Origin of the sequence: Streptomyces tatrensis (assembly GCF_049310065.1) — a bacterium.
Taxonomy (GTDB): domain Bacteria; phylum Actinomycetota; class Actinomycetes; order Streptomycetales; family Streptomycetaceae; genus Streptomyces.
In genome coordinates this window covers 1,876,285-2,337,657 of sequence record NZ_JBMDLB010000007.1, presented here as the reverse complement: position 1 = coordinate 2,337,657, position 461,373 = coordinate 1,876,285, and the positions used below count along the sequence as shown (strand labels likewise).

At 70.9% G+C, this 461,373-nt stretch carries 343 protein-coding genes, 8 pseudogenes and 1 riboswitch (2 of these 352 cut by a window edge); of the genes and pseudogenes, 216 read left to right on the top strand and 135 right to left on the bottom strand.

The window, feature by feature from the left end; translation table 11 throughout:
• Together ACODT5_RS13850 and ACODT5_RS13845 are read right to left on the bottom strand one after the other, a co-directional pair.
• Nucleotides 1-29 carry the 5' portion of a Clp protease N-terminal domain-containing protein gene (locus ACODT5_RS13850; RefSeq protein ID WP_422519462.1) on the bottom strand. It extends 733 nt beyond the left edge of the window, so 29 of the gene's 762 nt are visible here — the first part of the coding sequence; its start codon is at nucleotides 27-29; its stop codon lies beyond the left edge, outside the window.
• Between the two features lie 76 nt (nucleotides 30-105).
• Nucleotides 106-684 carry a 2'-5' RNA ligase family protein gene (locus tag ACODT5_RS13845; protein WP_422519461.1) on the bottom strand — a complete coding sequence of 193 codons (579 nt, stop codon included), beginning with the start codon at nucleotides 682-684 and terminating at the stop codon, nucleotides 106-108.
• 184 nt (nucleotides 685-868) lie between these two features.
• Between ACODT5_RS13845 and recA the strand changes: the two genes are divergently transcribed.
• The 4 genes from recA to ACODT5_RS13825 all read left to right on the top strand — a co-directional run bounded on the left by recA (nucleotide 869) and on the right by ACODT5_RS13825 (nucleotide 6,431).
• A complete protein-coding gene (gene recA, locus ACODT5_RS13840) occupies nucleotides 869-1,993 on the top strand; it encodes a recombinase RecA (RefSeq protein WP_422519460.1) in 1,125 nt (374 codons plus the stop codon).
• Between the two features lie 3 nt (nucleotides 1,994-1,996).
• Entirely contained in the window at nucleotides 1,997-2,641 is a 645-nt protein-coding gene (gene recX / locus ACODT5_RS13835; RefSeq protein WP_422519459.1) for a recombination regulator RecX, read from the top strand.
• A gap of 124 nt (nucleotides 2,642-2,765) precedes the next feature.
• Nucleotides 2,766-5,318 carry an FtsX-like permease family protein gene (locus ACODT5_RS13830; RefSeq protein WP_422519458.1) on the top strand — a complete coding sequence of 851 codons (2,553 nt, stop codon included), beginning with the start codon at nucleotides 2,766-2,768 and terminating at the stop codon, nucleotides 5,316-5,318.
• Nucleotides 5,319-5,387: 69 nt separating this feature from the next.
• Entirely contained in the window at nucleotides 5,388-6,431 is a 1,044-nt protein-coding gene (locus ACODT5_RS13825; RefSeq protein WP_422519457.1) for a hypothetical protein, read from the top strand.
• A gap of 57 nt (nucleotides 6,432-6,488) precedes the next feature.
• Here ACODT5_RS13825 and ACODT5_RS13820 read toward each other — a convergent pair whose 3' ends face one another.
• The 8 genes from ACODT5_RS13820 to ACODT5_RS13785 form a co-directional block, all read right to left on the bottom strand.
• The gene (locus ACODT5_RS13820) at nucleotides 6,489-6,875 is read right to left on the bottom strand and encodes a rhodanese-like domain-containing protein (protein WP_422519653.1); all 387 of its coding nucleotides are present in this window, start codon (nucleotides 6,873-6,875) and stop codon (nucleotides 6,489-6,491) included.
• Nucleotides 6,866-7,405, bottom strand: a complete 540-nt coding sequence (locus ACODT5_RS13815) for a cupin domain-containing protein (protein ID WP_422519456.1) — start codon at nucleotides 7,403-7,405, stop codon at nucleotides 6,866-6,868. The genes ACODT5_RS13820 and ACODT5_RS13815 overlap by 10 nt, the downstream gene beginning before the upstream one ends.
• Nucleotides 7,406-7,478: 73 nt before the next feature.
• Nucleotides 7,479-7,565 carry a putative leader peptide gene (locus ACODT5_RS13810; RefSeq protein ID WP_311318651.1) on the bottom strand — a complete coding sequence of 29 codons (87 nt, stop codon included), beginning with the start codon at nucleotides 7,563-7,565 and terminating at the stop codon, nucleotides 7,479-7,481.
• A 58-nt stretch (nucleotides 7,566-7,623) separates the two neighbouring features.
• Nucleotides 7,624-9,210 (bottom strand): FAD-dependent oxidoreductase, encoded by a 1,587-nt coding sequence (locus ACODT5_RS13805; RefSeq protein ID WP_422519455.1) that lies wholly within the window; start codon nucleotides 9,208-9,210, stop codon nucleotides 7,624-7,626.
• A gap of 212 nt (nucleotides 9,211-9,422) precedes the next feature.
• Entirely contained in the window at nucleotides 9,423-10,304 is an 882-nt protein-coding gene (locus ACODT5_RS13800; protein ID WP_422519454.1) for an amino acid ABC transporter permease, read from the bottom strand.
• Nucleotides 10,301-10,975, bottom strand: a complete 675-nt coding sequence (locus tag ACODT5_RS13795; RefSeq protein WP_422519453.1) for an amino acid ABC transporter permease — start codon at nucleotides 10,973-10,975, stop codon at nucleotides 10,301-10,303. Before ACODT5_RS13795 ends, ACODT5_RS13800 begins: the two co-directional genes overlap by 4 nt.
• Nucleotides 10,976-11,091: 116 nt before the next feature.
• Nucleotides 11,092-11,949 (bottom strand): glutamate ABC transporter substrate-binding protein, encoded by an 858-nt coding sequence (locus ACODT5_RS13790; RefSeq protein WP_422519452.1) that lies wholly within the window; start codon nucleotides 11,947-11,949, stop codon nucleotides 11,092-11,094.
• A 103-nt stretch (nucleotides 11,950-12,052) separates the two neighbouring features.
• Complete coding sequence (locus tag ACODT5_RS13785; RefSeq protein ID WP_422519451.1) at nucleotides 12,053-12,838, bottom strand: amino acid ABC transporter ATP-binding protein; 786 nt, start codon at nucleotides 12,836-12,838, stop codon at nucleotides 12,053-12,055.
• A gap of 316 nt (nucleotides 12,839-13,154) precedes the next feature.
• On the opposite strand from ACODT5_RS13785, the gene ACODT5_RS13780 reads away from it, so the two are divergent.
• Together ACODT5_RS13780 and ACODT5_RS13775 are read left to right on the top strand one after the other, a co-directional pair.
• Complete coding sequence (locus tag ACODT5_RS13780) at nucleotides 13,155-13,916, top strand: response regulator transcription factor (protein ID WP_422519450.1); 762 nt, start codon at nucleotides 13,155-13,157, stop codon at nucleotides 13,914-13,916.
• Between the two features lie 12 nt (nucleotides 13,917-13,928).
• Nucleotides 13,929-15,347: a sensor histidine kinase gene (locus ACODT5_RS13775; protein ID WP_422519449.1), complete on the top strand. Its 1,419-nt coding sequence runs from the start codon at nucleotides 13,929-13,931 to the stop codon at nucleotides 15,345-15,347.
• A gap of 22 nt (nucleotides 15,348-15,369) precedes the next feature.
• Here the strand turns inward: ACODT5_RS13775 and ACODT5_RS13770 are convergent, their stop codons facing one another.
• From ACODT5_RS13770 to ACODT5_RS13760, 3 genes are all read right to left on the bottom strand, one after another.
• Complete coding sequence (locus tag ACODT5_RS13770) at nucleotides 15,370-18,408, bottom strand: alpha-mannosidase (protein ID WP_422519448.1); 3,039 nt, start codon at nucleotides 18,406-18,408, stop codon at nucleotides 15,370-15,372.
• Nucleotides 18,408-20,498, bottom strand: a complete 2,091-nt coding sequence (locus ACODT5_RS13765) for an endo-beta-N-acetylglucosaminidase (RefSeq protein WP_422519652.1) — start codon at nucleotides 20,496-20,498, stop codon at nucleotides 18,408-18,410. The genes ACODT5_RS13770 and ACODT5_RS13765 overlap by 1 nt, the downstream gene beginning before the upstream one ends.
• A gap of 256 nt (nucleotides 20,499-20,754) precedes the next feature.
• The gene (locus tag ACODT5_RS13760) at nucleotides 20,755-22,095 is read right to left on the bottom strand and encodes a glycoside hydrolase 5 family protein (RefSeq protein ID WP_422519447.1); all 1,341 of its coding nucleotides are present in this window, start codon (nucleotides 22,093-22,095) and stop codon (nucleotides 20,755-20,757) included.
• Nucleotides 22,096-22,343: 248 nt separating this feature from the next.
• Between ACODT5_RS13760 and ACODT5_RS13755 the strand changes: the two genes are divergently transcribed.
• From ACODT5_RS13755 to ACODT5_RS13745, 3 genes are all read left to right on the top strand, one after another.
• Nucleotides 22,344-26,672 (top strand): glycoside hydrolase family 38 N-terminal domain-containing protein, encoded by a 4,329-nt coding sequence (locus tag ACODT5_RS13755; protein ID WP_422519446.1) that lies wholly within the window; start codon nucleotides 22,344-22,346, stop codon nucleotides 26,670-26,672.
• Nucleotides 26,673-26,680: 8 nt separating this feature from the next.
• Nucleotides 26,681-27,811, top strand: a complete 1,131-nt coding sequence (locus ACODT5_RS13750; RefSeq protein ID WP_422519445.1) for a LacI family DNA-binding transcriptional regulator — start codon at nucleotides 26,681-26,683, stop codon at nucleotides 27,809-27,811.
• 104 nt (nucleotides 27,812-27,915) lie between these two features.
• On the top strand, nucleotides 27,916-28,833 hold the full coding sequence (locus ACODT5_RS13745) for an ROK family protein (protein WP_422519651.1): 918 nt from the start codon (nucleotides 27,916-27,918) through the stop codon (nucleotides 28,831-28,833).
• A gap of 21 nt (nucleotides 28,834-28,854) precedes the next feature.
• Here the strand turns inward: ACODT5_RS13745 and ACODT5_RS13740 are convergent, their stop codons facing one another.
• Nucleotides 28,855-29,850, bottom strand: coding sequence for a TAXI family TRAP transporter solute-binding subunit (locus tag ACODT5_RS13740; protein ID WP_422519444.1), 996 nt, complete (start codon nucleotides 29,848-29,850; stop codon nucleotides 28,855-28,857).
• Nucleotides 29,851-29,972: 122 nt separating this feature from the next.
• Between ACODT5_RS13740 and miaB the strand changes: the two genes are divergently transcribed.
• On the top strand, nucleotides 29,973-31,490 hold the full coding sequence (gene miaB, locus ACODT5_RS13735; RefSeq protein WP_422519443.1) for a tRNA (N6-isopentenyl adenosine(37)-C2)-methylthiotransferase MiaB: 1,518 nt from the start codon (nucleotides 29,973-29,975) through the stop codon (nucleotides 31,488-31,490).
• 514 nt (nucleotides 31,491-32,004) lie between these two features.
• Entirely contained in the window at nucleotides 32,005-32,712 is a 708-nt protein-coding gene (locus ACODT5_RS13730) for a class III extradiol dioxygenase subunit B-like domain-containing protein (protein ID WP_422519442.1), read from the top strand.
• A gap of 103 nt (nucleotides 32,713-32,815) precedes the next feature.
• On the opposite strand, the gene ACODT5_RS13725 is transcribed toward ACODT5_RS13730, so the two are convergent.
• On the bottom strand, nucleotides 32,816-33,061 hold the full coding sequence (locus ACODT5_RS13725) for an antitoxin (protein ID WP_266881466.1): 246 nt from the start codon (nucleotides 33,059-33,061) through the stop codon (nucleotides 32,816-32,818).
• A 22-nt stretch (nucleotides 33,062-33,083) separates the two neighbouring features.
• A complete protein-coding gene (locus ACODT5_RS13720) occupies nucleotides 33,084-33,299 on the bottom strand; it encodes a gliding motility protein (RefSeq protein WP_422519441.1) in 216 nt (71 codons plus the stop codon).
• A gap of 174 nt (nucleotides 33,300-33,473) precedes the next feature.
• Between ACODT5_RS13720 and miaA the strand changes: the two genes are divergently transcribed.
• The 6 genes from miaA to hflX all read left to right on the top strand — a co-directional run bounded on the left by miaA (nucleotide 33,474) and on the right by hflX (nucleotide 41,501).
• Nucleotides 33,474-34,412, top strand: coding sequence for a tRNA (adenosine(37)-N6)-dimethylallyltransferase MiaA (miaA, locus tag ACODT5_RS13715; protein WP_422519440.1), 939 nt, complete (start codon nucleotides 33,474-33,476; stop codon nucleotides 34,410-34,412).
• Nucleotides 34,413-34,544: 132 nt separating this feature from the next.
• Nucleotides 34,545-35,081, top strand: a complete 537-nt coding sequence (locus tag ACODT5_RS13710; protein WP_422519650.1) for a hypothetical protein — start codon at nucleotides 34,545-34,547, stop codon at nucleotides 35,079-35,081.
• 60 nt (nucleotides 35,082-35,141) lie between these two features.
• Nucleotides 35,142-36,017, top strand: coding sequence for a diaminopimelate epimerase (dapF, locus tag ACODT5_RS13705; protein ID WP_422519439.1), 876 nt, complete (start codon nucleotides 35,142-35,144; stop codon nucleotides 36,015-36,017).
• Nucleotides 36,018-36,157: 140 nt separating this feature from the next.
• On the top strand, nucleotides 36,158-38,248 hold the full coding sequence (locus ACODT5_RS13700) for a RelA/SpoT family protein (RefSeq protein WP_422519438.1): 2,091 nt from the start codon (nucleotides 36,158-36,160) through the stop codon (nucleotides 38,246-38,248).
• A gap of 76 nt (nucleotides 38,249-38,324) precedes the next feature.
• Nucleotides 38,325-39,773 carry a M1 family metallopeptidase gene (locus ACODT5_RS13695; protein WP_422519437.1) on the top strand — a complete coding sequence of 483 codons (1,449 nt, stop codon included), beginning with the start codon at nucleotides 38,325-38,327 and terminating at the stop codon, nucleotides 39,771-39,773.
• Between the two features lie 219 nt (nucleotides 39,774-39,992).
• Complete coding sequence (hflX, locus tag ACODT5_RS13690; protein WP_385369508.1) at nucleotides 39,993-41,501, top strand: GTPase HflX; 1,509 nt, start codon at nucleotides 39,993-39,995, stop codon at nucleotides 41,499-41,501.
• A gap of 81 nt (nucleotides 41,502-41,582) precedes the next feature.
• On the opposite strand, the gene ACODT5_RS13685 is transcribed toward hflX, so the two are convergent.
• Nucleotides 41,583-42,752, bottom strand: a complete 1,170-nt coding sequence (locus ACODT5_RS13685) for a trypsin-like serine peptidase (RefSeq protein WP_422519436.1) — start codon at nucleotides 42,750-42,752, stop codon at nucleotides 41,583-41,585.
• Nucleotides 42,753-43,129: 377 nt separating this feature from the next.
• On the opposite strand from ACODT5_RS13685, the gene ACODT5_RS13680 reads away from it, so the two are divergent.
• From ACODT5_RS13680 to ACODT5_RS13660, 5 genes are all read left to right on the top strand, one after another.
• On the top strand, nucleotides 43,130-44,473 hold the full coding sequence (locus ACODT5_RS13680) for a diaminobutyrate--2-oxoglutarate transaminase family protein (protein WP_422519649.1): 1,344 nt from the start codon (nucleotides 43,130-43,132) through the stop codon (nucleotides 44,471-44,473).
• A 2,708-nt stretch (nucleotides 44,474-47,181) separates the two neighbouring features.
• Nucleotides 47,182-49,095 carry an IucA/IucC family protein gene (locus ACODT5_RS13675; protein ID WP_422519435.1) on the top strand — a complete coding sequence of 638 codons (1,914 nt, stop codon included), beginning with the start codon at nucleotides 47,182-47,184 and terminating at the stop codon, nucleotides 49,093-49,095.
• A 32-nt stretch (nucleotides 49,096-49,127) separates the two neighbouring features.
• Complete coding sequence (locus ACODT5_RS13670; RefSeq protein WP_422519434.1) at nucleotides 49,128-49,829, top strand: GNAT family N-acetyltransferase; 702 nt, start codon at nucleotides 49,128-49,130, stop codon at nucleotides 49,827-49,829.
• Between the two features lie 116 nt (nucleotides 49,830-49,945).
• A complete protein-coding gene (locus tag ACODT5_RS13665) occupies nucleotides 49,946-51,832 on the top strand; it encodes an IucA/IucC family protein (protein ID WP_422519433.1) in 1,887 nt (628 codons plus the stop codon).
• A 52-nt stretch (nucleotides 51,833-51,884) separates the two neighbouring features.
• Nucleotides 51,885-53,855 (top strand): ATP-dependent DNA helicase, encoded by a 1,971-nt coding sequence (locus ACODT5_RS13660; RefSeq protein ID WP_422519432.1) that lies wholly within the window; start codon nucleotides 51,885-51,887, stop codon nucleotides 53,853-53,855.
• 94 nt (nucleotides 53,856-53,949) lie between these two features.
• Here ACODT5_RS13660 and lexA read toward each other — a convergent pair whose 3' ends face one another.
• Nucleotides 53,950-54,741 (bottom strand): transcriptional repressor LexA, encoded by a 792-nt coding sequence (gene lexA / locus ACODT5_RS13655; RefSeq protein ID WP_385369496.1) that lies wholly within the window; start codon nucleotides 54,739-54,741, stop codon nucleotides 53,950-53,952.
• A gap of 477 nt (nucleotides 54,742-55,218) precedes the next feature.
• Between lexA and nrdR the strand changes: the two genes are divergently transcribed.
• The 10 genes from nrdR (at nucleotide 55,219) to ACODT5_RS13605 (ending at nucleotide 66,931) form a co-directional block, all read left to right on the top strand.
• The gene (nrdR, locus tag ACODT5_RS13650) at nucleotides 55,219-55,728 is read left to right on the top strand and encodes a transcriptional regulator NrdR (RefSeq protein WP_250748823.1); all 510 of its coding nucleotides are present in this window, start codon (nucleotides 55,219-55,221) and stop codon (nucleotides 55,726-55,728) included.
• A gap of 142 nt (nucleotides 55,729-55,870) precedes the next feature.
• Nucleotides 55,871-58,765, top strand: coding sequence for a vitamin B12-dependent ribonucleotide reductase (locus ACODT5_RS13645; RefSeq protein WP_422519431.1), 2,895 nt, complete (start codon nucleotides 55,871-55,873; stop codon nucleotides 58,763-58,765).
• 254 nt (nucleotides 58,766-59,019) lie between these two features.
• The gene (locus ACODT5_RS13640; protein WP_422519430.1) at nucleotides 59,020-59,760 is read left to right on the top strand and encodes a class I SAM-dependent methyltransferase; all 741 of its coding nucleotides are present in this window, start codon (nucleotides 59,020-59,022) and stop codon (nucleotides 59,758-59,760) included.
• A gap of 205 nt (nucleotides 59,761-59,965) precedes the next feature.
• On the top strand, nucleotides 59,966-60,790 hold the full coding sequence (locus ACODT5_RS13635) for an arylamine N-acetyltransferase family protein (protein ID WP_422519429.1): 825 nt from the start codon (nucleotides 59,966-59,968) through the stop codon (nucleotides 60,788-60,790).
• 32 nt (nucleotides 60,791-60,822) lie between these two features.
• Nucleotides 60,823-61,428: a YdbC family protein gene (locus ACODT5_RS13630; RefSeq protein WP_250748831.1), complete on the top strand. Its 606-nt coding sequence runs from the start codon at nucleotides 60,823-60,825 to the stop codon at nucleotides 61,426-61,428.
• 122 nt (nucleotides 61,429-61,550) lie between these two features.
• A complete protein-coding gene (locus ACODT5_RS13625) occupies nucleotides 61,551-62,210 on the top strand; it encodes a histidine phosphatase family protein (protein ID WP_385369488.1) in 660 nt (219 codons plus the stop codon).
• An 11-nt stretch (nucleotides 62,211-62,221) separates the two neighbouring features.
• The gene (locus tag ACODT5_RS13620; protein ID WP_422519428.1) at nucleotides 62,222-63,136 is read left to right on the top strand and encodes an ADP-ribosylglycohydrolase family protein; all 915 of its coding nucleotides are present in this window, start codon (nucleotides 62,222-62,224) and stop codon (nucleotides 63,134-63,136) included.
• Nucleotides 63,137-63,264: 128 nt separating this feature from the next.
• Nucleotides 63,265-64,992 (top strand): DUF4153 domain-containing protein, encoded by a 1,728-nt coding sequence (locus tag ACODT5_RS13615; RefSeq protein WP_422519427.1) that lies wholly within the window; start codon nucleotides 63,265-63,267, stop codon nucleotides 64,990-64,992.
• 572 nt (nucleotides 64,993-65,564) lie between these two features.
• Nucleotides 65,565-66,275, top strand: a complete 711-nt coding sequence (locus ACODT5_RS13610; RefSeq protein ID WP_422519426.1) for a ribonuclease HII — start codon at nucleotides 65,565-65,567, stop codon at nucleotides 66,273-66,275.
• A 59-nt stretch (nucleotides 66,276-66,334) separates the two neighbouring features.
• Nucleotides 66,335-66,931, top strand: a complete 597-nt coding sequence (locus tag ACODT5_RS13605) for a hypothetical protein (RefSeq protein ID WP_422519425.1) — start codon at nucleotides 66,335-66,337, stop codon at nucleotides 66,929-66,931.
• A 186-nt stretch (nucleotides 66,932-67,117) separates the two neighbouring features.
• Here ACODT5_RS13605 and ACODT5_RS13600 read toward each other — a convergent pair whose 3' ends face one another.
• Nucleotides 67,118-67,747 (bottom strand): hypothetical protein, encoded by a 630-nt coding sequence (locus ACODT5_RS13600; protein ID WP_422519424.1) that lies wholly within the window; start codon nucleotides 67,745-67,747, stop codon nucleotides 67,118-67,120.
• A gap of 367 nt (nucleotides 67,748-68,114) precedes the next feature.
• Between ACODT5_RS13600 and ACODT5_RS13595 the strand changes: the two genes are divergently transcribed.
• From ACODT5_RS13595 to ACODT5_RS13560, 8 genes are all read left to right on the top strand, one after another.
• A complete protein-coding gene (locus tag ACODT5_RS13595) occupies nucleotides 68,115-70,265 on the top strand; it encodes a RecQ family ATP-dependent DNA helicase (protein WP_422519423.1) in 2,151 nt (716 codons plus the stop codon).
• Between the two features lie 154 nt (nucleotides 70,266-70,419).
• A complete protein-coding gene (locus ACODT5_RS13590) occupies nucleotides 70,420-71,709 on the top strand; it encodes a DUF4192 domain-containing protein (RefSeq protein WP_422519422.1) in 1,290 nt (429 codons plus the stop codon).
• 359 nt (nucleotides 71,710-72,068) lie between these two features.
• The gene (locus ACODT5_RS13585; protein ID WP_422519421.1) at nucleotides 72,069-74,069 is read left to right on the top strand and encodes a glycogen debranching N-terminal domain-containing protein; all 2,001 of its coding nucleotides are present in this window, start codon (nucleotides 72,069-72,071) and stop codon (nucleotides 74,067-74,069) included.
• 138 nt (nucleotides 74,070-74,207) lie between these two features.
• On the top strand, nucleotides 74,208-74,954 hold the full coding sequence (locus ACODT5_RS13580; protein WP_385369473.1) for an NUDIX hydrolase: 747 nt from the start codon (nucleotides 74,208-74,210) through the stop codon (nucleotides 74,952-74,954).
• Between the two features lie 206 nt (nucleotides 74,955-75,160).
• Nucleotides 75,161-76,957 (top strand): ATP-binding cassette domain-containing protein, encoded by a 1,797-nt coding sequence (locus ACODT5_RS13575; RefSeq protein ID WP_422519420.1) that lies wholly within the window; start codon nucleotides 75,161-75,163, stop codon nucleotides 76,955-76,957.
• A gap of 150 nt (nucleotides 76,958-77,107) precedes the next feature.
• The gene (locus tag ACODT5_RS13570; protein ID WP_422519419.1) at nucleotides 77,108-78,049 is read left to right on the top strand and encodes a FadR/GntR family transcriptional regulator; all 942 of its coding nucleotides are present in this window, start codon (nucleotides 77,108-77,110) and stop codon (nucleotides 78,047-78,049) included.
• A gap of 486 nt (nucleotides 78,050-78,535) precedes the next feature.
• Nucleotides 78,536-80,131, top strand: a complete 1,596-nt coding sequence (locus ACODT5_RS13565) for an RNA polymerase sigma factor (RefSeq protein ID WP_422519418.1) — start codon at nucleotides 78,536-78,538, stop codon at nucleotides 80,129-80,131.
• A gap of 139 nt (nucleotides 80,132-80,270) precedes the next feature.
• Nucleotides 80,271-81,254, top strand: coding sequence for a serine protease (locus ACODT5_RS13560; RefSeq protein WP_422519417.1), 984 nt, complete (start codon nucleotides 80,271-80,273; stop codon nucleotides 81,252-81,254).
• A gap of 107 nt (nucleotides 81,255-81,361) precedes the next feature.
• Here ACODT5_RS13560 and ACODT5_RS13555 read toward each other — a convergent pair whose 3' ends face one another.
• Nucleotides 81,362-81,598, bottom strand: a complete 237-nt coding sequence (locus ACODT5_RS13555; protein ID WP_112449103.1) for a DUF7455 domain-containing protein — start codon at nucleotides 81,596-81,598, stop codon at nucleotides 81,362-81,364.
• Between the two features lie 446 nt (nucleotides 81,599-82,044).
• Between ACODT5_RS13555 and ACODT5_RS13550 the strand changes: the two genes are divergently transcribed.
• From ACODT5_RS13550 to ACODT5_RS13540, 3 genes are all read left to right on the top strand, one after another.
• Entirely contained in the window at nucleotides 82,045-84,165 is a 2,121-nt protein-coding gene (locus ACODT5_RS13550; RefSeq protein ID WP_422519416.1) for a DNA gyrase/topoisomerase IV subunit B, read from the top strand.
• 176 nt (nucleotides 84,166-84,341) lie between these two features.
• Entirely contained in the window at nucleotides 84,342-84,872 is a 531-nt protein-coding gene (locus tag ACODT5_RS13545; protein ID WP_422519415.1) for a DUF485 domain-containing protein, read from the top strand.
• On the top strand, nucleotides 84,869-86,461 hold the full coding sequence (locus tag ACODT5_RS13540; protein ID WP_422519414.1) for a solute symporter family protein: 1,593 nt from the start codon (nucleotides 84,869-84,871) through the stop codon (nucleotides 86,459-86,461). Before ACODT5_RS13545 ends, ACODT5_RS13540 begins: the two co-directional genes overlap by 4 nt.
• A gap of 41 nt (nucleotides 86,462-86,502) precedes the next feature.
• On the opposite strand, the gene ACODT5_RS13535 is transcribed toward ACODT5_RS13540, so the two are convergent.
• Together ACODT5_RS13535 and ACODT5_RS13530 are read right to left on the bottom strand one after the other, a co-directional pair.
• Entirely contained in the window at nucleotides 86,503-87,210 is a 708-nt protein-coding gene (locus ACODT5_RS13535; RefSeq protein WP_422519413.1) for a DUF7342 family protein, read from the bottom strand.
• Nucleotides 87,207-88,838 carry a sensor histidine kinase gene (locus ACODT5_RS13530; RefSeq protein ID WP_422519412.1) on the bottom strand — a complete coding sequence of 544 codons (1,632 nt, stop codon included), beginning with the start codon at nucleotides 88,836-88,838 and terminating at the stop codon, nucleotides 87,207-87,209. The genes ACODT5_RS13535 and ACODT5_RS13530 overlap by 4 nt, the downstream gene beginning before the upstream one ends.
• Nucleotides 88,839-89,053: 215 nt before the next feature.
• On the opposite strand from ACODT5_RS13530, the gene ACODT5_RS13525 reads away from it, so the two are divergent.
• The 7 genes from ACODT5_RS13525 to ACODT5_RS13495 all read left to right on the top strand — a co-directional run bounded on the left by ACODT5_RS13525 (nucleotide 89,054) and on the right by ACODT5_RS13495 (nucleotide 102,320).
• A complete protein-coding gene (locus ACODT5_RS13525) occupies nucleotides 89,054-93,346 on the top strand; it encodes a galactose-binding domain-containing protein (RefSeq protein WP_422519411.1) in 4,293 nt (1,430 codons plus the stop codon).
• A 183-nt stretch (nucleotides 93,347-93,529) separates the two neighbouring features.
• Nucleotides 93,530-94,549 (top strand): LacI family DNA-binding transcriptional regulator, encoded by a 1,020-nt coding sequence (locus ACODT5_RS13520; RefSeq protein ID WP_385369451.1) that lies wholly within the window; start codon nucleotides 93,530-93,532, stop codon nucleotides 94,547-94,549.
• A 233-nt stretch (nucleotides 94,550-94,782) separates the two neighbouring features.
• Nucleotides 94,783-96,183, top strand: coding sequence for an ABC transporter substrate-binding protein (locus ACODT5_RS13515; RefSeq protein WP_422519410.1), 1,401 nt, complete (start codon nucleotides 94,783-94,785; stop codon nucleotides 96,181-96,183).
• A 107-nt stretch (nucleotides 96,184-96,290) separates the two neighbouring features.
• Nucleotides 96,291-97,199, top strand: coding sequence for a carbohydrate ABC transporter permease (locus ACODT5_RS13510; RefSeq protein ID WP_385369447.1), 909 nt, complete (start codon nucleotides 96,291-96,293; stop codon nucleotides 97,197-97,199).
• Between the two features lie 14 nt (nucleotides 97,200-97,213).
• Nucleotides 97,214-98,089 carry a carbohydrate ABC transporter permease gene (locus ACODT5_RS13505; protein ID WP_422519409.1) on the top strand — a complete coding sequence of 292 codons (876 nt, stop codon included), beginning with the start codon at nucleotides 97,214-97,216 and terminating at the stop codon, nucleotides 98,087-98,089.
• 82 nt (nucleotides 98,090-98,171) lie between these two features.
• Nucleotides 98,172-99,779: a glycoside hydrolase family 13 protein gene (locus ACODT5_RS13500; RefSeq protein WP_422519408.1), complete on the top strand. Its 1,608-nt coding sequence runs from the start codon at nucleotides 98,172-98,174 to the stop codon at nucleotides 99,777-99,779.
• Between the two features lie 144 nt (nucleotides 99,780-99,923).
• On the top strand, nucleotides 99,924-102,320 hold the full coding sequence (locus ACODT5_RS13495; RefSeq protein WP_422519407.1) for a discoidin domain-containing protein: 2,397 nt from the start codon (nucleotides 99,924-99,926) through the stop codon (nucleotides 102,318-102,320).
• Between the two features lie 43 nt (nucleotides 102,321-102,363).
• Here the strand turns inward: ACODT5_RS13495 and ACODT5_RS13490 are convergent, their stop codons facing one another.
• Nucleotides 102,364-103,632, bottom strand: coding sequence for a citrate synthase (locus ACODT5_RS13490; protein WP_422519406.1), 1,269 nt, complete (start codon nucleotides 103,630-103,632; stop codon nucleotides 102,364-102,366).
• Nucleotides 103,633-103,702: 70 nt separating this feature from the next.
• Here ACODT5_RS13490 and ACODT5_RS13485 point away from each other — a divergent pair, with 70 nt between their 5' ends.
• Together ACODT5_RS13485 and ACODT5_RS13480 are read left to right on the top strand one after the other, a co-directional pair.
• Nucleotides 103,703-104,863: a citrate synthase gene (locus tag ACODT5_RS13485; protein WP_422519405.1), complete on the top strand. Its 1,161-nt coding sequence runs from the start codon at nucleotides 103,703-103,705 to the stop codon at nucleotides 104,861-104,863.
• Between the two features lie 20 nt (nucleotides 104,864-104,883).
• Entirely contained in the window at nucleotides 104,884-105,996 is a 1,113-nt protein-coding gene (locus tag ACODT5_RS13480) for a CobW family GTP-binding protein (RefSeq protein WP_422519404.1), read from the top strand.
• Between the two features lie 66 nt (nucleotides 105,997-106,062).
• On the opposite strand, the gene ACODT5_RS13475 is transcribed toward ACODT5_RS13480, so the two are convergent.
• Nucleotides 106,063-108,150, bottom strand: coding sequence for a restriction endonuclease (locus ACODT5_RS13475; protein ID WP_422519403.1), 2,088 nt, complete (start codon nucleotides 108,148-108,150; stop codon nucleotides 106,063-106,065).
• A gap of 107 nt (nucleotides 108,151-108,257) precedes the next feature.
• Nucleotides 108,258-110,714 carry a DNA gyrase/topoisomerase IV subunit A gene (locus ACODT5_RS13470; protein WP_422519402.1) on the bottom strand — a complete coding sequence of 819 codons (2,457 nt, stop codon included), beginning with the start codon at nucleotides 110,712-110,714 and terminating at the stop codon, nucleotides 108,258-108,260.
• Between the two features lie 253 nt (nucleotides 110,715-110,967).
• Between ACODT5_RS13470 and ACODT5_RS13465 the strand changes: the two genes are divergently transcribed.
• From ACODT5_RS13465 to ACODT5_RS13450, 4 genes are all read left to right on the top strand, one after another.
• A complete protein-coding gene (locus tag ACODT5_RS13465) occupies nucleotides 110,968-112,326 on the top strand; it encodes a M16 family metallopeptidase (RefSeq protein WP_422519401.1) in 1,359 nt (452 codons plus the stop codon).
• Between the two features lie 20 nt (nucleotides 112,327-112,346).
• The gene (locus ACODT5_RS13460) at nucleotides 112,347-113,714 is read left to right on the top strand and encodes a M16 family metallopeptidase (protein ID WP_422519648.1); all 1,368 of its coding nucleotides are present in this window, start codon (nucleotides 112,347-112,349) and stop codon (nucleotides 113,712-113,714) included.
• Nucleotides 113,715-113,964: 250 nt separating this feature from the next.
• Nucleotides 113,965-114,124: riboswitch (cyclic di-AMP (ydaO/yuaA leader) on the top strand.
• Nucleotides 114,125-114,136: 12 nt separating this feature from the next.
• On the top strand, nucleotides 114,137-114,931 hold the full coding sequence (locus ACODT5_RS13455) for a M23 family metallopeptidase (protein ID WP_422519400.1): 795 nt from the start codon (nucleotides 114,137-114,139) through the stop codon (nucleotides 114,929-114,931).
• 182 nt (nucleotides 114,932-115,113) lie between these two features.
• Complete coding sequence (locus ACODT5_RS13450) at nucleotides 115,114-115,779, top strand: GntR family transcriptional regulator (protein WP_422519399.1); 666 nt, start codon at nucleotides 115,114-115,116, stop codon at nucleotides 115,777-115,779.
• Nucleotides 115,780-116,094: 315 nt separating this feature from the next.
• On the opposite strand, the gene ACODT5_RS13445 is transcribed toward ACODT5_RS13450, so the two are convergent.
• A complete protein-coding gene (locus tag ACODT5_RS13445; RefSeq protein ID WP_250746483.1) occupies nucleotides 116,095-116,376 on the bottom strand; it encodes an HPr family phosphocarrier protein in 282 nt (93 codons plus the stop codon).
• Between the two features lie 185 nt (nucleotides 116,377-116,561).
• Here ACODT5_RS13445 and ACODT5_RS13440 point away from each other — a divergent pair, with 185 nt between their 5' ends.
• The 4 genes from ACODT5_RS13440 (at nucleotide 116,562) to ACODT5_RS13425 (ending at nucleotide 122,095) form a co-directional block, all read left to right on the top strand.
• On the top strand, nucleotides 116,562-119,510 hold the full coding sequence (locus tag ACODT5_RS13440) for a bifunctional acetate--CoA ligase family protein/GNAT family N-acetyltransferase (RefSeq protein ID WP_422519398.1): 2,949 nt from the start codon (nucleotides 116,562-116,564) through the stop codon (nucleotides 119,508-119,510).
• Between the two features lie 69 nt (nucleotides 119,511-119,579).
• Nucleotides 119,580-120,188, top strand: coding sequence for a DUF5998 family protein (locus ACODT5_RS13435; RefSeq protein ID WP_385369427.1), 609 nt, complete (start codon nucleotides 119,580-119,582; stop codon nucleotides 120,186-120,188).
• A complete protein-coding gene (locus ACODT5_RS13430; RefSeq protein WP_422519397.1) occupies nucleotides 120,188-121,393 on the top strand; it encodes an alkaline phosphatase family protein in 1,206 nt (401 codons plus the stop codon). The genes ACODT5_RS13435 and ACODT5_RS13430 overlap by 1 nt, the downstream gene beginning before the upstream one ends.
• 51 nt (nucleotides 121,394-121,444) lie before the next feature.
• Nucleotides 121,445-122,095, top strand: a complete 651-nt coding sequence (locus tag ACODT5_RS13425; RefSeq protein WP_422519396.1) for a thymidine kinase — start codon at nucleotides 121,445-121,447, stop codon at nucleotides 122,093-122,095.
• A gap of 27 nt (nucleotides 122,096-122,122) precedes the next feature.
• Here ACODT5_RS13425 and ACODT5_RS13420 read toward each other — a convergent pair whose 3' ends face one another.
• On the bottom strand, nucleotides 122,123-123,253 hold the full coding sequence (locus tag ACODT5_RS13420; protein ID WP_422519395.1) for a hypothetical protein: 1,131 nt from the start codon (nucleotides 123,251-123,253) through the stop codon (nucleotides 122,123-122,125).
• A 76-nt stretch (nucleotides 123,254-123,329) separates the two neighbouring features.
• Here ACODT5_RS13420 and ACODT5_RS13415 point away from each other — a divergent pair, with 76 nt between their 5' ends.
• Together ACODT5_RS13415 and ACODT5_RS13410 are read left to right on the top strand one after the other, a co-directional pair.
• Nucleotides 123,330-124,565: a plasmid pRiA4b ORF-3 family protein gene (locus tag ACODT5_RS13415; protein ID WP_422519394.1), complete on the top strand. Its 1,236-nt coding sequence runs from the start codon at nucleotides 123,330-123,332 to the stop codon at nucleotides 124,563-124,565.
• Nucleotides 124,566-124,713: 148 nt separating this feature from the next.
• On the top strand, nucleotides 124,714-125,313 hold the full coding sequence (locus ACODT5_RS13410) for a thymidine kinase (RefSeq protein ID WP_422519647.1): 600 nt from the start codon (nucleotides 124,714-124,716) through the stop codon (nucleotides 125,311-125,313).
• A gap of 59 nt (nucleotides 125,314-125,372) precedes the next feature.
• Here ACODT5_RS13410 and ACODT5_RS13405 read toward each other — a convergent pair whose 3' ends face one another.
• Complete coding sequence (locus ACODT5_RS13405; protein ID WP_422519646.1) at nucleotides 125,373-125,936, bottom strand: YrhB domain-containing protein; 564 nt, start codon at nucleotides 125,934-125,936, stop codon at nucleotides 125,373-125,375.
• 16 nt (nucleotides 125,937-125,952) lie between these two features.
• Nucleotides 125,953-126,639 (bottom strand): toxin glutamine deamidase domain-containing protein, encoded by a 687-nt coding sequence (locus ACODT5_RS13400; protein WP_422519393.1) that lies wholly within the window; start codon nucleotides 126,637-126,639, stop codon nucleotides 125,953-125,955.
• Nucleotides 126,640-126,812: 173 nt separating this feature from the next.
• On the opposite strand from ACODT5_RS13400, the pseudogene ACODT5_RS13395 reads away from it, so the two are divergent.
• Nucleotides 126,813-126,971 (top strand): annotated as a pseudogene (locus ACODT5_RS13395) (thymidine kinase); the annotation flags it as partial.
• A 21-nt stretch (nucleotides 126,972-126,992) separates the two neighbouring features.
• Here the strand turns inward: ACODT5_RS13395 and ACODT5_RS13390 are convergent.
• On the bottom strand, nucleotides 126,993-127,589 hold the full coding sequence (locus ACODT5_RS13390) for an ankyrin repeat domain-containing protein (RefSeq protein WP_422519392.1): 597 nt from the start codon (nucleotides 127,587-127,589) through the stop codon (nucleotides 126,993-126,995).
• 52 nt (nucleotides 127,590-127,641) lie between these two features.
• Complete coding sequence (locus tag ACODT5_RS13385) at nucleotides 127,642-128,241, bottom strand: GlcG/HbpS family heme-binding protein (protein WP_422519391.1); 600 nt, start codon at nucleotides 128,239-128,241, stop codon at nucleotides 127,642-127,644.
• Between the two features lie 292 nt (nucleotides 128,242-128,533).
• Here ACODT5_RS13385 and ACODT5_RS13380 point away from each other — a divergent pair, with 292 nt between their 5' ends.
• The 8 genes and pseudogenes from ACODT5_RS13380 (at nucleotide 128,534) to ACODT5_RS13345 (ending at nucleotide 138,472) form a co-directional block, all read left to right on the top strand.
• The gene (locus ACODT5_RS13380; RefSeq protein WP_422519645.1) at nucleotides 128,534-129,697 is read left to right on the top strand and encodes a sensor histidine kinase; all 1,164 of its coding nucleotides are present in this window, start codon (nucleotides 128,534-128,536) and stop codon (nucleotides 129,695-129,697) included.
• Nucleotides 129,698-129,734: 37 nt separating this feature from the next.
• A pseudogene (locus tag ACODT5_RS13375) lies at nucleotides 129,735-129,866 on the top strand (thymidine kinase); the annotation flags it as partial.
• A gap of 70 nt (nucleotides 129,867-129,936) precedes the next feature.
• Nucleotides 129,937-130,338 carry a hypothetical protein gene (locus ACODT5_RS13370; protein ID WP_422519390.1) on the top strand — a complete coding sequence of 134 codons (402 nt, stop codon included), beginning with the start codon at nucleotides 129,937-129,939 and terminating at the stop codon, nucleotides 130,336-130,338.
• A complete protein-coding gene (locus tag ACODT5_RS13365; RefSeq protein ID WP_422519389.1) occupies nucleotides 130,338-130,901 on the top strand; it encodes a hypothetical protein in 564 nt (187 codons plus the stop codon). The genes ACODT5_RS13370 and ACODT5_RS13365 overlap by 1 nt, the downstream gene beginning before the upstream one ends.
• Nucleotides 130,901-135,517 carry a putative T7SS-secreted protein gene (locus ACODT5_RS13360; protein WP_422519388.1) on the top strand — a complete coding sequence of 1,539 codons (4,617 nt, stop codon included), beginning with the start codon at nucleotides 130,901-130,903 and terminating at the stop codon, nucleotides 135,515-135,517. Before ACODT5_RS13365 ends, ACODT5_RS13360 begins: the two co-directional genes overlap by 1 nt.
• A gap of 7 nt (nucleotides 135,518-135,524) precedes the next feature.
• Nucleotides 135,525-135,995 (top strand): hypothetical protein, encoded by a 471-nt coding sequence (locus ACODT5_RS13355; RefSeq protein ID WP_422519387.1) that lies wholly within the window; start codon nucleotides 135,525-135,527, stop codon nucleotides 135,993-135,995.
• A gap of 2 nt (nucleotides 135,996-135,997) precedes the next feature.
• Nucleotides 135,998-136,279, top strand: coding sequence for a hypothetical protein (locus ACODT5_RS13350; RefSeq protein WP_422519386.1), 282 nt, complete (start codon nucleotides 135,998-136,000; stop codon nucleotides 136,277-136,279).
• A 225-nt stretch (nucleotides 136,280-136,504) separates the two neighbouring features.
• On the top strand, nucleotides 136,505-138,472 hold the full coding sequence (locus ACODT5_RS13345) for a flavin monoamine oxidase family protein (RefSeq protein WP_422519385.1): 1,968 nt from the start codon (nucleotides 136,505-136,507) through the stop codon (nucleotides 138,470-138,472).
• Between the two features lie 9 nt (nucleotides 138,473-138,481).
• On the opposite strand, the gene ACODT5_RS13340 is transcribed toward ACODT5_RS13345, so the two are convergent.
• Nucleotides 138,482-140,449 carry a CASTOR/POLLUX-related putative ion channel gene (locus ACODT5_RS13340; protein WP_422519384.1) on the bottom strand — a complete coding sequence of 656 codons (1,968 nt, stop codon included), beginning with the start codon at nucleotides 140,447-140,449 and terminating at the stop codon, nucleotides 138,482-138,484.
• Between the two features lie 255 nt (nucleotides 140,450-140,704).
• Between ACODT5_RS13340 and ACODT5_RS13335 the strand changes: the two genes are divergently transcribed.
• The gene (locus tag ACODT5_RS13335; protein WP_422519383.1) at nucleotides 140,705-141,400 is read left to right on the top strand and encodes a CPCC family cysteine-rich protein; all 696 of its coding nucleotides are present in this window, start codon (nucleotides 140,705-140,707) and stop codon (nucleotides 141,398-141,400) included.
• Between the two features lie 60 nt (nucleotides 141,401-141,460).
• Here the strand turns inward: ACODT5_RS13335 and ACODT5_RS13330 are convergent, their stop codons facing one another.
• Both ACODT5_RS13330 and ACODT5_RS13325 read right to left on the bottom strand, forming a co-directional pair.
• Nucleotides 141,461-141,904, bottom strand: coding sequence for a DUF7144 family membrane protein (locus ACODT5_RS13330; RefSeq protein WP_422519382.1), 444 nt, complete (start codon nucleotides 141,902-141,904; stop codon nucleotides 141,461-141,463).
• Between the two features lie 125 nt (nucleotides 141,905-142,029).
• Nucleotides 142,030-143,409 (bottom strand): MFS transporter, encoded by a 1,380-nt coding sequence (locus ACODT5_RS13325; protein WP_422519381.1) that lies wholly within the window; start codon nucleotides 143,407-143,409, stop codon nucleotides 142,030-142,032.
• Nucleotides 143,410-143,545: 136 nt separating this feature from the next.
• Between ACODT5_RS13325 and ACODT5_RS13320 the strand changes: the two genes are divergently transcribed.
• Together ACODT5_RS13320 and ACODT5_RS13315 are read left to right on the top strand one after the other, a co-directional pair.
• Nucleotides 143,546-143,905, top strand: a complete 360-nt coding sequence (locus ACODT5_RS13320) for an ArsR/SmtB family transcription factor (protein WP_422519380.1) — start codon at nucleotides 143,546-143,548, stop codon at nucleotides 143,903-143,905.
• A 101-nt stretch (nucleotides 143,906-144,006) separates the two neighbouring features.
• A complete protein-coding gene (locus ACODT5_RS13315; RefSeq protein ID WP_422519379.1) occupies nucleotides 144,007-144,513 on the top strand; it encodes an MgtC/SapB family protein in 507 nt (168 codons plus the stop codon).
• A 40-nt stretch (nucleotides 144,514-144,553) separates the two neighbouring features.
• Here ACODT5_RS13315 and ACODT5_RS13310 read toward each other — a convergent pair whose 3' ends face one another.
• Nucleotides 144,554-145,573 (bottom strand): TIGR00341 family protein, encoded by a 1,020-nt coding sequence (locus ACODT5_RS13310; protein WP_422519378.1) that lies wholly within the window; start codon nucleotides 145,571-145,573, stop codon nucleotides 144,554-144,556.
• Nucleotides 145,574-145,720: 147 nt separating this feature from the next.
• Here ACODT5_RS13310 and ACODT5_RS13305 point away from each other — a divergent pair, with 147 nt between their 5' ends.
• Entirely contained in the window at nucleotides 145,721-148,234 is a 2,514-nt protein-coding gene (locus ACODT5_RS13305) for a bifunctional serine/threonine protein kinase/MFS transporter (RefSeq protein WP_422519377.1), read from the top strand.
• Nucleotides 148,235-148,244: 10 nt separating this feature from the next.
• Here the strand turns inward: ACODT5_RS13305 and ACODT5_RS13300 are convergent, their stop codons facing one another.
• The gene (locus ACODT5_RS13300) at nucleotides 148,245-149,036 is read right to left on the bottom strand and encodes a VOC family protein (RefSeq protein ID WP_422519376.1); all 792 of its coding nucleotides are present in this window, start codon (nucleotides 149,034-149,036) and stop codon (nucleotides 148,245-148,247) included.
• A 195-nt stretch (nucleotides 149,037-149,231) separates the two neighbouring features.
• Between ACODT5_RS13300 and ACODT5_RS13295 the strand changes: the two genes are divergently transcribed.
• On the top strand, nucleotides 149,232-150,092 hold the full coding sequence (locus ACODT5_RS13295) for a sulfurtransferase (RefSeq protein ID WP_422519375.1): 861 nt from the start codon (nucleotides 149,232-149,234) through the stop codon (nucleotides 150,090-150,092).
• A gap of 67 nt (nucleotides 150,093-150,159) precedes the next feature.
• Here the strand turns inward: ACODT5_RS13295 and sepH are convergent, their stop codons facing one another.
• On the bottom strand, nucleotides 150,160-151,170 hold the full coding sequence (gene sepH, locus ACODT5_RS13290; protein ID WP_422519374.1) for a septation protein SepH: 1,011 nt from the start codon (nucleotides 151,168-151,170) through the stop codon (nucleotides 150,160-150,162).
• A gap of 538 nt (nucleotides 151,171-151,708) precedes the next feature.
• On the opposite strand from sepH, the gene ACODT5_RS13285 reads away from it, so the two are divergent.
• Nucleotides 151,709-152,596: a hypothetical protein gene (locus tag ACODT5_RS13285; protein WP_422519373.1), complete on the top strand. Its 888-nt coding sequence runs from the start codon at nucleotides 151,709-151,711 to the stop codon at nucleotides 152,594-152,596.
• Nucleotides 152,597-152,615: 19 nt separating this feature from the next.
• Here the strand turns inward: ACODT5_RS13285 and ACODT5_RS13280 are convergent, their stop codons facing one another.
• Nucleotides 152,616-153,959 carry a D-arabinono-1,4-lactone oxidase gene (locus ACODT5_RS13280; RefSeq protein WP_422519372.1) on the bottom strand — a complete coding sequence of 448 codons (1,344 nt, stop codon included), beginning with the start codon at nucleotides 153,957-153,959 and terminating at the stop codon, nucleotides 152,616-152,618.
• The gene (locus tag ACODT5_RS13275; RefSeq protein ID WP_422519371.1) at nucleotides 153,904-155,166 is read right to left on the bottom strand and encodes an MFS transporter; all 1,263 of its coding nucleotides are present in this window, start codon (nucleotides 155,164-155,166) and stop codon (nucleotides 153,904-153,906) included. The genes ACODT5_RS13280 and ACODT5_RS13275 overlap by 56 nt, the downstream gene beginning before the upstream one ends.
• Before the next feature lie 170 nt (nucleotides 155,167-155,336).
• Here ACODT5_RS13275 and ACODT5_RS13270 point away from each other — a divergent pair, with 170 nt between their 5' ends.
• Together ACODT5_RS13270 and ACODT5_RS13265 are read left to right on the top strand one after the other, a co-directional pair.
• On the top strand, nucleotides 155,337-156,512 hold the full coding sequence (locus tag ACODT5_RS13270; protein ID WP_422519370.1) for a ferrochelatase: 1,176 nt from the start codon (nucleotides 155,337-155,339) through the stop codon (nucleotides 156,510-156,512).
• Nucleotides 156,513-156,576: 64 nt separating this feature from the next.
• Entirely contained in the window at nucleotides 156,577-157,380 is an 804-nt protein-coding gene (locus ACODT5_RS13265) for an inositol monophosphatase family protein (RefSeq protein WP_422519369.1), read from the top strand.
• Between the two features lie 103 nt (nucleotides 157,381-157,483).
• Here ACODT5_RS13265 and ACODT5_RS13260 read toward each other — a convergent pair whose 3' ends face one another.
• The gene (locus ACODT5_RS13260) at nucleotides 157,484-157,657 is read right to left on the bottom strand and encodes a hypothetical protein (RefSeq protein WP_204357838.1); all 174 of its coding nucleotides are present in this window, start codon (nucleotides 157,655-157,657) and stop codon (nucleotides 157,484-157,486) included.
• Nucleotides 157,658-157,915: 258 nt separating this feature from the next.
• On the opposite strand from ACODT5_RS13260, the gene ACODT5_RS13255 reads away from it, so the two are divergent.
• The 4 genes from ACODT5_RS13255 (at nucleotide 157,916) to ACODT5_RS13240 (ending at nucleotide 161,460) form a co-directional block, all read left to right on the top strand.
• Entirely contained in the window at nucleotides 157,916-158,569 is a 654-nt protein-coding gene (locus ACODT5_RS13255) for a response regulator transcription factor (RefSeq protein ID WP_112451148.1), read from the top strand.
• 5 nt (nucleotides 158,570-158,574) lie between these two features.
• Nucleotides 158,575-159,819: a sensor histidine kinase gene (locus ACODT5_RS13250; protein WP_422519368.1), complete on the top strand. Its 1,245-nt coding sequence runs from the start codon at nucleotides 158,575-158,577 to the stop codon at nucleotides 159,817-159,819.
• A 384-nt stretch (nucleotides 159,820-160,203) separates the two neighbouring features.
• Nucleotides 160,204-160,500: a DUF4193 domain-containing protein gene (locus ACODT5_RS13245; protein WP_422519367.1), complete on the top strand. Its 297-nt coding sequence runs from the start codon at nucleotides 160,204-160,206 to the stop codon at nucleotides 160,498-160,500.
• 12 nt (nucleotides 160,501-160,512) lie between these two features.
• The gene (locus ACODT5_RS13240; RefSeq protein ID WP_422519366.1) at nucleotides 160,513-161,460 is read left to right on the top strand and encodes a hypothetical protein; all 948 of its coding nucleotides are present in this window, start codon (nucleotides 160,513-160,515) and stop codon (nucleotides 161,458-161,460) included.
• Nucleotides 161,461-161,472: 12 nt separating this feature from the next.
• Here the strand turns inward: ACODT5_RS13240 and ACODT5_RS13235 are convergent, their stop codons facing one another.
• Nucleotides 161,473-161,934, bottom strand: coding sequence for a DUF3093 domain-containing protein (locus ACODT5_RS13235; protein ID WP_422519365.1), 462 nt, complete (start codon nucleotides 161,932-161,934; stop codon nucleotides 161,473-161,475).
• A gap of 58 nt (nucleotides 161,935-161,992) precedes the next feature.
• On the opposite strand from ACODT5_RS13235, the gene ACODT5_RS13230 reads away from it, so the two are divergent.
• From ACODT5_RS13230 to ACODT5_RS13200, 7 genes are all read left to right on the top strand, one after another.
• Nucleotides 161,993-162,577 carry a PaaI family thioesterase gene (locus tag ACODT5_RS13230; protein WP_422519364.1) on the top strand — a complete coding sequence of 195 codons (585 nt, stop codon included), beginning with the start codon at nucleotides 161,993-161,995 and terminating at the stop codon, nucleotides 162,575-162,577.
• Nucleotides 162,577-163,110, top strand: coding sequence for a dUTP diphosphatase (gene dut, locus ACODT5_RS13225; protein WP_422519363.1), 534 nt, complete (start codon nucleotides 162,577-162,579; stop codon nucleotides 163,108-163,110). The genes ACODT5_RS13230 and dut overlap by 1 nt, the downstream gene beginning before the upstream one ends.
• Nucleotide 163,111: 1 nt before the next feature.
• On the top strand, nucleotides 163,112-163,903 hold the full coding sequence (locus ACODT5_RS13220; RefSeq protein WP_385382560.1) for a DUF3710 domain-containing protein: 792 nt from the start codon (nucleotides 163,112-163,114) through the stop codon (nucleotides 163,901-163,903).
• 162 nt (nucleotides 163,904-164,065) lie between these two features.
• Nucleotides 164,066-166,708, top strand: a complete 2,643-nt coding sequence (locus ACODT5_RS13215) for a DUF4118 domain-containing protein (RefSeq protein WP_422519362.1) — start codon at nucleotides 164,066-164,068, stop codon at nucleotides 166,706-166,708.
• Nucleotides 166,705-167,391: a response regulator gene (locus ACODT5_RS13210; RefSeq protein ID WP_422519361.1), complete on the top strand. Its 687-nt coding sequence runs from the start codon at nucleotides 166,705-166,707 to the stop codon at nucleotides 167,389-167,391. Before ACODT5_RS13215 ends, ACODT5_RS13210 begins: the two co-directional genes overlap by 4 nt.
• Before the next feature lie 24 nt (nucleotides 167,392-167,415).
• Complete coding sequence (locus ACODT5_RS13205) at nucleotides 167,416-167,844, top strand: OB-fold nucleic acid binding domain-containing protein (RefSeq protein WP_422519360.1); 429 nt, start codon at nucleotides 167,416-167,418, stop codon at nucleotides 167,842-167,844.
• 2 nt (nucleotides 167,845-167,846) lie between these two features.
• Complete coding sequence (locus tag ACODT5_RS13200) at nucleotides 167,847-168,599, top strand: DUF3159 domain-containing protein (protein WP_422519359.1); 753 nt, start codon at nucleotides 167,847-167,849, stop codon at nucleotides 168,597-168,599.
• A gap of 191 nt (nucleotides 168,600-168,790) precedes the next feature.
• Here the strand turns inward: ACODT5_RS13200 and ACODT5_RS13195 are convergent, their stop codons facing one another.
• The gene (locus ACODT5_RS13195) at nucleotides 168,791-169,453 is read right to left on the bottom strand and encodes a potassium channel family protein (protein WP_214953432.1); all 663 of its coding nucleotides are present in this window, start codon (nucleotides 169,451-169,453) and stop codon (nucleotides 168,791-168,793) included.
• Complete coding sequence (locus tag ACODT5_RS13190) at nucleotides 169,450-170,118, bottom strand: potassium channel family protein (RefSeq protein ID WP_422519358.1); 669 nt, start codon at nucleotides 170,116-170,118, stop codon at nucleotides 169,450-169,452. Before ACODT5_RS13190 ends, ACODT5_RS13195 begins: the two co-directional genes overlap by 4 nt.
• A 219-nt stretch (nucleotides 170,119-170,337) precedes the next feature.
• Here ACODT5_RS13190 and ACODT5_RS13185 point away from each other — a divergent pair, with 219 nt between their 5' ends.
• From ACODT5_RS13185 to ACODT5_RS13175, 3 genes are all read left to right on the top strand, one after another.
• A complete protein-coding gene (locus ACODT5_RS13185) occupies nucleotides 170,338-172,392 on the top strand; it encodes an APC family permease (protein ID WP_422519357.1) in 2,055 nt (684 codons plus the stop codon).
• A gap of 128 nt (nucleotides 172,393-172,520) precedes the next feature.
• Complete coding sequence (locus ACODT5_RS13180; RefSeq protein WP_422519356.1) at nucleotides 172,521-173,855, top strand: class I SAM-dependent RNA methyltransferase; 1,335 nt, start codon at nucleotides 172,521-172,523, stop codon at nucleotides 173,853-173,855.
• 1,110 nt (nucleotides 173,856-174,965) lie between these two features.
• Nucleotides 174,966-175,928: a hypothetical protein gene (locus ACODT5_RS13175; protein ID WP_422519355.1), complete on the top strand. Its 963-nt coding sequence runs from the start codon at nucleotides 174,966-174,968 to the stop codon at nucleotides 175,926-175,928.
• Between the two features lie 169 nt (nucleotides 175,929-176,097).
• Here the strand turns inward: ACODT5_RS13175 and ACODT5_RS13170 are convergent, their stop codons facing one another.
• The 5 genes and pseudogenes from ACODT5_RS13170 to ACODT5_RS13150 all read right to left on the bottom strand — a co-directional run bounded on the left by ACODT5_RS13170 (nucleotide 176,098) and on the right by ACODT5_RS13150 (nucleotide 182,708).
• Nucleotides 176,098-180,117, bottom strand: a complete 4,020-nt coding sequence (locus ACODT5_RS13170) for a golvesin C-terminal-like domain-containing protein (protein ID WP_422519354.1) — start codon at nucleotides 180,115-180,117, stop codon at nucleotides 176,098-176,100.
• 205 nt (nucleotides 180,118-180,322) lie between these two features.
• Nucleotides 180,323-180,511: pseudogene (locus ACODT5_RS13165) on the bottom strand (IS6 family transposase); the annotation flags it as partial.
• A 441-nt stretch (nucleotides 180,512-180,952) separates the two neighbouring features.
• Nucleotides 180,953-181,363 (bottom strand): annotated as a pseudogene (locus tag ACODT5_RS13160) (integrase core domain-containing protein); the annotation flags it as partial.
• 502 nt (nucleotides 181,364-181,865) lie between these two features.
• Nucleotides 181,866-182,417, bottom strand: a pseudogene (locus tag ACODT5_RS13155) (transposase); the annotation flags it as partial.
• Nucleotides 182,418-182,708, bottom strand: a complete 291-nt coding sequence (locus ACODT5_RS13150; RefSeq protein ID WP_422519353.1) for a hypothetical protein — start codon at nucleotides 182,706-182,708, stop codon at nucleotides 182,418-182,420.
• 622 nt (nucleotides 182,709-183,330) lie between these two features.
• Here ACODT5_RS13150 and ACODT5_RS13145 point away from each other — a divergent pair.
• The 7 genes from ACODT5_RS13145 (at nucleotide 183,331) to ACODT5_RS13115 (ending at nucleotide 193,016) form a co-directional block, all read left to right on the top strand.
• A complete protein-coding gene (locus ACODT5_RS13145) occupies nucleotides 183,331-184,209 on the top strand; it encodes a hypothetical protein (RefSeq protein WP_422519352.1) in 879 nt (292 codons plus the stop codon).
• Nucleotides 184,210-184,746: 537 nt separating this feature from the next.
• On the top strand, nucleotides 184,747-185,325 hold the full coding sequence (locus ACODT5_RS13140; RefSeq protein WP_422519351.1) for a transposase: 579 nt from the start codon (nucleotides 184,747-184,749) through the stop codon (nucleotides 185,323-185,325).
• 24 nt (nucleotides 185,326-185,349) lie between these two features.
• Nucleotides 185,350-185,850 carry a hypothetical protein gene (locus tag ACODT5_RS13135; protein ID WP_422519350.1) on the top strand — a complete coding sequence of 167 codons (501 nt, stop codon included), beginning with the start codon at nucleotides 185,350-185,352 and terminating at the stop codon, nucleotides 185,848-185,850.
• 9 nt (nucleotides 185,851-185,859) lie between these two features.
• Nucleotides 185,860-186,354: a transposase gene (locus ACODT5_RS13130; RefSeq protein ID WP_422519349.1), complete on the top strand. Its 495-nt coding sequence runs from the start codon at nucleotides 185,860-185,862 to the stop codon at nucleotides 186,352-186,354.
• A gap of 636 nt (nucleotides 186,355-186,990) precedes the next feature.
• Nucleotides 186,991-187,395, top strand: a complete 405-nt coding sequence (locus tag ACODT5_RS13125) for a hypothetical protein (RefSeq protein WP_422519348.1) — start codon at nucleotides 186,991-186,993, stop codon at nucleotides 187,393-187,395.
• A 1,016-nt stretch (nucleotides 187,396-188,411) separates the two neighbouring features.
• The gene (locus ACODT5_RS13120) at nucleotides 188,412-192,479 is read left to right on the top strand and encodes an SGNH/GDSL hydrolase family protein (protein ID WP_422519347.1); all 4,068 of its coding nucleotides are present in this window, start codon (nucleotides 188,412-188,414) and stop codon (nucleotides 192,477-192,479) included.
• 135 nt (nucleotides 192,480-192,614) lie between these two features.
• Nucleotides 192,615-193,016, top strand: a complete 402-nt coding sequence (locus tag ACODT5_RS13115; protein ID WP_422519346.1) for a hypothetical protein — start codon at nucleotides 192,615-192,617, stop codon at nucleotides 193,014-193,016.
• Between the two features lie 565 nt (nucleotides 193,017-193,581).
• On the opposite strand, the gene ACODT5_RS13110 is transcribed toward ACODT5_RS13115, so the two are convergent.
• Complete coding sequence (locus ACODT5_RS13110) at nucleotides 193,582-193,707, bottom strand: barstar family protein (RefSeq protein WP_422519345.1); 126 nt, start codon at nucleotides 193,705-193,707, stop codon at nucleotides 193,582-193,584.
• A gap of 30 nt (nucleotides 193,708-193,737) precedes the next feature.
• Between ACODT5_RS13110 and ACODT5_RS13105 the strand changes: the two are divergent.
• Nucleotides 193,738-194,482 (top strand): annotated as a pseudogene (locus ACODT5_RS13105) (transposase family protein).
• A 151-nt stretch (nucleotides 194,483-194,633) separates the two neighbouring features.
• Here the strand turns inward: ACODT5_RS13105 and ACODT5_RS13100 are convergent.
• From ACODT5_RS13100 to ACODT5_RS13085, 4 genes are all read right to left on the bottom strand, one after another.
• Nucleotides 194,634-195,887, bottom strand: coding sequence for an ABC transporter permease (locus ACODT5_RS13100; protein WP_422519344.1), 1,254 nt, complete (start codon nucleotides 195,885-195,887; stop codon nucleotides 194,634-194,636).
• Complete coding sequence (locus tag ACODT5_RS13095) at nucleotides 195,884-196,651, bottom strand: ABC transporter ATP-binding protein (protein WP_422519644.1); 768 nt, start codon at nucleotides 196,649-196,651, stop codon at nucleotides 195,884-195,886. Before ACODT5_RS13095 ends, ACODT5_RS13100 begins: the two co-directional genes overlap by 4 nt.
• 5 nt (nucleotides 196,652-196,656) lie before the next feature.
• A complete protein-coding gene (locus ACODT5_RS13090) occupies nucleotides 196,657-198,279 on the bottom strand; it encodes a peptidoglycan-binding protein (RefSeq protein ID WP_422519343.1) in 1,623 nt (540 codons plus the stop codon).
• Between the two features lie 185 nt (nucleotides 198,280-198,464).
• Nucleotides 198,465-199,394: a hypothetical protein gene (locus ACODT5_RS13085; protein ID WP_422519342.1), complete on the bottom strand. Its 930-nt coding sequence runs from the start codon at nucleotides 199,392-199,394 to the stop codon at nucleotides 198,465-198,467.
• 360 nt (nucleotides 199,395-199,754) lie between these two features.
• On the opposite strand from ACODT5_RS13085, the gene ACODT5_RS13080 reads away from it, so the two are divergent.
• The 3 genes from ACODT5_RS13080 to ACODT5_RS13070 all read left to right on the top strand — a co-directional run bounded on the left by ACODT5_RS13080 (nucleotide 199,755) and on the right by ACODT5_RS13070 (nucleotide 200,955).
• Nucleotides 199,755-200,288, top strand: a complete 534-nt coding sequence (locus ACODT5_RS13080) for an RICIN domain-containing protein (RefSeq protein ID WP_422519341.1) — start codon at nucleotides 199,755-199,757, stop codon at nucleotides 200,286-200,288.
• A 115-nt stretch (nucleotides 200,289-200,403) separates the two neighbouring features.
• Nucleotides 200,404-200,688: a hypothetical protein gene (locus tag ACODT5_RS13075; protein WP_422519340.1), complete on the top strand. Its 285-nt coding sequence runs from the start codon at nucleotides 200,404-200,406 to the stop codon at nucleotides 200,686-200,688.
• Nucleotides 200,689-200,799: 111 nt separating this feature from the next.
• A complete protein-coding gene (locus ACODT5_RS13070) occupies nucleotides 200,800-200,955 on the top strand; it encodes a hypothetical protein (protein WP_422519339.1) in 156 nt (51 codons plus the stop codon).
• Between the two features lie 1,028 nt (nucleotides 200,956-201,983).
• On the opposite strand, the gene ACODT5_RS13065 is transcribed toward ACODT5_RS13070, so the two are convergent.
• Complete coding sequence (locus ACODT5_RS13065) at nucleotides 201,984-202,310, bottom strand: hypothetical protein (protein ID WP_422519338.1); 327 nt, start codon at nucleotides 202,308-202,310, stop codon at nucleotides 201,984-201,986.
• A gap of 397 nt (nucleotides 202,311-202,707) precedes the next feature.
• Between ACODT5_RS13065 and ACODT5_RS13060 the strand changes: the two genes are divergently transcribed.
• From ACODT5_RS13060 to ACODT5_RS13040, 5 genes are all read left to right on the top strand, one after another.
• Entirely contained in the window at nucleotides 202,708-203,961 is a 1,254-nt protein-coding gene (locus tag ACODT5_RS13060) for an IS110 family RNA-guided transposase (RefSeq protein ID WP_422519337.1), read from the top strand.
• A gap of 1,042 nt (nucleotides 203,962-205,003) precedes the next feature.
• Entirely contained in the window at nucleotides 205,004-206,137 is a 1,134-nt protein-coding gene (locus tag ACODT5_RS13055; RefSeq protein ID WP_422519336.1) for a hypothetical protein, read from the top strand.
• 138 nt (nucleotides 206,138-206,275) lie between these two features.
• Complete coding sequence (locus ACODT5_RS13050) at nucleotides 206,276-206,542, top strand: hypothetical protein (RefSeq protein ID WP_422519335.1); 267 nt, start codon at nucleotides 206,276-206,278, stop codon at nucleotides 206,540-206,542.
• Nucleotides 206,539-206,907: a hypothetical protein gene (locus tag ACODT5_RS13045; RefSeq protein ID WP_422519334.1), complete on the top strand. Its 369-nt coding sequence runs from the start codon at nucleotides 206,539-206,541 to the stop codon at nucleotides 206,905-206,907. The genes ACODT5_RS13050 and ACODT5_RS13045 overlap by 4 nt, the downstream gene beginning before the upstream one ends.
• Complete coding sequence (locus tag ACODT5_RS13040) at nucleotides 206,904-207,182, top strand: hypothetical protein (RefSeq protein ID WP_422519333.1); 279 nt, start codon at nucleotides 206,904-206,906, stop codon at nucleotides 207,180-207,182. Before ACODT5_RS13045 ends, ACODT5_RS13040 begins: the two co-directional genes overlap by 4 nt.
• Nucleotides 207,183-207,501: 319 nt before the next feature.
• Here the strand turns inward: ACODT5_RS13040 and ACODT5_RS13035 are convergent, their stop codons facing one another.
• A complete protein-coding gene (locus tag ACODT5_RS13035; RefSeq protein WP_422519332.1) occupies nucleotides 207,502-210,558 on the bottom strand; it encodes a ricin-type beta-trefoil lectin domain protein in 3,057 nt (1,018 codons plus the stop codon).
• A 772-nt stretch (nucleotides 210,559-211,330) separates the two neighbouring features.
• Between ACODT5_RS13035 and ACODT5_RS13030 the strand changes: the two genes are divergently transcribed.
• The 14 genes from ACODT5_RS13030 to ACODT5_RS12965 all read left to right on the top strand — a co-directional run bounded on the left by ACODT5_RS13030 (nucleotide 211,331) and on the right by ACODT5_RS12965 (nucleotide 228,683).
• Nucleotides 211,331-212,737 carry a GH1 family beta-glucosidase gene (locus ACODT5_RS13030; protein WP_422519331.1) on the top strand — a complete coding sequence of 469 codons (1,407 nt, stop codon included), beginning with the start codon at nucleotides 211,331-211,333 and terminating at the stop codon, nucleotides 212,735-212,737.
• Nucleotides 212,734-213,765, top strand: coding sequence for a LacI family DNA-binding transcriptional regulator (locus ACODT5_RS13025; protein WP_422519330.1), 1,032 nt, complete (start codon nucleotides 212,734-212,736; stop codon nucleotides 213,763-213,765). Before ACODT5_RS13030 ends, ACODT5_RS13025 begins: the two co-directional genes overlap by 4 nt.
• A 365-nt stretch (nucleotides 213,766-214,130) precedes the next feature.
• Nucleotides 214,131-215,429, top strand: a complete 1,299-nt coding sequence (locus tag ACODT5_RS13020; protein WP_422519329.1) for an ABC transporter substrate-binding protein — start codon at nucleotides 214,131-214,133, stop codon at nucleotides 215,427-215,429.
• Between the two features lie 90 nt (nucleotides 215,430-215,519).
• Entirely contained in the window at nucleotides 215,520-216,494 is a 975-nt protein-coding gene (locus ACODT5_RS13015; RefSeq protein WP_422519328.1) for a carbohydrate ABC transporter permease, read from the top strand.
• A 12-nt stretch (nucleotides 216,495-216,506) separates the two neighbouring features.
• Nucleotides 216,507-217,397 (top strand): carbohydrate ABC transporter permease, encoded by an 891-nt coding sequence (locus ACODT5_RS13010; RefSeq protein WP_422519327.1) that lies wholly within the window; start codon nucleotides 216,507-216,509, stop codon nucleotides 217,395-217,397.
• Complete coding sequence (locus ACODT5_RS13005; RefSeq protein WP_422519326.1) at nucleotides 217,394-220,246, top strand: glycoside hydrolase family 2 TIM barrel-domain containing protein; 2,853 nt, start codon at nucleotides 217,394-217,396, stop codon at nucleotides 220,244-220,246. The genes ACODT5_RS13010 and ACODT5_RS13005 overlap by 4 nt, the downstream gene beginning before the upstream one ends.
• Before the next feature lie 27 nt (nucleotides 220,247-220,273).
• Nucleotides 220,274-221,194, top strand: coding sequence for an SMP-30/gluconolactonase/LRE family protein (locus tag ACODT5_RS13000; RefSeq protein WP_422519325.1), 921 nt, complete (start codon nucleotides 220,274-220,276; stop codon nucleotides 221,192-221,194).
• Nucleotides 221,195-221,343: 149 nt separating this feature from the next.
• Entirely contained in the window at nucleotides 221,344-221,979 is a 636-nt protein-coding gene (locus ACODT5_RS12995) for a bifunctional 4-hydroxy-2-oxoglutarate aldolase/2-dehydro-3-deoxy-phosphogluconate aldolase (RefSeq protein WP_422519324.1), read from the top strand.
• On the top strand, nucleotides 221,976-222,917 hold the full coding sequence (locus ACODT5_RS12990; protein WP_422519323.1) for a sugar kinase: 942 nt from the start codon (nucleotides 221,976-221,978) through the stop codon (nucleotides 222,915-222,917). Before ACODT5_RS12995 ends, ACODT5_RS12990 begins: the two co-directional genes overlap by 4 nt.
• 204 nt (nucleotides 222,918-223,121) lie before the next feature.
• Nucleotides 223,122-223,874 carry an SDR family NAD(P)-dependent oxidoreductase gene (locus tag ACODT5_RS12985; RefSeq protein WP_422519322.1) on the top strand — a complete coding sequence of 251 codons (753 nt, stop codon included), beginning with the start codon at nucleotides 223,122-223,124 and terminating at the stop codon, nucleotides 223,872-223,874.
• Nucleotides 223,875-223,905: 31 nt separating this feature from the next.
• Entirely contained in the window at nucleotides 223,906-225,051 is a 1,146-nt protein-coding gene (dgoD, locus tag ACODT5_RS12980) for a galactonate dehydratase (protein ID WP_422519321.1), read from the top strand.
• A 217-nt stretch (nucleotides 225,052-225,268) separates the two neighbouring features.
• Nucleotides 225,269-226,624, top strand: coding sequence for an ABC transporter ATP-binding protein (locus ACODT5_RS12975; protein ID WP_422519320.1), 1,356 nt, complete (start codon nucleotides 225,269-225,271; stop codon nucleotides 226,622-226,624).
• Between the two features lie 185 nt (nucleotides 226,625-226,809).
• A complete protein-coding gene (locus ACODT5_RS12970; protein WP_422519319.1) occupies nucleotides 226,810-226,968 on the top strand; it encodes a hypothetical protein in 159 nt (52 codons plus the stop codon).
• Between the two features lie 920 nt (nucleotides 226,969-227,888).
• Entirely contained in the window at nucleotides 227,889-228,683 is a 795-nt protein-coding gene (locus ACODT5_RS12965; RefSeq protein ID WP_422519318.1) for a hypothetical protein, read from the top strand.
• A gap of 102 nt (nucleotides 228,684-228,785) precedes the next feature.
• On the opposite strand, the gene ACODT5_RS12960 is transcribed toward ACODT5_RS12965, so the two are convergent.
• On the bottom strand, nucleotides 228,786-228,950 hold the full coding sequence (locus tag ACODT5_RS12960; protein ID WP_422519317.1) for a nuclear transport factor 2 family protein: 165 nt from the start codon (nucleotides 228,948-228,950) through the stop codon (nucleotides 228,786-228,788).
• 170 nt (nucleotides 228,951-229,120) lie between these two features.
• Nucleotides 229,121-229,396, bottom strand: coding sequence for an isoamylase early set domain-containing protein (locus ACODT5_RS12955; RefSeq protein WP_266886098.1), 276 nt, complete (start codon nucleotides 229,394-229,396; stop codon nucleotides 229,121-229,123).
• 199 nt (nucleotides 229,397-229,595) lie between these two features.
• Here ACODT5_RS12955 and ACODT5_RS12950 point away from each other — a divergent pair, with 199 nt between their 5' ends.
• Complete coding sequence (locus tag ACODT5_RS12950; RefSeq protein WP_422519316.1) at nucleotides 229,596-229,835, top strand: hypothetical protein; 240 nt, start codon at nucleotides 229,596-229,598, stop codon at nucleotides 229,833-229,835.
• A 176-nt stretch (nucleotides 229,836-230,011) separates the two neighbouring features.
• Here the strand turns inward: ACODT5_RS12950 and ACODT5_RS12945 are convergent, their stop codons facing one another.
• From ACODT5_RS12945 to ACODT5_RS12925, 5 genes are all read right to left on the bottom strand, one after another.
• The gene (locus tag ACODT5_RS12945; protein ID WP_422519315.1) at nucleotides 230,012-230,365 is read right to left on the bottom strand and encodes a PRC-barrel domain-containing protein; all 354 of its coding nucleotides are present in this window, start codon (nucleotides 230,363-230,365) and stop codon (nucleotides 230,012-230,014) included.
• Nucleotides 230,366-230,648: 283 nt separating this feature from the next.
• Nucleotides 230,649-231,200: a hypothetical protein gene (locus ACODT5_RS12940; protein WP_422519314.1), complete on the bottom strand. Its 552-nt coding sequence runs from the start codon at nucleotides 231,198-231,200 to the stop codon at nucleotides 230,649-230,651.
• Nucleotides 231,201-231,464, bottom strand: coding sequence for a hypothetical protein (locus tag ACODT5_RS12935; protein ID WP_422519313.1), 264 nt, complete (start codon nucleotides 231,462-231,464; stop codon nucleotides 231,201-231,203).
• Between the two features lie 74 nt (nucleotides 231,465-231,538).
• Nucleotides 231,539-231,706 carry a hypothetical protein gene (locus ACODT5_RS12930; protein WP_422519312.1) on the bottom strand — a complete coding sequence of 56 codons (168 nt, stop codon included), beginning with the start codon at nucleotides 231,704-231,706 and terminating at the stop codon, nucleotides 231,539-231,541.
• Between the two features lie 115 nt (nucleotides 231,707-231,821).
• The gene (locus ACODT5_RS12925; RefSeq protein WP_330294842.1) at nucleotides 231,822-231,977 is read right to left on the bottom strand and encodes a DUF6131 family protein; all 156 of its coding nucleotides are present in this window, start codon (nucleotides 231,975-231,977) and stop codon (nucleotides 231,822-231,824) included.
• Nucleotides 231,978-232,071: 94 nt separating this feature from the next.
• Between ACODT5_RS12925 and ACODT5_RS12920 the strand changes: the two genes are divergently transcribed.
• The 3 genes from ACODT5_RS12920 to ACODT5_RS12910 all read left to right on the top strand — a co-directional run bounded on the left by ACODT5_RS12920 (nucleotide 232,072) and on the right by ACODT5_RS12910 (nucleotide 234,372).
• Nucleotides 232,072-232,533 carry a hypothetical protein gene (locus tag ACODT5_RS12920; protein ID WP_422519311.1) on the top strand — a complete coding sequence of 154 codons (462 nt, stop codon included), beginning with the start codon at nucleotides 232,072-232,074 and terminating at the stop codon, nucleotides 232,531-232,533.
• Nucleotides 232,534-232,622: 89 nt separating this feature from the next.
• Nucleotides 232,623-233,540, top strand: coding sequence for a DUF1206 domain-containing protein (locus ACODT5_RS12915; protein WP_422519310.1), 918 nt, complete (start codon nucleotides 232,623-232,625; stop codon nucleotides 233,538-233,540).
• 49 nt (nucleotides 233,541-233,589) lie between these two features.
• On the top strand, nucleotides 233,590-234,372 hold the full coding sequence (locus ACODT5_RS12910; protein ID WP_422519309.1) for a YhjD/YihY/BrkB family envelope integrity protein: 783 nt from the start codon (nucleotides 233,590-233,592) through the stop codon (nucleotides 234,370-234,372).
• A 191-nt stretch (nucleotides 234,373-234,563) separates the two neighbouring features.
• Here the strand turns inward: ACODT5_RS12910 and ACODT5_RS12905 are convergent, their stop codons facing one another.
• From ACODT5_RS12905 to ACODT5_RS12840, 14 genes are all read right to left on the bottom strand, one after another.
• Complete coding sequence (locus tag ACODT5_RS12905; protein ID WP_422519308.1) at nucleotides 234,564-234,893, bottom strand: plasmid stabilization protein; 330 nt, start codon at nucleotides 234,891-234,893, stop codon at nucleotides 234,564-234,566.
• A gap of 67 nt (nucleotides 234,894-234,960) precedes the next feature.
• Nucleotides 234,961-235,089 (bottom strand): hypothetical protein, encoded by a 129-nt coding sequence (locus tag ACODT5_RS12900; RefSeq protein ID WP_422519307.1) that lies wholly within the window; start codon nucleotides 235,087-235,089, stop codon nucleotides 234,961-234,963.
• A gap of 143 nt (nucleotides 235,090-235,232) precedes the next feature.
• Nucleotides 235,233-236,015 (bottom strand): carboxylate-amine ligase, encoded by a 783-nt coding sequence (locus ACODT5_RS12895; protein ID WP_422519306.1) that lies wholly within the window; start codon nucleotides 236,013-236,015, stop codon nucleotides 235,233-235,235.
• A 133-nt stretch (nucleotides 236,016-236,148) separates the two neighbouring features.
• Nucleotides 236,149-236,364 (bottom strand): CsbD family protein, encoded by a 216-nt coding sequence (locus tag ACODT5_RS12890; RefSeq protein WP_422519305.1) that lies wholly within the window; start codon nucleotides 236,362-236,364, stop codon nucleotides 236,149-236,151.
• 333 nt (nucleotides 236,365-236,697) lie between these two features.
• Entirely contained in the window at nucleotides 236,698-237,189 is a 492-nt protein-coding gene (locus tag ACODT5_RS12885; protein ID WP_422519304.1) for a flavin reductase family protein, read from the bottom strand.
• Nucleotides 237,190-237,191: 2 nt separating this feature from the next.
• Nucleotides 237,192-238,232, bottom strand: a complete 1,041-nt coding sequence (locus ACODT5_RS12880; RefSeq protein WP_422519303.1) for an iron-containing redox enzyme family protein — start codon at nucleotides 238,230-238,232, stop codon at nucleotides 237,192-237,194.
• Between the two features lie 34 nt (nucleotides 238,233-238,266).
• The gene (locus ACODT5_RS12875; protein ID WP_422519643.1) at nucleotides 238,267-238,473 is read right to left on the bottom strand and encodes a CDGSH iron-sulfur domain-containing protein; all 207 of its coding nucleotides are present in this window, start codon (nucleotides 238,471-238,473) and stop codon (nucleotides 238,267-238,269) included.
• A 16-nt stretch (nucleotides 238,474-238,489) separates the two neighbouring features.
• Nucleotides 238,490-239,176: a HemK2/MTQ2 family protein methyltransferase gene (locus tag ACODT5_RS12870; protein ID WP_422519302.1), complete on the bottom strand. Its 687-nt coding sequence runs from the start codon at nucleotides 239,174-239,176 to the stop codon at nucleotides 238,490-238,492.
• A gap of 330 nt (nucleotides 239,177-239,506) precedes the next feature.
• Nucleotides 239,507-239,947, bottom strand: coding sequence for a hypothetical protein (locus ACODT5_RS12865; protein WP_422519301.1), 441 nt, complete (start codon nucleotides 239,945-239,947; stop codon nucleotides 239,507-239,509).
• 152 nt (nucleotides 239,948-240,099) lie between these two features.
• Nucleotides 240,100-240,867, bottom strand: coding sequence for a VOC family protein (locus ACODT5_RS12860; RefSeq protein ID WP_422519300.1), 768 nt, complete (start codon nucleotides 240,865-240,867; stop codon nucleotides 240,100-240,102).
• A 334-nt stretch (nucleotides 240,868-241,201) separates the two neighbouring features.
• Nucleotides 241,202-242,959: a SpoIIE family protein phosphatase gene (locus ACODT5_RS12855; protein ID WP_422519299.1), complete on the bottom strand. Its 1,758-nt coding sequence runs from the start codon at nucleotides 242,957-242,959 to the stop codon at nucleotides 241,202-241,204.
• Between the two features lie 482 nt (nucleotides 242,960-243,441).
• Entirely contained in the window at nucleotides 243,442-244,470 is a 1,029-nt protein-coding gene (locus ACODT5_RS12850; protein WP_422519298.1) for an NAD(P)/FAD-dependent oxidoreductase, read from the bottom strand.
• Complete coding sequence (locus ACODT5_RS12845; protein ID WP_422519297.1) at nucleotides 244,467-245,003, bottom strand: isoprenylcysteine carboxyl methyltransferase family protein; 537 nt, start codon at nucleotides 245,001-245,003, stop codon at nucleotides 244,467-244,469. The genes ACODT5_RS12850 and ACODT5_RS12845 overlap by 4 nt, the downstream gene beginning before the upstream one ends.
• Before the next feature lie 7 nt (nucleotides 245,004-245,010).
• The gene (locus tag ACODT5_RS12840; RefSeq protein ID WP_422519296.1) at nucleotides 245,011-246,081 is read right to left on the bottom strand and encodes a type III polyketide synthase; all 1,071 of its coding nucleotides are present in this window, start codon (nucleotides 246,079-246,081) and stop codon (nucleotides 245,011-245,013) included.
• A gap of 79 nt (nucleotides 246,082-246,160) precedes the next feature.
• On the opposite strand from ACODT5_RS12840, the gene ACODT5_RS12835 reads away from it, so the two are divergent.
• On the top strand, nucleotides 246,161-247,069 hold the full coding sequence (locus ACODT5_RS12835; protein ID WP_422519295.1) for a UbiA family prenyltransferase: 909 nt from the start codon (nucleotides 246,161-246,163) through the stop codon (nucleotides 247,067-247,069).
• 33 nt (nucleotides 247,070-247,102) lie between these two features.
• Here the strand turns inward: ACODT5_RS12835 and ACODT5_RS12830 are convergent, their stop codons facing one another.
• The 5 genes from ACODT5_RS12830 to ACODT5_RS12810 all read right to left on the bottom strand — a co-directional run bounded on the left by ACODT5_RS12830 (nucleotide 247,103) and on the right by ACODT5_RS12810 (nucleotide 254,156).
• A complete protein-coding gene (locus tag ACODT5_RS12830) occupies nucleotides 247,103-247,978 on the bottom strand; it encodes an oxygenase MpaB family protein (RefSeq protein ID WP_422519294.1) in 876 nt (291 codons plus the stop codon).
• A 146-nt stretch (nucleotides 247,979-248,124) separates the two neighbouring features.
• Nucleotides 248,125-248,352 (bottom strand): hypothetical protein, encoded by a 228-nt coding sequence (locus tag ACODT5_RS12825; RefSeq protein ID WP_422519293.1) that lies wholly within the window; start codon nucleotides 248,350-248,352, stop codon nucleotides 248,125-248,127.
• A gap of 226 nt (nucleotides 248,353-248,578) precedes the next feature.
• Nucleotides 248,579-249,019, bottom strand: coding sequence for an ML domain-containing protein (locus ACODT5_RS12820; RefSeq protein ID WP_422519292.1), 441 nt, complete (start codon nucleotides 249,017-249,019; stop codon nucleotides 248,579-248,581).
• A 372-nt stretch (nucleotides 249,020-249,391) separates the two neighbouring features.
• Complete coding sequence (locus tag ACODT5_RS12815) at nucleotides 249,392-251,674, bottom strand: aldehyde dehydrogenase family protein (RefSeq protein WP_422519291.1); 2,283 nt, start codon at nucleotides 251,672-251,674, stop codon at nucleotides 249,392-249,394.
• A gap of 1,033 nt (nucleotides 251,675-252,707) precedes the next feature.
• Nucleotides 252,708-254,156 (bottom strand): hypothetical protein, encoded by a 1,449-nt coding sequence (locus ACODT5_RS12810; protein ID WP_422519290.1) that lies wholly within the window; start codon nucleotides 254,154-254,156, stop codon nucleotides 252,708-252,710.
• A gap of 472 nt (nucleotides 254,157-254,628) precedes the next feature.
• Between ACODT5_RS12810 and ACODT5_RS12805 the strand changes: the two genes are divergently transcribed.
• Entirely contained in the window at nucleotides 254,629-255,246 is a 618-nt protein-coding gene (locus ACODT5_RS12805; protein WP_422519289.1) for a hypothetical protein, read from the top strand.
• 19 nt (nucleotides 255,247-255,265) lie between these two features.
• Here the strand turns inward: ACODT5_RS12805 and ACODT5_RS12800 are convergent, their stop codons facing one another.
• Both ACODT5_RS12800 and ACODT5_RS12795 read right to left on the bottom strand, forming a co-directional pair.
• Nucleotides 255,266-256,426: a hypothetical protein gene (locus ACODT5_RS12800; RefSeq protein WP_422519288.1), complete on the bottom strand. Its 1,161-nt coding sequence runs from the start codon at nucleotides 256,424-256,426 to the stop codon at nucleotides 255,266-255,268.
• A 3-nt stretch (nucleotides 256,427-256,429) separates the two neighbouring features.
• Nucleotides 256,430-257,542 (bottom strand): ImmA/IrrE family metallo-endopeptidase, encoded by a 1,113-nt coding sequence (locus tag ACODT5_RS12795; protein ID WP_422519287.1) that lies wholly within the window; start codon nucleotides 257,540-257,542, stop codon nucleotides 256,430-256,432.
• Nucleotides 257,543-257,904: 362 nt separating this feature from the next.
• On the opposite strand from ACODT5_RS12795, the gene ACODT5_RS12790 reads away from it, so the two are divergent.
• On the top strand, nucleotides 257,905-258,627 hold the full coding sequence (locus ACODT5_RS12790) for a hypothetical protein (protein ID WP_422519286.1): 723 nt from the start codon (nucleotides 257,905-257,907) through the stop codon (nucleotides 258,625-258,627).
• 109 nt (nucleotides 258,628-258,736) lie between these two features.
• Nucleotides 258,737-263,158, top strand: coding sequence for a BREX system serine/threonine kinase PglW (gene pglW, locus ACODT5_RS12785; protein WP_422519285.1), 4,422 nt, complete (start codon nucleotides 258,737-258,739; stop codon nucleotides 263,156-263,158).
• A gap of 63 nt (nucleotides 263,159-263,221) precedes the next feature.
• Here the strand turns inward: pglW and ACODT5_RS12780 are convergent, their stop codons facing one another.
• From ACODT5_RS12780 to ACODT5_RS12770, 3 genes are read right to left on the bottom strand one after another with little or no spacing between them, the layout of a single operon-like run.
• On the bottom strand, nucleotides 263,222-264,661 hold the full coding sequence (locus ACODT5_RS12780; protein ID WP_422519284.1) for a hypothetical protein: 1,440 nt from the start codon (nucleotides 264,659-264,661) through the stop codon (nucleotides 263,222-263,224).
• Nucleotides 264,658-266,022, bottom strand: a complete 1,365-nt coding sequence (locus ACODT5_RS12775) for a KGGVGR-motif variant AAA ATPase (protein WP_422519283.1) — start codon at nucleotides 266,020-266,022, stop codon at nucleotides 264,658-264,660. Before ACODT5_RS12775 ends, ACODT5_RS12780 begins: the two co-directional genes overlap by 4 nt.
• Nucleotides 266,019-266,471, bottom strand: a complete 453-nt coding sequence (locus tag ACODT5_RS12770) for a hypothetical protein (RefSeq protein WP_422519282.1) — start codon at nucleotides 266,469-266,471, stop codon at nucleotides 266,019-266,021. The genes ACODT5_RS12775 and ACODT5_RS12770 overlap by 4 nt, the downstream gene beginning before the upstream one ends.
• Nucleotides 266,472-266,696: 225 nt before the next feature.
• Here ACODT5_RS12770 and pglX point away from each other — a divergent pair, with 225 nt between their 5' ends.
• Nucleotides 266,697-270,446, top strand: coding sequence for a BREX-2 system adenine-specific DNA-methyltransferase PglX (gene pglX / locus ACODT5_RS12765; protein WP_422519281.1), 3,750 nt, complete (start codon nucleotides 266,697-266,699; stop codon nucleotides 270,444-270,446).
• A 58-nt stretch (nucleotides 270,447-270,504) separates the two neighbouring features.
• Here the strand turns inward: pglX and ACODT5_RS12760 are convergent, their stop codons facing one another.
• Nucleotides 270,505-270,690: a DUF397 domain-containing protein gene (locus ACODT5_RS12760; RefSeq protein WP_422519280.1), complete on the bottom strand. Its 186-nt coding sequence runs from the start codon at nucleotides 270,688-270,690 to the stop codon at nucleotides 270,505-270,507.
• Nucleotides 270,687-271,532, bottom strand: a complete 846-nt coding sequence (locus tag ACODT5_RS12755) for a helix-turn-helix domain-containing protein (protein WP_422519279.1) — start codon at nucleotides 271,530-271,532, stop codon at nucleotides 270,687-270,689. The genes ACODT5_RS12760 and ACODT5_RS12755 overlap by 4 nt, the downstream gene beginning before the upstream one ends.
• Before the next feature lie 151 nt (nucleotides 271,533-271,683).
• Between ACODT5_RS12755 and ACODT5_RS12750 the strand changes: the two genes are divergently transcribed.
• Complete coding sequence (locus ACODT5_RS12750; protein WP_422519278.1) at nucleotides 271,684-272,121, top strand: ATP-binding protein; 438 nt, start codon at nucleotides 271,684-271,686, stop codon at nucleotides 272,119-272,121.
• 12 nt (nucleotides 272,122-272,133) lie between these two features.
• Here the strand turns inward: ACODT5_RS12750 and ACODT5_RS12745 are convergent, their stop codons facing one another.
• Nucleotides 272,134-275,427, bottom strand: a complete 3,294-nt coding sequence (locus tag ACODT5_RS12745; RefSeq protein ID WP_422519277.1) for an AAA domain-containing protein — start codon at nucleotides 275,425-275,427, stop codon at nucleotides 272,134-272,136.
• A gap of 231 nt (nucleotides 275,428-275,658) precedes the next feature.
• On the opposite strand from ACODT5_RS12745, the gene ACODT5_RS12740 reads away from it, so the two are divergent.
• The 4 genes from ACODT5_RS12740 to ACODT5_RS12725 are packed head-to-tail and all read left to right on the top strand — an operon-like array spanning nucleotide 275,659 to nucleotide 285,882.
• On the top strand, nucleotides 275,659-279,630 hold the full coding sequence (locus ACODT5_RS12740; protein ID WP_422519276.1) for a BREX-2 system ATPase PglY family protein: 3,972 nt from the start codon (nucleotides 275,659-275,661) through the stop codon (nucleotides 279,628-279,630).
• The gene (gene pglZ / locus ACODT5_RS12735) at nucleotides 279,630-282,425 is read left to right on the top strand and encodes a BREX-2 system phosphatase PglZ (RefSeq protein ID WP_422519275.1); all 2,796 of its coding nucleotides are present in this window, start codon (nucleotides 279,630-279,632) and stop codon (nucleotides 282,423-282,425) included. The genes ACODT5_RS12740 and pglZ overlap by 1 nt, the downstream gene beginning before the upstream one ends.
• Nucleotides 282,422-283,756, top strand: coding sequence for a BREX system ATP-binding protein BrxD (gene brxD / locus ACODT5_RS12730; protein ID WP_422519274.1), 1,335 nt, complete (start codon nucleotides 282,422-282,424; stop codon nucleotides 283,754-283,756). The genes pglZ and brxD overlap by 4 nt, the downstream gene beginning before the upstream one ends.
• Nucleotides 283,753-285,882 carry a DEAD/DEAH box helicase gene (locus ACODT5_RS12725; RefSeq protein ID WP_422519273.1) on the top strand — a complete coding sequence of 710 codons (2,130 nt, stop codon included), beginning with the start codon at nucleotides 283,753-283,755 and terminating at the stop codon, nucleotides 285,880-285,882. The genes brxD and ACODT5_RS12725 overlap by 4 nt, the downstream gene beginning before the upstream one ends.
• Nucleotides 285,883-286,055: 173 nt before the next feature.
• Here the strand turns inward: ACODT5_RS12725 and ACODT5_RS12720 are convergent.
• Together ACODT5_RS12720 and ACODT5_RS12715 are read right to left on the bottom strand one after the other, a co-directional pair.
• Nucleotides 286,056-286,891 (bottom strand): annotated as a pseudogene (locus tag ACODT5_RS12720) (DNA/RNA helicase domain-containing protein); the annotation flags it as partial.
• Nucleotides 286,892-287,007: 116 nt separating this feature from the next.
• Nucleotides 287,008-287,769, bottom strand: a complete 762-nt coding sequence (locus tag ACODT5_RS12715) for a DUF6338 family protein (protein ID WP_422519272.1) — start codon at nucleotides 287,767-287,769, stop codon at nucleotides 287,008-287,010.
• A 569-nt stretch (nucleotides 287,770-288,338) separates the two neighbouring features.
• On the opposite strand from ACODT5_RS12715, the gene ACODT5_RS12710 reads away from it, so the two are divergent.
• Both ACODT5_RS12710 and ACODT5_RS12705 read left to right on the top strand, forming a co-directional pair.
• The gene (locus tag ACODT5_RS12710) at nucleotides 288,339-290,765 is read left to right on the top strand and encodes a CHAT domain-containing protein (RefSeq protein ID WP_422519271.1); all 2,427 of its coding nucleotides are present in this window, start codon (nucleotides 288,339-288,341) and stop codon (nucleotides 290,763-290,765) included.
• A gap of 1,011 nt (nucleotides 290,766-291,776) precedes the next feature.
• Nucleotides 291,777-293,510: an AAA family ATPase gene (locus ACODT5_RS12705; RefSeq protein WP_422519270.1), complete on the top strand. Its 1,734-nt coding sequence runs from the start codon at nucleotides 291,777-291,779 to the stop codon at nucleotides 293,508-293,510.
• A gap of 89 nt (nucleotides 293,511-293,599) precedes the next feature.
• On the opposite strand, the gene ACODT5_RS12700 is transcribed toward ACODT5_RS12705, so the two are convergent.
• Entirely contained in the window at nucleotides 293,600-294,547 is a 948-nt protein-coding gene (locus ACODT5_RS12700; RefSeq protein WP_422519269.1) for a methionyl-tRNA formyltransferase, read from the bottom strand.
• A 262-nt stretch (nucleotides 294,548-294,809) separates the two neighbouring features.
• Here ACODT5_RS12700 and ACODT5_RS12695 point away from each other — a divergent pair, with 262 nt between their 5' ends.
• From ACODT5_RS12695 to ACODT5_RS12660, 8 genes are all read left to right on the top strand, one after another.
• The gene (locus ACODT5_RS12695) at nucleotides 294,810-296,174 is read left to right on the top strand and encodes a lysine N(6)-hydroxylase/L-ornithine N(5)-oxygenase family protein (protein WP_422519268.1); all 1,365 of its coding nucleotides are present in this window, start codon (nucleotides 294,810-294,812) and stop codon (nucleotides 296,172-296,174) included.
• Between the two features lie 189 nt (nucleotides 296,175-296,363).
• A complete protein-coding gene (locus ACODT5_RS12690) occupies nucleotides 296,364-297,440 on the top strand; it encodes a FecCD family ABC transporter permease (protein ID WP_422519267.1) in 1,077 nt (358 codons plus the stop codon).
• Nucleotides 297,437-298,510, top strand: coding sequence for a FecCD family ABC transporter permease (locus ACODT5_RS12685; RefSeq protein ID WP_422519266.1), 1,074 nt, complete (start codon nucleotides 297,437-297,439; stop codon nucleotides 298,508-298,510). The genes ACODT5_RS12690 and ACODT5_RS12685 overlap by 4 nt, the downstream gene beginning before the upstream one ends.
• A 40-nt stretch (nucleotides 298,511-298,550) precedes the next feature.
• Entirely contained in the window at nucleotides 298,551-299,432 is an 882-nt protein-coding gene (locus ACODT5_RS12680) for an ABC transporter ATP-binding protein (RefSeq protein WP_422519265.1), read from the top strand.
• A 106-nt stretch (nucleotides 299,433-299,538) separates the two neighbouring features.
• Entirely contained in the window at nucleotides 299,539-300,597 is a 1,059-nt protein-coding gene (locus ACODT5_RS12675) for an iron-siderophore ABC transporter substrate-binding protein (protein WP_422519264.1), read from the top strand.
• A 2-nt stretch (nucleotides 300,598-300,599) separates the two neighbouring features.
• The gene (locus tag ACODT5_RS12670; RefSeq protein WP_422519263.1) at nucleotides 300,600-302,387 is read left to right on the top strand and encodes an ABC transporter ATP-binding protein; all 1,788 of its coding nucleotides are present in this window, start codon (nucleotides 300,600-300,602) and stop codon (nucleotides 302,385-302,387) included.
• Nucleotides 302,388-302,445: 58 nt separating this feature from the next.
• Nucleotides 302,446-313,398 carry a non-ribosomal peptide synthetase gene (locus ACODT5_RS12665; protein ID WP_422519262.1) on the top strand — a complete coding sequence of 3,651 codons (10,953 nt, stop codon included), beginning with the start codon at nucleotides 302,446-302,448 and terminating at the stop codon, nucleotides 313,396-313,398.
• Complete coding sequence (locus ACODT5_RS12660) at nucleotides 313,385-315,088, top strand: ABC transporter ATP-binding protein (protein ID WP_422519261.1); 1,704 nt, start codon at nucleotides 313,385-313,387, stop codon at nucleotides 315,086-315,088. Before ACODT5_RS12665 ends, ACODT5_RS12660 begins: the two co-directional genes overlap by 14 nt.
• Before the next feature lie 109 nt (nucleotides 315,089-315,197).
• Here ACODT5_RS12660 and ACODT5_RS12655 read toward each other — a convergent pair whose 3' ends face one another.
• Nucleotides 315,198-316,313: an alpha/beta hydrolase-fold protein gene (locus ACODT5_RS12655; protein ID WP_422519260.1), complete on the bottom strand. Its 1,116-nt coding sequence runs from the start codon at nucleotides 316,311-316,313 to the stop codon at nucleotides 315,198-315,200.
• A 186-nt stretch (nucleotides 316,314-316,499) separates the two neighbouring features.
• Between ACODT5_RS12655 and ACODT5_RS12650 the strand changes: the two genes are divergently transcribed.
• From ACODT5_RS12650 to ACODT5_RS12625, 6 genes are all read left to right on the top strand, one after another.
• Complete coding sequence (locus ACODT5_RS12650) at nucleotides 316,500-316,712, top strand: MbtH family protein (RefSeq protein ID WP_385375132.1); 213 nt, start codon at nucleotides 316,500-316,502, stop codon at nucleotides 316,710-316,712.
• 176 nt (nucleotides 316,713-316,888) lie between these two features.
• On the top strand, nucleotides 316,889-317,557 hold the full coding sequence (locus tag ACODT5_RS12645) for an isochorismatase family protein (RefSeq protein WP_422519259.1): 669 nt from the start codon (nucleotides 316,889-316,891) through the stop codon (nucleotides 317,555-317,557).
• A gap of 78 nt (nucleotides 317,558-317,635) precedes the next feature.
• Nucleotides 317,636-318,739: an N-acetyl-gamma-glutamyl-phosphate reductase gene (argC, locus tag ACODT5_RS12640; RefSeq protein WP_422519258.1), complete on the top strand. Its 1,104-nt coding sequence runs from the start codon at nucleotides 317,636-317,638 to the stop codon at nucleotides 318,737-318,739.
• A complete protein-coding gene (argJ, locus tag ACODT5_RS12635; RefSeq protein WP_422519257.1) occupies nucleotides 318,736-319,887 on the top strand; it encodes a bifunctional glutamate N-acetyltransferase/amino-acid acetyltransferase ArgJ in 1,152 nt (383 codons plus the stop codon). Before argC ends, argJ begins: the two co-directional genes overlap by 4 nt.
• Nucleotides 319,888-319,976: 89 nt before the next feature.
• The gene (argB, locus tag ACODT5_RS12630; RefSeq protein ID WP_422519642.1) at nucleotides 319,977-320,915 is read left to right on the top strand and encodes an acetylglutamate kinase; all 939 of its coding nucleotides are present in this window, start codon (nucleotides 319,977-319,979) and stop codon (nucleotides 320,913-320,915) included.
• Nucleotides 320,912-322,120, top strand: coding sequence for an acetylornithine transaminase (locus ACODT5_RS12625; protein WP_422519256.1), 1,209 nt, complete (start codon nucleotides 320,912-320,914; stop codon nucleotides 322,118-322,120). The genes argB and ACODT5_RS12625 overlap by 4 nt, the downstream gene beginning before the upstream one ends.
• A 96-nt stretch (nucleotides 322,121-322,216) precedes the next feature.
• On the opposite strand, the gene ACODT5_RS12620 is transcribed toward ACODT5_RS12625, so the two are convergent.
• The 4 genes from ACODT5_RS12620 to ACODT5_RS12605 form a co-directional block, all read right to left on the bottom strand.
• Nucleotides 322,217-322,744 (bottom strand): GNAT family N-acetyltransferase, encoded by a 528-nt coding sequence (locus ACODT5_RS12620; protein ID WP_422519255.1) that lies wholly within the window; start codon nucleotides 322,742-322,744, stop codon nucleotides 322,217-322,219.
• 79 nt (nucleotides 322,745-322,823) lie between these two features.
• Nucleotides 322,824-323,561 carry a 4'-phosphopantetheinyl transferase family protein gene (locus tag ACODT5_RS12615; RefSeq protein ID WP_422519641.1) on the bottom strand — a complete coding sequence of 246 codons (738 nt, stop codon included), beginning with the start codon at nucleotides 323,559-323,561 and terminating at the stop codon, nucleotides 322,824-322,826.
• A complete protein-coding gene (locus ACODT5_RS12610) occupies nucleotides 323,558-323,779 on the bottom strand; it encodes a hypothetical protein (protein WP_422519254.1) in 222 nt (73 codons plus the stop codon). Before ACODT5_RS12610 ends, ACODT5_RS12615 begins: the two co-directional genes overlap by 4 nt.
• 38 nt (nucleotides 323,780-323,817) lie before the next feature.
• Nucleotides 323,818-325,404, bottom strand: a complete 1,587-nt coding sequence (locus ACODT5_RS12605) for an amidohydrolase (protein ID WP_422519253.1) — start codon at nucleotides 325,402-325,404, stop codon at nucleotides 323,818-323,820.
• 193 nt (nucleotides 325,405-325,597) lie between these two features.
• Here ACODT5_RS12605 and ACODT5_RS12600 point away from each other — a divergent pair, with 193 nt between their 5' ends.
• Both ACODT5_RS12600 and ACODT5_RS12595 read left to right on the top strand, forming a co-directional pair.
• Nucleotides 325,598-326,455 carry a hypothetical protein gene (locus ACODT5_RS12600; RefSeq protein ID WP_422519252.1) on the top strand — a complete coding sequence of 286 codons (858 nt, stop codon included), beginning with the start codon at nucleotides 325,598-325,600 and terminating at the stop codon, nucleotides 326,453-326,455.
• 21 nt (nucleotides 326,456-326,476) lie between these two features.
• Nucleotides 326,477-327,193: a hypothetical protein gene (locus ACODT5_RS12595; RefSeq protein ID WP_422519251.1), complete on the top strand. Its 717-nt coding sequence runs from the start codon at nucleotides 326,477-326,479 to the stop codon at nucleotides 327,191-327,193.
• A gap of 9 nt (nucleotides 327,194-327,202) precedes the next feature.
• On the opposite strand, the gene ACODT5_RS12590 is transcribed toward ACODT5_RS12595, so the two are convergent.
• A complete protein-coding gene (locus tag ACODT5_RS12590; protein ID WP_385375087.1) occupies nucleotides 327,203-327,652 on the bottom strand; it encodes an Lrp/AsnC family transcriptional regulator in 450 nt (149 codons plus the stop codon).
• A 136-nt stretch (nucleotides 327,653-327,788) separates the two neighbouring features.
• Here ACODT5_RS12590 and ACODT5_RS12585 point away from each other — a divergent pair, with 136 nt between their 5' ends.
• Nucleotides 327,789-328,799, top strand: a complete 1,011-nt coding sequence (locus tag ACODT5_RS12585) for an asparaginase (protein WP_422519250.1) — start codon at nucleotides 327,789-327,791, stop codon at nucleotides 328,797-328,799.
• Nucleotides 328,800-328,964: 165 nt separating this feature from the next.
• Here the strand turns inward: ACODT5_RS12585 and meaB are convergent, their stop codons facing one another.
• From meaB to ACODT5_RS12570, 3 genes are read right to left on the bottom strand one after another with little or no spacing between them, the layout of a single operon-like run.
• On the bottom strand, nucleotides 328,965-329,951 hold the full coding sequence (gene meaB / locus ACODT5_RS12580; RefSeq protein ID WP_422519249.1) for a methylmalonyl Co-A mutase-associated GTPase MeaB: 987 nt from the start codon (nucleotides 329,949-329,951) through the stop codon (nucleotides 328,965-328,967).
• 8 nt (nucleotides 329,952-329,959) lie between these two features.
• On the bottom strand, nucleotides 329,960-332,140 hold the full coding sequence (scpA, locus tag ACODT5_RS12575; RefSeq protein ID WP_422519640.1) for a methylmalonyl-CoA mutase: 2,181 nt from the start codon (nucleotides 332,138-332,140) through the stop codon (nucleotides 329,960-329,962).
• Nucleotides 332,141-332,160: 20 nt separating this feature from the next.
• On the bottom strand, nucleotides 332,161-334,017 hold the full coding sequence (locus tag ACODT5_RS12570; protein WP_422519248.1) for a methylmalonyl-CoA mutase family protein: 1,857 nt from the start codon (nucleotides 334,015-334,017) through the stop codon (nucleotides 332,161-332,163).
• 250 nt (nucleotides 334,018-334,267) lie between these two features.
• On the opposite strand from ACODT5_RS12570, the gene ACODT5_RS12565 reads away from it, so the two are divergent.
• From ACODT5_RS12565 to ACODT5_RS12515, 11 genes are all read left to right on the top strand, one after another.
• On the top strand, nucleotides 334,268-335,179 hold the full coding sequence (locus tag ACODT5_RS12565; RefSeq protein WP_422519247.1) for a hypothetical protein: 912 nt from the start codon (nucleotides 334,268-334,270) through the stop codon (nucleotides 335,177-335,179).
• Entirely contained in the window at nucleotides 335,124-336,224 is a 1,101-nt protein-coding gene (locus ACODT5_RS12560; protein WP_422519246.1) for a zinc ribbon domain-containing protein, read from the top strand. The genes ACODT5_RS12565 and ACODT5_RS12560 overlap by 56 nt, the downstream gene beginning before the upstream one ends.
• Nucleotides 336,225-337,454: 1,230 nt before the next feature.
• Nucleotides 337,455-338,405 carry a TauD/TfdA dioxygenase family protein gene (locus ACODT5_RS12555; RefSeq protein ID WP_422519245.1) on the top strand — a complete coding sequence of 317 codons (951 nt, stop codon included), beginning with the start codon at nucleotides 337,455-337,457 and terminating at the stop codon, nucleotides 338,403-338,405.
• 82 nt (nucleotides 338,406-338,487) lie between these two features.
• Nucleotides 338,488-339,045: an NADPH-dependent FMN reductase gene (gene ssuE / locus ACODT5_RS12550; protein ID WP_422519244.1), complete on the top strand. Its 558-nt coding sequence runs from the start codon at nucleotides 338,488-338,490 to the stop codon at nucleotides 339,043-339,045.
• A 134-nt stretch (nucleotides 339,046-339,179) separates the two neighbouring features.
• Nucleotides 339,180-340,214 (top strand): ABC transporter substrate-binding protein, encoded by a 1,035-nt coding sequence (locus ACODT5_RS12545; protein ID WP_422519243.1) that lies wholly within the window; start codon nucleotides 339,180-339,182, stop codon nucleotides 340,212-340,214.
• 9 nt (nucleotides 340,215-340,223) lie between these two features.
• Nucleotides 340,224-341,054, top strand: a complete 831-nt coding sequence (locus ACODT5_RS12540; protein WP_422519242.1) for an ABC transporter ATP-binding protein — start codon at nucleotides 340,224-340,226, stop codon at nucleotides 341,052-341,054.
• Nucleotides 341,051-342,058: an ABC transporter permease gene (locus ACODT5_RS12535; RefSeq protein WP_422519241.1), complete on the top strand. Its 1,008-nt coding sequence runs from the start codon at nucleotides 341,051-341,053 to the stop codon at nucleotides 342,056-342,058. The genes ACODT5_RS12540 and ACODT5_RS12535 overlap by 4 nt, the downstream gene beginning before the upstream one ends.
• Before the next feature lie 97 nt (nucleotides 342,059-342,155).
• A complete protein-coding gene (locus ACODT5_RS12530) occupies nucleotides 342,156-343,511 on the top strand; it encodes an LLM class flavin-dependent oxidoreductase (protein WP_422519240.1) in 1,356 nt (451 codons plus the stop codon).
• Nucleotides 343,508-344,230 carry an FAD-dependent oxidoreductase gene (locus ACODT5_RS12525; protein ID WP_422519239.1) on the top strand — a complete coding sequence of 241 codons (723 nt, stop codon included), beginning with the start codon at nucleotides 343,508-343,510 and terminating at the stop codon, nucleotides 344,228-344,230. Before ACODT5_RS12530 ends, ACODT5_RS12525 begins: the two co-directional genes overlap by 4 nt.
• A gap of 302 nt (nucleotides 344,231-344,532) precedes the next feature.
• On the top strand, nucleotides 344,533-345,024 hold the full coding sequence (locus ACODT5_RS12520; protein ID WP_422519238.1) for a hypothetical protein: 492 nt from the start codon (nucleotides 344,533-344,535) through the stop codon (nucleotides 345,022-345,024).
• A gap of 79 nt (nucleotides 345,025-345,103) precedes the next feature.
• Nucleotides 345,104-345,418 (top strand): 4Fe-4S ferredoxin, encoded by a 315-nt coding sequence (locus ACODT5_RS12515; RefSeq protein ID WP_422519237.1) that lies wholly within the window; start codon nucleotides 345,104-345,106, stop codon nucleotides 345,416-345,418.
• A 51-nt stretch (nucleotides 345,419-345,469) separates the two neighbouring features.
• On the opposite strand, the gene ACODT5_RS12510 is transcribed toward ACODT5_RS12515, so the two are convergent.
• Both ACODT5_RS12510 and ACODT5_RS12505 read right to left on the bottom strand, forming a co-directional pair.
• Complete coding sequence (locus tag ACODT5_RS12510) at nucleotides 345,470-346,390, bottom strand: NADP-dependent oxidoreductase (RefSeq protein WP_422519236.1); 921 nt, start codon at nucleotides 346,388-346,390, stop codon at nucleotides 345,470-345,472.
• Nucleotides 346,391-346,474: 84 nt separating this feature from the next.
• Nucleotides 346,475-347,194, bottom strand: coding sequence for a DUF2470 domain-containing protein (locus tag ACODT5_RS12505; protein WP_422519235.1), 720 nt, complete (start codon nucleotides 347,192-347,194; stop codon nucleotides 346,475-346,477).
• A 181-nt stretch (nucleotides 347,195-347,375) separates the two neighbouring features.
• On the opposite strand from ACODT5_RS12505, the gene ACODT5_RS12500 reads away from it, so the two are divergent.
• From ACODT5_RS12500 to ACODT5_RS12485, 4 genes are all read left to right on the top strand, one after another.
• The gene (locus ACODT5_RS12500) at nucleotides 347,376-347,771 is read left to right on the top strand and encodes a cell division protein SepF (RefSeq protein ID WP_250742110.1); all 396 of its coding nucleotides are present in this window, start codon (nucleotides 347,376-347,378) and stop codon (nucleotides 347,769-347,771) included.
• Between the two features lie 1,147 nt (nucleotides 347,772-348,918).
• Complete coding sequence (locus ACODT5_RS12495) at nucleotides 348,919-350,160, top strand: AAA family ATPase (RefSeq protein WP_422519639.1); 1,242 nt, start codon at nucleotides 348,919-348,921, stop codon at nucleotides 350,158-350,160.
• Nucleotides 350,157-350,549 carry a nucleotide pyrophosphohydrolase gene (locus ACODT5_RS12490; protein ID WP_422519234.1) on the top strand — a complete coding sequence of 131 codons (393 nt, stop codon included), beginning with the start codon at nucleotides 350,157-350,159 and terminating at the stop codon, nucleotides 350,547-350,549. The genes ACODT5_RS12495 and ACODT5_RS12490 overlap by 4 nt, the downstream gene beginning before the upstream one ends.
• A gap of 124 nt (nucleotides 350,550-350,673) precedes the next feature.
• Nucleotides 350,674-351,159: a DUF6099 family protein gene (locus tag ACODT5_RS12485; protein WP_422519233.1), complete on the top strand. Its 486-nt coding sequence runs from the start codon at nucleotides 350,674-350,676 to the stop codon at nucleotides 351,157-351,159.
• Nucleotides 351,160-351,554: 395 nt separating this feature from the next.
• On the opposite strand, the gene ACODT5_RS12480 is transcribed toward ACODT5_RS12485, so the two are convergent.
• Nucleotides 351,555-351,842: a hypothetical protein gene (locus ACODT5_RS12480; RefSeq protein WP_422519670.1), complete on the bottom strand. Its 288-nt coding sequence runs from the start codon at nucleotides 351,840-351,842 to the stop codon at nucleotides 351,555-351,557.
• A 202-nt stretch (nucleotides 351,843-352,044) separates the two neighbouring features.
• Here ACODT5_RS12480 and ACODT5_RS12475 point away from each other — a divergent pair, with 202 nt between their 5' ends.
• Together ACODT5_RS12475 and mmuM are read left to right on the top strand one after the other, a co-directional pair.
• Nucleotides 352,045-352,968 carry an LLM class F420-dependent oxidoreductase gene (locus ACODT5_RS12475; protein WP_422519232.1) on the top strand — a complete coding sequence of 308 codons (924 nt, stop codon included), beginning with the start codon at nucleotides 352,045-352,047 and terminating at the stop codon, nucleotides 352,966-352,968.
• A 14-nt stretch (nucleotides 352,969-352,982) separates the two neighbouring features.
• On the top strand, nucleotides 352,983-353,894 hold the full coding sequence (mmuM, locus tag ACODT5_RS12470) for a homocysteine S-methyltransferase (RefSeq protein ID WP_422519231.1): 912 nt from the start codon (nucleotides 352,983-352,985) through the stop codon (nucleotides 353,892-353,894).
• Here mmuM and ACODT5_RS12465 read toward each other — a convergent pair.
• Nucleotides 353,881-354,303, bottom strand: coding sequence for a hypothetical protein (locus tag ACODT5_RS12465; RefSeq protein WP_422519230.1), 423 nt, complete (start codon nucleotides 354,301-354,303; stop codon nucleotides 353,881-353,883). The genes mmuM and ACODT5_RS12465 overlap by 14 nt on opposite strands.
• A gap of 304 nt (nucleotides 354,304-354,607) precedes the next feature.
• Nucleotides 354,608-354,853, bottom strand: a complete 246-nt coding sequence (locus tag ACODT5_RS12460) for a hypothetical protein (RefSeq protein ID WP_422519229.1) — start codon at nucleotides 354,851-354,853, stop codon at nucleotides 354,608-354,610.
• A gap of 68 nt (nucleotides 354,854-354,921) precedes the next feature.
• Between ACODT5_RS12460 and ACODT5_RS12455 the strand changes: the two genes are divergently transcribed.
• The 5 genes from ACODT5_RS12455 to argF all read left to right on the top strand — a co-directional run bounded on the left by ACODT5_RS12455 (nucleotide 354,922) and on the right by argF (nucleotide 362,284).
• Nucleotides 354,922-356,424 (top strand): 3' terminal RNA ribose 2'-O-methyltransferase Hen1, encoded by a 1,503-nt coding sequence (locus tag ACODT5_RS12455; RefSeq protein ID WP_422519228.1) that lies wholly within the window; start codon nucleotides 354,922-354,924, stop codon nucleotides 356,422-356,424.
• Nucleotides 356,421-359,039, top strand: a complete 2,619-nt coding sequence (locus tag ACODT5_RS12450; protein ID WP_422519227.1) for a polynucleotide kinase-phosphatase — start codon at nucleotides 356,421-356,423, stop codon at nucleotides 359,037-359,039. The genes ACODT5_RS12455 and ACODT5_RS12450 overlap by 4 nt, the downstream gene beginning before the upstream one ends.
• 211 nt (nucleotides 359,040-359,250) lie before the next feature.
• Nucleotides 359,251-359,718, top strand: coding sequence for a hypothetical protein (locus ACODT5_RS12445; RefSeq protein WP_327303933.1), 468 nt, complete (start codon nucleotides 359,251-359,253; stop codon nucleotides 359,716-359,718).
• 117 nt (nucleotides 359,719-359,835) lie between these two features.
• On the top strand, nucleotides 359,836-361,065 hold the full coding sequence (locus ACODT5_RS12440; protein WP_422519226.1) for an arginine deiminase: 1,230 nt from the start codon (nucleotides 359,836-359,838) through the stop codon (nucleotides 361,063-361,065).
• 196 nt (nucleotides 361,066-361,261) lie between these two features.
• Nucleotides 361,262-362,284, top strand: coding sequence for an ornithine carbamoyltransferase (argF, locus tag ACODT5_RS12435; RefSeq protein WP_422519225.1), 1,023 nt, complete (start codon nucleotides 361,262-361,264; stop codon nucleotides 362,282-362,284).
• Between the two features lie 31 nt (nucleotides 362,285-362,315).
• Here argF and ACODT5_RS12430 read toward each other — a convergent pair whose 3' ends face one another.
• Nucleotides 362,316-362,735 carry an ATP-binding protein gene (locus ACODT5_RS12430; RefSeq protein ID WP_422519224.1) on the bottom strand — a complete coding sequence of 140 codons (420 nt, stop codon included), beginning with the start codon at nucleotides 362,733-362,735 and terminating at the stop codon, nucleotides 362,316-362,318.
• A gap of 242 nt (nucleotides 362,736-362,977) precedes the next feature.
• On the opposite strand from ACODT5_RS12430, the gene ACODT5_RS12425 reads away from it, so the two are divergent.
• Nucleotides 362,978-363,805: an enoyl-CoA hydratase family protein gene (locus ACODT5_RS12425; RefSeq protein WP_385375032.1), complete on the top strand. Its 828-nt coding sequence runs from the start codon at nucleotides 362,978-362,980 to the stop codon at nucleotides 363,803-363,805.
• A gap of 34 nt (nucleotides 363,806-363,839) precedes the next feature.
• On the top strand, nucleotides 363,840-366,176 hold the full coding sequence (locus ACODT5_RS12420; RefSeq protein ID WP_422519223.1) for a bifunctional salicylyl-CoA 5-hydroxylase/oxidoreductase: 2,337 nt from the start codon (nucleotides 363,840-363,842) through the stop codon (nucleotides 366,174-366,176).
• Nucleotides 366,177-366,183: 7 nt separating this feature from the next.
• Here the strand turns inward: ACODT5_RS12420 and ACODT5_RS12415 are convergent, their stop codons facing one another.
• From ACODT5_RS12415 to ACODT5_RS12400, 4 genes and pseudogenes are all read right to left on the bottom strand, one after another.
• Nucleotides 366,184-366,669, bottom strand: coding sequence for a hypothetical protein (locus tag ACODT5_RS12415; protein ID WP_422519222.1), 486 nt, complete (start codon nucleotides 366,667-366,669; stop codon nucleotides 366,184-366,186).
• Nucleotides 366,666-367,505, bottom strand: a complete 840-nt coding sequence (locus ACODT5_RS12410) for a GNAT family N-acetyltransferase (protein WP_422519221.1) — start codon at nucleotides 367,503-367,505, stop codon at nucleotides 366,666-366,668. Before ACODT5_RS12410 ends, ACODT5_RS12415 begins: the two co-directional genes overlap by 4 nt.
• Before the next feature lie 65 nt (nucleotides 367,506-367,570).
• Nucleotides 367,571-368,376: pseudogene (locus tag ACODT5_RS12405) on the bottom strand (PaaX family transcriptional regulator).
• 4 nt (nucleotides 368,377-368,380) lie between these two features.
• Nucleotides 368,381-370,027: an AMP-binding protein gene (locus tag ACODT5_RS12400; RefSeq protein ID WP_422519220.1), complete on the bottom strand. Its 1,647-nt coding sequence runs from the start codon at nucleotides 370,025-370,027 to the stop codon at nucleotides 368,381-368,383.
• Between the two features lie 162 nt (nucleotides 370,028-370,189).
• Between ACODT5_RS12400 and ACODT5_RS12395 the strand changes: the two genes are divergently transcribed.
• The 3 genes from ACODT5_RS12395 (at nucleotide 370,190) to ACODT5_RS12385 (ending at nucleotide 372,367) form a co-directional block, all read left to right on the top strand.
• On the top strand, nucleotides 370,190-371,386 hold the full coding sequence (locus ACODT5_RS12395; RefSeq protein ID WP_422519219.1) for an acyl-CoA dehydrogenase family protein: 1,197 nt from the start codon (nucleotides 370,190-370,192) through the stop codon (nucleotides 371,384-371,386).
• Nucleotides 371,383-371,781: a RidA family protein gene (locus ACODT5_RS12390; RefSeq protein WP_422519218.1), complete on the top strand. Its 399-nt coding sequence runs from the start codon at nucleotides 371,383-371,385 to the stop codon at nucleotides 371,779-371,781. Before ACODT5_RS12395 ends, ACODT5_RS12390 begins: the two co-directional genes overlap by 4 nt.
• Nucleotides 371,782-371,962: 181 nt before the next feature.
• Complete coding sequence (locus ACODT5_RS12385; RefSeq protein WP_422519217.1) at nucleotides 371,963-372,367, top strand: hypothetical protein; 405 nt, start codon at nucleotides 371,963-371,965, stop codon at nucleotides 372,365-372,367.
• Between the two features lie 81 nt (nucleotides 372,368-372,448).
• Here ACODT5_RS12385 and ACODT5_RS12380 read toward each other — a convergent pair whose 3' ends face one another.
• Nucleotides 372,449-373,840, bottom strand: a complete 1,392-nt coding sequence (locus ACODT5_RS12380) for an aminopeptidase P family protein (protein ID WP_422519216.1) — start codon at nucleotides 373,838-373,840, stop codon at nucleotides 372,449-372,451.
• A 207-nt stretch (nucleotides 373,841-374,047) separates the two neighbouring features.
• On the opposite strand from ACODT5_RS12380, the gene ACODT5_RS12375 reads away from it, so the two are divergent.
• The 9 genes from ACODT5_RS12375 to ACODT5_RS12335 all read left to right on the top strand — a co-directional run bounded on the left by ACODT5_RS12375 (nucleotide 374,048) and on the right by ACODT5_RS12335 (nucleotide 384,941).
• The gene (locus ACODT5_RS12375; RefSeq protein WP_422519215.1) at nucleotides 374,048-376,522 is read left to right on the top strand and encodes a collagenase; all 2,475 of its coding nucleotides are present in this window, start codon (nucleotides 374,048-374,050) and stop codon (nucleotides 376,520-376,522) included.
• Between the two features lie 48 nt (nucleotides 376,523-376,570).
• The gene (locus ACODT5_RS12370) at nucleotides 376,571-377,728 is read left to right on the top strand and encodes an NAD(P)/FAD-dependent oxidoreductase (RefSeq protein WP_422519214.1); all 1,158 of its coding nucleotides are present in this window, start codon (nucleotides 376,571-376,573) and stop codon (nucleotides 377,726-377,728) included.
• A gap of 654 nt (nucleotides 377,729-378,382) precedes the next feature.
• Nucleotides 378,383-378,718: a (2Fe-2S)-binding protein gene (locus ACODT5_RS12365; RefSeq protein ID WP_422519213.1), complete on the top strand. Its 336-nt coding sequence runs from the start codon at nucleotides 378,383-378,385 to the stop codon at nucleotides 378,716-378,718.
• Entirely contained in the window at nucleotides 378,699-380,120 is a 1,422-nt protein-coding gene (locus ACODT5_RS12360; RefSeq protein WP_422519212.1) for an FAD/NAD(P)-dependent oxidoreductase, read from the top strand. Before ACODT5_RS12365 ends, ACODT5_RS12360 begins: the two co-directional genes overlap by 20 nt.
• Before the next feature lie 87 nt (nucleotides 380,121-380,207).
• The gene (locus tag ACODT5_RS12355) at nucleotides 380,208-381,137 is read left to right on the top strand and encodes a dihydrodipicolinate synthase family protein (RefSeq protein WP_422519211.1); all 930 of its coding nucleotides are present in this window, start codon (nucleotides 380,208-380,210) and stop codon (nucleotides 381,135-381,137) included.
• Between the two features lie 27 nt (nucleotides 381,138-381,164).
• Complete coding sequence (locus tag ACODT5_RS12350) at nucleotides 381,165-382,169, top strand: proline racemase family protein (protein WP_422519210.1); 1,005 nt, start codon at nucleotides 381,165-381,167, stop codon at nucleotides 382,167-382,169.
• Nucleotides 382,166-383,200: a proline racemase family protein gene (locus tag ACODT5_RS12345; protein ID WP_422519209.1), complete on the top strand. Its 1,035-nt coding sequence runs from the start codon at nucleotides 382,166-382,168 to the stop codon at nucleotides 383,198-383,200. Before ACODT5_RS12350 ends, ACODT5_RS12345 begins: the two co-directional genes overlap by 4 nt.
• Before the next feature lie 23 nt (nucleotides 383,201-383,223).
• Nucleotides 383,224-384,156, top strand: a complete 933-nt coding sequence (locus ACODT5_RS12340; protein ID WP_422519638.1) for an ornithine cyclodeaminase family protein — start codon at nucleotides 383,224-383,226, stop codon at nucleotides 384,154-384,156.
• Between the two features lie 74 nt (nucleotides 384,157-384,230).
• Nucleotides 384,231-384,941, top strand: a complete 711-nt coding sequence (locus ACODT5_RS12335) for a GntR family transcriptional regulator (protein WP_422519208.1) — start codon at nucleotides 384,231-384,233, stop codon at nucleotides 384,939-384,941.
• A 62-nt stretch (nucleotides 384,942-385,003) separates the two neighbouring features.
• Here ACODT5_RS12335 and ACODT5_RS12330 read toward each other — a convergent pair whose 3' ends face one another.
• Nucleotides 385,004-386,626 (bottom strand): AAA family ATPase, encoded by a 1,623-nt coding sequence (locus ACODT5_RS12330; RefSeq protein ID WP_422519207.1) that lies wholly within the window; start codon nucleotides 386,624-386,626, stop codon nucleotides 385,004-385,006.
• A gap of 210 nt (nucleotides 386,627-386,836) precedes the next feature.
• Here ACODT5_RS12330 and ACODT5_RS12325 point away from each other — a divergent pair, with 210 nt between their 5' ends.
• From ACODT5_RS12325 to ACODT5_RS12305, 5 genes are read left to right on the top strand one after another with little or no spacing between them, the layout of a single operon-like run.
• The gene (locus tag ACODT5_RS12325; RefSeq protein ID WP_422519206.1) at nucleotides 386,837-388,588 is read left to right on the top strand and encodes an ABC transporter substrate-binding protein; all 1,752 of its coding nucleotides are present in this window, start codon (nucleotides 386,837-386,839) and stop codon (nucleotides 388,586-388,588) included.
• Nucleotides 388,589-388,590: 2 nt separating this feature from the next.
• Entirely contained in the window at nucleotides 388,591-389,562 is a 972-nt protein-coding gene (locus tag ACODT5_RS12320; protein WP_422519205.1) for an ABC transporter permease, read from the top strand.
• Nucleotides 389,559-390,545 (top strand): ABC transporter permease, encoded by a 987-nt coding sequence (locus tag ACODT5_RS12315; RefSeq protein WP_399382957.1) that lies wholly within the window; start codon nucleotides 389,559-389,561, stop codon nucleotides 390,543-390,545. The genes ACODT5_RS12320 and ACODT5_RS12315 overlap by 4 nt, the downstream gene beginning before the upstream one ends.
• Entirely contained in the window at nucleotides 390,545-391,579 is a 1,035-nt protein-coding gene (locus ACODT5_RS12310; RefSeq protein WP_422519204.1) for an ABC transporter ATP-binding protein, read from the top strand. Before ACODT5_RS12315 ends, ACODT5_RS12310 begins: the two co-directional genes overlap by 1 nt.
• On the top strand, nucleotides 391,576-392,613 hold the full coding sequence (locus ACODT5_RS12305) for an ABC transporter ATP-binding protein (RefSeq protein ID WP_422519203.1): 1,038 nt from the start codon (nucleotides 391,576-391,578) through the stop codon (nucleotides 392,611-392,613). The genes ACODT5_RS12310 and ACODT5_RS12305 overlap by 4 nt, the downstream gene beginning before the upstream one ends.
• Nucleotides 392,614-392,724: 111 nt before the next feature.
• Here the strand turns inward: ACODT5_RS12305 and ACODT5_RS12300 are convergent, their stop codons facing one another.
• Nucleotides 392,725-394,812 (bottom strand): S9 family peptidase, encoded by a 2,088-nt coding sequence (locus ACODT5_RS12300; protein ID WP_422519202.1) that lies wholly within the window; start codon nucleotides 394,810-394,812, stop codon nucleotides 392,725-392,727.
• A gap of 208 nt (nucleotides 394,813-395,020) precedes the next feature.
• On the opposite strand from ACODT5_RS12300, the gene ACODT5_RS12295 reads away from it, so the two are divergent.
• Nucleotides 395,021-396,472, top strand: a complete 1,452-nt coding sequence (locus ACODT5_RS12295; RefSeq protein WP_422519637.1) for an MFS transporter — start codon at nucleotides 395,021-395,023, stop codon at nucleotides 396,470-396,472.
• Between the two features lie 42 nt (nucleotides 396,473-396,514).
• Here the strand turns inward: ACODT5_RS12295 and ACODT5_RS12290 are convergent, their stop codons facing one another.
• Together ACODT5_RS12290 and ACODT5_RS12285 are read right to left on the bottom strand one after the other, a co-directional pair.
• Nucleotides 396,515-397,945: a cytochrome P450 gene (locus ACODT5_RS12290; protein ID WP_422519201.1), complete on the bottom strand. Its 1,431-nt coding sequence runs from the start codon at nucleotides 397,943-397,945 to the stop codon at nucleotides 396,515-396,517.
• 162 nt (nucleotides 397,946-398,107) lie between these two features.
• Complete coding sequence (locus ACODT5_RS12285; protein ID WP_422519200.1) at nucleotides 398,108-398,746, bottom strand: excalibur calcium-binding domain-containing protein; 639 nt, start codon at nucleotides 398,744-398,746, stop codon at nucleotides 398,108-398,110.
• Between the two features lie 190 nt (nucleotides 398,747-398,936).
• On the opposite strand from ACODT5_RS12285, the gene ACODT5_RS12280 reads away from it, so the two are divergent.
• On the top strand, nucleotides 398,937-399,569 hold the full coding sequence (locus tag ACODT5_RS12280) for an ADP-ribosyltransferase (RefSeq protein ID WP_422519199.1): 633 nt from the start codon (nucleotides 398,937-398,939) through the stop codon (nucleotides 399,567-399,569).
• Between the two features lie 65 nt (nucleotides 399,570-399,634).
• Here ACODT5_RS12280 and ACODT5_RS12275 read toward each other — a convergent pair whose 3' ends face one another.
• Nucleotides 399,635-401,317 (bottom strand): TIGR04141 family sporadically distributed protein, encoded by a 1,683-nt coding sequence (locus ACODT5_RS12275; protein WP_422519198.1) that lies wholly within the window; start codon nucleotides 401,315-401,317, stop codon nucleotides 399,635-399,637.
• A gap of 194 nt (nucleotides 401,318-401,511) precedes the next feature.
• Here ACODT5_RS12275 and ACODT5_RS12270 point away from each other — a divergent pair, with 194 nt between their 5' ends.
• The gene (locus tag ACODT5_RS12270) at nucleotides 401,512-403,167 is read left to right on the top strand and encodes an N-6 DNA methylase (RefSeq protein ID WP_422519197.1); all 1,656 of its coding nucleotides are present in this window, start codon (nucleotides 401,512-401,514) and stop codon (nucleotides 403,165-403,167) included.
• A 6-nt stretch (nucleotides 403,168-403,173) separates the two neighbouring features.
• On the opposite strand, the gene ACODT5_RS12265 is transcribed toward ACODT5_RS12270, so the two are convergent.
• The 8 genes from ACODT5_RS12265 to ACODT5_RS12230 form a co-directional block, all read right to left on the bottom strand.
• Nucleotides 403,174-405,309, bottom strand: coding sequence for a UvrD-helicase domain-containing protein (locus ACODT5_RS12265; RefSeq protein ID WP_422519196.1), 2,136 nt, complete (start codon nucleotides 405,307-405,309; stop codon nucleotides 403,174-403,176).
• 30 nt (nucleotides 405,310-405,339) lie between these two features.
• Nucleotides 405,340-406,593, bottom strand: a complete 1,254-nt coding sequence (locus ACODT5_RS12260; RefSeq protein ID WP_422519195.1) for an McrC family protein — start codon at nucleotides 406,591-406,593, stop codon at nucleotides 405,340-405,342.
• Nucleotides 406,590-408,407, bottom strand: coding sequence for a DUF4357 domain-containing protein (locus ACODT5_RS12255; protein WP_422519194.1), 1,818 nt, complete (start codon nucleotides 408,405-408,407; stop codon nucleotides 406,590-406,592). Before ACODT5_RS12255 ends, ACODT5_RS12260 begins: the two co-directional genes overlap by 4 nt.
• Nucleotides 408,408-408,506: 99 nt before the next feature.
• Nucleotides 408,507-411,011: an Hsp70 family protein gene (locus ACODT5_RS12250; protein WP_422519193.1), complete on the bottom strand. Its 2,505-nt coding sequence runs from the start codon at nucleotides 411,009-411,011 to the stop codon at nucleotides 408,507-408,509.
• A gap of 128 nt (nucleotides 411,012-411,139) precedes the next feature.
• Nucleotides 411,140-411,781: a nucleotide exchange factor GrpE gene (gene grpE / locus ACODT5_RS12245; protein WP_422519192.1), complete on the bottom strand. Its 642-nt coding sequence runs from the start codon at nucleotides 411,779-411,781 to the stop codon at nucleotides 411,140-411,142.
• A complete protein-coding gene (locus tag ACODT5_RS12240; RefSeq protein WP_422519191.1) occupies nucleotides 411,778-412,062 on the bottom strand; it encodes a hypothetical protein in 285 nt (94 codons plus the stop codon). Before ACODT5_RS12240 ends, grpE begins: the two co-directional genes overlap by 4 nt.
• Nucleotides 412,059-413,882 (bottom strand): hypothetical protein, encoded by a 1,824-nt coding sequence (locus ACODT5_RS12235; protein WP_422519190.1) that lies wholly within the window; start codon nucleotides 413,880-413,882, stop codon nucleotides 412,059-412,061. The genes ACODT5_RS12240 and ACODT5_RS12235 overlap by 4 nt, the downstream gene beginning before the upstream one ends.
• Before the next feature lie 117 nt (nucleotides 413,883-413,999).
• Nucleotides 414,000-414,449, bottom strand: a complete 450-nt coding sequence (locus tag ACODT5_RS12230; RefSeq protein WP_422519189.1) for an ATP-binding protein — start codon at nucleotides 414,447-414,449, stop codon at nucleotides 414,000-414,002.
• A 173-nt stretch (nucleotides 414,450-414,622) separates the two neighbouring features.
• Here ACODT5_RS12230 and ACODT5_RS12225 point away from each other — a divergent pair, with 173 nt between their 5' ends.
• Together ACODT5_RS12225 and ACODT5_RS12220 are read left to right on the top strand one after the other, a co-directional pair.
• Entirely contained in the window at nucleotides 414,623-415,501 is an 879-nt protein-coding gene (locus tag ACODT5_RS12225; protein WP_422519188.1) for a helix-turn-helix domain-containing protein, read from the top strand.
• Nucleotides 415,498-415,689, top strand: coding sequence for a DUF397 domain-containing protein (locus ACODT5_RS12220; protein WP_422519187.1), 192 nt, complete (start codon nucleotides 415,498-415,500; stop codon nucleotides 415,687-415,689). Before ACODT5_RS12225 ends, ACODT5_RS12220 begins: the two co-directional genes overlap by 4 nt.
• Before the next feature lie 13 nt (nucleotides 415,690-415,702).
• Here ACODT5_RS12220 and ACODT5_RS12215 read toward each other — a convergent pair whose 3' ends face one another.
• The 7 genes from ACODT5_RS12215 to ACODT5_RS12185 all read right to left on the bottom strand — a co-directional run bounded on the left by ACODT5_RS12215 (nucleotide 415,703) and on the right by ACODT5_RS12185 (nucleotide 433,655).
• Nucleotides 415,703-417,349, bottom strand: a complete 1,647-nt coding sequence (locus ACODT5_RS12215) for a hypothetical protein (protein ID WP_422519186.1) — start codon at nucleotides 417,347-417,349, stop codon at nucleotides 415,703-415,705.
• A 55-nt stretch (nucleotides 417,350-417,404) separates the two neighbouring features.
• Nucleotides 417,405-417,887 (bottom strand): hypothetical protein, encoded by a 483-nt coding sequence (locus tag ACODT5_RS12210; protein ID WP_422519185.1) that lies wholly within the window; start codon nucleotides 417,885-417,887, stop codon nucleotides 417,405-417,407.
• A gap of 24 nt (nucleotides 417,888-417,911) precedes the next feature.
• Nucleotides 417,912-422,039 (bottom strand): Eco57I restriction-modification methylase domain-containing protein, encoded by a 4,128-nt coding sequence (locus ACODT5_RS12205; protein WP_422519184.1) that lies wholly within the window; start codon nucleotides 422,037-422,039, stop codon nucleotides 417,912-417,914.
• On the bottom strand, nucleotides 422,039-424,996 hold the full coding sequence (locus ACODT5_RS12200; protein WP_422519183.1) for a DEAD/DEAH box helicase: 2,958 nt from the start codon (nucleotides 424,994-424,996) through the stop codon (nucleotides 422,039-422,041). The genes ACODT5_RS12205 and ACODT5_RS12200 overlap by 1 nt, the downstream gene beginning before the upstream one ends.
• A gap of 40 nt (nucleotides 424,997-425,036) precedes the next feature.
• Nucleotides 425,037-431,399 carry a protein kinase domain-containing protein gene (locus tag ACODT5_RS12195; protein WP_422519182.1) on the bottom strand — a complete coding sequence of 2,121 codons (6,363 nt, stop codon included), beginning with the start codon at nucleotides 431,397-431,399 and terminating at the stop codon, nucleotides 425,037-425,039.
• Between the two features lie 156 nt (nucleotides 431,400-431,555).
• A complete protein-coding gene (locus tag ACODT5_RS12190) occupies nucleotides 431,556-433,085 on the bottom strand; it encodes a helix-turn-helix domain-containing protein (RefSeq protein WP_422519181.1) in 1,530 nt (509 codons plus the stop codon).
• Nucleotides 433,086-433,163: 78 nt separating this feature from the next.
• Complete coding sequence (locus tag ACODT5_RS12185) at nucleotides 433,164-433,655, bottom strand: MarR family winged helix-turn-helix transcriptional regulator (protein WP_422519180.1); 492 nt, start codon at nucleotides 433,653-433,655, stop codon at nucleotides 433,164-433,166.
• A gap of 97 nt (nucleotides 433,656-433,752) precedes the next feature.
• Between ACODT5_RS12185 and ACODT5_RS12180 the strand changes: the two genes are divergently transcribed.
• Complete coding sequence (locus ACODT5_RS12180) at nucleotides 433,753-434,622, top strand: haloalkane dehalogenase (protein WP_422519179.1); 870 nt, start codon at nucleotides 433,753-433,755, stop codon at nucleotides 434,620-434,622.
• 66 nt (nucleotides 434,623-434,688) lie between these two features.
• Here ACODT5_RS12180 and ACODT5_RS12175 read toward each other — a convergent pair whose 3' ends face one another.
• The gene (locus ACODT5_RS12175) at nucleotides 434,689-436,653 is read right to left on the bottom strand and encodes an amidohydrolase (RefSeq protein ID WP_422519178.1); all 1,965 of its coding nucleotides are present in this window, start codon (nucleotides 436,651-436,653) and stop codon (nucleotides 434,689-434,691) included.
• A gap of 93 nt (nucleotides 436,654-436,746) precedes the next feature.
• On the opposite strand from ACODT5_RS12175, the gene ACODT5_RS12170 reads away from it, so the two are divergent.
• The 5 genes from ACODT5_RS12170 to ACODT5_RS12150 all read left to right on the top strand — a co-directional run bounded on the left by ACODT5_RS12170 (nucleotide 436,747) and on the right by ACODT5_RS12150 (nucleotide 444,424).
• Nucleotides 436,747-437,871, top strand: coding sequence for a LacI family DNA-binding transcriptional regulator (locus ACODT5_RS12170; protein ID WP_422519177.1), 1,125 nt, complete (start codon nucleotides 436,747-436,749; stop codon nucleotides 437,869-437,871).
• A gap of 154 nt (nucleotides 437,872-438,025) precedes the next feature.
• Nucleotides 438,026-440,740, top strand: coding sequence for an aconitate hydratase AcnA (gene acnA / locus ACODT5_RS12165; protein WP_422519176.1), 2,715 nt, complete (start codon nucleotides 438,026-438,028; stop codon nucleotides 440,738-440,740).
• Nucleotides 440,741-441,045: 305 nt separating this feature from the next.
• Nucleotides 441,046-442,497 carry an N-acetylglucosamine/diacetylchitobiose ABC transporter substrate-binding protein gene (gene ngcE, locus ACODT5_RS12160; RefSeq protein ID WP_422519175.1) on the top strand — a complete coding sequence of 484 codons (1,452 nt, stop codon included), beginning with the start codon at nucleotides 441,046-441,048 and terminating at the stop codon, nucleotides 442,495-442,497.
• Nucleotides 442,498-442,540: 43 nt separating this feature from the next.
• Nucleotides 442,541-443,485 (top strand): carbohydrate ABC transporter permease, encoded by a 945-nt coding sequence (locus ACODT5_RS12155; RefSeq protein WP_422519174.1) that lies wholly within the window; start codon nucleotides 442,541-442,543, stop codon nucleotides 443,483-443,485.
• Between the two features lie 12 nt (nucleotides 443,486-443,497).
• Entirely contained in the window at nucleotides 443,498-444,424 is a 927-nt protein-coding gene (locus ACODT5_RS12150; protein WP_422519173.1) for a carbohydrate ABC transporter permease, read from the top strand.
• A gap of 685 nt (nucleotides 444,425-445,109) precedes the next feature.
• On the opposite strand, the gene mgtA is transcribed toward ACODT5_RS12150, so the two are convergent.
• Nucleotides 445,110-447,830 carry a magnesium-translocating P-type ATPase gene (gene mgtA / locus ACODT5_RS12145; RefSeq protein WP_422519172.1) on the bottom strand — a complete coding sequence of 907 codons (2,721 nt, stop codon included), beginning with the start codon at nucleotides 447,828-447,830 and terminating at the stop codon, nucleotides 445,110-445,112.
• A 601-nt stretch (nucleotides 447,831-448,431) separates the two neighbouring features.
• On the opposite strand from mgtA, the gene ACODT5_RS12140 reads away from it, so the two are divergent.
• The 6 genes from ACODT5_RS12140 to ACODT5_RS12115 all read left to right on the top strand — a co-directional run bounded on the left by ACODT5_RS12140 (nucleotide 448,432) and on the right by ACODT5_RS12115 (nucleotide 456,993).
• Complete coding sequence (locus ACODT5_RS12140; protein ID WP_422519171.1) at nucleotides 448,432-449,646, top strand: ROK family transcriptional regulator; 1,215 nt, start codon at nucleotides 448,432-448,434, stop codon at nucleotides 449,644-449,646.
• A gap of 118 nt (nucleotides 449,647-449,764) precedes the next feature.
• Nucleotides 449,765-450,880 (top strand): substrate-binding domain-containing protein, encoded by a 1,116-nt coding sequence (locus ACODT5_RS12135; RefSeq protein ID WP_422519170.1) that lies wholly within the window; start codon nucleotides 449,765-449,767, stop codon nucleotides 450,878-450,880.
• Between the two features lie 255 nt (nucleotides 450,881-451,135).
• Nucleotides 451,136-451,924: an ATP-binding cassette domain-containing protein gene (locus ACODT5_RS12130; protein WP_112447331.1), complete on the top strand. Its 789-nt coding sequence runs from the start codon at nucleotides 451,136-451,138 to the stop codon at nucleotides 451,922-451,924.
• Nucleotides 451,921-453,192 carry a sugar ABC transporter permease gene (locus tag ACODT5_RS12125; protein ID WP_385380002.1) on the top strand — a complete coding sequence of 424 codons (1,272 nt, stop codon included), beginning with the start codon at nucleotides 451,921-451,923 and terminating at the stop codon, nucleotides 453,190-453,192. Before ACODT5_RS12130 ends, ACODT5_RS12125 begins: the two co-directional genes overlap by 4 nt.
• A 252-nt stretch (nucleotides 453,193-453,444) precedes the next feature.
• On the top strand, nucleotides 453,445-455,367 hold the full coding sequence (gene dxs, locus ACODT5_RS12120) for a 1-deoxy-D-xylulose-5-phosphate synthase (protein ID WP_422519169.1): 1,923 nt from the start codon (nucleotides 453,445-453,447) through the stop codon (nucleotides 455,365-455,367).
• 111 nt (nucleotides 455,368-455,478) lie between these two features.
• Nucleotides 455,479-456,993, top strand: a complete 1,515-nt coding sequence (locus ACODT5_RS12115) for an amino acid permease (RefSeq protein ID WP_422519168.1) — start codon at nucleotides 455,479-455,481, stop codon at nucleotides 456,991-456,993.
• Nucleotides 456,994-457,068: 75 nt separating this feature from the next.
• On the opposite strand, the gene ACODT5_RS12110 is transcribed toward ACODT5_RS12115, so the two are convergent.
• On the bottom strand, nucleotides 457,069-458,157 hold the full coding sequence (locus tag ACODT5_RS12110; RefSeq protein WP_422519167.1) for an LCP family protein: 1,089 nt from the start codon (nucleotides 458,155-458,157) through the stop codon (nucleotides 457,069-457,071).
• A 233-nt stretch (nucleotides 458,158-458,390) separates the two neighbouring features.
• Between ACODT5_RS12110 and ACODT5_RS12105 the strand changes: the two genes are divergently transcribed.
• Entirely contained in the window at nucleotides 458,391-459,512 is a 1,122-nt protein-coding gene (locus ACODT5_RS12105) for a hypothetical protein (RefSeq protein ID WP_422519166.1), read from the top strand.
• Between the two features lie 419 nt (nucleotides 459,513-459,931).
• Nucleotides 459,932-461,373, top strand: partial view of a stealth family protein gene (locus ACODT5_RS12100; protein WP_422519636.1) — the 5' portion only. Its footprint extends 241 nt past the window's final position; 1,442 of the gene's 1,683 nt are visible here — the first part of the coding sequence; the start codon lies at nucleotides 459,932-459,934; its stop codon lies off the right edge, out of view.

Here is a 461,373-nt window from a genome sequence, read left to right as displayed (position 1 = left end):
CGAACGGGTTCCACCGAAGGGTTCGTCATGAGTGCAACCCTAGGTTGACAGTCGAGCGGGTGTCAACCGTGGGTTGTCACTTTCCGGTTCCCGCTCCCCGGGCTCTCACTCCCCGGGCTCCCGCTCCCCGGGCTCCCGCAGTGTGAACCTCGCGCGCTCGTGCCAGGCCGCCCCGTCGTAGGCCACCAGCTCGACGGCGCGGACGCGGGAGGTGAGGGGGAGTCTGCCGCTCAGGTCCGCCTCGGCGGCGTCCAGGTCCGCCTCCGGGGCGCGCTGGGCCACCGTGAGGTGCGGGACCGGGTCCGGGTAGCGGCCGCCGTAGGGGCGGACCTCCGGCCAGCGCTCGGTGAGCGCGCGGGTCAGCCGGCGGAGCGGGGCGTCCGGCTCGGGGGCGAGGTAGAGCATCCCCGGGAACCGGCCGGTCCGCTCGAAGCGCACGTCGAAGGCGGGGTGGGGGCGCAGGGCCGCGGCGATCCCGGCGTGGGCGGAGGCGTCGATCAGGCCCTCCGGGAGGAACGGGTAGAGCACGCTCACGTGCGCGGGCACCCCGGCCCCGGCCCGGGCCGCCGGGTCGATCCGGTCCCGCCAGTCCCGGACGGCGGGCTCCGCTTCGGGTATCCGCACGATGAGCGCGGTGCGGCCGGCGGGGAACATGCTGGAGGTGGCGTCCGTGCTGTCCGTCATGGGGGTGGATCATGCCACCCGCCGGTGTGGCGGGCGGGTCCGGCGTGGCGCGCTTGACAGGGAAATCGAACACGCATTCTTATTGGTTATCCACAGCCAAAACGGACGTGGGACCGCGTTGTCAGTGGCAGGCGTTAGCGTCAATGGCGTGAAGCGATCGACTCAAGCAAATCGGGTGGAACCCATGGCAGCAGGCAACGACCGCGAGAAGGCTCTCGACGCCGCGCTCGCACAGATTGAACGGCAGTTCGGCAAGGGTGCCGTGATGCGTCTCGGCGACAAGCCGAACGACCCCATCGAGGTCATCCCCACCGGATCGACCGCGCTCGACATCGCGCTCGGCGTCGGTGGACTGCCGCGCGGCCGTGTGATCGAGGTGTACGGGCCGGAGTCCTCCGGTAAGACGACCCTGACGCTGCATGCCGTGGCCAACGCGCAGAAGGCCGGCGGCACCGTCGCCTTCATTGACGCCGAGCACGCACTGGACCCCGAGTACGCCAAGGCCCTCGGCGTCGACACGGACAACCTCATCCTGTCCCAGCCGGACACCGGTGAGCAGGCGCTGGAGATCGTGGACATGCTGGTCCGCTCCGGTGCGCTGGACCTCATCGTCATCGACTCCGTCGCGGCCCTCGTGCCCCGCGCGGAGATCGAGGGCGAGATGGGCGACTCGCACGTGGGTCTCCAGGCCCGTCTGATGAGCCAGGCCCTCCGGAAGATCACCGGTGCGCTCAGCCAGTCCAAGACCACCGCGATCTTCATCAACCAGCTCCGCGAGAAGATCGGCGTGATGTTCGGCTCGCCGGAGACCACCACCGGTGGCCGCGCGCTGAAGTTCTACGCCTCCGTGCGCCTCGACATCCGGCGCATCGAGACCCTCAAGGACGGCACGGACGCGGTCGGCAACCGCACCCGCGTCAAGGTCGTCAAGAACAAGGTCGCGCCGCCCTTCAAGCAGGCCGAGTTCGACATCCTCTACGGCCACGGCATCAGCCGCGAGGGCGGCCTGATCGACATGGGCGTGGAGCACGGCTTCGTCCGCAAGGCCGGCGCCTGGTACACGTACGAGGGCGACCAGCTCGGCCAGGGCAAGGAGAACGCGCGGAAGTTCCTCTGCGACAACCCCGCCCTGTCCGACGAGATCGAGCGGAAGATCAAGGAGAAGCTGGGCGTCGGTGTCCGCAAGGACACCGCTGCGGCTGCCGCCACGGCCGAGGCCGGCGCGGACGCGTCCGCCGAGACCGCGGCCGTGCCCGCTCCCGCGTCGAAGGCCAAGACCGCGGTCAAGGCCGCCGTCGCCAAGAGCTGACCCGTGTGGGAGCAGGAGAGGGGCGGCGCGGACGGCGCTGAGGACCGCCGTGAGGGCAGTCGCCGGGGCCGCCGCGAGAGCGGCGGCCGGGGAGACCGTCGTGCGGAGGGCCGTGAGGGCCGTGAGGGGCGGGAGGACCGCCAGGAGCTGCCGCCCCAGAGTCCCGAGGAGCAGGCGCGGGCGATCTGTCTGCGCCTGCTCACCGGGATGCCGCGTACCAGGCGCCAGCTCGCGGACGCCCTGGCCAAGCGGGACATCCCCAAGGAGGTGTCGGAGCAGGTCCTCTCCCGGTTCGAGGAGGTGGGCCTGATCGACGACGCCGCCTTCGCCGGGGCCTGGGTCGAGTCCCGGCACCGGGGCCGGGGGCTGGCCCGCCGGGCGCTCGCACAGGAGCTCCGTACCAAGGGGGTGGCACCCACCCTCGTACAGGAGGCCCTGGAACAGCTGGACTCCGACCAGGAGGAGGAGACCGCCCGGGAGCTCGTGGAGCGCAAGCTCCGCGCGACCCGGGGCCTGGAGCGGGACAAGCGGATCCGGCGCCTCGCCGGAATGCTCGCCCGCAAGGGGTACCCCGAGGGCATGGCCCTGCGGGTGGTCCGCCGCGCACTGGAGGCGGAGGGCGAAGACGCCGACGATCTGACGGGGTGACCCGCGGCCCCCTGGGGCCGAGGGGCGCGCCACGCGGGTGTGGAATGGGGTGGGGTTAGCCCCCGGCCGAGGACGCCGGGGCGCTCCAATGTCCCGAGACGGCCCCGGCGGCAGAGGTTTCCCCATGATGCTGCGCTACGCACTCCAGACCGTCAGAGACCGCAAGGCCGGTTTCCTCGGCGCCTTCCTCGCCCTGTTGTGCGCGGCGGCCCTCGTCACCGCCTGCGGAACCCTCCTGGAGACGGGACTGCGCGGAACGATCGCCACCGAGCGCTACGCGGGCGCCCCGGTGGTCGTCTCCGCCGACCAGAACGTCCACGCGACGACGGTCAAGGTGAAGAAGAAGGGCGACGAGCAGAAGGTCAAGACGAAGCACAAGGCCAAGCCGGTCGCCGAACGGGCCTGGCTGCCGGCCACCACCGTGGACACCGTCCGCGCGGTGCCCGGAGTCGAGCGGGCCGTCCCCGAGCTCACCTTCCAGGCCGTGCCGCTCACCCGGAGCGGACCGGGCGGCGACGGCACGAAGCCCTCGTACGGGCACGCCTGGAGCTCGGCCGCGCTCACCCCCTTCGCGCTCGCCGAAGGACGCGCCCCCCAGGGCGGGGACGAGATCGTCATCGACCGTGGACTCGCCGCCCGCGCGTCCCTGAAGCCCGGCTCCGAGCTCGTCGTGCAGTCCACCGGCGCGCCCAGGACCTATACGGTCAGCGGGATCGCCGCCGCGGCCGGCGGGAGCCTCGCGCACCAGAGCGCGCTCTTCTTCGACGACGCCGAGGCGCAGCGGCTCGCCGCCCGCGAAGGCCGGGTCAGCGCCATCGGGGTACTGCCCCGGGCCGGGGTCGACGCGAGCGAGCTGGCCGGGCGGATCCGGCAGGCGCTCCACGGCACCACCGCGCAGGTGGCCACCGGAGACGAGCGGGGCCCCGTGGAATTCCTCGACGCGGCCGGCGCCCGGATCAAGCTCGTCTCCATGGGCGGCGCGATGGGCGGTACCTCGCTCCTCGTGGCGGTCCTCGTGGTCGTCGGCACCTTCTCCCTGTCGGTCCAGCAGCGCCACCGCGAGCTCGCCCTGCTCCGCGCCATCGCCGCCACCCCCGGGCAGCTGCGGCGCATGATCGGCCGCGAGGCGCTGCTCGTGGGGCTCGCCGCCGGAGTCGCCGGAGCCCTCGCCGGGCTGCCGCTGGCCGCCTGGCTGCACGGCCGGTTCGTCGACGCGGGGGTCGTCCCCGTGACCCTGGAGCGTACCGCCGGGATCTTCCCGATGATCGCCGCCGTCGGCGCGAGCCTGCTCGGAGCATGGGCCGCGGCCCGGATCACCGCACGGCGGGTGGCCCGCGTCCGTCCCGCCGAAGCACTGGCCGAGGCCGCCGTCGAGCGGAGCCGGCCCGCGTGGGCGCGGCTCGTCGCCGGGGCGCTGCTGCTGGCGGCCGGGGTGGTACTGGTCGCCGTACTCAGCACGCTGCGCACCGAGCCGGCTTCGACTCCGGTCACCTTCCTCGCCGTCGTGGTGCTCGCCGGAGCCGTCTCGCTGCTGGGCCCGCTCATCGTCAGGGGCGCGGCCGCACTGCTCGCCGGGCCCTTGCTCCTGGCCGGCCCGGGCGGCCGGCTGGCCACCGCGAACCTGCGCGGCAACGCGACCCGGATGGCCTCCGCCGTCACCCCGCTCACCCTCCTGATCGGGATGGCCTGCACCGTCCTCTTCGTCACCCCGACGCTCGGCGACGCCGCCCGGGCGCAGGCCCGTGAGGGAGTACGGGCCGAGTGGGTGCTCCAGGGTCGCGGGCCGGGGGTTCCCGGCGCCGCCGCCGAGCGGATCCGCCGGACCCCCGGGGTCCTCGCGGCCACCGAGATCGTGCACACGTCGATCCGGGTGGGGCTGACGAAGTACGCGGCGCAGGGCGTGACCCCGGCCGGGCTGGACCGGACCTGGGACCCGGGGGTGACGGCCGGGAGCCTGGCGGGGTTCGGGGAGCAGAGCGTCGCGGTGAGCGAACTGGCCGCCGACCAGCTGGGCCTGAAGCCGGGCAGCCCGCTCTCGCTGACGCTGGGCGACGGAACGCCGGTCACCCTGACCGTGTCCGCGGTGTACGCGCGGGGGCTGGGCTTCGGGGACGTGACGCTGCCGCACGGTCTGGTCGCCGCGCACGTGGACGACCCGCTGGCTTCGAGCGTGCTGGTGGCGGGCCCGGTGGTACGGGAGACCCTCGCCTCGGCGCTACGGGACCACCCCGGCGTGGCCGTGCTGTCGGCGGCCGAAGCGGACGGCGCACGGGCGGAGCGGCAGGCGGCCGGGTCGGAGATCAACCTGCTGGCGATGGGGCTCGTCCTGGCCTTCACCGCGATCGCGGTGGCCAACACCCTGGCGATGTCCACGGGGGAGCGGCTGCGGGAGTTCGCGATGCTGAGGCTCGCGGGGGCGACGCGTCGGCAGGTGCGGGGGATGCTGCGGGCGGAGGCGCTGGCGGTGCTCCTGATGGGGGTGGTGCTGGGGTCGGGGATCTCCCTGGCGGTCCTCACCGCGTTCAGCGTGGGCATGACGGGAACGGCGGCTCCGGCGGTGCTCCCGCTGGTGTACGGGCTGGTCGTGGGCGGGGCGGGGCTGGTGGCGCTGTGCGCCACGGGCTTCGCCGGACGGGTGGCGATGCGGCCCCGCCCGGTGGACCTCGCGGCGGCCTAGGGCGCACGACAACCGGCCGGCGGAACCGGAGCCGGCCGGTTGTCGGTGGCCCCTTCTACATTGGGCGCCATGAAGATCACCGAGCCGACCCTCGCGGAAGCCTGGCGGCGGACGGCCGCGCGACACCCCCTGCTCGCCACGGTCGGGCTGCCGCCCGTGGCGCACTCGGCCGACGAGGTGGAGGAGTGGGCCGAGCGCGCCGGGCGCGCCGGGATGGAGGACGCCGGCCTGTGCCTGCTGCTGGACGAGGACGGCACGGTGCGCGGCCATCACGATCCCTACGTGGAGGCCTTCGTCAGCCGCGATCTCGACCAGGTGCTGTACCTGATCGCCGAGGACGCGATGCGCCGGCGCGGAGGCGGCCCCCAAGAGGCGGCGGACGCGCTGGACCGGATCGACCCGGTGTGGGGCAGGCGGTTCCGCGGCGGCGGCCTGGACGACCCGGGGACGACGGAGGCCTGCGGGCGCGACCCGCTGGAGGGGCTCGCCTGGATAGCCGTGCCCTGGACCAGCCAGAACCCGTACACGACGCTCGCCTTCCACCGCGCGGAGCCCGGGCGCACCGTGGACCCCGCACGACTGGCCCTCCTGTACGGGGCCGATCCCGCGCAGGTCGCCGCCGGTACGCGGCTGAAGGACCTGAAGGCCGCCGAGAGGGGCCGGGCCCACCAGGACTACGCGTGGGAGAGCTGCTGTTACGGGCAGGCGGGCGAGTGGACGTACCTCCTGTACCACGACACGCCGCCAGGGGCCTTCGCCGACAAGGAGGCGTACGCGGACCTCGGGATCAGGGAGAGCGTGCGGCTGGAGGCCACCGCCGCGAAGGCCATCTACACCTTCGACTACGTGCGGGACGGCCGCAGGGTGGACGACGGTGACGAGCGGGGCACGCTGGAGCTGCTCGGGTACGAGTACGGCCGTGCCCCCTATCTGCGGGGCGGCGAGCTGGACTTCCTCAACCGGGCCGTGCGCCGTGCCGAGCTCGATCACCCCGAACTGACCAACACCTACGAGCTGTACTTCCACGCCCTGGAGGAGTCCCTCGGACTGCGCCTGCCGCGCCGGGACTTCGAGGAGGGGCAGGTGCGTACCGCGTACTGGGCGGGGGAGTAGCCGCCCTGCCCACCGCCACCGCCGGACGGAGTCCGGCGCAGCGGTGCGAGCTCCGCGTCAAGAAGGAACGACGGGCAGGCCGGCGGACTTCCAGGCCTGGAAGCCGCCCGTGAGGTCCGTCGCGTTGGGGAGGGACAGGGCGTGGAGGGAGGCCGCCGCGAGGGTGGAGGCGTACCCCTCGTTGCAGATGACGATGATGCGGACGTCGTGGTCCACCGCTTCCGGGAGGCGGTGGGAGCCTTCGGGGTCGAGGCGCCATTCCAGTTCGTTGCGCTCGATCACGAGGGCGCCCGGGATCAGTCCGTCCCGCTCGCGCAGGGCCTGGTACCGGATGTCGACCAGCAGGGCCCCGGTCAGGGACTCCGCGTGCGCCCGGGCCGGGTCCACGCGGGTGTACGTGGTCCGCAGCCGGTCGACGAGGGCGTCGATGCCGCTCACTGCCAGTCCGCCGGACGCTCGACCTGCTCCAGCCTGAGCACCGGGCCGGTGCGGCTGTAGCGGCGGATCAGGGGGAGCGGCGGGTAGTACGCGTGGACGGAGATCGCGTGCTCGGTCGCGGACTCGTTGAGCACCTCGTGCACGTAGTGCTCGCCGAAGGCCCGCCCGGTGCCCGCGCCCAGCCGGCGCGTGCGGTCCACGTCGGGGGCCAGGGACAGGGACTGCCAGCCCTCCGAGGGGAGGCGGACCGCCAGGGAGTTCTCCGTGAGGCGCCCGCGCGCGGTGGTGAACGCGCCCCGCGACTCGGCGTGGTCGTGCCAGCCGGTTCCCGTGCCGGGCGGCCAGCCGATCAGCCAGGCCTCGCTGCCGCCCGGGCCGTCGAGCCGGATCCACGTCCGGCCCTCGGGATCGAGGGGGAGGGAGGCGATCAGCTCGGGGTCGGAGGCGATGCGCAGGGTGAAGTCGAGGAGGTCCGCCGCCGAGACGGCCGGAGCGGAAGCCGCAGCCGGAGTAGGGGCGTGCGTGGGTGCAGACATGGAGGATGACCGTCCTGGGGGTTCGCGAGCGTGCGCGGCACATCCACATGGGGGCGCGCGGGGGAAGGGCGAATCAGCAGGAAGGGCGACATACGCAGCCCGCGTAGCGGAGCAGGTCCATATGGACCCTCCGCCACAGGCGTACGTCGTTGCCGGTCATGTCCGCGAGTGAAGCACGACTCGGCCGGAGGGTCAATCGATCATCGCTCGATGGACGCTCAATCGATGACGGGTGCGGCGGCGGGCAGGCTCCTGGGGGTCGCCTTGGCCGGGGAAGCCTCCGGTGCGCCGTGCCGGACCGCGTCCGCGGCCTCGTACAGCTCGGCCGGGTGGACCCCGGCGAAGGTGGCCGCGAGATGCCCGTCCGGTCGTACGAGGAGCACGGTGTGCGCCGCCGCCCCCGGGTAGCCGTCCGCCACGAGCAGCTCCGCCCGGACCGGCAGCGCGGCGACCGCCGCCGCGAGGCGGGGCATCAGGCCGGCGCCCACCCAGTGCCGCCGGTCCCAGACCCCGGTGCCCGGGGCGACGAGGACGACGAGCAGCCGGCCCCGCCCCAGCTGGTCGCGCAACGGCACCGTGGAGCCGTCGGGGGCGGTCACCGGGACGTTCTCCACGGGCCCGCCCGGCTCGGTGGCGGTGGGCACGTCGTGGACGGCCACGGGAGGGGCGTACACCGGCTCCGCGCCGAGCGGTCCGCGCCCCAAGTGGCCGTCCGTCAGCAGCAGTTCGGCGGTGCGCGAGGCTCCCGGGAGGTAGGTGCGCAGTCCGTTCCCGGTGCGCAGCACGGGCATGGCCTGGTCGGCGGCGCGCAGTCGGGCGGCCACCGCCCTGCGGCGCTCGGCCTCGTAACTGTCGAGGAGTTCCTCGGAGGCCCCCTGGTGCCAGGCGAGGGCGAGTTTCCAGGCGAGGTTCTCCGCGTCCCGGAGCCCCTCCTGGACTCCCTGGGTGCCGAGCGCGCCGAGCAGGTGCGCCGCGTCCCCGGCGAGGAAGCAGCGGCCGTCGCGCCAGCGCCGGGCGAGCCGGTGGTGCAGGGTGTGGACCCCGGTGTCGAGGAGCTCGTACGGGGGCGTCGTGCCCCCGCACCACAGCGCGAGGCTGTCGCGGATGAGGGTCACCAGCGCGTCCGGGGTGACGAGGTCCCCGCGCGCCGGGAGCAGCCAGTCCAGCCGGTACGCCCCGTCGGCCAGCGGCCGGGCGGTGACCTCCTCGGGCGGGCTCCGGTGCAGCAACGCTTCGCCCGGCCAGGGCAGTTCGGTGCGCAGGGCGGCCACGGCGTGCCGTTCGACGGCGGTGCGGCCGGGGAAGCGGATGCCGAGCAGCTTGCGCACGGTGGAGCGGGCTCCGTCGCAGCCGACCAGGTGGCTCCCGCGCCACCACGTGGTCTCGGCGCCCCGGGTGTGGGCGGTGACCCCGCGGCCGTCCTGCTCCAGGGCGTCGAGTTTGCTCTCGGTGACCAGCTGGACCAGCGGATGCGCTGCGGCGGCGTCGCGCAGTCCGCGGGTCAGGGCGTGCTGGGGCAGGTGGATCGGGGCCGGGCCGTCCTCGAAGGTGATCCGCTGGGACTCGCGGCCGCGCCGCATGGTGCGCCAGGCGGTGAAGTACGCGCCCTCGTCGCGCAGGGTCGTACAGCCCAGCCGGTGCACCATGGCGGCGCTGTCGGCGTGCAGGGCGACGGTGCGGGCGGGCCGGGGCTCGTCCTTGCCGGAACCCTCGTCGAGCACGACGCAGGGCACGCCCTGGCCGGCCAGGGCGAGGGACAGGGACAGCCCGACGGGCCCCGCGCCGACGACGATCACCGGGTCCATGATGTGGCTCCCGGTGTCCGGTATGTGATCACAGAACGTATGCAACCCACTGGAGGTGCCTGCGTCAAGTGACGCCGGTCCGGACAATGCCGAGTGGTGCGACGGATGAGTTCCGTCGCACCACACGTGTCCCGCCAGTGTACTGACCGGCTGTCAGGCCGGTTGCCGGACGCGGGTTCGAGCGCATGTCCGATGCCGCGCCGGGGGGATGGTCAGGCGGCGCCGCCGCCCGCGTTGTCGCCCGCGTCGAACTGACTGACCGGGACCATCGCGCCCGTGCTCCGCTTCGACTTCCTCAGCCGGCCCTCCAGCCAGGAGGCGAAGGAGGTGAGGATGAAGTTCACCGCGATGTAGATCGCCGCGATCACGATCAGGGTCGGGATGGTGTTGCTGTAGTTCGCCGAGATCTGCCGGTACTGGGTCAGCAGTTCGGCGAGGCCCAGTACCGCACCGCCGATGGCGGTGTCCTTGAGGATCACCACGAGCTGGCTGACCAGCGCGGGCAGCATCGCGGTCACCGCCTGCGGGATGAGGACGTAGGTCATGACCTGGCCCTTGCGCATGCCGATCGCCTTCGCGGCGTCGGTCTGGCCCTTCGGCAGCGACTCGACGCCGGCCCGGACGATCTCGCCGATGACCGCGGAGTTGTACAGGACCAGCCCGGTGATCACCGCGTACAGAGGCCGTACCTCGGAGTCGACGCCGGTGTACTGCACGTAGAAGGCGGACCCGAAGAGCATCAGCATCAGCACCGGGATCGCCCGGAAGAACTCGACCCAGGTGCCCACGATGCTGCGTACCCAGGCGTGGTCGGAGAGTCGGCCCATGCCGAGGATGGCGCCCAGGGGCAGGGCGATCACCATGGAGATGGCGCCGGCCTGCAGGGTCTCGCCGAGTCCGGGGAGCAGGAACGTCGTCCACACCTCGCCGGTGAAGAAGGGGCTCCACTTGTCGGCGTCGAGCTGGTTCTTGTCCGCCAGGGCGGACAGCACCCACCACGCGAGGGCGGCTGCCGCCACGAGGAAGATGCCGCTGTAGATCCAGTTGCGGGCCTTGGCCTTGGGGCCCGGGGCGTCGTACAGCACGGAGGTCATCGCTTCACCGCCACTCGCTTGGCAACCCAGCCGAGCAGCAGGCCGGTGGGCAGGGTCAGAAGGACGAATCCGAGGGCGAAGACGCCGAAGACGGCGAACAGCGCCTGCGGCTCGTTCTCGACCATCTCCTTCATCAGCAGCGCCGCCTCGGCCACGCCGATCGCCGCGGCCACCGTGGTGTTCTTGGTGAGGGCGATCAGGACGTTGGCGAGCGGCGCGACGACCGCCCGGAAGGCCTGGGGGAGCACGATCAGGGTGAGCGTCTGGACGAAGCTCATGCCCAGGGCGCGGGAGGCCTCGGCCTGACCGACCGGGACCGTGTTGATGCCCGAGCGGATCGCCTCGCACACGAAGGTGCCGGTGTAGGCGATGAACCCGAGGACCGCGAGCCGGAAGCCGATCTCCTTGAAGGTACCGCCGCCCAGCGTGACGCCGAGGGTCTGGTTGAGGCCCAGCGAACAGCCGATGATCAGCACGGTCAGCGGAGTGTTGCGCACGAGGTTCACGTACGCGGTGGCGAATCCCCGCATCAGCGGGACCGGACTGACCCGCATCCCGACCAGTACGGTGCCCCAGATCAGGGACCCGACGGCCGAGTAGAGGGTGAGCTGAACCGTCACCCAGAAGGCTCCGAGCACGTCGTACTGCCCGGAATCAAGAAAATCGAACACGATGGCCTGCGCTCTCCCCAGGATGGCCAGGTTGGCCGGTGGGGCACGGCGCCGCCCGCGGCAGGCGGGCGGCGACGGACCTCACCGATGGATCGGCCGGCGAACCGGCCGCCGGGTCAGCTGCCTTCGGTGACCGCGGGAGCCGGCTCGGCCTTGTAGCCGGCCGGGCCGAAGTTCTTCTCGATGGCCGCTGCCCAGGCACCGTCCGCCTCCATCTTCTTGATGGCGGCGTTGACCTTGGTCTGGAGCTCCTTGTCGCCCTTCTTCAGACCGATGCCGTAGTTCTCGTTGCTCAGGCTCAGCCCGACCAGCTTGAACTTGCCCTTGTTCTTGTCCTGCGCCGCGTAGCCGGCCAGGATCGAGTTGTCCGTGGTCAGCGCGTCGATGGTCTTGTTCTCCAGGCCGGTCAGGCACTCGGAGTAGCCGCCCACCTGCTGCAGGTCGGCCTGGGGGGCCAGCTTGTCCTTGACGTTCTGCGCCGAGGTGGAGCCGGTGACCGAGCAGAGCTTCTTCTTGTTGAGGTCCTCGGCCTTGGTGATCGAGGTGTCGTCGGCGCGGACCAGCAGGTCCTGGTGCGCGAGGAAGTACGGGCCGGCGAAGTCGACCCTCGCCTTGCGCTTGTCGTTGATCGAGTAGCTCGCGACGACCAGCTTCACGTCGCCGTTGGCGATGAGGTTCTCGCGCTCGGCGCTGACGGCCTGCTTGAACTCGATCTGGTCCGGCGCGTAGCCGAGCTCCTTGGCCACGTAGGTCGCCACGTCCACGTCGAAGCCCGTGAACTTGCCGTCGGGGGTCTTGAGGCCCACACCCGGCTGGTCGAACTTGATGCCGATGACGATCTTGTCCTTCTTGGCCCCGCCCGACGCACCGGCGTCGCTGCCGGGCTTGGTGTCGTCGCCGCTGCCACAGGCGGTCGCGGTCAGGGCGAGAGCAACGGCGATGGCGGCGGCCGCGCCGACCTTGGAGAGCTTCATGGTGGACTTCCCTCGGAGTGAGACGTGAGACAGCAGTGAAGTGAGACGTACGACGTGCGTGCTGGACGACGATCCGTCACCGGATCACTACCAGATACGAAGGTCAGTGGTGCAGGATCTTCGAGAGGAAGTCCTTGGCCCGGTCGCTCCGCGGGTTGCTGAAGAACTGCTCGGGCGTGGCCTCTTCGATGATCTTTCCGTCGGCCATGAAGACGACCCGATTGGCGGCGGAGCGGGCGAAGCCCATCTCGTGCGTGACGACGACCATGGTCATCCCCTCCCGGGCGAGCTGCTGCATGACCTCCAGCACCTCGTTGATCATCTCCGGGTCGAGGGCCGAGGTCGGCTCGTCGAACAGCATCACCTTCGGCTCCATCGCAAGGGCGCGGGCGATGGCCACGCGCTGCTGCTGGCCGCCCGAGAGCTGCGCCGGGTACTTGTCGGCCTGCGAGCCGACACCCACGCGGTCGAGGAGGGCCTTCGCCTTCTCCAGAGCCGCCGCCTGGTCCGTCTTGCGGACCTTGACCTGGCCCAGCATCACGTTCTGCAGCACCGTCTTGTGCGCGAAGAGATTGAACGACTGGAAGACCATGCCCACATCGGCGCGCAGCTTGGCCAGTGCCTTGCCCTCCGACGGCAGTTGCTTGCCGTCGAGGGTGATGCTGCCCGAATCGATCGTCTCCAGGCGGTTGATGGTCCGGCACAGCGTGGACTTGCCCGACCCCGAAGGGCCGATCACCACGACGACCTCACCGCGGGCAATGCTCAGATCGATGTCCTGAAGCACGTGCAGCGCGCCGAAGTGCTTGTTGACGTTGCTCAGCACGACCAGGTCGTCCGCGGCACCGGCCGCGTCCCGCACGTCCTTGGTCACTGATACTCCGCTCATCGGCTTGTGGCTCCGTCCTCCTCGGTTGGGAGGACAGTAGTGACGTGGCGCGCACAGCGTCAGTACATCTGAGGGAGAATTGAGCATAACGATCCGGCCTCGCACCGATACGCTCCGTGCCTGCGGGCGTCCGGGACCGCCCGCGGCGTACCGGGTGCGTAACGGAAGCCCCGCCTGACCGGAACCGCCTTGACGTGGGAGTGCGTATCGGCGTGGATGCTTGATGGCCCATGATGTCCGCCAGGCGAACACGAAGAGATCGCCCAGCGGACGCGAAGAGATCGCCAGGAGATCGAGAGATGGAGAGGGGGACGACATGAGACTGCTGCTCGTCGAGGACGACGACCACGTCGCCGCCGCCCTGTCCGCGATCCTCGCCCGGCACGGCTTCAAGGTCACCCATGCCCGCAGCGGTGAGGAGGCCCTGCAGGCCCTGCTGACGGCCGGCGCGCCGCCCCAGGCCTCTCCCTACGGGGTGATCCTGCTCGACCTCGGCCTGCCCGACCAGGACGGGTACGAGGTGTGCGGCAAGATCCGCAAGCGCACCAGCACCCCCGTCATCATGGTCACCGCGCGGGCCGACGTGCGCTCCCGCATCCACGGACTCAACATGGGCGCCGACGACTACGTCACCAAGCCCTACGACACCGGCGAACTCCTCGCCCGCATCCACGCGGTGGCCCGCCGTACCGGCGCCTCCGAGGAGAGCGCCGCCGCCGGTACCGCGGGCACGCCCGGCGTGGTCCACCTCGGGACCGTCGGCATCGAGCTGGCCACCCGCCGGGTCAGCGTGGACGGCGCCGACGTACCGCTCACCCGCAAGGAGTTCGACCTGCTGGCCCTGCTCGCGCAGCGCCCCGGGGTCGTCTTCCGGCGCGAGCAGATCATCAGCGAGGTCTGGCGCACCAGTTGGGAAGGCACCGGCCGGACCCTCGAGGTGCACGTGGCCTCGCTGCGGTCCAAGCTGCGCATGCCGGCGCTCATCGAGACCGTCCGCGGCGTGGGGTACCGGCTCGTCGTACCGCCCGCCCCGGCGGCCCCCGCCCCGCCCGCCGCCTCCGCCCCGCCCGCCGTCTAGCGGTCACCCGTCGTGCGCGCCCGTCTGCTCCCGCTGCTCGTCGTCCTGATGGCGGGCGTCCTGCTCGCCCTCGGCTTCCCGCTCGCGGTGGCCCTCGCGGCCGGGCAGCAGCAGCGGGTGGTCGTCGACCGGATCGACGACAGCGCCCGCTTCGCCGCGCTCGCCCAGTTCGTCATCGACGCCGAGGGCTCGAAGTCCAGCGGGGCAGACGAGCGCCGCGAAACCCTCCAACACGAACTGGCCCGCTACCAGGAGCTGTACGGGATCCGCGTCGGCGTGTTCCGCCGGAACGACGACGCCATCGCCCGGTCTCCGAGCTGGTGGGTGGTTCCGGATCAGGGAGAGGACCGTCGCGCCTTCGAGGAGGCGCTCGCCGGACGGCGTAGCCACGATCCCGGCCAGGTGTGGCCCTGGCAGACCAACGGCAGGATCCTTGTCGCTTCCCCCGTCGTCCTCGACGGGGACGTGGTCGCCGTGGTCGCCACCGAGTCGCCCACCGACGAGATGCGCGGCCGGATCCTGCGGGGCTGGCTGCTCATCGCCGCCGGGCTCAGCGCAGCCATGCTCGTTGCCTTCGGCGCCGCGCTGCGGCTGACCAGCTGGGTGCTCAAGCCCGTGCAGACACTGGACGCCGCCGCCCACGGAATCGCCACCGGGCAGATGAACTCCCGTGTCGCGGCGAGCGGCGGCCCCCCGGAACTCAGGCGCCTGGCCCGCTCGTTCAACGAGATGGCCGACAACGTCGAAGAGGTGCTGGAACAGCAGCGCGCCTTCGTCGCCGACGCCTCCCACCAGCTGCGCAACCCCCTCGCCGCACTGCTCCTGCGGATCGAGCTGCTCGCCCTCGAACTGCCCGAGGGCAACGAGGAGATCGCCTCCGTACGGACCGAGGGAAAGCGCCTGACCCAGGTCCTCGACGACCTGCTGGACCTGGCCCTGGCCGAGCACGCCGCCGCCGAGATCAGCCTGGTGGACATCGCGGGGCTGGCCGCCGAGCGGGTGACCGCCTGGCGTCCGTTCGCCGAGGAGAAGGGCGTCCGGCTCACCGGGACGGGGCGCAGCGCCGCCACCGGCTGGGCCGACCCGATCGCGCTCTCCAGCGCGCTCGACGCCGTCATCGACAACGCCCTCAAGTTCACTCCGTCGGGTGAGGCCGTTGAGGTGGCGCTCTCCGTGGACGGCGACCGGGTGCTGGTCGTGGTCGCCGACCGGGGCCCCGGGCTCACCGAGGAGGAGCTGCTGCGGATCGGGGACCGGTTCTGGCGCAGCGGACGCCACCAGAACATCAAGGGCTCCGGGCTGGGCCTGTCCATCTCGCGCATCCTGCTCGCCGCGGGCGGCGGGTCCCTCTCCTACGAGCAGAACCCGCCGCACGGGCTGCGCGTGACGCTCGCCGTCCCGCGCACCGATCCCACCGCGCTGCCCGATTGAAGCGTTAGGGCCGAGCGAACCGTCAGGGCCGAGTGAACCGCAGGGTCACCAGCTCGAACGGACCCAGCCGTACCTCGGCCAGCGCGCCCGAGGCCGCCACCAGCGCGGGGGCTTCGGTCAGCGGGCGCTCCAGCAGGTCCGTCGCGCGGACGCCGGTGTGGTCGAAGTCCAGGGTCAGCCCGGCCTCGGCCCGGCCGCCCGTGGTCTCGTACAGCCGGACCACCAGGTCGCCGCTGCCGTCGTCGGCGAGCTTCACCGCCGAGACGGCCACCTTCTCGTTGTCGACGCGGACCAGCGGGGCCGTCTCCCGGGTGCCGGTCAGCCGGCGCTCGGGCAGGTTGATCGCGAAGCCCTCGCGGACCGCGTCCCCGATCGAGGCGCCCGGCACCAGCGCGTAGCCGAACCGGTGCACGCCCTGGTCGGTCTCCGGGTCCGGGAAGCGCGGGGCCCGCAGCAGCGACAGCCGGACCGTGGTCGTCGTACCGCCGTCGGCGCGGACGTCACGGGTGACGTCGTGCCCGTACACGGAGTCGTTGACGATCGCGGCGCCCCAGCCGGGCTCCGCGACGTGCAGGAAGCGGTGGTGGCAGGCCTCGAACTTGGCTGCCTCCCAGCTGGTGTTGGTGTGGGTGGGGCGGTAGAGGTGCCCGAACTGGGTCTCGGAGGCGTACCGGTCGGCGTGCACGTCCAGCGGGAAGGCCGCCTTCAGGAACTTCTCGGTCTCGTGCCAGTCCACCTCGGTGTCGACGTCGAGCCGGCCCGGCCCCGCCCGCAGGGTCAGGCGCTGCACCACCCGCGAGGAGCCGAAGGAGCGCGTCACCGTCACCGTCGCCGCGTCCGCATCCTCCGTGAGGGTGACGGAGTCGGCCTCCGTGAGGTCGGTGACCGTGTTCCGGTAGAAGGAGTCCACGTCCCAGGCGTCCCACATGTTCGGGAAGTCCGGGTGGATCTGGAGCAGGTTCGCGGCGTGTCCCGGGGCCACCGACTCCCGCCCGGCGACCAGGTCGTAGGCGGAGACGACCAGGCCCCGCGCGTCGACCTCCACCCGGAGGCGGGAGTTCTCCAGCGTGAAGCCGCCCCCGGCGCGCGGACCGGCCGAGACCTGCCCCACCGGGACGCCGAGCGGGGCACTGCCCCCGGCCGGGACCCCGGCACGGGCGTGCGGGGAGGCGTTGAAGACCAGCTCGCGGCCGCCCTCAGGGTCGCCCGCCAGGGCCCGCTGGGCGGCGGCGACGATCCCGGTCAACTCCTCGGCGACCGCCGCGTACGTGGCCTCCGCCTCCCGGTGCACCCAGGCGATGGAGGACCCGGGCAGGATGTCGTGGAACTGGTGGAGCAGCACCGTCTTCCAGATCCGGTCCAGCTCCCGGTACGGGTACGGGAACCCGGCGCGGACCGCCGCCGTCGCCGCCCACAGCTCCGCCTCGCGCAGCAGGGACTCGCTGCGCCGGTTGCCCTGCTTGGTCTTGGCCTGGCTGGTCAGCGTGGCCCGGTGCAGCTCCAGGTAGAGCTCGCCGACCCACACGGGCGGGTCCGGGTATTCGGCCTGCGCCTTGTCGAAGAAGGCCGCCGGGGACTCCCACACCACCTGCGCGGAGCCCTCCAGGTCCCGCAGTCGGCGGGCCTTCGCGATCATCTCGCGGGTGGTGCCGCCGCCGCCGTCGCCCCAGCCGGTCGGCGCGAGCGAATGCCGGGCCGCGCCCTTGTCCTTGAAGTTGCGGGCCGCGTTCGCGATCTCCCGGCCGTCCACCGAGCAGTTGTAGGTGTCGACCGGCGGGAAGTGCGTGAAGATCCGGGTCCCGTCGATGCCCTCCCACTGGAAGGTGTGGTGCGGGAACTTGTTCACCTGCGACCAGGAGATCTTCTGCGTCAGCAGCCGCTTGGACCCGGCCGCCCTGATGATCTGCGGCAGCCCGGCGGCGAAGCCGAAGGTGTCCGGCAGCCACGCCTCGTCGTTCTCGATCCCGAACTCCTCGAGGAAGAACCGCTTCCCGTGCGTGAACTGCCGGGCCATCGCCTCCGACCCCGGCATGTTGGTGTCCGACTCCACCCACATGCCGCCCGCCGGCACGAACCGGCCCTCCGCGACCGCCTTCTTGACCTTCGCGTACACCTCCGGCCGGTGCTCCTTGATCCAGGCGTACTGCTGGGCCTGCGACATGGCGAAGACGAACTCGGGCTCGCCCTCCAGCAGCGAGGTCATGTTCGAGGTCGTACGGGCCACCTTGCGCACCGTCTCGCGCAGCGGCCACAGCCACGCCGAGTCGATGTGCGCGTGCCCGACCGCGCTGATCCGGTGCGCGGAGGCATCGGCGGGCGCGGACAGCACCCCGGTGAGCTCGGCGCGGGCGGCGCCCGCCGTCGCGTTCACCGCCTGCAGGTCCAGGGCGTCCAGGCAGCGCCCGACCGCGCGCAGCAGCTCCCAGCGCCGGGCCCCGTCCACGGGCAGTTCGGCCATCAGCTCGCCGAGCACCTCCAGGTCGATGACCAGCTCCCACACCGTCCGGTCGAAGACGGCCAGCTCGACCCGGGTCAGGCGGTACTGCGGCTCCTCGCCGGCCGTGTGCCGGTCGCCCAGGCCCGTCGGCCTGAACGGCTCGACGTCCAGGATCACCGGGTTGGAGGCGGCCTCCAGGTGCCACTCGACCCGTTCGCCGCCCGCCACCGGGCCCTCGGCGACCCGGACCCACTGGTTGCGGGGGTTGATCGCCTTCAGGGGGGAGCCCTCCGGGGTGTACACCAGCGCCTCGCACTGGAAGCCGGGCATCCGCTCGTCGAAGCCGAGGTCGATGACGGCCTCCACCTCCCGGCCGGCCCAGTCCGCGGGCACCGTCCCGGTCACCTTGAACCAGGTGGTGTCCCAGGGCGCGCCCCAGGCGTCGCCGACGGCGGCGGGGGTGTGCGGGGCCGCCAGGCCTTCGGCCACCGGGACCGGCTCGCGGCCCGGGGCGGTCCAGGCCTCGATGGTCAGCGGTGCGGACAGGGGGTACACGGCCGGGCGGATCCGCTCGTCGAGGACCCGCTTGAGGCGGCCTTCCAGCACTGCGCGGTCGTCATGCATCAGAGGGCTCCGGTCCAGGTCAGGGTGGTACGGGCGGGCGCGGAGGCGGCGTACAGCTCGTCGACGGCCCGGATCTCGAAGACGGCCGCCTGCTCCCGGCCGGCGCGTTCGACGGCCGGGAGGAAGAGGGCGGTGCCACAGGTGCCGCCGAGGAAGCGGCGGGTGCCGTCCGGAAGGAGGCGGGACACCTCGTAGTGGCGGACGGGCCCGGCTGCCCGTTTCCAGGCCAGTCGGACGGCCGCCTTGCCGGACTGCTGGGCCGAGGCGGACACGGCCGGGGTGCCCGGAGTCGCCGGGCGGGGCCGCGCGGCGGCCTCGCGTACCGTCACCGCCCCGAGCCGCCAGCGCACCGGCTCCTTCCCGCGTCGGGTGATCCGTACGGCCAGGCCGTGGGCGGTGCGGCCCGCCAGCTCCGAGAGCCGGACCCTGGTCGTGCGCCACCCCTGCCCGGTCCCGATCGTCTCCGCCTTCAGCCAGGTGTACGCGACCTCCTGCCCCGGGCCGGACGGCTCGCGCGTGGCCACGCCCAGCTCGACCGTCACCGGGCCCGACTCCGTGCGGTGCACCAGCTCGGCGACGCAGGAACGGGTCAGCGGCAGCCGGGTGGCGTGCAGGGTGATGGCGGCCGGGGCCGTGAGCTCACCGGTGACGAGGAGGCTGGAGCCGCCGCGCCAGGCGCGGGCGAAGTCGAGGGTGACCTCGGGGCGGGTCCCGGTGGTGTGCACGGCCCAGCGGCGGCCCGGGAGCCGGTCCTGGAGGCCGAGGTGGTTCCATCCGGTGTCCGAGACGGGCTCGCCGTCCTCGTACCAGCGCTCCCCGTGACCGGTGTTGAAGGAGCAGGCGAAGGGCAGCGCGGTCACCGTGGACCGGTCGGCGACGACGGTGGCGGGGGCCCGCCAGGTGTCCTCCGGGGAGGGGTGGGCGGGGTCCAGGGACGTGCCCGTCCAGAACCGGTCGTCGGCGCGGTGGAAGGCGCCGGGGGAGCGGTCGGTGAGGTGGCCCAGGGTCCACTCGGGCCGGTAGAAGCCGTAGGAGACGACGTGGTCGCTCCCGCGCGGGACGATCGCGTCCCAGTCCACCGTCGAGTTCCAGCCGCCCGACTCCGTGTCCACGGCCGCCCACAGCTCGTGGCGGCTGCGGCCGAGCCGGTCGGCGAGGTCGCCGGAGGCGGCGAGCTTGGCCGGGGTCCAGCGGAAGTCCACGAACATCGTGTCCGCGACCTTGCCGCGGCGGTCCTCGTAGAACTCCTGGTTGAGCTCGTTGAGCGCGCCCTGCCAGCCGACCCGGCCGGTGGAGTTCATCGCGTCGTACCAGGTGATGGAGAGGCCGTGCGGTTCACCGGCGGCGCGCAGGGCGCGCAGGAACTGCCGCATCCGGGCGGCGAGTTCGCTGTCGCCGCCCTCGGTCTCCGCGTTGACGAACCAGCCGTCGAAACCGTACGCCCGCGCCACCTCCACCAGCTTCTCGGCGACCGGGAACCGGCCGACGGAGTCCCGCTGGACCAGGTCGCGGGTCCACTGGAGGTCGCCGCCGTAGGGCACGGGCGGCAGGAACACGTTGCCCATCACCCGGACGCCGTTGCGGTGCGCGGCGTCGGTGACGGGCGCGTTCGGTGCGAGCACGATGCCCTCGCCGGAGGAGCCTCCCCAGAAGACGAGCTCGTCGATGTACGCCCAGTGCGTGAGGGCGTAGTAGTCGGCGGTCGGGGAACCCTGCGCCGGATTGCCGGCCGTGTTCCCGAAGGAGACGAGCGAGGCGATGCGGGCCTGGCCCGCGCGGGCCGTGGTGTTCGGCGGCACCGGGGTGAAGCGGGGCGCCAGCGGCACGGTCGCGGTGTTGTAGGCCAGATCGGGGTCGGACTCCGGTGTCCACCGCATGAGGGAGCGCCAGGTGATCCCGGGGCCCGGGGTCCCGGTGGGCAGCGAGTCCGGGAACCAGTACGAGGCGTACGGGGACAGGTCTGCGGGCGACCCGGCCGGTGCGGGGTCGGCGCCCGGGGCCCGGGCGGGGTCCGCCGGGGCTGCCGCCGCCGGGCCGGCCGTGGTGCAGAGCAGGGCGGCGGCCCCGGCTCCCGCGCCGGCGAACAGCATTCCGCGCCGGGTGGGGCGTAGGGAGGCGGGGCGGGGGCCGGGCAGGCGGGCGGTGCGAGGGTCGACGCCGTTGTCGGTCTCGGACATGAGGGGTTCTCCTCCGTAGCGGACGGGTGGGGGCCGGGTGGGGGGCCGCGTGGCCGGGCGGGGGCCGTGCGGCTGGGTGGGGCCCGTGCGGCCGGGCGGGGGCGGGTCCGGCCGGGGCCCGGGCCGGCTGGCGCCCGCTCGGGCCCGCTCGGACCCGGGTGGGCCCGGGTCAGGCCCGGGCGGGGACGTCGGACACGTGCAGTACCTCGGTGATGCCTCGGGCGGCCAGATGCTCCGCGTCCACGGCCAGCTCCGCCAGGACCACGGCGGGCCGGACCCCCCGGGCGGTGAGCGCGGCCCAGGCCTCGAAGAAGGCCCCGCCGGGGGCGCACACCGAGCGGTTCGGCGCGGACTCGGCGCCGCCGACGTCCACGGCGAGCGCGGTCGAGCGGACCGCCGGGCGGTGCTCGCGGCCCCGCCACTCCCCGGTGATCCGGGCGATCACCTCGCCGGCGGGCTTGGTCCGGCGGTCGTTGGTGAGCAGCCCGAGCCCGTACTCCAGCTCGGGGAAGTCCGCGAGCTCCCGGGACACGTCGTGCGAGCACCACCAGGTCACGCCCCACAAACCGGGGCAGTCCAGGGCGTTCGCCACGGTCGCCTCGGTGAAGGAGGCCGCGTGCTCGGGCTGGATCAGCGGCGCGGGCGCGCCCACCTCCTGGAGCCAGACCGGGCGGAGCGGATCGCGGGCCCAGGCCTTGGAGAGCTCGATCAGGTACGCGGCGTGGTGCTCGGTGGCCGTCCCGGTCCGGCCGTGGCGCTGGGCGGTGCCGTTGAACACCCAGGAGTGCACGGCGGTCGCGGCGCCGAGCCGGGCCGCCTGGGCCACCGTGAAGGGGTGGCCGTCCTGGTACCAGGCGGCGTCGTACTCGGCGTGCAGGTGCATGCGGCCCGGCGCGCCCGCCTCGCAGGCGGCGAGCATCCGCTCCAGCCAGCGGCCGGCCTGCTCCTGGGTGATCCGGTCGGGGGAGGGGTGCGGATCGTCGGAGAACTGGTTGATCTCGTTGCCGACCGTCATGCCGAGGAAGTTCGGCCGGTCGGCGAGGGCGGCGGCCAGCGTGCGCAGGTACTCCTCCTGCCCGGCGACGACCTGCGGATCGCTGAAGATGTTGCGCCGGTGCCAGGTGCCGGTCCAGGCGGGCAGGAAGTCGAAGCTCGACAGGTGCCCCTGGAGGCCGTCCACGTTGACGTCGAGCCCGCGGTCGGCGGCCGCGTCGGCGAGGGCGACGAGCTGCTCGACGGCGCGCGGCCGGATCAGCGTCCGGTTCGGCTGGAACACCGGCCACAGGGGGAAGACCCGTACGTGGTCCAGGCCGAGGCCGGCGATCGAGTCGAGGTCGGCCTTGACCTCGTCGAGGTCGAAGTCGAGCCAGTGGTGGAACCAGCCGCGCGTCGGCGTGTAGTTGGCGCCGAAGCGCAGGGCGCGGGCGGGTTCGCGGGCGGGTGCGGGTGCGGGTGCGTGTGCGGAGGCGGGAGCAGGGGCGGGTGCGGAGGCGGCGTTGCCGTCGTGCATGAAGGGTCCTGGAGTTCATGGGGAATTCGCGGGATGCCCACAACCTGCCGCCTGCGCGGGGGATAAGTCAACAGGATGCTTAACTCCGAACGTCCCGACTTGGCGGGATGAAAGTCCTGATCTCGGGGACGCTGGTACTTATGCGCTTCAGTCCCGTTGACAGGCGGGTTCCAGCCGCTTGAAGCTAAGTGAACTAATGCGGTTTAGTTGTTGATGATCGGTGTTGTCACGCAAGGAAGTGTGCGGAAATGGACAGCGGAATTACCGTCACGGCGGTCACCACCCCGGCCCTCTTCGCCGGCCCGCCGGAGAGCCCCTCCCAGATCGTCCGGGTCCGTATCCGCAGGGCCCGCCCGGCCGGCCCGCTGCACGTGGCGGTGCACGGCGACGGCATCGCCACCCCGCACCCCCGCATCGTGCGGGCCGACACCGCGGAGGCCTACGCCGGCACCGACGCCCGCGCCGATCTGGCCGGGTCCGGCCCCCGGCCCGTCCCGGAGTCCACCGTCGAGGTCGCCGTCCGCAGCCCCGGCGCCGCCCCCGGGACCGTCCTGCCCGCCGCCGTCCGCGTGACCACCCCCGACGGGCGGCCGCTCGCCGAGCACCCCTTCGAGCTCGTCGTCGCCGAGCCCGGCTGGACCGTCCGCCTCGTCCCGCACTTCCACTACGACCCCATGTGGTGGAACACCCAGGCCGCCTACACCGCCCTCTGGGACGCCCCGCCGAAGCCCGGCGAGCCCGAGCGCGGCTGGGAGTACACCGGCGTCCCGGCCTTCACCCTGATCCCGCTCCACCTCCAACAGGCGCGCGAGGACCCGGCGTACCGCTTCGTGCTCTCCGAGGTCGACTACCTCAAGCCCTACTGGGACACCCGCCCCGCCGAACGCGCCGAGCTGCGCGCGCTCATCGCCGAAGGCCGCGTGGAGATCGTCGGCGGCACCTACAACGAGCCCTCCACCAACCTCACCTCCGCCGAGACCACCATCCGCTCCGCCGTCCACGGCCTCGCCCTGCACCGCGGCACCCTCGGCGCCGACCCGCGCACCGCCTGGCAGCTCGACGTCTTCGGCCACGACCCCTCCTTCCCCGCCCTGATGGCCGGCGCCGGACTCGACTCCGCCGTCCTCGCCCGCGGCCCCCACCACCAGTGGGGCCCGATGATGGACACCTGGGGCGACGAGCTGCGCGCGCCCGCCGCCATGCAGCTGCCCGCCGAGTACGAATGGATCGCCCCCGGCGGTGAGGGGCTGCTCCTGCACTACCTGCCCGCGCACTACTCCGCCGGCTGGTTCTCCCACCAGGCGCCGGACGCCGAGGCCGCGGCCGAACAGCTGCTGGACCTGTACGAGCTGCTGCGCACCGCCGCCGCGACGAAGAACGTCCTGATCCCGATGGGCACCGACTTCTCCTGGCCGCACCGCTGGGGCCTGGACGTACAGCACGCCTGGAACCGCCGCTACTGCTGGCCCCGCATGGAACACACCGGCCCGCGCGCCCACTTCGACGCCGTCCGAGCCGAACTCGCCGCGCGCGGCGAGCAACCGCTCCCGGTCACCCGGGAGATGGGCCCGGTCTACACCGGCAAGGACGTCACCTACGCCGACGTGAAACAGGCGCACCGGGCCGCCGAGAACCTCCTCGAGCAGGCCGAGACCTTCGCCGCCCTGGCCTGCGCCGAAGGCCTGACCTCCTACCCCGAGCAGACCCTCTCCAAGGCCTGGCGCCACCTCCTGCACGCCGCACACCACGACGCCGTCACCGGGACCTTCTCCGACCAGGTGTACCTCGACCTCCTCCCCACCTGGCGCGAGGCACACGAACTGGCTGCCGGAGTACGGGAGGAGGCGCTCGCCGCGCTCACCGCCGCGGCCGACACCCGCGGCCCCGGACCGCTCGCCGTCACCGTGCACAACCCGGTCTCGTGGACCCGTACCGACCTGGTCCGCACCCGCGTCGAGCTGGCGGCGCTCGGCCTCGCCGACGACCGCGACGCAGGCCTGATCACCGTCCTGGACGACGCGGGCCGCGCAGCGTCCGTGCACGTCGAGGCCGTCGCCGACGGAGCGGCCGAACTGGCCTTCCTCGCCGTGGACGTCCCCTCGCTCGGCCACCGCACCTGGTGGCTCGCCACCTCGGAACTGCCCCTCTCCGGAGGCTGGGAGCCGGCCCCGGGGCACGCCGTCCAGAACGAGTTCCTGCGCGCCGAGGCCGATCCCGCGCGCGGCGGCGGCCTCGCCCGGCTGCTGGACCGGCGCACCGGGCAGGAGGTCCTCACCCCCGGCGAGGTGGACGAGCTCGTCGTCCAGGAGGAGTACGACAAGCACCCCTACTTCGAAGAGGGCCCCTGGCACCTGCTGCCCAAGGGCCCGGGGACCGGTTCGGGCGCCGGGCCCGCCGAGTCCTGCCGCACGGAGCGCGGGCCGCTCGGTGCGCGCATCGTGGCCACCGGGCGGACCGGGCCCGTCCGCTGGACCCGGACCACCACCCTGTGGGACGGCCTGGACCGGGCGGAACTCACCACGACGGTCCACGCCTTCGAGGGCTCCGACCAGTTGCTGCGGCTGCGGATCCCGGCCGACGTGCCCGGGGCGCTGCCGGTCGCCGAGACGGCCGCCTCCGCGGTGGGGCGCGGGTTCGCCTTCCCCGAGGCGGACACCGGGGCCGACCACACGCGGGCCCCCTGGACCCTGGACAGCCCCTGCCTGAACTGGTTCGCCCTGTCGGCGCCGATGACCGGTCCGGGCGGCCGGGCCCTGGGCGCGGCGGAGATCGTCCTCCCGGACGCGGGGCTGCATGGTCAGTACGGGGCGCCGGGACTGCGCGAGCTGGTCACCGCCCTCGGCCGGCACGGGGTCACCGCGACCCCGACCCGGGCGGCCGGGCCGCGCTGGGGCGACCTGGCGGTGGACAGTAGCCTGCCCGACTTCCGCATCGCACTCGGCGGCCCCGAGGAGAACCCCTTCGCCGCGGCCCTGCTGGAATCGGCCGGTCCCGCCCACGAGAAGGCCCTGCGAGAAGCCCTACGGGAACACGGGCAGGTCTGGGTAGCGGCCCGAGCGGGGCTCCGCTCGCTCTGGAGCCCCGGCTGCGACCTGACGGGCCTGCGGGACCTGCCGGTCCTGATCCACGCCGGGCCCCCGGAGCAGCTCGCCCGGGCCGCCGCCGCGTCGGGCCGCATCGAAGCCGAGGCTCCGGAGAGCAAGGCCCCGGCCCCGGCTCCGGCGGACGCAGCGGGCGCGCACGAGACGGCGTACCCGCACGAGGAGCCGTACGCCGGCCGCACCGTCGGGATCCTGGTGCGCGGCACGCCCAGCTTCGCCGTCGACACCGCCGGGCGGCTGCACAGCACCCTGATGCGCTCCTGCACCGGCCGCCCGAGCGGCGAGTGGATGGACCCTCCCCGGCGCACCGCGCCCGACGGCAGCTCCTTCCAGCTCCAGCACTGGACCCACGTCTTCGAGCACGCGCTGGTCGCGGGCTCCGGGGACTGGCGGGCGGTGGACCTGGTGCGCCGCGGACGGGAGTTCAACAAGCCGCTCACCGCCGTCACGGCCGCCCCCGGCGCGGGCCCCCGGCCGCCGGCCCGCTCGCTGCTCGGCGTGGAGCCGGCCGACCGGGTGCTGATCGAGACGGTGAAGCGGGCCGGGGGATCCGGAGACCGGGGCGACGGCCCCGACCGGCGCGACCTGGCCGTCCGGCTGCGCGAGACGCACGGCCGCCCGGTGATGGCGGAGACCCTGTGGCCCACGGATCCGGCCGCCGAGGCCGATCTGCTGGACCGCCCCACCGGCTTCTTCGAGGGGCAGGTCCAGGGCGCCGCGACGACCACGCTCCTGCTGCTCACGGAATCCGGCATGCCGCTGCGCCGGGGCGAACGGGAGCCGCACCAGCCGGTGTTCAGCCGGTACTGGCTGCACAACACCGGGACGGCTCCGCTCGGCGACGCCCCGTACACCGTGACGTGTGACGGGATCCCCGCCGCGGTCACGGTCACCCTCGCCGCCCACGGGCCGGCGGCCGGCGGCCCGGTCGGGCTGGAGGTCCGGGCCCCGGAGGGCTGGACCACCTCCTGGACCCGGCAGCGCCCCGAGCTCCCGCCCGGCGGGCACGTCCGCCTCCCGCTCGCCGTGGAGCCCGCCGCCGACGCGGAACCCGGCGACCACCTGGTCCGGATCCTCGCCACCACCCCGGCGGGCACCTTCGAGGACGTACTCACCGTCACGGTCCCGGGCGCCCCGGCCGGGGCGCCGACCGGGCTGTGGGTGGCCGCGCCGGAGCCCGCCGTCACCGTCGCCCCCGGCGGACGGGCCCCCGTACGGGCGAGGATCGGCTCCACCGGCGTCCGCACCGCCCTGACGGGGCAGGCGTACGCCGTCTCCCCGTTCGGCACCTGGGAGATGACGGCCCCCGCCGCCTTGCCCGTCGAGGTCCCGCCGGACGGCGAGGCCGAGGCCGTGTTCGAGGTACGGCCCCCGCTGGGCACCCCCGCCGGGGAGTACTGGATCGTGGTCAAGGCGGTCTGCCAGGGCAGGATCGCGTACGGTCCGGCCATTGCCGTCCACGTCAGCGAGGGATGAGACAGGCCATGGCCCGCAGACCCACCATCAAGGACATCGCCCGCCAGGCCGGGGTGTCGGAGAGCGCCGTCTCCTTCGCGCTCAACAACCGGCCCGGGGTCTCCCAGGACACCCGCGCCCGCATCCGGCAGGTTGCAGAGGAGCTCGGCTGGCAGCCCAACAGCGCCGCCCGCGCCCTCTCCGGCGAACAGTCCGGCGCCGTCGGCCTGGTCCTCGCCCGGCCCGCGCACACCCTCGGCGTCGAGTCCTTCTTCCTCCAGCTGGTCTCCGGCATCCAGGAGGTCCTCGCCGCCGGCCGGATCGCCCTGCTCTTCCAGGTGGTCGAGGACCTCGACGCCGAATGCGCCGTGTACCGCCGCTGGTGGGCCGAGCGGCGCGTCGACGGGGTCGTCGTCGTGGACCCCAGGACCGACGACCCGCGCCCGGCCCTGCTCGCACAGCTCGGCCTGCCGGCCGTCACGGTGGGGGAGACGGGACCGGCCTCCGCTTCTCCCCACCCCGCTGCTGCCGCCGCCGCTTCTCTCCACCCCGCTGCCGCCGCCGTCGCTTCTCTCCACCCCGCTGCCGCCGCCCCCGCCGCCCTGTCCGCTGTCCGGGCCGACGACGCCGGCGCCATGGCGGAGGTGCTCGACCACCTGTACGGGCTCGGCCACCGCCGGATCGCGCACGTCGCGGGACTGCCCGGACTCGCCCACACCGAGCGCCGGATCGCCTCGCTGCGCGCCGAAGCCGAGCGGCTGGGCCTCGCCCCCGGACAGGTGCGCTCGGTCACCACCGACTACTCGGACGCCGAGGGGGCGCAGGCCACCCGGCGGATGCTCGCCGAGCCGGGGCCGGAGCAGCCGACCGCGATCGTCTACGACAACGACGTGATGGCGGTGGCCGGCGTGGCCGTCGCCTCCGAGCTGGGCATCCCGGTACCGGGCGGGCTCTCCGTCGTCGCCTGGGACGACTCCGCGCTCTGCCGGGTCACCCTTCCCCGGCTCACCGCCCTGGTCCGCGATACCGCGGGCTTCGGCCGCCTCGCCGCCGAGGAGCTCCTCGCCCTCCTCGCGGGGGGTCCGCCGAGGTCCCGCGAGAGCGAGCGGCCCAGGCTGGAGCCCCGCGAGAGTACGGCGCCGCCGCCGGCCGCATACTGAAACCGACCCCTTCCTGGAGCGCCCCCGTGACCACTCCCACCCCCACCTCCGCATTCCCCGCCCCCCGCGCCGGTGCGCCGGCCGACTCCGGCCCGACGGTCGCGATCGACATCGGCGGTACGAAGATCGCCGGAGCGCTGGTGGACTCCGACGGAGCCATGACGGCCACCACCCGCCGGCCCACCCCGCGCGGCGCCGACGGGGACACGGTGTTCGCCGCCGTCGCGGAGGTCGTCGCGGAACTGGCCGAGTCCCCGCTCTGGGGCTCGGCCGTCCGGTGCGGGATCGGCAGCGCGGGCCCGGTGGACACCGCGCGAGGCACGGTCAGCCCGGTCAACATCGGCGCCTGGCGGGGCTTCCCCGTGCAGGCCCGGGTGGACGCCGAACTCGCGCGGCACGGGCTGCGCATCCCGACGGTGCTGGCCGGCGACGGGGTGGCGATGACCGCCGCCGAGCACTGGCTGGGCGCCGCCCGCGGGCACGCCAACGCGCTCTGCATGGTGGTCTCCACCGGCGTGGGCGGCGGACTCGTCCTGAACAACCAGCTGCACCCCGGCCCCACCGGGAACGCGGGTCACATCGGCCACATCAGCGTCGCCTTCGACGGGGAGCCCTGCGCCTGCGGAGGCCGCGGCTGCGTGGAGTCCCTCGCCTCCGGCACCGCCATCGCCGCCTGGGCCCTGGCCCGGGGATGGGTCCCGGCCGGGGACGCCACCGCGGCCGGAGTGGCCGCAGCGGCGGCCGCGGGCGATCCCGTCGCGCTGGCCGCCTTCGACCGTGCGGGCCGGGCGCTGGCCGCGGCCATCGCGGCCACCGCCACCCTCGTCGAGACCGACATCGCCGTCATCGGAGGCGGGGTCGCCGCCTCGGGCGACATCCTCTTCGGGCCGGTCCGGGCCCACCTGGCCTCGTACGCGACCCTGTCCTTCGTCAAGGACCTCCAGGTCGTCCCGGCCGCGCTGGGCACCCACGCGGGCCTGATCGGAGCCGCGGCCGCAGCGACGATGCTGCTGTCGTCGTGACGGCGGCCGGGCCGGCAGGCCCTACGGCTTGACCGAGCGGTAGTAGCGGGCCGCGCCGTCGTGCAGCTGCAGGGGATCGGTGTAGATCGCCGTCCGCAGGTCCACGAGCTGGGCCGCGTGCACCTGGCGCCCGATCTTGTCCCGGCTGTCGATCACCGTGCGGGTGAACTGCTCCGTCAGCTCGGCGCCCGCGTCCTCCCGGGTCACCAGCAGGTTCGGCACCGCCACGGTGGACACCGCCGAGGTGTTGCGGGCGCGGTCGTAGGCGTCCTGGGGCATCACCGCCGCCCGGTAGTACCGTGCGGGGCTGCCGCTGGCCTGGAGCGCCTCCACCAGGTCGCCGAGCTGCACGAGCCGGATCTCGAACCGCTCCGAGAGCTCCTCCACGGCGGAGGTGGGCAGTCCGCCCGACCAGAAGAAGGCGTCGATCCGGCCGGCCTCCAGCTCCTTCGGAACGGTGTTGATGCCGATGGCCACCGGGGTGACGTCGCGCTCCGGGTCCAGCCCCGCCGCCGTGAGCATCCGCTCCGAGATCAGCCGCACCCCCGAGCCGTCCTGGCCGACGGCGACCCGCTTGCCCCGCAGGTCCCGGGTGGACTGGACGGGCGAACCGGCGGGCACCACGAGCTGGACGTAGTCGTCGTAGAGCCGGGCCACGGCGCGCAGCCGTTCCGCTCCGGGCTTCCGGTCGACCTGGTACTTGGCCACCGCGTCGGCCGTGGCCACCGTGAAATCGGCCTGGCCCGCGGCCACCCGCTGCAGGTTCTGCTGCGAGCCCTCGCTGGGCTTGAGGTGGACCCGCAGTTCAGGCACGTCCTCGGCGAGAGCCTGCTCCAGCAGCAACCCGTAGCGGTGGTAGACCCCGTTCTGGACGCCGGTGCTGAGGGTGATCCCACCCGTGACCTCCGGCCGGCCGAAGGGCCGCAGCCACCAGACGAGGGCGCAGAGCACCGCCAGTACGGCCACCAGGGCCCGCAGGGCACGGCGCCTGCTGATCCGGGGCGGTACGAGAGGCATGGCCGCGATCCTGCCACCGACCCGCCGTCCTGTCACGGCCCGCCCGGCCTGCCCGGCCCCGCTCGGCCCGCTCCGGCCCACGCCCGGCCCGGGCCGCCACGCCCGACCCGTACCCTTGCTGGGTGAGTACCGAGAGCGGCGAGGCGACTGTTGTGAAAACGTACGAGGTCCGGACGTACGGCTGTCAGATGAACGTGCACGACTCCGAGCGGCTGTCGGGCCTGCTGGAGGACGCTGGGTACGTTCGCGCGCCCCAGGGCTCCGACGGCGACGCCGACGTCGTCGTGTTCAACACCTGCGCCGTCCGCGAGAACGCCGACAACAAGCTCTACGGCAACCTCGGGCGGCTCGCGCCGATGAAGACCAAGCGCCCCGGCATGCAGATCGCCGTCGGCGGCTGCCTCGCGCAGAAGGACCGCGACACGATCGTGGACCGCGCCCCCTGGGTCGACGTGGTCTTCGGCACGCACAACATCGGCAAGCTGCCCGTCCTCCTGGAGCGCGCCCGCATCCAGGAAGAGGCGCAGATCGAGATCGCCGAGTCGCTGGAGGCCTTCCCCTCCACGCTCCCGACCCGGCGCGAGTCCGCGTACGCCGCCTGGGTCTCGATCTCCGTCGGCTGTAACAACACCTGCACCTTCTGCATCGTCCCGGCGCTGCGCGGCAAGGAGGAGGACCGCCGTCCCGGCGACATCCTCGCCGAGGTCGAGGCACTGGTCGCCGAGGGCGTTTCCGAGATCACCCTGCTCGGCCAGAACGTCAACGCCTACGGCTCCGACCTGGGCGACCGCGAGGCCTTCTCCAAACTGCTGCGCGCCTGCGGAGCCATCGAGGGCCTCGAGCGGGTCCGCTTCACCTCCCCGCACCCGCGCGACTTCACCGACGACGTGATCGCGGCGATGGCGGAGACCCCCAACGTCATGCCGCAGCTGCACATGCCCATGCAGTCGGGTTCGGACACGATCCTGCGCGCCATGCGCCGCTCGTACCGCCAGGACCGCTTCCTCGGCATCATCGAGAAGGTCCGCGCCTCCATCCCGCACGCCGCGATCTCCACCGACATCATCGTGGGCTTCCCCGGTGAGACTGAGGAGGACTTCCAGCAGACCATGCACGCGGTGCGCGAGGCGCGCTTCGCGAACGCCTTCACCTTCCAGTACTCCAAGCGCCCCGGGACCCCGGCCGCCGACATGGAGGGGCAGATCCCCAAGGAGGTCGTCCAGGAGCGGTACATGCGCCTGGTCGCCCTCCAGGAGGAGATCTCCTGGGACGAGAACAAGAAGCAGGTCGGCCGGACCCTGGAGGTCATGGTCGCGGAGGGCGAAGGCCGCAAGGACGGCGCCACGCACCGGCTGTCCGGGCGGGCCCCCGACAACCGCCTGGTGCACTTCACGAAGCCGGAGGGCGAGGTCCGTCCCGGTGACGTCGTGACCGTGGAGATCACCTACGCGGCCCCGCACCACCTCCTCGCGGAGGGCCCGACCGGGGCGGTGCGCCGGACCCGTGCGGGCGATGCCTGGCAGAAGCGCAACGAGGCTCCGGCGCAGCCGAAGGGCGTCCTCCTCGGCATCCCGACCCTGGGCGTCCCGGCCCCCCTCCCGGTCACGACGTCGGGCTGCGCCAGCCCTACCCCTTCCTAACGCGCCGCTCGCGCGGTGCGGCCCTGGCGGGCCTTACCGGCTTCGCGCCGCTGCGCCGGACTCCGTCCGGCGGTGGCCGGGCGGGGTGCCCGCCACCGCCGTCCGGGCGTGCCGTCCGGTGGGCGGGTGCGGGTGGGCTGGCCCTGCGGGGCTGAGGTCCCCTACCCGCCCTTCCCCCGTTCCCCGGGCGCTGCCCGGACCCGGTCCTCAAACGCCGGACGGGCTGGATACATCCAGCCTCGCCGGCGTTTGAGGCGCGGGGTCTGGGGCGGAGCCCCAGGGGGTCCGGGCGCAGCCCGGGGAACGGTGGAAGGGCGGGTAGGGGACCTCGCCCCGCAGGGCCGGACCACCCGCACCCGCCCACCGGCCCCCGTGCCATGCGGCGGTGGCGGCAGCCCCGACCGGCCACCGCCGGACGGAGTCCGGCGCAGCGGCGCGAAGCCCAGGAGGCCCGCCAGGGCCGAGTGGTGCGAGGGGCGCGTCAAGACAGAGCGGGGCGGCTACGCTGCGGATCATGCTCGTAGCCGCCGCCGTCTGCCCCGCCCCGCCGATGCTCCTGCCGGAGCTCGCCACGGGAGCCGCCTCCGAACTCGGCGACGCCCGCACCGCGTGTTCCGACGCGCTGTCCGTGCTCGCCGCCTCCCGGCCCGATCTGCTCGTCGTGGTCGGAGCCAGCGACCAGGACCACCACGGGCCCTACCCCCAGGGCTCCCGCGGCACCTTCCGGGGATTCGGCGCCGGGGCCGACGTACGGCTGGGCGAGGGCGAGGAGGGCCCGCGCCTGCTGCCCACGCCGCTCGCCGTCGGGGCCTGGCTGCTCGGCCGGGCCGGCTGGGGCGCCGCGCCCCTGGAGGGGTTCGGGGTCGCCGGGCCGCTGGACACCGAGCGGTGTCTGGAGGCCGGCCGGGAGCTCGCCGCACGCGAGGACCGGGTCGCCCTGCTCGTCATGGGTGACGGCAGCGCCTGCCGCTCCCTCAAGGCCCCCGGCTACCTCGACGAGCGCGCCGCCGGCTTCGACGCCGAAGCCGCCCGCGCTCTCGGCGCCGCCGACCTGCCCGCACTCGCCGCCCTCGCCCCGGGGCTCGCCGCCGAGCTCCAGGCCGCCGGCCGGGCCCCCTGGCAGGTGCTCGCGGGCGCCGCCGAGGGTGCCGGGCTCGAAGGGCGGCTGCTGTACGAGGACGCCCCGTACGGGGTCGGGTACTTCGTCGCGGCCTGGTCCTAGCCGCGGTACAGCGGTGTGGCAGGACCGCACGGCGACCCGGTGGAACGGAAAAGGGGCGCGGCACCCAAGGGTGCCGCGCCCCTTCCGGGATTCCGGGACCGCGTCAGGAAGCGGCCGGCGGCGTCGGCCCGCCGGGAGCGTCCTTGTGCGCGATCTTGCCCAGGGCGTCCTTCGCCTTGTCCGCGCCGCTAGAGATCTGGCCGCTGTACTTGCCCTTGGTCTTGGAGTCGACGGCCTTGGCCACCTTCTCCAGATTCTGGGTGATCTTGCCCTCGTGCTGTGCAGCGAGGTCGCCGACCTTGTCCTTGGCGGGCGCGAGCTTGGCCTTCAGATTGTCCAGCAGGCCCATGGGTCACCTTCCAATAGCGAGGCTACGTACGGGCACCCTCTGCGGCCTCGCTGTCCGCGCTGACCTCCGCCGACTGCTGCTTCGGGATCTCGACGGCTTCCACCGCGCTCTCCTCCGCCACAGCCTGCTCGGTCCCGGCCTCGTCGGCCGTCGCGGACTCCGCCGTCAGATCCGGGGAAACGGCCTCTTCGGTCGTCGCCTGGGTCTTACGGCCGAGAAGCCGGTCCAAAATGCCCATGTCTACTCCTATAACGTTACTCGTGTGAGTGAAGTTCCGCCGTGGACGGGCCGTCGTACTGCAGGCGCGCGACCGGCCGGAACCCCGCCAAGGCAACGACCCCGGTCCGGTCCCGTCACGTAGCTCGATCGGGTACATGGCGTGGCCTTGACCGGGGGCTGCGAGACTGGTGCGGTGAGGAAAGCAGCCCCCGCCCCGCGGGTCATCGCCGTCGTAGGACCCACCGCGGCCGGAAAGTCCGATCTGGGCGTAGCCCTGGCCCGTCATTTCGACGGCGAAGTCGTCAACGCGGACTCGATGCAGCTGTACCGGGGGATGGACATCGGTACCGCCAAACTGACGACCGAGGAGCGCGGAGGGGTCCCGCACCACCTCCTCGACATCTGGGACGTCACCGAGACGGCGAGCGTCGCCGAGTACCAGCGCCTCGCCCGCGCCGAGATCGACAAGCTGCTCGCCCAGGGCCGTACGCCGGTCCTCGTCGGCGGTTCCGGCCTCTACGTCCGCGGCGCGCTCGACGCCATGGAGTTCCCCGGTACCGACCCCGAGGTCCGGGCCCGGCTGGAGGCCGAGGTCACCCTGCGCGGCCCCGGCGCCCTGCACGCCCGCCTCGCCGCCGCCGACCCGGCCGCCGCGCAGGCGATCCTGCCCAGCAACGGCCGCCGCATCGTGCGGGCGCTGGAGGTCATCGAGATCACCGGACGGCCCTTCACCGCGAACCTGCCCGGCCACGAGTCCGTCTACGACACGGTCCAGATCGGCGTGGACGTGGCCCGGCCCGAGCTCGACGAGCGGATCGCGCTGCGCGTGGACCGGATGTGGGAGGCAGGGCTGGTGGACGAGGTCCGCACGCTGGAGGCCGCCGGCCTGCGGGGCGGAATCACCGCCTCCAGGGCGCTCGGCTACCAGCAGGTGCTGACCGCCCTGGCCGGGGAGTGCACGCAGGAGGAGGCGCGCGCCGAGACGGTCCGCGCCACCAAGCGGTTCGCCCGCAGGCAGGACTCGTGGTTCCGCCGGGACCCGCGGGTGCACTGGCTCAGCGGGGCCGCCGAGGACCGGGAAGAACTCGCCGGACTCGCGCAGTCGTTGGTCGAACGAGCGGTCACAGCCTGATCACGTGATGGCATCGGGACGCCCCGCACGCCCGTCCCGGGCCTGACGGCGTGCCATCATCAAACTTCCGCCGGTGCCGTCACCGGTGGTGAACGACGGCGTACGAAGTCCAAGTGGGGAGGGCGCGTGGCGATGGAGGCCGGCCCTCGTGACACCGGTCGGGACGAGACCCGACGGGAAACGGACCCGATGCTTCACAGTGCCCTCGCCGATGGCGGCGGGCTCACCGACGGGCTCACCGACGGCCTCGGGCTGCCCGCGGATCCCGCGCGGCTGACCCCCGACGGCCCGGACGCGCCCGACTCCGCCGAGGCGGAGGCGGCCGCCGCCCCCGCCTTCGAGGTGGAGCTGCGCCCGCAGCGCCGGCTGAGGCTCTGGCAGATCGCCCCCATCGTCATGCTGGCCGCGGCCGGATCCCTGATGTTCGCCTTCCCGCTGGCCTTCGAGTTCGGCGACGGCGGAGCGGTCGTCGCCATGCTCGGATTCCTCATCAGCTGCTGCGCGGGCGGCTGGGGCCTGATGGCCGCGCGCCGCGTCGGCTACGCCCTGCCGGGGCTCCCGGCCCGCGGCTCGGGGCAGCGGCCCGACTGGCGCCTCGCCCTGCTGTACGCGCTGGTCGCGCTGGGTGTCGTAGCGCTCGCGGTGTACCGGGTGGCCCGGCTCCGTTAGGGCCTGTCACCTCCCGGGGCGGCCCGGCTGTGCCGGGCACCGGCTCGGTACCATGGGCGGGTGACGCAGACGAGCCTCTCCTTCCTCAAGGGCCACGGCACCGAGAACGACTTCGTGATCGTCCCGGACCCGGACAACGCCATCGAGCTGACGGCCTCCGCCGTCGCGCGGCTGTGCGACCGGCGGGCCGGGATCGGCGCGGACGGCGTGCTGCACGTCGTGCGCTCCGCCGCGCACCCCGAGGCGGCGCACCTGGCCGACGAGGCCGAGTGGTTCATGGACTACCGCAACAGCGACGGCTCCATCGCCGAGATGTGCGGCAACGGCGTCCGCGTCTTCGCCCGCTACCTCCAGCACGCGGGGCACGCGGAGCCCGGCGACCTGGCCGTCGCCACCCGCGGCGGAGTCAAGCGGGTGCACCTCGACAAGACCGGCGACGTGACCGTCTCCATGGGCCGCGCCGAGCTGCCCGAGGGCGAGGTCACCGTCTCCGTCGGGGACCGCTCCTGGCCCGCGCGCAACGTCAACATGGGCAACCCGCACGCGGTGGCGTTCGTCGACAGCCTGGACGATGCCGGCAAGCTGCTGGACCCGCCCCCGTACAGCCCGGCATCCGCCTACCCGACGGGTGTCAACGTCGAGTTCGTCGTCGACCGAGGCCCCCGGCACGTCGCCATGCGCGTCCACGAGCGCGGCTCCGGCGAGACCCGCTCCTGCGGCACCGGCGCCTGCGCGGTCGCCGTGGCCGCCATCCGCCGCGACGGCGCCGACCCGGCCGTCACCGGCGCGCCGGTCACGTACACCGTCGATCTGCCGGGCGGCACGCTGGTCATCACCGAGCACCCCGACGGGCGGATCGAGATGACCGGACCCGCCGTGATCGTGGCCGAGGGCGAGTTCGATCCCGCCTGGCTCACCGAAACGGCTTTCGCCTGAAGCTTCCCTCTAATGGGTGATCCATTTCACGCTGAGCGAGAGGTGGACTGCGCCACGTGGTGGGGTCGGTAGCATCAGGCACCGGCCCTGAGGGCTCACCCCATGCCCACCACCGCCGGTCGATGCCGTCGGAGGTGCCCATGAGTGCAGAGGCCACGAACCCCGAAGCACGTCCCGAAGCGCTCCCTGAACTTCGCAGACGTGGCAGGACCAGGCTTGACCTGCGACGACTCGGACGCGCCGCGCTGCTCGGTCCGACGCCCCGGGACCGGCTGCCGGACGCCATCGGCCATGTCGCCGAAGCGCACCGCGCCCATCATCCCGACGCGGACCTGTCGCTCCTGCGCCGCGCGTACCTGCTCGCCGAGACCTCGCACCGCGGCCAGATGCGCAAGAGCGGTGAGCCGTACATCACACATCCGCTCGCCGTCACGCTCATCCTGGCCGAACTGGGCGCCGAGACAACGACGTTGACGGCCTCGCTCCTCCACGACACCGTCGAGGACACCGACGTGACCCTCGATCAGGTCCGCGAGGAGTTCGGCGACGAGGTCTGCTTCATCGTCGACGGCGTCACCAAGGTCGAGAAGATCGACTACGGCGCCGCCGCCGAGCCCGAGACCTTCCGCAAGATGCTCGTCGCCACCGGCAACGACGTCCGCGTGATGTCCATCAAGCTCGCCGACCGGCTGCACAACATGCGCACCCTCGGGGTGATGCGGCCCGAGAAACAGGCACGCATCGCCAAGGTCACCCGCGACGTCCTCATCCCGCTCGCCGAGCGGCTCGGCGTACAGGCCCTGAAGACCGAGCTGGAGGACCTCGTCTTCGCGATCCTGCACCCGGAGGAGTACGAGCACACCCGCGCCCTCATCGCGGCCCACGCGGGCGAGCGCGACCCGCTGCCCGCCATCGCCGACTCGGTACGGACCGTCCTGCGCGACGCGGGCATCGCCGCCGAGGTGGTCGTACGGCCCCGGCACTTCGTCTCCGTGCACCGCATCTCCCTCAAGCGCGGGGAGCTGCGCGGCTCCGACTTCGGCCGCCTGCTGGTCCTCGTGGGGGAGAACGCGGACTGCTATGCCGTGCTGGGGGAGCTTCACACCTGCTTCACCCCGGTCATCTCGGAGTTCAAGGACTTCATCGCCTCCCCGAAGTTCAACCTCTACCAGTCCCTGCACACCGCCTTCGCGACACCCGAGGGGTACGTCGCCGAGGTCATCGTGCGGACCCGGCAGATGCACCGGGTCGCGGAGGCGGGCGTGGTGGCGCTCGGGAACCCCTATACGGCCCCGCCCGCCGCCGACCAGATCGCGGCGGCCGACTGCGAGGAGGAGCGGGTCGACCCGACCCGGCCCGGCTGGCTGTCGCGGCTGCTCGACTGGCAGCAGTCGGCTCCCGACCCCGACACCTTCTGGGACGTCCTGCGCTCGGAGCTGGCCCAGGACCGGGAGATCACCGTGTTCCGCGCCGACGGGGGCACCCTGGGCCTGCCGGCCGGCGCCAGCTGTATCGACGCCGCCTACGCGCAGTACGGCGAGGCGGCCCACGGCTGTATCGGCGCCCGGGTCAACGGGCGCCTGACCTCCCTGTCCTCCCGGCTCTCGGACGGGGACACCGTCCAGCTCCTGCTCGCGCACGACGCCTCCTCGGGGCCTGCCGCCGACTGGCTGGACCACGCCAGGACCCCGGCCGCCCGGATCGCCATCAGCAGCTGGCTGGAGTCCCACCCCGACGGGGTCCGGCCCGCCGACGCCGCCCCCAGGCCGCCGCTGTCGGTGATCGGCCTCCGCAGCGGCGGGGGCAACGCCGTCGCCGACCTGCCGGACGCCACCGTGCGGCTCGCCGGGTGCTGCACCCCGGTGCCGCCGGACGCCGTCGAGGGGTTCGTCGTACGCGGCGGGGCCGTCACCGTGCACCGGGTCCACTGCGCGACGGTGGCCCAGATGCGGGCCGTGGGGCGGACCCCCATCGCCGTGCACTGGCGGGCGACCGCGGACTGCCGGGTCACCCTGCTCGCCGAATCGTTCGGCCGCCCGCACCTGCTGGCCGATCTGACCGAGGCCATCGCCCGCGAGGGGGTCGAGGTGGTCTCCGCGACGGTGGAGCCGCCGGTCGAGCAACGGGTCCGCCACAGCTACACCTTGCAGCTGCCCGACGCGACGGGCCTCCCGGCCCTGATGCGGGCCATGCGGGACGTGCCCGGCGTCTACGACGTCAGCCGGGCGTAAGGAGTACCACCCCTTTCGGGTGGAGCCGTCGCGCGCCGTTCGCAGGCGCGTGGCGGGCGCTGATAAGCGGTGGGGGATGCAGCTCACCTCCCGGCGCCTGCGCGCCGCCCTGCTCGCCGCGGCCTCCCTCACCCTCGTCGCCGCCGTCGTGCCCCCGCCCCGGGCACTCGGCATCGGCGACCCGCTCTTCCCCGAGCTCGGCAACCCCGGGTACGACGTCCTCGCCTACGACCTGTCCTTCTCCTACAAGGACAACAGCACCCCCCTCGACGCGGTCACCGTCATCGACGCGCGCAGCCTCGCGCGGCTCGAAACCGTCAACCTCGACTTCACCCACGGGAAAGTGGCCTCCGCCGAGGTCAACGGGGAACCCGCCGGCTTCGCGAGCGTGGGCGAGGACCTCGTACTGACCCCGGCCCGGCCCGTGGAGCCCGACCTGCCCCTCCACATCACCGTCCGGCACACGAGCGACCCGCGCGGCCGCGGCGACGGCGGCTGGGTGGTCACCGAGGACGGGCTGGCGATGGCGAACCAGGCCGACGCCGCGCACCGGGTCTTCCCGTGCAACGACCACCCCGCCGACAAGGCGTACTTCACCTTCCGGGTGAGCGCGCCGGCCGGGACGACGGCCGTGGCCAACGGTGTGCCGGGCGCGCTGCCGGCCCGCCGGGCGGGCGCCGCGACCACGTGGACGTACCGGACGCGGCACCCGATGGCCACCGAGCTCGCCCAGGTCTCGATCGGCGACTCGGCCGTGGTCCACCGCACCGGGCCGCACGGGCTGCCGCTGCGCGACGTGGTCCCCGCGGCGGACCGGGAACGGCTGGAGCCCTGGCTGAAGAAGACCGCCGGACACATCGAGTGGATGGAGGCACGGGTCGGCCGCTACCCCTTCGAGAACTACGGGGTGCTGATCGCGAAGGCCCGTACCGGCTTCGAGCTGGAGACGCAGACCCTGTCGCTGTTCGAGAGCGCGCTCTTCGCGGGCAGCGGCGGCTACCCCGAGTGGTACGTCGAGTCCGTGATGGTCCACGAGCTGGCCCACCAGTGGTTCGGCGACAGCGTGAGCCCGCGCACCTGGTCCGACCTGTGGCTCAACGAGGGCCACGCCACCTGGTACGAAGCCCTGTACGCGGACGGCCTCGGCAAGTACTCCCTGGAGCGGCGGATGCGCGAGGCCTACCAGCGCTCCGACCAGTGGCGCGCGGCCGGCGGCCCCCCGGCCGCGCCGAAGCCGGCCGCCCCGGGCGAGAAGATCGGGCTGTTCCGGCCCGCGGTCTACGACGGCGCCGCGCTGATCCTGTACGCGCTGCGCCAGGAGATCGGGGTCAAGGCCTTCGACCGCGTGGAGCGGCGCTGGGTGGGGGAGCACCGGGACGGGGTCGCCGGCACGGAGGACTTCGTACGACTGGCCTCGCAGGAGGCGGGCCGGGACCTGGGGGCGTTCCTGAAGCCGTGGCTGTACGGGAAGAAGACGCCGGCGATGCCAGGGCACCCGGAGTGGAGCGCCGCGAAAAGCGTGTGACGCCTGTGGAGCGGGCATGCCACCATCGACGAGGCCGTTCCGCGGGGTGCTCCGGTGATCTTCGGGGGATCTCCGGGGGAGTTCCAGGGCATCTCCTGGGGAATCTCGGGGGAGTGTCACACGTTGGACGTGACAGTGTTATGTCACGCGCGGGAGTAGCTTTGGCCTTGGCTCCGCTTCGCCTGACGCGGACGCATTCGAAAACGACGTAAGGATCCAATGACCTCCTCTTCTTCCCCTTCCCAGGACGCGCGGGACGACGCACAGGATGCGCCGGATCCGCAGAGCTTCACCGAGAGCCTTCGGGCCGACGCCCTGATGGAAGAGGACGTCGCCTGGAGCCACGAGATCGACGGCGAGCGGGACGGCGCCCAGTACGAGCGCTCCGAGCGCGCGGCACTGCGCCGCGTGGTCGGTCTCTCCACCGAGCTCGAAGACGTCACCGAGGTCGAGTACCGCCAGCTCCGCCTGGAGCGGGTCGTCCTCGTCGGCGTATGGACCTCCGGCACGGTGCAGGACGCGGACAACTCCCTCGCGGAGCTGGCCGCCCTCGCCGAGACGGCGGGCGCGCTCGTACTCGACGGAGTGATCCAGCGCCGCGACAAGCCCGACCCGGCCACCTTCATCGGTTCCGGCAAGGCGCGCGAGCTGCGCGACATCGTGATGGAGAGCGGCGCCGACACCGTCGTCTGCGACGGTGAGCTCAGCCCCGGCCAGCTCATCGCCCTCGAAGACGTCGTCAAGGTGAAGGTGGTCGACCGGACCGCGCTCATCCTCGACATCTTCGCCCAGCACGCCAAGTCCCGAGAGGGCAAGGCGCAGGTCGCGCTCGCGCAGATGCAGTACATGCTGCCGCGACTGCGCGGCTGGGGTGCCTCGCTGTCCCGGCAGATGGGTGGCGGCGGCGGTGGCGGCATGGCCACCCGCGGCCCCGGTGAGACCAAGATCGAGACCGACCGGCGCCGGATCCGGGAGAAGATGGCGAAGATGCGCCGGGAGATCGCGGAGATGAAGACCGGCCGCGACATCAAGCGGCAGGAACGGCGCCGCAACAAGGTGCCCTCGGTCGCCATCGCCGGATACACCAACGCCGGCAAGTCCTCGCTGCTCAACCGCCTCACCGGCGCGGGCGTCCTGGTGGAGAACTCGCTGTTCGCCACCCTCGACCCGACCGTGCGCCGGGCCGAGACCCCGTCCGGCCGGATCTACACGCTGGCCGACACGGTCGGCTTCGTCCGGCACCTGCCCCACCACCTCGTCGAGGCGTTCCGCTCCACGATGGAGGAGGTCGGCGACTCCGACCTCATCCTGCACATCGTGGACGGCTCGCACCCGGCGCCGGAGGAGCAGCTGGCGGCGGTCCGCGAAGTCATCCGCGAGGTCGGCGCCGTCAAGGTGCCCGAGATCGTGGTGATCAACAAGGCGGACGCGGCCGACCCGCTGGTGCTCCAGCGCCTGCTGCGGATCGAGAAGCGCTCCATCGCCGTCTCGGCGCGCACGGGTCAGGGCATCGAGGAACTCCTCGCGCTCATCGACGCCGAGCTGCCGCGGCCGGCGATCGAGATCGAGGCCGTCGTGCCCTACACGCGCGGCGGGCTGGTCGCCCGGGCCCACGCCGAGGGCGAGGTGATCTCCGAGGAGCACACGGCGGAGGGCACCCTCCTCAAGGCGCGGGTGCACGCGGAGCTGGCGGCGGAGTTCGCTCCGTACGTGCTCGCGAAGCACTGACGCCGACGCGCACCGAATGAACGACCGAGGGCCCCCGCAGCAGCGGGGGCCCTCAGTCGTGTGGTGCCGTACGGCCAATGGCTACTTGAACTTGCCGCTCACGGCGTCGAAGACGCCCTTCGCCTCCGGACCCAGCCGGGGCCCGGCCAGCCAGCCGGCCTTGGCGGGACCGATCGAGGTGTTCGACACCAGCGCGGGCTTGCCGTCACTGCCCGCCGCGACCCAACCGCCGCCCGAGGAACCGCCGGTCATCGTGCAGCCGATGCGGTACATCGCCGGGTCGGTCGCGTTCAGCGACAGTCGGCCCGGCTTGTCGGCGCACTGGAAGGCCCGCTGACCGTCGAAGGGAGCCGCCGCCGGGTAGCCGGTGGCCGTGATCTTCGCGATCTTGGGCGTGGCCTGGGCCTTGAACTCCACCGGGAGCGCCGTACCGACCGTCTCCTCCAGCGACTTGCCGCCACCCTTCTCCGGGGTCACGTGCAGCACCGCGAAGTCGTACGGGGCACCCGCGCCGCCGGTCGGACCGCCGGTCGCGATCCACTGGTCGGAGGTCTGCGCCCAGTCGCTCCACCACACGCCGTACGGGGCCACTTCCTCGCGGGGCGCACCCTTGAGCGCGGCCGCGGACTTGCCCTTGTCGTTGTACGACGGGACGAAGGCGATGTTGCGGTACCAGCCGCCCGACTTGCCCGCGTGCACGCAGTGGCCGGCCGTCCAGACCATGTTGGACTTGCCGGGGTGCGCCGGGTCCTTGACCACGGTCGCCGAGCAGACCATCGAGCCCTCGGGACCGTCGAAGAACACCTTGCCGGAGGGCGGAACGCTCTTGTGATAGGGCGGGGCCGCCGCCTTGGCGGCCACCGGGGCCGGGGTCGGATCGGTGACGCCCTGGTCCTTGCCCGCGTCCTGGTCGACGGCGGGAGGCTGCGGAGTCTTGGCGGCGTCGCGCATCCGGTCCGGGTCCCAGAGGTCCTCGATGATCGGGTTGATGTAGTCGCCCGCCTCGCGGAGCCAGTCCTCCTTCTTCCAGTTCTTCCACTCACCCCCCTTCCACTTCTCCAGATCGATGCCGTGCTCCTTGAGCTTGTCCCTCAGCCCGTCCGGGATCTTCACCCCGTCCAGGCTGGTGGGCAGGCTCACCGCAACGGTCGGCTTGGCGTCGGTCTCACCGTCGCCGGGCCCGCAGGCCGCGGCGGTCAGCGCGAGCGCGGCCGAGCACAGGATCGCGGTGACCGGTCGGATCGGTCGCATGTCGTGAATCCCCCTGGATGGTTCTTGGTTCGGGATGGTGCGTGGGCAGGCGGGCGCCTGGTTGCAGCACCCCACTATGCCGCTGCCGTGGGGGACGGCACAGCCCGGGGCACCGGTTCCCCCGGGTCGGACAAGGATCTTGGGCCCACCCGTGATCCGTCGCCGCCACCGTCGTTGGTACGTACGGGGGATGGGGAAGCAGCGTGGATGTTCGAAGCGCACCCCGGAAGAGCAACCGTGCGGGAGGAGCGACACTCGTGCCTTTGAGGGCTTGGGCGGGCGAGCAGGCCACGGCCGGGGCGGAGGTCCCGGCGCAGGCGAACCGGGCACCGGAGGCGGGGCAGTTCACGGATCCGGGGCTGGACGCGACTCCGGAGCTGGACGCGACTCCGGGGCGGGCCGGGGCTGCGGGGCGGGCCGGGGCTCCCGGGCCGGCCGCGGGCGAGGGAATCCTGCGCAGGCAGGCGCAACGGGAGTCCGCGGCGCGGACGTACGCACGCTCCCTGCCCATCGTGCCCGTGCGCGCAAGGGGGTTGACCATCGAGGGGGCGGACGGACGCCGCTACCTCGACTGCCTCTCCGGCGCCGGAACCCTCGCCCTCGGCCACAACCACCCGGTGGTGCTCGAAGCCATCCGCGGGGTCCTCGACTCGGGAGCCCCGCTGCACGTGCTGGACCTCGCGACCCCGGTCAAGGACGCCTTCACCACCGAACTGTTCGCCAACCTGCCGGCGGAGCTGGCCGCGGACGCCCGCATCCAGTTCTGCGGCCCGGCCGGGACGGACGCGGTGGAGGCCGCGCTCACCCTCGTCCGCACCGCGACCGGCCGGTCCGGGATGCTCGCCTTCACGGGGGCCTACCACGGGATGACCGCGGGAGCACTGGCCGTCTCCGGCGGGTCCACGGACGTACGGGTGACCCGGCTGCCGTATCCGCAGGACCACCGCTGCCCGTTCGGAGTCGGCGGGGCCGAAGGGGCGGAACTGTCGGCCCGTTGGACGCGGAGCCTGCTCGACGACCCCAAGAGCGGGGCGCCCGCACCCGCCGGGATGATCGTCGAACCCGTCCAGGGAGAGGGCGGAGTCCACCCAGCCCCCGACGCCTGGCTGCGCAGGATGCGGGAGATCACGGCGGAGCGGGGGATCCCGCTGATCGCCGACGAGGTCCAGACGGGGGTCGGGCGGACCGGGGCCTTCTGGGGGGTCGACCACGCGGGGGTCGTCCCCGACGTGATGGTGCTCTCCAAAGCCATCGGGGGCAGCCTGCCGCTCGCGGTGATCGTGTACCGGGCGGAGCTGGACCAGTGGGCCCCCGGCGCGCACGCCGGCACCTTCCGCGGCAACCAGCTGGCCATGGCGGCGGGCACCGCGACGCTGGCCTACGTCCGGGAGAACGGCCTCGCGGAGCGCGCGCGGACCCTGGGCGCCCACATGCTCGCCGCGCTGCGCGGGCTGATCCCGGCCCACCCGTGTGTGGCGGACGTACGGGGCCGCGGGCTCATGATCGGCGTCGAACTGGCCGACCCCGACACCGGAGAAGCCTCGCCCGACCTCGCGGTGGCCGTCCGCCAGGCCTGCCTGGACCGGGGCCTGATCGTCGAACTCGGCGGCCGCCACTCCAGCGTCGTTCGCCTCCTCCCGCCCCTCACCCTGACCGACGAACAGGCCTCAGCCGTCCTCGACCGCCTCGCCGACGCCATCTCCGCCGCCACCCGCCGCTAAGGACCCCGATGCCCGACCCCCTCCACCCCTCGGCCCCCTTCCCGCCGCCCACTGACCCCCTCCACCCGAGGCCCCCCGCGGCCCCCACCCTTCAGCCGTCGCCCCCGGCCCACCCACCGGCCAACCCCGCACACCCCCCGCAGCCCACCCCGGCGCCACCCTCCCCGCAGCCTCCGGCTGCCCCTGGGCCGCCGCCCACCACTGCGCCGCGCTCCGCGCAGCCTCCGGCTGCCCCCGCGCCGCCGCCCACCACTGCGCCACCCTCCCCGCAGCCTCCGGCTGACCCTGGGCCGCTGCCCACCACTGCGCCTGGTTCCGCGCAGCCGCCGGCTGACCCTGGGCCGCCGCCCACCACTGCGCCGCGCTCCGCGCAGCCTCCGGCTGCCCCCGCGCCGCCGCCCACCACTGCGCCACCCTCCCCGCAGCCTCCGGCTGACCCTGGGCCGCTGCCCACTACTGCGCCACGCTCCCCGCAGCCTCCGGCTGAGCCCGCGCCATCGCCCGCCGATGTGCTGCCGCGGTCCGCCGCTGCCCCCGCCTTCCCGCCGTCGACTGACGGGCTGCCTTCACCGCTTCCGCAGGCCGCTGCGGTGCCGCTCTCGTCGGTGCCTGCCGTTCCACCACGGTCCCCCCTTGCCGCGGCTGATTCTGCGCCGCCGATCCCGGAGCCCGCTGCTTCGCCCCTGTCGACGGATGCTTCGCCCGCCCCGGCCTCCGCCCCCGACCTGGTGCCGTCGGTGTCCGCTGATCGCCTGGCTTCCCTGCTCTCCCCGGCCGCCGACGCATCGCCCCTCCCGGTACAGGTCGATCCGCCGAGGCCCCTGCCCATGGCAACGGAAACTGTTCCCCCGCCACCGATGTCCGCTGCCGGTCCGGGTTCGGCGATTCCTCCGACTACGCCGGTCGATCAGCCACGTTCCCCCCTTACTGCGGCAGCGCAGCCGCAGCCCATGACGATGCCCGCCGCTCAGCCGGTGATGTCGACACCGGCGATGGGTACGCCACCCCGCGCGGGGGTCGGTGCGGCCCCGTCTCCGGACGCCCCGGACTCGCCCCCTCCTCTCGGGCACGGGCACACGCCCCCCGTGCCCGGCCCCATCGACGCCTCACCACTGCCGAACCCGGAGGAGTCCGGACCCTTCTCAACACCGTCAACCCCCCTTCCCAGCATCCCGACCACAGTTGACGTGTCCCCTGCGGCAGCCCTGGATCCGGCCGCACGGATCGGGCACCGACCCTCACTGCTGCCGACCGTTTCCGCAGAGCCCTTGCAGCCGCCACCAATCCCTGCACCCGAGCCCCGGCACGGCGCCGACACCGTGCCGCCGCCGTCTCCCACCACCCCGGCCGGACCTACACCGCAGCCGGCCCGGCTCTCCGGCGCTGCCTCTACGCCGCTTTCACCCCCACCCCCCGGCGCTGCGGCTTGGCCGCTGTCGCCCCTCGCTAGTGCGTCTACGCCGCTGTCGTCCCAACCCCTCGGCGCTGCGCCTACGCCGCCGTCCGCCCCGCCTCTCAGTGGCGCGTCCACGCCGCTGTCGCCCGCGGCCTTCGGCGGCGGCGTGTCTACGCCATTGCCGGGTGACCTCTCCTCACCGTCCCTGACGGCCTCCACCGGGCATTTGCCGACCCGGCTCGGGAAGCCTTTCGGCACCGAGCCCACGGCTCCCGGTCCGAGCCCGGCCCCGCCCGTTCCCGGGGTCCCGGACGGGCCGGCTCCAGCCGGCGCCATCTCGGACGTGATGGCTGCGCCCGCGCGACCCGCCCCCTCCGTCTCCCCGGACGGCAGGCCGGCCCCGTCACCTTCCGGTGCTACGGCCCGACCTGAGCCGCCCACTTCTGCTCCGGCCCCGGGCACCGAACCTCGGCCCGCTGTCGCCGCGTGGCAGTCGCCGCCCGCTGGAGCGGAACGTTCCCCCCAGCCCGCGGTCGCTCCGGCTGGGCCCGGCGTGGCTTCCCCCGCCCCCACTGCGGGGCCGCCGCTGCGCGCCCCCGCGGACAGCGCCTCCCGGCCTGCCTCCGACCCGGCTGTGTCCGCCGAGCCTTCCCCTGCCACCACCGCGTGGCCGCCGCTGCTTGCTCAGGCGGACAGTGCCTCCCGGACCGCCGCCCACCCGGCCGTGTCCGCCGGCCATTCCCCCGCCACGACCGCGTGGCCGCCACTGCTCGCTCCAGAAGGCAGTGCCTCCCGGCCTGCCGCCGACCCGGCCGTGTCCGCGGGCGCTTCGCCCGGCCCCACCGCCTGGCCGCCGCTGGCCGGTGCCGTTGCGTGGTCCGGGTCCGGGGCGCCGGCTACCAGCGAGGCCCCGGGCAGTGCGCCTTCACCCGCGGCTTCGCAGCCGGCTTCCGGTGCTGCGGACGACTCCGGTCCGGCAAGCCGGGCAGGGGGTCTGCCGGCCGGGGATTCCCCGCACGCCCGCGCCGGGCGGCCCGGGGCGGAGGCTCCCGGCACCGGCGCCGGTTCGTCGGCCGACCCGGCGCCGCCCGGCCCGGGGAGTACGGGCGCGCTGCCCTCGGAGGGACAGGGCGAGGCCGCGCCCAAGGGCCCCTCCGCCGAGGGCCTGTCGGGCTACGGCTCCAGCGGCGCGCCCATCGCCTCCCAGGACGCGGTGGCCCCGCGACCCGGTGCAGCCGAACCGGGGGACCGGGCCGCGGCGTCCGCGCCGCCGGGGGACGGTTTCACTGGCCCTGCCGGTGCGCTCCCGGGCATGCCGGCCTCTGGCCTGCCCTGGCCGGCGGCCGTGCCGCAGGCATCCGCCGCGGTGCCTCGGCAGAAGGACGGCGCCGTCCGACCCCGCGCGGGAGCTGCGGACCCGTTGGACCATCCCGACCCCAGGGTCGCCGCCGAGGCCGCCTCGGTGGAGAACCTGCTGCGCTGCTGGGTCCGCGAGACCGGACTCGAACAGCCCGTGGGTCCCGTCCTGCGCATCCCCCTCCCCGCATCGGGCACCGCCCTGCTCGTCGCCGTCCGCTACTGGTCCGCCGCCGGCTGGCACCGCTTCGGCCCGGCCCGCATCGAAGGCGTCCGCGCAGACGCCCCCGCCGTGGACGCGGTCACCCTCGCGGCGCTGATCTCCCGCGAAGGCGGCGGCGACCCCGGAACCGGCGCCCACAGCGACGGAGCCCACAGCGACAGCGCCGACAGCGACCATCCCCAGAGCGACCGCGCCCAAAGCGACGGCGGGCCCGGCGGGGCGGACCTCGTCGGCCGGGTCGCCGACTCGGTGCGCCGGACGGCCGAGTTCATCACCGACCGCCGCCAACGCCCGGCCGCACCCGCTCCCGTAGGCGCGGACCGGTTCCTCACCGCCGAACAGTCCCTCCTCCTCGGCCACCCGCTGCACCCGACCCCGAAGAGCCGCGAAGGGCTCTCCGAAGCCGAAGTGCGCCGCTACTCACCCGAACTCCACGGCTCCTTCCCCCTGCACTGGGTAGCGGTCGAACCCGCCGCCCTCGCCACCGACTCCGCCTGGACCGAACGCGGCCGCCCGGTCTCCGCCGCCCGGCTGTTGGGCCGCCTCGCCCCCGGCCTCCAGGTGCCCGACGGCGCCACCCCCCTTCCCCTTCACCCCTGGCAGGCCCGAGACCTGCTCCAGCGCCCCGCGGTCGCCGCCCTCCGCGACGCGGGACTCCTGCACGACCTGGGCCCGTACGGCGCCCCCTGGTATCCGACCTCCTCCATCCGCACCGTCCACCAGCCCGGCGCACCCGCGATGCTCAAGCTCTCCCTGGGTCTGCGCATCACCAACTCCCGTCGTGAGAACCTCCGCAAGGAACTCCACCGCGGCATCGAAGTGCACCGACTGCTCCGCACGGGACTCGCCGAGCGGTGGCAGACCGCCCACCCCGGCTTCGACATCGTCCGCGATCCCGCCTGGGTGGCCGTCGACGCCCAGGACGGCACACCCGTCCCCGGACTCGACGTCCTGCTGCGCCACAACCCCTTCCGACCGGGCGACGACGCCCTCTGTGTCGCCGCACTCACCGCACCCCGCCCGTGGCCCGGACGGACCACCATGAGCTCGCGCCTCGCCGAGACCGTCTCCCGGCTCGCCGCCACCACCGGGCGGACGACCTCCGCCGTCGCCGCCGAGTGGTTCCTGCGCTACCTCGAACACGTCGTCCTGCCGGTCCTCGCCTTCGACGCGCTCGCCGGCATCGCCCTCGAAGCCCACCAGCAGAACACGCTGGTCCTCCTCGACCCGGCCGGGTGGCCGGTCGGCGGCCGCTACCGCGACAACCAGGGCTACTACTTCCGCGCCTCCCGCCGCGCGGAACTGGAGCGCCGGCTCCCCGGAATCGGCGCCACGAGCGACACCTTCGTCTCCGACGCCGTCACCGACGAACGCTTCGCCTACTACCTCGGCATCAACAACGTGCTCGGTCTCATCGGGGCCTTCGGATCCCAGCGGCTCGCCGACGAACGCGTCCTGCTGGCCGCCTTCCGCCGTTTCCTCGGCAAGGCCACGGGCCTCGGCCCGCTCCCTGAGAGGCTGCTCGATTCGCCCACCCTGCGCTGCAAGGCGAATCTGCTCACCCGCCTCGGAGGCTTGGACGAGCTCGTCGGACCCGTCGACACCCAGTCGGTCTACGTCACCATCGCCAACCCCCTTCACGATTGACGAGCCAGCACCGAAACGGAGAAGAGCCCCCGATGCCCTCCACCGACTTCCACACCGGAGTGCTCCACACCGGCGTGCTCCTCACCGATGTGTTCCGCACCCATGCGTTCCGCACCGACGTGCCGTGTCTGCGCGCCGAGTCGCTGCCCCAGCTCGCCGAGGCCGATCTCCTCGACTCCCCGGCCGCCTGGGGCGGCGTCACGACGCGGTCCGGCGTCTTCCGCCTCGAACCCGTACGGCTCGACCGCGACCTGGACCTGCTCACCGGCTGGATGAACGACCCGCAGGTGGACGCCTATTGGGAACTCGCCGGCCCGGCCGGTGTCACCGCCGCCCACGTATGGGCACAGATGGTCGGAGACAGTCGCAGCATCCCGTGCCTCGGCCTCCTCGACGGCACGCCCATGAGCTACTGGGAGATCTACCGGGCCGACCTCGACCCGCTCTCCGCGTACTACCCGGCGCGCCCCCACGACACGGGTATCCACCTGCTCATCGGAGACGGCACGAACCGCGGCCGAGGTCTGGGCACCGCGCTCCTGCGCGCCGTCGCCGACCTGGTGCTCGACAACCGCCCCCGCTGCATGCGCGTCATCGCCGAACCGGACATCCGCAACACCCCCTCCGTATCAGCCTTCCTGAACTCCGGCTTCCGCTGCCCCACCGAAATCGACCTGCCCGGCAAACGAGCCGCCCTGATGATCCGCGAGCGGGCGCTGCGCAATCTCCTCTGAGTGCCGCCCCGCGCTGCCCGTACAACCAGGCCGTCCCGCCTATTCCTTTATTTCCCTTACCTCTCACCTCGAAAACTCTGCGCCACGCAGCAAAGTTCCCGATCTTGAGGAGTCCCGTGCAGATCTTCTCCGCAGCCCCCGACTCCCCAGGTCCCCACTTCTCGGACACCGTGCCCCCATCGCCCCAGCACCCGTGCACACCGCCCGAACTGAACCGTCCGACCTGGGATTTCGCCGCCCGTCGCCTGCTCGCCAAGATGCTCGGCGAGTTCGCGTACGAGGAGATCATCACCCCGGCCCCCGCCCCGGCGGCCTCCGGTGACGCCTGGACGCTGACCCTCGACGACGGCAGCAGCCTCGGCTTCCGGGCACGCCGCCGCTCGTACGGCAGCTGGCACGTCGCACCCGACACGATCACCCTCACCCCGCAGCACGCCCCGTGCGGGTCGCCCGCCGAGTCCGGGCCGCCGACCGCCTTCGGGGACCCGTACGCCTTCCTCATCCGCGCACGCACGCTCCTCGGCCTCGACGGCGCCACCCTCGGCCACCTCGTCCGCGAGCTCAGCGCCACCCTCTCCGCCGACGCCCGCATCGACCACACCGCGCTCACCGCGGACGTCCTGGCCGACCTCGACTACGCGGCCCTCGAAGGCCACCAGACCGGCCACCCCTGGCTCGTCCTCAACAAGGGGCGGATCGGACTCTCCGCCTCCGACACCGCCGCGTGGGCGCCCGAGGCCCGCACCGCCCAGCGCCTGCCCTGGCTCGCCGCGCACACCTCCCTCGCGCACTACCGCGGCACCGCCGGCCTGGAGGACCCCGCCCGCCTCTACTCCGCCGAGCTCGACCCCGTCACCCGCGCCCGCTTCGACCGGACCCTGCGCGACCGCGGCCTCGACCCGCTCGGCTACCTCTACCTCCCCGTCCACCCCTGGCAGTGGGACGAGGTCCTCCTGCCCCTCTTCGCACCGGCCCTCGCCGCAGGCACCCTGGTCCCGCTCCCCGCCGACCCCGACCTCCGCCTCCCCCAGCAGTCGATCCGCACCTTCCTCAACCTCACCCGCCCCGACCGCCACAGCGTCAAACTGCCGCTCTCCGTCTTCAACACGATGGTCTGGCGCGGCCTGCCCTCGGACCTGGCCCTCGCGGCGCCCGCCGTCACCGCCTGGATCCACTCCCTGCGCGACGGAGACCCCTTCCTCCGCGAGGAATGCGGGGTGATCCTGCTCGGCGAGGTCGCCTCCGTCACGGTCCGCCACCCCGTCTACGACGAGCTTCCCGAAGTCCCGTACCAGTACAAGGAGCTCCTCGGCGCGATCTGGCGCGAGCCGCTGACCGGACACCTCGCCCCCGGCGAGCGGGCCCGCACCCTCGCCTCGCTCCTGCACACCGATCCCCGCGGCCGGTCGTTCACCGCCGAGCTCGTCGCCCGCTCCGGCCTGACCCCCACGGTCTGGCTCCAGCACCTCTTCGCCGCCCTGCTGCCCCCGCTGCTCCGCTTCCTCTACCGCTACGGCACCGTCTTCTCCCCGCACGGAGAGAACGCCGTCGTGATCTTCGACGAGCACGACGTCCCGGTCCGGCTCGCGGTCAAGGACTTCGTGGACGACGTCAACATCTGCGCCGAACCGCTGCCCGAGCTGGCGGCCATGCCCGACGAGGTCCGCGCGGTCCTGCTCACCGAGCCCGCGGACTTCCTGCCCCAGTTCATCCACTCCGGGCTCTTCGTCGGCGTCTTCCGCTACCTCTCCGCCCTCTGCGAGGACCGGCTCGGGGTTCCGGAGGACACGTTCTGGTCCCTCGTACGGGCGGAGATCCTGCGTCACCAGGCCCGCTTCCCGGAGCTCAAGGAGCGCTACGAGCTCTTCGACCTCCTCGGCGAACGCATCGGGAGGCTCTGCCTCAACAGGAACCGCCTCTACGAGGACGGCTACCGCGACCGGCCCGACCGCCCGCACGCCGTGCGGTACGGCACCGTGGCGAACCCCCTCCACCGGTCATGACCGCTCGCCGGTGCGGTCACTGTCGGCGGGGCCCCGTAGGGTTGGCACTGCTATGACGAAGCCCTCCCTCCCCGACCTGCTGCACGCCGCCGTCTCCGCCGTCGGCGGCACGGAGCGCCCCGGCCAGGTGGCCATGGCCGAAGCCGTCGCCGAAGCGATCGACGACAACTCCCACCGCCTCATCCAGGCGGGTACCGGTACCGGTAAGTCCCTGGGCTACCTGGTGCCGGCCCTCGCGCACGGCGAGCGCGTGGTCGTGGCCACGGCGACGCTGGCCCTCCAGCGCCAGCTCGTCGAGCGCGACCTGCCCCGGACGGTGGAGGCGCTGCATCCGCAGCTCCGCCGCCGCCCGCAGTTCGCCATGCTCAAGGGCCGCTCCAACTACCTGTGCCTGCACCGTCTGCACGAGGGTGCCCCGCAGGACGAGGAGGAGGGCCTCTTCGACCAGTTCGAGGCGGCCGCCCCGACCAGCAAGCTCGGCCAGGACCTGCTGCGGCTGCGCGACTGGGCGGACGAGACCGAGACGGGAGACCGCGACGACCTCACCCCCGGCGTCTCCGACAAGGCCTGGGCGCAGATCTCCGTCTCCTCCCGCGAATGCCTGGGCGCCACGAAGTGCGCGTACGGCGCGGAGTGCTTCGCGGAGGCCGCCCGCGAGCGGGCCAAGCTCGCGGACGTGGTCGTCACCAACCACGCGCTCCTCGCCATCGACGCCATCGAGGGTGCCCCGGTGCTCCCGCAGCACGAGGTGCTGATCGTCGACGAGGCCCACGAGCTGGTGTCCCGGGTGACCGGGGTCGCCACGGGAGAGCTCACCCCGGGTCAGGTCAACCGTGCCGTGAAGCGTGCGGCGAAGCTGGTCGACGAGAAGACCGCCGACTCCCTGCAGACCGCTTCCGAGACCTTCGAGCGGGTCATGGAGCTGGCCCTGCCCGGCCGGCTGGAGGAGGTTCCCGAGGACCTCGGCTACGCGCTGATGGCCCTGCGGGACGCCTCGCGCGCCGTGATCTCGGCGATCGGCAACACGCGCGACAAGTCCGTCCACGACGAGGACGCCGTCCGCAAGCAGGCGCTCGCCGCGGTGGAGAGCGTGCACGGGGTGGCGGAGCGGATCGTGGCCGGCTCCGAGTACGACGTGGTCTGGTACGAACGCCACGACCGCTTCGGCGCCACCCTCCGGGTGGCTCCGCTCTCGGTGTCCGGCTTGCTGCGCGAGAAGCTGTTCGCCGACCGCTCGGTGGTCCTGACCTCCGCGACCCTCAAGCTCGGCGGCGACTTCAACGGGGTCGCGGCCTCGATGGGCCTGTCCCCGGAGGGCGTCGAGGGCGAGGACGTGCCGCAGTGGAAGGGCCTCGACGTCGGCTCGCCCTTCGACTATCCCAAGCAGGGCATCCTCTACGTCGCCAAGCACCTGGCCACCCCCGGCCGGGAGGGCACCCGCGGCGACATGACGGACGAGCTCGCCGAGCTGATCGAGGCGGCGGGCGGCCGCACCCTCGGACTGTTCTCCTCCATGCGCGGCGCGAAGGCCGCCGCCGAGGAACTGCGCGGCCGGCTCGAGAACCCGATCCTGCTCCAGGGCGAGGAGACGCTCGGCGAGCTGATCAAGGCCTTCGCCGCCGATCCGAAGACCTGCCTGTTCGGGACCCTGTCGCTGTGGCAGGGCGTGGACGTGCCGGGGCCCAGCTGCCAGTTGGTGATCATGGACAGGATCCCGTTCCCGCGTCCCGACGACCCGCTGATGAGCGCCCGGCAGAAGGCGGTCGAGGAGCGCGGTGGGAACGGCTTCATGTCCGTCGCGGCGACGCACGCAGCACTGCTCATGGCGCAGGGCGCGGGCCGGCTCGTGCGGGCCACCGGAGACAAGGGCGTCGTGGCGGTCCTGGACCCCCGGCTGGCCACGGCCCGGTACGGGAGCTTCCTGCGGGCCACGCTGCCGGACTTCTGGTACACCACGGACCGCAATCAGGTCCGCCGCTCGCTCGCCGCGATCGACGCCGCGGCGACGGCCGAGGACAAGTAGAAGGCCGACGACACGGAGGGCGAAGGCCCAGAACGCACAAAGCAGCTCCGGGACCGGCGCAGTAGGTCCCGGAGCTGGATGGTGGCGCAGGCGATCAGAGCCGGCGCAGTACGGCCACGACCTTGCCGAGGATGGTGGCCTCGTCGCCGGGGATCGGCTGGTAGGCGGCGTTGTGCGGGAGCAGCCAGACATGGCCGTCCTCGCGCTTGAAGCGCTTGACCGTGGCCTCGCCGTCGAGCATGGCGGCGACGATGTCGCCGTTCTCCGCGACGGGCTGGCGGCGGACCGTGACCCAGTCGCCGTCACAGATGGCGGTCTCGATCATCGAGTCGCCGACCACCTTGAGGCAGAACAGCTCTCCGTCGCCGACGAGCTGGCGGGGGAGGGGGAACACGTCCTCCACCGACTCCTCGGCGAGGATCGGGCCACCGGCCGCGATCCGGCCCACCAGGGGGACGTACGAGGCCGCGGGCTTGCCCGTGGTGTCCGTGGGCTGCGAGCTGGGCTGGTCGGAGCCGCGCACCTCGTACGCCCGGGGGCGGTGGGGGTCACGGCGCAGGAAGCCCTTGCGCTCCAGGGCCATCAGCTGGTGCGCGACCGAAGAGGTGCTGGACAGGCCGACGGCCTGGCCGATCTCCCGCATCGACGGCGGGTAGCCGCGCCGCTGCACCGAGTCGCGAATGACCTCGATGACCCTCCGCTGCCGGTCCGTGAGCCCGGAGCTGTCGGCGCGGATGCCTGGAGGTCGCCCTGGCAGCGAGCGTGCGGGGCGTACGGGCTCCGCCTCCGGGTTCAGACTTGCGTCATTCATGGCATGCACCGGCTCGAGTCGGCTCTGGGAGCGGTTCTGGGCAGTGATGGTGGCACTGTCTGCGGTGGTGGTCACGTCGGCCCCTCTCGAAATGTTCTCCCTAGCTGGACAACGGTAGTTGCTTTCGAAAGGTTGCGCCAAACACACGTTCGAGTGAAAAATCGGAGATCACCCACCGTGTTCACTTGGTGAGGTGTATATGCCGCCGACGGGCCGTCCGGGCCGAACGCGGGTTCGGCTCCGGAGTCACTGATTACGGTACCCTTCCGGGTCGGGTCGCCACCGTCCGGGTCTGCGCCCAGTGTGGCACCGCGAGGCCTGTCATCCGGCCATCGGACACGGCGACACGCGGAGCGGTGTAAATCCACCACAACCCAAGATCTAGTGGTTGGATGAGCGCTGCCACCCAGAAGTTGTGGTCCTCGGTCTGCCGGGGCCCCCGACATCGCATATGCTTGTGGCTGCTTCGAGAGCCTCCGACAGAGCTTCGACTCTGCCGTTCAGGGGTCTCTCGAGGTGATTCAGTCGTGCCAAGAGGAGGGTGAGGGAACCATGCACTGCCCCTTCTGCAGGCACCCCGACAGCCGTGTCGTCGACAGTCGCACCACCGACGACGGCACGTCGATCCGCCGGCGCCGCCAGTGCCCCGACTGCTCCCGTCGCTTCACGACGGTGGAGACGGCCTCGCTGATGGTGATCAAGCGCAGCGGGGTGACCGAACCCTTCAGCCGTACCAAGGTCATCTCCGGCGTGCGCAAGGCGTGCCAGGGGCGGCCGGTCACCGAGGACGCCCTCGCCAAACTCGGCCAGCGGGTCGAGGAGGCGCTGCGCGCCACCGGAAGCGCCGAACTGACCACCCACGACGTGGGTCTGGCCATACTCGGCCCGTTGCAGGACCTCGATCTGGTCGCGTACCTCCGGTTCGCGTCCGTTTACAAGGCGTTCGACACACTCGAAGACTTCGAGACCGCCATCGCGGAACTCCGCGTGCCGCGGCCTCACGAAGAGTGCGAGCCCGGTGGGACCGCTCCGGTCCCCGTGCCCGCCTCCGCCGCCGACTGACCGGCCTGCCCGTTCCCTGTCGCACGCGCGTCGCGGAACGGCCGGTGGGTCCGGCGAAGAAGACGTAGATACAAGACACAGCACCGTGCCGCGGAATAGCGCTGGCACTTTAGGGCGTTTTGCCCGCATTGGGAGGAACGGCATGACAGAGACGGCGAGCAGCTCGGCACGAGGTTCCCGCGCCAAGGGCACCAAGACTGCCAAGAGCGGCCTGCGTATCGAGCGCATCCACACCACCCCGGGCGTGCACCCGTACGACGAGGTGACCTGGGCGCGCCGCGACGTCGTCATGACCAACTGGCGCGACGGCTCGGTGAACTTCGAGCAGTACGGCGTCGAGTTCCCCGACTTCTGGTCGGTGAACGCGGTCAACATCGTCACCAGCAAGTACTTCCGCGGTGCGGTCGGCAGCCCGCAGCGCGAGACCGGTCTGCGGCAGCTCATCGACCGGATCGTGAAGACGTACACGAAGGCCGGCGAGGACTTCGACTACTTCACGTCGCCCGCCGACGCGGAGATCTTCGAGCACGAGCTGACCTACGCGCTCCTGCACCAGATCTTCAGCTTCAACTCGCCGGTGTGGTTCAACGTCGGCACGCCCCAGCCGCAGCAGGTCTCCGCCTGCTTCATCCTGGCCGTCGACGACTCCATGGAGTCGATCCTCGACTGGTACAAGGAAGAGGGCATGATCTTCAAGGGCGGCTCCGGCGCCGGCCTGAACCTCTCCCGCATCCGCTCCTCCAAGGAGCTCCTCTCCTCCGGCGGCAACGCCTCCGGCCCGGTCTCCTTCATGCGCGGCGCCGACGCGTCCGCAGGAACGATCAAGTCGGGCGGCGCCACCCGCCGTGCGGCCAAGATGGTCGTCCTGGACGTGGACCACCCGGACGTCGAGGACTTCATCGCGACCAAGGTGAAGGAAGAGGAGAAGATCCGCGCCCTGCGCGACGCGGGCTTCGACATGGACCTTGGCGGCGACGACATCACGTCCGTCCAGTACCAGAACGCCAACAACTCCGTCCGCGTGAACGACGAGTTCATGACGGCCGTCGAGAACGGCACCGAGTTCGGCCTGCGCGCCCGCATGACCGGCGAGGTCATCGAGACGGTCGACGCCAAGTCGCTCTTCCGCAAGCTCGCCGAGGCCGCGTGGGCCTGCGCCGACCCGGGCATCCAGTACGACGGTGTGATCAACAACTGGCACACCTGCCCCGAGTCCGGCCGCATCACCGCGTCCAACCCGTGCAGCGAGTACATGCACCTGGACAACACGTCCTGCAACCTCGCCTCGCTGAACCTGATGAAGTTCCTCGACGACGACGGCAAGGGCAACCAGTCCTTCGACGCCGAGCGCTTCGCCAAGGTCGTCGAGCTGGTCATCACCGCGATGGACATCTCCATCTGCTTCGCGGACTTCCCGACGCAGAAGATCGGCGAGAACACCCGCGCCTTCCGCCAGCTGGGCATCGGCTACGCCAACCTCGGCGCCCTGCTGATGGCCACCGGCCACGCGTACGACTCCGACGGCGGCCGCACCCTCGCCGCGGCGATCACCTCGCTGATGACCGGTACCGCGTACAAGCGCTCCGCCGAGCTGGCCGCGATCGTCGGCCCGTACGACGGCTACGCCCGCAACGCCGAGTCGCACAAGCGCGTCATGAAGCAGCACGCCGACGCCAACGCCGTCGCGCCGCGCACCGAGGACCTGGACAACATCATCTGGGCCGCGGCCACCGAGGCCTGGCAGGACGTGATCCGCCTCGGCGAGAAGAACGGCTTCCGCAACTCGCAGGCCTCCGTCCTCGCGCCGACCGGCACCATCGGTCTCGCGATGTCCTGCGACACCACCGGTGTCGAGCCGGACCTGGCCCTGGTCAAGTTCAAGAAGCTCGTCGGCGGCGGCTCGATGCAGATCGTCAACGGCACCGTTCCGCAGGCCCTGCGCCGCATGGGCTACCAGGAAGAGCAGATCGAGGCGATCGTCGCCCACATCGCCGAGCACGGCGTGGTCGTCGATGCCCCGGGCCTGAAGCAGGAGCACTACTCGGTCTTCGACTGCGCGATGGGCGAGCGTTCCATCTCCGCGATGGGCCACGTGCGCATGATGGCCGCGATCCAGCCCTGGATCTCCGGCGCGATCTCGAAGACGGTCAACATGCCGGAGACGGCGACCGTCGAGGAGATCGAGGAGATCTACTTCGAGGCGTGGAAGCTGGGCGTCAAGGCGCTCGCGATCTACCGCGACAACTGCAAGGTCGGCCAGCCCCTCTCCGCGAAGAAGAAGGAAGAGGAGAAGGAGGAGGTCACCGCCAAGGCGGAGGACACCATCCGGACGACCGTCGAGAAGGTCATCGAGTACCGCCCTGTCCGCAAGCGCCTCCCGAAGGGCCGCCCGGGGATCACCACCTCCTTCACGGTCGGTGGCGCCGAGGGCTACATGACCGCGAACTCCTACCCGGACGACGGTCTCGGCGAGGTCTTCCTGAAGATGTCCAAGCAGGGTTCGACCCTCGCGGGCATGATGGACGCCTTCTCGATCGCCGTCTCGGTCGGTCTGCAGTACGGCGTCCCGCTGGAGACGTACGTCGCGAAGTTCACGAACATGCGCTTCGAGCCGGCCGGTATGACGGACGACCCGGACGTGCGGATGGCGCAGTCGATCGTGGACTACATCTTCCGTCGCGTGGCGCTCGACTTCCTGCCCTTCGAGACCCGCTCGGCCCTCGGCATCCACTCCGCCGAGGAGCGTCAGCGCCACCTGGACACCGGTTCCTACGAGCCCCTCGACGAGGAGCTCGACACGGAGTCTCTGACCCAGGCGGCCCCGCTCGCCGCGGTCCAGACCGTTCCGGCCGTCAAGCCGGTCGCGGTCGTCCCGGTCCCGGCCCCCAAGACGGCGCACTCCAACGCCGAACTGGTCGAGATGCAGCTCGGCGTCTCCGCCGACGCCCCGCTCTGCTTCTCCTGCGGTACGAAGATGCAGCGCGCCGGCTCCTGCTACATCTGCGAGGGCTGCGGCTCCACCAGCGGCTGCAGCTGACATCGGGCGGGACCGCGCCGGACGCACTGTCCGGCGTAGCCCGCGCAGGTAGCTGACCAGCAGCTTCACGAAGGGGACCGGCCCGAGACCGGTCCCCTTCGTCGTGTCTGTGCCCGGTACGCGGCAATGATCTTTGTGGGTTTTGCTAGTACGGCGGTCCGCCGGGGTGCGGGAAGACTGCCCGTCGGGGCCGAGGCGCATCCCGGGGACGGGGGCCGAGGCCGTGAACACGACAAAGTACGGGGGAGAACACAGTGGGTGCACAGCAGTATGACGAGATAGGCGAGGCGTACGAGGGATTCAAGGCCCTGCCTCTGGAGCAGTACGTGGTGGTGCCCGGCTTCCTGGCCCTGGTCGGGGACGTGAGCGGCAAGTCGGTCCTCGACCTGGCTTCCGGCACCGGCTTCTACAGCCGCGAGTTCAAGCGGCGCGGCGCCGCGGACGTGCTCGGCATCGACATCTCCGGTGAGATGGTCGCCGTCGCGCAGAAGCTGGAGGAGCACACCCCGCTGGGCGTGCGCTACGAGGTGGGCGACGCGTCCGAACTGCGGCCCTTCGAGCAGCGCTTCGACATCGGTCTGGCGGTCCAGCTGCTCAACTACGCGCCGGACACCGCCACCACCGAGGTGATGTGCCGCAACATCCACCGGAGCCTGAAGCCCGGCGCCGAGCTGTTCCTGCTCAACCAGTCGCCCGACTACCGCTTCGACGGGCCGACACCGGAGAAGTACGGCTTCCGCAGCGTGCTCACCGGAGAAGAGGGCGAGACCGGACCGAAGGTCCGGACCACGGCGCTGCTCGACCCGCCGGTCTCCTTCGTCGCCAACCGCCCGCGCCGCGAGGTCTACGAGAAGTGCCTGGAGGCGGCCGGGTTCAGCGAGCTGACCTGGGTCCCGCTGGAGGTGTCGGAGGCCGGCCTGCGCGAGTTCGGTGCGGACCACTGGGCGGACCTCCACGCCAACCCGCCGCTGGAGATGTTGCGCTGCCGCGCCTGACCTCCGATCGGGCCGAGTAGTCGAGGAGCGGGGACCGGCAGGGTGCCGGTCCCCGCTTTCCGCGTCGGTGGGCGGGTGGGGGGAAAGGCGTTCGCCGTGGGCGGGTATCAGCGGAGTTCCGGCCACCGGGCAGTCATGGTGATGATGGTGTGCGGCGGGGCCGGGGAACGCCCCGCGCATTCGTGATGCGCAGAACGGGGAAGCCATGTGGAGCGGTGAAGAGCTGGACCTGGACGCCTACCTGGCGAGGATCGGCTGGGAGGGCGGGGAACTCCGGGCGGACCTCGCGACGTTGAAGGCAGTACACCGGGCCCACACCGGTGCGATCACCTTCGAGAGCCTGGACGTGCTGTTCGGCCGCCCCGTCGGGCTGGACGTCAAGACGGTCGAGGACAAGCTCGTGCACGAGCGCCGCGGCGGCTACTGCTACGAGCAGAACACCCTGCTGGCCGCCGCCCTGGAGCGGATCGGCTTCGCGGTCTGCGGACGCGGCGCCCGCAACCGCAGCCGGGGGGACGCCCTGACCGCGGTGACGCACGCCGTCCTCGTCGTCACCGTGGAGGGGGAGCCCTGGCTCTGCGACGCCGGGTTCGGCTGGCAGGGACCGCGCGAGCCCGTGCCGCTGACGAGCCCCGGCGCCGAAGTGCGGCAGGGGGAATGGGCGTTCAGCGTCCGGGAGGAAGCGGACGGGGTCCTCGCGCTGCGCGCATGGCGCGAGGGCGTCTGGCGCGACCTGTACGCCTTCACCCCGCAGCCCTACCACCCCGTCGACTACGTGGTGCTGAACCACTACAGCTCCTCGCACCCCCGCTCCGCCTTCCTCGGCCGGGTCGTCGTCCAGCGGCAGGGCGACGCCGAGCGCAAGGCCCTCGTAGGACGGGAGCTGTCCCGGCTGTTCCCCGACGGGCGGATCGAGCGGCGCGAGGTGCCGGCCGAGGAGCTGCTCGCCCTGCTCGACCGGGAGTTCGGGCTTCGGCTGTCCGAACGGGATGCGGACCAACTCCTTCGGATGTACCGCGCCGAGGACTGACCCGGGCCCCGCCGGGACCGTACGATGGCGCAGTGCTGGTCAAGTGGATTCGCTGCACGGTGACGGACCGACGCGGGTTCGAGCGCGGGCAGCGCAAATGGGCAGGGCTGCCGGGGGAGCCGGGATTCCGGGGGCAGGGCGGCGGCTGGAGCCGGGGCCGGCAGGGGGTGGCGCACGTCTTCACCTTCTGGGAGAGCCGTTCCTTCTACGACTCCTTCATGGCCCGCTCGCACGACCGGCTGGCCGCTTCGCAGAACGGCACCTACACCGACGCGCGGGTCACGCTCTTCGACCACCGCTTCGACGTGAAGACCGGCTTCGAGCCGCGGTTCACCGACGCCGACGTCGTCCGGGTCGCCCACACCAGGGTGCGGGAGGGGCGCGTGGACCATTTCGCGCTCATGCAGGAGAAGGTCTGGAACCCGGCCATGGCGGGCTCGCCCGGCATGGTCCGGGGCCTCTTCGGCGAGGCTCCGGGCCGTGAGTTCCTGGTGCTGTCGATGTGGCACGCGGCGGCCGAACACGGCAAGTACCGGCAGGAGCGCGTCGAGCGGCTGTCGCTGCGTGCCCAGATCCAGGCCGACGTGGAAGCTCTCACCGGGGACGTCGTCGACCTCGAACCCTCCTGGACCGTCTGACCGTACGCCGCGTGCGGCCCCCCGCCCTCTGCCCCCGCCGGAGACCCGGCCGCAGGGCGGCCGCCGGTGCCGTACGGCGAGCCCGGTCCGCGCGCCCGCCGATGGCCGAATAGGGTCGTGGGATGGTACGACCACGGCGCATCGTCCTTGTCCGGCACGGGGAATCGGAAGGCAATGCCGATGACACGGTGTACGAGAGGGAGCCCGACCACGCCCTCCGGCTGACCCGCACCGGGCGCGAGCAGGCCGCGGAGGCCGGCGGACGCTTGCGCGAGCTCTTCGGGGACGAGCACGTCAGCGCGTACGTCTCCCCGTACCGCCGGACCCTGCAGACCTTCCGGGAGCTGCGCCTGGACCCGACGCGCGTGCGGATGCGCGAGGAGCCGAGGCTGCGCGAGCAGGACTGGGGGAACTGGCAGGAACGGGAGGACGTACGACTGCAGAAGGCCTACCGGGACGCGTACGGGCACTTCTTCTACCGCTTCGCGCAGGGGGAGTCGGGCGCCGACGTGTACGACCGGGTCGGGGCCTTCCTGGAGAGCCTCTACCGCAGCTTCGAGGCCCCGGACCATCCGGAGAACGTGCTCCTCGTGACGCACGGCCTGACGATGAGGCTGTTCTGCATGCGCTGGTTCCACTGGTCCGTGGCCGAGTTCGAGGCCCTCTCCAACCCGGGCAACGGCGAATACAGGGTGCTCCTGCTCGGTTCCGACGGCCGGTACCGGATGGACCGCCCGTTTGAGCGGTGGACCACACCCGAGCCTTATGACCTGGACGGCTAGAGTAACGCGCGATGACCGCTGACTCCTCTCCCGAAGGGCGCTACGCACGCGCCATGGCCAGCCTCCGCGGGCTGGCCCTGGGCGACGCACTGGGTTCCCAGTACTTCGTCCCCGTGAACTACCCGCTGCTCAAGCGGCGCGAGCTGCCCGCCGGCAGCGATCCGTGGCAGTGGACCGACGACACCGAGATGGCCTGCTCGGTGGTGGCCGTGCTCGCCGGGCACGGCCGGGTGGACCAGGACGCGCTGGCCGCCTCCTTCGCCCACCACCACGACTTCGACCGCGGCTACGGGCCCGCCGTGAACCGGATGCTGCGCCTGGTCCGCGAGGGCGCGGACTGGCGCACGCTCGCCGCGGAACTCTTCAACGGGCAGGGCTCCTGGGGCAACGGCGCGGCCATGCGGGTCGCCCCGCTGGGCGCCTGGTACGCCGACGACCCGGAGCAGGCCACCCACCAGGCGGAGATCTCCGCCTACACCACCCACCAGCACCGCGAAGCGGTGTGCGGCGCGATGGCCGTGGCCGCCGCCGCCGCGCTGGCGGCCGATCCGGCCGGCCCCCCGAAGGCCGCCGACCTGCTGGACGGCGTGATCGCGCTGGTCCCGCGGAGCGCGGTGGGCGCCGGGGTGCGGCGGGCGCGCGACATGCTCGACTACGGCGACGCGACCACGGTGGCCGCCGTGCTGGGCTGCGGGCGGCGCACCAGCGCCCACGACACCGTGCCGTTCGCCCTGTGGTCGGCGGCGCGGTGCCTGGACGACTACGAGCGGGCCTTCTGGACCACCGCCCAGGTGGGCGGAGACGTGGACACCACCTGCGCGATCGTCGGCGGAGTGCTGGGCGCGCGCGGGGACGCGGTGCTGCCGCAGGCCTGGCTCGCCCGGACCGAGGCGCTGCCGGCCTGGCTGCCGGAGGCGGCCGGCTAGCCGTTTGTCACGGTCCTGCCACAGGCACGTTTTGAGCCTGTTCAAAACTGCACATGAGCGGCCTACTCTGTCGGCTTCGCCACCCCTCGCCCGATGGCCGGGGGTGGCCGGCAGGGGAGGGGAACCCGATGTCAGCAGAGAACGCCGGTGCGGAGCGCGCCGGTGCGGAGAAGGCCGTGACGGCGGACGCGGAGACGGTGGACGCCGCGACGGCGGACGCCGCGAGGGCCGCGGGCGCGGGGGCCGGCGCAGGGTCCGCGCCACCGGCGCCCGCGCCGCCCCCGCCGCCGCCCGGCTGGGACCCCAAGGCCTGGCGGACCCACCAGTTGCGCAAGGAGCGCGCCTCCTCCGGTGCCTGGTCGATGGCCCCGCTCGCCTGGGCCGAGGCCGCGCGCCCGGCCGCCGCCGGACCGGTTCCGGCCGTCGTGCTGGCCGCCGTACTCGCCTCCGGCATCGCCGCTTCCCTGCTCCTCGGCGAGGGGCTGGGCCCGGGCCTGCTGCTCGCGGTGGTGCCGGCGCTCCTCGCCGCTCACACGGCCGCCCGTGCGGCCGGCCGCAGGCTGCGCCCGTGGACCGCGCTCTGGGCGCTCGGCTGCCTCGCGCTGCTCGCCGTGCCCGCCCTGCGCGCCTCCGCCTGGCCCGCTGTGACGGCCCTGCTCGCGGCCCTCCTGACGGGCGCCCTGGCCCTGCACGGCAGCCGCAGCTGGCCCGGGATCCTGCTCGGCCCGGTCGGCCTCCTGGACTCGGCGGTCCTCGGGGTGCGCTGGGTCTGGAGCGGCCTGCGCTCGCGCGGCGAGGGGCGCCGGGAGCGCTGGCTGCCGGTGGCGAAGGCCGTCGTGGTGGCGGTGGCCCTGCTGGCGCTCTTCGGCACCCTGTTCGCCTCCGCCGACGCCGCGTTCGCGGACCTGCTGAGCGGGCTGACACCCGACATCAGCGGCATGGACGGCCCGGTCCGCTTCCTGCTCTTCGCGGTGGGCCTCCTCGTCGCGATCGCCGTCGCCCGCGCCGCCGCCGCCCCCTCCCGGTGGGACCGCATCGCGGTGCGCCCGGGGAAGGCGCGCTCCCGGGTGGAGTGGGCCCTTCCGCTCATCGTGCTGAACCTGCTCTTCGCCGCCTTCAACGCCGTTCAGCTCGCCGTCCTCTTCGGCGGCTACCGCAAGGTCCTGGAGTCCACCGGCCTGACCTACGCCGAGTACGCGCGCCAGGGCTTCTGGCAGCTGCTCTGGGCCACCCTGCTCACCCTCGCCGTCATCGCGCTGGCCCTGCGCTGGGCCCCGCGCGACGGGGCCGGCGACCGGCGGCTCGTGCGCGTCGTGCTCGGCACGCTCTGCGTGCTGACCCTCGTGGTCGTCGCCTCGGCGCTGCGCCGCATGGACCTGTACGTGGACGCGTACGGCCTGACCAGGCTGCGGCTGTCGGTCGCCGGCGTGGAGCTGTGGCTCGGGCTGGTCATCGTACTGATCATGGCCGGCGGGCTGTTCGGTGCGCGGTGGCTGCCGCGCGCGGTCGCGGGGAGCGCCGTGGCGGCCGTACTGGCCTTCGGGCTGATGTCCCCGGACGGGGTGATCGCGGAGGGCAACGTCACGCGGTACGAGCAGGACGGCAAGATCGACCTGGCCTACTTCCAGTCGCTGTCCGCGGACGCCGTACCCGCCCTGGACCGGCTCCCCGAGCCCCAGCGGTCCTGCGCCCTGCGCGGGATCGCCAGGGAGCTGGCGGCGGCCGGCCGGAGGCCCTGGTACGCGACGAGCCTGGGGGAGCGCCGGGCCCTGGAGATCCTCGGCGAGCGCGGGGTGAGCGCGTCGTACGAGCAGTGCAGGAGCCTGGGGACCTTCAGGAGCCGGGTCGAGTACTAGTCGAGTACTACGAGTACTAGAGGTCGCGTCGAGTGTGAGAGCCGGGTCGAGTACGTGAGCCCTGCGCGGCCCTGCGCGGCCCGGCGCGGAAGGGAGCGGAGACGATCCAGGACGTCGTCGGCGCCGGCTTGGACCCGAACGGGCGATTCTCGGCACCGTGTTGGAGCGGCCGAGTGGACGGTGCTTCGCGAGTGCGATCCCACGCGTGCGGAGCGGTTCTGTGCCCCGGTCCCGGCCGGGCTGTGCGAACCGGTGCACGCGCTGGCCGGAGGGGTGTTGTGCCGTGGAATCGCCTCGGAGCCGTCCGGTCGGACGGGATCGGTCCGCTTCTTGTCGAGGCCGCTCCGGCGCTGACGGCGTAGCGCACGAAGGTGTGCGGGAGCGAATTGGCGGACGCTGAAGTCGCCGGGACGACCGACGGGGTGATGGCGCCGCTGCTCAGGGTGTGAGACGGGGCGGGGTGGGTGGCGCGGCGCGGAGGTGGCCGGGGTGCGGCGGGAAGGGGGCGGCGGCGCGGCGGGGAGGGGGCGGGGTGTGCAGGCGGCCCGGGGCGGCGTAACCTTGCTGGCGCCATGCCGTACGAAGCACCCACTCACACCGTCGAACGCTCCCTCCGAGCGACCACCGGCGCCAAGGTCATCGCCGGGGTCGACGAAGTCGGACGAGGGGCCTGGGCCGGTCCCGTCACCGTCTGCGCGGCGATCACCGGTCTGCGCCGGCCGCCCGCGGGACTCACCGACTCCAAACTGCTCACCCCCAAGCGCCGTGACGCGCTCGTCGGCGTCCTGGAGGACTGGGTCACGGCCTACGCCCTGGGCCACTCGTCCCCCGAGGAGATCGACGAACTCGGGATGACCGCCGCCCTGCGCCTGGCCGCGGTGCGCGCCCTGGAGGCGCTGCCCGTGCGGCCCGACGCGGTGATACTCGACGGCAAGCACGACTACCTCGGTGCGCCCTGGCAGGTCCGGACGGTGATCAAGGGCGACCAGTCCTGCGTCGCCGTCGCCGCGGCCTCGGTGATCGCCAAGGTCCGACGCGACCGGATGATGGCCGAAATCGGTGAACGGGGCGACGGAATCGAGCACTTCGCTTTCGCCGCCAACGCCGGATATCCCTCGCCGGTACACCGGGCGGCACTGGAGGAGCAGGGTCCGACCGCGTACCACCGGCTCTCCTGGTCCTACCTCGACGCGCTGCCCCGCTGGAGCCACCTCAAGAAGGTGCGCCGCAGCGAGGAATCGATGGAGCTCGAAAACGGAGGCCAACTCGGCTTCGATTTCTGATCGCACGCACGTGCCGCCAACCGGTACGTTTCGCACCGATGTTTGATAGATATCAGCTCATGCCTCTCACCCCCGCCCCCGAGGAGCCTCAGATTCACGAGAGTGCCCAGGGTCCCCGCGTCACGCCGGCCGCGAGCCGCAGCGCGCAGACCCCCCGCCCCGTACCCGGTCCCCGTCCCGCCCCCAGGCCCGCGCCGCCCGCACCGCGGAAACCGCAGGCCACCCGCACTCCGGCGGCCCCCACCACCCCCTCGGTCTCGGCATCCGTGCCGCAGGTCCAGCTGATCCCGGCGTCCGCCGAGGGTGCGCTGGACGCGGCCGAAGAGGCCGTGGACCTGCTGCTCGACACCGGGCGCGCGCCCGGTGACATCCTGGTGCTCACCACCGGCGACCCGCACCCGTGGGCCGCGCACGAGCTGTCCTTCGGCGAGGCCGCGTACTGGGCCCTGCACGACGCCCGGGACGACGTCTTCTACGCGGACGCGGCGCAGGTGCAGCGCGCTGCCGGCCGTCCCGTGGTGGTCTTCGCGGCCAACGGCGGACCGGTCGACGCGGCTGCCGCGGCCCTGCCGGTCGCGCTCGCGCGAGCCGGTGCGCTCCTGATCGTGTGCGGCGAGTCGCAGCAGATCAACTCCGTGCTGGGTGCGGGCGTCTGACGCCCTGTACTTCCGCACGGTCGAGGGGCGGGGCGGGCCGGTGGCCGGCCCTGCCGAAGTCCGAGGCCTGACCAGCCGTACGCCCGTTTCCGGGTGTACGGCCGTTGGGCGTCGGCGGTCCCGGGTACGGGGCCCCGCGCGCTCCGCGAGCGTGGTGGCAGGGGCCCGGCGTGCAGCAGCAGGGGCTCAGCGTGCGGCGGTGCGGCGCAGGGCCTCCGTGGCTCCGCCGCCGCCGCGCAGGGCGAGCGGGGCGAACTCGGACGGCGCATCGCCGAGCCGCTCGGGCCGGGAGTCCGAGCTGGGGCTCCGGCCGCCGCGGCCTTCGCCCAGCACCTGCCAGCCGCCCCGGGTCAGCGTGATGTACGCGCCGCAGCGCAGCCCGTGCAGGGTGCAGGCGTCCCGCAGCCCCCACATCCAGGCGCCGTCCTCCTCGGTCCAGCGCTCGTCGCCGTCGCGGCAGAACAGCAGCACGGCGGTCCGTACCGGAGTCCGCCGGCGCAGGTCGTGCGGAAGGACCCGGCGCAGCCGGGACAGCAGGGCGTTGCGGTACTCCCAGCCGTCGGCCGCGGTGGAGCGCTGAACGAAGGACGCGCTGGCCACGAGCCGCTCCTCGGGCCCGAGCACGGCGATCACGGCCGTGGACGGGACGGGGCTGTGCCGCGAGTGCAGTCCACTGACGACCTCGCGCGGATTGCGCAGCAGGGGAACGCCCGACGCCGTCCACTGGGAGGGCTCCAGCAGCCTGCCGTGCCGGCTGGCTCCGCCGGTGGCCATGGTCAGGGACGTGGTCGAGGGCGGGGTGAATCCGAAGGTCACGGTCCTCCCTTCGGGTATACGCCCGCGAACGGGCACAGCTGGAGTGCGGGCGCGCAGCGGCACGGCCCAGGAGTGCGCCGTCGAGCCGAGCGGGAGCAAGACAATTCTCGCGTGGCCCGTGAGCATGCGGCAACGAGCAATTGGAGCCGCCGACCAGAATTCGCCGGTATGCCGTTCATATCCTTGCCCCATCACGCCGAAGATGACTCATTCGGTCCAGGCCGAACGCCCGCACCAGGGGATACGGCTCCCCGGCGGCCCTCCGGCGCCGGAGCGGGCGGTCCCGCGCCGAGGCGCACGGCTCGTGGATCGGACGTCACGCTGGGTGAATTGGCCGATTGTCCTAGGCATCGGGTTGCATGGGGGCATGGACAACCTGGAGCTCCGCGCTGAAGCAGATGCCATCCTCGCCGAGCTGGTCGGCGCCCCGGGGGGTTCGGCGCGGCTGCGGGAGGACCAGTGGCAGGCGGTGTCGGCCCTGGTGGAGGAGCGCCGGCGGGCGCTGGTGGTGCAGCGCACGGGGTGGGGCAAGTCCGCGGTCTACTTCGTGGCGACGGCCCTGCTGCGCCGTCGCGGCGCCGGCCCGACCGTGATCATCTCGCCGCTCCTCGCGCTGATGCGCAACCAGGTCGACGCTGCGGCGCGGGCCGGGATCCAGGCGCGGACGATCAACTCGGCCAACCCGGAGGAGTGGGAGACGATCTACGGGGAGGTCGAGCGGGGCGAGACCGACGTCCTCCTCGTGAGCCCGGAGCGCCTGAACTCGGTGGACTTCCGCGAGCAGGTGCTGCCCAAGCTCGCGGCCACGACCGGCCTGCTCGTGGTCGACGAGGCACACTGCATCTCCGACTGGGGCCACGACTTCCGCCCCGACTACCGCAGGCTGCGCACCATGCTCGCCGAGCTCGCACCCGGCGTGCCCGTCCTCGCCACCACCGCGACGGCCAACGCACGGGTCACGGCCGATGTGGCCGAGCAGCTGGGCACGGGAGGCGGGGGCGCGCTGGTCCTGCGCGGCGCGCTGGACCGCGAGAGCCTGCGGTTGGGCGTACTGGAGCTGCCCAACGCGGCGCACCGGCTGGCGTGGCTGGGGGAGCGGCTGGGCGACCTGCAGGGCTCGGGGATCATCTACACGCTGACGGTGGCGGCTGCGGAGGAGGTCGCGGCGTTCCTGCGGCAGCGCGGGTATCCGGTGGCCTCCTACACGGGCAAGACGGAGAACGCGGACCGGCTGCAGGCCGAGGAGGACCTGCTCGCGAACCGGGTGAAGGCGCTGGTGGCGACCTCCGCACTGGGGATGGGCTTCGACAAGCCGGACCTGGGGTTCGTGGTGCACCTGGGCTCTCCCTCGTCCCCGATCGCCTACTACCAGCAGGTGGGTCGTGCGGGGCGCGGCGTGGACCACGCCGACGTGCTGCTGCTGCCGGGGAAGGAGGACGAGGCGATCTGGGCGTACTTCGCTTCGGTGGGATTCCCGCCCGAGGAGCAGGTCCGGCGGACCCTGGACGTACTGGAACAGGCCGGTCGGCCGTTGTCGCTGCCCGCGCTGGAGCCCTTGGTGGACCTTCGGCGTTCGCGGCTGGAGACGATGCTCAAGGTCCTGGACGTGGACGGTGCGGTCAAGCGCGTGAAGGGGGGCTGGACCTCCACCGGACAGCCGTGGGCGTACGACGCGCAGCGGTACGAGTGGGTGGCCCGGCAGCGGCAGGCCGAGCAGCAGGCCATGCGGGACTACGTGGCGACCACGGGGTGCCGGATGGAGTTCCTGCAGCGCCAGCTCGACGACGAGAAGGCGACCCCCTGCGGCCGCTGCGACACCTGTGCCGGGCCCTGGCTCGACCCCGCCGTGTCCCACGGGGCCCTCGATACGGCGACCGGTGAGCTGGACCGCCCGGGGGTCGAGGTCGAGCCCCGCCGGATGTGGCCCTCGGGCATGCCCGCGGTCGGCGTCGACCTCAAGGGCCGCATCCCCGCAGGGCAGCAGGCTGCCACCGGGCGCGCGCTGGGGCGGCTGTCGGACATCGGCTGGGGCAACCGCCTGCGTCCGCTCCTGTCGGAGCGGGCCGCGGACGGGCCGGTTCCGGACGACGTCCTGGCGGCCGTGGTGACCGTGGTGGCCGACTGGGCCCGTTCGCCGGGTGGGTGGGCAGGCGGCTCGATGCCCCGGCCCGTCGGGATCGTGGCCATGCCCTCCCGCTCCCGCCCCCAGCTGGTGGGCTCGCTCGCCGAGGGCCTGGCCCGGGTCGGCCGGCTCCCGCTGCTGGGGAGCCTCGCCTACACCGCGCAGGCGGGCGAGTACGGCGCACACCGCAGCAACTCCGCCCAGCGGCTGCGCGCCCTGGCCGCCTCGTTCACCGTGCCCGAGGAACTCGCCGCCGCCCTGGCCGCCACCCCGGGACCGGTCCTGCTCGTCGACGACTACGCCGACTCCGGCTGGACCCTGGCCGTGGGCGCACGGCTCCTGCGCCAGAGCGGAGCCGAGCAGGTGCTTCCGCTGACCCTTGCCCTGGCGGGGTGAAGGCGGCTGGCGGCCCCCTTTGCCGGGGCTGATCGGCGCTGCTCGGGGTGGGGTGGGGTGGGGTGGGGTGGGGTGGGGTGGGGTGGGGTGGGCGTTGGTTCGGGCGTTATCCACAGGGGTTTCCGGATTCGCCCGGACACGGGACCTTCGGGACATGACGAACAATCACGAAGCGGCACACACCCCGTCCGAACCCTCGTCCACCAGCCCGTCCGGAGGCGTGGACGCGTCCCGGATCACCTTGCGCAGTCCGGCCGAACTGGCCGACGCGTTGCCCTACATGCTCGGCTTCCACCCGAGCGACTCCCTCGTCATGGTCGCGGTCCACGGGGAGGCCGGCCGCTTCGGCGGCCGGCTCCGGGTGGGCATCCCCGCGGCTCCCGAGGAGTGGGAGGACACCGCCCGGCAGGTCGCCGACTGTCTGATCCGCGGCAGCGTGCGGCGCGGAGCCCGGCCCGACGGCATCATCGTCTTCCTCTGCCAGGACCCGCACCACGGCGACAGCGCGCAGCGGGTGATGACCAGGCTGCGGCCCCTCGCCCAGCGGATCCGGTTGGCCTGCGGGGCCCTGGACGTGCCCGTACTGGAGGCCCTGTGCCTCTCCGCCGGGCGGTACTGGTCCTACTGCTGCCCGGACGAGCGGTGCTGTCCTGCCGAGGGCAGTGCGCTGGTCGCACCCGGCACCTCCGTGATGGCCGCGGCGGCCACGTTCGCCGGACTCCAGGTGCGCGGCTCCCTCCGTGAGATCGAGCACAGGCTGACACCGCTGCGCGGGACGGTGGCCCGCGAGATGGAGGGCGCCCTGGACCGTGCGGCCGTCGCGCTCGTGCCGAAGATCCTCGACGGGGCCACCCGTGAGGAGGTGGGGGCCGAGACCGTCCTGCTCGCCCGCGCGCTGATCCAGCGCATGACCCTCGCCCCGCCTCCCGAAGGCGGCTCCGGAGCCGATGCCTGGGACGACGCGCTGCTGGGCCACGACGAGGCCGCCTCGTTGATCCTCGGGCTCCAGGACCGGGAGATCCGCGATGTCGCCGCCGAGTGGATGGAGGGCGAGGAGGCGGCACCCGCCCTGCGGCTGTGGCGGGCCCTGTCCCGGCGCTGCGTCGGGGCCTACGGGGAGCACGCGGCGGCCCCCCTCACCCTGGCGGGCTGGGTCTCCTGGTCCACCGGGGACGAGCCGACGGCCAGGATCGCCCTGGGGCTGGCCCTGCGGGCGGACGACGGGTACCGCTTCGCGCAGCTGCTCCACCACGCCTGCAACGAGGGGATCGACCCGGAGGGGCTGCGCGAGTGTCTGCGGGAGGAGCGGCGGCGCCGGGAGCCGCGCCGGGGGCGCCTGCCCGCAGGAGCCAGGCGGGCGGGAGCCGTCACCAGGCCGCCCGGTCGCCCGGGGAAGGCGAGCAGCCGCCGCGAATCCGGCAGCACCGCGGGGAGCGAGCAGTGAAGCGCGTCCGCGGACGCGTACGCGGAAGGGGATGGGCCGGGTGCGCGGGCCGGGACAGGGGCAGGGTCAGCGGCGTGGGTCAGGGCCGGGGCCGGGACGGAGGCAGGGACGGAGGCGGCTGTGCCGGCGGGGGCTGCGGGCGGGGCGAAGGCCGTGCGTCCGTGCTCCGGGGGTGGCTGCGGGAAGCGGCGCGGGGGGTCCTGGGGCGGCGGCCCCCGCGAAGGCCGGTGCTCCGCCGGGCGCAGCCCCCGCCGGGGCCCGTGACCCGGGCGGGGGCGGGGGCGTTGCGCTGGGGGGTGGTGGGGACCCGGCCGCGCCGCCGCCCGGCCGATCCACCCGGAGCGCAGACAAGGCGACCCATGTCCCACCCCGTACCCCCCGCCCGCGTTGCCCCCTCCCGCGTAGCCTCCGCCGGCAGGGCCGACCTGCCGCCCGTGCACGGTGCCGTCATCTGCGTCGCCGCGCCGTGCCTGGTCATCTCGCCCGAGCACGGCCAGCTCACCGGGCGGGGGGTCGACGGGATCTACCGCGCCGGCCTCCGGCTGCTGTCCCGCTGCGTGCTGCGCGTCGGCGGCCGGGACCCGGTCGCGGTCCAGGCCCGCAGCCTCGGCGCCGACCGGGCCTCCTTCACCGCGACCGTGCGGACCGGAGCGGAGCCCGGCCCCGATCCCGACGTCGGAGTCGAGCGGATCCGGCACGCCGACGGCACCGAGCGGATCACCCTGCGCAGCTTCACCGGCCGATCCCTGCGGATCCCGGTGGAGGTCTCGCTCGGCACCGACCTGGCCGAGCTGGCCGAGGTGGCCGCCGGCCGGGCCGGGCCGGAGCTGCCCGCCGCGGTGCACGCCGCCGGACTGCGCTGGACCAGCGGCGGGGCCCAGGCCGTCACCGCGGCCGAGCCGCCGCCGGACGACGCGCTGGCCTCGGCCGGGCTGCTGCGCTGGCAGCTCGAACTGCGCCCCGGCGAATCCCGGACCATCGAGCTGCGGACCACCCGGGACCGAGGAGCCCGCGCCCCCGCCGGACAGGTGGCCAACCCGCTGTCCGACGACGCCCGCGCGGAGGGAGACGACCCGCGGGCCGAGGCGTGGCTGCGCACGAGCGTGCAGGACCTGGGCGCGCTGCTGCTCAGGGACCCGAAGGAACCGGCCGACAGCTATGCGGCGGCCGGAGTGCCGTGGCGGCTCGGACTGGCCCCGGCGGAATCCCTGTGGGCCGCCCGCATGGCGCTCCCGCTCGGCACCGGACTGGCCGCAGCCACCCTGCGCATCCTGGCCCGGACCCAGAGCGCGGGCCGGGGCGCCGACGCGGGGAAGATCCCGGGGCCGCTCCGCGGGGCCGGGCCGCAGCTGCCCCCGGGATGCACCGGGACCGAGGCGACGCTCGCCTTCCCCGCGGTCCTCGCCGAAGCCCGGCGCTGGGGGATGCCCGAGGCGGAGGTGGCCCAGCTGCTCCCCGCCGCCGAGCGGTGCCTGGAGTGGCTCCGGGGCGCCTTCGGGGAGGACGGCTTCCTGGCCGATCCCGATCCGGGACCCCGGCGCTGTGAAACCCAGGCCCACGCCCATCGCGCCGCGCTCCTCGGGGCCGACCTGCTCGCCGGGTGCGGTCGGCCCGGAGCCGAGGAGTGGCGGGACCGGGCCGCCGAGCTGCGGGAGCGGTTCGCAGCCCGGTTCTGGGTCGACGGCCCCGATGGGGGCCGGCCCGCGGCGGCCCTGCATCCCGACGGGCGGCCCCTGCCCCGGCTGACCGGGGCCGCCGCCCACCTGCTCGACACCGGGCTGCTCGGTGGCGGCCGGCTCGCCCGGGGGCTGCTCGACCGGGTCCGTACCGAGCAGCTGGCACGGCTGCTCGGAGCCCCCGCCATGGATTCCGGCTGGGGGCTGCGGAGCATGGCGGTCCGCGAGCCGGGGCACAACCCGTTCGGGTACCGCTCGGGCGCGGTACGGCCGTACGAGAGCGCGGTCGCCGTGGCAGGCCTGGCCCAGGCGGGCTTCGAAAAGGAGGCCACGGGGCTGCTGCGGGGCCTGCTGGACGCGGCGGAGGGCTTCGGGTACCGCCTCCCGGAGATGTACGCCGCCGAGCAGCGCACCGCGGGCAGTGCTCCGCTTCCGCATCCGGCGGCCTGCCGGCCGGCGGCGGTCGCGGCTGCCGCCGGGATCCACGTACTGACCGCCCTGGCCGGGATCCGCCCGGACGCCCCCGCCGGCACGGTCGCCCTCGTACCGCTCCCCGGCGCTCCGCTCGGCGGGCTCCGCCTCTCAGGGCTGCGGGTTTCCGGGGAACCCTTCGCGGTCCGGATCAGCCGGCTGGGCCTGGGCATGGTGGAGGAGGCCGCCGATGCGCTGCAACTGGGCGGGTAGCGGCAGCGGGGAGGAGCGCAGCGGGCGCCCTGCCGGGCTGGGCGGATCGGGCCCGGGCTTCCGCTTCCGTGGCCGCTTCCGTGGCCCGAAGATCTCCAAAGCTCTGTTTATCGTCAGGCAGACGACTATGATCGCGGCATGTCGCCCTACGACCCGTCGGCCTTTCCGCCCTTCGCCGTCACCGTCGACCTGGTCGTGCTCACCGTGCGGCGCCATGCGCTGTGCGCGCTGGTCATCCGACGGGGTGAGCAGCCGTTCCAGGGACGCTGGGCGCTGCCCGGCGGCTTCGTGCGCGGGGACGAGGACCTGTCGGCGGCCGCGGCCCGCGAGCTGTCCGAGGAGACCGGCCTCTGCGCCCACGACCCGGCCGCTCCGGACGTGGGCAACGGGGCGCATCTCGAACAGCTCGCGACCTACGGTGATCCGAAGCGGGATCCGCGCATGCGCGTGGTCAGCGTGGCGCACCTGGTGCTGGCTCCGGATCTGCCCGCGCCCCGGGCCGGCGGCGATGCCAACAGCGCCCGCTGGGCCCCCGTCGACGAGCTCCTGTCCACGGACGGCCAGTCCGGCGCCGGACTCGCCTTCGACCACGAGCAGATCCTCGCCGACGGGGTCGAGCGGGCCCGCTCGAAGATCGAGTACTCCTCGCTGGCCACCGCCTTCTGCCCGCCCGAGTTCACCGTCGGCGAGCTGCGCCGGGTCTACGAAGCGGTCTGGGGAGTCGCCCTTGACCCGCGCAACTTCCACCGCAAGGTCACCGGCACCCCCGGGTTCCTGGTGCCGGCCGGGGGGACGACGACGCGTCAGGGCGGCCGTCCCGCCCAGCTGTTCCGGGCCGGCGGGGCAACGCTGCTCAACCCTCCGATGCTGCGCCCGGAGGTCTGAGGGCCAGGCGCTCCGGACCGACCCCGGGGCGCCACCCGAGCCGGTATCCCGGCCGGTGTCCGTCCTCGCGCACCTGTGGGCCACGGCCTCGGTGCCGACACGGGCGCGATTCGGGGCGAGCTTCGCCTTAAATCGGACATATCGCGTTATCTTGTTAGCGGTATTCACCCTGCCGCAGAGCGGTCTCACCCCCCGCGAGAGAAGCGATGCTCCAGGCCATCGGACTCACCAGCGCCCCCCGTCGAAACCTCCCGCCCCTCGTGGACGACCTCACCTTCGAGGCCCGCCCTGGGAGCGTGACCGCACTGCTCGGCGAGCCCGGATCGGGCAAGACCACCGCACTGCGGCTCATGCTCGAACTCGAACCGGGCCGTGGAGTCACGTACTTCCGCGGGCGCCCCCTGCACCGGATCCCGCATCCGGGGCGCGAGGTCGGCGTGCTCCTCGGCGATCTCCCCGGCAACCCCTCGCGCACCGTGCGCGGCCAGCTGCGGATGCTCTGCGCCGCCGCAGGCGTGCCGGCCGCCCGGGCCGACGCCATGCTGGAGGTCGTCGGCGTCGCGGGACTGCGCGACCAGCGGCTCGGGTCGCTCTCGCTCGGCATGGAGCGCAGGGTCGCACTGGCCGCCGCCCTGCTCGCCGACCCCTGCACGCTCCTCCTCGACGAGCCGGCCGCCGGGCTCTCGCCCCGCGAACGGAGCTGGCTGCACGGGCTGCTGCGCGGCCACGCGTCCCTCGGCGGCGCGGTGCTCTTCACCACCGACGACGCGAAAGAGGCCGCCCGCAGCGCGGACCGGGTCGTGAGCATCGAAGCGGGCCGGCTCGTCGCCGACCAGGACGCCGCGGACTTCGCCCGCACCCGGCTCCGGCCACGGGTCGCCGTGCGCACCCCGCACGCCGCCCGGCTGGCCGACGTACTGGGCCGGGAAGCGCGGGCCGCCCAGCGCACGGTGGAGATCGTGGAGGAGAGCGGCAGCCGGCTGTCCGTCTACGGCAGCAACTGCGCCGAGGTCGGCGAGGCAGCCTTCCGGCACGGTGTGCTCGTCCACCAACTCGCCGACGAGACCGGCGACGCGGGAGCGCCGCCGTCGCTGCCGCGCGCCCGGGACCGCGCCGACTCCGGGACCCGGGCCGCGGCCGCCGACGGAACGCCGGCCGCGCCCGGAGCGGGCGCCCAGGAGCGGCCCCGCCCGGCACGCACCGGGCCGCCCGCCTCGGCCGTGCGCCGGCTCGGCGGCCCGTTGCGCCCCCTGCGCTACGAGCTGCACCGGCTCTTCGGCACCGCCACCCCCGTCCTCACCGCCGCCTTCGTCGTCGCCGTCTCCGTCGTCACGGCACTGGTCCTGGCCCGGGTCGGCCACACACCGCAGAACCGGTTGCTCGCCGCCTGGCCGGAGTTGCTCCCGCTGCCGCCCGCGGCGCTCGGCGCCGGACTGCTCGGAGCCCTGGCCTTCGGCGAGGAGTACCGCTATCCCGCGCTCGCCGCCGACCGCGGCACCGTCCCGCGCCGGCTCGGGCTGCTCACGGCGAAACTCGGGGTCAGCGCCGCGATGGCGCTGCTGCTCGGCGCCCTCGCCGTGACCGCCGACGCCGCCGCCCTGACACTGGTGTTCGGCAGCGGCCCGCTCCGTACACCCGCGGAGTGGGTTTCCCCGGGCGCGAGTTGGGCGGGGCTGCTCATCGGCTGCGCCTGGTCCGGGGTCCTGGCCTCCGGCGTCTTCCGGTCCGCCTCCGCCGGCCTGGCCGCGGTGCTCGCCGTACCGGTGATGGTCGTACCGCTGGTGCGCAAGGCCCTGGACGGCCCGTCCGCGTACCCGGTCACCGGACTCGCGGAGCGGCTGCGCGGCCTGGCCTGGGCGCAGTGGCCGCCGGAGGCGGACCGGGTGGTGCTCGGGGCGATCCGGGTGATGGCCCAACCGGTCGGCACCGCACTGGTGTTGTCGCTGATGGTCCTGTTGTGCGCCTATGGGTTCACAGGACTGCGCGGCCGCGTCCGTTTGTGAGGGATCGTTGGTGATCGTTCCGACGCCGGTCCGGACCCAACGGGACCGTTGTGGTCCACATCAAGCCCGGCGGACCGCAACTCCCCGCAAAAGGCCCGGTTCTTTACGATAAGTCGTCAATTGCGTAGGTGGCACCGATCACCCTTTCGTGTGCTTTTCACCAAAGACCTCAAGGGTCGCGGAGACAAGGCCGACAAAGGATTCGTGAGTACCCTTGCGCACACCATGATGACCGCCGCCCGCCATGCCGATTCCGGCCTCGCCGGCGCGGGCGAACTCGACCGCTACCCCTACCCGGAGGCCTCGGGGGCCGACCGGGTGGGCGTGCCCCACTGGGACGGATCCGACGTCGAGTTGAGCCGGGTCGGCCGCCGCGCCGCAGGCAGCCGCGGCCGCGGACTGCACGGCCAACTCGTCCAGCAGCTCGGCCAGATGATCGTTTCCGGCGACCTCGGCGCGGACCGCCCGCTGGTCCCCGAGGAGATCGGGCAGCGTTTCGAGGTCTCCCGCACCGTCGTCCGCGAATCGCTGCGGGTCCTCGAGGCCAAGGGCCTCGTCAGCGCCCGCCCCAACGTCGGCACCCGGGTCCGCCCGGTCGCCGACTGGAACCTGCTCGACCCCGACATCATCGAGTGGCGCGCCTTCGGCCCGCAGCGCGACGACCAGCGCCGCGAGCTGGGCGAACTCCGCTGGACCATCGAGCCGCTCGCCGCCCGCCTCGCCGCCGGCCACGGCCGCCCGGAGATCCAGCAGCGCCTCGCCGACATGGTCGAGATCATGGGACACGCCCTCGGTCAGGGCGATTCGATCACCTTCGCGCGTGCGGACCACGAGTTCCACGCCCTGCTCATCCAGGTCGCGGCCAACCGCATGCTGGAGCACCTCTCCGGCATCGTCTCCGCCGCCCTGCAGGTGTCCGGCAGCCCCATCACCGCCTGCGACCGCCCCAGCGAGACCTGCGTGGCGCACCACGCGCGCATGGTCGAAGCCATCGCCGCCGGCGACGCGATGGGCGCGGAGAACGCCATGCGCCAGCTTCTGACGGTGCATCCGGAGGTAGAGCGCGTGGTTCCCGCCCCGCGCGAGCACTGACGGGCCGCAGCGCAGGGGCGCGGGCGTGAGCGTGTCGATGGGCCGCCGGTCCCGGGTGGCACCCCCGGACCCCGTCCGGGGAGGGGCCGGCGGCAGCGGAGTCCGGCCCCCCGTCGGGGTCCTGCTTAACTCCCCGGTAGCCTCCCGGTTCCGGTCCGCGGTCGCCGGGACTCCGCTTCCGGGGAGTCGTCCGGCCCGCGAAACGGGGCGTGTTCGGACACACCGGACGTGCAGAAATAACGGTATGACCGGCATGGCATCAAACGGGGTGTGACTCGGGCCACGAAGATTGGGCGTAACGCTCTGCGAGGTCACGCGATGACCTAAGAGGTGATGGCCGACGGAGGGAAGACAGCAGCCCTCGCGGGTGCTGTGCAGCTCCCCGGCCCCTGCCCGCGCCCCCGGCCCATCCCCAGTCGGTGGTCGTCGGCTCCGGTCCAGCACCACCAGGCCGGGGTCGGAAGCCGTTTCCATCGTTCCGAGAGGTTGTTCGTGTCGGCCAGCACATCCCGTACGCTCCCGCCGGAGATCGCCGATTCCGAGTCTGTGATGGCGCTCATCGAGCGGGGCAAGGCCGAGGGGCAGATCGCCGGCGATGACGTGCGTCGGGCCTTCGAGGCTGACCAGATTCCTGCGACCCAGTGGAAGAATGTTCTGCGCAGCCTCAACCAGATCCTCGAGGAAGAGGGTGTGACGCTGATGGTCAGTGCCGCGGAGTCGCCCAAGCGCACCACCCGCAAGAGCGTCGCAGCGAAGAGCCCCGTCAAGCGGACGGCCACTGAGCCGGTCGCGAAGAAGGCCGTGGCCAAGACGGCGGCCGCGCCCGCACCGGACACGGCGGCCGGGGCGGTGGAACCGGACGCCACGGACACGGCCGCCGACGCCCTCGCGGAGGGGACCGCGACCGAGCCCGCAGCCAAGAAGACCGCGGCGAAGAAGACGGCGGCGAAGAAGGCCGCGCCCGCCAAGAAGACCGCGGCCAAGAAGACGGCGGCGAAGAAGACCGCCGCCAAGAAGGACTCCGACGAAGCGGGCGACGAAGAGACCGCGGAAGAGGGTCCCGGGGCGGCCAAGGCCGAGTCCGAGGACGAGGAGGAAGGCGCCGAGAGCAAGGGCTTCGTCATCTCGGACGACGAGGACGACGCTCCGGCCCAGCAGGTCGCCGTGGCCGGCGCCACCGCCGACCCCGTCAAGGACTACCTCAAGCAGATCGGCAAGGTCCCCCTCCTCAACGCCGAGCAGGAGGTCGAGCTCGCCAAGCGCATCGAGGCCGGACTGTTCGGCGAGGACAAGCTCGCCAACTCCGACAAGCTGGCGCCCAAGCTCAAGCGCGAGCTGGAGATCATCGCCGAGGACGGCCGCCGGGCCAAGAACCACCTGCTGGAGGCCAACCTCCGCCTCGTGGTCTCCCTCGCCAAGCGCTACACCGGCCGCGGCATGCTCTTCCTGGACCTGATCCAGGAGGGCAACCTGGGTCTGATCCGCGCGGTGGAGAAGTTCGACTACACCAAGGGCTACAAGTTCTCCACGTACGCCACCTGGTGGATCCGGCAGGCGATCACCCGCGCCATGGCCGACCAGGCCCGCACCATCCGCATCCCGGTGCACATGGTCGAGGTCATCAACAAGCTGGCCCGCGTCCAGCGCCAGATGCTCCAGGACCTGGGCCGCGAGCCCACCCCGGAGGAGCTGGCCAAGGAACTCGACATGACCCCCGAGAAGGTCATCGAGGTTCAGAAGTACGGCCGGGAGCCGATCTCCCTGCACACCCCGCTGGGCGAGGACGGCGACAGCGAGTTCGGAGACCTCATCGAGGACTCCGAGGCCGTCGTACCGGCCGATGCCGTGAGCTTCACGCTCCTGCAGGAGCAGCTGCACTCGGTGCTCGACACGCTGAGCGAGCGCGAGGCGGGTGTGGTCTCGATGCGCTTCGGCCTCACGGACGGCCAGCCCAAGACGCTCGACGAGATCGGCAAGGTCTACGGGGTCACCCGTGAGCGCATCCGCCAGATCGAGTCGAAGACCATGTCGAAGCTCCGTCACCCCTCCCGGTCCCAGGTGCTGCGCGACTACCTCGACTAGGCGGACCGGTCCGGATCGGTCCGGACCGGGTGCGGCGAGGGGTTCGCCGCAGGTCGTCGCCGGTGGCCGCGCGGGTGCGCACGGCCACCGGGCGTCCCACTCTGAGTGGAGTCATGCACACTCGGAGTCAGGAGGCCTCATGCGTCGTCCCTTTGCCCGTGTCCTGGCGGGAGCGCTGACCCTGGCGGCGGGAGCGGCGGCGGCGCCGCTCTCCCAGGCGCCGCGAGCGGCCGCGGACAGCGTGGTGATCGGCGGGAAGCCGGTGAAGGTGGCCGATGCCCCGTGGGTCGTGGCCCTCGCCAGCCGTGACCGGTTCGGGGGTACGCGCGGCGGGCAGTTCTGCGGGGGCGTCCTCGTCACCCCGACCAAGGTGGTGACCGCGGCCCACTGCCTGGGGCGCCAGGTGCTGGGAGGTCCGGTCGACTCCGTCCGCGATTTCCGGGTGATCACCGGGCGTACGGAGCTGCGCGCGAGCGAGGGCCGGGAGATCGCGGTGCGTTCCGCCCGGGTGAACCCGGCCTATGACCCGGGCAGCAATGCCGGAGACCTGGCCGTCCTGGAGCTGGCCGAAGCCGTGGCCGCGCAGAACGTGCTGCCGATGGCCGGCCTCGGGCATCCGGCGTACGGGGCGGGAACCGAGGCCGCCGTATACGGCTGGGGCGACACGAGCGGCTTCGGCGACTACGCCTACGGGCTGCGGGCCGCCGGGGTGACGGTGCTGGCGGACGAGGTGTGCGGGCGCGCCTACCCGGGAGACGCCGACGGTCAGTACCGGGCCGACTCCATGGTGTGCGCGGGGGACCGCGCGGGCGGCAAGGACGCCTGCCAGGGCGACAGCGGCGGACCCCTGGTGGCCCAGGGCCGGCTCATCGGGCTGGTGTCCTGGGGGCGCGGCTGCGGGCGCGCCGACAGCCCGGGGGTGTACACGCGGATCGCACCGCTGATCGGCTTCGTCGCCGATTCCGCGGGCAGCTCCGGCTCCGACTCCGCCAGCGGCCCGGAGACGGCCCGGGGGGCCCTGGGCCGTCCTGGTGCCCGCGGAGTCCTGGGGATGGACGTACGCCCCGCTCAGGGGCCCGGGAGGGGCCTCGCGGCGGGGGAGCGGCCCGCACCGAAGCGCTGAACCGCGTCCGGGCATGAGGACGGGCGGGGCCTCTGGGTCGCAGAGGCACCGCCCGTCGACCGGCTTCGCCGGTCCTAGCTCGTCGGATGCGAGGTGTAGGCCTTGTGTCAGCGGTCCTCGGGTTCGGCGGCACTGGCCGCCGGAGCGGACGTAAGCCGCTCGGTCTCATCCTGTATTTCCGCGGCGATCTTCTTGAGTTCCGGCTCGAACTTGCGTCCGTGGTGGGCGCAGAAGAGCAGTTCACCGCCGCTCAGCAGGACGACGCGCAGATATGCCTGGGCGCCGCAGCGGTCGCATCGGTCTGCGGCCGTCAGCGGGGTCGCGGGTGTCAGAACAGTAGTCACGTCGCCTCTTCTCTAGCTCGACGAGCTGTCGTACCAGGGTCAACATCCAACCAGGCCGAAAACGTTCCCGCTCGCGGCTTTTCCTCGAAACTTCCTTCCGAAGCTGGCCGGCCGTTGCCGGTTGGCGGCGAAGGAACCGTATTGCGTTGCTTTACGGTTTCGCGGTGTCAGGTCGTTCGCTTGTCGTAGTTCCGCCCTCTCCGGCTGAGTGCCGGTTGTTGATGAGGACGTGCCCGAACACTAAATGGTTCATGCGCGGAAGGGAACGTGATGTTTGCTTCACCCTCCCGGGGGATCGAACATGCGTGCGGATCTGCACTAGGCTGGTGAAGGGGCTGGGATGGCGTTGCATCGGCTCTACCAGGCCTCGGTACCCTTCCAACGGCAACCGAGCCACCACTGCGCCCGACAGGGCCAGAAAAGAAATTCAGCGAGGAGCGAACTGCGTGACCGCCGACACGTCCGTGCCTTCCAGCGCACTGCTGACCGGAGCAGACCGGGACGGCTCCAACTACACCGCGCGGCACCTGCTCGTCCTCGAAGGCCTCGAGGCCGTCCGCAAGCGCCCCGGCATGTATATCGGCTCCACCGACAGCCGGGGCCTCATGCACTGCCTCTGGGAGATCATCGACAATTCCGTCGATGAGGCCCTGGGCGGGTACTGCGACCACATCGAGGTGATCCTCCACGAGGACTCCTCCGTGGAGGTCCGCGACAACGGCCGCGGCATCCCCGTGGACATCGAGCCCAAGACGGGCCTCTCCGGCGTCGAGGTCGTCATGACCAAGCTGCACGCCGGCGGCAAGTTCGGCGGCGGGTCGTACGCGGCCTCCGGCGGCCTGCACGGCGTCGGCGCCTCCGTCGTCAACGCCCTCTCGGCGCGTCTGGACGTGGAGGTCGACCGGGGCAGCGCGACGCAGGCCATCAGCTTCCGCCGCGGCGTCCCCGGCATGTTCACCGAGCAGGGTCCCGACAGCCCCTTCGACCCCGCCAACGGCCTGCGCAAGGGCAAGCGGATCGCCAAGGGCAAGACGGGCACCCGGATCCGCTACTGGGCCGACCGGCAGATCTTCCTCAAGGACGCCAAGCTCACGCTGGACACGCTCTACCAGCGCGCCCGCCAGACGGCCTTCCTCGTGCCCGGCCTGACCATCGTGGTCCGTGACGAGCGGGCCCTGGAGGGGGCCGGCAAGACCGAGGAGACCTTCCGCTTCGACGGGGGCATCAGCGAGTTCTGCGAGTACCTCGCCCAGGACAAGGCGGCCTGCGACGTCCTGCGCCTGACCGGCACCGGCATCTTCAAGGAGACCGTCCCGGTCCTCGACGACCTCGGCCACATGACGCCCACCGAGGTCACCCGTGAGCTCGGTGTGGACATCGCCCTGCGCTGGGGCACGGGGTACGAGACGAACGTGAAGTCGTTCGTGAACATCATCGCCACCCCCAAGGGCGGCACCCACATCTCCGGCTTCGAGCGCTCGGTCACCAAGACCGTGAACGAGGTGCTGCGCTCCGCGAAGCTGCTGCGGGTCGCCGAGGACGACGTGGTCAAGGACGACGCGATGGAGGGCATGACGGCGGTCGTCACCGTCCGCCTTGCCGAGCCGCAGTTCGAGGGCCAGACCAAGGAGGTGCTCGGCACCTCGGCGGCCACCCGGATCGTCGCGGCCGTCGTCGCCAAGGAGCTCAAGGCCTTCCTGACCTCCACCAAGCGGGACGACAAGCAGCAGGCCCGCTCCGTGATGGAGAAGATCGTCGCGGCCGCCCGGACCCGGATCGCGGCCCGCCAGCACAAGGAGGCGCAGCGCCGCAAGACCGCGCTGGAGTCCTCCTCGCTGCCCGCCAAGCTGGCCGACTGCCGCAGCGACGACGTGGAGCGCAGCGAGCTCTTCATCGTCGAGGGGGACTCGGCGCTCGGTACGGCCAAGCTCGCCCGGAACTCCGAGTTCCAGGCGCTGCTGCCCATCCGGGGCAAGATCCTCAACGTCCAGAAGTCCTCGGTCTCGGACATGCTCAAGAACGCCGAGTGCGGGGCGATCATCCAGGTCATAGGAGCCGGCTCGGGCCGGACCTTCGACATCGACGCCGCCCGGTACGGGAAGATCGTCCTGCTCGTCGACGCCGATGTGGACGGCGCGCACATCCGCTGCCTGCTGCTCACGCTCTTCCAGCGCTACATGCGCCCGATGGTCGAGGCGGGCCGGGTCTTCGCGGCGGTGCCGCCGCTGCACCGGATCGAGCTCGTCCAGCCGAAGAAGGGCCAGGACAAGTACGTCTACACGTACTCGGACAACGAGCTGCGCCAGACCCTGCTGGAGTACCAGCGCAAGAACATCCGGTACAAGGACTCGATCCAGCGCTACAAGGGCCTCGGCGAGATGGATGCCGATCAGCTGGCGGAGACCACCATGGATCCCCGTTTCCGCACCCTGCGCCGGATCAACATCGGCGACCTGGACTCGGCCGAGTCGGTCTTCGACCTGCTCATGGGCAACGAGGTGGCTCCGCGCAAGGAGTTCATCACCAGCTCCGCCGCCACGCTGGACCGCTCGCGGATCGACGCCTGAGCGGACCCGGGGCCACCGGGGAACCCCCGGTGGCACTTCCGTGGCCCTGGCACACCCGTGCTCTTCGCTCCATCACCTGATGGAGTGAAGAGCGCCGGGACACCAGTCCGGAAACCGTCCCTCCCGCACATCCTTGTGGGCACGCGGCCACTGCGGCGGCGGACAAGGAGAGTTCGGTGGACAAGCACGAAGGTCGTGATGCCGGAACGATCCGGCTGGACGACCCCTGGTACGACGCGCTGGCCGTCGGTTGGGGCGAGGGCGAGGGGTCCGGCGGAGCGCCGGGCGGCGGAGCGGAAACGTCACCCCCGAGCTCCGGCCCCGGCGGCGCGCCCCCGCGCGCAGCGTCCGACATCTACCTCGAAGTGCAGCGCAGCGCCGCCTTCCAGGAGGTGCGCGGCCGCTACCGGAGGTTCGTCGTCCCCGCGACCATCGGCTTCTTCCTCTGGTACGTGGCCTACGTGATCGCCGCCACCACGGCGCCCGGCATGATGGCCCGGCCGGTGTTCGGGTCCGTCAACGTGGCCCTGCTCGCGGGCCTCGGCCAGTTCCTCAGCACCTTCCTGCTGACCTGGGCCTACGCCCGGCACGCCCGGCTGCGGCGCGACCGCGCGGCGCTGGACCTGCGCTGGACGGTCTTCGAGCAGGAGCAGGTCCGCCGGGCGGACGCCGGGGAGCGCACCCGTGCACGGGGGGCGGGCCGGTGACCACCGAGCACCAAACGCTGGCGCTGCTCCTGTTCAGCGTGTTCATCGCCGTCACCCTGGGCATCACCACCTGGGTGAGCCGCAACCGGCACGGTTCGGCGGAGGAGTTCTACGCGGGCGGTCGGCTGTTCTCGCCGATGGAGAACGGTTTCGCCATCGCGGGCGACTACATGTCCGCCGCCTCCTTCCTCGGCATCTCCGGCGTCATCGCCCTCTTCGGCTACGACGGCCTGCTGTACTCGGTGGGCTTCCTGGTCGCCTGGCTGGTCGTCCTGTTCCTCGTCGCCGAACTCGTCCGCAACTGCGGCCGGTTCACCCTCGCCGACGTGGTCGCCGCGCGGATGAGCGAGCGGCCGGTGCGGATCGCCGCCGGGACCTCGTCGGTGGTCGTCTCCGTGCTGTACCTCGTCGCGCAGATGGTCGGCGCCGGCAGCCTCGTGGGCCTGCTGCTCGCCGATTCGGGCCGGACCGCACGGACGCTGACCGTCATCGGGGTCGGCGCCCTCATGGTGATCTACGTGTCCTTCGGCGGCATGCGGGCCACCACCTGGATCCAGATCGTCAAGGCCGTGCTGCTGATGGGCGGCGCGATCACCCTGACGGTGCTCGTGCTGCTGCGCTTCCACGGGAACTTCGACCAGCTGCTCAGCAGCGCAGCCGAGCGCAGCGGGCACGGCGACCGGTTCCTGGGCCCCGGGCTCAAGTACGGCGGGGACTGGACGGCCCGCTTCGACTTCATGAGCCTCGGCCTCGCCCTGGTCCTGGGGACCGCCGGGCTGCCGCACATCCTGTCGCGCTTCTACACCGTGCCCACGGCGCGGGCGGCCCGCCGGTCGGTGGTGTGGGCGATCGGGCTGATCGGCGGCTTCTACCTGATGACCATCGTGCTGGGCTTCGGTGCGGCGGCGCTGCTTGGGCCGGAGCAGGTCAGGGCCTCCAACGCCTCGGGGAACACGGCGGTTCCGCTGCTCGCGGCCTTCCTGGGCGGCGGGGCCGACTCGACCGGCGGCGCGGTGCTGTTCGCCTTCGTGGCGGCCATCGCCTTCGCGACCATCCTCGCGGTGGTCGCGGGGATCACCCTCGCCTCGTCGGCCTCCGTCGCGCACGACCTGTACGCCTCGCTCAAGCGCCGCCACGCACGGCAGCGCAGCGAGGTGGCGGTGGCCAGGGTGGCGGCGGTCGGGATCGGGGCGGTGGCGATCGCTCTGGGTCTGCTCGCCCAGGACCTGAACGTGGCCTTCCTGGTGGGTCTGGCCTTCGCGGTGGCGGCCTCGGCGAACCTGCCGGTGCTCCTGTACTCGCTGTTCTGGCGCGGATTCACCACGCGGGGCGCCGTCTGGTCGGTGTACGGGGGGCTGCTCCCGGCCGTGCTGCTGGTGGCCCTGTCCCCGGTGGTCTCGGGCAGCCCCGAATCCCTGTTCCCGGGTGTGGACTTCCAGTTCTTCCCGCTCCAGAATCCGGGCCTCGTGTCCATCCCGCTGGGCTTTCTGGCCGGCTGGCTGGGCACCGTGACCTCCGCGGAGGAGCCGGACGAGCGGCGGTACGCCGAGACCGAGGTCCGCGCGCTGACCGGCGCGGGGGCGGTGTAGGCCGACGTGGCGGGGGAGCGGGAACGGCCGGCCGGTCCGCGTCAGCCCGTGGTGGGCGGGCGCCAGGCGTAGCGGTGTTCCGGGCGGCCCGTCTCGCCGTAGCGCAGGGCGAGGGTGACGCGGCCGGCGCGGTCGAGGAGTTTGAGGTATCGCTGGGCGGTCTGGCGGCTGATGCCCGCGCGGTCGGCGATCTGCTGGGTGGAGAGTGGGCCTTCGGCCGTGCGCAGGATCCCGCGGACCAGGTCCGCGGTGGTGGGGGAGTGCCCCTTGGGGAGGTCGCTCGGGGCGTCGGCGCCGGCCGCGGCGAGGGCGCCGAAGATCCGGTCCACCTCGGACTGTTCGGCCTCGCCGCCCGTGTCCAGGGTGCGGCGCAGGGCCCCGTAGGCCTCCAGACGGGTGCGCAGGCCCGCGAAGGTGAAGGGTTTGACCAGGTACTGGAGGGCGCCGAGGCGCATCGCGGCCTGGACGGTGGCCAGGTCGCGGGCGGCCGTCACCATGATCACGTCGGTGTGGTGGCCGCGCTCGCGCAGGCGGCGGACCAGGTCGAGGCCGTTCCCGTCGGGGAGGTAGTGGTCGAGGAGGATCAGGTCGACCGGGCGTGAGTCGAGGAGCGCCAGTGCCTCCGCCGCCGAGTGGGCCTGGGCCGACACGCGGAAGCCGGGGACCTTGGCCACGTAGGCCGCGTTGATCCGGGCAACCCGCACGTCGTCGTCCACGACCAGCACGTCGAACACGCCGGAATCACTCATCGCAGGGCCTCCGGGAGCACGACGGAGAATTCCGCCCCTCCGTCCGCCGCCTCGCCGGCCCGGACCGTGCCGCCCTGCCGCTCGGCCAGGCGCCGCACCAGGGCGAGGCCGAGCCCGCGTCCGCGGTGGGCGCCGACCGGGGGCAGTTTGGTCGACCAGCCCTCGGTGAAGATCTCCTCGCGGCGCGCCACCGGGACGCCGGGGCCGCTGTCGCGGACCAGCAGGACCGCCGTGCGGCCGTCCGCCCGGATGTCGACCTCGACCAGCGGTGCGGGAGAGCCCACTGCGGCGTCCAGCGCGTTGTCGACGAGGTTGCCGAGGATGGTGACCAGACCTCCCGGGTCGACGAGGTGGTCGGGCAGCAGGGCGGAATCGGCCAGCCGCAGGGGGACCCCGCGCTCCGCCGCGACCGTGGCCTTGCCCATCAGTAGGGCGGCCAGCAGCGGGTCGTGCACCTTCTCGGTGACCTGTTCGGCGGTGCTGCGGTGCACGCCGACCACCTCCGTGACGAACTCCACGGCCTCCTCGTACAGGCCCAGTTCCAGCAGGCCCAGGAGGGTGTGGAGCCGGTTGGCGTGCTCGTGGTCCTGGGCGCGCAGGGCGTCGATCAGGCCCTTGGTGGAGTCGAGCTCGCGGCCCAGGTGCTCCAGCTCGGTGCGGTCGCGCAGGGTGGCCACGGCTCCGCCGTCCTCGGTGGGCATCCGGTTGGCGACCAGGACCCGGCCGCCCTGGACCGTGAGCAGGTCGCGGCCGGTGACCCGGCCGGTGAGGACGTCGGTGGTGCGGCCCGCGCCGAGCAGCTCGTCCAGCGCGCGCCCCGCGACGGCACCGGCGGCCTCGGGCGCGAGGCCCAGCAGCCGGGCCGCCTCGTCGTTGACCAGCCGGACCCGGCCGGCCCGGTCGAGGGCGATCACGCCTTCGCGGATGGAGTGCAGCATCGCCTCGCGTTCGGCGAGCAGGCCGGCGATATCGGAGAAGGCCAGGTCGCGGGTCTGCCGGTGGATCCTGCGCGAGAGCAGGTAGGCGGCGAGGGCGCCCGCGGCCAGGGCGCCGCCCGCGTACGCGAGCAGGCCCGGGATGGCGCCCAGCAGGCGGCCCTGGACGCTGTCGTAGGCGATGCCGACCGAGACGGCGCCGACGATCTCGCCGTCGGCGGCGAGCAGGGGGACCTTGCCGCGCGCGGAGCGGCCCAGGGTGCCCTCGTCGATCTCCATGACCTCGCGGCCGGCCAGGACGTCGCCGGGGTCGGTGGAGACGTGCCGTCCGACGCGGTCGGGGCTCGGGTGCGAGCGGCGGATGCCGTCCAGGTCCAGGACCACCACGTACTCGGCGCCCGTGGCCGAGCGGATCCGCTCCGCCGAGGCCTGTACGGGGCTGTCCGGCGAGGGAGCCGAGCCGAGGAGGCCGGTGGCCAGCGAGGGGTCGGCGGCGGCGCTCTGGGCGATGGCCAGGGCGCGCCGCATGGCCTGGTCGTCGAGCTGCGCGCTCAGCGGGGCCAGGAAGAGGCCGGTGGCCAGGGCGAGGACCCCGGCGGCGATGGCCAGCTGGGTCAGCAGGATCTGGGAGGCGGCCCGTCTGGGCAGCCCGAGGCGCCGAGCGCTCGTGTGGAGGAACCGCAGGTACCGCATGAGTACGAACCGTAGGGCGGTTCGGACGTAAGCGGAATTTCTCCCCCTCACGCAAATGGCTTGCGTTATTTGCGCCCAGCTTGCGCAAGCGATGACGGCATAAAAGTGCGGTCGGAGATGTAGACGACTCGCCAAAGCTCTGCAACTCTCGCACCGCACGCTGCAAATTCCTATCTCCCATGGTTCAGAAAGTTCATGTCGAGGGACGAGGACATATGAGAAGGCACAACTGGAGATGGCGGACCCTGGCCGCCTTGATCAGCACGGCCCTGCTGATGCTGGGCTGGCCCGCTCTGACCGCCGTGGCCGCCGGCGGACCGAGCGTCTCGGCGGGCAGGCCCGCCACGGCGAGCAGCACCAACGGCGCCTACGCGGCCGGCAACGTCACCGACGGCAACCAGTCCTCGTACTGGGAGAGCGCCGGCAGCACCTTCCCGCAATGGGTGCAGACCGACCTCGGAGCCACCACCCGCGTCGACCAGGTGGTGCTCAAGCTCCCCGCCTCCTGGGAGAGCCGCAACCAGACCCTGTCCGTCCAGGGCAGCGCCGACGGCACCAGCTTCAGCACCCTGGTGAGCTCGGCGACGTACACCTTCGGCCAGGGCGCCGGAAACGTGGTCACCATCGGCTTCCCGGCCACCCAGGCCCGGTACGTGCGGATCGACATCACCGCCAACACCGGATGGCAGGCCGCCCAGCTCTCCGAGCTGGAGGTCCGTGCCCCCGGTGACTCCGGGACCAACCTGGCCCTCGGCAAGACCTTCACCGCGAGCAGCAACACCCAGGTCTACGTGCCGGGCAACGCCGGCGACGGCAACGCCGCCAGCTACTGGGAGAGCGTCAACAACGCCATGCCCCAGTGGCTCCAGGCCGACCTGGGCTCCTCCGTCCGCGTGGACCGCGTGGTCCTCAAGCTGCCCGAGAACTGGGGCGCCCGCACCCAGACCCTCAAGATCCAGGGCAGCGCCAACGGCACGGAGTACACCGACCTGACGGCGTCCAAGGGGTACGACTTCACCCCCGCCGGCGGCAACACGGTGAGCATCACCTTCGACGCCACGACCACCCGCTACGTACGGGTGTGGATAGCGTCCAACTCCGTACAGCCCGGCGGGCAGCTCTCCGAGCTGGAGGTCTACGGCCCGACGACCGGCGACACCCAGGCCCCGACGGCCCCGGCGGCGCTCGCCTACACCGAGCCCGCGACGGGCCAGATCAAGCTCACCTGGAACGCCGCCACCGACAACACCGGCGTCACCGGGTACGACGTCTACGCCAACAACCAGCTGCGCACCAGCGTCGCGGGCAACGTCACCACCTACACCGACACCCAGCCCGCCTCCGCGAGCGTGACCTACTACGTCCGGGCGAAGGACGCGGCCGGCAACCAGTCGGCGAACAGCAACACCGTCACCCGCGCCGGCGAAACCGGCGACACCCAGGCCCCGACCGCCCCGGGGGCCCTGGCCTTCACCGAGCCGGCCGCCGGCCAGATCAAGCTGGCCTGGCAGGCCTCCACCGACAACACCGGCGTCACCGGCTACGAGGTCTTCGCCAACAACGTGCTGCTCACCACGGTCGCGGGCAACGCCACCACCTACACGGACACGCAGCCGGCCACCGCCACCGTGAGCTACTTCGTCCGGGCCAAGGACGCGGCGGGCAACCGCTCCGGCGACAGCAACACCGTGACCCGCAACGGCAGCGGAGGCACGGGCGGCTCCAACCTGGCCGTCGGCAAGCCCATCGAGGGCTCCTCCGTGATCCACACCTTCGTCGCGGAGAACGCCAACGACAACAGCACCTCCACCTACTGGGAGGGCGCGGGCGGCGCCTACCCGAGCACGCTGACCGTGAAGCTCGGCTCCAACGCCGACGTCGACCGCCTGGTCCTCAAGCTCAACCCGGACAGCAGCTGGGGCACCCGCACCCAGAACATCCAGGTCCTCGGCCGCGAGCAGGGCGCCTCGGGCGTCACCGGCCTGGTGGCCGCCAAGGACTACGTCTTCAACCCGGCCTCCGGCTCCAACACCGTCACCATCCCGGTGAACGCCCGGATCGCGGACGTGCAGCTGCGCTTCACCTCCAACACCGGTTCCTCCAACGGCCAGATCGCGGAGTTCCAGGTCATCGGCGTCGCTGCGCCCAACCCGGACCTCCAGGTCACCGCGGTCGGCGCCAGCCCGGCCACCCCGGTCGAGTCGGACTCCGTCACCCTGTCCGCCACCGTCAAGAACAGCGGCCCGGCCGCGGCGGCGGCGACCTCCGTCTCGTTCCAGCTCGGCGGATCGAAGATCGCCTCCGCCACCGTGCCCGCGCTGGCCGCCGGCGCCACGGCCACCGTCACGGCCGGCATCGGCCCGCGGGACGCGGGCAGCTACCCGCTGAGCGCGATCGTCGACGAGGCGAACACGGTCATCGAGCAGAACGAGACCAACAACAGCCTCACCGGCTCCCCGCTGGTGGTCCGCCCGGTCGACAGCTCGGACCTGGTGGCCTCGTCCGTCGGGTGGTCGCCGAGCGCACCCTCCGCCGGCCAGTCCGTGGACTTCTCCGTCACGGTCAAGAATCAGGGCACCGTGGCCGCCGCCGCGGGCACCCACAACGTCACCCTCACCCTGCAGGACGCGGGCGGCGCCACCCTCCGTACCCTGACGGGATCCTTCAGCGGCGCGCTCGCGGCCGGCGCCTCCTCCGCGCCGATCGCGCTCGGCAACTGGACCGCGGCCAACGGCAAGTACACCGTCAAGGTGGTCCTCGCCGACGACGCCAACGAACTGCCGGTCAAGCGCGCCAACAACACCTCCACCAAGCCCTTCTTCGTGGGCCGCGGGGCGAACATGCCCTACGACACCTACGAGGCGGAGGACGGCGTGGTCGGCGGCGGCGCCAATGTCGTCGGCCCCAACCGGACCGTCGGTGACATCGCCGGCGAGGCCTCGGGCCGCAAGGCCGTGAACCTGGACGCGACGGGCGAGTACGTCGAGTTCACCACCCGGGCCGCGACCAACACCCTGGTCACCCGCTTCTCCATCCCGGACGCGCCGGGCGGCGGCGGCATCGACTCCACCATCAACGTCTACGTCAACGGCGTCCTGAAGAAGGCCCTGCCGCTGACCTCGAAGTACGCCTGGCTCTACGGGGCCGAGGCCGGCCCGGGCAACGCACCGAGCGCCGGAGCCCCGCGGCACATCTACGACGAGGCCAACATCCTCCTCGGCGAGACCGTCCCGCAGGGCAGCAAGATCCGCCTCCAGAAGGACGCGGCGAACACCACCACCTACGCGATCGACTTCGTGAGCCTGGAACAGGCCACGGTGATCCCCAACCCCGACCCGGCCACCTACACGGTGCCCGCCGGCTTCACCCACCAGGACGTGCAGAACGCCCTGGACAAGGTCCGCATGGACACCACGGGCAAGCTCGTGGGCGTCTACCTGCCGCCGGGCGACTACGACACGGCCAGCAAGTTCCAGGTGTACGGCAAGGCCGTGCAGGTCGTCGGAGCCGGACCGTGGTTCACCCGCTTCCACGCGCCGTCCTCGCAGGACAACACCGACAACGGCTGGCGCGCGGAGGGCACCGCGAAGGGCTCGTCCTTCACGGGCTTCGCCTACTTCGGCAACTACACCTCGCGCATCGACGGTCCGGGCAAGGTCTTCGACTTCTCCAACGTGACCGACATGACCATCGACAACATCTGGAACGAACACCAGGTGTGCCTCTACTGGGGCGCCAACACCGACCGGATCACGATCAAGAACTCGCGGATCCGCGACACCTTCGCCGACGGCATCAACATGACCAACGGCAGCACGGACAACCTCGTGACCAACATCGAGGCGCGCTCCACGGGTGACGACAGCTTCGCGCTGTTCTCCGCCATCGACGCGGGCGGCGCGGACATGAAGAACAACGTCTACGAGAACCTGAGCGCGATCCTCACCTGGCGCGCGGCCGGTGTCGCCGTCTACGGCGGCTTCAACAACACCTTCCGCAACATCTACATCGCCGACATCCTCGTCTACTCGGGCATCACGATCAGCTCGCTGGACTTCGGGTATCCGATGAACGGATTCGGGACCGACCCGACGCTCTTCGAGAACATCTCGATCGTCCGGGCCGGAGGCCATTTCTGGGGGGCGCAGACCTTCCCCGGAATCTGGATCTTCTCCGCTTCCAAGGTGTTCCAGGGAATCCGCATCAACAACGTGGACATCGTCGATCCGACGTACAGCGGAATCATGTTCCAGACGCAGTACATCGGGGGCCAGCCGGTCAATCCCATCAAGGACACCGTTCTGCGCGACATCACCATCACGGGGGCGAAGAAGAGCGGTGACGCCTTCGACGCCAAGTCCGGCTTCGGTCTCTGGGCCAACGAGATGCCCGAAGCGGGACAGGGGCCGACGGTCGGTGAGGTCACGTTCCACAACCTGCGGATGAGCGACAACGCCGTGGACGTGCGGAACACGACCTCGACGTTCAGGATCAACCAGCTGCCCTAGCGGGCGGCGTACGGCAGGGCACGAGGGCGGCGGGGCATCCCTTCGGGGTGCCCCGCCGCTCGCCGCCCCCGGGGCCCGGTGGGACCGGTGGGGTGCGGGGGGTTCCGCGCCGGTTTCCGATGGGCCAAACTGGCCGTAATCGAACTGCAAGGAACTTGCATTGTTTGCGCTACTCTTGCGCTCATGACGCGACGACTTGCTCAAGTGGCGAAGAAGGTGGGGGTCAGCGAGGCAACGGTCAGCCGGGTGCTCAACGGCAAGCCGGGCGTCTCTGAGACAACCCGCCAGTCCGTGCTCACCGCCCTGGACGTCCTCGGCTACGAGCGCCCCACCCAGCTGCGCGGCGAACGTGCCCGGCTGGTCGGCCTGGTCCTGCCGGAACTCCAGAACCCGATCTTCCCGGCCTTCGCCGAGGTGATCGGCGGCGCGCTGGCGCAGCAGGGGCTGACCCCCGTGCTCTGCACGCAGACGACCGGCGGGGTCTCCGAGGCCGACTACGTCGAGCTCCTGCTCCAGCAGCAGGTGTCCGGCGTCGTCTTCGCCGGCGGGCTCTTCGCGCAGGCCGACGCCCCGCACGAGCACTACCGGCTGCTCCACGACCGCAAGGTCCCGGTGGTGCTCATCAACGCCTCGATAGAGGACCTCGGCTTCCCGTGCGTCTCCTGCGACGACGCCGTCGCGGTCGAACAGGCCTGGCGCCACTTGGCCTCCCTCGGTCACGAGCGCATCGGCCTGGTGCTGGGCCCGCCCGACCACATCCCCTCCCTGCGCAAGCTCGTGGCCGCCCAGGCGGTCGCCGCGGCGGCCGGTACCGAGCTGCCCGCCGCGCACGTGGAGCGGGCGCTGTTCTCCCTGGAGGGCGGCCACGCGGCCACGTCGAGGCTGTTGGACCGCGGGGTGACCGGCATCATCTGCGCGAGCGACCCGCTGGCCCTGGGAGCCATCCGGGCCGCCCGCCGGCGCGGGCTGGACGTGCCCCGGGAGGTCTCCGTCGTCGGGTACGACGACTCGGCCTTCATGAACTGCACCGAGCCCCCGCTGACCACCGTCCGGCAGCCCATCGAGGCCATGGGGCGGGCTGCCGTGGAGCTGCTCACCGCCCAGATCCAGGGGGCCGCCGTACAGCCCGGCGAGCTGCTGTTCGAGCCCGAGCTCGTGGTGCGGGGCTCCACCGCGCAGGTGCCGCGCCCCCGTCCGGCGTAACCCCCCGCCGGGCTCAACCGAGTTCACCCCCGGCCACAGGGCCCCGAAACGTCCCGCTGACGTTTCGGGGCCCTGTTTTGCGTTCTTCGACGGAACCGTCCGGCACTCTGCTGCCAATCTCTTGCGAAATCTGCGCGAGATATTGCGTTCATCTGTAGGTGGTGGTTGAGTGTGCCGCGCTCGCCTCCTTACACGCCCCACGCCTCCTGCTCGATGCTCGAAGGGGACCACCGATGAGAACCAACATCCGCCGCACCACCGCGACCGCCCTCGTCTCGGCGCTCGCCGTCACCGCCCTCGCGGCCTGCGGCACGAGCAGCAGCGGGGACGACCCCAAGGGCCGGCCGTCCGGCGGTTCCACGGACGCCTCCGCGCCGCTCGACCCGAAGACCAAGGTCACCATCTCCATCGACTGCATGCCGCCGGCGGCCAAGGCCCCCGAGCTCAAGCAGTGGAAGGAGGACGTGGCGGAGTTCAACAAGACGTACCCGAACGTCACGATCGACGGCCGCTCCACCCCCGGCCAGTGCCTGGAGCCCCCGCGGTTCACGGCGATGCTCAAGGCCAAGTCGCAGCCGGACGTCTTCTACGCCTACTTCACCGATCTCAAGCAGGTCCTGGACAACGACGGCGCCGAGGACATCTCGGCCTACGTCAACGCCCAGTCGGTGCCGGCCTTCGGCGACATCGACAAGAACGTCATCAACACCCTCAAGCAGGACGGCAAGCTCTACGGGCTGCCCACCAGCAACTACACGATGGGCCTGCTGATCAACCGCAAGCTCTTCCAGCAGGCGGGCCTCAACCCCGACCAGCCCCCGCGCACCTGGGAAGAGGTCCGCGCGGCCGCCAAGAAGATCGCGGCGCTCGGCAACGGCACCGCCGGCTACGGCGAGTACAGCGTCGAGAACACCGGCGGCTGGCACTTCACGGCCGCCATGTACGGCCTGGGCGGAGACATCGTCGGAGCCGACGGCAAGGCCGCCTTCAACAACGCGACCGGCAAGCAGGTCGCGGACAACCTCAAGGCCATGCGCTGGGAAGACGACAGCATGGGCAAGACCCAGCTGCTCAAGTGGGGTGACCTGCAGAAGCAGATGGCCTCGGACAAGCTCGGCATGTTCCTCGCCGCGCCCGACGACATCTCGTACATGGTCCAGCAGCTCTCCGGCAAGTACGAGAACTTCGGCATGGGCCCCATCCCCGGCGGCGCTGCGACACTGGCCGGCGGCAACGGCTACATGATCAAGAAGGGCAGCTCGCCCGACAAGGTCAAGGCCGCCATCGCCTGGCTGAACTTCAAGACGCTGGCGGTCGGCAAGGGGCAGTTCCAGTACGACCGCTCCAAGACCGACGGCCTGCCGGTCGGGCTTCCGCAGCCCGCCTTCTTCACTGGCGCCAGCAAGGCCAAGGACGACGAGCTGAAGGCCGCCAGCGCCACCATGCCGGTCGCCAACTTCAAGTCCTTCCTGGACAACCCGGTGGCCGGCAAGGCCGAGCCGGCGAAGGCCCAGGAGGTCTACAAGGTCCTCGACAAGGTGATGTCGGCGGTCCTGACCAACAAGGACGCCGACACGGCGCAGCTCCTCGCGGAGGCCGAGAAGGCCGTCAACCAGGTGCTGGCCAACCAGTAGCGGTCCCGGCCGGGGAGGTCCGGGCTGCCTCCCCGGCCCGGACCCGCCCGCAGGCCCCGTACCCCGCAAGAAATCGACGGCGACGACCCACCAAGGAGCGAGCGGCGATGTCGGCTCCCACCCTGCCCGGTACCTCTCGCGAGGAGTTCCTCCGGGCGTTCAAGCGGAACCTCTCGGCCCACGGCTTTCTGATCGGCGCCGTCCTCTGCTTCTCCTTCTTCTCCTGGTACCCGATGGTCCGGGAGTTCCTGCTGGCCTTCCAGAAGACCGAGGGCGGAGCCGTCCACTGGGTCGGCTGGGACAATTTCCGCTACGTCTTCAACGACCCGGCGTTCTGGCAGGCCTGGCGCAACACCCTGCTCTTCAGCGGGCTCGCGCTGGTCCTCGGCTTCGCCGTCCCGTTCGTGGTCTCGATCGTGCTCAACGAATTCCGGCACGCGCAGGGTTACTTGCGCCTGCTGGTGTACCTCCCGGTGATGATGCCGCCGGTGGCCTCGGTCCTGCTCTTCAAGTACTTCTACGACCCCGGTTACGGGGTCTTCAACAGAATTCTGGAATTCCTGCACCTGCCGGCGCAAGACTGGCTGCAATCCACCGATACCGCGATGGTCTCCGTGGTCATCGCTTCCACGTGGATGAACATGGGCGGCGCGACCCTGATCTATCTGGCGGCCCTCCAGGGAATCCCCGGGGAGCTCTACGAGGCGGCGGAGCTCGACGGGGCCGGGGTGCTGCGCAAGATCTGGCACGTCACGATCCCGCAGACCAAGCTCATCCTCTCGCTGATGCTGCTCATGCAGGTCATCGCGACGATGCAGGTGTTCGTCGAACCGTTCATGCTCACGGGCGGTGCCGGCCCCGAGGGATCGACCACCACCGTCGTCGTCCTCATCTACCAGTACGCCTTCAGTTTCAACCAGTACGGCGGCGCCGCGGCCCTGGGCCTGTGCCTGCTCGTCCTGCTCGCCGGCTTCTCCGCCGTGTACGTCCGGCTGAGCCGCGACAACGAGAACTGACGGGAGCACCTCACATGTCAGAGCGCACGCTCATATCGCCGGCCCAACTCGGCCGCACCCGGGGCAAGGTCGCCTACTGGGCCGTCCTGGCCGTGGTCGTGATCGGCTTCACGGTCGTCTTCCTCGGGCCCCTCTACTGGATGGTCGCGGGCGGCCTCAAGAGCACCGCGGAGTTCACCCAGGTCCCGCCGACCGTGGTGCCGGGCTCCCTGCACACCGAGAACTACTCGGCGGCCTGGAAGGTCATGGACCTCGCCAAGCTGCTGTTCAACACCCTCTACTACGCCTTCGGCGCCCTGGCCTTCCAGCTCGTCCTCGACGTGGCCGCCGCCTACTCGCTGTCCAAGCTCCGCCCGGTCTTCGGCAAGGCGGTCCTCGGCATGATGCTGGCGACCCTGATGATCCCGGCCACCGTCCTCGTCGTTCCGCAGTACCTCACGGTCCTGGACATGCCTCTCATCGAGCGGAACCTGCTCAACACGCCCTGGGTGATCTGGCTGCCCTCGGTCACGAACGCCTTCAACATCTTCCTTCTGAAACGATTCTTCGACTCCATCCCCGGCGAGATCCTCGATGCCGCCGCCATCGACGGAGCCTCCGCCCTGCGCACCCTGCGCTCCGTGGTCCTGCCGATGTCCCGTCCCGTCCTCGGCGTCGTGTCGATCTTCGCCGTCGTCGGGGTCTGGAAAGACTTCCTCTGGCCCATGCTCACCCTCCCCGACCCGGCCCTGCAGACGCTCAACGTCGGCATCTACTCACTCGCCAGGGGAGTGCCCGAGAACCATCTCGTCGCCGCACTCGCGATGGCCTCGGCGCCCACGCTCATCATCTTCCTGATCTTCCAGCGCAACATCATGAGCGGCCTGACGGCAGGCTCCCTCAAGGGGTGAGCACCACCCCGCTCCGCCGCCGTGCCCGGTCGCCCCCCGTGAAAAGACCGCTGTGAAAAGAACGCCGTGAAAGGACCCCTCCGTGGCTGACTTTCCCCTGCCCGAAAACGCCGCCGACTGGTGGCGCTCGGCCGCCATCTACCAGGTGTACGTACGGAGCTTCGCCGACGGCGACGGGGACGGCACCGGTGACCTGGTGGGCGTCCGGGCACACCTCCCCTACCTCGCCGAACTGGGCGTGGACGCCCTGTGGTTCACCCCCTGGTACCTTTCCCCGCTCGCCGACGGCGGCTACGACGTCGCCGACTACCGCACCATCGACCCCGCCTTCGGCACCCTCGCCGAAGCCGAGAAGCTCATCGCGGAGGCCCGTGAGCTGGGCATCCGCACCATTGTCGACATCGTTCCGAACCACGTGTCCGACCAGCACGCCTGGTTCAAGGCCGCCCTCGCCGCCGGCCCCGGCAGCCCCGAGCGGGAGCTCTTCCACTTCCGGCCGGGCCGCGGAGAGAACGGCGAACTGCCGCCGGGGGACTGGCCCTCGCAGTTCAACGGAGCGGCCACCTGGACGCAGGTACCGGACGGGGAGTGGTACCTGCACCTCTTCACCCCCGAGCAGCCCGACCTCAACTGGGACCACCCCGCCGTCCGCCGGGAACACGAAGAAGTCCTGCGGTTCTGGTTCGAGCGGGGAGTGTCCGGCGTACGGATCGACTCCGCGGCCCTGCTCGCCAAGGACCCGGCCCTGCCCGACCTGGCCGGCCGCCCGCCCGAGCCCTGGCCCGGTGAGGTCCACCCGTACATCGACCGCGACGACCTGCACACCATCTACCGCTCGTGGCGGGCCATCGCCGACGAGTACGGGGCCATCTTCGTCGGCGAGGTCTGGCTGCCGGACTCCGAGCGCTTCGCCCGCTACCTGCGCCCCGACGAGCTGCACACCGCCTTCAACTTCTCCTTCCTCAGCTGCCCGTGGGACGCCGCCCGGCTGCACACCTCCATCGAAGAGACCCTCGCCGAGCACGCCCCCGTCGGAGCCCCCGCGACCTGGGTGCTGTGCAACCACGACGTGACCCGTACGGTCACCCGCTACGGGCGCGCCGACACCTGTTTCGACTTCGCCACCAAAGCCTTCGGGACCCCCGCCGACCTGGAGCTGGGCACCCGGCGGGCCCGCGCCGCCGCGCTGCTGACCCTCGCCCTGCCCGGCGCCGTCTACGTGTACCAGGGCGAGGAACTGGGGCTTCCGGAGGCGGACATCCCGCTCGGCCGGATCCAGGACCCCATGCACTTCCGGTCCGGTGGCACCGACCCGGGACGGGACGGGTGCAGGGTCCCGCTGCCGTGGACCGCCGAGCCCTGGAGCGAGCCCTGGCTGCCCCAGCCGGAGAACTGGCCGCAGTACGCCGCGGACCGGCAGGACGGGGACCCGGCCTCGATGCTCACCCTCTACCGAACGGCCCTGGGCCTGCGCCGCGCCGCGGCCGGCTTCGGCGGCGGATCCCTGGACTGGCTGCCCGCGCCGGCCGGGGTGCTCGCCTTCAGCCGCCCCGACGGACTGGTCTGCGTGGCCAACCTGTCCCCGGAGCCGGTCCCGCTGCCGGCCCACACGAGCCTCCTGCTGAGCAGCTCCGCCCTGGATGCGGACGGGCTGCTCGGGCAGGACACGGCGGTCTGGCTGCGGACCTGACGCCGCGGCCGGACCGCCGGAACCATCCCTTGCCGGGCCACGGCCCGTAGCCCCCGTAGAGCCGCCCGTGCACACCCCCGTACCGCATGGAGAGGTCCCACCGCCTTGAGCGCAGCAGCACGTATCGCAGCACGCGGGAGGCCGGTGAACGCGCTGCTCGCCGCGCTGGCCGCGACCGCCGTCCTCGGGGCGGCCGCCGCCCTGCCGCTGGTGGCGGCCCCCACCGCGACGGCCGCCGCGGCCGTCCTGTCCCCGCTGGACGTCCAGGGGCGCGGGGCCACGGTGCCCTTCACCGAGCAGGAGGCGGAGCGGGCGGCCACCAGCGGATCGGTGATCGGGCCCGACCGGACCTACACGACCCTGCCCGCCGAGGCCTCCGGGCGCAGCGCCGTACGCCTGGACGCGGCGGGGGAGTATGTCGAGTTCACGCTGGCCAAACCCGCGAACGCGATGAGCGTGCGCTATTCCGTACCGGACAACGCGGCCGGTACGGGGATCAGCGCACCCGTGGAGCTGAAGCTCGACGGGACCAAACTGAAGGACCTGGACTTCACCTCCGAGTACAGCTGGTTCTACGGCAGCTATCCCTTCATCAACCAGCCGAGCGGCGACAAGCCGCACCACTTCTACGAGGAGACCCGCACGCTCTTCGGGAAGACCCTCCCGGCGGGCTCCAAGGTCCGCCTCACCCTGGCCTCGCTCGGCGCCACCCCGTGGGCGGTCGTGGACCTCGCCGACTTCGAGGAGGTCGCGCCGCCCGGGACGCGGCCGGCCGGTTCGCTGTCGGTGACCGATTTCGGGGCCGATCCGAACGGCTCCGCCGACTCCACGGCCGCCTTCCAGCAGGCGGTGGACGCGGGCGCGGCGCAGGCCAAGGAAGTGTGGATCCCGCAGGGCACCTTCAAGCTCACCGATCACGTGGTGGTGGACAAGGTGACACTGCGCGGGGCCGGACCCTGGTACTCCGTGCTCACCGGGCGCCACCCCACCGACCGCAGCCGCGCGGCCGGGATCTACGGAAAGTACGTACAGGGCGGCGGCTACGGCGGGCAGATCCGCCCGCACGAGAGCGGCGGGCCGAGCCGAAACGTCACGCTGAAGGACTTCGCGATCATCGGCGAGATAGCCGACCGCATCGACGACGACCAGGTCAACGCCATCGGCGGGGCGATGAGCGACTCCGTCGTCGACAACGTGTGGATGCAGCGGACCAAGGTCGGGGCCTGGATGGACGGCCCGATGGACAACTTCCACATCAGGAACAGCCGGATCCTCGACCAGACGGCGGACGGGGTGAACTTCCACTGGGGCGTCACCCGCTCCTCCGTCGAGAACACCTTCCTGCGCAACCTGGGCGACGACGGCCTCGCCATGTGGGCGGACACCAAGAACAACGTCGCCAACTCCTTCAGCCACAACACCGTCGTCCTGCCGATCCTCGCCAACAACATCGCGATCTACGGCGGCAAGGACATCAGCGTCACCGACAACGTGGCCGCCGAGACCCTGTCCAACGGCGGCGGCCTGCACGTCGGCAACCGCTACCCCGGGGTCACCCCGGGCCAGGGGACGGACGTCTCGGGCACCTTCACCCTGGCCCGCAACACCCTGATCCGGACGGGGAACACCGACTACGGGTGGAACTTCCCGATCGGCGCCGTGTGGTTCGACAGCCGGGCGAGCTCCATCGACAAGGCCGCGATCAACGTGACCGACAGCGACATCCTGGACAGCTCCTACGCCGCCGTCCACTTCGTGTCCGGCACCACGAAGGGCGTGCACTTCGACAACGTCACCATCGACAAGACGGGGACGTTCGCGCTCCAGTTCAACGACCCGGCCGAACTGTCCATGACCAACGTCAGGGCCACCCGGATCGGCTTCACCGAGCCGGTCTACAGCTGCCTGGGCGCGCAGCTGAAGCTGACGCAGGGCAGTGGGAACTCCGGCTGGAACACCAAGCTGCCGAACACCTACTGCGGGCCGTTCCCGCCGGCGACCGACCAGCCGGGACCGGAACCGACGCCTTCGCCTACGCCGACCTCGACTCCTACGCCGACCTCGACTCCTACGCCGACCCCTACGCCGATTCCGGACCCCACCCCGACTCCGGACCCCACCCGCAACCTGGCCCTGGGCCGGCCCGTCGCCGAGTCCTCGCACACCCAGGGCTATGACGCGGCCAAGGCCGTCGACGGCGACCCGAACAGCTACTGGGAGAGCCTCAACAGCGCCTTCCCGCAGTCGCTCACGGTCGACCTCGGCGCCGCCACCCAGGTCGGCCGGCTGGTCCTGAAGCTGCCGCCGCCGGCCGCCTGGGGGGCCAGGACCCAGACCCTGTCCGTCCTCGGCAGCTCCGACGGCTCGGGCTTCACCACGCTCGTCGGCCCCCAGGGCCACGTCTTCGACCCGGCGAGCGGGAACAAGGTGACCATCACCCTCCCGCCCGGTACGAACCTGCGCCACCTGCGGCTGGCCTTCACCGGCAACACCGGCTGGCCGGCCGGGCAGCTCGGCGAGTTCGAGGTCTACGCCGGCTGAGCCCGGGGCGCCCCTCCCCGGACGCCTCCCCGCACCCCGCCCGTCACGGCAACGGCTGTGGCGGGCGGGGGCCGTGGTACTGCCCGCTCGGTCGCATCCGCAGCGGGCGCTCCTCGTACTCCTCCAGCGCGTGCGCGATCCACCCGGCCGTGCGGGCCACCGCGAAGACGGTCTCCCCGGCCTCCGGGGCCATCCCGCAGGACACCGTCAGCACCGCCAGCGCCAGGTCCACGTTGGGGTACAGGCCGTCGCCGTGCCGGGCCATCACCCCGGCCACCTCGCGCGCCGCGCCCAGCGCCGGAGCGGCCTGCGCCAGCGGCTCCAGGCGTGCGAACAGCGCCGTCGCCCGCGGGTCCTGGCCCTCGTACAGCCGGTGTCCGAGCCCGGGCACCCGGCGTCCGGCCCGCAGGTACTCCGCCACCACGGGGGCCGCGCCGCCCCGCTCCAGCACCTCCACCAGCATCTGGTGCGCGAGCCGCCCGGCCGCACCGTGCAGGGGGCCTTCGAGCGCGCCGAGTCCGGCCGAGACCACCGCGTACGGATGCGCGCGCGCCGACGCGGCCACCCGTACGGCCAGGGTCGAGGCGGCCAGATCGTGGTCGGTCAGCAGGGCCAGGGCCAGGTCCAGCACGGCCAGCGCGTCCGGATCGGGGTCCAGGGCGGAGAGCCGGGGCCACAGCTGCCGGGAGAGGCGGCCGTCCCCGCCCCACTGCGCCGGGCCCACCTCGGGCAGGGCGCCGACCAGGGTGGGGATCAGAGAGCGCGCGGAGCCCAGTACCGACGGCCCGGACAGGTCGAAGCGCAGCGGGTCCGCGACCGCCGCGGCGGCGACGGCCACGCGCAGCCGGTCGATCGGACCGCTGTGCTCGGGCAGCGCGGCGACCGCCCGCCGGGCCGCTGCGAGGGACTCCGGGGGAGCGGTGAACCGGGCCCCGCGCACCAGGGTCCCCGTCCAGAGCCACTCGGCGACCTCCTCGTAGCGGTACCGCGAGGCCAGTTCCACGGCGTCCACGCCGCGGAAGTAGTAGCGGTCGGCCTCGATGAGGGTGAGCGCGGTGCGTACGGAGAGCTCCCCGGCGGAGGCGGCGGAACCGGAGGGCCCCGCCGCCTCGCGCCGACTGCGCCGGGCCAGGGCCTCCACCTCGCGGGCGTCGAAGCTGCTGCCGCGTCCGACCGGGTCGCGGCGGCTCGTGAGCTGGCCGCGGCTGACGTACGCGTACACGGTCGCGGGCTTCACCCCCAGCAGCCGGGCCGCCTCCTGGGTGCCGATCCTTCGCTCACCGGACTCGCGTCCACCCGACTCGTCGTTCATGACGCACACCCTACATAGATTGATCAGATCAATATTGACAGTGATTGAGTCCATCGTGGATGGTCGATCCATGAACACCACCACAGCACCTGCCGAAATCCCCCGCGGACTCGCGGGAGTCGTGGTCACCGAGACCCGGCTCGGTGACGTCCGAGGCCGTGAGGGCTTCTACCACTACCGCCAGTACTCGGCCGTCGAGCTCGCCGGGAGCCGCACCTTCGAGGACGTCTGGCACCTGATGTTCCGCGGCGCCCTGCCGGCCGACGCCGCCGAGCGGGCCGCCTTCGCGGCCGAGGTCGCCCCGCTGCGCAGGCTCCCCGCCGAGGTGCGGGACGCCCTGCCCGCCCTGGCCCGCGCCACCGCCCTGTCCGGCCCGCTCGCCGGACTGCGCACGGCGCTCTCCCTGCTCGGCGCCTGCGCCGGCTTCCGCCCGGTCTACGACCTGACCCCCGAACGCCGGGCCGCCGACGCGCTGGCCGCCTGCGCCGCCGTACCGACCCTGCTCACCGCCCTGTACCGGCTCGGCCAGGGGCTGGAGCCGGTGGAACCGCGCGACGACCTCCCGTACGCGGCGAACTACCTCTACATGCTGACCGGACGGGAACCCGAGCCGGTCAGGGCCCGCGCGGTCGAGCGGTACCTGATCTCCACGATCGACCACGGCTTCAACGCCTCCACCTTCACCGCCCGCGTGATCGCCTCCACCGGCGCCGACGTCGCGGCCTGCCTCACCGGGGCGATCGGCGCGCTCTCCGGCCCCCTGCACGGCGGCGCCCCCAGCCGGGCCCTGGACACCCTGGACGCCATCGGCACGGCCGACCGGATCGACCCGTGGATCCGCGAGCGGGTCCTCGCGGGCGACCGGATCATGGGCTTCGGCCACCCCGTCTACCGCACCGAGGACCCGCGCTCACGGATGCTGCGCGGGATCGCCCTGCAGTTCGGCGGCCCGCTCGTGGACTTCGCCGTGGAGGTCGAGCGGCACGTCGAGGAGATCCTCGCCGAGCTCAAGCCGGGCCGGGAACTGCACACCAACGTGGAGTTCTACGCGGGCGTGGTCATGGAGCTGTGCGGGCTGCCGCGCGAGATGTTCACCCCGACCTTCTGCGCCGCCCGCGTGGTCGGCTGGAGCGCGAACGTCCTGGAGCAGGCCGCCGACTCGAAGATCATCCGACCGGCCGCCCGCTACACCGGGCCGACCCCGCCGCGGCCGGTCCCCGCCCTCGGCTGACGCTGGCTACGATCGACCGGGTGAACAGCATCCCCGTCATCGTCCTCGCCGGCTTCCTCGGATCCGGCAAGACGACCGTCCTCAACCACCTCCTCGGCAACCGGGGCGGCACCCGGATCGGGGTCGTCGTCAACGACTTCGGCTCCATCGAGGTCGACGCGATGTCGGTGGCCGGCCAGGTCGGCGACTCGATGGTCTCCCTCGGCGGCGGCTGCCTGTGCTGCGCGGTCGACGGCAGCGAGCTGGACGCGTACCTGGAGAAGCTCGCCGACCCCGTCCACCGCATCGACGTGATCGTCATCGAGGCGAGCGGGCTGGCGGAGCCGCAGGAGATGGTCCGGATGCTCGTCGCCAACGAGAATCCGGCGGTCCGCTACGGCGGCATGGTGCAGATCGTCGACGCGGCGGAGTTCGACGCGACCCGGGACAAGCACCCCGAGACCGACCGGCACCTGGCCGTCGCCGACCTGGTGGTGCTCAACAAGACCGACCGGATCGACGCCGCCGAACGCACCCGGATCGAGGGCGCGCTCGGCGCGCTCTGCGCACCGGGCATCCCGGTCGTCGGCGCGGACCACGGGCGGATCGACCCGGAACTGCTCTTCGACCGCCGCCCGTGGACCGAGACGCGCGGCCAGCTGTCCTTCGAGGACCTGCTGGCCCAGGCGCACGACCACGACCACGACCACGAGATGGATCACGCGCAGCACGTCCACGCCGCCTACGCGAGCACGGAGTTCGTGTCCGAGCAGGCCCTCGGCCCGCGCAGGTTCATCGAGTTCCTCGACCGCCGCCCGGCCGGCCTCTACCGGATCAAGGGTTCGGTCTACTTCGGCGTACCCGGCCACGAGGAGCGCTACGAGGTCCAGGCCGTCGGCCGCTTCCTCCGCTTCGCCCCGCACCCCTGGAGCCGGGGCGAACCGCGCCTGACGCAGCTCGTCCTGATCGGCTCGGGCACCGACGGCCCCGCCCTGCTCCGCGAGCTGGAGGCCTGCCGCGAACCGGAGCCGTGGCACGCGCCCCCGGAGAGCATGTGGGGCGTCCTGCGCTACGTGGACCGCCCGGCGCAGCCGGAGCCGGCCTTCGACCCGGACCCGGCCGAGCCGGCCGATCCCGATCCCGAAGACTTCTAGGCGCAGCCCGGTGCGGAACGAGACCGACGACCCCGAAGACGTGGACGCGGCCTTCGGCCGTCCGCGTCAGGCGACCTCGATGCCGAAGTCGCCGAGGAGGGGGGCCAGGCCGCCCGGGTAGCCCTTGCCGCCGAGGACGAAGTCCCAGTCGCCGCCCGGCCGGCGCCGGAAGGAGCCGAGGACCAGGGCGGTTTCGCCGGCGCGGCCGTCGGAGACCTCCAGGCGGCCGAGCTCCTCACCGCCCGCCCCCAGCAACCGGATCCGGGCATCGGTGAAGCCGGCCAGATCGGCGTGCGGATTGACCTCGGGGTCGACCGCGGCGACGAGGACCAGCCGGTCGGAACGCTGCGGCAAGGCGTCGAAGGAGACCCGCAGCGCGGCCTTGTCGGGCGCCGCGTGCGCGTGGGTCCGTACCGAACCGTCCGGGGTGTTCGGGTTGTTGAAGAACACGAAGTGGTCCTCGCTGAGCACCCGGCTGCCTTCGCAGACCAGCGCGCACACGTCCAGCGCGACCGGCCCCGCCCAGGACATGCCGAGCACGTTGTGGTCCGCGGCGGGCTCCGGCTGGGCCGTCCGCTGGGCCGGGACCGAGGCCGCCGTCCCCGGGCCGAGACGGCCGCGCAGCCCGTGCTGGTGCAGCAGATCCACGAGCGCGGCCCCGGGAACCAGCTCCAGCGGCTTGCCGTTGGCGAAGGTGTACGAAGTGGGTCCGAAGGTCGCGGTGGTGACCAGTACCCCCTTGTTCGCCCCCTTGTCCTGCACCGTGCCGTAGAGATCCCGGACCGCCGTCGGCGACACGGTGTTGCGGTAGCGCTTGACCTGCACCACGATCCGTCCGCCCGTGATCGGGGACGGGTCGTTCGCCTCGATGTCCACCCCGCCGTCGCCCGACCGCTGCGTGGTCACCGCCTCCATGCCCATCGCCCGGAACAGCTCCGCGACCAGGTTCTCGAAGGCGATCGGGTCCATCGCGAAGAGGTCCGGCTCCTCCTCGTCGCGGCCCGCGTGCCCTCCGTGGCTGACGACGCCGCCGACCTCACCGGGCCGGCGCTCCGGACGCACCGCGGCCGGCTGGTCCGGCCGCGCCGACAACTGCCCGTCCAGCCCCTCCACCAGGCAGTCCACCGCGCTCACCAGTTCCAGCCGCAGCCCGGTGAAGGCCGACCGCGCCGCGGTCACGGAGGCGAGGACGAGCTGCGCTTCCCGCCCCGTCACCGGATCGTGGGCGTCCACGAAACCGTTGACGACGACGGACTCCAGGACGCCGAACTCGTCGGCCGCGTAGAGGTCGTGCACCACCAGCAGCACGCACTGCGCCAGCAGGTCCCGGTAGACCGCCCGCCGCTGCGTGGCCGGGCGGGCCGTCTCCTTGTCCTGGTCCGTGCTCGGGACGTACCGCACCGACTTGGCCTCCGGCACCACGTCGTAGCCGGGCAGTTCCCAGTCCAGCACCAGCTGGCGCCGCGCCGGGTCGTAGGCCGCCGACACCTGTCGCGGGAGGTTCTCCGGCCAGCCGGCCGAGGCGTACAGGGCCGCCGAGAAGTACTCCACCGCGGCCTCCGCCTCGCCCGCGCGCAGCGCCCCGGCCAACTCGGTGAGCCCGCCGTTGTGCCCGCGGATGCCGGCCAGCTGCTCCGCCGCCCAGCGGTCGTACTGCTGCCGGTACGCCGCCAGCTGCTGCTGCCGCTGCGCCTCCGCGGCCTGCGCCGCGTGCCAGGCCTGCGTGTACCGGGCGTGCGCCTCCCGCTCCGCCTGGGCCCGCCGGTTCGAGCCCAGCGTCCAGCCGCTGCTCTGCTGCTGGAAGTGGTGCAGCTGGGGCAGCGGCACGGGGTGCGCCAGGGTCCCCGGATCGAAGGGTTCGAGCCGCTCGGGCCTGGCCAGGGCGGCCAGCCGGAACGCCGGGGCCCGGCAGCCTGCGGCCAACAGCCCCTGCAGGGCCGCGACCTGGGCGTCGAGCCGCTCGGTCGCCCGCCGTGCCTCGGCCTCGCGGTGCTGTTTGTAGGCGGCCTGCTGCTCGCGCTGCCCCCGGGCCACGTCCCGTTCGTACGCCCGCTGCCGGCGTTCGGCCTCGCGCTGCTGGATCAGCTGCGTCTGCTGCGTCCGGCGCTGGGCCTCGGCCCAGTCACTGATCAATCCGCCCGACCGACGACTCATCAGTTCTGTGTCTCCCCGCCCCACCCGACAGTGCCAAGAGGGAAAACACTAGTCGCCATTCGGGTGGTACGTCCCCGGGACGTACCACCCGAATGACCTTGAACCTCCTACAGCGCGGAACCCGCCAGCGCCGCGACCACGGCCGGCAGCGCCGTACCCGAACCGTCACGGCGCGGGTCCACGGCCGGCAGCAGGGCCGGAGTGCCGTTCGCCGCCGCCGCGCGGACCGGGGACGTGCCCGCCCAGGCCAGCAGCAGCACGTCCTCGCCCTTCAGGAAGCGCTGGCAGCGCACGCCGCCGGTGGCCCGGCCCTTGCGCGGGTACTGGTCGAACGGGGTCAGCTTCCCGGACTGCATCGAGTCGTCCAGGGTCCCGTGCGAGCCCGCCACCGTGAACACCACGGCTTCGCGCGCCGGGTCCACCGCCGAGAAGTGGATCACCTTGGCGCCGTCCGCGAGCTTGATGCCCGCCATACCGCCCGCCGGGCGGCCCTGCGGGCGGACCTGGCCCGCCGGGTAGCGCAGCAGCTGGGCGTCGTCGGTGATGAAGACGAGGTCCTCCTCGCCCGTGCGCAGCTCGACCGCTCCGATGATCCGGTCACCGTCCTTGAGGGTGATGACCTCCAGCTCGTCCTTGTTGGCCGGATAGTCCGGCACGACCCGCTTGACCACGCCCTGCTCGGTGCCGAGGGCCAGCCCCTGCCCGGACTCGTCCAGCGAGGTCAGGCAGATGACCTTCTCGTCGGCCTCCAGCGCGGAGAGGAACTCCGTGACCGGGGCGCCGCCCGCCAGGTTCGGCGCGGCGTGGGTGTCGGGCAGCTGCGGCAGGTCGATCACCGACAGCCGCAGGAGCCGCCCGTACGAGGTGACCACGCCGATGTCGGCCCGCGCGGTCGCCGCGACCTGCGAGACGATCAGGTCGTGCTTGGCGCGGGCGCCGCCCTCCTCCTCGGGGAGCGGATCGGCGTTCGGTGTGCGGGCGAGCAGTCCGGTGGAGGACAGCAGCACCCGGCACGGGGTGTCCTCGACCTCCAGCGGGACCGCCGCGACCGGCGTCCCCGCCGACTCCAGCAGCACCGTACGCCGCTCCGTGCCGAACTTCTTCGACACCGCGGCCAGTTCCGCCGAGACGAGCTTGCGCAGCTCGCTGTCGGAGTCGAGGATCCCGGTCAGCTCGTCGATCTCCCCGGCCAGCCGGTCGCGCTCGGACTCCAGCTCGATCCGGTCGAAGCGGGTGAGCCGGCGCAGCGGGGTGTCCAGGATGTACTGGGTCTGGATCTCGCTCAGCGAGAAGCGCTCCATCAGGCGCTCCTTGGCCTGCGCGGAGTTGTCGCTGTCCCGGATGATCCGGATGACCTCGTCGATGTCGAGCAGCGCCACGAGCAGGCCCTCGACCAGGTGCAGGCGGCTCTGCCGCTTGCCGCGGCGGAACTCGCTGCGCCGGCGCACGACCTCGAAGCGGTGGTCGAGGTAGACCTCCAGCAACTCCTTGAGGCCCAGCGTCAGCGGCTGCCCGTCGACCAGCGCGACGTTGTTGATGCCGAAGGTCTCCTCCATCGGCGTCAGCTTGTACAGCTGCTCCAGCACGGCCTCGGGGTGGAAGCCGTTCTTGATCTCGATGACCAGGCGCAGGCCGTGCGAGCGGTCCGTGAGGTCCTTGACGTCCGCGATGCCCTGGAGCTTCTTGGAGCCGACCAGGTCCTTGATCTTCGCGATGACCTTCTCGGGACCGACCGTGAAGGGCAGTTCGGTGACGACCAGCCCCTTGCGGCGCGGGGTCACGTCCTCCAGGGCCACCGTGGCACGGATCCGGAAGGTGCCGCGGCCGTTCTCGTAGGCGTCCTTGATGCCCGAGAGGCCCACGATCCGGCCACCGGTGGGCAGGTCGGGACCCGGTACGAAGCGCATCAGCGCTTCCAGGTCCGCCTCCGGGTAGCGGATCAGGTGGCGGGCGGCCGCGATGACCTCGCCGAGGTTGTGCGGGGCCATGTTGGTGGCCATGCCCACCGCGATCCCGGACGCGCCGTTGACCAGCAGGTTCGGGTACGCGGCCGGCAGGACGACCGGTTCCCGCTCCTGGCCGTCGTAGTTCGCGGCGAAGTCGACGGTGTCCTCGTCGATCCCGTCCGTCATCAGCGAGGCGGCGTCGGCCATCTTCGACTCGGTGTACCGCATCGCGGCCGGCGGGTCGTCGTTGCCGAGGGAGCCGAAGTTGCCGTGGCCGTCGACCAGCGGGAGCCGCATGGAGAAGGGCTGCGCCATGCGCACGAGGGCGTCGTAGATCGACGCGTCGCCGTGCGGGTGCAGCTTGCCCATGACCTCGCCGACGACACGGGCGCACTTCACGTAGCCGCGGTCGGGGCGCAGGCCCATCTCGTTCATCTGGTAGACGATGCGCCGGTGCACCGGCTTCATGCCGTCGCGGGCGTCGGGCAGGGCGCGGGAGTAGATCACCGAGTACGCGTACTCGAGGAAGGAGCCCTGCATTTCGTCGACGACGTCGATGTCGAGGATCTTCTCCTCGAAATCCTCCGGCGGCGGGGTCTTCGTGCTGCGGCGGGCCATCGCTGCGCGGCTCCTTAACCAAGAATCGGGATGAGCTGAGCTCTCACGGGGTGGGGGCGGGGACTGGACTGGGCGGGGCTGGGACGGGGGGACGGGCGGTTTCGGACAGGGGTGACGCGGACCATTGTGGCCCGAGGCACCGACAACGCCGACTCCGACCCAGGACTGGGCCGGGAACTTCTCCGCGTCCCGACACGCTTGCATACAGTGGCAGGTCTGACAGGAATCTCTGCATCGCGATCGAAGGGACCACATGCCCATGGGTCACACGGCCACAGCTCACGCAGGCTCCGGCGGCCTCACAGCGACCGAGCACCGGCTGGCCAACGGCCTGCGCGTGGTGCTGTCCGAGGACCACCTGACCCCGGTCGCCGCGGTCTGCCTCTGGTACGACGTCGGCTCGCGCCACGAAGTCAAGGGACGTACGGGCCTGGCTCACCTCTTCGAGCACCTGATGTTCCAGGGCTCGAAGAGCGTCTCCGGCAACGGCCACTTCGAACTGGTCCAGGGAGCCGGCGGCTCCCTCAACGGCACCACCAGCTTCGAGCGGACCAACTACTTCGAGACGATGCCGACCCACCAGCTGGAGCTCGCGCTGTGGCTGGAGGCGGACCGGATGGGCTCGCTGCTGGCCGCCCTGGACGACGAGTCCATGGAGAACCAGCGCGACGTCGTCAAGAACGAGCGCCGCCAGCGGTACGACAACGTCCCGTACGGCACGGCCTTCGAGAAGCTGACGGCGCTGGCCTACCCGGAGGGCCACCCGTACCACCACACCCCGATCGGGTCCATGGCCGACCTGGACGCCGCGTCCCTGGAGGACGCGCGCGCGTTCTTCCGCACGTACTACGCGCCCAACAACGCGGTGCTCTCGGTCGTCGGCGACATCGACCCCGAGAAGACGCTCGCCTGGGTCGAGAAGTACTTCGGCACCATCCCCGGCCACGACGGCAAGCAGCCGCCGCGCGACGGCTCGCTGCCCGAGATCATGGGGGAGCAGCTGCGCGAGGAGGTCGTCGAGGAGGTTCCGGCCCGCGCGCTGATGGCGGCCTACCGCCTCCCGCACGACGGCACCCGCGAGTGCGACGCCGCCGACGTGGCGCTGACCATCCTGGGCAGCGGCGAGTCCTCCCGGCTCCACAACCGCCTGGTGCGCCGCGACCAGAGCGCCGTCGCGGCCGGTTTCGGCATGCTGCGCCTCGCCGGCGCGCCGTCGCTGGGCTGGCTGGACGTGAAGACCTCCAGCGGGGTCGAGGTGCCCGCCATCGAGGCGGCCGTCGACGAGGAGCTCGCGCGGTTCGCCGCCGAGGGCCCGACGGCCGAGGAGATGGAGCGCGCGCAGGCACAGCTGGAGCGCGAGTGGCTGGACCGGCTGAGCACCGTGGCCGGCCGCGCCGACGAACTGTGCCGCTTCGCGGTGCTGTTCGGCGACCCGCAGCTCGCGCTGACCGCGGTCCAGCGCGTCCTCGACATCACCGCCGAGGAGGTGCAGGCCGCGGCAGCGGCCCGACTGCGCCCCGACAACCGGGCGGTGCTCGTCTACGAGCCGATCGCCGCGGACGACATCGAAGAGACCGACGCGAGCGACGAGAACGAGGGGGCGGAGCAGTGAGCGACACCGCAGCCGTCACGATGACCTTCCACCCGCGCCCCCAGGCCGGCGAGCCGCAGCCGTGGGCCTTCCCGGCCCCCGAGCGCGGGGTACTGGCCAACGGCCTGACCCTGCTGCGCTGCCACCGCCCGGGCCAGCAGGTGGTCGCGGTCGAGATCAACCTCACCGCCCCGCTCGACGCGGAGCCCGAGGGCCTCGACGGCGTGGCCACGATCATGGTCCGCGCCCTGTCCGAGGGCACCGACAAGCGCTCCGCCGAGGAGTTCGCCGCCGAGCTGGAGCGCTGCGGCGCCACCCTCGACGCGCACGCCGACCACCCCGGCCTGCGGGTCTCCCTGGAGGTCCCGGCCTCCCGCCTGCACAAGGCGCTGGGCCTGGTCGCCGAGGCGCTGCGCGCCCCGGCCTTCGCCGACGCCGAGGTGGACCGCCTGGTGCGCAACCGGCTCGACGAGATCCCGCACGAGAGCGCCAACCCGCAGCGCCGCGCCGCCAAGCAGCTCTCGAAGGAGCTCTTCCCGGCCTCCCTGCGGATGTCCCGCCCGCGCCAGGGCACCGAGGAGACGGTCGCCCGCATCGACTCCGGGGCCGTACGCGCCTTCTACGAGGCCCACGTGCGCCCCGCGACCGCCACCGCGGTGGTCGTCGGCGATCTGACCGGCATCGACCTGGACGCCGTCCTGGCCGACACCCTGGGCGCCTGGACCGGTGACACCACCGCCCCGCGCCCGGTCCCGCCGATCACCGCCGACGACACGGGCCGCGTGGTCATCGTGGACCGGCCCGGCGCGGTCCAGACGCAGTTGCTGATCGGCCGCATCGGCGCGGACCGGCACGACCGGGTCTGGGCGCCCCAGGTGCTCGGCACGTACTGCCTGGGCGGCACCCTCACCTCCCGGCTGGACAAGGTGCTGCGCGAGGAGAAGGGGTACACGTACGGCGTGCGCGCCTTCGGCCAGGTGCTGCGCTCCACCGCCGACGGCAAGGGCGCCTCGATGCTCGCCATCAGCGGCTCGGTGGACACCCCGAACACCGGCCCGGCCCTGGAGGACCTCTGGACGGTGCTGCGCACCCTCGCGGAGGGCGGCCTGACCGACGCCGAACGGGACGTGGCCGTGCAGAACTTGGTGGGCGTGGCCCCGCTGAAGTTCGAGTCGGCGGCTTCCGTCGCGGGCACGCTCGCCGACCAGGTCGAGCAGGAGCTCCCGGACGACTACCAGGCGCAGTTGTACGCGCGGCTCGCCGAAACCGGGACGGTGGAGGCCACTTCGGCGGTCGTCAGTGCCTTCCCGGTGGACCGCCTGGTCGCGATCCTGGTCGGCGACGCCTCGCAGATCGAGGAGCCGGTGCGGGCCCTCGGGATCGGCGAAGTGACCGTGGTCACCAACTGACCTTCTGCTGACTGCCGGTGACCGCCGGCGGGTCGCCAACTGGCCCGCCGCACAAGGGAATCCGGCAAGGGACTCCGGTGGCTTGTCCACTTGAGTCCCTTTTGTCGTTTCTGTCGCGTTTATTGGTGTGGTTGCTTGTATGTGGTGTGGCGTACGCAACAAAAGGGCGTGTCTGTTTGGCGATTGACTGATGATCCGCCTAGCGTCAGCCGTGCTGTTCGTCAGTGGTAACCGCCGCATCCGCGGCACCGGACAGCGATCGCCGAGTCCCCGTCAGGCGCGAGCCTGGGGAGCCGGGGACCCACTTGTGTCCCTGGGGTGAATCGGACCGCCTCGCAAGAGGGGGCCCGTAGGAGACCTTCCTGCTCCGAACCCGTCAGCTAACCCGGTAGGCGAGAGGGAAGGAAAGGATCAGCCCCTTCATGGCGTTTGGCAGCAGTGCCACCGGCAAGCACCGTGGTTCGAGCCGTATGAGCCGCAGGACCGCCGGCTACGCCGGCATAGCCACGCTCGCCGCCACCGGCGTCGTCGGCTCCCTGGCGGGTCCCGCGTTCGCCGCGGACAATTCCCCCTCCATCGAGGACACCGGCAGCCTCAACACCATCGTGGTGGCCGACGAGCTCGCCGATGACGTAGAGGCCCAGGCCCAGTCCCAGCAGCGCGCCGCCGAGGCCGCCGCCGCCAAGGCGCAGGCCGAGGCCGACGCCAGGCAGCGGGCCGCCGAGGCCAAGGCGAAGGCCGAAGCGCAGGCCAAGGCCGAGCGCGAGGCCGCCGAGCGCGCCGCTCGTGAAGAGGAGCGCAAGCGCCTCAACACCTTCGTGTCGCCGCTCGACAACACCTACGTCAGCACCCAGTACCACGCGGGTGGCGGCATGTGGTCCTCCGGCAGCCACACCGGCATCGACTTCCGCGCCGCCTCCGGCACCGAGGTGCACGCCGTGGGCCTCGGCACCGTGGTCGAGGCGGGCTACGGCGGCGCGTACGGCAACAACGTCGTCATCAAGCACGCCGACGGCACGTACACCCAGTACGGCCACATGTCCTCACTGAGCGTCTCCGTCGGCCAGCAGGTCACCCCGGGCCAGAAGATCGGCCTGTCGGGCTCCACCGGCAACTCCAGCGGCCCGCACCTGCACTTCGAGGCCCGCACCGGCGCCGACTACGGTTCGGACATCAACCCGGTCACGTACCTGCGCTCGCACGGCGTCACCGTCTGACCCGCTCGCCCCACCGCACGACTTCCGCGAAGGCCCCGGCTCTTTGAGAGCCGGGGCCTTCGTCGCGTTTCGGGCTCCGCATTGTGTGAATGTTTCGTATTTCCGGCCGCTCTCGGAAATTATCGTGTGTTGCAATAGAGTCGCAACGCGCACAGCCATACGAAAAAGGCGGAGGTCCGGTCTTGCGTATTCCCGCGCACACGGTATGCACAGCGATCCGCGACGACATCGTCTCCGGGGTGTTCGGGCCCGGCGGCCGGCTGACCGAGGAGGTGCTGGCCCGCCGGTACGGAGTCTCGCGCGTCCCGGTGCGCGAGGCACTGCGCACGCTGGAGTCCGAGGGGTTCGTGACCACCAGGCGGCACGCGGGCGCCTGCGTGGCCGAGCCGACCGAACAGGAGGCGGCCGACCTCCTGGAGCTGCGGATGCTCCTGGAGCCCCTCGCGGCCGCCCGAGCGGCCCGACGGCGCAGCGAGGCCCACCTCAAGGTGCTGCGCGGGCTGGTCAGACTGGGCCAGGAGCGGGCCAGGAGGGGTCAGGGGGAGGATCTGCGCTCCCTGGGGGGCTGGTTCCACGAGACGCTCTCCCAGGCCTCGGGCAGCCCCGGGCTGATCGCGCTGCTCACCCAGATGCGGCACAAGGTGGCCTGGATGTACGTGGTGGAGTCCCCGGTGCGGCCCGTGGAGTCCTGGGCGGAGCACGGCGCGATCGTCGACGCGGTGGCCCGGGGCGACGCCGAGCGGGCCCGGGCGCTGACCGCGCTGCACGTGGACAGGGCGGCGGGGGCGCACCGGCTGCGCGTGAGGACTTTGCAACCTGCCGTAAACACGGCGGGCGCTCCGCATTAACAAACACCGTATACAAAGGTGGGATATCCGGGGCCCGGTAATTCATGCCCCATGTCCAATGTCCATGCCCCGCGCTTTATTTCGCCGCCGGAATTCGGCCCTGCGGAATCGGGTGCGCCGGAATGGCGGTGTGTGTATTTCCGGCCGGGGCGACGGGCTGGTGAGTGAACGCCGGCGAGCCCGGAGCCGGCGGGGCGGCGAGCCTGCGGGCCGACCGGATCTCCGCGCGAAAAGCAGCGAAGCCGTTGCCCTCAACCGTGGCGGTCGGGGGCAACGGCTTCGCCGTGCAAGTCCTGCGGGTCGAACCCGAAGGGGTCAGACGGTCTCGGGAAGCTCCTCGAGCCCCTCGGCGACCAGCTTCGCGAGGCGGTCCAGCGCGGCCTCGGCGCCGTCGGCCTCGGACGAGAGGACGATCTCCTCGCCGCCCTGGGCGCCCAGGCCCAGGACCGCCAGCATGGAGGCGGCGTTGACGGGGTCGCCGCCGGCCTTCGCGATGGTCACCGGGACGCCGGAAGCGGTCGTCGCGCGGACGAAGATCGAGGCGGGACGAGCGTGCAGGCCCTCGGCCCAGCCGACGTTGACGCGGCGCTCTGCCATGGTGATGCCCTTCAGGTTCTTACGGGTTGTCTAGACCAGTCTCTCACGACGTCCGGAATGGTCGCACCGACCTTCGGCCCGAGATTCCCGCCATTCGACCTACCCCAGCTTGCCCTGATTCGAGCCGGCTTGCCCGATGCGCCGCGCCCGGGCCACTTGAGGCGTTCGAGCCTTAAGGTGACCCCATGACGACCGAGTCCGACCCCTCGTACCCGGACCACTGGGAAGCCGACGTGGTCCTTCGCGACGGCGGAACGGCCCGGATCCGGCCCATCACCACCGAGGACGCGGGCCGGCTGGTCAGCTTCTACGAGCAGGTCTCGGACGAGTCCAAGTACTACCGGTTCTTCGCTCCCTACCCCCGGCTCTCCGACCGCGACGTGCACCGCTTCACGCACCACGACTACGTGGACCGGGTCGGCCTCGCCGCGACGATCGGCGGCGAGTTCATCGCCACCGTCCGCTACGACCGGATCGGCGCCGACGGCCGCTCGGCCACCGGACCCTCCGACGAGGCCGAGGTCGCCTTCCTCGTCCAGGACGCCCATCAGGGGCGCGGAGTCGCCTCCGCCCTGCTCGAACACATCGGCGCGGTGGCCCGCGAACGCGGGATCCGCCGCTTCGCGGCCGAGGTGCTGCCGGCCAACAGCAAGATGATCAAGGTGTTCACCGACGCCGGCTACCAGCAGAAGCGCAGCTTCGAAGACGGCTCCGTCCACCTCACCCTCGACCTCGAACCGACCGCCGAGTCCCTCGCCGTCCAGCGCGCCCGCGAACAGCGCGCCGAGGCCCGCTCCGTCCAGCGGCTGCTGGCCCCCGGCTCGGTGGCCGTCATCGGCGTCAGCCGCTCCCTCGCGGGCGTGGGCGCGGCGGCCCTGCGCAACCTGCGCGACAGCGGCTTCCACGGCCACCTCTACGCCGTCAACGAGGCCGTCACCCGCGACCTGCTCGACGGCGTACGGGCCTACCCCACCCTCGGGGCCGTCGGCGCCCCGGTCGACCTCGCGGTCATCGCGGTCCCGGCGGACCGGGTCCCGGACGCCGTGGCAGCCTGTGGTGAACACGGGGTGCAGGGGCTCGTCGTCCTGTCCGCCGGATACGGGGAGAGCGGGGCCGAGGGCCTGGCCCGCCAGCGCGAACTGGTCCGCCAGGTGCGCTCCTACGGGATGCGGCTGATCGGACCGAACGCCTTCGGGGTGATCAACACGGCCCCCGAGGTGGAGCTGAACGCCTCCCTGGCCCCCGCTCCGGCCCCCGCGCGGGGAAGGGTCGGCCTCTTCACCCAGTCCGGGGCGATCGGCATCGCGCTGCTCTCCGGGCTGCTGCGGCGCGGGGAGGGGCTGTCCTCCTTCATCTCCGCCGGGAACCGGGCCGACGTCTCCGGCAACGACATCCTCCAGTACTGGTACGACGACGAGGCCACCGACGTCGCGCTCATGTACCTGGAGACCCTGGGCAACCCGAGGAAGTTCACCCGGCTCGCCCGGCGCACCGCGGCCGTCAAGCCGGTGGTCGTCGCCAAGGGAGGCCGGCACACCCCCGCCGGACACGTGGTCCCCGGCACCCGGCTGCCCGAGGCGACGGTCTCGGAGCTGCTGCGGCAGGCCGGCGTCATCCGCGTCGACACGGTGACCGAGCTGGTGGACGTCGGCCTGCTGCTGGCCTCCCAGCCCGTACCGGCCGGGCCGCGGGTGGCCATCCTCGGCAACTCCGAATCGCTCGGCGTCCTCACCTACGACGCCTGCCTGACCGAGGGGCTGCGGCCGCTGGCGCCGCTCGACCTGACCACGGCCGCCTCGCCGGAGGACTTCCGTACGGCCGTCTCCGCGGCGCTGGCCTCGCCGGACACCGACGCCGTCGTCGTCACCGCGATCCCGTGGGTGAGCGAGCACGCGCTCGCCGACGATCTGGCCGAGGCCCTGCGGGCGGCCGCCGCCGGGCACCCCGGCAAGCCGGTCGCCGTGGTCCACGTGGAGCTCGGCGCCCTGGCGGAGGCCCTCTCGGCGGCCACCGCGCCGACCGCCGCGACGGCCCCGGCGGACGCGCTGCCCGCGACGCTGCCGACGCCCGCGACGGCTCTGGCGGCCCTCGGTTCCGGGTCCGACGCGGGCCGGCAGGCGGGAGAGCTGCCCGACGCCGGGCCCGCCTCCGAAGCGGGGACCACCAGCGCCCCCGATGCCGTGCCCGCCTCCGCGGCGGCGCCCTTCCGGCCGGAGCCGGCCTCCGACGCCGCGGAGAGCGCGGTCGTGCCCGCTCCCGGAACCGCCCGGATTCCGAGCTACCCCGCCGCCGAGCGGGCCGTCAAGGCCGTCGCCGAAGCCGTCCGGTACGGGCAGTGGCGCCGGGGCATCGCCGAGGTCGGGCAGGTGCCCGAGTTCGAGGACATCGACGAGGGCGGAGCCGCCGGGCAGCTCTCCCGCCTGCTGGCCGGCGTAGGGGAGGAGGACGTCGCGACCCTGGACGACCCCGATGCCCGCGAGCTGCTCGCCCGGTACGGGATCCGGGTGCTCTCCACGCTCCCGGCCCCCAGCGCGGACGCCGCCGTCCGCGCCGCCGCGGTCCTCGGCTACCCCGTCGCGCTCAAGACCACCGCCCCGCACCTGCGCCACCGCGCCGACCTCGGCGGGGTCCGCCTCGACCTCACCACCGAGGCCGAGCTGCGCCGCTCGTACGAGGAGCTCACCCACGCGCTGGGCAAACCGCAGGAGCTGCTCCCCGTGGTCCAGTCGATGGTTCCCCGGGGCGTCGACACCGTCATCCGCTCCGTCATCGACCCCGCCGCCGGCGCCGTCCTGTCCTTCGGGCTCTCCGGAGTCGCCTCCGAACTGCTCGGCGACACCGCCCACCGGCTGGTTCCCGCCACCGACAAGGACGCGGCGAGCCTGATCCGCTCGATCCGCACCGCCCCGCTGCTCTTCGGCTGGCGCGGCAGCGATCCCGTGGACACCCCCGCCCTGGAGGAACTGCTCCTGCGCCTCTCCCGCCTCGTCGACGACCACCCCGAGGTGGTCGGGGTCGCGCTGGAGCCCGTCGTCGTCGCCACCGAGGGGCTGTCCGTGCTCAGCGCGAGCGTCCGCGTCGCCCACCCGCCCGCCCGGGGCGACCTCGGCCCGCGGACCCTGCCCAGCTACTGAGGTCCGGGGGCCGTCGTCAAAGTACCGTCGTCGCCCGGGGCGGCCGAGGTGCCCCATACGGGCCTTAGGATGGACCTCATGGCGAAATCCGGTACGACGACCCAGGGGCTGCGCACGGCGATCGAGCGCAGCGGCTACTACCCGGCCCTCGTGGCCGAGGCCGTGGAGGCCGCGGTGGGCGGCGAGCCGATTTCGTCCTACCTGGTCCACCAGGAGACGACCTTCGACTCCAACGAGGTGCGCCGGCACGTCACCGTGCTGGTCCTGACCGGCAACCGCTTCATCGTCAGCCACACCGACGAGCAGGCCGCCGACGCCGGGTCCCCCTCCCCGTACGCGACCACCTCCACCGAGTCGGTCAAGCTGGCCAGCATCTCCTCCGTGGTGCTCAGCCGCGTCGTCGCCAACCCGGAGTCCTACACCCCCGGCACCCTGCCCCGCGAGGTCGTCCTGACCATCGGCTGGGGCGCGGTCTCGCGCATCGACCTGGAGCCCGCCGCCTGCGGCGACGCCAACTGCGACGCCGACCACGGCTACACCGGCAACTCCACCGCCGACGACCTGAGCCTGCGCGTCAGCGAAGCCGGCGACGGCCCCGAGGCGGTCCGCCAGACCCTGGTCTTCGCCCAGGCGCTCTCCGAGGCCACGGCCGCCACGTCCTCCACCCCCGCCCGCTGATGGCGTACTCCGCCGTGCAGAGCTGGCAGGACGAGCCGGAGCTGCTGGACCTGGCCGGCGCCCCGGTGCCGCACTACGGCACCGGCTCGCTCGCCGACCTGCTGCCCACCCTCGTGGCCGGCCAGGGCGTACCCGGCTTCGAGGCCTCGATCGCCGAGCTGACCCCGGCCGACCGGAACTGTGTGTTCCTGGTCGACGGCATGGGCTGGGAGCAGATCAAGGCCCACCCGCACGAAGCCCCGTACCTCACCTCCCTCCTCTCCACCTCGCGCGGCGGCACCGGCCGCCCGATCACTGCGGGCTTCCCGGCGACCACCGCCACCTCGCTGGCCTCCGTCGGCACCGGCCTGCCGCCCGCGCGGCACGGCCTGCCCGGGTACACCGTGCGCAATCCCGCCACCGGCGAACTGATGAACCAGCTCCGCTGGCACCCGTGGACCCCGCCCAAGCCCTGGCAGCCGTACCCGACCGTCTTCCAGCAGGCGGACGCGGCAGGGGTGGCCACGGCGCAGGTGTCCTCGCCGGCCTTCCAGACCACCCCGCTGACGAAGGTCGCGCTGAGCGGCGGCACCTTCCTCGGCCGGATGACCGGCGAGGAGCGCATGGACCTCGCGGCCGAGCGGCTCGCGGCCGGCGACCGCTCGCTCGTCTACACGTACTACAGCGAGCTCGACGGGGCCGGCCACCGGCACGGCGTCGACTCCGACGCCTGGCGCGGCCAGCTCATGTACGTGGACCGGCTGGTGCAGCGGCTCGCCGAGCAACTCCCGCCCCGCACCGCGCTGTACGTGACCGCCGACCACGGCATGGTGGACGTCCCCTTCGACGAGGACTCCCGCATCGACTACGACGACGACTGGGAACTCGGCGCGGGCGTGGCCCTGCTGGGTGGCGAGGGCCGGGCCCGGCACGTGTACGCCGTACCGGGCGCCGAGGCCGACGTCCTGACCGTCTGGCGCGAGGTGCTCGGCGACCGCTTCTGGGTCGCGAGCCGGGCGGAAGCCCTGGAACTGGGCTGGTTCGGGACACCGGGCGAATGCGACGAGCGGGTCCTCGGCCGCATCGGCGACGTGATCGCCGCCGCCCAGGCCGACGTGGCGATCACCGCCTCACGGGCCGAGCCCAACGAGTCGGCCCTCGCGGGCATGCACGGCTCCATGACGGCGGCCGAGCAGCTCGTCCCGCTGCTCGAAATCCGCTCCTGACACACCGAGCCACCTCGCCCGCCCCACCCTCTGAAAGGCCTTGTACTCCCCATGCCCGAGCTGGTGTTCTTCTCCGGAACGATGGACTGCGGAAAGAGCACTCTGGCTCTGCAAATCACCCACAACCGTTCGGCGCGCGGCCTGGTGGGAGTGATCTTCACGCGCGACGACCGGGCGGGCGAGGGCAAGCTCTCCTCGCGCCTGGGCCTGGTGACGGAGGCCGTCGAGGCGGCCGAGGGCATGGACCTCTACGCGTACCTGGTCGCCGAACTCTCCAAGGGCGGCAAGGCGGACTACGTGATCGTGGACGAGGCCCAGTTCCTCGCCCCCGACCAGATCGACCAGTTGGCCCGGATCGTCGACGACCTCGACATGGACGTCTTCGCCTTCGGCATCACGACGGACTTCCGCACCAAGCTCTTCCCCGGCTCGCAACGCCTGATCGAGCTGGCGGACCGCCTGGAACAGCTCCAGGTCGAGGCCCTGTGCTGGTGCGGCGCCCGCGCCACCCACAACGCCCGCACGATAGACGGCGAGATGGTGGTCGAAGGCGCCCAGGTCGTCGTCGGCGACGTGAACCGCCCGGCCGGGGAGATCGGCTACGAGGTTCTCTGCCGCCGCCACCACCGCAAGCGGATGACCTCGGCCGCGGCCCACGCGGGCGCCCTCTCCCCGGACGTCCTCCCGGTCAACCACGCCTGACCGTCTTCTTCCATGCCCGCGGCCGAGTTACCGGAGACCGTGACTGTCGAGACGGTGGATGAGGCCGGGCCGGCTCCGGTAGGTGTCGCGCAGGAGCCCCAGACGCTGCTGGAAATCGACACCGTGTCCGGTGTGAGCGCAGGCATCGCTCAGGTCACGAAGGAGGGCGACAGCCGCGTCGTAGGCACTGGTCTTCTTGGAGGCGATGTGTGCTTCGGCCTGGTTCCAGATGACGTCCGCCTCGGCGGCGAGTGCGGTCAGGCGCGTGGCGCGGGCTCGCAACCGGTCGCGTTCGGCGTGCCCGAGGCGCTCGGCGCGGCGGGTGTGCGCCGCATCCAGCAGCCGGGCGGCGGTCCGGTGACCGGGTGCGTTTGCTGGGGCGGAAGTTTCCCGCAGACGGTGCAGGAGTTCGCTGTGCAAGTGGGGTTCCGGGCCGAGGGCGAGGCGCAGCAGTAGGGCGTCCTTCTCCTTGTCCGGGAGGGCGGAGACGAGTTGCGCGAGCTCCTTCCGTGTCAGACCGGCCGCGGGTTCCGGCGCCGCGGTGCTGCTCTGTGCGGCGACAGCGAGCAGGTCGGTGTCGACGCGCAGGAAGTCCGCGAGCGCGCTTTGCGGAGCCGTGAGTTCGCCCAGGTTGGTGGGGACGGGAGGCTCCAGGGCGGACTGGTACTCCTCTTCGTCGTCGTCCTCGGCTTCCCAGGCAGAGAGGGCGGAGAGCCATGCCAGATAGAGGGGCCGCATATCGCCGGTGGCGAGTTCCTCGCGTACGCCGATGACGGCGGCCAACGAATCGTCGGCTCCCTCGACCCAGTTGCCGCCCTCGTCCTCGCTGGTCAGGTCGAGGAGAAGGTGGGTCCGGGTGGCCCAGGTTTCGACGTGGTGGCCGAGACCGTACGGTTGGACGCTGCGCAGGGCCAGGCGCTGTAGGGGCAGGCGGAGCATCAGCCGGTGTGTGCCCCAGCTGGCGACGTACAGATGGGCGTCGAAGTACCGCTCCACCAGGTTTCGCGGATTCCCCCGCAGGACGCCCCAGTGGTACTCGTTGGTGAAGCTGGTGGCGGTGATCCTGGCACGGCTGGAGACGCCCCGCAGTGCTTCCCGCTGGTCGCCGCTCAGCGGCCGGTCGAGGGCCTGAAACTCGTAGTACTGGTACTCGCTCACCGGAAGCACCCTACGGCTGACGGCGGTGCGGGAGGGTAGGTTCGGCGAGGCGGCGAGGGCACGGAACGGAGCGGTTGTGGACGAGCCTCATGGCAAGACAGCGGGACAGGTGCGGGAGTTGGTCGGGCAGATCGGCGCGGGACGGAAAATGACGCAGACCGGCCGCATCACTCTCGCGGACGCCCGGACCTTGGTGGAGCTGCTGGACACCGGCGACCAGATGGACCCGGTGATCGGTGACCGGATGTTCAAGACGAAGTCCAGCGAGGAGCTGTACCACCTCAACCTGCTGGTGGAATGGGCTAAGGCCGCCCGACTGCTGAGGGTTGCCGGTGGCCGTCTACTCCCGGTGAAGAAGAACGCCCGGCTGCTCGACCGGCCCGACGGCCTGTGGAACGCCCTCTTCGAAGCGGTACCGCGCATCGGGAGTGCCGTACTGGTCTCGGGGTGGCTTGAGTCGGTCTTCTCGCAGGAGTACGCCGCCGGCCTGCGGGCGCTGCTGCATCGGCTCTACGCGGCTCGCGGCCCGGTCGCCGGCGACGCGCTGCGCAGAGCGGTGTGGCAGGCGGTGACCGCTCCCTACATCCTCGACGATGTGCCGCCCGAGCGGCTGCGGGGCTGGCGCGGTAGCAACGACCGTGACGTGCGGCTGTTGCTCGACGCCCTCGCGGCCCTCGGGGCCGTCCGAAGCGACGATGACACCGTGGAGCTGACCGGTCAGGGCAGGCGGGCCGTGGCCGTGATGCGCGGCGAACCGCTCCCCGGAGACCCGGTGTTCCAGCTGCGCATCGATCTGGAGGACATTGTCGAACCGGCGGTCTGGCGACGTGTGCTGGTGCCGGCCGCGGCCCGACTCGACCAAGCGCATGCCGTGATCCAGGCTGTCATGGGCTGGGAGAACAGCCATATGCACGCCTTCACCGTGGACGGCGTCCAGTACGGCCGGGCCAACACCGAGCTTGACTTCGGGGACGAGCGGGGCGTCACTCTCGGCGCCCTGCTCAAGGAGGGAGGGAGCCTTGCGTACACGTACGACTTCGGTGACTCCTGGGACCACCGCGTCACGGTGGAGCACCGGCTCGCAGCAGAGGCGGACCGGAGCTATCCCGTCTGCGTAGCCGGTTCGGGCGCCTGCCCTCCTGAGGACTGCGGAGGCGCCGGGGCCTATGAAGACCTCAAGGGGACTCTCGCCGATCCGACGCGGACGGAGCACGACGACCTCGTGCGGTGGCTTGGCCTTGACCCCGGGGTGGGGTTCGACCCGGCCCGGTTCACCCCCGGCGAAGCCAATGACAGACTCCGGCAGATGTAACCCACCCGTCCCGGGCGCCACCCCTGGGCGGGCTCGGTGTGGGCGCGCGGCCTGCTTGCTCTCCGCGCCCGAGAGCCGGACGGCGCCGAGGGGCTGCGGGGAGCGGGCCCGGCTCAGCCGACATGGCGGATGCCCCAGTAAGAAGACGCTGGCGCTCCAGATCGCCCACAACCGCGACGCGCGGGGCCTGCAAGGCGTGATCTTCACCCGTGACGACCGGGCGGGGGAGGGCAAGCTCTCCTCCCGCCTCGGTCTGGTGACGGAGGCGGTGGAGGCGCCGGAGGGCATGGACCTGTACGCGTACCTGGTGGCCCAGCTCTCGGCGGGCGGCAGGGTGGACTACGTGATCGTGGACGAGGCCCAGTTCCTGGCGCCCGAGCAGATCGACCAGCTGGCGCGCATCGTGGACGACCTCGGCCTGGACGTCTTCGCCTTCGGCATCACCACGGACTTCCGTACGAAGCTCTTCCCGGGCTCCCAGCGCCTGATCGAGCTGGCGGACCGCCTGGAGCAGCTCCAGGTGGAGGCCCTGTGCTGGTGCGGCGCCCGCGCCACCCACAACGCCCGCACGGTGGGCGGGGAGATGGTCGTGGAAGGCGCCCAGGTGGTGGTCGGGGACGTGAACCGCCCGGCGGAGGAGATCGGCTATGAGGTCCTGTGCCGCCGCCACCACCGCAAGCGAATGACGAGCGCCGCAGCCCACGCGGGCGCCCTCTCCCCGGACGTCCTCCCGGTCAACCACGCCTGAGACACTACGGCTCCGTCCCCGGGGCCCGGCGTGGTACGCAGGGCGCCCTCTTTCCGGCGTCAGCGATAGCGGATCACGCGCACCCCGGACTCCCCGAACGTGTCCAGGCTTCGCAACTCCTCGGTCGACCCGTCGACGAGGCCGACATGTCCGGCGTGAGTGTGCAGCCCGGTGAGGAGCAGACCGGTGGATTCGCGCCCGCGGTCGTCCTGGCGCCGTACCCACACGAGCGCCCGTCCGCTGGCCGGCAGTGCGGCGAGGGCCCGTACGGCCTCAGTGAGAGTCGAGAACTCGCTGACCTCCAGGACCGGGCCCAGCTTCGCCATGGTCGAGGCGAACCAGTCGGCGTCCCCGGAGGCGGGCGTCGGACCCGTCGTCTCGCCCCGGTTCCAGGCGTCGAGGAACCCCCACGGGTCGGAGTTGGGCAGCAGGAACGGCTCCTCAGGCCGCTTCGGCACCACCACGGCGGCATCGAGCATCCCGTGGCGCCAGTCCCTGCTGCGCAGCGCGGCCGTGGTCTGGCAGGCGAACAGCCACCCGCGGGCCGTCTCGTCTCCGGCGTCGGGCAATACCAGCTCGACGGGATCGGTGTACGTGGACCTGAGCCACTCCACGCCCTTGATCCGGGCTGCCGCGAGATCACCAGCCGCCCGGGGGGACCCTGGTCTTCATCCGGGCGAAGACCAGCTCCCGCAGTCGGACCGTGTCCAGTCGCGCCAGACCGCCGGTCATCCCGTCCAGGAACACCACGGTTCCGTTGTTGTTGTGCGCGTACACGAGGTGGCCGCTGACCTCGGTCCCGCGAATCGCCCGCCGCACCCACACCACGCCCTGTGTGCCGGGTCCGGACTTCTCGGCCTGCGCGATCACCTCGTCCCAGTCGGCGCACCGCAACTGCTCAGCCGTCGGGAAGTAGCGTCGTAGCAGCAGCTGCCACCACCCGGGTGCCTCGTGATTCGGCTGCCATGGCAGCGGGGACGACGGCCGACCCGCGATCGCGGCGGCCACCGTGACCACGCATCCACGCGAGTTCAGTCGCAGCGCCTGCCTCTCCGGATCACGTTCCACCGGGTCCTGCGTGTATGCCGCGGCATCGCCCCAAGGATCATCGGCCGCCGGGTGGAACGGCACCCCGAGGTCCTTGGGCACCACCAGGGAAGCGGTCAGCATCGGGGTTCGTGGATATCCGGGCTGCTCGATCGACTGACATGCGAACAACCACGTACCGGCGTCCTCGGCGACCGGTTCGGTGCTCGCCAGTTCGACCAGTCCGCGATAGGTGGTGAGCAGCCATTGCAGGGCCATCTGCCACGGCTCGGCACGCACGGTCCTCAACGTGAGCATCTCTCGCATCCGGAGTCACCCCGAGTTCCTTGTACGGGATGTCACCCGGACCGGTCTTCGGTGCAGCTGACACCTCGACTCCGTCCAGCCTTTTGTCGAGGGTCGGTACGTTGTTCGTGCAGTTGTATTGGTAGCCGGGCGCGCCAGTGTTGTTCGTCGTTGAAGGCGCCCAGGTCGTGGTCGGCGACGTGAACCGCCCGGCGGAGGAGGCCGGTTACGAGGTCCTTCTCCGACGCCACCGCCGCCGCATGACGTCTGCCGCGGCCCGCGCGGGCGCCCTCTCCCGGGACGTCCTCCCGGTCAACTCGGTCTGATCGCCCGCTCCTTGCCCGTTCCTACCGTACGGACCTGAGCAGGCCGGCGATCTGTGTGAAGCCGCGGCGTTCCGCGTGTTCGAGCGCGGTCACGCCGTCGCCGTCCGGAAGGTGCGCCGTGGCGCCGGCGGTGATGAGCAGTTCCACGATCTCCTGATGCGCGCGGCCGCCGTCGCCGAGGATGACGGCTTCGAGCAGTGCGGTCCAGCCGAGCCGGTTGACGTGGTCGACGTCGATGTCGGTTTCCCGGAGCAGGGCCCGCACGTAGTCGACGTGGCCGCGTTCGGCGGCGGGGATCAGGGCGATGCCGCCGAAGCGGTTGCGCCGGGTGAGGTCGGGGCGGGCCGGGAGCAGGGTACGCATCATGCGGACGCTGCCGGTGACACCGGTGACCAGCCAGGGGCTGTCGTCGCGGTCGTCCTGGGCGTTCGGGTCGGCGCCGGCGCCGACGAGGACCTCGGCCGCCGCCACGTGGTCGCCGAGGGCGGCGAGCAGGAGCGGGGTGCGGCGGTGTTCGTCGCGGGCCTCGATGTCGGCGCCGGCGGCCAGCGCCGCGCTCACGGCGTCGGCGTCGCCCTCGCCGGCGGCGGCCAGCAGGGTTCGGTCGGCAGGGGGCATGGGGGTCCTCCTCGGGTGGGTCAGGGCGAGTCGCGCCGTCAGGCCTGCGCTGCTACTTGTTCAGCGCGGCGACACCGGCCTGGGCGAACTTCTCGTCCAGGTCGCCGGAGGGCGCGCCCGCGACACCGATGCCCGCGATCGGGGCGTTCTTCGCGGTGACCGGGGCTCCGCCGCCGAGGAAGAGGGTGCCGGGGATGTCCTTCAGGGTCGGCGTCTGGGCGAGGCGGCCGGCCAGCACGGAGGTGGGGGCGTTCCAGGACACGGCGGTGTAGGCCTTGCGCTGGGCGGCCTCGTAGGACTGCGGTCCGGCGCCGTCGCCGCGCAGCGTGACGATGGTGTTGCCGTTGCGGTCCACCACCGCGACGGTGACGCGCTGGTTCTCCTTCTTCGCGGCGTCGAGCGCCGTCTGGGCGGCCCTCGTGGCGGCGTCGATGGTCAGGTGGGTCGACTGGGTCAGGTTCTTGTTCTTGGCATCCGCCCTCGCATCCGCCTTCGCATCGGCCTGGGCGGCCGGGGCCGGGGCCGGGGCCGGGGCGGCGCTGGCGGCGTAGGCGCCGAAGCCGCCGAGGGCGAGGGCCGCGACCAGGGCGCCGCCGGCGATCGCACGGGTGCGCTGACGGGTGCGCCGGGAGACCTTCTTGACCTGCTGCATGTGTACCGGCTCCTTGATGAGGGGTGGGGGCCGTCCGTCCGGCTGCCCCGCTCTGACATCAATCCTGGGCCCGGCGGTGGCCCCGACCTGTCGACTGGCCGGCTGCGTGCGGCGGGCAGGAGGGGGACACGCGGGTCAGCCGATCGGTTGACCCCGGTACAACCCCATTCGGCGACAATGTGACTGTTTGTCCACATCGGGGAACCTATGTCAAGAGGTGCACGTGCGGCTCGACCCCAGCGACCCCTCCGGCTCCGGCGGTGATCCGGACGACCGGTGGCTGGCGCTGGTCATGCGCGTCACCTTCTTCGTGCTGGTCGGCACGTCGATGGTCCGTTTCGTCCAGCGCCACACCCAGGAGGCCCGCGCCCCCTGGGTGATCGCCCTCGCCGTCGTGCTCGCCGTGCTCTACCTGCTGGGCCCCGCCACGGAGGTCAAGCCCCCGGGCCGTGGCGGCAGGCCGTGGCCTCCGGCCCCCCGGCTGGTCTGGCTGGGCATGGTCGTCACCACGTGGGCCGTCCTCGTCCTCCTCGCGCCCAGCTTCGCGTGGGTCGCGGTCCCCCTCTTCTACTCCGCGCTGCGCACCCTGCCGCCCGTCGCGGCGTACGCCCTCGTCGCGTTCCTCACGCTCTTCGTGATCTTCGCCCAGCTGACGCTGGCCCCCCGCTTCAACCTCGACCTGGTGATCGGCCCGGCCGCCGTCGCAGCGCTCACCACCGCCGTCTTCCTCCACATGCAGCGGCAAGCGGCCCGCCAGCACGCCCTCATCGACGACCTCGTCCGCACCCGCCGCGAACTCGCCGCCACCGAGCGCCGCGAAGGCACCCTCGCCGAACGCCAACGGCTGTCCATGGAGATCCACGACACGCTCGCCCAGGGCCTGTCCAGCCAGCAGATGCTGCTCCAGGCCGCCGACCGGACCTGGGACACCGACCCGGCCAAGGCCCGCGGCCACGTCCGCACCGCCGCGTCCATCGCCGAGCTCAACCTCGCCGAGGCCCGCCGCTTCGTGCACGACCTCGCACCCGCCGACCTCGCGCACGGCAGCGGCCTCGACGCCGCGCTGCACGCCCTCGCCGAACGGGAATCCGGCGCCGGACTCACCGTGCGCGTCCACATCGACGCGGGCGGGCGCGTCACCCCGCTGCCGGAACGCGTGCAGTCCGCGCTGCTGCGCATCGCACAGGGCGCGCTGGCCAACGTACGGGAGCACTCCGGTGCCACCACCGCCGCGCTCACCCTCACCCGGCTCGACGATCAGGTCGTCCTCGATGTGGCCGACAACGGGCATGGGTTCGACCCCACCGCCCTCCCCGAGGCCCCGTCCGGCGTGCGCGGACACGGCGTCCCGGCGATGCGCGTCCGGATGCGCCAGCTCGGCGGGACCCTGACCATCGAGTCGGCGCCCGGAGAGGGTGCCGTCCTGACTGCCGCCGTCCCGATCCCCGCCCCCTGAAAACACCGGGCACTGGACGCCCGCACGGTGCGGGGACCGGCCGGCGCAGGGCGTGATCTTCACCCGTGACGACCGCGCGGGCGAGGGCAAGCTCTCGTCCCGGCTGGGCCTCGGCCTGGTGACGGAGGTGGTGGAGGCGCCGGAGGGTGAGGGTGTCCCCGGGTACCTGAGGGAACCGGTGGGGCTCCCGATAGCGTGTTCTTCCAGGACGCTGCCTGGCGCTGGAGGGGATGCACGCCATGGAACTGACCGCAGAGATCGCGGCGATTCGGGACGGGCTGGGTGATTCCGGCCGTCTGGTGGGGGAGTTCCGGCGGGCTGTCCTGCTGGTTCCGCTGGCCGGTGGTGCTGAGGGTGGTCTGATGTCGGCGGTGTCCGGGGGCATCCGCTGGATCTACGCGTTCACCGATGAGGAGGCTTTGGCCCGGTTCGCGGAGGCGCGCGGGGAGTCCGGCCGGGAGTGGGAGTTCCTCTCGGTGCTGGGTGCCCGCCTGGTGGATGCGGTGGTTCCGTTGGCGGATGGTCCGGCGGGTGTGGTCGTGAACGTGGCGGACGAGGGCGGGTCGATGTTCTTCCCGCCGGTGGCGGGGATCGTTCCGGATGAGAATGCCGTGGACCTGGACCGTGGGGAGGTGGCCTGATGGCGGGCAACGGGGATCTTGAGGTTTCGCCGGCGGCGGTCAAGAACATCCAGGACGGCCTGCGGGCGGCGATCGGGGAGTTGCGGGAGTCGGGGGACGCGGCCGGGGCCTCGATGGGTGCGGGGTTCGAGAATCTGGCGATGACGGGGATGGAGGCCGGGCACGCGGGTCTGGCCACCGACTTCGAGGACTTCTGCGAGCGCTGGGAGTGGGGCGTTCGGAGTCTGGTGCAGAACGCGAGCACCCTCGCGCAGTCGTTGGGGATCGCGGCGGGGACGGTGTGGGAGGAGGAGCAGTACCTCCACGGCACGTTCCGGGTGGTCGCGAACGCCGCGTACGGCAATCCGCACGCCAGTGAGGACGAGATCGAGAAGAAGCCGTGGGGCGAGATCTTCTCCGCGGACGTCTACAAGCCCGATTACAGCGCGGAGTCCTTCGAGAAGAGCGCCGAGGACATCAAGCAGACCTGGTCGGACACCGGGGACACGGTGACGTCCACGGGCAGGATCGGTTCGTTGAAGGACTTGCTGGAGCAGGCGAAGCGTGACGGGGATGGTCACTGATGGGCTGGCGGGATTTCGTACCGGACGTCATCGAGGACGGCGTCGAGAAGGGTGCGGAGAAGGTCGGCGACGCGGTCGAGTGGGCCGGTGACAAGACGGCCGACTTCGCCGAGGACGTCGGCCTGGACGACGCGGGGGACTGGATCCGTGACAAGAGCCGCTCCGCCGCCAATCAACTCGGCGCAGATGTCGCGGAGTTGGAGCTGGGTCAGACGGAGGATCCGAACAAGCTGGTCTACGGCAGTGTGTCGAAGATACGCGCGCAGGTTTCCCATCTGAACGACTTCAAGGCGTCCTTCGACAAGGTCGGCAACGGGCTGAAGGGGATGGGGGAGCCGGACGGCCTGAAGGGCAAGGCGGCGGAGGCGTTCCGGGAGTCGGTGGCGAAGGAGCCGCCGCGCTGGTTCAAGGCGTCCGAGGCCTTCGGGAAGGCCGCCGACGCGATGGGCCGGTTCGCGGAGACCGTGGAGTGGGCTCAGGGCCAGGCCAAGGAGGCCCTGGAGGAGTACAACCGGGCGAAGAAGGTTTCCACCGAGGCCCGCGGCGCGCACAACAAGCTGGTCGACACCTACAACAACGCGTTGAAGGCGAAGCAGGATCCGCTCCCGCCCCGCCCTTCGGAGAATTTCACCGATCCGGGGACCGCGATCGCGACGGCCGCGCAGGACAAGCTGGATACGGCCCGCAAGCAGCGCAATGACGTCGCCGAGTCCGTCCGCACGGCGGTCCGCGCCGCACGCGACGCGGCTCCGCCGAAGCCCTCGTACGCCAAGCAGCTCGGCGACGGCATGGATTACCTCGACCTCGCCAAGACGCACCTGACCGGCGGCGTCATCAAGGGCACGGCCGGCATCGTGAACTTCGCGCGTGCGCTGAACCCGATGGATCCGTACAACCTGACGCATCCGGCCGAGTACGTCACGAACCTGAACTCGACGGCGGCGGGTCTGGTCACCATGGCCAACGATCCGCTGGGCGCGGGCAAGAAGATGCTCGACGAGTTCATGAAGGACCCCTCCGAGGGCATCGGCAAGCTGATCCCGGAACTCGTCGGTTCCAAGGGCCTGGGCGGCCTGAAGAAGGTCGGCTCCGCCGCCAAGCACGCCGACGACCTCAAGGGCCCCGGCCGCACCGGCCTGGACAAGGACGGACCGAACCAGCGGGACAAGCCGGACTGCGACAAGCAGTGCGACGGGACCGACCCGGTCGACCTCGCCACCGGCCGGATGTTCTTGCCGCAGACGGACATCGTGCTGCCCGGCACCCTGCCTCTGGTCTTCACCCGCCGTGCGGAGTCCGGTTACAGGGGTGGCCGTTGGTTCGGTCCGTCGTGGTCCTCCACCGTCGACGAACACTTGGAGATCGACTCCGAGGGCATCGTCCTGGTCACCGCGGACGGGCTGGTCGTCGCGTACCCGCACCCGGCTCCCGGGGTCCCGGTGTTCGCCACCAGCGGCCCGCGATGGCCGCTGGACCGGACCCCGGAGGGCGATTACACCGTCACCGACCCGGCCCTGGGCCGCACCCGGCACTTCACCGCTCCCGCCGACGGAGAGGGCGACGCGTACGGACACGCGGTGATCGACTTCGTCGAGGACCGCAACGGCAACACGATCACCTTCGAGTACGACGCCGAGGGCACCCCGCTGGGCATCGCCCACAGCGGTGGCCACCACCTGCGCTTCGGGACCGCCGACGGCCGGATCACCGCGCTCCACCTGACCGGCGGCCCGCGCGTCGTGGCGTACGGCTACACAGACGGTCACCTCACCGAGGTCGTCAACTCATGCGGGCTGCCCCTGCGGTTCGGTTACGACGAGCACGCCCGCATCACCTCGTGGACCGACACGAACGAGCGCCGCTACGAGTACGCCTACGACGAGCGGGACCGCTGCGTCGCGGAAGGGGGCGCCGCCGGCCACATGGTCCTCACCCTCGCGTACTCCGAAGAGGACCCCGGGACCGGGCTGCGCGTGACCACGGCCACCACGGGCTCGGGCCACACCCGCCGCTACGTGGTCGACCAGGCCTACCGTGTGGTCGCCCGAACCGACGAGCTGGGCGCCACCCTGCGGTACGAGTACGACCGCCAGGGCCGGCTGGTGGCGGAAACGGACGCGCTCGGTCTGACCACGCGGCGCACCTACGACGCACGCGGCCTGCTCACGGAACTCGTCCGGCCGGACGGGCGCCGGGGCCGGATGGAGTACGACGACGCCGGCCTGCCGGTGAAGGTGGTCGCCGAAGACGGCCGGGTCTTCCGGCAGACCTACGACGATCGGGGCAACCGCACCTCGGTCACCTCGCCCACCGGAGTCAACAGGACGGCCGAGTACGGCGAGCGCGGGCAATTGATCTCGCTGACCGATGCACTCGGCGCGGTCACCCGTGTCGAGTGCGACAGCTCCGGCCTGGCGTCCCGTGTGACGGACCCTCTGGGCGCCGTCAGCCGCTTCGAGCGGGACGTCTTCGGCCGGGTCGTTCGATTTACCGACCCGCTGGGAGCCGTCACCCGCATGGAGTGGACGGTGGAGGGCAAGCCCGCCCGCCGGACCGCCCCCGACGGCAGCGAGCAGTCGTGGACGTACGACGGTGAGGGCAACTGCCTCAGCCGTACGGACGGGATGGGCGGCAGGACCGTCTTCGAGTACACCGACTTCGACCTGCTCGCGGCGCGGACCGGGCCCGACGGCCTGCGGTACGCGTTCGGCTACGACGGCGAACTGCGGCTGACCCAGGTGACAGGTCCGCAGGGGATGTCCTGGGACTACGCCTACGATCAGGCCGGCCGGCTCCGTTCGGAATCGGACTTCGACGGCCGCACGGTCGAGTACGGCCACGACGCGGCGGGACTCCTCGTCTCACGGGCCGACGGCGGGGCCGAGCCGGTCACTTTCGCGTACAACGCACTGGGCCAGATCGTCCTCAAACGGAGTGCGGACGGTGTCACGGAGTACGAGTACGACGTCTTCGACGAACTCGCCGCCGCGACGACACCGGACGGAACGCGGCTGACCCGGCTGAGGGACCGCCACGGCCGTCTCCTGTCCGAGACCGTCGACGGCCGCACCCTCACGTACGGCTACGACGAGCTGGACCGGCGCGCGGCGCGGACCACCCCGGGGGGAGCGGAGAGCCGCTGGTCCTTCGACGCGGCCGGCCGGCGCAGCACGCTCGTCACGTCGGGCCGCACCGTCGCCTTCGACCGGGACGCGGCGGGCCGCGAGGTCTCCCGCACGGTCGGATCCGCGGCCACCGTCCTCCACCAGTTCGACGAGCTGGGCCGGATCACCGGCCAGCAGGTGGCGGGGCGGGACGGCGCCCTGCTCCAGCGGCGGGGGTACACCTACCGCGCCGACGGCCGACTGGCGGGGATCGAGGACGCCCTGGGGGGCGCCAGGACCTTCGAACGGGACGCGGGGGGCCGGATCACGGCCGTCCGGGCGGAGGAGTGGACGGAGCGGTACGCCTACGACGAGGCGGGCAACCAGAGCGCCGCCTCCTGGCCCGACGGCCACCCGGGCGCCGAGGCCCGCGGGGAGCGCGCGTACGAAGGCACCCGTATCGTCCGAGCGGGCGCGGTGCGCTACGAGCACGATGCCCGGGGCCGTGTGGTCCTGCGCCAGAAGGCGCGGCTCTCCCGCAAGCCGGACACCTGGCGCTACACGTGGGACGCGGACGGGAGGCTCACCGGGGTGGTCACTCCGGACGGGACCCGCTGGCGCTACCGCCATGACGCGCTGGGCCGACGGACCTCGAAGCAGCGCTTGGCCGACGACGGTCGGGTCGCCGAGGAAACGCTCTTCACGTGGGACGAGAGCATCCTGTGCGAGCAGACCACGGTCTTGGCGGCCGCGGCCTCCGGTGACCCGGAGGGGGAGGGCCGGTCGATGGTCGTCTCCTGGGACCACAACGGGCTGCACCCGCTGGCCCAGACGGAGCGGATCGTTGCCGGGGCCACCCAGGAGACGGTGGACGAGCGGTTCTTCGCGATCGTCACGGACCTGATCGGCACTCCGAAGGAACTGGTCGGCGAGGACGGGGAGATCGCCTGGCGCGTCCGGGCCACGCTGTGGGGCGCCACCGCTTGGAACCGCGACGCGACCGCGTACACGCCACTCCGCTTTCCGGGCCAGTACTACGACCCCGAGACCGGCCTTCACCACAACTACTTCCGCACCTACGACCCCGAAACCGCCCGCTACCTCAGCCCGGACCCGCTGGGCCTGGGTCCGGCGCCGAACCCGGCCACGTATGTCAACGACCCGCTGACCTGGACCGATTACCTCGGTCTGGCCCCGGAATGCAAGATCGGGGAGGCGGACCCGGCGAGTCAGGGGGGCAACCTCCCCATGCTGGCGGACAAGATCGCCGCACACGGCGACGTCAAGAATCGGGGCATTCCCGGGGTCGACGACCTGGACGTGCCGGAGTACCTGGAAGACATGATGACCAACAACCCGGGGGTGAAGATGCGCAGTACGCCTTCGGGTACGCCGCGGTGGGCCTGGTGGGACGATTCGACCGGCACGATGCTCATCCGCGAAGGGGAGAACGGCACCTTCATGCAACCGGACCGCGGCTACGACTACTACTTGGAACAGATCAATGAATGAGGCACGGATGACCGGGACCCCCGAGACGGACGCCTTGTGGGCGCGGTTGTCGCCCGCCGCGGAGGCGGCGGTGGCCGTCGTCGACGCGGAGAGGCTGGAGCTGGAACGGGCCCGCCTCTCGCCGGAGCGGCGGGAGGCGGTCACCGAGCCGGTGTATTGCGTACGTCGGCGGTTCGAGGCGTGGGAGCGCCTGGGGCGGATCCTGGAAGTGGGCCCCCGCCCGGAGGAGTTCTACCCGTTCAGCGCCTACGAGAACGACCTCGACGGCCGGGACGCGCTGGCAGAGGTGATGGACGGCTTTCCTCCGGCGGTGCGGGCGGAGCTGGCGGGGCTGCTGGACGCACTGGACGCCCGGTTCGGGGCCGCCACCGATCAGGACGTGACGGGAGCGCTCGACCCGTGGTTGCGCACCGCGCGCGGCCGGGCGCCGCAGGCCCACGTCTGGTGGTGGCGCGTGCCGAAGTCCGCTCCGTGGTGAGCATGGCGGCTGACGCCCACCGACTCCTCATCATCTCGGTCGAGGGCGCAGAAGCCTCGCGGGCCGTGTGCGTGGTACGGAGCCTGTACGGCTCCGCACGCGTCGGGACGCTCTACCAGCTGCCTTCCCCGGCGGACGGAACCGTGGAACTGACGGAGATCGAGTGGTACGGGCATCCCCGGGAGGTGCTGGACGAAACGCACCACGGGAAGGTCTGCCTCGTCGGGTCCGGTGCGGGTGCGCTGCGGGCCGAGGAAGCCCTGGCGGTGCAGGAACGGAGGTGACCGGACGAACGGGCCGGCCGCGCCGGTGGTGTCGACGTGCTGCCGGGTTTCAAACAGGGGACATGGGAAGTGCCCGGGATCCCGAAGGCGCCCACGGCCCCAAGGGTGCCCGTACGAAACCCAGTTCGTCAGCGCGGAGCGGAGCGCTTCGCACGTCCGGGTGGTCCTTGCCCGCGCGGGCGCTTTCTGGCCCTTCCGGCCCGGGCGGGCGGCAAGAGTTGGGTCATGATCATGGATCCCGATGCCAACTCCCAAACCCCTGAACCTTCCGGAGCCTCCGGCGAGCCCGCACCGGCGCCCGCCCGCCGGCCCTCCCGCCGTACCGTCATCGCAGGCGCGGCCGCCGTCGCGGCGGCCGGCGGGTTGACGGTGGCCGTCACGTCCGCCGAGACCTCGCAGGCCGTCCCCGGCACCGCGGTCGCCGACTGGGACACCTGCCTGACGATCGCCCGGGCCATCCTCGTACGGGACGACGAGGACCAGCCGCTCGTACCGCGCTACGCCGACATCCTGCTGAAGAACGGCCTGCCCCGCTCGCGCCGCCCCGGCAAGAAGGTGCTGATCGTCGGCGCCGGTCCGGCCGGCCTCACCGCCGCGCACCTCCTGCGCGAGGCGGGCCACAAGGTCACCGTCATCGAGGCCAACGGCAACCGGGTGGGCGGCCGGATCAAGACCTTCCGCACCGGCGGCCACGAGAAGGCCGCCCAGCCCTTCGCCGACCCCAAGCAGTACGCCGAGGCCGGCGCGATGCGCATCCCCGACAGCCACCCGCTGGTCACCGGACTGATGGACGACCTCGGCCTCAAGCGCAGGCGCTTCCACCTGGTCGACGTCGACGCCGCCGGCCGTCCCGCCTACCGGACGTGGATCCACGTCAACGGCATCCGGGTCCGCCGCGCCGACTACGCGCGCGCCCCGCAGGCGCTCAATCGTTCCTTCGGCGTCCCGCAGGCGTACGAGTCCGTGCCCGCCTCGCAGATCGTCCGCTCCGCCTTCGCCCCCGTACGGGGGGAGATCGAGGGCAAGAAGGACAGGGAACTCGTCGAGGGCTGGGCGCGCGTCATCCAGCGCTACGGACACATGTCGATGTACCGCTTCCTGACGGAGGAGGCGGGGCTCGACGAGCGGACCATCGACCTGATCGGCACCGTCGAGAACCTCACCTCCCGACTGCACCTCGCCTTCGTGCACAGCTTCATCGGCGCCTCGCTGATCAGCCCCGACACCGCCTTCTACGAACTGCCCGACGGCACCGCCACCCTGGCCGACGCGATGTACGCGCGCGTCAAGGACCTCGTACGCCTCGACCGCCGGGCGACCCGCATCGTCCACGGCGACGGCAAGGTCACGGTCGAGACCGTCTCCGAGGGCCGCGGCGGCAGCCCCGTGCGGCGCGAGACCTTCACCGCGGACACGGCCATCATCACCGTCCCCTTCTCGGGGCTGCGCCACATCCCCGTCACCCCGGCCCTCTCGTACGGCAAGCGGCGCGCGGTCACCGAACTGCACTACGACGCCGCCACCAAGGTGCTGCTCGAATTCAGCCGCCGCTGGTGGGAGTTCGACGAGGCCGACTGGAAGCGCGAGCTGGAGGCCGTACAGCCCGGCCTCTACCGCAAGTACCAGACCGGGCAGAGCCCGGCGAACGGAAGCCTGCTGGGCGCCCACGACTCCGTACCCGAGGGCCACATCTCCGCGGGCCAGCGCTCCCACTACGCCGCCAGCCGCGTGGTCACCCGCGATCAGCCCGAGGCTGCCCGCGTCGTCGGCGGCGGCTCGGTGACCGACAACCCCAACCGCTTCATGTTCCAGCCCTCCTACCCCGTCGAGGGCAGCGCCGGCGGTGTCGTCCTCGCCTCCTACAGCTGGTCGGACGACGCCCTCAAGTGGGACTCCCTGGACGACGAGGAGCGCTACCCGCGCGCCCTCGCCGGGGTCCAGGAGGTGTTCGGGCAGCGCGTCGAGGTGTTCTACACCGGCGTCGGCCGCACCCAGTCCTGGATGCGCGACCCGTACGCGTACGGCGAGGCGTCCGTACTGCTGCCCGGCCAGCACACCGAACTCTTCCCCCATGTCCGCAAGGCCGAGGGCAACCTGCACTTCGCCGGATGCCACACCTCCATCAAGCCCGCGTGGATCGAGGGAGCCCTGGAATCCGCGGTGCGGACCGCCCTGGAAGTGCACACGGCGTAGCTGCGGCCGTCAGCTCTCGGCGAGCACGATCAGCCAGTCCTCCTCGCAGAAGCGGACGCGCCCGCGCTTGTCGGGGTTGATCCGCACCCCGTAGTCGGGGCCCGTGGTGCTCCGCGCCCTCAACCGGTAGCCCACCGCGCACTCCCCGCGCCGCCGCGCCGCCTCGACGGCGGTGGCGAACGAGACCTCATGACCGGCCCGGACGTAGTCCGTGGCCGGCTTGAGGTGGAACTCGTGGCCCTCCGCGTCGAACAGCTCCTCGAAGACCGCGGCGAGGTACGGGCTCTCGGAGATCTGGGTCATCAGCAGGCTGATCAGCCTGCCGCTCACGATGAAGTCGGCGCCGTCCTGTGCCGGTGCGAGGAGCCGGTTGCCGTCGTCGGACATCTCGGTGGTGAGCGCGATGTCGCGCCGCGCGGTCTCCATGATGGCCCGCAGGTGCAACAGCGTGACCAGCGTCCTGTCGTCCGCCCGCGCCTGCGGATCCGTCACCGGAGCGAGGGAGGCCAAGGGCGCGTCCACGTCCTCGGGCTCCGTCTCACCGATCACGATCACACCGTCGTACGAGGTCACGTCCAGCTTGGCCAGGGTGAGCGGATCGGTGATGTCCCCTTCGTGGAAGGAGACTTCGAGGCGGGACCGCGCGGCCGTGACGCCCAGGGCGCCGCCGTCCGTGGCCGCGTGCACGCCGAGCGCCACGACGTCCAGGGTGGTTCCCGGGCCCACGTACTGGTCGAGCTGCTCGATGACGAGCGGGGCGCGGCGGTTCCAGCCGAGCAGGAGGAGGCGCTCGGTCCGGGCGGCCCGGGGTGCGGCCGTCACGATCGCGCCGTCCTCGACACTGTCGGCCACGTCCGCCCGTACGGCCGTGTCGTCGTCCCGGGAGATGACGATGATCCGGTCGGCCGGGCCGATCGTCGCCCCCGGGTCGGGATTGAGGGTGACGCCCCCGTCGCCGTGCAGCAGGCCGACCGCCGAAGAGGTGTCGAAGGACAGCAGCGCCTCGCCGAACGTGCGCCCCACGAGGTCCCCGGGGGCCACCGGGTAGAACTCGTCACCGTCGAAGTCCAGCAACTCCGAGTAGACCAGCGAGAGACCGGGCTGCCGGGCCGTCGAGACGAGGAGCCGGGCGACGATGTCGTCCACGCACAGGACGTGTCCCGAGGGCCCGGCGGCCAGCTCGGCGGTCAGGTGGTTGCGGGAGTCACGGACGGCGGCGACCACCACCGCCCCTCCCTCCGTCTCTCCCTGCGCCCCGGCCTCCGCCGAACCGTGGACGGCCGCGGCGAGGGCCAGCAGCGTCTTCACCACGTGGGCGTCACCGGTGTCCCCGGTGGGGGGCAGCACCAGCACCGCCCGCGCCGTGCGCGGACTCACCCGGCGCAGCTCCGCCGGGTCCGTGGTGCTCCCGTTGCGGCAGATGATCCGCGTCCTGCCGCTGTCGCCGACGCGGGCGGAGATCTCCTCCTCCATCCACACCTTGTCCTGCGGGGCGAGCACGGCGATGGCGGAGCGACGCTGGTTCGCGTTGGCGGCCACCAGCTCACCGATCACCGGGAACACCTGGTCCGACCAGCCCAGTACGACGGTGTGCCGGGTCTCCAGCACGGTGGAGTGACCTCGGCGCAGCAGCATGATGCGCCGGTTGATGCCCGTGGTGATCAGACTGACCAGGGTCGACACGAAGAGCAGCGCCACGAGCGCGAGCGACACGGAGGCCAGCACGTACAGCGGGGAGCCGACCGCACCCCCGATCTTCAGGGTCTGTCCGACGCTGACCCACACGGCGGTGAGCCGGCCGGAGAGCGTGGCCGGGGCGGCCCGGTCGGACCAGACGAGGACGGCGCTGGCCGGAACGACGACGGCGAGGCAGGCCAGGGCGAGCCAGCCGATGAGCGCGGTCGTTCCGCCTGAGAGCAGATGGTCGAAGCGGTACCGGAGACGGAGCCGGAGTGACGTCGTGTGCTGCTGCGCCACGCAAGCTCCTGTACATGGGTCGACGCGCCGGATCGGAGCGGCCGCAGACCGCCAGGAGTCACCCTAGGCAGAAGTTCGCTCCCACCCCCGTGATCCCCACCGACCTCACTCAGAGGTATGAACGCCCCGTTCACGCGGTTCGGCCTGCCGGGCCTCGCGCCGGATCCGGACGGCGAGGAGACCAACGCACGGATCAAGTAGGATCATTGCCTCTTTCGACAGCTCCATCAGGCGAGACGGGCAACCAGAACCGGAGTGACAGTGACGACAGGCGCATCACCCTGCATCGTCTGCGGGAGCCTGACGGTGCACGTGAAGGGCCACCACGAGATCTGCCCCGTCTGCGGCTGGCAGGACGACGGTGGGGACTACCGGGATCCTGACGAGTACGTGGGTGGCCCCAACCGCGTCACGCTCCGGGAGGCCCGGCAGAACTACGAGGAGTTCGGGGCGAGCGAGCGCCGGCGCACCGGCCGCGTACGGCCGCCCCTGCCCGAGGAGGTCGCTCCCGAGGTGGCGGCGGGTCCCGTGCCGGAACCGAGCTGGCTCGAGTTCGTCGACAACCCCGAGATCGTCCGGGCGGTCTACGGGGAGCAGGCGGCGCCCGGACTCGACGGCGTCACGGTGCGCGAAGTCCGCTGGCTCGAAGAGGGGCCGTCGGTCCTCATCCGGTTCGACCTGGCGGAGTACCCGGACGCCCCGCCCCGGGAATGGCTCGAAGGCCGCTTCGACACGGCCCAGGTGGAACTCCGCCTCCTGGACGCGGCCGTCGCACTCGATGCCGGCCGGGGCAGCACGTCCGACGGCAGCATCACCGTGGGCAAGGGTGACGAAGCGGCAGCCCTCCACGTCAGGCTGGACGCGAAGTCGATCCGCGCCAGGGTGCACGCCCAGCGGGCCGTCGTCCAAGGGCTGACCGGGTACCTGCGGAGCGAGGCCCGCGAGGAGTAGCCCCGGTCCGCACCGGCGCACGGGCACCGGACCCTCCCGGGCCCGGTGCCCGTGCGTCGTTCAGGCGGCGGAGCGGTTCCTGGTGGCCGAGTCCGTGCACAGCGCCCAGATGATGAAGACCCCGATGGCGATCGAGATGAGGGCCCAGAGCGGCGTGTAGGGCAGCCACAGGAAGTTGAGGATGATGTCCAGCGCGACGATCACCACGCCCGTGACCTTTGCCCAGGCCGCGCCCTTGAGGATGCCGGCACCGACGACCACGAGCACGATGCCCAGGAGCAGGTGGATCCAGCCCCACGCCGTGGTGTCGAACTTGAAGGTGTAGTCGCCCACCTTCGCGTAGACGTCGTCGTTCGCGATGCCGACGATTCCCTTCAGGATGCCGAGCACGCCTTCCACGAGCATCAGCACACCGGCGAACACGGTGCCGCTCGCCGCCCACGGGTTCTCGTCGGCGGTGTAACTGCTGTTGGGGGCCCTGCTGGGGGGCGTTGCCTGTGCCACGAGAGGCTCCTTCATCGGGCGGGACGCCGAGGGTCCTGCGTTGCGCCCAGCGTCCGCGCCGGGGGCGTTCGGGGACATCCGAGCGCCGCCGTTCGGGTGAATTCGCGCGGCCGGTGCGGCCCGGGTCAGCCGTGGGCGGCGTGCAGCTCGTCGGTGAAGTGGTGGTGGCTGTGCCGCCACCCCGCCCCGGCCCGCCGTGCCCCGTGGAGGTGCGGATGCCCGGGAGTCAGCCCGGTGTGCTCGTGCTCGTGTACGTGGCCCCGGCCCGCCTCCGCCGCGGCGGCGCCGGGCTGCCCCGCCCCGGCCGGCCACAGCCGGGCGGCGAGGGCCGCGGCGGCCAGCGCGATCGCGCCGAGGGCCGCCGTCGCCCATCCGAGCCCGGCCTTCGCGCCGACCCAGCCCGCGAGCGGATAGGTCAGCAGCCAGGCGGCGTGCGACAGGGAGAAGTGGGCGGCGAACACCGAGGTGCGGTCCCCTTCCGGCGCGGCCCGCCGGAGCACCCGGCCGGCGGGCGTGAGCACCATCGAGCAGGCCGCCCCGAACGCCGCCCACGTGACCAGCAGCGCGGGCCAGCGCCAACCGCCGCCGTGCGCCGAGGTGATGAGGCCGAGGGCGCCGAACGCCACGGGGAGCAGCAGGGCGCCGGCCAGCATCACCCGCCGGTCGGGGCGGTTCTCCAGGATCCGCGGCAGCGCCAGGGCCACGGCCATGGACCCGGCCCCGTACGCGCCCAGTGCGAGGGCGACCGACTCGGCGGACAGCCCCAGGAAGTCCCGTACGTACACGACGGAGTTGACCGTGACCACGGCTCCGGCGGCCGCGACCGCGAGGTTCATCGCCAGCAGGGACCGCAGCTGCGGGGCGCGCAGGAACAGCCGCGTCCCGGCGGTGGCCTTGGCGTACGCGCCCGGCCCGGACGCGGCGCCGGCCCGCGCCCGCCGGGGCAGCACGGCGGACACCACGAGCGCGGACGAGGCGAGGAAGCCGGCCGCCGTACCGAGGAACAGCCGGTCGTAGCCGACCACCGACAGCAGCGCGGCCGCGAGCGCGGGGCTGGCGAGGCTCTCCAGGTCGTAGGCGAGCCGGGACAGGGACAGGGCCCGCGTGTAGGCGCGCTCCTCCGGCAGGACGTCGGGGATCAGGGCCTGGAAGGTCGGAGTGAAGGCGGCCGAGGCGGTCTGCAGCAGGAAGATCAGGACGTAGACCTGCCACACCTGGCTCACGAACGGCAGGAAGAGCGCGACCCCCGCCCGGACCAGGTCGGAGCCGACCAGGAGGGCCCGGCGCGGCAGCCGGTCGGCCACCGCGGCGATCGCCGGGGCGATGGTCACGTACGCCACCATCTTGATCGCGAGCGCCGTGCCGAGCACGGAGCCGGCGTCGGCGCCCGCGAGGTCGTACGCGAGCAGGCCGAGGGCCACGGTGGCCAGGCCGGTGCCGGTCAGGGCGATGACCTGGGCACCGAACAGGCGGCGGTAGGTGCGGTCGCGCAGCACGCTCTGCATGCGGTTCCCTCCGGGCCGGTGATGGGCGAGGACGATGCCTCCAATATATCCACACATGCGCACCTGCGCACATGTTTGATGGATCGCGGCTCCGCCCTCACCCTGCGCCTCCCCGGAGCGACCTACCCTGTGGGGTATGCCAGCTCGCGAACCCCAGCCACCTGCACCCGATGCGCACCTACGGGATCCCGACAGGGCGCGTCTCGCCGAGGCGACCGAGGTCTTCGCGATGCTCTCGGACATCACCCGGCTGCACCTCCTGTGGCTGCTCGCCCAGGGGGAGTCGGACGTCGGCTCGCTCGCCGACCGCTGCGCCGCGTCGAGGACCGCGGTGAGCCAGCACCTGGCGAAGCTGCGGCTGGCGGGCCTCGTCGACACCCGCCGCGAGGGCCGGCGCATCCACTACAGCCTGCGCGACGGGCACCTGCGCCGCCTCGTCCTGGAAGCCCTCAGCCACGCCGACCACCGGGTCAGCGGAACGGCCCCGCACAACTGACCCCCCGCGGCGGCGCGCCCGGCGCCCCGGGCGGTCCCCGCACGTTCTACTGGCACGGACAGCCGTGCCTCCGCGTGCGGAGGACTCCGGAAGGACGGCCGATGGACTACCGGCAGGCGGACACCTCCACCCTCGTCACGATCGGCCACCTCTCGGTGGCCTTCGTCCTCACCTACCTCCTCGGCTTCGAACGCACCCTGAGGGTGGCCGCCGCCGGCAACCGGACCTTCTCCATGATCGGCGTCGGCGCCGCCCTCGTGGCCGTCCTCGCCCTGGACGGCGCGCCCAACGCCCTCGCCGGAGTCATCACCGGCGTCGGGTTCATCGGAGGCGGCCTGGTCTTCCGCCAGAGCCGCACCGAGGGCGACCTCGTCCACGGGGTGACCACCGCCGGAGCGATCTTCGCCGCGGCCGCGATCGGCGCGGCCGCCGGCCAGGGCCGCCTCGCGCTCGCCGCCGCGGCGACGGCCTTCGTGATCCTGGCGCTGGAGACCCGCCACATCCCCGGCCTGAGCGTCTTCGACGGCCGCCGGCGGGCCCACCGCTTCCGCAGCGACGCCGACGTCCTGCGACTGCACGGGGAGCGCAGCCCCAGCGCCGAGGACTGACGACGGCGCCCGGCTCGGGTGCGGGGCTCAGGAGCGGGGCTCAACTGCGGGAGGAGTCGCGGACCGTGCAGGTGGCGCTGTCCGCCGGGCACCAGTGGGTGCGGCCGCCGACCAGGTGCAGTTCGAGCGCGGCGTCCCGCATCCCGTTCCGGTCGAGTGCTTCGCGCAGGGCGGTGGGGGCGGGCTGGGGCGGCAGTCCCAGGACGCCCACCACGACGACTCCGCTGCGGGCCTCGACCGAGGCGATCTGCCAGTTGCCCGTGGCGGCCCACCGCTCGGCCACCGGCCGTGCGTCCGCCGCGAGCGCGCGGTCGCGGGCGACGGAGACGGTGCCCGCGGTGAGCGGTACGGCGACCAGCAGCACGATGGCCGAGACCGCGGCCAGGGTCCGGCCGCGGAACGCGCCCACCGCGATGCCCGCCTCGCCCGCGCCGGCCCGGACCCCGTAGGCGAGGAACACCACCGTCCCGGTGGCGACGATGGCCGCGACGTTCGTGGCGAACAGGAGCGCGGACTGGCTCGCGTCGTGGAAGCGGTGCGTGGTGATCAGGAGCCCGGTGACGGCCAGGGGCGGCACCAGGGAGATCGCGATGGCCACCCCCGGGAGGGTGTCGGAGATGTCGGAACGCACCAGGGCGAAGGCCCCGACCGTTCCGGTGGCCAGGGCGGCTACCAGGTCGATCAGCCGGGGGCTGATCCGCGAGGAGACCTGGCTGTTCGAGGCGAAGGCGTCGGGCGGCGAGACGAGCCAGCCCATGAGCATGCCGATGGCCACCACCGTCAGGGCCCCGCCGAGCACCAGGAGCGCGCAGCGCACCACCTGATGCCGGTCGGCGAGGACCAGCGCGAGCGCGCTGCCCAGGATCGGGGTCATCAGCGGGGCGACGATCATCGCTCCGATCACGGTCGCCGTCGAGTCCCCGACGACGCCCGCGGACGCGATGACCGCCGCGAGCACGAGCAGGACCCAGAAGCGGGTGGAACTGGGACTGCGCCAGGCGCGCTCGATGAACAGGGCCGTGACCATCCGGTCCGCGGCGGTGGCGTCGACTCGTGGCATGACGGCCTGCCCTCATAGGTGATGAAATGTCATCATATGTTTAGTTCTGCCCCGTTCGCGGTGAAGGCGGGTGTCGCGGCCGCCCGCGCGTTCCCTGATTTCGCCGATGCGCCCACGTGTATTGGATAGCCGCACTATCCTCATGGCGTGGATCAGCTGATCGTCGAAGACCCGACCCGTATCGGCCCCTACCGCCTGATCGCCCGGCTGGGCGCCGGCGGCATGGGCCTGGTCTACCTCGGCCGCTCCGAGGGCGGGCGCACCGTCGCCGTGAAGGTGGTGCAGGCCGAGTACGCCGGGAACCCCGAGTTCCGCAGGCGCTTCGCCCGGGAGGTGGCCGCCGCGCGGCGGGTGGGCGGGAGTTGGACCGCGGCCGTCCTCGACGCCGACCCCGAGGCCGCCGTGCCCTGGGTGGCGACCCAGTACATCCCGGGGCCCGACCTGCACGCCGTGGTCGCCAAGGACTTCGGGCCGCTGCCCGAGCACTCCGTGCACACCCTCGCCAACCGGCTCGCCCTCGCCCTGCAGGCCGTGCACGAGGCGGGCCTGATCCACCGCGACCTCAAGCCCTCCAACGTCCTGGTCACCGTAGACGGCCCGCGCGTCATCGACTTCGGCATCGCCCGGGCGATGGACAGCCTCGCCGGGGACAGCCTGCTCACCCACACCGGCATGCTGATCGGCTCGGCCGGGTTCATGTCGCCGGAACAGGTCCGCGGCCTCGAACTCACCCCCGCCAGCGACGTCTTCTGCCTCGGCGCCGTCCTCGTCTACGCCGCCACCGGACGGCTCCTCTTCGGCGCCGCGGACACCGGCCTGAACGCCCACCTCTTCCGGGTCGCCGAGGAGGAGGCGGACCTGACCGGAGTGCCGGACGGGCTCGTCGAGCTCGTAGGCGCGTGCCTGCACAAGGACCCGGCCCGGCGGCCCACCCCAGGGCAGGTGGCCGAGCGCACGTCCGCCGACCAGGCCGGGGAATGGCTACCGGGCGCGGTCCTGGCCCAACTCGGCCGCCACGCCGCCCAATTGCTGGACTACGCCCCCACGCGGCCCGACGAAGCCCCGGCCGCGCGTCCGGACCCCCGGGTCCCCTCCCCGCGCCCCCAGCTCCCTCCGCCGCCCGCCTACGCCCCGACGGCCCCGGCCGACGCCACGCCCGCCGGAGGCTTCGGCCCGCCCATGGGCCCGCCCCCGGGCGCCTGGTCCGAGACCCCCTCCACGCCTCCGGGCCAGGACCCGGCCGGCGCCCCGCGCCCCGCCGGGCGCCGGCGCGGCCTGGTGGTGGCCTCGCTGACGCAGCTGACGGTGGTGCTCGCCGCGACGGTCTTCACCCTCGCCATGCCGTCGGTCCAGGCGGACCTCGGGGTCGAATCCGCCGGTCTGAGCCCGATGTTCACCGCCTACGTGGTCGCCTTCGGCGCGCTGCTGCTGCTCGGCGGGCACCTCGCGGACCTGATGGGGCGCCGCCGGTCGCTGGTCGTCGGCCTGCTCGGGTTCGCGGCGGCCTCCGCGCTCGGCGGTTCGGCCGGCGATTCCGGCACGCTGTTCTGGGCCCGTGTCCTGCAAGGCGCCTCCGCCGCCCTGCTGACACCGGCCGGGCTTTCGCTGGTCGCCACCGGCTCCGCCGACACCCGGCAACGGGGCCGGGCGTTCGGGGTCTACGCCGCGTTCACCTGCGGCGGTTCGGCGGTCGCGCTGCTCGTGGGCGTACCGCTCCTCGAAACCCTGAGCTGGCGCTGGTGCCTGTACGCCCCCGCGGCGATCGCCGTCCTCCTGCTCCTGGCCACGCTCACCCTGCCGCGGGACGAGCCCGCCGCCTCCGGCGCCCGCCCGGACGTGCCCGGCGTGCTGCTCGGCTCCGGCGGGCTCGCCGCCTTCACCTACGGCCTCTCCCGGATCGAGTCCGACGGAACGATCGACGTGCTCGCACTGATCCTGCTCGCCGCCGGAGCCGGCCTGCTCGCGGGCTTCCTGTGGCGCCAGACCAGCACCTCCGCCCCGCTCCTCGCCCCGTACGTCTTCAAGGACCGGAACCGGGCCGGAGCCCTCCTCGCCCTGCTCCTGGTGGGCACCGCCTCCCTGGCGCTGGTCGCCTCGCTGGCCTTCTACCTCCAGCAGATCTACGGCTACCACGCGGGCGAGTCCCTGAGGTACCTCCTGCCCCTGCTCGTCGGGACGGTGCTCGGCTCCACCCAGGTCTCCGCCCGCCTCCTGCACCGCGTCGCGCCCCAGGTCCTGATCGCGGCGGGGCTGGTGCTCGCGGCCGCCGGGGTACTCATCCTGGCCACTGCCGAGGACGGGTACCTGTCCACGGGCCTGTCCCTGCCCAGCATGTCGCTCATCGGCCTCGGCCTCGGCGTGGCCCTCGTGCCGCTCTTCGCCACGGTGACCGCCGGCGTGGCACCCCGGCACGCCGGCGGGGCCTCGGCCGCCATCGCCACGGCCCAGCAGCTGGGCGACGCGATCGGGGGCGTGCTGCTCGCCGTCCTCGTGCTCTTCTCCGCCGGGTCCGCGACGCAGGAGACGCAGTTCCCGATGCTGGTGCAGGGCTACGGCATGCTCCTGTGGTGCGGGTTCGGCGCCCTGCTGCTGGCGGCCCTCGCCGGGGGCCTGATGGTCAGGGCCGGGGCGCCCCGGGCCTCCAGCGGGCAGCTCCGGTAGCCGCGGGCGCTCAGCCCTGGCCGCGGCCCCGTACGAGCGTGAACACCGCGCCCTCCGGGTCCGTGACCACGGCCAGCCGGCCGCTCAGGCCCTCGCGCGGCGGCTGGACGATCCGGCCGCCGAGCCGCAGGACCCGGGCGGCGGCCGCGTCGGTGTCCTCCACCTCGAAGTACGTCATCCAGTGCGGCCCCCGGTCGTGGGGCAGGGAGCGGCCGACCCCGTGCACGGCGGCCACCGGCCGGCCCTGCAAGGACAGGGTGAGGTAGTCGAAGTCCTCGCCGGCGTCGGGGTGCGCAAGGGCCTCGTGGCCGAAGACGTGCTCGTAGAACTTGCCGACCGTCGAGGTGTCCTGGGTGACCAGCTCGTGCCACACCGGGGTGCCCGGCCCCCCGGCCAGCCGGGTGCCGAGGTCGGACGCCGCCTGCCAGAGCCCGAAGATCGCGCCCAGCGGGTCCGAGCAGATCGCCACCCGTCCCGCGATCCCGGCATCGAGCGGGCCCACCGCGACCGTGCCGCCGCAGGAGCGGACGGATTCGGCCGTGGCGTCGGCGTCGTCCGTGGCCAGGTACGTGGTCCAGGCCACCGGGAGCTGCCGGTCCGGCGGCATCTCGCCGATTCCGGCCACCTCCCGCCCGTCGAGCAGGGCCCGGACGTACGGGCCGAGCTGCTCGGGGCCGGGCTCGTACTCCCAGCCGAACAGGTCGGCGTAGAAATCCTCGGTGGTCCCGAGGCCGTGCACCATCAGGCTCGCCCAGCACGGCGTGCCGGGCGTGCGCCGCGTTGCTTCCGATGCCTCGGTCATGTCAGCCGTCTCCTCCGTCGTCACGTTCGTGACCCTTCCCGGAGCTGATGCTTCCACTCCGGGAGGCCCGGCGCGCCCCGACCGGCCGGGTTTCGCGGGAGCCGGGAGAGATGTCCGAATCAGTGCGGCCCGGCCCGGCCCGTCGATGTACAGCTTGTTCCGCGGAGTGTCTGGCGGGGGAGCAAAATGGCCCGCATGACTGCGAACCCGCCCCGCTCCCCGCTCGTCTCCGCCGCCGATCTGAAGGAGGAGCTGGCCGGCCCGCTGCCGCCGGTGCTCCTGGACGTCCGCTGGCAGCTCGGAGGCCCGAACCTGAGGCCCGAGTACGAGGCCGGACACCTCCCGAACGCGGTCTACGTCGACCTCGACGCGGAACTGGCAGGTCCGGCGGGCTCCGGCGGCCGGCACCCGCTGCCGGATCCCGAGGAGTTCGGGGCGGTGATGCGGCGGGCCGGCGTCTCGGGGGACGCGCCGGTGGTCGTGTACGACGGCGGCCAGGGCTGGGCGGCGGCCCGCGCGTGGTGGCTGTTGCGCTGGACGGGTCACCCGCGCGTACGGGTCCTGGACGGGGGACTGGCCGCGTGGAAGGCCGGTGACGGCCCGCTGTCGGCCGAGGTCACCCCCGTGAGCGAGGGTGATTTCAAGCCAAATCCGGGTGCCATCGGACTGCTGGACGCGGACGGTGCGGCGGCGCTGGCCCGGACGGGTGTGCTGCTGGACGCACGGGCGGGCGAACGGTACCGGGGCGAGGTCGAACCGATCGATCCGGTCGGGGGCCACATCCCGGGGGCGCTGTCGGCGCCGACCACGGAGAACGCGGGACCCGACGGCCTGCTCCTGGACCGGGATGCCCTGCGGGCCCGCTTCGAGGCCCTCGGCGTGCACGCCGACACCAGCACCCCGGTCGGGGTCTACTGCGGCTCGGGCGTCTCGGGGGCCCACGAGGTCCTCGCGCTGGCGGCGGCGGGCATCCCGGCCGCGCTGTACGCGGGCAGCTGGTCGGAATGGTCCGCGGACCCGGCGCGCGAGGTGGCGGTCGGCGAGCTGCCGGGCTAGGGCGCCTCTATTCGGATCCTGCCCGGCCCCCGTATCGGGGGCCGGGCAGGATCCGGGCTGCTCCGCGCTACTCCTGCTTCTTGCGCCGGGTGCCGAAGACGATCTCGTCCCAGCTCGGCACCGCCGCGCGGCGGCCCGGACGGACCCCGTCGGCCTCCGCCTGCCGGTCGGTCGTGCCCGTCAGCCGGTCCCGGTGTCCCGCCACGGTGCGCGGCATCAGGACGTCCGCGTACGCGGAACCCGCACCGGCCGACGCCGAGGCGGCGGGCGGCTCCTCCACCTCCGGCTCCGTCACCGGCTCCGGAACCACCATGTCGCCGCGGAAGCTCGGTACCGCCTCCAGCAGGGCGGTCAGCGTGTCCCGCTCGTCCTCGGCCTCCGGCGGGGGAGGCGGCGGGGTCGGGCGTTCCATCTGACGGTCGAGCGCCCGGTCCAGCGGACGGTCCCGGGGCAGGCGCGCGATCCTCGGCACGAACGGGAAGCTCGGCTCCGGGGTCGCCGGCAGGTCGTCCGACTCGCCGATCAGCGAGCGGGCCTCGTCGTCCACGGCCACGACCAGCCGGCGCGGCGGGTCGTACGTCCAGCTCGCCGAGTGCGGTTCGCCCGCGACCCGGTAGACCAGCAGGACCTCCCAGGTGCCGTCGTCGCGGCGCCAGGAGTCCCACTGGACGGATTCCTTCTCGGCCCCGCGCAGCGAGAGCCTCTCCTGCACGGCCTCGCCGAGCTGGGGTCCGGTGTTCTCGCCGGGCCGGCGCACGGGGGTCTTGCGGGCCCGCTCGGCCATGAACGCGCGCTCGGCGAGCACGGGGCCCTCGAAGCGGCGTACCCGGTCGACGGGGATGCCGGCCATCTGGGCGACCTCCTCCGCGGAGGCACCGGCTCGTATGCGGGCCTGGATGTCGCGGGGGCGGAGGTGGCTCTCCACCTCGATCTCGATCTGGTTCAGGCGCGCACGGTCGTTGCGCACGGCAGCCCGGAGACGCTCGTCGATCGGAAGCGTGTACTCCGTGCTGTCCGCAGCCTTGAGCACCAGTCGTGTGCCGTCATTTGAGACGGCCACGACACGCAGTTCGGGCATGGGGACCTCCCGGGTGGTGCCTGCCGACGTCACGTGCGTCGCTGCTTCCGCTAGTCGAGTGTGGCCTGCCCGGGTGCAGCCTGCCACTACCTTGCCGAGTTAAACCGGCGTGTCGGGCATGCGCCCTTGATCGCTGTTATGGCACGGTTACCTGTTGGGCACGCACAGTGACCGAACGATTACTGTGCGCAGCAGGATCCCGTGCAAAACCGCGGCATCGCCGGTCTCGAGTGCCGTTTTTCCATCAGCCGGCCCCCTCTCCCGGGTCCGGACATCCGAAAGGAAGGACGGCCCCAGGGCTCGCCACAGTACTCCATTCGGGCCACCTGGGTGGACCGCCGCGCCGCCGAACTTGTCTCGGACGGCGGGAGTTGGGCTGCCCTGGATCGGGTCCACATCCGGCCGGACCTGGGTGTGCGCCCGTTTTCGGGTGTCCTGCTTCACAGAATCTCCGGAAACGGAACTATCCGTTTCGCTGATGTGTCAGTAACTGGAGAAGGCGTTGGAGCGCGAAGGGCAGGACACGCAGGGGATGGCGATGGGTCAGAAGACGGTGCTGGACGTCGAACCGGAGCAGGAGAAGGAGAAGAAGAAGCTCGATCTGAGCGCGGCTCAGGTCGCGGGTTCTTCCCTCGCGACGGTCGCGGCGGCCCTGCTCGCCTCGCAGATGGGCGTCTACGGGACCATCCTCGGCGCGGGCGTGGTGAGCGTGGTGGCCACCGCGGGCGGGCCCGTCATCCAGCACTTCTTCCGCCGCACCGGCGACCAGCTGCGCGAGACGGCCCGGCCGAAGGCCCGTCAGGTCCCGGTGGCCGGGCCCGGGTCCGGGTCCGGTCCCGTACGGAGGGCGCCGGACGGCACGATGCTGCTGGGCACCGTCCCGGCCGGGCCGTCGCCCGACGGGGAGTCCGGTGGGAAGCCCGACGGGGAGTTCGGCGAGGCGACGGTCCACGGCAGCCGGAGGCGGGGCTGGAAGCGGACGGCCGTGGCCTCCGGTGCGGCCTTCGTCATAGCCCTCGGCGGCCTCGGGACCTACGAGGCCGTGGCCGGCACCTCGGTGAGCGCCGGCGGAGGCACGATCCTCACCGGCGGAGTCGGCAAGGCCCGCGACCACGAGCCGGCCCCGCAGGAGGACCCGTCCGGCACCGGCACCGGCGAGAAGGGCGGGAAGACCCCGGACACCGGGAACTCCCCGAACCCCTCGCACTCGAAGGGCGACCCGAGCCCGGAGCCCGATCCGGACCCCTCGCCGACGCCGACTCCCACGCCGACCCCGACCCCGCCGAAGCCCACTCCGACGCCGACCCCCACGCCCACCCCGACCCCCACGCCGAGCACCGGCAAGCCGACCCCGAGCAGCGGCACGGGCGCCGGCACGGGAACGGGCTCGGGCTCGGGCTCGGACCAGGAGTCGCAGACCCCCTGATCCGGGCCCGGTCCCCCGCTCAGTCGCCCAGGACGCGCCGCAGGTAGTCGTTGCCGAAGACCCGGTCCGGGTCCAGCCGGTCCCGGAGCGCGGTGAACTCCCCGAAGCGCGGGTACACCCCGGCGAAGTACTCCGCGTCCCGCGTGTGCACCTTGCCCCAGTGCGGCCGCCCGCCGTACTCGGTGAAGATTCGCTCGGCGGCCGTGAAGTAGGCCTGGTACGGGGTGCCCTTGTACATGTGCACCGCGATGTACGCGCTCTCGCGGTCCGAGGCCGTCGACAGGGTGATGTCGTCGGCCGGAGCCGTCCGCACCTCCACCGGGAAGCTGATCCGCAGGCCGGAGCGGTCCACCACGGCCTTCAGCTCCCGCAGCGCCTCGACGACGCGCTCGCGCGGAAGGGCGTACTCCATCTCCACGAACCGCACCCGGCGCGGGCTGGTGAACACCTTGTACGGGATGTCCGTGTAGGTGCGCGCCGACAGGGCGCGGCTCGCGATCCGGGCGATGGAGGGGATGGCCGCCGGGACGGCGCGGCCGAAGGAGTTGACGGCCTGGAAGAGGCCGTTGGACAGCAGCTCGTCCTCCACCCAGGCGGAGACCGCTCCGGGAGGGGCGGCCGGGCCCTGGCTGCGGTTGTTGCGCTTGGTGTTGCAGTTGCCGGTGTGCGGGAACCAGTAGAACTCGAAGTGCTCGTTCTCCGCGTGGTGCTGGTCGAACTCCGCCGTCACCCGGTCGAAGGTCATCGGCTCCTCACGGGCGGTCAGGAAGAAGAGCGGCTCCACGGCGAAGGTGAGCGAGGTGACCACGCCGAGCGCACCGATGCCGAGGCGGGCCGCCGCGAAGACGGCGCGTTCCTCGTCGTCTCCCTTCTCTGAGCAGGTGAGCAGCTCCCCGTTCGCCGTGACCAGCTCCAGGCCGCGGATCTGGGCGGCGATGGAGGCCGAGTCGCGGCCGGTGCCGTGGGTGCCGGTGCTGGTGGCGCCCGAGACCGTCTGCTCCATGATGTCGCCCATGTTGGTGAGCGACAGGCCCTCCTGGGCGAGGGCCAGGTTGAGGTCCTTGAGGACCGTGCCCGCCGCCACGGTGACGGTGCCGGCGGTCCGGTCGATCGCCTGGATGCCGGCCAGCGCCTGCGGGCGGATCAGTACGCCGTCGGTCGCGGCGGCCGCGGTGAAGGAGTGGCCGGTGCCGACCGCCTTCACCTTCAGCCCGTCCCCGGCGGCCCGGCGGACCGCCTCCCGGAGTTCCCCGACCGATGCCGGGGTGACCACGCGCGCGGGCGTGGCGCTGACGTTGCCCGCCCAGTTATGCCACGCGGCGGTCCGTGTCCCGCTGCTGCCTGCTGTCCCCGTCGTCGCCATCGTTGGAAGGCTCCTCCCCTTGCGCCGACCTCGTCAGCCGGCGGTAACCCGCGAACGCAACCGCCGCCGCGGCGGCCCCCGCCGAGATGGAGACGACGTACCCGGTCTTCGCGCCGCCGGCGTCGATGACCCAGCCGGCCACGGAGGAGCCGAGCGCTACCCCGACCGCGAGGCCGGTGCTGATCCAGGTCATGCCCTCGGTCAGCTTCGCGCGTGGTACGTGCGCCTCGATCAGGGCCATCGTGGTGATCATCGTGGGAGCGATGGCGAGGCCCGAGACGAAGAGCGCCACGGCCAGAAACGGAAGGTTCCCGGCCAGTAGGAGGGGGATCATACTCACGGCCATCGCACATATGCCCAGCACCCACCTGCGTTCCGGCTTGCCCTTGAGGTGCAGCAGGCCGAAGACGATGCCCGCGAGGCAGGAGCCGACCGCCCAGATGGCGAGGATGAAGCTCGCCCATGCCTTGTGGCCCTGCTCGTCGGCGAAGGCCAGCGTGACCACGTCGATGGAGCCGAAGATGGCGCCGGTGGCCACGAAGGTGGCCATCAGCACCTGGAGTCCGGGGGAGCGCAGCGCCGAGGTCCGGTCGGCATCCTCGCCGCGCGGGTGCGGGGCCGGCTCGGTGGCGCGCTGCGCGGTCAGCCACCACACGCCCACCAGCAGGCAGACCCCGGCGACCAGCGGACCCGCCTCGGGGAACCAGGTGGTGGACAGCCCGATGGCCAGGATCGGCCCGAAGATGAAGCAGACCTCGTCCAGCACGGACTCCAGGGAGTACGCCGTGTGCAGTTCGCGCGGCGAGTCCCGGTAGATGGCCGTCCACCGCGCGCGGATCATCGAGCCCACGCTGGGGACGCAGCCGGCGAGCGCGGCGAAGACGAAGAGCGTCCAGTCGGGGGTGTTGTTGGCCGCGCACAGCAGCAGCCCGGAGATGGCCAGGAGCGCGAGCAGGGTCGCCGGCCGCAGGACGCGGCGCTGGCCGTACTGGTCGACCAGGCGGGAGACCTGCGGGCCGAGCGCGGCGGCCGAGAGGGCGAGGGTCGCGGTGAGGGCGCCGGCCAGCGAGTAGCGGCCGGTGAGCTCGGAGATCATCGTCAGGATGCCGATGCCGACCATGGAGAGCGGCAGCCGGCCGATGAGGCCGGCCGCGCTGAAGCCCCGGCTCCCGGGGGCGGCGAAGATCGCGCGGTAGGGACTGGGCAAGGTGCCCTCCGTAAGGGACGTCATTGGCCCATACAGGTTACGGCCGGGTACGGGCCGTCCGCCTGATGAAGCCGCGGGGGGCGGGAAGGAGGGCCCGGGCCCTTGGTGGAGCGGTTCCGCGGGACGGGCCTGTTTTCCGCGGGGCGGCGGCGGGTGGCAGGATTCGAAGCATGTCTGACCAGCTCCGCGCCCCCGCCGCCGGCCCGGCCGAAGGCCCCGCCGCCCCCTACGACGCCCTCCTGCTGCTGTCCTTCGGCGGTCCCGAGGGGCCCGACGACGTCGTGCCGTTCCTGGAGAACGTCACGCGCGGGCGCGGCATCCCGCGCGAGCGGCTCAAGGAGGTCGGGCAGCACTACTTCGGCTTCGGCGGCGTCAGCCCGATCAACGGCCAGAACCGCGAGCTGCTGGACGCCCTGCGCAAGGACTTCGCCGGGCACGGGCTGGACCTGCCGGTCTACTGGGGCAACCGCAACTGGGCCCCGTACCTGAACGACGTGATGCGCGAGATGGCCGCCGACGGGCGCCGCCGCATCGCCGTCCTCGCGACCAGCGCGTACGCCTCGTACTCGGGCTGCCGGCAGTACCGCGAGAACCTCGCGGACGCGCTCGCCCTGCTGGTGGAGGAGGGCACCGCCGAGGCAGACCTGCCGAAGGTCGACAAGCTGCGGCACTACTTCAACCACCCCGGCTTCGTGCAGCCGATGATCGACGGCGTGCTGGCCTCGCTGGCCGAGCTGCCCGAGGAGGTCCGCGCCGGGGCGCACCTGGTCTTCACCACGCACTCCATCCCGATCGCGGCCGCGGACGCCTCCGGCCCGGTGGAGGACCACACGGCGGACGGCGCGGGCGGGGCCTACGTCGAGCAGCACCTGGACGTCGCGAAGCTGATCGCCGACGCGGTCCGCGCCGAGACCGGCACAGAGCTGCCCTGGGAGCTCGTCTACCAGTCGCGCAGCGGCGCCCCGCACATCCCGTGGCTGGAGCCGGACATCTGCGACCACCTGGAGGCCCTGCACGGAGCGGGCGCCCCGGCGGCGGTCATGGTGCCGATCGGCTTCGTCTCGGACCACATGGAGGTGCTGTACGACCTCGACACGGAGGCGACGGCGAAGGCCGCCGAGCTGGGGCTGCCCGTCGCCCGCTCGGCCACGGTCGGCGCCGACCCCCGGTTCGCGGCGGCGGTACGGGACCTCGTGCTGGAGCGGGCCGCGGCGGAACGCGGGGACGCCGTGGAGCGTTGCGCGCTCGGGCTGCTCGGGGCGAGCCACGACCTGTGCGCGGTGGGCTGCTGCCCGGCGCGCGCGCCCCGGCCGGCGGCCGCGGGCGTGGACAGCCCGTACGCGTAGCCGCCGGTGTGCGCAGTGAAGTCCGTACGAGAAGTCCGCAGAAGTCGATGAACGGGAGCCGGGCGTGATCTCCGAAGAGCTGAAGACCGAACTGCTGGACGTGGCCCTGGAGGCGGCCGGCCGGGCGGGCGCGCTGCTGAGGGACGGGCGGCCCGCGGATCTGGCGGTCGCCTCGACCAAGACGAGCCCGATCGACGTGGTGACCGAGATGGACATCGCGGCCGAGAAGCTGATCACCGGCATCCTCGGGGAGCGCCGGCCCGAGGACGGGCTGCTGGGCGAGGAGGGCTCCGAATCGGCCGGCACCAGCGGGGTGCGCTGGGTCATCGACCCGCTGGACGGCACGGTGAACTACCTCTACGGGCTGCCGACCTGGGGCGTGTCCATTGCCGCCGAGTACCGCGGCGAGACGGTGGCCGGGGTCGTGGCGGCGCCGATGCGCGGGGAGACGTACCACGCGGTGCTGGGCCGCGGGGCCTGGCTGGGCGGGGTCCGCCTCGCCTGCCGGCCGGCCGCTCCGCTGGACCAGGCGCTGATCGGCACCGGGTTCGCGTACGTCCAGAGCCGCCGGGCGCACCAGGCCGACGTCGCGCAGCGGATCATCCCGCTGGTCCGGGACGTCCGGCGGGGCGGCTCGGCGGCGATCGACCTGTGCGACGTGGCCGCCGGACGCCTCGACGGGTACTGGGAGCGCGGGCTGAACCCCTGGGACCTGGCGGCCGGCGAGCTGATCGCGCGGGAGGCCGGCGCGGTGACGGGCGGCAGGCCCGGAGAGCCCGCCTCGGGCGAGCTCGCGCTGGCCGCGACCCCCGCGGTGTTCGCCTCGCTGGGGCCGCTGCTGGAGGAAGCCGGGGCCTGGCACGACTGAGCGGCGTCCCCAGGCGAGCTCCAGAGAGCTCCCGGGCATGAGGGAACCCCGGCGGCCGGGTGGCGGCCTCCGGGGTCCGGGGGTGTGGGTACGGCGGCTGGAATCAGCAGGCGGAGACGGTGACCGGAACGCCGTGATCGGCTGCGATGCGCTGGAGGTCTTCCAGCTCAGCCTGTTCCACTTCCACGAGGAAGTCGTCGCCCGTCTCGCGAGCCTGCCTGAGGTCCGACTGCGTGCTCCTGATGCGCTGCAGGAGACCCGCGGTGAATGCGTCCATGGTGGGTTCGCCCCCTCTTCGTGGGTCGGCGGCGGCACGTGGCAGTGCGCCGTCAGGGAGGTGTTCGGGGTGTGAAGTCGTCCTCCCCGCCGCCCTGGCCCCAGAAACCTCGTAAGGCAAGGGAATCCTCACTTCCCCTCACTTCCGTCCCGCGCGTCACCCCCCGAGCAGCGTCTTACAGCCGGTTTACCGGCGAAAGGGGCAGGATGGAGGCCACATGACACGCCTGCCCTGACGGGCTCTGAGGAAGGAAACGACGTGCGCGTACTCGTCGTCGAGGACGAGCAGCTGCTCGCCGATGCGGTGGCCACCGGACTGCGCCGGGAGGCCATGGCCGTGGACGTCGTGTACGACGGCGCCGCGGCCCTGGAGCGCGTCGGAGTGAACGACTACGACGTGGTCGTGCTCGACCGGGACCTCCCGCTCGTGCACGGCGACGACGTGTGCCGGAAGATCGTCGAGCTCGGCATGCCCACCCGCGTGCTCATGCTGACGGCCTCCGGCGACGTGAGCGACCGGGTCGAGGGCCTGGAGATCGGGGCGGACGACTACCTGCCCAAGCCGTTCGCGTTCACCGAGCTGACCGCCCGGGTACGGGCCCTCGGCCGGCGCACCACGGTCGCGCTGCCCCCCGTGCTGGAGCGCGCCGGCATCAAGCTGGACCCGAACCGGCGCGAGGTGTTCCGTGAGGGCAAGGAGGTGCAGCTGGCGCCGAAGGAGTTCGCGGTGCTGGAGGTCCTCATGCGCAGCGAGGGCACGGTCGTGTCCGCCGAGCAGCTCCTGGAGAAGGCGTGGGACGAGAACACGGATCCCTTCACCAACGTGGTGCGCGTGACGGTGATGACGCTGCGCCGAAAGCTGGGGGAGCCGCCGGTCATCGTGACCGTCCCCGGTTCCGGCTACCGGATCTGACGCGGGTGGCAGCCACCCCGCGGCCACCATCCGCGCCACCGAAACCGACCTGGGACCCCGGCCAGCCCGAGGGTCCTTTCCCTTGGCTGCGGCCGACCATCCGGATACGTCTCACGCTGCTGTACGGCGGGATGTTCCTGATCGCCGGCATCCTGCTGCTGTCGATCATCTACCTGCTGGCGGCCCAGGCGCTGCGCGAGGGCAACGCCCTGCCGTTCAAGATCGTCGGCGGCGCCGACATCCAGGTCGTCAGCAGCTGCCCCGGCGTGAGCGGCGCGGGCCAGCTGCCCGACCAGTTCAACGCCGCGATCAACACGTGCATCCTCGAACAGCGCCGGCACGCGCTGGACGATCTGCTGAGCCGGTCGCTGATGGCCCTGATGGGGCTGAGCATCATCGCCTTCGCCTTCGGCTACGCGATGGCCGGCCGGGTGCTCTCGCCGCTGGGCAAGATCACCCGTACCGCCCGCCGGGTGGTCGGCTCCGACCTCACCCGGCGGATCGAGCTGGACGGCCCGGACGACGAGCTCAAGGAGCTCGCCGACACCTTCGACGAGATGCTCGACCGCCTCGAGCGGGCCTTCACGGCCCAGCAGCGGTTCGTGGCCAATGCCTCGCACGAGCTGCGGACCCCGCTGGCCATCAACCGGACGCTGCTGGAGGTGCACCTCTCCGATCCCGGGGCTCCGGTGGAGCTCCAGCAGCTCGGCAAGACGCTGCTCGCCACCAACGAGCGCAGCGAGCAGCTGGTCGAGGGCCTGCTGCTGCTGGCCCGCAGCGACAACCAGATCATCGAGCGCAAGCCCGTGGACCTGGCGGAGGTGGCCTCGCGCGCCCTCGACCAGGCGCGCGGGGAGGCGCAGGCCAAGGGCGTGGAGATCCGCGGGGAGCGCGCGCTGGCCGTGGTCCAGGGCAACGGCGTGCTGCTGGAGCGGATCGCGCTCAACCTGGTGCAGAACGCCGTGCGCTACAACGTGCCCGAGGACGGCTGGGTGGAGGTCACCACCGAGGCCGTGCACGGGCAGGCGGTCCTGCTGGTATCGAACACGGGTCCCGTGGTTCCCGCGTACGAGGTGGACAACCTCTTCGAGCCCTTCAGGCGGCTGCGTACGGAGCGCACGGGCAGCGACAAGGGTGTCGGGCTCGGCCTCTCGATCGCGCGCTCCGTGGCGCGCGCACACGGCGGGAGGATCCAGGCGGTACCGCGCGAGGGCGGTGGCCTCGTGATGCGTGTCACTCTGCCCTTGTGAGTGCGACCACCCCGTGTTCGCTGTTGGCTGAATGCTTGGGTCGTGAAGGCAGTGACTTCTGTGCGATCGATCACAGTGTCGAGTGTCCGGCCCTATGCGCTCAGTGACCTTGGGGGGGCCGGAAAGCCCGGGAAGTCCGGGTTTCCGGCCCCCCTAGCGGCGGGAAATACATGGGGTGGCGTTTGTGCAAGACGGCCCCCGGACCGTGTACGGTCCCGGTCGTCATCCCAGCCAATCGCTCTTCTGAATGTGCGGCTGGGTGTCGATTGAGTAACAGACCTTGATGTGAGGCAAAATCTCCGCCTCAGGTCGGGCACAAGTCCGGCCTCTCGCGCGTTACGTGCGCTGAGACACCCGCTAAATCCCAGAGGGGGAGAGCGAACTATGGCAACGGACTACGACACCCCGCGCAAGACCGACGACGACGTAGACAACGACAGCATCGAAGAGCTGAAGGCTCGTCGGAACGAGAAGTCGCACTCGAACGTCGACCTGGACGAAATCGACAACGCCGAGGGCCTCGACCTGCCCGGCGCAGACCTCTCCAACGAGGAACTGGCCGTACGGGTCCTGCCGAAGCAGGCCGACGAGTTCACCTGCACGAGCTGCTTCCTGGTGCACCACCGCAGCCAGCTGGCACGCGAGAAGAACGGTCAGCCGATCTGCCGCGAATGCGACTGAGAGGCGTCGGCCGTGACTGGCTCGACACCATTTCGGAAGCGCCGCTTCCGAAAAGCTGGTGATCCGGCGGAGACGCGCGAGGGAACCGAGGGCCTGGAAACAGGCCCTGGAGCCCCCGGCGTACCCGCCGTGCTCCCCGACACCGCCGAGGCGGTGACGTCGGCCTCCGAGGCCGGCGAGGGGCCCCGGAAGCACTCCGGGGTCCGTCGGCTGCAAGCCGTCAAGAACGGTGTGCGCAAGGGCGGCGAAAGTGCCAGGGCCGCCGCCCTTTACCTCACCGACCGAGTCATCGAGAACGCACCGCGCGTTCCGGTTCGGGACCTCGCGACCCTGCGCGCGCAGTTCCCGGGCCTCGGGCCCGATCAGCTGGCCGACAAGCTGATCTCGGGCGCCGCCAACGCCACTTCCACGGTCGGCGCCGGGATCGGCGCCGCCGCCATGCTGCCGGTGCCCCCCGCCATGCCGGCCGAGCTGGCCGCCGAGATCACCGGGGTCGCCGCGATCGAGCTGAAGCTCATCGCCGAACTCCACGAGGTCTACGGCCTGCGACCGCCCGGCGGCCTCAAGGAGCGCAGCGTCGCCTACCTCACGTCGTGGACGGAGGAGCGCGGGGTCGACCTCACCAAGCCGACGACGCTGAACGCCGCGCTCGGCGGGCAGATGAAGCGCGAACTGCGCCAGCAGATCATGAAGCGGATGTTCCGCAACCTGCCCAACCTGATGCCGTTCATGGTCGGCGCCGCCGTCGGAGCGGTCATGAACCGCCGGGACACCCGCAAACTCGCCGAGAAGGTACGTACGGACCTGCGGGCCCGCTCCGTGCCCTGGAACGCGCTTCCGCAGCTCCCGCCCCTGGAGCGGCCCACCGAGGCCCTTCCCGAGGCGGCCAGGGCCGCCGTCGAGGGCCGGATGTTCGACCCGCGGGCCATCGACCCGGGGGCCGTCGACCCGCGGGACTGAGCCCGGCCGGGGTCAGTCCCGGCCCTGCGCCGCGCGGATGGCCGCCACCAGGGCCTGCGGCTCGCGGGTGGAGACGTAGACGTACGGGGTCGGGTCGGCCGGATCGGTGATCTCGACGCGCACCGCCGTCGGCACGTAGCTGCGCATCAGCATGAAGGCGCGGGTGTCGGCCTTGTACGTGCGCCAGGCGCGGGCCTCCTCCGCGTCCAGCACCTCGGGATCGCCCAGCGCCGACACCGGGATCCGGGCCTCCCCGGCGGCCAGCGCGCCGCCCACCACGCGCACGCGCTGGGAACCGTACGAACTCACCACCAGCCCCGCCAGCGCGGTGCCCCCGATCAGCCCCGCCAGCAGCGGCAGCGTGCCCAGCGGAAGCAGCATCAGCGCGCAGGCCAGGCCGGTCAGGGCGGCGATGGCCCACCAGGAGCGGGGGGCTGTCAGACGTTCGTCGTGGTGCGCGGGGGAGAGCTGCATGCGGCCAAGCCTGCCACGAGGCGACCGGCGGGTAGCCGCGCGGGTAAGGTCTGCGGCTGTGAGTGGACGAAAGACAGCGTTGACGCCCCCCGCCGATGCCACGGCGCCGGTGCGGCACCCCGATGCCCCGGCCCCCGGCGAACTGCTCGGCGCGCACTACGAGCACTGCTTCGGCTGCGGCGGCGGCCAGCCGCACGGACTCCACCTGGAGGCCCGCGCGGGTGAGGGCGTGCGCGTCAGCGCCGAGTTCACCGTGAAGGCCGCCCACCAGGGTGCGCCCGGCCTCGCGCACGGCGGCGTCCTCGCCACCGCGCTCGACGAGACCCTGGGCTCCCTGAACTGGCTGCTGCGCGTCATCGCCGTCACCGGCCGGCTGGAGACGGACTTCGTCCGGCCCGTGCCCGTGGACACCGTGCTGTACCTGGAGGCCGAGGTCACCGCCGTCGCCGGCCGGAAGATCTACTCCAGCGCGGTCGGCCGAATAGGCGGACCGCAGGGACCGGTGGCACTGCGCGCCGACGCCCTCTTCATCGAGGTGAAGGTCGACCACTTCATCGACAACGGACGGCCCGAGGAGATCCGGGCGGCGATGGCCGACCCGGACCAGGTCAGGCGCGCACGCGCCTTCGAGGTGAACCCCTGATGTCTGAGAACAACACCGGCGTGGACGTGGCCATCCGGCGCGTCGACCCGGAGGTGCCGATTCCGGCCTACGGGCACCCGGGCGACGCCGGCTGCGATCTGGTCACCACCGTGGCCGCGGAACTGGAGCCGGGGGAGCGGGCGGTCCTGCCCACCGGGATCTCCATCGCCCTGCCCGAGGGGTACGCGGCCTTCGTGCACCCGCGCTCGGGCCTGGCCGCCCGCTGCGGGCTCGCACTCGTGAATGCCCCCGGGACGGTGGATGCCGGGTACCGTGGGGAGATCAAGGTGATCGTGGTCAACCTCGACCCTCGCGAGAGCGTCAGGTTCGAGCGTTTCGACCGCATTGCCCAGCTGGTTGTCCAGCGAGTCGAGCAGGTGCGCTTCCACGAGGTGGCGCAACTTCCCGACTCGGCGCGGGCCGAGGGGGGTTTCGGCTCCACCGGTGGTCATGCGGCCGTGGCCGGATCCGGCGCTGGTCAGCAGGGTGGGAATGGCTACGCTTCGGTCGTATCCGACCGGGAAGGACAGTGACGTGTTCGGACGTCGCAAGAAGAACGACTCCGTCAAGGACGGCGGCGCGGCCGAGCAGGTCGTCGACGGCGTCGGTGCCGATGAGCAGGACGGCACGGAGGAGAACGACGCGGTACAGCCGCGCAGGGTGAACCTGCCGCCGGCCCCGCGTCCCGACGGCCCGTGGGACATCTCCGAGGTCCCCGGCAACCCCGAGGAAGGCCGGGTCGACCTCGGCGGCATCCTCGTACCGGGTGTCGAGGGCATGGAGCTGCGGGTCGAGGTCGCCGGGGACGCGATCGTCGCCGCGACCGTGGTGCTCGGCGACAGCGCCGTGCAGCTGCAGGCCTTCGCCGCGCCCCGCAAGGAAGGCATCTGGGGCGAGGTCCGCGAGGAGATCGCCGAGGGCATCACGAAGCAGGGCGGCATCATCGACGAGGTCGAGGGCCCGCTCGGCTGGGAGCTGCGCGCGCAGGTCCCCGTACCGCTCCCGGACGGGCAGACCGGCGCCCAGCTGGTCCGCTTCGTCGGTGTGGACGGTCCGCGCTGGTTCCTGCGCGGTGTCATCTCCGGCCAGGGCGCGGTGCGTCCCGAGTCGGCCGGGGTGCTGGAGCGGATCTTCCTGGACACCGTCGTGGTCCGCGGCGAGGGCCCGATGGCTCCGCGCGACCCGATCGTCCTGAAGCTGCCGAACGACGCGCAGATGGTGCCGGACGGCGTCCAGACGGACGACGCCGGGGACCAGGAGGGCTCCCGCTTCGGCGGTGGCATGGGCCAGCTGGAGCGCGGCCCGGAGATCACCGAGGTCCGCTGACCCCGGGCTCGACCGCATACGGCCGTGGGCCGCACTCCTCCGGGGGTGCGGCCCACAGCCGTGTCCGCGGTGCTGCGCCGGCCGCGTCAGGGAACCGTCAGGGATCCGCCCGCAGCAGGTCATCGGCGCGTGAACACGGCGGACGTCCCGGAGAATGGCCGCATGGGACGCGGCAAGCTCAGGATCTATCTCGGCTCGGCCCCCGGCGTGGGCAAGACGTACGCCATGCTCTCGGAGGGCCACCGCCGGGTCGAGCGCGGCGCCGACTGCGTCGTGGGCTTCGTCGAGCACCACGGGCGGCCGCGCACCGAGGTCATGCTGCACGGCCTGGAGCAGGTGGAGCGCAAGGAGCTCGTGTACCGGGGCGCCGCCTTCACCGAGATGGACGTGGACTCCCTGCTGGCCCGCAAGCCCGCCATAGCCCTGGTGGACGAACTGGCGCACACCAACGTGCCGGGCTCGCGCAACGCCAAGCGCTGGCAGGACGTGGAGGAGCTGCTGCGGGCCGGGATCGACGTGATCTCCACCGTCAACATCCAGCACCTGGAGTCCCTGGGCGACGTGGTGGAGTCGATCACCGGCGTGCGGCAGCGGGAGACCGTCCCCGACGAGGTGGTGCGCCGCGCCGACCAGATCGAGCTGGTCGACATGTCCCCGCAGGCCCTGCGCCGCCGCATGGCGCACGGCAACATCTACAAGTCCGACAAGGTCGACGCGGCCCTGTCCAACTACTTCCGCCCCGGGAACCTGACCGCGCTGCGCGAGCTCGCGCTGCTCTGGGTCGCCGACCGGGCCGACGAATACCTCCAGCAGTACCGGGGCGAGCACAACATCCGCTCCACCTGGCAGGCGCGCGAGCGGATCGTCGTGGGCCTCACCGGCGGCCCCGAGGGGCGCACCCTCATCCGGCGGGCCTCCAGGGTGGCGGCCAAGGGCTCCGGCAGCGAGATCCTGGCCGTCTACATCGCCCGCAGCGACGGGCTGACCGCGGCCTCGCCCAAGGAGCTCGCGGTCCAGCGGACGCTGGTCGAGGACCTCGGCGGAACGTTTCACCATGTCATCGGCGACAACGTGCCCGAGGCGCTGCTCGAATTCGCCCGCGGGGTCAACGCCACCCAGATCGTGCTCGGCTCCAGCCGCCACCGCTCCTGGCGGTACGTCTTCGGCCCCGGCGTCGGCGCCACCGTCGCCCGCGACTCGGGGCCCGACCTCGACGTGCACATCGTCACGCACGAGGAGGTCGCCAAGGGCCGGGGCCTGCGGCCCGTGGCCCGCTCGGCGGCCCGGCTCGGCCGGACCAGGCTGGTGGCCGGCTGGGTGGTCGGGGTGGCCCTGCCGCTGGCGCTCGCGACCCTGCTGACGCACATCGACACCGACCCCGGCCTCGCCAACGAGATGCTGCTGTTCCTGGCGCTGACCGTGGCCGCGGCCCTGCTCGGCGGGCTCTGGCCGGCGCTCGCCTCCGCCGCCGTCGGCTCCCTGCTGCTGAACTACTACTTCGCCCCGCCCATCCACCGCTTCACCATCTCGGACCCCAAGAACATCGTGGCCATCGCCGTCTTCTTCGGCGTCGCGGGCTCCGTGGCCTCCGTCGTCGACGCCGCCGCCCGCCGCACCCACCAGGCCGCCCGGCTGCGCGCCGAGTCCGAGATCCTCTCCTTCCTCGCCGGCAGCGTGCTGCGCGGGGAGACCACCCTGGACGCCCTGCTGGAGCGGGTGCGCGAGACCTTCGCCATGGAGTCGGTGGCGCTGCTGGAGCGCGAGAGCGACGTCGAGCCCTGGCGGCCGGCTGGCAGCGTCGGCCCGAACCCGGTCGCCCGCCCCGAGGACGCCGACGTGGACATGCCGATCGGCGACCACATGGCACTGGCCCTGTCCGGGCGGGTGCTGCCCGCCGCGGACCGCCGCGTGCTCGGCGCCTTCGCCGCCCAGGCCGCCGTCGTGCTCGACCGGCAGCGGCTGGTCGGGGAGGCGGAGGAGGCCCGCCGGATGGCGGAGGGCAACCGGATCCGGACCGCCCTGCTGGCCGCCGTCAGCCATGACCTCCGTACGCCCCTGGCCTCCATCAAGGCCTCCGTGAGCTCCCTGCGCTCCGACGACGTGGAATGGTCCGAGGAGGACCGCGCCGAGCTCCTGGAGGGCATCGAGGACGGCGCCGACCGGCTCGACCACCTCGTGGGCAACCTGCTCGACATGTCGAGGCTCCAGACCGGCACCGTCACCCCGCTGATCCGCGAGATCGACCTCGACGAGGTGGTCCCGATGGCGCTGGGCGGCGTACCCGAGGGCAGCGTGCTGCTCGACGTGCCAGAGACCCTGCCCATGGTGGCGGTGGATCCGGGGCTGCTGGAGCGGAGCGTGGCCAACGTGGTGGAGAACGCGGTGAAGTACAGCCCGCCCGGGGAGCAGGTGCTGGTGGCCGCCAGCTTCCTCGGCGACCGGGTCGAGGTACGGGTCGTGGACCGCGGGCCGGGCGTGCCCGACGAGGCCAAGGACCGGATCTTCGCCCCCTTCCAGCGGCACGGCGACGCGCCGCGCGGCGCCGGGGTCGGGCTCGGGCTGGCCGTCGCGCGCGGCTTCGCCGAGGCCATGGGCGGCACGCTGGAGGCCGAGGACACCCCCGGTGGCGGGCTCACGATGGTGCTCACGCTGCGGGCGGCGACCGGCGGGCGGCCACAGATCCGCGTGAGCGTGGACGGCGAGGGGCGCAGCGCGCCCGGCGGGGCCGGGGGGCACCCGGTGGATTTTGATCTCGATTCGATACGACCGACACGACCGACACGACAGAAGGCAGGACCTCAATGACCCGGGTGCTCGTGGTGGACGACGAACCCCAGATCGTCCGGGCCCTCGTGATCAACTTGAAGGCGCGCAAGTACGAGGTCGACGCCGCTGCCGACGGGGCGAGCGCCCTGGAACTGGCCGCCGCCCGCCACCCCGACGTGGTCGTCCTGGACCTGGGCCTCCCCGATATGGACGGGGTCGAGGTGATCAAGGGGCTGCGCGGCTGGACCAGGGTCCCGATCCTGGTCCTCTCCGCCCGGCACAGCTCCGACGAGAAGGTCGAGGCCCTGGACGCGGGAGCCGACGACTACGTCACCAAGCCCTTCGGCATGGACGAGCTGCTCGCCAGGCTGCGCGCCGCCGTCCGGCGGGCGGAACCGGGCGCCGGGGCCGGCGAGGACGAGGTGATCGTCGAGACCGACACCTTCACGGTGGACCTCGCGGCGAAGAAGGCGGTGCGCGCCGGCCGCGACGTGCGCCTGACGCCCACCGAGTGGCACCTGCTGGAGGTGCTGGTGCGCAACGGCGGCAAACTGGTCAGCCAGAAGCAGCTCCTCCAGGAGGTCTGGGGGCCCTCGTACGGGACCGAGACCAACTACCTGCGGGTCTACATGGCCCAGCTGCGGCGCAAACTGGAGGCCGACCCCTCGCACCCGATCCACTTCATCACCGAACCGGGCATGGGATACCGCTTCGAGAGGTAGTGGGGGCGCCGGTACGCTTCCTGTATGAGTGCTGAACCGCGTCCCGAGAACCCCGCGAAGCCGGCGAAGCCCGCCAGGCCCGCGGGCAGGTTCCGCCGGATGATAGAGCGGCTGTCCACCTCGCAGGAGGAGCTGCATTCGGCGGAGCTGCAGGAGGACGCAGAAGCCGCGGGCTGCACGCGGATCTGCGACTGCCACGACCGTCAGATAGTGAAGGTGACCGGGACGCTGCGGACCGTCACCCTGCGGCCGCGCGCGGGCGTCCCCGCCCTGGAGGCCGAGCTGTTCGACGGCTCGGCCGCGCTGGACGTCGTCTGGCTCGGGCGTCGCTCGATCGTGGGAATCGAACCCGGCCGTCGCATGATCGCCTCAGGGCGGATCTCGATGAGCCACGGCCGTCGGGTGCTCTTCAACCCGAAGTACGAACTCCGACCGCTCGGACAGGAGCACTGACGGTGACGTCACTCGACAAACCGACCACGCCCGGCGTGGACCCCGCCGCCGAGCCCTCCGCGGACCAGAAGGCCGTGACGCAGGCGGCCCTCTTCGACGCCTTCGGCGGCATCCGGGGCACCGTGGAGACGATGCTCCCCGGCCTGCTCTTCGTCATGATCTACACGATCAACAAGGACGTGAAGCTGTCCGCCATCGCGGCGGGCGCGGTCGCGGTCCTGCTGGTCGTGGTGCGGCTGCTGCGCAAGGACACGGTCAAGCACGCCTTCAGCGGGGTCTTCGGCGTGGGCGTGGGCGTGGCCTTCGCCCTGTTCACGGGCAGCGCGAAGGGGTTCTACCTGCCCGGCATGATCTACGGCGCCGGCCTGGGCGTGGCCTTCACGCTCTCCGCGCTGGTGGGCTTCCCGCTGCTGGGCGTGATCCTGGGGCCGGTCTTCAAGGAGAACCTGTCCTGGCGCACGCGCAACCCCGGGCGCAAGAAGGCGTACGTCAAGGCCAGCCTGGCCTGGGGCCTGATCTTCCTCGCGAAGTACGCGATCCTCTTCCCGCTGTACTGGTGGGGTGACGCGACGCAGCTCGGCTGGGTGCTGATCGCGCTGAAGCTGCCGCCGATGGTGCTCGCGGTGTACTTCACCTGGCTCTTCCTGGCGCAGGCGCCGCCGCCGATCAACGTGATCGCGGAGTGGGAGGCGGAGGAGGCCGCGGAGAAGGCGGCGAAGGCGGCCGCGAAGGCCGCGGAGGGCCGGGGGGTCTGACCTCCTACGCCGCTGCGTGCGCGGGCCATTCCAGCCCCGCCGGCGTTTGAGGCGCGGGGTCTGGGGCTGAGCCCCAGGTGCCCAGGCGGCAGCCGGCCCGGACCGCCGCGCAGCCTCGTAGCCGGGATGTGCGAAGGGGCGGCTGACCGTGATGGTCAGCCGCCCCTTCGGCGGTTCAGCGGGACCGCAGGTCAGTCCGCGGCCTGGAGGAGGTCCTCCAGCTGCTCCTCGCGGGCCTGGGCGGCCACGAAGAGGAGCTCGTCGCCGGGCTCCAGGGTCTCCTCGCCGTGCGGCGTGAGCACCCGGTTGCCCCGGATGATCGTGACCAGCGAGGTGTCCTCGGGCCAGGTGATCTCACTGATCTGCTTGCCCGCGACCTGGGAGTCGGCGGGCAGGGTCAGCTCGACGAGGTTGGCGTCGCCGTGGCTGAAGCGCAGCAGCCGGACCAGGTCGCCGACGCTGACGGCCTCCTCGACCAGCGCCGACATCAGGCGCGGCGTGGAGACGGCGACGTCGACGCCCCAGGACTCGTTGAAGAGCCACTCGTTCTTCGGGTTGTTCACCCGCGCCACGACCCGGGGGACCCCGTACTCGGTCTTGGCGAGGAGGGAGACGACCAGGTTGACCTTGTCGTCACCGGTCGCGGCGATGACCACGTTGCAGCGCTGGAGCGCCGCCTCGTCGAGCGAGGTGATCTCGCAGGCGTCGGCCAGCAGCCACTCGGCCTGCGGCACCCGCTCCACCGAGATGGCGGTCGGGGCCTTGTCCACGAGGAGCACCTCGTGGCCGTTCTCCAGGAGCTCGCCCGCGATGGAACGGCCCACCGCGCCGGCTCCGGCGATCGCGACCCTCATGCGTGTGCCTCCTCAGGACCCTCGGCGAAGGCTGCCTCCACCTTGTCGATCTCGTCCGTCCGCATCATCACGTGGACGAGGTCGCCCTCCTGGAGGACGGTCGCCGATGTCGGCAGCATGGCCTCGCCCAGCCGGGTGAGGAAGGCGACGCGGACGCCGGTCTCCTCCTGCAGCCGGCTGACCTTCTGGCCGATCCAGGTGGTGGAGATGTGCACCTCCGCGAGCTGGACACCGCCGCTCGGGTCGCGCCACAGCGGCTCGGCGCCCGAAGGCAGCAGCCGGCGGAGCATCTGGTCGGCCGTCCAGCGGACGGTGGCGACGGTGGGGATGCCCAGGCGCTGGTAGACCTCGGCGCGCTTGGGGTCGTAGATGCGGGCGGCGACGTTCTCGACGCCGAACATCTCACGGGCCACCCTGGCGGCGATGATGTTGGAATTGTCACCACTGCTCACCGCGGCGAAGGCGCCCGCCTCCTCGATGCCGGCCTCGCGCAGCGTGTCCTGGTCGAAGCCGACTCCGGTGACGCGACGGCCGCCGAATCCGGCTCCCAGCCGGCGGAATGCGGTGGGGTCCTGGTCGATGACCGCGACCGTATGCCCCTGCTGTTCCAGGGTCTGCGCGAGGGCGGAGCCCACTCTTCCGCAGCCCATAATGACGATGTGCACGGCCGTCCTTCCGGCTGTCAGCGGCTCGCTGGGTTCCAGCCTCATTGCTGCTCTGGCTTAACAGGGTCTCAGACCATGGCCCAAGCTACACACGGGCGGTCACCACTGTGACCATTTGGGCGGCAGGCGGGGCTCCTTTGCCCTGGATGCGGTGCGACTTCCCGCCGTATAGGGGTGGGGGGTTCGTCAGGCCGATTTCGAACGCTTACGATCCTCTGCGTGTCCAAACTGACCGACGTGCCCAAACGGATCCTGATCGGCCGGGCGCTACGCAGCGACCGCCTCGGGGAAACACTCCTTCCCAAGCGGATCGCCCTGCCCGTGTTCGCGTCCGACCCGCTCTCCTCGGTGGCATATGCCCCCGGCGAGGTCCTGCTGGTCCTGTCGATCGCAGGCGTGTCGGCGTACCACTTCAGCCCCTGGATCGCCGTCGCGGTCGTCGTGCTGATGTTCACGGTGGTCGCCTCCTACCGGCAGAACGTCCACGCCTACCCCAGCGGCGGCGGTGACTACGAGGTCGCCAACACCAACCTCGGGCCCCGGGCCGGTCTCACCGTCGCGAGCGCCCTGCTCGTCGACTACGTCCTCACGGTCGCCGTGTCGATCTCCTCGGGGGTCGAGAACCTCGGTTCCGCCGTCGATTTCGTCATCGAGCACAAAGTGCTCTCGGCGATCATCATGATTCTGCTGCTCACGCTGATGAATCTGCGCGGTGTGAAGGAATCCGGGAACCTCTTCGCCATCCCGACCTACGTGTTCGTCGGCGCCGTCTTCCTGATGATCGCGTACGGCGCCTGGCGCGGCCTGGTCATGGGCGACACCATGGAGGCCCCGACTGCCGGCCTGGAGATCAAACCCGAACACCAGGGGCTCGCCGGCTTCGCGCTGGTCTTCCTGCTGCTGCGTGCCTTCTCCTCCGGCTGCGCGGCGCTCACGGGCGTCGAGGCCATCAGCAACGGCGTACCGGCCTTCCGCAAGCCCAAGAGCAAGAACGCGGCCACCACCCTCGCCCTCATGGGCGGCCTGGCGGTCGTCATGTTCTGCGGGATCATCGGCCTGGCCATGGCCACGAACGTCCGGATGGCCGAGAACCCCGCCGCCGACCTGCTGCAGAACGGCGTCCCGGTCGGCGAGGGCTACGTCCAGAACCCGGTGATCTCGCAGGTCGCCGAGGCCGTCTTCGGCAACGGCAGCTTCCTCTTCATCGTGCTCGCCGCGGCCACCGCGCTGGTCCTCTTCCTCGCCGCGAACACCGCGTACAACGGCTTCCCGCTGCTCGGCTCGATCCTCGCCCAGGACCGCTACCTGCCGCGCCAGCTGCACACCCGCGGCGACCGCCTCGCCTTCTCCAACGGCATCGTGCTCCTCGCGGGCGCCGCCATACTGCTGGTGTGGATCTACGACGCCGACTCCACGAAGCTGATCCAGCTCTACATCGTCGGCGTCTTCGTCTCCTTCACGCTGAGCCAGATCGGCATGGTCCGGCACTGGAACCGCCACCTGCGCGCGGAGCGCGACCCGGCCGCGCGCCGCCGGATGCACCGCTCCCGGGCGATCAACACCTTCGGCGCCTTCTTCACCGGCATGGTCCTGGTCGTCGTCCTGGCCACTAAGTTCACCCACGGCGCCTGGGTCGCCCTGCTCGGCATGGTCATCTTCTACGGAACGATGTCCGCGATCCGCAAGCACTACGACCGGGTCTCCGAAGAGATCGCAGCCGCCGAGGGCCCGAGCGACGACAGCGTGCGCCCCTCGCGGGTCCACTCCATCGTCCTGGTCTCCAAGGTCCACAAGCCCACCCTGCGCGCCCTGGCCTTCGCCAAGCTGACCCGCTCGGACCGGCTGGAGGCGCTCAGCATCAGCGTCGACCCGGTTGAGACCAAGGCGCTGCGCGAGGAGTGGGAGCGGCGCGGCATCAACGTCCCGCTCAAGATCCTCGACTCCCCGTACCGCGAGATCACCCGCCCGGTCATCGAGTACGTGAAGGGCCTGCGCAGCGAGAACCCGCGCGACGCCGTCAGCGTGTACATCCCGGAGTACGTGGTCGGACGCTGGTACGAGCACCTGCTGCACAACCAGAGCGCCCTGCGCCTCAAGGGCCGGCTGCTCTTCACCCCCGGTGTGATGGTCACCTCGGTGCCCTACCAGCTGGAGTCCTCCGAGCTGGCGAAGAAGCGGGCGAAGAAGCGCGCGGAGTGGAACGCCCCGGGCGCGGTGCGCCGCGGGCCGGTCGACACCCCGCGTCCGCGTCCCAAGGACCCGGCGGGGAAGTAGGTCCCGCAGCCCGCTCATCGGGTTGGCGAACGGCCGGACGAGATCCACGTAAACTGGTGGGTCGGTCGTCCGGCCGTTCCTTTTCGATTCTGATCTTCTGATCCACATCTCCTTGGAGTCTCCCCACCATGACGAGCGAGCAGAACGAGAAGCAGTCACTGGTCGGGGAGGAGTACGAGGTCGAGGTCGGCCCCGTCGCGCACGGCGGGCACTGCATCGCCCGGACCGCCGAGGGCCGTGTCCTGTTCGTCCGGCACACGCTGCCCGGCGAGAAGATCATCGCGCGCGTGACCGAGGGCGACGCCGACTCCCGGTTCCTGCGCGCCGACGCCATCACCGTCCTCGACCCCTCCAAGGACCGCGTCGAGGCCCCCTGCCCCTACGCCGGCCCCGGCGCGTGCGGCGGCTGCGACTGGCAGCACGCCAAGCCGGGCGCCCAGCGCCGGCTCAAGGGCGAGGTCATCGCCGAGCAGCTGCTGCGGCTCGCCGGGCTCACCCCGGAGCAGGCCGGCTGGGACGGTACGGTCATGCCGGCCGAGGGCGACAAGGTGCCCGCCGGGCAGGTCCCGCAGTGGCGCACCCGCGTGCAGTACGCGATCGACGAGGACGGTGTCGTGGGCCTGCGCAAGCACCGCTCGCACGACATCCAGCCGGTCGACCACTGCATGATCGCGGCGCCCGGCGTCACCGAGCTCGGGATCGAGCAGCAGGACTGGCCCCAGATGGCCACCGTCGAGGCCATCGCCGCCACGGGCTCGGGTGACCGCCAGGTCGTCCTGACCCCCCGCCCCGGCGGCCGCCTCCCGCTCGTCGAGCTCGACAAGCCGGTCTCGGTCCTGCGCGTCGAGGAGAAGGACGGCGGGGTCCACCGCGTCCACGGCCGCCCCTTCGTGCGCGAGCGCGCGGACGGCCGTACGTACCGCGTCGGCATGGGCGGCTTCTGGCAGGTCCACCCGCAGGCCGCGGACACCCTGATCAAGGCCGTCATGCAGGGCCTGATGCCGCGCAAGGGCGAGATGGCCCTCGACCTCTACTGCGGCGTCGGCATCTTCGCGGGCGCCCTCGCGGAACGCCTCGGCGAGACGGGCGCCGTCCTCGGCATCGAGTCGACGAAGCGCGCGGTGGAGGACGCCCGGCACAACCTCACGGACTTCCCCCGCGTCCGCATCGAGCAGGGCAAGGTCGAGCAGATCCTCCCGAAGACCGGCATCACCGAGTGCGACCTCGTCGTCCTGGACCCGCCCCGCGCGGGCGCGGGCAAGCAGACGGTCCGCCAGGTAGCCGGACTCACCCCGCGCCGCATCGCCTACGTGGCCTGCGACCCGGCAGCCCTGGCCCGCGACCTGGCCTACTTCCAGGAGGCGGGCTACAAGGTCCGCACCCTGCGCGCCTTCGACCTCTTCCCGATGACGCACCACGTGGAGTGCGTCGCGATCCTTGAACCGGTCGCAAAGAGCTCCTGACCTGCAGGTTTGTCGATGGGCGTTATGTGCGTTGCGGGCGTTACGGGCGATATCTTGACGCTGATCTGACGCTCGTGACGCTCATTTGACGCTCGGCAGGCGCATTTCCTGAAGGGGTGTCAGCATTAGCTGACACTTCATCAGTCGTGAGGAGTTGTCTTGGACCGGGCCTGCGCCCGGTCGGGGAGGCGGCTTCTGCGAGCGCCGATCGGGCCCGGTGTCGGGCCCTTCGGCGCGTCGGGCGAACTTCACCGCGAACACTCTCTGTAGCGGAGAATGAAAATGTTCAGCATGACCACCCTGCTGATGACCCGCGTTTCTGGCTGGGGTGAGGAGTCGGGGTGAGGAGCCGAAGGCCGCCACGGGTGGCTGCTGGCTGCTACCCCTCGGCCGTGCCGCACAGCCGTCGGTGGCAGAGCCCCTCAGTAGTGCCCGTGTTCTTGTGGGCCTGCCGAATACCTGGATGTGCGAGCCGACGATGCAGAAGATCGCCAGGGCGCGGAGTGCGACGCTCGTCTCCCGGGTCCGCCTGCCCAGCGGGTTCGCCGGGCGGAAGAGCACATAGGCACGGGCGGCGGGACGGTATGTCCCGTCGGCCCGGCCCGGCCCGGCGCGGGGTGGGTGGCGGGTTCTGCCAGTCGGATGCTCGATGATCGCGCCGTGGCGCCGGTGCGCTGCTGTCAGGTGTCTTGAGGGCGTGAGAGAAAGTGATGGGGGATATGAAGGGCACGGAAGGTCCGGTTGTGCCGGAAGTGGTGGACAGCCCTGCCCTTCGGGCCCAGCCGTCCGGCGGGCTGGCACGGTGGATGCTGCGGCACCAGGTGTAGCCGGTGGGGCCGGCGGCCGGTGAAGGGCATGCTGAGCCGCACGCGTGGTGGAAGGTGATGTGCCTGACCGGCGTTGACTACTTCTCCAGCCTCGCCTACGTCCCGGCGATCGCCGCACTTGCCGCCGGGGCGGTTTCGCCGCTGGCGACGCTGCTGATCGTGGCGCTGACACTGCTGGGCATGCTGCCGATGTACCGGCGGGTGGCGAAGGAGAGCCCGCACGGCGCCGGATCGGTGGCGATGCTGGAGGACCCTGCTGCCGTTCTGGCGGGGCAAGCTGATCGTGCTCATCCTCCTCGGCTTCGTGGCCACCTCATGGATCATCACCATCACCCTCTCCACCGCAGACGCCTCCGTACATGTGGTGGAGAACCCCTTCTTCCCCGCCGTCCTGCACGGCCACGAGGTCGCCCTCACCATCGCGCTGCTGCTGGTCCTCGGCGGGGTGTTCCTGCTCGGGTTCAGCGAAGCGGTCAGCGTCGCCATCCCCCTGGTCGTGGTGTTCCTCGCGCTGAACGCGGTCGTCATCGGCATCGGCCTGACCTACGTGTTCACCACCCCGGGCGCCTGGTCCGCGTGGACCGACGCCCTCGCAGCGGGCGGGGGCGGCTTCGGTGACCTGCTGGGGCCGGCGCTGCTGGCGTTCCCCCTGCTGGTGCTGGGCCTGTCGGGCTTCGAGACCGGCGTGAGCATGATGCCGCTCGTTGCCGCCGACGGGGCGGACGAGGAACAGCGGCTGCGCTCGCGGATCCGCAACACCCGCAGGCTGCGTCTTCACGCCCCGCATCTCAGCATGGACATGCTCACCAGGCGGCCCGGACGGCGATCAGTACCACGATCGAGCCATCACGAACCGAGGAAGATCGGACTTATCTCCCACTTGCAACACCAGAAACGCCATCAGCTTTACCCGTCGTATCACTTAACTCCCTTTGACTCGCTTCGGGTTGGTCCCGCTGAAAAGAGTGCAGACCACGACGAAACCGATCAGTGCCGGGATGGGCATATGGCCTGCCGGCTGGTCGATGTCGTCGACGTACACCAGGGAGAGGACCGCCCACAGCGGAGTGCCGAGGATGAGCAGGGGATAGGTGTGGCGCTCGCCGAGTCCGCGCATTCCGGCCCACAGCAGCAGGGGCATGAGCAGCCAGGAGGCCACGACGGTGGCGCCGAACTCGGTCAGTCCCGACCACGAGTCCGGGTTGTCGGAACTCTGGTCGCGTCCCCAAGCCAAACCCGCGCTTAAGGTGAAGTGGCAGGCCGCGGTGGCGATGGCGGAGACGGCACCGCCTTTGATGTGCCGTGCGTATCTCATGGTGGTGTCCAGGTGTCAGGGAGCGGGCCCCCACCGCCATCTTCAAGGTGGGGGCCCGCACGGATGTTCCGGGGCTGGTTCGCCGTGGCGATCGTACTGTTTAGCGAAGGCCGCGCTCCATTGCGTCGGCGTAGAGCCGAGCACCGGAGATCTTCGGGTGGAAGGATTTCATCGATGGCTGGATGCCGCCGTTGTCGTATTCCGACTTGCCCGACTCCACGATGCCGTTGATGGTCTCCGGGTCACCACAGATCGCCTTGCCGGCGAACTCTGTGGTCGGGTCGATGAAGGTCGCTCCCGCGGCGGCGGCGGCGTTGCCCATTTCCTTGGCCAGGTGCGGGGCGATGACGTCGTTCAGCCACGGGGCCTCCTCGGTGCCGATGCCCGGCATGCACTGGCCGTTGCCCGAGAGCAGCTTGGGGTAGCCCATAAGAACAATCTTGGCGTTAGGTGCCCTGACTTTGATCTGATTCAGTGCCTTGGTGATACGCGGCTTGACCTCGTCGGTAATCCAGGCCGGCATGAAGTTCTTGAGCGGGCCGCTCATCTGGCCGGTCTTGTCACCGTTGTCCGGGTTAACCTTCTCGATCTCCGCGTCCTGGCACTGCTTCAGGCCGGCGGCGTAGACGCACTCCTGGAACACGGGAGTGAAGAGGGAGTCGTTGCCGCCGATGGCGAGAGTGACCATGTTGGTGTTCTGGTCGAGGTAGCCGAGGTCGATCTGTGGCAGGGAGTCGCTGTTGTACTGCGTCTTCCCGCCGGACCAGATGTTGTACGTGCGGGCACCGGAGCACGCGAGGAACGATAGGTCGACGTTGCCGTACCCGTCGGCGATGGCGCCGATGGAGTTGAGGTTGCCGGGCAGCTTGGTCTGGCGGATCCAGGCGTGCTTGGATCGGTGGCAGCCGTTGCCGGTCTGTGATCCGGTCTCCTCTCGGTAGTCAGTCTCCTTGTAGTAGTCCTTTCCGCCCTCGGTATCGGCGCCTTCGCCGGAGGCGAAGGAGTCACCGAGGCCGACCACGTGCGTGGGCTTTGAGCCCAGCGGCTGGAAGGCGACGGCGTCCCAGGCGATGTCCCTGCCCTCTTCCTGGGTGATGTTCGACAGGGACACCGATGCCTGGCCGGTGAAGTTGAACGTACCCAGGGAGCGCCACTCGTTGGAGCGTATGCGCTGCGGCGCGACACGGTGCGGCGACTGCGAGTCGGTCCCGGACACCGTGTACTTCGCCTGCTGGGAGCGGGCGGCGATGCTTGGCATGTGGACCAGGACGCGGTTCCAGCCCGTGACGGAGGCTGGGGCGATCCAGTTGCCTGTGACCTTCATTCGGTCTGCCTCGGCGGCGCCCGCCTTGCGGGTGGTGCTGAACCACATGTGGTTGCCGTATCCGGCGCTCAGCTGGTGGGTGTCCATGCGGCCGGACGCGGTGGCGAAGTCGAAGCCGAACGAGCCGCCGCTCACCCCGTTTGCCCAGCATCGCCGTGCCTCACTGCCAGCCAGCGGAGTGCCCGTGTTGACGTTGTCCACGACCACCGTTCCGGACGGGAGTCCGGAGCTGCAGCGCGGCAGGTGTGAGTTACCGTCCGCCTCCTCGGGATAGGTGCTGTTGAAGCGGAACAGCTCCTTACCGCACTCGTCGAACTCGCACTTCTTCCACTCCACCTTGCTGTTCCACCAGCACCGGAGGTCGGTGCGCTGGCAAGCGCCTGTGGCGGGAGAGTCGTTGGTGGCGCCGTCCTTGATCTTGGTGGGGTCGCACTCGTTGGCGCTGCTGCAGAACAGGGCGACCGGAGGCTTGACGGTCGTACGGTTCATGGCGGTGGTCCACCATGCAGGCCGGTAGCCGTGGACCATCTTGCCCGGCTCTTCCATGGCCTCGAGCGGGCGGGCCGCCCAGCCGAGGACCTTTTCCGGGTACGGCCAGTACTGCGGCCGCGAGGCGTGGCTGTAGTCGTCGCCGCCCGCCGAGTTCTCCAGGAACGGTGTGCGGTTCGGCTTGTACGTGGGGTTGGCAGGGTTGTTGGCCCAGCCGACGCCCCACTTGCCGGCGTTCGTACCGGAGTCCGACTGCGGGTAGAAGCCGGAGTTGTACGCCCACAGGGCGAAGAACCAGTTTTCCAGACCCTTCGGGTCGCCGTTGTTGACGATCAACCCGGCGTTACGGGTCTGGTTCCACTTCTCGGCGAGGATGTTGACGCCAGCCGCGACGTTCGCGGTGTAGTCCAGCGCCACGGCCTCCTGGTAGGCGCGCGGCTTGGACGGGCGGATCGATCCATCTTCGTACGGCTTATTCGGCAGGCGCATGCCGTCGGTGACCTGCGTGATGCCGTACCCGCAGTCGGCTGCCTTCCAGTTGATCGCCCACGGGTCGCTGACCTGGCCGTGCGCGTCATGCTTGATGCCGTAGTAGTTGCCGATCAGGCTGTTGGCGGTGGTGCCAGGCGCCGCAAAGCGTGTGGCCTGCCACATGTTGGACTCCTGGGCGGTGATGCCAAGGAACACCTGGGCGGGGATACGCCCGCCGCCGGACAGGGGCGTGAGCCCGCCGACAAGGGCATGGGGGTTGTAGGCGCCCATGCCCATGTTCTTCCAGTTCGCCTGCCGGTAGACCTGCTGGTCGAGGGTGCTCTCGATAGCGCGGTTCACGGCCCACTCGATCTGGCGGGGCTTGGGCTGGAACGCCTGCTTCTGCGGGTTGCCGCGCTCCACCGCACAGGTGCGGACGTCCTCGGGCTCCGCGATGGACGTCCAGGCCGGCGAGGATGCGGCGGCCAGCGAGGCCGTCTCGGGCTGCGTCGACGTCTTCTTGGTGTCCGTGGGGCTGAGGCCACTGGGGGCGGGCGAGTTCCCGGCGCCCTCGCTTGGGTCTGGGTTGACGGGGGTCTCGGCCGGGTTGGCCTCCATCACCGGCTTGTTGCCCGTTGGCAGGTGATGCAGGCGGATCTTGGCGGTGCGGGCGTTCTCCTCCACACGAATGCGGTGATCCTTGCCGTCCGCCCACGCGGCGTTGACCGTCGCCCGGCCGGTCGTGGAGGCGGTCGCGTCCTTGTCGACGCCGCCGGGGTTCTTGATGCCCTTGGGTAGGGATCCGACCGTCTTCGCCTTACCGGTGATGATCGCCGTGCCGTCGGCCGTGCGGGTGAGGTCGAATTCGGTGAGCTCACCCTCCGCCACGATCTGGGCGTTGCCGCCGCCGGGCGAGAGGTACTTCACTTTCGACTTCGACCTGGGGGCCCCGGCCGCCCCGCCGCCCGCGCCGGTCCCGGCCGCGGTGTGCTGCCGGTCGAGGTAGGCGACGCCGCCTTCGGCGGTGACGGACAGATTGAAGGGCACGTCGTCCGTCGCGGCGAGGTGCTCGGTGGTCCCGTCGGTGTTGACCTTCACCACCGCGTTACCCTGCGCCGCGACGATGCCGCGCTTGGTGGGGACGGCGGAGGTGATCTGGCCCTTGAGCTTGATCGGAGCGGACGTCTTGCCCGTACGGGCGTCCACGCCGACCAGACGCGTCTCACTCTTGTCCGGTGTCGTCTTCTCGTCCGAGAACTGCGAAATGACGGCAGTGTCGCCGGTACCACAGCCAGGGGAGAAGTACGCGAGGCTCGCCTGGTACGGAAGCTTCGCGACCGCTCCGGTGGTCAGGTCGACGGTGGCCGTGAAGGCGCCGCGTGCCATCAGGTCCAGCTTGTTGGTGAACGTACGCGGAGCGTAGGCGACGAGTGCGTGCTTGCCGGACTCGGTGACACAGGCGTTGCCGATCCAGGTGTCGGTTTCGATAAAACCCGGTTCCACCAGTGTCGCGGCGGTCTTCCACTGGTATCCGTCCGCCTCGTCGGCGATCAGCAGATGGAATCCGCTGGCGTCACCGATCGTGGTCCAGGCCTTGTCGCGGGACTTCTTGTAGTCGGGGCCGAGGATCTTGCTCCGCTGGTCGGCCGGGACGCGGTCCCTGTTCCCTTCCTTGTCCTCCGGGGCGGTTAGCTCGGGCGATTCGCTCCAGCCGGAGCTGGATCCGGCCGGTGGACTTGCGGCTATGGCCTGCGTGGCAGTGCCGAACGCGATGACCGAGGCGAGGGCGCAGGACACCGGGACATGCGCGGCTCTTACAAGCCGACGTATGCGCATCAAAGAGATTCCTTGGGTTGTGGTCGGATAACGAAGGCCACCCGCCGGGGATCAGGACGCCAAGCACACCGATTGGCCTGTCACCTTGGTGCTATGGGCGGTGCGTTGAGGCATGCCCCGGTGGTCGGGTGTGGGTCAGGGCGGTCGCTGCCATGGGGTGGTGCCGGCGATCTGGTTGCCCGGTGGCGTTCAGTCATCTCGGGCGGGTGTACAGGTGGCGGCAGGGGCGGAATTGGGGTGAGATTCGGCTGGGGGAGGCGAGGAAACTCTGCGCGCCTCCGACGCTGCGGAAGCCCTTCATGGCCCGCTCTCGTTCCCGAGTAGGCAGATCGGGGTTTTCCGCCCGGTTGCTCAGATATTTCGCGGAGCGGTGCTCGACTGACGACGTGACCTGGGGTCCCCGCAGACCCCGATCATCTACCTGACAAGCCCCCGCAGACGAGCGCACTCACGACCGCTGATGCGCGGCGCTTTCTTGCACGATGTTTCAAGGGAGTATTCCTTGCTTGGCAGATATGGGGACTCGCTACGCAAGGCCGTCCGGGGACGAGGCCGGATGGGGAAGTGGCCGGGCATCACGAACGGCTTCGCGAACGAGGAACTCGGGGCGCTGCGCCTTCTGGTGCAGCACTGGGCTCGGGGGACATCGAAGGGTCGCGCACCAGGAGTTGGCCGCAGCTCGCGTCGGTGAAACGGACTACTCGCTATCGAAAGCAGCACTGCTCTGCGCTCAGATCTGTGAACCGGAGCCGTCAGCTGAGCGCTTGCCTGCCGGACAAGCAGAGACGGGGCCGCCGAAGGATCCGGTGACCCGTCATGGAGGATCGAGATAGAGCTAGCTGTATTGCCCTGTGAGGTTGGGGACGCGGCTGGCGGGTGGTTTGCCTGCGAGTGCGGTGTGTCCGCGGTGGTGATTGTAGGTATGCAGCCACTGCGGGAAGGCGTCGCGTCGTTCCTGCTCTGACTGGTAGGGGCGGGCGTAGGCCCATTCCTCCAGGAGGGTGCGGTTGAGGCGTTCGACCTTGCCGTTGGTTTGTGGCCGGTAGGGCCGGGTTCGCTTGTGGGTGATCCCGGCCGCCGCCAGGAGATCGCGCCAGGCGTGGGACTTGTAGCAGGAGCCGTTGTCGGTCAGGACGCGTTCGACTGTGATCCCTACGCTGGTGAAGTAGGCCTGTGCCCGTTGCCAGAACGCGGTCGCGGTTTCCTTCTTCTCGTCGCTCAGGATCTCGTTGTAGGCGAGGCGGGAGCTGACGCAGGCTAAGCCTCTGACGGTCGTCGATCAAAGGGTTTCCAGTCCGTGGATTGTTCCCGAACTGCCTTTGGCTGACAGTCGCCCTGCGGCCGCAGCGCACCTGCCACCCCAATAGTGAGCGCACGCAGGAGCTTTTAGTCTGATCGACTAGATAGAACTGCAACCTCCGGATAAACCAGTTGGCCTGTACTCGCCTCCTCGCCCTGCGCCGCAGTCAGGGCCGGCTCGCCTCCGGCTTAGCCGGCGATGGCGAGGTTGCGTGGGCGTCCGCCCTTCTTCAAGCCCGGTACGACTTCTCGGGGCGGCGCACTTTCCAGCCAAAATCAGCTACACCACCCCACGGGGCACCATCTGCGTGTGAAAATCCTTCGCACGCGAAATGATCTAAGGTGAACGGATTCCCAATGAAGTTATCAAGCGCCTCTGGTGACTCGCTGTGAGTGTGCCAGCCGAACGTGGCTGGGCCGGGCGGCACGGTGACTTCGACTGTGCGGACATCGCAGATGAGGGCCGACAAGACGTTCAGGCGGTGGCGTGCGAGGGCAATGACGGCCTGCCTGTGGCCCTTGCCCTCGGCCCTCTTACGGTCGAAGAAGGCCTTCACATTGGGGCGGCAGCGGGCGGCGACCATCGCGGACATGTAGACAGCCCGCAGCAGGCGTCGGTATCGGGGCGGGCTTCGCATGTTGCCGCTGATCCATCCCGAGTCCCTCGGGACGGGAGCCAGGTCGGCGACGCTGGCGAGGCGGTCGGAGGTGCCGAAGACGCTCATGTCGCCGCCGGTGTGGGCGATGAACTCTGCTCCGAGGACAGGGGCGATGCCTGGCATGCTCAGAATGACCTCAGCGTGTCGGTAGTCGCGCAACCGGCCCTCGATCAGGGCGTCGATCTCAGCGATCTCCTCATCGACGGCCATCACCTCCCTGGCAAGCTTGGCTACCACCGTGGCGGCCAGTCCCTCCCCGATCACAGAGGTGTGCTGGGCCTCGGCGGCCTCGACCGCGCTGCTGACAACGAGCTTGCAATTGGGGACCTTCCGGTTCTTCAGCTACTCCGCGAGCCGGTTCTTGCCGATCGGGCGCAGGGCAGCCGACAGCTTGCGCGTTCCAGAGGCATCGGTCACCACGGAGTGGTTATCGGCCTTGCCCGCATCCCGGCCCAGAGTTCGGGCACGGCCACCGCCGAAGTCGTTCCAGTTACCGACCCCAGCAGACGACCTCGCCAGCGTGTCCTTACCGAACGATCTTGTCGCGCGCATCTCATGAGTGGTCGAGTCGTCGCGGGATGCCGGGCGGCCAATCCGTTCAAGCCACCAGAAGACTGGTGAACGCAAAGCCACACCCGGCATCCCTGGGTCTCCGACCCTACGAGTGACCGGAATCAACCCACCAAGAACGTAAGGAGAAAAATGCGTAGAGCAATCACAGTAGCGGTCGGGGTTTCGGCCGCACTTGCTGTGTCGTTGGGCAGCGCGTCTGTCGCGTCAGCCGAGGATCCCGCAGGGGATTACTACAATCTGCATTACCCGGAAGCTTGCGATGACCCCTATAGATCCGGCTTCAAGTTTCACATTTACTATAATTCTGGACAAGGTGGCGCGTACAGGAATATTGGTTATTCCGTATATAACTTCGATGTATTGCGGGATGGTAGTGGCAGCTACTACCCACTTAGATTCTGCTCTGGAGGCGTTAGTAGCCCATGGCCTGGGTCAGGGCAAAGAATCAAGAACAACGCCGCGTCGGGTGAGAATGAGCACTACAAATATACGGCTCGGGTTTACTTCTCTAGTGGCTACAAAGGGGTTTATGACGCCATGGCGCCCTATCAGCATATCGATCAATTCGTGAACGTCTACAACGAAAATGCATCCTTCGCGTGGGCCTGAATATTCGAATGGAAGCGCGGAAGTCCAAATTGCGACTCGGGGTTAGGGGAAAGAAGAAGTGAGCGGTAAGGGAATGGCTATCAAGGTGGCAATTCCGGTACTGGCGGCTGCTGGGGTAGGAGCAGCCGCCATCGCCGGGTGGTCGGCGGACGCGCCCTCGGGCAACGGCAAGTCATCGTCGGCCGGCTTGGCTGGCCAAGCGGCGCCGGCCATGCCGCAGGCATACGTCGGGGATCCGGGAAATCCCGCGACGTGGAGACTGCCTATCGAGGCGTACATGCCGACCAGGGCGGAGACCCGGCTTATCAGCGGGGCGCGGGACAGTCTGATCGACGAGTGCATGAAGGGCGCTGGTTATGAGAAGTGGTCTCCGGCGCCGGATCTTCCCACTCTGGGCGGCAAGACGCTGACAGACTGGCGGTACGGGATCCACGACGCTGAGAAGGCAGCCGAGCGAGGCTACCACCCGGACGCCGCCGAGCAGAAAGCTTACGACGAGGCCCTCTTGGTGGGGGCTGTGGATATCTCCGGCGCGGACGAGGGGACCCTGAGGGGCTGCGTCCAAGCGGCCGACGGACAGGTCCCTGCAGCGCAGCCGAATCCTTTGGTGCAAAAGATCAATGGCGAAGTACACAAGAAGGCGGCCAAGAACCCGAAGGTGATTGCGGTGTTCGCCAAGTGGTCGTCGTGCATGAAGGCAAAGGGTTACTCGTACGAGAAGCCGATGGATGCCAATGACGACCCTCGCTTCTCCGACCCTTACAAGGTGACAGAGCTGGAGATCGCCACTGCGAAGGCCGACGTCGCGTGCAGGGACCTCCACGACGTCGAGAAGATCTGGTTCGATAGCGAGGTTCCGCTTCAGCAGCAATCCATCAAGGAGAACCAAGCCCCCTTGGACGGGGTGAAGGCGGAGAACAAGTCTGCGGTCGACAAGGCGTCCCGCCTCTAACCTCCGGATCGCATATTTGGCCTGAACGGACCTGTCGGATTCCACGGGCTGCGAGAGAGCCCAAAAAGCGCGGATTGGACATTACGGACTCGACGGCGAATGGCGGAACGCTCATGTACCGCCTGATCGGCCGAAAGACTACAGGCACTCCATCAGCCGACAAGTCACCAATCGTCGCGGCACCAAGCTGATGATTGTGCTCGGGGTCCCGTCGATCGCAGCGATGAGAACGGTCGGCTCGCAGTGGACGCGAGCTTGGTGAACCGGGTGGCCACCGCCCGGGAAGCCTGACTGCTCATAGCGTGCCGTCGTGAGCGCGGCCAGAGCGGGCTCCCGGGCTTTAAGAAGAACACGGCGAGTCCCGCAAGGAGGTCCGCGAGCCGGTTGGACGCCCATGCGCAACCTCGCCATCGCCGCCGGCGAGGCCGGAGGTGAGCCAGCCCTGACCCCGGGTATTCAGTGAAATAGGGCGGTCTGACGGGTAGACAGCGAAAGGTGCCGCTTGGCCTGCGGCGATGTGAGTGTCGAGTTCGCATCATGGCAGGAACCTGGGGCACCTTTCTGGTGACGAAGACTACTGGATGGGGCCGGGGGCTGGTCGTGACGGCCACCGGCAAGGGATTGATCGGGCACGCGGGCGCGGTGCTGCTGCGGCGGCTGGCAGACCGTACGGGGCTGACGGCCGCTCTGGCCGGGGTGCTGCCGGCCGGCACCGGAACAGGCTGGCGGGAGCGGGCCGGGGTGATGGTCCAGCTCGCGGTGGCGATCGTGCTCGGCGCGAGGAACCTGAGCGAGGCCGAGCAGCTTCAGGCCCACCACCAGAGCCTGTTCGGCACCGCGGTCTCCGACTCCACCACCCGCCGCACGCTGGCCGCGTTCGACGAGGCCACGCTCGCCGAGATCGCGAAGATACGGGCGGGAGTGCGCCGCGGGGTGTGGTCGCTGCTGCATCTGCGGCCCGGTGGGTTCCCCTGGCTGACCATCGCGGGCAAGCGCCTCAACGGCTGGATCGTGATCGATCTCGACGCCACGCTCATCCATGCCGCCTCGAAGAAGCAAGGGGCAGCACCGACGTTCAAGTCCGGATTCGGGTTCCATCCGCTGGCGGCCTGGTGAGCGAACACCTCCGAGTGCCTGGCCATGCTCCTTCGGCCCGGGAACGCCGGCTCGAACACCGTGGCCGATCACATCGGCGTGCTGCGTGACGCGCTCGCCCAGACTCCCGGTGCCTCGACGGCGAAGATCCTCGTCCGCGTCGACGGCGCCGGGGCCACCCGCGGACTGCACGAGCACCTCAAGGCGCTGAACACGATGCGCCGCACGGTCCGCTTCACCACCGGCTGGAAGATCACCGCCGTGGACGAGGCCGCGATCGCCCGCCTGCCCGAGAGCGTGTGGGAGACCTCACTGAACCAGGACGGCACCGTTCAGGAGGGGTACCACGTCGCGGAGTTGACCTGCCTGAACTCCCGCTCTGGCTGGATCGATGGCATGCGGCTGATCGTCCGCCGTGTCCGCCCGTCCGGACGGCACCTGGCAGACCTGACCGCGTTCGAGAAGAAGACCGGCTGGAAGTACTCGATCACCGCCACCAACATCCGCAAGATGACCCGCATCCCAGGCTCCCACCAGATCCAGTAGCTCGACGCGGTGCACCGCCACCACGCAGTCGTCGAGGACCGCGTCCGGACGAACAAGGCGATGGGTCTGCACAACCTGCCTTCACAGTCCTGGACCGTGAACCGCGCGTGGATGCTGACCGCGAACCTCGCCGCCGACCTCGACGCCTGGCTCTGCCTCCTGCCCCTCAACGACGAGGACGGCCTCGCTGACGCCGAGCCGGACACCATGCGGTTCCGGCTCTACCACCTGCCCGCCCGCCTCAGCCGACACGCCCGCAGCCGATGGCTCCGCATCGAGACCACCTGGCCCTGGGCAAATGCATTCACCACCGCCTGGACCCGGATCAACAGCCTTCCGCCCGACAGCCGGGTCCCCGCCCCGACGAAGGCCAGAACGGAGCAGAGCTCCCGGGAGACGTGGAACCCCGGCGCACCCTGCAGCGACACGCGAAGACCCCACCCGACACCAGCGGGAATAAAACGGGGTGAACCGATCACCTCAACGAACAGCAATCACCGTTGACGAATCGAGGCTGACTGCGGAGCGGGGTGATGAGGCGAGTCCAGGCCAATTGGTTTATCCGGAGGTTGCACTTCTAATTGGTCGATCACTCCTGAAGTCCCTGCGTGGGCTCACTATTGGGGTGGCAGGTGCGCTGCTGGGGTAGGGCGACTGTCAGCCATAGGCGCTCCGGGAACAGTCCGCGGACTGAAAACCCTTTGATCTACGACCGTCAGAGTTTTAGTCTGCGTCAGGCCGGTGAACGATCGAGTGAAGTGCCGGCGGTTTCGTTCGGGGGAGCCAGTCTGGTGGCTGATGTTCGGATATTTGTGATCTGGCGATGCGACTGCCGTGGTCGGCATTCGAAAGTGAAGTCCCTCATCAACCGTGGCACCACCTACGGCATCGCTTGCTGAGCTTCCCACGGTCTAGTTGGTCCGTGTCGCTGGTGTGGGTTCCAGTGATGTTTCACATCTCCCGTGATTTCCTCGCGTTCGTTGCGGAAATCAAGAGTAGAAAAGAGAGTTCATCGTGAATAAGGGAATCGTTCGAGTCTCTACCGTTTGTTCCGCTCTGGCAGTTTTCGCGGGGGTTGTCACTGTCTCGCAGTCGGCAAGTGCGGCACAGACCTGCACGTCGAACGGCACTGCCTTCTCCATGTTCGGCATCGTCCCCGAGGCCAGCTTGGATTCTTCGGTGTGTGCCGAGGTGGTTCCGGATAACAAGGTCCGTGGAAAGGCCACGGTGGGCTGGGAATTCCTCAATGATGGCCAGTCCGACATGACCAGTAAGCGTTTTAATTCGTTCAAGATAACCACCCGCCTGGAGAGTCGCGATGAGAGTGGCGCTGATCACGTAATACTGAGTAAGACGTGCGATTTCACCGTCGACATCAACAGCCGGCCTGTCAGCTTGCCTACGGTCTTCCAGTGCGCCACTGGGGCCCTGGCGCTTGACGGGCAGACTCGATGGTCTGGGGATGCAACCATCGTGTATGACATCGCTGGTGACACCAAGGGAGCCGTCACGTGGCAGCTCACTGGGTCGCCGATCATGAGCTAGTGCTGTGACCGGATCGGTTGCGCTATTTGGGTTCCCCCGCGCCGCTTGGAAATGAGTTTTTCAGGCAGTGGAGAGATTCGGGCGGCGCAACCGGATTCGGATCCATGGGGTTGGAGGACCACCCGCCCCTCTGTGAGCCGCAGGTGAAGGAACGATCTCAGCTGCGGCTCTAGCGTGTCCGGTGACTGGTGTGCCGTCAGGCGGCCGGGCTGCCTCTGTCTCTGTTCGTCCGGCGGCCCCTAATGAGCTCGTGCATGGTTGGCGGTGCGACGCTGGCTCGTGATCCCTGATCATGTTCGTGTGGTGGGGAACGTGCAGCGATCATCAGCGACCTGAGGATCGCAGCCGATGCGATCGCCGAACTCATCGCCGAGATAGGCCCGTTATGGCGCGAATGGCATCAGGAAGGACCTGGAGTCCAGGCCGCGGAAGCGGGCCCTCGGTGCCGGCGCGAAGCACCGGCTGGTCTTTCGACCACAACCAGACGAACGGAGAAGGCGTTTGTGCCATCTTCGACAACCACCTGAGCACTGCCAAGTACATGAAGTTGAAGGTGTGCGACTACAAGGTCTCACCCACGTGTGTCACGGATGAGGGCAGCTTCACTCAGTATGCCGGCCCGGTTCGCATGCAGGTTTCCACCTACTGCGCAACGGCCCTTGCGGTTATGAAGAACACGAAGACCTCCACCACGGCGCTCATTGACCGCAAGGTTGACGCTCGCCCGTGCAACTGACGACCGGTCGCGGTCGCGCCCCGCAGTCGAGCATGGCGTAGGAGCCTGCGACAACGTGGTCAACGCGGATCGTGAGGTCGAGCCGAAGTCCTTCCCGCGGGAATGATCCCTTCGTGACACCCCGCCGTCCTCGTCGCACGGCGGGGATACGGTGACCTGTGAATTTCCGGCACATGTCATCACCAAGTACCGGTCGGGTGCTCCACGTCGGGTCCTTCCCTCGCCTTCCATGAGAGAGCGAAGATTGAACCGAATGACTCTGCGGCGGGCACGGATACCCGTGACCGCTGCCATCACCCTGTCGTTGGCTGCGGGTGTGGCCACCACGCAGGCCGTCGCGGCCCCGCCGCCAGCCCCGAAGCCCGCGGACGGCTGGAGCAGCCCCTCCCCGGGGGCGCCGGGTGCCAAGCCCGAAGCCGTTCCCGAGGAGGAGCGGACTGCCACGCTCGGCAAGGACTACCGCGGTTCCAAGGACCGTGTGTGGACCACGTCCGGCGACGGCACTGGCTTCCACCTGCTGCTCGCCGACCATAAGGACGGCTATAGATGGCGCACCGCCGCCACGCTGTCCGAGCCCGGTTTCGACACCGACACCTGGATCGGCAACGCTTGTCTGACCCAGTCGGGTACGCACGCGGCCGTCGCGTACGCACCGCGTACGTTCACCAACAAGCCCGAGCTGATGGCGCGCGGCGCGTTCACCGCGATCGTTGACCTGAAGACCGGCCGCGTGACGAAGCTGCCCCTGCAGTCCAGCCTCGGCTACTTCTCCCCGGGCTGCGGCACCGGAGACAAAGCCGTCTTCTCGCAGTTCGCCGACGAGACGGCTCCGAAGAACGAGACGCGGCTCGTCACCGTGGACGCATCGACGGCAAAATCCAACGTGCTGACGGTGCCCGGTCAGGTCACCTCGGCCATCCCCGTGAACGGCGAGATCGTCGCAGCCCAGGGCCCGAGTTTGATCAGGGTCGCTGCCGACAACAAGGTGAAGTCCATTAAGCGGACGTCGGCCGTCCCGTTCCAACTGTCGGCCGACTCCGACGGCGGCGTGACGTACATCGACCGCGTTGAGGCCGGCAAGAAGCCCGTGGCCGAGAGCGCTGTCATCGCTGCTGCCTCCGACGCGACGGGCTCCGTCAACCGGATCACGGCGGACGACATCAGGAAGTCCGACGGCAAGGCCGCTGGCGCCCAGGTGGCGGTCGGCAAGCTGGAGGATTTCGACCTGGCCCGCACGTCCTCCGGGACGGTGTACGTGACCGGTAAGGCGGTCAGCCTCGGCCGGCTGCCGGGTGCGTTGAAGAATCCTGGTGGCATCGCCAAGGAGGCCACGGTCTCCTCGGACGGCAAGGCCGCCGTCATGACCCGCTGGGCTGACGGGAAGGACTCCCGTGTCCGGCCCGAGGACGCGCTGAGCGCCCGTACCGCCCGCACGGAGCTCAGGGTTCTGGACACCGGCAAGACCGTCGAGCTCGACGCTGTCCCACTCGCCGACCCCATTGGCGGCGAGAAGGCCGTCAAGGACGGCCAGGACACCTCGCCTGCCTTAAAGTCCGGCGCCGCCCCGGCTCCGCAGGAGTCCATCATTGCGCAGGGCGTTGCCGATGTGATCGCCGCCGCGCCGGGCAACGACACGGTAGACGCCGACCGTTACTGCTCGGTGCCGCGCAACTCCCCCCGTAAGCAGGCCTTCCAGCCCACGCCGCGGCAGGTCGAGTGGGCGGTCAACCAGACCGTCATCGGTCAGCTGAACAAGGGCGCCACGCGTCCGTCGAACTGGAAGAACACGGGCATGGCCGCGTACGCGCCGCAGAGCCTGTTCCCGCTCACGACGCTGGGCGGCGACCCGAACGGCGCGCCGGACCGTGCCGACGAATGGCACGTCCCCTCGCAGGTGATGCTTGGCATCGCCGCGCAGGAGTCGAACATGTGGCAGGCCACCCGCTACGCGGTGCCCGGGGTCACGGCCAACTCCCTCATCGGCAACTTCTACGGCCACAAGGTCGCCTCCAACGGCCAGCAGCAGGACCCGTGGGCCATCAACTGGGCAAATGCGGATTGCGGTTACGGCATCACGCAGGTCACCGACGGGATGCGCGTCCACGGGCACGAGAAGAAGGGCGAGGCCCCGAAGACGACTGTCCAGCAGGAGGCCATCGCCCTCGACTATGCGGCGAACATCGCGGCGGGTGTGAACATCCTCATCGAGAAGTGGAACTCCACCCGGCGCGATGGGATGGTCATCAACGACGGTCACCCCAAATACATCGAGAACTGGACGTACGCCCTCTGGGCTTACAACGCCGGCTACTACGCGGCCTCGACGGCGTCCCAGAATGGCGGCAAGTGGGGCGTGGGCTGGACCAACAACCCGGCCAACCCACTGTGGAAGGCCAACCGCACCCCGTTCCTGGAGGACGCGAGCGGGGGTGACGCGTACTACCACGCGGCAAACCCCCAGCACTGGCCGTACCAGGAGAAGGTGATTGGTTGGGCCGCCCGCCCGATCTCCGCGATGGCCAAGCCGGGCACCTTCGCCCCCGGCTACCGTGCGGCATGGTGGACCACCAATCCGGACCGCACGCGGGTGATGCCTCCGATCGGGCTGTTTTGCAACGCTTCCAACAACTGCGACAAGTCCAAGATCAGTAACACCGACTCGAACAAGACCGGCCAGGGTGCCTGCCTGCTGCCGGGCGACCCGGACACCACGAACCCGCTCTACCTGAAATGCTGGTTCCACAGCGCCGCGAAGTGGAAGGACTGCAAGAACGCCGAGTGCGGCAACGCGGTCCACCGGTTCGACACCACCTACCCGGAGCAGCCGGACGAGAGCTCCTACCCACCGCGCTGCACCATCGGCCTGCCCGAGGGTACTTTCGTGATCGACGACCTACCAGCCGGCGTCAGCCCGGCAGGCGGTTCCCCGCGCAACTGTGCGAGCACGGATTCGGCCGGTTCCTTCCGGTTTGCCTTCGCGGGTACCAACGGCGTGTACCCGTCCAAGATCGACACGCACCAGATCGGTGCCGGATTCCGCAACCACTTCTGGTTCGCCCACACCCGAGACAAGGCCACTGCTGACGGCAGCCGGCTGTTCGTGTCCGGCACCTGGACGCTGAACAAGCCCAACCGAGGATGGATGCGCGTCTGGACCCACATCCCGGACCACGGCGCCCACACGCGTCAGGCCGCCTACCAGGTCAAGGGCACCAACTCCACGAGCCCGGTTCGTGTCCAGCCGCAGCGCGTGCTGGCCAACAAGTGGGCCGACCTCGGTGTCTTCTACTTCACCGGCACCCCGCAGGTCACCCTCGACACCAACGCCCGTGGCGGTGACGGAACCGAGGACATCGCCTGGGACGCCGTTGGCTTCCAGCCCCTCGCGGCCAAGCCGGCGAACTTCGTGGTTGCTATGGGTGACTCGTTCTCCTCTGGCGAAGGCGCCTCCGTCTCGGGCGGCGGCGACTATTACAAGGAGACCGATCTCTTCGGCGCGGACAAGAAGCTGCGCAACGCCTGCCACCGGTCCAAGAACGCGTGGTCCCGTCAGGCAACCCTGCCTGGGTACACCAAGTCGATCGGCGCGATGTCCGATGCCGCCGACGCCAGAATGGACTACCACCTGATCGCCTGCTCCGGTGCTCAGACGGAGAACATCCTCTCCAACAGCGCGACGGGGCCGACCAACGCCGAAGGGCAGAAGGGGAACCTCTCCTACGGCGAGCTCCCCCAGCTCGACAAGGGATACCTCGACCAGAACACCAGCCTGGTGACCGTGTCCATCGGCGGCAACGACGCACGGTTTGGGGACGTCCTCAAGGAGTGCGTCTTCGCGGCCGGCCTCGTTCCCTGCCAGGACGCAAAGCTCAGCGGCATGTCGGAGCCGCTCAAGGTCACCGAACCGAGGCTGATCAAGGGCCCGGTGCGGTCCTCGATCCACACCACGCTCTTGGAGATCGCCAAGCGCGCACCCAACGCCAAGATCGTGCTGATGGGATACCCACCCCTCCTGTCGGGCACCGGAGGCTGCGTCCCGGGCATCGGTACGGCGGAGACCCCCTGGCTCAACGAGATCGGCGCTCTGCTGGTCAAAGAGATGAAGAACGCGGTCGCGGACGCCAAGGCGAGCGGCAATGTGAAGGCTTGGTTCTCCGACCCCACGAAACCCTTCTACGGCCATGCGATCTGCGGCAACCCCGAGACGATCCATGGCATCGTCAACGACAAAACGCCTGGCGATGTGGGTGGTGTCCCGCCCTCGGCGCAGTCCTTCCACCCAAAGACCGCAGGTGCCCGGCTGTATGCGAACTCCCTGCAGGACACGCTGAGGAACGACGTGAAGTAGACGTGAAGTAACAGCCTGAGGGGGGCCTGAGTATCCGTACTCAGGCCCCCTGCCTTGTTCCCTGGAAGGCTACTCCCCATGACTAAGGCATACAGCGTTCTTGGCAGCGCCTTAACAGGTGCTGTCACCGGGTGGATGGGGCTGGCTCTGTGGCAGTGGGCCGACACCGCCGATGCCCGCGCCTGTGAGGAAAGCACGTCAATCTGCTTCACCGCCTACCCGTTCATCGGCATCGGGGTGTGGGCGTTCCTGGCCGTGCTCACGTTCGCGATCACGCTGGGCCTGCTGGGCGTGCGACCGCTGAAGGCGACAGTGCCGGCATGCCTGGCGCTCCAGATGTACGCGTTCGCCCTCCTCCCCTTCCTGGGGCATGACGTCCCGCAGCCCTCCGTCGTAACTCTGAGCGCGCTGGCGTTCGTCCCGGCGCTCGTCGCCGTCTGCACGGTCCCCGCGTGGCGGAGCGCCGGTCTAGTGGCCACCGGCGTGCTGATGTTGGCGTCCTTCGTGGTCGTCGGCCTCCCGGGGGACTTCCTGTAAGTGGCCGTGGATCTCTGTCTGGCCCGAGGACTGGTGATCATCTGAACCTGACGGGAGTGTCCGTGAACGGATTGGAGAAGTGAGTCCATGGGGCGGGTCCGAGGAATTGCACATGAGCCTTTTCCAACCTCATGGTGAGGCTGGTAGCCAGCGTGAGCACAGACATGTCGGCGGCCCAAGTGCTGGGCCCTCGGCCTAAGGGTCTACCGGGGCCCGCACGGCCGGGGTCAGGAGACCTTCGGGCGCCCAACCGCCTTGGGCCGCCAGATGTCGAGGTCCAGGGCCACAGTGAGGAACTCACCCTCCACACGGATGACGGCGTCGGGATCTTCGATCCCGAGGCGAAATCCTCGGCCCGGACATCGTGGAGCAGGAAGACGAAGTGCTCGATCACCACGGGCTCGTCCCTGACGTTGTTGTCCGGATCCATCTCGCTGTTTGCGCGGCCGCCGCCAGGCAGAGCATCGTCACGAACACCTTGAGGTGATCCGCCCCGAGGAGCGCATCGGCTCCGTGGACGACCATGTGGATCCCCACCCCGCCCGTGACGGCATCGTGGAGGTCGTCACGGGCTGTCGACCAGGGCATCCCAGTTCCAGCCGAAGTGGCCGGTGGGAACTCCGGCCGCCCGGGCGAAGGCGTCACACAGGCTCGCCCCGTCCGTCAGGTCGGGAGCGTGCACCTCGTACACCCGGCCACCCGCGGCACGCAGGGCCGGCGTCTGCTCTTTGAGTTCAACCGCCTCGCGAGGCCCGAAGACGACCCAGGCGTCGCAGGCTTGGTCACATCGAACAAGGCCGACCTCCGCTTAACCTGCGAGCAGCGTCGGCCTGTTCGGGGCCAAGGGATGCACATAGCGTGTGGCGACACCTACGCCCAACTTGCCGCCGGGTTCGGAATCGGCATCGCGACCGTCTACCGGTACATACGCGAGGCCATCGAAGTCTTGGCCGCTCGCGCACCGACCCTGGCCGAGGCGATGGAGACGGCCCGGACGAAGGCATTCGAGATTCTGGACGGCACCCTGCTGCCGATCGACCGGATCGCCGCCGACACCCCCCTACTACTTGGGCAAGCACAAGCGGCACGGCATGAACGTGCAGGTCCTCACAGACCCGCTCGGCCGACTGCTCTGGGCATCCCCGGCCCTGCCCGGAGCCACCCCACGACCTGACGGCCGCCCGAGCCACGGGATGACCGACGCGCTCGCCGCCGTGGGACTCAAATGCTGGGCGGACAAGGCATACCAAGGCGCAGGCCGGCATATCCGAGTCCTCTTCTGCGGCCGACCGCTCAAGCGCTGGAAGCGACTACACAACAGCAGCCACGCCAAGATCCAGTGCGTCGGCGAGCAGGCCATGGCTGTCCTGAAGGGCTGGCGCCTCCTGCTGAAGCTCCGCGGCAGCACCAACCGGATCACCAACATCGCGAAGGCCGTCCTTGTCCTTCACCACGCCTCAACATGAGGTTGGAATGGCTCAGTGGCTGCGCCACGACGACGCCGACCTCGGCGACCTGCAGGACTGGTCCTTGCACACGCTGGCACACAGGCCGAGCCCGCGCCAGATGCGGTGTGAGCATCTGTTCCTGTTCGATCGACAGCCTGACGGGGAGGGGTCAACGACGGAGGGCTTCAGCCGGCTGGATGCTGGCAGCGCGCCAGGCCGGGTAGAGGCCGGCGAAAAGACCGGTGAGCAGGCCGATCGCCGGGGCCGAGGCGATCGTTCCAAGGTGGATGACCGGGGTCCAGTCCCGGGCGATGGCGACACCCACGACGGTCATGGTCCCCAAGGAGGTTCCGACCAGGCCGCCGAGGGTTCCCAGGGCGCCCGATTCGGCGAGGAACTGGACGGTGATGTGCCGACTCCTCGCGCCCAAGGCACGGCGCAGGCCGATCTCGCCGGTGCGCTCCAAGACGGCGACCAAGGTGGTGTTGGCGATACCAACCCCTCCGATGACCAGACAGATGGTGGCCAGCAGCAGGAACAGCTGGTTGAGGTCGGAGGTGACGTTGCCACGCAGTGCTTTGGGGTCGGGGGGAGGGATGACCTTGAGGTATTCCGGGTGGTCGGGGCGGAGCGCCAGGGCGGCTTCGCCGGCGACCTGGGTGGCTGCGCCCAAGTCGGTGGAGATGAGCATGCTGGCGCGGTTGGAAGGGCCGGGGCCTCCCCAGATCTTCTCCGCCGCTTTGGACGGGATGACCACGGAGAGGAGGAGGTCGGCCTTGCGGTCGACATCCTCGATGATGCCAATGACGGTGAAGGGCTGTCCCGCGATGAAGATGGCGGGGTTGGTCTCCAGGGTGGTGATGCCGAGGCGGGACGCCATGCCGGAGCCGATGATGGCGACCTGTTCACCACGGTCACCGGCGAAGTGGTCGAAGGTACGGCCGGCTTTCAGCTGGGGTCCCGCAGCCTCCAGAACGCCGGGGGAAGCGGCCACTACATCCAACTGTTGGGCAGGAGCGTCGACACCCAAGGGTGCGGAGCGGACCGTGGCCCCGCCCAGCGGGACAGTCCAGTACACCCCCGCGGCCTTGACCCCGTTGAGGGCGCCGACACGGGCGTCGGCATCCGGGGGAAAGGCGTTGGGGATGGTGATGCCCTTGGTGGGGCCGCCCGCTCCTCCGGTGTCCTCGACGGTGACCTCGGTGGCAGTCAGCTCATTGAACCTGGCGTCGATCTGCGAGGACGTGGTGGCGGTCAGTCCGAGAATGGCCACGAACGTACCGACGCCAAGGATCGTGCCCAGAGCGGTCAGCGCCGAGCGGGCCGGGCGCTGCAACACCCCGGCGAGGGATTCGGACAGCAGGTCGGCGAGAGTGAAAGTGGACGGAGATATCTCGCGGTTGCGGCGGGGCTTTGATCTCATGTGTCCACCTGCACCATCTCGCTCAGCACACCATCGCGAACGGATACGGTCCGCTGCCCCCGCTGCGCGACCTGCGGATCATGGGTGATGACGAGGATGGTCATCCCGTCCGCATGCAGCTCGTCCAGGAGTTCCAGGATCGAGCCCGCGGTATCGGTGTCGAGATTTCCCGTCGGCTCATCGCACAGCAGCAGGGACGGCGAAGCCACCAGCGCGCGGGCGATCGCGACCCGCTGTCTCTCTCCGCCGGACAGCCGGGTGGGCAGGGCATCGATGCGATGCCCCAGGCCCACGCGGCCCAAGGCCTCAAGGGCGCGACCGCGCCGGTCCTTGCGCGCGGTGCCGTTGTAGACCATCGCCAGCAGCACGTTCTCGAGCGCCGAGCGGTGCGGCAGCAGATGGAACGCCTGAAAGACGAACCCGATTCGCTGCCCGCGCAGGGCGGTGCGGTCCGCGTCCCGCAATGCCCCGGTGTCGACTCCATCGAGCAGGTAGCGGCCCGTGGTGGGCGCGTCGATCATCCCCACCACATTCAAGAACGTCGACTTTCCGGAACCGGACGGGCCGACCACGGTGGCGTACTCGCCACGGGCCAAGGTCAGGTCGCAGTCTTTGAGTGCGGCAACCGGCGGTGGCCCCGGGTACGTCAGTCCCACCCGCTCCAAAAGGATGACCGGCCTGGCCGTACCTTCACCGGTGCCAACCGCGACGCGGTCCGCGGGACGGGCGCCAAACGGCGCGTCCGCGGCGCCAGCTTCGAACATGGAGGTCACCGGCTAGACCCCGCACTCGTACCGAGGGCGGGACCTACGCCGACCAGGACCTTCTCACCCTTGGTCAACTGCCCCCCAGCGGCCGCCGTGATCTCCACGAATCCATCGGCCGACATCCCCGGAGTCACCTCCACCCGGCGCCGCGTGCCGTCGTCGGCCAGCACTGTCACCGACATGCGGTTATCGGCCCCTGCCGATATCGCCGAGACCGGTGCCGAGAGGACCGGTCCGGAGGAAGCCGCCGCCTCGACCGTCACCCGGACATCCTGACCCGCCAATGCGACGTCCAGTATCCCGTCGGGCTTCACGAGCATCGGATACCCCTGAGTGGAGCCGCTGGACGCACCACCTTGTGTGCCATCCTGCGGGCCGCTCTGCCCCTGTGGCAGGGCCGGGGTGTCAGCCACCGAGGACACCGTGCCGGTCGCCGTCACGCCGCTCAGCTCAGACAGGATCTGGACCTTCTGGCCCGGCCGGACCAGGCCTTTCTCGTGTTGGGCCAGCGTGCCCTTCACCACCAGATCCCCCGCGGAGACCGTGAGTAGTTTCTCCCCCACCGTGGCCCCCACGGTCGCGGTCACCGCATCGACCCTCGCAGGGAACCCCTTGAGGAAGACCACTTCGCCGGCGGGAACCATCGGCCCGGTCACCGCTCGTACTTCGATCAGCTTGGTCCTTGCCTTCGCCAAGTCCTCCGCCGCGTACTCCATCGTCCGCCTGGCTTCCTTCACCCGATCGACACCACCTCCGGAAGCGGCGCCACCCGTGGCCGAACCAGCCTCGGGGCCAGGGGACTTGCCGGCCTCTGACCCGGTGCCGAACCCCCCTGCGGTGCCGCCGCCGGAGCCAGCGGCCCGGCCGGCCGCCCCCTTCTTTGCCGCTTCCCAGGCTTCCTTCGCCGAGATGGACGCCCGTTCGGCCTGCGTCACCGCGGTTTGCGCGCCCTCCAGCTGCTCTTTGCCCTGGGGGCTGGCAGGAACGACGTCATAGCCGATCGCGGTGTATAGGGCCTGCACTGCCGCCTTCGTCCCGGCCCCGAACACCCCCCTGCTGTCCGCGCCCGAATTGTGACCCAGAGCGGCCAATGCCTTCTGTAGCTGAGCCACGTCCTGTCCGGTCGCTCCAGGCTTCAGGTCCCGGTACACCGGCAGAGTGCCTTCGAGCGCGAACACAGGACGCCCAGAGGTCTCCACCAGCACCTTGCCGGCGGCAACGGTCTCCCCGGGCTTCACATTCACCTTGGTCACCACGGGCTTCCCGCCATCGGCCAGTCCCGCTGGCGCCCCGTTCACCTGCACCGACTGGTCCGCGGAGACCATCCCCCTGATCGTCACCGTGTCCTTCAATACCCTTTTTTCCAGGACCGCGGAAAGCACCGAAGGAGGGGGCGCCGCCTTGTCCGCAGCGGCTTGCGCCGGAGACTTGATGACCGAACCCACACCGACACCGGCTATGGAGAACAGGGCAGCGGCGACCACGACGGAGCCGAGCACTTTGCGGCGTCGGATGATCCCCGATGCGGGTGGGTCGAGTTGGGCGACCGCCGGCACGGGAATCAGCCCGGGCTGCTGATTGTCCACCGGATGCCGAGTTGCGTCGGTAGCATCGTCAGGCGCCATCAGGATCCTCTCACTGCATCGAGTTGGTTTCCGCATCGGGTTGCCTGTTTGCCCGTCAGTGCGCCCTGGTGGCGGCGGTTATGGGGGGAGGAGTTGTTGACCTGCCGACGCGAGCTGGCATTCGGCGAACCCGAGGCCGGTATTGCCGTGGGAAGCAGGGAAGGCTGTAGGGCCCCCTCGGATACCTACATCTTGCCTCGCAGGACATCGTTTGCCCTTGCGAGTGCCTGTCTCCACTCCGCCTGTCCTTCGCGGAGCTTTTCGGCGTTGCTCTCGATGAGGCCCTTCTGATAGGCGGCTCCAACCACCGCTCTGACCTGCACGTACTGAGTGCGGCGCTTACATGTGGCATCTGCTACGGCCACAGTCTTCTCTTTGGTGGAGGAAGGTACACCTCCCTTACCCAGAAGGGTTTTGTCGGTGGCCGGAGCTATAGGGTCAGGATATGAGAATCCTGAGTCCTTCATGCATTTACTCCACTGAGAAGTCACCGTGCGTACACGGCTATCGTTGATCGCCTTGCTGTGGGCTTCGTCCTGGAGATCGCGAAGGTACTGATAGGCCGCTTCCGATTTCCCCGAGGAGAGTTTCGTCTGGCTTTTACCTTCGCATCCCATTTCCTTCTTCTGTGGGTTGCCGAAGTATGCGGCAACCGCAGCGCTGGAAAGCTCGGCCGGTGGTGCAGCATTCGCCTGATCAAGGGAATCTCGGGCGGGTGGGACCTCGTACCCGTGCAGCTTTGCCCATTCTAGGTCGATCACGCCGTACTCGGCCTCGATCGGAAAATCCATACCTCGCTCTCGCGCCTGACCCGACCAGTCCACGCCCTGCTCCTTCATGCACTCCCGGTCCAAAATATCGAGTGCACGGTACAGCTGGACCCGGTCTGCGCGAGGGACGTATGCATCCAGTGGCATCGTGAGGGACCCACCTGGACGAAAGGTGGCACCCCCGATATCGAAGCTGATCGGCTTCGACGGATCTCCCGGAACTCCGATAACACCAGCGGGGACGGAGGGCTCCTCGACTTTGTCCTCTTTGCTTGTCCCGCAGCCAGCCACTGCGATGGAGGCGACAAGGAGGGGGATGGCGTAACGGCGGGACTTCGCCCTCATTATTGGAGCCTTTCAGTGGCGATCAACGCAATTTCTACACCGAGTGCAGAGGGTAGCACTGCGATCTTGAACGCTGCTGGGGTTAGGTGGTCACCGGCCGCGCTGACTAACCATCGAGCGCGCCGGTTCGACGAGTTCTCCACGCTGCCCATACGCACAACTTCGGCAAAAATCGGCAGAGATGAGCTTAAAAAGCCCATACCTGATGGATTTTGTCTCTGGATCTCCAAGATTGATAAAGGGTTGAATCTGACCTTTTCGTGGGCGAATCGGATGTTTTCGCAAGGGCGCGTAGGAGAGGTGTGTGCAGCTGGCAGGTGCCTGCCTTCGGCAAAATGATCTACCCGGGATGGGTGATGCATGATAAATTCCCGAGGTGCTCCAAAGCTTCTTCATGTGAAATTCGAATCGATCCATCACGCACGGGGGTACCCTCAGATGATTGCAAAGCGAATAGCGTCGGCTGCCAGCGCAGTGGCGGCCGTTTCGATTCTCATAATCGGAGGTTCTGGGTCCGCTTCAGCGGCTGAAGTCGGGGAAGTCACATGGAAGAATGTGGCTACAGGCAGATGCCTTCTTCACCCTGGGAGCGACAACGTGACGACGGGAAGCTGTGGGGGCAACGACTCCGTGTGGCTCGACATCCGAACCGATGACGGCGTGACCTGGAACGAAGTGAACCGCACCTACGGCCCGGCCCTCGATAGCAATGCGAGCGGCGCCGTATACCAGCTGTCGCGTAACAGCGGGAGCTACCAGCGCTGGTACGAACTCAAGGACTCCAAGGGCTGGTACCTGAAGAACAAGGCGACCGCACGCTGCCTGGACAGCAACGGCTCGGGCAACGTGTACACCCTCGGCTGCAACGGTGGGAACTACCAGCGCTGGAGCTAGTGATCACGGAGGTGTCGCGCCGTCTCGGGATCGGTGCCGAGACGGTTCGGGGCCTGGCGGCGACGGCTCATTGGCCGGGGCTTGGGAGGCATGCAGGACGAGCCTCGGCCCCGGTGTGCCATCGAAGATCACCAGCGCGGATGTCGAGCGGGTGATCATCAAGGCCCTCGCGGAGGGGCCGAAGAAGGCCCCCCACTGGTCGACCAGAATCCGTGTCGGCGCCGCGGCCCTCTTATGGGCCCTGGCAGTCGCGACCGGCCAGGTCATCCGCTCCGTCCACCACCGCCACCGGGCGGCCGAGTTCAAGAGGTTCCTGACCAAGGTCGACAAGGAGGTCCCCGCAGACCTGCAGATCCACCTGACCACGAAAGCTATGCGACCCGCAGGACGCCGGACATGAAGAAGTGGTTGCCGGCGGACCCGCGGTTCCATCTGCAGTTCACGCCGACCAGTTCTCGTGGCTGAGCCTGGTTGAACGGTGGTACGCCGAACTAGCCCATAAGCGACATCTGTGCCTGGCTCGCCGCGCAGCCCGGCCCGCGTCACCCTCCAGCCGCGGGCCAAAGAGGACCGGAAGGTCCGGTGGCAGGCGGCGATGGACTCGGCGCGGGAGCAGGCGATCCAGGCCCAGCTCGCCGCTGTCCTGCGTGAGCAGGCGAAGTACTAGCATCAGGCGAGGGAGCTGAGCCAGTACTGCGATGCCCTGGAACGCCGGCTTGCCGCGTCCGACCCCTCGGCAGGCACCGACGCAGCCCCTGCCCGACATTGGCTGGAGTGGGCCCGCGCCTACGTAAGATCCCTGGACCCGCTGCGGGAGATGCCGTACCTGAATGGCTGGAGTCCGCGCGGCCCCGAAGAGCACGCCTACGCCTGGCCCAGGTGATCAAGCGCCTTGGCCCTGCGCGCACCTGCTGTTCGTTTACCGCCTGGTAGGTCTTCCGTGATTCGGGTCCGGGCCGGGACGAGGGGGTGGAGCGGGGGGAAGGCTTTCGGCCGACTTATCGGGTTGGTTAATGGACAACTCGGCCGGCGACTCGCGATCCTTCGCGGACTCGGCGCGCAGTCGATCCGTGAGTTCGCGGTGCCAGGCGGCGAACTCATGGCGGCCGAGGCTGGCGCGTCAAGGCCGTATGCGGCGAACTGCCTGTCGGTGTGGTGCTGGACGCGGGCGAGAGCAGACACGTACTCGTCAAGACTGGGCTCTGCCTCGTTCTGTGCAGCGAGTTCGAGCAGCCGGGCGCGTGTGTAACCGGCCTTCAGCAGTGCGTTGACGTCGATGGCATCCCGGACTTCGGCGCGGCCGAACAGCGCCCCGGTCTCGGCCGCGGCGAGGTCGTCGAGGTGGAGGACCGGGCCGAGGTTCGACCGGCGGGTGGTGCATCAGGTCACCGACCAGTTCCACCTTGGACTGGGCTCCGGACCCGGGATCCGTGACGTGCAGGCGAGCGTACACCTGTGCCTGCTGGGTCACCTGGACCAGGTATCCGGCCGTCCGGTACGCCTCGACGAGGCGAGAGATCGCTTGTGGTAGCTCGCCCTCGGCGCGTCCGATCGGGGTGAACAGGTCGACGTCGTCACTGACACGGCTGACGAGACGATGAGCCTGTACGGCGTATCCGCCCGCGAGCCGGTAGCCGAAGTCCTCGGCGAGCGCTTCCAGGCCGATGCGGATGAGCCGATGGTGCAGATCTTCCACTACGCGGCCGCCGCTGAAGCGCTGGCGAGCTCGGGGAAGCGGGCCTCCCAGGCGGCCCTCGCCGGGCCTGGCAGGAACAGGGTCCGCCAGTGGCTCCGCAGCACGTCGGCATTGAGGTGAGCGTGCAGGTCCTCGGGCGTCTGTGCCTCGCGGATCACCCGCTCGTACATGAGCACCACGTCGGCGTCGTCGGCCAGGTCGTATTCGTAGTGCGGGCCCCAGTCCAGGTGCCGGGGCAGGACCACGAGGCCGTCCGCCGGCCCGCTCAGCTCCCCGAGCGAGCCAGGCAGGGTGTACGGCCGAAGCTGTGCGTACCTGCTGCTCATGCTCACCAGCATGCCCGAAACCGTGGCCCCGCGGTGCGTATACGTGCGATGCATCCGCTCCCGCCGGGCCCGCCGGCGCGTGGCACCTCGCCTCGCTGTTCCAGGCATGACCGGATGGGCCCGGGCGTTTCGCCCCCGTTATGTTTTTCGCGGTCCTGCAATGGGGCCGCTGGCCTCCGGGCCCGGTATGACTGTGTCCCCTCTGTCGAACGGATGGCCTGGGGGGTGGTGTCGCCGGTCCGTGGGGTGCCGTCGGAGACGCTGATGAGAGACCCGGCCACCGCCCGGCCCGGCGCAATGCCGGACAGAGACGTGGGCGGCAGGTCTGCATAACGTGGATGCGCGAGCACGGTGCCAACGCCGAGGCCGGCCAGGTCAACCACCCAGGAGGGGTGCGATGTTAGACACCGGCGATGTGGGCGTCTTCCTGGGTATGGACGTCGGCAAGAGCGCCCACCACGGCCACGGGCTGACGCCGACCGGCAAGAAAGTCTTCGACAAGGCGATGCCCAACAGCGAACCGAAGCTGCGGGCCGTCTTCGACAAGCTGATCGCGAAGTTCGGCACGGTGCTGGTGATCGTGGACCAGCCCGCATCGATCGGGGCTCTGCCGCTGACCGTCGCCCGTCACGCGGGCTGCGAGGTCGCCTACCTGCCCGGACTCGCGATGCGGCGGATCGCTGATCTGTATCCGGGCGAGGCGAAAACGGACGCGAAGGACGCGGCGGTGATCGCAGACGCCGCCCGCACCATGCCGCACGTCCTGCGGTCGCTGGAGCTGACCGACGAGATCACCGCCGACCTCACGGTGCTGACCGGCTTCGACCAGGACCTCGCCGCCGAAGCCACCCGCACCAGCAACCGGATACGCGGCCTGCTCACTCAGTTCCACCCGTCTCTGGAGCGCGTGCTCGGCCCCCGGCTGGACCACCCGGCCGTCACCTGGCTCCTCGAACGTTACGGATCCCCGGCCGCTCTGCGGAAAGCAGGCCGCCGCAGACTCGTCGAACTCATCCGCCCGAAAGCCCCGCGGATGGCCGCGCGGCTGATCGACGAGATCTTCGACGCCCTCGACGAACAGACCGTCGTGGTCCCGGGAACCGGGACCCTCGACATCGTGATCCCGTCCCTGGCCGCCTCCCTCGCGGCGGTTCACGACCAGCGCCGGGCCTTGGAAGCGCAGATCAGCAGCCTGCTGGAGGCTCACCCTCTTCACCAGGTCCTGACCTCGATGCCGGGAGTCGGCGTCAGGACCGCCGCAGTCCTGCTGGTCACCGTCGGAGACGGCACCAGCTTCCCCAGCGCAGCCCACCTCGCCTCCTACGCCGGCCTCGCCCCCACGACCAGATCCTCGGGGACCTCGATCCACGGCGAACACGCACCACGAGGCGGAAACCGGCAGCTCAAACGCGCCATGTTCCTCTCCGCCTTCGCCTGCATGAACGCCGACCCCGCCTCCCGCACCTACTACGACCGGCAAAGAGCCCGCGGCAAAACCCACACCCAAGCACTCCTCCGCCTCGCCCGCCAACGCATCAGCGTCCTGTTCGCCATGCTCCGCGACGGCACCTTCTACGAGTCCAGAACCCCCACCATCACCCTCGCCGCATGGCCACCCACAACAGCCTCATACCCGGCACCACGTCCTTGACGAAGAACATAGAGACACCCCCCGGAAGTACCTCCGACCAGATCCCAACCCGTGATGGAGGGGGTGGAAGCCACACGAAGAGTGACGGCACGAACGCCTTGGTGAGTTTCCTGGGGCGGGCGTAGGACCGTCAGCCAGGCCGGCATGGTTCTCTCTGGACACCCTCATGGAGCCCGCGGTGCCTCGTGCTCGACCGGCTTCCTGGGCGGCTTGGGGCTGGCTTGCCATGATCAGAGGTGGGCAAAGAGCGTCAGCATGCTGCACATGGCGCCCACTCCGCACGTAACGCACACGGGTGACCTGTCCAATTTGCGCCTCACAGGCCGCTGACCTGCGGTTTCCCTTAACCTGTTTTTGATAGATCTTATTCCGATGACCCACCACGTGGAGTGCGTGGCGATCCTGGAGCGGGTGGCCAAGGACGCCTGACCTGCGGGTTTGTTGGTGCGCATCATGTGCGTTGTGGGCGTTACGGGCGATATCTTGACGCTGATCTGACGCTCGTGACGCTCATTTGACGCTCGCCCAGCCTGTTTGCTGACGTAGCGTCAGGAGCGTGGAGCCGTCTCCTGGACCGGGCTGTGCGCCCGGTCGGGGAGCCCGCGCCGCCACCCAAGGCGGCGTTCTGTACGCGGTGGAGGTGCCGGACGCTGGCCTTGGCGGCGTGAAGCCAGAGCCCTTCGATGGTCACGCTCTGTAGTGAACTGCGGTGCGGCCGCAGGTGATCGTCCTCGCCTCCACTGGCCAGGAGGAGGTATCTGCCGGTTGAGAGCGTGAGGTGGGCGCATGCATCGATGGTCCCCGTTGAACGACCGCCAGCGAGAGCTCTTGCGGCGGCTGGGTGCCGGCGAGGAGTCGGGCTTGGCGTCGACTGAACGGCTCTCCGCGTATGCGCTGCGAGACCGAGGGCTGTTGGCTCTCGTTCGCCGTAATGGGGCGGTGCGGGCCGAGGTCACCGAGGCCGGGGAGTTTCCATCTGGAGCACGGCCACCATCCGGAGGATCCGCGGTATGCCGACGCGCCCCAGGAAGGCGCCAAGAAGATGGCTGTGCCGTACTCGGAACGGGCTATGGCCGCCCGGGCCCGTCGGGCCAAGGCGGCGGGGCTGATCGAACGGCTCGTGGCTGAACGGCGGGTGGTCATTCCGGAGCCCGACGAGGAGACGGAAGCCGAATTACGGCGGGCCGTCGACTATGCGAAGTGGCACAACCTCACGCCGCCGGGGAAACGCATCGAGAAACTCCGCCTGCGGAACCGCGACCTTCAGATCTCCCTCGAAGACGGGCCGCATCACAACGCGAAGAGCGAGAGGCCGGAGAGCGCGCCGCCCATCCCTGTACCCGCCCAACTGCGCTCCCTTCACCCAGTGGTGGCTGCTCTCAAGGAAGACCGGTACCGGCTCGCCGTGTCCGCGCCTCTCCGGGGCAGGGCTCTGCGCCTGTTCCAGGGCCTGTGCGCGGAAGCGGTGAAGCGTGGCTACGCGGTACGCGAGCACCCGATGGATGGGAACTACCGCAGCCGGGCCTACGGGTACGGCGGCACGTACGTACCCTCTCGTCCCTCCCGGCGTGAGGGCGAGCTGGACCTGGCTGTCGGCGACTTCACGTACACGGTGACCATCAAGCAGGAGTTCCCGCTGTCTGAGGACCCGGAGCGGGCACAGAGTCTGATGGTGGAGCTCCCGTACGGTCGCTCGGGCCGCCGGGGCGAGTGGGCCGACCGGGAGCGGTGGAGGCTGGAGGATGTCCTCGGCGCGGTCCTGCGCGAAGTGGAAGTCCGCTCGCGGGAAGACGCTCAACGCCGGATCGAGGAGAAGCGGGCCGAGGCGGACCGGAAGCACCGGTGGCAGGCTGCGATGGACTCGGCGCGGGAGCAGGCGATCCAGGCCCAGCTCGCCACTGTCCTGCGTGAGCAGGCGAAGGACTGGCATGAGGTGAGGGCGCTGAGTCAGTACTGCGATGCGATGGAGCGCCGGCTGGCGGCGTCAGACGGTTCGGCAGCCCCGGAAGCAGTCTCCACCCGGCATTGGCTCGAGTGGGCCCGCGCATTCGTAAGCTCCCTGGACCCGTTGCGGGAGCTGCCCGGGATGCCGGCGACACGTGCGCCCGAGCCCGAGGAGCTCAAGCCATACTTAAGCGGCTGGAGTCCGCGTGGCTCGGAAGAGCGTGGCCTCTGACCGGCTGAGGTGATGGCCGGGAACAGTGTGGGAGCGGACCCGTCGAGCCCTCTGTTGACCGCTGTCTACCGCTTCTACTGGCACTCCAGCGGGAGAGTCCCATAGCGTCAAGTGGTGGTGACGGTTTATGCTCGGGTTGTGCGAGCCGCGAGTGAACCCCTGACCGACGGCGAGAAGGCCGACCTGGATGACGCCCTCAAGGCCGTCCGCCGGGCCGAGCAGGCCCTTGCGCGGGCGCAGGCGCACCTCAATCACACGGTGGGCCGGATCGGCTCCGCCGACCGATACGGGCAGAAAGCTGCGGCAGGCCGCCGCGTCGGCTGGTCCCGCCAGCACGTCACCACCCTTGCCAACGCCTACCGTGCGGGCGAACTTGACCAGGAGGAGAGGACCGAAGCCGCATGAGCACCGCGCCCCAGCCGTCCGCCATCCCGCAGCCGCCCGTCCAGCCCGAGGCGATCCGTGCCGCCCTGGCCCAGGTGGCCCCGCAGCTGCTTGCCGATTTCGACCGTGACCGTGCGGCCAGCACCGCCCGCGCGCGCGCCGAGGTTTCCGCCATTCCCCTGCGCACCTTCACGGAGGCGTGGGCCGTTGAGGTGGCCATTGCCCGACACCCGGAGACCGCCGCCCGACTCCACGTGCTTGAGGCCCGCGCCGGAGAGGTCACCGACCTCGGCGAGGCCCGCGACATCGCCGCCGAGATCAGCCGCATCCGCAACGCCGCCGCCGCCGAGGCCGGCCTCCGTACCGCCGGCGAGGCCGCCCGGTGACCGACGACCGTTGGGTGTGGGAGTACGCCTTCCACGCCGAGGACGAGGTCGGCTACCCGAAGGCGGTCCGGGATGAGGTGAAGGCCGTCGCCGACCAGATCGTCGAGCTGGCCGACCTCGGCATCGATCCGTCCGAACTCGGCGACCCCACCCCCGGTACGGCTCGCCGTCACATGCTCCCCTCCGGCGGGTGGTTCGAGACCCAGGCGCTTCCGCGTATGAGGCCGCGCCTCCTGGCCGTGGTCCTGGTCGTACCGCCGCCGCACCTGCTCTGACACGAGAAGGGCAGGGGGTGCGGAGGTGGGGCACGCCCCTGGCGGGAGGTCGACTGTGCAGCCTGAGTAGCGATGCACGCTGGTGTGTCGGGCTGGTACCCGGGCTATGGGCCCGGTCGTGGGCCAGGGCCGGGCCCGTCCGGCGCCAGTCAGCATCTCGGTCACCGTCCCGGATCCGGTGTTCGGCATGGCGTGCAGGCTGTGGGGTTGGGCTGCCTGCTGGGATGGCGAGGCCCGCCGGCGGCTGTCAGGCTTCGCCGGCGGGCCTCGCGTCTAGGGGGTGGGTGTTAGTTGATCGACCGGTACTGCAGGGCCGGGTTCACTGGAGCTGGAACTTCTGGGGTGCGAGGCCGTTGCAGTGCCAGGTCTGCAGGCGGGTTCCGTTGGCGGTGTTGCCGGAGGGGGCGTCCAGGCACAGGCCCGACTGGGGGTTGCGCAGGGAGCCGTCCGCCTGCTGGGCCCACTTCTGGCCGCCGGCGCCGTTGCAGTCCCACAGCTGGACCAAGGCGCCCGGCGCGGTGCCGTTGCCGTCGATGTCCAGGCAGCGGCCCAGGGTGCGCAGGGTGCCGTCGGCGGGGTGGGTCCAGTACATGTCCTTGGCAGTGCTCAGGCAGTCCCAGAGCATGACCGGGGCACCGGCGGTCCCGTTGTCGTCGCCGGCCACGTCGACGCACTTGCCACCGGGACCGGTGATGGGGGCGCCGCCGTTGACGAAGAACTTCTGGGGTGCGAGGCCGTTGCAGTGCCAGATCTGCAGGCGGGTTCCGTTGGCGGTGTTGCCGCCGGGGGCGTCCAGGCACAGACCCGACCGGGGGTTGCGCAGGGAGCCGTCCGCCTGCTGGGCCCAGACCTGGTTACCGCCGCCGTTGCAGTTCCACAGCTGGACCGGGGTGCCCGGCGCGGTTTCGTTGCGGTCGATGTCCAGGCAGCGGCCCAGGGTGCGCAGGGTGCCGTCCGCCAGGTGGGTCCACTGCTGGTCCTTGGCCGCGCTCAGGCAGTCCCAGAGCACGACCGGGGTACCGGCGGTCCCGTTGTCGTCGCCGAGCACGTCGACGCACTTGCCACCGGGACCGGTAATCGTGCCCTGCGGCCCGTTGTTCGGCGCGCCGGCCAACGCGCCGTAGTAGATGCCGCGTCCGTCGGTGGCGATGTAGGCGCGGCCGAAGACCTGCCGGTCACCGGTCATGTCCTTGAGCCGGGCGCCGATCGCCTCGGTGGTGTTGATCTGCGTCCAGGTGCTGCCGAGGTCGTCGGAGCGGAAGATGCCGTCCACCCCGCCCACGATGCCGTGCAGGTAGGTGGAGGGCGGCGCGGCCGGGCTCGGCGAGGCGGGCTTGGGGCCCTTGCCGAAGCCGAACACCCGGGCGGCGGTGATGCCGCTCACCTTGGTGAAGGTGGTGCCGGAGTCGGTGGAGCGGTAGATGCCGTTCCAGCCGAAGTTGATCCACACCTCGCCGTTGATGCCGGGGGCGGCGGCGACCTTGAACTCCTCGAAGTAGCCGCACTCGACGCTGGGCAGGCCGCTGGCGCCGGTGTCGGTGAAGGTGGCTCCGCCGTTGGTGCTGCGGTAGAACTTGCCCGCCTTGTAGATGTAGAACTTGTTGCCGTCCACGCGGTCGGATGCCAGCGGCTGGCAGCCGGTCCAGTTCGCGTCGGTGGGGATCAGCCCGCTCGGGGCGCCCGTCGAGAGCGTCCAGCTGGTTCCGCGGTTGGTGGAGTAGCGGACCTTGCCGTCGCCGGTGCCCTGAGCCGCCCAGACGATGCGGTCGGAGGCGGCCGAGACCGCGACCCGGCCGGCGGCCTCGGGCAGGTTGCTGAACTTGGTGTAGGTCTTACCGGCGTCGGTGGAGTAGCCGCCGATCGGGGTGTTGCCGGAGTTGCCTTGCCGGCCGACGCGCACGAGGAACTTCGGGTCGGCTTCGGAGAAGTCGATGCCGGTGGTGGTCCCGGGCAGGGCAGCCCTGGGCTGGTTGGTGCCCGGCCACGTGTCGGTGCGGTGGCTGTAGGCCGGGAAGTCGGTCAGTGAGGTGTGGTCGTAACCGCCGTTGTCGGCGACCCCGCTGTGCAGGAAGACGTCCCCCGAGGGGGGCGAGGTGATGTTGGAGACGACTACGGCCTCCTCGTGCCCCTTCTCGAAGTTGGTCCAGGTGGACGGGGAGACCGTGATGTCGTCGGTCTTCCAGACGCCGTACCAGTCGGTGTACCAGACCCGGCCGGGGCGGAACGGGTCGATGGTGACGCTGGCCGTGCTCGCCGACCAGTGGAAGTCCGGCCACCACGGGACTGTGTTGTTCTTGGTGTACTTCACCTCCGTCCAGCTGCCGGCGCCGTCGGTGGAGCGGAAGATCGGGTTGTAGAACGGGCTGGCGGTGCCGTTGCCGTTGGCGGCGATCGTGACGACGTGGGAGGGGTTGGCCGGGTCCACGCTGATCGCGTTGTACTGCGCGGCCGACGGCGGCGTCACGTTGTTCCAGGCCCCGCCGGAGAACTTGGCGATACCGGTCTTGTGCGTGACGTACAGGTCACCGTTGGAGACCAGCGCCGCGCGGTTCGGCTGAACCGGGCTGCCCGCCATCCGCGACCAGGTCGCGCCCGCGTCGGTGCTGCGGTACATGCCGTCGTCGTACACCGCGGCGTAGATGGTCCTGGTGGGAGCGCCGGCCGCCTCGTTGGTACGCGCGAACAGCGTGAACACCACGCCGCGGCCGGGTGTGCCGGCGGCGGACAGGCGGGTGTCCCTGGCCCAGGTGGCACCCGCGTCGCCGCTGCGCCACAGCCCATTGTTGCGGGAGCCGAAGTAGACGACGCCCGCTGTGCCGGGGTCGACTGCGAGACGCTCGCCGGAGCTGCGCGACGGGTCGTCGTCGCCGCCCGCGTTGCCATTGATGACAATGCCCAGACGGGTGGTGGTCCAGGTGTTGCCGCGGTCGGTGGACTTCATGATGGAGCTGTTGCCGTCCCAGCCGCTGCCGGCCGCCAGGTAGACGGTGCCGGGCTCGGTGGGGGCGACGGCCAGCGATTCGATGCGGTACAGGTCGCGGTCGTCGGCCTTGATCGAGTCGGTGATCGGCGTCCAGCTCTGGTCACCGGCGTTCCAGCGGTAGGCGCCGCCGACGTCGGTGCGGGTGTAGACCAGGTCCTTCTCGGCCGGGTGGGCGACCATGCCGGTGACGTAGCCACCGCCCCCGATGGGGACGCTGCCCCAGGTGTTCGGACCGCTCGCGTTGCTCGTGGCGTTCTGGTTCACCGCCTTGCTGTGGCCGCGCTTGGGATGTGGGTCCGCCGGCTTTGCCTGGCTGGTACCGAGGCCGGCGACCAGGCAGGCTGCGGTGATCAGGCCAATCGCGGCGGAGCGCCGGCATATGAGTCTTCGCATCTACTACCTCCTTGGAGCATCTGCTGTGGAGATTCCTCCGGGTGGGGAGTACCTCCGGTGGGGGAAGACCCGCCCGGGGCACAGGGACCAGGGCGGGGCGGGTCAGCAGGGCGGTCCGGTGAGTTGGGGTTCGCCGAAGACTGAGGCGTCGGTCCAGCTTGTGCCGCCGCAGAACCTGCCCGACGGGTCTCGCCGGCTTCGGTGCCACTGCCGAGCTCACTGCGAGTTCAAGCCTTGCAAGCGCTCGCAACGACGTGAAGATGACATCTCGGGGTAACGGCGTCAACCTTCCGGACGAAAGCCGGCGGTAACTTCCCGGCAACGTCAGCGACGAGAAGCGGCCGCAGCATCCCAGCCCGATGCTGCGAGAGCTCGGCGCAAGACGCTTGCGCGATGCCGCAAACTCCCAGGTCAGCGACCCAGGGCAGACCAATCCTCCCCTCCAAGGGGAGCGGCGTCCGGCCGATCATCTCGACCCCGGTGCGTCATGAGCCGCCTGGCGGCCGTCACGAGCAGGGTCCCCTGCGCCCTGATCGCGGACGATCGCCCTCGGCTTGAAACCGTGCCCCTGGCGCGCTGATTGAGTGCGGCCCCAGCGCCTCTGGCTCACCTGACGCTCCGATCCACCCACTTAATGGGCAATATGTCCGCTCTTCTTTGTTGCCTTCTGGTAACGGGATGTTGACCTGGGGGGACGCTGGTGGCAGCTTTCTTGCAAGCGCAATCAAAGCTTCAGCCGGATGACCCGGTTGCAGTGACCGCGAAAGGGACAGTGGTGACAGCACGGGAACCCGCTATCGCTCAGCAGGCCGGACCGCTCTTGTTCCCGCCCGGTTTCATCTGGGGCACGGCGACGGCCGCCTACCAGATCGAAGGGGCGGTCGCCGAGGACGGCCGCGCGCCCTCCATCTGGGACACCTACAGCCACACCCCGGGCAAGATCCGCAACGGTGACACCGGCGACATCGCGACCGACCATTACCACCGGTTCGCCGAGGACGTGGCTCTGATGGCCGACCTCGGGGTCAAGGCGTACCGATTCTCGATCTCCTGGCCGCGGATCTACCCCGATGGCCAGGTCAACCCCAAGGGCCTGGACTTCTACCAGCGCCTGGTCGACGAACTCCTCGGCCGTGGCATCGAACCGTGGATCACGCTCTACCACTGGGACCTGCCCCAGTCGATCGAGGACCTGGGCGGCTGGGCCGGCCGGGACACCGCCCACCGGTTCGCCGACTACGCGCAGACGGTGTACGCGGCCCTGAAGGACCGGGTCGGGAACTGGCTGACCCTCAACGAGCCGTGGAACTGCGCCTACCTGGGCTACGGGTCCGGCACGAACGCGCCGGGCGTGCAGGACCGCACAGCCGGGGTCCGCGCCGCCCATCACCTGCTCCTCGGGCACGGCCTGGCCGTGGAGGCGATGCGCGCCCACGACGACAGCAACCGGCTCGGCATCGCGCTCAACCTCATGCCCGTCGCCCCGGAGAGTGAGTTCCCCGCCGACGCCGACGCCGCCCGCCGGGTGGACGGACTGCTGAACCGCTCCTTCCTCGAAGCCCTGCTGCTCGGCCGTTACCCCGGCGACGTCCTGAACGACCTGGAGCAGGTCTGCGACCTGAGCCACATCGGGGCCGGCGACCTGAAGACCATCTCCGCCCCGCTCGATCTGCTCGGCGTCAACTACTACAACCCCCTGGTCGTCGCCGGTGGCGGCGAGAGGGTCGAGCCGTCCGCGTGGCCGGGCGCCGAGGATGCGAGGTTCGTCACCCGCGGCAGGGAGACCACCGCCCTGGGCTGGGAAGTGGACCACAACGGCCTGCGGGACACGCTGCTGCGGATCCAGCGCGACTACCCGGCGCCGCCGCTGGTCGTTCTCGAGAACGGCGCCGCCTACATCGACAACCCCGACCCCGAGGGCGATGTCCACGACCCGCAGCGCATCGACTACCTGGACCGGCACCTGCGAGCGGCCCGGGAGGCGATAGGCGACGGCGTCGACCTGCGCGGCTACTTCCAGTGGTCCCTGCTCGACAATTTCGAGTGGACCGAGGGCTACTCGGCGCGTTTCGGCATCGTGCACGTCGACTACCCTTCGGGGCGGCGGCTGCTCAAGGACAGCGCCCGGTGGTATGCCGAGGTCATCGAACGAAACGGACTGGCGGGGAAGAAGCCTTGAGCGCGGAGCGAGAACGGTCCGGAACGCCCCGGCTGACGATGGACGACGTCGCGGCCGTGGCAGGTGTGTCCGCGTCAACCGTCTCCCGGGTCATCAACGGCTACCAGCACGTGCGGCCCGAGGTCCGCGCCGCCGTCGAGAGCGCCATCCAGCAGACCGGGTACACGCCCCACCGCGCGGCCCGCTCGCTGGCGACGCAGCGCACCGACACCATCGCCCTCGTCGTCAGCGAGAGCGAACCCCACATGTCCGCCGAGCCGTTCTTCGCCGCGCTGACCAGGGGCATCACCCGCGCTCTCTCACCCACCCGCCAACAGCTCATGCTGCTGATGGCCCAGGGTGCCGAGGAGCGCGAGCACCTGGAGAGCTACCTCCTCGGCGGCCACGTCGACGGCGCCATCCTCGTCTCCCTGCACGGGCTGGACCCCCTGCCCGGCACCCTGCTGACCGCCGGCGTACCCGTCGTCGTCGGCGGGCGCCCCCTGGGCGACCCGGATATCCCCTACGTCGACGTGGACAACCGCGGCGGCGCCGAACAGGCCGTCGCTCACCTCCTGGCCACCGGACGCCGGCAGATCGCGACCATCACCGCACGCCAGGACATGGCCTCGGGCATCGACCGCCTCAGGGGCTACCGGGACGCCCTGCAGGCCGCGGGCGTGCGCCCGCTCCACGCGCTGATCGCCGACGGCGGCCTGGGCCAGGAGGGCGCACAGCAGGCCATGGCCGGCCTGCTGGCCAGGACGCCCGACCTCGACGCCGTGTTCGCGGCCTCCGACATCATGGCGATCGGCGCCCTGCGCGCCCTGCGCGAGGCGGGCCGCCGCGTTCCCGAGGACGTCGCGGTGGTCGGCTTCGACGACTCCTCCCTCGCCCCCCACACCGACCCGCCCCTCACCACGGTGCGACAGCCGGTGGAAGAGCTCGGCGGCGCCCTGGTGAGGCTCCTGAACGTGCAGATAAAGGGTGAAGCCGCCGACTTCCCCGTGATCCTGCCCGCTGAACTCGTGGTGCGCGCCTCCGCCTGACACCACGAACCACAAGCTGCCGTCGTCCATGTCCCATGGGCGTCGGTTGGGGACCGTGTGAGCCCAGCCGCACAGGCTGGAAACCGGCCCCGAATCGCGATCCGCGCGAACTGACCGCGCGCCCGAAGCCGATGGCACATTGGGCACCTGCCATCAACCTGCCTGCTCAGAGCATTGCCAACCGTGTATCGCCAGGCAGCGATCCGATGTCGAACCCTTGACCTCCGATGCGGCGAAGTACACGCTCTAGCCCATTGCAAGCGCTTTCAACTTTCCTGGCCGGACCGGTACCCAAGACCACTCCTCACCGGCACTCCCACCCCATCCCACCGCGCTTTGCGGTGACCCCAGGAGGAATCGCAACCATGCTCAGCGCACACAGAAAGACGGCCGCCGCGGTCGCCGCCCTCGTGGCGGGCACCCTGCTCCTCACCGCCTGCAGCAGCACCTCGGACAAGGGCGCCGCCAGCGGAGGCCAGATCACCCTCAAGGTCGGGGTCTTCGGGACGTTCGGCTACAAGGAGGCCGGGCTCTACGACGAGTACATGAAGCAGCACCCGAACATCAAGATCGTCGAGGACAGCGTCCAGAACGACAGCCAGTACTACCCGGCACTCCTGACGCGCCTGGCCTCCGGGTCCGGTCTGAACGACATCCAGGGCATCGAGGTCGGCCGGATCTCCGACGTCACCAAGAACCTGTCTGACAAGTTCGTCGACCTGAACACCCTGGGCGCGGCGAACGTGAAGGACACCTTCTACCCCGCCAAGTGGGCCTCCGCCACCACCGCCGACGGCAAGGTCCTGGGCCTGGGTACCGACTACGGGCCGCTGGCCATGTGCTACCGCACCGACCTGTTCAAGGAAGCCGGCCTGCCGACCGACAGCGCCGCGGTCTCCGCGCTGTGGCCGGACTGGGCCGGCTACATCAAGACCGGCCTGCAGTACAAGGCGAAGGCCCCGGCGAACCAGGCGTGGGCCGACTCCGGCAGCGGCATGTACAACGCGATCGTGGGCCAGTCGGCCAACCAGTACTACGACGCCTCCGGCAACGTGGTCGTGTCCACCAACCCGGCGATCAAGAACGCCTGGGACACCACCATGCAGCTGAGCACCCAGGGCCTGAGCGCCAAGCTCTCCCAGTTCAGCCCCGCCTGGAACCAGTCCTTCAGCACCGGCTCGTTCGCGACCATCGCCTGCCCCGCGTGGATGCTCGGCTACATCAAGAGCCAGGCCGACACCATGAGCGGCAAGTGGGGCGTCGCCAAGATCCCCGGCGGCGCCGGCAACTGGGGCGGCTCGTACTTCTCGATCCCGAAGGCGAGCAAGCACCAGAAGGAGGCCTACGACCTCATCAGCTGGCTGACCGCCCCGGCGCAGCAGGTCAAGATGTTCACCCAGCGCCAGGCCTTCCCGTCGTCGCAGACGGCGGCCAAGGACCCGGCGATCGCTGCGACCACCGACAAGTACTTCGGTGACTCGCCGCTCGGCCAGATCTACTCCGACTCCGCGGCCGGCACCCCGCAGGCGATCATCGGTGTCAAGGACGGCGTCATGAGGGACCTGATCGCCAAGGGCATCACCCGGGTCGAGGCGCAGGGCCAGTCCCCGGAGGACTCGTGGTCCAAGTCGATGGCCGACATCAAGGCCGCCACCACCGGCTGATCCGATCCCGCACGGGCCGGTCCGCCCTCGGGGCGCGAGAGCGGACCGGCCCCGCACCTGCTCCCCACTCGAAAGCCAGGACTGAGGCACATGGCTATCACCGCACGCACCAGCCCCACCAAGAAGGCGCCGCCGCCGAGACAGCGCGTCGGCACCTGGCGCACCAGACGCGCGCGCTGGGACCTGAAGCTGTCCCCCTACGCGTTCATCTCCCCGTTCTTCATCCTGTTCGCGGCGTTCGGCCTGTACCCGCTGATCTGGACCGCCTGGATGTCACTGCACCGGGTGGAGCTGTCGAACCCCGACCAGATGACCTGGCTGGGCCTGAAGAACTTCACCGACCTGCTGAGCGACTCGCACTTCTGGAACGCCTTCACCAACACCTTCACCATAGGCGTCATCTCCACGGTTCCGCAGCTGATGATCGCCCTGGGTCTGGCCCACATCCTGAACTACAAGCTGCGCGGGCGGACCTTCTTCCGCATCGCGGTCCTGACCCCGTACGCGACCTCCGTCGCCGCCTCGGCCATCGTCTTCGCGCAGCTGTTCGGCCGCGACTACGGGTTCATCAACTGGCTGCTGTCCTTCGTCGGCGTCGACAACATCGATTTCACCAACAGCAAGTGGCCGGCGCAGATCGCCATCTCGGTGATCGTCATCTGGCGCTGGACCGGCTACAACGCCCTGATCTACCTGGCGGCCATGCAGGCCATCCCCCAGGACCTCTACGAGAGCGCCGCCCTGGACGGCGCGAGCCGCTGGCAGCAGTTCTGGCACGTGACCATCCCGAACCTGCGCCCGACGATCGTGTTCACCGTGATCGTCTCCACGATCGGCGCCAGCCAGCTGTTCGGCGAGCCGATGCTCTTCGGCGGCGGCGGCAGCCCGGAACAGGGCGGCGCCGACAACCAGTACCAGACCCTGGCGATGTACTTCTTCGAGCGCGGATTCACCGACCAGCACCTGGGCCGGGCCGCCGCCGTCGCCTGGGCCATGTTCCTGCTCATCGTCGTCTTCGTGGCGATCAACACCCTGCTGGCCCGCCGCGCGCGGTCCGCGAACTAGCGGAGGGCTGTCATGACGACTCCCAGTCCTGGGGCGCACCGCGCCGCCAAGCGTGACCCGAAGCGACGCCGATCCGCGGCGGGGCGGCAGAATCACGCGACCTGGTTCACCTACGTGATCCTGACCGTCTTCCTGCTGATCTCGATCTTCCCGTTCTACTGGACGATCCTGGCCGCCTCGACCTCGAACACCGAGATCAACCAGCTGCCGCCGAACTGGCTGCCCGGCGGCAACCTGCTGAAGAACTTCCAGGCCGCGCTCGACAACGTCGACATGGGCAAGGCCCTGCTCAACTCCACGATCGTCGCGAGCACCGTGACCCTGGGCACGGTCCTGTTCTCGACGCTTGCCGGCTTCGCGTTCGCCAAACTGCGCTTCCGCGGCCGCAACATCCTGCTGGGCCTGACCATCGGGACGATGATGGTGCCCTACCAGCTGGGCATCGTCCCGCTGTTCCTGCTGATCTCCGAGCTCGGCTGGGGCGACACCCTGCCGGCGGTCATCTTCCCGACCCTGGTCACGGCATTCGGCGTCTTCTTCATGCGCCAGTACCTGATCACCGCGCTGCCCGACGAACTGATCGAGGCGGGGCGGATGGACGGCGCCTCCAGCCTGCGGATCTTCTTCTCCATCGTCCTGCCCACCGCGCGCCCGGCGATGGCGGTGCTCGGGATGCTCACCTTCATGGCGTCCTGGAACGACTTCTTCTGGCCGATCGTGGTCCTGACCAGCCACAACCCGACCGTCCAGGTGGCCATCAACAACCTCGGTTCCGGCTACGTGCCGGACCAGTCGATCATCATGGCCGGCACCCTGCTCGGCACCCTCCCGGTGCTGCTGGTGTTCGTCGCACTCGGCCGCCAGATCGTCGGCGGGATCATGCAGGGAGCTGTCAAGGGATGAGAGACGACTACGTCGAGGACGTATCCCCCGGCCGCGGGGCACTGGCTCCCCGCGCCTGGTACGCATCCTCGGACGCGAACTCCATGTCACTGAACGGACGTTGGCGTCTCCGCGTGTCGCCAACCGCCGATGCCGAGGACGACTCGTTCGCCGAGCCCGGATTCGACCCGGTCACCTGGGCCGAGGTCACGGTCCCGGGCCACTGGGTGCTCCAGGGCGACGGCGCCTTCGGCCTGCCGATCTACACCAACTACCGCTACCCGTTCCCGGTCGACCCGCCCCGGGTGCCGACCGAGAACCCGACCGGCGACCACCTGCGCGTCTTCGACCTGCCCGACAACTGGCCGGCCGACGGAGGTGCGACGATCCGCTTCGACGGCGTCGAGTCCTGCGCCCGCGTCTGGCTGAACGGCACGGACATCGGCGAGTTCAAGGGCTCCCGCCTGCCGCACGAGTTCACCGTCGGGCACCTGCTCAAGCCGAGCGGCAACGTACTCGCCGTCCGCGTCCACCAGTGGTCCGCGGGCTCGTACCTGGAGGACCAGGACCAGTGGTGGCTGCCCGGCATCTTCCGTGACGTGACGCTGCTGCACCGCCCCGAGGGCAGCGTGGGCGACTTCTCCGTGCACGCCTCCTATCACCACGCCACGGGCGAGGGCACCCTGCGCGTCGACTCCGACGTCGACGGGCGGGTGACCGTGCCCGCCCTGGGCATCGATGCCGCAACGGGGGAGGCGGTCACGGTAGCGGTCCAGCCCTGGTCGGCCGAGATGCCGAAGCTGTACGACGGCGAGCTGGTCACCGAAGGCGAGCGCGTCCCGCTGCGCATCGGCTTCCGCACGGTGGAGCTGGCCGACGGCCTGATCAAGATCAACGGCAAGGCAGTGCTCTTCAAGGGCGTCAACCGCCACGAGTGGCACCCCGAGACGGGGCGCGCCCTCGACCTGGAGACCATGCGCGAGGACGTGCTGCTGATGAAGCGGCACAACCTCAACGCGGTGCGCACCGCGCACTACCCGCCGCACCCGGCCTTCCTCGACCTGTGCGACGAGTACGGCCTGTGGGTCATCGACGAGGCCGACCTTGAGACCCACGGCTTCATCGAGCAGGCCTGGCGCGACAACCCCGTCGACGACGACCGCTGGACCCCCGCCCTCCTCGACCGCGCCGCCCGCATGGTCGAACGCGACAAGAACCACCCGTCCGTGGTCATCTGGTCGCTGGGCAACGAAGCCGGCACCGGACGTGGCCTGACCGCGATGGCCGAGTGGATCCGCGGCCGGGACTCCTCCCGCCTCGTGCACTACGAGGGCGACTGGAACTGCCGAGACACGGACATGTACTCGCGGATGTACCCCGGCCACGCCGAGGTCGAGAGAATCGGCAAAGAGCTGGACGGCGGCACCCGCAAGCGCCGCGAACTCCCCTTCATTCTCTGCGAGTACGGCCACGCCATGGGCAACGGCCCCGGCGGGATCGCCGACTACCAGCGGCTGTTCGAGACGTACGACCGGCTGCAGGGCGGGTTCATCTGGGAGTGGATCGACCACGGCATCAAGCACCCCGAGCTGGGCTACGCCTACGGCGGTGACTTCGGCGAGGAACTGCACGACGGGAACTTCGTCTGCGACGGCCTGGTCTTCCCCGACCGGCAGCCCTCCCCGGGCCTGGTGGAGTTCAAGAAGGTCATCGAGCCCGTCCGGATCGGAGGCGACGGCCCGGGTGGCACCGTAGGGATCACCAACGGTTACGACTTCGCCGACCTGTCCGCGCTGACCTTCGAGTGGTCCTACCAAGTGGACGGCGAGACGGTCGCGACCGGCCCGCTGCCCGTGCCGGCGCTCGCGTCAGGCGAGTCGGCCGACGTGAAGCTGCCTCCGCCGCCCGCCGGCCACGACGCCGACGAGACGCAGTGGACGGTACGTGCGGTACTTGCGGCCGACACGGGATGGGCGCCCAAAGGCCACGAGGTCGCTTGGGGCCAATTCCCCGTGACCGCCAGGCCGTTGCCAGCCGTCAACCCGACCGCTCAGCCCGTCACGGGCGGCGGCGTGGTCACGCTCGGCCCGGCCTCCTTCGACGCGCGTAGCGGTGCCCTGACGGCCATCGGCGGTGTCGAGGTCAGCGGTCTGCGGCTGGACGTGTGGCGGGCAACCACCGACAACGACGACGGCGCGGACTGGCAGACCGGCATCCGCAACGCCACGGTGTGGCGCGACTACGGCCTGCACCGCATGCAGCACCGGCTGGACTCCGTCGAGCCCGGCGAAGACGCCCTGACCGTACGGACCCGGGTGGCGCCGGCCGCCTGGGAGTTTGGCCTCACCACCGTGTACCGCTGGACATCCGACGGCGACCGCCTGCGGCTGACCGTGTCCGTGCGGCCCGACGGCGAGTGGCCAGTGCCTCTGCCCCGCCTCGGCGTCCGGTTCGGGCTCGCCTCAGCCACTGCGGTGCGCTGGTTCGGCGGCGGCCCCGGCGAGGGATACCCGGACACCAAGTCGGCCTCCAGGATCGGCCGCCACGAGTCCACCGTCGACGGACTTCAGACGCCGTACCTCCGCCCGCAGGAGAACGGCGCGCGAGCCGACGTCCGCTGGGCGGAGATCGGCGGGCTGCGCATCGAGGGCGACCCGGAGTTCTTCCTCAGCGCCCGGCGCTGGACGACCGAGCAACTGGACGCGGCCACCCACCTCACCGACCTCACACCGGGCGACACCGTATGGGTCAACCTCGACCACGGCCTGCACGGCATCGGCACCGCGTCCTGTGGCACGGGCCCTCTGCCGCAGTACCACCTGCAGGCCGAACCCACCGAATTTTCCTTCGTCTTCTCGCAGCTCCACTGAAGCGGCGCCACCGAACGAGGAGGTCACATGCTGCGCTTGAGCGCCGCCCCCTGCGCGCCCCCGCCAGGGCACCTGACGGAAGGGCCGGTGTGGGACGACCGGCGGGAGGAGCTGCTGTGGGTCGACATCACCGAGAGGCTGATCCACCGTGCCACGCTCGGTCTGCGGGGCGACGGCTCGGGGCTCCCCGATCTCGTGCCGTACGAGACCATGCGACTGGACCGCCCCGTCGGGGCCGTCGTCCCCTGCGCGTCGGGCGCACTGCTCGCGGCAGCCGGAACCTCGTTCCTGCGGCTCGACGGCCACCGCACGCCCGTGGAGATCACCGTGCCCGACATCCCTGGAGACGGGGTGCGGCGGCGGATGAACGACGCCAAGTGCGACCCCCGAGGGCGGCTGCTCGCCGGGACGATGGCGTACGACGAGACGCCGGGCGCAGGCGCGCTCTACCGCCTCGGCCCCGGCGGGCTCGAAACCCTCCTCGGCTCCGTGACCATCTCCAACGGCCTGGGCTGGAGTCCGGACGGTCGGCTGCTCTACTACGCGGACAGCCCTACGGGCCGCGTCGACGTCTTCGACCACGATCCCGGCACCGGGGCGCTCACCGGTCGCCGCCCCTTCGTGACACTCGACCGGGGCGTGCCCGACGGGCTGACCGTGGACGCGGGCGGCCGTATCTGGGTCGCGGTGTGGGGAGGGGCCGAGGTCCGGGCGTACGAGCCGGACGGCACCCTGTCCGCCCGTGTCGCAGTCCCCGCCTCCCACGTCACCAGCTGCACCTTCGCCGGGCCGGAGCTGGACATCCTGGTCATCACCACCGCGTCCCAGGGGCTCGACGAGGACGGGCTGCGCGCCGAACCCGACGCCGGACGGCTGTTCGTATGCCGCCCGGGGGTCAGGGGGCTGCCGGTGACGCCGTTCGATGACGCCGAGTTCCTCGCCATGTGAGGGGGCGAGCGCCCGGCCAGGCAGCAGGGCGAGCACGCCCCCGTGCACCCCTCACCCCGACCCCTCTGAGAAGCCCACCACCCACGATGCCGAGCAAGGGAGTTCCCCTCCATGGAAGCACCCGCCACCCCCGCCCTCCGGAGGCCGTCGTGACCGATGCGACTGAACTGCGCGTCGCCCTCGACGCCGCCCCGGTCATCGCCATCCTGAGGGCGTCCCGTGCCGACCGGTTCCCCGAAGTGGCCGACGTCCTGCGGTCCGAGGGCATCCGCGCGGTCGAGTTCACCCTGACCACGCCGGGCGTTCTGGACGCCCTGCGCGAGTACGCGGCGAACGCCCCCGCCGGGCTCACCCTGGGAGCCGGCACGGTCACGTCACCCGCAGACGCCCAGCGCGCGGTGGAGGCCGGAGCCGGCTACCTCATCACTCCCGCGACCTGCCTCGACGTCATCGAGGAAGCGCGCAAGCTCCACGTGCCGGTGATACCGGGCGCGTTGACGCCCACCGAGATCCTCTCCGCGTGGCGGGCCGGTGCCACCATGGTGAAACTCTTCCCCGCCTCCATCGGCGGACCGGAGTATCTGCGGGCCGTGCGAGCGCCGCTGCCGCACGTCCCGCTGGTGCCGACCGGCGGCATCGGTCTCGACGAAGCGCCCGCCTATCTCGCCGCAGGCGCCACCGCGCTCGGCATGGGCGGTCCCCTCATCGGCGACGCCTGCGAGAGCGGCGCACTCTCGGCCCTCCAGGACCGGGCCGCGCGGCTGATCGAGGCGATACGCCGATGACGGCGCTGGTCACACTCGGCGAGGCCATGGCGGTCGTGGCCGCCTCCCAGCCGGGGCCGCTGGACCGAGGTGCGGCCCTGCGGATGGGGTTCGCGGGCGCCGAGGCGACCGTCGCCATCGGGGTCAGCCGCCTGGGCCACAGCGTGGCCTGGACCGGGAGGGTCGGCGACGACTCCGCAGGGGCGATGATCCTGGCCGGTCTGCGGGCCGAGGGTGTGGACGTGTCCCACGTCCGCGTCGACCCGGACGCGCCCACGGGCCTCATGCTGCGGGAGCGCCGCACCGCCGACCGCGTCCGTGTCGCGTACTACCGCAAAGGTTTCGCGGGCTCCCGCCTTTCGCCCGAGGACCTCGACGAGCAGCAGATCGCCCGGGCGCGGATCCTCCATGTCACCGGCATCACCCCCGCCCTGGGCGAGAGCGCGCGGGGGGCGGTCGAGCGCGCCGTGCGGATCGCCAAGGAGGCCGGGGTGACCGTCTCTCTGGACGTCAACTACCGCGCTCAGCTGTGGAGCCGGAGCGAGGCGGCGCAGACGCTGGCCGCCCTGGTGCCGTACGCGAACGTCGTCTTCGCAGGCCCGGAAGAGGCGTCTCTCCTGGTACCGGAGATGGCACCCGCCGACATGGCACGGGAGTTGACCCGGCTCGGGCCCGCACAGGCCGTGCTCAAGCTCGGCGCTCAGGGGGCCTTGGCGGACGACGGGAACGAGGCGCTCGTCCAGCCCGTGGTGCCCGTCACCTGCGTGGACCCCATCGGGGCCGGGGACGCCTTCGTCTCCGGGTACCTGGCCGGGCTCCTGGACGGCGCCTCCCTCGCCGAGCGGCTCCACCTGGCAGCCACATGCGGCGCGTTCGCCGTCTCCGTACCCGGTGACTGGGAGGGGCTACCGCGCCGCGGCGAGCTGGGACTGCTCACCGCCCAGGACGTCAGCCGCTAGGTCGTCTCTTTCGGATCTTGTCGGCCGAGCCCGCGGCGTCTGGTGCCGTGCCTGGGCGTGCTGTCGGGGCGCTCGCGTACTGGACGTACGTGGTCGTCTCGGCAGTTCGGCCAGGCGCGGTGCCAGGCGTCGCGGGCCCGGCAAGATCCGAAAGAGACGGCCTAGACCCTCCGCCCGACCCGTACACCCCAGAGGAATCCACCCATGAACCGTCTCTCAGGGCACATCGCCGTCGTGACCGGCGCGGCCTCCGGGATCGGCGCCGCGAGCGCCGTGCGCCTGGCCGCCGAGGGCGCGGCGGTCGTGCTCGCCGACATCGCCGACCAAGCGGGCGAGAACGTGGCCGCGAGCATCCGGGCCGACGGCGGCCGGGCCGTCTTCGTGCACTGCGACGTCTCCTCCCAGGAGCAGTGGGCCGCCCTGCGCGAGCTGGCCCACGCGCACTTCGGCCCGGTGAGCATCGTCCACAGCAACGCCTTCGTCCACACCGACGCCGCCGCGCACGAACTCCCCATCGAAGTATGGGACCGCGAAGTGTCGGTCAACCTCAAGGCCCTCTACCTCGCCACCCTCACCTTCCTCGACGATCTGCGCGCAGGGCGCGGCAGCCTGATCGCCACCTCCAGCGTGCACGCGCTCTTCGGCCTGCCCGGGTATCCGGCCTACGCCGCCGCCAAGGGCGGCACATGCGCGCTCATCCGCCAGCTCGCCGTGGAGTACGGCCCGGAGGTCCGCTTCAACTCCGTCCTGCCCGGCCCGATCCTCACCGAGGTGTGGAACGAGGTGGCCGAGGAGGACCGCGAGCTGTCCGCCCGCGCCACCGCCCTGGGCCGGCTCGGCCGACCCGAGGAAGTGGCCGCCGCCGTCGCCTTCCTGGCCTCCGACGACGCCACCTACATCACCGGGACCAGCCTCACCGTGGACGGCGGCTGGACTGTCAAGAAGGAGTCGAAGTGAACGAAGAGACCCGACCGGAGAAGGAAGCCCGATGAAGATCACGTCCCTGCGCACCTACCTCGTCGCTCCGCGCTGGTGCTTCCTGCGCATCGACACGGACGAGGGCATCACCGGCTGGGGGGAGCCCGTCATCGAAGGCCGGGCGCACACCGTCGCCGCCGCTGTCGACGAACTGGCCGACTACCTCGTGGGCAAGGACCCGCTGCGCATCGAGGACCACTGGCAGGTGCTCACCAAGGGCGGCTTCTACCGCGGTGGCCCCGTGCTCTCCAGCGCCGTCGCCGGCATCGACCAGGCGCTGTGGGACATCAGCGGCAAGGCACTGGGCGTGCCCGTGTGGCGGCTGCTCGGCGGCAACGTCCGCGACCGCGCCCGCGTCTACAGCTGGATCGGCGGCGACCGCCCCACCGACGTCGCCGAGGCGGCCGTCGAGCGCAAGGAGCAGGGTTTCACCGCGATCAAGATGAACGCCTCGGCGCAGTTGCGCCTGATCGACACGCCCGAGGCCGTCCACGGCATCGTGGAGCGGGTCGCGAGCACCCGGGAGGCGGTAGGCGACGACTTCGACATCGCGGTCGACTTCCACGGTCGACTCACCGTCCCCATGGCGCGCCGGGTGCTGCCGCTCCTGGAGCCCTATCTGCCGTTCTTCGTCGAGGAGCCGCTCGTCCCCGAGATGAGCGACCACATCGGTGACATCGTGCACTCCACCAGCATTCCGATCGCGACGGGCGAACGCCTTTACTCCCGCTGGGACTTCAAGAAGGTGCTCGGCGCGGGCATCGCCGTAGCGCAGCCCGACCTGTCCCACGCCGGCGGCATATCCGAGGTGCGCCGTATCGCAGCCATGGCGGAGGCGTACGACGTCTCTCTGGCCCCGCACTGCCCGCTGGGCCCGATCGCGCTCGCCGCATGCCTCCAGGTGGGCTTCGCGACGCCGAATCTGCTCATCCAGGAGCAGAGCCTGGGCATCCACTACAACACCGGCTCCGACCTGCTCGACTACCTCACGGACCGGTCGGTCTTCCACTACGAGGACGGCCATGTGGCGCTGCTGACCGGACCAGGCCTGGGCATCGAGGTCGACGAGAAGGCCGTGGAGCGCGCCGCCGAGACCGGCCACCGCTGGCGCAACCCCGTCTGGCGGCGGGACGACGGCTCACTCGCGGAGTGGTAGCCGCATCCACGGTGGGGGCAGACTCCTGTGAAGTTCCCCCAAGGCCGGGTGCGGACGGGTTCCGTCTGCAGCACCGCAGCTAGGGGAGGAGCCGGCCTCGGTGCGCCCCCTTTTGACCTTGCCCCAGGGGATTCCTCCACACAGTGACGTGGGCTGGCTTCTGGCACATCTCCTCCACCCCCTCCCCTCCACCATTCCCAGCTCCGGGCGGATCGTTGTGAGTCGAACCATCGAGTTGCGTGATGTCAGCAAGAGATACGAGAGGGACTCCTATGCCGTCGACGGTGTCTCCCTCACCGTTGAGCCAGGAGAGTTCCTGGTCCTGTTGGGGCCTTCGGGCTGCGGCAAGTCGACCGTCCTGCGGATGATCGCGGGACTGGAGGACATCACCGAGGGCGGGCTGTACCTGGACGGCGAGTACGCCAACCACGTGCCGCCGAGCGAGCGGGACATCGCGATGGTGTTCCAGAGCTTCGCGCTGTATCCGAACATGACGGGCCGGGCCAACATCGGTTTCCCGCTGAAGCTGCGCGATCCCCGCGGGGATCACGAGCCGCAGGTGGAGGCCACGGCCCGGATGCTGGGCATCGAGGACCTCCTCGACCGTTTCCCCGGGCAGCTTTCGGGTGGTGAGCGGCAGCGGGTGGCGATGGGCCGGGCCATCTCCCGTCGGCCGTCGGTGTTCCTGATGGACGAGCCGCTCTCCAGCCTGGACTCGAAGCTGCGCGGCCACCTGCGGGCCGAGATCGCCCGGCTGACCGCCGAGCTGGGTGTCACCACGGTCTACGTGACGCACGATCAGTCCGAGGCCATGTCCCTCGGCCACCGGGTGGCGGTCATGCGGGGCGGCGTCCTGCAGCAGGTCAGCTCACCCCGGGACACCTACGCCCTGCCGGCGAACGTGTTCGTGGCCGCTTTCATTGGGACACCCCGCATCAGCCTGCTCCAGGCCGTGGTCCACGCGCCGCTGGACGCGGCGATGTCGGTCGATCTGGGACGGCACCGGCTCACCCTTCCCCAGCCCCTCAGCACCGACCACCAACTACTCCGAATCCAGCAGGGACGCCCGATCATCATCGGCCTGCGGTCGGAGGCGGTCAGGATCGCCCCGCCGAGCCAGGCACGACCGGGCGAGGTGGCGATCACGGGCATCGTCGAGCACGTCGAGTACCAGGGGCACGAAGCGCTGGTACACGTGGATACGGGCTCGCGCCCCGCGGTGGTGGCGGATCTGGAGTCGGCGCGGCACCCGGCTGCTCCCGGGCGCAGCAGCCTCAGGCGGCAGCGGGGCGGCCTCGGCCGGCTCAGGAACCGGGCCGTGGAACGGCTGTCCGGGGCGGTGGCGCTCCTGGAAGCGCCGCCGGAATCCGCCCCGGGGACCGATGCGAACGTCGGTCCGGCACCACGAGGGCCGGTGCGCAGCGACCTCGTCGTGCGCACGGGTCCGCAGGTCCGGATACGCGTCGGGGCCCAGATTCCACTGCTGGTGGATCTGGGCCAGCTGTACGTGTTCGATCACTCCGGCCGGCGGATCTGCCCGTCTCCTGACGAGCTTCCTTCCCTGGACGTGTAGTCCGGTCCGTACCCGCGAGGGCAACCCGCGCCCCGGGCGCAGAGCAAGGAGCCGTTCCGGTCGGCGTGAGGCTTCCCCAAGGCCGGGTAGTTAACGTTTCCGCGGGTTACGCAAGGTGGTGGTGGTCCTTGTTGGGGCGGCGGCCGCGTGGCGCCGGTGCGAACCCTCTTGATCAGCATCGGGAGGTGCTGGTCAAGACGTTGCCGATCCGACGCGGGGACGGTTTTCCCGAGCGGTTGAGGCCGACCTGGGGTGCCTGGGATCCCTTCTGCGATTTCGAGATCATGTGGGGCGAGATGGGCCGCATGCTGGAACGGACGGTTCCGCCTGGCGACGGGCGGTAGGAGCCCGGCGTTGACCGGTCCGCAGGCGGTGTCCCGCAGCGGGCGGAACACGGCGGGGTCGGCCAGCAGCCCCTTGGAGTCGACGGACGCGAAGAGGCGGCCCATCACGGTGAGGGGACTGGAGCCGGTACGGGCGGCGCGCTCGACGGTCGCGGCGGAGTCCAAGGACAGTCCCAGGGTGGCCGGGTCCGCCTGCTCCGTACGGTCGCCGATCCTCAGGGCGACGGGTGCCGAGGCCGCCGGGCCGAGCTCCCGGTCGGGCTTCTGCCGGTGGCGGCCGGCCGAGCCGGCCCGCCTCGCCAGGACTGCCGTCGAGGCTGTCTTGACGGGGCGGATCCGGACTGTCCACGCCGATGCGAGGGGGCCTACAGAGTCCCGCGGATCACCTGTGAGCTGGTTCTCCGGACTCCTGCTGGTGCCTTGTTTGCCCAGCCGGAGGTGGGCAAACAAGCGTCACAGCGCTGCACATACCGCCCACTGTGCACGTAACGCACACCGGCAGCCTGTCTAATTTGCGCCATACGGGCACCTGACCTGCGGTTTTCTTTGACCTGTTTTTGATAGACCGTATTTCGATGACCCACCACGTGGAGTGCGTGGCGATCCTGGAGCGGGTCGCGAAAGGCTCCTGACCTGCAGGTTTGTTGGTGCGCATTATGTGCGTTGTGGGCGTTACGGGCGATGTCTTGACGCTGAAATGACGCTCGTGACGCTCATTTGACGCTCGCCGGGCTTGATTCCTGACGGCGTGTCAGCAGTGAAACGCCGCCCTTCGGGCCGGGCCACGCGCCTGCTCGGGAGGCGGCTTTCTGCGTGCGGTGGCAGGCCGGGTGCCGACTCTGTCCGGGCGTTGCCGAGCTCTTCCCGCGCACACGCTCTGTAGTGGAGCGCCGTTGCTGGTGAGAGCGTGAGGTGGGTGCATGCACCGCTGGTCCCCGTTGAACGACCGTCAGCGAGAGCTCCTGCGGCGGCTGGATGGCGGCGAGAAGCCTGGCGTGGCGTCGGCTGAACGGCTGTCCGCGTACGCGTTGCGAGGCCGAGGGCTGCTGGTCGTCGTACGCAGCGGCGGGGCGGTGCGGACCGAGGTCGCCGAGGCCGGGAAGTTCTACCTGGAGCACGGTCACCATCCGGAGGATCCGCGGCACGCCGCCGCGCTCCAGGAGACCGACAAGAAGACTCCTGTGCCGCACGCGGAATGGCCTGGGGCCCGGGTGCGGCACGCCAGGGCGGCGGCCGATGGGCCGGCAAAGGCGCCGACCATCCCCGTGCCCGCCCAACTACGCACCCTGCACCCGGTGGTGGCTGCTCTCAAGGAAGACCCGTTCCGGCCCGCCGTGCCCGCGGCTGTTCGGAGCAGGGCTCTGCGCCTGCTCCAGGCTCTGTGCGCGGAAGCGGTGAAGCGCGGCCATGCGGTGCGGGAGCACCCGGTGGCGGAGCACTACCGGAGTCGGCCCTATTCGTCCCGTGGTGCGTCCATCCCCTCCCGTAACTCCCGGCGTGAGGGCGAGCTGGACCTGGGCGTCGGCGGCTTCACGTACACGGTGACGATCAAGCAGCTCGAGTGGGCCCGCGCCTACGTACGCTCCCTGGACCCGCTGCGGGCACTTCCCGGCATGCCGGTGACCCGCGATCCCGAGTCCGAGGAGCTGAAGCCGTACCTGAGCGGCTGGAACCCGCGTGGCCCGGAAACGCACGACTACTCCTGGCGGAATTGATTCACTGCTCGGTCTGTGAGGGTGCGGGGGACGGCTGGCGCCCCGCACCCGAATAGCCCGTGTCTCTTTTACGGTCCTGGCTCAGTGCCCGCACTGGGCAGATCACCAGGTCGTGGCGACTGAGCGGAGCCCGGCCCAAGTGTCACCTTCGCGGGCGTAGTCCATGGTGAAGTGCAGCCGCCAGTTCGCGCGCGTTCCGTACACCGTCGCATCCGTGACGATCCGGCCGACGAGGCCGGCCGTGTCGCCGTTGACATCGACAGTCACGTCCTTCTCCTCGACGTTGTGGCGACGACACCGTGCTGCGCCAGATCCAGACCGCCCTCGACATCGAGGAGGTCCGCCTCTCCCGCCGCGAGGCAGCCGAATGACCCGCCTGCCAGGACTGGGACTGGGGCGACGCTGGCAGGCGCGCGCGGCGGGGGTCGGCTGCGGCCTCAGGTGTGGAGGCGGCTGTTGGGGCCCTCCCGGTCGCCTGCGCTCTCGTCGTTGAACCAGTAGTCGCCGGCTGCCAGATAGCGGAAGGAGTGCGTGGTCTTGGCCGGCAGCGTCACGGTGACCGCCCTCTTACCGTCCTTGCGCGGCGTGAGGGTGTGAGCGCCAGGCTGCCACTCGTTGAAGTCCCCGACCACGCTGACCGGCCCTGGTGGGGTGTCGGCGGGAAGGATGAAGGTGACCTCGGTGGTGTCCTTGCGAAGCGTGCGCTCGAGCATGGCAGGGCTCCTGTCGGTCGGGGTGAAGGGGCTGTGCGGGCTCATCCTCACGCCGGGGAGGGGTGTCCGCCTGCCGACACGACGGGCTGGGATCGCGACGTACTCACCACGCACGGTGACCCAAATAGTGCGGTTGGTGACGTTTCGTGCCAGCGTTGTCGTGGGAATCCCCCGATCGACCTTCAAGGGAGTCACCGTCATGGGCGGTATGCAGGACAAGCATCAGCAGCCGGGCAAGGGCCGCGAGGAGCAAGAACGAGAGCGCAGCGGCCAGGACCCGCAGCATCGACAGCCCGGCAAGCCCTCCCCGGAACATAAGGGCAGGGAGTCCGAGCGCAAGGGCAAGGGCAAGGAGTCCGAGTCCAAGGGCCAGGAGTCCTCTCGACAGCCTGCTGACGACGTCGTGCCGGACCGGGACCGCATGCCCGACGAGATCTGACACCGCGCCCCCACACAGCAGGGCCCGGCCGGTCCACAGTCACCCCGGCCGGGCCTTGCCATGTCCAGTGACGATCACGGCGCAAGCGCCTTCCGCAGCGAGGCGCGGGAACAAGGACCAACCATGGCCTGTCACGCAGGACCGCCGCCTTGGCGGCACCGCGGGTGGGTCGTGGACTACATGTGGGGTTGGCCGTAGTAGCGGGCGAACTGTTCCAGGTAGCTGGGCTCGCCCGAGTGTTTGGCCTCGTCGAACTCGGGCGCGTTCTTGATCTGCTCTTTGGTCCGGTCGACGTACACCTTCTCTTCGACGGTGTCGATCCGGCGGATGGTGCCTGCGGGGAGCAGTACGTGCTTGCCGAAGATCCAGGCCCCGGTGTCCACGACAAGGTAGGAAGCTGCCACGTCCTCGGAATGCTTGTCGATCTTTCCGATCTGGCCGTCCGTCGCCTCGACCTTGTACCCGATCAGGTCGATCCCCGGCTGGTGTCCGACGTCCTGTCCATAGCCCCAGATCCCTGCCTCACTCATCGCTCTCGCCCCGCTTCTCCTCGCCCTCGTGACTCTTCGGGCCCACCCAGCGCCGATGCCCCGTCACGGGGTTCGGTACAGGTTCGGGCCTGTCGAGGCGGCTTGCCTCGTCCGTGTCGGCCGCAGCCGTACGCTCGTCGCCGCTGCGCTCGGTGGGCGGACTGGTCCTTCGTGAGCCGTGCCCGTCGTGCGGAGGTACGCCTCCGGCGCCACCTTGCTCGTCCATGACGGCCTCCTCGAGTTCATCGGATTCCCTTTGTGGCGGCTGCCCGTCCTCGGTTGGTCAGGTACTGAGCAGGCGGTCGAAGAAGGACCGGTACTGGCGCAGGGCCAGGCGCAGGTCTTCGGTGGCGACCTCCTCGCCTCGGTGCCATTGGCCTTCGAGTCCCTGCTTGTGGTCGGCGAATGTGGTGGCGAGCAGTTGCATCACCTCGGCAACGAGCCCGTCTGCGGCAAGCACCGACTGCTTCGGGTCATCGACGAACCCCTGTTGGATCTCCTGCCACCGGGTACGGAGGCCCTCTGCCTCCTGGGCCCCGAGGAGCGGCGCGGAATCGGGCTCCTGGGTCGACTCGTTCCGTTCGCCGGGCACGGCGTCCGGCTCGTCTTCAGCCTCGTCCGTGATTCTGGTCCTGGGTTCTGCCCCCTCGGTGTCGGGGAGTGCCAGCGCTTCAGCGTCGGCAGGCTGCTGCGATGCCTCCGTCTGGGGCCGGGCGATGTCCTCGGTGGACAGGGTCTCTCCGGCGGGCTCGGCGTACTCGTCGCTCCCGTATGGTCTCTCTGCATGTCCTTCGCCTCCAGGGGTGGTGAACAGCCGCGCTCGGATGCTCGGCACTCAGCGGGTTTCCTCACCCGGTGAAGCGGTGTCGTCGTGCAGCAGTTCCTCGAACAGCGCGCGGTAATGGACCATCGCGCTCCGCAGTTCCTCCGTCGTGGTGTCCCTGCTGCCGGCACGCCCGTTGATCTCGTGGGCGATGCGGTAGTGGTCCAACGTCCGGGAGTGATCGACCGAGAGGTCCCGCTTCTGCTGCTCGTAGCTCTCGGTCGGGTAGCCGCGCTCGCTCATGAGCGTGGTCACGAGCCGGTCGGCCTCACCCACGGCCTGGTCGGGACTGTCGAGTAAGTGGTGGCCGGTCCGTCGCTTCGGGCACCGGTCGGGTACCGGCGGGCGGGTCAGTGGGCTGGACGCCGGCGGTGGAGTACCGATCTCACGGCGAGGTAGAGCACGTCGGCGATGAGGAGCAGTACGCCGGCGGAGACCAGGTACAGCATGCCTTCGGTGGTCGAGCCGATGATGATCAGCACGATCGCGGCGGTCAGCAGGAGGTAGAAGAGGGTCATGGCGTGAACGCCTCGGTTCGCAGGTTCGCGGGTTCGCGTGCCCGAGGCGCGGTACGGACGTGACGGCCGTCGTGTACGCGTCCTCGGCGCCGGGTCGTGCGGGACGGGCTGTCGGCTACCAGTAGTGCCGTCGTCCGCCGACCTTGTGTCCGACGGATCCCAGGATCCACAGGATGATGCCGACGACGACCAGGATGATCCCGATGGTCGACAGGATGGCGAAGCCGACCACGTAGCCGATGACCAGCAGGATGATGCCGAGGACGATCATGATGTCCGCCGATCTCACGGGGTGATGACAAGGCCCCTGTTTCCAGGGTAGATCCGCCCTCTGGCTGTGGCTTCCCGGGCAGGACAGTCCTACCGTGGAGAGACAGCGAGCAGATCGATCTCTGGAGCGCGCCATGCTCGTCATCCTCGGACTCGTCCTCCTGATTGCCGCGCTGGTCGTAGGTGTGGCCGGCGTTGTTACCAACGACGGCGGCGCCCACGAGCTGACCGGCGGATTCTCCGTTTTCGGCTACGAGGTCACCGGCTCCACCGGCACGCTGTTCCTCTACGGCATCGTCGTCGGGGCCGTCGCCCTGCTCGGGCTGAGCCTTCTCCTGGCCGGTGCCAGCCGTACCTCTCGCCGCGGCCACGACGCACGCCCCGGACGCACGACGCGCCGCGAGACAGTCGCTGCCGGCCCCGGCCAGGGGCGCGAGGACGTCGTCGACCAGCGCGGCATCGCCCGCCCGCAGACGACGCGTGCGCGAGGGCCCAACCCGGATGGCGAGCGCCGGAGGGGGCTGAACCCGTTCAAGCACCGACCGGAACCCCGGTAGCCCGCCACATACGGCGCACGACTTACGAAGGGTGGCCAGCGATGGGTCGGGCGCCGTTCGGGTCGGTCCGGCACACGGAGGTGCCAGGTATGGCCATCAAGAAGGGTGCCGCCCAGGCCAAGGCCCAAGGGCAGCGCGTCGCCGACAGTCGCGCCTTGGAGGTCATGTCTAGGGTCGGGCTCTCCGCCCGGGGAGTGATCTACGTACTGGTGGGGCTCCTGGCAGTGCAGATCGGTTTCGGCGGAAGCAGCGGCAAGGAAGCCGACCGGTCGGGCGCAGTGAGGACCATCGGCGAGCAGCCGTTCGGCCGGGCATTGCTGTGGGCGCTGGTGGTGGGGCTGGCGGCGATGGCACTGTGGCGGCTGTCCGAAGCCGCCTTCGGACAGGCAGGGGAAGGCGGTGGTAAGTGGATCCGACGCCTGGGCTCGCTCGGGCTGGCGGTTTTCTACACCGTGATCAGTATCGGCGTGGTCCAGACCGCGCTGGTCGGCGGGTCTCCCGGGAGCCGCGGCGGCAACGAGACGTCGAAGGAGTACACCGCGAGGGTGCTGAACTGGCCGGCCGGGCGGGTGCTCGTCGGCGTGGTCGGAGCCGTCCTGGTCATCGTGGGCGTGGTGATCGTGGTGCGCAGCCTGATGCGGAAATTCGAGGAGAACCTCCGGACGGGCGAGATGAGCCCGCCGACGCGGCGGATCGTCGCAGGCCTCGGAATCGTCGGCGGCGTGGCGTGCGGCGTGGTCGCCGCAATGGCAGGCCTGTTCGTCCTGCTGGCCGCGGTGCGGTTCGACGCCGGCCGGGCCAAGGGCCTGGACGAGACGCTGCGTTCGTTCGCCGACACACCTGCCGGCCCCGTGCTGCTGATCGCCGCCGCGGTGGGCCTCTTGGTGTTCGGCCTCTACTCGTTCTGCGAAGCCCGCTGGCGCAAAGCCGCTGAGCATGACGCTCCAGCAGAGCTGCCGAGGCCGACCGGGGATCCTGGATCGGGGACGCGCCGAAGTGTGCCCTGACAACGGGATCTCGTCCGGTGCCCCACGCCGACTGTCCCCGTTGGGACGCTTGCGCAGCGTGATCCGCCGTACGCGGGCCGGGCGCCGGTGGGGGCGGATCAGTGAAATCGACCTGTGGCAGCTTTCGTTGGGGTTCGCGGCGCTCGGATTCCTGACCCTGGTGCCACTGCTGATCGTGGTGTCCGCGGCGGATACGGCGGGCGGGCGGGGGTTCGCGCAGTGGCTCGGGGACGGGCTCGGCGTATCGACCGCCGCCAGGACGGAGATCGAGCATCTGTTCGCCCTGCCGGGGGAGGCGTGGCGGACCACGACGGCGTTCGGCCTCGCCGTACTCGCGGTGTTCGGTCTGTCTTTCGGCACCTTGGTGCAGAGCGGCTACGAGAAGATCTGGGACCTGCCCCCGGCCCGCTGGTGGGCCAGGTGGCGCCACGTACTGTGGCTCGCCGTCCTCATCGGAATCCTCTTCCTGTCCGCGATCACACCGCTGTGGCGCGAATCCCCGGCCCGCGGTGTCGTCACGGTACTGAGCGGCACCCTGTTCTTCTGGTGGTCCCAACGACTGCTGCTCGGCGGCCGCGTCCATTGGGTCGCCCTGCTGCCCGGAGCTGTGGCCACCATGCTCGGGCTGCTCGGACTCAGGATCTTCTCCCGGCTCGTGTTCTCACCACTGATCGCATCCAGCGCCGTCACCTACGGCCCCTTCGGAACCGTCCTCGTCATCCAGACCTGGCTCGTCGGCGTAGGCGTCGTCGTCTTCGGCGGCGCGCTCGCCGGCCGACTGCTCCACGAAGAGCTCCCACGAGCGGCAGGTGCGCTGGAACGGCGAATGTGAGGCCCGGATCTCTGCCCGTGGGAGGCTTCGCCTGAGCACAACCCTGGTCATCCCTGGACGAGCGCCCGCTGCGGGGACCAGGCACCGGGCTCCACAGCCCATCCTCCATGCCTTCACCCAGTTGCGCCGCCGCAGGGGGCACGCCGCTTGCGAACGGAGAGTCCGGATCCGTCCATGACGGCATACCTCTGTCAGCTGCCGCCACCCAGGGCACGCCGAAGCTGTTCCTTGTTCATCTTCGACCGCCCTTCAATGTGGCGGTGCTTGGCCTCTTCGTAGAGCTGGTCGTACGTACGACCCTGCGCGCCACTGTGTGATCGGCGGCCACCCCGTTCGCCGGAAGACATGTCCTCCAACGACAGGCGACTCGCCGTCTTTGACTCACCCGCTCGCGCCCGTTCCTTGTTGACCGTCCGGGCTGCGATCTCTTTGGCCTTCTCCTCGCTCTCACCACGCTGTTCAGCACCTTCCTTGATGTGTTCGTACTGACGTTCCCGTTTGGGGCTGGATCCACGCGGCATGACGTTCCCTTCCTATTCCATGGCGCGGCTACCCTCCGGGCTCACGGCTGAGTGCGCGACGAGCCTGTCAGGCAGTGGCGGTCTCGGCGGCGAGACCGTCCACCACCTCTCGTAGCAGGCCGTGGCGGCGGAAGGTCGCGCGCTGACGGACGGCGCCGGTGCCGGAGGCACTCAGCCGCCGGAGCAGCTCGTCCACGAGAGGCAGGTCACCAACGGCTTCGAGGCCAGGCGCTGCCCGTGTGAGCAGAAGTTCAACCAATCGGGGGGCAGGCTGCCGACTCCCGGTTTCCGGGTCCAGTCCGTCGCCTTGCATGCCGTATTCGGCGGCCATTCGGTGCGCTAGACGGAGCTGCCGTGCGGGCACGTCAGGTGCAGGGCGCCCCTCCTCGACCGCCGGCAGCATCGCCGTCGCGAGCCCGCGAGCCCGCGGGTCAGTGCGGCCAGCAGGACCACGGCGTCCAGATCGGCGTTCACATCGGCGATGCGGATCTCCAGCGTCGGCACGTGTTCGGAAGGCCGGGCGTACCAATAGATCATCCGTCGGTCCATCAGGATCCCGGCTGCGACCAAGGCATCGGCAAAGTCTTCATAGGCAGCCTCGTCCAGGACCGGGGCCGGCCCAACGGTGGGCCAACGCGCATGTTCGACGGCCCGCCAGCTCGCATAGCCAGTGTCCCTCCCGTGCGCGAAGGGCGAGTTGGAGGCCAGCGCTTGCAAGACGGGCAGCCAAGGCCGCATGTGGTTCGCGAGCCCCAGTGCCTGCGCCCGGGTCACCGTTCCCACGTGGACATGGCAGCCGCAGAGCACCCCGTCGAGCTTGCCGATGATGGCCGCGAATCGCGCGGCCATCTGTCGGTAGCGCTCGTTGTCGGTGACCGTCAGAGGGCGATCAGGCGGCACGACGGGGGTACCCGAGGCGATCAGCAGACACCCCGCGTCGCCCGCCGCCTCGCCCAGCACCCGCCGCATCCGGGCCAGCTCGGCCCGCAAGACTGCACTGCTGTCTGTCGGCTGGGTGCAGATTTCCACCTGCGCGGTGTAGAACTCCGCCTTCACCTGCTCGCCAACCCCCGCAGACCGCGGCACACCGGCAGCAACAGTTGCCGGAGAAATCGTGGGCATGGGACTCGACCTCTCTCGAGCGATGCCGAGGTCTGTTCGCCGGACCGGGCCCAAACCCACCGGGACCTGGAGATACACCGTGGGCGGTCGCCATACACGGCCGCCCGCAAGTATCGGCCCCCTGCCAGTCAGTTCAGCGCTTGGACTTCTGCAGGTCGTCAGCGGCTCTCGCCACCATTTCCTGGGCCTTGCCGGTCATACGCTCGGCGGCGCCTTCCGCCTCCATGCGCTTGTCATCCAGGGCGTCTCCGGCGCTTTCCTTGATCTTGCCCTTGACCTGTTTTGCCTTTGCCCTTGCCTTGCCCATGACGATCACATCCTTCCGTGAGGATGAGTCGTGGACCTGCACGGACCTACCATCGACACCAGCGCGACCGGGCGCTCCCGCTCGCACCCCGCGGGCCGTCTACCAGTAATGCCGGCACCCGCCGACCCCACGACCGACAATCTCAGGTAGGTGCATCCCCGGCTGGCGGCTTGCCGGAGATGCACGGGTTTCCGAGCCTGAGACCCCCGACGGCAAGCCCACGGCTCGGCGAGACCGATGGCTGTACGGCAGCGGCTGATCCGCAAGCCGACGTTGATGGGCGATCCTGCCTGACGCTCCGCCGTACGAGGACTGGGTGGTCGGCATCGACGCGTGTCGGCTGAGCACGGGCCGGCCGCCAGGAGTCCCACGTGCTCAGGCCGGGTGCCCGGGCGAGAGGTCCTTAACGTCACTGAACCGGATGAGCGGCGGCCTTGCGGGTCCGGGCGGGCTCTGCGCGACGGGCGCGAGCAGGAAGCCGACGTGGTCTCCGCCTCCGCCTTCGATGAGGCCTTCCACGCGGCCGACGAACCAAGCGCAGCAGTCCGCGAGTACCGGTGTCGCGCCTTCTCCGAGCCACCAGGCCACCTGGGCGAATTTGTCGACATCATCGCCGGTCTGGCCGCCGAAGAGCTCTGCCGTCTGCCTCTGCTCACGTCGCAGTGCGTGGACCGCCAGATGGGAGGCACGGCATGCGATGCGGTACGTGCGGTTGGCCGTGGAGATCCACACCATGAAACGGGGTGGGTCGATCGAGCTCTGCGTGGCGAATCCCACCAGGCAGCCGGCCTGCTCGCCATCGGCCGCTGCCGTCACGACGTACATCGGGTAATCGAGCACTTCCGTGAAACCGTCCAGTCCGGCCACGATCAACTCCTCGGGCGTGGAGGCGGCAGGGGGCTGCGGAGGGCGGAGTGGCCCGACCTCCAGGCCTCGCGGATGTGGGCGGTGAGCTGATCTTCCAGCAGGACCGTCGCCGCGCAGCCGAAGGCGATGTCCGCCTCCAGTGCGGGCTCGTCGGCGAGCAGCCCGCCGATGACCTCATGCCGTACGACTTGTTCGTGGACGGCGTCGGCCTCGACGTGCTCGGCGTAGAAGTGTTCTGCGGCCGGCCCCGCTCCACAGCGCTGCATGGCCTTGGCGAGCCTGCGGGAGCCGGGTGAGGAGGTCACCTCCACACAGGCGAAGTGACCGACCAGCGCACCGCGCAAGGCCCGGTGCAGGCCGAAGAGGGACATCAGGTTGACGGTGGCGAGCAGGGGGGCGGGGGCGTGGTCGAGGTAGTGGCCGTATGCGGGGTCCAGGCCGAGGTCTGCCATGAGGTCCGCGAAGAGCTGGGCGTGGATGCGGTCGGGGTGGCCGGCGCCGAACTCGTCGTACTCGATGGCCACCATCGCGGCCTTGGCCCGGCCGGTCAGCCGCGGGATGACCCAGGCGTGCGGGTCTGCCTCCTTGAGGTGGTAGAGGGAGCGCAGGGCCGCGTACTCGCGCAGCTGCCAGAGCTCACCGTCGGTTTCCAGGAGATGGCTGACGCTGCCGGTCAGATCGAGCGGCTCGACGAGGAGCGGAGCGAAGGCCTCCTCCACGGATCGGGGCGCACCGGCGAGTGCGCTGCGCAGCGCATGCAGGAACCGGGTTTCCAGCGCCTGTCGCAGCCGGAGCAGGTCCGGATCCCATTCGCGTTCGTCGTCGACGCCCTCGAAGCCGCGGTAGTGGAGTTCGTACAGCAGGTACAGCGCGAGCTGTACGTCTTCTCCCCAGGGGTCGGCCCTCAGCACGCTTCCCGCGGCGTGGGCGGCCGGCCGGCCGGTCCGCAGTGCCGCCTGCACGGCGTCCGACAGCTCGCCGCGCCCCGCGACAAGGCGGGGTCCGGCAGCGGTCGCCGTGGCGTTCGTGCTGGGCAGGGTCATCGAAGGCTCCTGTCCTCGGAGGGGGCGCAGCAGCTCAGTCGCGCGCGCGGTGGCTGGTGTCGCACCAGGGGTATGCGCGGCTGCGGCGGCACATGCACACCGCGACCATGAACCGGTCTGACCGGGCGACCGTCCCGTCGTCCAGGATGATCTCCACCGGGCCCTCGATGAGGACCGGGCCCTGAGCGTCGATGGTCACGCGGCGGGCCTGGCGGAACGTTGCAGAAGAGGGTGCGGTGATTGGAATGGGCTCGTTGTCAGATGTTCTCGGCACGGATGATCACCAGCTCTTCGCGCTCGTCGTCGTCCGTCAGGCCCTGGTCCTGCAGCCAGGCCCGACGGGCACGCAGTACCGGACCCCACGGGACGGAGGTCCGCGCCGCCACCCGGGCGGTCAGTCCGGCCGCTTCCAGCTGGGCCAGGGTGGCCTCGGGCCCGCACATTCCAGAGTGCACCATCAGCAGGATTCCGCCCGGGCGCAGCAGGGCGGGGGCGGAGGCGCAGATGCGGTCGATGACCGCGCGCCCGTCGGGGCCGGCGTCCCAGGCGCGGGCGGCTCCGCGCGACGGCGGCCGGGCTTGCGCCGAGGGTACGTAGGGCGGGTTGGTGAGGATGATGTCGAAGCGCAGGCCCTGCGTCCGGGTCGCGAAATCTCCGTGCAGGACCCGCAGCGGCAGGCCCTGCCGGAAGGCGTTCAGGCGTGCAACGACTACTGCGGGCAAGGAGACGTCGACGGCTGTGACCCGGGCCCCGGTACGTGCCGCGGACAGCGCGAGAGCACCCGTTCCGGTGCCGATGTCCAGAACCTCGGTATCCGGGTCCATCCCCTCGTGGGAGAGAGCCTGCGCGAGGAGCAAAGTGTCAGTCTGCGGGCGATATACGCCCGGCAGCGCAATCAGCCGCGCAGGAAGTGCTCCCAAGGTTATGGCCGTGCTGGGCACCATCAAGCCTCCGGAGTCAGTGGGTCCGCAAGGGCGGATCCAGTAGCGGATCGACAAGGGGCGACTGCCCAGGACCGGGATTCCTATCCCGGATCCGCCGATCTTCTCCGGATCAGCCGGAATGAGGTGCCTCACGCCTGATGTCGCGCTCGCGCATAACGCCTCGCTCGTCCTGGGCGAACCGGTAGTTACCAGCGGCCCGGCATCGGGAAGGGCCGCCTTCGATATGCGTGCCGCTCTTTAGGCGGATGAGCGCACTCCCCCGAGGGCATGCAGGTGCCCTCGGAGTCGCCCGTCTGCTTGTGATGAGAGAAATCCTTGTCCAGGACCGCTTCATTGTCGCGCCCGGCCGGACCGTCCGCTGCTCGGCGCGGCTGCGCACCGTACGCCGACGGCCCGGGTCTTCGCGGACGGCGGGTGCCTGGGTAGGGCTGTGTGCTGCCGCCGACAACAGATCGTTTCAACGGCGGGAAAACGCCATGGGCCCGGCCCTGCTACCGGCTTTCCCGTCCGTCCGGACATCGCCCGGTCGATCTCGACGACCCAGAGTTCCTCGTTGAAGGGCCGGTTGTGGTACTGCTGCTGAAGATCGCCGAGGTGTTCAGGGGTGCAGGCGGTCAGCAGGCGGTAGCCGTCCTGTTCCGGCTCGACGGGGTGGGCGAAAGAGGAGTTGCGGACGCGTCCGTAGATGCTGGTGCCTGGCTCGATGGCCTGGTGGCAGAAGTCGCAGACGTCCGGGAGCGATGGGTCCCGGGGCAGGGGTGCGTCGTCCATCAGGCGTTCCTCCATTCGGATTCGGCGATCGTCGAGCGGCAGCGCCGGTGCCCTTCTGGATGAGAGTGCTCCGCAAAGGCGGCACGGTCCGCAATGGCCGCGCCGGCATGCTCTAAGGACCTGGCCGGGTGGATCGGAGTCCCCCTGGAACATCACCCCTGGTGGGGCTGCCGTTCTGGTTCAGGCGACTGGGGGGGGTGGGGGGAGACCACCGTGAACAGCGCACCCTCGGGATCACTCAAAGTGATCGAGCGGTCGGCGATCGTGGTATGAACGGGTGAGATGACCCTCCCACCGTGCCGCTCGGCGGTCTCGATCGCGATCTCCAGATCGGGTACCTGGAAGTGCACGTGCCAGCGGGGCCGCACCTCGGGGTCGACGTCCGCTTCGAGGGTTCCTCCGGTGATCCGCGCGACGGTGTCGTAGCCATGGCGTAGCACCACGTAGTCGTGTTCGTAGGAAACTTCGCAGCAGCCCGGAAGTTCACAGGCCCAGTCGAGGACCTCGCCGTAGAAGATGGCGGCGGCGAAGGCGTCGCGGGTCCGCAGCTCCAGCCATGCGGGAGCCGTTCCACGGCCCACGGTCCAGTCGGGGACCACCTCCCCCTGCCAGAAGCCGAAGACGGCACCGTCGGGGTCCGCCGCCATAGCGGCACGACCCGTGCCGAAGGAGAGCGGGCCGACCGCCATGGTGGCACCGCGTTCCAGGACCCGTGCCGCAGTCACGTCAGCGTCATCGACGGCGAAGTACGGCGTCCAGGCCACCGGAACCGCCAAGCGCCCCGCCAGCGCACCGATGCCTGCAACCGGCGCTCCCTCATCGAAGGCGACGGAGAATCCCTCCCCGAGCCGGGTGCGGCGAAAATCCCAGCCCATCACGGCACCGTAGAACCGTTGGGCGGAGGAAAGGTCTCTGGCCATCAGGCTGATCCAGCACGGTGCACCGAACACCTCATGACTGGACGTCGACACAACCACCAACCTCATCCGCAGCTCGCCCGTGACTGGAGGGCCCACGGTAGCGCCGGCCGGATAGAGAAGTGCGCCAGGCGCGGCCGCTACACAAGTGGACGGGCATCCGCGCATTCCGCCGAGCCCAATCCGGAAGGAAAACCGCCGTACATGTCGTAGGGATCTGCGGGAGGAACAGCACTCCGCCGAGCCCGTCATTCTTCCGCGGCCGAGCACTCGAGTACGCCAGTATCGGCTAAAGCGGGGCCGGGCGTCGGCCTGTGAGGACCAGGACCGGTCTCCGTCAGGGAATGCGCAGGGCGAGCATGACGACGTCGTCTCCGGGGGCCGGGTCGGCGAGCCGGTTGCCGATCCGGCGCAGTAGTTCGGGCAGAGGCTTGCCCCCGTGGCGCACGAGCAGGGCGGCAAGTTGCGCGATGGCGGCGTCGATGTCGTGACCGCGGCGCTCGATGAGCCCGTCGGTGTAGAGCAGCAGGGTCGCGCCCGCGGGCAGTTCGCGCCGGTGCTCGGTGCGGCGGACAGCGCCGAGGGCCTCGTGGAGAAGGACATCGTGTTCCTCCAAGGAGGTCACACTGCCGTCGGAGAACCGTAGGAGCGGCGGTGGGTGGCCGGCGTTGGACCAGGTCAGGGTCCAGGAGGTACCGCCCACGACGGGGTCGAGGCGGCCATGGACCAAGGTGCCGCTGGCATCGATGGGAAGGACCGAGCACGCCGCGTCCAGGGCGGTCAGAACAGCGGCGGGGCTGTACGGGGGATGGTCGAGGGTTGACTGGCGCAGCATGCTGCGGACCTGGCCCATCACCGTCGCGGCATGCATGTCGTGCCCGGTGATGTCGCCCACCGTGACCATGAGGGAGGCGGCCTCGCCGGCTGAGGCGGGAGGAAGCTGGTAGGCGTCGTACCAGTCACCGCCGATCATGTGGTCGTCAGCGGCCGCCTGGTACAGGGCGCTGATCTCCACGTGGTCGGTGAGGGGGAGGTCGGTGAGCATGGCGGCCTGGAGCTCCCGGGCGACGGAGATGCGTTCGTCCAGGTACTGGGCGCGCTCGACGGCCTGCGCGATGTAGCCGGACGCCGCTGTGAGCGTGGCACGCTCGGTGATGCTCAGCTCGTGCCGCTTGGCCCAGCAGATGGCGAGTACGCCCAGCAGGGTGCGGCTGCCCCAAAGGGGCAGGCACAGCACGGTGGTGAAGCCCATGCGGTCGAAGTAGCCGACTGCTTCCGGGCTGTAGTCGGCGACGAGTGCATCGCGGTCCGGTACGAACACCGTGCGGCGTTCCCGCATGGCCCGGGCGCTCGGGAACGCCGAGTCCGCGGGCAGGATGAGGATCTCGTGCTCCACCGAGCGCGCGTCGTCCGGATCGGGGATCCAGTGCAGCCCCTCCTCGTCGGCGACGAGCAGGCCGACGTACGAGGGCTTGCCGACGCCGCCGAACAGGTCTCGCAGCCGTCGCCGTACGTCCTCCAGCCCGGACGTCTGGGCCAGCTCCTCCGAGGCCCTTAGCAGCAACTCGGCGTGGTCCAGGCCGACCTGGGCCTCGCGCTCCAGTCGCTCCGCCTCGGTCCGGGCACGCTCGGCGGCGGCCCGGGCGGTCTCCAGCACCTTCTGAGCGGAGCGGTACTGCGCCGAAAGGACCCGCAGGCGCAGTTCGGCGGAGCAGGCCGCGGCCAGATCCTCCAGGTCGGCCAGCTCATCCCCGCCCCAGGTCCGGGGCTCGTGGTCGATGCCGCAGAGGGAGCCCAGGACGAGCCCGTCGTTGTCGGTCAGCGGCATTCCGGCGTATGCGATGACGCCCAGATCCGCGATCGCCGGGCTGGTGCGCAGCCGTTCGTCGGTCCGTGCGTCGGGCACGATCAGCGGCTGCCCGGAGGCCACCACGTACCGGCAGAGCGAATGGGACAGCGGCAGTGTCCGGCTCGTCGCCCAGGGCTCGGGCAAGCCGATCAGGCCGGGCAGGATCTGCCGGTGTTCCTCGACCAGCGAAACGAAGGCCACCGGCACGCGGAGCAGCCGTGAGACCAGCCGGGCGAATCGGTCCATTCCGGTATCTGAGGCCGCCGAAAGACCGGCCAGCCGCAAGGCCCGCCGCTGTGCGGCGCCCGGGTCCGCTCCGGTTTCCCGGCCCCGCTCCGCCATCTGCCCTCCGGTTCCACTGTCCGAAGCCTTCCCCGACAGCATCGTAGGACGGCCGGGGGTGTACGGCTGTTCGTGCGCGGGCCGACGGTCACGGAGCTTCTGCCTTCGGAGCTTGCCGGTGATGCCCCGACACCCCGGCGCGGGTGAGATGCGAGGTCATGTACGCACCCGCACCATAACCGTGGAGACGGCTCCCGCCTCCGGTATAGGGCGGACTTCTTATGGCCATCCGCCATCAGCTGATTCGGCGTCCCCCGTACGCGGTGTGGACCGTACTCGCCGATGCGACCCGGTACGGGGAGTGGGTCGTGGGGCCTTCCGAGTCGACACCACTCGAGTGCGACCGGGGCGCCCCACCGCGCCGCCATCACCGGTGGCTGACCCAGTCACGCCAGCAGGTTCACGGCGTGCTGGAACAGGCCGGGTAAGCGGGCCGCAGCGGGGGTGATCAGGGGCGCCAGCCGGGGCTGGTTCCGGGCCCACAGCAGGGACCTCGTCAGCAGCCGGTAGTTGCGGGACAGCCGGAGCCATGCGCGTTCGTAGGCCTGAGGCCGGCCTTCGCGTAGGCAGCGCACGAGTTCGGCGGCGGCCGTCAGGGCGAGGGTGAGGCCCTCGCCCGTCAGAGCGTCGACGTACCCGGCGGCGTCGCCCACGAACAGGACCCGTCCGGCCACCCGGGAGCGGGCCTGCTGGCGGAGCGGACCCGCACCTCGGACCGGCGTCCGGCCCGCCGTACCGAGCCGGGACAGCAACAGCGGGAATCGGGCCAGCTGGAAGTCGTACGGGAGCCGTTCGCAGGTCAGGACGGCGATGCCGACCTGGCGCGGGCCCAGCGGAGTGACGTACGCCTCGCAGCCGGCGGACCAGTGCACCTCCACCAGGTCGCTCCACGGCTCGACGGAGTAGTGGCGCCGCAGTCCGTACCGCGGCGGCTGCCGCCCGGCGCTCGGCGGTTCGTCCAGGCCTAGTGCTCGCCGGGTCGGCGAGTGCAGTCCGTCCGCTGCCACGAGGTAGCGGGCGGCCATACCGTCCGCCGTGACGTACTCGTCGTACTGGCTCACTTGGTGAACGCGGCGGCGGATGACCGGGATGCCGAGTTCAGCGGCCCGGGCGGAGAGCGCCTCGTGCAGCATGGTGCGGCGCGCGCCGAGGCCGTGGCCCGCCCGGAACACGGCTTCGGCGCGCCGTTCGCCGGCGGCGTCCACGTAGCGGATGCCGCGCAGAGGCCAGCCCGGCACCTCCACGCCCAGGGCGTCCAAGGCGCGCACCGCGCCTGGCATCAGACCCTCTCCGCAGGCTTTGTCGATAGGCGCAGGACGCGGTTCGGCGACCACGACGTCGAACCCGGCGAGCGCTCCGTGGATCGCGGCGGCCAGGCCCGCCGGGCCGCCGCCCACGACGAGCAGGTCGATCACGGGGCCGCGCCTGGGGCGGGGAGGGAGCGTACGGGCGCCAGCGCGTCGTCCTCGCAACGGATGCGTACGGTCAGCAGGGCGGCGTTCAGGACTGTGAAGCCCAGGGCGGTCACCCAGGCGGTGTGCACCAGGGGAAGGGCCATGCCCTCGACGGCGACGGCCAGGTAGTTGGGGTGACGCAGGTACCGGTAGGGGCCGTGGGTGATCAGCGGAAGGCCGGGGACGATCAGCACGCGGGTGTTCCAGCGGGGGCCCAGGGCGCTGATGCACCACCACCGCAGCCCCTGGGAGGCCAGTACGAGGACCAGCGCGGGCCAGCCGAGCAGGGGCAGGAAGGGCCGGTCGGCCGCCCAGGGCTCCACGAGGCAGCCGAGCAGCAGGGCCGTGTGCAGGGCGACCATCGCCGGATAGTGCACGGCTCCGTATTCGAGGCCGCCCCGGGTCCGGCTCCAGGCACCGTTGCGGCGCGCCACGGCGAGTTCCGCGAACCGTTCGGCGATGACCAGCAGGATCAGCAGGGTGTATGGCGTCATGGTGCGATCACCAGGCCAGCAGGACGAGTTCGGAGGAGAAGCCCGGCCCGAAGGCGATCATCAGGCCGGTCGACCCCGACGGCGGCGCCGCGGCGCGTGTGTCGCGCAGGATCTGCAGCACCGAGGCGGAGGACAGGTTTCCCGTGGCGGCCAGCGCGCGGCGGGAGGGGGCCAGGGCGCAGTCCGGCAGGCCGAGCTCGTCGGCGAGCGCGTCCAGGATCTTCGGGCCGCCGGGATGGCAGATCCAGGCCGCGACGTCCCGGGGCTTGAGGTCGTGAGCGGCGAGGAAGGACTCGATCTCCTCCGCCACGTGCAGCCTGACGAGCTCGGGGACCTCCCGGCCGAGAACCATGCGGAAACCCCAGTCACCGACTTCCCAACCCAGCAGGTGCCCGGTCCCCGGGTACAGGCGGCTGCGCGTGGCCGCGACCACCGGTCCGTACGAGCCGGCCCTTTGCGCTGTAGCGGAGGTGTGGTCGTCACCGACCGCCACCAGCGCGGCGGCCCCGTCCCCGAACAGGCTTCCCGCCACCAGATTCGCCATCGAGGTGTCCGCCGGCTGCAAGGTGAGTGAGCACAGTTCGGTGGACAGAAGGAGCGCCGTGGAGCCCGGCCGGCCGGTGAGGAAGTCGTGGACCCGGGCCAGCCCCGCCGCACCGGCGGAGCAGCCGAGTCCGAACATCGGTACCCGCTTGACGTCGGGCCGCAGGCCGACCTGCGCGGCCAGCCGGGCCTCCAGGGAAGGCGCCGCGATGCCGGTCACGGTCGTCGAGACGACCAGGTCGATCTCCTCGGCCCGCACCCCCGCCTCCTGGAGTGCCCGTTCGACCGCTTCGGCACCCAGGGCGACGGCGAGTTCGACGAAGAGGCGGTTGGTGTGGCCGAAGTCGCCGAGCTCCCGGTACCGGTCCAGGGGGAGGGCGAGGTGACGCGTCTCCACCTGGGCCGCCCCGTGCAGCCGTCGCAGGAGCGCGCCGTCGGCCCCGGACGGCAGACAGGAAGCGAGGACGTCGGTGATCTCCTGCTGCATGTAGCGGTGCGGCGGGAACACCGTGCTCACCGCGAGGACCCGTGTCATTGGTCCAACATAGGGACAGCGGAGCGGCGGCACGCTGAACCAGGCCGCCACGGGCGCGCCGGACCCATAGCGTGGTGCGGTGCCCGCCACCACCAACGAAGGAACCACCGCGCCCACCGCGCCCGCAGGGTCGACGACGGCCCGGCGACCCGCCCATGTGGGCTTCCCGGGGCTTCTGAAGGCCGGTCACCCCGTGCCTGCTGCCGCCGTCACCCTCCTCGCGGCCCTGCTGGCCGCCGCCGTCGGGCTCGGACCCGCGGCCGCGGCCACAGCGGCGGCCGCGGTCGCCGCGGGCCAACTGTCGATCGGCTGGAGCAACGACAGGCTGGACATGCGGCGCGACGTGGCGGCCGGCCGCCACGACAAGCCGCTCGCCACGGGGGAGGTACGGCCGGGAGTGGTGACTGCGGCCTCGTGCACGGCCCTGCTCGCCTGCGTTGCGCTGTCGCTGGCCTGCGGCGCCCGGGCCGGCTGGGTCCACCTCAGCTGCGTCGCTGCGGCATGGTCCTACAACTGGTGGCTGAAGCACACCCTCGCCTCCTGGCTGCCGTACACCGTTGCCTTCGGACTGCTCCCCGCCTTCCTGACCCTGACCTCGCCGTCAGCCGGATGGCCCCCGATCTGGCTCACCGCCGCGGCGGCCCTGCTGGGGACCGGCGCCCACTTCGCCAACACCCTGCCCGACATCGACGAGGACATCGCGGGCGGTGTGCTGGGACTCCCGCAGCGACTGGGGCGACGCGCATCCATCGCGCTGGCCGCCGGCCTCGCCTTCGCCTCTTGCGCGGTGGTGACCCTCGCTCCGCCGGGCCCGCGGCCCCTCGCCGGCTGGCTGCTGCTGGGCGTGACACTGGCCCTGTGCCTGGCCGCACTGGCCGCACCGCCCGCCGTCGCACGCGGCCGGGCGCCCTTCCTGATCATCCTGGCCCTGGCCGGAGCCGACGCCGTACTCCTGGTCCTGGCCGGCCACGCCCTGCCCGTCGGGTGAGTCCGATCTCTGGGCGGACGCCCGGGAACCAGCTCAGCGCAGCGGCCGGCGCGGCGGGGCCATCGCCCACCGGATCGTGCGTGTCAGGGCGTGCCCGGACAGGCGTACGCCGGTCCCCCTCGGGCCCGTCGCGGGGCGCAGGCCGAGAAGGGCGGGGGCCCACCGGGGCAGCAGGTCGATCGCGTTCGCGGCCAGCAGCGCGTACGGGGCGCGTGCGGGCCAGGGCAGCGGCGGGTGGCGGAGGATGAAGCGGGCCGCGTCGAGGGCCTCGGGCGTGGCCCGCAGCTCCGGCCGGTACTCCGTCAGCAGGGCTGTCAGCGCGCTCCGGTCACGGGGCGGGTCCACCACACCGAGTGCCGTTGCCACCAGCGCGGTGTCCGTGACGTAGGCGTCGCAGCCCGCCGCGTCCAACGGGTGCGAGCCGAAGCGCTGGTGCGCCCGCAGGAAGCTGTCGACCTCGGCCGCGTGCACCCAGCCCAGCAGGTGGGGATCGGCCGCGCGGTACGGCTCGCCCGCCGCGGTGGTGCCCCGTATGCGTTCGTGGACGGCCCGAACCCGGTCGACGGCGTCCTGCGCGTCCTGTGCGGTGCCGTAGGTGGTGACGGCCAGGAAGGTGCTGGTGCGTTGAAGCCTGCCCCACGGGTCGCCACGGAACCCGGAGTGCGCCGCGACGGCGGCCATGGCGAGCGGGTGCAGGGACTGGAGCAGGAGTGCGCTCAGGCCCCCGACGAACATCGAGGCATCGCCGTGCACCGTACGGATGGGCCGCTCGGGACCGAACCAGCGAGGTCCGGGCGTGCTGTGGATCCGGGCGCGGTTGGCAGGGCCCGACGGTCCGGCCACCCGGCTGAACAGCGCCAAGCCGAGCCGCTCCCGTAGGTTGAGGCCTCCGGTCGCGGGCATGTCCATGGTGGTGTCCTACCCGCGGGAGCTCGGCTCAATGCTTCGGCCGGGGGCGTCGAGAGGCGTCCTGCGCGACGGCCGCCAGACCCATGCCTCGTCGGGAGCGCCCTGCGGGGGCTCCAAGAGCCGGGTCAGACCTGTCCTCGCCATTCTCAGGTAGCGGAGCCGCGGTCTTCGATGAAGTACTTGAAGCGCTTCAGGTCTCCCTCGACCTGCCCGTCGACGAAGCCGAGCCTCCCGTCACCTTCGCCAAGGGCGACAGAATCGTGCACCTTGGCACCTCCCTGCTGGACCACGAGCAGTACCCGGCGGGCGAACTGATTGCCCTCTACCGGCAGCGGTGAGAGATCGAACTGGTCTTCGACGAGATCAAGAACCACCTCGGGCCTGGCGGGCCGCGCTCTGGTCGCGGACCCCCGAAGCCGTGCGGCAAGAGCTGTGGGCCCTGCTCGCGGTCCACCAGACCGTCCAGCAGTTCGCGCACACTGCCGCGGCGAGCGGCCCGGTCGTGGACGCCGGCCGAGTCGTCTGCCTCCGCTGCCCACGCCGACTTCGCCGCACTCCAAAACGCCGACGTCCCCCGGCCCCGCCCGGCCCGGGTACCGGTCAGGCGCGGACGTTCACGAGAATCTTGACGCACATCTCCGTGCGGTTTCCGCCGGTCACCTTGGCGCGGATCTTCATCTGCTGCCCGGCGAGTAGGTCCGTAGGCCGGACCGTGTGCCGCACGGTGTACGTCTTGCCGGTGGCGAGTTTGACCATGGTGTGCTGTTCAACCGGGATCTCGCCGACCGCGGTCTCGGCGACCATGGTGAACTCGGCGTTGGGCTGGTCACGCGAAGGGGTGAAGTCGAACTCGAACCGCGTGTCTTTGCCGACCTGCATCTCTACCGGCGGCACGCCCTCGTGCCCGCTGACGCGGACTTGCCGCGGCGTGCCCACGCTGCCACAGTCCTCCACTGGAGAGACCACCCCGCCGAACGCCGGCGATGCCGGCGCGGCCGGCAACAGGGCCGACACCGCCAGCACAGACAACCTCTTCACCATGGCACTGCTCCTCGTCCGAAACCGCACGGCCTCATTCACCAACGAGCGGGTCCACGTCGGGACACGAGCGGGGAGAGGCAGTCCGACCAGGTGAGTGCCGCTTTGAGGCCCCCGGCCGCCTGCCCCCAGCGGCCGGTTCCCCAGCAACGGCCGGAAACCACTAACGGGCCTTGCCGCTGACGCCCGGGGATACTCACGCCCTGTCGAACTCACCTCTTCGCGGGTCTGCACCGTCCGGGTGGACAACCCGCTGCTGCTCCTGGCCGGCGAAGTCGAGGGGACGGACCGCCTGTCCGGCTGGGCGGTGGAGGGGCCTGCCACATGCGACAGAGCCGTTTGGTGGACAGACCCCTTTCCCGTGTTCCGGGTGTCTCAGGCGAGCTTGCCGAAGAGCCAGTTGCCGGCCGCGTCCTGGTCCGGGCTGGTGTAGTACTCGCGCTGGGCGGTGAGCAGTTCCTGGACGCTCAGCTTGCCGCTGCCGTCGCGGTCGAGGTGGCGGAAGGCGGCCTCGCGGTCGTTCTCGGTGGTGCGGAACACTTCCTGCCAGGCCAGGAACTCCTTCTCGTCGACCTCGCCGTCGCCGTCCGTGTCGAGGAGCCCGACGATCGCCTCCGTCAGGGGGCGGAAGGCCTGGTCGAAGCCGGCGGACGAGGTGATGAACGCGCTCTCCATACCGGTCCGGTACTCCTGCGGGGTCAGGCGCTTGTCGCCGTCGGCGTCGGCGGCGGCCGAGAGGGCGTCCCAGAACCGGGCCAGACCGTCCATCAGGAGGGTGCCCTTGGGGGAGGTGGCCGACTCTCCGAACTTTGCCAGCAGCTGCGCGCCCAGGGTCAGGAGGTCCTCGCGGTCCACCGAGCCGTTGCCGTCGGCGTCGATGTGACCGAAGCAGACGTCGAACTTGCGGTGGAGCAGGGCGGTTCCGGACAGGCTGGTCATGGGGGTGTTCCTCTCGTAGTGCTGCTCGGGGTGGTGCAAGGGGTCCCGGTCGGCTGCCGTCGACGGCCGCCGGGAGGTCTGGGGGCGGCCGAAGCCCACGGCCGCGAGGTGGTCGAAGCGATCGCCGTCCGCAAGGTCCCCGCCGGCGACGCTGATTCCCTGGAGCCGGGTCGTGCGCATCCAGGGCAGGTTGGCCTCGCCGAACACCCCGCCGGACAGGCCCGTGCCGCCGATGAGCGGTAGGACGGGCAGGGTGCCGATGTGGCTGTCGTTGACCTTGAGGAAGCCCCCGTTGGACACCTCGTCGGCGAAGCGGTCCACGACCTCGGGATCGCGGGCCCACAGGGAGTTGCGCAGCCCGTACGGGTTGCCGTCGACGAAGGCGAGGAGGGTGTCGAGCAGCTCACGGTCCGGCGCCTGGTCCGGCACGACCACGCACATCAGCGGGAAGAAGGTCTCCTCCGTCACCGCCCGCGTCCGCGTCGCCCGCTCCAGGCCCTCCACACGCAGCAGCACCGGCCGGACGAACGGCCCGCGCGGCGTGGGCCGGTCCCGTACGTCGACCAGCTCGCCTCCGCACAGCAGCTCGGCCCCCTGGGCGATGGCGTCCGCGAGCACCTCCGTGCACTGGGCCCGCTTGACCACGGGGCTCAGGACGACCTCCGGATCCTCGGGCGGACCCACCCGCAGCCCCTCGACGCGGGTGCGCAGGCGGCGCGTGAACTCCTCGGCCACCGCCGGGTGCACCAGGGCGAACTTCGGCGCAATGCACAGCTGCCCCGAGCCCCAGTACCGCTCGACGGCGGCCTCCACGGCCCCGCCGAGATCGGCGTCCCGCCATACGACCAGGGCGTCGTTGCCCGCCAGTTCCATGACCGGCTTCTTGCCGTGGTCCAGGCAGTCACGGGCCAGCCCGGCGCCGTGCGTGGAGGCCCCGAAGTAGAAGATGTCGTCGCACTCGGGGGCTTCCAGCCAGGTTCGCAGCATCGGCCGGGACGGCGCGCACAGAACGCTCAGCGTCCCGTACGGGGCCCCGTGCTCGGCGAGCAGCGGCGCGACGATCTCGTGGAAAACGTACGCCACCCCGAGCGGCACGGCAGGCGGGGCGTTGACGATCAGGGTGTTCCCGGCGGCGAGGGCGGGTACCCCGCAGAGGGCGGCGAGCACGGAGGCGTTGCGCGCCGGGTTCAGGCACACCACCCCGTCAGGCTTGCGCACCAGGCGGACCAGCCGCCCGGCCTGTTCGCCCTCCCACACCATCGAATCCCGGGCATGCCCCAGGGAGTCGGGGTGGGTGAGGGCCAGGGCGGAGGCCAGCGCCCAGCGGGCCACCGTCACCGGGTGCCCCTCCGCGACGAGGACCCCGGTGAACTCCTCGGCGCGCTCGCGCAGCGCGTGGTGGACGGCTTCGGCGAAGTCCAGGCGCCGCTCCAGCGGCACCCGGGCCCAGCCGCGCCGGGCCGTCCTCGCGTGCTCCAGCGCGGCCCGCGCCTGGGCGGGGGTGGAGAGCGCCACCCGCCCCACGAGGCGCGGGTCCTGCGCGTCCCCCTCGACTGCCCGGCCGCAGTCGAGCCGGGCCTTGAGCGCGAGGCCCTCGTACAGGTCCTCCAGAAGTGCGCTCGCCCGGGGCCAGTGCACCCAGCCGTCGCCGGGCTCGCCTACCCCGCCCAGGAGGACGGGGTAAGAGGGGTGGCCGGGGGTGGGCGGACGGTGATCCATGGCCCTGATGCTGGGGGCTGGAGGCCATCCGGACCTACCCGGTCCCGGCTTGTTCCCCGGAACGAGTGATCTTGTCCCTCGGGAGGATTCCCCCGGCCCGTTCAGATGACGCGACCTCACCCGCCATACCCACCGCGCCTACTCGTCACTGCGCCCGCCCGTGTCCGGCCCATTCCGGTTGTCGTGGGGAAGGAGCTGAGATCCGCCGTCACGTCTCGCTCTAAAACCCTGAAGGTGCTGGGAAGGGTCCGGCGGCCAGGGGCTGCACGGCGCCGCCGGGGCAGGGGGGCGCGGCACACTCGCCTCCGCGTTCCAGGCATCTGACCTGGTCGCGCCCGGGAGTATCGCCTGCCGGAATTGACGGCGGACAAGACCCCGGACCTTGCTGGATCGGCCGGGGCGGCTCCACGCAGAGACAGGGTGCGCTGTCTCGCCGCGAGTACCGGGGCGGGCGTCGGACCCTCAGCCCCAGGTCGTCTTGTTCGTCGGACCCCTCGTGAGGCCCGTGGTGTCCCTCCGGCCTGACCGGCTACCCGGGCGGCACGGGGACCCTGTTCACCCGGACCAGAGGCAGGCACGAGCGTCAGCGCGCTGCACATACCGCCCACTTTGCACGTAACGCACACGGGTAGCCTGTCCAATTTGCGCCATGCAAGCCTCTGACCTGCAATTTCCTTTCACATGTTTTTGATAGATCTTATTTCGATGACGCACCACGTGGAGTGCGTGGCGATCCTGGAGCGGGTCGTTAAGGACGCCTGACCTGCGGGTTTACCGGTGCGCATTATGTGCACCGTGGGCGTTACGGGCGATATCTTGACGCTGAAATGACGCCCGTGACGCTGAAATGACGCTCGTTCTGATGTGGCGTCAGGACTGTGATTGTGCAGGTCGCGCTGGGTGCTGAGCTCGGTTTGTGCGGTCTGGCTTTGCGGAGACTGGAAGGAAATCGGTCCGTTTCGCCGTCGCTGGTTGCGGCAGCCGGCGCGCTGCCAGGTGTGGCATCGCGACCGGCAGCCGACAGAGTGGGTGCTCAGTAGCTGGGTCCGTAGGGGCTCAGGCCATGCATGAACGGCTTGAGGTCCTCGGCTCGGGGCTCGGGGATTTCCGGCATCAACGTTGAACCGCTGAGCGGATTCAGGCGTTGCGCGTAGCCCTCGGCCCAGGCGATCCACGCCTCGGCTTCGTCCTTGGCTGGTCCGAGGGGCAGGCTCTCTGCGTGGACTCGGAGTACGCCGACGTACTCGACAAGACCCGCTGCGCGCCTCCACGCCTCGTTCTGTGCTTCAAGGTGGCGGGCGCGGTATGCCTCTGCGTATTCGGCCGTGGCCTGACGTTTCACGGCTTCCCATCGCATGCGCTTCTGCTGGGCCTCCTCCAGGTCAGCCAGGCGCTTGTGTTCGGCTGCCTGCCCGCGGAGGCCGACCTCCTGCACGATTTCGGCGAGCTGGTCCTCCAAGGGGCGTGCGGCTGTGTCGGTCCATTCGCCAGCCCTGTGTCGCAGGCCGCCGCTGACGCAGATCCTCAGGCGTTCAGAGGGGGAGTGGTCGTACCGCGGAATTCTGACCCAGGAGTGCTTCTCTGCGTCGGCGAGTTCCTTCTTCGTGGGGATGTGTTCGGCGCGGTCTTGTTCCTGCAGTATGAGGAAATCGCATCTCTGCCCCTGGGTTGTGATGGTGAAGTGGGGAGGGCCGTCCCGCCGGCGATGTGGTGCCGGTGCGCTCTCGGCCGTGCCGAACGCGTTGGCGTAGCCCAGCCTCTGCGTCGCGGTGAGCAATGCGTGGATGAGGCGGAAGGCTCGACCCTGTACAGACTTGGTCAGTCTCATGGGGTGGGGGTGCTGCTGCAGAGCTTTGACCACCGGGTGTGGAGTGGTGAGCCGTACCGGTACGGGAATGGGCGGCAGCACGGCCAATCGCCAGGCGGGGGTGTCGACCAGGCGGATTTCGTAGCCATCGCGGCACCAGCCCGCGTGCAGTTCCTTCGTCTCGGGGATCTTTCCCGACCGGCGCGCCGCGGCGACACGGATCGGCCATTTCTCGGTCTCCCGACCGCTGGCTTCGCGTTTGACGATGCGGCCGCCGGCTTCGGCGAGCTCATCCAGGAGCTGCTCCGTGACGGTCTTGGCTTTCTTTCGCGGAAGGGAGCCGGTTCGTTGCGGTGGCACGGGTGTGGCTGCCGTGGCGCTGGATTTCTCGCTCTTGGCCACGTCGGGTGACTGGATTCGAGCCTGCGGCGCGGGAGCGGTGTCTTTGCTGCGAGGTTGTTCGGGCGGATGGGATCCGTGGTCCAGGTATTGCTGGCCGGCCTTGGTGAGGGCGACAGACCATTGCCCCTGTCGCTTGGAGACTTTGACCAGTCCGCGGCTGTGCAGGGCTTGGCAGCTGAGTTTGTGCCCGGTTCCTTCCCACACGCCGTCAGGGCAGCCTCGGGCGACCCATTGCAGCACCTGTTGCTGCCGTTCGTTGAGCTGTCGTGGCACCTGAACTCCCCACCGTGCGAATGCCTGCACGGGCATGCTCGCAGCCGCACTCCGCCTGGCGCGGGTGGAAGGGGAAGGGGGTTGGCAGGCTGGATGAAGATTCGGACAGATGTAGGCATGGCCGCCTGTGGTGGCTAGGCTCGCAGTCGTTCGTTGGTGGCCGCCGTGGACGCTTGCTGGTCGGCCTATGACGGGTGCTGGCCATCTCGCGATCATCTGAGGAGGTGGCCGCCGGGCGTACGACTGCCCGTACTAGCCTGGCCGTCCGTGCTGAGGCGTTCCCGTGTCTTGGTCAGGGGAAGGCGGGTTAGGGGTGTCGGTCCCGCTCGGCTGCGGCCAGCAGGGGATTGGCGAGTGGATCGTGTGAACGTGAGCCGCTCGTGCTTCCGGTGATGGGTGCCTGAGGGTAAGCAGGGGCGTGCAGACGCTCCGCAGACGAGGGTGTCAGTTTGAAACGAGAGCGGGTTGGTTCATGTCGGTCGTGGCGCGAGAGCAGATGGATGTCGTCGCAGGTGCGCTCGCTCCCTGCGACCTCGTGCCCCGCGAGGCGAAGCTCGCGTTTGTCGAAGCCTTCGGGACGGAAGCTGTTGTGGCCTATCGGCATGACGCGCTCGAGCGGGAGCGGCGGGCAGCCGAAGGGATGCCGCCGCTGACGCGACCTGATGTGCTGGATCTCCTCATGTCGCTGCCCCTGGGCGAGCCGGTTCCTGCCAGCTCCTTGAGCGAGAGGGAGCGGCGGGTGCTGAAGTCCCTTCCGAAAGGCGCGGTGGTCCGCAGGGACGGGTCGATCACCCGTCGCGCGGCGCAGCCTGTCCACATCGACATGGCGTTCGTGCCCGGCCGCAGCTGGGAGTCGGGGATGGAGAAGGCCGAGCGATTTACTCCGTTCTGTTCTCGCGCGGTGGTGGTGGACGGCGTATTGCGGCGCAAGGATGATGCCGTGCTGCGCGCGGACTTCTACGGCATCGGCCTGCTCACGCTTCAGGGGGACTCGGTGGAAGTGGTGGTGCCGCCGCGGCCCTTCGTGCGCAGACGCCATACCGTCGCCGGCTGGAAGTTCCTGGAAGACGTCCACCGCCAGCTCCCCTGAGCATCCGGCCCGCGGCTCGTTACGGGGTGACGGGGAGTGTCGCCCATGCTTTGAGCGGGGAGGGCGCCTGGAATCCGGACCGGGGGCTGGCGCCCAGCCCGATGCGCTGGTTCTCCAGTGCGTAGCGGTCGATCGCGGCCGCACACTTGTCGCGCCACCACGATTTACGCGGGGTGCCTGGCTGGTAGCCGGCCATTTCGGTGACCCAGTCGCTCCACGTGAGGACGGTGTGATTGTCGGCCTCGCGCCGGGTTTCGCCGTCCGGTAGGAGGAAGCGGTCGAGTCCACGCCCGTCGCACTGCTCGCAGGAGCAGGTTGCGGGATCCACGTTGCTGTACAGCTTGGCGAGGGACTCGGAGCCCTTGAAGCACATGAGCTCCGGCATCAGCACGTTCGGATATACGGGGCCTCCAGGCTTGCCGACTTGCGCCTTCTCGCCGGGCGGGATCGCGTGACGAAGGGAGCTTTGAACGCCGACGCCGGCACAGAAGGCGCCATGCGCGATGGCATCGAGTGCTGCCAGGTCAGTCCGGAGGAGCGACATGTGCGCGACCTCGGTCACCAGGCGACGCAGATTGGCCGGGATGCCCTTCGCCTGCTCTAGCGGGTCGAACTGGCCGCACAGGATGATGGCCTTCGGGTGCCGGATCTTCGTGCAGACCGCTATGAGTTGACCGATGTTCTCGCGGTTCAGCCACGTGACGTTGATCGGGAGTGTCACGACGGTATCGGCGCGTTCGATCTTGTTGGCCTCGCGCATCACTGCCTTGAGCGTCTTGGAGTCCGCTGGCGGAATGTATCCAGTCGGAGTCAGCGCGGCGCTCGCACCTCGCACCTTCTGGAAGGCCAGGGAGGTGTCCACTGAGGCGAACAGCTCGTCGGTGGGCACCATGAACGGCTCGTCCGCGGTCGCTACGTAGGTGGTGTAGGGGGCGCTGTCGATCAGCAGGGTGCCTTCGTAGCCGGCCGTGCTGCGAAGGTGGAAGGCCCGCTCGTCGGCTTTGGCTCCGGTCATCACGACGCCGCTGAAGTCGTCATCGAGCGCGGGCCGCGGCCGCGGTAGATTGACGGCGTTTTCGTGGAGCAGCACCCGCCCCTGGAGAAGCGGCACGGCGGCAACGGTGTGGTCGAGCGTCTTCAGGGCGGGCGGTCGCCGCCTCGGGGACGGGGTGTTGCTCATGAATCACCTCGCAGAAGAGTCCGGCACGTCCTTGTGGCCGGACGGAGAAGAAGCGCACAAGTAGATCTCGTGGAACTCCTCGCGACCCAGGCCCGCCAGGTGGGCGGTCTCAGTCGGACTGAGGTGGAGCTGCTCCTCAAGCCGGGTGACGGCTTGAGCGAGGTGGCGCGGGGTTTCGCGCCGGATGGTGGTCGGCTCGTTGGTGCGGTAGCCGAGGGCGGACAACTCGACCACGAGCGTGCGGTAGTGCCATTCGCTGATGACTCCCAAGTCCATGGCGCGCCTGATGAGAGCCGCCATGGACACCCCCCACCGGGCCTTGAGATCGAGCAGGCGGGACACGTCGATGCCTGGCTTCAGCTCGGGCAGGACTGCGTCGTGGGGCATGAGGAACTCGGCGGCGAACCGGTTGGCCTGGTCCTCCTGTACGCGTCCCTCACCCGGCTCGCCGTGCATCACCAGATGGCCCAGCTCGTGCGCCAGGCTGAATCGTGAACGATCCCCTGGTGCATGCGAGTTGAGCAGGATCAACGGGTACCTGCCGGGGGGCCACTGGCTCACGGCATCGAGCTCGGTGGTGCAGAGGTCCCGGACTACGACCAGAGCGCCGGCATCTTCGAGCAGGGCGACCATGTCCTCGATGGGGCCTGCGGGGACCTTCCACTCCTCACGCATCGTCTCCGCCGCATCCGCGGGAGTGTCGAAGTCGTTGACCTCCACGCGCCGAAACCGGTCGTTGCGATGGAGGTCCGCTGCCCGGGCCAAGCTGTCGACCTGGAGCCGGGTGAGCGTCAACGTTGCATGGATCCGACGCAGGGCGGGCGCCCCCAGAGAGGCGCGCTTGCGGTGGTGCACCAGTCCGACGCCTGTCCCGGCCGTGTCAGTGGCGCGGCACAGAGTGTCGGCGGTGTAGCGAAGGGCGTCGGCGAACAGCTGCACGCGCCCGTCCTTGACGGGGATGCGGCCGGCTTCGGCTCGGCTGACGTACCCCTGGGTGATGCGGCCGCCATCAAGACGCGTCATCTCGTCGGCAAGTTCGGACTGTGTCCAGCCGCGTGAGTCACGGGCCAGCGTGAGCATCCCGGGATCCGCAACCAAGCTCTTCTGGTCGCGCACGTGCTCACCTCCAGCCCTGGCGAGTTTAACTCCCCAAAGAGTACACGGTTTTATGCCTCAGAATATTCTGCACATGATCCGAGGTTCGCCTCAGGTTCATGGATACCAGGCCCTACTGACAGTCCAACTCCACTGCGCCGTCGCGACTTTCGGTGCCTAGCGTGTGGTGTCGGCCGCTGAGGGGCGACCGCACCCCGTTCCGGTGTCACCTCGCGCAGGGTGAGCTGCCGATCATGTCTCTGCTTCCGCGCTGACCTGTGGGCCCGCACGGATGACTCGGTCTCCTGCGTTACTGGCCCGCCGCGCTGCTCCAGCGGACCTTCGAGGAGACGTGCATCGAGGACTGCGGCACCATCTCGGTCGTGTACCAGGAGCTGCTGGACGGCCAGTCGCCCGACGAGTTCTGGGCGACGGTGGAGGAACGAATGGAGCTGGGCCGGATGCGCCTGCTGTTCGTAGCCGACCGGATACCAGTGGAGCTCCGGGCCATCGTCGAGTTCTTGAACCGGCAGATGCGGCAGGCGGACGTGTATGCAGTTGAGCTCACCCAGTACCGGGGCAGCGGCGATCACCGCGTGCTCGTTCCGAGGGTTCACGGCGAGGTGGCTACGGCGGCCAAGACGCGATCCCGGTCCGCCGGGGCCGGCGCGAAGTGGACGCGGGCGGACGTGGGCACGGCCCTGGAGAGCCGCAGTTCCGAGGATCGGCGGGCGGGCCTCACCCTCCTTGAGCACGCGGACGCGCTGGGACGGCTGGTGACCAACAAGGCTGCGTATCCCAGCATCTCCGTGTACTTCCCGGCCTCAGGGAAGCAGGTGCCTGTCTGGACACTGTCCCTGCGCGACAGTGCAGGGAGGGACGATCTCGCCTTCAGCTTCAGCTCGATCACCCATCACTTGGGCCGCGACGCGGCGTCCGCATTCGCCGATGCCCTTCCGGATGTCGGCGGACTTGGGCAGAAGCTCGCAGTCCAGCGGGAGAAGGGCTTCACCGGCTGGCCGTCCGTGTCGCTGTCCGAGCAGCCGGAAGCCCTGAGACAGGTGTGCGCGGCCGTGGAGCAGCTGATGGACGGTGGTGAGGGGTGACCGGCTGCCCTCCTTTGCCGTCCGCACCGGGCCGCGGCTGTGAGCGGTAGGGTCTACCAGGTGGTTTTTGCCCGTAGGGACGGGTACGGGGTGCGATGGAGGCTTGAGCGTGACAGCAGCAGGGGGAAAGCCCGTACCGAAGCCAGCTCTGCCGAAACCCGCACAGCAGTGGTTCCAGGAGCGGCCCTCGCCGTACCCCTGGGAGCAGGACGCGCTGGACCATGTCCGTCGCCTGCTGCCTGCCGCTGAGCCCTACCGGGCCTGGGCCACGTTCTCCTTCACCGCGCAGTCCGGCCGCATCAACGAGTGCGACCTTCTCGTCGCCGTGCCAGCCGGCCTGTTCCTGATCGAGATCAAGAGCCACCCGGGGGAGCTGCACAACACCGGCTCCACCTGGAGCTTCCGGGGCACCGATCGGACCCGGACACTGAACAACCCGCTGCACTTCAACGACGTCAAGTCGAAGGAACTCCGCAGCCAGCTGCGTTGGGCCGCCCGCAAACTCAAGATCGACGAACGGGAGGTGCCGCGGATCGAACCCGCGGTATTCCTGTCGTCCACTGAACTCGTCAGCCACCTGGACGAGATCCAGCGCATCCGGGTCTACGGGCGCGATGACGGCGCCAGCGGGCTGGGCCGCGTCTGGCAGGACTTCCTCGGACTTCCCCCGGACCGCCCCGAGCGCCGGATCACCCCCGAATTCTCGAAGAACACCCTGCCGCGGCTGCTGCGGGCCATCGGTATCCGGCAGTCCACCGGACACCTGCGCTTCGGCGACGCCTGGAAGCTGCGACCGCACCCCCTGGACGCCGGAACCACCTGGGAGGACCGCCTCGCCGTCCGCGACGACGGCCTCGTACAAGAGGAGGGCCGGGTCCGTATCTACCTGGTCAGCCAGGGTGCGACCGAAGCCGCCCGGAAGTCCACCGAGCGCGCCGCTCGTCGCGAGTACCAGGTCCTCCAGGGCATCACCCACCGCGGCATCGTCGACGCCGTCGCGTTCCGTGAGCACGAGGCGGGACCGGCGATCCTCTTCCGGCACCGCAAGACCGACTTGCGCCTGGACCAGTACCTGGACACCTACGGCGGCAAACTCACCCCCGAGACCCGCCTCGACCTGGTGCGCCAGCTTGCCGAGGCCGTCCGCTACGCCCACAACCGTTCCCTGTACCACCGTGCCCTCGCCGCGCGTTCCGTCTACGTCTCCTTCCGGGGCGACGGGGCTGCCCCCGAGCTGCGGATCACGGACTGGCAGACCGCCGCCCGCGATTTCGACAGCAACGCCACCTTCTTCCGCTCGATCGGCGGCTCGGCTCTCGACGCGGCCCTGATCGAGGACGAGGCCCGTGTCTACCTCGCGCCCGAGACGGACCAGCCCTACGCCGACCCGGCCGATCTAGACATCTTCGGCCTGGGCGCGGTCGCTCACCTTGTCCTGTCCGGGCAGGCTCCCGCGCCGCAGCGCAGCGTTCTCGTCGAGCGCCTCCGCGTCGACTCCGGCCTGCGTCTGTTCGCCGTTGCGGACGGCGTGTCCGAGGCCCTGGACAATCTGATCTTCCAGGCCACCCGCTCGGATGTGAACGACCGGCTGAGCTCGGCAGAGGCATTCCTCGATCTGTTGGACGAAGCGGAACGGGTGGGTGTCCTGCCCGACTCCGCGGACATGGCCGCCACGGATCCGCTGGAGGCCATGCCGGGCCAAGCCCTCGATGAGGAATGGCTGGTCCGACGGGTTCTCGGTACTGGTGCCACCGCCCGCGCCCTGCTCGTTGAGCGCGCGGTCGAGGACGAGGACGGCGAGGTCCGGATCGACGAGCACGTCTTCAAGGTCGCCCTCGATGAGGAGAAGGCGGAACGGCTGCGAGCGGAGGCCCGCGCTCTGAAACTCGTCGGCGGCGGAGCCGTGGTACAGCTGCGTGGACAGGAGCTGCGGGAAATCGGCGACCGGACGGTCCTGGAGCTGGAGTATGCCGGAGAGCAGTCCCTCGGAGCACGCTTGCGCGGCCAGGGGCGGCTCACGTACCACGAACTGGAACGCTTCGGCGAGGACCTCTTCCAGGCACTCGACCAGCTCGCCGCCCACGGGGTGCGCCACCGGGACATCAAGCCCGACAACCTCGGCATCCACCGCCGTAAGGACCGCACCTGGCAGCTGAAGCTGTTCGACTTCTCCCTGACCGATGCCTCCGATCGGGATGTGAAGGCGGGCACGCGCGGCTATCTGGATCCGTTCCTCGGTTCGGTACGTCGCCCCCACTACGACGACCACGCCGAGCACTACGCGGCCGCCGTCACCCTGCACGAGATGGCCAGCGGGGAACGGCCTCTGTGGGGAGACGGCCAGATCGACCCGGTCACCAACGAGTCCGCTGAACTCCACATCGCCGACGACCTCTTCGAGCTGGCTCTTAAGGACGGCCTGCGGTACTTCTTCGAGCGCGCGCTGCACAGGGAGATCGGGTGGCGCTTCGACACGCTGCGCCAGATGAAGGACGCCTGGCAGGACGTCTTCCGGGCCGCCGACGCCACCCGCCCCACCACCACTCCGTCGACGGTCGGCAGCGCGGCCGAGGATACAGAGGAGGCACGCGACGGCGCGGCCGAGGCGGCGGACGAAGACACCTTGCTGGAAGCCGCCGGGCTTTCACCCCGGGCGGTCTCCGTGGCGAACGGTCTCGGCGCCACGACGGTCGGACAGCTGCTCAGCGTCCAGCCGTATGCGATCTCCAAGGCCAGGGGCGCCGGTGCCTTGGTCCGAAAGGAGCTGAACCGGCGGCGCAAGCAATGGGCCACGGCCTTGCGGACCAAGCCGAGCGCCGGGGCACCGGCAGGCCACCAGGCCGCGCCGACCGGCGGAGCCGTGGCGGCTCAGGGAGGCGAAGGCGATGCCGGCTCGGAGGGACTGCGTCTCCTGTCGATAGACGACATGGCAGCCCTGCTGGCCCCCGGTCCCGGCCGTAAGGGATCGAACCGAGAGCCCGTCGTCCGGCTCACTCTCGGCCTTCCCCCTGAGGACGGCGGGCTGTCCCCGCTGGGCTCCTGGCCGGTGCAGGCGCGCGTCGCCGAGCACCTGGGGATCAAGCAGCCGCCGGTCTCCCGCCACCACCGCATCGAGATCAGGCAGTGGGCCGAGGCGGAATGGCTGAAGGCCGTGCGCACAGAGCTCGCGGAGATCATCGCGGCGCCGGGCGGGCGAGTGATGACCGCCACGGAGGCGGCGGCCGAGCTGCGAGCCCGCCACGGGGCCGCCGACGACACCCCGCCTCGGACCCTGGCCCGCGCCCTGGCCGTCGTACGCGCCGCTGTGGAGGCGGAGACCGGTGACGAGGCAGCGGATCACGAGCCGCGGCTCGCCGTCCACCGCCGCGGCGACACCGTCCTGATCGCTTCCGAATCCCTGCCCGGCACAGACGACCCCAGCCCGCGCGAACTGGCCGACTATGCCTCCGCGCTCGGCGACGCGGCCGAGAAGCTCGCGGTACAGGAGCCGCTGCCCGGCCATGCCGAAGTGGTCCGGGAACTCCGCACGGTGCCGCCCCCGGAAGGGTTCGTGCCACTCGCCGACACTCGACTCGTCTCCCTGGCCGCCGCCATGGCTCCGGCGGTCGCGATCACCCAGCGCCTTGAGCTGTACCCGCGCGAGCTGGGGCTGGAGCGAGCGCTACGCATCTCCCAGGCCGGCGCAGGCGTACGGGCCGAACGCGGAATCAGCCCGGCGGAGCTGGTGGCCCGCATCCGGGCCCGGTTCCCCGAGCTGCAGGCCCTGGCCGGGGGCCGGGAGCCCACCCATGTCGAGTTGGAGGACGCCCTGCGCGCCGCCCGGTTCGAGCTGCGCTACGACCTGGATACCGACACCTTCCTGCTGCCCGCAGCCCGGACCGCGCACACGTCGACCGGCTCGGCGGGTCTCACCAGCCTGCTGCCGCCGCCGCGTGCCACCCGCGCTGACCGGGAGGACCCGCACGGCGCGGTCCGTGAACGGCTTGAGGAGCGGGTCCGGCGCGGCGGCTTCCTCGCACTGACCGTCAAGGGCGTCCGGCTGCCCGGCACGGCCGAGGCGGTGGCCGCGGCCTTCCCCGTCCTGGCAGTGGACCTGGGCGAGGTGTTCCTGGCCGAGTTCCAGCGGCTGGTCGGGGAGAAGGGCTTCGACTGGCAGGCCGTACTGCGCGCGGACGGCGCCTCGGAACCGGGCCGCATCAAGCCCGGTCTGGCCAGCTTCGTCCAGGTCGTCTGGCAGCGCGTCGCCGAGGAACTGCTCGCCCGCTGCGCGGCCCCGCGCACGGTCCTCTTCCTGCACGACGCCGGTCTGATCGCGCGCTACTGGGACGAGGGCGGCCGAGGCTTCCTCGTCGCCCTCCAGGGCGCGGCCCGCCGGCCGGCGGAGAACCCGCACGGTTTGTGGCTGCTCTGCCCGATGGAGGCCCGTGCGCAGCAGCCGCTGCTGGACGGGCGCACGGTGGAGGTGATTCCCGGGGATGGGGAACTGGCCTATCTGGACGGGGCGTTGCTGGAGACGCTGGGGCGGGTGTGACGGTAGGAGGGGTTCTTCCTCTGGCTTTGGCCAGGGAAAGAACCCCATCGCTGCCTGGGCTGGTCAGGACACAGGCTTGCGGGCCACACCGCCCTTGCGGCCGATCTCGAAGGCGAGCCGGTAGATGTCCGGAAGGTCGATCGCACCGTTGGTGCGCTCGGTCATGACGCCCAGGTCGAGCAGCTCGCGGATGATCTCGCCGTAGCTGTTGAGATCCCGGGGGCCGCTGCCCTGCTGGCCGGCCTCCAGCAACTTGGTGATCTCGGCCCGCAGCCCGCTCTTCTCCCAGGCGAACCAGACGGCTGAGCGCTCCATGGGCACCTGGGTTCCGGCCAGCAGCTTCACTGACCGTTCCGCCCACCCGATGTCGTCCGCCAGCTCGGCCACCCGGTCAGTGGCCGACTGGCTGAGGCTCTCGCGGATCGCGTCGTAGTGAAGCGGGAGGGGGTGGCTGACCCACTTGTCCGAGGTCCGACGTGCCGAATGGAACAAGGTGCGCAGCCAGGTCCGGGGGCTGACCCGGCCGAGTCCGTCCTGGAGGTGGTTCGGGACCCAGGTGTAGGTGTGTCCCTTGCGGCGGTCCGTTCCCATGAACGGGCCGGCCAGCATCACGAACACCTCCTCCTGGCGCTTCTGGTCAGCGATCAGATCGACTGGCGCTATGAACCGGCCAGGACCCTCCTCGTGCCAGACTCCCGTGCTCGCGCGGAAGGCTTGCGCCCGCTCGCTGGCGTGGTTTCCGAGCTGGTGGAAGAGCAGCCCGTACAGGTTCTCCCGGCTCCAGCTCAGATCGGTTGCGTTGGCACCCAGCTTGGAGGCGTCCGCGAACTCGCGCGGAGCGCTCTCGTACATGTCAGGCCGTACGAAGATCTTGGCGCGCAAGGTGCCAGTCGTCAGCCGCAGCTCCAGCGCGACCTCGAACAGCCCGGCGAGCAGGAGATCCAGCTGCCGACGGTCGCTGTGCAGGTGGTCGAGCGTGTCGAACAAGAGGATCAGCGTCTGCTTCTTCTCCCGTGTCTCCTGGTCGACCCGGCGCAACGCGGCCTCGTACTTTTCGCCGTTCTGCCGCGTCCATTCGATGCGCTCGGCCCACGTCTCCAGCTCTTGGACCTCCGGCTGCCCGAGCGCCATGAGCACGACGGCCGACCACAGGTCGCGCGGTGCGACGCCGGCCTTGATCAGGTCGGCGACGGTCCGCCGCCCCCCGAGCACCGGCTCGACGCCTCCGAACACGGTGATCACCGCGGTGCGTTCCAGACGCGGCATCATGTACGACTTGGCGGCCACTTCGCGAAGAGCCGGGTCGGTGAGGGCCTTGGCCCAGAACGTCTTGCCGGTGCCGCGTGCACCACGGACCACGGTCACGTCCGGGTCCAGCGCGAGGCGGTGCGAGGAGGGCGTGAACATGGTGCGCAGGTCAGGAGTGCTGGTGTCCGCATCGGGCGCGGCCGCCAGTGCCTCGATCAACAGGGTCCGGGTCGCCTGGACGACGGGATCGTTCATGACTGTTCCTTGTACATGTCCTGCACCAGGGTCTCCACCGTGTCGACGAACTCGCGGTATGCGGCCCGCACGAACGGCAGCTCGGGCCACTTCCTGCTGCGCAGCGGGTCCAGGCCGACCAGGTCATTGCCGAAGAGGATCGGGATCGGGGCGTACGGCTTGTCGTCGACGTCGCCCTCGGCGGGGAGGAAGGGCTCCTCGTCCTCGTCGCCGGGAAGGTTGTAGAGCGTCTCCATGAAAACGTCGTAGGCATGGCGGCGCAGGGTGCTCAGGCGATCTATGTCGCCGGCGGAGTGGAACATCGCCGCCACGATCCGGATACGGTCGCGCAGCAGCCGGGCCTGCGCGGGCTGGCGCCGCCACTGCTCGAAGAGCATCCGGTAGCCCTCCCAGGTGGAAGGGTTGTCCACCGCGAACAGCAGCGCCTGGTCACAGAGCCTGGTCAGCGTGACCGCTGCGATGTCGTGGATTCCGGCCCGGCTGTCGAGCAGGACGACATCGGGACGCCGCGACTTTTCTTCCACCTGCGCCTCGCAGGCGGCGATCGCCTGCTCAAGCCGGGCGGCGAACGGCGTAGGAGTTCCACCCAGGACGGCTGCGGGCAGGTCGGTGTAGATCCGGTTGAGTTTGGCGAGGTAGTCGTACCCGGGCCGCGTGGTGCCGGCGGCCGGAGCGAGCCAGATGTCGCCGTTGCCGAGCTTGGGGGAGTCGAGGGAGGCCCGTGCCACGAGCTCCAGGTCCTCCGCGTTACCGACGGCCGACTCCACGAGATGGTCCACGATGCCGTACGCGGGAGTGGTGCCGGGCTCGGCGAGCAGGTTGGACACACCGGGGGATTCCAGGTCCAGGTCCACGACGAGTACGCAGAGGCCCCGCTCGGCCAGGCTGCGGGCGAGCACGGTGGTGGCGGTGGAGCGTCCGACGCCGCCCTTGAAACCGTAGAGCGCGATGCGGCGAGTCTGGCGGGCCTGCGCCGGCTCGGACTCGGTGCCCGTGGCCCAGTCGCCGCCGACGACCGTCCGCTCCAGGGTGGAGACGCGTCCTGAGCCCTCGTGCGGCGCGGTCACTTCGACGAGATCGGGAACGTCGAAGAAGAGCTCCGGGGCGAACAGCTCACTGGCGGTCTCGAGTGGGTCGAGACCGGTGAAGGGGTGGGTGGCCTCGCTGAAGGCTGTTGCTGCCTCTGCGAGCCCGGGAGCGTCGACCGCCAGGGGTGCCTCACGGTCGTCGATCAGGAGCGAGGCACGGCCGAGCAGATCACGGGTGAGGACCACATCCCTGTGGTGCTCGGCCGCCATCCGGGCGGCATGCGCGAGCGCTGCCTGCCACGCGGTGTCGAAGCGGTTGGCTGGTGTGCTCATGCGATTCTGCCGGTTCCTAGTTTGCGGGCCTGTTCGTGGGCGGCGATGAGAATGCGGGCTGCCTGGAGGTGCTGGGCGAGGAGTGCCTCGGTGATCTCGGCATCATCGCAGTACCGGTGGGCGACGTCCCAGCCGTCGAACGGGTTCCGTCCGAGCAAGGTACTGAAGTCCGGACCGGCACTGCGTGCGTGACGTCGCTGGATCACGGAGGTGAAGTGGCCCCACACGTCGGGCAGGTGGCCGTGCCAGTAGTCCTTCTCGGGCATCTTCTCCAAGCCCTCGCGCCGCATCTTCTCCTTGGCCTCGGCCTTCAGCTCCAGGTTGTATGCCTTACCGGACTTGATCACGGATCCCAGGTAGTCCACGAGGATGGCCTTGATCGCACATTCTGCCGCGATCCCCGCCAAATGGTCGGCGGATATGCGGAGCTGCTTATCGCTGGCAAGCATCGCCGTGTCGTAATGGTGCCTGCTGGCCGCGAGGAACGCGGGAGGGCGCGGGGGCGTAGAGGTGGCAGCCGTCACGTTGATCACCTTATCTGCGTGATCAACGAAGTGGGTGGGGTTTCGCGGGGAGCGAGAGGGCCGGAGGCGGGCCGTAGGCTGGCAGGATTGGGTATCTCCAGCGCAGGCCATGCGACTGGGTGACGCAGTGGGGCAAGAAGGAAGCGGACAGTGACGGATATCGCGGCCGGTGTGGACCAGACTGAGCGCCTGAAGGATCTCGTCAAGGATCTGAAGCGGCTGGTCGTGGGCCTTGAGGACGACCTGCGGGAGCGCACCGAGTCCGAGGGCGAGATCCGTGGGCGGCTGAAGGCCGAGTATCAGCAGGCGCTGGAGTCTCGGCGTACCGCGGCCCGGTACGACTCCTGGCGCAACGAGCGGGTCACCCAGTCCGCGGCTGCGTGGGTGCTGGCGTGTGTCTTCGTCCGCTTCTGCGAGGACAACGGCCTGATCGACGAGCCGTTCATTGCCGGCCCTGGGGAGCGGCTGGCGCTGGCGGAGGCGCGGCACGAGGCGTACTTCCGTGAGCACCCGGAGAAGAACAATCGCGACTGGCTGTTCGCGGCCTTCGATCACCTGGCGAAGACGAACAAGACGACGGCTGGTCTGTTCGACCCCGCGCACAACCCGCTGTGGGACATCACCCCCGGGTACGAGGCTGCTACGGAGCTGCTTTCCTTCTGGCGCCGGTGGGGCGCGGACGGCGAGATCCGCTACGACTTCACCGATCCCGAGTGGGACACCCGTTTCCTGGGTGACCTGTACCAGGACCTCAGCGAGCACGCGCGCAAGACGTACGCGCTGCTCCAGACCCCGGAGTTCGTGGAGGAGTTCATCCTCGACCTCACGCTGGAGCCGGCGGTCGCGGACCATGAGTTCGGCCTCGACCCGGTATGGACGGGCTCGGATGGCCAGGAGCGCAAGGGCCTACGCACGATCGACCCGGCGTGCGGTTCGGGCCACTTCCTGCTGGGCATCTTCCACCGCCTGATGGCCAAGTGGCGCGTCGCCGAACCGGGGACTCCGGTGTGGACCCTGGTCCGCCGCTCCCTGGAATCGGTCCACGGCTGCGACAAGAACCCGTTCGCGGTGAGCATCGCACGGTTCCGGCTGTTGGTCGCAGCCATGCGGGCGGCTGGCGAGCGGCGCCTAGCGGATGCGCCGCCGTTCCCGATCAACGTGGCTGTGGGGGACTCGCTGCTGCACGGACGGGATGCGGCGGGTATCCAGACGGACTTGGACACGTTGTTCGCAGAGATGTCGGAGGGGCGTGAAGAAGGGGCGTTCGCGTACTCGACCGAGGATGTCTGGGATTATGCGAAGAAGGTCGACCTGCTGGGTCGGGGTTCGTACCACGTGGTTGTGGGCAACCCGCCATACATCACGGTGAAGGACAAGCAGGAGAACGAGAACTATCGCCAGTCATACGATGCGTGTGCGGGCACATATGCGTTGTCGGTTCCCTTTGCCCAGAGGTTGTTTGAGCTTGCTGTAAAGGGGTCTGGGGGACATAAGGGCGGTGGTGGCTTCGTAGGGCAGATCACCGCGAACTCCTTCATGAAGAGAGAGTTCGGGAAGAAGCTGATTGAAGTGTTCTTCCGGATCCAGGTCGAGCTCTCTCATGTAATCGATACGTCTGGAGCCTATATTCCAGGACATGGGACACCAACTGTTGTCCTGGTTGGTCGAAATCGTGTTCCGAATCCTAGTCGAGTCGTGCGGGCTGTGCTCGGAGTGCGAGGGGAACCGAATCAGCCGGAGGTGCCGGCGCTTGGATCGGTTTGGCAGGCGATTATTCGGCAGGTTGGCGACCCAGGGAGCGAATCTCTCTGGGTTACCGCAGAGGACATGCGGGCAAGTGCTCTATCCTCGCATCCCTGGTCGCTTTCGGGCGGTGGGAGTGCACCGCTTTTGGCGGCGGTAAATTCGCGGGGAGTGAAGCAGCTCAGGGAAGTCGTAGCTTCGATTGGTAGAACCACTAATCCGGGCGATGACGAGGCTTGGATTTTTCCTGATCAAATGACTGCGCATAGGTACTCGGAGGATGGTCACGTCACCAGCTTCGTAATCGGTGAGTCCGTCCGAGATTTTTCCATCCATGGGCGGATGGTGATCCGTGACCCCTACTTCAACCACGCGCACAACCAGGTGGTATCGGTGGAGCATCAGCTCCCTCGGAAGTCGCTCTGGGCATCTAGGGCGACACTCCGCAATCGAAGCATCTTCGGGCGTTCCATCGAAGAATCGGGGAGGCCTTGGTATTCGCATCTGGAGAACTATCCTGATCGGCTGGTTGGCGAGTATCTGATTTCTTTTGCTTTCGTGGCAACGCATAATCATTTTGTGTTGGAGCGCGACAGGAAACTATTTAAGCAATCCGCTCCAGTAATAAAGCTCCGCGCAGGTGCGGAGGAGGATGAGCACCTTGAGCTGCTGGGGGTGCTTAACTCGTCGGTCGCATGCTTCTGGCTGAAGCAGGTGAGTCAGGCGAAGGGAGGTACCGATAATTCGAGCGGAGGTGGAAATCGGTGGACTCCAGAGGCATGGATCGATCGCTACGAGTTCACAGGCACTAAGCTTCAGGAATTCCCTGTTCCGGAGAATCTTCCGCTTGCGCATGGACGCCAGCTCGACTCACTAGCGCAGCAGCTCGCAGCCCAGGAGCCGCCCGCAGCAGTGGAAGCCGTAGTGCCCACGCGCTCTTCCCTCGACGAGAGCCGGGTTCGGCACTCCGGGATCCACTGCCAGATGATCGCGATGCAGGAGGAGTTGGACTGGCAGGTGTACGGCCTGTACGGGCTACTCAGTGATGGTGAGGTGGCGCGGACCGCTGTTCTCGACGGCGAGCGTGATGAAGTTCCCGGGGTCCAGCTTGGTGAGCGGGCCTTTGAGATCGTTCTGGCGCGCAAGGTGGCGGAGGGAGAGGCCGAGACTGCGTGGTTCTCGCGTCACGGATCCACGCCCACTACTGAGATCCCAGCACGCTGGCCCGACTGGTACCGCGAGATCGTCCAGGCCCGGATTGACCTCATCAATCGATACCCCAAGGGCATCGGCCTCATCGAGCGGCCCGAGCACAAGCGGCGTTGGTCCGCCGAGTCGTGGGAGAAGAAGGAGCGCGCCGCGCTCCGGACCTGGTTGTTGGACCGGATGGAGAGCGCCGACCTCTGGTACGAGGTGCGCGACGGGCTGCGCCGGCCGCGGCCCATGACCGTCAACAACCTGGCCGACCGGCTCAGTACGGACGAGGACTTCACCTCCGTCGCCGCCCTCTACGCACGCGATCACCTCAAGAAGCCGGACCTGCCGCTCACGCAGGTGCTGTCCGAGGTCGTCGCGGATGAGCACGTGCCGTACATCGCCGCCATGCGCTACAAGGACTCCGGTCTGCGTACGCGCAAGGAGTGGGAGGACGTATGGGAGTTGCAGCGCAAGGAGGACCGGACCGGGCAGCGCCTCGACATCGAGCCGCCGGCCAAGTACAAGTCCTCCGACTTCCTAAAGCCTTCCTACTGGTCGAACCGCGGCAAGCTCGACGTGCCCAAGGAACGGTTCATCTCGTACCCCGAGGCCGGTCCCGACGCCGACTCGACGCTGATGCTGGGCTGGGCCGGGTGGGATCACAAGGATCAGGCGGAGGCGCTGTTCGACCTGCTCAAGGCGCGTGACGTCCGCGATGCCTGGGACACCGAGCGCCTCGTCCCGCTGCTGGCGGGTCTGCGCGAGGTCATGCCATGGGTCGTCCAGTGGCACAGCGAGGAGGACGAGGAGTGGGGCGCCTCCCCGGCCGAGGAGCTCACGGCGGAGTACGACCGGCAGCTGCGCAAGCACCAGGTGAGCGAGGCCGAACTGATTGCCTGGCGGCCGGTGAAGAAGGCCGGTGGGCGGAGGGCCGTGCGCCAGGCGTCGCTCGACGAATAGTTCCGCGGGGGCGGGGTGGGGAGGCGCGGTCTGCGCGCTCCTCACCCCAGCGGGGCAGTCAGGAGACGTGTGCGTGGGCGGTGAAGGCCGACCATGACTTACGAGACACCGCGAGCGGCCGCAGCTCGGCGTCCTTGGAGTCCCGTACGAGAACGGCTTCCGGGCAAACGGCAACCTCCACGCAGTTGTCCCCGTCCCCGCCGCTGTAGCTGCTCTTGAACCAGGCCAGTTCAGTGGTGCTCATAGCGCTCCTCGCATCTGCTCCAGCAGGCTCGCGGTGGCCTGACGGCTCAGAGCCTGTGAGCGCATCTTGCCATAGCGCTGAAGCATGGAGCTGACAGCTTTGGTGTCGCTGATGACGGTGCTGCTGCTGTGCCCTTCGACGTATCCGAGCCACTGGTGGGAGGCGGTCTCAGCGAGATACATGGAGCCGTCGTAGCCCGAGTGGTCCTCCTGCCTAAGAGGCATGACCAGGATCTCCACATTGCGGCGCCGCCCATGGTCCAGCAGGCAGTCCAGGAGATCCCGCGTCACCTCGGTTCCGCCGAGACGACGCTCAAGCAGCGCCTGCTCGATCATGAAGCAAAACGCGGTGTTGGGCCGTTCAACCAGCAGTTGCTGCCGCGCCAGTCGTGCGACAACCTGGAGTTCGAGCTGATTCTCCGCCAGTGGCGGGAGGCGTCGATCGAAGACGGCCCGAATGTACGGCTCCGGCTGCAACAGCCCAGGAATCACTCGGCACTCGTACGCGTACAGCGACACCGCCTCTTCCTCGATCCCCGCCCACTGGTGGAACCGCGACGCCAACCCCGCCTTCCGCGTCAAACTCCGCGCCGCCGCCCCCAGTACTCGCGCCGCCGCCACCCCCAATGGCTCCTCCGCCTGCTGTGCCAAGTCACCCGGCGGGAAGCGCTTCCCCTGCTCGATCTTTGCGATGTAGTGCGCCGAGTACCTCACCCGGGGCGCGAACTCCTCCTGCGTCAGCCCCGCTTCGTCCCGCAGGGCTTTCAAGACCGCCCCGAAGGTCTTGAGGCTGTCCGAGAGTTCCGGTTCACCGTTGGCACCGCCGCCGTTGTCCATGGTCATGACACAGCCGCCCTCCGCACGCACACCCACCTGCCGACACCCCATGGTCACGGCCAGTGACCCACCCAGTCCAGCGCGTGAACCAGTACAGGGCGATCTGTACCAGTGTCGGCCCTGCCGACCAGCGCCCGCGCCCGGAACGCTGACTTCCATGACGCATTCCGCCACCCAAGTGCCCGTCACCGTACGTACGTTCACCCGGCGCTTCTCCGTCACCCGGCGCGGCGCCCGCCTCGCCCGGCTGCTCGCCTCGCAACAGGTCGTCGACTGGGGCATTCCGCGCGGCTCGGCGGCCTTCGACGCGCTCGCCCTCGTCGTCGGCGAACTCACCGCCAACGCCGTGCTGCATGGCCGCGTCCCGGGTCGTGACTTCGAGCTGCGGCTCATCCTCGATGCCGACGCCGCTCAGGTGCGCGTCGAGGTGTCCGACACCCACCCCCGGCGGCCGGTGCAAGAAGCCACTGACACCGCCGGTGCCGACGGCGGCCGGGGGCTGGTGCTCGTCGAGGCCCTCGCCGCACGGTGGGGAGTGCGGGACCGGGTCGGCCCGGGGAAGACCGTCTGGGCCGAGTGCCGCGTGCGCCGCTGATGGGCGGACCGCTCAGCGCCCCCGCCCCAGGCGGATGTTCTGCGTCCAGGCGTTCGTCCCGCCCTTCGGCGTGGTCTTGCATGCGGTGGCGTAGCAGCGCCAGAACCAGGTGTCGTTCTGCCTGCGACGGATCTCGATCTCCGAACCGTTGCAGCGTCCGCACTGAGGCGGGGCCGCGAAGGTCTCCGCGTGCTGGTGCTCCAGCAGCTTCCGGGCGAAGTACGCGCCCCGCATCGTAAGCATGACCTCCCGGGTCCAGCTCTGGGAGAGGGCGTTGAGGCTGCCGAGCATGACCGTCCGCTCGTCGATCACCGCGATCTTCTGGTGCATGACGTTCATCGGCACGACCGTGTGGGCCACGGCGCACAGGTCGGCGATCAGTGCCTGGTTGGCGGGCTTCTTCTGGAGCTGGTCCGTGTTGTCGCGGATGAAGACCGTGATCCGTACGCCCCGGTCGGCCGCGGCCTGCAGCTCGGGCAGGAGGGAGCTGACTCGCCTTGCGACCCAGGGTGCCCAGAGCCACAGGGACTGCCGAGCCTGGCGGATCTCCTCGGTGAACGTCCGGTAGAAGTCGCGTTCGTCGTCGATCTCCGTCACCTCCACGTGTCGGCTCAGTACCTCGGCAAGCGCTTGGCCGAATTCACCCCGGAACGTGGTGGGCGCGTGCGGCGGAGTGATCAGCGTTTTGGCGTGCAGGACCCGCACGCCCGCGGCGCCGATGAGCGCGGCGAGCTGGGCCAGGGCGGTCCCCGGCTTCGCGGTCTTGACGCGTTCTCCGCTGGCGATGACGTAGAGGCGGGTTTTGACCCGGGTGACGGCGACGTTGAACAGGCGGAGGCCGTCGCGAGGCCAACTACTGGCGGCGGGCTGGCGATGGGCGTTGGCCATCCACAGCTCGCGGTTGTCCCTGTCGCCTTCCACCGTGTCGAAGACGACGATGTCGAATTCCCGGCCCTGGAACTTGTGTGCCGTGCCGACCTCGGCCAGTGCATGCCCTCCCGGCCCCTCGGCGTCCCGCAGCGCCTCCAGCGTGGCCTCGGACTGGACCCGGTAGGGCGTGACGATGCCCGTCTCCTCGCCCTGCTCGCGGTGCAGCTCCACCAGGGCCCGCGCGATCAGCGAGCCCGCCGGCCACCAGCCGCTGCGGCGGCCCGTCAAGTGGGCCTTGGCCAGTTCGTGAAGGCCGTCCGTGTCGATCAGTACGATCTCGGGGTCGTCGGCCGGGCGTCCCGCCCGCGTCTGGCTGCCGCCGGTGAGCACCCCGCCGTAGGCGAGGTCGTTGGCCAGTCGCATCACGGCCGGGCCGAAGCGGTGCTGCTCGGTGAGGGTGACGCAGGCCGGGTGCGCCTGGGCATCGGCGGGTTCGGTGATTCCGCAGTGCTCGAAGACGTCCGGGAGGAGCCAGCGTGTGATGTCCGCGCGTTTTTGATCCTTGAGCTCGCGCGGGATGACTGCTCCCAACTGCATGAAGTCTCCGAGCAGGACGGCTGCCCGGCCGGCCTTGCCGGTGGCGAGCAGCACCTCGGGCAGGGTGGCGGCGCCGGCCTCGTCGACGAGTACGACGTCGTAGGGGCCTTCGAAGACCGCACGGTTCGTCCGGAACCGGGCCAGGGTGGTGGCGACCAGCTTGGCGCCCTTGATGATCTCGCTCTGGGCATCGCGGGCGAGCCGTTCGTACTCCTCCTGCACCTCTTGGTACTGCTTCTCCAGGGCGGGGCGGCGGGCGGTGTCGGCGGTCACGGCCGGACGCAGGCGGTGGGCCAGGTCGTACTGGGCGGGCCAGCCCTTCTTCTCGGCCTGCTGGGTCAGGTCGTGCGCGTGCTGGGCTCGCTCCGCGGCCTCTGCGGTGCGGGCCTTCTCCCGTTTGCACGCGGTGCAGTGCCGATCTTCCTGTTCTGCCACCGCCAGGAGGGCGCGGGCGTCGGCTTCGAGGCTGTCTGTCTGCTCCCGGGTGAGGGGGATGGCGTCCACCAGAGCCGTGATCCGGGCGCCGAGCGTCGCGATGTGGATGGTGGCCGTGGAGCGTGCTTCCAGCGCTGCTTGCTTGGCAGATGAGGCAGATCGCTCGGCGTCGACCAGCCGCTGCTGGAGCTTGACGATCTTCTCGCGCAGGCGCCACTTCGCCATCGCGCCCTTGGCCTCGAGTTCCCCGAGTTCCTCGCGCAGGGGGTGGCAGCGGCCCTCTGCCAGCAGCGCCGCCGCCTCGCGGACCTCCGCTGCCTTCCGTACCTGGACCACCTCCTCGGACAGCCGGTCCACCTGGCGCCACTGAGCTCGGGACGGATCCGCGGCCTTGTGGCGTGCGATGGCCGTCTCCGCTTCCGACACCGCGTCCTGGTACCGCTGAACGGCCTCGGTCAGCCGCCGACGGGCGTCCTCCGCCCGCGACCGCGCCGACGCGAGATCCTCGCCGGGTGTGCGCAGCAGTTTCAGCGCCGCGAAGTAGGAGGAGGGGTCAAAACCAGCCAAAGTGCTGTCCAGGGCGGCGAGCTGCTCCGCTCGGTTCTTGACCGCGACGAGCTCGGCTTCGACTGCGCTGCGCCGGGCGGCGGCATCCGCCAGCCGCGCCTTGACCATCAGCGGCAGGGATACCGTCGGGTCCTCGGCCACCTCCCGCAGGTGCGGCGGGCCCACCCGGACGATGTCGCCGGGGCTGTGCCGCTTCTCCCGCACCACCCCGAGCAGGGCGTTGTCCACGGCGATGTTCGTGGCCGAGACCAGCAGCACCCGGTCACCCCGGGCGATCAGGTCGCCGATGGCACGCTTGAGGACGGTGGTCTTCCCCGTGCCCGGGGGACCCCACACCAGGTGCACGCCCTCGCCGAGGCAGGCCCGGTACGCGTCCCCTTGTGCGGGGTGGAAACCGGGCGGGTCCAGAGCCCGGGCCGGGGGCCCGCCGATGGTTCCGGCCGCGAGCGCGGCGGCCAGCGGGTGCTGGCCGAGGCCGGAGATGCCGTCGCGCAGCGCCTCGATCAGGAAGGTGGGCGGTTGTTTCAAGATCCACAGGTGTGGGTCGGGGATGTCTGCGAACTCGGCCACCCTCAACGTCAGCAGGGAGCCGTTCTGCATCGTCTCCGAGACCGCGAATCCGCCAGCCTCGATGCTGTCGCTCTCCGGTCCGGCCAGCCGCAGGCTGTCGAGCTGGTCGGGCCCGATGTCGGAGCCGCGGAGGTCGACCGCATATTGGCCCGCCTCTCCGGTGCGGGCTGCCCGGCCGACGCGCTGCCAGCGGGGCTGCTTGCCCGCACCGCCTTCGACGCTGATCCACTCGCCGAGCGCCGTGACGATCTCCTCGCGCCACCCCACGAACGCGTCCCCCTGTCTGCGGCCCCCGCATCCGGAGCGGCAAATCTACCCACCGCTATGAAGTGACACACAGGCAAGGCCACGTGACCGAGTGTGCGGGGGCAGGGATGGCGTGGATCTTGCCGGGGCCGGGTTCAGGGCGCCGACGACCTGGCAAGATTGAGGTGCGCCGAACGGCGCACGCCATCCGACCGTGCAGCCACCGACCGAGGGACTGATCGCCTGATGCCCATGAGCGAGCTCTTTCTGAAGGATGTCATCGACATCAAGGAAGACGTCCACGCCGGCGACTTCAAGATCGAGCTCTCCCAGGGATTCAGCGAGACCGACGCCCGGGTCAGCGAGTACGTCGTCACCGAGCAGCTCCAGGGTGCCTTCCGGCATGCCCTGAGCATCGTCTCGAACGCGGTCCGGACGGGCAATTCGCACGCCGCATACCTGCACGGCTCCTTCGGTGCGGGTAAGAGCCACTTCCTGTCCGTGCTGCACGCGGTGCTCAACAACCACGAGGCGGTCAAGACCAAGCCGCGCCTGATGGAGGTTGTCGCACCCCACAGGGACTGGCTGGACCGCAGCAAGTTCTTGATGGTCCCGTACCACCTGGTTGGCTCCACCGACCTCGATTCGGCGCTGCTGGGCGGGTACGTGCACACGGTGCGCGAGCTGCACCCCGACGAGTCGCTGCCGCCGGTCTACCGGGCCGACGCGCTGCTCGCCGATGCCCAGACCCAGCGGGAATTCCTGGGTGACGACGCGAAGTTCCTCCAGTGGCTCGGGAAGGGTGCCGCTGCGCTCGGCGCCACCGACGCGGCACCGGCGGAGGCGGATCCCGACGACATTCCCGCCTTCGACGCCGGGGACGGAGCGGCCCCCGCGGGCGGCGGCTGGACCGGCTCGGACTTCGACCGGGCGCTCAGAGCCACGGCCGTGGACGACCCCGACCGGATGAAGCTGGTCTCCGCGCTGTTGGCCGGGCCCATGTCCTCGTACGCACAGGGGGTCCGCGGTGAGGCGGGGGCCTTCGTGCCCCTGGAGAACGGCCTCAAGATCATCTCCGAGCATGCGCAGTCGCTCGGCTACACCGGCGTGGTCCTCTTCCTGGACGAGCTGGTGCTGTGGCTCCAGGCGAACATGGGCCGGCATGACTTCGTCCGGAGCCAGGTGCAGCAGCTGGTCAAGCTGATCGAGTCCGGGGACAGCGGACGCCCGGTGCCGATCGTGTCGTTCATCTCCCGCCAGCGTGACCTGTCCCAGCTCATCGGCACCGATGTCGCGGGCGCCGACGTCGAGAACCTCGAGCAGCAGATCGAGTACCTCGCCGAGCGATTCGACGTGGTCGACCTGGAGGACAGCAACCTCGTCGAGATCATCAAGCACCGCGTACTCGCGCCCAAGCCGGGCATGGAGTCCGTACGCGACGACGCCTTCAAGATCGTCGAGTCGTCCAATGACGAGGTGCGCCAGGTTCTGCTCGACGCCCAGGGTCGCACCGAGGCGACCTGGGACGACTTCCGTGAGCTCTACCCGCTCTCGCCGGCCCTGCTCAACGTACTCGTCGACCTGTCGGGCGCCCTTCAGCGCGAGCGCACCGGCCTGAAGCTCGTCCAGGAACTCCTGCGCCGGCGCCGCGAGGACCTCAAACTGGGCGAGCTGATCCCGCTCGGCGACCTCTACGACGTCATCGCGGACCGCACCGGCGCGGCCTTCACGCCGAAGCTGCGCCGCGAGTCGGAGATCGCGCACCGCTTTCACCAGCGTGTGCGCGACACCCTGCTGGAGAAGTACAAGTCGAAGGACGACAAGCGTTTCAAGACCGACGACCGGCTCGTCAAGACGCTGCTGCTGGCCGCCCTCGCACCCCACGTTCCGGCGCTGACCCGGCTCACCGGCGGGCGGCTCGCGGCCCTCAACCACGGTGAGATCCGCACCCGCGTGGGTGACGCCGGATCAGTCGCGGTCAAGCGACTGAGGGACCTGCAGGTCGACTACGACGGCGAGCTGCGCAGTGAAGGCGACAGCGGCGATCCCGTCTTCCACCTCCACCTGTCCGACCTGGACGTGGAACCGCTCCTCGAAGAGGTACAGGGAGTCGCCGACCAGCTTGGCTACCGACGCCAGTGGATCAAGGATCAGCTGTGGCGGGCACTCGGCATCCAGGACACCCAGGCGTTCGTCTGCGAGCGCGATGTCGTCTGGCGCGGTACCAAGCGGACGGTGGAGTTCGTCTTCGGCAACGTGCGCGACCGGCACTTGCCGGACGAGGAGTTCAGCCCCGAGCAGAGGGCCCACATCCGCTTCATCTTCGACTACCCCTTCGATGACGGCGAGCACGGGCCGAACGACGACCTCGACCGCGTCGACAAGCTTCTGCGAGCGGGACGCAACGAGCCCGTTCTCGTCTGGGTGCCGGACTTCTTCTCCGAGCAGACGGGCCGGCAGCTCGGCCGCCTCCTGAAGATCAACTATCTGCTGGAACGGGACCGACTGGAGGACCACACGGCCACCCGGCCCGCCGAGGAGCGCATCCAGATCCGCAACCAGCTCAAGGCGTCCCGGGACAGCCTCACCGAACGCCTCACCGAGGCGCTCCTCCAGCTGTACGGGATCAACAAGGCCGAGCCGGGAGTCGTCGGCGCCCAGGTGCACGAGGGGCAGCACCTGGTCGCGCTCCAGCGGGGCTTCGAGCGGACCAAGCCGGAGCCGGCGGTCGGCTTCGAGCAGAACCTCTTCGTGCTCGCAGACGAGATGTACGCGGCGCGTTACCCCAAGCACCCCGAGTTCGACCCGCTGGGCAAGCGCGAGGCCATCACCCTCGGCGACCTGAAAATCACCCTTGAGTGGATCACCCGGGCGATGGCGGACGGCTCGCGCCGCGTGGTGGTCGACAGCCACCACATCAAGAGGGTCCGCAAGATCGTCCACGGGCTTCGCCTCGGCGAGGTCCACGACGGGCCGCTCAACGTCAGCAACGACTGGCGGCTGCGCATCAACAAGCGCGCCGCGGAGACCCAGGACCCCAGCGACGACCTTGCCGTGGAGACCATCCGCGGCTGGATCGAGGACATGGGCTACGAGGGGCTCGACCGGCACGTCGCCAACCTGCTCATCGCCACCTACGCCCTGCTCGACGACCGCACCTGGATCTACCAGACCTCCACCCTCCCCAAGGCGCCCGACCTCGACAAGATCGGTGCGGGCTACGGGCTGCGCGCGGTCGTGCTGCCGGACGAGGAGACCTTCGACACGGCGCTGCGGCGGGCCGCCGTCATCTTCGGCAAGCAGGTGCCGCCGGTCCTCTTCGCCCGGAACGTCGCCCAGCTCGCCGCCCAGATCCGCGAGGTCGCAGAAGGGCACAGCAAGGCTGTGGCAGAAGCCCGCGATCTGCTGCAGCGCCAGGCCGGCCGGCTCGGCCTGGCAGGCCCGGGCGGTGCAGAGGCGCCCCGCATGCAGTCCCTGAAGGCGGCCGCCGACCTGATTGCGCGCGTGGCGCGCCCTGGCAGCGACCCGACCCTCGTGCTCCAGGACCTCGCGCGAGCCACGTACACGGTGGCCGACGAGGAGATCGGAGCCGCCCTCAAGCAGGCGCCCGCAGTCCGGGACGCCCTTGCCGATGGGGAATGGCCGCCGCTGCTCGACACGGTGCACGAGCTGGCGACCCGTGACGACTCCGTCGGCGACCGGGCCCGCGCCCTGATGGCCAATGTTCAGCAGACGGCCAGCCGCCACGAGACCGTGGACGAGCCGTTGGCGCCGGTCCTCGGTGGCATCCAGAGCTCGGCCATGCTCCTCATGCGGGAGGCCACCCGCCTCGCGCAGGCGGCGCAGCCGGCCGCGCCCCAGCTGCACGCCACCATGCAGCAAAACCAGGCGGGGCCGACCGCGCAGGACGTCCGGCTCACTGTTCATGGAAACCCGTCCGTGCCTGCGCTGGAGCAGCAGAGCGGGGCCGCCCAGCAAACGGACGTACCGATCGCCGAACCCGTACAGCCCGTCGGCACGCAGAAAGCAGCTGAGCACCTCACCGGGGCCAGCTACCTGGTCGAGCCGACTCGGCTGGAAGCCAGCCTCGCCGCCACCGTCGCGGACCTCAGCGCTGATCTGCGGACCTATCTCGCAGACCACCCCGGTGCCCAGGTCCAGATTTCCTGGCGGGTCGTCGAGGCCGGGTCCGCCGGGTCCGACACCGAGGAGACCCAGCGCTGATGGCCCCATCCCTGCCACAGGTCGGACGGCGCACCGTCGAAGCGCTGCTGGAACGGAACGCGTCCGCACTCCGCGACCGCTCCCTGGTGCTGGTCCACGGCACGTACGCGAAGGGCGCAGCAGCCGAGTTCACGGCCACCGTGGCAGGGCAGCCGCGCAGGGTCAGGGTCCGCGACGAGTCGTCCGTGCTCGGGCTGCTCGACGCATGGCGCGAGCACCGTGCGCAGGAGGCATCCGGCAGCCTGCTCGTCCTCACCACGGGAGTCGACGACGCACAGCTGGGCTGGGACCTGCGCGGCCACGCCGTCCGCAGGCGCACGCTCACGGTGAACAAGGCCGAGATCGTCCTTCAGCGCTTCGGCGCTGCCGGGCTCGACATGCGGATGTACCGCGAGGACTGGCTGCTGGACGCACTCGTCGATGCCGAACCCGCGGACCGCGGCTGGCCGCGGACAGCTGGGGTCCTCACCCGGGACACGGCGGTACGCGCACTCGTCGTCGAACGTCTCGGACTGCACCGCGAAGGCGTCACGGCCCCTGGCAGAGAGACCGCACTCGACCCCGACTCGATGCTGGCCTGGTCCCGTACGGGCGCAGGGCCTCAGCGTTTCTCCGACCTGGGCGAGACCGAGCGCTCGGAGCTGAAGAAGTGGCTGGGTGAGATCGCGGGTCCGGCCGTACCCGTCCTGCTCGCGCTGGCCGAGACAGGCCGCGGTCCGGATGCCATGGCACTCGGGCTGCTCGGCGCGACCTTGCGTGATCCAGCAGTCAGTCCCGACACCGTCCTTGCCGTTGGCGGCCTCTTCGGACAGACGCGGCCGCGTCGTGCCGAACTGACCGCTTTCACGGACGCGGTGGAAGGATCCATGCTCCGCTGGATCGCGGAGGTACGCGGCAACGATAGTGCCAGACAACGCGTGTTCGCCATCCTCGACCGTGCTGACGAACTGGCTCGCGACGCGGGACTGACAGCCGCCCTGGCCACCAGCCGCTTCCTTCCCGCCGGCTTCGCGGCGCACCTGAGCGCGACGATCGAGGCGGCCCAGCAGGCACCGGACGGCGGCGAAGCCGAACTGGCCGAGCTGACCGGGCACGCGCTGGTCGCTCTCTACCCTGACCGGGTGCGGGTGGCCCAGATGGCCGTCCGCCTTGCCCGCTGGCTGCGCCTGCCCGACCCCACCGTCGCGGGCGTGGCCGGTGGCGTGGCCGAGCATGCTGCCGACTGGGGGTGGGTGGACCGGGCGCTGACGGTGCTGTGGGCCGGCGACCCCGGGGGCGATCCGGAGGCGGCACGGCACCTGAGGGCGCTGTACGAGGACGGCCGGGCCCGCCGCGAAGCACTGGACGAAGCCTTCGCCCGGCACCTGGCCGACTGGGCTCCCCATGCCACCGCGCAGCAGCCCGGTGACTGCCTGGTTGTCGAGAGGGTCATGGAGACCGTCGCGCGTCCGCTGGCGGCAGGAGCGCCCCCTCTGCTGATCGTGCTCGACGGGATGAGCAGCGCGGTCGCCGCCCAGCTCGGCGAGGACGTGGAACGCGAGGGTTGGCGCGAGGTGGTGCCGCGCCCCGCGCCGGGTGAACGGCCGCGACGGCTTGCCGCCGTGTCGGCATTCCCCTCGGTGACCCAGACGAGCCGGGCCTCTCTGCTGACCGGAGCGGCCGCCTCCGGCGGTCAGTCGGCTGAAGAGGCAGGCTTCAAGGCGTTCTGGCGCAAGAAGCGAAAAGACGCCCGGTTGTTCCACAAGGCGTCCATCGGCGGGGAGGCAGGCCACTTCCTCGCCCCGGAACTGCTGCTCGCCCTCGCCTCGGACGCCGTTGTCGGAGTCGTCCTCAACACCATCGACGATGCTCTTGACTCGGGCCAGCAGGGCCAACGCACTGCCTGGTCCCTGCATGACGTCACATACCTGCGCGAATTGCTGGCCGCGGCCCGTAGCTACGGTCGGCCCGTGGTGCTGGTCTCCGACCACGGTCATGTACTGGATCGCGAACCGGGGAGGGCCGCGGCTGAAGTGGCAGGGGCAGTCGAGTCCGCGCGCTGGCGGATCGGCACGGACGCTGGAGTGGGCGAGGTGTGCCTGCAGGGCCCCCGCGTCCTGGCCGGCAACGGATCGATCATCGTGCCCTGGCGCGAGAACATCCGGTACTCCGGTCGCCGGGCCGGCTACCACGGCGGTGCGGCCCTCGCGGAAGTCACCGTGCCGGTGCTGGTCCTCGTACCCTCGGTGGGCGAGGTGCCGGATGACTGGGACCTGCTGCCCAGGGAACAGGCGGCACCTTCGTGGTGGCGTACGCCGTCCGCAGCATCTGCGGAAGGGGAGCTCCACACTGCGGCTCCGGCGGAAACGGGGACGAAGCCGAAGACCAAGTCGGCCAAGCCACGGAAGCAGTCCGAGGAACACTCCACCGACGCCGACGTTGTGACAGGCGAGAAGCCCGGTCCCGCGCAGCCTGCCGCTTCGCGGGACAGCCTCGGTGACCGCGTGGTAGCGAGCGAGGTCTACGAGGCGCAGAAGGCGTACGTCCGCAAGGCGCCGGAAACTGCGGTCGTGACTGCGGTCATCAACGAGCTGGTCGGGGCCGGCGGCACCATGTCGCCGTCCGCTCTGGCCGCGGCGATCTCGGCAACCGGCCGGGTGCGGCGCAATATCGAGGGCTTCGTCGCCACCGTCCAGCGACTGTTGAATGTCGAGGGATATCCCGTCCTCGGCTTCATCGACGGGGGACACACGGTGAAACTCGACGAGACACTGCTGCGTGCGCAGTTCCTCCCGGCCGAACGGGATGCCGAGTGACCGCCCTCCCGGCCGTGGGGAGCACGGTCCGCCGGCGCGAGGTGATCGACGCGCTCCGGCGCGGAACCGTACCCCAGGCCGGTCTCGACCTGCTCGCCGTCGGCCTCGGGCGCTTCGAGGAGGCGCTCGACGACGACCTTGCGACCGTGGCGCGTGGCGGCGCGGCCTTTCACGCCATCCGCGGCGACTACGGATCGGGCAAGACCTTCTTCGCCCGGTGGCTTGCCGAACGGGCCAAGCGGGCGGGACTGGCCGTAGCCGAGGTGCAGATCTCCGAGACGGAGACGCCGTTGCACCGGCTGGAGACCGTCTACCGCAGGCTGACGGAAAGGCTGACCACGGCGACACACCAGCCGAGTGCGCTGCGGGCGGTGGTCGACTCGTGGTTCTACACCCTTGAAGAGGAAGTTCTCGACGCGGGCGAGGTCGACGAGGACGATGAGGTGGCGCTCGGCGCTGCCGTCGACACGCTCATGGAGCGGCGGTTGGCCGATGTCGCCCGGACCACGCCTGCCTTCGCCGCAGCTCTTCGCGGCTACCGCAGAGCTGTCGCAGCCGGCGACGGCGCGACCGCCGAAGCACTGATCGCCTGGCTCGGCGGGCAGAAATCCGTGGCTGCCTCCGCCCGTAAGGCGGCGGGCGTTCGCGGGGATCTCGACCACTTCGCCGCGCTCGGATTCCTTCAGGGATTGCTCACCGTGCTGCGGGACTGCGGGCATCCCGGGCTACTCCTCGTCCTCGACGAGATCGAAACCCTCCAGCGGGTGCGGGGCGACGTACGAGAGAAGGGGCTCAACGCCCTGCGGCAGCTGCTCGACGAGATCGACGCAGGACGCTTCCCGGGACTGTTCCTCGTCATCACCGGCACGCCCGCCTTTTACGACGGGCAGCAGGGCGCGCAGCGGCTGGCCCCGCTCGCCCAGCGGCTGTCTACCGACTTCACCACCGACTCCCGCTTCGACTCACCTCGTGCGGTCCAGCTTCGGCTCCCCGGCTTCGACCTGCCGCACCTTGGCGAGCTGGGCCGCAGGGTACGGGGGCTCTACCGGGACGAGGCCCGTCACCCGGAGCGCGTCGTGGATCGGGTGGACGACGCGTACGTGGACGAGCTGGCCGCGGCTGTCACCGGAGGCCTCGGCGGCAAGGTCGGTGTGGCGCCTCGCGTCTTTCTGCGCAAGCTGGTCGCCGATGTGCTTGACCGCGTGGATGATTTCGTCGATTTCGACCCACGGGAGCATTACGCACTCACCTTGAAGGCGTCCGAGCTCACCGAGACCGAACGCAACGCGGCAGCGGGAGACGCGGGCGACGTCCACTTGGAACTGCCATGAGCTCCTTCGACGAGCTGGAACCCGTCCTGGCCCACCACATCGTCAACACGCTCGGCTGGAGTGGTCTGCGGCCCCTCCAGCAGGAGGCGATTTCCCCGCTGATCGCGGGTGACGATGCGGTCCTCCTCGCCCCCACCGCAGGTGGCAAGACGGAAGCCGCCTGCTTTCCGCTGCTGTCCAGGATGGCGAAGAACCGCTGGACCGGCACCTCGATCCTCTACGTCTGCCCGCTCAAGGCACTGCTCAACAACCTTCTTCCACGCCTGGAGACCTACGCGTCCTGGCTCGGGCGGAGCGCAGCCCTGTGGCACGGTGACACCACCGCCGGTGCACGGAAACGGATCCTGGCGGCCCGTCCTGACGTGCTGCTCACGACGCCGGAATCGTTGGAGGCCATGCTGGTCAGTGTGAACGTCGACCACGCAGCCTTCTTCTCCGGGCTGAGGGCCGTGGTAGTCGATGAGGTACATGCCTTCGCCGGCGACGACCGTGGCTGGCACCTCCTGTCCGTACTGGAGCGGATGCAGCGGGTCGTGGGCCGACCGCTACAAAGGGTGGGGCTCTCGGCGACGGTGGGCAATCCGGAGCAGCTGCTGGCCTGGCTCCAGGGCTCAGGCGTGGGGAAGCGCCCGGCCAGAGTTCTGGCCCCGTACCTGAGGGAGTCGGCACAGTCGGCAGGCGGAGCCGCTGCGCCCTTGCCCCCTGGCGACGTTCAACTCGACTACGTGGGCTCCCTCGACAATGCGGCCACGGTCATTGCCGCATTGCACAAGGGAGAGAAGCGCCTGGTGTTCTGCGAGTCGAGGCGCTTCGTCGAGGAACTCGGCGAGAAGCTTCGGGCGAAGGGCATCACCACTTTCCTCTCCCACGCCTCCCTGTCACTCGACGAACGTAGGCGGGCGGAGGCGGCGTTCGCGGACGCACGCGACTGCGTCATCGTCTCAACCAGCACGCTCGAACTCGGCATCGACGTGGGGGACCTCGACAGGGTGATCCAGATCGATGCCCCGTCCACGGTCGCGTCCTTCCTGCAGCGGCTGGGCCGGACCGGGCGGAGGTCGGGAACCTCCCGCAACTGCCTGTTCCTGGCCTTGGACGAGCCCGGTCTGCTGGAGGCGGCGGGACTGCTGCTCCAGTGGTCGCGAGGCTGGGTGGAGCCGGTGACCGCGCCGCCGGAACCGCGACACATCGTCGCGCAGCAGCTGCTGGCGCTCTGCCTTCAAGAGCACAGGGTCGGTGAGAACCTATGGCACGAGTGGTGGGGAGGCCTCGGCCCCTTCGGGGGCGGGGCCGAACCGATCGTGCGTCATCTGGTCGATGAGGGATACCTCGACCGCGACGGCGGCATGCTGTTCATCGGGCCCGAAGCCGAACGGCGCTTCGGCCAACGCCATTTCATGAACCTCACCGCGGTGTTCACCGCGCCTCCGCAGTTCACCGTGCTGTACGGCAGGTCGGAGATCGGCCGGACTGATCCCAGCCTGCTGACGGAGCGGGTCGACGGGCCCCGACGACTGCTGCTGGGTGGCCGGAGCTGGCTCGTCACCTACATCGACTGGAAGCGCAAGCGCTGTTTCGTGGAGCCCGTGGATGGTGGGGGGAAGGCGAAGTGGAGCGGCTCAGGGTTCGGAAGCGGGACGTCCTTCGAGGTGTCGCGCGCCATGCGCGCAGTGCTCTTGGGCACCGACCCGCCTGTGAAGCTGACGCCCAGGGCGACGTCGTCCCTGAGTCAGGCGCGTGACCACTTCCTGGAACGAGTGCATCCAGGCGGCACCCTCATCATCCGAGATGCGGATGGCCGTATGCGCTGGTGGACATGGGCCGGGCACCGGGCCAACGCGACGCTGGCGGCGACGCTCGATGGATTGACGGTGCCGGGACAGCGCATCAACGACCACTGGATCCGGTTGCGTGAGGACGTCAGCCCGGTCGTCTGGAAGGCGCGGACCGCGGGGGCGGCTGGCAGGCTCTGTCTTCCTGCGGTGGACGAGCGCGCTGTACGGGGGCTCAAGTTTGCCGAGGCCTTGCCGCCAAGACTGGCGGAAGCAACGCTTTCGGCCCGCCTGGCGAACCTGGAGCAGGCTGCAGTCGTGCTTGGCGAGCCTGTGCGATTCATTGCTTTCTGAGCGGCAGTGATCGGTGCGAGGGATGATGGGCTGCCCTGTGGCTCAGCACGAAAGAGAGCCAAGGGGCAGCCGTAAGATCGAGCCAGCCTGGTGAGCAGATCCGGGGCGTAGCTCGTCGCGTCCGCCTCGTCAGGGCATGGCGAACGGCCGGCACGTGCGCTGTTCCGCCAGGCTCACTCGGAGGTCCGAACCTCTGCGGCAGGGGTGACCAGTGAGCGGAGCTTCTCGCGGGTTTCCGGGTCAGCCGAGTAGATGATTGTTCCGACCATGCCCCGGGTCAGTAGCACCTTGTAGGTGTTGCGGACGAGGCGGTCGACGTCCTCGTCGGGGGTGGCCTTGGTGAAGGAAGGGTCCTTGGACGCCGTGCGGTCCACCACCTTGCGGTCGGTCCGCCAGACGAGCTCCGGGCCCATGATCACGCCGGACCAGTCGTATTCGAAGCCCTGCGCGGTGTAGACGCAGCCAACCTGCCCCAAGCCCGCAGGGTCGGTGGCCCAGAGCGGTGCCGGAGGTACGCCGAGCAGGGAACGGTCTCCGTACGGTTCCAAGGCCTCGCCCAGTCGCCGACGATGACGTCCGCCGGCAGCGAGGCCATGCTCGAAGTGATCTTGGTCGTCCACCTCCCGAAATAGCCCGCCGAGATTCGGACCTCGTAGCCCTGGGCCCGTTGCGTGGACAGGAAATCCTCCAGCTCCTGCGGACTGTCGGCCGTAAGCAGACGTACCTTGTCGTCCGGCTCCCACAAGGTGGGCGCGTTCCCTTCGAGACCCAGCAGGTCGACCACCCAGTGGAGGTAGGCGTCGCTTCCGCCGCAGCGGAACTGGCTGTTTAGCGCGGCGCCTCCCGAATCTCCTCCACCGTCCCCATCTCGCCGGGGCGCACCACCTGGTGCTGGTCGAGCGGGAACACGGGGACCCGGGCGGCGTCGATCAGTTCAGCCACCTGAGGTCGGCCGGTGCGCAAGGCGGCCTTGGTGTAGCGGGTTGGCGGAGCTCTTCCGGAGCCGGTGAGGCGCCCCTCTCACGTCCCCAGAGCTGGCGGCAGCAGCCTTCGACCGCCGAAGCTGGACCACCCGCTTGACTGGATGCGACGAGTTAGGTGCTCTCGGAGGTACCCGTCTCAGGTTCAGGAATCGGAGGGGGTGCGGGGGGAGCCTGCGTCGGCTCGGGCCTCTGGCCGACGGGCTTGTAGCCCCTCTTCCCGTTCGGGTCGAACTGCGGTCGGGCGTCGTTCACCGGTTGTATCTCCGTAGTCAGCGGGGGGAGGAACTTCGACAAAGTCGAGGAACTCTACTTCGTCCATGCGAATGTAGATCCCGCCGGTGTGTTCCAGGGGGCGTTCGAGCCAACCCGTCCGTGACACGGCCCACGCGCTCTGCAGATACAGATCGGGGGCCTCCGGGTAACTCGAGGCATAGGATCCCTCGCCGTACCAGCCGCCCACCCAAGCCCCACTCTTCAGCCGTACGCGGACCAGGCAGTGGCCTCGCCGGCGGAATGCACTGTCCCAAGCCGTGGGGGTCCGTTCGTAGGATGAATGGCTTCCCCGTAGGCGCAGCCGTGAGACAAGCCACGCGGCCCCAGCCGGCAGCGCGATGAGGAGGAGCATCGCGGCCAGCGCCACGGTGCGTGGATGGTCGGCCGCTCCGCTCAGCCAACCGCGACGCTGATCACGCAGGAGCCGTATGAGCCAAGGGCCGACGAGGAGGACATATGACGTGTCGAGCACGATGCCGGCCGTCACCGCACGGAGTACACGCTCGCCGAGATCCCTGTGGCCGGGAACCAAGCCGTGGGCACGTTCATGGACGAACTGGTAGACGACGCCAGGGAGCACCAGGAGAAGAATGACTGCGACCTGGACGACGGTTGTGGGAACTTGTGGCATCGACGTGAGTCCTCCCGGGACAAGGCATGCGCAGAGTCTTCGCACCAAGAAACCTGATCTCCCTTAGTCTCTACTGGAGTTGAGGGCGATGCACGGCATTGCTGTGACACGCGCCTGTCCATGTGGGAGGGATGCAGACGCTGATGCGAAATGACATGAACCGGATACGTGATACGTGGACCGACAGTCTTGCAGCCCGGGTCTGTCGTGGCATCAACCCCCAAACGCGCCGGATGGAGATGCTGGCCCCCTGGGTTGCGAGCGATCAGCTCACGCTCGCAACAATGCTGGGGAGTATCGCTACAGAGGATATTAGGGGCAGTTCCCCCCAGACCATCAGCCGGCACCTCCGGTCCGCGGGCTTCGTCGCTTCCGATGTACCTGTGCAGTCGGTGGCCAGTGGCCTGGTTCTGCCCGTGCTGCGCACAGTCCGCCGGAACGGGGCACCATGGGAGCGCTGGTGGGACGTGCGCGGACTTGGTGTACTTCTGGTCGAGTTGTGGACTGGACGTCGGCTGCTACGTCGGCCTCCGGAGTTGGTCCGTCAAGAATTGACGACCTTGTGGCGGATGCCCGATGACTTCCTCGACATTGCGATCAAGAATCGCGCCGACCCATTCTTGCGCCTCCCCGAAGACCTCCTGTTCGAATCGACCACAGGCGTGGCAGCGAGTCTTATGCAGCACTTCGTCTCGAAGGGGGCCATTAAGGCCAGCTTGGGAGAGGAAATCCTTGATGAGCGCCCGGCGTTGGTCGACAGGCCCGACCTTGCAGCAGCCGTTCGGCGCTGGTGTCATCGAAACGATCTCGAGCATGCTGTGCATCAGTACGGGCGCAATGCTCCGCCCGAGGTGAAAGAGGGACTCCTTCATGATCTCAATGCTTGGGATGCCCAGATGCAAGAATTTGTACTTAGTCTGACGGCATACGAGTTGGCGTTGATGGAAGCTCCCACAGGAGACGAGCTGTACGGTGAGCAGTGCCTTCTGGCGGGGCAGAGGATTCATCAGCCCCGGTTATTTGCGGATGACGACCTGTTGTGGGACTCGGCTCCTGATGAACTGATGGGTTCCGTGCCAGAGTGGATGGTGGAGGAGATCGTCACCTGCGGGACGCGCTTCTTCCATGTACGCGTAGGACCCCACCCCGTTTGGATGGCTACGGTCGATAGCGATGCGCACCTCCGTGCCGTGCAGGAGCTCAGGGAGCAGGGTGCGGAGTTCGGGGTTGGGGTGGAGGAAACTGCTGACGGCGTGAGGCTGTGGCTGAAATTCCCCTCCCCTCCGGGCGATCAGGGCCCCGCGATCCGGGCCCCGTACACTTATTCCTTGTCCTGGGTTGAACATGCCTGGGAGCTGCTTCACCTTGCTTCCGTCGGATACACCCGTCTCGCCGTCGTTCGCCTCGTGGGTGACGGTGAACCCACGTCCATCGGTAGTAGTTGGTTCCCGATTCCAGAGGAACTGTGCGCCCGGATGAGGTCCAAGGGGATAGAGGCCCTTCGTCATCTCGTCGGTGATGAGGTGGCAGGAATAGGGCAGCGCATTGCGCTCGAAGGGCTCGATCAATCGGCGGAGATCGCTTTCCGGAGCTGCGAGAATGCCAAGGGTGAAGAAATTCGTGACGAAATCTCAGTGATTCCCGGAATCGTCGAGCATCAGGACTTCGTGGGAGCTACCAGAGATCTGGCGCGCGCGCGAGCTCGGCGCTCTGCGCTGATCCTCGACGGAAAGGACGTGTCCGAGGCCGAGGCGGACGTCCGGGAAGCCGTCGAGACGCGAGGGCGCGCCCTCGAACTCCTCCGTGCGACTTCGAACTGGCCACACGGACAGGAGGGGTCGCGGCACAGTCAGGACCGGCACTGGTTCGATGCTGGAACGGTCTTCGTGCACCTGATTAACCGGTTCGGAAGGCTCCAGATAGCGGCGCGTTGGGGCAGTGCGGACCGGCCATGCTTCGACCTTATTTCATGCGAGGAAATCATACTTAATCCTCTGAGTGAAGCAGTAGGCGAATGGGGGCAGAACCAGCAAGCGGGGTGGTGGGGGGACTCCCTAAATCAACTTCTTGGTTCATGCATGGGGATGGCTACTTCTCTTTCCGAGTTGGCCTCTCGGCAGGGGCTCAATCGATTGATTCTCAGCCCCACATCCCCGATGGAACTATTGCCCCTTCATGCGGTCCCGCTGGACATCGGGCACGCAGCGACCCTCAATGACGCCTTCGACCAGATCTCATATGCACCCACTTTGCGTCTCGCGTCGGCCCTTGAAAGGCCTAGGCGACGCATAGCGGCAGCCGAGGTATTGGTGGTGGCGCACAGCGGGGCATGTATCGAGGGGATCGACCCTATCGGCGGACCGATTTTCGAAGCTCACCTGGTCTCCTCTCTTTACGGTGGCGCGGAAGTTCTCGCAGAAGAGGAAGCGCATCCAGCACAGGCGCTGCGGTCCATGTCCGGGGCTCGCATCATCCACGTGGCATCCCATGGTTTGACGCATCCCGACCGATGGTCCGCCGGGCTGATGTTGCAGGGAAGGTCGCTGGGGGAGGCCACGCTCACCACGAGTATGATCCTTGCCGAGGGCGACTTCTCGCGTGCCGACCTAGTTATCCTGAACGCCTGCAGGACTGGGGCTCACGAAAGTATTGCGCGGACCGTGCAGACCTTGAGGACACTTGAGGCGGCGTTTCTCGCGCGAGGAGCGAGAGCAGTCATTGCCACGCTGTGGGAGATCACTGATCTCCTGAGTATGGTCTTCTCCGCCATTCTGCACGCTCTTATCGGCGCTGGCGCGGACGCTGGCACGGCGTTCCGTGACACGGTCCGTTACCTCCGTGGACATGAGTGGCGTACGCCCCCGCGACAGGAATCGGTGGCTACTGCGCAGTCACTTCTGAGCAGCCTACATTCCCACTGGCGCATCGACCTCGACCGGCAGGCAGCCGAGAACCCGCTCTTCTGGGCCACCTTCAAAATCACCGGTGCGGTATGAATGCATGTGTGGTCATCAATCATTCGACACACATTCACTCGGCGTGCAGGCTGTGGGAGATGAGTTCACGACCCTCTTCCTCGAATGCCGAGTCATAGGTGATGAGGATGGGCCAAGTCGCCGAGTTGGTCAGGCGTGCGCCGATGTCGACTCAGCCCGTTCTCAAGGCGGCAGGTATGCCGCCGCCAGCAGGCTGGCCGGCACTGACGGTCCCGGTACCGACGTCGTGCCCGTTGGGCCTGGGGTGCCCGGCCCGTGGGTGTCCCGCTTTCCGGCTGGTGGGGGCCATTCCGGTCGGGCCGGAGGTGCCAACCAGCGTCAGCACGCTACCCACACCGCCCACTTTGCACGTAACGCACACCGGCAGCCTGTCCAATTTGCGCATCCAAGGCCTCTGACCTGCGGCTTTCTTTAACCTGTTTTGGCTAGACCTTATTTCGATGACGCACCACGTGGAGTGCGTGGCGATCCTGGAGCGAGTGGCGAAGGACGCCTGACCTGCAGGGTAGTGAGGTTCGTGTGAGGTGCGGCGTGGACGGATTCGCTACGCACCTCACGCTTCGGTGGCGCACGATGTAGCTCAACTTGACCTCAGAAACGGTCTGTTCACGTCCGTGCCGTCGCGGCGATCAAGCTGCTCGGGTCCGGGAACCTCCACGAACGGCTCGGCGGCGCCGAGCGTCGCTCTCGCTCCCGACGTGAGCGCGGCTCTGACAGTCCTCGGGCGCCGGCCGGTGCGTCAGGTTCATTCGGTGACGGACTTGCGCGGGTCCCGTCTCCCCGGCGCCACGACGTAGACCTGCAGGATGCGAATCTGCAAGGGGTCGCTCTCACGGGAGCCCGTCTGGACGGCGCTGGCTGATGATCCGCAGGTCAAGGCGCGGATCGAGGCGTGCGAAGCCTGGGCGGGAGCGGGCTCGGAGTGAGTGATCGGCGCATCCTTGGCAGGTGCAATAATCGCGCTCCAGTGGGCGACCGGAGCCGGCAGCCCGTCGAGGGTGGGGGGAAGCGATGTCTGGAGTGTCCGCGCCGTGGGGGGCCGCCAGGCGGAGTGAGCGGGCCTGGGCGGAAGGGGTCGGATTCCTGCGGCAGGGGCGGCCGGACTGGGCGGCGAGCCGTTTCGAGCAGGCCATCGGGTACGACCCTGCGGCCGCTGATGCCTGGCTCGGCCTGCATGCGGCAGGGCAGCGGCAGGCCGAGGCACTTGATGCGATGTCGCTCCACCACCGGTCGTTCGGCGCTTTGCGTAGCAAGTGCAATTTGGCGCTGCAATCGCGCTTCGACCTCGGTGTGTACGTCACCTTCCGCCTCGAAACGGCGCGTGACCTCTGGCTCGCCGCCGTGGCGGGACTCCTGCGCGAGCGGAGGCTGGGGGAAGCCTGGGTGTCGCTGGAGGAGGCTCAGCTCGACTGTGACGAAACGCGGTTCATCGCCACGAGGTACGCCTTCCTGAAGCAGGACTGGCAGCTCGTGCTGCACTTCTCGCGGAACATCACCGACAACTTCCTTCGCGACGAGTCCCAGCTCTACGTGGCCCGCGCCTTGGTCGAACAGCACGTGTTCCACGAGGCGCTCAACGCACTTGCCCAGCTCCCGCGAGCTCTGGGGCGGGAGAGCCGGTACGAGGGCGAAGTCGCCTACGTACGCGGCCTGGCGCATGAGGGACTCGGGCAACAGGAGGAAGCGCTGCGGAACTTCCAGTACGCCTTCCGCTGCTTCCCCACGCTTGCCGATGTAGCCACCCGCGCCCAGGCCGTCACTGTCCGGGCCGCCGCAACGCCCGAACCGCGGGCACCGGAACCGCAGGCACCGGCCCCGGTGGACGGCGCGGCCGGGTCTGCGCCGTCCGACGGCTCGCGGTCGCGGGAGCTCCTCCTGGCCGGAGCGATGGCGGAGCTGGACGGCATGGTGGGTCTGGAGGCGATCAAGCGGCAGCTGCGCACGCTGGCGGCGCAGTTGCGCATGGCAGCCGTGCGCAAGGAGCAGGGGCTTCCCTCGACCGCGGCTCCTCAGCACTTCGTGTTCACCGGCCCGCCCGGGACGGGGAAGACCACCGTTGCCCGGGTGGTGGGGAAGGTCTTCGCCGGACTCGGGCTGCTGGAGCAAGGCCACGTCGTGGAAGTCCAGCGGGTCGACCTGGTCGGCCAGCATCTCGGTTCGACGGCCATCAAGACGACCAAGGCCATCGACTCCGCACTCGATGGCGTGCTGTTCATCGATGAGGCGTACGCCCTGTCCAACAGCGGCTACTCCGGCGGCGACGCCTTCGGGGACGAGGCGCTCCAGGTCCTGCTCAAGCGGGCCGAGGACGACCGGGACCGGCTCGTGGTCATCCTCGCCGGCTACCCGGACGAGATCACCGAGCTCCTCGCGGCGAACCCGGGGCTGGCGTCCCGGTTCACCACGCGCGTGGACTTCCCGTCGTACTCCGCCGACGAGCTCGTCCAGATCGCCCGCAACCTGCTGGACGCCCAGGGTGACGTCCTCGACGAGGATGCGGCCTCCGTACTGGAGGCCTGCTGCCGGCGTGCCGTCGACGACGGGCTCGTCGATCAGCTGGGCAACGGCCGCTTCGCCCGGGAGCTGTGCCGCAAGGCCGCGGCACTACGGGACCTGCGGCTGTACGAGCAGCACGGAGGGGTCGGCGCGCTCACTCGCGAGGAGATCACCACGGTGCGTTTCTCGGACATCTCGCAGGCATACCGGGAGTTCTGCGACGGTATGACCGGCATGAGTGCGACCTGAGAGCCGTGTCGACGGCGTGCTCGGCGCTGCGGTGAGGGCCGGCCCGCCCGGGGACCGTCCGGGGCGGGCCGGGGTTCTGGGGGACCGGGTTACGGGTGGGTCTTGAGGTAGCCGCCCATGGACTTGAAGTAGGCCGACGCCGGGAGTTCCGTGCCGTCCTCCGTGCGGACGGCCGTGATGGACAGGCCGTGGTTCTGGCCCGTACGGGCGTCCGCGCCGGCGACTATGACCACGCCTTCGCCCTCGCGGTAGAAGATGCGGCCCGGGGTGCCGCCGTAGCGGCCCTCGGAGACGACGGCCGTGAGGATCTCCAGGCGCTTGCCCTTGTGGAAGGTGAAGGCGGCGGGGTACGGGGCCGACTGGGCGCGGATCAGGCGTTCCAGGGTTTCGGCGGGCCAGGACCAGTCGATCCGGATGTCCTCCTCGGCCCGCTTGTGGAAGAAGGTGGCCTGGGTGCGGTCCTGCTTCGTGAACTCGGTCTGTCCGGACGCGATGAGGTTGAGGGCGCCGATCGTCACCGGGGCGATCAGGTCGACCGTCTTGTGGAACAGGTCCGTGGTCGTGTCCGTCGGGCCGACGGGGATCGAGCGCTGCATGACGATGTCGCCGGCGTCGAGCACCTCGTCCATCATGTGGGCCGTCACACCGACTTCGGGCTCGCCGTTGATGAGGGCCCAGATGAGGGGCGAGAAGCCCGCGTACTTCGGGAGGAGCGAGTCGTGGATGTTCAGGGTGCCGTGGCGCGGCAGGGTGTAAATGCGCGGCGGGATCCAGGTGCGCCAGTTGTTCGCGACGAGGATGTCCGCGTCGGCTTCCTTGAGCTGCTGGAACAGCTCCTCGTCGTCGGGGCGGTTGCGGATGACGACCGGGACGCCGTGCTCCTCGGCGAGGTCGGCGACCGAGTCGCTCCAGATCTTCTCGTAGGCGTGCTCGCTCTTGGGGTGGGTCACGACCATGACGACGTCGTGCTCGGAGTCCAGGAGCGCCTTCAGGGTGCGATGGCCCCAGGTCTGATAGCCGAACATGACGACCCGCATCGGGGTTCCTCCTCAGAAGAGCGAATGAGCAAAGGTAAGTAAAGCAAGGCTTACCTAACAGCGCAACAGCCCCGATTCTGGGCTTGATTGACCCGAGTGTGGGTTCGTTGTCCGGTTTGTCTGGTCGACAGGCCGTCTGGATCAGGTTAGCTTTACCTAAGTTCCACTCGGCTGCCGGTCACCGGTGCGCCTGGACTCCCCCTTTCCCCCACCCCTGACACGACGCCTGGCAGGCGGCTGTCCCGCACCAAATGGGAGTGACATGTCACAGGCTCTTCCTGGCGACGCACCACTGATCCACGACCTGATCGGTATCGGCTTCGGGCCGTCGAACGTCGCCATGGCGATCGCGCTCAGCGAGCACAACGTGCGCGTCGGAAGGCAAGAGGCGGTCACCGCCCACTTCTTCGAGCAGCAGCCCCGGTTCGGGTGGCACCGCGGCATGCTCATCGACGACGCGACGATGCAAGTGTCCTTCATGAAGGACCTGGTGACGCTCCGGAACCCGACCAGTGAGTACAGCTTCCTCTGCTACCTGCAGGAGAAGGGCCGGCTGATCGACTTCGTCAACCACAAGAACCTGTTCCCGCTCCGGGTCGAGTTCCACGACTACCTCGAGTGGGCCGCGGCCAAGGTCGACGACATGGTCTCGTACGGCCACCAGGTCGTCTCCGTCGAGCCCGTGGTCAAGGACGGCGTCATCGAGTACCTCGACGTGACGGCGCGCTCCGGCGACGAGGTCGTCGTCCACCGGGCCCGCAACCTCGTCATCTCCACGGGCCTGCGCCCGGTCATGCCCGAGGGCGTCGAGCGGACCGAGCACGTCTGGCACAACACCGACCTGCTGAAGAAGATCGACGGCCTGGAGGGCAGCGAGCCCACCCGCTTCGTCGTGGTCGGCGCCGGCCAGAGCGCCGCCGAGAACGTGGCCTACCTGCACCGCCGTTTCCCGCAGGCCGAGGTCTGCGCGGTCTTCTCCCGCTACGGCTACAGCCCGGCGGACGACAGCAGCTTCGCCAACCGCATCTTCGACCCCCAGGCGGTGGACGAGTACTTCACCGCCCCGGAGGACATCAAGCAGCGGCTGATGGGCTACCACGGCAACACCAACTACTCGGTGGTCGACATCGACCTCATCGACGACCTGTACCGGCAGTCGTACCAGGAGAAGGTGCTCGGCACCGAGCGCCTGCGCTTCCTGAACGTCTCGCGCCTGACGGGCGTGGAGGAGACGGCTGACGGGGTCCGCGCCACCATCAAGTCCCTCGTCACCGGCGAGGAGAGCGTGCTCGACGCCGACGTCGTGGTGTGCGCCACGGGCTACCAGCAGGCCGACGGCCTGGGGCTGCTCGGCGAGGTCGCGGACCGCTGCCACCGCGACGACCAGGGCCGGGTCCGCGTCGAGCGCGACTACCGGGTGGCGACCGACCTCGAACTGAGCTGCGGCATCTACCTCCAGGGCGGAACCGAGCACACCCACGGCATCACCTCCTCCCTGCTGTCCAACACCGCGGTACGGGTCGGCGAGATACTCGACTCGATCCTCGACCGGAACCTCAAGGCCGTGCCCGACCAGGCCCGTCCGGTCACCGGGGGAGCCGCCGGCGCCCGCCAGCCGGCCGTCTAGAGGGTCCTCACCCCGCTCACTGCCGTGCCTCCGGTGCGTTCCCGCCGGAGGCGCGGCAGTACTGTGCAACCAGTTGCCCCACGAAGAAGGAACGTCCGTGCCCACTGGTACTCGCCGCCCCGCCGGCGGCCCGCCCGCCCGCGAGCGCGAGGCGCCGAGGCGGTCCGCAGCCCGCACCGGACGCAAGGGATGACCCGCCTCGACGTGGGCGCCGCCACGGTCGAACGCCCGGCGGCCTCCCAGGTCGTCGCGCGGGTCCGGCGGCGGCGGATCGTGGGCCTGGGCGCGCTCCTCGCGTTCCTCGTGGTCGCGGCGGTGGTGTCCCTCGCCGTCGGCGCGCGGGCCCTCAGCCCCGCCGAGGCGTGGCACGGGCTCTTCGCGGACCCCGACCCCGACCAGAAGCTCTCCGAAGCCAGGCTCATCATGCAGACCGTACGGGTGCCCCGTACGGTCCTCGCGATCGTGGCGGGCATCGCCCTGGGTGTCGGCGGGGCGCTGATCCAGGGGTACACGCGCAACCCGATCGCGGACACCGGCCTGCTCGGGGTGAACACCGGCGCCTCGTTCGCCGTGGTGTCGGCGATCGCCCTGCTCGGGCTCACCGACCCGTTCGAGTACGTCTGGTTCGCCTTCCTGGGCGCCGCGCTCGCCGGTGTGGTGGTGTTCGGGCTGTCGAGCATCGGCCGCGGCGCCGGCAATCCGCTGACGCTCGCCCTGGCCGGGCAGGGGGTCACGGTGTTCCTGATGGCGATGACGACGGCGGTCGCGCTGTCGGACAAGGCGGCGCTGAACGCCCTGCGCTTCTGGAACGCCGGGTCGGTGGCCGGCGTCGGTTTCGGCGTCATCTGGCCGGTGACCGGCTTCATCGTGGTCGGGCTGGTGCTGGCGCTGGCCACCCTGCCCTCCGTCAACCTGATGAACCTGGGCGACGACGTGGCGCGGGGACTGGGCGTGAACATCACCCTGATCCGGATCACCGGCATCATCGCCATCACGCTGCTGGCGGGCGCGGCCACGGCGGCGTGCGGCCCCATCGCCTTCCTCGGACTCATGGTCGCGCACGTGGCCCGGTACCTGGCCGGCCCCGACTACCGCTGGCTGGTGCCGTACGCGGGTCTGCTCGGCGCGGTCGTCCTTCTGGTCTGCGACATCGTGGGACGCGTCGTGGTGCGGCCGGGAGAGCTGGACGCGGGCATCCTCGTCGCTCTCCTCGGCGCCCCGTTCTTCGCGGTCCTGGTGTGGCGGGGAAAGTTCAAGAGCGCATGAACGTGACAGTGGTGAAGCCCGCCGAGAAGCCGTCGGTGGCGCCGGGCGTGCGGATCGGGGGCATGTCGTTCGTCTGGCGGCCCAGGATCGTGCTGGTCACGCTGCTGCTGGCGGCGGCGGCCTTCCTGATGTTCTGCCTGTCCATAGCCGTGGGGGACTTCCCCCTCGGCCTGTCGCAGGTGGTGGCCACCCTCTTCGGCGGGGGCGAGCAGGTCGACCAGTTCGTGATCATGGATCTGCGCATGCCGAGGGCCCTGGCCGGGCTCGTCGTCGGCGTCGCGCTGGGGATGTCCGGGGCGATCACCCAGTCCATCGCCCGCAATCCGCTGGCCAGTCCGGACATCCTCGGGATCACCGGGGGCGCCAGCGCGGTCGCGGTGTGCCTGGTGACGGTGTCCGGCGGGGCCACGGCCGCGGTCGTCAGCTCCGTGGGGCTGTCCGGAGCGGCGCTCGCCGGAGGCCTCGCCACGGGGCTGCTGGTCTACTTCATGGCGTGGCGGCGCGGGGTCGACGGCTTCCGGCTCATCCTCATCGGCCTCTCCGTGAGCGCCGTGATGGAGGCGATCACGACCTGGCTGCTGGTCACCGCCGACATCAGGGACGTGGCGCGGGCCCAGGCGTGGCTGGTCGGCTCCCTGGACAACCGGTCGTGGGACGAGGTGGGGGTGGCCCTGTGGGGCACGCTCGCCCTCGCGGTGGTCGTGGCCTGCGTCTCCTTCCAGTTCAAGCCGCTGCACTTCGGCGACGACGTGGCCGCCGGCCTCGGCGTCCGGTTCTCGCTGGTACGGGCCGTCCTGCTGCTGTGCGCGGTGCTGCTGGCCGGCTTCGCGGTGAGCGCCGCCGGGCCGGTCCCGTTCGTCGCCATGGTGGCGCCGCAGGTGGCGCTCCGTCTGACGAAGTCCCCGACGCCGCCGTTGGTGGCGTCCGCCGTGGTCGGGGCGCTGCTGCTGATCGGCTCGGACCTGGTCGCCCGTACCGCACTGCCGATCAGCCTGCCGGTCGGCGTGGTCACCGCCGCGATCGGCGGCCCCTTCCTCATCTACCTCCTGGTGCGGGCGAACCGCCGCTAGGTGATAGAAAGGTTAGGCAAGCCTAAATAGAGGGGGAGCCGTGGTCGCTCAGTCCATCACCGAGATCGAGTTTGGGGCCGATGCCGACGCCGTCCCGCGGCTGGCGGCCAGGGGCGTCACGGTCGGGTACGGCGACCGGACCGTCATCGACTCCCTCGACGTGGCGATCCCGCAGGGGGTCGTGACCACGATCATCGGCCCCAACGGGTGCGGCAAGTCCACCCTGTTGCGGACCCTGTCGCGACTGCTCAAGCCGACCAGCGGATCCGTCGTCCTGGACGGCGAGGACATCGCGCGGATGCGGACCAGGGACGTGGCGAAGAAGCTCGGCCTGCTGCCCCAGGCGCCGGTCGCGCCGGAGGGCCTGACCGTGGCCGACCTGGTCGCCCGGGGCCGGCATCCGCACCAGAGCTGGCTGCGCCAGTGGTCCTCGGACGACGCCTCCGTCGTGGAGCGCGCACTGGCCATGACGGGGGTGGCCGACCTGGCCGACCGTCCCGTCGACGCCCTCTCCGGGGGCCAGCGTCAACGCGTGTGGATATCCATGACCCTCGCTCAGGGCACCGATCTGCTGCTGCTCGACGAGCCCACCACCTATCTGGACCTGGCGCACGCCATCGACGTGCTCGACCTGGTCGACGACCTGCACGAGTCGGGATGCACCGTGGTGATGGTGCTGCACGACCTCAACCTGGCCGCGCGCTACAGCGACAACCTCATTGTGATGAAGGCCGGTTCGGTCCTGGCGCAGGGTCACCCGCGCGAGGTGCTGACCGCCGAGTTGCTGCACGAGGCATTCGGCCTGCGTGCCATGGTGATTGACGATCCGGTGGGCGACCGGCCGCTCGTCGTGCCGATCGGGCGGACGCATGTGTTGAGTGATGGCGTCCAGAGTGTGGGAAGTCAGAGTACGGGCAGCTGAAACAACAGTCCTCTAACTTAGGCTAGGCTTACCTCACTTCCCCGGGGTACGGTTTGCCTGCCCTAAGTGGGGCCGTAGTGGACAGCACGAAAGCAAGGGATCCCGCATGCTCCTCGACCGAACGACACGTAACAAGCCCTGGCGGCAGCTGGCGGCAACCGTGTCCGCCGCGGCCCTCGGTGTAGGCCTCCTCGCTGGGTGCGGTTCCGACTCGGCCGACAAGGACAAGAAGGACGACACCGCCAAGGCCCCGGCCGCGACCGGCGCGTTCCCCGTCACCGTCGAGCACTTCTTCGGCTCCACCGAGGTCAAGAAGGCCCCGCAGCGGGTCGTCACCGTCGGCTACACCGACGACCAGACCGTCCTCGCGTTCGGCATCAAGCCGGTCGGCATGACCGACCAGTACCCGAACCCGGCCGGTCAGAGCCCCGACATCAACACCCAGTGGCCCTGGGTGAAGGACAAGTGGGGCGAGACCAAGCCCGAGGTCATCATGAACAACGGTGACACCGGCCCCAACTTCGAGAAGATCGCGTCCCTGCGCCCCGACCTGATCATCGCGGTCTACTCCGAGGTCGACCAGGCCGCCTACGACAAGCTGTCGAAGATCGCCCCGACCGTCGGCCGCACCAAGGCCGAGAAGGAGCCCTTCAGCGCTCCGTGGCAGGACAACGCCCTCCAGATCGCCAAGGCGGTCGGCAAGGAGACCGAGGGCAAGGAGATGGTCCAGGGCATCCAGGACAAGCTCGCCGCGGTCAAGAAGGCGCACCCCGAGTTCGCCACCCAGACGGCCGTCGCGGTGTCCTGGTACAAGGACGCGGTCAACCCCTTCACCACCACCGACGTGCGCGGCCAGCTCCTGACCGGCATGGGCTTCAAGGGCCAGACCGAGCTCGACAAGATCTCGGACGGCAAGTTCTCCTTCGCGCTCTCCCCTGAGCGCATGGACCTCATCGACGTCGACCGCGTCTTCGTCGTCAACGACAAGGCCGACACGGACGCGCTGAAGAAGTTCGACCTCTTCGCCAACCTGAAGGTCACCAAGGCCAACAAGGTGTCCTACCTGCTCGACAGCGAGGGCCCCGCGGCCGGCGCGGCCATGTCCCAGGCCACCCTGCCCGCCCTGCCCTTCGCCATCGACGAGCTCGTCAAGTCGGTCGGCTAGGTGTGAGCACCACGGACATTCGGGTCGCCCCGGCAACCCTGCGTACGACGACCGGACGTGAAGCGGCCCGATGGGTGGCGGCCAACTGCCGCACGATGCCCTGGCTGACGTCCGGCGCCGTACTCAGCACGGTCGCCGGGGCGGCTCTCCAAATGCTCCCCGTACTGCTGCTCGGCCGGGTGGTCGACGGAGTGATCGGGGGCGAACCGCGTTCGATCCTGGTCACGATCGGGGCCTGGATGGTGGCCGCCGCGCTCCTCGGCGCGGCGGCCACCGCCCTGTCCGCCTACCTGATCGGGCGGCTCGGCGCAGACCTGCTCGCGGGCCTGCGCGAAGGCGCCGTACGGGCCGTGCTGGGCATGCCCAGCGCCCGGGTCGAGCAGGTGGGCCGCGGCGACGTGCTCTCCCGGGTCGGCGACGACGTCGCCGTCCTGTCCAAGGGCATCCGCTCGGCCATCCCCACGGTGTTCTCCGCGGGGGTCCTGGTCGCCATCGCCACGATCGGCATGTTCGGCCTCGACTGGCGGCTCGGCCTGGCCGGCGCCTGTGCGCTGCCGGCCTACGCGCTGGCCCTGCGCTGGTACCTGCCCCGCTCGGCCCCGCTCTACCGCAAGCGCGCGGTGGCCCAGGCCGAGCGCGCGCAGGCGCTGATCAGCGGCCTGAACGGCATCGAGACGGTACGGGCGCACCGGCTGGAGGAGGCCTTCCGCGAGAAGGTCTCCGAGGATTCGCGGCGGGTGCGCGACCTCGGCATCGAGGTGTTCCACTTCTTCGGCCGGTTCGTCGGCAGGGAGAACCGCGCGGAGTTCATCGGTCTGTCGCTGATCCTGATCGTGGGCTACGTCCTGCTGGAGACCGGCTCCGCCAGCCTCGGCGACGTGGCGGCGGCGCCGCTGGTGTTCCACCGGCTGTTCACCCCGCTGGGCGCGATCATGTTCACCTTCGACGAAGCCCAGAAGTCGGGCGCGAGCCTGACCCGGCTCGTCGGGGTGCTCGCGGAGTCCACCGAGGACCGGCTGGTGGGCGACCGGGCCGCCGCGCCGGCGGACGAGGACCCGTACCCGGTGACGGTGAAGGGGCTGACGTTCCGGTACCCCGGAGCCGATGAGCCCGTCCTGAGCGACGTCACTCTGACGATCCCGGCGGGCGGTTCGCTGGCCCTGGTGGGTGCTACGGGCGCCGGCAAGACGACCCTGGCCGCGCTCATCGCCGGCATCGGGACCCCGGAGGCCGGTTCGGTGCGGATCGGGTCGACCGACCTCGCCGATCTGGACGAGGCCGGGGCGAGGGCGCTGGTGAGCATCCTGACCCAGGAGACGCACGTGTTCTCCGGGCCGCTCGCCGACGACCTGCGACTGGCCGCGCCGGAGGCGAGCGACTCCGAACTGCTGGCCGCGCTGGGCACCGTAGGGGCGTCCGAGTGGGTCGAGGCGCTGCCCGAGGGTCTGGACACCGCGGTCGGCGAGGGCGGTGCGCGGCTGGACGGCACCAAGGTGGCCCAGGTCGCCCTGGCCCGGCTGGTGCTGGGCCGGGCTCCCGTGGTCGTGCTCGACGAGTCGACCGCGGAGGCGGGCAGCGAGGGCGCCGCCGAGCTGGAGCGGGCCGTACTGGCCGCCTGTGCCGGGCGGACCACGCTGTTCGTGGCCCACCGGCTGACCCAGGCGGTGGCGGCCGACCGGATCGCCGTGCTGGATGCGGGACGCGTCGTGGAGCAGGGCACGCACGAGGAGTTGGTGGCCCTGGGCGGCCGCTACGCGCGACTCTGGCGGGCCTGGAGAGACGCTAGTTAGGTCACCCTAATTTAGGTTAGGCTAGCCTTCGTACCTTGGAAGGGTGTTGAGTCTTCAAATGATGGAACCGAGCGCTCGTCTCGTGCTGATCTCTCCCACGCGCCTGGCAGACGTGCGCCGGCGTACCGGCGGATACTCCGACCGGACCATCGCCGAGGCCTGTGCCATCGGACTGTCGTACTGGGCGACGGGTCAGAGCCCCGACGGAATCGACCTGGCCCCCGGAACGCTCTTCGCGGACGTCCTGGGCTGGGTCGACAACGGCGGCGCCGCGCCCAGCGGTTGGGAGACCGGCGAGGCCGCCCCCGACGGCTGGGCCATCGCGGTCCCCGGGACCGTCCCGCAGTCCGACGCGCAGCGCGCGCTGGACGACCTCGCGGACTTCCCCGACCGGCCCCTCGGCACCATCAGCCCGTCCGGAGTGGCGGAGCGACTCACGACCCTGGCCGAGTGGAACGACAACGCGGCGGACCGGGTCCGGCCGACCATCGTGGAGATGTTCCGCGAGCAGGCGCGCCTGAGGCCCGACGCGGTCGCCATCATCGACGAACACCGCTCGCTGACCTACCGCCAGGCGGCGGAGCTGTCCGCGCAGCTGGCCCACCACCTGATCGGCCGCGGACTCGGCTCCGAGCAGGTCGTGGGCATCTCGCTGGGGCGCTCCGCCGACATGGTCATCGGCCTGCTCGGCGTGCTCCAGGCCGGCTGCGCCTTCGTCCCGCTCGACCCGCAGTGGCCCGCCGCGCGCCGCGCCGTCGTCATCGACGACGCGCGGGTCGTGCTGCAGCTGAACGACTCCGGCGAGCACGACCCCGCCGAACCGGCCGCCGCGGCCGTCGACCTCGACGACTGGCGGTACGCCGACCACAGCGCCGGGGCCACCGGAATCACCGCGCACGGCAACTCCCTGGCCTACGTCATCTTCACGTCCGGTTCCACGGGCCGCCCCAAGGGCGCGATGATCCGGCACGAAGCGATCAGCGAACGCCTGATCTGGCAGGTCGAGGAGATCCTCGGCTTCGGACACGACGACGCCTCCCTCTTCAAGGCGCCGCTGTCCTTCGACATATCCATCAACGAGATCTTCCTCCCGCTGGTGTGCGGCGGCCGCCTCGTGGTCCTGCGGCCCGGCGGCGAACGCGACCCGCACCACCTCCTCGGCGTCATCGCCGAGCACCGCGTCACCTTCACCTACCTCGTCTCCTCCATGCTGGACGTCCTGCTGGAGATCGCCGGAGACTCCGACCGCCTCGACAGCATGCGCCACGTGTGGTGCGGCGGCGAGGTGCTCACCCCCGAGCTGTACGAGCGCTACCGCACCCGGCTCGACATCCCCATGTACCACGGCTACGGCCCGGCCGAGACGACCATCGGCGTCTCCCACGTCATCTACCGGGGCGAGGCGGAACGCCTGTCGACCTCGATCGGCAAGGCCAACCCCAACACCCAGCTCTACGTCCTCGACGACGAGCTGCGCCCCGTCCCGGTCGGCGTCGGCGGCGAGCTCTACGTCGGCGGCTTCCTCCTGGGCCGCGGGTACGTGAACGCCCCCGGCCTGACCGCCTCCCGGTTCGTGGCGAACCCCTTCGCGGCCGACGGCTCCCGCCTCTACCGCACCGGTGACCTCGCCCGCTTCGCCCCCGACGGCTCCCTGGACTTCCTCGGCCGCGCCGACAACCAGGTCAAGGTCCGCGGCATGCGCCTCGAGCTGGAGGACGTGGAGGCCGGCCTCGCCGAGCACCCCGCGGTACGGCACACCTGCGTCATCGCGAAGAAGAACAGCGCGGGCGGCACCTACCTCGTGGGCTACGTGATCCCGGCCGCCGGAGCCGCGCAGCTGCGGGCCGCCGAGGTCAAGGCCTGGGCCACCGAGCACATGGTCGAGTACATGGTGCCCGCCCACATCGTCGTGATGGCCGAGTTCCCGCTCACCGCGAACGGCAAGCTCGACCGGCGCGCCCTGCCCGAACCCGAGGTCGTGACCGGGTCGTTCGTACGGCCCTCCACCGACGAGGAGCGCGCGGTCTGCGCGGCCGTCGCCTCCGTGCTGCGGCTCGAGGAAGTCGGCGTCGACCAGGACTTCTTCCAGCTCGGCGGAGACAGCATCCTCGCCATCTCGCTGCTGAGCGCGCTCCGCGAAGCGGGCCTCTACGTCACCGCGGGCCAGATCTTCGCCAACAGCGTCCTGGGCGCCCTGGCGGCGGTCGCCGGCCGCGAGGACGTGGCGCGGGTGGACCACGCCGACGTCCCGACCGGTCCCGTCGTGGGATCGCCCATCGTCCAGTGGCTCGGCCGGACCACGGACGCGATCGACGGCTTCGTCCAGGCGGTCGTCCTGAACACCCCGGAGGGCCTCACCACCGACGCCCTCGGCCCCGTCCTCGACTCCGTCGTCGCCCGGCACGACATGCTGCGCGCCCGGCTCGTCCGCGGGGACCGCTGGAGCTTCGACATCCCGGAGGCCGGCGGAGCCACCGCCGACTGGCAGGAGAGCGACGGGCCGCTCGACGCGTGCGTGGCCCTAGCAACCGAAGGACTGGACCCGGACAACGGCGTGATGCTGCGGGCCGTCTGGCGCCGCGAGGCCCGCCAACTGGTCCTGGTCGCCCACCACGTGGTGGTCGACGGCGTGTCCTGGCGGGTCCTGATGGAGGACCTGGCCACGGCATGGCGCCGGTTCACCGCCGGCGAGAAGATCGAACTCCCCGCGGTGGGAACCTCGTTCCGCCGCTGGACCCAGCTCCTGGCGGGCGCCGGATTCGACGCGGACCGCGCCTACTTCGAGCGCCCCCTGCCCGGCCCCGACGCGCCGCTCGGCAGGCGCGCCCCGTCCGGGGACGACACGGTCGAGCGGGAGCGGACCCGGGTCTTCACCGTCGGCCCCGAGGCCACGGCCGCGCTGCTCGGCGAGATCCCCGCGAAGTTCCACGCGGGCGTCAACGACGTGCTGCTGACCGCGCTCGCCGTCACCCTCGCCCGGTGGCGCCGCGGCTGCGGCCAGGAGCAGACCTTCGCGCACGTGGAGCTGGAGGGCCACGGCCGCGAAGGCCGCCACGTGGCCGGCGCCGCCGGCGTCGAGCCGGAACTGTCGCGGACCGTCGGCTGGTTCACGACCCTGTTCCCGGTGACCGTGGACCCCGGTACGACCGGCGACTTCACCGACCCCCGCTACCTCGCCGCCGCGCTCAAGGCGGTCAAGGAAGACCTCGCCCGCGTACCGAGCAACGGCGTCTCCTACGGCGCCCTGCGCTACCTGGCCGACGCCGCCTTCACGGCCCCCGCGCCCCAGGTCCTCTTCAACTACCTGGGCCGCTTCGACGCGGGCGCGCCGGGCGACTGGCAGCTCTCCGGCACCACCGGGCAGCTCGGCGAGAAGCGCGACCCGAGGATGCGCCTGCCGCGCGCCCTGGAGTTCAACGCGATCGCCGAACCCTCCGCCACCGGCGAGTACGAACTCGTCACCACCGTCTCCTGGCCCGACGGGATGTTCACCGACGAGGACGTCGAGGCGATCGGCGGGTACTTCCAGGCGGCCCTCACCGCCCTGGCCGCGCTCGAAGAGGGCGGCCACTCGCCCAGCGACTTCCCGCTGGTGCGGCTGACCCAGGCCGACGTCGACGCCCTGGACGGCCCCGAGCTGCGCGCCGTCCTGCCGCTGACCCCGCTGCAGGAAGGCCTGTACTTCCACTCGGTCTTCGACGACGACTCCGCGGGCAGCTACGTCGAACAGCAGCTGCTGACCCTGGAGGGCGAGCTCGACCCCGCCCGCCTCGAGGCCGCGGCCACCCGCCTGCTCACCCTGTACCCGAACCTGGCCGCGCGGTTCACGGCCCTCGCCGACGGCCGCGTCGTCTCCGTACTGGAAAGCGGCGCCGAGGCGCCCTTCACCGTCCTGGAGCGGCCCGGCATCACCGACGCGGAGCTCCACGCACACGCGGAGCGCGACCGCCGCGCCGGATTCGACCTGGCCACCGGCCCGCTGATGCGGTTCACCCTGGTCCGCGACCCCGAATCCGGCCGCGACGTCCTGGTGCAGACCGTCCACCACATCATCGCCGACGGCTGGTCGGTGCCCCCGATGCTCCGCGCGCTGCTCGCCGAGTACCACGCGCCCGGCAGCACCTACCCGCTGAGCGGCTTCCCCGACTACGTCGGCTGGCTCGCGGAGCGCGACGCCGACGAGAGCGACCGCGTGTGGGGCGCCGAACTCGCCGGGCTGCCCGGCCCCTCGCTGGTGGCCAGGGAGCACACCCCGTCCGACCGCTTCGCCGACACCTCCGTCGAACCGGGGCTCGACATCGACGCCGCCGCCCGGACGGCCGGCGTACCGCTGAGCGTGGCCGTGCACAGCGCCTGGGCGGTGACCCTGGGCGGCATCCTGCACTCCGCCGACGTGGTCTTCGGATCCACGGTCTCCGGCCGCGACGCCGACGTCCCCGGCATCGAGGACATGGTCGGCCTGTTCATCAACACCGTCCCGCTGCGCGCGCGGTGGGCCGCCGGCACCACGGCGGGCGAACTGCTCGCCTCCGTACGCGAGCACCAGGGCGCGGTCCTGCCGCACCAGCACGTCTCCCTGGCCCGGATCGGCCGCCTCGCCGGCGTCGGCTCCCTCTTCGACACCCTCGTGGTGTTCGACGTGGCCACCGACGTGGCCGCCCTGCGCCGCACCGGCGACACCCTCGCCGTCACCGGCCTCGTCAACGAGGGGGCCCCGCACTACCCGCTGACCCTGGTCGTGGAACGGGCCCTCGACGGGCGCCCGCGCTTCAACCTGATCTACGACGGCGAACTGCTCCGCGAGAGCAGCGCCCGGGACATCCTGAACCGGTTCACGCACACCCTCACCGGCCTGCTCACCCGCCCGGACGCCCCGGTCGGCGAGCTCGCGCCCGAGGGCGGCCGGAGCCCCGCCCGGATCGCCCCGACCACCCTCGGCGAACTCTTCGACGCCACCGCGGACCGGGACCCGGCGGCCACCGCCGTCACCCAGTGCGCGCTCGACGGCACCAGCCGCTCGCTGACCTACGGCGAACTCGCCGACGCGAAGAACGAACTGGCCGCCGCCCTGCGCGCGGCCGGGGTCCGGCCCGGTCGGCGCGTCGCCGTGGCCGTCCCGCGCACCATCGAGCAGGTCGTCGCCCTGGTCGCGATCGTCAGCGCGGGCGGCGCCTACGTACCGCTCGACATGGCCTACCCCGACGACCGGCTGGAGTACGTCCTCGGCGACGCCGCCCCGCAGGCCGTCCTCGTCGACCCCGGTCAGCGCGAACGCTTCACCGCCCTGCTGGAGCGGGCGGGAGTCGCCGCACGCGTCCTCGTACAGGGCGACGAGCTGCCGCAGGAGGACGCCGCCGGGGAAGCGGCCCCGGCGGACGGCGTCGGCTGGCACGACCCCGCGTACGTGATCTACACCTCCGGGTCGACCGGCAAGCCCAAGGGCGTCGTCGTCCCGCACTCCAGCGTGGTGGCGCTGCTCGCCAACACCCAGCCCGACATGGGCTTCGGCCCCGACGACGTCTGGGTCCAGTTCCACTCCTACTCCTTCGACTTCGCGGTCTGGGAGCTGTGGGGCGCCCTGGCGCACGGCGGCGAGCTGCTCGTGCCCGACTACGGGCTGACCCGCTCCCCGGTCGACTTCCACCGGCTGGTCCGCGAGCGCGGCGTGACCGTGCTCAACCAGACGCCCTCGGCCTTCTACCAGTTCGTCGAGGCCGACCGGCACGCCGGTGAGCCGCTCCCCGCCCTGCGCCGCGTCATCTTCGGCGGCGAGGCACTGGACCTCGGACGGCTGCGCGGCTGGACCGAGCGGCACGGCGCCGCCTCGCCCGAGCTCGTCAACATGTACGGGATCACCGAGACCACGGTCCACGTGACCCACCGGGTCCTGACCGAAGAGGACTTCGCCTTCGGCGACGACGTGAGCCCCATCGGCGGACCCATCCCGGGCCTGACCACCTACCTGCTCGACGACCGGCTCCGGCCGGTGCCGCCGGGGCAGGTCGGCGCCATCTACGTGGCCGGCGACCAGGTGTCCCTCGGCTACCTCGGGCGGCCGGGCCTGACCGCGGGCCGGTTCGTGGCGAACCCGTTCGCGGGCGACGGCTCCCGGATGTACCACACGGGCGACCTGGCCGTCCGCACCCTCGACGGGGAGCTGGAGTTCACCGGCCGCGCCGACGACCAGGTGCAGCTCAAGGGCTTCCGCATCGAGCTCGGCGAGGTCGAGTCCGCGCTGCGCGACCTCGACGGCGTGGTCGACGTGGCCGTCACCGTGGCCGACAGCGGCGACCACCTGGTCGCGCACGTCGTGGGCCGGGTGCCCGGCGAGCTCTCCGCCCTCCTGGCCGAGAAGCTGCCCGTGCACATGGTGCCGGGCCGGGTCCTGACCGTGGACGCCCTGCCGCTGACCGTCAACGGCAAGCTGGACCGCAAGGCCCTGGTCGCGGCGGCCGCGCAGGACGACACCCCGGTGGCGGGCGGTGCGGGCGGCGTTGCGGGCGGCGGTTCGCAGCTCGCCTCACTGGTTGGCATCTTCGCCGACACCCTGTCCCACCCGGCCGCCGACGCCGACACCGACTTCTTCGGAGCCGGCGGCGACAGCATCATCGCCATCACCGTGGTCAACCGCGCCCGGGCGCTCGGCCTGCCGATCGCACCCCGCGACGTGTTCCTCCTGAAGACGCCGCGCGCCCTCGCGGAGCTCCTGGGCACGCGCGCGCCGCAGACCCCGGCCCCGGCTCCCGCGCGCCGTGAGGACGGCCCGCTGGCGCCCACGCCGATCATCCTGCGCCAGCGCGAACTGGGCGGCTCCCTCGCCCGGTTCGCCCAGGCCAGGACCGTGGAGGTGCCCGAAGGCACCGCCCTCGCCGACATCGAGCGCGCCGCGAACGCCGTACTGGCCGCCCACCCGGCCCTGCGGATGCGCCTGAACACCGGGCACGGCGTGTGGACCCTGCGCACCGAACCCGCCCGCGAGGCCACCGTCGTCCGCGCCGACACGGCCGACGCCACGGCCGCCGCGAACGAGGCCGCCGGCCGGCTCGACCCCGAGACCGGGGAGGTCACCGCCTTCACCTGGCTCGCGGCGACCGGCACCCTGGTGGTCACCATCCACCACATCGCGGTCGACTCGGTGTCCTGGCTGATCCTGCTGGACGACGTGGCCGCCGCCCTGCGCGGGGAGACCCTCGCACCGGCGACCACCTCCTACGCCGAGTACGCCGACGCGCTGACCCTGCGGTCCGCCGCCGGCGCCGACGACCTCGGGCACTGGGTCGACACCCTCCAGGCGCCCCCGCTGCTGCCCGCCTCCGGCCCGCTGCGCGACACCACCGTGGTCCTCGGCCCCGAGGCCAGCGACCGGGTGACGCGCACCGCCCCCGGCGCGCTCGGCGTCGCCCTGACCGAGCTGCTCTGCGGCGCCCTGCGCACCGCCCTGACGCGGATCCAGCCGGCGCCCACCGATCTCGCGATCGAGCTGGAGCGGCACGGCCGGGTGTCCGTACTGGAGCACCACGACTACACCCGTACGGTCGGCTGGTTCACCGCCATCGCGCCCGTCCGGCTCACCGCGCACACCGACCCCGTCGCGGCCGCCCGCGAGCTCGCGGCGCGCCAGCCGGACGAGTCCGGGCACCTCGCCTACGGCCGGCTGCGCTACCTCAACCCGCAGACGGCCCCGCTGCTGACCGCCCGCCCGCAGGTGCTCTTCAACTACCTCGGCCGGGGCAGCGAGTCCCGGGCGCTGCACATCACCGGCGGCGACCAGGGCAGCCCGTACGCCGTCGAGGTCAACGCCTGGACCGATGCGGCCACCGGCAGCCTGCACGCGACCTTCACGCTCGCCGAGGGGATCCCCGACGAGATCACCGCGCACTGGCTGCACGCCCTGGAATCCCTCGCGGAAGCCTCCGTGACGGCCGAACGCACCGCGCCGGTCACCGCGCTCCAGCGCGGCCTGTTCTTCCAGGCCCAGCTGGCCGGCACGGCCGGACACTACGTCGCGCAGAGCTACTTCGCCCTCGACCACCGCCTCGACACCGGGGTACTGACCGAAGCCATGGCCGTCGTCATGGCCCGGCACCCGGTCGTCGGCGCCGGCTTCACCACCGACGACGACGGCAACCCGGTCCAGATCCTCAAGGCGGGCAGCCGGGTCGGCGTCCACACGGTCGAGCTGTCGACCGAGGAGGAAGTCGAAGCCCTGCGCGTCCGGGACCGCAACACCGGCTTCGACCCGGCCGAGCCTCCGCTGATCCGGCTGACCGTGATCCGGCTGCCCGGCGGCCGCGACGGCCTGCTCCTCAGCTACCACCTGCTGCTGTGGGACGGCTGGTCCCGTGCGATCGTGCTGCGGGACCTGTTCGAGGCCTACCGTGCCCTGCTCGCCGGCGAGCAGCCGTCCACGACCCCGGCCGTGCCGGGCTTCGAGGACCACGCCCGATCGCTTGCCGCCAAGGACCCGGCGCTCTCGGAGCGGTTCTGGGCCGAGCAGCTGACCGGACTCTCCGGCCCGACGCTGCTCGCCGGACCGGCGCCGACCCTCTCGGACGAGCTGCCGCCCGCACTGCTCCACACCCTGTCCGCCGAACAGTCGCAGCTGCTGCGCGAGACGGCCAGGGCGCACGGGGTCACCCTCAACTCGGTCCTCACCGGAGCCTTCGGCCTGCTGCTCGGCGCCCACACCGGCCGCAGCGACGCCGTGTTCGGCGTGACCGTCTCCGGCCGCGAGGGCGAGGGCCTGTCCGACATCGTCGGCGTGCTCCTCAACACCGTGCCCATGTGGACGCGGGCCCGGCCCGAGGACACGGTCGGGGAGTACCTGGCCTCCGTACAGGCGGCCCGGGTCGACGCGATGGAGCACGAGCACCTGGGGCTCGGCGAGATCCAGCGGGCCAGCGGCCACGACACCCTCTTCGACAACCTGTTCGTCCTCCAGAACTTCCTGGACCTGGACGGGCTCGCCGAGATGAACGCCCGCCACGGCATCACCGAGGTGAAGTCGGACGACTCCACGCACTACCCGTTCACCTGGGTCGTGACGCCCGGCGACCGGCTCACGGTCAAGCTGGAGCACCGCCACGGCGACTCCGGCAGCGCCCGCCGCCTCCTCGACGACTACGTCGGCCTGCTCCAGGACCTGGCCCGCTCCACCGGACCGGTGGGCGCGCTGCCCGGCCTCGGCCCGGTGCCCGCACCCGCCGAGCGCACCGACATCGGCACCGACACGGTGGTCGACCGCTTCGACCGGGCGGCGGACCGCGCACCCGAGCGGGTCGCGCTCGTCGCACACGGCCGGAGCATGACCTTCGCCGAACTCCAAGGCCGCAGCCGCCTGCTGGCGGGCGTGCTCGCCGGGCGCGGCATCGGCCCGGAGAAGACGGTGGGCCTGGCGATCCCGCGCACGCTGGACTGGATCGTCGCGCTGTTCGCCGTACTGCGCACCGGAGCCGCGTACGTACCGCTGGAGCTGGACCACCCGGACGAGCGGATCGCCACGATCGTCGCGGACGCCCGGCCCGAGGTGATCCTCACCGTCAGCGCCGTCTCGCCCCGGCTGACCGGCGGCCCGGTCGGGACCGACGACCTGATCGAGCTGGACCGGCCCCTTCCCGAGGCCGAGCCGCTCGTGACGTTCGCACCGGACGACCCGAACCGGCTGCGGCACCCCGCGTACACGATCTACACCTCCGGTTCGACAGGCAAGCCCAAGGGCGTCGTGACCGAGTACGCCGGACTCACCAACATGCTGATCAACCACCAGCGCCGCATCTTCGAACCGGTGCTGGCGGAGCACGGCAACCGGATCTTCAAGATCGCGCACACCGTGTCCTTCGCCTTCGACATGTCGTGGGAGGAGCTCCTGTGGCTCGCCGACGGCCACGAGGTGCACATCTGCGACGAGGAACTGCGCCGCGACGCACCCGGCCTGGTCGACTACTGCCGTGAGCACGGGATCGACGTCATCAACGTGACCCCGACCTACGCGCAGCAGCTGGCGGCCGAAGGCCTGCTCGACAACCCGGACCGGCGCCCCGCGCTGGTGCTCCTGGGCGGCGAGGCGGTCACCCCGCCCCTGTGGCAGCGGCTCGCCGAGACCGAGGGCACCGTCGGCTACAACCTGTACGGGCCCACCGAATACACCATCAACACCCTGGGCGTCGGCACCTTCGAGTGCCAGGACCCGGTGGTGGGCGTGGCCATCGACAACACCGAGGTGTTCGTCCTGGACCCGTGGCTGCGACCGCTGCCCGACGGGGTTCCCGGTGAGCTCTACGTCTCCGGCATCGGCATCGCCCGCGGCTACCTGGGCCAGCCGGCCCAGACCGCGCACCGGTTCGTCGCCTCCCCGTTCGGGGCGCCGGGCGAGCGCATGTACCGTACCGGCGACCTGGTGGTCCGCCGGCCGGACGGGAACCTGATGTACCTCGGCCGCACCGACCAGCAGGTCAAGATCCGCGGCCACCGCGTGGAACTGGGCGAGGTGGAGGCAGCCTTCGCCGCGCACCCGGCGGTACGGTTCACCGCCGCGGTCGCCCAGCCCGACCCGCAGGTCGACGGCGCCTACCGTCTGGCCGCGTTCCTCGTACTGGAGGCCGGAGCCGACCTGGCCGCGGTCGCCGCCGAGGCGGGCACCGGACTGCCCGACTACATGCGCCCGACGCACTACGCCCAGGTCGACGCCATCCCGCTCACGGTGAACGGGAAGGCCGACACCAAGGCCCTGCCGGAGCCCAAGCCGCTGGGTGCGCTGACCACTTCGGGCGAGCGCGGCCCGGAGACCGAGACCGAAGTCCTGGTCTGCGAGTTCTTCGCGGAAGCCCTGGACCTGGACGACGACGAGGTGAGCGCCGTGAGCGATTTCGTGTCCCTCGGAGGACACTCCATGCTGGCCGTACGCCTGGTCGGACTCCTGCGCCGTGAATTCGGCCCGACGATCACCATCCGTGACCTGCTCACCCTGCGAACCCCCGAAGCGATTGCCCGGCACCTTGATGACAACTCCTGACGTCCAGAGATCCCGCCGCGCGGGATCCGACATCCTGCGGACCGCCATACGGCGCAACGTCGGCGCCATGGTCTGGGGCACGGTCCTCATGGGCCTGTACCAGGCGGGCGAGACGGCCTTCCCGATCGCGCTCGGCCTGATCGTCGACCACACGATGAAGGGGCGGAGCCCCGGGGCCCTCGCCCTCTCGATCGGCGCGCTGGCCGTGATCATCACGACCGTGTCGCTGTCGTGGCGGTACGGGATGCGCATCCTGCAGAAGGCCAACACGACCGAGGCCCACCACTGGAGGGTGCGGGTCGCGTCCTGCGGCCTCCAGCCGGTGGCCCGGGACGTGGACCTGAAGTCCGGCGAGGTGCTCACCATCGCCACCGAGGACGCCGACCAGACCGCCGACATCGTCGAGGTCGTGCCGATGCTGATCAGCTCCTCGGTCGCGGTGGTGGTCGCGGCGGTCGCGCTGAGCCTGGCGGACCTGCGCCTCGGCCTGCTGGTCATGGTGGGCACGGCTCTGATCCTGTCGACCCTCAGCGTGATGTCGAAGCGGATCGGCAGCAGCACCCAGGAGCAGCAGGCCCGGGTGGCACGGGCCGGCGCGAAGGTCGCCGACCTGATCACGGGCCTGCGCCCGCTGCACGGCTTCGGCGGCAACCACGCCGCCTTCCGCTCCTACCGGAAGGTCAGCACGGAGGCGAAGGAACAGGCGATCACCGTCGCCAAGGTGAACGGCGCCTACACGGGCACCGCGCTGGCCCTCAACTCGACCCTCGCCGCCGCGGTGACCCTGACCGCCGGCTGGCTGGCCTTCGACGGGCAGATCAGCATCGGTGAGCTCGTCATGGCCGTGGGCCTGGCGCAGTTCATCATGGAGCCGCTCCGGCTGTTCTCGGACATGCCCAAGTACGTGATGATGGCGCGCGCTTCGGCGGAGCGGATGGCCCTCGTGCTGACCGCCCCTCCGGTGGCGGCCCCGGGGACGGCCCGCCCGGCACCGGGCGGGGACCTGGAGATCGACTGCGTCCGGTACGAGTCCCTCCAGGGCCTGAAGTTCCGCGTCCCGGCCGGCCAGTTCACGGCGATCGCGGTCTACCAGCCGCGCGCTGCGGCCGAACTCGCCTCGATCCTGGCCGTGAACGTGCCGCCCGCCTCGTACGGCGGAGTGGTGCGGCTCGGCGGGCAGGACCTCGCGGAACTCCTCGTCGAGGCGGTCCGCGAGCTCATGCTGGTCAACCCGCACGACGGGGAGATCTTCGCGGGAACCCTCCGCACGAACATCGACCCGTCGGGCACCAGCCGGACGGTGCCCGAGGCCGTCGAGGCGTCCATGCTGACCGATGTCGTCGCCCTGCACCGGGAAGGGCTCGACTACGAGGTCCGCGACCGCGGTTCGAACCTCTCGGGCGGGCAGCGCCAGCGGCTCTCGCTGGCCCGGGCGCTGGCCGCGGACTCCGACGTGCTCGTGCTGCGCGATCCGACCACGGCCGTGGACGCGGTCACCGAGCAGCTCGTCGCCCGCAGGATCGCGGAGCTGCGCCGGGGCCGTACCACCGTGGTCATCACCAGCAGCCCGGCCCTGCTGGACGCCGCCGACCGGGTCCTCGTCCTGGGCGACGGGGTCGTCACGGCCGAAGGCACGCACCGGCACTTGCTGGCCACCGATCCGGCGTACTGCTCGGCGGTCACGCGGTGAGTCTCTGAGCGGGTGAACACAAGGGGGCCCGGGTGGCCGGCGAATCGCCGGCCACCCGGGCCCCCTTGTCGTCGGCCTCTTGTCGTCGGGCCCCCGTGTCGTTGGGCCGTCAGGCCAGCGCCCAGGCGACGTCCCGGAGCAGGGCCTGCCGCCAGCCCGCCCGGTCGTGGCCCGACGCCGACCTGGAGACCCGTACGGTCGCACCGGCCTGTTCCGCCAGGGCCTCGACCAGTTCGCAGTGGGGGAGCATGCGCGTCTCGTGCTCGCCCAGGTCGAAGGCGATCCGCAGACCGGGCGGGGCGGGGTGCTCGCGCAGGCGCGCGGCGATGGCGCCGCCGCGCGGACCGCCCAGCGGGTCCGGCAGGTCGGCGGCCTCCGGAGTCCACCAGAACGACCCCGACTGGCAGGCGACCCGGGACACCAGCTCGGGGAACTCCGTCGCCGCGTACAGGGCGCTCAGGCCGCCGAGGCTCTGCCCGGCGACCACCAGCCGGTCCAGGTCCGCGGGCACCCCGCTCGCGGCGACCAGCGGCAGCAGTTCGTCCCGTACCGCCTCCCACAGCTCGGGCCGGCAACCGAACTCCGCCTGCCGGTCCTTGGTGGGCAGGAACACCAGTGTGGCCGGGGGCATGTCGCCGGCCTCGAAGGCCGCGTCGAAGGCGGTCATGGCCGGGTGCAGGTACAGCCAGTCGTCCCCGTCGAGCAGCAGGACCACCGGTCCGCCGCCGCCCACCGGGTGGACCCGTACGGTGCGCTTCCCGCCGAGCCGTTCGCTCGCCCAGCGGATCCGGGTGCGCGGCAGCGGCAGTACGTCGTCGGCGCCCACGGCGGGCCAGTACGGCTGGGGCGGAGCGTCCGGGGTGGCGACGATGGACCGGTCGCCGCCGGCCCGGAGGGGGTTGAGCGGATCGGGGTACGACGATCCGTCATCCGCGAGGAACCGGTAGGTCACCCGGAGCCGGGCGGGCATGCGCACCTCGGCGTACCAGCAGTCCGTGTCGCGCCACCGGAGCAGCGCGACCGGGTCCGACCAGCTCTCGAAGTCGAGGACCGTCGGGGACCCGCGCCACAGGAACAGGGTGACCCAACCGCCGTCGCCGGAAGGCGCGGACACGGGAGTCGCGGCCGCCCAGAACTCGTCGGTGCCGGGCGCGGCGGGCAAGTCGAACGCGGCGAAGGGGCTCTCCGAGCCGTCCTCGGCCAGGGTCCGTTCGAGTGCACCCATCGGTGCCTCCTTGTGAGGGGGAAGGGGAGACGTTAAGCTCTATAATTAGGCGAGCCTAACCTAAGTGAACGGCTCTCTTCATTCCCGATCGACCTTCCCCACGGGCACGGCGCCCGCTGTCGGACTGTGCGCGCCGCACGCCGACGCCACCCGCCGGTCCCATCGGGCTCCTGGAGGAACCCCAGTATGAGCACCAACCCGTTCGACGATGCCGACGGCCGCTTCCTGGTCCTGGTGAACGACGAGGGTCAGCACTCCCTCTGGCCCTCCTTCGCCGAGGCTCCCGGCGGCTGGACGGTCGCGCTCGCCGAGACCACCCGTGACGCGTGCCTGGAGTTCATCGAGTCGAACTGGACCGACCTGCGCCCCCGTTCCCTCGCGGCGGCCGTCGAGGCCTGACCGGGACCGGCCCAGGCCCCGGCCCCGGATGCGCCGCGCTCGCGGTGTGCCCGGGGCCGCTGCATGTCGGTCGCCCGAGCGGGATCGGGTTGAGTTAGGTTAGGCTAAGCTAAGTCAAGCTAACTGTGCAGGGTTGCGCGGGGGCCGCTCGCGCGGCATCAGGGGAGGGGATCGTCATGGGCCTGCCGGCCATCGGTTCCTACCCCATGCCCGACCGCGCCGCGCTGCCCCGCTCCTGCGCCTCCTGGGCCATAGACCCCGGCCGCGCCGCACTCCTCGTCCACGACATGCAGAACCATTTTGTGGGGGAACTCCCGACGGACAGGTCCCCGGTCGTGGAACTCGTGGAGAACATCGCGGCACTTCGGGCCCTCGCCACGGCGTTGGAGATTCCGATCTTCTTCACCGCCGAGCCGGCCGCCCAGCCGCCGGGTCAGCGCGGCCTCGCCGCGGACGTCTGGGGGCCGGGCATCGGCGACGGGACCGACGCCGCCGCGATCATCGCGCCGCTCACCCCGCGGCCCGGCGAACGCGTGCTGGCCAATGTGCGCCACAACGCCTTCCTCCGCAGCCACTTGGGGCGCCTGCTGCGTTCGGAGGGGCGTGACCAGCTGATCGTCTGCGGGGTCCACGCCCACCTCGGCGTCCTCCTGACGGCCGCGGACGCCTTCATGAACGACATCCAGCCCTTCGTGGTCGCCGACGCCGTCGCCGACTTCTCCGCCGAGGAGCACGAGATGGCCCTGCGCTGGGCCGCCCGCAGTGCGGTGGTGTGTACGACCGAGACCCTGCTCCGCGAGCTGCTGCTCGGCGGAGGGTCCCGAAGCGTGCGCAAGGATGCCTGAGCGCGTCCCGCCAACGCCCGTACCGGGGCGCCGTCCTGCGCCGACGGCCCCACACGAACCGAGAGAGAGCGGAAGAACATGACCGTACGGGTCGCGGTGGCCGGTGCCAGCGGCTACGCGGGCGGGGAGCTGCTCCGCCTGCTGAGCTCGCACCCCGCCGTGGAGATCGGCGCGCTGACCGCGCACAGCAGCGCGGGGCGTCAGCTGGGGTCCGTACAGCCGCAGCTTCCCGAGTTCGCCGAGCGGATCCTCCTGGACACCTCCGCCGCCTCCCTGCGCGGCCACGACGTGGTGTTCCTCGCCCTGCCCCACGGCCAATCCGCATCCCTGGCGGAGGAGTTGGAGCCCGGCACGCTGGTGGTGGACTGCGGCGCCGACTTCCGGCTGCGGGACGCGGCCGCCTGGGAACGGTTCTACGGCACCGCCCATGCCGGCACCTGGCCCTACGGCCTGCCGGAACTCCCCGGAATCCGCGCCGAGTTGAAGGGCGCCACCCGGATCGCCGTACCCGGCTGCTACCCCACGGCGGTCACCCTGGCCCTGTTCCCCGCCTACGCGGCGCACCTGGTCGAGCCCGAGGCCGTCATCGTCGCCGCCAGCGGAACCTCCGGCGCCGGACGCGCGCTCAAGACCCACCTCCTCGGCACCGAAGTGATGGGCTCCATGAGCCCGTACGGAGTCGGCGGCGGCCACCGGCACACCCCGGAGATCGCCCAGAACCTGTCCCGCGCGGCCGGCGGCGAGCACGTGACGGTCTCCTTCACGCCCACCCTGGCGCCCATGCCCCGGGGCATCCTCGCCACCTGCTCGGCCCGGCTGCGCCCGGCCGCGGGCAGCTCCGCGACCTCCGCGACCTCCGCGACCTCCGCGACCTCCGAGGCCCCCGAGATCCCTGCGATCCCCACGGAGGAAGAGGTGCGCGCCGTGTTCGAAGCCGCGTACGCCGACCAGCCGTTCGTACGGCTGCTGCCGCCCGGGCAGTGGCCCACCACCGCCGCGGTCCTCGGCTCGAACACCGCCCAGGTGCAGATCGCCGTGGACCCGGACGCCCGCAGGCTGATCTGCGTCAGCGCCATCGACAACCTGACGAAGGGCACCGCCGGTGGCGCGGTGCAGAGCATGAACATAGCCCTCGGCCTGCCGGAACGGCTGGGCCTGCCCGTGAATGGAGTGGCTCCTTGAGTGTGACCGCAGCCCGGGGATTCCTGGCGGGCGCCGTGCGCGCCGGCATCAAGGAGTCCGGTGACCCGGACCTGGCCCTGGTGGTGAACCGGGGGCCGTCGCGCGCCGCCGCCGGTGTCTTCACCTCGAACCGCGTGCAGGCCGCGCCCGTACGCTGGTCCCGCCGCGTGCTCGCCGACGGGCGGATCTCCGCCGTCGTCCTCAACTCCGGCGGCGCGAACGCCTGTACGGGTCCCGGTGGCGCCGAGGACACACGGGCGATGGCGGAGCGCACCGCGGCGGCCGTGGAGGTCGCCGCCGACGCGGTCGCGGTCTGCTCCACCGGCCTGATCGGCGTCCGGCTCCCGATGGACCGGGTGACGGCCGGCATCACCGCCGCCGCGGACCGGCTGTCGCCCGAGGGCGGCGAGGAGGCGGCCGTCGCGATCAAGACGACGGACTCCGTCCACAAGACGGCGGTGGCCGCCGGCCCCGGCTGGACGGTCGGGGGCATGGCGAAGGGTGCCGGGATGCTCGCCCCCGGGCTCGCCACGATGCTGGTCGTCCTGACCACGGACGCCGACGCGAGCGCGGACGTACTCGACGCGGCGCTGCGCGAAGCGGTGCGCACCACCTTCGACCGGGTGGACTCGGACGGCTGCATGTCCACCAACGACACCGTGCTGCTGCTCGCCTCGGGCAGCTCGGGCATCACGCCCGAAACCGCGGAGCTCACCGCCGCCGTGCACGCCGTGTGCCGGGACCTGGCACTCCAGTTGGTGGCGGACGCCGAGGGCGCTTCCAAGGAGATCGAGGTGGCCGTCGTCGGCGCGGCCTCGGAAGCGGACGCCGTGGAGGTGGGCCGCTCGGTGGCCCGCAACAACCTCCTCAAGTGCGCACTGCACGGCGAGGACCCCAACTGGGGCCGCGTGCTGTCCGCGATCGGCACCACCTCGGCCGACTTCGACGCGGACCGGCTGGACGTGGCCATGAACGGCGTCTGGGTGTGCCGGGACGGCGCCGAGGGAGAACCGCGGGACAAGGTCGACCTGTCCGGCCGCCGGATCGCCATCACCGTGGACCTGCGCTCCGGCGACTCCTCGGCCGTCATCTGGACCAACGACCTGACGGCCGAGTACGTGCACGAGAACAGCGCCTACAGCTCGTGAACGGAGCCGAGATGACGGTCGAGATGACGGCGGAGGCGACGGCGGCGATGACCTCGGAGACGGCGGAGACGGCGGAGACGGCGGAGACGATGCGGAAGCAGACGTGGACGCGGACGTGGGATGACGCGCCGGTCACCGTGCCGGCCCCCCGGGACCTGCCCTGGCTGGAGCAGCTCCAAGGCCGCACGGTCGTCGTCAAGTTCGGCGGCAACGCGATGGTGGACCCCTCCACGCACCGGACGTTCGCCCAGGACGTCGTGGAGCTGTGGCACGCGGGCCTGCGGCCCGTCGTCGTCCACGGCGGCGGCCCCCAGATCAGCGCACTGCTCGACCGGCTCGGCCTGGAGACCCGCTTCGAGGCCGGGATGCGCGTGACCACGCCGGAGACCATGGACGTGGTGCGCATGGTGCTCACCGGCAAGGTCCAGCGCGAACTGGTCGGAGCCATCAACGCCCACGGGCCGTTCGCCGTGGGCCTGTCGGGCGAGGACGCCCACACGATGACCGCCGTACGCCGCCCGGCCTGGGTCGACGGCCTGCCGGTGGACATCGGCCTGGTCGGCGACATCGTGGACGTGGACGCCGCGACGATCGCGGGCCTGCTGGAGCAGGGCCGCATCCCCGTGATCTCGCCCGTCGCGCGCGGCGAGGACGGCCAGGTCTACAACGTCAACGCCGACCTCGCGGCCTCGGCCCTGGCCGTGGCCCTGGGGGCCGACCGGCTGGTGGTGATGACCGACGTCGAGGGGCTGTACGCCGACTGGCCGCACAGCACCGAGGTGATCGACCGCCTCACGGCCGGCGAGCTGGACGCCCTGCTGCCGGAGCTCGCGAGCGGCATGCTCCCCAAGATGGAGGGCTGCCTGCGCGCCGTACGGGCGGGCGTCGCCAAGGCGCAGGTCATCGACGGCCGGGTACCGCACGCGCTGCTGCGCGGAGTCTTCACCGAGGACGGACCCGGCACCACGGTGGTACCGGACGAGGAACCCGGCCCGGAGGGGCCGGACGGCAAGGGGGACGGCGCGTGACCGCCGACAGCACGACGACACCGCTCACCGGCAGCACGACGCCGCCGCTCGCCGACCGCTGGCGCGCGGTGATGATGGACACCTACGGCACCCCCGCGCTCGCCCTGGTCAGGGGCGAGGGCAGCACGGTCTGGGACGAAGACGGCCGCGCGTACACGGACTTCACCGGCGGCATCGCCGTCAACGCCCTCGGGCACGCCCACCCGGCCCTCGTCTCTGCCGTCCAGGACCAGGTCGCCCGGCTCGGCCACGTCTCGAACCTGTTCGTCTCGGAGCCGGCGGTCGCGCTGGCGGAACGGCTGCTGGCCCTGCTGGACAGGCCCGGCCGGGTGTTCTTCGCCAACTCGGGCGCGGAGGCGGTCGAAGCCGCCTTCAAGATCGCCCGCCGGACGGGGCGCCCGCACCTGGTCGCCACGGAGGGCGGGTTCCACGGGCGCACGATGGGGGCGCTCGCCCTCACCGGCCAGCCGCCCAAGCAGGCCCCCTTCCTGCCCCTGCCCGGGGAGGTCACGCACGTTCCCTACGGGGACACGGAGGCGCTCCGCGCGGCCGTCACCGAGCACACGGCCGCCGTCGTACTGGAACCCCTGCAGGGCGAGGCGGGAGTCGTCCCGGCCCCTGCGGGCTACCTGCGCGCGGCCCGCGAGATCACCCGCGCCACGGGGACCCTGCTCGTACTGGACGAGGTGCAGACCGGGATCGGCCGTACCGGCCACTGGTTCGCGCACCAGGCGGAGCCGGGAGCGGAGCCGGACGTGATCACCCTGGCCAAGGGGCTGGGCGGCGGCCTGCCGATCGGTGCCACGGTCGCCTTCGGCGCCGCCGCCGAACTGCTGACCCCCGGTCAGCACGGCTCCACCTTCGGCGGCAACCCGGTGGCGTGCGCGGCCGGGCTCGCCGTCCTGGAGACCATCGAGAAGGAGGGGCTGCTCGCCCACGCCGCGCGGGTGGGGGAGCAGCTGAGGCGGGGCATCGAGGCCCTGGAACACCCCCTGGTCCGGGAAGTACGGGGCGCCGGCCTGCTCCTGGGCATCGCCCTCGCCGAGCCGGTCGCCGCCCGGGTCCAGCGGGCCGCGCAGGACGCCGGGTTCCTCGTGAACGCGGCGGGCGCGGGCGTCGTACGGCTGGCACCCGCCCTGACCCTGCCCCAGGAGCACGCCGATGCCCTGGTGGCGGCACTGCCGGGGATCCTCGACGCCTCGTAGGGCCGGGGGCGTAGGGCAGGCGCCGTACGGCAGGCGGCGTACGGCCGGGGCGGGTCCCTCAGGGGCCCGCCCCTTCGCCGTCTCCCCGCGCTGTCGCTAGAGGGTGAGGGACAGGACGCGGGCGCCCCGGGCGGGGTCCAGGGACCGGGCCCAGTCGGCCGGCGCCAGGGCCGGGGATGCCGGGAGGAAGCCGTTGAGGAGGAAGAGGCGGCCGCTGCCGGTCGTCGCCGTGAACAGCGTGGCCAGGGAGCGGTTGCGGGCCCTGAGGAGCGCCGCGTGCAGCAGGCGGGCGCCCATGCCCGAGCCCTGCCGGTGGGCCGCGACGCAGAAGTTGTACAGCACGCCGGCGGCGGGGTGTTCGCGCAGACCGAGGCAGCCTTCCAGGCTTCCGTCGGGCGCTTGCGCGACGAGGAAGTCCGACGCCCGGGAGAGGTAGAGGGAGAGCGGGCGTTCGCGGAGCGCCCCCGCGTGGACGAACGGCCGGGAGAGGGCGGCGAGCGCCGGGCCGTCGTCCCGGCGCGCCGGGCGCACCGTGAACTCGGGGACCTCGTGCCACCGGGGAGCGGGGGCGCGGGGCGGCAGGGTGGCGTGCGCGGCGGCAGGGGGCAGCGTGGCCGTGGTCAAGGTGTTCCTTCCTCGGTTCCGCCGTGCGTGCGTGCGGGGCGGGTGCGGAGGCGGAGGCCTCCCGGCGGGACGGTCGAGGTTAGGTTAGCCTTACCTGGTCGGTGGGGCCAAGTCGGCCCGTACGGACGGCGCGTGCCGCCACGTAGCCGGGAAAGACGGGCAGGTCGTCGACGGCCCAGCCCGGTGGAGCCGAGGGGGCGGCGCCGGTGCCCACGTACGTCAGGGACGGGTTCCCGCCGAGGCCGATGCCGATCCCCTTGAGGTAGGCCTCCTTCCGCGACCAGCAGCGGGCCACCGCGGAGGGGACCTCGACGGCCGGCAGCGCCGACAACTCCGCGCGCTCGGCCGGATGGAGGAAATCCGCCAGCTCGGAGGCCAGTTGGACGGCCAGGTCGGGCGCGGGCCGCTGCTCCACGTCGACTCCGACCGGACCGTCTGCGAAGCCCACCAGCACGGCGTCCCCCGCGTGGGACAGCGAGAAGTGCAGCGGCAGGCCGGGCACGGCCGGCCGTCCGTGCGGCCCGCCACAGCCGGGGCACGGCTCGCGGAAGAAGCGCACCCGCGCCGGATCGAGGCCGAGCCGGTCGCCCAGCAACTGCCGCAGCACGACGTGCGCGACCCGGTACTGGTCACGGTCGCCGGCGCGCCGGATCCCCTGGAGCCGGGCCCGCTCGGCATCGTCGAGCATCCCCTCCAGCTCCCGCGCCCGATCCGCGTACAGGCTCACGCGCACCGCCCACAGCTCCGGTCCGGGCGAGGTGAGCCAGGGCTCCGGCGAGGCGTCGGTGCCGGGGGCCAGGTCCGCCGCGGCCGTCATCCGCACGGGCGGCCGGGGTACGTGTCGCCCTCCGGGGCCCCGACTTCGCGCATCCGGCCCAGGACCTCCCCGAGGAGCGCGTCGTCCACGTCGACGGGCATGTTGAACTCCCGGTCGAAGACGAAGGAGTCACCCGCACCCGCGTGCCAGATCACCCAGCGCGGCGGCATCTCGGGCACCTCCCACAGCGGCGAGAACCGCTCCAGAACACCACTCACACCCACACCCACACCCACGCCCACACCACTCACACCGATCACAGCTTTCCCGCATCCGTCGTCGTCTGGCGTCCGTCAACAAAGGTCTCCACGACCTCGATGGCACTGATCCGGGAGGGATCGACGTACCGCGGGTCGTCACCCAGGACGACCAGGTCGGCGCGCTTCCCCGGGGTGAGGCTGCCGGCCCTGTCGTCCCACCGGCAGGCGTACGCACCGGCGACCGTGTAGGCGCGCAGCGCCTCCTCGACGGTGACCGCCTCGCCGGGCCCGATCGCCCGCCCGGAGGCGGAGGCGCGCTCGACCATGAACTGGATCGCCCGCAGCGGGGCCCCGTCGGTGACGGGCCGGTCCGAACTCCCCACGAGCGTCACCCCGTGGTCCAGGAACCCGCGCCCCCGGTACATCCAGGGGGCTCGCTCCTCACCCATCACGTCCGCGTAGTCGTCCCCGAAGGAGTACAGGAAGGCCGGCTGGACGACCGCGCTGACGCCCAGCCGCGCGAAGCGCGGGAGCTGGTCGGGGCGGATCAGCCCGGCGTGCTCGATCCGGTGCCGCGCGTCCGGCCGGGGCCGCAGCCGCTGCGCCTCCTCCAGCGCGTCGAGCGCGAGGTCGGCGGCGCGGTCCCCGATGGCGTGGACTGCGAGCTGCCAGCCGCCGAGGTGTCCGTCGATGATCATCCGGGTGAGGCGCTCGGGCTCGTCCTGGAGCTGCCCGGTGTGGTCCGTGCCCACGTACGGGGCCGTGAGCGCGGCGGTACGGGCCATCATCCCGCCGTCGGTATAGATCTTGAGCGCGCCCAGCGACAGCCAGTCGTCGCCGAACCCGGTGCGCATGCCCAGGTCCAGAGCCCGTGGAATGCCGTCCTCCCGGTGCGCCTCGCGCGGCCGCAACGTATCGCCCGCGGGCATGAGCTGCACCCGCAGGGGCAGCCTCCCCTGGTCCCGCAGCAGCTGGTACGCGCCGAGCTCCACGGGGCTGTGGCCGAGCAGCCCGCCCCCGATGCCCGCCTCGGCGACGGCGGTCACCCCCTCGGCGAGGCAGGTCCGGGCCGCGCGCTCGACGGCATCGGCGATCTCGTCCTGCCCGTACGGCAACCGGAGCCGCCGCGCGGCGGTCATGGCCCCCTCGGCGAGGAACCCGTCCTGATGCGGAACCCCGTCGGGCAGCAGCTCCAACACCGCACTGTTCACGACGCACCCGTGCCCCGAGTCGTGCATCAGGAACACCTTGCGCCCGGGGCTGACCGCATCCAGCTCGGCGGCGGTCAGATGCCGCCCCAGCGCCCGCTGGTCGTACCCCATGACATCGACCCAGGCCCCGTCCCCGCCCGCAGAACGGGAGACCGCCTCCGCCACCACCGCCAGCACGTCCTCGACCCGCTCGCACGGGGCGACGCTCGGGGTGCTCTGCTTCAGCCCGGTCCAGGCGAGGTGCACATGACTGTCGATGAACCCGGGCAGCAGGGTGGCACCCTGCAGATCGACGACCTCCCGAGCCGGCAACGAGGCCACGTCCTCGTCGAGCCCCACGATCCGCCCCCGCCAGATCCCCAGCGTACGGGCGAAGGGCCGGTCCGGATCCATGGTGACGATGTTCGCGTTGACCAGCCTCGAACACAGCACGGGCGGTCCAACTCCCCCTGGCGGCAACGCGCATGTACACGGGTCAGGACAGGGGGCCAGGGGCTGCCACATCCGACTTAGGTAACCCTAACCGTACATTCGGCAGCCGGTCAATGTGGGCCTCTCCTTTCACGCGATGCGTGGTGCGGGAACCCCTTGGCGATCTACGCTGCGCGAGCCGGAAGGGGGAGCGGTGCAGGGAAAGCGATACGACCAGCGGGTGCTCGTACTGGTCGAGGTGCGGGGCGGTCAACGCGACTGGGACGAGGCGGAACGGGCCTTCGCGGAACGGGACTGGCCGGTCGTCACCTCGTACGCGCGGGGTGAGGGAGTGTCCCAGGGGGTGCTGAGGGCCGACGCCTCGGCGCGGCTGTACTCCGTGGAGGTGCGGTTCTTCGGAGCCCGCAACCGGCGCACCGGGCGGGCCGCCGGCTGGCAGGTGGAGCGGCTGGCACGGGTGAAGCGGCTGGAGATGTACGCCCGGCGCTGCGAGCCGATGGACCGGGACAGGGAGCAGCTGACCGTCTGGTGGGTGCATGGCGTTGCCCACCGCCCGCCCCGCGTACCCGCCCCGAGACCCTCGACGACGATGGCGAAGCTGCGGCGCGCGGCGGCGGTGACACGGGCGCGTTTTACGGAGCGGCGCGGCTACCACGACACCGGGACGGTGGTGACGGGCACGGCGTCGGAGGCCCGCCGGGTGTCCCGGATGGACCTGGACGGGGGCTCCGCGCCCGCGCCCGTCACCGACGTACGGGCGAACTCCGGCCGGGAGCGCGGCCACATCGTGCCGCGCCGCGAGGAGGACTTCCACCGCAGGGCGAACCGCCTCGCGGCCTGGCTGTTCGCCATGACCTTCTGTGCCGTGCTCGCCCGGCATCACGGCGGCGTTCGGATGTGGGTGTGGGGTGGCGCGGCGGTCCTGTGCTTCCTCGCGGCAGCCAGGCTGGCGCACGGCATGTTCGCGTCCGGAGGCCGGGTAGGGAGCCTCTTCCTCTGCGGTGCGCTGGCCACCTTCCTCCTCGCCGTCTCCTTTGGCGCGGACATGTGAGACGGCAGGGGCTGGACGCCGGTGCAGATGTTGTCGGTCTTCGCCGTCCTGGCGACGGTCGGAGGTATCTCGCTCCTGGTCCGGCAGTGGACGTGGGGCGAATGGCTCGCCTGGGCGGTGCCTCTGGCTTTCGCGGTGGTCGCGTCCCTCGTGGTGTCTTCCGGGTCGGTGCTGCACGCGATGTACGCGGACAGCCTCGACCTGACGCCCCCAGACCTTGATGTGCCCGCCATCTGGCAGGCCGCATCGGCGGTGAAGCTCTTGAGCCTGCTGAGCTTCGTCCTGTTCGTGCCGGCCCTGTGGGGCATCGCGAAGCATGTGCACGCACCCGGTTTCGACCCCGTCGAGCGGCTCAGGGTCCCGTTGTGCGTGGTCGTTCAGGCAGCGGCCCTGGCGCTGTGCGGGGCAGAAGCGCTGGACTCGGTGGGCGGCGCGGTGAAGGACTTCCGGGCGGCGGCGGTCCGGAAAGCGGAGCTGCCGTCCTACTTCGGGGTGGAACCGGAGTGGATGTGCGTCGAACCGACCGTCCCCGCGGCCAAGCTCGCCACCCGCGGTGGCGTCCTCCGTCCGGAGCGCCCGTACGTCTCCTTCGGGGAGGCCGGCGGGACGGTCTCGCTGTGGGACGAGCCCGCGGGCAAGTCGGTGCAGATGCCGGTCGAGCAGGTGCGTCTCGTGCCGGCGGCCGACGGGACGGTCCGGTGCACCTTCTCGTACGGGAGCCTGCCGAAGGGCGACTGACCGTGGTGGTCAGACCGGCAGGCCCGTGTGTTCCTTGATGCGTTTCATGATGATCTGGGAGTTGACCTCCGTGACGCCCGAGAGGGCCGTGAGCTTTTCGATCCAGAGGCGCTCGTACGCGCGGAGGTCCGCCACCGCGATGCGCAGGAGGCAGCCGGGGCTGCCGAAGAGGCGGTAGGCCTCGATGACGTCGGGGATGTTCTGGAGGGCGGCTTCGAAGGCTTCGACGGCCTCGCGGTCGCGGCGGACCTCCACGGAGACCAGGACCTCGAAGCCGCGGCCCACCGCTTCGGGGGAGATCACGGCGCGGTAGCCCTGGATGATGCCTTCCTCTTCCAGCTGGCGGACCCGGCGCATGCAGGGGGAGGGGGTGAGGCCCACGCGCTGGGCCAGCTCCTGGTTGCTGAGTCGGCCGTCGGCCTGGAGCTCGCGCAAGATTTCTTTGTCGATGGCGTCCATTGCGCAATTATCACTCAGGGTTTGTTGCGGGGTGGGGGGAAATCGCAATCGCATTGCGCGTAGATCGGCCTACCATTGCCGTTTGTAGAAAATCTGTACGGGCCGTTTCGGGCTGTGTGAAGGAAGGTTCGTGGTCATGGGACGCATCGTCGTGATCAGCACCGGCGGGACGATCGCCAGCCGCTGGCAGGGTTCCGGTTTCGCCGCCGACGCCGACGGGGCCGAGGTCATGGCCACCGCGCCGCTGCCCGAGGGGGTGAGCGTCGAGGTCGTCGATCTGTTCAGCGTGAACAGTCCTCGGCTGACCACCGCGCACCAGTTGACCCTGCTGCGGACCGTGCACGAGGTGCTCGCCGATCCGGGTGTGGACGGGATCGTGGTCACGCACGGCACGGACACGCTGGAGGAAACGGCGTTCCTGGTGGACCTGCACCATCGTGATGAGCGTTCCGTGGTCTTCACCGGCTCGCAGCGGCCCATGGGGGCGGCCGACGGGGACGGTCCCGGCAATCTCTACGATGCCCTGCTGACCGCGTCGACCACGCGCGGGCTCGGCGTCCTGATCGCGTTCGCGGGGCGGGTGCACGCGGCCCGCGGGACCGTGAAGACGCAGGCTGTCGCGCTCGATGCCTTTGCCGACCCGTCGAAGCAGTTGTTGGGGAAGGTCGGCTTCGGCAAGGTCACCGTGCTGCGGACGCCGGTGCGGCCGGAGCCCCTGGCGCTGCCCGCGATGCCCGAGGCGCCGGAAGGGCCGCCGCGGGTGGATGTCGTGATGCACCACGTGAGCGGTGACGCGGTACTGCTGAACGCCGCGGTGGCGGCGGGGGCGCGGGGGATCGTGCTGGTCGGGACGGGTGCGGGCAACGCGACGCCGGAGGTTGTCGACGCGGTGAAGGCGGCTGTCGCGGGCGGTGTGCTGGTGGCGTTGACCACGCGGGTCGCGGCCGGGCCGGTGACGGAGATCTACACCCATGGGGGTGCGGTGGATCTGGTTGCGGCCGGGGCCGTGCCCACGGGGACGCTGCGGGCTCCGCAGGCGCGGGTGGCGGTGCTCGCGGCGTTGCTCTCCGAGGGGGATGCGGGGGAGCGGGTGCGGGTGTTGCGGCGGGTGCTGGCCACCGGTGGCCCTGTGCTGGTTGCCGCCTGACCCTGGCGGGTCGGGCTCGGGGTGCGTGATTCCGGGGCGGGGTCGGGGGTGCCGCTGCGCGGGGCTTGCTCCCCGCCCCGCCCTTTCTCCGTTTCCGGGGCTCCGCCCCGGACCCCGCGCCTCAAACGCCGGCGGGGCTGGATTTACCCAGTGGGGCTGGAGCGGTCAGGAGTCCGTGAACGCCGCCAACAGCTGGTCCGCCGCCAGGGTGGGGGTCAGGGTGCCCGCACGGACCGCTGATTCCAGGGTCGGGGCCAGGTCCCGTACCGCCGGGTTCGAGCGGAGGCGTTCCAGGAGTTCGTCGCGGACCATCGACCAGGTCCACTCCACCTGCTGGGCCGCGCGCTTCGACGCCAGGCGGCCGCCCGCTTCCAGGAGCACGCGGTGTTGTTCCAGGCGGTTCCAGACCTCCTCCAGGCCCGTGGATTCCCGGGCGCTGCACGTCAGGACCGGTGGGGTCCACGCGGCGTCGGCCGGGTGCATCAGGCGCAGCGCGCTGGACAGTTCGCGCGCCGCCGCCTTCGCGTCGCGCTCGTGCGGGCCGTCCGCCTTGTTGACGGCGAGGACGTCGGCCAGTTCCAGGACGCCCTTCTTGATGCCCTGGAGGCCGTCGCCCGTGCGGGCGAGGGAGAGGAGGAGGAAGGAGTCGACCATTCCGGCGACCGTGGTTTCCGATTGGCCCACGCCCACCGTCTCGACCAGGACCACGTCGTAGCCCGCCGCCTCCATCACGATGATCGACTCGCGCGTGGCTTTTGCCACCCCGCCCAGCGTCCCCGCCGAGGGGGACGGGCGGACGAAGGCCGCGGGGTCCACGGAGAGGCGTTCCATGCGGGTCTTGTCGCCCAGGATGGAGCCGCCCGTACGGGTGGAGGAGGGGTCGACGGCCAGGACCGCGACGCGGTGGCCCAGGCCCGTCAGCAGCGTGCCGAAGGCGTCGATGAAGGTGGATTTGCCCACGCCCGGCACGCCGCTGATGCCGATCCGGCGCGCCCGCCCCGCGTGGGGGAGCAGCTCCGTCAACAGGCTCTGGGCCAGGGCCCGGTGCGCGGGCAGGGTGGACTCGACGAGGGTGATCGCGCGCGCGATGAACGCGCGCTTCCCGTCGAGTACCCCTTTGGAGTAGGCGGTGATGTCGATCCGGGGCGGCACGGCGGCGCCTACAGCTCGTGGCCCAGGTCCGCGGCGAGCCGCGTCACCAGGTCGTGCGCCGCGTCCGGGATGACCGTGCCGGGCGGGAACACCGCCGTCGCGCCCATTTCGAGGAGCGTGGGGACGTCCGCCGGCGGGATGACCCCACCGACCACGATCATGATGTCCTCGCGGCCCTCCGCGGCGAGGGCCTCGCGCAGCGCCGGTACCAGCGTCAGGTGACCGGCGGCGAGGGAGGATACGCCGACCACGTGCACGTCGGCCTCGACGGCCTGGCGGGCCACTTCCTCCGGGGTCTGGAAGAGGGGGCCGACGTCGACGTCGAAGCCGAGGTCGGCGAAGGCGGTGGCGATCACCTTTTGGCCGCGGTCGTGGCCGTCCTGGCCCATCTTGCAGACCAGGATGCGCGGGCGGCGGCCCTCCGCCTCCTCGAACCGGTCGACGAGCGCACGGGTGCGCTCCAGGGACGGGGACTCGCCTGCCTCGGTTCGGTACACACCCGAGATCGTACGGATCTGGCTCGCGTGCCGCCCGTACACCTTCTCCAGGGCGTCGGAGATCTCGCCCACCGTGGCCTTCGCACGTGCCGCGTCCACCGCCAGGGCGAGGAGGTTGCCGTCCCCGCGCTCGGCCGCGTTGGTCAGCGCCCGCAGGGTGTCCTGGGTGACCGCCTCGTCGCGCTCCTCGCGCAGCCGCCGGAGCTTGGCGATCTGCTGGGAGCGGACCGAGGAGTTGTCGACCTTGAGGACGTCGATCTGCTCGTCCGTCGCCACCCGGTACTTGTTGACGCCGATCACCGGCTGACGGCCCGAGTCGATACGGGCCTGCGTGCGGGCGGCGGCCTCCTCCACGCGGAGCTTGGGGATGCCGGCGTCGATGGCCTGCGCCATGCCGCCGGCCGCCTCGACCTCCTGGATGTGCTGCCAGGCCCGGCGCGCCAGGTCGTACGTCAGCTTCTCGACGTACGCGCTGCCGCCCCACGGGTCGATCGAGCGGCAGGTGCCCGACTCCTGCTGGAGGAGGAGCTGGGTGTTGCGGGCGATGCGCGCCGAGAAGTCCGTGGGGAGGGCGAGGGCTTCGTCGAGGGCGTTGGTGTGCAGGGACTGGGTGTGGCCCTGGGTCGCCGCCATCGCCTCGATGCAGGTGCGGGTGACGTTGTTGAAGACGTCCTGCGCGGTGAGGGACCAGCCCGAGGTCTGCGAATGGGTGCGCAGGGACAGGGACTTGGCGTTCTTCGGGTCGAACTGCTTGACCAGGCGCGCCCACAGGAGGCGCGCCGCGCGCAGCTTCGCCACCTCCATGAAGAAGTTCATGCCGATCGCCCAGAAGAACGACAGGCGCGGCGCGAAGGCGTCCACGTCGAGGCCGACGGCCTGCCCGGCCCGCAGGTACTCCACGCCGTCGGCGAGGGTGTACGCCAGCTCCAGGTCGGCCGTGGCCCCGGCTTCCTGGATGTGGTAGCCGGAGATCGAGATGGAGTTGTAGCGGGGCATCTTCTGCGAGGTGAAGGCGAAGATGTCGGAGATGATCCGCATCGAGGGCTTCGGCGGATAGATGTAGGTGTTGCGGACCATGAACTCTTTGAGGATGTCGTTCTGGATGGTCCCGGCGAGCTTGTCGGGCGAGACGCCCTGCTCCTCCGCCGCCACGATGTAGAGCGCGAGGACCGGCAGCACGGCGCCGTTCATCGTCATCGACACCGTCATCTTGTCCAGCGGGATGCCGTCGAAGAGCTGGCGCATGTCGTAGATCGAGTCGATCGCCACGCCCGCCATGCCGACGTCGCCCGTCACCCGCGGGTGGTCGCTGTCGTAGCCGCGGTGCGTGGGCAGGTCGAAGGCGATCGACAGGCCCTTCTGGCCGGCCGCCAGGTTGCGCCGGTAGAAGGCGTTGGACTCCTCGGCCGTGGAGAAGCCCGCGTACTGCCGGATCGTCCAGGGCTGGTTGACGTACATCGTCGGGTACGGGCCGCGCAGGTACGGGGCCACACCCGGGTAGGTCTGGAGGAAGTCCAGGCCCTCCAGGTCCCGGCCCGTGTACAGGGGCTGTACGCCGATCCCCTCGGGCGTCTCCCACAGCAGCTCGGCGGCTCCCGAGCCGGTGGACTCCTTCAGCGCGGTGCGCCACTGGTCCTCGGACCCGGCGGCCGGGGCCGCGCCGTCCAGCGCGAGTTCGGAGAAATCGGGGATGCGGGGGGTGCGGTCGCTGCTCAAGACGCGACTCCCATCCGGTCGAGTACGGAGGACAGCACGGCGATCGCGTCGCAGCCGGCGAAGACGTACTCGTCCACGGCCGCCGCGGCGGTGCCGGGCCTGCCCGCGAGGAACACGGTCGTCGCGCCCGCCGAGCGCAGGGCCGCGGCCACCGCCCCGGCCTGCTCCTCGTACAGCGCGTCGCTGGAGCACAGCACGGCCATGCCGTCGGCCCCGCTCGCCGCGTAGGCCGCCGCGGCGCTCTCCGGGGCCACCGACACCGGGTCGTGGACCGGGGTGATGCCGCCCGCCTGGAACAGGTTCGAGGCGAAGGTGGCGCGGGCCGTGTGCGCGGCCGCCGGGCCCAGGGCCGCCAGGAAGACGGTCGGCCGCTTGCCGGTCGCCGCCAGGTGTACGTCGCTGCGGGCGCGCAGTGCCTCGTACGCCTCATCGCGCCGCACGCGCGGCAATCCGCCGGTGAGCGGGGCCGGAGCGGGTTCCCGTACGACCGGCTTCTCGGACAGGTGCGGGAACTCGCTGACTCCGGTGACGGGTTCGCGGCGCGTGGCCAGCTTCTTCGAGCGCGCGGCCCAGGTGGTGGCGAGGCGTTCGGCGACGAGGCCGGAGCGCAGCGCGGCGGCCTGGCCGCCCGCCTTCTCGACGGTCTGGAAGAACTCCCAGGCGGCGTGGGCGAGTTCGTCGGTGAGCTGCTCGACGTAGTACGAGCCGCCCGCCGGGTCGATCACCCGGGCCAGGTGGGACTCCTCCAGCAGGATCGTGGAGGTGTTGCGGGAGATGCGGCGCGCGAACGCGTCGGGCAGGCCGAGCTCCTGGTCGAACGGGAGCACGGTGACCGCGTCGGCGCCGCCCACGCCCGCCGCCATGCAGGCGACGGTGGTACGCAGCATGTTCACCCACGGGTCGCGGCGGGTCATCATCACCGGCGAGGTCACGGCGTGCTGGCGCTGGGCGCCGGCCGCAGGGGCTCCGCAGGCTTCGGCGATCCGGGCCCACAGGCGGCGGGCGGCGCGCAGCTTGGCGATGGTGAGGAACTGGTCGGCGGTGGCGGCGTAGCGGAACTCCAGCTCGCCGAAGGCCGCTTCGGTGCTCAGGCCCGACTCGGTGAGGGCGCGCAGGTAGGCGACCCCGGTGGCCAGGGACAGCCCCAGCTCCTCGGCGGCGCTGCCGCCCGCCTCGTGGTACGGCAGGGCGTCGACGGTCAGGGCGCGCACGTGCGGCCAGGCGGCGGTCTCCGCGGCGAGCGCGGCGGCCTCCGCCAGGTCCAGGGCCTCGCCCGTCCGGGCCTCGTGGCCCAGCGGGTCGGCGCCGAGCGAGGCGTGGGCGGCCTCGGGGGCCACCCCGCGCTCGGCGTACAGGGCGAGCAGGGCCCGGGCGGCCTCGGCGTACTGGGCGCCGGGGTCCAGGGAGACGGGCGCGAGGTCGAGGTAGACCCCCTCCAGCGCACGGCCCAGGCCCTCGGCGGGCAGGCCGGCGTCACCGACGGCCAGCCACAGCGAGGTGGTGCCGTTCTCCAGGTCGGCCAGGGCCGCGTCGTTCACCCGTACGGGGTCGGTGCCCGCGATCCGCTGGCGCACGTCCCAGCCCGAGGCGGCGCTGCCCTCGGCGCGACCACCCCGCACGAACGGCGCGAACCCGGGGAAACCGGTGTCCGGCGCGGTTTCGGGCGCGGTGTACAGCGGGCGGGTGGTGAGCCCGTCTTCAAGCTTCGTGGACAACGCGTCTTCCGCTGCCTCGCCGGAAACTTCCTTGCCCGACTTGCGCAGCACGCCCTCTACCAGGCGCTGCCACTGCTCATGCGTCGCGTCAGGGAATTCGGCGGCCAAGGAGAGCCCGTCATCAGGCAGGACCGTCATGGCTCGAATGTTAGGGGGGTACCTGTGAACGACCTATAACCACCGGATGTGATCTCCCCCTCTCATGTGAGTCGGGAGGGGTCACGAAAGAGCGGGCGAGGGGCCGGTCGCGGAGACTCACGTAGTTCCTCAGAGATTCCGTCGTGATCGTGTTGTGTTCTTGCTGTGGTGTCCGTGCGGTGTGGGGGGCGCCAGAGGTGGGTTTCGTGGGTCGAATGGGTGACCTTCCGCGTGTGGTGTCGTTGATCGGATGACAGCACTGGCGGCGGGGGAGGTGGCGTTGAGTCGCAAGGTGTCGCTCGCCGTGGGTCAGGTCGCCCGGACTGCTTGTGCCCGTGGTGTGTTGCGGACGGGTGTGGACGAGGAGACCAGTGAGCTGCTGGCGGTCTCCGTGCTGGCGGAGCGGGTCGGCTGGGCCGCCGGTCTGGTGACCGAGATGGTCACGGAGCTGCTGGCCGACCGGTGGAAGCCTGGCGATGTGGATGTGCTGGCCGGCGGGGAGGATGTAGGCGGGCGGAAGCTGCCGTCGAACGCGTGGATGGCTCTGCGGCGTCTGGGCTGGAGCGCCCGGCCGCCCGAAGGCGTTCGGGTCAATGACCGGATCGTTCGCATGGCGCAGGAGCAGGCCGGACGCTTGCTGCGGTCGGCCAAGTGGCGCGCCGACCTGACCACCGGGGTGCTCAAGGTGTGGCCTGCCGATCCCGGGAGGCGCACGCCCGAGGAGTGGGACCGGGTGCGTGAGGCGGTGCCGGGCGGGCAGCACCTTGCGTCCAGCGTCATCACCTCCCGCACCCGGCAGATCGTCGCGTTCGTCAGGAAGCACGGGCGGATGCCCGCCGGTCTGTTTGAGATGGAGGCCGCGCCCACGGCAGCACGATTGCTGTTGCTGTCGGCGTGTGACGGGCAGCAGGCCACCATCGAACGTCACGACACGGAGCCGGGCCGTGCGCTACTGCGTGTGCAGCTCCCCACCCGGGCTGACCCGCGGTCCTACCGGGACTGGACGTGGGTGTCCTGCCCCATCACGCTGCCTGCGACGGTCCCGGCCGGCGCGGTGCTGCACCTGCCCACTCTCCGCCCGCACCGGGCACACCGTCGCGCTCGGTGTGGACTGGGGCCTGAACACCCTCCTCAGCGCGGGCGCCACCCGGCTCCACGGTGATGGACGGATCGCCGCTCTCGGATCCGGGGCCATGTTCCGCACGGCCGGGGTTCTTGCCAAACAGCACCGGCTACGACGACAGGGCGAGCACCTCCACGACAAGGCCGGCCACTACCAGCGACTGACGGCCGGGGGCGAACAGCATGCCCTGACCGGCAAGTGCACCGTCTTGAGGAATGAGATCGGTTACGTTTCCGCGCGCCGGTCGAACCTCAATGACGCATTGGCCTGGGCCGCCGCCAGATGGGCAGTGGATCAGGCTATCGCCGCGGGGGCGAGCGTCATCTATGTCGAGGATCTCCGCTCGATGGAAGCCCGAGGTATGGGCCGCACCCACAACACCCGCCTCTCCCAACAGGTACGCGGGCAGATCGTCGAGCGGATGCGGCACGTGGCCGCGGAGACGGGCATCGCCGTCGTCACCGTCCCGGCACGCAACACCTCCAAACAGTGCCCGCGATGCCTCACGCCGCTGCGGCACCGCAAAGCCCCCGACCGGCCGAACGCAGCCGGTTGGAAATGGGCCATCTGCCCGAGTCCCGACTGCCGCTGGCAGGGAGACCGGGACCAGGGCGCTTGGCAGCGCATCGCAGCACGCGGCCTGGCACACCAGACGAAGACAGTCGCCGACCGCGCCACCGGCGCCATGGCCATCCGCACCATCGTGGACCGACTCGAAGCGGGCGCGGCCATCACATCCACCGTCCCGAAGACCAGCCGGGAGGACCGGTCCAAGACCGGTACGACACGGCGACAGACAGCACGCCCCGCGCCCAGGCGACGCAGGGCACCCTCCCCCGCCAGACCCTTGGGCCTGGCGGGCAAGCGTCCGGAGGGACACGCTCACACGGACCGGCCACGACTGCCCCGCGCAGCCCACCGGGACCAGGGCGTGACGACGATCAGCACATCCACCACCAGCCGACACCGGCCACAAGGAGCGGCACTGGGCGCGGGATTCCATCTCCACGCCCACGCCACGCCTCCACGGTGGGGACGCATCCCCGAACCAGAAGCTATGTCTGGCACAGGATCACTAAGCTGATCAGAGACGCTACCGGGAGTACGGCGGGTCCCGCGTGCGGCGCGACGATCCGCTGCCCGTAGGGCTCGCGGTCGCCGGCCACCTCGCGGATCTCGTCCGGGACAGCCTCCAGGCCTCCCCAGCTACCGCTGGGAGGCGTCTTCCGCAGGATGCCGGAGAGCTCGCCGAGTTCGCGGAGCAGGTCACGGGTCCGGATCAGCGCGCTGAGCAGGCAGGCCTTCCCCGGCCCCAGCCCGTTGTCCCCGTCCGTCGCGGTCGCGTGGCGGGTGCGTTGCTGCGGCGTGAAATCCGGCCACGGTTTCCGGCTGTGGCCCGGGTGGCTGGATCGGTGAAAGAGCAGGTCGCAGGGGGCAGGGGCAGGCTCCGGGGGTGGCGGGGAGCGGTGCTCGCCGGTTGACCGGGCGTGGGGGCGCTGGCAGTCTCCGGGACATGACCGCGACCGAGTTCCTCGCCCCGCGGCTCCGCACGCCCGGCCTCTGTACCGCGCCGGCCGAGTGTCAGGGCCGTTGTTGTACGGCCCCGCGCTGTTCCTGAGCGCCGGTGCTCCTGAGCCTCTCAGCCCGTGAGCCCCTCGGCTCCTGAGCCTCTCAGCCCCTGAGCCTTGGAGTCCCTGAGGCCTGAGGCCCGAGGGCTCGAAGCCTCTGAGTCCTTGAGGCTCTGAGTCGTGAAGCCCCTGAACCCCGAGTCCCCGAGTGGCTGGGCGTTCGTGCCCCGTCGTCCGGGGTGTGCGTAGGGCTCGCGCCGTCTCACCGGTGGATGGTGGTGGGGCTCCGCGGTTCAGGCCGATCGTCTCCGAGCGCCGCCCGCCCGCCTCTGTCGGCGGGGACCGGCGACTGTCCGCCGAACCTCGCCGCCCGCCCGCCGGTCCCTGTCCGTCGAACGTCGCCGTCTGCGGGTTCCCGCCCGTCGAACCCCGCCGCCCACTGGCCCCGTCCGTCGAACCTCGCCGTCTGCCTGTCCCTGTCCGGCCAGCCTTGCTGCCCGCCGGTCCCAGTCCGTCGAACCTCGCCGCTTGCTGCCCGCCGGTCCCTGTCCGTCGAACCTCGCCGCCCGCAGGGCCAATGCCCGCCGAACGTCGCAGCCCGCCCGATCCGGCCGGCCAGCCGGCCGCTCGCCGGTCGCCGTCCCCGTCCAGTCGTCCGTCCTGGTCCGCCCGCCTCCGCCCGATCTCCGTCGCCCTCCTCTCTTCCCCTCATTTCTTCCTCTGCGGAAATAAACAAGGAGCCCCTCATGTCCACTGCCACCCGCACCGACCTCACCGTCACCAAGATCGGCGGCCGCATCGGCGCCGAGATCGGCGGGGTCCGGCTCGGCGGCGAGCTCGAAGGTGAGGTCGTCGCCGGGATCCGGGCCGCGCTGCTCGCCCACAAGGTCGTCTTCTTCCGCGGTCAGGACCACCTCGACGAGGACGGTCACGAGGCCTTCGCCGAGCTGCTCGGTGCGCCCGTCGCGCACCCCACCGTGCCCTCCGCCGACGGGCGTTACGCGCTCGGCATCGACTCCCACCACGGAGCCCGCGCCAACCAGTGGCACACGGACGTCACCTTCGTCCCCGCCTACCCCGCCTTCTCCATCCTGCGCGCCGTCACCATCCCGCCCTACGGGGGCAACACCCTGTGGGCCAACACGGCCACCGCCTACGCCGGCCTGCCCGAGCCGCTGCGCGTCCTCGCCGACAGCCTGCGCGCCGTGCACACCAACGAGTACGACTACGCGGCCCTGAAGCCCGACGCCCTTCCCGGGGCGCTCGCCCAGTACCGCGAGGTGTTCACCTCCACCAAGTTCCTCACCGAGCACCCGGTGGTCCGCGTCCACCCCGAGACCGGCGAACGCACCCTGCTGCTCGGCAACTTCGTCCAGCGGATCAACGGGCTCACCGGCCGAGAGTCGCGCCTCCTCCAGGACCTCTTCCAGGCCCACATCGAGCTCCCCGAGAACACCGTCCGCTGGCAGTGGCAGGCCGGTGACGTCGCGATCTGGGACAACCGCGCCACCCAGCACTACGGCGTCGACGACTCCGACGACCACGAGCGCACCCTGCGCCGCGTGACGGTCGACGGCGACGTCCCGGTCGGGCCCGACGGGGTCCCGTCCCGGCTGATCAGCCCGGAGACCGTGCCGGACCCGGCCTTCGGCATCGCCTCCGGAGCCTCCAACTCCGATGCGAACTCCGACTCCTGAGCCTGAGCCGAACGGAACCCCGATCGACCCGATCGACCCCGAACCACCCGTTTCCCCATCTCCGTCAGCCAAGGAGCGCTCCGTGCCCAAGCTGCTCGCCCTCACCGGCAGCCCGTCCCTCCACTCCCGTACCGACGTGGTCGCCGATCACGTGCTGCGCCGCCTGAACCACGCCGGGTACGAGACCGCGCAGCTCGCCGTCCGGGAGCTCCCCGCCGCCGATCTGCTCGCCGCGCGCCGCGGCGAGCCGGAGATCCTCCGGGCCCTCGCAGCCGTCGCCGAAGCCGACGGGATCGTCATCGCGACGCCCGTCTACAAGGCCTCGTACACAGGGCTCCTCAAGGCCTTCCTCGACCTGCTCCCGCAGGACGGGCTGGCCGGGAAGACGGTCTTCCCGCTGGCCACCGGCGGCAGCCTCGCCCACGTCCTGACCATCGACTACGCCCTGCGCCCTGTCCTCGCCGCGCTCGGTGCCCGGCACGTCACCGCCGGCCGCTTCGTCCTGGACTCCTCCGTCGAGCGCGGGGCCGGCCCGGACCGGCTGCGCCCGGAGGCGGAGCTGGACCTGTACCAGGCCGTCGACGAGTTCGCCGAGGCCCTGCGCGCGGCTGAGGCCGCCGCGCTCGCCACCGCGCGCTGATCTCCGTACGGAAACCGCCCCACCTGTCCTACCCGCCTCACCTGCACGACCCGCCCCACCTGCACGCCCTGCCCCGCTCGCACGACCCGTACGAGCCGTCCCACCCGCCCGACCCGGATCGACAAGGAATCGCGATGTCCGCAGCTTTCACCACCACCCGTACCTCCCGACGCCAGTTCCTCACCCTGCTCGGCATCTCGGCGGCCGCGGTGAGCTGCGGGACGGCGACCGCCAGCGGCGGCTCCGGCGGCGAGCAGATCACCTCCCTGAAGTACCAGGGCGCCGTCGGCGCGGTCACGCTCCCCGAGCTCGCCGCCGACCTCGGTTACCTCGGCGACGTGACCCTGGACTGGGTCGGCAACACCATCAGCGGCCCGCAGGACATCCAGTCCGCCGCCACCGGCCAGACCCACTTCGGCAGCGCCTTCAACGGCGCGGTCATCAAGCTCGCCTCCACCAAGGCCCCGATCAAGGCCGTCATCTCCTCCTACGGCTCCGACCAGTACTCCTACGGCGGCTACTACGTACTGGAGGACAGCCCGATCCGCTCCGCCCGCGACCTGATCGGCAAGAAGGTCGGCATGAACACCCTGGGCGCCCACTACCAGGCCCTGCTCGACATCTACCTGAGCCGGGGCGGCCTGTCCAAGGAGGACGCGGCCAAGGTCGAGCCGATCGTGGTGCCGCCCGTCAACACCGAACAGTCGCTGCGGGCGAAGCAGATCGAGGTCGGGGTCCTCACCGGAGTCCTGCGCGACAAGGCCCTCGCGGCCGGCGGCATCCGCCCGCTGTTCACCGACGTGGAACTGCTCGGCCCGTTCAGCGCCGGGACCTACATCATGACCGAGCGCTTCATCAAGCAGAACCCGGACACCGTACGGACGTTCGTGACCGGGGTCGCCAAGGCCATCGAGTGGTCCCGCACCACTCCCCGCGCGGAGGTCATCGCGCGGATGACGGAGATCGTCAAGAAGCGCGGCCGCAACGAGGACACGGCGACCCTGCAGTTCTGGCGCTCCTACGGAGTCGCCGAGACGGGCGGCCGGATCCAGGACAAGTCGTTCCAGCTCTGGCTCGACTGGCTCGGCGACCGGGGCGAGATCAAGAAGGGCCAGCTCAAGGCGGCCGACCTCTACACCAACGAGTTCAACGGACACGGGAAGGGCTGACGGGCTGCCATGGCGAAGATCGTGTTCGACTCCGTGACGAAGACCTTCCCGACGAAGGACAAGAAGAACAGGAAGAGCAAGGAGGAGTTCACCGCCCTCGACGGGGTGGACCTGGAGATCGAGGCGGGCGAGTTCGTGGTCGTCGTGGGCCCCAGCGGCTGCGGCAAGTCCACCCTCCTGGACCTGCTCGGCGGCCTGACCCCGGCCACCTCCGGCCGGATCCTGCTCGACGGCAAGCCGGTCACCGGTCCGGGGCTGGACCGGGGCATCGTCTTCCAGCAGTACGCGCTGCTGCCGTGGCGCACCGCGCTGGGCAACATCGAGTTCGGCCTGGAGGCCACCGGCGTCCCGCGCCGCCAACGCGCGGCGAAAGCCCGTGAGTTCCTGGACCTCGTCGGCCTCACCGGGTTTGAGGACCGCCACCCGCACGAACTGTCCGGCGGCATGCGCCAGCGGGTCGCCATCGCACGCTCGCTCGCGTACGACCCGGACGTGCTGCTGATGGACGAGCCGTTCGCCGCGCTCGACGCGCAGACCCGCGAGTCCCTCCAGGACGAACTGCGCCGGATCTGGCAGAGCACCGGCAAGACGATCGTGTTCATCACGCACGGCATCGAAGAGGCCGTGTACCTCGGGCAGCGGGTGGCCGTCATCACCTCCCGCCCCGGCAGGGTCAAGCAGGTCGTCCCCGTGTCGTTCGGCGACCGGGCCACCGGTGCCACCGGCGAAGACCTGCGCTCCAGCCCGGAGTTCGCCCGCTACCGCCACGAGATCTGGACCCTCCTCCACGACGAGGTGGCCCGCGCCCAGCAACTGGAGAAGGAGGAGGTCGCCGTATGAGCACGACGGTGGAAGCAGCGGTAGGGGCGGAAGCGAACGTCAAGCCGGACGCCGAGCCGGACGTCAGGGCGGACGCCGAGCCGGACGCCAAGGCGGACGTCAAGGCGGACGTCAAGGCGGACGTCAAGACGGACGCCGAGCCGGACGCGGCGGCGACAGCCGTACGGGACCTCGCGCCGCCGGAAGCACGGACACCCGAGCGGCCCCCCGTAAAGCGACCGGCCACGACCCTGGGCCTGCGCGTCCTGCGGGGGCTGCGGGCGGTGGCGCTGCGCTCGGCGGCGATCCTCGCGCTGCTGGCGCTGTGGGAGGCGGCGCCACGGCTGGGGCTGGTCGACGCGACGTTCCTGCCGCCGGTGAGCGAGGTCGCCAAGGCCTGGTGGGAGCTGCTGGGCAACGGGCAGCTCGCCGAGCACAGCCAGGCCAGCCTGGCCCGCTCCTTCGGCGGATTCGGCATCGCGGTGGCCGTCGCGGTCCCGCTCGGACTGCTGATCGGCTGGTACCGGCCGGTGGCGGCGCTGCTCGGGCCGCTGCTGGAGGTGTTCCGCAACACGGCGGCGCTCGCGCTGCTGCCGGTGTTCGTCCTGCTGCTGGGCATCGGGGAGACCTCGAAGGTCTCGATCGTCGTGTACGCCTGCGTCTGGCCGATCCTGCTGAACACCATCAGCGCCGTGGGCAACGCCGATCCGACGCTGGTGAAACTGGCCCGCTCGATGGACCTGTCCACGCCGAAGCTGTTCCAGAAGGTGATCCTGCCGGCGTCGGTGCCGGTCATCTTCACGGGCATCCGGCTGGCGGGGGCCGTCTCCATCCTGGTCCTCGTCGCGGCCGAGATGATCGGCGCGAAGGCGGGCCTCGGCTACCTGATCAACGCCTCGCAGTTCAACTTCGCGATCCCGCAGATGTACGCGGGCATCGTCACGATCTCCGCGATCGGCCTCGCCTTCAACCAGGTCCTCGTCGCGATCGAACGCCGCCTGAGCACGTGGCGCGTCCCGTCCTGAGGCCCTGACCGCCCGGCCGCCGACCGCTCGGGCCGTCCGGCCCGCCACGACCACCCCTGCGGGCGCCGCGCGCCCAACTCCCCACCGAGGACAAGAAATGACCGCACCCCGGACCCTCCACCTCAACGCCTTCCTGATGAACGCCGGCCACCACGACGCCGCCTGGCGCCACCCGGCCAGCAGCCCCGAGCGGATCACCGATCTGCGCTACTTCCAGGAACTGGCCCGCACCGCCGAGCGCGGGCGGCTCGACTCGATCTTCTTCGCCGACGGGGTCGCCCTCTGGGGCAAGGCCCGCTACAACGCCGTCGGCGGCTTCGAGCCGCTCACCCTGCTCTCCGCGATCGCCGCCGTCACCGAGCACATCGGCCTGATCGCCACCGTCTCCACCACCTTCAACGAGCCCTACAACCTGGCCCGGAAGTTCGCCTCCCTCGACCACATCAGCGGCGGCCGCGCCGGCTGGAACATCGTCACCTCCGGCAGCGCCGACGAGGCCCGCAACTTCAACCGGGACGAGCACCTGGAGCACAACCTCCGCTACGACCGGGCCCGGGAGTTCCTCGACGTGGCCACCAAGCTCTGGGACAGCTGGGAGGACGACGCGATCGTCCTCGACAAGGAGAACGGCGTCTACGCCGACACCGACAAGCTCCACCCCGCCGCGCACAAGGGCGAGTACTTCGGCGTCGCCGGACCGCTCAACGTGCCCCGCTCCCCGCAGGGCCACCCGCTGCTCGTGCAGGCCGGGTCCTCCGAGGACGGCAAGGAGTTCGCCGCCCAGTACGCCGAGGCCGTCTTCACCGCCCAGCAGACCCTCGCCGACGGCCAGACCTTCTACAAGGACCTCAAGTCCCGCCTCGGCAAGTACGGCCGCTCCGAGGACCAGCTGCTCGTGCTGCCCGGCATCGCCCCCGTCATCGGTTCCACCGAGGCCGAGGCCAGGGCCCTGGAGCAGGAGCTCACCGAGCTCCAGATCCCGGAGTACGGCCTCGCGCAGCTCTCCAACATGCTGAACGTGGACCTCACCGGGCTGCCGCTCGACGGCGGGCTGCCCGACCTGCCCGAGGAGCGGGACGTCAACGGCAACAAGAGCCGCTTCACGCTCGTCGCCGAGCTCGCCCGCCGCGAGGGCCTCACCCTGCGCGAGCTGATCGCCCGGCTGGGCGCGGGCCGCGGCCACCGCGTCTTCGCCGGGACGCCCGAGCAGATCGCCGACCAGCTGGAGGAGTGGTTCACCCAGGGGGCCGCCGACGGCTTCAACATCATGGCTCCCGTACTCCCCACCGGGCTCACCGACTTCGTCGACCAGGTCGTGCCGATCCTCCAGCGCCGCGGGCTCTTCCGCACCGAGTACACCGGCCGGACCCTGCGCGAGAACTACGGACTGGCGCGCCCGGCCAACCGCTACACGGCGGCGGCAGCGGCGGCCGGGCACGGAGCCGGGGCGTGAGCGAGCACGTAGCCGACGTGCTCGTGGTCGGCGGGGGCCCCGCCGCCGCCTGGGCCGCCCTCAAGGCGGCCGGGGCCGGGGCCTCCGTGGTCCTCGCCGACAAGGGCTACTGCGGCACCAGCGGGGCGACGGCCGCCGGCGGCACCGGCGTCTGGTACGTCCCGCCGGAGCCGGCGGCCCGCGAAGCGGCGATGGCGAGCCGTGAGGGGCTCGGCGGGTACCTCGCCGACCGGCGGTGGATGTCCCGGGTCCTCGACGAGACGTACGACCGGATGAACGAGCTGGCCGACGAAGGGCGTTACCCCTTCCCGACCGGCCCGGACGGGCAGCCGCTCCGCAACGGCCTCCAAGGGCCCGAGTACATGCGGCGGATGCGCATCCGGATCCGCCGCGCCGGGGTCCGGATCCTCGACCACAGCCCCGTCACCGAGCTGCTGACCGACGCGGAGGGCGCCGTCGCGGGCGCCGCCGGCTACCGCCGCCAGGCCGGCGAGTCCTACCGGGTCCGGGGCCGAGCTGTCTGGCATGGAGTTCTCCAACGTCTCTGGGGCGAAGCGGAAATCGGCGTTTCGGCCCCAGGGGCGAGGAACCGCCCGATATCGTGCGTGTCGTACGTTGCGAGAACCAAGCGCGTGCAATGTGCTGAGCGAGAACCAAGCTGGCACGGCAATATTCACAACTTCATACACCCGGGCTGGTTTCAACCCGGCTGGTGTTGATCGTGGAAGACTCGGTCGCTCGCTGAGCGGCCAAGCGGCGTGAGCCAGGAATCCCCGACTTCAGATGGGGAGGATTCAACAAGACGGCCTTCTACACCTTCGCTACCTCTACCAGGAGGACAGCATCGCGCCGGGAGCGGCCGCCGGTTTCGGCGGCCCCCTCCTCCATCGTTTGCGCGCTCCTGGGTGAGGGTGGGGCCAATGCCTGAGGTAACGGCCTCTACGCCGCCGGGGACGCGGCCACCCGTGAGGAGATCTGCGGGGGCTTCACCGGAGGCGGCAGCCACAACGCCGCCTGGGCGATGTCCTCGGGCAGCTGGGCGGGGGCCGGCGCCGCCCGGTACGCCCGCTCGCTGGGCTCGGGCCGGGCCGCCTTCCGCCCCGTCACCGGGGCCGGCGGGGCGGGCCTGCGGCCGGCCGGGGGCCCCGGGTCCGCGGCCGGGTCCGGGGAGGCACGGGAACTCGTACGCCTCGTCCAGGAGCAGGTGCTGCCGTACGACAAGAACTACCTGCGGCACGGCTCCGTCCTCGCCGGCTCGCTCGGCTCCCTCGACGAGGTCTGGGCGCAGCTGCGCTCCCTGCGCGGGGAGGGCGCCGGGCTCGTCAAGGTCCGGCAGGCGGCGGCCATGACGGCGCACGCCCGCTGGATGTACGCCTCCGCGCTGGCCCGCACCGAGAGCCGCGGGATGGCCCGCAGGCTCGACCACCCGGGGCAGGACCCGGCGCAGCACCACCGCATCGTGACCGGCGGGCTCGACCGGGTGTGGACGCGGCCGGCGGAGCTGGTCGCATGATCGAACTGGTCTCGGCCGAGCGGTGCATCGCCCCCTCGGCCTTCGGCCTGGGGGGACCCCCGGCGACAAGTGCGTGGAGGTGTGCCCGACGGACGTCTTCGAGCGGGGACCGGAGGGGATCCCGCTGCTCGCCCGGCAGGAGGACTGCCAGACCTGCTTCCTGTGCGAGGCCAACTGCCCGGTGGACGCGCTGTTCGTGTCCCCGCTGACCCGTCCGGTCCCCGAGGACCCGGCCGTACGGGACGAGGCCGCTCTCGCCGGCCGGGGCCTGCTCGGCAGCTACCGGCGGGAGATCGGCTGGGGCGAGGGGCGGACACCGGGCGCCCTGAGGGCGGTCGGCCCCTCGCTCGGCCCGGCGGGCGGCGGCGGGACGGCGCCGCCGATCACCTCCTGAGCGAGGGGCCGCACCCGCGCGGGACCGTTGGTCCGGTAGACGGTCAGGTGGTCAGACGGTGAGCACGATCTTGCCGCGGGTGCGGCCCGTGGCGCTCAGCTCCCAGGCCTTCGCCGCCTCGGCGAGCGGCAGGGCGTGCTCCACGTTGACCGTGAGCCCGCCCTTGTCCGCGAGCTCGGCCAGGAAGGTGAGGTCGGCGGTGTCCGGGCGGACCCACAGCTGGTGCGCGCCCTGGGCGGCCGCCGTGTAGTCGGCGATGGACACCACCCGGCGCTCCTCCTTGACCAGGGACCGGAGCGCCGGGATGACGTCGTCGCCGAAGAAGTCCAGGGCGGCGTCCACGCCTTCGGGTGCCAGCTCGCGGACCCGGTCGGCGAAGCCCTCGCCGTACAGGACCGGTTCGGCGCCCAGCGAGCGCAGGTAGTCGTGGTTGTGCGCGCCGGCCGTGCCGATGACGCGCAGGCCGAGCGCCACGGCGATCTGCACGCCGAAGGATCCGGTGCCGCCGGCGGCGGAGTGGATGAGCACGGTCTCGCCGGCCTTGAGCCCCACGCGGGTCAGCGACTGGTAGGCGGTGAGCCCGGCCAGCGGGATGCCGGCGGCCTGCTCGAAGCTCAGCTCGCGCGGCTTGCGGGCGAGGGTGCGGACGGGGGCGGAGACCAGCTCGGCGTAAGTGCCCAGCTCCACCCACTCCTTGCGGATGTAGCCGTACACCTCGTCGCCGACGGCGTAGTCGAAGGTGTCCTCGCCGACCGCCTCGACGACGCCGGCGACGTCCCAGCCGGGTATGACCGGGTAGCGGACTTCGAGGATCGGGTCGAGGTAACCGGCGGCGAGCTTCCAGTCGACCGGGTTCACGCCGGCGGCCTTGACGCGGACGAGGACCTCGCCCGGACCGACCTTCGGCTCCGGAACCTCGGTGAGGGCGAGGATGTCAGGCGTTCCGTATGCGGTGTATGTGATTGCCTTCATGATCTTCCCAACGGGCCGTCGGGGGAGCGTTGTTCCGGGTTTCGGCTCACCTTTCCGGAACGGCCCGTTCCTGGGGGAGGCCGCTCAGGCGGGCAGGGTGTTGCGGTGCGAGCTGCGCCGGGCCGCGCTGAACAGGGCCTGGATCTGCGCCCCGGACTGCTCCACGTCGTCGAGCGGGGAGGGGAAGGGGATCCGTACGTCGCGGTGGCCGCGCCGCTCCTCCAGGCGCAGGGTGATCCCGTACCGGTCCATGGCGAGGGGCAGCGCGCGCAGGACGGCGGACCCGGCCCCCTGATCCGCGGCCGGCTGCGGCCGGACCAGGCGCAGCAGGAGGGTGACCAGTTCGGCGTGGTCGTCGAGGAGGTGGGTGAGCATCCCGGCCTCGTAGGGGGCGAGCGGGTCGGGGCAGGCCGCGTCCAGCTCCTCGAGACCGACGTACGCGCGGGCGCCGTCGGGGGTGACGAGGACGGCCCGGCCGAACTCCACGCAGGTGGAGTCGGAGCCCTCGGCGCTCCCGTCGGCGTAAGGGGTGAGGAGGCGGCCGACGAGGGTGACCCGGGCGCGCACGCGGTCCCGTACGGGAGTGGGCGCGATGTCCGTGAACTCCAGCCGGATCGCGGGGCGGTGAACGGCGCCGGCCCCCGGGTCGGCGGGGTGCAGGTGCAGCCGGCCGAGGGGGTCGGTGCCGTCGAGGTGGCGGATCTCCGTGCGCTGCCCGTCGGTGACGACGGTCATGGAGTGGGCGGCGGCCAGGATGGACCGGACCCGCTCGGCGTCGGTGGGCAGCGGCAGGGGCAGGTGCATGAGGATCTCCGTCGTCCCGAGTGGCGAGATGGCACGTACTTAGGTATGCCTAACCTAACCTACTCGGCGGGTGGAAGGTAGACGGGGCGCGTCTCAGCTGCCTCGTGTCGGTGTTGGGCTGAACGGGTGAAACGCGAGAGGATGGGGGGATGCACATGAAGCGCAAGGCCGAGGCGGCCTGGTGAGCAGGTACGACGTCACCGACGAACAGTGGGAGGGGCTCGCGCAGGTGGTCCCCCTGCGGAGCCGCAACGAGTGGCCCTCCCGGGTGGATCACCGCACGATCCCCACGGTTCCGGGGGCGTCCGCGGCGGAGCAGCGCCGCTTCGTGGTGATCCGGGTCCAGGTCTTCGCGGACGCGCGGGAGGTGGCGGAGTACCTGATCGCACAGATCCCGGTGCTGCTGGACCTCACGGGCGCGGACGGCGAAGTGGCCAAGCGCATCCTGGACTTCAGCAGTGGCGTGGTCTTCGGGCTGGGCAGCGGGATGCACCGGGTCGACCGGAACGTCTTCCTGCTGGCGCCCGTCGGGACCGAGGTGGAGGGGATCGCGGCCGCGGCCGTCCCCCGATCGTAGGAAGGTCCCGCGGGCGGAACGGTTCGCCGGACCCACGGGGGGTCCGTCGGCCCGTACCGTCCCGCGCATGACCTCGCGCCTCACCCTTCCGGCGGCCTCCGCCACGGCTCCCTCCACGGCTCCCTCCATGGCTCCCGCCATGCCTCCCGGCGTGCTGACTGCGCCTGCCGCGTCCACTGCTGGGGCAGCACCTGCGTGCTCCGCGGCACCGGCCGTGCCGGCCGGGCCCGCCGTGCCTGCCGCCGCGCCTACAGCCCCTGCGTCTTCGGCTGTGCCCACTGTGGCGCTGGCCGGGCTCCCCGCCTCCGCCCTGCCCGCCGCCCTCACTGTTTCGGCCGTGCCTGCGGCAGCGCTGACCGGGCTCGCCACCCCCACGGCTTCGACCGCGCCTGCGCTCTCTGCGTCTTCGGCTGTGCCCACCGTCGCGTTGGCGGGACTCCCCACCTCTGCGGCTTCCGCCCGGCCCGCGACTTCCGCCGGGCCCGCCGTGGTGTTGGACGGGTCCGCCGCCTCTGCTGCTTCCGCCGTGTTCGCTGGTCCGGAGTTAACCGTTGGCCCCGTCCCGGCTACCGCCGCTGCTGCGGTCTCAGCCCCGACTCCGGCGCCTGTGCCTTCCCAAGTTCCAGTCCTGGCTTCGGCCTCGGCTCAGGTTCCGGTCCCGGTATCGGCTCAGGTCCTGGCATGGGCCCCCGCCTCAGCCCTGACCTCGGCCCCGGTCCCGGTCCCGGCCTCGGCCCCGGTCCCGGTCCCGGCCTCGGTCCCGGCCTCGGTCCCGGCCTCGGTCCCGGCCTCGGTCCCGGCCTCGGTCCCGGCCCCGGCCTCGGCCCCGGCCCCGGCCTCGGCCCCGGTCCCGGCCTCGGTCCCGGCCTCGGCCTCGGCCTCGGCCTCGGTCCCGGCCTCGGTCCCGGCCTCGGCCCCGGTCCCGACCTTGGCCCCGGTCCCGGTCCCGGTCCCGGTCCCGGCCTCGGCCCCGGTCCCGACCTTGGCCCCGGTCCCGGTCCCGGTCCCGGTCCCGGCCTCGGCCCCGGTCCCGACCTTGGCCCCGGTCCCGGTCCCGGTCCCGGCCTCAGCCTCAGCCCCGGCCTCAGCCTCAGCCCTGGCCTCAGCCCCGGTCCCGGCCTCGGTCCCGGTCCCGGTCCCGGCTCAGATTCCGGCCTCGGCATCGGTCCCGGCTCAGGTTCCGGCTCGGGGGCAAGCCCCAGCCCCGGTCCGGGTGCCGGCCCAGGCCCAGGCCCCGGCCCCGGTCCAGCCCGCCGCAGGCGCCCCGCATTTGCGGCCCGCCGTCACCGAGTTGCGGCTCTCCGCCTACGGGGCGCACCGCGGGGCCCGGTTCGTGCTCGGGCCCGTCACCTTCTTCGCCGGGCCGAGCGGGAGCGGCAAGTCCCAGGCGCTGGAGGCCTACGGGGCGCTGGCTGCCCTGGGCGCCGGGGCCACCCTGGAGGAGGTGTTCCCCGATCCGCGGGCCCGGATCCCCGACCGGGCGGTGCCCGACGCCGAGCGGCGCCGGGGGTTCCGGATCGGCTGTACGGTCGACGGCCCCGCCGGGGCGGTCCGGCTCGACCTCGCCGTCCAGGCGGAGCCCGCGCTGCGGATCGTCGGCGAACGGCTCTCGGTGGGCGGGCAGGTCCTCCTCGCCACCGCGCTGCGCGACCCCGGGCGGCGGTCCGTCCAGGCGGCCTGGCTGACCGGCGGAGCCACCGGGGTCACCCGGGCCCCGCTGCCCGACGACCGGCTCGGGACCGCACTGCTCCCGCTGCGCGTGGCCGGGGCCACCGAGGGCCAGCGGCAGGTGCTGGCCGCCGCCGAACAAGTCGTGGTCGCGCTGCGCTCGGTGTTCCCCTGCGACCCCCGCCCGGAGCGGATGCGGGAGCCGGCCCTGCCGGGGGAGGGGCGGCTCCTGGGCGACTGCGCCAACCTGGCCGACGTACTGCGCCGGACCCGCCTGGAGTGCGGCACCCGGTACAGGCTGCTGACCGGGGCCGCCCGTACCGCCTGCGCGGGTTGGGTGGAAGGGCTGGACGTACGGGCTCCCGAGGGCGGCCCTGTCACCGGCCTGCTGGACCGCGGTCCGTCCCGGCCCGCCACCGAGCTGGCCCGGCTGGGCGCGGGCGAGCTGCGTTTCCTCGCCCTCGCGCTGGTGCTGCTCACCGGGCCGGGGGTCCTGGATGTGGATCCGGCGGCCGAACTGCCCTCCGCGCGCCAGGCGCTGACCGTGCTCGCGGACGGCTTCGACCGGGACCTGGACGGCCGGCAGACCGCCGAACTGCTGCGGCTGGCCGTACTGGCGTGCGGGCGCGGGCAGGTCAGGCTGGTGGCCTCGGCGGGCGAGGCCTGCGCGGAGGCCGCCCGGGGGGTCGCGGGGGTCTCGGTGGTAGACCTGGGTGCATGAGCGAAGAGCGTGGAGTGACCGAGGATGAGAAGGGGGCCGGTGAGCGGATCGACCAGCTGCAGCGGCGGCTCGCCGAGTTCGCGGCGGCGCGCGGATGGGAGCCCTTCCACACGCCGAAGAACCTGGCGGTGGCGCTGAGCGTCGAGGCGTCCGAACTGGTGGAGATCTTCCAGTGGCTGACGCCGGAACAGTCCGCCAAGGTCATGGAGGAGCCGGACACCGCACACAGAGTGGCCGATGAGGTCGCCGACGTACTCGCGTACCTGCTGCAGTTCTGTGAGGTCCTCGGGGTCGATGTGCTGGATGCGCTCGCCGCGAAGATCGAGCGGAACGAGCTGCGGTTCCCCGTACCCGGCGCTTCGGGGGCAGATCGTCACTCTTCGGAGTGATGGTGATATCCACAACCATCTTCGGTGTCCACAATTTCCGAATACCCCTGGCTTTACCGGCCCGTTGCCCTCACTCTGGGTAGTGGAGAGAACGGCAAGATGTCGTGCGGACGGGGGACGGCATATGGACGCGGTACGGCTCATCGCAGCCGGCCGGCACGCGCTGGCGCAGAGCGGGGCTGCATGGGACATCGTGGGCGAGGCCTGGCAGGCACAGGCCCTCGCGCAGGGGATAGGGAGCTGGCTGGCGGTCACCGGGCCGCCGGAGCTGAGAGCGGAGGCACGGGGGCTGGGTGAAGCGGGGGGCAGAGGCTGCGGGGTGCTCGACCGGGCGGCTTTGCGCGGAGAGGGCTATGCGCCCGATCTCCCGCCCCGGGCGGCGCAGTTGACCGAGGTGGCGGACGCCCGGCAGGCGTTGCTCGGGCTACAGGCGCTGCTCGGGGAAGTGGGCATAGCACTGGTCGGGGTGGCCTGCGGTACGGACGACGAGGGTCTGTACTGGCAGTGCATAGAGTCGATAGACGCGGCCGATGAGTCGAGCGACAGGGTCCGGGCGATCCTGCGCCGAATGGCCGTGCGCGAGCGGGGATCCGCCTCCGGCGTGGCCTGAGCCGGCGCGGCCTGGGGCGGCGCGGCCTGGGGCGGCGCGCGGCCCGAGGCGGTGCGGGCTGAGACGGCGCGCGGCCCGAGGCGGTGCGGGCTGAGACGGCACGGGCTGGGCTGGTGCCGCCTGAGACGGCGCGGCTGAGGCGCCGCGGGCTGGGCCGATGTGCCTGAGACGGTGCGGGCTGAGACGGGGTGGCCCGAGAGGGCGCGGGGTGAGGCGGCGCGGGCTGGGCCGACGTGGCTGAGGCGGCGTGGGCTGGGCCGGTGTGGCTGAGGCGGCGTGGGCTGGGCCGGTGTGAGCTGGGTCGATGTGGCTGAGGCGCTGCCGCCCGAGCCGGGGTGCTGCGGTGTCTGGGGTGATTCGGTGGGGTCCCGTCGCCCGCGACGGGACCCGGGCGGTCAGTGGGACCGGTAGGACGGGCGGTCTTCGCTCTCCGGGGTGCGGCAGCCCTGGGGCAGGGCAGTGTCCGGGCTGCGGTCGGTGGAGGACTGGAGGTCGGCGTCGAGCTGTGAGAGGTCGGCGTTCAGCGCTGCCATCAGCTCTTCCATCTGCTGCAGCAGGCCCTTCGGCGCGCCGCCCTGGGCGGGTACCGCGGGCTCCTGGCGTGCGTGGTCGTGCGCTGCCTGCCCGGTCTGACAGTCCTGACGGGATTGCCGGTGGGTCTCCGGCGCGGACTCCTGGGACATGGCGGCCTCCTCGGCCCTGGCCCTTCCAGGAGGTGGAAGGGGGCGGTGGACGCACCGGCGAATGCCGCCGGCGCGCGGGCCGGGCGGTCCGGCTCCGTCCGAGCCAACGATCCCCATCCGGGCTGGTCACTGGCGCGGGCGGCGGGGAGCTCCCGGTTGACTCAGATTCACCCGGCCGGGGCCGAAAGGGCAGGATGGAGGCATGGATCTCCGTATCTTCACCGAGCCCCAGCAGGGCGCGAGCTACGACACCCTCCTGAGCGTCGCCAAGGCCGCCGAAGACCTGGGCTTCGACGCCTTTTTCCGCTCGGACCACTACCTGCCCATGGGTGCGGCCGACGGTCTGCCCGGTCCCACCGACGCCTGGATCACCCTGGCCGGCCTGGCCCGCGAGACCAAGCGGATCCGGCTGGGCACCCTGATGACGGCCGGTACCTTCCGGCTCCCCGGCGTGCTCGCCATCCAGGTCGCGCAGGTCGACCAGATGTCGGGCGGCCGGATCGAACTCGGTCTGGGTGCGGGCTGGTTCGAGGAGGAGCACAAGGCGTACGGCATCCCCTTCCCCGCCGAGCGCCTCGCCCGGCTGGAGGAGCAGCTGGCGATCGTCACCGGGCTGTGGGCCACCGAGCCCGGAGCCACCTTCGACTACACGGGCGTCCACTACCAGGTGGAGAACTCCCCGGCGCTGCCCAAGCCGGCCCAGGACAAGATCCCCGTCCTGATCGGCGGCCACGGCGCGAAGCGCACCCCGCGCCTCGCCGCCCGGTACGCGGACGAGTTCAACATGCCCTTCGCCTCGATCGCGGACAGTCAGCGGCAGTTCGGCCGGGTCCGCGCGGCCGTCGAGGAGGCCGGCCGCAAGCCCGGCGACCTCGTCTACTCCAACGCCCTCGTCGTCTGCGTGGGCAAGGACGACGCCGAGGTGGCCCGGCGGGCCGCCGCCATCGGCCGTGATGTGGCGGAGCTCAAGGCCAACGGCCTGGCGGGCTCCCCGGACGAGGTCGTCGACCGGATCGCAGCCTACGAGGCGGTCGGCTCCTCCCGCCTCTACCTCCAGCTGCTCGACCTCGGCGACCTGGACCACCTGGAGCTGATCTCCTCCCGGGTCCAGTCCCAGCTCGGCTGACGGGAGCGACGACCGTGCCCCGCGCGACCCGCCCGCTCGCCGGGGCCCTGGCCGGCCCCGGCGGGCGGACCGTGCTCCTGGACGGCGGACTGAGCAACCAGCTCGCCGACCAGGGCTGCGACCTGTCCGGCGGCCTCTGGACGGGCCGGGTCCTCACTGAGCGGCCGGAGCAGGTGACGGCCGCCCACGCCGCCTACGCACGGGCCGGCGCCGAGGTGCTGATCACCGCGAGCTACCAGGTGGGGTACGCCGCCCTCGCCCGGCGCGGCCACGGCACGCAGCACACGACGGCCCTGCTGCGGCGCAGCGTGCGGCTGGCCGACGCGGCAGCCCGGGCGGCCGGGCACGGGGTGTGGGTCGCCGCGTCCGTGGGCCCGTACGGGGCGGTGCTGGCGGACGGCTCCGAGTACCGGGGCCGGTACGGCCTGAGCGTGCGCGAGCTGGCCGACTTCCACCGGCCCCGGATCGCGGCGCTGCTGGCCGAGGGCCCCGACGTCCTGGCCCTGGAGACGGTCCCGGACACCACCGAGGCCGAAGCCCTGCTCACCGTCCTCGCGGAGACCGGCGCCCGCGCCTGGCTGAGCTACACGGTGGAGGGCGGCCGTACCCGGGCCGGTCAGCCCCTGCCCGAGGCCTTCGCCCTCGCCGCCGGGTCCCCGCAGGTCATCGCCGTCGGCGTGAACTGCTGCGACCCGGCGGAGGTCCTGCCGGCCCTGGAAGCGGCCGCCACGGTCACCGCCAAACCGCTGCTGGCCTACCCCAACGACGGCTCGGTCTGGGACGCCGCGACCCAGACCTGGCAGGCCCCGGCCGCCCCCGCCCCCTGGCCCACGGCCGACTGGCTCCGCACGGGCGCCCGCCTCGTCGGCGGCTGCTGCCGCATCGGCCCCGACCGCATCGCGGACCTGGCGGCTACGCTCCGCTGAGGTCCCAGCGCACGCCCGGCGATCCGCCGCCCGAAGCCACGAGGGCGCTCATCTCGGCTTCCACGGCGGCCAGTTCCTCCGGCCGCTCCATCAGGAGCAGCTGTTCGCGGTAGTGCACCAGTGCGGTGAGGAGCAGTTGGGTCTCCTCGGGATCCAGCGCGCACATCCGCCGTGCGGCGGCAACGGATTCGGCGCGCAGGGCAAGCGCTATCCCGGGCCGGTGGGCGAACTCCCGACGGCTGTACGCGAACAACGCGGCCGCCAGCAGCGGTAGATAGGCCAACGGACTCACCTGGACGAGGACGCGATAGGCGGCCACCCGTTCCCGGACGGGCAGGGTGCCCGATCCGAGGAGCGCCACCCGGGCGCGCAGCACGGCGTCGTGATTGATGTTCTCCGTGGGATTCATGAGGGAGATTCTGTGAGCCCAACAGGGCCCGGAACAAGGCAGATCGGCTGTGCCGTCCGTCCTACGAAAACGCCCTCTGACCTGTCATGATGGGTACGTCATCACCCTTGGCGCCGCCGATCGCGCAGGGTGTCGCGGCCTAGGCCGTCTCTTTCGGATCTTGCCGGTCAGGTCCGCGTCGTCCGGTGCCGTGCCTCGGTGCGCTGCCGGGGCTCCCGCGTACTGGACGTACTCGGGTGCCCCGGCAGTGCGGCGAGGTGCGGTGCCGGGCGGCGCGGACCCGGCAAGATCCGAAAGAGACGGCCTAGTCCTCGCCCATCACCGCCTCACAGCCGGGGCACGCCGCGTCGGCGTACTCCGGCGGACACCAGGCGTCCGGATGTTCGGACGGTTTCCAGTCGGCCGTTTCCATGGCGAAGGTGTCCTTGCCGCACATGGTCCGCGGGCCGCGCTCGGAGCCGCCTCCCGGGGCGGTGGGCGCGACGTGCACCCGGTGGACGGATCCCGCCACCGGCTGGTCGAGCTCGTACACAACGACGATGCCGCTCATGTTCCGACGGTAGGCGCCCGCGGAAAATAGGGCGCGGGCAACACCGGTGACCAGCAAGAATCGCTCGCATGTTCCTGACGATCTCCACGACCGGCACGGCCGAGCGACCCGCCACCGACCTGGGCTTCCTGCTGCACAAGCATCCCGGCAAGACGCAGGCGTTCTCCACCTCCCACGGCACCGCCCACGTCTTCTACCCCGAGGCCACGGACGAGCGCTGCACGGCGGGCCTGCTGCTGGAAGTGGATCCCGTCGCGCTCGTGCGGCGCGGTCAGGGCAAGGGGCAGGGCGGCACACCGGACGCCGCGCTCGCGCAGTACGTCAACGACCGCCCCTACGCCGCCTCCTCGCTGCTGGCCGTCGCGCTCAGCGGCGTGTTCCGCAGCGCGCTGAAGGGGCAGTGCGCGGCCCGCCCGGAGCTGCCCGACGAGGTGCGCCCGCTGCGCATCGAGATCCCGGTGCTGCCCGCCCGGGGCGGCGCCGACCTCGTGCGCCGGCTGTTCGGCCCGCTCGGCTGGGACTCGGTCACGGCCACCCCGGTCGCCCTCGACGAGACCTTCCCGGAGTGGGGAGACTCCCGGTACGTACGCCTCGTCCTGGAGGGCGAGCTGCGGCTGTCCGACGCGCTGCGCGGCCTGTACGTCCTGCTGCCGGTCCTCGACGACTCCAAGCACTACTGGATCTCCTCCGACGAGGTGGACAAGCTGCTGCGCGCCGGAGACGGCTGGCTCGCCGAGCACCCGGAGAGCGGGCTGATCACCGCCCGCTACCTGGCCCGCCACAAGCGGCTGACCCAGGACGCCCTGGAGCGCCTGGAGCTGGTCCGCCTCGCCGAGGCCGACGGAAGCGAGGTGGAGGAGCTCGACAACGCGGTCGACGAGGCGAGCGACACGGAGGACAAGCCCGTACCGCTCGCCGTGCTGCGCCGTGAGGCGATCCTCGCCGCGCTGGGAGCGGCCGGTGCGGCCCGCGTCCTCGACCTGGGCTGTGGCCAGGGCCAGTTGGTGCAGGCGCTGCTCAAGGATCCGGCGTACACCGAGATCGTCGGTGTGGACGTGTCCGTCCGGGCGCTGAACATCGCGGCGAAGCGGCTGCGGCTGGAGCGGATGGGGGAGCGGCAGAGCTCCCGCGTCCGCCTGACGCAGGGCTCGCTCGCGTACACCGACAAGCGGCTCGTGGGCTACGACGCGGCCGTGCTCAGCGAGGTCATCGAGCACCTGGACCTCGAGCGGCTGTCCGCCCTGGAGTACGCGGTGTTCGGCTCGGCCCGCCCCCGCACGGTCCTCGTGACCACTCCGAACGTCGAGTACAACGTCCGCTGGGAGACCCTGCCCGCAGGGCACGTCCGGCACGGCGACCACCGCTTCGAGTGGACCCGCGAGGAGTTCCGGGCCTGGGCCGGGGACGTCGCCTCCCGGCACGGCTACTCGGTGGCGTACCTGCCCGTCGGGGACGACGACCCCGAGGTGGGGCCGCCGACCCAGATGGCCGTCTTCACCCTGAACACCCTGAACACCGTCAGCACCGTCAGCACCGGAACCGACACCCCGAAGGAGGGCGAGGCAGCATGACCACCGACACCGACACCGATACCAGGGCCACCACCGACCGCAAGCGCGTCCTTCCCGTCACCGACCTGTCCCTCGTCGTCCTGATCGGGGCCACCGGCTCGGGCAAGTCCACCTTCGCCCGCACGCACTTCAAGCCCACCGAGGTCATCTCCTCCGACTACTGCCGGGGTCTGGTCGCCGACGACGAGAACGACCAGAGCGCCAGCAAGGACGCCTTCGAGGTCCTGCACTACATCGCGGGCAAGCGGCTCGCCGCCGGCCGCCTCACCGTGGTCGACGCCACCAGCGTCCAGGCCGAGTCCCGCCGGCAGCTGGTCCAGCTCGCCCGCGAGTACGACGTCCTGCCCATCGCGATCGTCCTCGACCTGCCCGAGGAGGTCTGCGCCGAGCGCAACGCGGCCCGCCCCGAGCGGGCGAAGCTGCCGCGCGCCGTCATCCAGCGCCACCGCCGCGACCTGCGGCGCTCGCTGCGCGGCCTGGAGCGCGAGGGCTTCCGCAAGGTCCACGTGCTGCGCACGCCCGAGGAGGTCGAGTCGGCCGAGGTGGTCCTGGAGAAGCGCTTCAACGACCTCACCCACCTCACCGGCCCCTTCGACATCATCGGCGACATCCACGGCTGCGCCTCCGAGCTGGAGACCCTGCTCGACAAGCTCGGCTACGACGACGGCGCCCACCCCGAGGGCCGCACCGCCGTGTTCGTCGGCGACCTCGTCGACCGCGGCCCGGACAGTCCGGGCGTCCTGCGCCGGGTGATGGGCATGGTCGGCTCCGGCAACGCCCTGTGCGTGCCCGGCAACCACGAGAACAAGCTCGCCCGTCACCTCAAGGGCTCCAAGGTCCAGCGGACCCACGGCCTGGCCGAGACGATCGAGCAGCTCGACAAGGAGCCGCCGGAGTTCGTCCAGGAGGTCCGCACCTTCATCCAGGGCCTGGTCAGCCACTACGTCCTCGACGGCGGCAAGCTCGTCGTCTGCCACGCCGGGCTGCCCGAGAAGTACCACGGCCGTACCTCCGGCCGGGTGCGCTCGCACGCCCTGTACGGGGAGACCACGGGTGAGACCGACGAGTTCGGGCTGCCCGTGCGCTACCCGTGGGCCGAGGACTACCGGGGCAAGGCCGTCGTGGTCTACGGCCACACGCCGGTCCCGAACACCGCCTGGATCAACAACACCATCTGCCTCGACACCGGAGCCGTCTTCGGCGGGAGGATGACCGCCCTGCGCTGGCCCGAGCGCGAACTGGTCGACGTACCGGCAGAGAAGGTCTGGTACGAGCCGGTCAAGCCGCTCGTCACCGAGGTGCCGGGCGGGGCTGCGTCGGATTCGTCACGGGGCGGCCGACCGCTCGACCTGGCCGACGTCCACGGCCGCCGGATCGTCGAGACCCGGCACCTGGGCAACGTCAACGTCCGCGAGGAGAACGCGGCCGCCGCCCTGGAGGTGATGAGCCGCTTCGCCGTGGACCCGCGCCTGGTCCCGTACCTCCCGCCGACCATGGCGCCGACCGCCACCTCGCAGATCGAGGCCCGCGGCGGAGCCGCTGATGAGGGATATCTGGAGCACCCCGCCGAGGCCTTCGCGCAGTACCGCAAGGACGGCATCGCGCAGGTCGTCTGCGAGGAGAAGCACATGGGCTCCCGCGCCACCGTGCTGCTCTGCAAGGACGCCGACGCGGCCCGCGAGCGGTTCGGGGTCGACGGCCCCACCGGGTCCGTGTACACCCGCACCGGACGGCCCTTCTTCAAGGACCCCGAGGTCACCGAGGAGGTCCTCGCCCGGCTCCGCTCGGCGGTCACCGACGCGGGGCTGTGGGAGGAGCTGGACACGGACTGGCTGCTCGTCGACGGCGAACTGCTGCCCTGGTCGCTGAAGTCCACCGGCCTGCTGCGCAACCAGTACGCCGCCGTGGGCGCGGCCTCCGGCGCCGTGTTCCCGGACGCCATCGCCGCCCTTCAGGCGGCCTCGGCCCGGGGAGTCGACACCGGGGAGCTGCTGGAGCGCCAGCGCGGGCGGGCCGCCGACGCGGCGAAGTTCACCGAGGCGTACCGGCGTTACTGCTGGAGCACCGACGGGCTGGACGGCGTACGGTTCGCCCCGTTCCAGCTGCTGGCGGCGGCCGGCCGCTCGCTGGCGGCCGTACCCCACGACGAGCAGCTGTTCTGGCTGGACCGGCTCGTCGCCGCCGACGAGGCCGCCGGGACCGGACTGCTGCGCCGCACCGGCCGGATCCTGGTGGACACCGCCGACGAGGCCTCGGTACGGGCGGGCACCGACTGGTGGCTGGAGCTGACGGCCGCCGGCGGCGAGGGCATGGTCGTCAAGCCGCTCCAGGCGTACGCCAAGGACGGCAAGGGCCGGCTCGTGCAGCCGGGGGTGAAGGTGCGCGGGCGCGAGTACCTGCGGATCATCTACGGTCCCGAGTACACGCGCCCGGACCACCTGGAGCGGCTGCGCCGGCGCCACCTCGGGCACAAGCGCTCGCTCGCCCTGCGCGAGTACGCGCTCGGCCTGGAGGCCGTGGACCGGCTGGCGGCCGGGGAGCCGCTGTGGCGGGTCCACGAGGCGGTCTTCGCCGTCCTCGCGCTGGAGTCGGAGCCGGTGGACCCCAGGCTCTGACGGCGGCTCTGACGGCGTCCGGCCGCAGCGCCCGGCGTCAAGGAAGGACCCCCGTACGGCCGCTCATTAGGTCGTATGGGGGAACTTTCGCGGAGAACTCCGGGAAAACCACCGGCGGGATCGTTCATCCAGGGCAGCGGAATGTCCGCGACCCTGGAAGGACGGAACGTCACCTATGAAGATGACCGCGCGCGGAAGCATTGCGGCACTCATGACCTGTATGGCCGCGGCAGGCGCGGCCACCCCGGCCATGGCCGACGCGGTGCCGGTGGGAGTCCCCCTGGACGCGGTGCGGACCACGCTCGGCGTGGACGTCCCGCACCTGGCCACCGGAGTGCCGGTGCCGGTGGTCGGAGCGCCCGAGGCGCCCCGCTTCCACAAGGGCGACATGCTGCCCACCCCGCTGCTGCCGGCGGTGCCGATCGGCACCGAGCTCGGCAACACCCTCCTCACCTCCCCGGTGCCGAACCTGGCCGGAAAGCCCGAGACGGACGGCGAGGGCTCGCTGGACGCCCCCGCGACCACGATGCGCACCCGCACCCCGGGACTGCTCGTCGGCTCCCCGCTGACCATGCCCGACGCGTCCAACTACGGGCTGCCGAACGTGACCGCCCCCGCCCTGGGCGTCATCGCCCCGGACCTCACCGGTACCCCGGAGGCCCTGCTCGGCCTGCGCTGAACCGCCGGGCCCCGGCCCGCCGTCGGATCCGCGCCGGATCCGGCGGGGCGGACCCGCTGGGGACGCCCTGGGCCGACGCCACGTCAAAAAGCCGCCCGGTCTGCGAACGTGTACGGCATGGGATTCCATGTCGATTCCGAGACCGGGCGGCTTCGCCGCGTCATCCTCCACCGGCCCGACCTGGAGCTGAAGCGGCTCACACCGAGCAACAAGGACGCGTTGCTCTTCGACGACGTGCTGTGGGTGCGCAGGGCCCGCCAGGAGCACGACGGCTTCGCCGACGTACTGCGCGACCGGGGCGTGGAGGTCCACCTCTTCGGTGACCTGCTGATCGAGTCCCTGGACATCCCGGAGGCGAGACACCTCGTCCTGGACCGGGTCTTCGACGAGAAGGAGTACGGTCCGCTCGCCACGGACCACCTGCGGGCCGTCTTCGACGGACTGGCCTCGGCGGACCTGGCCGAGGCGCTGATCGGCGGGATGACCAAGCGGGAGTTCCTGGAGCGGCACGCGGAGCCGGTGTCGGTCCGCTTCCACGCCCTGGACCTGGACGGCTTCCTGCTGGGGCCGCTGCCCAACCACCTCTTCACCCGGGACACCTCCGCCTGGATCTACGACGGGGTGTCGATCAACGCGATGCGCTGGCCGGCCCGGCAGCGCGAGACCGTGCACTTCGAGGCCATCTACAAGCACCACCCGCTCTTCACCGGCTCCGGCCCCTTCCACACCTGGTCCCAGGGGCAGGCCGACTACCCCTCCACGATCGAGGGCGGCGACGTCCTGGTCATCGGCAACGGCGCCGTGCTGATCGGGATGAGCGAGCGGACCACCCCGCAGGCGGTGGAGATGCTGGCGCGCGGGCTGTTCGCCGCCGGGTCGGCGACGACGATCGTGGCGCTCGACATGCCCAAGCGGCGGGCGTTCATGCACCTGGACACGGTGATGACGATGGTCGACGCGGATACGTTCACCCAGTACGCGGGCCTGGGCATGCTGCGCTCCTACACGATCGAGCCCGGTACCGGGCCGAGCGAGCTGAAGGTGACCGACCACCCGCCGGAGCACATGCACCGGGCCATCGCCGCCGCCCTCGGCCTGGACGCGATCCGGGTGCTCACGGCCACCCAGGACGTGCACGCCGCCGAGCGCGAGCAGTGGGACGACGGCTGCAACGTGCTCGCCGTGGAGCCGGGCGTGGTCGTCGCGTACGAGCGGAACGTCACGACCAACACCCACCTGCGCAAGCAGGGCATCGAGGTGATCGAGATCCCGGGCAGCGAGCTGGGGCGGGGCCGGGGCGGGCCGCGCTGCATGAGCTGTCCGGTGGAGCGGGATGCGGTGGCCTAGCCGGCCGGGGGTGCGGGGGCGGGCGCGGGTGTGGGCGCGGGTGTGGGCGTGTGGCAGGGGAGGCGAGGCAGGGAGACAGGGCGGGGAGGCCGGGGAGGCCAGGGCCCATATGCGTACGCGAAGGCTCTGTATATCAATGCATTCCGTCGTATAGACTTCCAGCATCCCCTGTCACCGTGACTCTGGAGCGCCCCCCATGGCCACCGATCTTGTCGGCCGCAGTTTCCTCAAGGAGCTCGACTTCACCGCCGCCGAGTTCCGCGGCCTGGTCGAGCTCGCCGCCGAACTCAAGGCGGCGAAGAAGGCCGGGACCGAGCGGCGCCGCCTCGAGGGCAAGAGCATCGCCCTGATCTTCGAGAAGACCTCCACGCGCACCCGCTGCGCCTTCGAGGTCGCCGCCGCAGACCAGGGCGCCCACACCACGTACCTCGACCCCTCCGGCTCCCAGATGGGCCACAAGGAATCGGTCAAGGACACCGCGCGGGTGCTGGGCCGGATGTTCGACGGGATCCAGTACCGGGGCGACGCGCAGGACGCCGTCGAGCAGCTCGCCACCCACGCCGGCGTGCCCGTCTTCAACGGCCTCACCGACGACTGGCACCCCACCCAGATGCTGGCCGACGTGCTCACGATGACCGAGCACTGCACCAAGCCCCTGGAGCGGATCGCCTTCGCCTACCTCGGCGACGCCCGCTTCAACATGGGCAACTCCTACCTGGTGACCGGCGCGCTGCTGGGCATGGACGTACGGATCGTCGCGCCGCGGCGCTACTGGCCGGCCGAGCCCGTGGTGGCCGCGGCGCGCGAGCTGGCGGCCGCCAGCGGCGCCCGGATCACGCTCACCGAGGACCTCGCGGAGGGCGTCGGGCAGGCCGATTTCGTGGTGACCGACATCTGGGTGTCCATGGGGGAGCCCAAGGAGGTCTGGGACGAGCGGATCGAGGCCCTGAGCCCGTACGCCGTCACCATGGAGGTGCTGCGCGCCACCGGGAACCCGGACGTGAAGTTCATGCACTGCCTGCCGGCGTTCCACGACCTCGGCACCAAGGTGGCCCGCGAGATCCACGAGCGGCACGGGCTGGACTCGCTGGAGGTGACGGACGAGGTGTTCGAGTCCGCGCACTCCGTCGTCTTCGACGAGGCGGAGAACCGGCTGCACACCATCAAGGCCGTGCTCGTCGCGACCATGGCGGGGCCGGCCGCACAGTCGGCCGCATAGTCATGCGTCGGGGGGTCCGGGGCCGGTCGGGCTAGAGGGCCGGCCGGGACGGCAGCGTGAACCACACGGCCTTGCCGTGCGCGGTGGCGCGGTGACCGCAGGCCGAGCTCAGGGTCCGGATCAGCAGCAGGCCGCGGCCGTGCTCCTGCCAGGGGTCGGGGTGGGCGTCGTCCGGGCCGGGTGCGGTCAGGTCGGCGGGGGCGCGCGGATCCCCGTCGTGGACCTCGACCTGGCAGCCGTTCGCCAGCAGTTCCACGACGAGCTCGATGGGGGCGTCGCCGGGGGTGTGCTCCACGGCGTTGGCGACCAGTTCGGCGGTGAGCAGTTCGGCGGTGTCGCTGTCGGCGGGTGCGTCGATGTCGGCGAGGGCCGTACGGACGAGGGCGCGGGCGATGGGTACGGCCGCTGTCGTGTGCGGCAGGGCTATCCGCCAGGCGGAGGCGTCGGGCAAGGGGGACCGTCCGTTCCGTGGGGTCGCAGGGGGCGGGGCGTACGGGGTGCGGTGGGGGAAATCCTGCTTTCAACGATACGAAGTGGAAATGTCCTGCTGTAGGGCACCCCGGCGTGATCGCAAGGGACGTCGGGCACAGCGGCTCGGGACCTTCGGTGCGTGTGGCCCCCGAGCCCCGACGCCGGCCCACATTTATCGCGCTTCCCTGACGACAGTCATGGACCGGTGATACCTTCGGGAGGGTGAGTCCCTTCCTCGGTTCCACACCCGCGACCGAACGCTGGAAACACCTCCGGGTGGACCGGCGGGACGGCGTCGCCACCGTCACCCTCGACCGCCCCGAGAAGCTCAACGCGCTCACCTTCGGCGCCTACGCCGACCTGCGCGACCTGCTCGCCGAACTGTCCCGGGAGCGGTCCGTACGCGCCCTCGTGCTCGGCGGCGAAGGGCGCGGCTTCTGCTCCGGAGGCGACGTCGACGAGATCATCGGCGCCACCCTCTCGATGGACACCGCCCAGCTCCTCGACTTCAACCGGATGACCGGACAGGTCGTGCGCGCCCTGCGCGAATGCCCCTTCCCGGTCATCGCCGCCGTCCACGGGGTCGCCGCCGGCGCCGGAGCCGTCATCGCGCTCGCCGCCGACTTCCGCATCGCCGACCCCACCGCCCGCTTCGCCTTCCTCTTCACCCGGGTCGGCCTCTCCGGCGGGGACATGGGCGCCGCCTACCTGCTGCCCCGCGTCGTCGGGCTCGGCCACGCCACCCGGCTGCTGATGCTGGGGGAGCAGGTCAGGGCCCCGGAGGCCGAGCGGATCGGGCTGCTCAGCGAGGTCACCGAGGAGGGCAAGGCCTCCGTACGCGCGGCGGAGCTCGCCGCGCACCTCGCCGCCGGTCCGGCCCTCGCGTACGCGCAGACCAAGGCACTGCTGACCGCCGAGCTGGACATGCCGCTCGCCGCCTCGGTGGAACTCGACGCGAACACCCAGGCCCTGCTGATGAACGGCGAGGACTACCGGGAGTTCCACGCGGCCTTCACCGGGAAGCGGCCGCCCCAGTGGAAGGGCAGGTAGTTCGATGAGTACCGGTTCATTGAGCACCGGTCCGATGAGCACCGGCGCGACGAGCACCGGCCGGACACCCGCCGCCCTGCGCGTCGCCGTGGTCGGCGGGGGCCCCGGCGGGCTGTACGCCGCCGCACTGCTGGCCCGGCAGGGGCACGCGGTGGACGTGTGGGAGAAGAACGCCCCCGACGACACCTTCGGCTTCGGAGTGGTCCTCTCCGACGAGACCCTCGGCGGCATCGAAGCGGCCGACGCCGTGGTCTACGCGGCCCTGAGCGCCGAGTTCGTCCGCTGGGACGACATCGACATCGTGCACCGGGGCCGGCTGCTGACCTCCGGCGGCCACGGGTTCGCCGCGCTGGGGCGGCGCCGGCTCCTGGAGATCCTGCACGAGCGCTGCGCGGGCCTCGGGGTCCGGCTCCGCTTCCGCACCCGGGCGCCCGAGCCGCAGGCGCTCGCAGCCTCGTACGACCTGGTGGTCGCGGCCGACGGCGTGCACAGCCCGACCCGGGAGGCCGCGGCGGAACACTACGGGCCCGCGCTGACGGGCGGGCGGTGCCGGTACGTCTGGCTGGCCGCCGACTTCGCCCTCGAGTCCTTCCGCTTCGAGATCGCGGAGACCGAACACGGGGTCATGCAGCTGCACGCGTACCCGTACGCGACGGACTCCTCGACCGTGATCGTAGAGATGCGCGAGGAGGTCTGGCACGACGCCGGCTTCGACCTCTGCGACGAGGCGGAATCGGCCGCGCGCTGCGCGAAGATCTTCGGCGAGGCCCTGCGGGGACGGCCGCTGCGCGGCAACGGCTCCGCCTGGACGCAGTTCCGTACGGTGGTCAACGCGCGCTGGTCGCACGGCAACACGGTGCTGATCGGCGACGCCGCGCACACCGCGCACTTCTCGATCGGCTCCGGCACCAAGCTGGCGGTGGAGGACGCGCTCGCGCTGGCGCGGGCGGTGGAGACCGAGGCGGACGTCCCGGCCGCGCTGGCCGCGTACGAGGCCGCACGGCGGCCGGCCGTGGCCTCCACCCAGCGGGCGGCCGCCGCCAGCATGCGGTGGTTCGAGGAACTCGCCGGGTACGTGGACCAGCCCGCCCGGCAGTTCGCCTTCAACCTGCTCACCCGCAGCCTGCGCGTCACCCACGGCAACCTGCGGCTGCGCGATCCGCGCTTCACCGACGCGGTGGAGCGCGACTTCGGCTGCCCCCAGGCCCCGGAAGGCGGCCCGGACGGGGGCTCGGACGGGTCGGGAACCCCGCCGATGTTCACGCCGTTCACCCTGCGCGGGCTGACGCTGCGCAACCGGGTCGTGGTGTCCCCGATGGACATGTATTCGGCAGGCGCAGCGGCCTCGGCTTCGGCCGGCGACGGGGTACCGGGCGACTTCCACCTCGTCCACCTCGGCGCGCGGGCGCTGGGCGGGGCCGCCCTGGTGATGACGGAGATGGTGTGCGTCAGCGCCGACGGCCGGATCACCCCGGGCTGCACGGGCCTGTACACCGCCGAGCAGGCCGCCGCCTGGACGCGGATCGCCGACTTCGTGCACACCTCGGCGCCCGGCACCGCGCTCGGCGTCCAGCTCGGCCACTCCGGCCGCAAGGGCTCGACCCGGCTGATGTGGGAGGGCATGGACGACCCCCTGCCCGAGGGGAACTGGCCCCTGACGGCCGCCTCCGCACTGCCCTACCGCCCCGGAATCTCGTCCGTGCCCCGGGCCCTGGACGCCGCCGACCTCGCCGCCGTCCGCTCCGACTTCGCCGCCGCCGCCGTCCGGGCCGCGAGCAGCGGCTTCGACCTGCTGGAGCTGCACTGCGGGCACGGCTACCTGCTCTCCGGCTTCCTCTCCCCGCTGACCAACCACCGCACCGACGCCTACGGCGGCCCGCTGGAGAACCGGCTCCGCTTCCCGCTGGAGGTCTTCGACGCGGTCCGCGCCGTCTGGCCCGCGGACCGGCCGATGACCGTCCGTCTCTCGGCCACCGACTGGGCGCCCGGCGGCACCTCGGCCGAGGAGGCGGTGGCCATCGCCGCCGCTTTCGCGGCCCACGGAGCCGACGCCATCGACGTCTCGACGGGCCAGGTCGTGGCGGAAGAGACCCCCGAGTACGGGCGCGCGTACCAGACCCCGTACGCCGACCGGATCCGCAACGCCCTGAACGTCCCCGTGATCGCCGTCGGGGCCATCTCCTCCTGGGACGACGTCAACTCCCTGCTGCTGGCCGGCCGTGCCGACCTCTGCGCCCTCGGCCGCCCCCACCTCTACGACCCCCACTGGACCCTGCACGCGGCCGCCGACCAGGCCTACACCGGCCCGGCGGCGCCCTGGCCCGCCCCCTACCGCGCAGGCAGCCGCAAGCCGCCGACGGGGCGGGGGTAGCCGCCGCCTACCGGTGCGGCCGCAGCGTCAGGCACTCGTGGCAGTGGCAGGGCTCCGGGTGCGGCCAGTACGGCCAGGCGCCGGAGCGGAGCTCCCAGGCGAGGTGCTCCATCGCCACGGCGTCCTCGCGGGCCTCGGCCTCGTCCCGGAAGCCCCCGAAATCGGAAGAGGCGGCCGCCCGCAGCACGGCCGGACTCCGCACGAGGCGGGGCCGGAAGCCGTACAGGTGGCGGGTGGCCACGAACGCCAGGCGGTACGGGCGGCCGTGCCGGGGCCGGCCGATGACCTGGCACTCCTCCCAGCCGTTCGTCCGGTAGTGGACGTACACCTTGGAGCCGCCCTTGAACATCCGGGTGCCCGGGCGCTGGCCCTGCCCGCCCTCGCCGTGGCGGCGCCACAGGACGACGTTCGCGGCCAGCATCCAGAGCGGCTCCAGCGGCTCCAGCGGCTCCAGTGGCCCCAGCGGTTCGAGCGGCTCCTCGCGCCCGGTCATCTCAGCGCCACCTCCACCCGGTCCTCGACCGGGGTGTAGCCCAGCCGCTGGTAGACGCCGTTGCTGGTGGGGTTCGCCAGGTCGGTGAAGAGCAGCACCTCCCGCGCCCCGGCCGCGTGCGCCGCTTCGGTCGCGGCGTACGTCACCCCGGCCGCGTAGCCGCGCCCGCGCAGCTCCGGCGGGGTGTAGACCGGCCCGATCCGGGTCACCGCGTCGACCGGGCGGAAGAACCCGGCCAGCGAGACCGGGGCCCCGGCGTCCTCCCAGAGCAGCATGCCCCCGTACGAGATCCGGTCGCGCAGGGCCTCCTCGGAGGCGGCCCCGCCCTCGCCGGACTCCTGCTTGAAGGCGGTCACCCACTCCAGGAGCAGCGGGAGGTCCGCCTCCCCGGCCGGGCGGGCCCGTCCCGCCGGGGCGGGATCGGGGGCGATGAGCCCGGCGAGCCGGTAGAGGCGGTTCTCCTCCACGACCTCGGTCGGCTTCCCCCAGGAGACGGCCAGCTCCCGCGCGTCCTCGCGGCGGGCGTTGAGCGCGTCGACCCCGGCGAGCAGCGGCTCGGCGGCGAGCGCGGCCCCCAGCTCCCGGACCGCCTCGGCGGGCAGCGCGCCGATCAGCAGCGGGCGCGGCGGGCACTGCACCACGGCACCCGCGACCCGCCCGTCGGCCCCGGTCCACGAGCCGAAGAAGGGCGGCTCGGACCCGAAGGCGTGCGGGCCCTGCCGCTCCAGGGCGTCCATGGTCGTGAGCAACTGGGTGTTGGGCACGGGCTGCGCCGCCACGGCCGGGCGGACGGCGGCCAGCCAGGCCGCCAGGTCAGGGGTGAAGGTCCACGTCATGCCACATGATCACCCCGGTCCGGCGCGCGGTACACCCCTTTTCCCGCTCGCTCCGCCGGGGAAGGTCAGGGCTCCACGAAGCCGGCCCCGAGGTCCCGCAGTCGCTCGTGCAGCTCCGCGAAGACCGCCGCCGAGCGGTCGCCGGGCCCGCCGGGAGCAGCTCGCGGGGCAGGCCCGGGTCGGCGTACGGGAGCCGGCGCCAGGTGTCCAGGGCGAGGAGGTAGCCGCGGTAGGCGGCCTCCGTGGTGGGGACGGCCGGTTCCGCCCGCAGGGCGCGCAGGGCGGGCTCGTGGAGGTCGAGGAACTCCTCGTGCTGCTTGGCCAGCGCCGCCAGGTCCCACCAGCGGGCCACCGACTCCGCCGTCGGGGCGAAGCCCAGGTGGGCGCCCCGGAAGAGCTCCACGTACGCCGTCAGGTGCAGCCGCTCCAGGGTGTGCCGGGTCTCCCCGTCCAGGTGGGCCGGGGCGATCCACACGCCCGGCGCCACCGCGCCGAAGCCCAGCCCGGCGAGCCGGGAGCGCAGCAGGTGCCGCTTCGCCCGCTCCTGCTCCGGGACGGAGAAGACGGCCAGCAGCCACTCCTGGGACTCCGCCGGGCGGGCGGCCCCGTAGATCCGCCGGTCGCCGTCCTCCAGGAGCCGGTGGGCCTCCTCGGAGAGCTCGTACCCCGCCGCGCGGTCCCCGGTGCGCGCGGGCAGCAGGAAGCCGCGCCGCTTCAGCCGGGACACCGACGAGCGGACGGACGGAGCGTCCACACCGGCCGCGCCCAGCAGGCGGACCAGCGCGGACACCGGGACCGGGCCGGGGAAGGCCCGCCCGTAGGCACCGTAGAACGTGACGATCAGAGATCGCGGGGTGTGCTGCTCGACCACGGCTTCACTCTAATTCGTGTGCCTGACCGGGGCCGCCCTGATCGCGGAGCCGGAAGCGCTGCAGCTTGCCCGTCGCCGTCCGGGGCAGGGACGGCAGGAAGACGAAGGTGCGCGGGCACTTGTGCGGGGCGAGCTCGGTCCGCATGAAGGTGCGCAGGGCGTCCTCCGTGAGGACGGAGCCCTCCCGGGGGACCGTGTACGCGACCACGATCTGCCCGCGCCGCTCGTCCGGGCGGCCGACCACGGCCACTTCCAGGACGTCGGGGTGGCGCAGCAGGGCCTCCTCGACCTCCGGGCCCGCGATGTTGTACCCCGCCGAGATGATCATGTCGTCGGCCCGGGCCACGTAGCGGAAATAGCCCTCGGCGTCCCGGACGTAGGTGTCGCCCGTGAGGTTCCAGCCGTCCCGTACGTACTCGCCCTGCCGCGGGTCCGCCAGGTAGCGGCAGCCCACCGGGCCCCGTACGGCCAGCAGCCCCGGCACCTCGTCCGCGACCGGCAGCCCCGCCTGGTCCACCACCCGGGCCTCCCAGCCCGGCACCACGCGGCCCGTCGTACCGGGCCGGATGTCCTCGTCGGCCGCCGAGATGAAGATGTGCAGCAGCTCGGTGGCGCCGATCCCGTTGATGATGCGCAGGCCCGTGCGCTCGTACCAGGCCTGCCAGGTGGCGGCCGGCAGGTTCTCGCCCGCCGAGACGCAGCGGCGCAGCGCGGAGAGGTCGTAGGCGCCCGTGTCGTACGGGCCCAGCGTGTCCAGCATCGACCGGTACGCGGTGGGCGCGGTGAACAGCACGGACACCCGGTGCTCGGCCAGCGCGGGCAGCAGCCGGCGCGGGGAGCCGTCCGCCAGCAGCAGCGCCGAGGCGCCGGCCCGCAGCGGGAAGACCACCAGACCGCCGAGGCCGAAGGTGAAGCCGAGCGGCGGACTGCCCGCGAAGACGTCCTCGGGGCGGGGACGCAGCACCTCCCGGGAGAAGGTGTCGGCCACCGCGAGCAGATCGCGGTGGAAGTGCATGCAGCCCTTGGGGCGCCCGGTGGTGCCCGAGGTGAAGGCGATCAGCGCCACGTCGTCGGCGGAGGTCTCCACCGCCGGGAAGGGGTCGGGATGCCGCTCCGCCAGGCGCAGCAGGTCGTCCGGGTCCGCGCCGCCGTACGCGGTGATCCGCAGACCCGGCACCCCGGCCTTCACCAGGTCGTCCACCACCTCCGCCTCGCACAGGGCGTGGCTCACCCGGGCCATCGAGCACACCGTGGCCAGCTCCTGCGCACGCTGCTGGGCCAGGACGGTGACGGCCACCGCGCCCGCCTTCATCACCGCCAGCCAGCACGCGGCGAGCCAGGGGCCGGTCGGGCCGCGCAGGAGCACCCGGTTGCCGGGGACCACACCGAGGTCGGAGGTGAGGACGTGCGCGAGCCGGTCCACGCGGGCGTGCAGCTCCCCGTACGACCACACCGTGCCGTCCGCGCCGCGGAAGGCGGGGCGGTCGGGGCCCAGCCGGGCGATGGTGGCGTCGAGCAGCTCCACGCCGCAGTTGAGCCGGTCGGGGTAGGCCAGAGCGGGGAGTTCGAAGAGCAGCCGCGGCCAGGCGTGCGCGGGCGGCAGATGGTCGCGCGCGAAAGTGTCTCGGTGAGCGGAAGGCTTGAGCTCCAAGGCGGGTTCGCCCCCTTGCGACGGCCCGCGCCCCGGGTGGGGGCCGGACCCTGCGTATGGACTGTGGACCGAAGTGGAAGAGCCGGGCCGTGCGAACGCAGCACGAGCGTATCGTCATGGTGACGGTAGTCAACAGGACGCGATAGAGGCTGGGGCATACGGATGACCCGATTCACGGGATTCGCGCTCGGGGTGGACCAGGAGGAGTGGTGCGCGCGGCTGCGCGCACTGGCGGCGGAGCGGCTGCGGCCGCTGGCGGAGAAGGGGGAACCGGGCCGGGTCAACCGGCCGCTGCTCGCCGCACTCGGCGAAGAGGGGCTGCTGGGGCGGGTGTTCACCTCGGGCGCGCTGGAGTTGTGCCTGCTGCGCGAATCCCTCGCCTACGGCTGCACAGAGGCGGAGACGGCCCTCGCCCTCCAGGGGCTGGGCGCCTACCCGGTGCTGCGTTCGGGCAGCGACGCGCAGCGCGAGCGCTGGCTGCCCGGGGTGCGGGCCGGGCGCACGGTGGCGGCCTTCGCGCTGAGCGAGCCGGGGGCCGGCTCGGACGCGGGGGCGCTGGCGCTCGAAGCGGTGGCCGAGGGGGGCGTCGGCGCCGGGGGCTGGCGGCTCAGCGGGGAGAAGTGCTGGATCTCCAACGCCCCCGAGGCCGATTTCTACACCGTCTTCGCCCGCACCGGCGAGGGCCCGGGGGCCAAGGGGGTCAGCGCCTTCCTGGTCCCGGCGGACCGGCCGGGGCTCTCGGGGGAGCCCCTCGACATGCTCTCCCCGCACCCGATCGGCGCGCTCGCCTTCGACGGCGTCCCGGTCGGCCCGGCCGACCTGCTGGGGGAGCCGGGCCGGGGCTTCAAGGTGGCCATGGACACCCTGAACCTCTTCCGCCCCAGCGTGGGCGCCTTCGCCGTCGGCATGGCCAGGGCCGCCCTGGACGCGACGGTGGCGCACACGGCCGCCCGTACCGCCTTCGGCGGGGTACTGGGCGACCTGCAGGCCGTGGCGCACCGGGTGGCCGAGATGGCCACCCGGACCGAGGCGGCCCGGCTCCTCGTGTACGCGGCGGCGGAGGCCTACGACGCGGACGCGCGCTCCCCGCAGGTGCCGCGGCGGGCGGCCATGGCGAAGCTGCTGGCCACCGAGACGGCCCAGTACGTCGTCGACCACGCGGTACAGCTGCACGGTGCGGCCGCCCTGCGCCGGGGCCACCTGCTGGAGCACCTGTACCGGGAGGTGCGGGCGCCGAGGATCTACGAGGGGGCGAGCGAGGTGCAGCGCACGATCATCGCCAAGGAGCTCTACCGGGAGGCGCGGGAGAGTGCTGCGATGCAGGAGGAGCGGGAGATGCGGGAGGTGGGGGAAGCATGAGTCCGGAGCGGATCAACCCGGAGGAGCTGTCCCCGGCGACGGGCTTCTCGCACGCCGTCGTCGCGAGCGGGAGCCGGCTGGTGTTCCTGGCCGGGCAGACGGCGCTCGACGGGGCGGGGAAGGTGGTGGGAGAGGCGCTGCCGCAGCAGTTCGAGCGGGCGCTGGCGAACCTGCTGGCCGCGCTGGCGGCGGCGGGCGGCTCGCCGTCCGATCTGGCGCGGGTCACCGTCTACGCCGTGGACGTGGCCGACTACCGGGCCTGCGTCGCCGAACTGGGCCGGATCTGGCGCCGGTTGGCGGGCCGGGAGTATCCGGCGATGGCGGTCGTGGGCGTGGTCCGGCTGTGGGACGAGGCGGCGCTGGTCGAGCTGGACGGGCTGGCGGTGCTCCCGTAGGCCTTTTCGCTGGTGAGCGCGGGTGCCTTTGACAGTGGGCAAGGGAGGGGGGAGGGTGGAATTGGCTCATAACGGAGTAATCCGGACCAAATCAACCCTTCATTCTCGGAGGTGTATGACTATGCGCCGTGGGTTCATTGCGGCAGCCGTGGCAGGGGCCGCCGGGATCACACTCGGCCTGATGCCGGTCAGCAGTGCCTTTGCCTCGGGTCTGCCGCAGACGTACGACCGGTGTTCCGACTGGCGCGGGAACGAGTGGCGCGGGGACGGCTGGTGGCGCGACTGCTGCGACCCCTCCCGCGGTAACGACCGTCCCAGCTGGTGCTGGGACAACAGCAACTGGGACAACGACAGTTGGAACGGCAACTGGCACAACAGCAACTGGAGCAACGACAACTGGGACCACGACAACTGGAACCACGACAACTGGAACCACGACAACTGGAACGACAACGACAGTTGGAACCGCGACCGCGACAACGGCAACTGGAACCACGACAACGGCAACAACTGGCGTGACGGTGGCGGCGGCGGGAACGGTGGCGGCGGCTGGAACGACGGCGGCTACCGCAACGGGAACAACTGACGACTGACTGACTGACTGGCTGGCCGGCGCGAGGCCCGGGCGCGGTGAACCGCGCCGGGGCCCGCCCCGTTCCGCGGCCCGCTAGCGGTCGCCGCCCTCCAGCAGGTTCCCCATCCATTCCTCGATGCCCGCCACCGTGCGCGGCAGGGCGCCCGACATCAGCCGGGCGCCCTCGGCCGTGATCACCAGGTCGTCCTCGATGCGGACGCCGATGCCGCGCAGCTCCGGCGGGAGGGTCTCGTCGTCGGGCTGGAGGTAGAGCCCCGGCTCCACGGTGAGGACCTGGCCCTCTTCCAGGACCCCGTCCAGGTATGTGTCCGCGCGCGCCTGGGCGCAGTCGTGCACGTCCAGCCCGAGCATGTGCCCGCTGCTGCACAGGGTGTAGCGCCGGTGCAGATCGCCCTCGGCGTTCTTGAGCACCCCCCACTCCGCGAGCCCCTCCGCGATCACCCGCATCCCGGCTCGGTGGAAGTCGCGGAAGCTCGCGCCCGGCCGCAGCGCCGCCATGCCCGCGTCCTGCGCGGCCAGGACCAGTTCGTAGACCTGGCGCTGGACGGGGGAGAACCGGCCGGACAGCGGGAGGGTGCGGGTGACGTCCGCCGTGTAGAGGCCGTCGGTCTCCACGCCCGCGTCCATCAGGAGCAGGTCGCTCGCGTTCAGCCGGCCGTCGTTGCGGATCCAGTGCAGCACGCAGGCGTGCGCGCCCGACGCGGCGATCGTGTCGTAGCCGGTGCCGTTGCCCTCGGCGCGGGCGCGGCGGTTGAAGACCCCCTCGATCCACCGCTCGCCGCGCGGGTGGGCCAGGGCGCGCGGGAGGTCCCGTACGACGTCCTCGAACCCGGCGGTGGTGTGGTCGACGGCGAGCTGCAGCTCGGCCACCTCCCAGGCGTCCTTGACCAGGCGCAGTTCGGAGAGGGCGACGGCGAGCTCCGGGTCCGCGGCGGCATTGCGGCCCGTCGGGGAGCCCAGCGCGTCCAGGTGGGCGCAGCGGATGCCGGAGAGCCGCTCCGCCTCCGCGAGGTCGGGGCGGCGGCCGACCCAGAACTCCCCGTAGCGGCGGTCGCGGTAGAACTCCTCGTTGCCGCCGGTGCGCGGCGAGCGCGGGCGCAGGTAGAGGACGGCCTCGTGCCCGTTCGGGCCGGCCGGTTCCAGGACCAGGACGTGGCCGACCTGGTCCTCGCCGGTGAGTCCGGTCAGCCAGGCGTACGCGCTGTGCGGGCGGAAGCGGTAGTCGCAGTCGTGGCTGCGGACCTTCAGCTCGCCCGCGGGGATGATCAGGCGCTCCCCGGGGAAGCGCGCGGAGAGCCGTGCGCGGCGGGCCGGGGTGACGGCGTACGAGGGGACGCGCGTGGCGTCCAGCAGCGGGGAGGCCGCCCAGTCCGACGCCATGAAGCGGGACAACTCGGCTGACACCGGCAGGTCGTGACTGCCGATGTTGAGCCCGGTGGTGGGGCGGGAGGGGGTGTCGGTCACAGGGGCTCCCTCAAGAAGATGCGAACTGGTGGGCGCACAGGTCTTGTCAGTGCAATTTCACATTACTATGTTACAGCTCACATCGCGCCCCCTTGATTCCCGCCCGATCCCCGTCGAACGCCGCGTGAAGCAGGGCAGTTCCGCACCTTTCGCGCCTTCCGCACCTTTCGCGCCTTCCTCACCGCCCCTCCCAGCCAGGAGTCCTTGGTGTCCCAGCACAGAGTCGTGCGCTCGTCCCTCCTCTCGGCCGCCGTCACGGTCACCCTCCTCGCCACGGCGGGCCAGGCCGGGACCCAGGCCGCCGGGGCCGGCGCCCGCGCCGACGCTCCGGGTGCCACCGCGCCGGGCACCTTCGCCGGCTCCACTGCGGCTCCCCTCGGCGGCGCCCCGGGCGCCGAGGCCGGTGCGAACCCGTTCGACGAGGTCGAGCACCTCGCCGACGCGCGGCGGGCGACCCCCGCGCCGGCCCCGGCTCCGGGCGGGCAGAGCGCGGGCGGCCCGGCCGTCACCGACGGCAAGGTACCCGGCGCCGTCACCGCGCCCGACGCCGCGTCCGCCACCGCGCCCGACGCCGCCTCCGCCACCGCGCCCGGCGCCCGGCCCGCCCCCAAGAGCGGCAGGCTCCCCGCCTCCGGCGCCCGGGGCACGGCCGCGGGCGTCCCCTGCACCCTCGACGGGATCACCGGGCTCGCCCCGGAGCAGTTCGCCGACTTCCTCGCCGACCCGGCCGTCACCGCGGCCAAGGGCGGCTGCCTCTCCGGCCTCATCTGGACCTGGGACGCCCGCCTGGCCCCCGTCATGTCGGACGCCCACGTGCAGGCCGTCTCCCGCCGGATATCCGGCCTGGCCGCCTCCCACGACGGCCTGAACTCCTCCCACCTGGAGGAGATGTTCACCTACCTGCACGCCGTGGCCTACCACGACCACTCCCGCGCCGAGATCGACGTCACCGACGCCCCCACCGTCGACGCCATGCGCCAGGCCATCGCCGCCTTCGCGGGCGCCGCCCGCAGCTTCGACGCCACCGGCTCCAACGCCCGCACCCTGCGCGAGGCCCTCTACGCCGGCAGCGCCCCCGGTCTGCGCCACCACCAGCTCGGCCTGATCGGGCGGGTCCTGGCCACCATGGATCCGTCGCACGCCGCTACGCACCTGGACCCCGCCTGGGCGGGCGCGGCGCTCGCGGCCCTCTCCGTCAACTACCTCGGCGTGTCCAACAACGACACCGCGTTCCACGCGGCGGCCGCCGCCGACGCCCCGTACCGCGCCGCCTTCAAGAACTTCGCGACCTACGCCCACCTCAAGGGCACCGCGAACGCCTGGGTGGCGCGCGACGCCATCGCCGAGTTCGGCCGCTTCGGCCAGATCGCGGGGCTGAAGGACGCCGTCACCGCCGACCTCGGCGCGCTCCTGGCCCCGGCCCGGGCCGCCTTCGGCGACGGCAGCGAGCCGTGGGCCAAGGCCGTCTCCTGGCTCAACTTCTACCAGGCCTGCAAGCCGTACGGGGTCTGCAAGGAGGACATCGAGCGGGAGCTCTTCCCGAACACCTACACGTACGACGGCGGCGCCATCAAGGTCCGCACCGCCCTCGACCGGGCCACCGTCGACCAGCTCTACTACGCGAGCAAGCAGGTCAAGACCCAGTACCACCGGGTCGTGGGCGCCGACCAGCCGATCGCCGGGGACGCCAACACCACCCTGAACATCGTGCTCTACGCCTCCCGCGCCGACTACGTGAACTACCACCCGGTCCTCACCGGCTACGGCACCAACAACGGCGGCATCTACATCGAGAACGGCGCCACCTTCTACACCTACCAGCGCCGCGTCCCCGAGGACTCCCAGCTCACCCTGGAAGAGCTCTTCCGCCACGAGTACGTGCACTACCTCAACGGCCGCTTCGCCGTCCCGGGCACCTTCGGCCAGGGCGCCTGGTACCAGGGCGACCGTACGACCTCCATGGACGAGGGCACCGCCGAGTTCTTCGACGGCGCGACCCGCGACAACGGCATCGCCGTGCGCAAGTCCCTGATCAAGAGCATCATCAAGGACACGGCGGGCGGCGGCCCGCGCATGTCGGTGGACCAGCTCCTGCATGCCACGTACGCCAACGACGGCTTCCGCTTCTACGGCTATTCGGGCGCCTTCTTCGAGTTCCTGTGGACCGAGCAGCCCTCGAAGCTGCGGGAGATGTACGGGTACCTGCGGGCCGACGACCCGGCGGGCTTCGACGCCTGGCGGAGCCGGATGGGCCGGGACGCGGCCGTCCAGAGCGGCTACGACCGGTTCCTGGACGCCCAGATCGCCAAGGTCGACCAGCTGTTCGTGCCGAACACCTCCTTCACCCCGAACGCGCAGCTGCGCGACGCGGTGCTCGCGGACGTGAAGTCCACCTTCGCGACGGCCACGTACAACACCCCGGACTGCGTGGAGAACGGCGAGTCGGGCAAGCGCCGGTTCACCTGTACCGGCAGGATCACCGCGAACCTGAAGGACTGGCGCAGCGACGACCAGAACTTCAAGGACATGTCCGAGACGGTCGACTACTTCATCCTGGACCGGGCGGGCGCGGCCTCGAACAACCTGGCCGACATGAACTGCTCCTTCGGCGCGCTGGACATCTGGACCAACCGGGTGGCGGGTACGTCGAGTTACAGCTGCGAGGGTCCGCTGCGCGGCTGACCTCGACCGGCCCTGTTCCCTCTCAGAGATATGTGACATATTACTGCCGTGCCCAGACATTCCCCGTCCCCGGACCTCGTGATCATCGGCGCCGGCGTCGTCGGAGCCGCGTGCGCGTACTACGCGGCGCGCGCCGGACTCCGCGTGGCCGTCGTCGACCGCGGCCCGGTCGCCGGCGGCACCACCGGCGCCGGCGAAGGCAACCTCCTCGTCTCCGACAAGGAGGCCGGCCCCGAGCTGGACCTCGCGCTGCTGTCGGCCCGGCTCTGGCGCGAGCTCGCGCTCGAACTCCCGAGGGAGATCGAGTACGAGGCCAAGGGCGGCCTGGTCGTCGCCGCGTCCGAGGCCACGGTGAAGGCTTTGAGGGGCTTCGCGGACGGCCAGCGGGCGGCCGGGGTCGACGCGGTCGAGGTGGGAGCGGGGGAGCTGCGCGAACTGGAGCCCCACCTCGCGCCGGACCTGGCGGGCGGCTTCTTCTACCCGCAGGACGCCCAGGTCCAGCCGGCCCAGGCCGCGGCGCGGCTGCTGGCGGCGGCGCCGGGCGTGGAGGTCCACCTCGGGGAAGAGGTCACGGAGCTGCTCCGCGGCCCGGCGGGCGAGCTGCGCGGCGTCCGTACGGCCCGCCGCGACCTCCTCGCCCCGGCCGTGCTCAACGCGGCCGGCACCTGGGGCGCAGCGGTGGCCGAGCTGGCCGGAGTCGGCCTTCCGGTGCTGCCCCGGCGGGGGTTCGTCCTGGTGACGGAGCCGCTGCCGAGGGTGGTGCGGCACAAGGTCTACGCCGCGGACTACATCGCGGACGTCGCGAGCGGGTCGGCGTCGCTGCAGTCCTCGGCGGTGGTCGAGGGCACTCCGGCGGGGCCGGTCCTGATCGGCGCCACGCGTGAACGGGTGGGCTTCGACCGGTCGCTGTCGACGGAGGCGCTGCGGCGGCTGGCGGCGCAGACGGCTGCTCTCTTCCCGGTCCTGGCCGACGTGCGCGTGCTGCGGACCTATCACGGCTTCCGGCCGTACCTGCCGGACCATCTTCCGGCGATCGGGCCGGACCCGCGGGTGCCGGGGCTGTTCCATGCCTGTGGGCACGAGGGGGCGGGGATCGGGCTGGCGCCGGGGACGGGGGCGCTGATCGCGGGGTTCCTGACGGGGGAGGCCCCTGTCCTGGACCCGGCGCCCTTCGCGCCGGCCCGTTTCGCGGAGGCCCCGCGATGAGGGGTGACCGGGTGCGGCACCGCTCCCGGGGACCAGTCCCCGGACCCCTGCGCCTCAAACGCCGGCGGGGCTGGGGTGTGGTGGGGGTCGGTTTGTACGTGCGGGTGGTTGCGGGGCGGGGCTGCGGGTGGGCCGGTGCCGGGGGCGGGGTGGGGTGTCGGCCTGGACTGCATGATTTAGGCGCCCCCTGCTCTACTCCGACAAGGCGCGGCCTGTTCCCGCGCCACAAATCACGCTTTACGTCCAGTCCGACACCCCACCCCGCCCCCGTCCCCGGCCCGGCGCCGCCACCAACGTGCCCGACCGGGCGAGAATCCAGCCCCGCCGGTGGTGGGGCTTTCAGGCTCGGGTGTTTGGCGCGCGGGGGCTCTTCAGCCGCCGGGGTTTGATCTTTTAGCCGTCCGGCGTTTGAGGACCGGGGTCTGGGGCGGAGCCCCAGGTTCTTTCAGCCCGTCCGGCGTTTGAGGACCGGGTCAGGGCCGGCCCTGGGAACGGTGGAAGGGCGGGTCGGGGACTCCGCCCCGCGCAGCGGCACGGGTCGCAGCGGGGACTTTGCCCCGCGCAGCGGCAAGGGGTGCTGTGGGGGCTTTGCCCCGTAGGGCAACCGTGGTGCGGAACGTGTACCGAGTTACAGGAACGAGGAGGACGGAAGCGATGAGCGGAGCTACGAGGGGGCGGCGGAGGTCGCCCCGCGATCTGGTGGGCGGGACCCCGATGGAAAGCTGGAGCCTCCGCTTCGACGACCGCGAACTGCCGGCCCAGTCCGGCCAGAGCATCGCCGCCGTCCTCTGGTCCGCCGGCATCCTCGCCTGGCGCACCACCCGCGAAACCTCCGCCCCCCGCGGAGCGTTCTGCGGCATCGGCAGCTGCTACGACTGCCTCGTCACCGTCAACGGCCGCCCGAACCAGCGTGCGTGCCTCGTCCCCGCCCGCCCGGGCGACCACGTCACCACCCAGGAAGGGACCGGCCGTGACGACCTCGCCGTCTGACTCCCGGGCCGCCGACCTCGCCGTCGTCGGCGCCGGCCCCGCCGGCCTCGCCGCCGCGGTCATGGCCGCCGGCCTGGGCCTGCGCGTCGTCCTGCTCGACGCGGGGGAGCGCCCCGGCGGGCAGTACTACCGCCACCCCGCGCCCGGACTCGGCGCGGCCCGTCCCGAGGCCCTGCATCACGGATGGGCGGACTTCGCCTCGCGCGAAGCCGCCCTGCGGGCCCATGTGTCGGCCGGCCGGGTCACGTACCTGCCGTACCACCACGTCTGGACGGTGATCCCGGAAGGCGGTGGCCCCGCCTGGACCCTGCACGCCGTCGCCGGGCCCGACGAGGCGCCCGCCACGGTCCGGGCCCGCGCCGTCCTGATCGCCACCGGTGCCTACGAGCGCCAGCTCCCCTTCCCCGGCTGGACCCTGCCCGGGGTCGTCGGGGCCGGCGGGGCGCAGGCCATGCTCAAGGGCGGGCTCGTCCTCCCCGGCAGCCGGGTCGTCGTTGCCGGGAGCGGGCCGCTGCTGCTCGCCGTGGCCGGCTCGCTCGCCGCCGCCGGAGCGCGGGTGCCCGCTGTCGTGGAGGCCGCCGCGTACACCGGCTACGCGCACCACGTCCCCGCCCTGCTCCGCAACCCCGGCAAGCTCGCCGAAGGCGCCACGTACGGCGGGGCGCTGCTTCGCCACGGGGTGCGCCTGCTCACCCGGCACGCCGTCACCGAGGCCCACGGCGCCGACCGGGTCGAGGCCGTCACCGTGGCCCGCCTCGACCGGGACTGGCGCCCGGTCCCCGGCACCGCCCGCCGCATCCCCTGCGACGCCGTGGCCGTCGGCCACGGACTGGTGCCGCAGTTGGAGCTGGCCACCGGTCTCGGCTGCGCGACCCTCCCGAGCCCGGACGCCACCGTCGCCCTGGAACTGGACGCGGAGCAGCGCACCTCGGTCCCCGGGGTCTGGTCCGCGGGGGAGACCGGCGGAATCGGGGGAGCTCAGCTGGCCCTGGTCGAGGGTGAGATCGCCGCCCATTCGGTCGCGGGGCGGCCGGTTCCGGTGCGGCTCGTGCGTACGCGTACGAGGCTGCGCGCGTTCGCCGCCGCGATGGCCGGCGCCCACCGCCCGGGCCCCGGCTGGACCGGCTGGCTGCGGGAGGACACCGACGTGTGCCGGTGCGAGGAGGTCCCGGCGGGCCGGATCCGGGAGGCCGTCGAAGACCTGGGGGCGCGGGACGCCCGTACGGTCAAACTCCTCACCCGGGCAGGGATGGGCTGGTGTCAGGGCCGGATGTGCGGGCCGGCCGTCGCCGCCCTCGCCGGGACCGATCCCGCCCCCGACCGCAGGCCGCTGTCCTGCCCGGTTCCGCTCCGGCACCTCGCCGCACTCCCCGCGGAACCGCTTTCCCCCGAACTTCCCTGACGGGACCACCGACAGGGCGGCCGCACCTCTTGTGGCCAGGTCACACCCACTAGTAAAATGTCACACATCACCCTAGGGAGCACTCTCATGACCCACGCGCACACCCCCGCGCCCGCCGCTGCGGACACCCGTACCCGCCCTTGGCACGGCATCATGGTCGCCACCACCCTGCCCCTGCGGGAAGACCTGAGCGTCGACCACGACGCCTACGCCGAACACGTGGCCTGGCTGATCGCCAACGGCTGCGACGGCGTCGTCCCCAACGGCTCCCTCGGCGAGTACCAGACCCTCACCGACGAGGAGCGTGCCGCCGTGGTCCGCACCGCCGTCGAGGCCGCCGGCGACGGTGCCCGCGTGATGCCGGGAGTCGCCGCCTACGGCAGCGCCGAATCCCGCCGCTGGGCCGAGCAGGCCGCCGAGGCCGGCTGTGGATCCGTACTCCTGCTGCCGCCGAACGCCTTCCGGGCCGACGCGGACACCGTGCGCGCCCACTACGCCGAGGTCGCCCGCGTCGGCGTGCCCGTGGTGGCGTACAACAACCCCATCGACACCAAGGTGGACCTCGTCCCGGCCCTGCTGGCCCGGCTGCACGCCGACGGCTCCATCGTCGCCGTCAAGGAGTTCAGCGGCGACGTGCGGCGGGCTTATGAGATCGCCGAACTGGCCCCGGGGCTCGATCTGCTGATCGGCGCCGATGACGTGCTGCTCGAGCTGGCCCTGGCCGGTGCGGTCGGCTGGATCGCCGGTTACCCCAACGCGCTCCCGCAGGCCTGCTCCACCCTCTACCGCGCCGCCGTCGCGGGAGACCTCGACACCGCCCTGCCGCTCTACAAGTCCTTGCACTCCCTGCTGCGCTGGGACTCCAAGACCGAGTTCGTCCAGGCCATCAAGCTCTCCATGGACCTGGCCGGCCGCCCCGGCGGTCCGACCCGCCCGCCGCGCTTCCCGCTCACCGGCGACATCGAGGCCGGCGTCCGCGCCGCCACCGAGAAGGCGCTCGCCGAGGGCCTCAACTAACCCAGTCCGAAGTCCTAGGGGGACTTGATGCGCACTCGAAACGTCTACCACGCGGTGGACTCGCACACCGAGGGCATGCCCACCCGGGTGATCACCGGGGGAGTCGGGGTGATCCCCGGCGCCACCATGGCCGACAAGCGGCTCCACTTCATCGAGCACCTGGACCACCTCCGGACCCTGCTCATGTACGAGCCGCGCGGCCACTCCGCGATGAGCGGCGCCATCCTGCAGCCCCCGACCCGCCCCGACGCCGACTTCGGCGTCCTCTACATCGAGGTGTCGGGCCTGCTCCCCATGTGCGGGCACGGCACCATCGGGGTCGCCACCGTCCTGGTGGAGACCGGCATGGTCCCCGTCGTCGAGCCGGTCACCACCGTCCGGCTCGACACCCCGGCCGGGCTCGTCAGCGTGGCCGTCCGCGTCGAGGACGGGGCGGCCACCGCCGCCACCTTCACCAACGTCCCGGCCTTCTGCGTCGGCCTCGACCTCAAGGCCGAGGTCCCCGGATACGGCACGGTCACCTACGACCTCGCCTACGGCGGCAACTTCTACGCCTTCGTCGAACTCGACGCGCTGGGCCTGCCCTTCGACCGGGAGCGCGGGGACGACCTGCTCGCCGCCGGCCTGGGCGTCATGGAGGCGATCAACGCCTCCCCGGACCGGCCCGTCCACCCCGAGAACCCCTCCATCGCCGGGGTCAAGCACGTCTACCTCGCCGCCCCCGGCTCCGACGCCCGCCGCTCCCGGCACGCGATGGCCATCCACCCCGGCTGGTTCGACCGCTCGCCGTGCGGTACGGGAACCAGCGCCCGCATGGCGCAGCTGCACGCCCGGGGGCAGCTGGCGCTGGACACGGACTTCGTCAACGAGTCCTTCATCGGCACCGAGTTCACCGGCCGCCTCGTAGCCGAGACCACGGTCGGCGGCCGGCCGGCCCTCGTGCCCACCGTGACCGGCCGGGCCTGGATCACCGGCACGGCCCAGTACTTCCTCGACCCGTCCGACCCGTTCCCCGGAGGGTTCCTCCTGTGACCGCCGTCGTACGAACCGTGGACTACCACACCGCCGGCGAGCCCTTCCGCATCGTCGATCTCACCACCGGCGGCGCCCCGCCCGTGCCCGGGGACACCGTCGCCGAGCGCTGCGCCACCGCCATCGGACCGGGGGGATCGGGCACGGCCCCCCGGCGCGGCGCCCTGGACGACGTACGGCGGCTCCTCGTGCAGGAGCCGCGCGGGCACGCGGGGATGTACGGGGGCTTCGTGGTCCCGCCCGACGACGACGGGGCCCACTTCGGGGTGCTGTTCTGGCACAAGGACGGCTACTCCACCGCATGCGGCCACGGCACCATGGCGCTGGGCGCCTGGGCCGTGGACACCGGCCGGGTCGCCGCCCCGGACGACGGAGACGTCCAGGTGCGCATCGACGTGCCCTCGGGACGGGTCGCCGCGACCGTGCACCGCACCGGGGGCCGCACCACCGGGGTCACCTTCCGCAACGTCCCGGCCCGCACCAGCGCCCGCAAGGTGCCCGTCGCCACCACCCTGGGCATGGCCGAGGTGGACATCGCGCACGCCGGTGCCTGCTACGCCTCCCTGCCCGCCCGGGACCTCGGCCTCGACGTGACCCTGGCCTCCCTGCCCGAGCTCGTGCGCGCCGGGAAGGAGATCCGGGCCGCCCTCGCCACCCACCCCGGGACCTGGCACCCGGACGGGCCGCTGCTCTCCGGGGTGTACGGGGTGACCCTCTACGAGGAGCTCCCCGACACCCCCTTCGGGCCGCACCAGCGCAACGTCACCGTCTTCGCCGACGGGCAGATCGACCGCTCTCCCTGCGGTTCCGGCACCTCGGCACGGCTCGCGCTGCTGGCCGAGGACGGGCGGCTCGGGGACGGGGAGGACCTGCTGCACGAGTCGGTCGTGGGCACGGTGTTCACCGGCCGTGTCGCCGCGCGGGTGGCCGACGGGGTGGTCACGGAGGTCACCGGTACGGCGTACCGCACCGGTGAGCACCTCTTCTCGGCCGACCCGCAGGACGCGCTCGGCACCGGGTTCCTGTTGTGATCCCCCAGCTGTCGGGCGCCGAGATGGCCGGGCTGCTCACCCCGGCCGGCGCCGCCGACGCACTGGCCGGCGTTCTGCTGGCCGGGCTGGACCCGGAGGCCTGCCCGCCGCGCAGCGCCCTGCCCGTGCCCGGCGGCGGGGAGCTGCTGCTGATGCCGGCCGCCACCGGGGCCTACGCCGGCGTGAAGATCGCCGGGGTGGCCCCGGGGAACCCGGCGCTCGGGCTGCCCCGGATCACCGGGTCCTACCTCCTCCTGGACGGCCCCACCCTGCGCCCCCTCGCCCTGCTCGACGGGGCGGCGCTGACCACCCTGCGCACACCGGCGGTCTCGGCGCTGGCGCTGCGCCACCTGGCCCCGGCCGGGCGGCCGCTGCGGCTGCTGATCTTCGGATCGGGGCCGCAGGCGTACGGGCACCTCGAAGCGGTGCACGCGATGCGGCAGCTGGCGGAGGTGGTGGTCGTGGCCCGTGCGGGGTCCGCGGACAGCGCCGCCGGCGCCGAGAAGCTGGCGGCGCACGCGCGGGGGCTGGGCGTTCCCGCCCGGCCGGGGGCGGCGGCGGAAGTGGCCGACGCCGACCTGGTGATCTGCTGCACCACCTCCCGCGAGCCCCTCTTCGACGGGCGGCTGATCGCGCCGGGCGCCACCGTGGTCGCGGTCGGCTCGCACGAGCCGGACGCCCGCGAGGTGGACACGGCGCTGGTCCGGCGGGCGGCCGTGTACGTGGAGTCGCGTGCGGCGGCTCTGCGTGAGGCGGGGGACCTGCTGGTGCCGGAGGCCGAAGGGGCCATCGGAGCCGGTCATATCAGCGGCACCCTGGCCGACCTGGTCGCGGGCCGGATGCCGGGTCCGGGGGCGGCGAGTTCTCCACAGCTCTTCAAGAGTGTGGGCATGGCCTGGGAAGATCTGGCTGTGGCGGTGGCCCTGTTCGAGGCCGCCGGGAGCGGTGTCCACTGAGGAGCGAGCGCAACGTGACATTGTACGCTGTTCCTCCGCACGCCGATGGTGTGAGCGGTCTCGGAGGAAATGCAATGGGTGACCTGAAGCAGCACAGCCTCATCAAGGCTCAGGAACGGCTCCGCGACCAGGTCGGCCACGCCCTGAGGGCAGCCCTGATAGCGGGTGAACTGCGCCCCGGGAGCGTCTACTCCGCCCCCGGCCTCGCGGCCGAGCTCGGCGTCTCGGCCACCCCGGTGCGCGAGGCCATGCTCGACCTGGCCCGCGAGGGCCTGGTGGAACCGGTCCGCAACAAGGGCTTCCGGATCACGGAGGTCAGCGAGCGCGATCTGGACCAGTACACCGAGCTGCGCACGATGATCGAGGTCCCGACCATCGGCCGGATCACGAAGATCGCCACGCCCGAAGCCCTGGAGGCCCTGCGCCCCATCGCGCAGGAGATCGTCACCAGCGCGCGCGAGCACAACCTCATCGGCTACCTGGAGGCCGACCGCCGCTTCCACCTCACCCTCCTCGGCCTCTCGGGCAACGACCGCCTGGTGGAAACCGTCGGCGACCTGCGCAAGCGCTCCCGGCTGTACGGCCTCACGGGCCTCGACGAGGCCGGCAAGCTGGTCTCCTCCGCCGAGGAACACATCGAGCTCCTGGACCTGATGCTCACCGGCGACGCGGAGGCGGCCGAAGCCTGCATGACCCGCCACCTGGGCCACGTCCGCTCCCTCTGGGCCCAGGGCCGCGACGAACCGGTGGGCCGCACGAAGGGCCGCCTGGGCTCGGGCCTCTAGGCCCGGGTCCGGGTAGCCCCGGGTCCGGGTAGCCCCGGGCCCCCGCCTCCGGCCGGCCCGGGTCACCCCTGCGGGGTCGCATCCGCCTCGATGTGGACGACCTCGCAGCGGTATCCGTGGCTCTCGAACAAGGCCTCGTACCGCTTCCACGCGGGCCGGTCCAGGAAGCCGTGGTCTATCACGACCGGTTCCCGGTCCTCCAGAAGCTGATCCAGCTCGCACCACAACTCCCGCTGCACCTGAGCCCGTAGCCGGTCGTGCTCGTCCGTGCCCGGCTCGGCCGGCTCGCGCGCCAGCCGCTCGCGGACATCGTCGTCCAGGGACAGCCGGAAGTAGCCGCGCCGTGCGAGGTCCCGTGCGCGGGCGTCCCTGCCCGACGCGGACGGCCCGCACAGCAGTACGGCGCTCCCGCGCTTGGCGGCGTCGTCACGGGCGAGCAGGTCGAGCACCGCGCGCATCGCCTCCAGCGGCAGGTCGGGAGAGGCGGCGGCAGACATGGCCACGGACTCCGAGTCGTCGCCGAGCAGGCGCAGCAGCGTGCCTGGCGCCGTCCGGGAGTCCTCTGCGACGGCCCGCCGGACGGTGTGGTCCCCGTCCGCCGCCAGCCGCTCCAGCAGCGCGGCGGGCAAGTCGGGGTCGCGCAGCGCGAGTACGCGCATGCGGGCGTCAGGGTCGGCGGCGAACCGGCGGAGCGCCTCGGGCGGAAAGATGAAGTAATCCGCGGGCCGGTCAAGGAACTTCGACCCTCCGTGGCGCCGTTCGATGTCCTCGGCGGTGGCGAGGTCCACGTCGGGCGTCCGCTCCAGAGCGATCATGCGGATCGTCGGGTCCTCGTCGTCGAGCATCCCGCGCACCAGCTCGGCCGGCAGTCGCTCGCTGCAGGCCGCCGTGCGCCGCAGCCCCGTGTAAGGGGAGGCGACGTACGGGACGGGGTCGGTCGCGACCCAGGGGTAGGACTCCATCTTCAGGAAGATGAGGACGAGTTCGCAGAGGACGTCGTCCCCTTCCGCGTTCTCCCAGTCCTCCTCGGCCCGGCGGGCTCCGGCGGTCAGCCCCGCGTGGATCTCGTCGCGGAGCTCCGGCGGGGTGTCCGCGCGGACGAAGACCTTGCCCCGCACGTCGGGACTCGCGTCCTGGGCCAGCAAGTCCCTTACCCGCAACGGCAGCAGCGGGTGGGCGGCGGCCTCGGCCCGCACCTCCTCGTCGGGGTCGGCGGCCAGGGCGGCCGCAGTGTCCGCGTCCAGGTCGAGGAAGCGTACGACGGGCTTGCGCGTGGCCGGATCGGCCAGCAGGGCGGCGTGCAGGTCCCGGGGCGGTCGGTGCCTGCAGGCGGCCACCCGCACCTGCGGGTCGGCGTCGGTGAGCAGAGCCCGCAGGACGCCCCCGGTCAGCTCCGCGCGCCCCTTGGCGAGTGCCTGCCGCACTCGGGCGTCGGGGTCGCCCGCCAGCGCGGCCAGTGAGCCGGCCGACAGATCGGCGCGACCCGCGAGGGCGATCCGTACGTCCGCTTCGGGGTCGGCGGCGAACAGGGCGTGTCGCCCGGCGGCGGCGTCCTCAACCTTCGCGCGTGCGACCCGCACCCGCGGGTCCGCGTCAGCCGCGAGTCGGTCGGCGACGGCAGGGGGCAGCGATTCGGCGTGCGCGAGTGCCTCGCCCTCGCCGCGCGCCAGGAACGCTTCGCACAAGGCGGTGCTCGGGGTGACCCCTTCCCGGCGCGCCAGTCGGAGGGGCGCCTCTCCGTACGGCAGCAGCCGGGGCGGCGTCCCCCATGCTCCACCGCCCGGCCGGATTTGGACACGGCTGGATAACGGCCGCTCCAACCCCTTGTCAGTACAATTTCACATTACTATGTTACCGGTCACATCATAGAGCGCGGCCCTTCACTGGAGTGACCCATGACCAAGCGCACCCAACTCGCCCTCGCCACCGCCCTGGTGGCCGCACTCGCACTCGGCGCCTCGGGCTGCTCCGACCCCAAGAAGGGCTCCGCCGCAGGTGCCGGGGCCTCCAACCCCGCCTCCGCCAACGACGGCAAGATCCTCGGCGGGACCCCCGTCAAGGGCGGGACCATCACCGTCCTGTCCAACCAGGACTTCTCCCACCTCGACCCCGCCCGCAACTGGGTCATGCCGACGATGGACTTCGGCACCCGCCTCCTCTACCGCACCCTGGTCACCTTCAAGGCCGAGCCGGGCAAGGCCGGCAGCGAGCTCGTCCCCGACCTCGCCACCGACCTCGGCACTCCCTCCAACGGGGGCAAGACCTGGACCTTCACCCTGAAGGAGGGCGTGAAGTACGAGGACGGCTCGCCCATCAAGGCGCAGGACATCAAGTACAACGTCGAGCGCTCCATGGCCCCCGACCTCACCGGCGGCCCCGACTACGCGGCCCAGTACCTCGCCGGCGCCGAGGGCTACAAGGGCCCGCTCCAGGGCAAGCACCTCGACTCCGTCAAGACCCCCGACGACCGCACGATCGTCTTCGAACTGAAGCGTCCCGTCGCCGAGTTCTCCGCGACCGCGACCCTGCCCACCTTCGCGCCGGTCCCCGAGTCCCAGGAGAAGGGCACGCAGTACGACGCCCGCCCGTTCTCCTCCGGCCCGTACAAGATCGAGTCCTACGACCGCGACAAGAAGCTGGTCCTGGTCCGCAACGAGCACTGGGACGCCAAGACCGACACCGTCCGCAAGGCCTACCCGGACAAGTTCGTGGTCGTCATGGGCCTCAAGGGCGGCCAGATCGACGACCGGATCATCGCCGGGGAGGGCGCCGACGCCTCCTCCGTCCAGTGGTCCGACATGCGGCCCGAGAGCGCCCCCAAGGTGCTGCCCAAGCCGGAGATCAAGTCGCGGCTGCTGGCCGAGTCCCAGGGCTGTACCGAGATGCTCCAGATGAACAACTCCCGCGCCCCCTTCGACGACCCGAAGGTCCGCGAGGCCCTGCAGTACGCCGTCGACAAGGAGGCCGTGGTCACCGCGGGCGGCGGCCCGGCCCTCAACGAGGTCGCCACCGCCTACCTGCCGCCGGCCCTCTCCGGCGGCAAGCAGGCCGACACCCTGAAGATCGCGCCCTCCGGCGACCCGGCCAAGGCCAAGGAGCTCCTCAAGGCCGCCGGCAAGGAGACCCTGAAGGTCTCCCTGGCCGTCTCCACCGGCGACAAGGGCAAGGCCGAGGCCATCCAGCAGGGCCTGGCCCGCGCGGGCGTCGAGGTGGTCATCGACACCGTCGACCCGGGCGCCTACTACGACGTCATCGGCGACACCACCACCGCCCCCGACCTCGTCCTGTCCGGCTGGTGCCCCGACTACCCCTCCGGCTCCACCTTCCTCCCCTTCGTCTTCGACGGCCGCACCATCAAGACCAAGGGCAACTCGGGCAACTACTCGCAGTTCAAGGACGACGCGACGATCAAGCGGATCGACGAGATCAACGCCATGGCCGACGCCAAGGAGGCCAACCAGGCCTGGATCGACCTCGACGCCGAGATCATGAAGAAGTCCCCGGCCGTCCCCGTCCTGCTGGAGCGCAAGCCGCTGCTCGTCGGCACCAACATCGCCGGCGCCTTCGGCCACCCCGTCTGGGTCGGCCAGCTCGACTACGCCACCATCGGCCTCAAGGACCCGGCCAAGAGCCAGGGCCAGGGCTGATCATGACCGCCGCCCTCGCCGCCGACCCGGGCTCCCCGGAGGCGGCGGACGCGGCGGCGGCCAAGGAGATCCCTCCGGGCAGCAGCCCCTGGCAGCTCGCCCGGCGGGAACTCCGCCGCCGCCCCGCCGTCCGCGTCAGCCTCTGCGTCGTCCTCCTCTTCGTCCTGATGGCCGTCACCGCCCCCTGGCTGGGCGCGCTGGGCGGCTGGTCCCCGGACGAGTTCGACAAGTCCGCCATCGACCCCTACCTCGGCGGCCAGCCGCTGGGCTCCTTCGGCGGGATCAGCCCCGAGCACTGGCTCGGCGTGGAACCCGTCACCGGCCGCGACCTGTTCGCCCGCGTCGTCCACGGCGCCCAGGTCTCGCTCCTCATCGCCTTCGCCGCCACCGCCATCGTCGTCGTGACGGGCACCGCCGCCGGAATCGCCGCCGGCTACTTCGGCGGGCGCACCGACGCCGTCCTGTCCCGGCTGATGGACCTGACGATGTCCTTCCCGTCCCTCATCTTCATGATCGCGATGCTGTCGGTTGCCAAGGACGTCAACCGCATCGTCCTCATGACCGTCGTCATCGGCGTCTTCGGCTGGCCCGGCGTCGCCCGCGTCGTCCGCGGCCAGGCCCTCTCGCTCAAACACCGCGAGTACGTGGACGCCGCCCGCGTCGGCGGGTCGAGCTCCTGGCGGATCCTGACCCGCGACATCCTCCCGGGCGTCTCCGGCCCGGTCATCGCCTACACCACCCTGCTCATCCCCGGCATGATCAGCACCGAGGCCGCGCTCAGCTACCTCGGCGTGGGCGTGCGCCCGCCCACCCCCTCCTGGGGCCAGATGATCGCCGAGTCCGTGGCCTTCTACGAGACCGACCCCATGTACTTCGTCATCCCCAGCCTCTTCCTCTTCCTCGCGGTCCTCGCCTTCACCCTGCTCGGCGACGCCCTGCGCGACATCCTCGACCCGAGGGGCGGCCGGACGTGATCCTCTACCTCGCGCGCCGGCTGCTCGCCCTCGCCGGCGTCCTCCTGGCCATCGCCGCCGTCACCTTCCTCATCTTCTACGTGCTCCCCTCCGACCCGGCCGCGGCCGCCTGCGGCAAGACCTGCAGCGCCGAGCGGCTGGCCGACGTACGCGCGTACCTCGGCCTGGACCGGCCGCTGTGGCGGCAGTTCGGCGAGTTCCTCACCGGGATCTTCACCGGACGCACCCTCGGCACCGGCCAGTACGCCGTCCAGTGCGACTTCCCCTGCCTGGGCTACTCCTACGAGAACTCCCTGCCCGTGTGGGACCTGCTGATGGACCGGCTCCCGGTCTCCGCCTCCCTCGCCGTCGGCGCCGCCGCCCTCTGGCTCGTCCTCGGACTCGGCGCGGGAGTCACCGCCGCCCTGCGCAAGGACACGGCCACCGACAAGGTCCTCATGGTCGGCGCGGTCGCCGCCGCCTCCCTGCCCGTGTACTTCACCTCCGTGATGCTCATCTACGGAGTCATCCGGATCGCCGGGCTCCTGCCCTACCCCACCTACCAGGCCTTCACCGACAACCCCCTGGCCTGGGCGAGCAACCTGCTCCTGCCCTGGACCGCGCTCGCCCTGCTCTACGCCGCCATGTACGCCCGCCAGAGCCGCGGTTCGATGATCGAGGCGATGGCCGAGCCGTACATCCGCACCGCCCGCGCCAAGGGAATGCCCGAGCGCACCGTCGTGGTCAAACACGGACTGCGCTCCGGGATGACCCCGATCCTCACCATCTTCGGCATGGACCTCGGCGGCCTGCTCGCCGGCGCCGTCATCACCGAGTCCATCTTCGGACTCCCGGGCATCGGGCGGCTGTTCTACGGGGCCCTGGTCAGCTCGGACCAGCCCGTGGTCCTCGGAGTCACCCTGCTGGCCGCCTTCTTCATCGTCGTCGCGAACCTCGCCGTCGACCTCCTGTACGCCGTCATCGACCCGAGGGTGAGGTACTGATGGCTCCTCCTCACGAAGCCGCGGCCCCCGCGGCCCCGCTGCTCCAAGTCCGCGACCTGCACGTCACGTTCACCACCCCGCGCGGCACCGTACGCGCCGTCGACTCCCTCGGCTTCACCGTCGAGGCCGGCCGCACCCTCGGCATCGTCGGCGAGTCCGGCTCGGGCAAGTCCGTCACCTCCCTCGCCGTCATGGGCCTGCACCGGGGCGCCGAGATCGGCGGCTCCATCGCCCTCGCCGGACAGGAGCTGACCACCAAGTCCGAGAAGGAGCTCTCCAAGCTGCGCGGCCGCAAGATGGCCATGATCTTCCAGGACCCGCTGTCCAGCCTGCACCCCTACTACACGGTCGGCGAGCAGATCGCCGAGCACTTCCGGGTCCACTTCCGGGCCGGCCGGGCCGCCGCGAAGCGGCGCGCCGTCGACATGCTCGGCGAGGTCGGCATCCCCGAACCCGCCCGCCGGGCGGGGGAGTACCCGCACCAGTTCTCCGGCGGCATGCGCCAGCGCGCGATGATCGCCATGGCACTGGCCTGCGAACCCGAACTGCTCATCGCCGACGAGCCCACCACCGCCCTCGACGTCACCGTGCAGGCGCAGATCCTGGAGCTGATCGCCGGGCTCCAGCAGGAGCGCGGACTCGGCGTCGTCATGATCACCCACGATCTGGGCGTGGTCGCCCGCGTCGCCCACGAGGTGCTCGTCATGTACGGCGGCCGGGCCGCCGAACAGGCCCCGGTCGACGACCTGTTCGCCGACCCGGCACACCCCTACACCCGGGGGCTCCTCGACTCCCTGCCCCGGCTGGACGACGCCGACGACGAACCGCTGCGGGCCATCCCCGGCTCCCCGCCCTCCCTGCTCGCCCCGGCCCCGGGGTGCGCCTTCGCCCCGCGCTGCCCCGTGGCCGCCGCGGCCGACGAAGCGGACCGCGAGCGCTGCGCCACGGTGCGGCCCGAACTGCGTGCCTACGGCGACGCCGGCCGCGAGTCCGCCTGCCACTTCACCGGCGCCGTCCGGGAGGTGACCCGATGACCACGGCCAACCAGCCCGACACCGGCACCCACACCCGCACCGACCGGGTCCCGGCGGCCCGCGGCGAGACCCCGCCCCCGCTGCTGCGCGTGCGCGACCTCACGATGTCCTTCCCCGGCAAACGGACCGCGACCGGGCGCCGGGGGGCGCCCGTGCGCGCCGTCGACGGAGTCTCCTTCGACCTGGAGGCCGGCCGCACCCTGGGCCTCGTAGGGGAATCGGGCTGCGGCAAGTCCACCACCGGGCGGATGCTGGTCCGGCTGCTGGAACCGACCTCAGGCAGCGTCGAGTTCGACGGCAAGGACATCAGCCGGCTCTCCCAGGGCGCCCTGCGGCCCCTGCGGCGGAACCTCCAGATGGTCTTCCAGGACCCGCACTCCTCCCTCAACCCCCGCCAGACGGTGGCCCGGATCATCTCCGACCCGCTCCTGGTGCAGGGTTCGAGCGCGGCGGACGCCCGCCGCCGGGCCGCCGAGCTGATGGAACTCGTCGGACTGATCCCGGAGCACATCGACCGCTATCCGCACGAGTTCTCCGGCGGCCAGGCGCAGCGCATCGGCATCGCCCGGTCGCTCGCCACCAGCCCCCGGCTGATCATCGCCGACGAACCGGTCTCGGCGCTGGACGTCTCCGTCCAGGCGCAGATCGTCAACCTGATGGAGCGGCTGCGCGCCGAACTGGGCCTGGCCTACGTGTTCATCGCGCACGACCTCTCCGTCGTCAAACGGGTCAGCGACCGGGTCGCGGTCATGTACCTCGGCCGGATCGTGGAAATGGGCGACAAGAAGTCGCTCTACGAGAACCCCCAGCACCCGTACACCAGGGCGCTGTTGTCCGCCGTACCGCTGCCCGACCCGGCGGCGGAGCGGCGGCGCGAGCGGATCGTGCTGCTCGGCGATCCGCCGAGTCCGGCGGCCCCGCCCCCCGGCTGCACCTTCCACCCCAGGTGCCCCGTGGCGCAGGAGATCTGCCGCACCGAACGGCCGCTGCTGCGGACGGTCGCCTCCCGCGAGGTGGCCTGCCACATGGCGTAGCCCCGGACGCCCGGGGGACCGGCGGGGAACCCGGGTACGGGAAGGGCCCCGGAGCGATGATCTCGCTCCGGGGCCCTTCCTTCGTTCGGGTGGTTTCCGTTCCGGCGGCGCTCAGGCCAGGCCCAGCTCCTTGCGGAAGAACTCCAGCTCCAGGGCCATGACCTTCTCCCGTACCCCGCCCGGGGTCATGTGCGTGACGCCCGGCAGCGCGAGCAGCTGGTGCGGGCGGCCCGCGTCGGTCAGGGCCTGCGAGAGCCGCAGGGTGTGGGAGGGATGGACGTTGTCATCGGCCAGCCCCGTGACCAGCAGCAGCGGCCGGCGCAGACCCGCCGCGTCGGAGAGCAGGCTGTCCCGCTCGTACACCTCCGGGTGCGCCTGGGGCAGACCCAGGTACCGCTCGGTGTACGCCGTGTCGTACTGCCGGAAGTCGGTCGGCGCGGCCCCGGCCGCCGCCGCGTGGAAGACGTCCGGGCGGCGCAGCACCGCGAGCGCCGAGAGGTACCCGCCGTACGACCAGCCGCGGACGGCGACCCGGGTCAGGTCGAGGTCCCCGTGGCGCGCCCCGAGCGCCTGCAGGGCGGCGACCTGGTCCTCCAGGGTGACCTCGGAGAAGCCGCGGTACATGGCGTGGGTGAACCGCGGCGAGACGTGCGCGGTGCCGCGGTTGTCGACGGTGACCACGGCGAAGCCCTGGTCGGCCCACCACTGCCGGTGCTGCCAGCGGCGCGGCTCGGCGCTGACGTCCTGCATGCCGGGGCCGCCGTAGCTGTCCATCAGGACGGGCAGCCGCGTGCCGGGGACGTGCCCGCGCGGCAGCACCAGCGCGGTGGGCACCCCGTGCTCGGTGACCCGCTCCAGGACCGGGACCACCCGGTACGGCAGCGGCTGCGACAGGTCGCCGGGCACGAACTCCCGCCCGTCGGCGGTCCGCAGGACGCGCCGGATCCCGTCGGCGTCGGCGGAGGTCAGCAGCAGCGCCCCGGCGGCGGACTGGACGGTGTGCACCCCGGGCCCGTCCGCGAGCGGGGCCACCTCGCCCGTGTCCGGGTCCAGCAGGAGCACCTGCTGCTCGGCGGGGTCGCGCTGCCCGGCCTCGATCAGCAGCCGGTTCCCGTGGGTGCCGGCCACCTTGCGGACCTGGAGCCCGTCCCCGGTGAGCAGTACGCCGTCCAGCGCGAGCGCGCGGGCGGCCCCGCCGGGGGTGTCGGCCGAGGTGAGCATCCGGCCGTCGGCCAGGCGCGCCGGGGTGCCGGGCAGCATGGGGTCGACCCACTGGGGGTGCGTGGTGCGCGACAGCTCCCGGGTGCGCCCGGTGTCCGGGTCGGCGGAGAGCAGCAGGACGTTCTGCTGGAGCCGGTCCTGCACGGTGAGCAGGATCTCGGAGTCGCTCTCCCAGGCCGCGTCGGAGACGTACGGGTAGGTCTCGGTGTCCCAGTCGAGCCGCACGGCGGCGTCCGGGCCCGGTCCGAGCACCCAGAACCGCACGTCGGCGTTGGGGCCGCCCGCCTCGGGGTACGCGAAGTCCTCGGCCGCCAGCTCCGGGTGCGCCGGGTCGGCGAACCAGCGCCGCTGGAGGGCGGATTCGTCGACGCGGGCGGCCAGCAGGCGCTCCCCGTCGGGGGACCACCAGTGGCCCCGGTGCCGGTCGAGTTCCTCGGCGGCGGCGAACTCCGCGACGCCCCAGCGGGCCCCGTCGTCGGGGCTGACCCGGCCGCCGGGGACGGTGTGGAGGGCGTCGCCGGTGACGTAGGCGATCCGCGAGGCGTCGGGGTTCGGGCGCGGGTCGAAGACGGGCCCGGCGGTGGGGAGTTCCTTGGGCTGCGCGGGCGCTCCGGCGTCGGCGGCGAGGGTGACCTCGTACAGGCGCCCGTAGAGCGCGAACACCGCCGTGCGCCCGTCGGCGGAGAGCGCGTACGAGCCGATCCCGGCGGCGACGAGCCGCGAGCGTTCGCGCAGCCGTCGCTCGACGACGGGGAGGGGCGCGGGCTCGGGGGACAGTTCGCGGGGGTCGGCGAGCCGGGTTTCGGTGCCGGTGGCGGTGTCCAGGACCCAGAGGCTGTCGAAGGGATCGGTGGGTCCGGTGGAGCGGAGGAACCAGAGGAGCCGGCCTTCGTCCCCGAAGGAGAAGGCGCGCGGGGCGCCGTAGGTGAAGCGGGCGGTGCTCGCGGAGAGCCTGAGGAAGTCATCCATGCGATCCATGAAATCAGTGTGTCATGTGAAATACCACATGGCATATGTCGCATAGGCTAGGCCGTTCGAGTGGTGACACCCCGGCCACAGGTTTAGCCTCGAAAAAGTGGACCCGAACGCTACGCCGAGCAGTACCAGCACCGGGACCGAGGGCAAGGTCCAAGGCAAGGAAGGCCGTCACGGACTAGCTCTGCTCGTGCTCGCCTCCTGCCAGCTCATGGTCGTTCTCGACATCACCATCGTGAACATCGCGCTGCCGCACATCCAGACCGCACTCGACTTCTCCACCGAGAGCCTGTCCTGGGTCGTCAACGCCTACACCCTCACCTTCGGCGGCCTGCTGCTCCTCGGCGGCCGCACCGGCGACATCCTCGGCCGGCGGCGCGTCTTCATCTTCGGCGTCCTGCTCTTCGGCCTGGCCTCGCTCCTGGGCGGATTCGCCCAGAACTCCGGCCAGTTGATGGCTGCCCGCGCCCTCCAGGGGGTCGGCGGCGCCATCGCCTCGCCGACCGCCCTCGCGCTGATCACCACCACCTTCCGCGAAGGACCCGAACGCAACCGGGCCTTCGGGGTCTTCGCCGGCGTCTCGGCCGGCGGCGGCGCGATCGGGCTGCTGGCCGGCGGGGTGCTCGTGGAGTGGCTGAACTGGCGCTGGGTGCTCTTCGTGAACGTCCCGATCGCGCTGCTGATCGCCCTGGTCACCCCGAAGGTGATCCGCGAATCCGCGCGCCGGCCCGGGCACTTCGACCTCGCGGGCGCCCTGCTCTCCACCCTCGGCATGGTCGCGCTGGTCTACGGATTCATCCGCGCGTCCCAGGACGGCTGGCTCGACGGGCTGACGCTCGGCTCCTTCGCCGCGGCCGTGGTCCTGCTGACCCTCTTCGTCGTCAACGAACGGCGCTCGCCCCAGCCCATCACCCCGCTGCACATGTTCGCCGACCGCAACCGGGCCGGCACGTACGCGATCATGCTCTTCTTCGCCTGCGCGATCTTCGGCATGTTCTTCTTCCTGACCCTGTTCGTGCAGAACGTGCTGGGCTTCAGCCCCCTGCGGGCCGGGCTCGCCTTCCTGCCGGTCAGCGCGATGATCGCGGTGACGGCGGGGATCACCTCCCAGGGGCTGCCCAAGTTCGGGCCCAAACCGTTCATGGTGGCCGGCTCCCTCTTCTCGGCCGCCGGCCTGGCCTGGCTCACGCAGACCGACATCCACTCGACGTACCTGGGCAGCATCCTGGGACCGATGCTGCTCTTCTCCGCCGGCATGGGCATGCAGTTCGTGTCCCTGACCCTGATGGCCCTCTCGAACGTCCCCGACCGGGAATCGGGCGCGGCCTCCGGACTCCTGAACGCGATGCAGCAGGTGGGCGGTTCGCTGGGCCTGTCCATCCTGGTCACGGTCTTCGGCACGGCCAGCCGCAACGAGGCCAGGGACCAGGTGGGCTCCTTCCTGCGCACCGCCACACCCGAGCAGAAGCTCTTCTTCGCCAAGACCAAGCAGTTCCCGAAGCCCTGGAGCGACCAGGTCCTCACCTCGGGCGTCAGCGCGGCCTTCGTGGCGGCGGCCGCGTTCACCCTGGTCACGGCGCTGATCGCGCTCTTCGTCATCCAGGTGCGGCCCTCGGACCTCGCCCGCCTCCAGGGCAACCACACCCCGGCGCCGGGCGCCTGACCCCGGCCCCTCAGTCCCTCAGCCCCTCAGCCCCTCAGCCCCTCAGGCTCCCAGGTGGCGGATCCGGCAGCGCGCGGGGCTGGTGGTGCGCAGGGTGATCCCGGCGACGACCGAGATCTCGGTGTCCACCGCCTCGAACTCGTAGGTCCGCAGCAGCATCGCCAGCGCGATCACCGACTCCAGCATGGAGAAGTGCTGCCCGATACAGGCGCGCGGACCGCCGCCGAAGGGCAGCCAGGCGTAACGCGGCCGGGCCGCCTCCGCCTCCGGGGTGAACCGGTCGGGGTCGAAGCGCTCCGGGTCCGGCCAGTAGGCGGGGTGGCGGTGGGTCACCCAGGGCGCCACGATCACATCGGCGCCGGCCGGGATGGTGTGCCCGTCGACCTCGGCCGCAGCGACCGAGCGGCGCCCGAGGACGGGGGCCGCCGGATAGAGCCGCATGGCCTCCTTGAGCACCTGGGTGAGGTACGGGAGCCGCTCGAGATCGGCGGCCCCGGGCGTACGGTCTCCCAGGACCGCGGTGATCTCGGCGCGGGCCCGGGCCTGCAGATCGGGATGGCGGGCCAGCAGGTGGAGGGAGAAGGCGAGCGAGGTGGCGGTCGTCTCGTGCCCGGCGAGCAGGAAGATCAGCACCTGCTCGCGCAGCTCGGTGGCGTCGAACTCCCCGTCGTCCGCACTGCCGGCAGCGGCGAGCAGCGACAGCAGATCGTCCCCCGCCCCCTCGCTACCACCACCACCACCACCACTACTACTCCTACTACGGCGCTCGGCGATGATCCCGTCGCACACCGCGTACAGCTCGTCCATCGCGGCGGCCGCCCGCTTGTTGCCCGGAGTGGGCCAGTCGCGGGGGAGGTTGACGGGGGAGTAGCCGCGGCGCATCACATAGTCGGTGATGACCGGAAAACACCGGTCCACGACATCGGCGGCGGCGTCCACGTCCGTCCCGAAGAGGATCCGGGCGACGGCGCGCAGCGCGAGCTCCATCATCTCGTCGGAGACGTCGACGACCCCGTCCGGGGCCGCCTCCCAGGCGGCGAGGGCGGAGGCGGTCTCGGTAGCCACCGCTTCCGCGTACCCGTCCACCCGCCGCTTGGTGAACAGCGGCTGGACCAGCCGCCGCTGGCGCAGGTAGTCCTCGTCCTGGCTGGTGAGCAGACCGTTGCCGAGGGCCTCGCGGATCTCTTGGTACAGGGCGTTGTCCTTGCGGAAGTTGGCCGCCTGCGAGGCCAGGACCTGCTGCGCCCCCTCCGCCGAGAACACGCAGTGCAGCTCGGTGCGCAGCCCTGGGGGACCGGCCGCGATCCGCACGACGTCACCGTGCCGGTGCCGCGCCCGCTGGTACGTCCCGAGGGCGTCCGACTTCAGGTCGGCGAGCGACCCGAGCAGCGGGGCGCCCTCCAGCCGCGGTATCTCCGTACCACCGACGCCACCGCCAGCGGTGCCCGTCCGTGCCGCTTGCGCTGATGCCATGGCTCCGCCCGCCCTCAGAACTGTGCCGACCGGGCGATTCTGGGGGCGGACCCCCATCGGGGGCTAGGCCTGCGGAGGCATGGCCGAATTTCGCCGCAGCGCGGGGCGGCCCGGCCGCGTCGCGCCGCGGGGCTCCCCAGCCCCTCCCTCCCGCTTCCCCTCCTACTTGTCGCAGGCGATGCCGTCGCTGTCCCGGTCGAGGTGCTTGCCGTAGCCGGGCTCGCCGCGCCGGATCGGGGCGGCGCCGGCGGCCCTGGCCTCGGTGCAGTTCGTGTAGTGGACGTCCCTGGGGCCGGGGGCCGGGGTGGGGCTGGACTTCGGCTGCTTCGGCTTCGGATGCCCGGGGTCCGCGGAGGGGCCCGGGTCCGCGGAGGGGGCCGGCGCCTTGGCGGGGCTCGACGCCTTGGGGGGATGCAGGGAGGCGCCGGCCGCGGCCGGGCACGGGGCCCCGGGTGCGACGAGCGAGATCTCGACGGTGGTGTCGCCCGCCACGGGGGTGCCCGCCGCCGGGGTCTGGAAGCAGACCGCCCACTGGCCGTGATCGGTGGCCAGCGGGACGTCGTCGTAGGCGCTGCGCGCCTCGACCGGCTTGGTGAGCACCGGTGTGACGAGGGTCGCGGCTCCGGCGGACGTCTTCCCGATGAGCCCCGGCATCGAGGGCCGGGACCCGGTCGGGGTGGGCGCGGACCCCGGCGTGCCGGAGCCCTTGCCCTTCGCGGTGGCCGGCTCCCCGCACCCGGCGAGGAACAGGGCGGCGGCCCCCACGGCGGCTGCCAGGGCAACGCCTCGACGCACGGACATGAAATGCCCCCCCAAGCTCACGCGGCGTGGAACCGCCGTGGTGCGCGAGCCTACCCGGAGCCCCCCAGCCCGGCAGGATCGTTCCATCATCAACTCGCGCCCCGTCCAAGGCAGTAGAGGCGAAATTCGACACGCTCACCAACGAGTGAGGATGCCCCCGGGCGCAGCGGGAGGGCGCCAGGATGGGCCCATGATCACCATTCGTGCCCTGCGCCGTCGCGCCGCCGTCCTCGCGACCGTCCTCGCCGCCGCCCTGCTGCCCCCGGCCTCCGCCTCCGCGTCCGCACCCGCCGCCCCCGGATCGCTCCGCGCGGCGGCTCCCGCGAACTCCTGCCCCCGGGTCCGGGACCACCTCTTCGCCGCCGCCGACGAACGCGTGGAGGTGGAGCGCATCACTCCCTCCCCGTCCTGGCGGATCAACTGCAAGCAGCTCTATCGCTCGGACGGCCGCCCGCCGTCGGTGGTCTTCGAGGAAGGCTTCCTGCCCAGGGACACCCTGAACGGCCAGTACAACATCGAGAGTTACGTCCTGGTCAACCAGCCCTCCCCGTATGTCTCCACGACCTACAACCACGACCTGTACAAGTCCTGGAAGAGTGGCTGGAACTACTACATCGACGCCCCCGGCGGCGTGGACGTCAACCAGACCATCGGCGACACCCACAAATACGCCTCCCAGGTCGAGGTGGCCTTCCCGGGCGGCATCGCCCGCTCGTTCATCGTGGCCGTCTGCCAGGTCGACACGGTGAAGAAGATCGAGATCATGAGTGAGTGCCAGGACAACCCGCACTACGAGCCCTGGCGCACCAACTACCCGGGCTAGTCAACGTCCTGCACGGCCGGGACCTGCCATCCGGTCGTGCGCGCGTCGGTGCCGGGGTCGCTCCGTTACGCTGCCGCACTCAGAGGCTGCGAGGTTGAGTCGGCGTCGCCTTCCGGGATGCCGATGACCTCGACACTCACCCCTCGGGCTGCCAGAGCCTTCGCGGTCTGCGCGATGGTGATCTGCGAGAAGCCGAAGACGGACTCTGCTGTCAGGTTCTCGCGGTTCTTGAGCAGCATGGCCAGAATGATCCGCTTGGGCGTGAAGTTCTCCGGAAGCATGCAGCTGCCTCCGCTGAGGCGGGCGGCCTTCGCCGTGAACTCTGCACGGACCTGGGCGGACTCCTGGAGAACCTCCACCGCCACCCTGGCCTGTCCGAACAGGTGACTCAGCGGGCTGGATCCGCCTGCGCGCTTGACGAGGATCAGGATGCCGTCGGGCGTGAGCAGGTCGCAGATCTCGAGCTGGTCCCTGCGCCGTACGGGATTGGCGACGTTCTTGGTATCGAGACAGACCCAGCCCGGCTGGTCATCGGCCACCCGGTTGTTGTACGCGTTTTCGGACTCCCCCTTGAGCCAGGCCGGGAGGGAGGCGGAGGGGGACGGCGAGAACAGGGCACCCACGGAAGCCCGGCACTCCGTCACATAGCTCGCGCCGGCCTCGTACCACTCTCCCTCGAGGAGGAAGAACCGCCTGGAGCCGAGAGAGGCGTCGGCCTCCAGCCAGGCCAGCGGCGTGGTGGTGGCCAGTGCGCCGGCGGCACTTGCCCGACGGTCCCTGGTGAGGGTCACGGTTCCCTCGCGCAGCACCTGCAGGCGCCGACCGGGCGGTGCGAGCCGGGACCGGGCGAGTACATAACCGAGGTCGAAGTCATCGGAGTGCCAGACGTCACTGCTGTTGATCCGGGTCATGTACGCCGTGGCCTCCGTGTAGGCCGCGTGATGCTCGGAGGGGACCGAGGCGGAGGTCCGGCCGTCGGCGGGCCGGCCGAGCCGGTCGTCCAGATCCCGCTCGAGTGCGTCGAGGACCGTCGGGTCGCTGACCGGAGCGATCTGGTCGACGAACTCCAACTCCTGATGCGGGATGTCCTCGCGGCAGATCCTGGCGATGGTCCGCAAGTCCGAGAGCAGGGCCTCGGGGTCGATCCCCAAAGCGATCCTCAATCCGGATCCGCCCTGGGCGCTGACGGGCTTTCCGCGGGTGTACCGCGAGCGGGTGAGGGGGAGGTCGTCGAGGTAGCCGCCCAGGCTGCGCACGATGCGCGAGTGGTCACGGATGCCGAGCATCGGGACCGGCGCCCCGCCCGGAACCAGGGAAATGTCGGTGCGCGCCTGCCCGAGTGACCGCGAGACCGCTCCGCGGATCAGCTTCGGATCCATCTGCCGGATGGCGAACGAGAGGCCGAAGCGCTTGTCCTTGAGGTGGTCGGGGACCAGTCGGTACCCCTGGTCGCAGCCGATGGCGTACACCATGCCGTCGACGGCGAGCAGGAGAACGGCCGCGGTGCGGCGGACGCTCTCGGCGACCGTGATGCCGGTGGTGCGCGACATGGGTTCACACCACGGGGCCTCGCGATGCTCCATGCCACACGTGATGTAGACGGCCGGCACTCCGAGTGCAGCCGGGAAATGAAGATCGGCCCCGAGCTTGTCCAGATATGCGTGGTCGAGGTTGTCGAGCATGGCTTCCGGAGTGGGATCGACGCCGGTCAACCGGTAGACGGTGCGTACCGCGGTGTTCGTCGACAAGGGGAGCCTCCTGGAGCAGCGGGCGAGGTTTGAAGGGCGGGTGGGATACATCGGCGCCTTCATGTCGCGGCCGAACCGGACGAGGGCAGGTGTACAGAAAGCCGAGTACACGAAGAATGTTGGCATGGGTCTGTGTGCACTGTCAACAGACTATCAATCTAGAGATCATGAGATGCTCCGTGTACGCTGGACTCATGACGGACGCTGCAACTTCATCGGTTGGCCCGCTTGTCACCGGCGCCGAGATCGCTCGACTGGCCGGTGTCACCCGGGCTGCGGTCTCCAACTGGCGTCGGCGCTACGATGACTTTCCGGCGCCCGTAGGAGGCGCCGCGAACAGCCATCTCTTCGCGTTGGTCGAAGTTCAGGAATGGCTGGATAGACAGCGCAAAAGCCAGGAGATGTCGCCCGAGGTCGAGTTGTGGCAGGCTCTGCGGGCCGTGTACGGGGACCAGCTGGTGACGGGCCTGGCGGAGGTGGCAGGGCTCCTGGCCGAGAAGCCTGTCCCAGGACTACCGGATGACATTGCGTCCCTGGTGCGGGGGCTCGCCCGGACCGAATCGCCCGTCGACATTGTGAACGGTCTGACGGAACGGTTCGTCGACTCTGCTCGGCGTGCGGGATCGGACCAGGTGAGTGCCGAGCGTGTGGTGCGCGCCGTGTGCCATTTCGCTCCCGAACTGCCCTCCGACGCAACGGCCTTCGATCCTGCGTGCGGAATCGGAGTGCTGCTGCTGTCCGTCACTTCCCAAGTCGGCATGCGCTGTTACGGGCAGGAGGTGGATGCTGATGGTGCCCGTTTCGCGCAACTTCGCGCGGACCTTCTGGGGCGGTCGCAGGTTCGTGTCGCGGCAGGTGATTCCCTCCGGGCGGACGAGTGGCCGGGCCTCAAGGTCGATCTCGTCGTCTGTGACCCGCCGACCGGTGTGACCGAGTGGGGAAGGGAGGAATTGCTTCTCGACTCGCGCTGGGAGCTAGGTACGCCTTCCAAGGCCGAAGGGGAGCTTGCCTGGCTCCAGCACGCCTATGCACACACCGAGCCTGGTGGCCATGTCCTCATGGTCATGCCGGCCTCGGCGGCCTACCGCAAGGCCGGCCGCCGGATCAGAGCGGAACTCGTACGCCGGGGCATCCTGCGCAGAGTGGTCGCCCTGCCGCCGGGGACGGCGACCTCGCACGCCCTGCCCGTCCATCTGTGGAGTCTGCAGCGTCCTGAGAGCACGGGCAACGTGGACACGAGCCGTACCGTGCGCATGATCGACCTGACCGGCAACAGCCCGGACGGCAGCCTGGATCCACGCCCCGGCCAGGTTGCGGACGTGCCGCTGATCGAACTCCTCGACGACACCGTCGATCTCACCCCCGGCAGTCATCTCCATGCCCGGGACCGTGACTATCCCGGTGAGTACACGGCCCTGCGCAAGGAGCTGGAGGAGCGGGTCCGTCGACTCGTCGCACTTCTGCCCGAGTTGGATGCGGGGGATGGGCCGGGCTCGCTGGACGGTGCGACCACGAGCGTCGCGGATCTCGCCCGCGCCGGGCTCGTCGCCTACGAGGACTCGGAGCCGGTCTCGGCCAGTGAGCAGCTCGACACGGACTACCTGCAGGGATTCCTGCGCAGCTCCATCAACATCCGTAGGTCCACGAGCGCCAGCGGTAGCTACCGTCTCGATGCTCGCGGGGCACGTATTCCCCGCATGAACATTGACGAGCAGCGTCGCTACGGCTCGTCCTTCCGGGCGCTGTCCGCGTTCGAGGAGGAGATGCGCAAGACCGGCGAGTTGAGCCGGCAGCTTGCCGAAGTCGCTCGTGACGGTCTAGCCACGGGAGGTCTCGCGCCGGAGGAGTGAGAACGGTCAGACCACGTGTGGCAGAAACGGGCTCGGAGTTCCGCTCGATGTCACGCTCAGTGATTCGCGCGCGCGAGTGCAGGCGACGAAGAGCAGGCAGCGTTCACGAAGCAGGTCGGCGTCGTGCTGGAGCGGATCCGCTTCACGCGGGGTGACCTCACGGACGAACGGCACGGTGCCCTCGCTGACGCCGAGGACGGAGACCGCCCGGAACTCCAGCCCTTTCATCGCGTGCATGCTCGCCAGCCGGACGCCCTGAGCCCCCGGCGCGAACTGGCCCTTGACCCGGAGCACCGGGATACCGGAGGCCTTGAGCCTGTCCTCGGCAGCGTCCAAGGAGAGGTTGAAGCGTGCGCACACGCCGATCTCGTGTGCTGCAAGACCTCCGGCGAGCAGCGCCTGGATTCGTTCCACCAGGGCGTCGATCTCCTCCCGCTGGGTCCTGTACACCTGGACCTGGGGGTGGCGCCCGTGGAGCAGGGAGCGGTATCCGGTCAGTGAGTCCGCTCCCTCACCTTCGAGCGCCTCGATGCTGACTGGAGCAAGGAGGCGTGCAGACCAGGTGAGAATCTCCTCAGTGGAGCGGTAGTTGACGCGCAATCGAAAGCTGCGTCCGGCTGTGGCGATGCCGAGAGAACCGAGTGACACCCGGGAGTCGTAGATCCGTTGGTGCGGGTCACCGGTGATGAAAAGGTCGTCGGGACCGGAAGCCACGGCGGCGCGCAGCACACGCCACTGCGCCGGGTGCAGATCCTGGGCCTCGTCGACGACGACATGGGCGTAGGGGGCCGGCCTGTCGGTCAGGAATTGCGCCGCGCGGGCGCAGACCCGCAGATACGTGGTTTCGCCCCGGTCTCGCAAGAACTGTTCGAAGCGCTCCACACCGCTCCACACCACGCGGCGGCGCGTGGGGCCGAGGCCGGTGCCACGGCCGCGGCGGCCCGCGCCGAGGTACGTGTCGAGATCACGGATGTCCTGCGCGAGTACGACGTGGCGGTACTCCTGGGCAAGGAACCGTGCCGTGAACGGCAGGTCGAGCTGCTTGACGACCTTTTCCCATACATGCCGCTGTTCCCTGTCCCCGATCGGACGGGGCGTTACCCCGGACCTCGTACGCACGACGCTGTTGGCGTAGGCGTCGACCGTCGTGACGTCGACCCTCGTCAGCAGTTCCTCGTCCCCGTCGAGGAGGAGGCCGAGCATCTCGCGCAGTCCGGCGGCGAGCGCATTCGTGTACGTGGTCAGCAGAATCCGGCTGCTTCCGTGGCGGCGCAAAAGATGCTGGACCCGGTGCAGGGCGGCGACCGTCTTGCCCGTCCCGGGGCCACCCGTGACCTGGATGGGGCCCCCGTACGACGTGCGGTAGGCGACGCGCCGCTGGGAGGGATGGAGAAAGACGCGCCATGCCGCGAAGGGCTTCTCGAGGATCTCCTCCAGCTCCTGCGGCCCGGTGACCAGTCGGATCCGCGCCGGAGTGTTGGCGATGACCGTGGCCAGGTCCTCGACAGGCTCGGCGGGGGCGTCGGCGGGCCGGCGGACGACCACGACGTCCCGGTAGACCTCCTCCGCGCTGAACCCTTCGGCAAGGTACTGCAACACCTCCAGCTGGTCCTCGGGCAAGAGGGTGGAGAACGCCTCCAGCTGGGCCTTGTCCACCATGGAACGTGCGGCGCGCAGTACCTGGTCGTCGAGGCCGAGCCCGCGCAGAGTGCCGTCTGAGACATGAGCGAACAGCCGTCGGGGTGCGTTGGCCGCAGCCGTCTCGTACAGCGGAGTCAGCTCGTCCAAAGCGACGGCGTTGCGCACCTCCAAGGCCCTGGTGGCGGAATTCGCGCTGTAGAGACGCTTCGACGCCCACGTGTAGGCGTCGTCGTGCGGCAGGACGTTGACCAGGAGGAACACGTCGCTGCCGTCGGCAGGGGCGAGAACGACACCTCGCCAGAAATCCGTGATGCGGATGGTGCGCATCCGTGGGTCACGTGCGTTGCTCACCGACTCCAGGTGCAGGCCTTTGTCGGCGTTGAGTTCGGCAGCGCTCAAGGCCTGGAACTTTCCCATGGCCTTGCGCACTCCGGCTCGCACCGGCTTCTCCAGCATGTCGTAGCCGTCCCAGAAGCTCTGGGCGAAGGCAAGTCGGGGCATGGAGTCCCTGCCTCTCTGCATGGCGCTGTTTCACGATCGAGGGTGTGGAGCCGTGGCAGCCATTCCTGAGGCGAGCTCACGGAAGGCAGACAGGAGGACCTCTGGTTCACGGGAGAGGTCGAGGGTGTGCTGGTACAGCCGCACAGCTCGTCCCTCCGGGCCGGCAGTCGTTCCGCGCACCTCGTGGAAGCGCGTCGGCTGCCGTCCCGCGGCGTACACGAGATGAGCCTCGGGCAGGCCGAGCACGGTGGCGTAGGCCAGGGCCTGGTACAGGTCGTCGTTGAGGAGCCCGTCGGCCTTCTCGACCTTGTACTTGGCGTCGACGACGGCGACCGGAGTGCGTCCGTCCCCCGTGCGGACGACGAGGTCGGGACGCATCCTCACCAGTCCGGCGGCGTCGAGGTGGTGGGTGTCCTGGAGTTTCGCGGTCAGGCCGTGTTCACGGAGCGCCTCGCGCAGCGCGACCGTGACGAAGTCCTCGAACAGTTTGTTCATGTCGATCAGGAAGCCGTCTACCGCGAGGGCTTCGGTCCCGCTCGGCCGGTGCTCCGGCGAGGCGCCGCGCAGGACGGCTTCGGCGAGTCGTAGTGCGGGCTGGTAACGGGAGTTGAGTCGCGATGGATGCCAGCGCGGCAGCTCCTGTCCCCGTATCAGGGGCAGCGCGTCGGCGAGGCGTACGCGGTGGTGGGCGAGGCGTCGGCGGACCTGACCGGGGACTCCCGGGAGCCGCAGCAACTGCTCCACCGCAGCGCGCAGGATGCGGTTCTCGTCGGTGTCGGTCGTGTACGCGTCGTACCTGATCTCCACGGGTGGCGTCCGGCCGAAGTGCCGGCGGACCTGCTCGGCTTCGCGCAGTCGCCCGCGGACGATCGACGCCGTCTCCTCCACCTCGCGGTAGCCCTGAAGTATCCCCTGGCGCAGAGCCGAGTCGATCTGCCGTTCCACAGCGTGCGCGAGCGCGGGCACGACGTCGTCGTACGCGCCCGTGTCGACCGTGCCCTCCTTGCTGTCGCGCCATGCGCGTGCCGGGTCGAGGCTGAAGCCGAGGAGGAAGAACAGCCTGCTCACGGGGGTCTTGGGCATGATCCTCACGACAGGACCGCCAGGGATACGCAGGGCACCGACCCGACTGCCGGCCCGCAGCAGCCAGTGACCCTCCCGGCCGGGATCCGGCGTCGCGCTCTGCAGGATCCCGGCGGCGGCGAGAGCCCGCCCCACCTCGGTGTCCAGGGGGACGGAGAGCGCGGGACCGTACTCGCGCAGCGTCACCTCCGGCACGGTCACGGACGCTGCTCGCGCAAGGCGTCGAGGCCGTAGCGGGCGACGACGTCGATGCCCTCGCCGTAGTGGTGCTCCTCGAGCAGGGGAAGGATCTTCGTGCGCCAGGTGCGTTCGAGTCCGCCGTCGCGGTACACGCCGGGCTTCATCAGGTACGAGGGCCCGACAGCGAAGTCCGCGTCGTCGATGCGGGCATTGAGAGCATCGAGGAGGCGCGCCGGCTCCAGGTCCTTCTTCTCCCGTTCCAGCCAGCGTTCGAGCAGTCCGGCGGTCGGCTCGACGCGGGGGGCCAGTTCCACGAACGCGAATCTGCGCCGCATCGCCGCGTCCACCAGCGCGATCGACCGGTCGGCGGTGTTCATCGTGCCGATCACGAAGAGGTTAGGAGGCAGCGCGAAGTCGTCGCCGGAGTAGGTGAGACGGACGGACTTGGTCCGGTACTCCAGCAGGAAGTACAGCTCACCGAAGACCTTCGCGAGATTGGCACGGTTGATCTCGTCGATGATCAGGAAGTGCGCGATGTGCCGATTGCCCTCGCGGGAGGCGAGATCGGCGAGTTCCCGCAGCGGCCCTGCGGTCAGCCGGAAGGCCACCTCCCGCGTCTCCGGGTCCTCCACGGGCCGGAATCCCTCGAAGAAGTCCTCATAGGCGTACGACGGGTGGAACTGCACGATCTTGACCTGCTCGGGACCGCCGCCGAAGTGCTCGGCCAGCTTCATCGCCAGATAGGTCTTGCCCGTGCCCGGCGGGCCGTAGAAGACCAGCTGCCTTTCGTCCACGAGCAGTTCCCGGACCTCGTCCAGCCAGGACCGGTCATGGACGAGGAGGTCGCGGGCGACTGCCTCGGTGATGTCGGGCAGTGACAATTCCCGCTGTGCCGGGCGCTCGGTGGCGGGTTGCCGGCCGGGGGAGTCGGCCGCCGTCGGGTCGGAGGCCGCGGTGAGTCCGTCCAACGCGTCCAGGACGACTGTCATGTCGACGACGTCATGCTGCACGGAGAGCTTCTGCTGTACCTCCTCGGGCAGTTCCTCGTACGCATGACTCTCGGGGCGCCAGGAGACAGCACGTCGCAGATTCGACAGTCCGTCCGAGGAACCGGTCTGCACGGAGTCCCCGGCAATCTGCCCGAGGTGGAGCCTGCCGTCGCCTATGGTCGCGACCGTGTCGCCGACGCGCATCTGCGTCAGGAAGCCGTGCAGCTCCTCGACGAGGTCCCGCTTCTGGTTGTACGAGGCTGCGCCCTCGTAGCCGTCTTCGACGAAGCGGCGCAGCGCGCTCTTCGTGGGATCGCTCTCCTCCAGGGGCGGCAGATGAGCGCCGGCGAGCGATACGAATCCCTCCTTCAGCCACAGCTGCCGCACGAGGTTGTGCCCCGAGACGTTGGAGCCGCGCACGAGCCACGCTTTGCGCGGTGCGCGCCAGCCGGTGGAGAGGTAGTCGCCGAGCGGGTGGCCGTCGGCGGTTCGCCAGGCCTCCGGGCCGGAAGCGTCGTAGCCGTGCACCAGAGTGGCTGCGGCCGAGGAGGAGTTGCACGGGATGTCCCGTGTCGTCACCCATCGTGGCGTCGTCTCCTGCAGGTCAGGGGTGATCGGGGCATCAGTGAGTGCGCCGCTCGCCCGTAGCTCCGTACGCAACCGACGCCCGTGGTTGCCGAGCCCTGGCCAAGTCTCTGCCGCCACCATCGATCCCTCGTGCAGGAGGAACTTGTGCGTGCCGTTCCCCCCGAACTCGGTCAGCAGGTGCCCGTGTGCCTCTCCACCGTCTTTGGAGAGCTTGATGCGGAACTCGGGCGCGCCGGGGAGGCGGTCGGGCTGCGGCATGAGTGACCTTCCGCGTGGATGGAGCATGCGTGAACACCGCACACTCTAGCTGTTGACACTGTCAAGTGATTCGGGCGTTCCGCAGGGCGACCGGAGCCGTTACCGCTTGGACGGCAACACACCTCCGGTGGAGGAGGGCTTGCTCACTTCCGTGAACTGACCGCGGCCTTGGTTGTAAAGGCGTCCAAGATGTACGACCTGGGTGTCCTGGGCAGCCTCGTCCCCGCGTTCCACGGCGCTGCGCAAGGCGTCGCGGGCGGCCAAGACCTCCTTGCGGAGGGTCGCCGGGTAGGAGTCCTGCTCGGCGAACCGGATCGCGAGGATCGAGGTGCGGACCGCCGGGTCGAGCCCGGTCCAGAGTTCGTTCGCCCGCTCGGTGGCCGCTCGCATCGAGTCGGTGTTCATGGCCCTGCGCGCGTCCATGACCGCCTCGCCGGCTTTGCGCAGTTCCTCCAGGAGTGCCGGCGGCAGCAGTCCGCGCCCACCACTGGCGCCGAGCATCGCGAGGGCGGCAGCATTTCGGGCCTCCTTGCACAGGTCCAGGGTCTCGCGCGCGGAGTCCAGCAGGCCGTCCAGGGAGCGGCTCACGCTCTCCCCCCTGCCGAGCGCTGCCAGGTCCGCCATGGTTTCAGTGAGGAGGTCCCGCTCGGCGGGGGTTACTCCCTGGCCCCACTCCTTCAAGAAGTCGGCGTAGAGGCCGTGGAGTTCGTTGGCCTTCCGGCCGATGACAGCGGACGCCATGCTGCGCCGGAGCTGGCCACCGGTCCAGTCGTCGGAGCCGAGGCGGTACTGCAGGGCGATGGTCCGGTCGCGGTCGAGCCGCACCTGAAGTGTGAGCGGTACCTCTCCCCGGATTGCGGCGGCTTGCGTGCCGACCCAACTGCCGCAGAATTCGTTGCGCTGCGCCGAGCGGTGGTGCGGTCCCTCCCAGAGGTGGAAGCGCACCGATCGATCGTTCTCGCCACGCACGACGAGGCCGTCCACACGGTGCCATTGCGTCGGATAGCGGGTGCCGCCGGGGAAGAGGACCTCCAGGGTGCCGTCGGAGAGCTCGAGTCCGATGTTCTGTGCCGTGACCTGTTCGGCAGGGGCGGTGCCGAACAGGTCACCACAGAACGAACACGCCGTCATGCCGGTGGCGTTGACCATGCCGCAGCCGGTGCACTTCAGGCCGCCGGCGTCCAGAGGGTTGTCGCAGTCGAGGCACACGGTTGCGGCGACGGGATTGTCGGCCCGGCCGCAGTTCGGGCATTCCGTGAACACGGCCGCGGGGGTGGACGTGCGCAGTGCGGAGATGTCCGTGGTGCACACGGGGCAGGCTGCGGTGAGCTCCGGTGCGGGTACGTGGCAGGCAGGGCAGTCCACCGTGGCCGGGCCGAGCAGCGGAGTGGCGCAGCCCGGGCAGGCGTCGGCGGTGACGGGGATGCCCTCGATGGTGCACGTCTCGGCGGGGCAATCGAGCGTGCCGAGGAGGCCGGCCTCCACGGCGGCGCCGTGGGCGACGGCCATCATGGGGTCGACCGCGTCCGACACGGTGTCCTCGCCGAAGAGATCCTGCAGTGTGCGCCGGACGGCCGGGATGTGGGTGGATCCGCCGACCAGGAGGACACGCTGAACGTCCTCGGGGAGCGAGTCGCCCGCTGTCAGTACCGACTCGACCGTGGTCTGCATGGTGTGCAGGTACTCGGTGAGGAGCGTTTCGAAGGCGGGGCGACGCACGGTTCCGGACCAGGATCCGCCCTGGCTGCCGAGCGGAGCGAGGGTCACTTCGGAGGTGTCCCGCGAGGAGAGTTCGATTTTGGCGCGCTCGGCGGCGGCCCGGATCCGCGAGGCGTCCCCTTCGCCGCTGTGGTCCCGCCCGGCCAGCTGCTCGCGGAGGTGACCGTCGAGCAGGGCATCGAAGTCGGATCCGCCGAGGAGGTTGTTCCCGCCCAGCTTGTCCACGGAGAAGTAGCCCGGACCGATCGTCAGCAGTGACACGTCGAAGGTTCCGCCGCCCAGGTCGAAGACGAGCACGGTGGCGTGGTCCTCGGTACCGCTCCCGTTCGGCCCGATGCCGAAAGCGTGTGCGGCGGCGGTCGGCTCCGGCACGATCCGTGCCACATGGAACCCGGCCAGCCGCCCGGCTTCACGTACCGCGTTGATCTGCGGCTCGGCGAAGTACGCGGGCACGGTGATCACCGCACGCCGAAAGGGTACGCCCGCGGCGCTCTCGGCGTCCTTCCTGAGCTGTCGCAGCAGGATGGCGGAGGCCTGCACCGGCGAGACGTAGTGTTCGCCGAGCCGGATCTCCACCGTGCCGTCACTGCTCTCCCGGACGGGCGGCGCATCGTGCGGACGTGCACGCAGCGCTTGCTGGACGAGCTCGTCCTCCCAGCGGCGCCCGATCAGCCGCTTCACCTCTGTGATCACGGAACGGGGCTCACCGGAGCGCCAGTTGATGGCTTCCTGGCCAACCAGCAATACGCCGCGGGAATCGACCCCGAGAGCTGATGGGGTGCTCTGTCCACCCTGCCGGTTGGGCAGGACGACGGGGACACCGTCGTGCAGCCAGGCCGTGACGGAGTTGGTGGTGCCGAGGTCGATGCCGAGAGTCCGGTGCATGGAATGTTGCTTCCTGGTCGTCGTGGAGCGTCGGAGGCACGAGATACGGGAGGGACACGAGGCCTACGGGAGGCCGTGCTCGTCGGGCTGCCGGGCGGCGGGCCCGGCCTCGGAGGGCGGCCGCCAGGTCAGGTGGGACGGGAGCGGCGCCCCCGTCCGGCCGAGGGCTTGCGCGGCAGGATCCGCTGGGAGCGAGTGGTGCGCCGCGGCTGGGTCCGCTTGCCCCCGGCAGGCTTCGTCCGAGCACGCGCCCCTGCCGGATCTGGGCCGTCCTCGGCCACCGGGGTAGGCGCGGGTTCCGGTGTGGGGCCGGGCACCGCGATGAGCACCTCCGCGGGTCGCAGAGTGGCGGCGCCCAGGCGGAACCCGGTCAGTCGCTCCCTCAGGACCGTGCCGTCCGGCCAGCTGGGATGCGGTTCCGTACCGACGACGCGCATCTCCCCAGGATCGACGGCCTTGCCCAGCACGTCCATCGGGCTGACATCGTTCCGGGCGAACTCACCGCGGAGCATCAGATGTGCCGCCTCGATCTGCTCGCTCAGTGCGATGGTGGCTGATGCCACCTCACGCGCGGACCGGGCCTCGTACAGAGCGCCGGTGCGGCGGTGCGTGTCGGCGAGCAGGTCGTCGAGCGGCAACAGGGAGCTCAGCAGGGAATGGAGCCGCGCTTCGGCCTCGTCGCGCTTACGGGACAGGGCATCGACCCGGCGTCGTAGTTTGTCCAGTTCGGACGGCGGGCCGTTCGGTGCGGCCGGGGCGCGATCGGTCACGAGTCTTCCTCGGTGTCATGGTGGGGCAGCGGAGGGGTGAGCATCTCGGCGACGAGCGTGGTGACGGCGCTGTCGGAGGCCAGGCCGGCCCGGCGGATCAGTTCCTGCCCGACCGGATCCAGGCGGGCTTCGGTACGTGCCCGTCCGAGCTGTCTGCGCAGCGCAGGGAGCCGAGTGCCCGGTGTGATGCCGGGGACGAGTTCGTAGAGTGTGGGACCGAACCAGGGGATCGGGGGTGCTTCGGCACCTTGGATACCCGGGGCGGGCTCATCGACGGTCAAAAGAGGGCCCCCTGTCCGAAGTCGTCGTGAGGGAGTCCAGGGGCGGGGCCGAACAACAAGCCCTGGTCGGGCAATCCGGCGCCGATGCGTTGCGCGCACACACGATCGCGCTGCGCCCCGCCGACGTCGCCTTCCGATGCGCGCGCCTCGGCGCGGCGGAGGTAGGCGGCCTTCACGGTCTGATCGAAGCGTGCGTTGACACCCGGGCGCATCCGGTCCCGCAGGAACAGCTCGATGACGGCGGTCGGTGATGCGGAGGTCTCAAGGTGCTCGGCGAGGTCGAGCACGGCCGCCCCGTATGTCTCCCCGGCATGGCCATGGTCAGGGCCCGCGATGTCGACAGCCGTACCCAGCAGGTCGACACGACGCTCCAGCTCCGCGCGCGTGCTCCCGGTTCCGGAAGCCAGGGCGAGCTTGATCGACAGGTCGACGAGCAGGCTGCTGACGACGCTCTCTCCATAGGGGCCCTCGCCACCGCTGTACCGGAGAGCGTTGCGCGCCGCGGCCCGGGCTGTCGATGTGTCCCCACTCGACAAGGCGGCCGTGGCCTGCGCGGTGTAGTGATCCTTCAGCCAGCTCCTGGCCGGTGCCCAGGCCGGGTCGCGCCGCAGCAGGTCCTCCACGGCACCCAAGGGGATCTCGTCCCGGGGCTGAGTCCCACTGTGCACCCGGACGAGGTCCAGCCTCAGAAGGCCGTCGAGGCCGGACTGGGCGTCCTGGTCCTGCGGGGACACGACCAGCGCCCGTGCGAACCGCCTCCTGCTCTGCACAGGGTCACTGCCGAGGACCGTCCGCCCCTGTCTGACCAACACGGCGGCGAGTTCGGCGGCCAGTGATCCGTCCCGGGGCAGCAGGGCATGCGCCAGCTCCAGACCCACGATGCGTGCCAGGGTGGTGTAGCCGATCCCGTGATTGGTCCGCCCGACATTCTTGCCCGCGCGAAGCACGGCTGACCGGTCGGCGGCGTCGAGGGTGCGCCCGAGCCGTGTGGCCGTACTGAAATCAGTGAGCGCCTCGCGCCACTCGCCGGCTCCTGCCCGCTCCCTGCCGCGTGCCGCGAGGGCCCGATTGAGCGGGTCGGCGCACGCGCGGTGCTCGGGTGAGCCCGCCGTCCAACTGCCCTGGTCCGGGTGGCGTGCGGTGTAGGCGTCAAGGAGGGCGGGGCGCCGGCCCTGGTCCAGAAGATGCCAGGCGGCGTCCCCCATCGGGATCAAGCCCTCGATCCCTGCGTCGGCGGGGACGACCACCGGGAAGGCGCACTCGGCCTCCCACGCCGTTTCCCAAGCGGCGAGGGCATCGCGCCCGGCGCGGACGTCCAGAGCGTGCATCAGGTCGGTGACGCGCCGGGCCAGCAGGCCGCGGGCCTCCTCCCAGAGCTCGTCGGACACGGGAGTGCCGCGCCGCTGAGTGAGCAGCCCGCGGAAGCCACCGGGGTCATCCTCCTCCAGGAGGTACGCCCACAGAAGGATCGCGAGCGCGGCGGTGCCGGCCTCATCGTGCCGTCCCTCCTCGGCGAGCCTGCGGAGGGCGCCTACCGCGAGAGCGTGCACGATCCCCGTGGATGCCGCCTCCAGCTCGTCGGTCCCGGGGCACGAGTCCACCGCCTCCGCCCAGTTGCCCGCCCGCGCTGCCAGGGCGCCACGGAGTACGGCGGACCGGACGGCGGTGTCGTCGGCGGATGTACCGAACTCGTTCTGAAATCGGCGGAAAAGTGGTACTGCCAACCTGAACTCGGCACGCAGAAAGGCCCGCTCGGCGGATTCGAGCAGGCGGTCCGCCGTGACGGTCCGGCTGGGTTCACCGGTTTCGTCCACGCGCACGATCTATGGCCCCCTGGTCCCCGAGGTAGCACTGGCCACGGTAGAGAGGTGCGTTGGCGACGTCAACGCATGATCAGGTGGCGTGGCTGATTCTGTCTGCCGTTCCGGTGGCTTGGCTCATTCGAGGGGCGGAATGCCGATCTCCGCTCGGACGGTCTTGCCGCTGGGCGGGAAGGGGAGCGTCTCCCAGCGGTCGGCGAGGGCGGCGACGAGCGCGAGGCCGCGGCCACCCGCGTGCAGCGCTTGGGGTGCCACGGCGGGGGATGGTGTCGCCGGCAGGCGGTCCCCGCGGGCGTCGGTGACATCGACGCGGAGGAAGCCCGATGAGGCGTCGAACACGAGCGACAACCGGAAGCTGCGACCGGGCCGGAGGCCGTGGAGGACGGCATTGGCGGCGAGTTCCGCGATGACGTGCTCCGCACGCTCTGTGAGGTCGTGCGGAGCGCCCCACGATCGAAGCTGGACCACGCCGAGGAGGCGGGCGAGGCGGGCGCCGCGGCGGGTTGACGACAGGAGCTGAGTGAAGGTGTGTGGATGCGAGGTCAGTTGGGGAATGGGCTGGCTCATGGCATCAGCGTGATGATCGGAGGTGGCTGCACGCCAGCACCGCCCCCCGTACGCGGAGTCAGCGTACGGGCGCATGGAGTAGACGGTACGTGGGCTTCGCCATCACGCTGAGTGGTGAACGCAGGCTGTGGCGTGGAGCTGTCGTGGGTCCGGTACGGAGAGAGGGGCGGCGGATGGACATCGTCGAGGGGGAGGCAGCCGGCGGCGGCGCCCAGGCGGTACCGGCAGGGGAGTGGGAGCGGGAGCCGCACCCGTCGGACAGCCTGCGCACGTTCGGTGCGGTCGTCCAGGCGCTGCGCGAGCACGCGGGCCTCAGCCGGGCCGAGCTCGCCGTCCGTGTCCGGTACTCCAAGCACACCGTGGAGTCGGTGGAGTTGGGTCGCCGAATGCCGGACGAGCCTTTCGTGGAGCGTGCCGAGGGGGCGACGGGCAACACCGGCGCCCTACGCATGGCCGCCCGCCACCTCAGCCGGGGCGAGGTCGGCCTGGCGGCATGGTTCCGGAGGTGGGCGCGGCTGGAGCGGGAGGCGGTGAGCCTGTCCACGTACGAGTGCCGGCTGGTGCCGGGGCTGTTGCAGTCGGAGGCGTACGCGCGGGCGGTGTTCGAGGGCACGATCCCGCTGCGGACCGACGAGGAGCTGGAGGCGCAGCTGACTGCCCGGATGGAGCGACAGAGGATGATGCGGGAGCGGCCCACCGTGCCGTTCAGCTTCATCGTGGAGGAGCACGTGTTCCGGCGGCGGTTTGGGGGCGCGGAGGCGATGCGCGAGCTGCTGGACCACGTACTTGAGCGCATCGTGCCGCGTAATGTGACGCTCCAAGTAGTACCGCTGGACGCGGGACTGCACGCCTGCCTGGACGGGCCGGTGCGGATTCTGGAGACCCTCTCGGGCCAGCGGCTCGGCTACTCCGAGGGTCAGCAGAACGGTCGGTTGATCTCGGACCGGAAAGAGGTGAGCTTGCTCTGTCAGCGTTATGAAACACTGCGCTCGCAGGCCCTGAGCCCTGTGGAATCCACGGGCCTGCTGGAGCGACTGCGAGGAGAGCTATGAACATCGGAACCACGGAACTTGCCTGGTTCAAGTCCAGTTATAGCGGGAGTCAGGGCGACGACTGCGTGGAGATCGCAATCGCCGAGCAGGCCGTTCACGTACGGGACTCGAAGGATGTGACGCGTCCGGCCTTCGCTGTGGGGCGCGAAGGATGGACGCCGTTCGTGCGGTTCGCTGCAGGGCGCTGAGGGTTCGGCGTACTCAGGTGAGGGTGTTGCGCAGGTGTGGGCCGAGGTAGCCCACGTAGACCTTTCCGGACCGGGGGCCGTCTTCGTAGAAGTGGAGGCGCGGGGCGATCGTGTTGCCTCCGCCGATCTTCAGATGGGCCTGCATGAACGCCCGGCCGCTCGGGTCGACCGTCACCGGGACGGGGAGGGAGCGCTCACCGCGCAGTTTCCCGCTCTTGGCGACCGTGTCGGACTCACGCATGGCCACCTTGGCAGCCGGGAAGGGGAACGTGCTGGACTCGGCGGACTTGCACCAGCTCAGGAAGTCACCGCCGGCCTTGCCGTCGGCGGAGGCCTCGGCGAAGTGGTTGAGCGCGAGCAGGCCGTCCCAGGCGACGTTCAGCCAGTTGTCCACCGACTGGCTGTCGAGGGTCTGGGCGGGCTTGCGATTGCCCGTGAACGAGATGTACGGAAGCTCGCCTAGCCGATCCAGAAGATCCGCGAAGGATGTCGGATAGGTGATGGCCGGGGCCTCGGTCGGAACGTAGGCGGCAGTGAATTCCCCGAGGGACTGCAGACGTTCGCGCAGGTAGCTGATGAGGCGCTGGGACTCCTGCACCTTGTCGTACAGTTCTTCGTTCTCGCCCCGCAGCTGGTCTGTTCCCCGCTCGGCCTTGGCGAGTTCCGCGTACAGGTCGTTGATCTCGTCGACCCGCATGGCTTCGGCACGCTCGGCCTCGTCCAGGAGCGCGGTGAGCGCGGCGTTGTCGGCGCGGAGCTGGACGACGTCCGTCCCGTCCGGATTCGGCCGGGGCCGAGACCGGTGACGAGGAACGCTGAGCAGAGCGGCGGGCAGCGTGTGACGGGAGGAGATTCGCTGCGGCAGCGCGGCCAGGATGGACGCGGCGCGGTGGATGTTGACTTCGATGGTCCGGCGCGACATGACGGGATGCCGCTGCGCGTCGGGCTTCCAGGCCGGGTCGAGGCCCGGAACGTAGGTGCGGACTCCACCGCCGAACACGGGGTGGTACTCCAGCGCCGCGTTGAACTTGGCCTGCGCCTCCGGGGTGAGGACGTAGAGCACGGCCAGCCCGTGCAGGTTGCGGAAGAGGGGTTCCACGACGGAGCGCGACCAGTCGTCAGGGTTCTTTCCGTACGGCACCGTGGCGATGACGACGGGCAACCGGCGATTGGCGTCGCACAGTTCTTCGATCAGGTCGTCCACATCGTCGGCCTCAATGAAGGCCGGCACGACGGCGACGTCAGCCTGTCCGTCGCGTGCCTCCAGTTTATCGAGGAGGAGACGGACGATCTTCGGGGTGTTGGCCCGCTTGGGGAACTCCCTTTCGCCGGCCGGCTGGTGTTCGATGTCGACCTGCACCCAGGTGCGGCCCTTGTCCTCCGCCAGTCCGGAGCGCACGACGAGTGTCGACTGCCACGTGCCCGAGGCGGCGGTAGGCGTCTCGCGCATGCGCCAACGGCTGTACGCGCCGTTCATGCCGGATTCGAAGTCACGGTCGAGGACGGCGTGAGGGGCTATCTCGGTCCGTCCCTCGTTCACCCCGGAAGTGTCGTACTCCTTCTCGAGGAGCCATTCGATGAGCTGTCGCTCTGCGACGGCACAGGTGTCGACGTAGTTCCGCTCGGTCGAGACGACCATGCGATAGCCGCGCGGTTCCATGGATTCTGTTCCCTTCCGCCGACCCACCCCGGGGTGCCTGAGGGGCGAGTCGGTCCTATCCGTCGTGGGATGCCGCCCTGTGGCTGTAGCCGAGAGCGGTGCGATTGATGAAACGGTCACCGAGGTCGCGAACGGGCGTGGACGGTGACTTCTGTGCGGCCTTCGCGGGGGGTGTCCTCGCCGGGGACTTCTTGGTCGTGGTTCGCCCAGCCGCGGGAGTGTTGCGTGCCTCGAACTTCCTTTGCAGGAGGGAGAGGTGCTCGCGCTCCTGAGTGGTCTGATCGGCGGGCAGAGCGCTGACGAGAGCGCGGGCCCGGCTGAGCATGTAGCGGGCTTGGGCCCAGCGCTTGGCGTTGATCGCCGTACGAATCACCGCGAGGGTCTGCTGCAACGCCTTGGCCTTCGCGGCCTGCCGCCGGGGCAGCGGGAACTCGGCCCCACTGCCCCGGCGCTGCCCGGCGGCCCGCGTGCCCCAGTCCGCGCCTGAGGTCAGGACGACGGTCGAGCGCGGATTGCTGGTCTGGCTTCTGCGAACCACTGGGCGTTGCCTTCTTGGGATGGGTCAGCTGTGACGGGGTCCCTGGCCGGGGGGCGGGGTGAGGGTGGAACGGTAGCTGCCGGACTCGCCCTCGGTGAGCGGGTTTTCCATGGTCAGGCCGGCGGCGGCCATCCGGTCGTACTCGGAGAGGATCAGGTTCTTGGTGCGGTACTCGCCGTGCGCCTTGATGTCGTTGTCGCGGGTGACATTGAAGGTGTCGAGGATGTAGGCGGTGTCGTCGCGGGTGATGCCGTAGAGATGGAAGAACAGAGCGTCCAGTTCGGCGCGGATGACGGCACGGCGCTCGGGGTCCCAACGGAATGGGGCGCCGGTGTCGCCGAGGTCGCGGGCGAAGGGAGACATATCGGCAGCGGTGTAGGTGAGTTCGAGGACGCGGGGGGTGATGAGAGGTAGATGTGGTTCGACCGTACGGGGACTGACTACGGGCAGCTGCTGCCAGATAAAGAAGTTCATTGTGACTCCGCTGACCTTTTGGCGGCTGGAGAAATCATGAACAAAGGAAGACTGGCAGGCAATGAGCGATGCGAGTGCGGTCGCGTCGAGATCCGAGGTCATGACGGGGACTTTGTTGCCCACTCCAGACCGGGGGAAGACGAACGAGATGGCCGTTCGCTCATCGCTCGCCCGACAGATATCCCGCCACCCCATCAGCCAGTGCCGGTCCCACCCCTTGGCGGACAGGCGGCGGCGCACGCCGGGGATCCTGATCTCTGTGCCGTTCTTGTTGGCTTCGCCGGTCGCTACGTCATGCTCCGGAACCCAGTAGCGGGGCAGCGGCACGGCGGCGGCGTCCTGGTGTTGTTCCAGGGTGAAGCGCGGAAGCGTCCCCTTGTTGAGCTGCTTTTCCGTGGCGTTCTCATACGTGGAGAAGCGGTGGTCGTAGTGGTGGAGCATCTTCGCCTCGTATAGCGGGAGCAGGCGCTCCTCGCCACGGACGAGAACGTTGCCGTCTGCGATCCATCCTGCTTTGAGGAGATCGTCGAAGGTCTCACCGTTCTGGGCAGCAGGACGAAAGAGATGCGAGTCGTTTGACATATCAAACATACGTGCAAATGAGATGCCCCAGGGGTTCCCGCCCACCTGCTTCGTCTCGTCGATCAAGACTGGCACGCGACGATAGACGCCCAGAGTGATGTCTGCATCCCGCCTGCTGCTGAACACAGGGCAAGTCCCGGTGTTCGGGTTCATGGTCAGGATGTCCTCAGCTGAGAGCAGGTAACTCCGATCGATGATCTGCTCAGGCTGGCGCACCTTGAACACCATCCGGATGGGCTCATGGAGGTTGCCCGAGCCTCGCAGCATAAACAGGCAGAACCGCAGCTGGTTGTGAACCTCGGCGAAGACCTTGTCTTCGTTCTCGAAGTCGTAAAGAGCGGCAAGCTGTCCCTTCGTGACGATGTCCTTGAGGAAGAACTGCGTCGTTGCGTCTGTAGCAATCCCCGTCGGCACGATCACACCTGTCCGCCCGCGCGGTCCCGTCAGCGTCCGATCTGTCTCCGCGAAGACGGCGTACGTGTTGATGTCACCTCGCCCGGTTAGCGGGAAGCGGGCGCTGGCACGCAGGAAGTGACTCTCGCCCTCCGCACGGCGCTTGGCGGCTTCGAACTCGGCATACAGATGCGCACCGTCGCGGTCGTCGCGTAGTTCGCCGATGAGACGTTTGCGGGCGGCGGCATTCGTGGCCTCGGCGATGCGAGGGTCGCGTTGGGCGAAGAACTCCTGTTCCTGGAGCTTCACTCGCTCCCACGGCGGATTCCCCACCACCGCGTCGAACCCACCCGCCCAGCCCGTCCCCGGCTGAACACCGGCACCCGACTCCGGGACGGAGAAGACCTCCGGGAACTCCAGGTGCCAGTGGAAGAAGTGGTAGTCATCCCGGAGCCGCAGGATCTCGGCGTGCGTCGTGTCCGGCACCACCGACTGGTCACGCGCGCGCAGGGCGCGGAAGACCTGGTCAGTCGGGGCCTCTGGGGCGCCGTCGCGCTTCGGCCAGACGAACGCCGCGCACCAGGCGTCGGCCGCGTGGAGATCGTGGACGTACGCGGTCGACTCCGTGTAGGCGCGGTAGGCCGACTCCTGTGCCCGTACCTGCTCCAGGAGGTCGGAGGGAGCGGTCGTGATACGGGCGAGTTCGGCGGCGTACCGCTCGTTCCCGGGCAGGGTGTCCGTGTCGAACAGCAGCTCGTCCTGGCCGCCCCGCTGGGCCTTGTTGCGCTTGACGAGGCCGGCCGCGTACTTCCGGTCGTCGCCCTCGATCGGCTTGAAGGCGTCCTCCGGGATGCCGTCCGCCAGCAGCTTCGGCGTCGTGCCGATCAGGCCGTTGCCGCGCTTCACGTGGGCGTCCAGGAAGCCGAGCGCCTTGCCCGGCTCCATGGCCTCCAGCCACAGGGAGACCTTGGCCAGCTCCACGGCCATGGGGTTGAGGTCAACGCCGTAGATGCAGCGTGCTACGACCTCGTGGAGGGCGTGCCGCATGGCGTCGAGCGTCGGCTCCGGGTTGCGCTCGCGTACGGACGCCACGCGCTTGGCGATGCGCCGGGCTGAGGCCACGAGGAAATGGCCGGAGCCGCAGGCCGGGTCGCAGACCGTCAGGGAGAGCAGCTCGGCGACGATGTCGTCGGCCGGGTCGGGGCGGCCGGCGGCGGTGGCACGCTGCTCGCCCCGCTTGACGGCATCGTCTATCACCGGGTCGAGCGTGGTGTCGAGCAGGCACTCGATGAGGGAGGACGGGGTGTAGTAACTACCCGTCGTCTTGCGGGTGTTGCCCGCCACCTCGACCAGCTCGAAGGACCGGTCCGTCGCGGAGTGCTTGGGCTCCAGCTCAAGGAGGGACTCGTAGACCGAACCCAGTTCCTCGGCGTCCAGGTGGCGGTAGTCGACGGAGCGCCAGCGGCGGGCGCCGGGGTCGCGGACCTGGGCTAGGTGGCGGACAGCGCTGAGCAGTGACTCGTTGGAGAGCTGCAGGTCGTCGAGCGGGGCGTCGGTCTCGGTGGGGGAGAAGAGGCCGCCGAGCCCGGGCAGGGCCAGTTCGGGGCGGCCGCCCTCCGTGCCGAGGGCGCCCAGGACGATGCGCAGGGCCGCGTACTGGTCACCGTGGGCGGTGCCCTGACGGCGGCGGGCGCGTTCGCGCAGCCGGACGGAGGAGAAGTAGCCCTCGTACACGTCCCGCTGCGCCGCCTTGTCGGCATCCGGGTCCAGCAGGGCACCGCGGTCCTCGGCGACGAAGACGAAGAGCAGGCGGTAGACGAGGCGCAGCAGGGCGTCCCGGAGGGCCTTCGGGTCGGTGTTCTCGCGCAGTCGGGCATTGTCCGGGTGGCGCAGGAAGCCGGTGCCGAGGACGGTCAGGGCGTTCTGGACGCCCAGGCGGAGCTGGTCCAGGGCGCGGGCGCCGGAGGTGACGGCTTCGGCGCGCCACTTCTCCAGCCAGCATCCCGAAGCCGCCGTACCTTCCGCCACCGTGAACCGGGAGGCGTGCAGGAGGCTGTACAGCAGGACGAACTCGCTGAACAGCTCGCCGTCGAAGAGGGATTCCAGATCGAACTCGACGTAGGCCGCGGTGGAGAAGGACGAGGAGTCGCGCAGCAGGCGCAGGCGGCGGCCGTTGGTGAGGACGGCCCACACGTGGGCCTCGGTGCGGTTGAGGCAGTCCTGGAGCATGGACTGCGGCGGGACCTGGCCGGAGGCCGGGCGCTTGTCGAGTTCCTGGTTCCAGGGGATCTGGTGGATGAGCGCGGGGCCGTGGCGGTGGGAGACCTGGAAGCGCTTGTCCGGGTCGGAGTCGGCCGGGATGCCGGCCGAGCCGACCTCCGTCAGCGCGCCGAAGTCCAGCTTGCGGAAGAGCTGGGCGAGCCAGTCGGTGCCGGCCCGCCCGGTCGGGTCGGCGGCGGGCGCGCCGGTCTTCGGGTCCGACGGCAGGGCGGTGCGCAGGTCGCGCCAGAGCGGCTTGAGGTACTCCCAGGCCCGCTCGGCCTCGTCGCGTACGGGCACAGAGGCAGGCAGGCCGTAGTCGGCGGACTTGGTGCCCGGCAGGTTCCGCGCCTCGGCGATGCGCAGCAGCATGTCGGAGGGGAGCAGTCCGCCGACCGTGGTGACGGAGGTGAAGGCCAGTGCGGTGCGGGTGGCGGCGGACATCAGGCTTCGGCTCCGGACACGGTAGAAGCGGACACGGTGGCGGGCTGTTGCGGCAGGTAGACGTAGACGCCGAGGACGTCGGCGGGCTCCTGCGGGACAACCTTGAGGCCGCGGACGATCTCGTCGTTGGCCTTGCGGACCCGGCGGTGTGAGGCATCGAGTTCGGCGGCCAGGCGCGTGCCGTACTCGGTGAGGTGCGCAGCCAGGCCCGGCAGGCCGGCCAGGTCCTTGGAGATCTGGTTGCGGACCAGCTGCTCGTGGGTGTTGGCCGTGGCGCGGGCCGCGAGGAGTGCGGCGGTGGCGTCCTCGTCCAACCAGCGGGCGCGCGACGCCGCACCCTCGTAGGCGAGCAGCCGGGCGTCCTCGGCGACGAGCTGCTGCGGGCCGGTGCGGGACGGCAGAGTGAGGTGGAAGCGGTAGCGGACCAGCAGGAGCGTGGTGCGGACGGTGACCGAATCCGTGGTGACGACACCGCAACGGCGGGCCGGCCGGGGCCCGGGGGTGTTCGCGTCGAGTGCCGAGTCCAAGACGTACGAGGCGATGGCGCCGATGGCAGGGTCGGTGCGGACCAGAGCGGCTTCGCCGCGGCCGATCGCGGGCGCCGCGCGGAAGGAGATCGCGCGGTCCTCCTCGACGAGCCGTCCGCCGAGTGTGGCGGCGAGCGCGTCGCGCAGGCCGGCCGGGGCGCCGCCGGCCTGGGCCGTGAAGTCACCGGTCCCGTCACGCGGGTCGCGGACCAGAGCATTCAGCTCGCGCAGGGCGTCCAGGGCGAAGCCGCGGACCTCCTCGGCGCCGCCCAGCGCGGCCCGCACTGCGGCGACCTCGCGCGCGACCTCCTCCGGGTGGATGGAACGCTGGGCGTACTTGGAGCGGGAGGTCTTCTCACGCTCGGCGGCCGAGTTCCACTCGCGCTCGATGCGGTCGAACGAGTCCTGGTGGCCGTCCAGGTCGAACAGGCTCTCCTGGCTGCCCTGCCGTCCGTGCAGCAGCAGCCACTCCACGACGGCGTCGGTGACACCGGAGGCGGTCTCGTCGGGGACGGAGACGGAGATGCCCAGGTCCTTCAAGATCTGCCGGTGCTTCATGAAGAGCACCTCCAGGACCTTGCCGTCGATGCCGTTGTCCTCGCCGAACATGGTGATGACACGGACCTGGTCGCGCTTCTGCCCGTAGCGGTCGACACGGCCCTCACGCTGGTCGTGGCGGGTGGGGTTCCAAGCCAGGTCGTAGTGGACGACGGCGTCGAAGTGGTGCTGGAGGTTGACGCCTTCGGAGAGGCAGTCGGTGGCGATGAGGACGCGGCGGGCGGCCGGGTCGCGGTCCTCGCCCGCGGCCTCTACGGCCAGCTGCTCGATGCGCTCAAGGCGCTGCTGAGGGGAGAGCGTGCCGGTGACCGCGGCGATCTTCGTCTTCTTGCCGAGCTTGCCCTTGAGCTGAGTGGCGAGGTAGTCGGCGGTGGGGATGTAGCGGCAGAAGACGATCGGGTGGTAGCCGTCGGCGATCAGGCCCTTCAGATGCCGGGTGAGCGCCTTCAGCTTCGCGTCCTCGGCCGGGCCGACGAGCGCGGCGGCCCGCTGGGACAGTTCGAGCAGCCGGGCGCCCGCCTCCTCCGACTCGGCAGCGCCCGGCGCGACGTCCATGCCTTCGAGGCGGTCGTTGTCGGCGGAGTCGGAGGCCACCGGGGCACCCAGCGCATCCGCCTCCTGAGCGGTACGGGCGGTCGCGGACTCGGAGCGCGTCTTGAGGGTCTGCGCGGCGGCCGCGGGCGAGGACACCATCGAGCGCAGCAGCGCGATCACCGACCACCAGGCGATCCGGGCCTCACGCCTGCCCTGTTCCCCCGCTGCCGTCACGCGGTCCCGCGCATAGGCGATGGCGTCGTCGAGCAGAGCTCGGTAGGCGGGCGACAGCTTGTACGGCTCGTCCTTCGTCCAGCGGTCGGACGGGAAGGCGGTCCGCTCGGCCAGGGAGTCGTCGGCGAGACCGTCCTCCTTCGTGAGGTACTCGCGGACGTCGGCGCGCTTGCGGGCCACGAAATGCTCGGCGAGCTTGGCCCGTCCCGCGGGGGATTCCAGGTCCAGCGTCGCGAGTTCGGGCCGCACCAGGCCGAGCAGGTTGCGGAAAGCGGACTCCTTGCCGGAGTGCGGGGTCGCGGTCAGCAGCAGCAGGTGCCGGTCGGCCTTGGCGGAGACCTTGCGCAGCAGCTCGTAACGGAGCTGGCTCGAGTTGGACGTGGAGACCTGTCCCGCATCGTCTGCGGCCACGCAGGAATGGGCCTCGTCGACGATCACCAGGTCGGGGCAGCGCAGTATGAAGTCCTCGCGGTGCCGGGTCGACTTGATGAAGTCCGTGGAGATGATCGTGTAAGGGTGCTTCTCGAACAGCGACTGGCCCAGCTCGAGGCCGCGCTCCAGGCGTGACACCGTGGAGGACAGGACGAGTTCGGCGTCGATACCGAACTTCTCCCGCAGTTCGGACTGCCACTGCTCGGCCAGCGAGGGGGAGCACAGCACTGCGAGCCGGGACGCCTCACCCTGCGCGAGGAGCTCCTTGGCGATCAGGCCGGCCTCGACCGTCTTCCCGATGCCGACGTCGTCCGAGATCAGCAGCCGTACGGTCCGCTGCCGCAGCGCCATCAGCAGCGGGACCAGCTGGTAGGCCCTGGGCTCCACGGCGATGGAAGCGAGCGAGCGGAACGGGCCCGCACCCGAACGGAACCCGATCCGGAGGGCGGTGCGCAGTAGAGCGGCGGAGCGCTGGTCACCCAAGTCGGCGGGGCTCGGCGCAGCGAACTCGGCGGGACGCACTTCTTCGAAGGTGGGGAAGACGGCCGCGATGTCGTCCTCGCTCCCACCCAGAGGACGCAGGAGCAGCATGTCGGAGGTGCTCTTGGGCAGCACCACCCATTCCCGGCCACGGGCGGCGACCAGAGAGCCGACTGTGTACGTGAGGCTCATGAGATGTCTCAGTTCCTTGGGATCGAGAAAGGCAGTGCGATCAACGAAGGTGGAAGTAGGCGGAATTCATCTCGATGATGGCATCCCAGTCCGCGTCCGCCGGGAAGCGCACGACGTCCCAGCCGGCGTCCTCCAGCCGGTAGCCCGCCTCGATGTCACGTGTCGCGTCGGACGTATGGCCGTGGCCGTCGACGAACACGGCGAGGTTGGCGCCGTCCAGCCGGAAGACGAGGTCGGGGCAGGCTCCCGCCTCCGGGACCAGGGGCTTGACCTCGTCCGGAAGGCGATAGCCCTTCGCCCTAAGCCAGCCGAGCAGGTCACCGCTCGCGACGAGCGCCGCGAGGTCCGCCTCCAGCGGAGTCGGCAACGAAGCTCCGGCCCTCGCAGGTGCGGCGGCGCCACTGCTGACGTCCACCGCCGGGGCAAGCCTGCGGAAGCGTTCGCTGCGCGACTCGCCCCGGTCCTCCCGCTCGGTACGGGCGCCGGCCAGCCGCATGAGCAGGGGCTGTGCACCGTGTCGGCTGAGCTTGCGGTGGTGCGTCTGGTTGGCGTAGGTCAGCAGGCAGGCGTAACAACCGCGGGCGCACTTCTCGCCCTCGGGCGGCCCGCCATCGTCCTCGCCCGTCTCAGGGTCGAAGTGGCAGAGTTCCAGAGCTGTCCGGGCGGCTTTGGCGAGCGCGCCCTTGTCGTGCTGGATCCGCCGCAGCACACCGGCGCCGCCCTCGGCTGCCTCCGTGAGCAGGATGTGACGCCGCGGGCCGTCGTCCGGAGGCAGCAGCTCCGCGGTCAGCTCGGAATCCTCCAGCTCGAACGCCGCCTCGATGCCCCGCTCCAGTGCGTACATGAAGGACAGGGCCACCGGCTCGGGCTGCGGTTCGTCCAGGGTGACCACCAGGATGTTGCGGCGGTCCTCCACGTAGGGCAGGACACGCCTCTTATGGCGCTTCTCGTTGCCGTCGTCGTCGATCACCGGCATTCCGGTGCCCTCGATGGCGTCCGCGGCGGCCCGGTCATTGAGCCAGCGGCCGTCCCCGAGGTCGAGCCAGTAGCCGTCCGGTTCGCCTTCCTTGTCGCGGACGCGGCCGAGGTTGGTGATGCGGACGGTCGCCGAGTCGCCGTAGTTCAGGTCGAGGACGGGCGTGCCGTCGGCGTCGGTAACATGCGAGGTGAGGCGCCCCTTGCGCACGCCGTGGTCCTGGAACGCGTACGAGGTCTCCAGCCGGAAGCCTGCCCGGCGGCGCTCCTCCTCGTCGGAGGAGATCCGTTCGCGCGGAGTGGTGTACACGGTGTGCAGGTGGAGCAGACCGGTGCGCTTGTTCCTCAGCTCTTCCCCGCACATCGTGCATCTGTCCGTGCCCGGCTTGACGGCGTAGTGGTAACCGCAGCCGTCGCAGCGTCGCGCTTCCGCCGTGGCCAGATCGCCCGAGGCGTCAGGCGGCAGCTGCACGCGGGTGACCTGGTAGCGGGCGCCCTCGTGGTAGATGAGGGCGCCGGGTCCGAACTCCCGGATCGCGAGGAAGCGGGGACGCTGCAGGTAGTCGCCGTCGGCGTTGCGCCGGTTGCCGGAGCGCGGGATGTACGCGGCGAGGGGAAGCCGGGGGAAGCTGTAGCCGGGGAGGAACCCTTCCGATGCCAGATAGCGGTAGGGGTTGAAGTCGCTCATCACCGACTTGCTGTCGGTCGAGCGGTTCAGCAGCAGGTTCGTCTGTGTCTCGGCCTCGCGACGCCTGGTGCGCGCCCGGCCCTGCTCTCCCTGCGAGAGGGTGTGGTCGACGACCCGCTTGTTCTGCTCGTACTGGTCGACGACGGCCGCCCGGAACAGCTGCCGCCACCGGTCGAAGGAGTCGTCGAACCGCTGGGGGGCGCGCTCGATCCGGTCCTCGATCCACTCGTCGTACCACCAGGTGGTGGTCGAGAACTCCGCGATCAGCGGGGCGAGGACGGTACGCGCGGCAGCGACCGCGCGCCGACGGGCGCCCTCGTCCAGGGACAGGTCCAGGACGTGGGGGAGGAGCGGCAGCGGCATCTGCGGATCGGGACGGTCGCCGCCCTCGGGGTCGTAGGCCACGTCCACGACGTCAGGGACGGCGGTGCCCAGCTTCATCCCGGTCTCCGCCAGCCAGATGCCCTGCAGGTGGGAGCGGACCAGATCCTCGTTGGCGAGGTCCAGGCGCGGCGGCGCCACCTGGCCGGACACCATGTCCTGGGAACGGCGGAAGTAGTACTGGTCGTGACTGTTACCCGTGGCGCAGTAGGTGGTCACCAGCGCGGGCTGGCCGGAACGGCCCGCCCGGCCCGACCGCTGCGCGTAGTTCGCCGGGGTTGGCGGCACATTGCGCATCAGCACGGCGTTGAGCGAGGAGATGTCGACACCCAGCTCCATCGTCGGCGAGCAGTACATCAGGGGCAGCTCCGCCGTGCGGAACTGGCCCTCCCGTTCCAGCCGGTCCTCCGGGGTGACCTGCGCGGTGTGCTCCCGGGCGAACAGGCCGGCCAGTTCGGACGACGCCGTCCGGTACAGGTCGCGGAAGAACGGGTTGACGCGCGGCCCTTCCCCGCTGCTGTACGTGCGCGCCAGCGGATCGATCGCGCCCCGCTCACCGTTCCCGGCCCGCCACACCAGAGCGGCGGCCGACACCCGGTATCCGGTGCGCTTCTCGGCCGCCCAACGGCGGTAGGCGGGGCCGGTGCGCTCGGGGGCCGCCTCCACCTCGCGCACCAGTTCCGCGTCGAGCAGCACCATCAGCAAGTCCTCGATGACGCTCTGGACATCGTCCTGCGGGAGATCGCGCAGATCGGGCATGTTCCGCCGGAGGTATTTGCCGAACTTGCCGCGGGCCGACAGGAACAGCGCGGAGCGCTCCATGCCGGGCTTCGAACCGTACGGGTAAGCGGTGCCGACGGTGGGCCGGTCGCTCTCGCTCAGCACCCACGCACCAGTGAGCCGCTCCTCGCTGGCCCGCAGCAGCGTGTCGAAGTCGTCGCGGAAGTACTGTACGTCGATGGCGAGGGCCCGCCGCATGTAGTCGAGCAGGGTGCGGGCGACCTCCTCCCGCAGCGCGGGGTCGGAGTTGCGCAGCGAGGTGTGAGTGGACTGCCAGCGCTCCGGCTGAGCGGCGATCCAGTCGAGGTCCTCGTAGCCGATGCGCAACAGCCCCGTCTGTTCGAGGTTCGGCATGGTGATGCGCCAGCCGCGCTCCAGGTCCCGGTAGAGCCGGTACCCCACGACGTCACCGAAAGCCTTCGTCGCGCGCTTCTCCATCGAGGGAGCCAAGGACTTTCCACCCGCGTACTCGCGGGGTGACAACCCCATCACCGTGGTCACCGCTTCGGCGAGGTCGTCGTGGCGCAGCCCTTCCTCGCCCGCCTGTACAGCGGCCTGGTAGAGCGCACCGCGCAACTGGGTGACCTGCGCGAAATCGTTGAAGTGACCGGCCTGGAGCGAGGCGTCCTGTCGGTTGTCGACGAAGGTGAGGAGCTTGCGTGCCTCCTTGCCCAGGCTCTCCTCGGGCACCGCGCGCAGGGACTTCACGATCGACGCGGAGATCAGGGAGGTGGCCGAGGAACGTCCTTCCTGGTCCAGGGTGGCCAGTTTGGCGAAGTCCCGGCCGCGGGTCTGCTCGTAGGAGACCTGGCAGTGCACGCAGAACAGGAACGGCGCCGGGACGAACGCTGCCGCCAGTCCCTCGCCCGACTCGTTCCCGAACCCGTCCACGACGACGTGCACGGGCAGCCGCGGTCGGTAGGACTTCTTCACGATGGTGATGCCCTGCGCGTCCGACTCGAGCCACGACTCCGGCAACCGCCTGTCGTCCACGGCCTTCTGCGGATCGGCCGGCCACTCGTAGTCCTCCCCGGGCACACCGAGGTACAAGTAACCCTCTCCGTCACGACCCCCGGAGGCGGAGGTGTTCCGGCGCGGCTCGTACCGGAACGCGCCGCTCTCCTCGGTGCGCCAGACGGTCAGGTACTCCTGGCCGCACTCACGGCAGAACGCGAGCGGGAACAGCGGCTTGCCGTCGCTGCCCGGCTGCTCCAGCTGGTAGGTGCGGGTGAGCGGGCGGCTGAGCGGATCCTCCAGCGTCGTGTAGACGGTGTCGCCCTTGGAGAGGAACTGGTGGAGCCGGAAGGCGAACAGGGGTCGTTCCGTCATCGGATTCTTCGCCTGCGAACCCGCCTCAAGAGTGGTGCGGATCGCCTCGCGCACGGTCTCCTCGGCTACCCCGGACTGTGCTTTCAGGTCGGCCGCAGCAGCCTCGACAGTGCCCGGGGGGCAGCGCCGGAACCGCCCCGTGTCCGCCTCGCGTTCCAGGCCGAACCGTGACTCCAGCCAACGAGCAAGCGAGTCCTTCGTCAGTGCCTCGTATGAACGCGGCGCCGCCGGCACCCGCAGTCGCTCGGCGGGTACGGTCGACGGTGCTTCCTCGGTCGCCCGGATGAGGGTCTCGCCGATGACGCGCTTCGGCAGTACGGTCGTACCGAACAGCCGGCCGGCGACCCTGGCCACCTCGCGCCGCTGTTCCTCCCAGGACCCCTCGGTGGACATGGTCGCCGACGTGCCGATGCACTGCAGGGTCGCCGAGGCGCCGCATGCCTCGCGGACCCGGCGGATCAGGAACGCGACGTCCGCGCCCTGCCTGCCCCGATAGGTGTGCAACTCGTCGAAGACGAGGAACTGCAGTCCCTCGGCCATCCGGATCAGGCTCGACCGGTCGTCCGGCCGGGTCAGCATGAGCTCCAGCATCACGTAGTTCGTCAGCAGGATGTCCGGAGGGTTCTTGCGCAGCTCCCGACGCTGCTCCTCGGACTCCTGGCCGGTGTAACGGGCGAAGGTGACCGGCTCCTGACCTGCCCCGAAACCGTGGCGCAGGTACTTCTCCAGCTCCATCAACTGCGAGTTGGCCAGGGCGTTCATCGGGTACACGACGATCGCGCGCACCCGCCCTCCCGCGTTCTGGCCGGCCGCCTGGCGCTCCTTCAGGACGTGGTTCACGATCGGGACGATGTACGCCAGCGACTTGCCGGAACCCGTACCGGTCGTCAGCACGTAGGAATCGCCCGCCTGCGCGGCCTCGATCGCCTGCCGCTGGTGGAGGTGGAAGGTCAGGGGCCGCCCGTCAGGGCGTCGCGAGCTTTCCTTCTTCCCCGCTTGGAAGATCTCCGCACACTTCGGGTGCAGCATGCCGTCCCGTACGAGGTCGGTGACCTTGCCTCCGTCGGCGAAGAACGGGTTGAGTGACAGCCAAGGATTGGGCCACTGCGACTTCGCCGCCAGGTCGTCCTTGACGTAGCCCTCGATCCGGGCATCCCGGAACACCGTCGCGCTCTTGGTGAAGTCCTCGTACTGACTGATCAGTTCGGCGTGGATCCCGAAGACGTCCATGGTCTCGGGCAGGCGCGGTTCCCTGCGCGGCACGGGCGCCGGTGCGGCCGGGGTGCGTTCCGGGAGCAGGGCGCGCAGTCGCGCCACCGGGTCCATCACCTGCCAGTGCGGAGCCAGCAGGGTGGCCGTGTCGTCCGGTGCGAGCGCGAGCGGCACCAGCACGTCGCGGACCAGCGCGGCGTTCTCCGGCCGCAGTTCGGAGTCCTTCTCCAGCAGGCGGTCCACCAGGCGGACCAATTCGGCCGGCAGGTCCGGACGTACCAGTGTCAGCACTGGCGGCCGCTGGTGCTGGTGCTGCTCGGAGAGTTCGTACGGGGTCCGGGCGGAGAACGGCGGCTGTCCGACCAGCAGTTCGTACAGGATGCAGCCCAGTGCGTAGAGGTCGGCGAGCGCGGAGACGTGTTCCGCCCGGAACTGTTCGGGTGCCATGTAGCGGGCGGTGCCGACGCTGACACCTGTGCTGGTCAGCCGTGTCTGATGGGGATCGTCGACGATCGAGCCCATGCCGAAGTCAAGGACCTTGATGGTGCCGTCGCGGGTCAGCATCACATTGGCCGGCTTCAGGTCGCGGTGGACGACCCCGGCCGTGTGCGCGGCGGTGAGACCGGCCGCGATCTGCGCTCCGATGGCGGCGACCCAGGAAACGGGGAGTTGGGGTTCCTCGTCGATGAGGTCTGCGAGCGGATGGCCGTCGAGCAGTTCCATGGCCAGGTACGGCAGGCCACTGCCGCCCGGCGTCTCGTCGACGCCACCGCTGATCAGCCGGGTGAGGTTCGGGTGCCCCTGGGAGAGCATGCGCATGATCCGCACTTCTCGGCGGAAGCGGGCGACCTCCTTGTTGGCTTCTGAGGTGTCGACGGCGATACCGGTCCGCCCGCGCAGGATGGTCTTGATCGCGACCACCCTGTGCGGGGAGTCCGGAGGGGCCTGGAGGTCGTCGGCCCGGTGCACCTCGCCCATGTTGCCGCGCCCCACGATTCCCGTGATGCGAAACCGTGCGTCGATCGTCTCCAGGCTCACTGCCCCCCCGTTTCACCTGCCGCGTGCAGGGTGGTCTACATCCCAAAAGGAGCGTATACCTTGACCTACCACCCAGGTTTACACAGGCCTGTTGACGCCGTCAACGGACTTTGATTCTTGGGGTGGATGTCTTCGCGGCGGTGGTTTGGTGCGGTGTCAGATGTCGCGGAAGATCTCGATCTGCGCGCCCACCGAGTTGAGGCGCTCCGCCAGTTCCTCGTAGCCGCGGTTGATGACGTAGACGTTGCGCAGGACCGAGGTGCCCTCGGCCGCCATCATCGCCAGGAGGACGACCACCGCCGGGCGCAGGGCCGGCGGGCACATCATCTCCGCGGCGCGCCAGCGGGTGGGGCCCTCGACTAGGACGCGGTGGGGGTCCAGGAGTTGGAGGCGGCCGCCGAGGCGGTTGAGGTCCGTGAGGTAGATGGCGCGGTTGTCGTACACCCAGTCGTGGATCAGGGTCTGGCCCTGGGCCACGGCCGCGATGGCGGCGAAGAAGGGGACGTTGTCGATGTTCAGCCCGGGGAAGGGCATCGGGTGGATCTTGTCGATCGGCGCTTCGAGCTTCGACGGGCGGACGGTGAGGTCCACCAGGCGGGTGCGGCCGTTGTCGGCCGTGTACTCGGGGGAGCGGTCGTGGTCGAGGCCCATCTCCTCCAGGACCGCGAGCTCGATCTCCATGAACTCGATCGGAACCCGGCGGATGGTGAGTTCGGATTCCGTGACGACCGCCGCGGCCAGCAGGCTCATCGCCTCGACCGGGTCCTCGGACGGGGAGTAGTCCACGTCCACGTCGATGTTCGGGATGCCGTGGACCGTCAGGGTCGTGGTGCCGACGCCGTCGACCCGGACGCCGAGCGCCTCCAGGAAGAAGCACAGGTCCTGGACCATGTAGTTGGAGGAGGCGTTGCGGATGACGGTGGTGCCGTCGTGCCGGGCGGCGGCCAGCAGCGCGTTCTCGGTGACGGTGTCCCCGCGCTCGGTCAGCACGATCGGGCGGTCCGGGGAGATCCCGGCCTCGACCTGGGCGTGGTAGATGCCCTCGGTCGCGGTGATGTCCAGGCCGAAGCGGCGCAGGGCGATCATGTGCGGCTCGATGGTGCGGGTGCCGAGGTCGCAGCCGCCCGCGTAGGGCAGCTTGAAGTGGTCCATCCGGTGGAGGAGGGGACCGAGGAACATGATGATGCTGCGGGTGCGGCGGGCCGCGTCCGCGTCCATGGCGTCCATGTCGAGGCGGGCCGGCGGTACGAGTTCCAGGTCGACGCCGTCGTTGATCCAGCGGGTGCGGACGCCGATGGAGTTCAGGACCTCCAGGAGGCGGTAGACCTCCTCGATGCGGGCGACCCGGCGAAGGACCGTACGGCCCTTGTTGAGCAGCGAGGCGCACAGCAGGGCCACGCACGCGTTCTTGCTCGTCTTGACGTCGATGGCGCCGGACAGGCGGCGGCCGCCGACCACGCGCAGGTGCATCGGACCGGCGTAGCCCAGGGAGACGATTTCGCTGTCGAGGGCTTCCCCGATGCGCGCGATCATCTCAAGGCTGATGTTCTGGTTGCCGCGCTCGATCCGGTTCACGGCGCTCTGGCTGGTGCCGAGAGCGTCCGCGAGCTGACTCTGTGTCCAGCCCCGGTGCTGCCGGGCGTCACGGATGAGCTTGCCGATGCGTACGAGGTAGTCGTCTGCCATGGATGCACCGTATCTCAGATATGAGATGACGCCCGCGTTGGGCGTGGCAGACGGGTGTCAATGGGCGCCAAAGGGGACTTACCGGTCGTCAGCTCCCATCGTGGGGCCGCCGCGCGCGTGGTGCGCGACGAGGCGGCCGAGCAGCGCGACGAGCTGCTCGCGCTCGGGTGCGGACAAAGGGGACAGGAGCTCCTCCTGGGCCGCGGCGAGCAGTTGCTCCAGCTTGCGCAGGCGGCGCCGGCCGGCGGCCGTGAGGGTGATGACGTTGCGCCGCCGGTCGGCGGGGTCGGGGGTCCGCTCGACCAGCTCGCGTTCGGCGAGTTCGTTGATGACGGCGACCAGGTCGCTGCGGTGGATGTCGGTGCGGCCACTCAGGGCCGCCTGGCTCGCGGGTCCGAACTCCTCCAGGGCGGCCAGGGTCGCGTAATGCCATGTGCGGGCATCTGCCCCGCTCAGTCCCTCGGTGACGAGCCGCGTGGCGTGCGCCGAGGCCTGTGAGAGCAGCCGGCTGGGCAGTTCGCGCAGTCGCGCCGGGAGGGCGGAGGCGCCCGGGTCCTCTTCCGTGGTCATGCCGGGATCGTACCCCTTGCGTTCGGGGCACTAACGATTTAAATTCGTTGGTGTCACAAACGTTTGTGGCACTAACGAAATGAACGGATGGTTCCCCATGCCCGTCATCGACGTGCTCGACTCGACCATGTACTACGAGGAGCTCGGCGCCCCCGACGGCGTCCCCTTCGTCTTCCTGCACGGCAACCCGACCTCCTCCCACCTGTGGCGGGGCGTACTGCCCCGGATCGGGGGCCGGGTCCGGATCCTCGCCCCCGACCTCATCGGGATGGGCCGCTCCGGCAAGCCCGGCGGCGAGTACCGCTTCGCCGATCACGCCCGCTACCTCGACGCGTGGTTCGATGCCCTCGGCCTCGACGAGTTCGTCCTCGTCGGACAGGACTGGGGCGGCGCGCTCGCCTTCGACCGGGCCGCCCGCCACCCGGAACAGGTCCGCGGACTCGCCTTCATGGAGACGATCCTGCGGCCGATGACCTGGGAGGAGTACCCGCCCGCCGCCCGCGCCCGGTTCGAGGCCATCCGTACCCCGGGGACGGGGGAGGAGATGATCCTGGAGCGGAACCTCTTCATCGAGGACAGCATCGGCAAGACGGTGCTGAACCCGCTGAGCGAGGCCGACCACACCGTCTACGCAGCCCCCTACCCGACCCCCGAGAGCCGGCTCCCGCTGCTCCGCTGGGCCCGCTCCCTGCCGATCGGCGGCGAACCCGCGGACGTGGTCGCCCGGGTCGAGGAGTACGACGCCTGGCTGGCCGCCAGCCCGCAGGTGCCCAAGCTCCTGCTCCACTTCGACGGCTCGCCCGCCCTGATGGTCGGCCCCGGGCTGGTCGCGTGGAGCGAGGAGAACATCTCCGGGCTGGAGAGCGAGTACTGCGGCGCGGCCGCCCACCTCTGCCCGGAAGACCGGCCCGAGGAGATCGCCGCCGCCGTCACGGCCTGGGCCGCGCGCCACGGCCTTGCGGGCTGACCGGCGGCCGCCCGGGGCGGGGGTTCAGCGGGCACCCCGCCCCGGGCCCCGCCCCCGGAGCCCCCCTCAGTGCCCGCAGGCGTGGTGCCGGCCCTTGCCGCCACCGCCGGAGCCACCGCCGTGGACCGAGGCGTACGAGGCCGGCCGCGCGCCCGCCGCCGCGGCGCGGGCCAGCCGGGCCGAGGCCGCCCGGCCCGACGCCGAATCCGCCTCGTGCACCACACGGCCGCCGACCAGGGTCATCCGTACGCCCGTCCCGCTGATGTCGGCCACCGGACAGCGCGTCACGTCCCGGTCCAGGAGCACCAGGTCCGCCGCCTTGCCCGGCTCCAGCGTGCCGGTCAGCTCGTCCTGGCGGAGCTGCCAGGCCGTGCCCGAGGTGTGCATCCGCAGCGTGGTGTCCCGGCTCAGCGCCTCCTGCTCCCGGTACAGCTCGCCCGCCCCCTGCGCGCCCTGCCGGTCGATCGCCGTCCGGAGCTGGTTCCACACCTGGAGGGCGTCCACCGGCCAGTCCGAACCGCCCGTCAGCCGCGCGCCCGCCTTCTCCAGGCTGCGCGCCGGGTACAGCCACCGGTGCCGCTCGGGCCCGATGTAGGGGAGCAGCGCCTCGACCGTCCAGGTGTCCCGCGTGGCCCACTGGAGCTGCATGCACGCCGCGACCCCGAGCCGCGCGAAGCGCCGCAGGTCCGCGGGGTCCACGATCTGCAGGTGCGCCACCGCGTTGCGGGCGTCCCGCTGCCCCGTCACCTTGCGGGCGTACTCGTACCCGTCCAGAGCCGTACGGACCGCCCGGTCCCCGAGCCCGTGGGCGTGCATCTGCCAGCCCGCCCGGTTGAAGGCGGCGCTGAGCCGGCCGTAGTCGGCCGCCGAGGTGTAGAGCTCGCCCCGGTTCGTGGTCGGCTTGCCGTTCGCGTCGAGGTACGGCTCCAGCAGGGCGGCGGTCTGCGCCGGGTACTCGATGACCCCGTCCAGGAACACCTTGATCATCCCGAAGCGGAGGCCCCGCACGCCCCCGAAGTCCTTGCGCAGGCCCCGCGCGTACGCCAGCGAGGCCGCCGGGTCCTTGGCCTGGTCCGCGTCCAGCCGGATCGCGGGGACGATCCGCTGCGGCAGCCGGCCCGCCGCGGAGAGCGCCTGGTACAGCTCCAGTTCGTGCCGCCCCACCAGGGCGTCCATCATCGTGGTGACCCCGGACGCGGCCGCCAGCCCCAGCACCTCGGCGCACGCCGCGACCAGCTCGGCGCGGGTGTGCTCCGGTATCAGGTGCCTCACCAGCCCCTGGGCGTCGTCCTTGAGGACGCCCGTCGGCTTCCCGTCCGCGCCCTTGACCACCTTGCCGCCGACCGGGTCGGGCGTGCTCGCCGTGATCCCGGCGATGTCCAGGGCCCGCTGGTTGGCCCAGCAGTTGTGCCCGTCGCCGCCGATCAGGACGATCGGCCGCCGCGTCGGGAGCGCGTCCAGCATCGAGTGGTGCGGAGCGGTGCCGGTGGGGAGCAGCCCGACCGGGTTCCAGTCCTCCACCACCAGCCAGCCGTCGGGCTCGGCGCCCGCGCCGCCGGTGTCGGCGAGGAAGCCGGTCAGGATCTCCAGGAGTTCGGCCGCGGTGGTCTCCGCGCTCTCCAGCGAGGGGGACAGCGAGCGTTCGCCGGCCCCGAGCGGGTGGACGTGGCCGTCGTGGATCCCGCTCATCACGGTGTTGCCGCGGGCGTCGACCACCTCGGTGTCCCGGCCCACGTACCGGCGCAGCGCCGCGTCGGTCCCGGTGGCCAGGATCTTCCCGTCCCGGCCGACCGCGACGGCCTGCACGGGCCCCCGGCGTTCGGTCCCGGTGAACACCGAGGCGTTGCGGATCACCAGCGCGGCCGAGTTCCGCCCGCCGGCGGGCGGGGCGGGGGAGGCGGCGGCGGGCCCCGCGCCGAGCAGACCCGCCGTGCCCGCGGCTCCGGCGGCCGCGAGGATCCCCCGGCGGGACAGGTGGGACAGGGGGGAGGCGGAGGACAGCGGGGACCGGGGGGAGGGAGAAGACTGCATGCACACTCCAAAACGTTGGTGTGGCCAGGACGCTGTTTGATTAAGGGCTTAACCAGAAGCCGCCTCCGGCGACGAAATCCGTACGATGGCGCCGTGCCCGCCCCCCTTCACGCCTCCGGCCCCACCCCGATGCCCCCGCCCGCGCCCGTCCCCGGTCCGACCCTCGCCGACATCGCCCGCGCCGCCGAGGTCTCCACCGCGACCGTCTCGCACGCGCTCAACGGCACCGGCCGCCTCGGCGAGTCCACCCGCCGCCGGGTGCGCGAGGTCGCCGGGGCGCTGGGCTACGGAGCCCGGCGCGGCCCGCACAACCGCAGCCTGGGCATCGCGGTGACCACGTACGCCGGCTTCGCCTGGGACTTCGCCAAGATCGCCTACTACGCCCGGCTGCTCATCGCCGCCACCTCGGCGGCGCACGCCCACGGCTACGCCCTGACCACGCTGCCCGCCGACCGCGGCGCCGAGCCGCTGTGGCACACCCTGGCGGTGGACGGGATGCTGCTGATCGACAGTCCGGCCGACGACCCGGTGCTGCGCGCCCTGCGGGCGCGCGGGGTGCCGGTGGTCTTCGACGGGCCCCCGGCCGATCCGCGGCCGGGCGACGTGTGGGTGGACAACGACCACACCGCCACCACCCGCGAGGTACTGGACCACCTGGCGGCCTCCGGGGCCCGGCGGATCGCGCTGCACGCGGGCTACGGCGGGGAGTTCTACACCGGGGCCGTCACGTCAGCCTATGAACACTGGTGCGCCGAGCGGGGCCGGGCCCCGCTCGTGATCCCCTTCGACCCCAACGACGACGCCGGGCACGCCTTCGACTCCGCCTTCGCGCGTCCGGACCGGGGGGACCGGGACGAGCGGGGTGACCGGGGTGACCGGCAGGACCGGCCCGACGCCGTCTACTGCGTATACGACCCGGGGGGCAAGCAGGTGTTGGCCGCCGCCGCGCGCCACGGCATCGGCATCCCCGGTCCCCGACCCGGCTCCGGCCCGGGGGAGAAGGGCCTCCTGCTGGTCTGCGCCAGCGAGGACCCGGCGTACGCCGAGAACGAACCGTCCGTGACGACCGTCACCTTCGACCCGGAGCGGATCGCCGAATCGGCGGTTTCGTCCCTGGTCAAGCTCATCGAATCCGGACATGCGGAATCCACTGGGCGGCTGACCGTACCGGCGGGGCTGAGGGTGCGTGCCTCGTCCCGCCCCCCTGGCATGTACTAGAGTTATCTCGACATCGAGATATCTGCCCCGGACGTGCCGCAGCCGCCCCGCTGGTAAGGGTTACCTAACTTAGCCTCACCTTAGCGGAAAGGCCAGAGTGCCTCGCGGCAGGATTGCGGCAATACGCGCGAATTCATGCATGAAGGAGACTGTCGTGTCGGCGAACAGCTTCGACGCCCGCAGCACGCTGCAGGTGGGCGACGAGTCGTACGAGATCTTCAAGCTGGACAAGGTCGAGGGCTCCGCCCGCCTTCCCTACAGCCTGAAGGTCCTGCTGGAGAACCTGCTCCGTACCGAGGACGGCGCGAACATCACCGCCGACCACATCCGGTCGCTCGGAAACTGGGACTCGCAGGCCCAGCCCAGCGAGGAGATCCAGTTCACGCCGGCCCGCGTGATCATGCAGGACTTCACCGGCGTCCCCTGCGTCGTGGACCTCGCCACCATGCGCGAGGCCGTGAAGGCCCTCGGCGGCGACCCGGCGAAGATCAACCCGCTCTCGCCCGCCGAGATGGTCATCGACCACTCGGTCATCGCCGACAAGTTCGGCACGGCCGAGGCGTTCAGCCAGAACGTCGAGCTGGAGTACGGCCGCAACAAGGAGCGCTACCAGTTCCTGCGCTGGGGCCAGACCGCCTTCGACGACTTCAAGGTCGTCCCCCCGGGCACCGGCATCGTCCACCAGGTCAACATCGAGCACCTGGCCCGTACCGTCATGGTCCGCAACGGCCAGGCGTACCCCGACACCCTCGTCGGCACCGACTCGCACACCACGATGGTCAACGGCCTGGGCGTACTGGGCTGGGGCGTCGGTGGCATCGAGGCCGAGGCCGCGATGCTCGGCCAGCCGGTCTCCATGCTGATCCCGCGCGTCGTGGGCTTCAAGCTGACCGGCGAGCTGCCGGCCGGCACCACCGCCACCGACCTCGTGCTGACCATCACCGAGATGCTCCGCAAGCACGGCGTCGTCGGCAAGTTCGTCGAGTTCTACGGTGAGGGCGTCGCCGCCACCTCCCTCGCGAACCGCGCCACCATCGGCAACATGTCGCCGGAGTTCGGTTCCACCGCCGCCATCTTCCCGATCGACGGCGAGACCCTGAAGTACCTGCGCCTGACGGGCCGCGACGCCCAGCAGGTCGCCCTCGTCGAGGCCTACGCCAAGGCCCAGGGCCTGTGGCTGGACCCGGCCGCCGAGCCGGACTTCTCCGAGCGCCTCGAGCTCGACCTCTCCACGGTCGTCCCCTCCATCGCCGGCCCCAAGCGCCCGCAGGACCGCATCATCCTCGCGAACGCCTCGCAGCAGTTCGCGCAGGACGTGCGCAACTACGTCAACGACGACGAGGAGTCCGGCAAGGAGTCCTTCCCGGCGTCCGACTCCCCGGCGTCCACCAACGGTGTGCCCACCAAGCCCACCCCGGTGACCCTGGCCGACGGCACCTCCTTCGAGATCGACCACGGCGCCGTCACCGTCGCCGCGATCACCTCGTGCACCAACACCTCGAACCCCTACGTCATGGTCGCCGCGGCGCTCGTGGCGAAGAAGGCCGTCGAGCGCGGTCTCGCCCGCAAGCCGTGGGTCAAGACCACCCTGGCCCCGGGCTCGAAGGTCGTCACCGACTACTTCGACAAGGCCGGCCTGACCCCGTACCTCGACAAGATGGGCTTCAACCTCGTCGGGTACGGCTGCACCACCTGCATCGGCAACTCGGGTCCGCTGGAGGAGGAGATCTCCAAGGCGATCAACGACGCCGACCTCGCGGTCACCTCGGTCCTCTCGGGCAACCGCAACTTCGAGGGACGCATCAACCCCGACGTCAAGATGAACTACCTGGCCTCCCCGCCGCTGGTCGTCGCGTACGCCATCGCGGGCTCCATGAAGGTGGACATCACCAGGGACGCCATCGCCACGGACTCCGAGGGCAACCCGGTCTTCCTGAAGGACATCTGGCCCACCGAGGCCGAGGTCAACGACGTCGTCGCGAACGCGATCGGCGAAGACATGTTCAGCAAGTCCTACCAGGACGTCTTCGCGGGTGACGCCCAGTGGCAGGCGCTGTCGATCCCGACCGGCAACACCTTCGAGTGGGACCCGCAGTCCACCTACGTGCGCAAGCCCCCTTACTTCGAGGGCATGACGATGGAGACCACCCCGGTCTCGGACATCTCGGGCGCCCGTGTACTGGCGAAGCTGGGCGACTCGGTCACCACCGACCACATCTCCCCGGCCGGTGCCATCAAGGCCGACACCCCGGCCGGCAAGTACCTCACGGAGCACGGCGTCGAGCGCCGCGACTTCAACTCGTACGGTTCCCGCCGCGGAAACCACGAGGTCATGATCCGCGGTACGTTCGCCAACATTCGCCTCCGCAACCAGATCGCGGCGGGCACCGAGGGCGGCTTCACCCGCGACTTCACCGTCGAGGGCGCGCCGGTCTCCTTCATCTACGACGCCTCGCAGAACTACCAGGCCGCCGGCATCCCGCTGGTCATCCTGGCGGGCAAGGAGTACGGCTCGGGCTCCTCGCGCGACTGGGCCGCCAAGGGCACCGCCCTGCTCGGCGTCAAGGCCGTCATCGCGGAGTCCTACGAGCGCATCCACCGCTCCAACCTGATCGGCATGGGCGTCCTGCCCCTGCAGTTCCCCGAGGGCGTCACGGCGGCCTCCCTGGGCCTCACCGGCGAGGAGACCTTCTCCTTCACCGGTGTGGAGGAGCTGAACAACGGCACCACCCCGCGCACGGTCAAGGTCGCCACCGACACCGGCGTGGAGTTCGACGCGGTCGTCCGCATCGACACCCCGGGTGAGGCGGACTACTACCGCAACGGCGGAATCATGCAGTACGTGCTCCGCAACCTCATCCGCGGCTAAGCACATACCGGCACCAAAGGGCCGTACCTCCGTTAAGGGGGTACGGCCCTTCCGTTTTTGCGGGCGGCTCCCACGGTCCGGCTCAGGTGACGGTGAGGTCTCAACTCGGAAAAGTAGGGGCCCATACCGGTACATGATCTTGCTCACAGGAGCGGAAGTGGACTATACCTGTGCCCGTCCGGGTCACCGCGAAACGAGCGGCTCCGGACGGGGGGATGGCGGGGACCTGCGGTGATGTCCGCTGGGCGGCAGCAGTCGCACTTTCCTTCCTCCTTCACACTCCTGACGAAGGCGAGGACTTGAGCATGGGATCCACCTCCGCCCACGGCGAGAACAGCAACGGTGAGGGCTTCGGCCGCCGGGACCTGATCAAGCGCTCCGCGGCACTCGGACTGATCGCCGTACCGACGATGAGCTTCCTGTCCGCATGCGCCTCCGGCTCCGAAGAGACGACCAAGGGCAACGAGTCCAAGGTGGCCGTCACCAAGGAGAACCCGTTCGGCGTCGCGAAGGGCGGCAAGCTCGACGTGGTCGTCTTCAAAGGCGGCTACGGCGACGACTACGCCAAGGCCTGGGAAGCGGCGTTCGACAAGAAGTGGGGCACCACTTCCTCGCACCTCGCCACCCAGGAGATCACCTCCAAGCTGCAGCCCCGCTTCAACGGTGGCAACCCGCCGGACGTCATCGACGACTCCGGCGCCCAGCAGATCAAGCTGGACGTGCTCGTGAAGGGCAACCAGCTCGCCGACCTCACCGTGGTCCTCGACGCCCCGTCGCTCGACGACCCGAGCAAGAAGGTCCGGGACACCCTGATCCCCGCGGCCATCGAGGCCGGCATGGTCGGCGGCAAGTTCGTCGCGCTGCAGTACGTCTACACCGTCTGGGGCCTCTGGTACTCGGGCAAGCTCTTCAAGGAGAAGGGCTGGACCGCGCCGAAGACCTGGGCCGAGTTCATGGACGTCTGTCAGAAGGCGAAGGCGGCCAACATCGGCGGCCTGGCCCACCAGGGCAAGCACCCGTACTACATCAACGTCGCCATCATGGACCTGATCGCCAAGAAGGGCGGCCTGGATGCCATGAAGGCGATCGACAACCTGGCGCCGAACGCCTTCGCGGACAACCCGGTCGCGCTGGAGGCCGTCGAGGCGGTGTACGAGCTGGTCGAGAAGGACCTGCTGATGCCGGGCACCAACGGCCTGACCCACACCGAGTCCCAGACCCAGTGGAACCAGTACAAGGCCGCCTTCATCACCTCCGGCTCCTGGCTCGAGAACGAGCAGCTCAAGCAGACCCCGGAAGACTTCGACATGCAGTTCCTGCCGATGCCCCTGCTGGACGGCTCCAAGCTGCCCTTCGAGGCCATCCGCGCAGGCGCCGGCGAGCCCTTCATCGTCCCGGAGAAGGCCGCCAACAAGGCCGGTGGCCTGGAGTTCCTCCGCTCGATGCTGTCCCGCGAGTGGTCGACCCTCTTCGCCCAGCAGGCCAACTCCCTCACCGTCCTCAAGGACGGCGTGGACGCGGGGGTCAAGCTCCGTCCGGGTACGCAGTCGGCCGTGGCGGCGCTCAAGTCGGCCGGGGACAACACCTTCAACTACCGCTACCCCGACTGGTACAGCGAAATGGACACCGAGATCCAGAACGCGTCCAATGAGCTGATGGCCAAGCGCATCCAGCCCAAGGAATGGATCAAGCGGGCCCAGGCTGCGGTAAACAAGGCGACCCAGGACCCGAACGCCAAGAACAACAAGCGCAGCTGACACCGCGTCCACCGGGCACCCGGAAACACCAGGGACGGACACCATGAGCCATGTAGCGAACAGCAAGGGGCGGGGCGGCTTCATCGCCGGCTTCCTCATCCTGCCCCTTGCGCTGTACCTGACCTTTGTCATCTGGCCGTACATTCAGACGTTCGGCTATTCCTTCACCAACTGGACGGGTCAGTCACCGACTTTCGACTTCGTCGGGCTGGACAACTACTCGGCCTTGATGAAGGACGAGGTCTTCGGCGGCGCGCTGCTGAACAATCTGCTGCTCCTGGTGTTCGTCCCGGCGATCACCATCTTCATCGCCCTGTTCTTCGCCTTCATGCTGAACGCCGGTGGGCGCAGCGGAGCCGGCGGCGTCCAGGGAGTGGCGGGCTCCGCCCTCTACAAGGTGATCTACTTCTTCCCGCAGGTGCTCTCCCTCGCCATCCTCGCGGTGCTCTTCGGAGCCGTGTACCGCAGTGACGAGGGGGGCCTGCTGAACGGTTTCCTCACCAAACTGGGCCTGGTCGACCCGGCCCACCCCATCGAATGGCTCAACGAGCCCAACTTCGTGATGTGGTGCCTGCTGCTCGTCGTCGTCTGGCACGGGGTCGGTTTCTACCTCGTCCTGTTCTCGGCGGCCATGCAGTCCGTGCCCAAGGACATCTACGAAGCCGCACTGCTCGACGGCGCGGGGCGCGCCCAGACCTTCTTCAAGGTCACGCTGCCCCTGCTGTGGGATTCTGTGCAGACCTCCGCGGTCTATCTGGGCATCGCCGCGATGGACATGTTCGTCCTCGTGTCGACCATGACCTCGGGCCAGTTCGGCGGCGGACCGGACCACCACAGCGAGGTCATGGCGACGGTGCTGATGCGTAACTTCCTCTACTTCGGCAATGCGGGCTACGCCTGTGCCATGGGGGTCGTGATGCTCGTCCTCACCCTGATCCTCTCCGCCATCACGCTGCGGGCCACTCGCCGCGAGCACGTCGAGTTCTAGCGGGAGACCACGATGACCACTGTGATCAAAGCACCGGGCGAGGCGGCGGCCGAGAAGCGCTCCGCCGCCACCGGGCAGCCCCGCGGGAGCAAGAGCGGTTCCGACGGCATGGTGCTCAACGTCTTCTCACACGGCTTCCTCGCCGTGTGGGGGATACTGATCGTCCTGCCGCTGATCTGGCTGGTGCTCGGCTCGTTCAAGACCGACGTGCAGATCGGCAGCTCGGCCCTGAGCTGGCCGGCCCACTGGGAGTTCGACGCCTTCGGGCGCGCCTGGGACAAGGGCATCGGGGACTATTTCGCCAACACGCTGATCGTGATGGTGTTCTCGGTCCCGCTGACGATGCTGCTCGGCTCGATGGCCGCGTACGTCCTGGCCCGCTACCCCTTCACGGGCAACCGGCCGATCTACTTCTTCTTCGTCAGCGGGGCCATGTTCCCGGTCTTCCTGGCGCTCGTCCCGCTGTTCTTCATGGTGAAGCGGCTGGACATGCTCAACTCCTACCAGGGCCTGATCCTGGTGTACGTGGCGTACTCGATGCCGTTCACCGTCTTCTTCATGCACTCGTTCTTCCGGACGCTGCCGACGGCCGTGCACGAGGCGGCGGTGATCGACGGTGCCTCGCACACCCGGATCTTCTTCCAGGTGATGCTGCCGATGGCCAAGCCCGGCCTGATCAGCGTCGGGATATTCAACATCCTGGGGCAGTGGAACCAGTACATCCTGCCGTCCGTGCTGATGCAGCCGCAGACCGGATCGGACCCCGAGCGCTACATGCTCACCCAGGGCCTGATCCAGCTGCAGTACCAGATGGGCTACGAGACGGACCTGCCGGTGCTGTTCGCCGGCGTGACCATCGCGATGATCCCGATGCTGGTGGTCTACCTGTCCTTCCAGCGGCAGATCCAGGCGGGCCTGACCTCGGCCACGCTCAAGTAGCGCGGCCGATCAAGGAGCGCGTCCGCTCACGCAGCGGACGGGTCGGGCACGACCGACCAGCTCACCCCGGCCGTTAGCTCGATTGGGTGGTTGTCGGATTGGCGGCTTGCGAGGGGTGGCACTCGGTCGGGTACGTCGCTGGTGCGATCTGGGACGCCGGGTGCGGTGCCAGCGTGCGGGGCCCCTGCTCCACCGGAGTGATGGTTCAGGGCCTCCCCGTCGCCTTTGGCCGCGTCCACTTGGTCAGGTCGTGAGGGAACCGGACCTCCCGGAACGGACCACGCACATGATGCGTGTCGCCGACCGGGCCGCGAAAGCCGGAACCCAGTGCGTCCAAGACCGTTCGGGGCGTGCCGCTGCGCAGGGCTCAATCCTGCACGGTGAACAGGAACGGTCGAGAGAGAGGTTGCTGACAGCTTCCTCGCGCATTCGCCCCCGCCCTTGGGGGGCAGCAGTACGGGCACCGCAACCAGGCCGGCCTTCGGGTCGGCCTGGCTGCGGTTCGAGCCCAGTCGGCAGCCAGGCTGGCCGAGCGTGTCGACCAGCCGGTGGCGGATGTGGGCCTCCTCCACGTTCAGGCACACGGCCCCGAACGGGTGGCCGCCTCGGCCCCGCCGCTCGGTTCGCGGACCATGTGCCGCCCCAGCGGGCAGCAGGAGGTTCACCCCCACTCACCCACGGCTCCTCAGAGCCAGGTGCCGAACTTGCGGATGTACACGGTCTTCAGCAGCTGCGTGAGCGTGCAGTACGCCAGCAGTACGCCGATCAGCCAGGGGAAGTAGCTCGCCGGCAGGGGTACGAAGCCCAGCGAGGAGGCCAGCGGCGAGAAGGGCAGGAAGAGCCCGGTCAGCACCGCGAGGACGGTCATCACCATCACCGGCCAGGACGCCCGCGACTGGATGAAGGGGATCTTGCGGGTACGGATCATGTGGACGACCAGGGTCTGCGAGAGCAGGCCCTCGATGAACCAGCCGGACTGGAAGAGCGCCTCGTGCGCCTCGGTGTTGGCGGCGAAGACGTTCCACATGATGACGAACATCGCGATGTCGAAGATCGAGCTGATCGGGCCGATGCAGAGCATGAAGCGGCCGATGCCCTTGGCGTCCCAGTTGCGGGGCTTCCTCAGGTACTCCTCGTCCATCCGGTCCCACGGGGTGGCCAGCTGGGCGATGTCGTAGACCAGGTTCTGCACCAGCAGCATGATCGCCAGCATCGGCTGGAAGGGGATGAAGGCGCTCGCCACCAGCACGGAGAAGACGTTGCCGAAGTTGGAACTGGCCGTCATCTTGATGTACTTGATCGTGTTGCCGAAGGTGGTCCGGCCCTGGATCACGCCCTGCTCCAGGACGGTCAGGTCCTTCTCCAGCAGGATGATGTCGGCGGACTCCTTGGCGATGTCCACGGCGGTGTCCACCGAAATGCCGACGTCCGCGTCGCGCAGCGCGGCCGCGTCGTTGATGCCGTCGCCGAGGAAGCCGACCGTGTGGCCGTCGGCCTGCAGGGCCCGTACGATCCGGGCCTTCTGGACCGGGTTGATCTTGGCGAAGACGGTCGTACGGGCGGCCAGCGCGCGCAGTTCGGCGTCGTCGAGGGCGTCGATCTCGGTGCCGCCGACCACGTGGCCGACGGTCAGGCCGACATCGGCGCAGACCCGGGCGGCGACGAGCTCGTTGTCGCCGGTGACCACCTTGACCGCGATGCCCTTGTCGGCCAGGCCCTGGAGGGCCAGGGCGGCGTCGGCCTTCGGCGGGTCGAGGAAGGCGAGGAAGCCGACCAGGGTCAGGCCGTCCTCGTCGGCGACGGTGTAGGTGTCGCGGGGGGCGTCCATCGTGCGGGTGGCGACGGCGAGGACGCGCAGGCCCTGGCGGTTGTTGTCCTCGGCGATGCGGGTCACGTGCCACCGGAGCTGTTCGGTCAGCTCGACCTTCCGCCCGCGGTCCGTCATGTGGGTGCACAGGGCGAGGACTTCCTCGACGGCACCCTTGGTGATCATGACGTGCTCGGGCCGGCCGGCGCCGCCCACGATGCTGTTGCGGTTCAGGACCACGGACATCCGGCGCCGGGCGAAGTCGAAGGGGATCTCGTCGACCATCGAGAAACGGGCATCGACGACAACCTCCTCGGCCTCGCCCACGCGGTCGATGACCGCCTGGTCCATCAGGTTCTTCAGGCCCGTCTGGAAGTGCGCGTTGAGGTAGCCGTACTCCAGGACCTCGTTGTCCTCGTCGCCGTGCACGTCGAGGTAGCGGTCCAGGACGATCCGGTCCTCGGTGAGGGTGCCGGTCTTGTCCGTGCAGAGCACGTCCATCGCACCCAGGTTCTGGATGGCGTTGAGGCGCTTGACGACCACCTTGCGCTTGGACATGGCCACCGCGCCGCGCGCCAGGTTGGCGGAGACGACCATCGGCAGCATCTCGGGGGTCAGACCGACCGCGACGGCGATGCCGAGGAGGAAGGCGGCCTCCCAGTCGCCCTTGGTGAAGCCGTTGATCATGAAGACGATCGGGACCATCACCAGCATGAAGCGGATCAGCAGGAAGCTGACCTTGCGCACCCCGGTGTCGAAGTTGGTCTCGGGGCGCTCGCCGACCAGGGAACCGGCCATCGAGCCGAAGTAGGTGTCGGAGCCCGTGGCGACGACGAGTCCGGTGGCGGTGCCGGAGGTCACCGAAGTGCCCATCAGGCAGAGGTTGTCGGCCTCGACGGGGTCGGTGGTCCCGCTCTGGCCGAGGTCGTCGGTGCGGGTGTCGGCCTTGGCGACCGGCAGGGACTCCCCGGACAGGGCGGCCTGGCTGACCATCAGGTCCTTGGCGGTGATCAGCCGCAGGTCGGCCGGGATCAGGTCGCCGGCGGCCAGCTTGACCACGTCGCCCGGGACCACCTGGTCCATCGGGATCTCGAAGGTGGTGGGACCGGAGCCGCTGCCGGCCCGGCGCTGCACCGCGCAGGTGGTGGTGACGAGCTGCTTGAGCGCGTCGGCTGCCCGGCCCGAGCGGTACTCCTGCCAGAAGCGCAGCAGGCCGCTGATCCCGACCATCACCGAGAGGATGATGACGCCCGGGTCGGCGGGGTCCTGCCAGTACATGACGGCCGCCAGGAAGACCAGGACGGCGATGAAGGGGTTCGCGTACGCCTTCGCCAGCTGGACGTACCAGCGCGGGGCGCGTTCCTGGGCGATGACGTTGGAGCCGTGGCGCTCCAGGCGCAGCGCGGCCTCGGCGTGGGTGAGGCCGTTGCGGGAGGCGTCCGCGTCCTGGAGGACCCGGACGCCCGGACGGGCGCTGATCCCGGCGAGCCGCTCGCCGACGACCCGGGTGCGGGCCTCCAGCTCGGCGGTCTTGCGTTCGCGGCGGGCCCGGCCCGGGGGTGCGAGCTTCGTGGGGGTGCGAGGGGTGAGCATGGTCATGGCAAGAACCTCCCTCCACGGCGTCCGGGCAGCGCGAAGCCGCGCGGTCACGTGGAGTGATCATGGGTCGGCGCAGGGCGGCACGTACGGCCGCGGGACACGCCGGTGGGCATGGATGACGCGCGCCCGACGGAAGCGTCAGGGCGTGCGGAAGGGTTACGAAGATGAATGCAGAAAAGCGCGGAGGCGGCGAGGGGTCGCGGGCGCGCACACTCGAAGAGAGACCGGCCGCTCGGTGAGTGGACTCAGGGAGCTCAGCCGAAGAGAGCGCTGCAAGGACTTCGATCGGGACTCATCCCGAACACCTCCTTGCGTAGCGCTTGCATGACAGAGGGCGCCCGATCCGGCCGTGAAGACCGTGATGACCAGCGCCACGGCGACCGTAGCACGATCAGGATGGAGGTTTCTCTCATACTTATGACCGGTAGTGGCCGTTTCGTACTGCAGCGGCCTCTTGACGTCGCGAGGCGCAAAGGCTCGACTTAAGGTTCACAAGTTGGAGAGACGCCGGGGTCTCGTGTCAGTCGGAGCACCCAGCCGCTGACGGCCCCGGCCGGGGGGCGACGGCTTGCCGTTGCTTATGGGCAGGAGTGGATGAGTCGTGCAGACTCCCGGATCGCAGTCTTCACTGCATCGCGCCAATCTGGAGCGCGTCGTACGGGCGGTACGGCTCGCCGGTTCGCTGACCCAGGCGGAGATCGCCCGGAGCACCGGACTGTCGGCGGCCACGGTCTCCAACATCGTCCGGGAGCTCAAGGAGGCCGGGACCGTCGAGGTCACGGACACCTCCGCCGGGGGCAGGCGGGCGCGCAGCGTCTCGCTCAGCGGGGACGCCGGCATCGTGATCGGCGTGGACTTCGGCCACACCCACCTGCGGGTGGCCGTGGGGAACCTGGCCCACCAGGTGCTGGCCGAGGAGTCCGAGCCGCTGGACGTGGACGCCTCCTGGGCCGACGGCTTCGACCGGGCGGAAGCCCTGGTGGGACGGCTCATCGAGGGCATCGGGATCGGCCGCGACAAGGTCATCGGCGTCGGACTCGGGGTACCGGGCCCCATCGACCTGGAGTCCGGCACCCTCGGGTCCACCGCGATCCTGCCGGGCTGGGCCGGGATCAACCCGCGGCGCGAGCTCTCGCAGCGTTTGGGCGTACCGGTGTACGTGGACAACGACGCGAACCTCGGGGCGCTGGGCGAACTCGTTTGGGGGAGCGGCCGGGGAGTGAAGGACCTGGCCTACATCAAGGTGGCCAGCGGCGTCGGCGCGGGGCTCGTCATCAACGGGCAGATCTACCGGGGACCCGGTGGCACCGCCGGCGAGATCGGGCACATCACGCTCGACGAATCGGGTCCGGTCTGCCGCTGCGGCAACCGCGGCTGCCTGGAGACCTTCGCCGCCGCCCGGTACGTGCTGCCGCTCCTGCAGAGCAGCCACGGACCGGAGTTGACGATGGAACGGGTGGTGGAACTGGCCCGGGACGGGGACCCCGGCTGCCGTCGGGTCATCACCGACGTGGGCCGCCACATCGGCAGCGGCGTGGCCAGCCTGTGCAATCTCCTGAACCCGAGCCGGGTGGTCCTGGGCGGGTCCCTCGCGGACGCCGGTGAACTGGTCCTGGCCCCCATCCGTGAATCGGTGGGGAGGTACGCGATCCCCAGTGCCGCCCGGCAATTGTCGGTGCTCACGGGGTCCCTGGGCGGGCGGGCCGAGGTGCTGGGCGCGCTGGCCCTCGTACTGAGTGAGATGGGCGATTCGACGCTTTTGGCGGAAAATGGAAGTGGAGTGCGAGCTCCCGCCGTCTTGTCTTCAGTTAGATAACGAATGGCGTCGTTGTCATCTCGTTAAGCATTCACTCCTTGACGACAAACTCGCGGCCGGGGTTGACTCACATCCACCTCGGCCGCAGTGCTGCGGCCTCGTCAGGGAGGTTCAAGTAATGAACACGCGTATGCGCAGAGTCGCCGTCGCCGTTGCCGCCGGCACCATGGCCGTCTCGCTCGCCGCTTGCGGCAGCGCGAAGGAGTCCGGGGACAAGAAGGACAACGCCACCGGCGCGGTCAAGGGCGGCGCGATCAAGGTCGGTCTGCTCCTGCCGGAGAACCAGACCGCGCGTTACGAGAAGTTCGACAAGCCGCTCATCGAGAAGGCGGTCAAGGACCTGACCGCGGGCAAGGGCGAGGTCGTCTACGCCAACGCCAAGCAGGACGCGACCACGCAGAACTCCCAGGTCGACACGATGATCACCAACAAGGTGAACGTCCTGATCATCGACGCGGTGGACTCCAAGGCCATCGCCGGCTCGGTCAAGAAGGCCAAGGAGGCCGGCATCCCGGTCGTGGCCTACGACCGCCTGGCCGAGGGCCCGATCGACGCCTACACCTCCTTCGACAACGAAGAGGTCGGCAAGGTCCAGGGCAAGGCGCTGCTGGAGGCCCTGGGCGCCAAGGCCAAGGACGGCCAGATCGTCATGATGAACGGCTCGGTCACCGACCCGAACGCCGCGCTGTTCAAGAAGGGCGCGCACTCCGTCCTCGACGGCAACGTGAACGTCGGCAAGGAGTACGACACCGTCGAGTGGAAGCCGGAGAACGCCAACACCAACATGGCGGCCGCACTCTCCGCGCTCGGCAAGGACAAGGTCATCGGCGTCTACTCCGCCAACGACGGCATGGCCGGCGGCATCATCACCGCCCTCAAGGCCGCCGGCGTGTCCCCCCTGCCCCCGGTCACGGGCCAGGACGCCGAACTCGCCGGTGTGCAGCGGATCGTCGCGGGCGAGCAGTTCATGAGCGTCTACAAGCCGTACGCCCCCGAGGCCGAGGCCGCCGCGAAGATGGCCGTGGCCCTCGCCAAGGGCGAGTCGATCGCGACCACCGCCACCGCCAAGGTCGACAGCCCCACCACCAAGGGCGTCCCGTCCCTGCTGATCCCGGTCGTCTCGCTGACCAAGGCGAACGTCAAGGACACCGTCGTCCGCGACAACGTCTACACGGTCGACGAGATCTGCACCGACAAGTACGCGGCCGCCTGCGCCGCCATCGGCCTGAAGTAAGGCCCCCCGCCGCTCGGTCCGCCGAGCGGCCCCCAAGCCTGTCCGGCGTCCCCGCCTCCATCCCGCCACTGGCGGGGCGCCGGACAGAAACGATTCTCTCGGACGGACCCGTTCAACGGACCCGTTCAGCGGATCCGTTGAGCGGATCCGTTGAGCGGATCCGTTGAGCGGATCCGTCCAGCAGATTCGTTTCTCTCAAATCCCCCGCGGTCCTGCTCTTTTGCACGACATCCCCGCCGGTCAGGCGGCAAGGAGATGGTTCATGTGTCCGCTGCGCCCGTACTGGCGTTGCGAGGGGTCTCGAAGCGGTTCGGCGCCGTTCAGGCCCTCACCGACGTAGAACTCGAGATCCACTCCGGCGAGGTGGTCGCCCTCGTCGGCGACAACGGCGCCGGTAAGTCCACGCTGGTCAAGACGATCGCCGGCGTGCACCCCATCGATGACGGAGTCATCGAGTGGGAGGGCCGTCCGGTCTCGATCACCAAGCCCCACGACGCCCAGAACCTGGGCATCGCGACGGTCTACCAGGACCTCGCGCTGTGCGACAACATCGACGTCGTCGGCAACCTCTTCCTGGGACGCGAGCTCAAGCGGCGCGGCATCCTCGACGAGGTGGAGATGGAGCGGCGCGCACGCGAGCTCCTGACCACCCTGTCCATCCGGATCCCCAGTGTCCGCATCCCCATCGCCTCGCTCTCCGGCGGTCAGCGCCAGACCGTGGCGATCGCCCGCTCCATGCTGGGCGAGCCCCAGCTCGTGATCCTCGACGAGCCCACCGCCGCCCTCGGCGTCGAGCAGACCGCACAGGTGCTCGACCTGGTCGAGCGGCTGCGCGAGCGCGGTCACGCCGTCATCCTCATCAGCCACAACATGGCCGATGTGAAGGCCGTGGCCGACAAGGTGGCCGTCCTGCGGCTGGGCCGCAACAACGGCGTCTTCTCCGTGAAGGACACGTCGCAGGAAGAGATCATCTCCGCCATCACCGGGGCCACGGACAACGCCGTGACCCGCCGGGCGGCCCGCACCGGGGAGGCCCGCAAGTGAGCACCCAGCACATAGACCCCGTCAATCCGGCTGCCGCCCACGACGCCATCCCGGCCGTGGACCCCCGCCTGCTCGTCCGCGAGCAGGGCCTCGCCGGATACGTGAACGAGTTCGGCCGCAAGCTCAAGGCCGGCGACCTGGGCTCCGTGCCCGTCGTCCTCGGCCTGATCATCATCTGGAGCATCTTCCAGGGCCTGAACTCGAACTTCCTCGGCGCCGAGAACCTCACCAACATCGCGATCACGATGACGGCCACCGGCATGATGGCGGTCGGCATCATCTTCGTGCTGCTGCTCGGCGAGATCGACCTCTCGGTCGGCTCGGTCAGCGGCGTCTCGGGCGCGATCGTGGCCGTCCTCTCGGTCACCAACGGCGTCAACGAATGGCTGGCCATCCTCGCGGCGATCGCCGGAGGCGCCCTGATCGGCTCCCTCCACGGCTTCTTCTTCGCCAAGATCGGCGCCCCGGCCTTCGCCGTCACCCTGTCGGGCCTGCTCTTCTGGTCCGGCGCCATGCTGCAGATCCTCGGCAGCAACGGCACGATCAACCTCGACTCCGAGGGTGTGGTCGGGCAGCTGACCACGTACTTCTTCTCGGACGTGGCCGTCGGCTACGGGCTCGCCGCCCTCGCCGTGGCCGGGTACTTCCTCGCCACGTTCTCCGACAACCGGCGCCGCGCGGCCGCCGGGGTCCCCTCCCGGCCGCTCGGAGAGATCCTGCTGCGCACCGGGCTCCTCGCGGTGTTCACCTTCGGTCCGGCCATGGTGTTCAACCAGTACAAGGGCCTGCCGCTGGCGATCGTGCTCTTCCTGCTGGCCCTGGTCGGCACGGACTTCCTCCTGCGGCGCACCACCTTCGGCCGTCAGGTCTTCGCCCTCGGCGGCAGCGTCGAGGCCTCCCGGCGCGCCGGCATCAACGTCAACCGGGTCCGGATCACGGTCTTCGCGATCGCCGGCACCTTCGCGGCCATCGGCGGCCTCTTCTGGGCCTCCAAGATCGCGGCGGCGAACCAGAGCGCCGGCGCCGGCGACCTGCTGATGAACGTGATCGCGGCGGCCGTCATCGGCGGCACCAGCCTCTTCGGCGGCCGCGGCCGGACCTGGAACGCCCTCCTCGGCGTCATGGTCATCACCTCCATCCAGTACGGTCTGGCCCTGGAGGGAATCGCGACGCCGATCCAGTACATGATCACCGGCGCGGTCCTCCTCGCCACCGTGGTGATCGACTCGATCACCCGCAAGACGCAGAAGACGGCCGGGCGCGCCTGACCGGCGTGCGCGGAGCGTGATCCGGCGGTAAGAACCGTCACAGTGCCCGGTGCCACTTGATGTGGCGCCGGGCATCTGCGCGTAGGCGTGTACGTACAGATGTACGGGTAAGCACCCTTTTGGGGGGTGTGACTCCGTGCTGATGTGTACAGGTATGACAAAGGTGTGACCTGACCGGGACCGCGCTTTACTGACGCCCAAGTGGCGAACATTAGACTCGGCAGACCAGCAAGCGACTGCAAGGAGGCACGGGTGCTGCTGACCCGCATCAAGGGACCGCGCGATCTGGACCGGCTCAGCCAGGAGGAGCTCGAGCGGCTCGCCGCAGAGATCAGGACCTTCCTCGTCGACGCCGTCTCCAAGACCGGCGGGCACCTCGGCCCCAACCTCGGTGTCGTCGAGCTGACGATCGCTCTGCACAGGGTGTTCGACTCGCCCAAGGACAAGGTCCTCTTCGACACCGGCCACCAGGCCTACGTGCACAAGCTGCTCACCGGCCGCCAGGACTTCGGCGGCCTGCGCACGAAGGGCGGCCTGTCGGGCTACCCCTCGCGCGCCGAATCCGCGCACGACGTGATCGAGAACTCGCACGCGTCCACCGTGCTGGGCTGGGCCGACGGCTTCGCGAAGGCCAACGAGGTGCTCGGCAAGGAGGACCACCACGTCGCGGCCGTCATCGGCGACGGTGCCCTCACCGGCGGCATGGCCTGGGAGGCGCTGAACAACATCGCCGCCGCCAAGGACCGTCCCCTGGTGATCGTCGTCAACGACAACGAGCGCTCGTACGGCCCCACCATCGGCGGCCTCGCGAACCACCTGGCCACCCTGCGCACCACGGACGGCTACGAGCGCTTCCTGGCCCGCGGCAAGGACCTCCTGGAGCGCACCCCGGTCGTCGGGAAGCCGCTCTACGAGACCCTGCACGGCGCCAAGAAGGGCCTCAAGGACTTCATCGCCCCGCAGGGCATGTTCGAGGACCTGGGCCTGAAGTACATCGGGCCCATCGACGGCCACGACATCGAGGCCCTGGAATCGGCCCTGCAGCGCGCCAAGCGCTTCAGCGGGCCGGTCATCGTGCACTGCCTCACCCAGAAGGGCCGGGGCTACGAGCCGGCCGTCCAGGACGAGGCGGACCGCTTCCACGCGGTCGGCGTCATCCACCCGGACACCGGCCTGCCGGTCTCCACGGACGCCGCCAGCTGGACCTCCGTCTTCGCCGACGAGATGGTCAAGCTCGGCAGGGAGCGCAAGGACATCGTCGCCATCACCGCGGCCATGCTCCAGCCCGTCGGCCTGAAGAAGTTCGCCGACGCCTACCCGGACCGGATCTTCGACGTCGGCATCGCCGAGCAGCACGGCGCCACCTCGGCGGCCGGCCTGGCCTCCGGCGGCGCCCACCCGGTCTTCGCGGTGTACGCGACCTTCCTCAACCGCGCCTTCGACCAGGTCCTGATGGACGTGGCCCTGCACAAGTGCGGGGTCACCTTCGTCCTGGACCGCGCCGGTGTCACCGGCACCGACGGCGCCTCCCACAACGGCATGTGGGACATGTCCATCCTGCAGGTGGTCCCGGGCCTGCGCCTGGCAGCCCCGCGCGACGCCGAGCAGCTGCGCGCGCAGCTGAACGAGGCCGTCCTGGTGAAGGACGCGCCGACCGTCGTGCGCTTCTCCAAGGGCGTCGTCGGTCCGGCCGTCCCCGCCGTCGGCAGGATCGGCGGCATGGACGTGCTGCGCCGTCCGGCCGCCGAGGTCACCCGTCCGGACGTACTGCTCGTCTCGGTCGGAGCGCTCGCCCCGATGTGCCTGGAGATCGCCGACCTCCTCGACAAACAGGGGATCTCCACGACCGTGGTCGACCCGCGCTGGGTCAAGCCGGTGGACGAGGCCCTAGCCCCGCTCGCCGACGGCCACCGCGTGGTCGTCACCGTGGAGGACAACAGCCGCACCGGCGGTGTGGGCTCCGCCGTCGCGCAGGCACTGCGGGACGCGGGGGTCGACGTACCGCTGCGCGACTTCGGCATTCCGCAGCGGTTCCTGGACCACGCCACGCGCAAGGAGGTCATGGCCGAGATCGGTCTGACCGCCCCGGACATCGCGCGGCAGGTCACGGGCCTGGTGGCCAAGCTGGACGGGCGCTACGACAGCGAGCCGGCCGCCGCCGTCGACGTCGACTGAGCACGACTGATCATCTGCGGTTGCACGCCACGGGCCGGGAGGTTAACCCTTGGAGGGTGGGCCTTCCGGCCCGTTTCGTTTCGATGCGGTCTGCCCTGCGGAGGTGCGTCGGTGAGTAGGAACCAGAACGGTCCCTTCCGTACGAAATCAGTCGAACAGTCGATCCTCGACACGGAAGAGCCGGAACACGCGCTCAAGAAGTCGCTCTCCTCCTGGGACCTGACCGTCTTCGGCGTCGGCGTGATCATCGGTACCGGCATCTTCGTCCTCACGGGCAAGGTCGCCAAGGAGACCGCGGGCCCCTCCACGGCCCTCGCGTTCGTCGCCGCCGGCATCGTGTGCGCGCTGGCCGCCCTGTGCTACGCCGAGTTCGCCTCCACCGTCCCGGTGGCCGGATCCGCGTACACCTTCTCGTACTCCTCGATCGGCGAGCTGCCCGCCTGGATCATCGGCTGGGACCTCGTGCTGGAGTTCGCGCTCGGCACCGCGGTCGTCGCCGTCGGCTGGTCGGGGTACGTCCGCTCGCTCATGGACAACGCCGGCCTCCACCTGCCCGCCTCGCTCCAGGGGCCCGACGTTCCGGGCGGCAGTTTCGACCTGCTCGCCTTCATCCTGGTCCTGGTGCTCACGGCGATCCTGGTCGTCGGGGTGAAGCTGTCCGCGCGGATCACCGCGGTGGTCGTCGCGATCAAGGTCACGGTGGTGCTCATCGTGATCATCGCCGGCGCGTTCTTCATCACGAAGTCCAACTACACGCCGTTCATCCCGCCGGCCGAACCCCAGACGGGCGGCTCCGGACTGGATGCCCCGCTCGTCCAGCTCATCTTCGGCTACGAGCCCACCAACTTCGGCATCATGGGCATCTTCACGGCCGCCTCCGTGGTCTTCTTCGCCTTCATCGGCTTCGACGTGGTGGCCACCGCCGCCGAGGAGACCAAGCTCCCGCAGCGGGACATGCCGCGCGGCATCCTCGGCTCGCTGATCATCTGCACCGTGCTCTACGTGGCGGTCTCGATCGTGGTGACCGGCATGCAGAACTACAAGGAGCTCTCCGTCAGCGCCCCGCTGGCCGACGCCTTCAAATCCGCCGGCCATCCGGTCTACGGAGGCATCATCAGCTTCGGCGCGGCGGTGGGCCTGACCACGGTCTGCATGATCCTGCTGCTCGGCCAGACCCGGGTGTTCTTCGCGATGAGCCGCGACGGACTGCTGCCGCGGTTCTTCTCGCGGACCCACCCGAAGTTCCGTACGCCCTACCGGCCGACCATCCTGCTCGGCGGGATCATCGCGATCGTCGCCGGCTTCACCAGCATCAACGAGCTGGCGACCCTGGTGAACATCGGCACGCTCTTCGCCTTCGTCGTCGTCGCGCTCGGCGTGATGGTCCTGCGCCGCACCCGGCCCGACCTGCACCGGGCCTTCCGCACCCCGTGGGTGCCGCTGGTGCCCATCCTGTCGATCGCCGCGTCGGTCTGGCTGATGCTCAACCTGCCGGCCGAGACCTGGCTGCGCTTCGGCATCTGGATGGTGATCGGCATCGCCGTCTACTTCCTCTACGGCAGGCAGCACAGCCGGCTGGGCCGGGGCGAGGGCATGACCCCGAACCCGGCGCGCGAGGGCCGCTGAACGCGCGGCGGGCGCAAACGCTCGTAGGCACCGGTCCGCGGGGGGCCGGTGCCTACGAGGCGTTTGCGGGGTGTGTCAGCCGCCGGTGGCGGGGGACTTCTTGGCCGCGGCCGGGATCGGCTGGTCGTTGCGCAGGGCCTCCCACAGCTGGCCGGCCTGCGGTTCCGCGGCGACGACGCGGTTCTTGTTGATCTTGTCGTAGGCGACCGGCAGCATGATCGTCTCCATGGTGTCCGGGTCGACGCCCTTCATGCTGGAGGCGAAGTCCGCCAGGCCCTTGAGGGAGCCGAGCTGGGAGTCGGTCGTCAGGGCCTTGGTGCCGGCGTCGGCGAGCTTGTAGAGCTGGGCCGGGTTGCCGAGGGCGTCCTGGTTCTTGATCTCGGACAGCATCGCCAGCATGAACTTCTGCTGCAGGTCGATGCGCCCGAGGTCACTGCCGTCGCCGTAACCGTGGCGCGTGCGAACGAACTTGAGGGAGTCCGTGCCGTTGAGGCGGTGCGTGCCCGCGTCGAGGTTCAGGCCGCCCTTGATGGGCTTGTCGAGGGTGACGTTCACGCCGCCCAGCGCGTCCACCAGCTCCTTGAAGCCGGCGAATTCCACCTTGACGAGGTGGTCGACGCGGACGCCGGACATGCCCTCGACGGTCTTGACGACACAGGCCGGACCGCCGACCCCGATGACGCTGTTGATCATGACGCGCTTTGCGCCGGCGACGGTCTTGCCCTTCTCGTCCTTGCAGTCGGGCCGGGTGACGAGGGTGTCGCGGGGGATGCTGATCGCGGTGGCCTTCTTACGGCCCTCGGGTATGTGCACCAGCATGTTGGTGTCCGAGCGGGAGCCGCTCACATCGCCGTGGTCGAGTTCGCCGTTGGCGCCGGCGCGCGAGTCGGAGCCGAGGACCAGGATGTTCTGTCCGCTGTCCGGGACCTTCGCCGGCCGGTTGTCCGTGCCGATCGCCTGGTCCAGGTCGACGCTGTCGATGTTGTCGTTCAGGTGGCTGTACGCCCACCAGCCCGTGCCGCCCGCGGCGACGATCAGGACCAGGAGGGTCAGCAGGACGCCCCGCCTGATGCGCTGCCCGCGGGTGCGCACCCGCTTGCGTCCTCTTCCCGCCGACGTGTCGGGGGCTGGGCGACGGTCCGGTGTCTGGACGTCCTGGCTCACTCTGCTTCAGTCCTCAATCGTCGGGCCGGCGTGGGCGGTGGAGCGGGGCGCTGGAGCGGCGGGATCCGGGGCGGCTCGGCCGACACCCGCTCATGCCACGCTGACCGTGCACTATAGACAGATATTGCGACTGGCGTGCGCCCCGGGTCCGGGACCGCCGGATCCGTCTCTCGAACTAGAATCCGCACGATGTGGCCGCTGCCGGGCCGCGCGAAATGCTGGAGGGCAACGTCATGCGGTCGAGATCGGGAGCCGGCGTGCAGCGGGACGGCGCCGGGGCAACTGCCCGACGGGGCACGGGAACCGGGCCGGACGGCCCCCGCTCCGTGCTCGACGGCCGCTGGCTGGTGCGGGGCCCCGAGGGCCTGCTGTCGGCGTACGTGCGCACCCCTGGCGGGCTGCTGCGCTGGACCGAGACCACGCCGGGCGGGCCGTACTGGCGGGGGCCGGACTGCTTCGCCGCCCCGGACACGGCCGCGCTGTCGGTGGCCCAGGGACCCAACGGCTTCGTCCACTTCGTGGGCCGCCGCACCGTGCGCGGCAAGGGCGGCGACAGCGTCGAGCTGGCGCACGCGATCCAGTACCAGACCGGCCGGCCCCTCGGTGAGTGGACCTCCCTGGGCAACCCGCACCGGGATCCCGCCCGGGCTCCGTACATCGGCAGCCCGGTCGTCTCGATCGCCGCGAACGGGTCGGCGTACGTCTTCCTCGCCAACGCCTCCGGCGCCCTCGCGGTGCGCCGCGAGTCGGCCGCCGGCAAGTGGCTTCCCTGGCAGGGCATCAAGTGCCTGGGCGCGCGCTCCGACATGGCGCCGGTGCCCCACGCGTCGGGGCTGATGGAGGCCCTGGTGCCGATCGGCACGGGGGCGATGCGCTGCTACCAGCCGGGGGCGGACGAGCCGCTGGTGCGCACCCCGGACCTGCCGTTCGCGCCGGTCGAGCAGAGCGCGGTGGGCATCGAGACGGCCCCGGGCCGGGTCACGTACTACTGGATCGACCAGGCGACCACGGGAATCCAGGCCTACCGGGACGGCGGGTGGGTGATCCCGCTGGGCGGCAGCGCGGACGGTGGCCGCGTCGCGGTCGTGCGGACGATGATCGACGGCTACGACTGCACGGTGCTGGCCTACCGGGCCCTCGACGGCCAGGTCGTTCTCGGCGCCTTCGGCACCGGGAACGAGGGCGCGGGGGTCTGGTGGGCGCCGACCGGTGAGTGGTGCGCCGCCGCCCCCGCCCTCGAGCTCGATCGGACGGGCCGCGTCGTGGCCGCGTTCCTGGACGCCGACGGCGGGCTCCGGGTGGCCCGGCAAGGGGTCGAGGGCGGTTTCACTATGGACCGTTCCATCCAGGTCTGACCGTATTTTTCCCTCTTCGCCCCTTGTTCTCCTGAGTGTGGGCGGACCTTACTGTGATGACCTCCACACCGAAACCCCTGATGCGCCGCAAGTTCATTTCAGCTCGGTAACGGCACCCCTGAATCGATGGCCATTGATGGACGCCTCGTAATCAGCCATGTAAAGGTTGGGTAATGCTGGATCAGTCGCCACGGGACAGACACCCGTAGTACACCTTCCAGTCATTGTTCTGACGGGGGTGTCCCGTACGCCGAGGCGTGGGGGACATGGGCGGTGGCGTGTGATGGAAGGTACGGAAGTCTGTGAGCCTCAAGAACCCTGAGGCGAGTGCTCTGGTCGCGTCTTACCGTTCGCTGCTGCCGGTACGAGCCCGCCGCAAGATCGTTCGCAAGGTGCCGCGTCCCCTGCGCCAGGCGGTCATGGCCTTCCTGGCCTCCTTCGACACGCTGCGCACCGCCCTGGCGGTCCGCGCCCTCGGCGGCAGGAGCCGGGGCGCCCGGCACAGCGCGCGCGGCGCGATCCGCGTCGTGCGCCTCGGGGGCAAGCACGTCAGGGCAGTCGTCGTACCGGGCGCCACCGAATGGGCCGCACGCGCCCGCAACCTGCACCTCCTGGTCAGCATGCTCGAAGAAGCCGACATCGACTTCTTCTGCATACGCGGCACCGCGAACCGGCTGCCCTGCGTGGCCGTCCCGTCCGTCCATCGCGAGGACCTGGAGGAGGTCCTCCAGATCGGCTTCGGACACAACCCCGGCTACGTGGGCGAGGGTTCGGGCGCCAACATGCGCTCCGGGTCCGCCGCCCCCACCTGGCGCAGGCTCCGCCACACCAAGGTGCTCCGGCTGGCCTGGAACGTCTGCGACCCCTCCGGACACCTCGTCTTCGGCCCCGAGTCCGGCGTCGAACTCGAATTCTGGGACCAGGACGGCGGGGAGTACGTGGCTCCGCGCCCCAACAGCGTCGTGACCGCCGCCGGCGTCAGCGAAGAACGCCGGCTGGCCGAGCAGAAGCTCTTCAGCCCCGTCCCCCAGCTCTACGCCACGGGCCTGACGCGCACGCTGAGCGAGTTCACCGCGCCGCTCCCGGGCGACCACCTCTACCCCGTCGACGTCGTCTACACCTGGGTCGACGACTCCGACCCGGTCTGGCGGGCCGGCAAGGAAGCGGCCCGCGGCGGCGTGGGCGCGAGCGCCGCGGCGCCCCTGCACGAACAGGCCGCCAACGACTCCCGCTTCAAGAGCCGCGACGAGCTGCGCTACTCGCTGCGCTCGATCCACCAGTACGCCCCGTGGGTGCGCAACATCTACCTGGTCACCGCCGGCCAGGCCCCGGGCTGGCTCAACACGGAGTACCCCGGCCTGCGCGTGGTCGACCACCGCGAGATCTTCTCCGACCCCTCCGCGCTCCCGACGTTCAACTCGCACGCCATCGAGAGCCAGCTGCACCACATCGAAGAGCTCTCGGAGCACTTCCTGTACCTCAACGACGACGTGTTCTTCGGCAGACCCGTGGAGCCCGGGCACTTCTTCCACCCCAACGGCCTGACCAAGTTCTTCATGTCCAAGGCCCTCATCCCCTCCAGCCGGGGCGGCGACGCGGACCTTCCGGTCAACGCGGCGGGCCGCAACAGCCGCAGCCTGATCTCCCAGCAGTTCGGCACCTTCATCTCCCAGAAGATGAAGCACACGCCGCACGCGCTGCGGCGCAGCGTGCTCTCCGAGATCGAGCAGGTCTACGAGCGGGCCCACTGGACCACGCAGCACGCGACCTTCCGCTCCCCGCACGACGTTCCCATCGCCTCCTCGCTGCACCACTACCACGCCTACCACTCGGCCCGGGCGACGGTGGCGGACCTGCGGTA

Bases quoted from the DNA above. Each gene is read 5' to 3' on its own strand.
- ACODT5_RS13845 (WP_422519461.1), bottom strand. From the start codon at position 684: ATGACGGACAGCACGGACGCCACCTCCAGCATGTTCCCCGCCGGCCGC.
- recA (WP_422519460.1), top strand. From the start codon at position 869: ATGGCAGCAGGCAACGACCGCGAGAAGGCTCTCGACGCCGCGCTCGCA.
- ACODT5_RS13830 (WP_422519458.1), top strand. From the start codon at position 2,766: ATGATGCTGCGCTACGCACTCCAGACCGTCAGAGACCGCAAGGCCGGT.
- ACODT5_RS13825 (WP_422519457.1), top strand. From the start codon at position 5,388: ATGAAGATCACCGAGCCGACCCTCGCGGAAGCCTGGCGGCGGACGGCC.
- ACODT5_RS13815 (WP_422519456.1), bottom strand. From the start codon at position 7,405: ATGTCTGCACCCACGCACGCCCCTACTCCGGCTGCGGCTTCCGCTCCG.
- ACODT5_RS13810 (WP_311318651.1), bottom strand. From the start codon at position 7,565: ATGACCGGCAACGACGTACGCCTGTGGCGGAGGGTCCATATGGACCTG.
- ACODT5_RS13805 (WP_422519455.1), bottom strand. From the start codon at position 9,210: ATGGACCCGGTGATCGTCGTCGGCGCGGGGCCCGTCGGGCTGTCCCTG.
- ACODT5_RS13800 (WP_422519454.1), bottom strand. From the start codon at position 10,304: ATGACCTCCGTGCTGTACGACGCCCCGGGCCCCAAGGCCAAGGCCCGC.
- ACODT5_RS13790 (WP_422519452.1), bottom strand. From the start codon at position 11,949: ATGAAGCTCTCCAAGGTCGGCGCGGCCGCCGCCATCGCCGTTGCTCTC.
- ACODT5_RS13785 (WP_422519451.1), bottom strand. From the start codon at position 12,838: ATGAGCGGAGTATCAGTGACCAAGGACGTGCGGGACGCGGCCGGTGCC.
- ACODT5_RS13780 (WP_422519450.1), top strand. From the start codon at position 13,155: ATGAGACTGCTGCTCGTCGAGGACGACGACCACGTCGCCGCCGCCCTG.
- ACODT5_RS13770 (WP_422519448.1), bottom strand. From the start codon at position 18,408: ATGCATGACGACCGCGCAGTGCTGGAAGGCCGCCTCAAGCGGGTCCTC.
- ACODT5_RS13765 (WP_422519652.1), bottom strand. From the start codon at position 20,498: ATGCTGTTCGCCGGCGCGGGAGCCGGGGCCGCCGCCCTGCTCTGCACC.
- ACODT5_RS13760 (WP_422519447.1), bottom strand. From the start codon at position 22,095: ATGCACGACGGCAACGCCGCCTCCGCACCCGCCCCTGCTCCCGCCTCC.
- ACODT5_RS13755 (WP_422519446.1), top strand. From the start codon at position 22,344: ATGGACAGCGGAATTACCGTCACGGCGGTCACCACCCCGGCCCTCTTC.
- ACODT5_RS13750 (WP_422519445.1), top strand. From the start codon at position 26,681: ATGGCCCGCAGACCCACCATCAAGGACATCGCCCGCCAGGCCGGGGTG.
- ACODT5_RS13740 (WP_422519444.1), bottom strand. From the start codon at position 29,850: ATGCCTCTCGTACCGCCCCGGATCAGCAGGCGCCGTGCCCTGCGGGCC.
- ACODT5_RS13730 (WP_422519442.1), top strand. From the start codon at position 32,005: ATGCTCGTAGCCGCCGCCGTCTGCCCCGCCCCGCCGATGCTCCTGCCG.
- ACODT5_RS13725 (WP_266881466.1), bottom strand. From the start codon at position 33,061: ATGGGCCTGCTGGACAATCTGAAGGCCAAGCTCGCGCCCGCCAAGGAC.
- ACODT5_RS13720 (WP_422519441.1), bottom strand. From the start codon at position 33,299: ATGGGCATTTTGGACCGGCTTCTCGGCCGTAAGACCCAGGCGACGACC.
- ACODT5_RS13710 (WP_422519650.1), top strand. From the start codon at position 34,545: ATGGAGGCCGGCCCTCGTGACACCGGTCGGGACGAGACCCGACGGGAA.
- ACODT5_RS13700 (WP_422519438.1), top strand. From the start codon at position 36,158: ATGAGTGCAGAGGCCACGAACCCCGAAGCACGTCCCGAAGCGCTCCCT.
- ACODT5_RS13695 (WP_422519437.1), top strand. From the start codon at position 38,325: ATGCAGCTCACCTCCCGGCGCCTGCGCGCCGCCCTGCTCGCCGCGGCC.
- hflX (WP_385369508.1), top strand. From the start codon at position 39,993: ATGACCTCCTCTTCTTCCCCTTCCCAGGACGCGCGGGACGACGCACAG.
- ACODT5_RS13685 (WP_422519436.1), bottom strand. From the start codon at position 42,752: ATGCGACCGATCCGACCGGTCACCGCGATCCTGTGCTCGGCCGCGCTC.
- ACODT5_RS13675 (WP_422519435.1), top strand. From the start codon at position 47,182: ATGCCGGCCTCTGGCCTGCCCTGGCCGGCGGCCGTGCCGCAGGCATCC.
- ACODT5_RS13670 (WP_422519434.1), top strand. From the start codon at position 49,128: ATGCCCTCCACCGACTTCCACACCGGAGTGCTCCACACCGGCGTGCTC.
- ACODT5_RS13660 (WP_422519432.1), top strand. From the start codon at position 51,885: ATGACGAAGCCCTCCCTCCCCGACCTGCTGCACGCCGCCGTCTCCGCC.
- nrdR (WP_250748823.1), top strand. From the start codon at position 55,219: ATGCACTGCCCCTTCTGCAGGCACCCCGACAGCCGTGTCGTCGACAGT.
- ACODT5_RS13645 (WP_422519431.1), top strand. From the start codon at position 55,871: ATGACAGAGACGGCGAGCAGCTCGGCACGAGGTTCCCGCGCCAAGGGC.
- ACODT5_RS13635 (WP_422519429.1), top strand. From the start codon at position 59,966: ATGTGGAGCGGTGAAGAGCTGGACCTGGACGCCTACCTGGCGAGGATC.
- ACODT5_RS13625 (WP_385369488.1), top strand. From the start codon at position 61,551: ATGGTACGACCACGGCGCATCGTCCTTGTCCGGCACGGGGAATCGGAA.
- ACODT5_RS13620 (WP_422519428.1), top strand. From the start codon at position 62,222: ATGACCGCTGACTCCTCTCCCGAAGGGCGCTACGCACGCGCCATGGCC.
- ACODT5_RS13615 (WP_422519427.1), top strand. From the start codon at position 63,265: ATGTCAGCAGAGAACGCCGGTGCGGAGCGCGCCGGTGCGGAGAAGGCC.
- ACODT5_RS13610 (WP_422519426.1), top strand. From the start codon at position 65,565: ATGCCGTACGAAGCACCCACTCACACCGTCGAACGCTCCCTCCGAGCG.
- ACODT5_RS13605 (WP_422519425.1), top strand. From the start codon at position 66,335: ATGCCTCTCACCCCCGCCCCCGAGGAGCCTCAGATTCACGAGAGTGCC.
- ACODT5_RS13595 (WP_422519423.1), top strand. From the start codon at position 68,115: ATGGACAACCTGGAGCTCCGCGCTGAAGCAGATGCCATCCTCGCCGAG.
- ACODT5_RS13590 (WP_422519422.1), top strand. From the start codon at position 70,420: ATGACGAACAATCACGAAGCGGCACACACCCCGTCCGAACCCTCGTCC.
- ACODT5_RS13585 (WP_422519421.1), top strand. From the start codon at position 72,069: ATGTCCCACCCCGTACCCCCCGCCCGCGTTGCCCCCTCCCGCGTAGCC.
- ACODT5_RS13580 (WP_385369473.1), top strand. From the start codon at position 74,208: ATGTCGCCCTACGACCCGTCGGCCTTTCCGCCCTTCGCCGTCACCGTC.
- ACODT5_RS13575 (WP_422519420.1), top strand. From the start codon at position 75,161: ATGCTCCAGGCCATCGGACTCACCAGCGCCCCCCGTCGAAACCTCCCG.
- ACODT5_RS13560 (WP_422519417.1), top strand. From the start codon at position 80,271: ATGCGTCGTCCCTTTGCCCGTGTCCTGGCGGGAGCGCTGACCCTGGCG.
- ACODT5_RS13535 (WP_422519413.1), bottom strand. From the start codon at position 87,210: ATGAGTGATTCCGGCGTGTTCGACGTGCTGGTCGTGGACGACGACGTG.
- ACODT5_RS13530 (WP_422519412.1), bottom strand. From the start codon at position 88,838: ATGCGGTACCTGCGGTTCCTCCACACGAGCGCTCGGCGCCTCGGGCTG.
- ACODT5_RS13525 (WP_422519411.1), top strand. From the start codon at position 89,054: ATGAGAAGGCACAACTGGAGATGGCGGACCCTGGCCGCCTTGATCAGC.
- ACODT5_RS13520 (WP_385369451.1), top strand. From the start codon at position 93,530: ATGACGCGACGACTTGCTCAAGTGGCGAAGAAGGTGGGGGTCAGCGAG.
- ACODT5_RS13515 (WP_422519410.1), top strand. From the start codon at position 94,783: ATGAGAACCAACATCCGCCGCACCACCGCGACCGCCCTCGTCTCGGCG.
- ACODT5_RS13510 (WP_385369447.1), top strand. From the start codon at position 96,291: ATGTCGGCTCCCACCCTGCCCGGTACCTCTCGCGAGGAGTTCCTCCGG.
- ACODT5_RS13505 (WP_422519409.1), top strand. From the start codon at position 97,214: ATGTCAGAGCGCACGCTCATATCGCCGGCCCAACTCGGCCGCACCCGG.
- ACODT5_RS13490 (WP_422519406.1), bottom strand. From the start codon at position 103,632: ATGAACGACGAGTCGGGTGGACGCGAGTCCGGTGAGCGAAGGATCGGC.
- ACODT5_RS13485 (WP_422519405.1), top strand. From the start codon at position 103,703: ATGAACACCACCACAGCACCTGCCGAAATCCCCCGCGGACTCGCGGGA.
- ACODT5_RS13475 (WP_422519403.1), bottom strand. From the start codon at position 108,150: ATGAGTCGTCGGTCGGGCGGATTGATCAGTGACTGGGCCGAGGCCCAG.
- ACODT5_RS13470 (WP_422519402.1), bottom strand. From the start codon at position 110,714: ATGGCCCGCCGCAGCACGAAGACCCCGCCGCCGGAGGATTTCGAGGAG.
- ACODT5_RS13465 (WP_422519401.1), top strand. From the start codon at position 110,968: ATGCCCATGGGTCACACGGCCACAGCTCACGCAGGCTCCGGCGGCCTC.
- ACODT5_RS13460 (WP_422519648.1), top strand. From the start codon at position 112,347: ATGACCTTCCACCCGCGCCCCCAGGCCGGCGAGCCGCAGCCGTGGGCC.
- ACODT5_RS13455 (WP_422519400.1), top strand. From the start codon at position 114,137: ATGGCGTTTGGCAGCAGTGCCACCGGCAAGCACCGTGGTTCGAGCCGT.
- ACODT5_RS13445 (WP_250746483.1), bottom strand. From the start codon at position 116,376: ATGGCAGAGCGCCGCGTCAACGTCGGCTGGGCCGAGGGCCTGCACGCT.
- ACODT5_RS13440 (WP_422519398.1), top strand. From the start codon at position 116,562: ATGACGACCGAGTCCGACCCCTCGTACCCGGACCACTGGGAAGCCGAC.
- ACODT5_RS13435 (WP_385369427.1), top strand. From the start codon at position 119,580: ATGGACCTCATGGCGAAATCCGGTACGACGACCCAGGGGCTGCGCACG.
- ACODT5_RS13430 (WP_422519397.1), top strand. From the start codon at position 120,188: ATGGCGTACTCCGCCGTGCAGAGCTGGCAGGACGAGCCGGAGCTGCTG.
- ACODT5_RS13425 (WP_422519396.1), top strand. From the start codon at position 121,445: ATGCCCGAGCTGGTGTTCTTCTCCGGAACGATGGACTGCGGAAAGAGC.
- ACODT5_RS13390 (WP_422519392.1), bottom strand. From the start codon at position 127,589: ATGCCCCCTGCCGACCGAACCCTGCTGGCCGCCGCCGGCGAGGGCGAC.
- ACODT5_RS13385 (WP_422519391.1), bottom strand. From the start codon at position 128,241: ATGCAGCAGGTCAAGAAGGTCTCCCGGCGCACCCGTCAGCGCACCCGT.
- ACODT5_RS13380 (WP_422519645.1), top strand. From the start codon at position 128,534: ATGCGCGTCACCTTCTTCGTGCTGGTCGGCACGTCGATGGTCCGTTTC.
- ACODT5_RS13370 (WP_422519390.1), top strand. From the start codon at position 129,937: ATGGAACTGACCGCAGAGATCGCGGCGATTCGGGACGGGCTGGGTGAT.
- ACODT5_RS13365 (WP_422519389.1), top strand. From the start codon at position 130,338: ATGGCGGGCAACGGGGATCTTGAGGTTTCGCCGGCGGCGGTCAAGAAC.
- ACODT5_RS13360 (WP_422519388.1), top strand. From the start codon at position 130,901: ATGGGCTGGCGGGATTTCGTACCGGACGTCATCGAGGACGGCGTCGAG.
- ACODT5_RS13355 (WP_422519387.1), top strand. From the start codon at position 135,525: ATGACCGGGACCCCCGAGACGGACGCCTTGTGGGCGCGGTTGTCGCCC.
- ACODT5_RS13350 (WP_422519386.1), top strand. From the start codon at position 135,998: ATGGCGGCTGACGCCCACCGACTCCTCATCATCTCGGTCGAGGGCGCA.
- ACODT5_RS13345 (WP_422519385.1), top strand. From the start codon at position 136,505: ATGATCATGGATCCCGATGCCAACTCCCAAACCCCTGAACCTTCCGGA.
- ACODT5_RS13325 (WP_422519381.1), bottom strand. From the start codon at position 143,409: ATGCAGAGCGTGCTGCGCGACCGCACCTACCGCCGCCTGTTCGGTGCC.
- ACODT5_RS13320 (WP_422519380.1), top strand. From the start codon at position 143,546: ATGCCAGCTCGCGAACCCCAGCCACCTGCACCCGATGCGCACCTACGG.
- ACODT5_RS13315 (WP_422519379.1), top strand. From the start codon at position 144,007: ATGGACTACCGGCAGGCGGACACCTCCACCCTCGTCACGATCGGCCAC.
- ACODT5_RS13310 (WP_422519378.1), bottom strand. From the start codon at position 145,573: ATGCCACGAGTCGACGCCACCGCCGCGGACCGGATGGTCACGGCCCTG.
- ACODT5_RS13300 (WP_422519376.1), bottom strand. From the start codon at position 149,036: ATGACCGAGGCATCGGAAGCAACGCGGCGCACGCCCGGCACGCCGTGC.
- ACODT5_RS13295 (WP_422519375.1), top strand. From the start codon at position 149,232: ATGACTGCGAACCCGCCCCGCTCCCCGCTCGTCTCCGCCGCCGATCTG.
- sepH (WP_422519374.1), bottom strand. From the start codon at position 151,170: ATGCCCGAACTGCGTGTCGTGGCCGTCTCAAATGACGGCACACGACTG.
- ACODT5_RS13285 (WP_422519373.1), top strand. From the start codon at position 151,709: ATGGGTCAGAAGACGGTGCTGGACGTCGAACCGGAGCAGGAGAAGGAG.
- ACODT5_RS13280 (WP_422519372.1), bottom strand. From the start codon at position 153,959: ATGGCGACGACGGGGACAGCAGGCAGCAGCGGGACACGGACCGCCGCG.
- ACODT5_RS13270 (WP_422519370.1), top strand. From the start codon at position 155,337: ATGTCTGACCAGCTCCGCGCCCCCGCCGCCGGCCCGGCCGAAGGCCCC.
- ACODT5_RS13260 (WP_204357838.1), bottom strand. From the start codon at position 157,657: ATGGACGCATTCACCGCGGGTCTCCTGCAGCGCATCAGGAGCACGCAG.
- ACODT5_RS13245 (WP_422519367.1), top strand. From the start codon at position 160,204: ATGGCAACGGACTACGACACCCCGCGCAAGACCGACGACGACGTAGAC.
- ACODT5_RS13235 (WP_422519365.1), bottom strand. From the start codon at position 161,934: ATGCAGCTCTCCCCCGCGCACCACGACGAACGTCTGACAGCCCCCCGC.
- dut (WP_422519363.1), top strand. From the start codon at position 162,577: ATGTCTGAGAACAACACCGGCGTGGACGTGGCCATCCGGCGCGTCGAC.
- ACODT5_RS13215 (WP_422519362.1), top strand. From the start codon at position 164,066: ATGGGACGCGGCAAGCTCAGGATCTATCTCGGCTCGGCCCCCGGCGTG.
- ACODT5_RS13210 (WP_422519361.1), top strand. From the start codon at position 166,705: ATGACCCGGGTGCTCGTGGTGGACGACGAACCCCAGATCGTCCGGGCC.
- ACODT5_RS13205 (WP_422519360.1), top strand. From the start codon at position 167,416: ATGAGTGCTGAACCGCGTCCCGAGAACCCCGCGAAGCCGGCGAAGCCC.
- ACODT5_RS13195 (WP_214953432.1), bottom strand. From the start codon at position 169,453: ATGAGGGTCGCGATCGCCGGAGCCGGCGCGGTGGGCCGTTCCATCGCG.
- ACODT5_RS13180 (WP_422519356.1), top strand. From the start codon at position 172,521: ATGACGAGCGAGCAGAACGAGAAGCAGTCACTGGTCGGGGAGGAGTAC.
- ACODT5_RS13170 (WP_422519354.1), bottom strand. From the start codon at position 180,117: ATGCGCATACGTCGGCTTGTAAGAGCCGCGCATGTCCCGGTGTCCTGC.
- ACODT5_RS13145 (WP_422519352.1), top strand. From the start codon at position 183,331: ATGGCTATCAAGGTGGCAATTCCGGTACTGGCGGCTGCTGGGGTAGGA.
- ACODT5_RS13140 (WP_422519351.1), top strand. From the start codon at position 184,747: ATGGCAGGAACCTGGGGCACCTTTCTGGTGACGAAGACTACTGGATGG.
- ACODT5_RS13135 (WP_422519350.1), top strand. From the start codon at position 185,350: ATGCTCCTTCGGCCCGGGAACGCCGGCTCGAACACCGTGGCCGATCAC.
- ACODT5_RS13125 (WP_422519348.1), top strand. From the start codon at position 186,991: ATGTTCGGCATCGTCCCCGAGGCCAGCTTGGATTCTTCGGTGTGTGCC.
- ACODT5_RS13115 (WP_422519346.1), top strand. From the start codon at position 192,615: ATGGGGCTGGCTCTGTGGCAGTGGGCCGACACCGCCGATGCCCGCGCC.
- ACODT5_RS13100 (WP_422519344.1), bottom strand. From the start codon at position 195,887: ATGAGATCAAAGCCCCGCCGCAACCGCGAGATATCTCCGTCCACTTTC.
- ACODT5_RS13095 (WP_422519644.1), bottom strand. From the start codon at position 196,651: ATGTTCGAAGCTGGCGCCGCGGACGCGCCGTTTGGCGCCCGTCCCGCG.
- ACODT5_RS13090 (WP_422519343.1), bottom strand. From the start codon at position 198,279: ATGGCGCCTGACGATGCTACCGACGCAACTCGGCATCCGGTGGACAAT.
- ACODT5_RS13085 (WP_422519342.1), bottom strand. From the start codon at position 199,394: ATGAGGGCGAAGTCCCGCCGTTACGCCATCCCCCTCCTTGTCGCCTCC.
- ACODT5_RS13080 (WP_422519341.1), top strand. From the start codon at position 199,755: ATGATAAATTCCCGAGGTGCTCCAAAGCTTCTTCATGTGAAATTCGAA.
- ACODT5_RS13065 (WP_422519338.1), bottom strand. From the start codon at position 202,310: ATGAGCAGCAGGTACGCACAGCTTCGGCCGTACACCCTGCCTGGCTCG.
- ACODT5_RS13060 (WP_422519337.1), top strand. From the start codon at position 202,708: ATGTTAGACACCGGCGATGTGGGCGTCTTCCTGGGTATGGACGTCGGC.
- ACODT5_RS13055 (WP_422519336.1), top strand. From the start codon at position 205,004: ATGGCTGTGCCGTACTCGGAACGGGCTATGGCCGCCCGGGCCCGTCGG.
- ACODT5_RS13045 (WP_422519334.1), top strand. From the start codon at position 206,539: ATGAGCACCGCGCCCCAGCCGTCCGCCATCCCGCAGCCGCCCGTCCAG.
- ACODT5_RS13035 (WP_422519332.1), bottom strand. From the start codon at position 210,558: ATGCGAAGACTCATATGCCGGCGCTCCGCCGCGATTGGCCTGATCACC.
- ACODT5_RS13020 (WP_422519329.1), top strand. From the start codon at position 214,131: ATGCTCAGCGCACACAGAAAGACGGCCGCCGCGGTCGCCGCCCTCGTG.
- ACODT5_RS13015 (WP_422519328.1), top strand. From the start codon at position 215,520: ATGGCTATCACCGCACGCACCAGCCCCACCAAGAAGGCGCCGCCGCCG.
- ACODT5_RS13010 (WP_422519327.1), top strand. From the start codon at position 216,507: ATGACGACTCCCAGTCCTGGGGCGCACCGCGCCGCCAAGCGTGACCCG.
- ACODT5_RS13005 (WP_422519326.1), top strand. From the start codon at position 217,394: ATGAGAGACGACTACGTCGAGGACGTATCCCCCGGCCGCGGGGCACTG.
- ACODT5_RS13000 (WP_422519325.1), top strand. From the start codon at position 220,274: ATGCTGCGCTTGAGCGCCGCCCCCTGCGCGCCCCCGCCAGGGCACCTG.
- ACODT5_RS12990 (WP_422519323.1), top strand. From the start codon at position 221,976: ATGACGGCGCTGGTCACACTCGGCGAGGCCATGGCGGTCGTGGCCGCC.
- ACODT5_RS12985 (WP_422519322.1), top strand. From the start codon at position 223,122: ATGAACCGTCTCTCAGGGCACATCGCCGTCGTGACCGGCGCGGCCTCC.
- dgoD (WP_422519321.1), top strand. From the start codon at position 223,906: ATGAAGATCACGTCCCTGCGCACCTACCTCGTCGCTCCGCGCTGGTGC.
- ACODT5_RS12965 (WP_422519318.1), top strand. From the start codon at position 227,889: ATGCACCGCTGGTCCCCGTTGAACGACCGTCAGCGAGAGCTCCTGCGG.
- ACODT5_RS12955 (WP_266886098.1), bottom strand. From the start codon at position 229,396: ATGCTCGAGCGCACGCTTCGCAAGGACACCACCGAGGTCACCTTCATC.
- ACODT5_RS12950 (WP_422519316.1), top strand. From the start codon at position 229,596: ATGGGCGGTATGCAGGACAAGCATCAGCAGCCGGGCAAGGGCCGCGAG.
- ACODT5_RS12945 (WP_422519315.1), bottom strand. From the start codon at position 230,365: ATGAGTGAGGCAGGGATCTGGGGCTATGGACAGGACGTCGGACACCAG.
- ACODT5_RS12930 (WP_422519312.1), bottom strand. From the start codon at position 231,706: ATGACCCTCTTCTACCTCCTGCTGACCGCCGCGATCGTGCTGATCATC.
- ACODT5_RS12925 (WP_330294842.1), bottom strand. From the start codon at position 231,977: ATGATCGTCCTCGGCATCATCCTGCTGGTCATCGGCTACGTGGTCGGC.
- ACODT5_RS12915 (WP_422519310.1), top strand. From the start codon at position 232,623: ATGGCCATCAAGAAGGGTGCCGCCCAGGCCAAGGCCCAAGGGCAGCGC.
- ACODT5_RS12905 (WP_422519308.1), bottom strand. From the start codon at position 234,893: ATGCCGCGTGGATCCAGCCCCAAACGGGAACGTCAGTACGAACACATC.
- ACODT5_RS12895 (WP_422519306.1), bottom strand. From the start codon at position 236,015: ATGCCCACGATTTCTCCGGCAACTGTTGCTGCCGGTGTGCCGCGGTCT.
- ACODT5_RS12880 (WP_422519303.1), bottom strand. From the start codon at position 238,232: ATGACCCTGCCCAGCACGAACGCCACGGCGACCGCTGCCGGACCCCGC.
- ACODT5_RS12870 (WP_422519302.1), bottom strand. From the start codon at position 239,176: ATGGTGCCCAGCACGGCCATAACCTTGGGAGCACTTCCTGCGCGGCTG.
- ACODT5_RS12865 (WP_422519301.1), bottom strand. From the start codon at position 239,947: ATGGACGACGCACCCCTGCCCCGGGACCCATCGCTCCCGGACGTCTGC.
- ACODT5_RS12860 (WP_422519300.1), bottom strand. From the start codon at position 240,867: ATGGCCAGAGACCTTTCCTCCGCCCAACGGTTCTACGGTGCCGTGATG.
- ACODT5_RS12855 (WP_422519299.1), bottom strand. From the start codon at position 242,959: ATGGACCGATTCGCCCGGCTGGTCTCACGGCTGCTCCGCGTGCCGGTG.
- ACODT5_RS12845 (WP_422519297.1), bottom strand. From the start codon at position 245,003: ATGACGCCATACACCCTGCTGATCCTGCTGGTCATCGCCGAACGGTTC.
- ACODT5_RS12840 (WP_422519296.1), bottom strand. From the start codon at position 246,081: ATGACACGGGTCCTCGCGGTGAGCACGGTGTTCCCGCCGCACCGCTAC.
- ACODT5_RS12830 (WP_422519294.1), bottom strand. From the start codon at position 247,978: ATGGACATGCCCGCGACCGGAGGCCTCAACCTACGGGAGCGGCTCGGC.
- ACODT5_RS12820 (WP_422519292.1), bottom strand. From the start codon at position 249,019: ATGGTGAAGAGGTTGTCTGTGCTGGCGGTGTCGGCCCTGTTGCCGGCC.
- ACODT5_RS12815 (WP_422519291.1), bottom strand. From the start codon at position 251,674: ATGGATCACCGTCCGCCCACCCCCGGCCACCCCTCTTACCCCGTCCTC.
- ACODT5_RS12805 (WP_422519289.1), top strand. From the start codon at position 254,629: ATGTCGGTCGTGGCGCGAGAGCAGATGGATGTCGTCGCAGGTGCGCTC.
- ACODT5_RS12800 (WP_422519288.1), bottom strand. From the start codon at position 256,426: ATGAGCAACACCCCGTCCCCGAGGCGGCGACCGCCCGCCCTGAAGACG.
- ACODT5_RS12780 (WP_422519284.1), bottom strand. From the start codon at position 264,661: ATGAACGATCCCGTCGTCCAGGCGACCCGGACCCTGTTGATCGAGGCA.
- ACODT5_RS12775 (WP_422519283.1), bottom strand. From the start codon at position 266,022: ATGAGCACACCAGCCAACCGCTTCGACACCGCGTGGCAGGCAGCGCTC.
- ACODT5_RS12770 (WP_422519282.1), bottom strand. From the start codon at position 266,471: ATGCTTGCCAGCGATAAGCAGCTCCGCATATCCGCCGACCATTTGGCG.
- ACODT5_RS12760 (WP_422519280.1), bottom strand. From the start codon at position 270,690: ATGAGCACCACTGAACTGGCCTGGTTCAAGAGCAGCTACAGCGGCGGG.
- ACODT5_RS12755 (WP_422519279.1), bottom strand. From the start codon at position 271,532: ATGACCATGGACAACGGCGGCGGTGCCAACGGTGAACCGGAACTCTCG.
- ACODT5_RS12750 (WP_422519278.1), top strand. From the start codon at position 271,684: ATGACGCATTCCGCCACCCAAGTGCCCGTCACCGTACGTACGTTCACC.
- ACODT5_RS12740 (WP_422519276.1), top strand. From the start codon at position 275,659: ATGAGCGAGCTCTTTCTGAAGGATGTCATCGACATCAAGGAAGACGTC.
- pglZ (WP_422519275.1), top strand. From the start codon at position 279,630: ATGGCCCCATCCCTGCCACAGGTCGGACGGCGCACCGTCGAAGCGCTG.
- ACODT5_RS12725 (WP_422519273.1), top strand. From the start codon at position 283,753: ATGAGCTCCTTCGACGAGCTGGAACCCGTCCTGGCCCACCACATCGTC.
- ACODT5_RS12715 (WP_422519272.1), bottom strand. From the start codon at position 287,769: ATGCCACAAGTTCCCACAACCGTCGTCCAGGTCGCAGTCATTCTTCTC.
- ACODT5_RS12710 (WP_422519271.1), top strand. From the start codon at position 288,339: ATGCCCGATGACTTCCTCGACATTGCGATCAAGAATCGCGCCGACCCA.
- ACODT5_RS12705 (WP_422519270.1), top strand. From the start codon at position 291,777: ATGTCTGGAGTGTCCGCGCCGTGGGGGGCCGCCAGGCGGAGTGAGCGG.
- ACODT5_RS12700 (WP_422519269.1), bottom strand. From the start codon at position 294,547: ATGCGGGTCGTCATGTTCGGCTATCAGACCTGGGGCCATCGCACCCTG.
- ACODT5_RS12695 (WP_422519268.1), top strand. From the start codon at position 294,810: ATGTCACAGGCTCTTCCTGGCGACGCACCACTGATCCACGACCTGATC.
- ACODT5_RS12690 (WP_422519267.1), top strand. From the start codon at position 296,364: ATGACCCGCCTCGACGTGGGCGCCGCCACGGTCGAACGCCCGGCGGCC.
- ACODT5_RS12685 (WP_422519266.1), top strand. From the start codon at position 297,437: ATGAACGTGACAGTGGTGAAGCCCGCCGAGAAGCCGTCGGTGGCGCCG.
- ACODT5_RS12675 (WP_422519264.1), top strand. From the start codon at position 299,539: ATGCTCCTCGACCGAACGACACGTAACAAGCCCTGGCGGCAGCTGGCG.
- ACODT5_RS12665 (WP_422519262.1), top strand. From the start codon at position 302,446: ATGATGGAACCGAGCGCTCGTCTCGTGCTGATCTCTCCCACGCGCCTG.
- ACODT5_RS12660 (WP_422519261.1), top strand. From the start codon at position 313,385: ATGACAACTCCTGACGTCCAGAGATCCCGCCGCGCGGGATCCGACATC.
- ACODT5_RS12655 (WP_422519260.1), bottom strand. From the start codon at position 316,313: ATGGGTGCACTCGAACGGACCCTGGCCGAGGACGGCTCGGAGAGCCCC.
- ACODT5_RS12650 (WP_385375132.1), top strand. From the start codon at position 316,500: ATGAGCACCAACCCGTTCGACGATGCCGACGGCCGCTTCCTGGTCCTG.
- ACODT5_RS12645 (WP_422519259.1), top strand. From the start codon at position 316,889: ATGGGCCTGCCGGCCATCGGTTCCTACCCCATGCCCGACCGCGCCGCG.
- argC (WP_422519258.1), top strand. From the start codon at position 317,636: ATGACCGTACGGGTCGCGGTGGCCGGTGCCAGCGGCTACGCGGGCGGG.
- argB (WP_422519642.1), top strand. From the start codon at position 319,977: ATGCGGAAGCAGACGTGGACGCGGACGTGGGATGACGCGCCGGTCACC.
- ACODT5_RS12615 (WP_422519641.1), bottom strand. From the start codon at position 323,561: ATGACGGCCGCGGCGGACCTGGCCCCCGGCACCGACGCCTCGCCGGAG.
- ACODT5_RS12590 (WP_385375087.1), bottom strand. From the start codon at position 327,652: ATGGACGCCATCGACAAAGAAATCTTGCGCGAGCTCCAGGCCGACGGC.
- ACODT5_RS12585 (WP_422519250.1), top strand. From the start codon at position 327,789: ATGGGACGCATCGTCGTGATCAGCACCGGCGGGACGATCGCCAGCCGC.
- ACODT5_RS12570 (WP_422519248.1), bottom strand. From the start codon at position 334,017: ATGACGGTCCTGCCTGATGACGGGCTCTCCTTGGCCGCCGAATTCCCT.
- ACODT5_RS12565 (WP_422519247.1), top strand. From the start codon at position 334,268: ATGACAGCACTGGCGGCGGGGGAGGTGGCGTTGAGTCGCAAGGTGTCG.
- ACODT5_RS12555 (WP_422519245.1), top strand. From the start codon at position 337,455: ATGTCCACTGCCACCCGCACCGACCTCACCGTCACCAAGATCGGCGGC.
- ACODT5_RS12545 (WP_422519243.1), top strand. From the start codon at position 339,180: ATGTCCGCAGCTTTCACCACCACCCGTACCTCCCGACGCCAGTTCCTC.
- ACODT5_RS12540 (WP_422519242.1), top strand. From the start codon at position 340,224: ATGGCGAAGATCGTGTTCGACTCCGTGACGAAGACCTTCCCGACGAAG.
- ACODT5_RS12535 (WP_422519241.1), top strand. From the start codon at position 341,051: ATGAGCACGACGGTGGAAGCAGCGGTAGGGGCGGAAGCGAACGTCAAG.
- ACODT5_RS12530 (WP_422519240.1), top strand. From the start codon at position 342,156: ATGACCGCACCCCGGACCCTCCACCTCAACGCCTTCCTGATGAACGCC.
- ACODT5_RS12520 (WP_422519238.1), top strand. From the start codon at position 344,533: ATGTCCTCGGGCAGCTGGGCGGGGGCCGGCGCCGCCCGGTACGCCCGC.
- ACODT5_RS12510 (WP_422519236.1), bottom strand. From the start codon at position 346,390: ATGAAGGCAATCACATACACCGCATACGGAACGCCTGACATCCTCGCC.
- ACODT5_RS12505 (WP_422519235.1), bottom strand. From the start codon at position 347,194: ATGCACCTGCCCCTGCCGCTGCCCACCGACGCCGAGCGGGTCCGGTCC.
- ACODT5_RS12490 (WP_422519234.1), top strand. From the start codon at position 350,157: ATGAGCGAAGAGCGTGGAGTGACCGAGGATGAGAAGGGGGCCGGTGAG.
- ACODT5_RS12485 (WP_422519233.1), top strand. From the start codon at position 350,674: ATGGACGCGGTACGGCTCATCGCAGCCGGCCGGCACGCGCTGGCGCAG.
- ACODT5_RS12480 (WP_422519670.1), bottom strand. From the start codon at position 351,842: ATGTCCCAGGAGTCCGCGCCGGAGACCCACCGGCAATCCCGTCAGGAC.
- ACODT5_RS12475 (WP_422519232.1), top strand. From the start codon at position 352,045: ATGGATCTCCGTATCTTCACCGAGCCCCAGCAGGGCGCGAGCTACGAC.
- ACODT5_RS12465 (WP_422519230.1), bottom strand. From the start codon at position 354,303: ATGAATCCCACGGAGAACATCAATCACGACGCCGTGCTGCGCGCCCGG.
- ACODT5_RS12460 (WP_422519229.1), bottom strand. From the start codon at position 354,853: ATGAGCGGCATCGTCGTTGTGTACGAGCTCGACCAGCCGGTGGCGGGA.
- ACODT5_RS12455 (WP_422519228.1), top strand. From the start codon at position 354,922: ATGTTCCTGACGATCTCCACGACCGGCACGGCCGAGCGACCCGCCACC.
- ACODT5_RS12450 (WP_422519227.1), top strand. From the start codon at position 356,421: ATGACCACCGACACCGACACCGATACCAGGGCCACCACCGACCGCAAG.
- ACODT5_RS12445 (WP_327303933.1), top strand. From the start codon at position 359,251: ATGACCTGTATGGCCGCGGCAGGCGCGGCCACCCCGGCCATGGCCGAC.
- ACODT5_RS12440 (WP_422519226.1), top strand. From the start codon at position 359,836: ATGGGATTCCATGTCGATTCCGAGACCGGGCGGCTTCGCCGCGTCATC.
- argF (WP_422519225.1), top strand. From the start codon at position 361,262: ATGGCCACCGATCTTGTCGGCCGCAGTTTCCTCAAGGAGCTCGACTTC.
- ACODT5_RS12420 (WP_422519223.1), top strand. From the start codon at position 363,840: ATGAGCACCGGCGCGACGAGCACCGGCCGGACACCCGCCGCCCTGCGC.
- ACODT5_RS12415 (WP_422519222.1), bottom strand. From the start codon at position 366,669: ATGACCGGGCGCGAGGAGCCGCTCGAACCGCTGGGGCCACTGGAGCCG.
- ACODT5_RS12410 (WP_422519221.1), bottom strand. From the start codon at position 367,505: ATGACGTGGACCTTCACCCCTGACCTGGCGGCCTGGCTGGCCGCCGTC.
- ACODT5_RS12395 (WP_422519219.1), top strand. From the start codon at position 370,190: ATGACCCGATTCACGGGATTCGCGCTCGGGGTGGACCAGGAGGAGTGG.
- ACODT5_RS12390 (WP_422519218.1), top strand. From the start codon at position 371,383: ATGAGTCCGGAGCGGATCAACCCGGAGGAGCTGTCCCCGGCGACGGGC.
- ACODT5_RS12385 (WP_422519217.1), top strand. From the start codon at position 371,963: ATGCCGGTCAGCAGTGCCTTTGCCTCGGGTCTGCCGCAGACGTACGAC.
- ACODT5_RS12365 (WP_422519213.1), top strand. From the start codon at position 378,383: ATGAGCGGAGCTACGAGGGGGCGGCGGAGGTCGCCCCGCGATCTGGTG.
- ACODT5_RS12355 (WP_422519211.1), top strand. From the start codon at position 380,208: ATGACCCACGCGCACACCCCCGCGCCCGCCGCTGCGGACACCCGTACC.
- ACODT5_RS12350 (WP_422519210.1), top strand. From the start codon at position 381,165: ATGCGCACTCGAAACGTCTACCACGCGGTGGACTCGCACACCGAGGGC.
- ACODT5_RS12340 (WP_422519638.1), top strand. From the start codon at position 383,224: ATGGCCGGGCTGCTCACCCCGGCCGGCGCCGCCGACGCACTGGCCGGC.
- ACODT5_RS12335 (WP_422519208.1), top strand. From the start codon at position 384,231: ATGGGTGACCTGAAGCAGCACAGCCTCATCAAGGCTCAGGAACGGCTC.
- ACODT5_RS12325 (WP_422519206.1), top strand. From the start codon at position 386,837: ATGACCAAGCGCACCCAACTCGCCCTCGCCACCGCCCTGGTGGCCGCA.
- ACODT5_RS12320 (WP_422519205.1), top strand. From the start codon at position 388,591: ATGACCGCCGCCCTCGCCGCCGACCCGGGCTCCCCGGAGGCGGCGGAC.
- ACODT5_RS12310 (WP_422519204.1), top strand. From the start codon at position 390,545: ATGGCTCCTCCTCACGAAGCCGCGGCCCCCGCGGCCCCGCTGCTCCAA.
- ACODT5_RS12305 (WP_422519203.1), top strand. From the start codon at position 391,576: ATGACCACGGCCAACCAGCCCGACACCGGCACCCACACCCGCACCGAC.
- ACODT5_RS12300 (WP_422519202.1), bottom strand. From the start codon at position 394,812: ATGGATCGCATGGATGACTTCCTCAGGCTCTCCGCGAGCACCGCCCGC.
- ACODT5_RS12295 (WP_422519637.1), top strand. From the start codon at position 395,021: ATGGTCGTTCTCGACATCACCATCGTGAACATCGCGCTGCCGCACATC.
- ACODT5_RS12290 (WP_422519201.1), bottom strand. From the start codon at position 397,945: ATGGCATCAGCGCAAGCGGCACGGACGGGCACCGCTGGCGGTGGCGTC.
- ACODT5_RS12285 (WP_422519200.1), bottom strand. From the start codon at position 398,746: ATGTCCGTGCGTCGAGGCGTTGCCCTGGCAGCCGCCGTGGGGGCCGCC.
- ACODT5_RS12280 (WP_422519199.1), top strand. From the start codon at position 398,937: ATGATCACCATTCGTGCCCTGCGCCGTCGCGCCGCCGTCCTCGCGACC.
- ACODT5_RS12270 (WP_422519197.1), top strand. From the start codon at position 401,512: ATGACGGACGCTGCAACTTCATCGGTTGGCCCGCTTGTCACCGGCGCC.
- ACODT5_RS12265 (WP_422519196.1), bottom strand. From the start codon at position 405,309: ATGCCCCGACTTGCCTTCGCCCAGAGCTTCTGGGACGGCTACGACATG.
- ACODT5_RS12255 (WP_422519194.1), bottom strand. From the start codon at position 408,407: ATGCCGCAGCCCGACCGCCTCCCCGGCGCGCCCGAGTTCCGCATCAAG.
- ACODT5_RS12250 (WP_422519193.1), bottom strand. From the start codon at position 411,011: ATGCACCGGACTCTCGGCATCGACCTCGGCACCACCAACTCCGTCACG.
- ACODT5_RS12230 (WP_422519189.1), bottom strand. From the start codon at position 414,449: ATGAGCCAGCCCATTCCCCAACTGACCTCGCATCCACACACCTTCACT.
- ACODT5_RS12225 (WP_422519188.1), top strand. From the start codon at position 414,623: ATGGACATCGTCGAGGGGGAGGCAGCCGGCGGCGGCGCCCAGGCGGTA.
- ACODT5_RS12220 (WP_422519187.1), top strand. From the start codon at position 415,498: ATGAACATCGGAACCACGGAACTTGCCTGGTTCAAGTCCAGTTATAGC.
- ACODT5_RS12215 (WP_422519186.1), bottom strand. From the start codon at position 417,349: ATGGAACCGCGCGGCTATCGCATGGTCGTCTCGACCGAGCGGAACTAC.
- ACODT5_RS12205 (WP_422519184.1), bottom strand. From the start codon at position 422,039: ATGTCCGCCGCCACCCGCACCGCACTGGCCTTCACCTCCGTCACCACG.
- ACODT5_RS12200 (WP_422519183.1), bottom strand. From the start codon at position 424,996: ATGAGCCTCACGTACACAGTCGGCTCTCTGGTCGCCGCCCGTGGCCGG.
- ACODT5_RS12190 (WP_422519181.1), bottom strand. From the start codon at position 433,085: ATGGCAGACGACTACCTCGTACGCATCGGCAAGCTCATCCGTGACGCC.
- ACODT5_RS12185 (WP_422519180.1), bottom strand. From the start codon at position 433,655: ATGACCACGGAAGAGGACCCGGGCGCCTCCGCCCTCCCGGCGCGACTG.
- ACODT5_RS12180 (WP_422519179.1), top strand. From the start codon at position 433,753: ATGCCCGTCATCGACGTGCTCGACTCGACCATGTACTACGAGGAGCTC.
- ACODT5_RS12175 (WP_422519178.1), bottom strand. From the start codon at position 436,653: ATGCAGTCTTCTCCCTCCCCCCGGTCCCCGCTGTCCTCCGCCTCCCCC.
- ngcE (WP_422519175.1), top strand. From the start codon at position 441,046: ATGGGATCCACCTCCGCCCACGGCGAGAACAGCAACGGTGAGGGCTTC.
- ACODT5_RS12155 (WP_422519174.1), top strand. From the start codon at position 442,541: ATGAGCCATGTAGCGAACAGCAAGGGGCGGGGCGGCTTCATCGCCGGC.
- ACODT5_RS12150 (WP_422519173.1), top strand. From the start codon at position 443,498: ATGACCACTGTGATCAAAGCACCGGGCGAGGCGGCGGCCGAGAAGCGC.
- mgtA (WP_422519172.1), bottom strand. From the start codon at position 447,830: ATGACCATGCTCACCCCTCGCACCCCCACGAAGCTCGCACCCCCGGGC.
- ACODT5_RS12135 (WP_422519170.1), top strand. From the start codon at position 449,765: ATGAACACGCGTATGCGCAGAGTCGCCGTCGCCGTTGCCGCCGGCACC.
- ACODT5_RS12130 (WP_112447331.1), top strand. From the start codon at position 451,136: ATGGTTCATGTGTCCGCTGCGCCCGTACTGGCGTTGCGAGGGGTCTCG.
- ACODT5_RS12105 (WP_422519166.1), top strand. From the start codon at position 458,391: ATGCGGTCGAGATCGGGAGCCGGCGTGCAGCGGGACGGCGCCGGGGCA.